This window comes from Fervidobacterium changbaicum (assembly GCF_004117075.1).
Classification (GTDB): domain Bacteria; phylum Thermotogota; class Thermotogae; order Thermotogales; family Fervidobacteriaceae; genus Fervidobacterium; species Fervidobacterium islandicum.
Genome location: NZ_CP026721.1, coordinates 576715 through 1038087 on the forward strand (window position 1 = coordinate 576715; position 461373 = coordinate 1038087).

General features: G+C 41.2%; 444 protein-coding genes, 23 tRNA genes, 3 other RNA genes and 2 pseudogenes (2 of these 472 cut by a window edge). 165 read left to right on the forward strand and 307 right to left on the reverse strand.

The features are described from left to right. The 4 genes from CBS1_RS02625 to CBS1_RS02640 form a co-directional block, all read left to right on the forward strand. Nucleotides 1-690: the 3' portion of an SIS domain-containing protein gene (locus tag CBS1_RS02625; protein ID WP_090221849.1), read on the forward strand. 246 nt of this gene lie to the left of the window's left edge; 690 of the gene's 936 nt are visible here — the last part of the coding sequence; its start codon lies off the left edge, out of view; the stop codon is at nt 688-690. Between the two features lie 34 nt (nt 691-724). Further along, nucleotides 725-1780, forward strand: coding sequence for an N-acetylglucosamine-6-phosphate deacetylase (nagA, locus tag CBS1_RS02630; RefSeq protein WP_090221847.1), 1056 nt, complete (start codon nt 725-727; stop codon nt 1778-1780). Between the two features lie 70 nt (nt 1781-1850). Beyond that, entirely contained in the window at nt 1851-2057 is a 207-nt protein-coding gene (locus CBS1_RS10610) for a DUF6485 family protein (protein ID WP_090221846.1), read from the forward strand. Next, nucleotides 2057-3001, forward strand: coding sequence for an AAA family ATPase (locus CBS1_RS02640; RefSeq protein ID WP_090221844.1), 945 nt, complete (start codon nt 2057-2059; stop codon nt 2999-3001). The genes CBS1_RS10610 and CBS1_RS02640 overlap by 1 nt, the downstream gene beginning before the upstream one ends. A 1-nt stretch (nt 3002) precedes the next feature. On the opposite strand, the gene CBS1_RS02645 is transcribed toward CBS1_RS02640, so the two are convergent. After that, nucleotides 3003-4460, reverse strand: coding sequence for a hypothetical protein (locus CBS1_RS02645; RefSeq protein ID WP_090221842.1), 1458 nt, complete (start codon nt 4458-4460; stop codon nt 3003-3005). 25 nt (nt 4461-4485) lie between these two features. Beyond that, entirely contained in the window at nt 4486-5769 is a 1284-nt protein-coding gene (locus CBS1_RS02650; protein WP_090221840.1) for a DUF58 domain-containing protein, read from the reverse strand. 199 nt (nt 5770-5968) lie between these two features. Between CBS1_RS02650 and CBS1_RS02655 the strand changes: the two genes are divergently transcribed. The 6 genes from CBS1_RS02655 (at nt 5969) to CBS1_RS02690 (ending at nt 11829) form a co-directional block, all read left to right on the forward strand. Then, nucleotides 5969-8560 carry a WD40 repeat domain-containing protein gene (locus CBS1_RS02655; protein ID WP_090221839.1) on the forward strand — a complete coding sequence of 864 codons (2592 nt, stop codon included), beginning with the start codon at nt 5969-5971 and terminating at the stop codon, nt 8558-8560. A 32-nt stretch (nt 8561-8592) separates the two neighbouring features. Beyond that, nucleotides 8593-9129 (forward strand): NUDIX domain-containing protein, encoded by a 537-nt coding sequence (locus CBS1_RS02660; RefSeq protein ID WP_033191766.1) that lies wholly within the window; start codon nt 8593-8595, stop codon nt 9127-9129. Continuing rightward, entirely contained in the window at nt 9129-10436 is a 1308-nt protein-coding gene (locus CBS1_RS10615; RefSeq protein ID WP_241685553.1) for a hypothetical protein, read from the forward strand. Before CBS1_RS02660 ends, CBS1_RS10615 begins: the two co-directional genes overlap by 1 nt. 33 nt (nt 10437-10469) lie before the next feature. Further along, nucleotides 10470-10877 carry a flagellar export chaperone FliS gene (fliS, locus tag CBS1_RS02675; protein ID WP_033191768.1) on the forward strand — a complete coding sequence of 136 codons (408 nt, stop codon included), beginning with the start codon at nt 10470-10472 and terminating at the stop codon, nt 10875-10877. A 326-nt stretch (nt 10878-11203) separates the two neighbouring features. Next, a complete protein-coding gene (locus tag CBS1_RS02685; RefSeq protein ID WP_033191770.1) occupies nt 11204-11659 on the forward strand; it encodes a chemotaxis protein CheW in 456 nt (151 codons plus the stop codon). A 95-nt stretch (nt 11660-11754) separates the two neighbouring features. Continuing rightward, nucleotides 11755-11829: transfer RNA gene (locus CBS1_RS02690), tRNA-Val, on the forward strand. Nucleotides 11830-11867: 38 nt separating this feature from the next. Here the strand turns inward: CBS1_RS02690 and CBS1_RS02695 are convergent. The 12 genes from CBS1_RS02695 to fliF all read right to left on the reverse strand — a co-directional run bounded on the left by CBS1_RS02695 (nt 11868) and on the right by fliF (nt 24395). Then, entirely contained in the window at nt 11868-13136 is a 1269-nt protein-coding gene (locus tag CBS1_RS02695; protein ID WP_033191771.1) for a DUF5693 family protein, read from the reverse strand. Between the two features lie 2 nt (nt 13137-13138). Beyond that, nucleotides 13139-14089 (reverse strand): RluA family pseudouridine synthase, encoded by a 951-nt coding sequence (locus CBS1_RS02700; RefSeq protein WP_084384048.1) that lies wholly within the window; start codon nt 14087-14089, stop codon nt 13139-13141. A gap of 25 nt (nt 14090-14114) precedes the next feature. Then, nucleotides 14115-14753, reverse strand: a complete 639-nt coding sequence (locus CBS1_RS02705; protein ID WP_241685554.1) for a 5'-methylthioadenosine/S-adenosylhomocysteine nucleosidase — start codon at nt 14751-14753, stop codon at nt 14115-14117. Between the two features lie 104 nt (nt 14754-14857). Continuing rightward, complete coding sequence (locus tag CBS1_RS02710) at nt 14858-15325, reverse strand: chemotaxis protein CheX (RefSeq protein WP_090221836.1); 468 nt, start codon at nt 15323-15325, stop codon at nt 14858-14860. Next, the gene (locus CBS1_RS02715) at nt 15318-16130 is read right to left on the reverse strand and encodes a GTPase (protein WP_033191774.1); all 813 of its coding nucleotides are present in this window, start codon (nt 16128-16130) and stop codon (nt 15318-15320) included. Before CBS1_RS02715 ends, CBS1_RS02710 begins: the two co-directional genes overlap by 8 nt. Before the next feature lie 29 nt (nt 16131-16159). Continuing rightward, a complete protein-coding gene (gene pyrH / locus CBS1_RS02720) occupies nt 16160-16864 on the reverse strand; it encodes a UMP kinase (RefSeq protein ID WP_033191775.1) in 705 nt (234 codons plus the stop codon). Further along, nucleotides 16843-19329 (reverse strand): AAA family ATPase, encoded by a 2487-nt coding sequence (locus CBS1_RS02725; protein ID WP_090221833.1) that lies wholly within the window; start codon nt 19327-19329, stop codon nt 16843-16845. The genes pyrH and CBS1_RS02725 overlap by 22 nt, the downstream gene beginning before the upstream one ends. Next, nucleotides 19320-19868 (reverse strand): hypothetical protein, encoded by a 549-nt coding sequence (locus tag CBS1_RS02730; protein ID WP_033191777.1) that lies wholly within the window; start codon nt 19866-19868, stop codon nt 19320-19322. The genes CBS1_RS02725 and CBS1_RS02730 overlap by 10 nt, the downstream gene beginning before the upstream one ends. A 36-nt stretch (nt 19869-19904) precedes the next feature. Then, on the reverse strand, nt 19905-21143 hold the full coding sequence (locus CBS1_RS02735) for a PhoH family protein (RefSeq protein ID WP_090221831.1): 1239 nt from the start codon (nt 21141-21143) through the stop codon (nt 19905-19907). Then, nucleotides 21143-21712: a 3'-5' exonuclease gene (locus CBS1_RS02740; RefSeq protein WP_033191778.1), complete on the reverse strand. Its 570-nt coding sequence runs from the start codon at nt 21710-21712 to the stop codon at nt 21143-21145. Before CBS1_RS02740 ends, CBS1_RS02735 begins: the two co-directional genes overlap by 1 nt. Nucleotides 21713-21778: 66 nt before the next feature. Continuing rightward, nucleotides 21779-22783: a flagellar motor switch protein FliG gene (gene fliG, locus CBS1_RS02745; RefSeq protein ID WP_090221830.1), complete on the reverse strand. Its 1005-nt coding sequence runs from the start codon at nt 22781-22783 to the stop codon at nt 21779-21781. A gap of 4 nt (nt 22784-22787) precedes the next feature. Beyond that, entirely contained in the window at nt 22788-24395 is a 1608-nt protein-coding gene (gene fliF / locus CBS1_RS02750) for a flagellar basal-body MS-ring/collar protein FliF (RefSeq protein ID WP_033191780.1), read from the reverse strand. Nucleotides 24396-24522: 127 nt separating this feature from the next. Between fliF and CBS1_RS02755 the strand changes: the two genes are divergently transcribed. The 12 genes from CBS1_RS02755 to CBS1_RS02810 all read left to right on the forward strand — a co-directional run bounded on the left by CBS1_RS02755 (nt 24523) and on the right by CBS1_RS02810 (nt 42166). Beyond that, complete coding sequence (locus CBS1_RS02755) at nt 24523-25065, forward strand: YceD family protein (RefSeq protein WP_033191781.1); 543 nt, start codon at nt 24523-24525, stop codon at nt 25063-25065. A 2-nt stretch (nt 25066-25067) separates the two neighbouring features. Beyond that, nucleotides 25068-25250 (forward strand): 50S ribosomal protein L32, encoded by a 183-nt coding sequence (gene rpmF / locus CBS1_RS02760; protein WP_014451598.1) that lies wholly within the window; start codon nt 25068-25070, stop codon nt 25248-25250. After that, nucleotides 25247-26248 (forward strand): phosphate acyltransferase PlsX, encoded by a 1002-nt coding sequence (plsX, locus tag CBS1_RS02765; RefSeq protein WP_033191782.1) that lies wholly within the window; start codon nt 25247-25249, stop codon nt 26246-26248. The genes rpmF and plsX overlap by 4 nt, the downstream gene beginning before the upstream one ends. Nucleotides 26249-26252: 4 nt before the next feature. Next, on the forward strand, nt 26253-28064 hold the full coding sequence (gene glmS, locus CBS1_RS02770) for a glutamine--fructose-6-phosphate transaminase (isomerizing) (RefSeq protein WP_033191783.1): 1812 nt from the start codon (nt 26253-26255) through the stop codon (nt 28062-28064). A gap of 220 nt (nt 28065-28284) precedes the next feature. Then, on the forward strand, nt 28285-31389 hold the full coding sequence (locus CBS1_RS02775; RefSeq protein ID WP_033191784.1) for a DUF499 domain-containing protein: 3105 nt from the start codon (nt 28285-28287) through the stop codon (nt 31387-31389). After that, nucleotides 31386-31964, forward strand: a complete 579-nt coding sequence (locus tag CBS1_RS02780) for a DUF3780 domain-containing protein (RefSeq protein WP_033191785.1) — start codon at nt 31386-31388, stop codon at nt 31962-31964. Before CBS1_RS02775 ends, CBS1_RS02780 begins: the two co-directional genes overlap by 4 nt. A gap of 29 nt (nt 31965-31993) precedes the next feature. Further along, nucleotides 31994-34882, forward strand: a complete 2889-nt coding sequence (locus CBS1_RS02785; RefSeq protein ID WP_033191786.1) for an anti-phage-associated DUF1156 domain-containing protein — start codon at nt 31994-31996, stop codon at nt 34880-34882. 46 nt (nt 34883-34928) lie between these two features. Then, nucleotides 34929-37652, forward strand: coding sequence for a phospholipase D-like domain-containing anti-phage protein (locus tag CBS1_RS02790; protein WP_033191787.1), 2724 nt, complete (start codon nt 34929-34931; stop codon nt 37650-37652). 70 nt (nt 37653-37722) lie between these two features. After that, entirely contained in the window at nt 37723-38562 is an 840-nt protein-coding gene (locus CBS1_RS02795; protein WP_033191788.1) for a hypothetical protein, read from the forward strand. Nucleotides 38563-38732: 170 nt separating this feature from the next. Then, nucleotides 38733-39965, forward strand: a complete 1233-nt coding sequence (clpX, locus tag CBS1_RS02800; RefSeq protein WP_033191789.1) for an ATP-dependent Clp protease ATP-binding subunit ClpX — start codon at nt 38733-38735, stop codon at nt 39963-39965. Between the two features lie 41 nt (nt 39966-40006). Then, complete coding sequence (tsaD, locus tag CBS1_RS02805) at nt 40007-41023, forward strand: tRNA (adenosine(37)-N6)-threonylcarbamoyltransferase complex transferase subunit TsaD (RefSeq protein ID WP_090221828.1); 1017 nt, start codon at nt 40007-40009, stop codon at nt 41021-41023. A 27-nt stretch (nt 41024-41050) separates the two neighbouring features. Then, nucleotides 41051-42166, forward strand: coding sequence for a hypothetical protein (locus tag CBS1_RS02810; protein ID WP_090221826.1), 1116 nt, complete (start codon nt 41051-41053; stop codon nt 42164-42166). Here CBS1_RS02810 and CBS1_RS02815 read toward each other — a convergent pair. The 26 genes from CBS1_RS02815 to rpe all read right to left on the reverse strand — a co-directional run bounded on the left by CBS1_RS02815 (nt 42122) and on the right by rpe (nt 69805). Continuing rightward, a complete protein-coding gene (locus CBS1_RS02815; protein WP_090221824.1) occupies nt 42122-42574 on the reverse strand; it encodes a rod-binding protein in 453 nt (150 codons plus the stop codon). The two genes, CBS1_RS02810 and CBS1_RS02815, sit on opposite strands and share 45 nt — an antisense overlap. Before the next feature lie 30 nt (nt 42575-42604). Continuing rightward, a complete protein-coding gene (locus CBS1_RS02820; protein WP_407918641.1) occupies nt 42605-43600 on the reverse strand; it encodes a flagellar basal body P-ring protein FlgI in 996 nt (331 codons plus the stop codon). Nucleotides 43601-43665: 65 nt separating this feature from the next. Then, a complete protein-coding gene (locus tag CBS1_RS02825; protein WP_236938322.1) occupies nt 43666-44289 on the reverse strand; it encodes a flagellar basal body L-ring protein FlgH in 624 nt (207 codons plus the stop codon). A 3-nt stretch (nt 44290-44292) separates the two neighbouring features. Continuing rightward, the gene (flgA, locus tag CBS1_RS02830) at nt 44293-45129 is read right to left on the reverse strand and encodes a flagellar basal body P-ring formation chaperone FlgA (RefSeq protein WP_236938323.1); all 837 of its coding nucleotides are present in this window, start codon (nt 45127-45129) and stop codon (nt 44293-44295) included. A gap of 421 nt (nt 45130-45550) precedes the next feature. After that, nucleotides 45551-47485 carry a DNA topoisomerase (ATP-hydrolyzing) subunit B gene (gyrB, locus tag CBS1_RS02835; protein WP_275060683.1) on the reverse strand — a complete coding sequence of 645 codons (1935 nt, stop codon included), beginning with the start codon at nt 47483-47485 and terminating at the stop codon, nt 45551-45553. A gap of 36 nt (nt 47486-47521) precedes the next feature. Further along, nucleotides 47522-47812 carry a DciA family protein gene (locus CBS1_RS02840; protein ID WP_033191794.1) on the reverse strand — a complete coding sequence of 97 codons (291 nt, stop codon included), beginning with the start codon at nt 47810-47812 and terminating at the stop codon, nt 47522-47524. Then, nucleotides 47800-48549 (reverse strand): aminotransferase class IV, encoded by a 750-nt coding sequence (locus tag CBS1_RS02845; protein WP_236938324.1) that lies wholly within the window; start codon nt 48547-48549, stop codon nt 47800-47802. Before CBS1_RS02845 ends, CBS1_RS02840 begins: the two co-directional genes overlap by 13 nt. Continuing rightward, nucleotides 48521-49819: a tRNA (N(6)-L-threonylcarbamoyladenosine(37)-C(2))-methylthiotransferase MtaB gene (mtaB, locus tag CBS1_RS02850; RefSeq protein WP_033191796.1), complete on the reverse strand. Its 1299-nt coding sequence runs from the start codon at nt 49817-49819 to the stop codon at nt 48521-48523. The genes CBS1_RS02845 and mtaB overlap by 29 nt, the downstream gene beginning before the upstream one ends. 36 nt (nt 49820-49855) lie before the next feature. After that, nucleotides 49856-50326, reverse strand: coding sequence for a CBS domain-containing protein (locus tag CBS1_RS02855; RefSeq protein WP_033191797.1), 471 nt, complete (start codon nt 50324-50326; stop codon nt 49856-49858). A gap of 2 nt (nt 50327-50328) precedes the next feature. After that, the gene (locus CBS1_RS02860; RefSeq protein WP_090221822.1) at nt 50329-51282 is read right to left on the reverse strand and encodes a 1-phosphofructokinase family hexose kinase; all 954 of its coding nucleotides are present in this window, start codon (nt 51280-51282) and stop codon (nt 50329-50331) included. Nucleotides 51283-51285: 3 nt separating this feature from the next. Then, nucleotides 51286-52014: an ATP-binding cassette domain-containing protein gene (locus CBS1_RS02865; RefSeq protein WP_090221820.1), complete on the reverse strand. Its 729-nt coding sequence runs from the start codon at nt 52012-52014 to the stop codon at nt 51286-51288. After that, the gene (locus tag CBS1_RS02870) at nt 51989-52195 is read right to left on the reverse strand and encodes a hypothetical protein (RefSeq protein WP_033191800.1); all 207 of its coding nucleotides are present in this window, start codon (nt 52193-52195) and stop codon (nt 51989-51991) included. Before CBS1_RS02870 ends, CBS1_RS02865 begins: the two co-directional genes overlap by 26 nt. Before the next feature lie 139 nt (nt 52196-52334). Further along, a complete protein-coding gene (gene aspC, locus CBS1_RS02875) occupies nt 52335-53465 on the reverse strand; it encodes an aspartate aminotransferase (RefSeq protein WP_090221819.1) in 1131 nt (376 codons plus the stop codon). A 30-nt stretch (nt 53466-53495) separates the two neighbouring features. Next, nucleotides 53496-54929, reverse strand: a complete 1434-nt coding sequence (gene gcvPB, locus CBS1_RS02880; RefSeq protein ID WP_033191802.1) for an aminomethyl-transferring glycine dehydrogenase subunit GcvPB — start codon at nt 54927-54929, stop codon at nt 53496-53498. Continuing rightward, nucleotides 54926-56251 (reverse strand): aminomethyl-transferring glycine dehydrogenase subunit GcvPA, encoded by a 1326-nt coding sequence (gene gcvPA / locus CBS1_RS02885; protein ID WP_033191803.1) that lies wholly within the window; start codon nt 56249-56251, stop codon nt 54926-54928. The genes gcvPB and gcvPA overlap by 4 nt, the downstream gene beginning before the upstream one ends. A gap of 24 nt (nt 56252-56275) precedes the next feature. Beyond that, a complete protein-coding gene (gcvT, locus tag CBS1_RS02890) occupies nt 56276-57568 on the reverse strand; it encodes a glycine cleavage system aminomethyltransferase GcvT (RefSeq protein WP_084384050.1) in 1293 nt (430 codons plus the stop codon). 89 nt (nt 57569-57657) lie between these two features. Beyond that, a complete protein-coding gene (locus tag CBS1_RS02895) occupies nt 57658-58950 on the reverse strand; it encodes a nicotinate phosphoribosyltransferase (RefSeq protein WP_033192612.1) in 1293 nt (430 codons plus the stop codon). A gap of 16 nt (nt 58951-58966) precedes the next feature. Then, on the reverse strand, nt 58967-60760 hold the full coding sequence (locus tag CBS1_RS02900; protein ID WP_090221817.1) for a TIGR03960 family B12-binding radical SAM protein: 1794 nt from the start codon (nt 60758-60760) through the stop codon (nt 58967-58969). 125 nt (nt 60761-60885) lie between these two features. Further along, a complete protein-coding gene (locus CBS1_RS02905) occupies nt 60886-61878 on the reverse strand; it encodes a hypothetical protein (RefSeq protein ID WP_033191804.1) in 993 nt (330 codons plus the stop codon). 164 nt (nt 61879-62042) lie between these two features. Further along, the gene (locus CBS1_RS02910; protein ID WP_052107157.1) at nt 62043-63155 is read right to left on the reverse strand and encodes a hypothetical protein; all 1113 of its coding nucleotides are present in this window, start codon (nt 63153-63155) and stop codon (nt 62043-62045) included. Nucleotides 63156-63254: 99 nt separating this feature from the next. Further along, nucleotides 63255-63968 (reverse strand): rhomboid family intramembrane serine protease, encoded by a 714-nt coding sequence (locus CBS1_RS02915; RefSeq protein WP_033191805.1) that lies wholly within the window; start codon nt 63966-63968, stop codon nt 63255-63257. 42 nt (nt 63969-64010) lie between these two features. Next, nucleotides 64011-64373 carry a YbaB/EbfC family nucleoid-associated protein gene (locus tag CBS1_RS02920; RefSeq protein ID WP_090221815.1) on the reverse strand — a complete coding sequence of 121 codons (363 nt, stop codon included), beginning with the start codon at nt 64371-64373 and terminating at the stop codon, nt 64011-64013. A 36-nt stretch (nt 64374-64409) separates the two neighbouring features. Further along, nucleotides 64410-65486 carry an FAD:protein FMN transferase gene (locus CBS1_RS02925; RefSeq protein ID WP_241685555.1) on the reverse strand — a complete coding sequence of 359 codons (1077 nt, stop codon included), beginning with the start codon at nt 65484-65486 and terminating at the stop codon, nt 64410-64412. Next, nucleotides 65447-66487, reverse strand: a complete 1041-nt coding sequence (gene amrS, locus CBS1_RS02930) for an AmmeMemoRadiSam system radical SAM enzyme (RefSeq protein ID WP_090221814.1) — start codon at nt 66485-66487, stop codon at nt 65447-65449. Before amrS ends, CBS1_RS02925 begins: the two co-directional genes overlap by 40 nt. 21 nt (nt 66488-66508) lie before the next feature. Beyond that, nucleotides 66509-69019 carry a DNA polymerase III subunit alpha gene (locus CBS1_RS02935; RefSeq protein WP_241685556.1) on the reverse strand — a complete coding sequence of 837 codons (2511 nt, stop codon included), beginning with the start codon at nt 69017-69019 and terminating at the stop codon, nt 66509-66511. A gap of 123 nt (nt 69020-69142) precedes the next feature. Then, nucleotides 69143-69805, reverse strand: coding sequence for a ribulose-phosphate 3-epimerase (gene rpe / locus CBS1_RS02940; RefSeq protein WP_090221812.1), 663 nt, complete (start codon nt 69803-69805; stop codon nt 69143-69145). A gap of 357 nt (nt 69806-70162) precedes the next feature. On the opposite strand from rpe, the gene CBS1_RS02945 reads away from it, so the two are divergent. Genes CBS1_RS02945 through ybeY form a run of 3 tightly spaced genes read left to right on the forward strand, consistent with a single transcriptional unit; the run spans nt 70163 to nt 73011 of the window. Next, the gene (locus CBS1_RS02945) at nt 70163-71089 is read left to right on the forward strand and encodes a PhoH family protein (protein WP_052107280.1); all 927 of its coding nucleotides are present in this window, start codon (nt 70163-70165) and stop codon (nt 71087-71089) included. 42 nt (nt 71090-71131) lie between these two features. Then, entirely contained in the window at nt 71132-72517 is a 1386-nt protein-coding gene (locus CBS1_RS02950; RefSeq protein ID WP_052107158.1) for an HDIG domain-containing metalloprotein, read from the forward strand. 29 nt (nt 72518-72546) lie between these two features. Continuing rightward, the gene (gene ybeY / locus CBS1_RS02955; protein WP_052107159.1) at nt 72547-73011 is read left to right on the forward strand and encodes an rRNA maturation RNase YbeY; all 465 of its coding nucleotides are present in this window, start codon (nt 72547-72549) and stop codon (nt 73009-73011) included. A gap of 7 nt (nt 73012-73018) precedes the next feature. Here the strand turns inward: ybeY and CBS1_RS02960 are convergent, their stop codons facing one another. Next, entirely contained in the window at nt 73019-73759 is a 741-nt protein-coding gene (locus CBS1_RS02960) for an MBL fold metallo-hydrolase (RefSeq protein ID WP_033191809.1), read from the reverse strand. Between the two features lie 84 nt (nt 73760-73843). Here CBS1_RS02960 and CBS1_RS02965 point away from each other — a divergent pair, with 84 nt between their 5' ends. Next, complete coding sequence (locus CBS1_RS02965; protein ID WP_033191810.1) at nt 73844-74824, forward strand: polysaccharide pyruvyl transferase family protein; 981 nt, start codon at nt 73844-73846, stop codon at nt 74822-74824. Nucleotides 74825-74892: 68 nt separating this feature from the next. Here CBS1_RS02965 and nuoF (CBS1_RS02970) read toward each other — a convergent pair whose 3' ends face one another. The 7 genes from nuoF (CBS1_RS02970) to CBS1_RS03000 form a co-directional block, all read right to left on the reverse strand. Then, nucleotides 74893-76506: an NADH-quinone oxidoreductase subunit NuoF gene (nuoF, locus tag CBS1_RS02970; RefSeq protein ID WP_033191811.1), complete on the reverse strand. Its 1614-nt coding sequence runs from the start codon at nt 76504-76506 to the stop codon at nt 74893-74895. Next, nucleotides 76503-76988 carry an NADH-quinone oxidoreductase subunit NuoE family protein gene (locus CBS1_RS02975; RefSeq protein WP_090221907.1) on the reverse strand — a complete coding sequence of 162 codons (486 nt, stop codon included), beginning with the start codon at nt 76986-76988 and terminating at the stop codon, nt 76503-76505. Before CBS1_RS02975 ends, nuoF (CBS1_RS02970) begins: the two co-directional genes overlap by 4 nt. Nucleotides 76989-77087: 99 nt before the next feature. Further along, nucleotides 77088-78917, reverse strand: coding sequence for an NADH-quinone oxidoreductase subunit NuoF (nuoF, locus tag CBS1_RS02980; protein WP_033191812.1), 1830 nt, complete (start codon nt 78915-78917; stop codon nt 77088-77090). 161 nt (nt 78918-79078) lie between these two features. Further along, complete coding sequence (locus CBS1_RS02985) at nt 79079-79456, reverse strand: (2Fe-2S) ferredoxin domain-containing protein (protein WP_033191813.1); 378 nt, start codon at nt 79454-79456, stop codon at nt 79079-79081. Beyond that, complete coding sequence (locus CBS1_RS02990; protein WP_084384052.1) at nt 79453-79947, reverse strand: NADH-quinone oxidoreductase subunit NuoE family protein; 495 nt, start codon at nt 79945-79947, stop codon at nt 79453-79455. The genes CBS1_RS02985 and CBS1_RS02990 overlap by 4 nt, the downstream gene beginning before the upstream one ends. A gap of 196 nt (nt 79948-80143) precedes the next feature. After that, nucleotides 80144-81004, reverse strand: a complete 861-nt coding sequence (locus tag CBS1_RS02995) for a DMT family transporter (protein ID WP_052107160.1) — start codon at nt 81002-81004, stop codon at nt 80144-80146. 23 nt (nt 81005-81027) lie between these two features. Then, on the reverse strand, nt 81028-81294 hold the full coding sequence (locus CBS1_RS03000; RefSeq protein WP_033191815.1) for a cupin domain-containing protein: 267 nt from the start codon (nt 81292-81294) through the stop codon (nt 81028-81030). A gap of 286 nt (nt 81295-81580) precedes the next feature. On the opposite strand from CBS1_RS03000, the gene CBS1_RS03005 reads away from it, so the two are divergent. Both CBS1_RS03005 and CBS1_RS03010 read left to right on the forward strand, forming a co-directional pair. Then, nucleotides 81581-82939, forward strand: a complete 1359-nt coding sequence (locus CBS1_RS03005) for an FAD-dependent oxidoreductase (protein WP_090221811.1) — start codon at nt 81581-81583, stop codon at nt 82937-82939. Nucleotides 82940-83083: 144 nt separating this feature from the next. Beyond that, nucleotides 83084-83749, forward strand: a complete 666-nt coding sequence (locus tag CBS1_RS03010) for a pyroglutamyl-peptidase I (protein ID WP_090221809.1) — start codon at nt 83084-83086, stop codon at nt 83747-83749. Here the strand turns inward: CBS1_RS03010 and CBS1_RS03015 are convergent. Further along, a complete protein-coding gene (locus CBS1_RS03015; protein WP_090221807.1) occupies nt 83742-84371 on the reverse strand; it encodes a SpoIIE family protein phosphatase in 630 nt (209 codons plus the stop codon). The two genes, CBS1_RS03010 and CBS1_RS03015, sit on opposite strands and share 8 nt — an antisense overlap. A gap of 108 nt (nt 84372-84479) precedes the next feature. On the opposite strand from CBS1_RS03015, the gene CBS1_RS10430 reads away from it, so the two are divergent. Next, nucleotides 84480-85430 carry a DDE-type integrase/transposase/recombinase gene (locus tag CBS1_RS10430; protein WP_014452073.1) on the forward strand — a complete coding sequence of 317 codons (951 nt, stop codon included), beginning with the start codon at nt 84480-84482 and terminating at the stop codon, nt 85428-85430. Nucleotides 85431-85432: 2 nt separating this feature from the next. On the opposite strand, the gene CBS1_RS03020 is transcribed toward CBS1_RS10430, so the two are convergent. Next, nucleotides 85433-86173 carry a SpoIIE family protein phosphatase gene (locus CBS1_RS03020; RefSeq protein WP_241685558.1) on the reverse strand — a complete coding sequence of 247 codons (741 nt, stop codon included), beginning with the start codon at nt 86171-86173 and terminating at the stop codon, nt 85433-85435. A 112-nt stretch (nt 86174-86285) separates the two neighbouring features. Between CBS1_RS03020 and aglA the strand changes: the two genes are divergently transcribed. Then, a complete protein-coding gene (aglA, locus tag CBS1_RS03025) occupies nt 86286-87695 on the forward strand; it encodes an alpha-glucosidase AglA (RefSeq protein WP_090222808.1) in 1410 nt (469 codons plus the stop codon). 35 nt (nt 87696-87730) lie between these two features. Here aglA and CBS1_RS03030 read toward each other — a convergent pair whose 3' ends face one another. From CBS1_RS03030 to CBS1_RS03040, 3 genes are read right to left on the reverse strand one after another with little or no spacing between them, the layout of a single operon-like run. Continuing rightward, nucleotides 87731-89275, reverse strand: coding sequence for an AAA family ATPase (locus CBS1_RS03030; protein WP_090222807.1), 1545 nt, complete (start codon nt 89273-89275; stop codon nt 87731-87733). A gap of 28 nt (nt 89276-89303) precedes the next feature. After that, nucleotides 89304-89699 carry a cytidine deaminase gene (locus CBS1_RS03035; protein WP_090222806.1) on the reverse strand — a complete coding sequence of 132 codons (396 nt, stop codon included), beginning with the start codon at nt 89697-89699 and terminating at the stop codon, nt 89304-89306. Beyond that, entirely contained in the window at nt 89689-91020 is a 1332-nt protein-coding gene (locus CBS1_RS03040; protein ID WP_090222804.1) for a hemolysin family protein, read from the reverse strand. Before CBS1_RS03040 ends, CBS1_RS03035 begins: the two co-directional genes overlap by 11 nt. A 92-nt stretch (nt 91021-91112) precedes the next feature. Here CBS1_RS03040 and CBS1_RS03045 point away from each other — a divergent pair, with 92 nt between their 5' ends. After that, nucleotides 91113-92741, forward strand: a complete 1629-nt coding sequence (locus CBS1_RS03045; protein WP_241685559.1) for a sensor domain-containing diguanylate cyclase — start codon at nt 91113-91115, stop codon at nt 92739-92741. A 1-nt stretch (nt 92742) separates the two neighbouring features. On the opposite strand, the gene CBS1_RS03050 is transcribed toward CBS1_RS03045, so the two are convergent. From CBS1_RS03050 to CBS1_RS03080, 7 genes are all read right to left on the reverse strand, one after another. Next, on the reverse strand, nt 92743-93822 hold the full coding sequence (locus tag CBS1_RS03050; RefSeq protein WP_090222802.1) for an iron-containing alcohol dehydrogenase family protein: 1080 nt from the start codon (nt 93820-93822) through the stop codon (nt 92743-92745). 121 nt (nt 93823-93943) lie between these two features. Next, the gene (locus CBS1_RS03055; protein WP_090222800.1) at nt 93944-95464 is read right to left on the reverse strand and encodes an S-layer homology domain-containing protein; all 1521 of its coding nucleotides are present in this window, start codon (nt 95462-95464) and stop codon (nt 93944-93946) included. 68 nt (nt 95465-95532) lie between these two features. Further along, nucleotides 95533-96570: a protein-glutamate methylesterase/protein-glutamine glutaminase gene (locus tag CBS1_RS03060; RefSeq protein ID WP_090222797.1), complete on the reverse strand. Its 1038-nt coding sequence runs from the start codon at nt 96568-96570 to the stop codon at nt 95533-95535. Continuing rightward, nucleotides 96552-97067: a diacylglycerol kinase family protein gene (locus CBS1_RS03065; protein ID WP_236938328.1), complete on the reverse strand. Its 516-nt coding sequence runs from the start codon at nt 97065-97067 to the stop codon at nt 96552-96554. The genes CBS1_RS03060 and CBS1_RS03065 overlap by 19 nt, the downstream gene beginning before the upstream one ends. Then, nucleotides 96991-97587: a 2-oxoacid:acceptor oxidoreductase family protein gene (locus CBS1_RS03070; protein WP_033191824.1), complete on the reverse strand. Its 597-nt coding sequence runs from the start codon at nt 97585-97587 to the stop codon at nt 96991-96993. The genes CBS1_RS03065 and CBS1_RS03070 overlap by 77 nt, the downstream gene beginning before the upstream one ends. Nucleotides 97588-97589: 2 nt before the next feature. Then, nucleotides 97590-98414, reverse strand: a complete 825-nt coding sequence (locus tag CBS1_RS03075) for a 2-oxoacid:ferredoxin oxidoreductase subunit beta (RefSeq protein ID WP_033191825.1) — start codon at nt 98412-98414, stop codon at nt 97590-97592. After that, nucleotides 98404-98907: a deoxycytidylate deaminase gene (locus tag CBS1_RS03080; protein ID WP_033191826.1), complete on the reverse strand. Its 504-nt coding sequence runs from the start codon at nt 98905-98907 to the stop codon at nt 98404-98406. The genes CBS1_RS03075 and CBS1_RS03080 overlap by 11 nt, the downstream gene beginning before the upstream one ends. 110 nt (nt 98908-99017) lie before the next feature. Between CBS1_RS03080 and CBS1_RS03085 the strand changes: the two genes are divergently transcribed. The 4 genes from CBS1_RS03085 to ndk are packed head-to-tail and all read left to right on the forward strand — an operon-like array spanning nt 99018 to nt 102518. Further along, nucleotides 99018-99476, forward strand: coding sequence for a methylated-DNA--[protein]-cysteine S-methyltransferase (locus CBS1_RS03085; protein WP_090222796.1), 459 nt, complete (start codon nt 99018-99020; stop codon nt 99474-99476). Continuing rightward, the gene (locus CBS1_RS03090) at nt 99473-101536 is read left to right on the forward strand and encodes a transglycosylase domain-containing protein (protein ID WP_090222794.1); all 2064 of its coding nucleotides are present in this window, start codon (nt 99473-99475) and stop codon (nt 101534-101536) included. The genes CBS1_RS03085 and CBS1_RS03090 overlap by 4 nt, the downstream gene beginning before the upstream one ends. Nucleotides 101537-101559: 23 nt before the next feature. Further along, entirely contained in the window at nt 101560-102093 is a 534-nt protein-coding gene (locus CBS1_RS03095) for a hypothetical protein (protein ID WP_090222792.1), read from the forward strand. Next, a complete protein-coding gene (ndk, locus tag CBS1_RS03100) occupies nt 102075-102518 on the forward strand; it encodes a nucleoside-diphosphate kinase (protein WP_090222791.1) in 444 nt (147 codons plus the stop codon). Before CBS1_RS03095 ends, ndk begins: the two co-directional genes overlap by 19 nt. A 257-nt stretch (nt 102519-102775) precedes the next feature. On the opposite strand, the gene CBS1_RS03105 is transcribed toward ndk, so the two are convergent. Together CBS1_RS03105 and CBS1_RS03110 are read right to left on the reverse strand one after the other, a co-directional pair. Then, a complete protein-coding gene (locus tag CBS1_RS03105; protein ID WP_164969238.1) occupies nt 102776-104281 on the reverse strand; it encodes a sensor domain-containing diguanylate cyclase in 1506 nt (501 codons plus the stop codon). A gap of 275 nt (nt 104282-104556) precedes the next feature. Next, complete coding sequence (locus CBS1_RS03110; protein ID WP_090222787.1) at nt 104557-106173, reverse strand: Na+/H+ antiporter NhaC family protein; 1617 nt, start codon at nt 106171-106173, stop codon at nt 104557-104559. A gap of 228 nt (nt 106174-106401) precedes the next feature. Between CBS1_RS03110 and CBS1_RS03115 the strand changes: the two genes are divergently transcribed. Both CBS1_RS03115 and CBS1_RS03120 read left to right on the forward strand, forming a co-directional pair. Then, nucleotides 106402-106881 carry a ferritin-like domain-containing protein gene (locus CBS1_RS03115; RefSeq protein WP_090222785.1) on the forward strand — a complete coding sequence of 160 codons (480 nt, stop codon included), beginning with the start codon at nt 106402-106404 and terminating at the stop codon, nt 106879-106881. A gap of 75 nt (nt 106882-106956) precedes the next feature. Then, on the forward strand, nt 106957-108018 hold the full coding sequence (locus CBS1_RS03120; protein ID WP_090222783.1) for a CapA family protein: 1062 nt from the start codon (nt 106957-106959) through the stop codon (nt 108016-108018). A 99-nt stretch (nt 108019-108117) separates the two neighbouring features. Here the strand turns inward: CBS1_RS03120 and CBS1_RS03125 are convergent. Next, nucleotides 108118-108193: transfer RNA gene (locus CBS1_RS03125), tRNA-Asn, on the reverse strand. Nucleotides 108194-108458: 265 nt separating this feature from the next. Between CBS1_RS03125 and CBS1_RS03130 the strand changes: the two genes are divergently transcribed. After that, nucleotides 108459-108665, forward strand: a complete 207-nt coding sequence (locus CBS1_RS03130; protein WP_033191833.1) for an FmdB family zinc ribbon protein — start codon at nt 108459-108461, stop codon at nt 108663-108665. Nucleotides 108666-108727: 62 nt separating this feature from the next. Here CBS1_RS03130 and CBS1_RS03135 read toward each other — a convergent pair whose 3' ends face one another. After that, nucleotides 108728-108928: a cold shock domain-containing protein gene (locus CBS1_RS03135; RefSeq protein WP_033191834.1), complete on the reverse strand. Its 201-nt coding sequence runs from the start codon at nt 108926-108928 to the stop codon at nt 108728-108730. 179 nt (nt 108929-109107) lie between these two features. Further along, on the reverse strand, nt 109108-109308 hold the full coding sequence (locus CBS1_RS03140; protein ID WP_014451689.1) for a cold shock domain-containing protein: 201 nt from the start codon (nt 109306-109308) through the stop codon (nt 109108-109110). Nucleotides 109309-109529: 221 nt separating this feature from the next. Between CBS1_RS03140 and CBS1_RS03145 the strand changes: the two genes are divergently transcribed. The 8 genes from CBS1_RS03145 to CBS1_RS03180 all read left to right on the forward strand — a co-directional run bounded on the left by CBS1_RS03145 (nt 109530) and on the right by CBS1_RS03180 (nt 119557). After that, the gene (locus tag CBS1_RS03145) at nt 109530-111410 is read left to right on the forward strand and encodes a putative glycoside hydrolase (protein WP_164969239.1); all 1881 of its coding nucleotides are present in this window, start codon (nt 109530-109532) and stop codon (nt 111408-111410) included. 81 nt (nt 111411-111491) lie between these two features. Continuing rightward, nucleotides 111492-111740: a S4 domain-containing protein gene (locus tag CBS1_RS03150; RefSeq protein ID WP_033191835.1), complete on the forward strand. Its 249-nt coding sequence runs from the start codon at nt 111492-111494 to the stop codon at nt 111738-111740. Next, nucleotides 111724-114048, forward strand: a complete 2325-nt coding sequence (locus CBS1_RS03155) for a diguanylate cyclase domain-containing protein (protein ID WP_090222781.1) — start codon at nt 111724-111726, stop codon at nt 114046-114048. Before CBS1_RS03150 ends, CBS1_RS03155 begins: the two co-directional genes overlap by 17 nt. A 49-nt stretch (nt 114049-114097) precedes the next feature. Next, on the forward strand, nt 114098-115876 hold the full coding sequence (locus CBS1_RS03160) for an ABC transporter ATP-binding protein (protein ID WP_052107282.1): 1779 nt from the start codon (nt 114098-114100) through the stop codon (nt 115874-115876). Nucleotides 115877-115878: 2 nt separating this feature from the next. Further along, nucleotides 115879-116775, forward strand: a complete 897-nt coding sequence (locus CBS1_RS03165) for a LipS2 family lipoyl synthase (protein WP_033191837.1) — start codon at nt 115879-115881, stop codon at nt 116773-116775. Between the two features lie 70 nt (nt 116776-116845). Beyond that, a complete protein-coding gene (locus CBS1_RS03170) occupies nt 116846-117619 on the forward strand; it encodes a flagellar biosynthetic protein FliR (protein WP_033192630.1) in 774 nt (257 codons plus the stop codon). After that, on the forward strand, nt 117550-118707 hold the full coding sequence (gene flhB / locus CBS1_RS03175) for a flagellar biosynthesis protein FlhB (RefSeq protein ID WP_090222779.1): 1158 nt from the start codon (nt 117550-117552) through the stop codon (nt 118705-118707). Before CBS1_RS03170 ends, flhB begins: the two co-directional genes overlap by 70 nt. Before the next feature lie 37 nt (nt 118708-118744). Continuing rightward, the gene (locus tag CBS1_RS03180; RefSeq protein ID WP_128998101.1) at nt 118745-119557 is read left to right on the forward strand and encodes a hypothetical protein; all 813 of its coding nucleotides are present in this window, start codon (nt 118745-118747) and stop codon (nt 119555-119557) included. Between the two features lie 5 nt (nt 119558-119562). Here the strand turns inward: CBS1_RS03180 and CBS1_RS03185 are convergent, their stop codons facing one another. The 3 genes from CBS1_RS03185 to CBS1_RS03195 form a co-directional block, all read right to left on the reverse strand. Then, nucleotides 119563-120174: a lysoplasmalogenase gene (locus tag CBS1_RS03185; RefSeq protein ID WP_062946230.1), complete on the reverse strand. Its 612-nt coding sequence runs from the start codon at nt 120172-120174 to the stop codon at nt 119563-119565. A gap of 74 nt (nt 120175-120248) precedes the next feature. Beyond that, on the reverse strand, nt 120249-122054 hold the full coding sequence (locus tag CBS1_RS03190) for a 5'-nucleotidase C-terminal domain-containing protein (RefSeq protein ID WP_090222776.1): 1806 nt from the start codon (nt 122052-122054) through the stop codon (nt 120249-120251). A gap of 47 nt (nt 122055-122101) precedes the next feature. Continuing rightward, entirely contained in the window at nt 122102-123520 is a 1419-nt protein-coding gene (locus CBS1_RS03195) for a hypothetical protein (protein ID WP_033191842.1), read from the reverse strand. Nucleotides 123521-123851: 331 nt separating this feature from the next. On the opposite strand from CBS1_RS03195, the gene CBS1_RS03200 reads away from it, so the two are divergent. Genes CBS1_RS03200 through CBS1_RS03210 form a run of 3 tightly spaced genes read left to right on the forward strand, consistent with a single transcriptional unit; the run spans nt 123852 to nt 126828 of the window. Beyond that, nucleotides 123852-124991, forward strand: coding sequence for an acyl-CoA dehydrogenase (locus CBS1_RS03200; protein ID WP_033191843.1), 1140 nt, complete (start codon nt 123852-123854; stop codon nt 124989-124991). A gap of 9 nt (nt 124992-125000) precedes the next feature. Further along, nucleotides 125001-125792, forward strand: coding sequence for an electron transfer flavoprotein subunit beta/FixA family protein (locus tag CBS1_RS03205; RefSeq protein WP_084384055.1), 792 nt, complete (start codon nt 125001-125003; stop codon nt 125790-125792). Nucleotides 125793-125823: 31 nt separating this feature from the next. Beyond that, a complete protein-coding gene (locus CBS1_RS03210; RefSeq protein ID WP_033191844.1) occupies nt 125824-126828 on the forward strand; it encodes an electron transfer flavoprotein subunit alpha/FixB family protein in 1005 nt (334 codons plus the stop codon). 52 nt (nt 126829-126880) lie between these two features. On the opposite strand, the gene CBS1_RS03215 is transcribed toward CBS1_RS03210, so the two are convergent. Beyond that, nucleotides 126881-128086 (reverse strand): MFS transporter, encoded by a 1206-nt coding sequence (locus CBS1_RS03215; protein WP_090222774.1) that lies wholly within the window; start codon nt 128084-128086, stop codon nt 126881-126883. A 186-nt stretch (nt 128087-128272) separates the two neighbouring features. Here CBS1_RS03215 and CBS1_RS03220 point away from each other — a divergent pair, with 186 nt between their 5' ends. Together CBS1_RS03220 and CBS1_RS03225 are read left to right on the forward strand one after the other, a co-directional pair. Then, nucleotides 128273-129835: an FGGY-family carbohydrate kinase gene (locus CBS1_RS03220; protein WP_090222772.1), complete on the forward strand. Its 1563-nt coding sequence runs from the start codon at nt 128273-128275 to the stop codon at nt 129833-129835. 145 nt (nt 129836-129980) lie between these two features. Next, a complete protein-coding gene (locus CBS1_RS03225; protein WP_090222770.1) occupies nt 129981-131300 on the forward strand; it encodes a S8 family peptidase in 1320 nt (439 codons plus the stop codon). A gap of 45 nt (nt 131301-131345) precedes the next feature. Here CBS1_RS03225 and CBS1_RS03230 read toward each other — a convergent pair whose 3' ends face one another. Then, nucleotides 131346-131591 (reverse strand): DUF3783 domain-containing protein, encoded by a 246-nt coding sequence (locus tag CBS1_RS03230; protein WP_033191847.1) that lies wholly within the window; start codon nt 131589-131591, stop codon nt 131346-131348. Nucleotides 131592-131707: 116 nt separating this feature from the next. Between CBS1_RS03230 and CBS1_RS03235 the strand changes: the two genes are divergently transcribed. From CBS1_RS03235 to CBS1_RS03250, 4 genes are read left to right on the forward strand one after another with little or no spacing between them, the layout of a single operon-like run. Continuing rightward, nucleotides 131708-132784, forward strand: a complete 1077-nt coding sequence (locus CBS1_RS03235) for a glycosyltransferase family 2 protein (RefSeq protein WP_033191848.1) — start codon at nt 131708-131710, stop codon at nt 132782-132784. Continuing rightward, the gene (locus CBS1_RS03240) at nt 132777-133415 is read left to right on the forward strand and encodes a glycerol-3-phosphate acyltransferase (RefSeq protein ID WP_090222768.1); all 639 of its coding nucleotides are present in this window, start codon (nt 132777-132779) and stop codon (nt 133413-133415) included. Before CBS1_RS03235 ends, CBS1_RS03240 begins: the two co-directional genes overlap by 8 nt. Continuing rightward, nucleotides 133412-134155, forward strand: a complete 744-nt coding sequence (locus CBS1_RS03245) for a hypothetical protein (RefSeq protein WP_090222766.1) — start codon at nt 133412-133414, stop codon at nt 134153-134155. Before CBS1_RS03240 ends, CBS1_RS03245 begins: the two co-directional genes overlap by 4 nt. A gap of 18 nt (nt 134156-134173) precedes the next feature. Beyond that, a complete protein-coding gene (locus CBS1_RS03250; protein ID WP_164969240.1) occupies nt 134174-134719 on the forward strand; it encodes a methyltransferase family protein in 546 nt (181 codons plus the stop codon). A gap of 5 nt (nt 134720-134724) precedes the next feature. Here the strand turns inward: CBS1_RS03250 and CBS1_RS10435 are convergent, their stop codons facing one another. After that, nucleotides 134725-135654 carry a DDE-type integrase/transposase/recombinase gene (locus CBS1_RS10435; protein WP_033191365.1) on the reverse strand — a complete coding sequence of 310 codons (930 nt, stop codon included), beginning with the start codon at nt 135652-135654 and terminating at the stop codon, nt 134725-134727. Between the two features lie 127 nt (nt 135655-135781). Between CBS1_RS10435 and CBS1_RS03255 the strand changes: the two genes are divergently transcribed. From CBS1_RS03255 to CBS1_RS03270, 4 genes are read left to right on the forward strand one after another with little or no spacing between them, the layout of a single operon-like run. After that, the gene (locus CBS1_RS03255; RefSeq protein ID WP_090223142.1) at nt 135782-136765 is read left to right on the forward strand and encodes an aromatic ring-hydroxylating oxygenase subunit alpha; all 984 of its coding nucleotides are present in this window, start codon (nt 135782-135784) and stop codon (nt 136763-136765) included. A gap of 27 nt (nt 136766-136792) precedes the next feature. After that, entirely contained in the window at nt 136793-137275 is a 483-nt protein-coding gene (locus CBS1_RS03260) for a nuclear transport factor 2 family protein (protein ID WP_090223144.1), read from the forward strand. Next, on the forward strand, nt 137272-138252 hold the full coding sequence (locus CBS1_RS03265; protein WP_090223145.1) for an SDR family NAD(P)-dependent oxidoreductase: 981 nt from the start codon (nt 137272-137274) through the stop codon (nt 138250-138252). The genes CBS1_RS03260 and CBS1_RS03265 overlap by 4 nt, the downstream gene beginning before the upstream one ends. Before the next feature lie 13 nt (nt 138253-138265). Next, on the forward strand, nt 138266-139870 hold the full coding sequence (locus CBS1_RS03270; protein WP_090223148.1) for a phytoene desaturase family protein: 1605 nt from the start codon (nt 138266-138268) through the stop codon (nt 139868-139870). Here the strand turns inward: CBS1_RS03270 and CBS1_RS10890 are convergent. Beyond that, a complete protein-coding gene (locus CBS1_RS10890; protein ID WP_407918656.1) occupies nt 139754-140035 on the reverse strand; it encodes a hypothetical protein in 282 nt (93 codons plus the stop codon). The genes CBS1_RS03270 and CBS1_RS10890 overlap by 117 nt on opposite strands. Between CBS1_RS10890 and CBS1_RS03275 the strand changes: the two genes are divergently transcribed. Then, nucleotides 139923-140741: an SDH family Clp fold serine proteinase gene (locus CBS1_RS03275; RefSeq protein WP_407918657.1), complete on the forward strand. Its 819-nt coding sequence runs from the start codon at nt 139923-139925 to the stop codon at nt 140739-140741. The two genes, CBS1_RS10890 and CBS1_RS03275, sit on opposite strands and share 113 nt — an antisense overlap. Before the next feature lie 46 nt (nt 140742-140787). On the opposite strand, the gene CBS1_RS03280 is transcribed toward CBS1_RS03275, so the two are convergent. The 24 genes from CBS1_RS03280 to CBS1_RS03395 form a co-directional block, all read right to left on the reverse strand. Then, nucleotides 140788-143421, reverse strand: a complete 2634-nt coding sequence (locus CBS1_RS03280; RefSeq protein WP_241685560.1) for a hypothetical protein — start codon at nt 143419-143421, stop codon at nt 140788-140790. 40 nt (nt 143422-143461) lie between these two features. Then, nucleotides 143462-144313 (reverse strand): ABC transporter ATP-binding protein, encoded by an 852-nt coding sequence (locus tag CBS1_RS03285; protein ID WP_241685561.1) that lies wholly within the window; start codon nt 144311-144313, stop codon nt 143462-143464. Nucleotides 144314-144316: 3 nt separating this feature from the next. Continuing rightward, nucleotides 144317-144907: a hypothetical protein gene (locus tag CBS1_RS03290; RefSeq protein ID WP_090223152.1), complete on the reverse strand. Its 591-nt coding sequence runs from the start codon at nt 144905-144907 to the stop codon at nt 144317-144319. Beyond that, nucleotides 144900-145301: a GntR family transcriptional regulator gene (locus CBS1_RS03295; protein ID WP_090223154.1), complete on the reverse strand. Its 402-nt coding sequence runs from the start codon at nt 145299-145301 to the stop codon at nt 144900-144902. Before CBS1_RS03295 ends, CBS1_RS03290 begins: the two co-directional genes overlap by 8 nt. Next, nucleotides 145298-146245: a hypothetical protein gene (locus CBS1_RS03300; protein WP_090223156.1), complete on the reverse strand. Its 948-nt coding sequence runs from the start codon at nt 146243-146245 to the stop codon at nt 145298-145300. Before CBS1_RS03300 ends, CBS1_RS03295 begins: the two co-directional genes overlap by 4 nt. Before the next feature lie 252 nt (nt 146246-146497). Then, nucleotides 146498-147205: a 50S ribosomal protein L1 gene (gene rplA, locus CBS1_RS03305; protein WP_033191857.1), complete on the reverse strand. Its 708-nt coding sequence runs from the start codon at nt 147203-147205 to the stop codon at nt 146498-146500. A gap of 23 nt (nt 147206-147228) precedes the next feature. After that, on the reverse strand, nt 147229-147654 hold the full coding sequence (rplK, locus tag CBS1_RS03310; protein ID WP_033191858.1) for a 50S ribosomal protein L11: 426 nt from the start codon (nt 147652-147654) through the stop codon (nt 147229-147231). Nucleotides 147655-147731: 77 nt separating this feature from the next. Continuing rightward, complete coding sequence (nusG, locus tag CBS1_RS03315) at nt 147732-148799, reverse strand: transcription termination/antitermination protein NusG (RefSeq protein ID WP_033191859.1); 1068 nt, start codon at nt 148797-148799, stop codon at nt 147732-147734. Nucleotides 148800-148811: 12 nt separating this feature from the next. Next, nucleotides 148812-149000: a preprotein translocase subunit SecE gene (gene secE / locus CBS1_RS03320; protein WP_033191860.1), complete on the reverse strand. Its 189-nt coding sequence runs from the start codon at nt 148998-149000 to the stop codon at nt 148812-148814. A gap of 72 nt (nt 149001-149072) precedes the next feature. Further along, nucleotides 149073-149148 (reverse strand) — tRNA-Trp (locus CBS1_RS03325). A gap of 44 nt (nt 149149-149192) precedes the next feature. Further along, a complete protein-coding gene (rpmG, locus tag CBS1_RS03330) occupies nt 149193-149342 on the reverse strand; it encodes a 50S ribosomal protein L33 (RefSeq protein ID WP_033191861.1) in 150 nt (49 codons plus the stop codon). Between the two features lie 29 nt (nt 149343-149371). Further along, nucleotides 149372-149458 (reverse strand) — tRNA-Tyr (locus CBS1_RS03335). Between the two features lie 14 nt (nt 149459-149472). Beyond that, a tRNA-Thr gene (locus CBS1_RS03340) sits at nt 149473-149549 on the reverse strand. A gap of 514 nt (nt 149550-150063) precedes the next feature. Then, entirely contained in the window at nt 150064-151485 is a 1422-nt protein-coding gene (locus CBS1_RS03345; protein WP_084384119.1) for an outer membrane protein assembly factor BamB family protein, read from the reverse strand. 330 nt (nt 151486-151815) lie between these two features. Beyond that, nucleotides 151816-152241, reverse strand: coding sequence for an OsmC family protein (locus CBS1_RS03350; protein WP_033191862.1), 426 nt, complete (start codon nt 152239-152241; stop codon nt 151816-151818). 27 nt (nt 152242-152268) lie between these two features. After that, a complete protein-coding gene (locus CBS1_RS03355) occupies nt 152269-152916 on the reverse strand; it encodes a cytochrome c biogenesis CcdA family protein (RefSeq protein ID WP_033191863.1) in 648 nt (215 codons plus the stop codon). 20 nt (nt 152917-152936) lie between these two features. Further along, nucleotides 152937-153620 (reverse strand): thioredoxin family protein, encoded by a 684-nt coding sequence (locus CBS1_RS03360; protein WP_090223166.1) that lies wholly within the window; start codon nt 153618-153620, stop codon nt 152937-152939. Between the two features lie 179 nt (nt 153621-153799). After that, complete coding sequence (locus tag CBS1_RS03365) at nt 153800-154042, reverse strand: glutaredoxin family protein (protein ID WP_014451717.1); 243 nt, start codon at nt 154040-154042, stop codon at nt 153800-153802. Nucleotides 154043-154083: 41 nt separating this feature from the next. Beyond that, nucleotides 154084-155040 carry a thioredoxin-disulfide reductase gene (gene trxB / locus CBS1_RS03370; protein ID WP_176759507.1) on the reverse strand — a complete coding sequence of 319 codons (957 nt, stop codon included), beginning with the start codon at nt 155038-155040 and terminating at the stop codon, nt 154084-154086. 114 nt (nt 155041-155154) lie between these two features. Beyond that, on the reverse strand, nt 155155-155805 hold the full coding sequence (gene pdo, locus CBS1_RS03375; RefSeq protein WP_090223157.1) for a protein disulfide oxidoreductase: 651 nt from the start codon (nt 155803-155805) through the stop codon (nt 155155-155157). Between the two features lie 129 nt (nt 155806-155934). After that, nucleotides 155935-156693 (reverse strand): alpha/beta hydrolase, encoded by a 759-nt coding sequence (locus tag CBS1_RS03380; RefSeq protein ID WP_090223159.1) that lies wholly within the window; start codon nt 156691-156693, stop codon nt 155935-155937. 76 nt (nt 156694-156769) lie between these two features. Then, entirely contained in the window at nt 156770-157588 is an 819-nt protein-coding gene (locus tag CBS1_RS03385; RefSeq protein WP_090223160.1) for a metal ABC transporter permease, read from the reverse strand. Nucleotides 157589-157605: 17 nt separating this feature from the next. Beyond that, nucleotides 157606-158370 (reverse strand): metal ABC transporter ATP-binding protein, encoded by a 765-nt coding sequence (locus CBS1_RS03390; RefSeq protein ID WP_090223162.1) that lies wholly within the window; start codon nt 158368-158370, stop codon nt 157606-157608. After that, nucleotides 158360-159247, reverse strand: a complete 888-nt coding sequence (locus tag CBS1_RS03395; protein WP_241685562.1) for a metal ABC transporter substrate-binding protein — start codon at nt 159245-159247, stop codon at nt 158360-158362. Before CBS1_RS03395 ends, CBS1_RS03390 begins: the two co-directional genes overlap by 11 nt. A 213-nt stretch (nt 159248-159460) precedes the next feature. Here CBS1_RS03395 and CBS1_RS03400 point away from each other — a divergent pair, with 213 nt between their 5' ends. Then, nucleotides 159461-160660, forward strand: a complete 1200-nt coding sequence (locus CBS1_RS03400) for an IS110 family RNA-guided transposase (RefSeq protein WP_241685563.1) — start codon at nt 159461-159463, stop codon at nt 160658-160660. Between the two features lie 15 nt (nt 160661-160675). Here CBS1_RS03400 and CBS1_RS03405 read toward each other — a convergent pair whose 3' ends face one another. After that, on the reverse strand, nt 160676-161071 hold the full coding sequence (locus CBS1_RS03405; RefSeq protein WP_052107176.1) for a Fur family transcriptional regulator: 396 nt from the start codon (nt 161069-161071) through the stop codon (nt 160676-160678). Nucleotides 161072-161336: 265 nt separating this feature from the next. Here CBS1_RS03405 and CBS1_RS03410 point away from each other — a divergent pair. The 7 genes from CBS1_RS03410 (at nt 161337) to CBS1_RS03440 (ending at nt 165689) form a co-directional block, all read left to right on the forward strand. Beyond that, a tRNA-Lys gene (locus tag CBS1_RS03410) sits at nt 161337-161412 on the forward strand. Nucleotides 161413-161421: 9 nt separating this feature from the next. Further along, nucleotides 161422-161511, forward strand: a tRNA-Leu gene (locus CBS1_RS03415). A gap of 16 nt (nt 161512-161527) precedes the next feature. Further along, nucleotides 161528-161602 (forward strand) — tRNA-Gly (locus CBS1_RS03420). A 150-nt stretch (nt 161603-161752) separates the two neighbouring features. Next, nucleotides 161753-161840, forward strand: a tRNA-Leu gene (locus CBS1_RS03425). 129 nt (nt 161841-161969) lie between these two features. Then, nucleotides 161970-162331: a transfer-messenger RNA gene (gene ssrA / locus CBS1_RS03430) on the forward strand. Nucleotides 162332-162475: 144 nt separating this feature from the next. After that, nucleotides 162476-164692 (forward strand): beta-glucosidase BglX, encoded by a 2217-nt coding sequence (gene bglX, locus CBS1_RS03435; protein ID WP_256329732.1) that lies wholly within the window; start codon nt 162476-162478, stop codon nt 164690-164692. Between the two features lie 43 nt (nt 164693-164735). Continuing rightward, nucleotides 164736-165689: a radical SAM/SPASM domain-containing protein gene (locus CBS1_RS03440; protein WP_241685564.1), complete on the forward strand. Its 954-nt coding sequence runs from the start codon at nt 164736-164738 to the stop codon at nt 165687-165689. Nucleotides 165690-165774: 85 nt separating this feature from the next. Here CBS1_RS03440 and CBS1_RS03445 read toward each other — a convergent pair whose 3' ends face one another. The 6 genes from CBS1_RS03445 to CBS1_RS03470 form a co-directional block, all read right to left on the reverse strand. After that, the gene (locus CBS1_RS03445; RefSeq protein ID WP_033191869.1) at nt 165775-166749 is read right to left on the reverse strand and encodes a thiamine pyrophosphate-dependent enzyme; all 975 of its coding nucleotides are present in this window, start codon (nt 166747-166749) and stop codon (nt 165775-165777) included. A gap of 13 nt (nt 166750-166762) precedes the next feature. Further along, nucleotides 166763-167932: a pyruvate synthase subunit PorA gene (gene porA, locus CBS1_RS03450; protein ID WP_033191870.1), complete on the reverse strand. Its 1170-nt coding sequence runs from the start codon at nt 167930-167932 to the stop codon at nt 166763-166765. Nucleotides 167933-167944: 12 nt separating this feature from the next. Then, entirely contained in the window at nt 167945-168295 is a 351-nt protein-coding gene (locus CBS1_RS03455) for a 4Fe-4S binding protein (protein WP_033191871.1), read from the reverse strand. Next, nucleotides 168288-168863: a 2-oxoacid:acceptor oxidoreductase family protein gene (locus CBS1_RS03460; protein ID WP_090223328.1), complete on the reverse strand. Its 576-nt coding sequence runs from the start codon at nt 168861-168863 to the stop codon at nt 168288-168290. The genes CBS1_RS03455 and CBS1_RS03460 overlap by 8 nt, the downstream gene beginning before the upstream one ends. A gap of 146 nt (nt 168864-169009) precedes the next feature. Further along, a complete protein-coding gene (locus tag CBS1_RS03465; RefSeq protein WP_033191873.1) occupies nt 169010-170611 on the reverse strand; it encodes a glycoside hydrolase family 57 protein in 1602 nt (533 codons plus the stop codon). A gap of 2 nt (nt 170612-170613) precedes the next feature. Continuing rightward, nucleotides 170614-171405, reverse strand: coding sequence for a DUF4912 domain-containing protein (locus CBS1_RS03470; protein WP_033191874.1), 792 nt, complete (start codon nt 171403-171405; stop codon nt 170614-170616). Between the two features lie 128 nt (nt 171406-171533). Here CBS1_RS03470 and CBS1_RS10440 point away from each other — a divergent pair, with 128 nt between their 5' ends. After that, a complete protein-coding gene (locus CBS1_RS10440) occupies nt 171534-172463 on the forward strand; it encodes a DDE-type integrase/transposase/recombinase (protein WP_033192800.1) in 930 nt (309 codons plus the stop codon). A 286-nt stretch (nt 172464-172749) separates the two neighbouring features. On the opposite strand, the gene CBS1_RS03475 is transcribed toward CBS1_RS10440, so the two are convergent. The 10 genes from CBS1_RS03475 to CBS1_RS03520 form a co-directional block, all read right to left on the reverse strand. Then, entirely contained in the window at nt 172750-173532 is a 783-nt protein-coding gene (locus tag CBS1_RS03475; RefSeq protein WP_090222706.1) for an amino acid ABC transporter ATP-binding protein, read from the reverse strand. After that, complete coding sequence (locus CBS1_RS03480; protein ID WP_033191875.1) at nt 173529-174179, reverse strand: amino acid ABC transporter permease; 651 nt, start codon at nt 174177-174179, stop codon at nt 173529-173531. The genes CBS1_RS03475 and CBS1_RS03480 overlap by 4 nt, the downstream gene beginning before the upstream one ends. Nucleotides 174180-174288: 109 nt before the next feature. Next, complete coding sequence (locus tag CBS1_RS03485) at nt 174289-175041, reverse strand: basic amino acid ABC transporter substrate-binding protein (RefSeq protein ID WP_033191876.1); 753 nt, start codon at nt 175039-175041, stop codon at nt 174289-174291. Nucleotides 175042-175185: 144 nt separating this feature from the next. After that, a complete protein-coding gene (locus CBS1_RS03490) occupies nt 175186-175977 on the reverse strand; it encodes a hypothetical protein (RefSeq protein ID WP_033191877.1) in 792 nt (263 codons plus the stop codon). Between the two features lie 15 nt (nt 175978-175992). Next, nucleotides 175993-178014, reverse strand: coding sequence for a glycine--tRNA ligase subunit beta (glyS, locus tag CBS1_RS03495; protein WP_090222705.1), 2022 nt, complete (start codon nt 178012-178014; stop codon nt 175993-175995). Beyond that, entirely contained in the window at nt 178007-178861 is an 855-nt protein-coding gene (locus CBS1_RS03500; RefSeq protein ID WP_090222704.1) for a glycine--tRNA ligase subunit alpha, read from the reverse strand. The genes glyS and CBS1_RS03500 overlap by 8 nt, the downstream gene beginning before the upstream one ends. A 45-nt stretch (nt 178862-178906) precedes the next feature. Further along, nucleotides 178907-179788 carry an AEC family transporter gene (locus CBS1_RS03505; protein WP_090222709.1) on the reverse strand — a complete coding sequence of 294 codons (882 nt, stop codon included), beginning with the start codon at nt 179786-179788 and terminating at the stop codon, nt 178907-178909. 26 nt (nt 179789-179814) lie between these two features. Further along, nucleotides 179815-181242, reverse strand: a complete 1428-nt coding sequence (locus tag CBS1_RS03510) for a hypothetical protein (RefSeq protein ID WP_090222702.1) — start codon at nt 181240-181242, stop codon at nt 179815-179817. After that, nucleotides 181215-181451, reverse strand: coding sequence for a hypothetical protein (locus tag CBS1_RS03515; RefSeq protein ID WP_052107178.1), 237 nt, complete (start codon nt 181449-181451; stop codon nt 181215-181217). Before CBS1_RS03515 ends, CBS1_RS03510 begins: the two co-directional genes overlap by 28 nt. 34 nt (nt 181452-181485) lie before the next feature. Then, nucleotides 181486-182256 (reverse strand): C40 family peptidase, encoded by a 771-nt coding sequence (locus tag CBS1_RS03520; RefSeq protein WP_236938330.1) that lies wholly within the window; start codon nt 182254-182256, stop codon nt 181486-181488. 373 nt (nt 182257-182629) lie between these two features. Between CBS1_RS03520 and CBS1_RS03525 the strand changes: the two genes are divergently transcribed. From CBS1_RS03525 to CBS1_RS03545, 5 genes are all read left to right on the forward strand, one after another. Next, nucleotides 182630-183889 (forward strand): ABC transporter substrate-binding protein, encoded by a 1260-nt coding sequence (locus CBS1_RS03525; RefSeq protein WP_033191882.1) that lies wholly within the window; start codon nt 182630-182632, stop codon nt 183887-183889. Nucleotides 183890-183969: 80 nt separating this feature from the next. Further along, nucleotides 183970-184884 (forward strand): carbohydrate ABC transporter permease, encoded by a 915-nt coding sequence (locus tag CBS1_RS03530; protein ID WP_033191883.1) that lies wholly within the window; start codon nt 183970-183972, stop codon nt 184882-184884. Further along, the gene (locus CBS1_RS03535) at nt 184881-185693 is read left to right on the forward strand and encodes a carbohydrate ABC transporter permease (protein WP_033191884.1); all 813 of its coding nucleotides are present in this window, start codon (nt 184881-184883) and stop codon (nt 185691-185693) included. Before CBS1_RS03530 ends, CBS1_RS03535 begins: the two co-directional genes overlap by 4 nt. 111 nt (nt 185694-185804) lie before the next feature. Continuing rightward, nucleotides 185805-186809 carry an alpha/beta hydrolase family protein gene (locus CBS1_RS03540; protein WP_084384060.1) on the forward strand — a complete coding sequence of 335 codons (1005 nt, stop codon included), beginning with the start codon at nt 185805-185807 and terminating at the stop codon, nt 186807-186809. Further along, entirely contained in the window at nt 186803-187822 is a 1020-nt protein-coding gene (locus CBS1_RS03545; RefSeq protein WP_033191885.1) for an alpha/beta hydrolase, read from the forward strand. Before CBS1_RS03540 ends, CBS1_RS03545 begins: the two co-directional genes overlap by 7 nt. Nucleotides 187823-187828: 6 nt before the next feature. Here the strand turns inward: CBS1_RS03545 and CBS1_RS03550 are convergent, their stop codons facing one another. The 21 genes from CBS1_RS03550 to CBS1_RS03650 all read right to left on the reverse strand — a co-directional run bounded on the left by CBS1_RS03550 (nt 187829) and on the right by CBS1_RS03650 (nt 209768). Then, entirely contained in the window at nt 187829-188299 is a 471-nt protein-coding gene (locus CBS1_RS03550; protein WP_033191886.1) for a hypothetical protein, read from the reverse strand. A gap of 18 nt (nt 188300-188317) precedes the next feature. Further along, on the reverse strand, nt 188318-189436 hold the full coding sequence (locus tag CBS1_RS03555; RefSeq protein WP_090222700.1) for a prepilin-type N-terminal cleavage/methylation domain-containing protein: 1119 nt from the start codon (nt 189434-189436) through the stop codon (nt 188318-188320). Between the two features lie 36 nt (nt 189437-189472). Continuing rightward, nucleotides 189473-190036: a prepilin-type N-terminal cleavage/methylation domain-containing protein gene (locus CBS1_RS03560; RefSeq protein ID WP_090222699.1), complete on the reverse strand. Its 564-nt coding sequence runs from the start codon at nt 190034-190036 to the stop codon at nt 189473-189475. Further along, the gene (locus CBS1_RS03565) at nt 190030-190440 is read right to left on the reverse strand and encodes a hypothetical protein (protein ID WP_033191889.1); all 411 of its coding nucleotides are present in this window, start codon (nt 190438-190440) and stop codon (nt 190030-190032) included. The genes CBS1_RS03560 and CBS1_RS03565 overlap by 7 nt, the downstream gene beginning before the upstream one ends. 29 nt (nt 190441-190469) lie before the next feature. Then, nucleotides 190470-192302, reverse strand: coding sequence for an FG-GAP repeat domain-containing protein (locus CBS1_RS03570; RefSeq protein WP_090222698.1), 1833 nt, complete (start codon nt 192300-192302; stop codon nt 190470-190472). Nucleotides 192303-192383: 81 nt separating this feature from the next. Further along, nucleotides 192384-193775 (reverse strand): dipeptidase PepV, encoded by a 1392-nt coding sequence (gene pepV, locus CBS1_RS03575; RefSeq protein WP_090222696.1) that lies wholly within the window; start codon nt 193773-193775, stop codon nt 192384-192386. A gap of 69 nt (nt 193776-193844) precedes the next feature. Next, a complete protein-coding gene (locus tag CBS1_RS03580) occupies nt 193845-194891 on the reverse strand; it encodes a LacI family DNA-binding transcriptional regulator (protein ID WP_090222695.1) in 1047 nt (348 codons plus the stop codon). Beyond that, nucleotides 194891-195373 (reverse strand): RpiB/LacA/LacB family sugar-phosphate isomerase, encoded by a 483-nt coding sequence (locus CBS1_RS03585; protein ID WP_033191893.1) that lies wholly within the window; start codon nt 195371-195373, stop codon nt 194891-194893. Before CBS1_RS03585 ends, CBS1_RS03580 begins: the two co-directional genes overlap by 1 nt. Nucleotides 195374-195397: 24 nt before the next feature. Next, a complete protein-coding gene (locus CBS1_RS03590) occupies nt 195398-196846 on the reverse strand; it encodes a hypothetical protein (RefSeq protein ID WP_033191894.1) in 1449 nt (482 codons plus the stop codon). Continuing rightward, complete coding sequence (locus tag CBS1_RS03595; RefSeq protein WP_033191895.1) at nt 196846-198867, reverse strand: alpha-glucosidase; 2022 nt, start codon at nt 198865-198867, stop codon at nt 196846-196848. Before CBS1_RS03595 ends, CBS1_RS03590 begins: the two co-directional genes overlap by 1 nt. 36 nt (nt 198868-198903) lie before the next feature. Further along, nucleotides 198904-199881: a transketolase family protein gene (locus CBS1_RS03600; protein ID WP_052107179.1), complete on the reverse strand. Its 978-nt coding sequence runs from the start codon at nt 199879-199881 to the stop codon at nt 198904-198906. Then, nucleotides 199878-200708: a transketolase gene (locus CBS1_RS03605; RefSeq protein WP_241685565.1), complete on the reverse strand. Its 831-nt coding sequence runs from the start codon at nt 200706-200708 to the stop codon at nt 199878-199880. Before CBS1_RS03605 ends, CBS1_RS03600 begins: the two co-directional genes overlap by 4 nt. A gap of 80 nt (nt 200709-200788) precedes the next feature. Further along, complete coding sequence (locus tag CBS1_RS03610) at nt 200789-201907, reverse strand: iron-containing alcohol dehydrogenase (RefSeq protein WP_090222691.1); 1119 nt, start codon at nt 201905-201907, stop codon at nt 200789-200791. Between the two features lie 5 nt (nt 201908-201912). Further along, nucleotides 201913-202800, reverse strand: a complete 888-nt coding sequence (locus CBS1_RS03615) for a DMT family transporter (protein WP_143004747.1) — start codon at nt 202798-202800, stop codon at nt 201913-201915. A 44-nt stretch (nt 202801-202844) separates the two neighbouring features. Beyond that, the gene (locus tag CBS1_RS03620; RefSeq protein ID WP_090222687.1) at nt 202845-204284 is read right to left on the reverse strand and encodes an MFS transporter; all 1440 of its coding nucleotides are present in this window, start codon (nt 204282-204284) and stop codon (nt 202845-202847) included. Next, complete coding sequence (locus CBS1_RS03625; RefSeq protein WP_033191897.1) at nt 204281-205126, reverse strand: carbohydrate ABC transporter permease; 846 nt, start codon at nt 205124-205126, stop codon at nt 204281-204283. Before CBS1_RS03625 ends, CBS1_RS03620 begins: the two co-directional genes overlap by 4 nt. Next, the gene (locus CBS1_RS03630; RefSeq protein ID WP_090222685.1) at nt 205123-206037 is read right to left on the reverse strand and encodes a carbohydrate ABC transporter permease; all 915 of its coding nucleotides are present in this window, start codon (nt 206035-206037) and stop codon (nt 205123-205125) included. The genes CBS1_RS03625 and CBS1_RS03630 overlap by 4 nt, the downstream gene beginning before the upstream one ends. Beyond that, the gene (locus tag CBS1_RS03635) at nt 206009-207280 is read right to left on the reverse strand and encodes an extracellular solute-binding protein (protein ID WP_033191899.1); all 1272 of its coding nucleotides are present in this window, start codon (nt 207278-207280) and stop codon (nt 206009-206011) included. Before CBS1_RS03635 ends, CBS1_RS03630 begins: the two co-directional genes overlap by 29 nt. 339 nt (nt 207281-207619) lie before the next feature. Continuing rightward, the gene (locus CBS1_RS03640) at nt 207620-208102 is read right to left on the reverse strand and encodes a GNAT family N-acetyltransferase (protein WP_033191900.1); all 483 of its coding nucleotides are present in this window, start codon (nt 208100-208102) and stop codon (nt 207620-207622) included. Nucleotides 208103-208125: 23 nt separating this feature from the next. Beyond that, a complete protein-coding gene (locus CBS1_RS03645; RefSeq protein WP_241685566.1) occupies nt 208126-208887 on the reverse strand; it encodes a TSUP family transporter in 762 nt (253 codons plus the stop codon). 44 nt (nt 208888-208931) lie between these two features. Next, nucleotides 208932-209768, reverse strand: coding sequence for a VIT1/CCC1 transporter family protein (locus CBS1_RS03650; RefSeq protein ID WP_033191902.1), 837 nt, complete (start codon nt 209766-209768; stop codon nt 208932-208934). Between the two features lie 247 nt (nt 209769-210015). Here CBS1_RS03650 and CBS1_RS03655 point away from each other — a divergent pair. The 15 genes from CBS1_RS03655 to CBS1_RS03725 all read left to right on the forward strand — a co-directional run bounded on the left by CBS1_RS03655 (nt 210016) and on the right by CBS1_RS03725 (nt 214536). Continuing rightward, nucleotides 210016-210091: transfer RNA gene (locus CBS1_RS03655), tRNA-Glu, on the forward strand. A 20-nt stretch (nt 210092-210111) separates the two neighbouring features. Continuing rightward, nucleotides 210112-210186, forward strand: a tRNA-Val gene (locus tag CBS1_RS03660). A gap of 44 nt (nt 210187-210230) precedes the next feature. Further along, nucleotides 210231-210306, forward strand: a tRNA-Phe gene (locus tag CBS1_RS03665). A 111-nt stretch (nt 210307-210417) separates the two neighbouring features. Further along, nucleotides 210418-210552 carry a 50S ribosomal protein L34 gene (rpmH, locus tag CBS1_RS03670; RefSeq protein ID WP_033191903.1) on the forward strand — a complete coding sequence of 45 codons (135 nt, stop codon included), beginning with the start codon at nt 210418-210420 and terminating at the stop codon, nt 210550-210552. Beyond that, nucleotides 210534-210929: a ribonuclease P protein component gene (gene rnpA, locus CBS1_RS03675; protein WP_033191904.1), complete on the forward strand. Its 396-nt coding sequence runs from the start codon at nt 210534-210536 to the stop codon at nt 210927-210929. The genes rpmH and rnpA overlap by 19 nt, the downstream gene beginning before the upstream one ends. Next, nucleotides 210901-211197: a membrane protein insertion efficiency factor YidD gene (gene yidD / locus CBS1_RS03680; protein ID WP_090222682.1), complete on the forward strand. Its 297-nt coding sequence runs from the start codon at nt 210901-210903 to the stop codon at nt 211195-211197. Before rnpA ends, yidD begins: the two co-directional genes overlap by 29 nt. After that, complete coding sequence (yidC, locus tag CBS1_RS03685) at nt 211194-212540, forward strand: membrane protein insertase YidC (protein ID WP_033191906.1); 1347 nt, start codon at nt 211194-211196, stop codon at nt 212538-212540. The genes yidD and yidC overlap by 4 nt, the downstream gene beginning before the upstream one ends. Nucleotides 212541-212593: 53 nt before the next feature. Then, complete coding sequence (gene jag / locus CBS1_RS03690) at nt 212594-213259, forward strand: RNA-binding cell elongation regulator Jag/EloR (RefSeq protein ID WP_033191907.1); 666 nt, start codon at nt 212594-212596, stop codon at nt 213257-213259. After that, a complete protein-coding gene (locus tag CBS1_RS03695) occupies nt 213222-213560 on the forward strand; it encodes a cupin domain-containing protein (RefSeq protein ID WP_033191908.1) in 339 nt (112 codons plus the stop codon). The genes jag and CBS1_RS03695 overlap by 38 nt, the downstream gene beginning before the upstream one ends. Before the next feature lie 111 nt (nt 213561-213671). After that, nucleotides 213672-213748, forward strand: a tRNA-Pro gene (locus CBS1_RS03700). A 5-nt stretch (nt 213749-213753) separates the two neighbouring features. After that, nucleotides 213754-213829: transfer RNA gene (locus CBS1_RS03705), tRNA-Gly, on the forward strand. Nucleotides 213830-213865: 36 nt separating this feature from the next. Continuing rightward, nucleotides 213866-213942, forward strand: a tRNA-Arg gene (locus CBS1_RS03710). Between the two features lie 30 nt (nt 213943-213972). Continuing rightward, nucleotides 213973-214048 (forward strand) — tRNA-His (locus CBS1_RS03715). A 29-nt stretch (nt 214049-214077) separates the two neighbouring features. Further along, nucleotides 214078-214154: transfer RNA gene (locus tag CBS1_RS03720), tRNA-Arg, on the forward strand. Nucleotides 214155-214272: 118 nt separating this feature from the next. Next, nucleotides 214273-214536 carry a stage V sporulation protein S gene (locus CBS1_RS03725; protein WP_033191909.1) on the forward strand — a complete coding sequence of 88 codons (264 nt, stop codon included), beginning with the start codon at nt 214273-214275 and terminating at the stop codon, nt 214534-214536. Between the two features lie 64 nt (nt 214537-214600). On the opposite strand, the gene CBS1_RS03730 is transcribed toward CBS1_RS03725, so the two are convergent. From CBS1_RS03730 to pheS, 8 genes are all read right to left on the reverse strand, one after another. Next, entirely contained in the window at nt 214601-215716 is a 1116-nt protein-coding gene (locus tag CBS1_RS03730; RefSeq protein WP_090222680.1) for an ABC transporter substrate-binding protein, read from the reverse strand. A 30-nt stretch (nt 215717-215746) separates the two neighbouring features. Then, the gene (locus CBS1_RS03735) at nt 215747-217003 is read right to left on the reverse strand and encodes a TrpB-like pyridoxal phosphate-dependent enzyme (RefSeq protein ID WP_033191911.1); all 1257 of its coding nucleotides are present in this window, start codon (nt 217001-217003) and stop codon (nt 215747-215749) included. Nucleotides 217004-217353: 350 nt separating this feature from the next. Then, nucleotides 217354-217653, reverse strand: coding sequence for a hypothetical protein (locus tag CBS1_RS03740; protein WP_033191912.1), 300 nt, complete (start codon nt 217651-217653; stop codon nt 217354-217356). A gap of 17 nt (nt 217654-217670) precedes the next feature. After that, on the reverse strand, nt 217671-218870 hold the full coding sequence (locus CBS1_RS03745; RefSeq protein WP_033191913.1) for a TIGR04013 family B12-binding domain/radical SAM domain-containing protein: 1200 nt from the start codon (nt 218868-218870) through the stop codon (nt 217671-217673). A gap of 27 nt (nt 218871-218897) precedes the next feature. Then, nucleotides 218898-219137, reverse strand: a complete 240-nt coding sequence (locus CBS1_RS03750) for an extracellular matrix/biofilm biosynthesis regulator RemA family protein (RefSeq protein ID WP_033191914.1) — start codon at nt 219135-219137, stop codon at nt 218898-218900. Between the two features lie 32 nt (nt 219138-219169). Then, complete coding sequence (locus tag CBS1_RS03755; RefSeq protein WP_033191915.1) at nt 219170-220234, reverse strand: DUF933 domain-containing protein; 1065 nt, start codon at nt 220232-220234, stop codon at nt 219170-219172. Between the two features lie 3 nt (nt 220235-220237). After that, nucleotides 220238-221230 carry a tRNA pseudouridine(55) synthase TruB gene (gene truB, locus CBS1_RS03760; protein WP_052107183.1) on the reverse strand — a complete coding sequence of 331 codons (993 nt, stop codon included), beginning with the start codon at nt 221228-221230 and terminating at the stop codon, nt 220238-220240. A 9-nt stretch (nt 221231-221239) separates the two neighbouring features. Continuing rightward, nucleotides 221240-222232, reverse strand: coding sequence for a phenylalanine--tRNA ligase subunit alpha (gene pheS, locus CBS1_RS03765; RefSeq protein ID WP_033191916.1), 993 nt, complete (start codon nt 222230-222232; stop codon nt 221240-221242). A gap of 128 nt (nt 222233-222360) precedes the next feature. Between pheS and CBS1_RS10445 the strand changes: the two genes are divergently transcribed. Continuing rightward, nucleotides 222361-223290, forward strand: a complete 930-nt coding sequence (locus tag CBS1_RS10445; protein ID WP_033190915.1) for a DDE-type integrase/transposase/recombinase — start codon at nt 222361-222363, stop codon at nt 223288-223290. A gap of 21 nt (nt 223291-223311) precedes the next feature. Here CBS1_RS10445 and CBS1_RS03770 read toward each other — a convergent pair whose 3' ends face one another. The 23 genes and pseudogenes from CBS1_RS03770 to CBS1_RS03875 all read right to left on the reverse strand — a co-directional run bounded on the left by CBS1_RS03770 (nt 223312) and on the right by CBS1_RS03875 (nt 245987). Continuing rightward, nucleotides 223312-224148, reverse strand: a complete 837-nt coding sequence (locus CBS1_RS03770) for a DUF368 domain-containing protein (RefSeq protein ID WP_033191917.1) — start codon at nt 224146-224148, stop codon at nt 223312-223314. Then, complete coding sequence (locus CBS1_RS03775) at nt 224141-224791, reverse strand: metallophosphoesterase family protein (RefSeq protein WP_236938331.1); 651 nt, start codon at nt 224789-224791, stop codon at nt 224141-224143. The genes CBS1_RS03770 and CBS1_RS03775 overlap by 8 nt, the downstream gene beginning before the upstream one ends. Continuing rightward, nucleotides 224791-226890 carry a type I DNA topoisomerase gene (topA, locus tag CBS1_RS03780; protein WP_090222866.1) on the reverse strand — a complete coding sequence of 700 codons (2100 nt, stop codon included), beginning with the start codon at nt 226888-226890 and terminating at the stop codon, nt 224791-224793. The genes CBS1_RS03775 and topA overlap by 1 nt, the downstream gene beginning before the upstream one ends. 65 nt (nt 226891-226955) lie before the next feature. Then, the gene (locus tag CBS1_RS03785) at nt 226956-227939 is read right to left on the reverse strand and encodes a 3'-5' exoribonuclease YhaM family protein (protein ID WP_090222868.1); all 984 of its coding nucleotides are present in this window, start codon (nt 227937-227939) and stop codon (nt 226956-226958) included. Next, nucleotides 227936-229030: an alanine racemase gene (gene alr / locus CBS1_RS03790; RefSeq protein ID WP_176759498.1), complete on the reverse strand. Its 1095-nt coding sequence runs from the start codon at nt 229028-229030 to the stop codon at nt 227936-227938. The genes CBS1_RS03785 and alr overlap by 4 nt, the downstream gene beginning before the upstream one ends. Before the next feature lie 43 nt (nt 229031-229073). After that, nucleotides 229074-229427 (reverse strand): hypothetical protein, encoded by a 354-nt coding sequence (locus CBS1_RS03795; protein WP_090222871.1) that lies wholly within the window; start codon nt 229425-229427, stop codon nt 229074-229076. 41 nt (nt 229428-229468) lie between these two features. Beyond that, nucleotides 229469-229690, reverse strand: coding sequence for a 50S ribosomal protein L28 (gene rpmB, locus CBS1_RS03800; protein WP_033191923.1), 222 nt, complete (start codon nt 229688-229690; stop codon nt 229469-229471). 139 nt (nt 229691-229829) lie between these two features. Next, complete coding sequence (gene pyk, locus CBS1_RS03805; RefSeq protein WP_090222873.1) at nt 229830-231245, reverse strand: pyruvate kinase; 1416 nt, start codon at nt 231243-231245, stop codon at nt 229830-229832. A 140-nt stretch (nt 231246-231385) separates the two neighbouring features. Beyond that, nucleotides 231386-231823, reverse strand: a complete 438-nt coding sequence (locus tag CBS1_RS03810; protein ID WP_033191925.1) for a hypothetical protein — start codon at nt 231821-231823, stop codon at nt 231386-231388. 19 nt (nt 231824-231842) lie between these two features. Then, nucleotides 231843-232196, reverse strand: coding sequence for a glycine cleavage system protein GcvH (gcvH, locus tag CBS1_RS03815; protein WP_033191926.1), 354 nt, complete (start codon nt 232194-232196; stop codon nt 231843-231845). Between the two features lie 68 nt (nt 232197-232264). Continuing rightward, complete coding sequence (gene recG, locus CBS1_RS03820) at nt 232265-234601, reverse strand: ATP-dependent DNA helicase RecG (RefSeq protein WP_090222874.1); 2337 nt, start codon at nt 234599-234601, stop codon at nt 232265-232267. A 34-nt stretch (nt 234602-234635) separates the two neighbouring features. Further along, nucleotides 234636-235769, reverse strand: coding sequence for a THUMP domain-containing class I SAM-dependent RNA methyltransferase (locus CBS1_RS03825; RefSeq protein WP_241685567.1), 1134 nt, complete (start codon nt 235767-235769; stop codon nt 234636-234638). A gap of 59 nt (nt 235770-235828) precedes the next feature. Next, the gene (locus CBS1_RS03830) at nt 235829-236356 is read right to left on the reverse strand and encodes a hypothetical protein (protein WP_033191928.1); all 528 of its coding nucleotides are present in this window, start codon (nt 236354-236356) and stop codon (nt 235829-235831) included. Between the two features lie 26 nt (nt 236357-236382). Continuing rightward, nucleotides 236383-237090 carry a 23S rRNA (guanosine(2251)-2'-O)-methyltransferase RlmB gene (gene rlmB / locus CBS1_RS03835; protein ID WP_033191929.1) on the reverse strand — a complete coding sequence of 236 codons (708 nt, stop codon included), beginning with the start codon at nt 237088-237090 and terminating at the stop codon, nt 236383-236385. After that, on the reverse strand, nt 237087-237881 hold the full coding sequence (gene mazG, locus CBS1_RS03840; RefSeq protein ID WP_033191930.1) for a nucleoside triphosphate pyrophosphohydrolase: 795 nt from the start codon (nt 237879-237881) through the stop codon (nt 237087-237089). The genes rlmB and mazG overlap by 4 nt, the downstream gene beginning before the upstream one ends. Continuing rightward, a complete protein-coding gene (locus tag CBS1_RS03845) occupies nt 237854-238846 on the reverse strand; it encodes an NAD(P)H-dependent glycerol-3-phosphate dehydrogenase (RefSeq protein ID WP_033191931.1) in 993 nt (330 codons plus the stop codon). Before CBS1_RS03845 ends, mazG begins: the two co-directional genes overlap by 28 nt. Nucleotides 238847-238871: 25 nt before the next feature. Beyond that, on the reverse strand, nt 238872-239828 hold the full coding sequence (gene trmB, locus CBS1_RS03850; RefSeq protein ID WP_052107185.1) for a tRNA (guanosine(46)-N7)-methyltransferase TrmB: 957 nt from the start codon (nt 239826-239828) through the stop codon (nt 238872-238874). Between the two features lie 37 nt (nt 239829-239865). Then, nucleotides 239866-242016 (reverse strand): coiled-coil domain-containing protein, encoded by a 2151-nt coding sequence (locus tag CBS1_RS03855; protein ID WP_033191932.1) that lies wholly within the window; start codon nt 242014-242016, stop codon nt 239866-239868. A gap of 36 nt (nt 242017-242052) precedes the next feature. Further along, on the reverse strand, nt 242053-243579 hold the full coding sequence (locus CBS1_RS03860) for a bifunctional ADP-dependent NAD(P)H-hydrate dehydratase/NAD(P)H-hydrate epimerase (RefSeq protein WP_033191933.1): 1527 nt from the start codon (nt 243577-243579) through the stop codon (nt 242053-242055). 4 nt (nt 243580-243583) lie between these two features. Then, nucleotides 243584-244045 carry a lytic transglycosylase domain-containing protein gene (locus tag CBS1_RS03865; protein ID WP_033191934.1) on the reverse strand — a complete coding sequence of 154 codons (462 nt, stop codon included), beginning with the start codon at nt 244043-244045 and terminating at the stop codon, nt 243584-243586. A gap of 161 nt (nt 244046-244206) precedes the next feature. Continuing rightward, nucleotides 244207-244614: a prepilin peptidase gene (locus CBS1_RS10620; protein ID WP_236938690.1), complete on the reverse strand. Its 408-nt coding sequence runs from the start codon at nt 244612-244614 to the stop codon at nt 244207-244209. A gap of 42 nt (nt 244615-244656) precedes the next feature. Further along, nucleotides 244657-244923, reverse strand: a pseudogene (locus tag CBS1_RS10625) (prepilin peptidase); the annotation flags it as partial. Further along, a complete protein-coding gene (locus CBS1_RS03875; RefSeq protein ID WP_090222876.1) occupies nt 244908-245987 on the reverse strand; it encodes a tetratricopeptide repeat protein in 1080 nt (359 codons plus the stop codon). The gene CBS1_RS03875 and the pseudogene CBS1_RS10625, both read right to left, overlap by 16 nt. A gap of 275 nt (nt 245988-246262) precedes the next feature. On the opposite strand from CBS1_RS03875, the gene CBS1_RS03880 reads away from it, so the two are divergent. The 4 genes from CBS1_RS03880 to CBS1_RS03895 all read left to right on the forward strand — a co-directional run bounded on the left by CBS1_RS03880 (nt 246263) and on the right by CBS1_RS03895 (nt 250518). Continuing rightward, nucleotides 246263-247639, forward strand: a complete 1377-nt coding sequence (locus CBS1_RS03880) for a Do family serine endopeptidase (RefSeq protein ID WP_090222877.1) — start codon at nt 246263-246265, stop codon at nt 247637-247639. A gap of 107 nt (nt 247640-247746) precedes the next feature. Further along, entirely contained in the window at nt 247747-248697 is a 951-nt protein-coding gene (locus CBS1_RS03885) for a TIGR00269 family protein (protein WP_052107186.1), read from the forward strand. A gap of 13 nt (nt 248698-248710) precedes the next feature. Beyond that, complete coding sequence (locus CBS1_RS03890) at nt 248711-249832, forward strand: FtsW/RodA/SpoVE family cell cycle protein (protein WP_236938333.1); 1122 nt, start codon at nt 248711-248713, stop codon at nt 249830-249832. 41 nt (nt 249833-249873) lie between these two features. Continuing rightward, nucleotides 249874-250518, forward strand: a complete 645-nt coding sequence (locus CBS1_RS03895) for a hypothetical protein (protein ID WP_052107187.1) — start codon at nt 249874-249876, stop codon at nt 250516-250518. Nucleotides 250519-250625: 107 nt separating this feature from the next. Here the strand turns inward: CBS1_RS03895 and CBS1_RS03900 are convergent. The 19 genes from CBS1_RS03900 to pheT all read right to left on the reverse strand — a co-directional run bounded on the left by CBS1_RS03900 (nt 250626) and on the right by pheT (nt 268365). Then, nucleotides 250626-250702 (reverse strand) — tRNA-Met (locus CBS1_RS03900). Nucleotides 250703-250741: 39 nt separating this feature from the next. Continuing rightward, nucleotides 250742-250831 (reverse strand) — tRNA-Leu (locus tag CBS1_RS03905). Nucleotides 250832-250896: 65 nt separating this feature from the next. Then, a complete protein-coding gene (locus tag CBS1_RS03910; RefSeq protein ID WP_090222879.1) occupies nt 250897-252618 on the reverse strand; it encodes a phospho-sugar mutase in 1722 nt (573 codons plus the stop codon). Nucleotides 252619-252671: 53 nt separating this feature from the next. Beyond that, complete coding sequence (locus CBS1_RS03915; protein WP_033191939.1) at nt 252672-253421, reverse strand: SIMPL domain-containing protein; 750 nt, start codon at nt 253419-253421, stop codon at nt 252672-252674. A gap of 123 nt (nt 253422-253544) precedes the next feature. Continuing rightward, complete coding sequence (locus CBS1_RS03920; RefSeq protein WP_033191940.1) at nt 253545-253802, reverse strand: hypothetical protein; 258 nt, start codon at nt 253800-253802, stop codon at nt 253545-253547. Nucleotides 253803-253910: 108 nt separating this feature from the next. Then, nucleotides 253911-254414: a peptide deformylase gene (gene def / locus CBS1_RS03925; RefSeq protein ID WP_033191941.1), complete on the reverse strand. Its 504-nt coding sequence runs from the start codon at nt 254412-254414 to the stop codon at nt 253911-253913. After that, complete coding sequence (gene surE / locus CBS1_RS03930; RefSeq protein ID WP_033191942.1) at nt 254377-255168, reverse strand: 5'/3'-nucleotidase SurE; 792 nt, start codon at nt 255166-255168, stop codon at nt 254377-254379. The genes def and surE overlap by 38 nt, the downstream gene beginning before the upstream one ends. A 27-nt stretch (nt 255169-255195) precedes the next feature. After that, nucleotides 255196-256287 carry a flavodoxin-dependent (E)-4-hydroxy-3-methylbut-2-enyl-diphosphate synthase gene (gene ispG / locus CBS1_RS03935; RefSeq protein ID WP_407918653.1) on the reverse strand — a complete coding sequence of 364 codons (1092 nt, stop codon included), beginning with the start codon at nt 256285-256287 and terminating at the stop codon, nt 255196-255198. Between the two features lie 27 nt (nt 256288-256314). Then, a complete protein-coding gene (locus tag CBS1_RS03940) occupies nt 256315-257802 on the reverse strand; it encodes a site-2 protease family protein (RefSeq protein ID WP_052107188.1) in 1488 nt (495 codons plus the stop codon). After that, nucleotides 257799-258929, reverse strand: a complete 1131-nt coding sequence (gene dxr, locus CBS1_RS03945; protein WP_090222882.1) for a 1-deoxy-D-xylulose-5-phosphate reductoisomerase — start codon at nt 258927-258929, stop codon at nt 257799-257801. Before dxr ends, CBS1_RS03940 begins: the two co-directional genes overlap by 4 nt. After that, entirely contained in the window at nt 258908-259528 is a 621-nt protein-coding gene (locus CBS1_RS03950) for a thiamine diphosphokinase (protein WP_090222883.1), read from the reverse strand. The genes dxr and CBS1_RS03950 overlap by 22 nt, the downstream gene beginning before the upstream one ends. A 33-nt stretch (nt 259529-259561) precedes the next feature. Beyond that, the gene (locus CBS1_RS03955; protein ID WP_090222885.1) at nt 259562-260005 is read right to left on the reverse strand and encodes an SRPBCC family protein; all 444 of its coding nucleotides are present in this window, start codon (nt 260003-260005) and stop codon (nt 259562-259564) included. A 37-nt stretch (nt 260006-260042) separates the two neighbouring features. Next, nucleotides 260043-260918, reverse strand: coding sequence for a deoxyribonuclease IV (locus CBS1_RS03960; protein WP_033191945.1), 876 nt, complete (start codon nt 260916-260918; stop codon nt 260043-260045). 29 nt (nt 260919-260947) lie between these two features. Beyond that, nucleotides 260948-261427 (reverse strand): GNAT family N-acetyltransferase, encoded by a 480-nt coding sequence (locus CBS1_RS03965; protein WP_090222886.1) that lies wholly within the window; start codon nt 261425-261427, stop codon nt 260948-260950. Nucleotides 261428-261459: 32 nt separating this feature from the next. After that, complete coding sequence (gene abc-f, locus CBS1_RS03970; RefSeq protein ID WP_033191947.1) at nt 261460-263199, reverse strand: ribosomal protection-like ABC-F family protein; 1740 nt, start codon at nt 263197-263199, stop codon at nt 261460-261462. After that, nucleotides 263196-264263 carry an acyltransferase family protein gene (locus CBS1_RS03975; protein ID WP_090222888.1) on the reverse strand — a complete coding sequence of 356 codons (1068 nt, stop codon included), beginning with the start codon at nt 264261-264263 and terminating at the stop codon, nt 263196-263198. The genes abc-f and CBS1_RS03975 overlap by 4 nt, the downstream gene beginning before the upstream one ends. An 8-nt stretch (nt 264264-264271) precedes the next feature. Continuing rightward, a complete protein-coding gene (locus tag CBS1_RS03980) occupies nt 264272-265171 on the reverse strand; it encodes a DMT family transporter (RefSeq protein ID WP_090222890.1) in 900 nt (299 codons plus the stop codon). Between the two features lie 15 nt (nt 265172-265186). Next, nucleotides 265187-265969, reverse strand: coding sequence for a SagB/ThcOx family dehydrogenase (locus CBS1_RS03985; protein WP_236938338.1), 783 nt, complete (start codon nt 265967-265969; stop codon nt 265187-265189). A 53-nt stretch (nt 265970-266022) separates the two neighbouring features. After that, a complete protein-coding gene (gene pheT / locus CBS1_RS03990; RefSeq protein ID WP_033191950.1) occupies nt 266023-268365 on the reverse strand; it encodes a phenylalanine--tRNA ligase subunit beta in 2343 nt (780 codons plus the stop codon). A 213-nt stretch (nt 268366-268578) separates the two neighbouring features. Here pheT and CBS1_RS03995 point away from each other — a divergent pair, with 213 nt between their 5' ends. Next, the gene (locus tag CBS1_RS03995; RefSeq protein ID WP_236938522.1) at nt 268579-269778 is read left to right on the forward strand and encodes an IS110 family RNA-guided transposase; all 1200 of its coding nucleotides are present in this window, start codon (nt 268579-268581) and stop codon (nt 269776-269778) included. A gap of 29 nt (nt 269779-269807) precedes the next feature. On the opposite strand, the gene CBS1_RS04000 is transcribed toward CBS1_RS03995, so the two are convergent. The 14 genes from CBS1_RS04000 to CBS1_RS04070 form a co-directional block, all read right to left on the reverse strand. Then, entirely contained in the window at nt 269808-270431 is a 624-nt protein-coding gene (locus tag CBS1_RS04000) for a hypothetical protein (RefSeq protein ID WP_033191951.1), read from the reverse strand. A 33-nt stretch (nt 270432-270464) separates the two neighbouring features. Then, on the reverse strand, nt 270465-272891 hold the full coding sequence (locus CBS1_RS10630) for a hypothetical protein (RefSeq protein WP_090221918.1): 2427 nt from the start codon (nt 272889-272891) through the stop codon (nt 270465-270467). Nucleotides 272892-272922: 31 nt separating this feature from the next. Continuing rightward, on the reverse strand, nt 272923-273540 hold the full coding sequence (locus CBS1_RS04015; protein WP_090221920.1) for a bifunctional nuclease family protein: 618 nt from the start codon (nt 273538-273540) through the stop codon (nt 272923-272925). Then, nucleotides 273521-274315, reverse strand: coding sequence for a lysophospholipid acyltransferase family protein (locus tag CBS1_RS04020; RefSeq protein ID WP_090221922.1), 795 nt, complete (start codon nt 274313-274315; stop codon nt 273521-273523). Before CBS1_RS04020 ends, CBS1_RS04015 begins: the two co-directional genes overlap by 20 nt. Next, complete coding sequence (locus CBS1_RS04025) at nt 274305-274958, reverse strand: hypothetical protein (protein ID WP_033191954.1); 654 nt, start codon at nt 274956-274958, stop codon at nt 274305-274307. Before CBS1_RS04025 ends, CBS1_RS04020 begins: the two co-directional genes overlap by 11 nt. Further along, nucleotides 274955-275425 (reverse strand): tetratricopeptide repeat protein, encoded by a 471-nt coding sequence (locus CBS1_RS04030; protein ID WP_176759472.1) that lies wholly within the window; start codon nt 275423-275425, stop codon nt 274955-274957. The genes CBS1_RS04025 and CBS1_RS04030 overlap by 4 nt, the downstream gene beginning before the upstream one ends. A 19-nt stretch (nt 275426-275444) precedes the next feature. Continuing rightward, on the reverse strand, nt 275445-276989 hold the full coding sequence (locus tag CBS1_RS04035) for a hypothetical protein (protein ID WP_090221924.1): 1545 nt from the start codon (nt 276987-276989) through the stop codon (nt 275445-275447). Nucleotides 276990-277010: 21 nt separating this feature from the next. Next, the gene (gene plsY, locus CBS1_RS04040) at nt 277011-277628 is read right to left on the reverse strand and encodes a glycerol-3-phosphate 1-O-acyltransferase PlsY (RefSeq protein WP_090221925.1); all 618 of its coding nucleotides are present in this window, start codon (nt 277626-277628) and stop codon (nt 277011-277013) included. Nucleotides 277629-277667: 39 nt separating this feature from the next. Continuing rightward, the gene (locus CBS1_RS04045; protein WP_090221927.1) at nt 277668-278372 is read right to left on the reverse strand and encodes a hypothetical protein; all 705 of its coding nucleotides are present in this window, start codon (nt 278370-278372) and stop codon (nt 277668-277670) included. A 169-nt stretch (nt 278373-278541) separates the two neighbouring features. Then, nucleotides 278542-279327, reverse strand: coding sequence for a flagellar basal-body rod protein FlgG (gene flgG, locus CBS1_RS04050; RefSeq protein WP_033191957.1), 786 nt, complete (start codon nt 279325-279327; stop codon nt 278542-278544). 23 nt (nt 279328-279350) lie between these two features. Next, nucleotides 279351-280115, reverse strand: a complete 765-nt coding sequence (locus tag CBS1_RS04055; protein ID WP_090221929.1) for a flagellar hook-basal body protein — start codon at nt 280113-280115, stop codon at nt 279351-279353. A 23-nt stretch (nt 280116-280138) separates the two neighbouring features. Then, entirely contained in the window at nt 280139-281149 is a 1011-nt protein-coding gene (mreB, locus tag CBS1_RS04060; RefSeq protein WP_090221930.1) for a rod shape-determining protein, read from the reverse strand. Further along, the gene (locus CBS1_RS04065) at nt 281124-281981 is read right to left on the reverse strand and encodes a DMT family transporter (protein WP_084384066.1); all 858 of its coding nucleotides are present in this window, start codon (nt 281979-281981) and stop codon (nt 281124-281126) included. The genes mreB and CBS1_RS04065 overlap by 26 nt, the downstream gene beginning before the upstream one ends. A gap of 36 nt (nt 281982-282017) precedes the next feature. Next, nucleotides 282018-282536, reverse strand: coding sequence for a TIGR00725 family protein (locus tag CBS1_RS04070; protein ID WP_033192666.1), 519 nt, complete (start codon nt 282534-282536; stop codon nt 282018-282020). A 176-nt stretch (nt 282537-282712) separates the two neighbouring features. Here CBS1_RS04070 and CBS1_RS04075 point away from each other — a divergent pair, with 176 nt between their 5' ends. The 11 genes from CBS1_RS04075 (at nt 282713) to CBS1_RS04125 (ending at nt 294989) form a co-directional block, all read left to right on the forward strand. Next, nucleotides 282713-283924, forward strand: a complete 1212-nt coding sequence (locus CBS1_RS04075; protein ID WP_090221934.1) for a CheR family methyltransferase — start codon at nt 282713-282715, stop codon at nt 283922-283924. A gap of 28 nt (nt 283925-283952) precedes the next feature. Beyond that, the gene (locus CBS1_RS04080; RefSeq protein ID WP_033191960.1) at nt 283953-284738 is read left to right on the forward strand and encodes a hypothetical protein; all 786 of its coding nucleotides are present in this window, start codon (nt 283953-283955) and stop codon (nt 284736-284738) included. Between the two features lie 24 nt (nt 284739-284762). After that, on the forward strand, nt 284763-286520 hold the full coding sequence (locus CBS1_RS04085; protein WP_033191961.1) for an ATP-binding response regulator: 1758 nt from the start codon (nt 284763-284765) through the stop codon (nt 286518-286520). 40 nt (nt 286521-286560) lie between these two features. Then, nucleotides 286561-288234: a cache domain-containing protein gene (locus CBS1_RS04090; RefSeq protein ID WP_090221935.1), complete on the forward strand. Its 1674-nt coding sequence runs from the start codon at nt 286561-286563 to the stop codon at nt 288232-288234. Between the two features lie 52 nt (nt 288235-288286). Further along, nucleotides 288287-288931 (forward strand): chemotaxis protein CheB, encoded by a 645-nt coding sequence (locus CBS1_RS04095; protein WP_236938341.1) that lies wholly within the window; start codon nt 288287-288289, stop codon nt 288929-288931. Beyond that, on the forward strand, nt 288928-290250 hold the full coding sequence (locus CBS1_RS04100) for a GGDEF domain-containing response regulator (RefSeq protein ID WP_090221937.1): 1323 nt from the start codon (nt 288928-288930) through the stop codon (nt 290248-290250). Before CBS1_RS04095 ends, CBS1_RS04100 begins: the two co-directional genes overlap by 4 nt. 24 nt (nt 290251-290274) lie before the next feature. Then, nucleotides 290275-291540, forward strand: a complete 1266-nt coding sequence (locus CBS1_RS04105; RefSeq protein WP_090221939.1) for a methyl-accepting chemotaxis protein — start codon at nt 290275-290277, stop codon at nt 291538-291540. A gap of 26 nt (nt 291541-291566) precedes the next feature. Next, entirely contained in the window at nt 291567-292196 is a 630-nt protein-coding gene (locus CBS1_RS04110) for a winged helix-turn-helix domain-containing protein (protein ID WP_090221940.1), read from the forward strand. Nucleotides 292197-292202: 6 nt separating this feature from the next. After that, nucleotides 292203-293531 carry a hypothetical protein gene (locus CBS1_RS04115; protein ID WP_090221941.1) on the forward strand — a complete coding sequence of 443 codons (1329 nt, stop codon included), beginning with the start codon at nt 292203-292205 and terminating at the stop codon, nt 293529-293531. Between the two features lie 18 nt (nt 293532-293549). Next, complete coding sequence (gene lgt, locus CBS1_RS04120; protein WP_090221942.1) at nt 293550-294464, forward strand: prolipoprotein diacylglyceryl transferase; 915 nt, start codon at nt 293550-293552, stop codon at nt 294462-294464. Nucleotides 294465-294614: 150 nt separating this feature from the next. Continuing rightward, nucleotides 294615-294989 (forward strand): hypothetical protein, encoded by a 375-nt coding sequence (locus CBS1_RS04125; protein WP_033191964.1) that lies wholly within the window; start codon nt 294615-294617, stop codon nt 294987-294989. Nucleotides 294990-295069: 80 nt separating this feature from the next. On the opposite strand, the gene CBS1_RS04130 is transcribed toward CBS1_RS04125, so the two are convergent. Then, on the reverse strand, nt 295070-296722 hold the full coding sequence (locus CBS1_RS04130; RefSeq protein ID WP_090221943.1) for a DUF342 domain-containing protein: 1653 nt from the start codon (nt 296720-296722) through the stop codon (nt 295070-295072). A 49-nt stretch (nt 296723-296771) separates the two neighbouring features. After that, entirely contained in the window at nt 296772-297716 is a 945-nt protein-coding gene (fmt, locus tag CBS1_RS04135; protein WP_164969283.1) for a methionyl-tRNA formyltransferase, read from the reverse strand. Nucleotides 297717-297949: 233 nt separating this feature from the next. Here fmt and CBS1_RS04140 point away from each other — a divergent pair, with 233 nt between their 5' ends. The 4 genes from CBS1_RS04140 to CBS1_RS04155 all read left to right on the forward strand — a co-directional run bounded on the left by CBS1_RS04140 (nt 297950) and on the right by CBS1_RS04155 (nt 301839). Further along, nucleotides 297950-298708, forward strand: a complete 759-nt coding sequence (locus CBS1_RS04140; RefSeq protein ID WP_090221947.1) for a tetratricopeptide repeat protein — start codon at nt 297950-297952, stop codon at nt 298706-298708. 442 nt (nt 298709-299150) lie between these two features. Further along, nucleotides 299151-299639: a tetratricopeptide repeat protein gene (locus tag CBS1_RS04145; protein WP_052107196.1), complete on the forward strand. Its 489-nt coding sequence runs from the start codon at nt 299151-299153 to the stop codon at nt 299637-299639. A gap of 145 nt (nt 299640-299784) precedes the next feature. Further along, nucleotides 299785-300945, forward strand: coding sequence for an RNA-guided endonuclease TnpB family protein (locus CBS1_RS04150; protein WP_206732143.1), 1161 nt, complete (start codon nt 299785-299787; stop codon nt 300943-300945). Between the two features lie 33 nt (nt 300946-300978). Then, nucleotides 300979-301839: a carbohydrate kinase family protein gene (locus tag CBS1_RS04155; RefSeq protein WP_256329676.1), complete on the forward strand. Its 861-nt coding sequence runs from the start codon at nt 300979-300981 to the stop codon at nt 301837-301839. A gap of 119 nt (nt 301840-301958) precedes the next feature. Here CBS1_RS04155 and CBS1_RS04160 read toward each other — a convergent pair whose 3' ends face one another. The 9 genes from CBS1_RS04160 to CBS1_RS04200 form a co-directional block, all read right to left on the reverse strand. Continuing rightward, complete coding sequence (locus tag CBS1_RS04160) at nt 301959-304070, reverse strand: S8 family serine peptidase (RefSeq protein ID WP_090221950.1); 2112 nt, start codon at nt 304068-304070, stop codon at nt 301959-301961. Between the two features lie 16 nt (nt 304071-304086). After that, entirely contained in the window at nt 304087-306483 is a 2397-nt protein-coding gene (locus CBS1_RS04165; RefSeq protein WP_090221952.1) for a carboxypeptidase-like regulatory domain-containing protein, read from the reverse strand. A 491-nt stretch (nt 306484-306974) separates the two neighbouring features. Continuing rightward, entirely contained in the window at nt 306975-309032 is a 2058-nt protein-coding gene (locus CBS1_RS04170) for a S8 family serine peptidase (protein ID WP_241685568.1), read from the reverse strand. 17 nt (nt 309033-309049) lie between these two features. Beyond that, on the reverse strand, nt 309050-311020 hold the full coding sequence (locus tag CBS1_RS04175) for an Ig-like domain-containing protein (protein ID WP_090221955.1): 1971 nt from the start codon (nt 311018-311020) through the stop codon (nt 309050-309052). A gap of 196 nt (nt 311021-311216) precedes the next feature. Beyond that, nucleotides 311217-312224: a M42 family metallopeptidase gene (locus CBS1_RS04180; RefSeq protein WP_090221957.1), complete on the reverse strand. Its 1008-nt coding sequence runs from the start codon at nt 312222-312224 to the stop codon at nt 311217-311219. Continuing rightward, the gene (locus CBS1_RS04185) at nt 312224-313303 is read right to left on the reverse strand and encodes a M42 family metallopeptidase (RefSeq protein ID WP_090221959.1); all 1080 of its coding nucleotides are present in this window, start codon (nt 313301-313303) and stop codon (nt 312224-312226) included. The genes CBS1_RS04180 and CBS1_RS04185 overlap by 1 nt, the downstream gene beginning before the upstream one ends. Next, nucleotides 313296-313940, reverse strand: coding sequence for a septum site-determining protein MinC (gene minC / locus CBS1_RS04190; RefSeq protein WP_090221961.1), 645 nt, complete (start codon nt 313938-313940; stop codon nt 313296-313298). The genes CBS1_RS04185 and minC overlap by 8 nt, the downstream gene beginning before the upstream one ends. A 32-nt stretch (nt 313941-313972) precedes the next feature. Continuing rightward, the gene (locus tag CBS1_RS04195; protein ID WP_090221962.1) at nt 313973-315046 is read right to left on the reverse strand and encodes an HD domain-containing protein; all 1074 of its coding nucleotides are present in this window, start codon (nt 315044-315046) and stop codon (nt 313973-313975) included. A gap of 168 nt (nt 315047-315214) precedes the next feature. Beyond that, nucleotides 315215-315994, reverse strand: a complete 780-nt coding sequence (locus CBS1_RS04200; RefSeq protein ID WP_090221963.1) for a GGDEF domain-containing protein — start codon at nt 315992-315994, stop codon at nt 315215-315217. Between the two features lie 146 nt (nt 315995-316140). Here CBS1_RS04200 and CBS1_RS04205 point away from each other — a divergent pair, with 146 nt between their 5' ends. Genes CBS1_RS04205 through CBS1_RS04215 form a run of 3 tightly spaced genes read left to right on the forward strand, consistent with a single transcriptional unit; the run spans nt 316141 to nt 318781 of the window. Further along, nucleotides 316141-316524, forward strand: coding sequence for a type II secretion system protein (locus tag CBS1_RS04205; RefSeq protein ID WP_090221965.1), 384 nt, complete (start codon nt 316141-316143; stop codon nt 316522-316524). A gap of 29 nt (nt 316525-316553) precedes the next feature. Continuing rightward, nucleotides 316554-317099, forward strand: coding sequence for a hypothetical protein (locus tag CBS1_RS04210; protein ID WP_090221966.1), 546 nt, complete (start codon nt 316554-316556; stop codon nt 317097-317099). A 32-nt stretch (nt 317100-317131) separates the two neighbouring features. Then, a complete protein-coding gene (locus CBS1_RS04215) occupies nt 317132-318781 on the forward strand; it encodes a hypothetical protein (protein WP_241685569.1) in 1650 nt (549 codons plus the stop codon). A 67-nt stretch (nt 318782-318848) separates the two neighbouring features. Here CBS1_RS04215 and CBS1_RS04220 read toward each other — a convergent pair whose 3' ends face one another. The 7 genes from CBS1_RS04220 to CBS1_RS04250 all read right to left on the reverse strand — a co-directional run bounded on the left by CBS1_RS04220 (nt 318849) and on the right by CBS1_RS04250 (nt 331097). Beyond that, nucleotides 318849-320564, reverse strand: coding sequence for a methyl-accepting chemotaxis protein (locus tag CBS1_RS04220; RefSeq protein ID WP_033191978.1), 1716 nt, complete (start codon nt 320562-320564; stop codon nt 318849-318851). Nucleotides 320565-320709: 145 nt separating this feature from the next. After that, on the reverse strand, nt 320710-322281 hold the full coding sequence (locus CBS1_RS04225) for a hypothetical protein (RefSeq protein ID WP_090221970.1): 1572 nt from the start codon (nt 322279-322281) through the stop codon (nt 320710-320712). A 35-nt stretch (nt 322282-322316) separates the two neighbouring features. Continuing rightward, nucleotides 322317-324422 carry a S8 family peptidase gene (locus CBS1_RS04230; RefSeq protein WP_090221971.1) on the reverse strand — a complete coding sequence of 702 codons (2106 nt, stop codon included), beginning with the start codon at nt 324420-324422 and terminating at the stop codon, nt 322317-322319. A 35-nt stretch (nt 324423-324457) separates the two neighbouring features. Further along, on the reverse strand, nt 324458-325936 hold the full coding sequence (locus CBS1_RS04235) for a sensor domain-containing diguanylate cyclase (RefSeq protein WP_090221973.1): 1479 nt from the start codon (nt 325934-325936) through the stop codon (nt 324458-324460). A gap of 111 nt (nt 325937-326047) precedes the next feature. Next, on the reverse strand, nt 326048-327772 hold the full coding sequence (locus CBS1_RS04240; protein WP_090221975.1) for an ABC transporter ATP-binding protein: 1725 nt from the start codon (nt 327770-327772) through the stop codon (nt 326048-326050). Between the two features lie 148 nt (nt 327773-327920). Next, the gene (locus tag CBS1_RS04245; RefSeq protein WP_052107200.1) at nt 327921-329204 is read right to left on the reverse strand and encodes a Glu/Leu/Phe/Val family dehydrogenase; all 1284 of its coding nucleotides are present in this window, start codon (nt 329202-329204) and stop codon (nt 327921-327923) included. 225 nt (nt 329205-329429) lie between these two features. Beyond that, entirely contained in the window at nt 329430-331097 is a 1668-nt protein-coding gene (locus tag CBS1_RS04250) for a formate--tetrahydrofolate ligase (RefSeq protein ID WP_090221976.1), read from the reverse strand. A 187-nt stretch (nt 331098-331284) separates the two neighbouring features. On the opposite strand from CBS1_RS04250, the gene CBS1_RS04255 reads away from it, so the two are divergent. The 19 genes from CBS1_RS04255 (at nt 331285) to CBS1_RS04345 (ending at nt 348522) form a co-directional block, all read left to right on the forward strand. Beyond that, nucleotides 331285-332352, forward strand: coding sequence for an adenine nucleotide alpha hydrolase family protein (locus CBS1_RS04255; protein WP_164969242.1), 1068 nt, complete (start codon nt 331285-331287; stop codon nt 332350-332352). After that, entirely contained in the window at nt 332235-332963 is a 729-nt protein-coding gene (rnc, locus tag CBS1_RS04260; protein ID WP_164969284.1) for a ribonuclease III, read from the forward strand. The genes CBS1_RS04255 and rnc overlap by 118 nt, the downstream gene beginning before the upstream one ends. A 58-nt stretch (nt 332964-333021) precedes the next feature. Continuing rightward, nucleotides 333022-333867 (forward strand): site-specific tyrosine recombinase/integron integrase, encoded by an 846-nt coding sequence (gene xerA / locus CBS1_RS04265; RefSeq protein WP_033191984.1) that lies wholly within the window; start codon nt 333022-333024, stop codon nt 333865-333867. Nucleotides 333868-333944: 77 nt separating this feature from the next. Then, nucleotides 333945-336119, forward strand: coding sequence for a RelA/SpoT family protein (locus CBS1_RS04270; RefSeq protein WP_052107286.1), 2175 nt, complete (start codon nt 333945-333947; stop codon nt 336117-336119). Between the two features lies 1 nt (nt 336120). After that, a complete protein-coding gene (gene dtd / locus CBS1_RS04275) occupies nt 336121-336570 on the forward strand; it encodes a D-aminoacyl-tRNA deacylase (protein ID WP_090221981.1) in 450 nt (149 codons plus the stop codon). Between the two features lie 26 nt (nt 336571-336596). Next, the gene (locus CBS1_RS04280; RefSeq protein WP_090222020.1) at nt 336597-337223 is read left to right on the forward strand and encodes an epoxyqueuosine reductase QueH; all 627 of its coding nucleotides are present in this window, start codon (nt 336597-336599) and stop codon (nt 337221-337223) included. Further along, nucleotides 337220-337993, forward strand: a complete 774-nt coding sequence (locus CBS1_RS04285; protein WP_090221983.1) for a DUF4940 domain-containing protein — start codon at nt 337220-337222, stop codon at nt 337991-337993. Before CBS1_RS04280 ends, CBS1_RS04285 begins: the two co-directional genes overlap by 4 nt. Further along, nucleotides 337965-338426 carry an ATP-binding protein gene (locus tag CBS1_RS04290; RefSeq protein WP_090221985.1) on the forward strand — a complete coding sequence of 154 codons (462 nt, stop codon included), beginning with the start codon at nt 337965-337967 and terminating at the stop codon, nt 338424-338426. Before CBS1_RS04285 ends, CBS1_RS04290 begins: the two co-directional genes overlap by 29 nt. 27 nt (nt 338427-338453) lie before the next feature. Beyond that, nucleotides 338454-338816, forward strand: coding sequence for a divergent PAP2 family protein (locus CBS1_RS04295; RefSeq protein ID WP_033191988.1), 363 nt, complete (start codon nt 338454-338456; stop codon nt 338814-338816). 49 nt (nt 338817-338865) lie between these two features. Next, the gene (locus tag CBS1_RS04300) at nt 338866-339666 is read left to right on the forward strand and encodes a transglycosylase SLT domain-containing protein (RefSeq protein WP_090222022.1); all 801 of its coding nucleotides are present in this window, start codon (nt 338866-338868) and stop codon (nt 339664-339666) included. A gap of 27 nt (nt 339667-339693) precedes the next feature. After that, nucleotides 339694-340464, forward strand: coding sequence for an ABC transporter ATP-binding protein (locus CBS1_RS04305; RefSeq protein ID WP_090221987.1), 771 nt, complete (start codon nt 339694-339696; stop codon nt 340462-340464). Nucleotides 340465-340635: 171 nt separating this feature from the next. Beyond that, complete coding sequence (locus CBS1_RS04310) at nt 340636-341895, forward strand: uracil-xanthine permease family protein (RefSeq protein ID WP_090221989.1); 1260 nt, start codon at nt 340636-340638, stop codon at nt 341893-341895. 41 nt (nt 341896-341936) lie between these two features. Beyond that, the gene (locus CBS1_RS04315) at nt 341937-343142 is read left to right on the forward strand and encodes a 5-(carboxyamino)imidazole ribonucleotide synthase (RefSeq protein WP_090221990.1); all 1206 of its coding nucleotides are present in this window, start codon (nt 341937-341939) and stop codon (nt 343140-343142) included. Between the two features lie 69 nt (nt 343143-343211). Next, on the forward strand, nt 343212-343712 hold the full coding sequence (purE, locus tag CBS1_RS04320; protein WP_033192682.1) for a 5-(carboxyamino)imidazole ribonucleotide mutase: 501 nt from the start codon (nt 343212-343214) through the stop codon (nt 343710-343712). Nucleotides 343713-343718: 6 nt separating this feature from the next. Further along, nucleotides 343719-344426: a phosphoribosylaminoimidazolesuccinocarboxamide synthase gene (locus tag CBS1_RS04325; RefSeq protein ID WP_033191990.1), complete on the forward strand. Its 708-nt coding sequence runs from the start codon at nt 343719-343721 to the stop codon at nt 344424-344426. Beyond that, nucleotides 344405-344653, forward strand: coding sequence for a phosphoribosylformylglycinamidine synthase subunit PurS (gene purS, locus CBS1_RS04330; protein WP_033191991.1), 249 nt, complete (start codon nt 344405-344407; stop codon nt 344651-344653). The genes CBS1_RS04325 and purS overlap by 22 nt, the downstream gene beginning before the upstream one ends. Beyond that, nucleotides 344650-345309, forward strand: a complete 660-nt coding sequence (gene purQ / locus CBS1_RS04335) for a phosphoribosylformylglycinamidine synthase subunit PurQ (protein ID WP_033191992.1) — start codon at nt 344650-344652, stop codon at nt 345307-345309. Before purS ends, purQ begins: the two co-directional genes overlap by 4 nt. Beyond that, on the forward strand, nt 345306-347108 hold the full coding sequence (gene purL / locus CBS1_RS04340; protein ID WP_033191993.1) for a phosphoribosylformylglycinamidine synthase subunit PurL: 1803 nt from the start codon (nt 345306-345308) through the stop codon (nt 347106-347108). The genes purQ and purL overlap by 4 nt, the downstream gene beginning before the upstream one ends. A gap of 166 nt (nt 347109-347274) precedes the next feature. Further along, nucleotides 347275-348522 (forward strand): coiled-coil domain-containing protein, encoded by a 1248-nt coding sequence (locus tag CBS1_RS04345; protein WP_033191994.1) that lies wholly within the window; start codon nt 347275-347277, stop codon nt 348520-348522. Between the two features lie 68 nt (nt 348523-348590). On the opposite strand, the gene CBS1_RS04350 is transcribed toward CBS1_RS04345, so the two are convergent. After that, nucleotides 348591-348667: transfer RNA gene (locus CBS1_RS04350), tRNA-Pro, on the reverse strand. A gap of 211 nt (nt 348668-348878) precedes the next feature. Between CBS1_RS04350 and CBS1_RS04355 the strand changes: the two genes are divergently transcribed. Beyond that, the gene (locus CBS1_RS04355; protein ID WP_033191995.1) at nt 348879-350246 is read left to right on the forward strand and encodes a response regulator; all 1368 of its coding nucleotides are present in this window, start codon (nt 348879-348881) and stop codon (nt 350244-350246) included. A gap of 1 nt (nt 350247) precedes the next feature. Here the strand turns inward: CBS1_RS04355 and CBS1_RS04360 are convergent, their stop codons facing one another. The 46 genes and pseudogenes from CBS1_RS04360 to CBS1_RS04585 form a co-directional block, all read right to left on the reverse strand. Continuing rightward, entirely contained in the window at nt 350248-351186 is a 939-nt protein-coding gene (locus tag CBS1_RS04360) for an RluA family pseudouridine synthase (RefSeq protein ID WP_033191996.1), read from the reverse strand. Between the two features lie 166 nt (nt 351187-351352). Beyond that, nucleotides 351353-351772, reverse strand: a pseudogene (gene lspA, locus CBS1_RS10635) (signal peptidase II); the annotation flags it as partial. A gap of 20 nt (nt 351773-351792) precedes the next feature. Continuing rightward, nucleotides 351793-352647 carry a CheR family methyltransferase gene (locus CBS1_RS04370; protein ID WP_033191997.1) on the reverse strand — a complete coding sequence of 285 codons (855 nt, stop codon included), beginning with the start codon at nt 352645-352647 and terminating at the stop codon, nt 351793-351795. After that, entirely contained in the window at nt 352586-353383 is a 798-nt protein-coding gene (locus CBS1_RS04375) for a hypothetical protein (RefSeq protein ID WP_062946236.1), read from the reverse strand. The genes CBS1_RS04370 and CBS1_RS04375 overlap by 62 nt, the downstream gene beginning before the upstream one ends. Before the next feature lie 67 nt (nt 353384-353450). Next, on the reverse strand, nt 353451-354209 hold the full coding sequence (locus CBS1_RS04380; protein ID WP_033191999.1) for a YebC/PmpR family DNA-binding transcriptional regulator: 759 nt from the start codon (nt 354207-354209) through the stop codon (nt 353451-353453). Nucleotides 354210-354255: 46 nt separating this feature from the next. Further along, on the reverse strand, nt 354256-354870 hold the full coding sequence (gene clpP, locus CBS1_RS04385; protein WP_033192684.1) for an ATP-dependent Clp endopeptidase proteolytic subunit ClpP: 615 nt from the start codon (nt 354868-354870) through the stop codon (nt 354256-354258). Nucleotides 354871-354911: 41 nt separating this feature from the next. Next, nucleotides 354912-356219, reverse strand: a complete 1308-nt coding sequence (locus tag CBS1_RS04390; protein WP_033192000.1) for a trigger factor — start codon at nt 356217-356219, stop codon at nt 354912-354914. Nucleotides 356220-356332: 113 nt separating this feature from the next. Then, nucleotides 356333-356719: a 50S ribosomal protein L17 gene (rplQ, locus tag CBS1_RS04395; RefSeq protein ID WP_033192001.1), complete on the reverse strand. Its 387-nt coding sequence runs from the start codon at nt 356717-356719 to the stop codon at nt 356333-356335. Between the two features lies 1 nt (nt 356720). Then, nucleotides 356721-357707, reverse strand: a complete 987-nt coding sequence (locus CBS1_RS04400) for a DNA-directed RNA polymerase subunit alpha (protein WP_033192002.1) — start codon at nt 357705-357707, stop codon at nt 356721-356723. A gap of 5 nt (nt 357708-357712) precedes the next feature. Further along, nucleotides 357713-358342: a 30S ribosomal protein S4 gene (gene rpsD / locus CBS1_RS04405; RefSeq protein WP_033192003.1), complete on the reverse strand. Its 630-nt coding sequence runs from the start codon at nt 358340-358342 to the stop codon at nt 357713-357715. A 40-nt stretch (nt 358343-358382) separates the two neighbouring features. After that, nucleotides 358383-358772 (reverse strand): 30S ribosomal protein S11, encoded by a 390-nt coding sequence (gene rpsK / locus CBS1_RS04410; RefSeq protein ID WP_033192004.1) that lies wholly within the window; start codon nt 358770-358772, stop codon nt 358383-358385. A gap of 71 nt (nt 358773-358843) precedes the next feature. Beyond that, entirely contained in the window at nt 358844-359215 is a 372-nt protein-coding gene (gene rpsM / locus CBS1_RS04415) for a 30S ribosomal protein S13 (protein WP_033192005.1), read from the reverse strand. A 32-nt stretch (nt 359216-359247) separates the two neighbouring features. Then, nucleotides 359248-359364: a 50S ribosomal protein L36 gene (rpmJ, locus tag CBS1_RS04420; protein ID WP_064011003.1), complete on the reverse strand. Its 117-nt coding sequence runs from the start codon at nt 359362-359364 to the stop codon at nt 359248-359250. A gap of 40 nt (nt 359365-359404) precedes the next feature. Beyond that, nucleotides 359405-359668 (reverse strand): translation initiation factor IF-1, encoded by a 264-nt coding sequence (infA, locus tag CBS1_RS04425; protein WP_084384125.1) that lies wholly within the window; start codon nt 359666-359668, stop codon nt 359405-359407. Between the two features lie 46 nt (nt 359669-359714). Continuing rightward, nucleotides 359715-360464, reverse strand: a complete 750-nt coding sequence (gene map, locus CBS1_RS04430; protein WP_090221993.1) for a type I methionyl aminopeptidase — start codon at nt 360462-360464, stop codon at nt 359715-359717. Continuing rightward, nucleotides 360461-361117, reverse strand: coding sequence for an adenylate kinase (locus tag CBS1_RS04435; protein WP_090221994.1), 657 nt, complete (start codon nt 361115-361117; stop codon nt 360461-360463). Before CBS1_RS04435 ends, map begins: the two co-directional genes overlap by 4 nt. A 14-nt stretch (nt 361118-361131) precedes the next feature. Beyond that, entirely contained in the window at nt 361132-362418 is a 1287-nt protein-coding gene (secY, locus tag CBS1_RS04440; protein ID WP_033192009.1) for a preprotein translocase subunit SecY, read from the reverse strand. Nucleotides 362419-362420: 2 nt separating this feature from the next. Further along, nucleotides 362421-362876, reverse strand: a complete 456-nt coding sequence (gene rplO, locus CBS1_RS04445; RefSeq protein ID WP_033192010.1) for a 50S ribosomal protein L15 — start codon at nt 362874-362876, stop codon at nt 362421-362423. A 20-nt stretch (nt 362877-362896) separates the two neighbouring features. Next, entirely contained in the window at nt 362897-363082 is a 186-nt protein-coding gene (gene rpmD / locus CBS1_RS04450; RefSeq protein WP_014451910.1) for a 50S ribosomal protein L30, read from the reverse strand. A gap of 3 nt (nt 363083-363085) precedes the next feature. Further along, nucleotides 363086-363616, reverse strand: a complete 531-nt coding sequence (gene rpsE, locus CBS1_RS04455) for a 30S ribosomal protein S5 (protein ID WP_033192011.1) — start codon at nt 363614-363616, stop codon at nt 363086-363088. Between the two features lie 25 nt (nt 363617-363641). Next, entirely contained in the window at nt 363642-364010 is a 369-nt protein-coding gene (gene rplR, locus CBS1_RS04460) for a 50S ribosomal protein L18 (RefSeq protein WP_033192012.1), read from the reverse strand. Between the two features lie 13 nt (nt 364011-364023). Further along, the gene (gene rplF, locus CBS1_RS04465) at nt 364024-364578 is read right to left on the reverse strand and encodes a 50S ribosomal protein L6 (protein WP_033192013.1); all 555 of its coding nucleotides are present in this window, start codon (nt 364576-364578) and stop codon (nt 364024-364026) included. 13 nt (nt 364579-364591) lie between these two features. Beyond that, a complete protein-coding gene (gene rpsH, locus CBS1_RS04470; protein ID WP_033192014.1) occupies nt 364592-364996 on the reverse strand; it encodes a 30S ribosomal protein S8 in 405 nt (134 codons plus the stop codon). Between the two features lie 17 nt (nt 364997-365013). Next, nucleotides 365014-365199, reverse strand: coding sequence for a type Z 30S ribosomal protein S14 (locus CBS1_RS04475; RefSeq protein WP_029683944.1), 186 nt, complete (start codon nt 365197-365199; stop codon nt 365014-365016). Between the two features lie 41 nt (nt 365200-365240). Beyond that, entirely contained in the window at nt 365241-365795 is a 555-nt protein-coding gene (gene rplE / locus CBS1_RS04480; protein ID WP_033192015.1) for a 50S ribosomal protein L5, read from the reverse strand. Nucleotides 365796-365808: 13 nt separating this feature from the next. Then, nucleotides 365809-366132 (reverse strand): 50S ribosomal protein L24, encoded by a 324-nt coding sequence (gene rplX / locus CBS1_RS04485; RefSeq protein ID WP_033192016.1) that lies wholly within the window; start codon nt 366130-366132, stop codon nt 365809-365811. Between the two features lie 13 nt (nt 366133-366145). Further along, nucleotides 366146-366514 (reverse strand): 50S ribosomal protein L14, encoded by a 369-nt coding sequence (gene rplN / locus CBS1_RS04490; RefSeq protein ID WP_033192017.1) that lies wholly within the window; start codon nt 366512-366514, stop codon nt 366146-366148. Next, on the reverse strand, nt 366511-366819 hold the full coding sequence (gene rpsQ, locus CBS1_RS04495; protein WP_033192018.1) for a 30S ribosomal protein S17: 309 nt from the start codon (nt 366817-366819) through the stop codon (nt 366511-366513). Before rpsQ ends, rplN begins: the two co-directional genes overlap by 4 nt. A 5-nt stretch (nt 366820-366824) precedes the next feature. Continuing rightward, complete coding sequence (gene rpmC, locus CBS1_RS04500; RefSeq protein WP_014451920.1) at nt 366825-367025, reverse strand: 50S ribosomal protein L29; 201 nt, start codon at nt 367023-367025, stop codon at nt 366825-366827. After that, a complete protein-coding gene (rplP, locus tag CBS1_RS04505; protein WP_029683948.1) occupies nt 367022-367450 on the reverse strand; it encodes a 50S ribosomal protein L16 in 429 nt (142 codons plus the stop codon). The genes rpmC and rplP overlap by 4 nt, the downstream gene beginning before the upstream one ends. A 73-nt stretch (nt 367451-367523) precedes the next feature. Further along, the gene (gene rpsC / locus CBS1_RS04510; RefSeq protein ID WP_033192019.1) at nt 367524-368153 is read right to left on the reverse strand and encodes a 30S ribosomal protein S3; all 630 of its coding nucleotides are present in this window, start codon (nt 368151-368153) and stop codon (nt 367524-367526) included. A 29-nt stretch (nt 368154-368182) separates the two neighbouring features. Continuing rightward, complete coding sequence (rplV, locus tag CBS1_RS04515; RefSeq protein ID WP_090221996.1) at nt 368183-368632, reverse strand: 50S ribosomal protein L22; 450 nt, start codon at nt 368630-368632, stop codon at nt 368183-368185. 14 nt (nt 368633-368646) lie between these two features. Continuing rightward, nucleotides 368647-368934 (reverse strand): 30S ribosomal protein S19, encoded by a 288-nt coding sequence (gene rpsS / locus CBS1_RS04520; protein ID WP_014451924.1) that lies wholly within the window; start codon nt 368932-368934, stop codon nt 368647-368649. A 37-nt stretch (nt 368935-368971) separates the two neighbouring features. Then, the gene (gene rplB / locus CBS1_RS04525; protein WP_033192021.1) at nt 368972-369799 is read right to left on the reverse strand and encodes a 50S ribosomal protein L2; all 828 of its coding nucleotides are present in this window, start codon (nt 369797-369799) and stop codon (nt 368972-368974) included. Nucleotides 369800-369812: 13 nt separating this feature from the next. Next, complete coding sequence (gene rplW, locus CBS1_RS04530) at nt 369813-370115, reverse strand: 50S ribosomal protein L23 (protein WP_090221997.1); 303 nt, start codon at nt 370113-370115, stop codon at nt 369813-369815. Beyond that, the gene (rplD, locus tag CBS1_RS04535) at nt 370112-370783 is read right to left on the reverse strand and encodes a 50S ribosomal protein L4 (protein ID WP_033192023.1); all 672 of its coding nucleotides are present in this window, start codon (nt 370781-370783) and stop codon (nt 370112-370114) included. The genes rplW and rplD overlap by 4 nt, the downstream gene beginning before the upstream one ends. A 96-nt stretch (nt 370784-370879) precedes the next feature. Continuing rightward, entirely contained in the window at nt 370880-371509 is a 630-nt protein-coding gene (rplC, locus tag CBS1_RS04540) for a 50S ribosomal protein L3 (protein WP_033192024.1), read from the reverse strand. Nucleotides 371510-371529: 20 nt separating this feature from the next. Then, on the reverse strand, nt 371530-371838 hold the full coding sequence (gene rpsJ, locus CBS1_RS04545) for a 30S ribosomal protein S10 (RefSeq protein WP_033192025.1): 309 nt from the start codon (nt 371836-371838) through the stop codon (nt 371530-371532). Between the two features lie 101 nt (nt 371839-371939). Further along, nucleotides 371940-373142 carry an elongation factor Tu gene (gene tuf, locus CBS1_RS04550; protein ID WP_090221999.1) on the reverse strand — a complete coding sequence of 401 codons (1203 nt, stop codon included), beginning with the start codon at nt 373140-373142 and terminating at the stop codon, nt 371940-371942. 64 nt (nt 373143-373206) lie between these two features. Then, nucleotides 373207-375285: an elongation factor G gene (gene fusA / locus CBS1_RS04555; RefSeq protein WP_090222001.1), complete on the reverse strand. Its 2079-nt coding sequence runs from the start codon at nt 375283-375285 to the stop codon at nt 373207-373209. Nucleotides 375286-375326: 41 nt separating this feature from the next. Continuing rightward, nucleotides 375327-375794: a 30S ribosomal protein S7 gene (gene rpsG / locus CBS1_RS04560; protein ID WP_033192028.1), complete on the reverse strand. Its 468-nt coding sequence runs from the start codon at nt 375792-375794 to the stop codon at nt 375327-375329. A 12-nt stretch (nt 375795-375806) separates the two neighbouring features. Beyond that, nucleotides 375807-376211 (reverse strand): 30S ribosomal protein S12, encoded by a 405-nt coding sequence (rpsL, locus tag CBS1_RS04565; RefSeq protein WP_033192029.1) that lies wholly within the window; start codon nt 376209-376211, stop codon nt 375807-375809. A gap of 210 nt (nt 376212-376421) precedes the next feature. Beyond that, a tRNA-Gln gene (locus CBS1_RS04570) sits at nt 376422-376496 on the reverse strand. Between the two features lie 34 nt (nt 376497-376530). Further along, nucleotides 376531-376605, reverse strand: a tRNA-Val gene (locus CBS1_RS04575). Nucleotides 376606-376639: 34 nt separating this feature from the next. Beyond that, nucleotides 376640-377611 (reverse strand): L-lactate dehydrogenase, encoded by a 972-nt coding sequence (locus tag CBS1_RS04580; RefSeq protein ID WP_090222003.1) that lies wholly within the window; start codon nt 377609-377611, stop codon nt 376640-376642. Nucleotides 377612-377825: 214 nt separating this feature from the next. Then, on the reverse strand, nt 377826-379832 hold the full coding sequence (locus CBS1_RS04585; RefSeq protein ID WP_090222004.1) for an alpha-amylase family glycosyl hydrolase: 2007 nt from the start codon (nt 379830-379832) through the stop codon (nt 377826-377828). A gap of 91 nt (nt 379833-379923) precedes the next feature. Between CBS1_RS04585 and CBS1_RS04590 the strand changes: the two genes are divergently transcribed. Continuing rightward, nucleotides 379924-380013 (forward strand) — tRNA-Ser (locus CBS1_RS04590). An 11-nt stretch (nt 380014-380024) separates the two neighbouring features. Here CBS1_RS04590 and CBS1_RS04595 read toward each other — a convergent pair. The 11 genes from CBS1_RS04595 to glmM form a co-directional block, all read right to left on the reverse strand. Further along, a complete protein-coding gene (locus CBS1_RS04595; RefSeq protein WP_090222006.1) occupies nt 380025-381377 on the reverse strand; it encodes an MFS transporter in 1353 nt (450 codons plus the stop codon). Between the two features lie 180 nt (nt 381378-381557). Then, on the reverse strand, nt 381558-382064 hold the full coding sequence (locus tag CBS1_RS04600) for a ferritin-like domain-containing protein (protein WP_090222007.1): 507 nt from the start codon (nt 382062-382064) through the stop codon (nt 381558-381560). A gap of 36 nt (nt 382065-382100) precedes the next feature. Continuing rightward, nucleotides 382101-382394, reverse strand: coding sequence for a thioredoxin family protein (locus CBS1_RS04605; RefSeq protein ID WP_090222009.1), 294 nt, complete (start codon nt 382392-382394; stop codon nt 382101-382103). Between the two features lie 46 nt (nt 382395-382440). Beyond that, nucleotides 382441-384018 (reverse strand): peptidoglycan D,D-transpeptidase FtsI family protein, encoded by a 1578-nt coding sequence (locus CBS1_RS04610; protein WP_241685570.1) that lies wholly within the window; start codon nt 384016-384018, stop codon nt 382441-382443. 88 nt (nt 384019-384106) lie between these two features. Next, nucleotides 384107-386782, reverse strand: coding sequence for a CBS domain-containing protein (locus CBS1_RS04615; RefSeq protein ID WP_090222010.1), 2676 nt, complete (start codon nt 386780-386782; stop codon nt 384107-384109). Beyond that, a complete protein-coding gene (locus tag CBS1_RS04620) occupies nt 386779-387966 on the reverse strand; it encodes a metallophosphoesterase (RefSeq protein WP_090222012.1) in 1188 nt (395 codons plus the stop codon). Before CBS1_RS04620 ends, CBS1_RS04615 begins: the two co-directional genes overlap by 4 nt. Before the next feature lie 24 nt (nt 387967-387990). After that, nucleotides 387991-388827: an MBL fold metallo-hydrolase gene (locus CBS1_RS04625; protein WP_090222014.1), complete on the reverse strand. Its 837-nt coding sequence runs from the start codon at nt 388825-388827 to the stop codon at nt 387991-387993. 49 nt (nt 388828-388876) lie between these two features. Then, nucleotides 388877-389329, reverse strand: a complete 453-nt coding sequence (gene rplI, locus CBS1_RS04630) for a 50S ribosomal protein L9 (protein WP_033192037.1) — start codon at nt 389327-389329, stop codon at nt 388877-388879. A 39-nt stretch (nt 389330-389368) separates the two neighbouring features. After that, nucleotides 389369-390187 carry a peptide chain release factor N(5)-glutamine methyltransferase gene (gene prmC / locus CBS1_RS04635; protein WP_090222015.1) on the reverse strand — a complete coding sequence of 273 codons (819 nt, stop codon included), beginning with the start codon at nt 390185-390187 and terminating at the stop codon, nt 389369-389371. Nucleotides 390188-390216: 29 nt separating this feature from the next. Next, complete coding sequence (locus CBS1_RS04640) at nt 390217-390525, reverse strand: metal-sulfur cluster assembly factor (protein WP_033192039.1); 309 nt, start codon at nt 390523-390525, stop codon at nt 390217-390219. Continuing rightward, nucleotides 390522-391826, reverse strand: a complete 1305-nt coding sequence (glmM, locus tag CBS1_RS04645; RefSeq protein ID WP_090222017.1) for a phosphoglucosamine mutase — start codon at nt 391824-391826, stop codon at nt 390522-390524. The genes CBS1_RS04640 and glmM overlap by 4 nt, the downstream gene beginning before the upstream one ends. A gap of 128 nt (nt 391827-391954) precedes the next feature. On the opposite strand from glmM, the gene CBS1_RS10450 reads away from it, so the two are divergent. Next, nucleotides 391955-392884, forward strand: coding sequence for a DDE-type integrase/transposase/recombinase (locus tag CBS1_RS10450; protein ID WP_033191365.1), 930 nt, complete (start codon nt 391955-391957; stop codon nt 392882-392884). A 48-nt stretch (nt 392885-392932) separates the two neighbouring features. Here CBS1_RS10450 and CBS1_RS04650 read toward each other — a convergent pair whose 3' ends face one another. From CBS1_RS04650 to CBS1_RS04670, 5 genes are read right to left on the reverse strand one after another with little or no spacing between them, the layout of a single operon-like run. Continuing rightward, complete coding sequence (locus CBS1_RS04650) at nt 392933-393607, reverse strand: TIGR00266 family protein (protein ID WP_033192041.1); 675 nt, start codon at nt 393605-393607, stop codon at nt 392933-392935. Then, nucleotides 393604-394140 carry a bifunctional pyr operon transcriptional regulator/uracil phosphoribosyltransferase PyrR gene (pyrR, locus tag CBS1_RS04655; protein WP_033192042.1) on the reverse strand — a complete coding sequence of 179 codons (537 nt, stop codon included), beginning with the start codon at nt 394138-394140 and terminating at the stop codon, nt 393604-393606. The genes CBS1_RS04650 and pyrR overlap by 4 nt, the downstream gene beginning before the upstream one ends. A gap of 46 nt (nt 394141-394186) precedes the next feature. Continuing rightward, nucleotides 394187-394951: a hypothetical protein gene (locus tag CBS1_RS04660; RefSeq protein WP_033192043.1), complete on the reverse strand. Its 765-nt coding sequence runs from the start codon at nt 394949-394951 to the stop codon at nt 394187-394189. After that, the gene (tgt, locus tag CBS1_RS04665; RefSeq protein WP_090222096.1) at nt 394932-396050 is read right to left on the reverse strand and encodes a tRNA guanosine(34) transglycosylase Tgt; all 1119 of its coding nucleotides are present in this window, start codon (nt 396048-396050) and stop codon (nt 394932-394934) included. The genes CBS1_RS04660 and tgt overlap by 20 nt, the downstream gene beginning before the upstream one ends. Next, nucleotides 396031-396663 carry a cyclodeaminase/cyclohydrolase family protein gene (locus tag CBS1_RS04670; protein WP_236938344.1) on the reverse strand — a complete coding sequence of 211 codons (633 nt, stop codon included), beginning with the start codon at nt 396661-396663 and terminating at the stop codon, nt 396031-396033. Before CBS1_RS04670 ends, tgt begins: the two co-directional genes overlap by 20 nt. Before the next feature lie 162 nt (nt 396664-396825). Here CBS1_RS04670 and ffs point away from each other — a divergent pair. After that, nucleotides 396826-397090: signal recognition particle sRNA large type (gene ffs, locus CBS1_RS04675), an RNA gene on the forward strand. Nucleotides 397091-397125: 35 nt separating this feature from the next. Here ffs and rnpB read toward each other — a convergent pair. Then, nucleotides 397126-397444, reverse strand: an RNA gene (gene rnpB / locus CBS1_RS04680) — RNase P RNA component class A. Between the two features lie 239 nt (nt 397445-397683). Here rnpB and CBS1_RS04685 point away from each other — a divergent pair. Both CBS1_RS04685 and CBS1_RS04690 read left to right on the forward strand, forming a co-directional pair. Next, the gene (locus CBS1_RS04685) at nt 397684-399030 is read left to right on the forward strand and encodes an MATE family efflux transporter (protein WP_090222098.1); all 1347 of its coding nucleotides are present in this window, start codon (nt 397684-397686) and stop codon (nt 399028-399030) included. A 29-nt stretch (nt 399031-399059) separates the two neighbouring features. Beyond that, nucleotides 399060-399698, forward strand: a complete 639-nt coding sequence (locus CBS1_RS04690; protein WP_033192046.1) for an HAD family hydrolase — start codon at nt 399060-399062, stop codon at nt 399696-399698. 97 nt (nt 399699-399795) lie between these two features. On the opposite strand, the gene CBS1_RS04695 is transcribed toward CBS1_RS04690, so the two are convergent. The 15 genes from CBS1_RS04695 to CBS1_RS04765 form a co-directional block, all read right to left on the reverse strand. Then, nucleotides 399796-399990: a hypothetical protein gene (locus CBS1_RS04695; RefSeq protein WP_033192047.1), complete on the reverse strand. Its 195-nt coding sequence runs from the start codon at nt 399988-399990 to the stop codon at nt 399796-399798. 47 nt (nt 399991-400037) lie between these two features. Further along, nucleotides 400038-400256, reverse strand: coding sequence for a DUF2922 domain-containing protein (locus tag CBS1_RS04700; protein WP_033192048.1), 219 nt, complete (start codon nt 400254-400256; stop codon nt 400038-400040). Then, nucleotides 400253-400453, reverse strand: a complete 201-nt coding sequence (locus CBS1_RS04705; RefSeq protein ID WP_033192049.1) for a hypothetical protein — start codon at nt 400451-400453, stop codon at nt 400253-400255. Before CBS1_RS04705 ends, CBS1_RS04700 begins: the two co-directional genes overlap by 4 nt. A 160-nt stretch (nt 400454-400613) precedes the next feature. Further along, nucleotides 400614-400835, reverse strand: a complete 222-nt coding sequence (locus tag CBS1_RS04710) for a hypothetical protein (protein ID WP_090222099.1) — start codon at nt 400833-400835, stop codon at nt 400614-400616. 24 nt (nt 400836-400859) lie between these two features. Continuing rightward, complete coding sequence (locus CBS1_RS04715; protein ID WP_090222101.1) at nt 400860-402038, reverse strand: 6-phosphofructokinase; 1179 nt, start codon at nt 402036-402038, stop codon at nt 400860-400862. A 154-nt stretch (nt 402039-402192) separates the two neighbouring features. Beyond that, complete coding sequence (locus tag CBS1_RS04720) at nt 402193-404142, reverse strand: early set domain-containing protein (RefSeq protein WP_241685571.1); 1950 nt, start codon at nt 404140-404142, stop codon at nt 402193-402195. Between the two features lie 61 nt (nt 404143-404203). Then, complete coding sequence (locus tag CBS1_RS04725; RefSeq protein WP_090222103.1) at nt 404204-405418, reverse strand: hypothetical protein; 1215 nt, start codon at nt 405416-405418, stop codon at nt 404204-404206. A gap of 46 nt (nt 405419-405464) precedes the next feature. Continuing rightward, nucleotides 405465-406220, reverse strand: a complete 756-nt coding sequence (locus CBS1_RS04730; RefSeq protein ID WP_241685572.1) for a hypothetical protein — start codon at nt 406218-406220, stop codon at nt 405465-405467. 103 nt (nt 406221-406323) lie between these two features. Further along, on the reverse strand, nt 406324-407010 hold the full coding sequence (locus CBS1_RS04735; protein WP_090222105.1) for a DOMON domain-containing protein: 687 nt from the start codon (nt 407008-407010) through the stop codon (nt 406324-406326). A 176-nt stretch (nt 407011-407186) separates the two neighbouring features. Continuing rightward, complete coding sequence (locus CBS1_RS04740) at nt 407187-409811, reverse strand: alpha-amylase family glycosyl hydrolase (protein WP_090222107.1); 2625 nt, start codon at nt 409809-409811, stop codon at nt 407187-407189. Nucleotides 409812-409971: 160 nt separating this feature from the next. Continuing rightward, nucleotides 409972-410967: an ABC transporter ATP-binding protein gene (locus tag CBS1_RS04745; RefSeq protein ID WP_014451964.1), complete on the reverse strand. Its 996-nt coding sequence runs from the start codon at nt 410965-410967 to the stop codon at nt 409972-409974. Further along, nucleotides 410951-411952 (reverse strand): ABC transporter ATP-binding protein, encoded by a 1002-nt coding sequence (locus CBS1_RS04750; RefSeq protein WP_014451965.1) that lies wholly within the window; start codon nt 411950-411952, stop codon nt 410951-410953. The genes CBS1_RS04745 and CBS1_RS04750 overlap by 17 nt, the downstream gene beginning before the upstream one ends. A 5-nt stretch (nt 411953-411957) precedes the next feature. Beyond that, nucleotides 411958-414444: an ABC transporter permease gene (locus CBS1_RS04755; RefSeq protein ID WP_090222108.1), complete on the reverse strand. Its 2487-nt coding sequence runs from the start codon at nt 414442-414444 to the stop codon at nt 411958-411960. Nucleotides 414445-414459: 15 nt separating this feature from the next. After that, nucleotides 414460-415839 (reverse strand): ABC transporter permease, encoded by a 1380-nt coding sequence (locus CBS1_RS04760; protein WP_090222110.1) that lies wholly within the window; start codon nt 415837-415839, stop codon nt 414460-414462. A gap of 156 nt (nt 415840-415995) precedes the next feature. After that, a complete protein-coding gene (locus CBS1_RS04765) occupies nt 415996-417810 on the reverse strand; it encodes an ABC transporter substrate-binding protein (protein WP_090222112.1) in 1815 nt (604 codons plus the stop codon). Nucleotides 417811-418071: 261 nt separating this feature from the next. Between CBS1_RS04765 and CBS1_RS04770 the strand changes: the two genes are divergently transcribed. From CBS1_RS04770 to CBS1_RS04855, 18 genes are all read left to right on the forward strand, one after another. Then, on the forward strand, nt 418072-419568 hold the full coding sequence (locus CBS1_RS04770; RefSeq protein ID WP_014451969.1) for an HD domain-containing protein: 1497 nt from the start codon (nt 418072-418074) through the stop codon (nt 419566-419568). Between the two features lie 40 nt (nt 419569-419608). Next, a complete protein-coding gene (locus CBS1_RS04775; protein ID WP_014451970.1) occupies nt 419609-420376 on the forward strand; it encodes a type III pantothenate kinase in 768 nt (255 codons plus the stop codon). Next, nucleotides 420336-421706 (forward strand): B12-binding domain-containing radical SAM protein, encoded by a 1371-nt coding sequence (locus tag CBS1_RS04780; protein ID WP_014451971.1) that lies wholly within the window; start codon nt 420336-420338, stop codon nt 421704-421706. Before CBS1_RS04775 ends, CBS1_RS04780 begins: the two co-directional genes overlap by 41 nt. Nucleotides 421707-421773: 67 nt before the next feature. Further along, the gene (locus tag CBS1_RS04785) at nt 421774-422394 is read left to right on the forward strand and encodes a site-2 protease family protein (RefSeq protein WP_090222114.1); all 621 of its coding nucleotides are present in this window, start codon (nt 421774-421776) and stop codon (nt 422392-422394) included. Nucleotides 422395-422415: 21 nt separating this feature from the next. Continuing rightward, nucleotides 422416-422667, forward strand: a complete 252-nt coding sequence (locus tag CBS1_RS04790) for a hypothetical protein (protein WP_014451973.1) — start codon at nt 422416-422418, stop codon at nt 422665-422667. Beyond that, nucleotides 422654-422908, forward strand: a complete 255-nt coding sequence (locus tag CBS1_RS04795; protein ID WP_064011040.1) for a cell division protein ZapA — start codon at nt 422654-422656, stop codon at nt 422906-422908. The genes CBS1_RS04790 and CBS1_RS04795 overlap by 14 nt, the downstream gene beginning before the upstream one ends. A 45-nt stretch (nt 422909-422953) precedes the next feature. Next, the gene (murI, locus tag CBS1_RS04800) at nt 422954-423760 is read left to right on the forward strand and encodes a glutamate racemase (protein ID WP_064011041.1); all 807 of its coding nucleotides are present in this window, start codon (nt 422954-422956) and stop codon (nt 423758-423760) included. Next, complete coding sequence (gene rapZ / locus CBS1_RS04805; protein ID WP_090222115.1) at nt 423717-424565, forward strand: RNase adapter RapZ; 849 nt, start codon at nt 423717-423719, stop codon at nt 424563-424565. The genes murI and rapZ overlap by 44 nt, the downstream gene beginning before the upstream one ends. Further along, on the forward strand, nt 424562-425536 hold the full coding sequence (locus tag CBS1_RS04810) for a gluconeogenesis factor YvcK family protein (RefSeq protein WP_090222117.1): 975 nt from the start codon (nt 424562-424564) through the stop codon (nt 425534-425536). The genes rapZ and CBS1_RS04810 overlap by 4 nt, the downstream gene beginning before the upstream one ends. A 10-nt stretch (nt 425537-425546) precedes the next feature. Then, nucleotides 425547-426464 carry a DNA-binding protein WhiA gene (gene whiA, locus CBS1_RS04815; protein ID WP_033192069.1) on the forward strand — a complete coding sequence of 306 codons (918 nt, stop codon included), beginning with the start codon at nt 425547-425549 and terminating at the stop codon, nt 426462-426464. Then, entirely contained in the window at nt 426461-426931 is a 471-nt protein-coding gene (nrdR, locus tag CBS1_RS04820; RefSeq protein WP_033192070.1) for a transcriptional regulator NrdR, read from the forward strand. The genes whiA and nrdR overlap by 4 nt, the downstream gene beginning before the upstream one ends. Before the next feature lie 25 nt (nt 426932-426956). Then, nucleotides 426957-427427 carry a transcription elongation factor GreA gene (greA, locus tag CBS1_RS04825; RefSeq protein WP_033192071.1) on the forward strand — a complete coding sequence of 157 codons (471 nt, stop codon included), beginning with the start codon at nt 426957-426959 and terminating at the stop codon, nt 427425-427427. A 64-nt stretch (nt 427428-427491) separates the two neighbouring features. Next, a complete protein-coding gene (lysS, locus tag CBS1_RS04830) occupies nt 427492-429009 on the forward strand; it encodes a lysine--tRNA ligase (protein WP_033192072.1) in 1518 nt (505 codons plus the stop codon). Then, nucleotides 429006-430715: a peptidylprolyl isomerase gene (locus CBS1_RS04835; protein ID WP_090222119.1), complete on the forward strand. Its 1710-nt coding sequence runs from the start codon at nt 429006-429008 to the stop codon at nt 430713-430715. Before lysS ends, CBS1_RS04835 begins: the two co-directional genes overlap by 4 nt. A 97-nt stretch (nt 430716-430812) precedes the next feature. After that, nucleotides 430813-432129: a hypothetical protein gene (locus CBS1_RS04840; protein WP_090222121.1), complete on the forward strand. Its 1317-nt coding sequence runs from the start codon at nt 430813-430815 to the stop codon at nt 432127-432129. Nucleotides 432130-432196: 67 nt separating this feature from the next. Further along, nucleotides 432197-432841: an SDR family oxidoreductase gene (locus tag CBS1_RS04845; protein ID WP_033192075.1), complete on the forward strand. Its 645-nt coding sequence runs from the start codon at nt 432197-432199 to the stop codon at nt 432839-432841. A gap of 46 nt (nt 432842-432887) precedes the next feature. After that, nucleotides 432888-434912: a methyl-accepting chemotaxis protein gene (locus CBS1_RS04850; protein WP_033192076.1), complete on the forward strand. Its 2025-nt coding sequence runs from the start codon at nt 432888-432890 to the stop codon at nt 434910-434912. Between the two features lie 44 nt (nt 434913-434956). Beyond that, nucleotides 434957-436255, forward strand: a complete 1299-nt coding sequence (locus CBS1_RS04855) for an IMP cyclohydrolase (RefSeq protein WP_033192077.1) — start codon at nt 434957-434959, stop codon at nt 436253-436255. A 22-nt stretch (nt 436256-436277) separates the two neighbouring features. Here CBS1_RS04855 and CBS1_RS04860 read toward each other — a convergent pair whose 3' ends face one another. After that, the gene (locus tag CBS1_RS04860) at nt 436278-437288 is read right to left on the reverse strand and encodes a phospholipase C/P1 nuclease family protein (RefSeq protein ID WP_090222123.1); all 1011 of its coding nucleotides are present in this window, start codon (nt 437286-437288) and stop codon (nt 436278-436280) included. 127 nt (nt 437289-437415) lie between these two features. Here CBS1_RS04860 and CBS1_RS04865 point away from each other — a divergent pair, with 127 nt between their 5' ends. From CBS1_RS04865 to galE, 3 genes are all read left to right on the forward strand, one after another. Then, nucleotides 437416-438474 (forward strand): metallophosphoesterase family protein, encoded by a 1059-nt coding sequence (locus CBS1_RS04865; RefSeq protein WP_033192079.1) that lies wholly within the window; start codon nt 437416-437418, stop codon nt 438472-438474. 16 nt (nt 438475-438490) lie between these two features. Further along, nucleotides 438491-440902 (forward strand): ATP-binding protein, encoded by a 2412-nt coding sequence (locus CBS1_RS04870; RefSeq protein WP_033192080.1) that lies wholly within the window; start codon nt 438491-438493, stop codon nt 440900-440902. 79 nt (nt 440903-440981) lie between these two features. Continuing rightward, on the forward strand, nt 440982-441968 hold the full coding sequence (galE, locus tag CBS1_RS04875) for a UDP-glucose 4-epimerase GalE (RefSeq protein ID WP_033192081.1): 987 nt from the start codon (nt 440982-440984) through the stop codon (nt 441966-441968). Between the two features lie 66 nt (nt 441969-442034). Here galE and CBS1_RS04880 read toward each other — a convergent pair whose 3' ends face one another. After that, a complete protein-coding gene (locus tag CBS1_RS04880; RefSeq protein ID WP_033192082.1) occupies nt 442035-442547 on the reverse strand; it encodes a hypothetical protein in 513 nt (170 codons plus the stop codon). A 193-nt stretch (nt 442548-442740) separates the two neighbouring features. Continuing rightward, nucleotides 442741-444306: a hypothetical protein gene (locus tag CBS1_RS04885; RefSeq protein WP_033192083.1), complete on the reverse strand. Its 1566-nt coding sequence runs from the start codon at nt 444304-444306 to the stop codon at nt 442741-442743. 270 nt (nt 444307-444576) lie between these two features. Here CBS1_RS04885 and CBS1_RS04890 point away from each other — a divergent pair, with 270 nt between their 5' ends. Together CBS1_RS04890 and CBS1_RS04895 are read left to right on the forward strand one after the other, a co-directional pair. After that, nucleotides 444577-445896, forward strand: coding sequence for a DUF438 domain-containing protein (locus tag CBS1_RS04890; protein WP_033192084.1), 1320 nt, complete (start codon nt 444577-444579; stop codon nt 445894-445896). Nucleotides 445897-445923: 27 nt separating this feature from the next. Continuing rightward, on the forward strand, nt 445924-446229 hold the full coding sequence (locus CBS1_RS04895; RefSeq protein ID WP_052107205.1) for a cupin domain-containing protein: 306 nt from the start codon (nt 445924-445926) through the stop codon (nt 446227-446229). A 62-nt stretch (nt 446230-446291) separates the two neighbouring features. Here the strand turns inward: CBS1_RS04895 and CBS1_RS04900 are convergent, their stop codons facing one another. After that, a complete protein-coding gene (locus CBS1_RS04900; RefSeq protein ID WP_084384126.1) occupies nt 446292-447527 on the reverse strand; it encodes a glycerate kinase type-2 family protein in 1236 nt (411 codons plus the stop codon). Between the two features lie 196 nt (nt 447528-447723). On the opposite strand from CBS1_RS04900, the gene tsaB reads away from it, so the two are divergent. Together tsaB and mutS are read left to right on the forward strand one after the other, a co-directional pair. Continuing rightward, nucleotides 447724-448425, forward strand: coding sequence for a tRNA (adenosine(37)-N6)-threonylcarbamoyltransferase complex dimerization subunit type 1 TsaB (tsaB, locus tag CBS1_RS04905; RefSeq protein ID WP_090222124.1), 702 nt, complete (start codon nt 447724-447726; stop codon nt 448423-448425). 112 nt (nt 448426-448537) lie between these two features. Beyond that, the gene (gene mutS / locus CBS1_RS04910) at nt 448538-450970 is read left to right on the forward strand and encodes a DNA mismatch repair protein MutS (RefSeq protein WP_090222158.1); all 2433 of its coding nucleotides are present in this window, start codon (nt 448538-448540) and stop codon (nt 450968-450970) included. A gap of 61 nt (nt 450971-451031) precedes the next feature. Here mutS and CBS1_RS04915 read toward each other — a convergent pair whose 3' ends face one another. From CBS1_RS04915 to CBS1_RS04950, 8 genes are all read right to left on the reverse strand, one after another. Continuing rightward, nucleotides 451032-452957 (reverse strand): anaerobic ribonucleoside-triphosphate reductase, encoded by a 1926-nt coding sequence (locus tag CBS1_RS04915; protein WP_090222126.1) that lies wholly within the window; start codon nt 452955-452957, stop codon nt 451032-451034. Continuing rightward, nucleotides 452945-453559 (reverse strand): 4Fe-4S cluster-binding domain-containing protein, encoded by a 615-nt coding sequence (locus CBS1_RS04920; RefSeq protein ID WP_052107206.1) that lies wholly within the window; start codon nt 453557-453559, stop codon nt 452945-452947. The genes CBS1_RS04915 and CBS1_RS04920 overlap by 13 nt, the downstream gene beginning before the upstream one ends. A gap of 253 nt (nt 453560-453812) precedes the next feature. Then, entirely contained in the window at nt 453813-454523 is a 711-nt protein-coding gene (locus CBS1_RS04925) for an ABC transporter ATP-binding protein (protein ID WP_033192087.1), read from the reverse strand. Further along, entirely contained in the window at nt 454510-455397 is an 888-nt protein-coding gene (locus tag CBS1_RS04930; RefSeq protein WP_241685573.1) for an ABC transporter ATP-binding protein, read from the reverse strand. The genes CBS1_RS04925 and CBS1_RS04930 overlap by 14 nt, the downstream gene beginning before the upstream one ends. Then, entirely contained in the window at nt 455394-456461 is a 1068-nt protein-coding gene (locus CBS1_RS04935; RefSeq protein ID WP_090222128.1) for a branched-chain amino acid ABC transporter permease, read from the reverse strand. The genes CBS1_RS04930 and CBS1_RS04935 overlap by 4 nt, the downstream gene beginning before the upstream one ends. Nucleotides 456462-456485: 24 nt before the next feature. After that, entirely contained in the window at nt 456486-457349 is an 864-nt protein-coding gene (locus CBS1_RS04940) for a branched-chain amino acid ABC transporter permease (protein ID WP_052107290.1), read from the reverse strand. 114 nt (nt 457350-457463) lie between these two features. Beyond that, nucleotides 457464-458576 carry an ABC transporter substrate-binding protein gene (locus CBS1_RS04945; protein WP_033192089.1) on the reverse strand — a complete coding sequence of 371 codons (1113 nt, stop codon included), beginning with the start codon at nt 458574-458576 and terminating at the stop codon, nt 457464-457466. Between the two features lie 88 nt (nt 458577-458664). Further along, nucleotides 458665-459783 carry an ABC transporter substrate-binding protein gene (locus tag CBS1_RS04950; protein WP_033192090.1) on the reverse strand — a complete coding sequence of 373 codons (1119 nt, stop codon included), beginning with the start codon at nt 459781-459783 and terminating at the stop codon, nt 458665-458667. A 397-nt stretch (nt 459784-460180) separates the two neighbouring features. Here CBS1_RS04950 and coaBC point away from each other — a divergent pair, with 397 nt between their 5' ends. Together coaBC and CBS1_RS10335 are read left to right on the forward strand one after the other, a co-directional pair. Further along, nucleotides 460181-461356: a bifunctional phosphopantothenoylcysteine decarboxylase/phosphopantothenate--cysteine ligase CoaBC gene (gene coaBC, locus CBS1_RS04955; protein WP_033192091.1), complete on the forward strand. Its 1176-nt coding sequence runs from the start codon at nt 460181-460183 to the stop codon at nt 461354-461356. Further along, a protein-coding gene (locus tag CBS1_RS10335; RefSeq protein ID WP_241685574.1) for a PQQ-binding-like beta-propeller repeat protein crosses the window boundary here: on the forward strand, nt 461335-461373 show its start. The gene runs 1002 nt beyond the window's last position; only the first 39 of its 1041 coding nucleotides appear in the window; it begins with the start codon at nt 461335-461337; its stop codon lies off the right edge, out of view. The genes coaBC and CBS1_RS10335 overlap by 22 nt, the downstream gene beginning before the upstream one ends.

Here is a 461373-nt window from a genome sequence, read left to right on the forward strand (position 1 = left end):
CATGCCATTTTGATTTCCCGAACAGGTTTTACAACCGAGACAGTAAAGGTTGCTAAAATGCTGAAGGGAAGGATTCGAACGCTTGGAGTCACATGCGATAAGAACACGCCGTTAGCTGCTGCTTGTGACTCAACGTACGAACTGGATTTCGCTCATGAAGAATCCGTAATCATGACCGCAAGTTTTTCGGCAATACTTAGGCTCTTTTTGAACGCTATTAAGCAAATTGACGTCAACCCTGAAGAATATCTTAAGAAATTCGATGAAAAGACCTCCGAGCAGATAGTTTCTAACAAGAGCCATTTTGTGTTCTTGGGTTATCGAGAACGTTACTATATGGCCAGAGAGAGTGCTTTGAAGGTCCAAGAGCTATCGCTTGATCACACCGAATTTCACGAAACACTCGAGTATCGTCACGGTCCGATCGCACTACTTTCCGAAAAATCCCACGTTGTGATTTTCTCCGAATTCCGAAATCCAAGTCCACTTGAAGAAGATTTAGCTAATGACATCATCAACCGTGGGGCGAGTGCTGAAATTATAACCTCATGCACGGACGAATCGCTTTTTGAAGTACAGGTTCTAAATTTATACAGCCAAATTCTAGGATACAAACGGGCCATACACAAAGGTCTGAACCCTGACAAACCTCACGGACTCACAAAGTTTGTCTCACTTGAAGACTTATGAATAAATCAAAAATTCGATGAAAAGGAGTGAACATATGATAATTGAAAACGTGCTGATAGTAGATCCGTTGGACGGTGAATACGTAGGCAGTGTGGAGTTTGAAGACGTAATTTTAGACGTTAAGAAATCAAATAAATCAACTTATGATAATATCCTCATGCCAGCGTTTGTTGATCCACATATACATGGGATAAAAGGTATCGACACGATGACGGCTTCACAAGAAGATTTCAAAAAGTTCAAAGAATTCGAAGCTCTGGAAGGAGTTTGGTATTTTCAACCAACAACAGTTACATGCCCTTTAACCAAATTGAGTGAAATTAACCTTCCTTCGGACTTGAAACTGCACATAGAAGGCCCGTTCATAGCCAGTAAAAGAAAAGGCGCACACAACGAAGCGTATATTCAACCGCCACCAAGGGATGTTCATGAACTTGAAAGATATCTTCCTTTATCCTACATTGGAATGATAACCGTTGCTCCGGAATACGACACCTTTATGGAATTTGCCAGAAGCTGTGAAGTGAAAGGCATCAGAATATCGTTGGGGCATTCCGATGCGACTTTTGAGCAGGTCAAATCGGCGTTTGAGAATGGTTTCAAAAGGATCACACACTTTCCAAATGCACTCAGCCCGCTACATCACAGAGAACTCGGTGTGACAGGTGCAGGATTGTTGTTGGATTTCACACTAGAGATTATAGCAGACGGCATTCATTGTTCACCAGATTTTGTGAGATTGGTTTACAAAATCAAAGGTGCACAGCGAATAATACTTGTAACAGATAGCATAAGTGCAGCCGGACTAAAAGATGGCAGTTACATGCTTGGAGACCTGCATGTAAGAGTTGAGAACGGTATAGCTAAACTCCACGACGGAACGTTGGCTGGAAGCACTTTGAGATTTTCTCAGGCTATAAAGAACTTTGTGAAGTTCACGGATTGTTCGCTAAAAGAATTAGCCATGGTCAGTTCATACAACGCCTGCAAAGACCTGAATTTGAACGGTGGCAGGATAAAAAAAGGACACCCCGCAAAGCTAATCCTACTTGATAAAGATTTGAACATCAAGAAGGTCTGGAATTTCTGAGTGGTGTGAGTTATAATTTATTGTAGACTTGGTAAATAAATTGGAAAAACAGCAAACGGGGGGAATTTCGATGCCAGCAGGATGTCCATCTTTGGAAAAGAACCTCAAAAATTGTACCTGCACGTACCTTTCGTGTAATAAACGAGGAAAGTGCTGCGAATGTGTAGCATACCACAGAAGCCTCGGAGAAATCCCGGGTTGCTTTTTCACCAAAGAAGGAGAGCGCACTTGGGATAGGTCTATAGAAAACTTCATCAGGGATAGGGGAAGAAAATAATGGAGAAAACTCAAAAGAAGTTGCACGAAAGAGTTATCGAAAACGTTGAGAAAGTTATCAAGGGCAAAAGTGAGCAGATAAAAATCGTGCTCGCTGCCATGTATGCGGGCGGTCACGTTCTGTTGGAAGACGTTCCCGGTGTTGGTAAAACCATACTTGCCCGGTCACTTGCAATATCTCTTGGCCTTAACTTTAAGCGCGTACAATTCACACCAGATTTACTTCCCACAGATTTGACAGGTTTGTCAATTTACGACAGGAAGACGGAAACGTTTGTTTTTAGAGAAGGCCCTGTATTTACCGATATTCTTTTAGCTGATGAAATCAACCGTGCTACACCAAGAACGCAATCGGCACTATTAGAGGCTATGGCGGAAAGGCAGGTCACGGTGGATGGTGTAACACATAAATTGTCAAACAACTTCTTCGTAATAGCGACACAAAATCCAATAGAATACGAAGGAACTTTTCCGCTTCCGGAAGCCCAGCTAGATAGATTTACAATAAGAATAAGTCTTGGGTATCCTGACAAAGAAAGCGAGATGGAAATCCTTGAATCTCAAAAAGTGAGGCATCCCATTGATGAATTGAAAGCGGTTGGAACATCAGAAGAATTTTCGAACGAGAAACTTAGAGTTAGAGAAGTCAAGATAAGTCAAGAAGTCAAGGAATACATCGTAAATATCGTCGATGCAACAAGGCGTCATGAATCGCTTAAGTATGGTTCGAGTCCGAGAGGAAGCCTTGCATTAATGCATGTCAGCATGGCGTGGGCGTATATCAACGGAAGGGACTTCGTGCTTCCAGATGATGTGAAGAAAGTAGCCCCATATGTTTTGATTCATAGAATTATTCAAAACACGGAATCGAAGATTCTAAGAGAGTCAAAAGAAGACATTCTAAACGACATTCTTGAAAAAGTACCGGTTGTTGTGGAAAAATAAATCATTTGTCTTGCTTTGAAAGTATTCGTTGAAACAACTTATCTGCGTGTTCAACAAGCTTGATGAAGTCCGACTTTATGTTCTCTATATCTTTTTGCGTTACTTCTATCTTAAACGCATACTCCACATCGACGTACTTGACAGTTAAATCCCTGAGTTCTGGAATATCAAACTTATCCAAAAGTTCATAAGGCGTTAAATGGTCGAGACCTTTGAAGAGATTTTGCCTAACAAAATGGTACGCATGGTGCACAAACTCGGCCCCAGAAAGAGTGAGAATTTCGTCGTACGAAAGATGGGTTTGATAGACTATTGGTTGATTTACAAGCGTGTTCTCGGTTTGCTCTTCCTCGGTAGTTTTTTGAATTAGGAAATCGTAGTACAGCTTTCCAAGAAGTAATACGGCAAAAAGACCTGAAACAGTTGCCAAAATCTGGAAAATGAAAAGAGCGTCATCAAAATTGGTTTTAGGTGCGGTTGCTGATGTTCTTGCCTCTTCTGGAATAACTACACTCGTTGCATACCCTTGCTGGTAAGACGAATTACCAGCCATAGATTCAGATTTCAATGTGCCTTGTGACTTTAGATTGCCGATGATATCAAAAATCGTGGGGGCAAGCACAAACATGAAAAAGAGCAAAACAACCACAGTAACCCAAAAACTGGAAATTATCGACCCTCTTTGGTCTTTCGGAGCCTTCATTGTGATAGTTAAAACATAGAGCAAACCTATCGTTATAGCTACCATCGACAAAGTTTCTAACAACTTGAATAATCTCTCTCTTGTTAAATTTTCTATTTTCTCAACGAAACTGGAGTTGTTGCTCTCAACAGTTTCAGATGCTTGATTGGAAAGATTCTTACTACCGTTAACTGGAACTCTTATGGTGTACTCTTCTTTTTGCTGGACAGAATTCTCAGATACAGCACTTTCTCTTGATTGCACTACCTTGACTATGTCAAATCTCACATCAGGGAGTGGTAGTAAAAGGAATACAGCGAATATAACTATAATGAGACTCACCTTTTTCGCACGCAATTTGTCCTCGAAAATGTTCTTGAATTGCGGAAGGTCTGCAAAATTAAGTAGCACGAAGGAAATGACGAAGATGAAAGACAGATAATGGTTAAAAAATGCCAGCGCTGAAAAATAAAGTGCTGTTGTTAACCATCTGTTTTGAATCCGCTCTTTAATGCTTAAAGCCAAAAGAACTATCACGAATAGATATTTTATGGAATCTGTTTTAAAAAAAGAAAGTGCGTACAGTGCTGAAAGAGCAAGAAAAATTCGAGAGATTATTTTAGATTTCAATAGAGCGTAAATAGCAAGCAACATGGTGAGGACCCAAAAATGCAAGTCCCTAAACAGTTCAGCACTTGGCATAGTTAACGAAAAGACTATCGAGGCCAAAATTAATATATTTCTTAGTGTTTCATTCATCTTCTTGTACTTTCCCATCATTTCACCTCAGTTAAGTTCTGAACTAAATCTGTGCACTGTCCGTGAGTTTCAACAAGCCTTCCATAAAGCTCGTATTTTCATGCCACACTTGAACGATAACATTTTCTTCCCGCAAGACCTTCGCGTACTGGTACAATTCCCTTATTTCAATCGGAACGTCAAAATACGACTTGAACTTCTTACTCGTTGCCTCTCTGTATCCATATGGCATAATCAAAACGATAACTCTTCCGCACCTTGTCCTTAATCTCAGCAGGCGGTCAACCTCAGACTTTGTTAAGAACATACCTATTAACAAGACCGTATCCGTTGGTTGAACAACATCTATGATGTGCTCTAAGAGTTCAGAAGTGTACTGTTCATTTTCGAGTGTTCCTTCGACTTCCGCCAAGTAATCGAAGTAAAGTACGTAATCTGCAAATGAAAGGTCGTACGTCCCCTTTGCATGAGATATCAGCAAATTTGTTTTTTCGTGCCTGTCAGAGAAGTACTTAAGTAGTCCTGCAGTCGCTTTTATTGCTTCTTCTTGGTACTTTTTGTGTATGAACTCCCAAGCCGCTTTTGAATATATGCCAGCAGGGAGGTTTAAATCAAGAAGAATGTAATTCCTTGTTGTTCCTACGTATTCGTACTCTTTAACCATCAATTCTCCCATCTTAGCACTTTGCTTCCAGTGGATCCTATTTAGTGGCTCACGTTCGTACTCTCGCACATTTCTGATATATGATATATCCTCAACAAGCTTGTGTTTGCTCTTCACAACAGGGAGCATTTCCAAAATCCTTTCCACCTCAGCTTCAGCGTGTTCAAGTCTTGGAAAGACCTTAACTTTGAAAGGTGTCGGTTCTGTGATTAGAATTTGGAACAAACCTGTGAAACTTTCAATTTTTATCGTGTAATACCCTAAGTCTTTCGTTCCACGTGTTCCAAAAAACGTATCGAATGGGAGAGAAACAGACTCTCCGGGATTGATAACTAAACGTGTCGGAGCTTTCTTAACAACCGCCGGTGGAACAACCTCTATGGTCAGTGCCTTTTTACTTTCAGAAGAGATTGTTATCACTATGTCAAATCGTTCATTGATAAACACACGCGTTCTCCCAGCAACGTCGGTCTTCAGCGCTTTGGAATGGAATTTCAGGGCCAAGTAGTCGAAAATCACCCAACCTGATAAGATATCGAGTAGCCACACGTACTTGTTGTAAACAAAAGCACTCAGAATAACTGAAAGAATGATTATAACATAAAACGCCGGACTCACCTTTGACCATGTTCTTCGATTTTCCTTCTTTTCCGTGCTTTTCATATTCTCCGCAACCTCGCATCAAGTTATTGTTTGCGCACTTTTAATAATATTAAACCACGGTTTTTCCAAAGTTCAAACATACAAAATAGATAAGTTTTCGCCATAGATGGGAGTATAATAGTGATAAAGAATAGTTTGCGCAAATCACATTTCAACGTTGCGTGGCGACTCATATATTAGTCACAAAGGAAGTGAAAGTTTGAAAGCTATTCTCTTCTATATCGGATTATTCAGTGTCTTATTCTTTGAAATGTTCCAGAATGTAGTTTTTACATTAGACTTTACTCTTTACGGTCACAACTCTGCGGTTTGGGATTTGAAAATCGATAACGACAAGCTTTATTCAGTTGGTGCAGATGGAACACTAAAAGTGTGGAACAAAGAGCTCCTGCCACTACAGAGTATCACAACTCACGGTAGTTGGGCAAGGTGCGTTACCGTTAACGACAAATACGTTGCTGTAGGAGGCTATAAGCCTGATAACACGATCAAGATTTACGATAAACATACGATGAAGCTACTCCACACTCTGAAAGGGCACGCTGGCTCGGTCTTTTCTCTCAATTTTCATAACACCATGCTTATCTCGGCTGGTTCTGACAATACAATAATCATCTGGAAGGATTTCAAATTGTTCAAATCTCTTAAAATCCACGACGGATGGATTAGAAAAATTGTCGTCTTCGGTAACTACCTCATCTCAGGTGATGAGAACGGAAGAATCGCTTTTTCTTCACTCGAAGACTTCAATCTCAAGCAGTCCTTCGAATTTGGTTCACAGGTGCTATCACTTCACGCGTTTAAAAATGTTTTGTATTCTGGGTTTTCTGATGGTTCAATGTACAGATTTCGTATAGAAAAGAACACAATAAGAGCTGAGAAGGTTTTATCTTTTCAATCCGCTGTTCAATCGATAGTTGATGATGGGAAATTTTTGTACGTATCAGTTGGAGGTAAAGTTATAGTTCTCAGCGGCGAGAAAAACATTCTAAAAGTAGTGAAAGATTTGGACGTTTCTGTTTCGGAGATCACAGCATTGCAGATAACTGACAACATGATATTTGCTTCGAACAGGGAAGGAGAAATACTCAAGTACTCAACTGACGGAAAATATATAAAAAAAGCTCCCAAGCATTTTTTGTCATCTGCGAAAATTCACGCAAACAAAGATACACTTGTTGCTGGTAGAGAAGATGGAACTATTGAAAGCTACAACGTATTCAGCGGTTTGATGAGGTGGAACTACAAGAATGACGGTAGTTTGAGATGTATCCTCGCACTGAATGAATCAGTTATCGTTGGAGATGCGCTTGGGAAATTGCTTGTATTAAGAAATGGCAAAGTCGAAGGCTCCTTTAGCAACGAAGATGCGATTATAAGTTGTGTCCCTGACCTTTCAGGAAAGAACGTAATCTACCTTGGCAGCCGTGGAAAGATCTTAACTTTGGAAAACATCAATGACAAATGGACACTGAAGACGATTTCGAAAATTCCAGAAGAATGGGCCACGTCAATATACGTTGATGGAGAAATCCTTTACTTTGGCACCAATATCGGTAATGTTTACGTGCTTGACAAAAAGAATTACCAAGCGAAATTGATAAAGTTTTATCCCAGCGCTGTTGTAAAGATCGCCAAAACTGGCAATCATATTTTTGTCTTCTATTTTGATGGGACATATGCTTTGTTTGATGGTAAGTCTTGGAACGTTCAAAGAAGTGACGTATTTCCTCTGTACAGCGGGTTGGTTGCAGATTCACAGATGTACTTAGGTGGTTCGAAATTGAGAATTGGCAACGACACTTTGGAATTCGAAGCCTTTGTAGTTGACCTTGCAAATTTACCGGGAACTCGTCACAGTTTCTTTGCAAGCTTATCAAACGGTGTTGTTCTTCAAATTGAAAATGGGAATGTAGTTCGAAGATTTTCAGGTCAATTAGGTGCAATTTCAACAATTTACGCAAATGGTGTGGTTGCTTGCGGTCATGAAGACGGAAAGGTGACATTGTGGACTTACAATGTTAAGCAAAACACATTTCAGTTAACGATGGTCCTTGATGACCACATTGATTCAGTGAAGAGTGTTGCAAGCTACAAAAACTATGTAATATCTGCTTCGAACGATAGAACTATTAAGATATGGGATTTCAAAACCGGAAAGCTGGTCAATATGCTTATAGGTCATAGTGGTTATGTGTGGAGTATATTAGTAGTTGGTGATATACTTGTAAGTGGTGGGTGGGATGGAAAAGTCATCTTGTGGGATTTGAAGACCTTTCAAAAGCTGAAAACTTACGAATTCCCAAAACTTTCTTTCACCGATATTTTTGCTCTGTCGGAAGAGGAGATATATTTAACAACACTGGAAGGTTTCGTTGTTAGGATTTACAAAGGTCAAACGAAGAAGGTTAAAATCTCCGAACAAACCTTATGGTCTATTGACAGTAACTACGTGGGCAATTTGGCATCATCTAAAGTCAGGATATACACTGCTGGTTGGGATGGCAGGGTGTATATTCTCGATAAGGAACTAAAGAAAATTGGTGAATTCAGATGTCATAACTCGACTATATTTAAAGTCATACATTTTGACCAAAAACTTTTCACAGCTGGGACTGACAATCTGATTAAAGTATGGGACTTGACTGGAGATGAACCAAAAAATATTGGTGTTCATTCGAAATTCCGGCAGTCGATACTCTCCGTTGCACTTTCGAAAACGCTTGGAAAATTGATAACAACCGATGGTAAGAATCTAGTTTCTGTGGATTTGGGAGACATTCCTAAATAAAAACAAATAAAGTATGGGAGGTAAAGACAGCTATGGAAAGGACGATAACAACAGAGGTGATTTTCAACGGCATGTTGCTTACAGTACTGAGAGATGAAGTAGTTTTAGAAAACGGTGCGATGAGTATTCGCGAACATGTTCTTCATCCCGGTGCGGTCGCGGTGGTTCCTGTAACAAGCGATGGAAAAGTTATTCTTGTTGAGCAATATCGGTATCCGATAAAGCAAAAGCTCTTGGAAATTCCCGCTGGAAAATTTGACAAACCAGGTGAAGATGTATTAGAATGCGCTAAGCGCGAGCTGGCAGAGGAGACTGGATATACGGCAAGAAAGTACACGTATTTGGGTTATATTTACACGACACCTGGTTTTTCAAACGAAATCATTCATCTTTACCTTGCACAAGACCTGGTTCCCGGAGATTCGAATCCAGACGAAGACGAAATTCTTGAAGTTCGAATTGAGGATTTGGAAGAGGTCGTGAAGAAATGTATAAATGGGGAGATAACGGATGCAAAAACAGTAGCTGGAGTACTGAGAGCATACTTCAAGTTAAGAGGTGAAAAGTGATGGTAAGAGTTGTTGTAAACGGTGAAGAGAAACTTTTCAGCGCACAGGATTTTGAGAATTTTGGTACACTTTTGAAAGTTCTCTTGTCGGAAGGTCAAGTTCTAAAGAGCCTAAAAATCAACGGTAAAGAAATACCTGTTGCTTATGTGGAAGAACTCAAAAGCGCAAGATTGGATGAAGAATTGTTAATAGAAGTCGAAACGCAAGATGCGGTTTCTTTTTTGGAAGATACACTTCTAGATGTGTTAGGTTACATCCAGCATGTTAAAGAACTTCTGCCACAAGTAGCAAGTAACATAAGAAAAGGAAGAGAAGAAGGTTGGAAAGCAATAGAGGACCTTTCTGAGGGTTTATCATCAATCGAAAATCTAAGGAGTTCGACAGTTCAAATTACAAAGCTGAATGAAACAGAATTACTACTCTCGACAGAAAGAGCAGACGTTTCAAATATTCGCAGAGAAATGGAGGAAGCACGTGATAAAAATGATGCTTCTGAAGCTTCTAACATTGTAGAAAACAAAATTCCCATTGTTTTGGATTACTATATAGAGTATTTTTCAAAAGTGCTGAAGGCACTCTTAAAAGCTAGACTTCTAGATGCGTTAAGTTACATCCAGCATGTTAAAGAACTTCTGCCACAAGTAGCAAGTAACATAAGAAAAGGAAGCGAGGCTGGTTGGAAAGAAATAAAAGACCTTTCTGAGCATTTATCAGTATTCGAAAATCTAAGGAGTTCGACAGTTCAAATTACAAAGCTGAATGAAACAGAATTGGCACTCTCATTAGAAAGAACAGAAGTCTCGAATATTCTCAGAGAAATGCTTGAAGCTCTTGGTAAAAAAGATGCATTTGAAATTTCTGATATCGTAGAGAATAGAATGCCAGTTGTTTTGGATTTCTATATAGAGTATTTTTCAAAAGTGCTGAAGGCACTCTTAAAAGCTAGACTTCTAGATGCGTTAAGTTACATCCAGCATGTTAAAGAACTTCTGCCACAAGTAGCAAGTAGCATAATAACAGGAAGCGAAGCTGGTTGGAAAGCGATAAAAGACCTTTCGGAAGGTTTAGCGGCGATCGAAAACCTCCGGGGCTCAACGGTCCAAATAACGAAGCTCAACGAAACAGAATTAGCTCTTTCAACGGAAAGAACAGAAGTATCGAATATTCTCAGAGAACTTTTGGAAGCACTCGATAAAAGGGACGCATTTGAAATCTCTGATATTGTAGAGAACAAAATCCCCATTGTTTTAGATTACTACATAGAGTATTTCTCAAAAGTATTGGAGGCAATAGGGAAAGTAAACTAATTCTCAATACGTTTTTTGAAGGAGGTATCCTGAATGGATTACATGGAACAAATGGTTTTAACCGCAAGTCCTGCAAAACTTATCGAGTTGCTTTTACAAAAAGCAATAAGCGTAATTGATGAAGCAAAGAACTTCATAGACTCAAAAGACTACAACAACGCAAATGCCAAGATCGTCAGGGCGCAGGATATAATTATGGAACTCAATCTCTCGCTTGATATGGAAAAAGGTGGAGAGATAGCCAAGAACTTGAGAGCACTTTACAACTATATGTACAGAACACTTGTTGAAGCCAACATCAAAAAAGATAAGAAAATGCTCGATGATGTCAAAGTCTTGCTTGAAGACCTACTTTCAACCTGGCGAGAAGCTATGAAACTGGCCGGAAGTACTGCCAGCCAAATAGATGTCAATAAACCAAAGATAAACCTCACATATTAACCATTTTTGAAAAACCATAAAGAGAAAGGTGTGTCGAATGAAAATCTCGTACATCATTTCGAATGTACTTTTTATTGCTTTTGTTGTCAGTCTGCTGGTAGCCATAATATTTTTCGAAATAGGGCTAAGGGCTTTCAGAAAACAGAGCGAAAGGAAGTCAAAAGAGAGCAATTCGCTAGGTTTTAGATGGCTTTTATACGCAGGAGTATTGCTCCTGTTATCTATTGTTTTTTCGTTGATAAAGTTTTAAGAATCCTTTGTTGGTGTTCACTGAAAGATGTAGTATAATAGATATACGACCAGAAAAATGAGTTGGGGGTGAGTTTATGGAACTCAAGTTCCTCACTTTTTATTTAGGTGAAGAAGTGTTCGCAATCAACATTATGAAGGTTGAACGTGTTAAGGAGTACGAAAAGACTACGAAAATACCGAACATTGCAGATTACGTTGAAGGAATAATAAATTTAATGGGCGAAATTGTTCCTATAATCAATCTAAGGAAGAAGTTTTTGATGGAGGATTTTGAAAACAAGGAGAAATCGAAAATTATAGTAGTTAAGCTTGAAAATGGTAAGAAGGTTGGCTTCCTAGTGGATGATGTGAGGGAAGTTCTAACCGTTACCGAAGATACGATAGATGAACCTCCAGCACATGTGGCAGGAATGGCAAATGCAAAATTCATCTCAGGTGTCATCAAATTGGAAAATGAAATGGTACTAACTCTCGAAGTTGATAATCTGCTAACTAGCGAAGAAAAGATTGCCTTGGCAAACATAGGCTGACAAAACCTTGTTGAAAGCAGTAGAGTATTTCAACCGGGGACTTGCAAAAATCCGAAGTTATGATAAAATCTATGTTGCGCTTAGCAATTACAAGTGGGTGTGTAGCTCAGTGGAAGAGCACTTCCCTCACGAGGAAGGGGTCGTAGGTTCAATTCCTACCACACCCACCAAAAAGAGCGGCTAAAAGAGCCGCTCTTTTTTCTTATTTTCATTTCTTGTTTGTCCAAACAAGCCAAAGACTTCTCATTACAGAGAAAAGCAGATATATGACCAAAGTAACAAGCACAGTTGTAATTTCCCTGTAAAACACAGTGTATATGGGCGTTTTAACATGACAGAACGAATTGAATATCGATATAAACCCAAATGTACCGAAAAATGTTAAAACTCCGCTTATGAATTCATTCTCAACATCGTTTGCAATAAAAAACATCGGTAGGAAGAAAAGTTCCTTGAACCTTGGTCGTATAATAAATATGTTTTCAAGAGTTAATCTTATTTTTTCTTCGAAATCAAGCACGTATCCGTAATTCCCACTACGCATAAGCATATAGGTTATAGCCACTGCGCCAAGTACGCCCGCTGTTATAACATGCCATCGTTTTATACTATGTTTCTGGTACATGTTTCTAAATATGAGAAGACCAACGATTAGCGGCAAAGTGACTAAAGAGATTTTAACCCCCCGATAGACTTCCAAATCGTTCAAATATTCGTACGAATATAGTGAAAAGTTGGTGAGCAGTCCTAATACGAAAATATTAGCAACCTTCGTGAACTTGTTGTTGGATGCAAAGTACGCGGCCAATGTACCTAAAATGCTCATAACGGAAACAAACAACCAGTAATTGTTGAAAAAGGCAAAAGCAAGTATACTGAACGGTGCTTGTAAGCCAACGTAGATTCCAAGCAACACTCCGAAGACTTTCGAATTCCAACTGGTATTATCCGGACTAGGAACTTCCGAGGAAACCTGGAAAAAGTCTTTGAACGATTTTAATGCCTCGTCAACAACTTTCGATCTTGGTAAGACTATGACCTCAATACTTCTTTCCACCACCGCACGCCAGAGACGTTTGAAAAGCGAGAACGAATCGTATCTTGGTAACTCTTTCGGTTTCACATAATGTACTTTCACTATTTTCTTGTAACCAGTAATCTTGTAGAAAGCTCGGACAAAATTGGGGTCTCCATAAAACTCCATTATTCCAACATACCGTTCGCCTATCTTTTTGTAAAATTCTTCAGGTTTTTCTTCGACCCCTTCCAAAGGTATCACGAGTCTCACATCGTCGTTAATCTTCTCATGACCTGTGTAAAACAGTATCGAAGGATCATCGGTGAAAAAAACGGAAACAGTCAAATTATTCTTATCGTTTGGTATTCTAAGAAGTACGAGAACTGAAACCAAGAGTGCGAAAACGGTGAGAACTATGTTGATATATTTCTCGTTCCTCGGAAAGAGGGGAAGCTTCAAAATTAATCACCTTCCGCTTCTAAGAGTTTCAAAACAAGCTTTAAATCCTGGCTCAGACTAGCTTCAAACCTGTAATGCTTCCCATGGAAATCAAAAGACATAGACTTGCAATGCAAAAAATGTCTTTTCAAGTTGTACTTTTTTGAAAAGGCTCTGTTCAGCCTAAAATCACCGTAGTCGTTGTCACAAACTATCGGGAATCCTTTTGCTGCTAGGTGTTTACGAATTTGATGCTTCCTCCCAGTTTCTATGCTCACGTCAAGCAATGTCAAACTTATATCTTTCCCGTCAAGTTTTGTTCTAAATTTCCGAACGGGTTTTATATGTGTTATTGCTTCCTGACCGTCAACAGGTATGTCTATTCTCTCCATTCTTGGGGAACCGAAAGCTAAAGCAACGTAGTTCTTTTCCACATCGCGTGAAGAAATTTTCTCGCTGAGTTCCCTTGCGACTTGTCTATTTTTCGCAACGATCAGAACACCTGATGTCTCCTTGTCGAGTCTGTGCACAAGAAAAGGTTCAAATCCCTTCTGTGAACCATAGTACTTTAACCCTTCTATAAGCGACGGTTTATTAATGTTTTTCCCCGGATGAACAGAGATACCAGCTGGTTTGTTAACGACTAGGATATCTTCATCTTCAAAAAGGATATCCAAGCTAATCTTTGCAGGTTTTATTTCTTTATATTCGCGAGTGTATTTCGAGAGGTCTTCATTTCTAACTTCAACCCTATCGCCAATTTCTAATTTCGCAGATGGTTCTTTAACACGCTTTTCGTTAAGATATACTTTCCCTGTTCTTATCAGTTTGTATATTACACTGAGCGGAACATTTTTCAAAGCATTTCTCAAAAACTTATCGATCCTTGAGAAGTAATTATCCTGGTCAACTATCCAAGAACTTTGCACTGTATTTTTCAAAGAATTTTCCTTGCTTTGAGGTGTTTTATCCATGCTTCACACTTGCTCCTTCCCAGTTTCACAACAAATGCTTATCGAGTAATTCTGAAATAATGGCAGAGGGCAAACTCGAGAATTTTCTGAAATTCTGCTCATATTCGATCTGAGCTTGCTCTTCACTTGTGTCAACTATAACCTTCAGTGCGCAAAACTCAACACCGTTTTGATAGCACACCTTCGCTATAGCTGCACTATCCATATCAACTGCGAACGCCCCGTACTTTTCGTACAACTTAGTCTTAGTCTCCCTATCACTTACTATGACGTCACCACTTACAATTGGTCCAAAGTTTATCTTATCGTAAACATCCGATATTTTTTCTAAGAGCTTAGACGAACTCTCTATCTTAAGTGTGGTGTAAGATTGAAAATCATGTTCGTAAAAAACCGTCCCACAGACTAAATCTCCAATCTTCAATTGTGGATGGATAGCCCCCGCCGAACCACAGTGTATAATGTAGCTTGGCCTAAACTTGTCGATTATGGCTTGTGCTATCATGGCACTCTCGACCTTACCAACAAAACCGTATATCGTAACCACTTCATTACCCCCAACTATGCCTCTCGAAAAGTTCCTTTTCACCAATTCACCATTTTCAAGTAGAGGTAACATTTCGCGGAAAACACCAATTATCTCCTCGAACGCCAGTAACAACAACCATAAAATTCACCTCGATTAACTTTCGACGTGCACACAGACTCTATTCAAATAATTCAAAATCGGTATATCATACAACCACCTTTGTAGTGCACCTAAGATACCTACTTTCCACCTCTAATAGCGATGTGCAATTCCACATCTTCAGTAACAAACAAGCTAACTGGTAGCTTTATTATTAAACCTTCCGCAGTTATTTTCATGTCTCTACCGGTTATCACTGTAGGAGGTGTAATATCAATTTTATATCCAAGTTTTTCAAGATTCATCGCGATGCTTCCAGACGTCATGTTACCAAGTTCACCTATAGCGCTTAGTGAAAGTTCGTCAAGTGTGTTATATTCCATCATCATCATTTTTGAGACTATTTTTAACGCTGTTTCTTCATTGAACGAATAAACAAAGTTACCTTCGATATCTCCTATAAAACCTATCACGGTCACTATATTGTACTTTGGTGTGATGTCTTTAACAGCCTGAGGCTTTCCAAATTGCGCCTGCATTTGTAGAACGGACTCGTAAGTTCCTTGTGCCGCTGCCAGAACTGAGTTAACGATCCTCACATCAACCATCTCTTAACACCTCCCAAAATCTTTCAAATTGCGTATCATAAGTTAACTTCCCATGCTTTCCTTCTGAAACTTCTTTAAAGAAGAGGATTTTTGCTCTCTCGTAATCAATTTGCCCACCTTTCTTTAACAGTCCACGGGAACGTCCAAATTCTTCCAAGAATTGGTACAAATCTTTCTGGACTCCAGAAGCTAATGCGTAAACGCTGAATGCATGATCAAAAATTTCATCATCGATGTTCTCCAGAGGCAGCGAACCAATAAGCAAAAGCTTTGCTGCAATATCTTTTGAAAATATCTCAGAGAACAAAATTCCCGGAGAATCCAAAACTGTGAATCCCTCAACGTTAACCCACTGAACACCACGTGTGATACCGGGTTGTGCACCAGTTTTCGCTTTATGCTTACCCAGTATTTTATTTATTATCGTTGACTTTCCAACATTAGGAACACCAACAACCGCTATCCTCGGATTTGCGTACTTTGTAGGAATCGACTTTAGAAAGTTTAACAGTTCTCTTCTGTTCGTCTCTTTATTTACCAACAAAGTCGGGTAAGATTTCGATATTTCAGAAACCCATTCCTTGTTGTACTTTGGATCTGCTAAATCGGATTTATTGAGCAAAAAAACACACTGCTTGTCTTTAAAAATCTTCAGCTCAAAGCTTGTCGTTGCAACGGGGGCACGTGCATCAAGAACGATAATAACGATATCTATCTTCTTAAGATTCTCCTTGATCTGCCTTTTCGCCTTTTGAACATGACCTGGATACCATGCTTTGACGTGTTCATTTGGTTGATGTACCATTTAACCCTTCCTTCCTCTGCTCTCTTCTCTTATTTACTTGGTATAACAAGCGTTCCTACGTTCTCACCACGGATTGCTCTAAGTAAGTTGTTATCCTCAAAAAAGTTCATAACAAGAATTTTCATCTGGTACCTTTTGCAGATAGAAAACGCCTCTGTATCCATTATTTTCAAATTCTTCTCGATGGCTTCGTCGTAAGTGATAACATTGTATTTTACGGCATCGTTGTAAATTTTCGGATCCTTGTCGTAAATTCCGGAAACTTTTGTACCCTTTATCAACAGTTCCGCTTTCATCTCAACGGCCCTAAGCGCTGCACCAGTATCCGTTGTAAAGAACGGGTTGCTTGTCCCGCCTGCAAAAATAACAATGTATCCTGCATCGAAGTAGAGATCTATATCGTCGTAATTTATCAACTTCACACTTGGCAAAGTAACAATCTGAGAAACAACGACAGTTTTAATTCCTTCGTTCTCAAATCTATCCTTCAAATAAAGTGCATTGATAACCGTTCCGAGCATACCTATTTGGTCTGATATCGTTGGCCTCAATCCTTCGAAATCTCTACCTCTAAAAAGGTTACCCGCACCAATCACAATTCCCAGTTTCACACCGTACTCAGAAACGGACTTTATCTCCTTGATTAGATAATTGACGTGTTCCTCACTAAACCCTTTTTGCGCTTCCCCACTGAGTACCTCCCCACTAAGCTTTAAAAGAACCCGCTTGTACATCTATCATCCCTCCAAGAGTATGACGTTTTTCTTGTTACTGAAAAATTCAAGTATTCTCTTCTATCGCTTGTTAAAAGTATTATCTGCCTTAATTCAGCTTCTTCATCCAGATACTTGCACACCCTTTCTAACCTTTCATCATCTAAGCGAATCAACGTGTTATCTATAACTAACGGTAAGCCATCGTCGTAAAAGGCCTTATAAAGTGCGTTCTTTATACAGAACACCATAAGGTCTTTCGTAGAACCGCTCAAGAATTCCTCCGGATTCTTCATATCACCTTCAATAATCAGTCTCACGGACAGATCTGGTAGGACTAAGAATTTCTTTTCAGCACCGGCAAGCCTTGTAAATAATCGAGCAAACTCATCACTGAATAACTTATGGTAGTTTTCAACAAAGCTCATAAGTCTTTCGTTGAGGAATCTATTTACCTCCGGTATTTCGTTGATTATGCTGGACATTATCCGTGCTTTCAACTTAAGCTCATCTAACTTTCGGAGTAACTGCTGAAGGTGGCTGGAATCAACATCAATGCTCTGGTAGAGTCCTTTAACTTCTTCAAGTTCTCTTAGGAGAGAATCCTTTAGTGAGGAAAGTTCACGAAGCGTTGCCTTCGTCTCGCTTATCGAAGGTTGAACGTCTTCGTTCTCTTTTTCTTCCAGTGCCTTTTGTAATTCAGTAGTTAACGTCTTTTTCGTACCTTTGAGTTCCTGATAACGCTCAAATTGAGACTTGAAGTTTTCGACATCTTCTTTGGTTATTCCAAACCTATTTAAAATCTCATCAAGCGCTTCTGCAATTGCTTTGTATTCTTTTTGAATCGATAGATACTCTCCGCGCAATTGTGAAAGTTTTCTTTCAAGTGATTCTTTCTCGTATACGATTTCCTGAACCTCACTAAATATTCTTTGCAGATTCTCAACAGCTGAAACTATCATCTGCGCCGCACCTGATACTCCAAATTTATTGAGCTCTCTTATGATCTCTTGTTCTATATCTTTCAGCTCATTGAGTTGCCTTTGCCTTTCTAAATTCTGCGCTCTCCATTCTAAGAACTCTGTGTATTTTTTTCTTAGTTGTCTGATATTCGTTATACCGTATCCAGAAAGTACCTTCCAGATGGATGGTTGCTGTGGCTGGTTCATCGAAATCTCGACTAAGCGTTCTTGAAGGATCTCCACAAGCGCTGTTTTTCTTTTCCAGTTCAACATAAGAAACACTGCAACTGCAAGGAAAACAGCTGCAGGGACATACATGAAAATAGAAATACTCTTGAAAAGAAGTCCAAGGACAAACAACACAACACCAGCACTGGCAGAAACTATCGACAAATCCTTCGAGTACTTAGATATCTGTTCATTCCTTTCTATTTCGTTCTGCAAACTCATTTTTGTAGATTCGATCTCACTAAGAGCTTCTCTGAATCTCTGCTCTTCTTCCTCTGCCCGTTCCAAGATGTTCTCATTTTCCAGGAAAAACCTCCAAAGTGGATCTTCATCGGTCATATTTCCAACTCGCTCACTATACATCTTAGCAAGCAGTGAAAGGTGCTTTAATCGAAGTCCGACGCTTTCCAAATCATCAATGGAAGAAGCTCCAAGTTGCCTAAGCCTTTCTCCTATATCCTTGTTCTTCTTCTGAATCACTTCGTTCACTTTCTTTTCCTCGAACTCCAATGTTTCCAGTTGAGCTTTGATGGAGTTCAACCTGTAAATGAGATTTTGAGCTTCCTCAACGGCACCAATATCAACTGATTCAATCCATGAATATTTCGACAATTCCAATTCAACAACCTCAATATTTCGCCTTAGTTGCGATATTTTAGCCTCAAGCTCTGATTTTCTGGTAGTTCTCAATTCTTCCAGTCTGTTCTCTAAGTTCACAATCTGCTGTTGAACATCTTTGATACGCCTCTGTAAATTTTGTACCTTCAGGAACAAGGAGTTCTTTCTTTTTATATTCTCCCCAATAATCGATATCTTTTCTTCTGTGTCCCTAATTTGTCCTGAAATAACATTAAGGCAGCTATTCATGTCAAGCGTTTGAATTCTCTTTATCGCTTCTCTCAGAATACGACCTTCAGAGGTTTTCTCGGTCTTTTTCTTAAGTCTGCTTTCCAAAATTCCCCTGTCTATTTTCACTGTTTCAAGTTCATCATCCTCCATTAAGAATGCCACGTTTTCAATTAAATTCAGGTCGTACTTTTGCACCTCTCCACTGTCTTCACCAAACACATAAGTCCCGTCAGAAGTTTCAAGATAACCACCGAAAACTTCATGCCCCCAGGGTTTAAATTTGATCGCCTCGTTTGTAGGCTTTGAGAGTGTGTATAGCAAAAACTTTGCCAGCGTGGTCTTCCCACTCTCATTTGGACCATACACAACATTCAATCCGGGTCCAAATTTGAATGCTGCATTGATAAACTTTCCAAAGCCATCTATGTGGGCTTTTTTTATAAGCATATTTCTTCACCCCTGATGAGCTTCAGGACAAAGTATCTCTGGTTAGTTGTTCTTAATGAGCTCGTAATTTCTGATTCAAAAAAGTTCCTTGGCATAATCTCAACTTTTAGTGCCTTAAATTTATCTTCCAGATCGCGCTCGGTAAGGTTTTCGAGCAAGTAAAAACATTTAGTGTATTCGCATTTAAGATTTTTCTCGTCTTCGACGTTTACCAATCCTATCGTTTCAACATTATCGACAACTGCAACCTTCCCATCAACTCGGATATGAGGTAGGTTATTAACAGGAGAACTATCGAATTCCACAGGTTCTTTTCCAAAGTCTAATTCAAAGTCCTCAAAGATATTCCCCAGAATTTTGTAGACTTCTTCCAGCACACCAAAACGTCCAAGTGCGTTGTAAAATACGAACTTGGAACCTGCGTACATCTTTGATAGCTGCACCAAGAAGTTCAGCTTGCACTGAAATATCTGTTCTTGAAAATCCGAAAATCCCTCGTAATATTCGAAAAGTGAAATGTTGTTGACCTCTACAACCACCGTTTATTCCTCCCAACGGAATATTTTCGTTAAAAACTACAGCAATTCAGCAGCAAGGCTTGCTAATTCTGACCTTTCACCTTTCTTCAAGAAAACGTGGGCAGCTATTGGCTTCCCTAGAAATCTCGAGGCTGCGTAAACTAAACCATTGCTACTTTCGTCCAAATAGGGAGTGTCTATTTGATACGGATCGCCTGTCAAAACAACTTTTGTACCTTCTCCAGCTCGTGTGAGTATTGTCTTGACTTCCAACGGAGTTAAATTTTGTGCTTCATCAATGATTATGAACTGCTTAGGTATAGACCTCCCTCTTATGTATGTTAAAGCCTCAAGTTCTATTATTTCCTTTTTCATCAAATCCTTTAAACTTACGCTGTTAAGTCTGCACAGATATTCGAGGTTGTCCATAACTCCACTCATCCAAGGCGAGATCTTCTCCTCAAGGGCACCTGGAAGGTATCCGATGTCCTTCCCTCCCATAGGGATGAGTGGCCTTGCAACAATCACGCGTTCGTACACACCTTCCACAAGCGTCTTTTCTAATGCTGCGGCAAGTGCAAGAAACGTTTTTCCAGTCCCGGCTATACCGATCAGAGAGACAAGTTTTAACTCATCGTTGATCAACGCATCTAACGCAAAGAGTTGTTCCTTGTTCCTGGGAGTAATACCAAAGATTTTCATCTTCGAATTTATCTCAACAAAGTCTTGCCCATCAAATCTGAAATATCCTTCGTTACACTCAATATACTCATTGACGTACAAACCGGGAATGTTCAGCTTTGATAAAGAATCAGCTGAGATGTAACCTACAGGCAACATAGAAAGGTCGCTTTTGTCTGTTAAATAGTCTTCTGCATCCAAACCGATTGCCAAAGCTTTCAAACGCAGGCTTATATCTTTTGAAACTATTATGGTAGGTTCTGTCCTGGTAGTTCTTAGAAACATTGCATAACTTAATATCCAGTTGTCAACGTACTTTTCAAATAAAAATTTTACCTGATGCCTATCAAAATCGCTCTCACTCAGTACTGGGATTATCAACCGTCCACCGTTGTTCAACTTAACACCGTCGTGCAAATTTCCCCTGTTTCGAAGCTCTTCCAAAACTCTTATCGCTGCCCTTGCACTTCTTCCAACTCGCCCTTGTTCCTTTTTCAGCTTATCCAACTCTTCAATAACAGGAAGTGGCACAAAAACGTTGTTATCCTCAAATGAATATATAGCCTCTGGATCGTGTATTAAAACATTTGTATCAAGCACGTAATTTTTCACCATCAATATTCCCTCCCCATCCACCGTCTTAGAAACTCGTGGATCCTTTCCCAACCAAAAATATCGAAAAACCTAATGAATACGCTTGCTGTCACCATTGCATCATCGTACGCTCGATGTGTAACCTTTTGTTGGATGCCCATCTCTAATGCCAACGTTTCAAGCTTTTTTCCTCTGCCGTACAACGTCTTTGAAATCTCCAAGGTATCTATGTAGTAAACATCCAACGGCAATTGCCCAACTTCTTTAGCCGCATAATCAAGAAATGTCAAATCAAAGCGCGCATTGTGGAAAACAAGTATAGTGTCCCTGGAATATTTTCTAACAACAGCCAGCACCTCGTCTAGTCCTGGTGCGCTTTGAATGTCCCTTGTAGAAATTTTGTGCACACTCTGCGCGTAAGTTTGTATACTTACTTTCGGGTTCACCAGGGATGTGTAAATCCACTCTTTTACAATCTTGCCCTTGTATATTGGAATTATTGCAATTTCAATAATACGATCCCCACCGGATGGATCAATACCTGTGGTCTCTATATCAACCGCGCAGTACACATTGTCATCCCATGTCACAACTCAGTTCTCCTCTTCTTTTTGATTCGAAGGTTTCTAGCATTCTTATTAACTCGGAAACACAAACTAAGTGATTAGCTCTTCTCCTCCACCTCTGGCAATCACGATTTCTCCAGCCTCTTCGAGTCTTCTTATTATGTTTATAATCTTTTGCTGCGCTTCCTCAACATCTTTCACTCGAACGGGACCCATGAACTCTATTTCGTCTTTGAGCAGCTGTTGAGCACGTTTAGACATGTTATTGAATATCTTTTGCTTTAGCTCTTCAGAAGCTCCTTTTAAAGCTACTGCAAGGTCTTGCATGTTCACTTCCCTCAAAACAAGCTGAACGGACCTATCGTCGAGTTTCAGTATGTCCTCGAAGACGAACATTCTTCTTCTGATCTCTTCGGCTAATTCAGGTGCCTCATAAGTAAGTCTCTCCATAATATTTTTCTCAGTCGACCTACCTAAGTTGTTCATAATCTCAGCTGCTGTGTCCAAACCGCCAACTGCACTGAGCGTTTGCGTCGCAACACCGGCAAACTTCTTCTCAAGCAACTTTTCCACTTCTTTAACAACGTCCGGAGACGCACGCTCCAAAAGTGATATCCTCTTAATAACTTCGAGCTGTAGATTTTCGGGAAGCGCACCTAAGACTTGAGCGGCAATTCGCGGGTCAAGGAAACTGAGAACAAGAGCAATTGTTTGTGGGTGCTCAGACTGTAGGAAGTTCACGATTTGAACAACATCAGCATTTCGCATGAATTCGAATGGCTTCACGGACAAATTCGATACAAGCCTTTCGATTATCTGCATAGCCTTTTCAGGTCCAAAAGCTTTTATAAGCATCTCCTTTGCGTAATCAATACCGCCACTTATTATCATTTCCCGTGCTTTGGTGAGGTTTTGGAATTCTTCCAAGACAGCTTTGCGTTCCTCGTTTGTCACCTTACCAAGATTGGCTATCTCTATGGTTAACATCTCAACTTCCGACTCATCAAGGTTCTTAAGCACTTTTGCCGCCCTTTCTGGTCCCATCGTCACCAATAGTATGGCTGCCTTACGCCTTCCTGTTAACTTTCCAGCCATAATCTCATCCTTTCTCCGCTATCCAGACTTTCAAAACCGTGGCCACATCTTCAGGTGTTGTCTCAGCAACTTGTTGTAAGTAGGCCTTGAGTTGTTCCAAAAGTGCTTCTTCCTCTGCACCTGCTGGTATTTCCTCTTCCGTAATTGCTTCCAAAGTTCGTTGTGCTTCTTCCTGAAGTGCCCTGTACCTTTGTTCCATCAATTTTCTTGCCTTTACTTTCTTGAGTTGTATCAGCCCAAGGTAGGTTGCAAAGAATATAAGAACAGACGCTAACAATATAAGAATAAGTCGAGTTCTCAGTTTCTGCAATTCTGTGGTGGTTTGAATTTGCTTGTAGAATTCCTCTTGAATTTCCCTGCTGAACGGTAAGAACGCAACTGCATATGTCACAGAACCTTCCGGTGTATTCGCATCTATGCTCTTTTGAATGATCGAGCTAATGAGCTTCTCAACTTGGTCTTTTGAAGCTTTCTCGAGGACGGTAGATGAGGAATCAATAATCACAGAAAGCGTAATATTTTCTATCTCTCCTTCCGAATTTTTCACAATATTTTCAACTATCTGGTTGAGTTCGTAGTTAATTATTTCATGGCTCTTTTGATAAGAAGTTTGACCTGAAGAAGAAGTTGTTTCATAGGTTGTTGGGGGGATATTCGATTCAGTTCCAACAGGTCCACCTGTTGTCGGCTGGTTCGTTGAGAATTCCTGCTCGGTTTCTTTACTTCTCACAAGTCCCTCTTTCTTGTTCGGTGCGGTATACGTAGTTATTTGTTTTTCTATCTTCTCCCAGTTCAACCTAATATCGGGAATAACCTCAACACGTCCTGGTCCAAAGACATTCTCCAGAGGGATTTTTATCTTTTGCTTGTAATAATTCTCTAAATTCACCTTCAACTCCATCTTCGTTGAGGCAAGCGCAGTAGAAGTATCCAAATTAACCAAACTCGTCAAATCTTGCCCTCTTTGGTCGATTACCTTGATATTCTCCGGTTTAATTCCCTCGACGGCTCCTTGAACCAGCGAAACAATTCCCCTTACTTGTTCTTTCGTCAAAGAGTAACCTGGCTTCATCACAACCATGACCGAAGCTCTTGGTTCGGACATCTCGCCACGGACGTAGTAAGTATACTTTGGTAAAGTCAGAACCACCCTTGCGCTGTCAACACCTTGAATTGTAGAAATCGTTCTTTCTAGTTCACCTTGAAGTGCAATTTGGTACCTGACCTGCTTATCAAAACTCGTTGCGCCAAGACTCGTCTGGTCTAAAATCTCAAACCCACGCGTCGTACCAGAAAGTACCCCGGCAGATGCAAGACGCATACGTACTTCGTAGACATTGTAATTTGAAGGTATCAATATCCTGTTGCCTGCTTCTACTTTATACGGAATTCCCAAAGATTCAAGTTGTTGCAGAACAGGTCCTGCATCTTCCTCGCTCTTAGCTGTAAGCAGTAGCACATACTTGGGAGCATTAATAATAGTAAGAAAAATTATGGCCATTATAACCGAAACGGCCACGATACCAATTATCAACTTTTGAGATTTTGGCAGTTCCTTCCACTTCTGAGGTAGCTTTGTAAACCAGTCCAAGAATTTCCTAAACCAATCCATAGACTCACCACCAAAAGATAATTATACCACACAATCGACGAAAATTTACACTAAAGTAAAGATTTTTGTATTAACAAAACGGAAAAAGGTACTATAATTATAGTACCAAAGTTTTGAGGTGATTGCAATGTGGAAAGTTAATTTGAAAGATCTGATAAAAGAACGCAGAAGAGTGATAGAAGGTATATACGCTCCAGAGTTCGTGGAGCTCCACACGGGGACATACAAAGTTCTACACGGTGGTTTCAAAGTGAAAATGGTCCTTACCTACGCCGATAACAAAGTACTGCTTGGTGGTTACGCTCGTGGTTATGTTGAGCGACCATGCGACCGATGTTTAAAACTTTCAGAAATGTACATTGACGGAATTATAGAAGCAGTGTATACTTTTGAGAAGAAACCTCTCCAAAAGAACGAGGAACTTAAAGATCTATCTAACGAAATCTTACTGGTTGGTGATATAATAGACCTTGAGGAACGAATCGTTGAAGGTATTGTCAGTAGTGCACCTGACGTTTTCGTTTGCAGTCCAGATTGTAAAGGTCTTTGTCCATATTGTGGTGCAGATTTGAATGAGGAACCGGAACATAAATGCAAAGCTTCTGAAGAAAAAAACATCGATCCAAGGTTTGAAATATTACTGAAAATAAAGCATACACAGGAGGGATAAGTATGGCAGTACCAAAGCAGAAGCGTTCAAGAAGCAGAACACATCACAAAAGAGCCAAGATTTACAGAGCTTTCAGCGTTGCAGTAACAACATGCCCAAACTGTGGAGCACCAAAACAACCACACAGAGTCTGTTTGAATTGCGGTTACTACGGAAAGAAGCAGGTGTTTGAGGTAGCGAAATGATTCGCGTAGCCTTGGATGTAATGGGTGGAGACAAAGCGCCGGAAGAAATAAAAGCCGGCGCTTTAATGTTTGCCGAAGAACTGAAAAAAGCTAAGAAAAACATCCATCTAATACTGATCGGTACAGAAAGCGCTTTATCCGATCTGAGAAATCACAGACTTTCAGACTACTTTACGCTGGAAATCGTAAGAGACTACCTCCCTATGGATATAAAGCCCACCGAAGCGCTTCGTAGAAAAGAAAGTTCCATGTACATTGGTGCTCAACTGCTCAAAGAACATAAAGTAGATGCATTTGTAAGTGCCGGTAATACAGGAGCACTACTTGCTTACGCAACACTTGTCGTTGGCAGATTGAGCGGAATAGACCGCCCGGCTTTGGCAGTTCCCATCCCATCTCTCAATGGCTTTACAGTTTTGATAGACGGCGGGGCGAATGCGGAAGTTCGTCCAGATTACTTAGTGCAGTTTGCTGCAATGGGTGTAGAATACGCAAGGACACTTGGAAAAAGTTCTCCCAAGGTTGGACTACTGAACGTTGGAACTGAAGAGAACAAAGGTACCGATATGCATAAATTAGCCTATCAGATGTTAAGAGAAAAACTCGGTCCCGCATTCCACGGAAACGTTGAAGGGAATGATATAAACCTTGGGACTGTTGATGTTGTTGTTACGGATGGATTCACTGGGAACGTTGCGCTGAAAACAATGGAAGGTGTGGCAAAGCTTATCTCTCACACAATAAAATCGGAAGCAAAGAAAGGCATTGATGGTTTGATTGGTGCTTTACTTTTTTCCCGAGTTTTGAAAAAACTAAAGCAAAAGTTGGATCCAAGAACCTACGGGGGAACATTTTTCTTGGGAGTAGATGGAATAGTAGTTAAGGCTCACGGGAATTCCGATAGAGTGGCTATAAAAAATGCACTGAAAGTTGCGGTGCAAGGTGTAGAAAAAGATTTAATTAAGAATTTGGAAGCTCAATTAGAGAGGTGGAAGTAATCCCATGTGTGGAATCGTTGGAATTATCGGCCACGAATTCAAAGTTTCTGAACTCATCGAAGGACTGAAAAAATTAGAATACAGAGGTTACGATTCAGCAGGTATAGCAGCAACAAACGGTAACCAAATGATAGTGACAAAAAGTGTTGGTCGAGTTGATGCTTTAAAAACCGTTATCGAAGAGGAGAAAGTAGTAAAAAGTGGTATAGCGCATACAAGATGGGCAACTCACGGAGCGCCAAACGATACAAACGCACATCCGCACACAGACTGTAGTGGAAAAATCGCCGTCGTGCATAACGGCATTATCGAAAACTACCAGGAACTCAAAACAGAACTCATCAAAAAAGGTCACAAATTCAGATCCGAAACTGACACAGAAGTAATAGGTCACTTAGTGGAAGAACATTTCAAAGGTGATTTATTCCAAGCTGTGCTTGATACCTTGAAAATACTTAAAGGTGCATTCGCAATCGCTGTTATTCATTCAGATATGCCCAACATCATGGTTGGTGCAAGAAAAGGTAGTCCTTTAGTAGTGGGATGTAACGATAAATACTGTGTATTGGCATCGGACGTCACACCAATAATCAAATACACACGCGACGTCATATTCCTCGAAGACGGAGATGTGGTCTACATCGAAGGAAATAAACTAAAAATCACGGACTTTTCCGGGAACACAGTTATCAGAAAGCACACGCACATCACTTGGGACGAATCAGCAGCGGAAAAAGGCGGATTCAAGCACTTCATGTTGAAAGAAATTAACGAAATTCCAGAAGCAATAGAAAGCGCTCTCGTTGGAAGAGTAGAATCAGACTACACTCCTTCCTTACACGAACTTGACGAGTTCAATTTAGAAAAGGTAAAGAGAATACTTCTGGTTGCGTGTGGAACGAGTTACCACGCCGGACTTGTCTTTAAGTACTTTGCTGAAAAATACTTGGATGTTGATGTTTTAATAGACGTAGCTTCAGAATTCAGATACAGACCTATTAGGCTTACCGAAGACACGATAACAATTGCCATATCCCAATCTGGAGAAACTGCAGACACCCTTGAAAGCATTAGGGCCGTTAAAAAGGCTGGTGGAAAGGTCATAGCCATTTCCAACGTAGTCGGTTCAACAATCACGAGAGAGAGTGACGTAACACTCTACATGAACGCAGGTCCTGAAATTGGTGTTGCCGCATCAAAGACATACGTGAATCAGCTCATAGTACTTTATCTCATAGGGCTCTACATGATAAAAAAACGCGGCTTGTGGCGGCAGGAACATGGCGAGATAGTCAAACAAATTGTTGAATCGCCGAAAACACTTAAAGGAATAATATCCAATAAAGGCATAGAGACTGTAGCAGACAATTACAAAAACTATCATCACTTCATGTACATAGGCAGAGGCATAAACACCGCAACAGCGCTCGAAGGAGCTCTTAAATTGAAAGAAATCAGTTACATAAACGCCGTTGGTTACCCCGCCGGTGAGTTAAAACATGGCCCAATCGCACTTTTGGATCCCAAGTTCCCCGTTTTCGCAGTGGCACCGAAAGATAGCCTGTATGAAAAAATGAGAAGCAACATAGAAGAAACTCGCGCAAGAAACGCAAGAATAGTGGCAGTTGCTACCCAAGGTGACGAAGAGATAAAGAAGATAGCACACGATGTTATCTACGTACCAGAAGCACACGAAGACCTTTATCCTTTGATTTTTGCTCCTGTCATTCAACTCTTTGCTTACTACATCGCCGACAAACGCGGATACGACCCAGACAAGCCGAGAAACCTTGCCAAGAGTGTGACTGTGGAGTAGAATTCTACACTGAAACGAATTAACTAAAAGATAGTAAAAAGGGATAAGACGGCTAAAGCCTCTTATCCCTTTTTGTTTTCAAGGTGCAAGGTACGTAGGTTGGAAAGAAAAAGAGCTACAACGACTTCTGACAAAAAATCTAAGGATCTTTAACGAATTTATTATGCTGATATGTTATAATTTGTTATAGAAAACCACACGAAAGGTGGTGGGTGGGACGATGAGAACTCTTTACGAACTTTGCGTACCGCGTGAGAGCGTCTTTGACGAAACTAAGCGAGACGACGTTTTGGATTTAAGTGACTTAATCGAAAACAGAATAGACCCCTACCGATTCTTCGAAGAAACTTACATAACGGATGGTATGAGGGTATTATTCGACACAGCATTTAAACGCTTCCACAGACAGACCGCGGCTGGTGTCATCAAACTGAGGCAGAGCATGGGTGGTGGTAAGACCCACAACATGATCGCTCTCGGTCTTTTAGCAAGATATCCTGATCTTAGAGAAAAAGTCCTGGGAGACAAATTCAAAGACAGCCCGCTTGGTAGGATAAAAGTTGTCGCTTTTACCGGTAGAGAAAGCGATGCTCCGTACGGCATTTGGGGTGCGATCGCTGAACAACTTGGAAAACGTGAGATGTTTAAAGATTACTACTCACCCTTACAGGCACCAGGTCAGAGTGCCTGGGTGAACCTCTTAAGAGGCGAGCCTCTTCTGATTCTTCTTGACGAACTGCCACCGTACTTGGAGAATGCCAAAGCAAAACTAATCGGTGAGTCGAATTTAGCAGTCGTCACCACCACGGCACTGGCAAACCTTTTCAATGCCTTGAACAAGGAAGAGCTTTCCAATGTGTGTCTTGTTATTTCAGACCTGCGAGCCGTCTATGAAAGCGGAAGTGAACTTTTACAATCCTCATTCAGAGAACTTGAAAACGAAGTTAACCGATTAGCCATAGAAATCGAGCCGGTTAGTTTGTCTACGGATGAAATCTATCACATCCTCAGAAAAAGACTTTTCAAACAACTACCTTCTGAAGAAGAAATAAACGAAGTAGCACTTGCTTACAAAAAGGCAGTGATAGAAGCAAAACAGATGGGTTATACCAACCTCGCGCCTGATCAAATCTACAATTGGATTAAAGAATCCTATCCCTTCCATCCCTCACTAAGAGACCTGTACGCAAGGTTCAAGGAAAACCCAGGATTCCAGCAAACAAGAGGCTTGCTAAGACTCATGCGTATAGTTGTCTCACAACTCTACAAGGGCGACAACCCAAAAGCCAAGTACAAATACCTTATACACCCTTACGATTTTGATTTGAACGACCACGAAATGCTAACCGCAATAACTCAGATTAAGCCCTCACTTGCCAATGCTATCGCCCACGACATCGCTTCAAACGGACACGCAATCGCTGAGGAAATAGATTCGACCATAGGAGAGACTCATATGCAAGACCTTGCCAAGCTAATTCTTGTCTCTTCCTTGGCAGACGTTCCGAATGCTCTTCTCGGCCTTTCGATTCAGGAAACGGTAGGATACCTTTGTGAGCCAGGTAAGGATATTACCCGTGTAAAGAAGGCTTTGGACGAGTTCGTCATGCGGGCTTGGTACCTTCACACAGACAGGGACGGCAAATTGTACTTCAAAAATACAAGGAACCTAATTGCTGAGCTTAATTCTCTGGTCGAGTCCTATGATAACGAAAGCGCAAAGAAAGAGCTTAGAAACTTCCTTGAGAAAATATTTGAGCCCAAAATCGGAGATTGCTACCAGAGAGTATTGGTTTTCCCAGCGGTTGATGAGATTAGACTATCCGAAGATAAGGTCACATTGGTAATCTTTGAACCGTATATAGGTGGAACCGGCTTACATCCTGACTTGAAAGAATTTTACGATAACGAGAGGTACAAAAATAGAGTCATGTTCCTATCAGGTTCCAGAAGCACTATGGAGAAACTTCTGCGAGCCGCCAAGGAACACAGAGCAATTAACGAGATAATCAGCAGAATGGAGAACGAAGAAAAAGTTCCCGCAAGTGACCCACAGTACCAAAGGGCTCTTGAAAAAAGGGACAGAATAGTCTTAGAGCTTCTGCAAGCAGCGAGAGAAACATTTACGCAAATCTATTATCCAACAAAAGAAGGCTTGATCAAGGCTGACTTCCTCATGGAATTCAGGAGCAATGAATACAACGGAGAGAAGCAGATAAGAGACCTTCTCGAAAAGCGTCAGAAATTCACTTACGACACCACAAGTGATATCTTTAGAAAGAAATGTGAAGACCGCTTGTTTACACAAAAAGAAATGCGATGGAGCGACGTAAAAGAAAGGGCAGCTACGAACCCCGCATGGCAGTGGCACCATCCCTCCGCACTTGACAAACTGAAAGATGAAATGCTCAGAAAAGGCATATGGCGTGAACACGGTGGTTACATCGAAAAAGGACCGTTCCCAAAGGAGAAGACCAGTGTCCAAATCAGAGAACTTCGCAGAGATGAGCAAACGGGCGAAGTAATTCTTAAAATCATCCCACTTCACGGAGATAAGGTCTATTACGAAGTGGGTTCTGTGGCTACCACGGCTTCAAATCTCGTGGAGAACCTGAATGAGTTCAGAACAAAAGAAGTGAAACTTTCCTTCTTGTGTGTTGACAGCACTGGCGAGCATGAAACAGGTGAACCAGTTCTATGGATCAACAAATTAGAACTGAAGTATCGAACCTACAACAAAGGTTCAGACGAGATTATTGAGTTAAAAGCTGTACCTCCAGCAACCATAAAGTACACAACCGACGGCTCCAATCCAAAGGAAAATGGTGGGATATACGAAGGTGAGTTTATCGTTCCTCAGAACTGCACATACGTGCTTGCCGTTGCAGAAAAAGAAGGAGTTTATTCAGACGTTCTTCAAATTAAGATAGATAGGGAACGGGGAGTAAAGGTAGATGCCTCAAAGCCTCTTACCCTGAAAAGGCGTATCAAGACAAGCGATACTCGAGAAACGTATGAAGAAATCGGATTATTGAAGAAGTGCAACGCAAAGATTAGTGATGCCTCAGTTCTCTTCTTCACGAAAGAAGACTCATCGGATAGAAGGCGCTATGTTGAGGTAACTCTGGACTTGGAAGTGGATATTGACAAGCTTGAAAGGAGCATAGAAAGCATAAGAGAAAACTTTATGAACGATAAGGAAGTAACTATCATCTTCGAATCTAACAGTATTCACTTTGCAACGGGGCAAGACTTTTTGGATTGGGTCGCAGGAAAGAAACTTGAACTAAAAAACTTTAAACAGGGAGAGATTGTTCAACAATGAGCAGGATGGCAGATAAAAAGAATGTTTACGGCTTTGGTTTCATCCCTGAGGAATCTCAACACCATTTCTTGGTAATCATTCCGCGTTCAACTAACGGAAAAGTTGTCATTTACGAACGTTTCAAATGGCAAGACGGTGTCGAAGAACAGACAATCGACCCAAGAGAAGACAAACCGAAGGTCGCACTCTCAAAGCACAAGTGGAGACTTATAGAAGACACTTTAAAGAACGAATTCAACGCACGATTGAGGAAAGAAAAGCTCCCTGCTGGTAAATGGACCGTAGGCCAAGTCCCTGTCCATCGTCTCTTTGGCAAAGAAATGGTACTTTTAGCCTGGGCGATAGAAGACTGCGATCCTTCGGTGATACCAACGGCAATCAAAAACTGGCTTGGCCTTTCACCCGAGGAACGCTGGTGGCTTTTCACCATGACTAACGCTGCAACAGGAGGTCTTAACGACAAAAGAGGTTGGAGAAAAGCTATAAGGTACGCACTAACCGAGAACCCTGTAGAAGAAACGAACAAACAGTTAGACATATTCGACCTATTAATTCAAAGAAAAATAGACGACTGATTAATTCAGCAACTGAAGGGGTGGTAACGTTGTTTGACTGGAACAAGTCTTTTATAGAACTGCAATTCCCCGTCTCGAAGCTGTCAAAAGAAAGCTATAAAGAAAGAAAATCAAATTTGGGACAAACATTAACAGGACTTGGCAAATGGTGGGGCAGAAAGCCCCTTATTCTTGTTAGAGCGGCGCTGCTCGGATTGTTAATGCCGGTAAGCGACAATCCAAAAAAAGACATGGAGATGTTCTTAAAAGTAATGATGATGGACGAAGAAGGTCTGTGGCTTCGTAAAAAGCAACCTATCCCTGTCGAAGAAATATACGAAAACTTGACCGATGAAGAAAGACAAAAATATTTCGAAACCAACGGTGGTAAACTTAAATACAAGGAAGGTATCACGAAAAGGGAAAGAGATGAGCTGCAAAAACTCGTATTTAGCAGGCTTTCGTACGATGAAAAACTGAAGTACTGCCTAAGACCAGAAGAGGTTGACAACCTACCGGAACCATCGTGGGAGGTAATAAACCAGTATTTTGGAACAAATGCAAAGAACTTTCAGGAGTTCTTTCGGGAACTTGGAATGAAGAGATTTGGGCAAATTCCGACAGTGGGAGATTGCTTCTGCGGAGGGGGGAGCGTTCCATTCGAAGCCGCGAGGATGGGGTTGAACGTCTTTGCTTCTGATTTGAACCCCATTGCGATGCTCCTCACATGGGCTGCGCTAAACATATTGGGGAGTTCAGAAGAAGAGATTGAAAACTTAAGAGAATTTCAAAAAAAGATATTTGATCTTGCCGATGAACAAGTCACCGAATGGGGAATAGAGCACAACGAACAGGGGCATAGGGCTGTTGCCTATCTATACTGCAACGAAACCATCTGTCCTGAATGCGGATGGAAAGTTCCGCTCGCACCTTCCTGGGTAATTGGAAAAGGGACAAAAACTGTTGCGATATTGAAAGAAAATCACCAGACCAAGAGCTTCGATATTGAGATAAAGTCGAACGCAACCGCTGAAGAGATGCAACTTGCAGAAAAAACAGGGACCGTGAAAGACGGAAATTTAGTATGTCCGCATTGTAAAGTCTCTACACCAATACCAGCCATTAGGAAAGACAGGATAAGAGAAGATGGCTCAGTAGAGTACGGCCTTCGCCAATGGGAACCTCACGAATTTCTACCCCGTCCAGACGATGTATTCCAAGAAAGACTCTACTGCATTAGATATGAAAAACCGGATGGGGAAAGGTACTACACAGCCCCCACAAAAAAGGACTTAGAAAGAGAGGCAAAGGTTGTAGAACTACTTAAAGAAAGATTCACATCGTGGCAAGAGAAAGGGTATATTCCAAGCAGCAGAATTGAAGAAGGAGAAAAGACTCTCGAGCCTATAAGAACAAGAGGTTGGTCTTATTGGCACCAATTGTTCAATCCGAGGCAACTTCTTTTGCACGGACTTCTGATGGAACTGATTGACAAGCATGCAAAGACGCAGAAAGAAAAGGTGGTAGGACTACTGGGAGTAAATAGGTGTTGCAACTGGAACAGTAAACTTTCTAAATGGAATCCTGCACCAGCTTCAGAAAAGGTTGAGGATACTTTTTACAATCAAGCCCTGAATACATTATATGTTTACGGAGCCAGAAGCATGAAGTACTTAGCAAACAGTTGGTTTTTCGAGATATCGAGCTTTGATATAGAGGGTAATTCTGTTTCAATGGTCAGTGATGCAAGAAATATTACGCATGTGTCAACAATTTGGCTCACCGATCCCCCTTACGCTGATGCAATCAATTATCACGAGCTTTCCGAATTCTTTCTTGCGTGGGATAAGAAATTGCTGCTCGATACTTTCCCAGATTGGTATGCCGATAGTAAGCGTGCCCTTGCTATAAAGGGAAGAGGGGAAGATTTTAAGCAGAGCATGGTGCAAGTCTACAAGAACCTTGCAAAACACATGCCGAACAACGGAATGCAGGTAATTATGTTCACTCACCAAGATGTCAGTGTGTGGGCAGACCTTGCCTTAATCTTATGGGCAGCAGGTCTCAGGGTCACAGCCGCTTGGAACATAGCAACGGAAACAGAATCTGCAGGTCTTAAGGAAGGCAACTATGTGAAAGGAACAGTCCTTCTTGTCCTTCGCAAGCAGACTTCTGAGCAGACAGCGTACCTTGACGAGCTTTATCCCGAAATCGAACGCGAGGTTCAAAGACAAATAGAGATTATGAGAGAACTGGACGATAAAGAGGACCCAAACTTCAGCGATCCGGATTACCTGCTTGCCGCTTACGCTGCTTCGCTCAAGGTGTTAACATCTTACAAGCGAATCGAAGACATTGATATCGAGTACGAGCTTTCAAGAAAGAGACTACCCGGAGAAGAATCGCCTATTGAGAAGATAATATATGAAGCTGTTAGGATTGCGTACGACTACATTGTTCCAAAAGGCTTTGATTCGTACACATGGAAAACACTCACGCCTGAAGAGAGGTTCTACATCAAAGGCTTAGACCTCGAGAAAGATGGGATTTATCAAATCGGAGCTTATCAAGAATTGGCAAAAGGCTTTGGAGTTAAAGAGTACAAGGAGCTTCTTGCATCTACGAAGGCCAACCATGCAAGATTGAAAACTGCACTGGAATTTGGAACACGAGGACTCAACAGTGACGATGGATTCAGTAATACCCTTCTAAGAAATGTGCTCGCAGCCTTGCATCAGGCTATAAAGGCAGAAGACCCGTCAAGGGGAAAGAACTGGCTCAGAAACGAAGTTCCCAATTATTGGGGCCAGCGAACCACCATTGTTGAGATACTGGAATACATATCTTCGTTGGGTAGCATAGACACCATGCCTCATTGGAAGGAAGAAGCAAAATACGCAAGACTCCTGGCAGAACTTGTGAAGAACGACGGAGTGTAATGGATAGTATTTTCCTTAAAAGATTTCAGAGAGTGGGGATTGATGGATGATTTACCGTTATTCGTCAAGAAGAACAAGGCTCGACTCGCACTTTTTAAACGAAAAGTTGAAAAACGCTGTCAGCTACGATCGAATAGCTGGTTATTTCAGTTCTTCCATCATCGAGGTTGCAGGGGAGGCAATTGAAAATATCGAAGGTGTCTGTAGGGTGGTGTGCAATTCTGAGCTTCAGAAGGACGACTTTGTAACAATAAGCGCAGCTGTTAACGGACTGCGCAGGGAATGGTGTGCGGCAAAACCAGAGGAAAAATACAACAACATTCCTGAAAGGCTGAAAAAGCTTTACGAACTTATAAGAAGTGGCAAACTGCAGATAAAGGTCGTCCCAAACGATGTTTTTGGACTAATCCATGGTAAAGCGGGTGTGATAACTTTTAAAGACGGTCGGAAAACAGCGTTTATCGGTAGTGTGAATGAAACTCTCACAGGATGGAAGTTGAATTATGAGATCCTCTGGGAAGATGATTCGCCAGAAGCTGTAGACTGGGTCCAGGAGGAATTCGACCATTTTTGGAACAGTCCATACGCTGTTGCACTTCCGGAATTCGTGGTGGAGGATATCAAAAGAATCTCCGAAAGAAAAGTGATTTACTCCGTAGACGAATGGAAACAATCCCCCGAGCCTGCGTCCACGGTAGTTGAATCACCGATTTATAGAGAAGAATTGGGATTGTGGGAACATCAAAAGTATTTCATAAGTCTTGCTTTTGAAAGTCATAAAAAGAACGGGGCAAGGTATGTGCTTGCAGATACAGTTGGGCTTGGAAAAACTATCCAGCTTGCGTTGGCTGCTCAGCTGATGGCTCTCTACGGTGATAAGCCAATCCTTGTAATTGCACCAAAGACTTTAATATGGCAGTGGCAGGATGAATTATACAACCTTTTGGATATGCCTTCAGCCGTTTGGGATGGTAAAGGTTGGGTTGATGAGAACGGTATAAAGTACCCTGCTAATGGCTATACAGCCATAAAGAAATGTCCAAGGCGTATTGGTATAGTTCCGCAAAGTCTGATAACAGCGAAATCTGAACAGGTTCAGGAACTTTTGAATCTTGATTACGAATGTGTAATTGTTGACGAAGCACACCGGGCAAGGCGAAAGAACTTGGGACCGGGAAGAGAGAATGAAAAGCCCATCCCTAATAATTTGATGAAGTTCTTGCTTGAGATTTCTAAGCGTACTAAGAGTATGCTTTTAGCAACCGCAACACCTGTGCAACTTTATCCAATTGAAGCCTGGGATTTACTATATATACTTGCTCAGGGTAGTGATGCTGTTTTAGGGAATGTTTACAGCATGTGGCAGAGGTATCCTCAAAGAGCGTTGGACTTAATCACTGGTAAAGAAGTAATTGACCGCGCTGATGTTTCGGAGTATTGGGAATGGATCAGAAACCCGTTTCCTCCTGCATCTGAGGATGAAACAACGTTTGGGTTTGTAAGGAAACAGCTAAGAATGGCGGACAATGAGTTCGTCATAAAACCGGATGCACTTGATAGATTGGATGAGCAAGACCGCTTGCGAATCGAAAAGCGAATTCGCAGGATTATCGATAACGATTTTTTGATGAATCACAATCCCTTTATCAGGCATATCGTAAGAAGGACGAGGAGTTATCTTGAAAACAATGTAAATCCCGAGACAGGAGAACCGTATCTGAAAAACATAGAAGTTGTTTTGATGGGCGAAAGAGACGACGAAGCCATTATCCTACCTCCGTATCTCCAAGAAGCCTATAATTACGCAGAAAAATTCTGCGAATTGCTAAAAGAACGTACGAAAATCGTTGGCTTTTTCAAAACTCTGCTTTTAAGAAGAATGGGAAGTACGATGATAGCAGGAAAGCTCACTGCTGAGAGAATATTGAGTAATTGGCACTATTTATTGGTAGAAGAGGACTATGAAGGTGAAGAGAACGAAGACGAACTGCAAAGTCCATCAGAAGAACTGAGCCTAACAAATGAAGAAAGAGAATGCCTCGAAAATTTAATTGAGACGCTCAATCTGAACCAAGAAAGAGACCCCAAATACAACCTTGCTTTAAAGTTACTGCTGGAAGATAAATGGATAGAGCGTGGATGCATTATCTTTTCTCAGTACTACGATTCTGCGTACTGGATAGCTGAGAGTCTATCCGAGGACATCCAAGGCATGAAAATAGGACTTTACGCAGGTGGTGAAAAGTCTGGAGTATTTGTTAACGGCGTTTTTGAGAGGAAAGATAAGGAAGATTTAAAACAAATGGTTAGAAGACATGAACTGAAAATTTTGGTTAGTACGGATGCCGCGAGCGAGGGATTGAATCTTCAAACATTAGGTACACTTATTAACCTTGACTTGCCCTGGAATCCAACAAGGCTCGAGCAGCGAAAGGGAAGAATCCAGCGCATAGGACAGGTTTACGATAAGGTGTACATTTACAATATGAGGTACAAAGGGTCGGTTGAAGATAGAGTCCATCAGTTGCTTAGTCAGAGGTTTGAGAATATCTACAACATGTTCGGACAAATCCCAGACGTTTTGGAAGATGTCTGGGTTCACGTAGCGCTGAATGAGATTGAGGAAGCGAAAAAGAAAATTGATGCTCTTCCAACAAAACACCCGTTTGAATTGCGTTACCACGATCACATCGGTAGAATTAGTTGGGAAAATTGCGCTGTTGTGCTCGATAACAAGGAAAGAAAGAAGCACTTGTTATCCGGATGGTAGTCGAGTGCGCGTACAAAGGAGCGAAAAATACTCATATAATAAGAGTCACATTTTTCCGGAGGCGAGGTCTATGGGAGATTGCATTTACTGTGGCAGACCTGCGGGGCTTTTAAGAAAGTTTCATCCAGAGTGTAAAGAGAGGTACGAAAATACTTGGAACACAATGATCTATAAAGCTAAGAGCTCAGCACTTGGCTTAAGTCAGATGGATAATCTGGAGAACGAACTTCGCAATCTGGCAAAGCAAGGCTACGTTCCAGAACATAAAATAAGAGAGGCTATCGTTTCAGGCTGGGAAGAAGCTGTGCAACATTTTCTGGAAGATGGGCAGCTGGACAAGCAGGAAGAAGAGAAACTACTCAAGTTCATACAGTATTTTGGATTGAGCCAGTATGAATTAGATAAGAACGGAATGTACACCCGTCTTGTTCAAGCTGCCGTACTGCGCGACGTGTTAGAAGGTAAGGTTCCACAGCGTCTCACGGTAGCTGGGACTTTGCCTTTTAACTTTCAAAAGAACGAAAGCTTGGTTTGGGTCTTTAAAAGTGTCAAGTATTATGAGCAAAGGACTCGAAGGGAATACGTCGGCGCAAGCCAAGGAGTGAGCATTCGAATTGCGAGGGGTGTCTACTACCGTGTTGGAGGTTTTAAAGGCTATCCTATCGAAAAAGTCGAGAAGGTCCACGTAGATACTGGGATGCTCGCAATCACTACGAAACATATATACTTTCACGGTTCTGTAAAAAGCTTCAGGATACCTTATTCCAAAATTGTTTCGTTCACACCTTACTCGGATGGATTTGGAATTAATAAGGACGCTGCAAGTGCTAAGCCCCAAATCTTTGAAACAGGAGATGGATGGTTTGTGTACAATCTTGTGGTGAATCTCGCAAGAGGAGATTTCAATTGATTTAATGAATATTCAGGGAATGGTGCAGCACGTAAAAAAGCCAAATTTTCACCAACTCTTAACTTGATAGAATTTGTAAAAAATAAGATTTTGGTCTATAATATCCTTAAGACTGTAAAAGCGACTACTGTTTTAAAAAAACGAACCGCATAAATGTAAGGAGGTAAAGCATGGCACAAAAGTTCTGTTCATTTTGTGGAAGAGCTGCGGATAAGGTAGAAAAGCTCATCGCAGGACCCGGAAATGTGTATATTTGTAGCGAGTGTGTGGAGTTGTTCCACGATATTCTTCAAAGCGACAAGAAGATAAAACCAACGAAGTTCGGAACAAGAGACAGAAAAGAGCTTCCAACACCATCGCAGATAAAAAGCGAGCTTGACAAGTACGTTATAGGGCAAGAACGCGTGAAAAGGATTCTTTCCGTGGCAGTCTATAACCACTACAAGCGAGTGTTCTTCGGAAAAGATACCTCTGATGTCGAAATTGAGAAATCAAATATCATACTCATTGGACCAACTGGAAGTGGGAAGACACTCATGGCAAGGATTCTTGCAAAGATCTTAGATGTACCTTTTGCAATAGCCGATGCCACACCACTGACAGAAGCCGGATACGTCGGTGAAGACGTCGAAAACGTCGTTTTGAGGCTCCTTGAAGTGACAAACTTTGATGTCGAGCGTGCACAGTACGGTATCATATACATAGATGAAATCGACAAGATAGCAAGGAAATCTCCAAATCCGTCTATCACCAGGGATGTTAGTGGCGAAGGCGTTCAAAAAGGTTTACTCAAAATCGTGGAAGGAACTATAGCCAACGTTCCACCACAAGGTGGTAGAAAGCATCCATACCAAGAATTCATCAAGGTTGACACCACAAATATATTATTCATCGTTGGCGGTGCATTCGATGGGTTGGATGAAATAATCAAAAGAAGGATAGAAGGCAGTGCGATCGGATTCAACGCACCAGTGAAGAGCAAAGAACAGATGCGACTCGGTGAAATCTTGAAACACGTTACTCCCGACGACTTGGTCCAATACGGTCTCATGCCAGAGTTTGTAGGCAGGTTCCCCGTAATTGGTACACTCGATGATCTTAGTGTCGATGACTTGGTCAGGATTTTAAAAGAGCCCAAAAACGCAGTCTTAAAACAGTACAAGAAACTTTTTGAAATAGACGGTGTTGAACTCGAAGTTGAGGAAAGAGCGCTTTACGCAATAGCCAAGGAGGCTTTGAGGCGAGGAACAGGAGCAAGGGCTCTGAAGAGCGTCTTTGAAGAAGTGATGATTGATATCATGTTTGATATTCCCGATTTGAAAGCTGTTGAAAAGGTTGTCGTCACGGAAGAGTGTGTCACAAAGCGTGAGCGTCCGAAAATATACATGAAAGAAACAGCTTGACGTAGTTGTAAAACTGCTTACAGAAGACGAAGGTGTTGTAGATGATAGTGCTTGGAATAGAGACAAGCTGTGATGAAACGTCTGTGGCTTTGGTTGAAGATAACAAGGTTTTAGCAAACCTTGTCTACTCCCAGATATCAACGCACAAAAAATTCGGTGGTGTGGTACCAGAAATAGCAGCGAGGGAGCATTTGAAAAAGCTCCCCGCTCTTTTTAATCAATTACTTACAGAAACGCAAGTCGATATGATGCAAGTGGATGGAATCGCCGTTACAAAAGGTCCCGGACTTATAGGAGCTCTACTCGTTGGTGTGTCATTTGCGAAGGGATTAGCACTGAGGTATCGAAAAAAACTCGTTGGAGTAAACCACATAGTTGGCCATGTCTACGCAAACCACCTGGTCTACCCTGAACTAAAACCTCCGTACGTTGTACTTATGGTTTCAGGTGGTCATACTCTAATACTAAAAACTGAAGATGATTTCAGTGTAAAATTGCTTGGTAGAAGCGTCGATGATGCCGTAGGAGAGGCGTTTGATAAAATCGCAAGACTTTTGGGATTGGGCTATCCTGGAGGTCCAGAGATAGACAAGATAGCCAAGACAGGCAATCCGAAAGCTTTCAATTTTCCAAGACCAAAAATGCACGATAGCGACTACGATTTCAGTTTTTCAGGACTGAAAACATCTGTGCTGTACGAAATCAAAAGGCTTCAAGCGAGCAACGTTTCTGAGCTTCCTATAAGTGACCTTGCCGCGAGTGCACAGGAAGCTATGATAGATGTTCTGCTTTACAAAGTCACGAAAGCTGCAAAGGACAACGATGTTCGCAAAATCGTACTGGCAGGTGGCGTTGCAGCAAACAGCAGGTTGAGAGAAAAATTGAACGAATATACCTCGGAATTTGAGTTCTACATTCCTCCGCTTGAATTCTGTTCTGACAATGCAGCGATGATAGCAAGAGCCGGGCTGGAGTTACTAAAAAATGGTGTGGACCACGGCTTGATGCTCGAACCTGTTCCGAACTTATTTGAGATGGATGAAATAGCGATAGGTTAATAAACTAAAAGATGTGGTGAATGAGTCGTGAATTACATCGTCGATGTTGAAGCCGAAGTGCTGAAAACTGTAATCAAAAAAGCTGATAAGGTGTGCGGGACATTGGAACCATCCATGAGAAAACTGGTCTTCCTTTCGGAAGACGAAAGGCTGTATATCATCGCCTCGGACGGATGTTTGAACGGATACTTTCCCGTTTGTTCTTTTTATTCTAAGATATCGGTCCCTTTCGAAATCCCTCTTGATGTCGTAAGACATTTCGTTTCAGAGCTCACTGGAAAAATTAGCCTCCATTTCCAAGATGGTGTGCTCAGTTTGAAATCTCAAAACGAAACATTACGACTCAGGATCTCACCACTTCAAAAAGACAGGGAAGAGAAAATATACGTTCCAGTAAACGCACAAGGAACGGCATTCTCAAAAAGGAAACTTCTGGCTGAATTAGATTTCGCATCATCATTTCTTGAAGAAGGAAGCTACGTAGATCTTTATTTCATCCGAAACACATTGGAGATGATTTCACAGCACTATGGACTTGTCGCTTATTCTCAAGTGGAAGTTGAGAAGAACAGTGAGGACCCAGGTGCAAAAAACGAGCAGGATATAAACAATTTTTCCATTCGCATACCGTACGTGTCTGCAAGACATCTGATCAAGGTTTTGGAAATTGAAGAAACCAATCAAGTGCAGATTTCGTTTGACCCAATCACCAACAAGATTCTTATTTTCTCTGGTGATATATTTACACTATGCACGGATGTACCTGATGAATCACCTGATTTGGTCAGAAACCTATGTAGCCGGTTCGAACCGAGAATCAGGATCCTTTCTTCATTACTTCAGAGATTGTTGAGAAGGTCGTTAATAGCAGGAAGGTTCTCAGATGTGGAGATTTATTCACGACACGGAGAGCTCGTTGTCGTTTCCCAACACGGTGCGATTGCCTATAAGGCTTCGATTCCTGTTCAGAATGAGATGCAAGTCGTTGAATTTTCTTTTCAAACCAAGGCTTACATGTTGCGGAGTGCAATAAACCGAATAGGTAGCCAGTACATCAATATTGGCACAGTGAGCGAATATGTTCTTTTGACACCACCATCACTCTCCAGATTCCTGATTGTTCGAAATCAGAGAATTCAGTAATTGCAACGTTTCGAATCTTTTCGCCATGTTGTTTTCCGACTTGACCTCTTGCGTCATCATCTTCCCGCCGAGTCCTTTGTAAATCATCTCAGATAAATCTTTCAGATCAGTTCTTGCAGCTTTCAGAGCGTACTGTTGCAGTAACATTTCTCTAAACCAACGCTCTCCAAAGCTCTCTTGGATGAGCCCACTCTTTTGAACTGTATTGTACATCTTCTTGAAAATCTCATATATGTACCACGCAGCAAACTCCTCGGAAGCCTTTCTGAGCTGTTTCTGGTATTCTTCCGATTCTGTGTCAATATTAACCTTTTTCTCCGCATTTAAGTTCTTGTTGACGCCTGCACGATTATTAGATCCGATGTTGTGATTCAGGTTCCAGTTGACCTTATTGAGCTCAATTCCCATATTCCACACCTCGAAGTGCGTATTACGGTATTACATTATCCTCAGCTGTGCGTATATGACACCTGCTTTGTGCAACTCTTGAATGATTGCGATAATATCCTGTGGAGTTGCACCGACAGACCTTAATGCCGTTATCAAGTTGCCAATGGTTGCTTGTTTATCACCGATCTGTCCGTTGGATATTACAACGACAAAATTGCCGTACGAAAGTACAAAGTCGGAAATCTTCACATCGCCACCGAAAACGACAGTTCCCGTTCTCTCGTTTATAACCACCTGTGCAGGCGTGTCTACCGGTACTTCTATCTCTTCAAGTAATGCAAGGAACGATATCACATCGTCGGCAAATGCATTTGGAATGGTCACTTTGATACTTGCACCATCGATGGCCTTCGCTATGTTTGTTTTAAACGTGGTATTTATCGCAGCAGCTGTTCTGGCAGCCGTCGTAAAGTCAGGCCTATCTAAGAGAATTGTTACGCTATTTCCATCTACAATGCTCATCGGTATTTCCTTTTCAATAAGCGCACCGTTTGGAATGTAACCAACTACGGTAAATCGCTTTTGCAAACTCGCAGAGCCTTTTGCATCTTCACCACCAACTGAAACCGGGCCTTGGGCAACTGCATAAATATTACCATCGGCACCGTAAAGTGGTGTTTGCAAGAGTATACCATTTCTTAAGCTCTTTGCGTCGTTTATACTTGCTACCACCACGTCTAATCTCATGCCTGGTTTATAGAACGCAGGTATGTCAGCAACAACCATAACAAGAGCAACGTTGCGTGACTTCAAATCGTTTGGATTGACTGAAACACCGAAATTCTTCAACATATTCGCCAAAAGTGAGGAGTTCAGATTTCCGCTGTCACCGGTGCCATTCAAACCAACAACCAGCCCGATTCCAAACAACTGGTTGTCCCTTGCACCACGGAACTTTGCAAAATCTTTGATTCTTACATTTGCTGAGAATAGGTTCGATGAAATCAGCAAGGCAATTAAGAAAAATAACAGACCCGCTGAAATCTTTGATTCATTTGCTCTCCTTAGCACATTCCTCATACTCCATGCCTCCAGAAATTTACGTTTATTTAGAATTTAAACAAGTTCGCAATTGCCGAAAGCAGAAGACCCAGCCAAGAACTTTCTTGTGGGTCGTCTTGGAAGACGATCTTCCCGTTTTCCCATATTTGCGCGTTGATAAGGTCCGTTGAATTGACGATATTTCCTGGTTTTATCGCATCTGGATGAACCCATCCTGTGATAATAATCTCCCTGAGATCGTTCCCTACTTTAATTTGCTTGCGCCCCTCAAGGAAGAGTTTGCCTTGCTGATCCACTTCCTTCACAACTGCCGTAAGTTCAAGCACTGCATTAGCCTGACTCTTATTGTCCCGCTTATCTGTTGAAGAGCCACTTGATGGAAGGTACTTACTCAAATCGAGCCCCACCAACTTTGTGCCTGTGTTTATAGCGTTGATGAATGCGTTAGTCAGTGTATTAACTTGCGAGGAAGTTGAAATCCTTGGGGACTCGTAAACAACTACGGTGACATAATCTCCGACCCTTGAAGGCTTGTATGTACCAAGAATATTCTTAAATTGCGGATTTGTAGAAGATGTGTAAAGTGAAGTGGCGAATGTCAAAGAAGAAATACTAACAAATAGTAGCACCGATGCGATACTGAGATTTAACAAAGTTCTTTTCATCTCCATATCTTACTCCACCTCCAGAACGATAACTGTCCCATTTTCTTGCACTGTTCCTTTTACAATGCTGCCATTATCTATGTTTTTAATACTTATGACACTTCCCACGTATCCATGTTCTAACGCCTGTGCAAGTATCGAAACAGTAACACCCCCCACACGACTGTATGCCTTTACAAACTGACCTTTGATGACAATAGGTACATCCTTTGTGTTTCTCATATCAATAATCTCACCTTTTGAAAAGACCTTATCAGCAAGTAATGGGAGGTCATCTTCGAAAACGGGAACTTTGTTGAGTGCTAAAACATTGTACTCTACGTATTCTACGTCCTTAATACCAATTATCTCTCCCTTCTCTATCTTTCTACTCGCAACTGCGATATTCCTTAACAGAATCGCTTCATATTGGAACAAAAGATAACCAACGATTCTACCTGCCTTCCTTAACGTAACTTTTACGAAGGGAGATGATTTGTTAGCTATCTGTACCGATACGGAATAACTGTCATGATCGAGCAATTGTCCAACCTGGCTTTTTAACTTGAACTCGGTTCCTTGTGGGTACCGTCCTTTGAGCTCTTCCAATATAATCTCTCTCAACTTTTCATTTGTCAAAGTCTGGTGCTCAGAGCCCTTTGTTGTGCTTTCTACAGGTTTGGCTTCTATAACGACAGGGACATCGTCTATCCGTGCTTGAACATCCCCAATTCTCCTTTTAACCAAATTAAGCAGGTATTTCTTATTAAGTGAAAGAGAACTGTTGACAGGAACGTATGCAACGATGATTTTCTCCAGCACTTCAATGGGAACATCTGTTTCGGATGCCTCCACGAGTTCAAGCATAGTGACAGGCCCACCGGAGGTGGTTAATGAAGATTTGAAAACAACACTGTATGAAAATAGCATTGAAGCATAAACAACGGCTACAAATATCAACAAGCTCAGCCGAAGATTATTTGTAAAAGCCATAAACTTACATCACCTTTCCGCGCTGCTGTCTTATTTGTCTGTCCACAGTTCATTATACTATACGAATAATTTGATCTCCTTGTTAGCGATTTTTGCATGAGTTGAAAGTCAAATAGTAGAAATCTTTTTTACAGGTGTATAAATCTCTATCGAGATTTTATATGAAAAGTTGCGGTAGGTTGCATTAAACTAAAGAACATGTGATACGCGTGCACACTCATACATGTAGTCTATGGTTGACAGAAAAGCAAAAAAGCGCACCTGCGGGTGCGCTTTTTCAACAAATTCCGCATTTTCACACATCCAAATCAACTAAGCTGAGTTGTCTTGCATGTCGCATTATGTAACCTCTTCGTTCTTCTGGGTCTTTTCCCATCAAGATCTCAAAGAGGTTGTCCGCTTCTTCGGCGTCTTCTATCGTTATTTTGATTATCTTCCTTGTTACTGGGTTCATCGTCGTTTCCCAAAGTTGTTCTGGGTTCATTTCGCCAAGACCTTTGTACCTTTGGATTTCGTAACGTTTACCATTTATGCCTGCAAGCCTTTCTTTTAGTTCTTCATCTGAATACAGGTATACGGGCTTTTCACCACTGACGGTGAGCTTGTAAAGTGGTGGCATAGCTACGTATATTCGTCCATTTTCAAGTAATGGACGCATGTACCTGTAAAAGAGAGCTAAAAGCAACGTTCTTATGTGCGCACCGTCAACGTCCGCATCGGTCATTATTATGATTTTTCCATACCTAAGTTTCGACTCATCGAAATTGTCCCCTGTTCCAGTCCCTATGGCAGTTATTATGTCCCTAATCTGCTCATTTTTGAGTAATTTGAGTTCGTTGCTTTTTTCAACGTTAAGTATCTTTCCTCTAAGTGGCAAAATGGCTTGGAAGTTTCTATCTCTTGCTTGTTTTGCACTCCCACCTGCAGAATCACCCTCAACGATGAAGAGTTCGGATTCCTCTAAGTTCTTGGTAATGCAATCCGCGAGTTTTCCAGGAAGTGTTGAGGCACCAAGACTGCTCTTTCGTTTCACAGCTTCTCTTGCGCGTTTCGCTGCTTCTCTTGCTTCCCTTGTCTGCTGAGCTTTTTGAATTATAACTTTCAGTACAGATTCGTTGACCTCAAAGTAGTCCGTCAGTTTGTCTCTGACAACTTTAGCAACGGCGTCCTGGACTTCTTCGTTACCGAGCTTGGATTTTGTCTGTCCTTCGAATTGTGGTGTTCCCATCATGAGCACGGATATAACAGCCGTCATTCCCTCACGCAAATCTTCGCCTCTGAATGGTTCACCTTTTATTAAGTTCTTCTTCTTCCCAAGTTCGTTTACAACCCTCGTAAAAGCTGTTTTGAAGCCAGTGACATGAGTTCCACCGTCAACAGTCTTTATGTTGTTCACAAACGAAATGATTTCTTCAATGTCATTATCCGTGTACTGAAATGCTACTTGAACTTGAACGTCTTGTACTCCTCCTTCTATATAAACTATATCGTGGAGAGTCTTTTCACCTCTGTTCAGGTAGGATACGAATTCTTTCAAACCTCCGGAGTAGTGGAGTGTTCTCTGGATATTGTTCCTCTCGTCTATAAATTCTATTGTCACATTCGGATTCAGAAATGCTAAGTCTCTCAACCTTGTTAGTATCGTGTCAGAATCGAATTCAACGGTTGTGAATATGGTCTTATCGGGCTTGAATCGAACTATTGTTCCGCGATTTGTGGTCTCACCTACAACTTCCACTTCCGTAACTTTTACTCCACGAGAATAGCGCTGCCTGTAAATTTTACCGTCCCTATGAACCTCAACTTCCATCCACTCCGAAAGTGCGTTCACAACAGAAGCACCAACACCGTGCAAACCACCACTAACTTTGTAGCTTTCTTTTGAGAACTTACCACCAGCATGGAGTGTTGTCATCACAACTTCAAGGGCACTTGTCCCCGTTTCCGGGTGTATATCGACTGGTATTCCTCGACCATTGTCTTCAACCTCAACTGACCCATCTGCTTTAATCCTTACGGTAATCCTATCACAATAACCTTGGATAGCCTCGTCTATGCTGTTATCAACGATTTCATATACGAGGTGATGTAATCCCGTCTTACCCGTCGAACCAATGTACATACCTGGCCTTTCTCGAACAGGTTCCAGACCTTTCAAAACCTTTATGTTCTGAGCAGTGTATTGATTTGTTATTCCGTTCTCTTTCTCTTTATTCACTACGTTGTCCACAAACCACACCTCCGATTTGCTTTTCTTACGCTCTTGCTATCTCTTTCGCTCAACTTCAATTTTTATGTCTGAAAATGTTATGCCTAAGTATTGTTCGATTTTCTTCTTAATTTGTCGCTTCATCTTCTTGAGTTCGTTGCTCCATATTATATCGTCACATGTTATAGTTACTATACCTGATTCAAAGCTTTTGAAAGTGCAGTGCTTTGAAACCGCACTTCCAAGTATTTGAACCGTTTCATCCTGCAGTGAAGACAGGACAAGCAGCTTCCTGAAGAATTCGTTGCTTTTTGCCAAGTCTTCAAATGCTTTTTTCAGAGTAAACATTTTATATACTCCTCGAATTCTTTGGCGAGTTTTTCAGAAAGGCTTGTACTGATGGTTTTAAGAGTACCCACTTGATGAACAGGGACAATACCTCTGCTTGTATGTGTTAGAAATACCTCATCTGCGTAGAACACTTCGCAAGGTTCTACAAACCTCTCTTCAACGGTGTAACCTTTCTCTTTTAAAAATCTTATCACGTACATTCGTGTGATACCGTCCAATATGCCTGAATCCAGAGATGGTGTTACGAATCTGCCGCCTTTTAAAAGAAATACATTACTGAAAGTTCCTTCGCACAATTGACCTTTGCTTCCCAATAAAAGCACATCGTAATTGTCGCCCTTTGTGAGTCTTGCGAGGTATATGTCAGGTCTTCCAAGAGACTTTAAGTCAGGCGGAATGCTACTTGGACCTGCTCGTCGTACGTTAGTGAAATCTATCTTAACATAATCAACGGTAAAATTTTCGGTAGACTCTTGGAAAACATAGCTGAGTAGCCTACCATCGTACACATACACTACTCTGATTCGCTCTGAAAGGTTATCGTAGATGAGCTTTTCAAACTCTTCGTAAGTTGGCGGGTTTATCTTAAGGTATCCAAGTGACTTGCAGAGCCTACGGTAGTGCTCTTCTATCGCAAATGGTTTTCCGTTGTAAGTTCTGAGAGTTTCGTAAACAGCTATTCCCTTGGTCAAAGCATCTATGATCTCATTCGTTTGATGCCTGCTTTTGAACAACTTTCGACACCACACCTTCATTCGTGACTGAACATATCTTCACTTTTGAAAATTCTCCGATAATGCCCGTATTGATTTCGTGGAAGAGGTAATATTCATCGTATCCGTAAGCAATTCCGTTCTGCACGCCTTCGACCAGTACAACCGTTGTTTTACCAACAAGCTGTTTTCTGTACTCGTTGGCAACGTTATCGGCATGCTTTATAAGTATCTCAGCGCGATCTTTTTTCACATTCCCAGGTACTTGGTTTTCAAAACGTGCTGCAGGTGTATTCGGTCGTTGAGAATATCTAAAAGTATGGACTTTACTGAATTGGATAGTTCTAACAAAATCTAACGTTTCTTTGAATTCTTCTTCCGTTTCACCAGGGAAACCGACCATGATGTCCGTAGTTATGGAAAAGAACGGATCGATCTGCCTAAGTTTGTTAACTCGCTCTATGAAATACTCGGCGCTGTAGTTTCTCCCCATCCTTCTCAGCACACTCGTGCTTCCGCTTTGAGCGGGTATGTGCAAGTGGTTGCAAATTCGCTCTTCTTGTGTAATAACCTTTATCAGTTCGTCGGTCAAGTCCTCGGGATTTATTGAGCTCAACCTTATTCTGAAATCACCTTCGATACTTGCAATCTTCTGCAGCAGTTCCGCAAGGTTAACCCCCAAGTCCACACCATACTTTCCCAAATTCAAGCCAGTTATCACTATCTCTTTATGCCTTTTACTGACGAGCTTTTCGATTTCTTTGACCACCACTTCTATTGGCTTACTTCTTATTCTGGTACCTCTCAACGAACGAATCACGCAGTAAGTACATCCGTTATTACATCCATCTTCAACTTTTACAAACGCTCTGGAACGCTCGGTCACAGAGTTTTCGACGATTTCGAATGATATATCGTCTTCTTCCCAATACCGAGAGTTGAAATATCCACCAACTTCGTTTATGAAATTCAGTATGCGCTTTTTTTCAAGATTACCAAGTACTAAATCCACACCTAACGAACTGTACTCTTCGATAGCTCTTGGAACTTGGACATAGCATCCTGTAAGTATGATCTTCGCGTCTGGATTGAGTTTTCTCAAGTGTCTAACTGCCTGCCTTACCTTTCTTTCTGCCTCGCCAGTTACCGCACAGCTATTGAGTATGTAAACCTCCGCACCTTGATCTTCACCGTAAAGTACCACATATCCAGCATTCTCAAGCATCTCTATTATCAGTTCACTTTCGTATTGATTCATCTTACACCCGTGAGTAATCACCGAAACTCTCATCCGCGTTTCACCACTCTCCTAAATTAACTCTAAACCTTACTTTATTTCTTCTACTGTATTGGCGTTTATAGCACTTTGTAAAATCGCAACTCTTGTAACGTACCCCAGCAAAACATTGTTTTCATCAACAACAGGGACCATTTTAAAGCCTTTTCTCATTATCATATCCGCAACGTAGAGCAACGTGTCATCTTGTTTCACTGTAAAAACAGGCTTTGTAGCGTATTTTCCTATAGGATTGTGTGCAATGCTCTTCAAATTCTTTATGAATAAGTTTGTATCTGGTAGAAAAGCCGCAGTTTGAAGCAGGTTGAAGTAGCTTGGCAAACATGCTTTTATTATATCGTCTTCGCTAACAAATCCGACCACTCTCAATTCTGAATCGACAACGCAGAGACCCGAAAGTCCAGTTTTGTGGAGTATATCAACTACGTCCTCAACGGTATCGTTCTCGAATACGAATGTTAAATCGTAGGTCATAAAGTCTTTAACCTTGAGATTTCGCATACTTACTCCACCCTCTCAGTCGTTATATGACCTAAAAATTCTTCTATCTGTTCCACAGATGGTGGCTCCTTACCTAAGTAGGATGTCTTTGCAACAGCAGCCGCATACCCGTACCTTGCCATGTCGATGCAACATTTATTCTTAAGATTTGCGTACACCATTGCTGCAACGAATGTGTCACCGCTACCTAACAAGTAAGAATGGTCTATTTGAATTTTTGGGGAGAACTTCCAAACACCGTCTTCGTTCGCAACAAAGTCGTACACCGTTTTGTAAGACAGAATGGTGAGCTTCACTCCCTGTTTGACAAATTCTTTCGCCGCTTGTGTGTACTCTTGCTCCGTGTTCAGAATGTTTCCAAGCACTTTTTCACTTCTTCTCATGTCGTATTTTAAAACATCTGGATAAGCAATCTTTATAGATTCGGTTATAATTTCATCACGTGCCTCCCAAAAGACGGTTTTATTGTACTTCTTTGCTATTTGCGTCAATTCGCCGTATATGTTGTTTGGAACACCCTTCGGAACGCTTCCCGATATGACAACCACTTTTACTTTTTGAACAAGAACCTCGAATCGTTTGATGAACTTTTTGATGTCTTCCTCATTTACCCTTGGACCTTCTGAATTTATCTCGGTCAGTGTGTGGTTCACCGTATCTACAATAGCTATATTTTCACGTGTCTCATCGTTTATCCGCAGAAAGCTCGTCGTTATCAGTGAACTTTTCTTTCTCAGCTCTGAAAGGAGCACGTTTCCAACGTAGCCTCCGAGGAAACCCGTGACAACAGACTTCACACCGTAATTCGATAAGATAACGGCAACGTTTACTCCCTTTCCACCGGGACTCATCTTGTTCTTTTCATTAGGGACGATGTTCAACTTATCAATTTTGAAATTGTCGACCACAAACTCGCGGTCCAGAGCCGGGTTAAGACATACGGTCAAAACTTCCATGGTTTATACCCCCAATACGTATTCTTTGGGATCACCGAAAAACTTCACCTGTCCGCTCTTCATGACGATAAGCACATCTCCCAAACCTATGAATCTCTTCAGTGTTCTTGTTGCCAGTATAACTACCTTGTATTCCGAAAGTTCTCTGAGCATTTTTGTAACTGACTCGACGTGCTCATCATCAAGATGGTCAAGCAAACAATCAAGCACGAGAACAGAAGACTGCCTCACCGTAGAAACAAAAAGTAAAAGTCCTATTTTCTCAAGAACGTACAACGAAGAAAGTGGTGTCTTTTCAAACTTATAGAGTGCTTTCAACACACCGAAATTATCAAGTTCCGTGGCATGGTCTTCAATTTTGAATTTATAGTGCGAACCAAATACTAGCCTGACAAGGTCTTTGAACGTCAAGTAATCGAGTGATTCGAGGAAATTGGTATCCAGGTAAGTAACGATCTGTCTTACTTCCTTCTCATCGATTTGGAAAAGGCTTGTGTCGTCAAGATATACGTTTCCTGAGTACTCTATGTTTGGATAAACTTCACGATTAAGAAGTGCAAAACTTCTGAGAAAAGCAGATTTTCCAGAACCTCTCGGACCGTATAAGACAGCAAACTGGCCTACGTTGAGAGATAGGTTCACGTTTTCGAACAATATACTTTCCTGAACTTTTGCACCGAAATTCTCACACCTCAAATGATTTATTCTACTTTGTATCTTTCTTTTTCTCATCCTTTTTCACCGTGTCCTTTAACCGTTCCTCCAACTCGGATTTTGCTTTTTCATCACCCATGTTCGCAAGCTTTATCAACTCGTACTGGGAAAGTGTCTTTTCTTTTTTCAATTTAACTACCTTCTGCACTATACCAGCCCCTTTTTTCAATTTTTTCTTTTCATTTGTATTATACCACAAACCTGACCTCCCTGCATTGCCCGTTAGATTAATATTCTTAGCCATAAGTTAAGAAAATTGAACAAAAAACAAAAAAATGGGCTACACAGACAGTAGCCCATTTTGGGTTGTTAGATTGTATGTTATATTTTCAGAGCTCTTAATTCCCGCTTCTAATAAATTCGCCCAACCTTTTCATCCCTTCTTCTATCTTTTCGATGGATGTAGCAAAACTGATTCTCACAAACCCCGGCATCTCAAACGCACTACCGGGCACGGTTGCAACCAATTTTTCTGAGAGCAGTTGTTTGCAGAATTCTTCATCGTTGCCACTGACTTTAAAGAAGAGATAGAACGCTCCTTTTGGCTCTATAAATTCCAATCCATACTCCTTAGCTTTGTTCATTATGAATTCCCTGCGCTTTTTGAACTCCTCAATCATCGGTTTGTTATCCGTGTTACACGCTTCTATTGCCGCGTACTGAGCTGGGGTATTTATATTTGAACTGACATGGCTTTGGATTTTGGAAATTCTTTTCTTAATTTCTTTATTCTTCGTCGCGGTGTAACCCACACGCCAACCAGTCATCGCATGAGATTTGCTGAATGCGTTAACGTAAATAAGAAGTTCATCCTTCACAAGACCGTACATTGAGATATGAGTTCCATCGTACACCAAGTCATCGTATACTTCATCACTAACAACGAAGACGTTTCTTTCGTTGGCTATTTTCGCAATTGTTTCAAGTGTTTCTCTGTCGTAGATACCTCCAGTTGGATTGTTCGGCGAGTTTACAAGTATCACTTTTGTTCGATCGGTTATGTTATTTAGTATCTCATCCTTAGTTGGCACAAAGTTGTTCTCGAATTTTGTCTTAACCACAACCGGTTTTCCCCGGGCAAGTAGGACCTGTGGAATGTAGCTTACCCAAAGCGGTGCGAACATCAAAACTTCGTCGCCTTCATCCAATATGGCAGAAAATGCGTTAAAAAGTGCCTGCTTGCCACCATTACTAACAACGATATCATCTGGTGTATAGAAGACCTTTTTCTTTTCTGCTAAGTATTTAGATATAGCTTCACGAAGTTGGGGAATGCCGTTGCTGTCTACGTATTTCGTGTAGCCTTTTCTGATCGCTTCTATGGCCTTTTCGGCTATGTTACTTGGTGTAGGAAAATCGGGCTCACCAACCGTGAAGTTTATTACATCTTTCCCTACTGATAACAGCTTCTTGGCCAGTGCATCGATTTCCAATGTTTTCGACGGTGCTATACATTCTGTGGGATGCATTGTCCAACACCACCCAACTCTATCGTTTGCTCACTTTTTGAATCGGAATACCGGGAACTTAGTAGCTGTTACGTCGTCTAACCTTCTAATAGGTGTAGTGTACGGTGCTTTTTTAACAAGCTCTGGGTCTGAGTGCGCTTCATTGTAAATCTTTTCCATTATCTCAACGAATTTATCAAGTGTCATCTTGCTTTCTGTTTCAGTCGGTTCTATCATCATTGCTTCGTGGACTATGAGTGGGAAATAAACAGTTGGTGCGTGCATTCCATAATCAAGTATTCTCTTGGCGATATCTAGGGTCTTCACACCGGTTTTCTTTGCGAATTCTTCGTTGTCAATTACAAATTCGTGCATACATATCCTATCGTAGGCAACTTGGTAGAGCTTCGAGAGTTTCTTTCTCAGATAATTTGCATTGAGGACCGCCATATCACTTACGTGTTTGAGTCCTTTATTGCCCATCGTCAAGATGTATGTGTACGCCTTGACCATTACCAAGAAGTTACCGTAGAAGCTACGCACCATGCCTATCGATTTCGGTAAGTTGTAATCCAAATCGTAACCACTTTCTGTTTTTCTCACAACAGGTACGGGCAAGTACGGTGCGAGGTGTTTCTTAACTCCGATTGGTCCACTTCCTGGTCCACCCATTCCGTGTGGCGTACTGAATGTTTTGTGCAGGTTCAGGTGTACGATATCAAATCCCATATCACCAGGTCTTGTTCTTCCCATGATTGCATTTAGGTTCGCTCCGTCGTAGTAAAGTAGTGCTCCAACTTCGTGTGCCATCTGGGCTATTTTAAGTATATCTTTTTCAAAAAGTCCCAACGTATTTGGATTGGTGAGCATTATAACCGCAACGCTTTCATCCAGATGCGTCTTTAATTCATCAAGGTTAACACAACCATCTTCTCCCGATTTCAGTTCTACAACCTCGAAACCTGCCATCGCAGCAGATGCTGGGTTTGTACCGTGTGCACTATCAGGCACAAGTACTTTCCTTCTTTTTTCCAATTCGCCTTTATCTTCAAAATACGCCCTTGCGACAAGCAATCCCGTCAACTCTCCATGCGCTCCTGCTGCTGGTTGTAGCGTCATATCATCGGTCCCTGTTATCTCGCACAATAACTCTTTGAGATGTCCCATCAGCTTTACGGCCCCTGTTATTGTTTCTCTTGGTTGGAACGGATGAATGTCAGTAAAAAGTGCTGCCATATCTTCGTTGATTTTCGGATTGTACTTCATTGTACATGAACCGAGCGGATAGAACCCTCTGTCAACTGAGTAGTTCTTCATTGCAAGGTCTGTGTAGTGTCTCACAACATCGACTTCTGAAACTTCTGGAAGCATCGGTGGTTCTTTTCTTACAAGGTGCTGTGGAATTTCGCACGTTAACTCTTCAACATCGTAAACGGGCAGTTCGTAACCTTTTCTTCCTGCTACACTTTTTTCGAAGATTGTCATTTTGACATCACCTCGACAAGCTTTTTCATCGACTCTTTCGTGTTGACTTCCGTTGCACAAGCGAGAGCACTCGGTCCGAGCGTTTTGTAAACTCTATCAACCGGTATTGGACCAAGGATACCTTCTTTCACCATATTGTGCCATTTTTCCCTGTAATTATCAGGTACTCTGATTACGAACTCGTTGAAGAACTCCCCTTTGAAAATTCTTTCAAATCCTTTTTCTTCAAGCATCTTAGCAAGTACATGGGCGTTGTTGTAAGACCTCCAAGCGACTTCTTTTAACCCCTGAGGTCCCATTGTTGAAAGGTAAATAGCGTTTATTAATGCTATGTACGCTTGGTTAGAGCAGATATTTGACGTTGCTTTTTCTCTTCTGATGTGTTGTTCCCTTGTTTGGAGTATCATCACATAACCCTTCTTGCCTTCCAAATCTTTCGTTTCACCTATGATTCTGCCAGGCATCTTTCTCACATGCTTTTCAAGTGTCGTGAAAAAGCCTATTCCTGGTCCTCCAAAGTTTGGAGTGACACCGAGTGATTGTCCTTCGCCCACAACGATATCAGCACCGAACTTTCCTGGAGCTTCTAAGAGAGCCAAAGACACTGGTTCCGCCACGACTATAAATACGATGTTTTGTGGTATGACTTCCCTTACAGCCTTTAAATCTTCGATAACACCAAAGAAGTTCGGATAAGCAACCGCCACAGCGGCAATTTCTTCGGAAAGTGAACTTCTAAGGATGTTCAAATCTATTCTCCCCGTTTCATCGTACTTAATTTCAACAATTTCTATACCTTGAGGTTTTGTATAAGTTTTGGCGACCGTTCTATATTCTGGATTTATCGACTCGGCGACAAGCATTTTAGTCTTTCCTGTTATCCTTGTTGCCATGAGCAAACTTTCTGCAAACGCGCTTGCACCATCGTACATGGAAGAATTGGCAACTTCCATACCTGTTAGCTCGCACATCATCGTTTGATATTCGAATAGCATCTGAAGAGTGCCTTGTGAAACTTCGGCTTGGTAGGGCGTGTAAGCGGTTACGAAATTCGGGTTTGAAGCCATATGTCTTACAACTGATGGAATATAGTGGTAGTAAACCCCTGCACCTAAGAAGACATTAGTTGGTTCAAAGTGCACGTTTTCTTTTGCCAAACCTTCGACTATCTTCTTTACGGTGAATTCATCTCTGCCTTCAGGTATGTTGTATCCATCTATCGTTTTTGGGACATCCACGAATAAGTCGTCGATACTGCTGACCCCTATTTCTTGGAGCATCTGTTTTATCTCTTCTTCGGTGTGCGGTATGTACCTGTGCACTTAACTCACTCCCTTCTGTCGGTATTACTTCTTTGACCTTACACTACCGCGGTAGAACGGTGTTTTCACAACCGTTCCATCCACATACTTGTCCCTTATCAGCACCTGAACAACGTCGCCGAGCTTGATGTTCGCATCGACAAGCGCGAAGGCTATCGATTTATTCAGCGTCGGCGAGAATGTTCCGCTTGTTACGTGTCCAATTCTTTGACCATCTTTATAAACCTCCATCCCGTGTCTTGGGACAAGTTTCGATTCAAACGTTAAGCCCCTCAATCTTCGCTTAAGTCCTTCTTCTTTCTGCTTCAGCAATGCGTCTTTTCCAAAGAAATCACCTTTCTCAAACTTCACTGCCCAGGAGATACCTGCTTCAAGTGGAGTTACTGTATCGTCCATGTCGTTTCCGTAAAGCAAGAGTCCTGCTTCCAATCTCAGCACGTCTCTTGCGCCAAGTCCTGCTGGTTTTATGCCAATTTCAAGTAATTTGCGCCAAACAAACGTAGTTTCGTTTGCAGGAAGGTAGAGCTCGAATCCATCTTCTCCCGTGTAGCCTGTTCTTGAAATGATACCTTTTACTCCAAATATCTCACCTTCGGCAAAAGAATAAAAACCAATATCTTCAAGGTTCAAATTAGTATGAGGCTGGAGCTTTTCTTGTGCTTTTGGACCCTGAACGGCGATGAGTCCTGTTTCATCTGAGATATCCTTTAGAGTAACTTTGAATTTTTGTGCGAGTTTCGACAAGTGGTTGAAATCCTTGGTGATATTTGCAGCGTTAACAACGAACATGACCTTCTCAGGAGCTATTTTGTAAACAAGCAAATCGTCTACAAAACCGCCATTTTCGTTGCACATAGCTGTGTAGATGACATCTCCAAATCTTATCGAACCAAAATCATTCGTCACCGCATAGTTTGCAAAGCTTATCGCATCTGGTCCTTCGCACAAAAATTCACCCATGTGGGAAACATCGAACATTCCGACTTCTTTTCTTACCAAGTTTACTTCAGCGACTATTCCTTCGTACTGCAACGGCATGTAATAGCCCGCGAATTCAACCATCTTTGCTCCTAACTTTACATGGTCTTCGTACAGCGGTGTGTATTTCACCTTGGTTCCCTCCTTCTGAAGTAGATTGCACGCTTCTTCGTAGTATTCTTCAGGGACTAGCACTTCACATTGTGCACTGCTTCCAAAAATTGGATGAACAAAAACATCCGTCTTTTGGATTACGACGGGGATACCATATGCCTCCAGGAACTTCTGAATAAGCTGCGCTTCCAACTCACCAATCGTACTTTTAATTATTTTCCACATCGGTTTTAGTCATCTCCCAAGAACCGAATGCTGTACATTTTGTCTTCAAATCTATTCTATTGCGCAATGCGAACTTTTTCAAAAGATTCTTACTCTTCCCAATAACGTTTAGGAACGATTTTCAAGTGTGATGCGTCTTTTTTGTATCTTCCCACCTTCGCACACGGTCTTCCGTTGACTTCCACTATGTCAGCTGTTATATCTATCTTTTTCTTCAGCAATTTCGAACCTACGCCGTACACATCAGCTGGCACTCCTAAAGATTCGAAAAGTTTTATCTTTTCTTCGTCGAATCCTCCTGAAACGACGATTTTCAAGTCTTTTAACCCCACTTTATCGAATTCGTTTCTCGCCTTCCAAACAAGTTCTGGACACACGCCAAACGACTGAGGACCGATGGGTGTGACCGACTTGTCCCTTAGATTTCCAGATGTATCGAACCTTACGCCCCAGATTTTATTCTTTCCAGGTCCGATAATCGGCGATGGGTCTGTCTCACCAAGGATGAAAGGTTTACCCATTACGTATTCGTAATGTTTCTTCACAACCCTGAACGTTGTGCCGATAACATCGTTGTCCCAATCCACGAGCACGATTCTGTTGACGTTCTCTGGCATGTACTTGTCAAACGCAATTGCCGCATCTTCCGTGCTTCCATCGTATGCAGCGATGAGTGCATGTGGGATGGTACCCATCGATTCTACACCCCAGTAGTCCGCATTTGCATCTGTTGAAACACCGAAGGCACCAGCTTTGAGTGCTGCATAACCGTCTGTTGCCTGCACCCAGTAGTGGTCAAATCGTGCACTGAAAAAGAGGATTGGTTTTCCATTAGCAGCGTCAACGACTTTCTTCACAGCTGTTGCTGTACTTGTTGCCCTTGCGATAACCCCGAGCAAAACGGTTTCCAAATATCCGAAGTAAATCGGGTCACCTTCGATCGTCATCAATGGCTCGCCTTCAGGAACATACTCTCCATCGTACACAGCTCTAACTTCTATCTCGTCCCATTTGTCAACCCAGAGGTCGTTGAGTTTCAATCTTATGTCCCACTTTTTCCTCGTAAGTTCAACAATTTCCTCAACGTTCCCTTCAACAGCTAGACTTTGCATCGCCTTATCCAGTCTGAGGATATCGTTGTAGAGCTCTTTCGCACGCTCTTCATCTTTGTAATACCCCGTGCAGTATCTTAATATGGCCAGTGCTTCATCAACCCCGCAGACAATTGCGTTGTCTCGTGGAAAGAACTGGTAGTACACCCTTGGGTGACGGTTATCCTTTTTCAGAACCTCAACGTATCTTGTAAAGTATTTATCCGAATAATACCCCATCCTTATTCTATCGATTGGAACTTTGAAAACCTTTGGATGGAGCCTTTTCATATTTGCACTCATCGTCTTACCTCCCCTTCATCACGTTGGTAACTTTGTAATCAAAACAAACTCTACAAGCTGTGCAGCGTTCACGACAATCTATAGTGGTCTGACCGGAGAAATATTTTTGGTATTCGCTCCAGAGGAAGTTCTTATCTACACCACTATCAAGATGGTCCCATGGAAAGTCCTCAAGTCCATAAGGACCTGTGTAACGATTGATATCTACCTCTTCAAAAAGCTTCGACCACTTTTCGTATGAAAAATACTCTCCCCACTCATCATAGTAACCAATTTTGTAGGCCTTTTCAATTATGGGCAAGAGCAACCTATCACCGCGAGAGAGGATACCTTCGACAAAGCTCTTTTTTCCGTCGTTTATGTCCAGTTTTCCAAATTTTTTGTATGGATTCAATATCTTCTTCACTGTATCCATATATTCCGGTGGTTGCAATTTCGCAAACTCGAACGCTGTATGCGGTTTTGGAATTAGCAGATTAATCGATGCCGTTATATCCATGAACCCGATTTTTTTAATTGCTTTCACAAGCTCACCTATCTCACGGATGTCCTCTTCGGTTTCGTCAGGAAAACCTACCATGAAGTAAAGTTTTATTCTCCTCCAACCAGCTTTTTTGGCTTCCTGAGCAGTTTTTAGTATTTCATCGTACGAAATCTGCTTATTTATCGCGTCCCTCATCTTTTGACTACCTGCTTCCGGGGCGAACGTTAAACCCGTTTTACGAACTGTAGAGATCTTCTCAGCCAACTGTATGTTAAAAGCATCAACTCGTGTTGAAGGAATGGAGATGGAAATATTCTTCTCCTTCACATAAGGCAGGAATTTATCAACTATTTCATTTATCTGCGAATGATCCAATGCGGAAAGCGATAGGAGCGAAACCTCGTCGTATCCAGTATTTTCAAGAAGCCTTTTTGCAATCTCAACAATCTTATCAGCACTTCTTTCCCTAACTGGTCTGTAAACGTAACCAGCATGGCAGAATCTACAGCCTCGAGTGCAGCCTCTACTTATTTCAACAACAACTCTATCGTGCACACTTTCAACGTGCGGAACTATCTTCTTTTCAAAATGTCGGACACTGTCCAAGTCTTTAACGATGTTTCTTTTAACCTTTTGTGGAACAAAATCGTACTTTGGAACAATCTTTCTACCCACCTGTGTGTAAAACATGGGAATGTACACACCGTTTATCTTTGCAAGTTCCTTTAAACGTTCTTCTCGGTTTAAACCCTTGGTCTTTTGTACAACTCTCAGAAAGTTCTGAAAATTGACCTCTCCATCACCAAGGTAAATTGCATCGAAAGCTTCGGCGATGGGTTCACAGTTGAAAGCAACAGGCCCCCCACCAACAACGATAGGGTCATTTTCCCTTCTTTCGTAGCATCGAATCGGAATACGGGCAAGTTCAAGTAACTTAAGCACGTTTGTGTAGGATAGTTCGTATTCAAGAGAAATTCCCAGTACGTCCATTTCGTAGACGGGCGTCTTAGTTTCCAATGTGAAGAGCGGTACATCGTGCTCTTCCATCTTTTCAATCATATCAGGCCAGGGAAGAAACGTGCGTTCTGCGTAGACAAAATCAAGTTCGTTTGCAAGCCAATACAATATCTCCAATCCGTAATGCGACATCCCAACTTCGTAGACGTCGGGGAACGCTAACGCTACCCGGAGTGTGTTACTCTTGACTTCTTTAAAGACAGCATTGTACTCTCCACCGATGTAACGTGCAGGCTTTGAAACACGATTTAGGTTTTCCGAGAGAAATTTGATGATTCTGCTGCTCTCTTGTTTCACAATATACCTCCTATAGTCTTGTGAAATCTTTTACAATCCACAATTGGAAAATGTGTTATGTGTGTTGTACGAGCATTTCAAACTAAAACCACTGTTTTTACGAAGGCTCAGCTTTGCTCAGTGTATTAGAAGATATCCTCTAATACTCTATCTAAGTAATCGAAAGATATAGACACCGTTTCGCTATCCGACACGTTCACCACGATTTCAACAACATCTGAGGCCTGATGGACAATGGTGCCCTTTGAGCAAGCAAAGTTAGAAATATCTTTCGCTTCTATAACTATCCTTGTAGATCCATTTCCTTTTAATTTTAAATCGCCGGTTACATATGTTCTTTCATTGGCTTTAGACATTTTAGTTAGTACCCACGAATGGTACACTTGCCAACTTTTTGAAACGAATACTGTACCTTCTCCGGTTATATCGGGCATATTTATAACTTTGATAGGTACGTTGTAGCCAAAGATGTCACCGTAGATGTACAGTTTTCCGGAGGGAAGTTCTTGATCCGTTTTCAGTTCGATAATGTAATCAGCAGGCTTCCAGTCGTAGCTTGAACGATATGTCAATCGGATCCTGTTGAAATCTTTTCTATCAACCTTTATAGTTTTATTTTTAATGTTAATGTCCTTATCCAAACCTTCTACATCACCAAACAAAAACATCTTCATACCGGCATAGGACGTCTCTTCGTATAGTGCTTCGGGTGAAGTTGATTTTACTCGGGTTGTTAATCTGTACAGCGTAATGTACATGCTTGCGCGTTCTACCTCTTCGTACGGTGCCGTTGAGATAATTACATGAGCCTTGTCGACAGGTGCCTGCAGTCGGAAAAATTGTTCGAGAACATCACCCTTTAAAATGTAGTACACCACTACAGAAGCGGGAACCTTGAATAGCACATCCGATTCTTCGCTGAGTCTTAGTACGTATTCTGCTTTTCCCTCTTCAAGTACTTTCGTAAGTCCGAATGGTGTGTTTGCAAATGTATCTCCATTTTCTGAGACAAGATGATCCTTGATCATCTTGTATGTTCCAGTTTGCAAAGTTGCAGGCAATTCGTATCTTGTTTTCGTCTCTTTGATTTCTAAGTAACCACTTAGATGCCGATGCATACACGACATTCCAATCTTGAGGGACTGAAAAACCATCTTTAACTTTCTTTATAAACCAACCGTAATTGGCAAACAAAATAAGTACATCATCGTACGGTGCAGTCGTTCTCTTAGCAGATGAGGTTTTTTTTCTGGTCATCCTGAACACTTCCGCCAATCTCAGTTCACTCAATCAGGTAATTAAACGATATAGCTACCTTCGCAACACCGGACACGTTCAATTCTATTTCGGCATAGTCAGATGCTTGTTTAACTATGGTACCTGATGAAATGGTAAGATTAGCAATACCTCTTGCCTGTATAACTATCTTCGCAATGCCATTTCCTTTCAAGTTTAAATCCCCGGTTATATAAATCCTTCCGCCAGCTTTTGTCAGTTTAGTAAGCGTCCAAGAATGGAAAACTTGCCAGCTCTTTGAGACAAAGATGTTTCCCTCTTTGTTCAGATCCGGCATCTGTGTGTATCCAATAGGAACTGTGTAGCCTAAGATGTTGCCGTAAACGTACAATTCTCCGGAAGGCAGTTCTTCGCCTGTTTTCAATTCGACAACGTAATCAGCTGGCTGCCAGTCGTAGCTGTAACTGTAATTCAATGTGATCCTGTTGACATCTCTTCTGACAACTTTAATAACCTTGTTTCTGATATTGATGCCCTTGTCCAAGCCTTCCATGTTTCCCAAGATAAAGATCTTCCTACCCGCTGCAGAGGTCTCCACTGCCTCAACCGATTGCGCCACTGCCATCTTGCTGAAAGCGACTCTGCTTTCTTCGGGGGCTGTCGAAAGAATTACGTAAGCATTCTCCACAGGTGCTCTTAACTCGAAGAATTGTTCAAGCATGTCACCTTTCAAACTGTAGTAAATCCTGTAAAAGCCGGGGATTCTGAAAAGTACATCTGCCTTTTCGCTAAGTTTAAGAACATTTTGCACCTTTCCTTTTTCAAGCACTTTTGCAAGTCCGAAAGGTGTGTTTGCGAAGACCTCCCCGGTTTCAGAAACGAGGTAGTTCTCAGTTATTGTGTATGTACCAAGTGGTAAAGTTGATGGCAATTCGTACTTTGTGTCTGTTTTTTTGGACTCAACGTACCATCTGGATGCCGATACCTGAAGCACCTGCCAATCTTGTGGGACAACGAAACCGTCGTCAACGTTTTTGATCAACCAACCGTAGTTGTTAAATAGTACAAGTATGTTAGCAAACGCAGTGGCTGAAAAGATGATCGACAGAGCGACGAAAAATCCGAGTATCTTCACAAACAACAAAATTGTTCGGGACATACCGAACCACCTCTTTTGTTTTTGATGGATTCCAACCTAACCTGTACCCTAGTTAATAATTAATTGGTTCACTTACGCAAACATACGATGTCCAATAACTCAGCGAGTTGCCAATTTGAGCAGTGTAAAGTCAGAGTAAACCAGCATTCCAAAGCTAATTACAACCAGTATTAAAAGCAGAGTCGCTAACGTTTTCCAAAATCTCTCCGCTCGGTACGATGAGTAAACAGGAATTGCATATCCAAGAAGCATGCCCGTTAACAACCCACCTATGTGTGCCGCGTTGTTTATACCTGAACCTGGGATAAATCCCAGTGCGATGTTTATTATTATCATTGGAAGCAGTGCGCTACCTGTTATGGGCTTTAAAAAGAAAGGTGTATCTTTCCTAAAACCCGATGCAAAGAGTGCGCCGACTAATCCAAATATCGCACCGCTGGCACCTACTGACAGAGAGTCGTGATAGAAATAGTGAGTCGCAACGTTACCTGCGATGCCTGTTATAATAAAATAGGAGAGGAAACGGTACGAACCGTAAATCCCCTCCGCGTAGCTTCCAAGTATGTATAAAGCGTACATATTAAATGCCAAATGCAGAAATCCACCATGCATGAACATCGCAGTTACGATTCTCCACCATTCACCTTGGTCAACAAAAGGGCCATACTGCGCACCGAAAAGCAAGTAAGCGGTATCACCTACTCTGTAAAACGTTTGAGCCACGTAGAATGCAAGTAAAATCAGCGAATCAATCAATATTATGTACATGTAAAACTGCCTTCGCGACGCTATATTATCCAAAAATCTGAACATCCCATACCTCCGTACGATTTAGTAAAATTTGCCAAGGAAGAACTAACCAAGTGGATTATACTTCGCAATTATTTCGTTTGTTTTTTCTTCTCTGATATTTTCTACTTTTTGCCATATCTCATTCATAGCCGTTTTCAGCATATCGTTGAACATCTCCAAGTCTTCGAGTAAGTCCTTTTCGTAAATGATATCTCGTATCTGCCTGTCGCATGTTGCCACTACCTTAAGTGCTCCTCCTCCAACTTCCACTTCCACTTGCTCTTGTGCGAACGATTCTTCGAGGCTTTTAAGTTCTTCCTCCATCTTCATCTGCAACCTTTGCAATTCCGCAAAGTTCTTAGGTAGTCCAGGAGTTCCACTTGCCCCACCGAGGTTTCTTCCGCCAAAACTTTTCAACTTTTTCATCTGAGTACTCCTCCTTTTACTGTTAATTTCCAAAAATTACCTATCGGCTATTTCGTAAATTTTGAAGTTATCGGTTCTCAAAAGTTGCTTTTTCGGAGTTACCAAAAGCACCTCCGCACCGTATTTTGGGAAGACCGTTCGAGTAAACAACCACCTATCTTCACCAAGTACGAATGCAGCTGTTGAAAATGCGTCTGCAATGACGGGATCATTTGAGATCACAGTTGCGCTAACTGCCTTGTTTGCAGGATAACCTGTTCTCGGATCAAGAATGTGGTGGTATCTGACGTTGTCAACTATGAAGAATCTCTCGTAATCACCGCTTGTGGCTACGGAACCTTCGCTTAAATATACTATGTCTATGTTCTCACCAGGTTGCCCGCGTGGATCTCTTACACCTATAACCCACTTTGTTCTGTTGTACTTCGGACCAAGGATCATGATCTGACCGCCGGTTTCTATGAACCCATGGCACGACTTATCAAATTCTTTCGCGATTTGATAAGCCCTCTTCAGAGCGTATCCCTTTAGCATCCCACCGAGGTCTATCCAGGCACCGTTTGTCCTGATTTTCTTATTCACATAGTCAATTGCTACCTTCTGGTAACCTGATTTTGAAGCAGCTTCTGCGATCTCACTAGCACTAGGGATGTTGAATATTCCATTCGCCTGCCTTTCTGTAAATTTGCTGAATCCCCAAAGGTCTATGAGGCGTCCTAATGCAGGGTCAAAGGCACCTTCCGTATCCCGCGCAATCTTTAGAGCCAAGTCTATCACAGACAAAGTTTCATCGTCGACCTCTACCCAGTCTTCTGAATGGTTCAGCTTGTAGAGAACGGATGCTTTATCGTACGGATCGAACTTTTTCTCGAGCCGTTTCATTTCAGCAAAAATGGCTTTAGCGATGGTTGAAGGATTCACCCTGGAAGAAATCTTCATTCTGACGTACGTTCCGAATATGTAATCCTCAAAATCCGAGTACTGGCCCGTCTTTCCGGAGACAAAGAGTAAATAAATAGCGGCGATAACTATGAAGAAAACAATTACCGAAAATACAACAATCTTGTTGAGTATCATAATTTCTTTAGGATCTGGTTGTTGCACACCTTGCACCGCCCTTCCTCATCCAAATTTACGATTCGCACATCGTAACCTCTTCTAATTATAACAACATTTCCGCACTTTGGACAATATGTACTTTCATACCGTTCATCCCAAACATTGCCTAAATAGACATAGTTCAAATATTTTCTCGCAAGTTTGTAAGCTTCTAATAGAAAATCTACTTTTGTAGCAGGCACGCTGTATCTGTAAGCAGGATGGTAGCGCGAAAGGTGTAGAGGGATGTCTTTGGATATCTCTGCTAACGCCTTAAATTCCTCTTCAAGTTCATCCAACTTATCGTTACCACCGGGAACAACGAGTGTGGTCACTTCCACATGAACACCTGCCTTGTAAGCTTTTTCAATGGTCCTCAAAACATGCTCATACCTTCCACCACATACTTTTTGATAGAACTCGTTGTTAAATGCCTTAAGGTCAATATTCATCGCATCGATGTAGGGAATTAGTTCGTCAAATGGTTCATCGTTTATATAGCCATTTGTGACAAGTACATTCTTAAGATTCCTAACTTTTGCCAACTTCGCTGCGTCGTACACAAATTCATACCACACTATCGGTTCACTGTAGGTGTACGCAATGCCTAAATTTCCTTCATGCATGTACTCAAGAGCTATATCAACCAAGTCGTCTGGTGTAATTCTTTTCACGTACGGTGGTCTTTGTTGCGAAATCTCCCAGTTTTGGCAAAATTGACATTTGAAGTTACAGCCCCAAGTGCCAACAGATATTATCGAACTTCCCGGATAGAAATGAAAGAGTGGCTTTTTCTCTATCGGATCAAGTGCTATGGAACTTATCTCTCCGTAATTCATCGTGTATAATCTTCCGCCTATGTTTCTCCTAACCTTGCAGACGCCAACGCCATTTTCTTTTATCACGCAGTTGTGAGGACAAAGCCCGCACTGGACTGTATTGTCACCAAGTTGTTTGTAAAACAATGCCTCTTTCAACTTTATGAACTCTTCCATGCTATCTTCGGGCTTACTCATTTCACCCACCACCTTCTGCATTTATGCATTTACACTTCTATCTACTTCTTTAACAAACAACGTTTTAAAAGAGTTTTTGATTGGTCTGGCGTTCTGTATTACTTCTTTGCTTGGTAAAACTATCCTTTCGTAACCTCTGCCAGATGTGGACTTTGAAATCTCGCTTTTCAGAGGCTCTTCATCGAGCACGTAGTCGACCCTCAGCTTACCCAGTTCGTAGGTGTTCGGATAAATCAGTGTGTACTCACCGTCAGGCATGTGCGCTTTAAAGACACTTTTCCCGTCGGTTCCAAAACCCGCCTTTACGGTAACATGAACACCAAGTGGTAATTCTAAAGCATAAGCAAGTGAATATGGAGCTAAGAAGTTTTCAGCTTTCGTAGGGATAGTGAACGCTATTTTCAATATATCGTATTCCATCTGTGTGCGTTCCCAGTCATCTTCTGTCTTTACTTCCTCTTTTTGCAAAACTTTTCCGAAAAGTTTGCTACCGATTTTAACAACCTCCGGATTTATTCCGCTCCTCAAAGAGCGCAACTTCTGAATAGCCTTCCTCCTACTTTCGAACAATCCGTCGAACGCACCAATTTTGATGAGCACCTCGACTGTTGAAAGTGAGAGTCCGGATTTCTCCACAAATTCCTCAAACGATTCGAAGGTCTGGGATTGTAAGTTTCTTGATTTTTCCAAAGACATACCGGGAACAACGTAGAGTGGTAGCGTGTATATATGCTCTCGAAGCTGTTTGTTCTTTCTATCAACTATCGCTCCAATGTTCAGTTTCGGCGGACTAACGGTGTATCCAAGAGCTTGCAGATTGTAAACTGCAGTAGGAAGAATTGTTGTGTCGTACTTTAAATAGACATCGTAGAAGAGCGTCGGATAGTTGACTTTGAAGTAGGCCATGAAATATGTGATGTGTGCATAAGCAACCGCATGCGATTTGTTGAACGCGTATTCTCCAAGAGTGAGAATTACCCTTGAAAGTTCCTTACCCTCACTACCGTAAAGTTCCGTCAGCTTCCTTGTAAGCATTTCATAGGTTTCTTTGACCTTCCCCATGTCCTTTTTAGCTATAGCCTTTCGCAGTTCATCTGCTTGAACACTCGTCAGACCTGCTAACTCCATTGCGATTTTCATTACCTGTTCTTGATAAATCGGGAAACCGTAAGTCTCTTTCAGCTGTGGGATGTTGAACTTGAACGTTTTGTGCAATTTTAATTGCCTTATTTCTTTGGTGATACCCGCCTTTATAGGTCCAGGTCTGTTAAGCGATATTGCCATTACGAGCTCTTCAAATGTCGCTGGTTTCAAATCGCGAACTACTTGTTTGGCTATAAAACTATCGAGCTGGAAGATGTTGTCTGTGAAGCCAGCGGAAATGTACTTGTAGGTCTTCTTTCCTTCTTCCGAGTTCTGGAGTTCAAGCAACATCTGGTAAAAAAGATCAGGATTAACATTCAGAATCCTTGTTAGATGTGGATTTTGTGCTATCTTTTTCGATTCCTTTGATTCTTCCCTCAGTTCTTTTAATACAGTTAACGTCTTTAAACCAAGGATGTCGAATTTTGTGTACCCAAGCTTTTCCAAGTCTTTCATATCCCACTCTATCGTTTCTGTACCGGGAACGAGGGGAACTTTCAACGGTGTGGTCGAAATTATAACGCCCGCTGCATGTGTCGTTCTCTGAACAGGGATATCGGAAAGATAATCCGCCAAGGGACCGTACTGTTTTAGTATCTTTTCAGGCATTGTGGCGAAGGCACTAATGTTGTAAACATTCCCGAACTCGTTTCTCAGAACGTTTATCAATCTCTGGCGTTGAATATCTTCAACATCAAGGTCGATATCCGGATAATCTCTCCTGCCTTCGTTCAAAAACCTCTCGAAAAGTAGTCCAAATTTCGCAGGGTCTACCTTTGTGATTCCAAGCCTGTAAGCAAGTAAACTACCAACAACACTTCCCCTTCCAGGGCCAATCTCTACACCATTCCGCTTGGCTATGTCCACTATACGCTTTACTGTGTGAAAATAACTCTCAAACTTGAACTTCTTAACGAGCTCAATTTCGTGCTTCAACCTTGCATAATACTCTTTCTCATTTTCCAAAAGTTTTGGAAAGAAATCCTCCGAACCATGGTACAAAGTCTGAGAACTCCGCAAATCGTAGGTGAAATTTCCATTGGTTTTTAACTCAAATCCTTTGAAATAGCTTGCAGTGGCTATGGTTTCTGGGGATTTCCCAAAGTATTGAACCATCGCTTGAAAGTACTCTTTTTGTCCCGGCAAATAGTAAATTGGAGGATGAGATATGGATTCGAATTCTTGGTTTAAAAGCTCTTCAATTCTCGCTGATTGTGTCTGTGATTTGGCATACCTGTTGTAGATGATAAACATCCTGCCCAATTCGTTTGAATCTTTTGCGATGTAGGTCTTATCACCGACTCTGAGTCCTATTATTGCCCGTACTCTATAGTTTTTCGCTGTCTCCAAAAACTTAACGATTCCGGAGAACGTTGTATCAGAAAGCACGACCTGGCTAACCCCGTTTTCCAGGCACCATCGGAAAAGTTCTTCGAATTTTATTACTGAACCCTCGAACGAATAAGGTGAAGCAACACAGATAGTGATAATCAACCACCTCAGAACATGAGTTTAATATTCCGTATTGGCAGAGGCATTTAAGATTTCTTCTCTTAACTGTGCCAGCCTTGGATTTCTGAAAACTCCGTATCCCATTACCAATATATCGACACCTATCTTGACAAGTTCCACGGCATTCTCGTTACCTACTCCTCCATCAACCGCTATCTTGAATTGGTAACTTTTGTGCTTTCTGATGTCACTCAACCTCTTTATCTTTTCTATCATCGTTGGTATGAACTTTTGGCCGGAAAATCCTGGATTGACTGTCATTACTAGTATTCCGTCCACGTAGGGCAATATCTCTTCGAGTGTGGACAATGGAGTTGCTGGGTTAATCGCAACGAAGGCTTCCGCTCCCAAAGATTTTATATACTCAACGGTTCTATGCAAGTGATAACACACTTCCTGATGGACTGTGACCCTTGTTGCTCCTTTTTCTACGAAACCTTTGATGAGATCTGTAGGATTTGTGACCATAAGGTGTGCATCGATAGGAAGATTCGTAAATGTTCTCAATGCTTCTATCATAGGAAATCCGAACGTCAAATTCGGAACGAAATGTCCGTCCATGACATCGAGGTGTATCTCGTCAATCATGTTCTCAACCCTTTTAACCTCTTCGCTAAGACTTGCCAAATTGGCAGCAAGAATCGAAGCACTTATGATAGCCATAATTTATCCTCCTTTTTCGACATTTACTCACATTAAGTTTCCTAAATCTAAATTGAACTTTTACGATACACATTGGCAAAGAAGAAACTCATATTTTAATAGAAATCTTTTCTCTTTTCTGATATAATTATACACGTGGAAACTAAAAATACAAATATGCTGCGAGGTCAACCACCCACCACTTAAGTGGCGGGTTTGAGAAAGTCTTGGTTGACCAGCCTGAGCAAAGGCCAACGGTTGGCAATTAAGATAAGAACAAGCTATTCTATGTTTCACACGACTGAAGTCGCATACCTCTAAATTGAGGAAGGTGAAGATGTGGCGGTAAGGAGAATCGTTGTACCGGACGATGTTGCGATGATAGAAGTACTGGGACAGTACGATAATAAGGCAAGGTACTTAAGGAGGCGATACAACGTAGAGATTTCGGTCGTGGATAACGAGATCAGGGTAAAGGGAGAAGATGAAAGGTCACTTGATATTGTGGAAAAGGTCTTGAAGGAAGTTATAAATATAACGCGTGATGGTCATCTGCTTGACTGGACGGAGTTCGAATACATTGTAGAAGAGAATGAAAAGATCGAAAATCCAAGGGAAGTCTACAAAAAATCTGTCGGAAAGGTAAAAGCCAAGACGGAAGGTCAGAAGAAATATCTGGAAGCCATAGAAAAGAACGATATAGTCTTTGCAATTGGACCGGCTGGAACTGGAAAGACTTATCTTGCATCAGCTGTCGCTGTAGATTATCTAAAATCAGGTAGAGTGCAGAGAATCGTGCTCACAAGACCGGCAGTTGAGGCTGGTGAAAAGCTCGGGTTTTTACCCGGAGATTTGACAGAAAAAGTAGACCCTTACCTGAGACCTTTGTACGATGCGCTAATAGACATGTTGGGAATAGAAAAGTTCATCTCTCTACGCGAGAAAAACGTTATCGAGATCGCACCACTTGCGTATATGCGAGGTCGAACGCTTAACAACGCTTTCATTATATTAGACGAAGCACAAAATACGACATATGAACAAATGAAGATGTTCTTAACGCGTATGGGTTTTGGTTCAAAGGTTATAGTTACCGGTGACATTACTCAGATAGACATTGAGGAAAGGTCAGGATTAGTTGTAGCACAAGAGATACTCAAGGATATAGATGGTATCGCCTTTGTTTACCTAACCGATGCGGATGTTGTGAGACATCCCCTTGTTAAGAAAATTATAAGGGCATACGATAGTTTCGAGAGAATGGAAAAACAAGAAAAGCAAGAAAAACAAAGAAGGAATCATTAAGTCACCAGAATTCAAAGTCCTCACGAGGAGAGAACGACGAAGATGGAGCAACATCGAAGTCAAAGGTCAGAAGTGATGCTAAGTGAATCTTTCATGTACGATGGTGTGATAATAGCGCTTATCATAAGCGTAGCAAATAACTTGTACGACCTCGGAGTACTTGACCTTGCAAACGAGTTCATTCTCATCCTCATCATATGGTACGGAATCGTCGAGCACTTCATTCGGAACTCTAACGTTATAAACTTCGATATCAGATACAGGTTGTTCTTCTATACCGCGTTACTTGGTGGTGCAGCCCTAAATACAACAGTTTACAAAACGTACGGACTGAGCTACATACCGATTATCATTGCGCCGATGATCATCACACTACTTGTTGATTACGAATTCGGTGCAAGTGCAGGACTCATTCTTTCGCTTTCAACGGCATTTCACCACCACGATTTCTTTATGTTTCTTCACCTATTCCCCCAAGTCTTCCTCTCAACTTATATGCTAAGAAACACAAAGAGTCGCATTCAAGTAGCAAAAGCTGGTTTGATATCTGGTATAGCCAGCTTACTGATGATTTTTTTACAAGAACCAGTCAGGCATTTTTACTTCTCACTGAAAGATTACGTTGTCATATTCCTCAACCCGATATTTTCTTCTATAGCAGTAGTTGGCATTTTGCCTTATATTGAGATAATTACTCGTATTTACTCGAACATAGGTCTTGCAGAGATAGCAACGATCAATCATCCTCTGCTTAAAACACTTTCGTTGCACGCGCCTGGGACTTATCAACACAGCTTAAGAGTTGCAGAGCTCGCGGAGCACGCCGCAGAAAGTATAGGTGCCAATTCTGTACTTGTCAGGGCATGTGCACTCTACCACGATATTGGAAAAGTGAGAAACCCCGATTTCTTTGTGGAAAACTTGAAGTCACCTGAAGAAAACCCACACAATATCCTACCTCCAGATGTAAGTAAGAGTATCATCATGAAACACGTGACGGATGGCATCGAGATTGCCCGTAAATACAGGCTACCGATCCAAATTGAATTGGCGATTCCTCAACACCATGGAACGAGAGTGCAAAAGTACTTCTACATAAAAGCTTTATCGGAAAATTCAAACGTCAGTATTGATGAATACCGTTACAGCGGTCCTAAACCAAAGAGCAAGGAAATGGGCATACTGATGCTGGCTGATATCGTTGAAGCAACATCCAGAAGCAAGAATCAAATATCTTTGGAAGAAATGGAAAAGGTTATCGAAAAGACGATAATTGAACTTTTTGAAGAAAACCAGCTTGATGAAACTGGACTTACCCTCGCAGAATTAAGAACAATCATGGATAGCTTCTTAAACGTTTTCCAAAGCTTGTTGACACGCAGGATAGAATATCCGACTATAAATGAAGAAATAGAAAGCATTGGTTAGGTCAGAAAAAAATCGAGGATGGTGGTTTTATGAGCGCATTAGTCAGATACTTTGAAGCGTCGGAAGATATTCAGGGCTTTCTTGCTCAGAGCAACGATAAACTTTCTGAAATCGTAGAAAAGGAAATTGGCGATGTGGTTATACATTTTATTTTTGTTGATAGTGAGATAATTTCTGAAATGAATAAAACTTACAGGGGTAAGGAAGGTCCAACGGATGTACTGACCTTCGTCTACGGAGATTCGCGTGATATTGAGGAAGAAGAACAAGAAGCTCAAGAAGCAACATCTCCATATGCTGAGGGCTATATATGTTTGGATGTGGTTAGAAAAAATGCCGAGGAATTCAGAAACTCTTTTGAAAAAGAGCTCTTAACAGTGCTTGTTCACTCAATTCTTCATATGGCTGGGTACGACCATGAGTACGATACCACGAATGCAGCCGAGATGTTCCAAAAGCAAGACGCGTATCTTAAAGACTTGATTAACGAATAATCACTCATTACTCGGTCATTAGATTCTTGATACCCCATTCGAGCATTTCGGCATGTTTTCGATTGATAAAGTTCGGATCGCTTTCAAGCTCGTACGGATTGAGTTCTCCGTTCATGAGTTTTCTTATTTTTTCGATGTAGTCTCTCATTTTTTCGATACTTTCATATGAACCGAAATCACCGTGACCAGGAATGACGTGCTTAGCATGTGGCATAGTGTCCAGAGTTTTCATCCAGACATTTAAATTGCTATCGGAAACTATTTCAGGGTGTATATCGTTAATCACCGTATCACCTGTGATTAAAACCGATTCGCTCGGGATATATACATAAGACGAATCAGGTGTATGACCTGGTCCGTGTACGAATAGGATTTTCAGTCCATCTTCGTATTCGAATTGGTCTTCGAAAAGAACGTCTGGAAGTTTTGGTTCTGTATATTCGATTCCAAGACTTCTAAAATAGGAAGAGTCAAACTGCTCCATTTTTCTTCTTGTTAACTCATGAGCTAAAATAGGAACGTCAAAAACGACATTCCCGAACGTGTGGTCAGGATGGTAATGCGTATTGAAAACCAATGTGATGTTCTTCATGGTGAATTCTCGAACGAACTTTGCGATGCTTTTGGCTTTCTCCGGGAAAAGGGAGGTATCGACCAGGACTACTCCCTTTTTTCCGATGATTATAACGTTGTTTGCCGCTTCCTCATGCTCGATAAGATAGACATTTTCAGTAACTTTCTTTACCACATTCAAACACCTCGGACCAATTCGAAGTGATATTCTTATAAGTTATCTTTCACATCATTTTTCTGTAAAGGGGTTGGTAATTCCTTGAAAGTCTTGTTATCTGGCTACTATGGATACGGTAATTTTGGCGACGAATTGATGAGATTGGGAATGGAAGACTTTTTTAGCAAATTCAAAATAGACTACACGTTAGCGTTACCAAAGAGAGTAAGCAAAGACACCATTTCTCGATTTAATCTGTTGGAAGTCATCGGTGCTCTCTTCGATTCTGAAGCGCTCATATACGGTGGTGGAGGCTTGCTACAAGATATAACAAGCTCCAGAAGTTTTCTCTATTACATTTCAACTGTCCGGTTAAGTTTGAACCTCGGAAAGCCTGTAATCCTATTTGGAAACAGCCTCGGACCTGTTCGAAAAGGTTTCAATAGATGGCTTCTAAGAACCACTCTTAAAAATGAAAAAGTCTACGTGTTTGCAAGAGATATCGTCTCTTACCGTTATGCGAAATGCCTTAACAAAAATGCCGAACTTTCTTGTGATCCAGCTGTTCGGTATTTGGCAAAGTTCCAAGTCCTGCCCGATAAACAATTTGATTTGGTCCTTGTACCACGTAAAGTTCAAAATGTTGAAAAATACGATATCCTGAAACATTATTTCAATAATATAATTGTTTGTCCGGCTCAGAGTTCTGATATCGATGTTGCCATGAAAATCAGTAGACGGCTTGGAGCAGAATGTATAGAACAAATAGACGACATTAACATTGTTCTCTCAACAATATTATCGGCAAAGTTTGTTGTTTCTGAAAGATTCCATCCAACGCTTGTCGCTGCTTACTTTGGAATTCCTTTTGTTTCTTTGGAGAATTCAAAATCAGAGAGGTTTTTCAGAAAATACACAAATAGAAGAGAGTTTTTTGCCAAGGATACGGTAGATTTCCCGAAGCGTTTTGAACAAGTCATCTCAAATCCACTTTTTCTAAAAGAAAAGATGGACACAGAATGTGATGACTCGTTCAAGAAGTTGTACAAACTTCTCATACGCATAAAATCCTCCACGACGTGAACTCCATAAATAAAGCCGTCTCACTTGGAGACGGCTTTTTTGTTGTAAGAATTATTCAACTTATCATTTTATTTAATGATAGCTCTTTTCGGTTTAACTTCTTTACACAACCCCACACTGCACACCTTGTCTTTTACATGGGCGAGGAATTCGTCTCTGAAATTGTTGATAAGAGATAACAATGGAACGTTTATGCTCTGCCCAAGTCCACAGAAGGACGCATCTGCGGTCACGTAAGCTATCTGCTCTAAATACTTCAAATCCTCTTCGGATGCTTGGAATTTTGTCATCTTTTCGAGTATATCACATGCAACTTTTGTTCCTTCCCTACACGGTGTACACTTCCCACATGATTCGTGTCTGAAGAATTCCATAACATTCAAAGCAATATCGACCACACAGTGTGTGTCATCGATGGCAAGTATAACTCCAGAACCAAGGCTGACACCGTAATTTTTCATGGAATCATAATCAAGTGGAGTATCGAGTTTATCAGGTCCGATGAAAGTTCCTGCAAGGCCACCGGTTTGAACCATTTTCAGTTCTCTTCCGCCTTTGATTCCTCCACCAAAACCGTAGAGCACCTCTCTAACGGTTACCCCCATCGGTAGTTCCACCATTCCACGCCTATTAACATCTCCAACAAGACAGAAAACCTTTGTTCCTGGGGAATTAGGCGTTCCTATACTTCTGAACCACTCGGCTCCGTTTAGTATAATCTGTGGAACATTAGCGAGCGTTTCAACGTTGTTTATCACTGTGGGCTTCCCAAAGAGTCCAACCTGAGGCGGGTAAGGCGGCTTAAGCCTTGGACGTCCGGATTTGCCTTCTATAGATTCAAGCAATGCAGTTTCCTCACCACAGACATAGGCACCGGCACCGAGTCTCACCGTTAAATCAAAGTTGAAACCACTTCCGAGTATGTTTTCGCCAAGGAACCCGTACTCGTATGCATCTTTAATTGCCTTTCTCAAGTTTTCTACAGAATTGTAATACTCACCTCGTATGTAAATATACCCTTTTGTTGCACCAACAGCGTAACCTGCAATAATCATCGCTTCAATGACAGAGTGTGGGTCGCCTTCCATTATCAACCTATCTTTGAATGTCCCTGGCTCGCCTTCGTCTGCGTTACAAACTATATACTTCTGATCAGCATTTGCTTTCGCAGTGAATTCCCATTTCAAACCTGTTGGGAAACCTGCACCACCGCGTCCACGCAGTCCACTTGCCTTTATCTCGTTTATAACCTCCTCAGGTTTCATCTTCAGTGCCTTTGAAAGTGCGAAATATCCATCCCTTGCGATGTACTCTTCTATATTCCTTGGGTCAATAACCCCTATGTTTCTTGTGACAATTCTGTATTCTTTGACTTTAAATTTTTCGCCTGGTTTCAGCTGGGATTTGTCCACTGTCAGGTCCCAGACCTGTCTTCCTTTGAGCAGGTGTTCCTCAACTATCTTCTTAACATCTTCCTTTTTCTTGACAACATAGTAAACATCATCTGGTAAAACATGGAACACAACTCCGTCGTACGTACCTATTGCCACTGTCTCCAGCACACTAACAAGAGGATCAAGATTGTATTCGCTTATCAGTGCTCTTAGATAATTTGCAAGTTCCTTCGCACCTAAAAGGATACTGTTGCTATCGACAGAGACCAGAACGGTAATTGGTGTCATTGTGCATCACCGCCCTTAAGGCTTTCGATAATCTCTTCAACTTTTTCTACCGTCAAGTCACCGTAGTATTGGTCGTTTATCATTATCACGGGTGACACACCACACAAACCAAGACATCCCGTCTCTTCGAGTGTGAAGAGTCCATCCTTTGTCGTCTCGCCAAAGTCTACACCGAGTTTTTTCTTCAAATATTCAACTATCTCGCGCCCGCCAGGAACATGGCAAGGCAAACTAGTACATACGCGGATGATGTACTTACCCCTCGGTTTTGTGGAGAACATCGTGTAGAAGGTTAGCACTTCGTAAACTTTTGAAGGTGGGATATTCAGCTCTTCGGCTATCATTTCACCTACTTCAGGTGGTATGTAATGACTTTCATAGTAATCTTGGACTTTGTGGAGCAGGTAGATGAGAATATCTTGCTGTTCAAGTTGTTCGGTTTTTAACTCACTAATGATGTTCCTCAAAATTGCGCGATCCACACACCTTCCCTCCCCGAAAAAGATTCCAAAGATTAGAAAAATAAGCAGATAGATAAACAAAGGTGAGCCTCCCTCTGACTGGGGGCTCACCTTTGATTTTTACCTTGAAATGCTTCCTACTACAGCTGGTGTTACTTTGCTTATCGCACCGAATCTACAGACCTCGATACAACTACCACACCTTACACAAGCATCTTGATCGATTTCGTGAACTTTTCTAACTTCGCCGTGTATTGCATTTGTCGGACATACCCTTGCACACGCTGTACAGCCTACACACTTTTCTGGATTAATCACATAGCTAATGAACGCCTTACACTTCTTAGCCGGACACACACCATCTTTAACGTGTGCTTCGTATTCGTGTCTGTAATATTTCAGCGTAGACAAAACTGGATTTGGAGCAGTCTGACCAAGACCGCACAATGAAGAATCTTTTATGACCTGCGCTAATTGTTCAAGTTTCTCAATATCTTCCATCGTTCCTTCGCCTTTTGTAATCTTATCGAGTATATCGTACATTACTTTTGTACCCTCACGACACGGTGTACATTTACCACACGACTCATCGACTGTGAATTCCAAGAAGAATTTTGCGACATCCACCATACAGTCGTCTTCGTCAAGTACGATCATACCACCGGAACCCATAATGGCTCCGAGTTTACCAAGCGACTCGTAATCAACGGGTGTATCGAAGTATTCCGCAGGTATCACTCCACCGCTTGGTCCACCAGTTTGTACCGCTTTAATTTGCTTACCTTGCGGGTGCCCTCCACCAATATCGTAGAGCAATTCTCTAAGTGTAATTCCCATCGGAACTTCGACAAGCCCCGTGTTCTTAATTTTTCCAGCCAGCGCAAAGACCTTTGTTCCAGGCGACTTCTCAGTTCCGTACTGTCTGAACCATGCAGCACCTTTGTGTATGATAGGTGGAACCAAAGAGAGTGTTTCAACGTTGTTTATAACCGTAGGTTTACCCCAAAGCCCCTTTTGGACAGGGAACGGTGGTTTAACCCTCGGCTGACCTCTCTTACCCTCTATCGAGTGCATAAGCGCGGTCTCTTCACCACATACAAAAGCACCGGCACCTATCCTTATCTCAATATCGAATGAAAAGTCCGTTCCAAAGATGTTTTCGCCAAGGAAACCATATTCATGAGCTGTTTCGATAGCTTTTTGCAACCTTTCAATCGCAAGTGGATATTCAGCCCTGACGTAAACAAAGCCCTTCTGCGCACCAATTGCGTAGCCTGCTATAGTCATGGCCTCAACGATAGAATGGGGGTCCCCTTCGAGTATTGACCTGTCCATGAACGCACCAGGGTCGCCCTCATCGGCGTTACAAATCATGTATTTGATGTCAGACTTTTGCTGCCTTGCAAGTTCCCACTTCAAACCCGTTGGGAATCCAGCTCCTCCTCTACCTCTCAGACCACTGTCCTTAATTTCCTTTATAACCTCTTCCGGTGTCATCTGCGTGAGTGCCTTATGCAGTGCAAAGTAACCGTCCCTTGCGATGTATTCTTCAATGCTCAACGGGTCGATAACTCCGACATTCCTCAAAGCAATCTTGACTTGCTTAGCAAAGAACGGTATTTCTGCAGGTTCCTTTTCTTTTATCGTAAGCTTTTCCTTTTCTCCTTCAAAAAGGTACTCAGGAACAACGCGACCTTTTAAAATGTGCTCTTCGACTATCTTCTCAGCTGCTTTTGGCGTGAGCTTTTGATAATACACGCCATCGGGGTAAACCACTGCAAGCGGTCCCAAGCTACAGGCGCCCATACATCCAGTTTCGACAACTGACACTACTGTATCAAGACCGTATTCTTTTAGCTTCCTTTCAAATGCCTGCTTCACACTCTCTTCGCCTGCGGATATACAGCCACCACCAGCACAGATAAGAATTGTATTAGTTTTCAAAGCCACGCTCTTCGCCTCCTTAACCTAAGGAAAACTTCACTTCAACATGTCTACAAAGCTTTTACAAGATGCATTTTCTTCGCGCTGTGTTCCATAGTCTTAAGTATCTTAAAACCGCCACCACCATTGCAACGGAGACAATCCGAACATAAACAGTGGATTTCTCGTCAGACTTCTCCTCTCTTTACCACTAAGTCGGAAACTACTTTTCCTTCAAGGATGTGAGACTGAATTATTCTCTTTGCATTTTCTGGAGTGACGTTTCCATAAACTACAGGTTCCTGCCCTTCAAGTGCCACCTCTATCGTCGGCTCAACTTCGCAAAGCCCCATGCAACCTGACTGTACAACAGCGATATCGTCTATTTTCATCTCATTCATATACTCAACTATAGCCTTTAATGTGTCCTTTGCACCTGCTGCAATCCCACATGTTCCCATTGCAACGACGATCTTTCCTCTTTTTCCTGCTTCTCTCATCTTGATGTTCTGCAGTGCCTGTTCTTTGATCTTCATTAATTCTTCCAAGCTTTTCACTTTACTCATTGCGACCCACCCCTCCTGTACGCAGCGATGATTTTGCTAACCATATCGGGAGTTACCTTTCCATAGAAATCTTTCTCACCAATCAAAACAACTGGTGCCATACTACAAGCACCCAAACACCTCACCGCATGGACAGAGAACAAACCGTCCTCGGTTACCTCCTCTGGTTTTACTCCCAGCTCCTCTAAGAATCTTTCCATCACTCTATCTCCACCCTTGACGTAACAAGCTGTTCCCAAACAGACCTTTATCTGGTGTTTGCCCTTCGGCTTAGTGGAGAAGAAGTTGTAGAACGTGACAACTCCATAAACCTCGGATACTGGGATGTTCAACTTCTCTGCGATATGTTCTTGTACTTCCTGCGGTAGCCACCCAAAAAGTTCCTGGGCTTTATGCAACACACCGATAAGGATACCAGGTTTATCCTTCACCTGTTCGATATACGAATCCAGCTCTTCGTAAAGTTCTTTGTGCTGCTCACACACGGCCACACACATCCCTCCTTCATACTTCGTGATTATTATAACATGATAATGCAGAAAGTTCACCATTACAAAACACTATCTAACTGTCGTCTTTTGTCAATTTCTTTATTTTTCGTAACCTATTCAGCTTTTTCTATTGTTTATGCTTTTTTTCACAAAGTTCCAAAAATAAAAAATAGCCTCTATTTTTAAGCCTTTGGATTTATAGACTTAGTGAAATAAAAACGATAATCATCCCAATGATTTTGAAAACGCTTAGACTTTCACCGAGGAGTACCATTGCGAAAATTGTCGCAACGATAGGTTTTAAGAAAAATACTTTACTGGATTGCGTCGCTCCCAACGTTTCCATAGCTTTGAAATACGTCAGATAGGCTACTCCCGTGACGATAAGTCCCAAGTAGATAAGGATAAGCCAACCTGAGAAACCAAGTCTTACGGGAACCTCAAATCTGCCAAACATAACAAGCAGAGCAACGTATATCAAACTTGAACAGAGCGATGAATAAGCGGTTACAAGAACTGGGCTGTATTTCTTCGTGTATTTTCTCATAAGCACTGTGTACAGTCCAAACGTCAATGCGGCAAGTACCCCAAAAAATATTCCAGTCCACGAATCACCGCTGATTTTTCCTAAACTGAAAACAATTATGCCAACAAAACCGAGACCGATACCAACGTACTTCCTCAGTCGATACTTCTCGTTCAACATAATTGCAGCAAATAGTGAAACAAAGATCGGGTTGCTGGCAACAAGCGTTGCAGCCGTGGAAGCATTAGAATATTTTACAGCTAACTGCAACGATGTCATGGAAACAACGCTATTAAGTGTCCCAACAAGTGTGATAGGTAGTAAATCACTTAGCTCAACATCTTGCTTAACAAAGACCATCAAAAAAAGGCCACCTATCAGAAAGCGAAAAGCGGTCATGAAGAAAGGATCTACCTTTCCCATCAAAGGTTTGGATATAACCTCGATACTCGAAAAAGCAAGTAGAGTAAACAACAAAAACAGGTAAGCAAAAACCATCTTTCTCTTAGTTGGCTTATTTTCGTTCGTCATAAGAAACTCCTATATCAAAACAATTATCCCATCCTGTAGTGCTTGAAAATCCTCTTTTTCACATGCCAAGTGCAAGACACTCCGCCCTCAAAACGCACCATATCGCCAGCGCCAAACCTGACCTTTGTTCCATCATCAAGTACAACTTCTACTTCACCTTCAACAACATAAAACTGCTCAGGTTCGTCGTAGTACCAATCAAAAATGCTTTCTTCCTTGCTCCAGGTGCTCCATGTCTTTGCTTGCTTTATTTCCTCTTCCGTAGGTTTCCAAATTCTTACTTTTTCCACAGCAAACCCCTCCCTTTCACACTTGCTTTCCAGTACCCTCCACCAAATATTTTAAACCAAACAAAGTATTCTGTTAATCAAGAAAATGTTACTGTTTGAGAAAGTTCTCACAACACAGGGCAATTCGGCAAAAATCATTGATTAATCTTACTTCCACGTACGTATTTAATCAAATATAAAAATTTACTTGACTATTTAGGTAAGACTAAGTATAATATAAGTGTTGATATAAGTTATTTTTATCACAAATCAAAAATGTTTATCCGACAAAGGAGGGTGCTCACACATGGATCAAAAGAAAGTAATAGTTATTGGATGTACGCATGCGGGAACGGCTTTTATAACCACGGCAAAAAGACTCTACAAAGACAATGTAAAAATCATCACGTATGAACGCAACGATACGGTATCTTTTCTTTCTTGTGGAATTGCACTCCACGTCGGTGGAGTTGTTAAAGACCCAATGAAGCTTTTCTACTCGTCTCCGAAAGTGCTCAGCGACCTTGGAGCTGAAATGAAGATGAGACACGAGGTTATAGATGTGGACCTCGAGCAAAAATACGTTAGAGTTAAGAATCTTGAAACAGGAGAGATTTTTGAAGATAACTACGATACACTTGTCGTAACAAGTGGTTCCTGGCCGATAATTCCCCGTGTACCAGGAAACGATTTACGTGGAATTCTCTTGTCCAAAAATTTCTATCACGCACAGGATATCGTTCGCTATTCGAAAGATGCAAAAACCATAGTCATCGTAGGAGCAGGGTACATCGGTGTTGAACTTGCCGAGGCATTTAGGAAGAACGGGAAAGACGTTGTGTTAATAGATATAGCAGATAGAGTTCTTGCGAAGTACCTTGACAAAGAATTTACCGATGTATTGGAGCAGGAATTAACTAAAGAAGGTATAAAACTTGTCTTGAACGAGAAGGTCGAAAGGTTCGAGGGAGAAAATGGTAGGGTCAAGAAGGTGATAACGAATAAATCGGAGATACAGGCAGATTTGGTAATACTCGCCACTGGTTTTAGACCGAATACTGAACTTTTCAATGGTAAGCTGAAAACACTTGAAAATGGAGCTCTAATAGTTGATGAATACCTACGTACATCAAATCCTGATGTCTTTGCAGCCGGGGATTGTGCAGTTGTATGGTACACCCCAACGGAGAGTTATGAATACATTCCACTTGCAACAAACGCAGTCCGTATGGGAACACTCATTGCGTACAATCTCTTTAAAAACAGGCTGAAGTACAAAGGTACACAGGGCACTTCTGGAGTAAAGGTGTTCTCGTACAACGTCGCCACTTCAGGCCTCAACGAGTTACTTGCAAGAGAAAAAGGTATTCAGTACGAAGTTATCTACGCAATCGAAAACAACAGACCCGAATTCATGCCCGATTACGAACCCGTCCACGTGAAAATACTTTATAGAAAAGATGATAAAAGAATCATCGGTGGTCAAGTCATGTCGAAAGCAGACGTCACAGAAAGCGCAAACACACTTTCTCTTGCGATTGCAAACAAAATGACGATCTATGACCTTGCATTCGCAGATTTCTTTTTCCAACCGTACTTCAACAAACCTTGGAATTTCTTGAACACTGTAGCACTCAAAGCTATCGAAAGGGATAGTTTAGTCTGATTTTTGAAGGAATTAAAACCTTAACTTCAAACACCCCCTGACTTTTCGCAACAGCAGGGGGTGTTTTGTCTTACTTATTGCTTGACAATGTTTATTAGCTGGAGATAGAATGTCATCAAGATAAGAAAATAGGGGGGAATCCTGATGGAAAAGACAGAAAAAAGTGGACTCAGCGATTCAAAAAAGCTGAGCGTTTTGCTAACGGGATTTGAACCGTTCGGTGGCGAGAAGGTCAATCCAAGCATGCGCATAGTGAAACGGCTTTCAAAGGCTGTTTTTCCACATATCTCACTACATACTTTAATACTGCCTGTGAGTTATCAAAAAAGTACTGAGGTGCTTGAGGAATATTATAAAACACATACTGTTGACGTTGCCTTACATTTAGGTCAAGCCGGTGGTGGTGCCGGAATTAGGTTAGAAAAAGTGGCAATAAATCTACTTGATTCAAAGCACCCTGACAACGATGGGCAGATAAAGGAAGATGTTTTCATCATCGATAACGGGCCTGATGCTTACATGACGCGTGTTAAGATCAAAGCGGTTGCCGAGTTATTGAAGAAAAAGAAGATTCCCGCTTTTGTCTCGTACACCGCGGGGCAGTACATTTGTAATGAAGTGTATTATTACTCACTGCACCGCTCAAACGTAACGGGAACCCCAAAACACGCCCTATTTGTGCACCTACCATTCTTGCCAGAGCAAGTGGCAACAAAAGAAGGAAAGTTGGAGAAATTGCCTTCGATGACACTTGAACTTCAAACAAAAGCAGTTCGACTCATACTGGAAAACTTGAAAGAATTCATCTGAGGTTTTTGAAGACTTTTATGCATTCTACAGTATCAAAGCTTATAGTTATACTCATCGGTAGCTTTCTCAAAATTGGCCCGATTTCGACATTTTTGGTTGTTATCGACCAGAATTTTCCGTGGTCGTTGATCAAAACAGCGTAATGGTCCGCTGCACGGAGAATAATATCATCCACCAAGCTTTTCAAAGTTCGTTCGAAAGGTATCATTTCGTACTTTGAATTTTCTGAGTAGTAAGCTGAACCAAAGCTGCGACCAAATGCGATGAAAGAGTAGTCATCAGGTATTTCATAATATCTTCTTCTTAGCGCGTTGGCCGTGGCAAATGGCAAGGCTTCTGGCATTATTCCTGAAATTTCTTTGTTAAGGAACTCCAATAGTAGCTGCATCGAATCCTCTGAAGCTCGTATACGCTCAAATATAGAGTACAGACCATCCGAATAAGCGACAAACGTTAGACCCTCCTGCATTTCAAAACTTCCACAGTCTTCTGGTGTGTACCGGTAATCTAACAATCCTATTGGAAAGACGGATTTTAAATTCATAGTCGTGAAGTTCGCACCATCGTAAATTATCAACGGCGGATGACCGCAGTTTATATATTCAACTTTGCTGCCCCTTATTTTTAAGGATACTGTTAACTAAAAGTATTGAAACTTTCCAAAAACCGCATTATCCTTATAAAGAGGGGACACCCCCCAACCAACTCTCGACAAAGGAGGTATCCCGATATGAACAACTCAACGCTCTCTTGTCCAAAATGCGGTTCCACCAGCTTATACAAAAACGGTCATGACAAATACGGTAACCAACAATTCCTTTGCAAACTCTGCCATCATTCTTTCAAACTCTCCCATTCTCACAAACGCAAAAACTTCTCTTTCCCTTATCCCAAATGCACTTCTTGTGGTAAATCTATGCAAATTTACAAAGTCCGTCGCTCTTTCGTTGTCTTCCGTTGTAGAGCTTGTCGTACCAAAGATAGAGTACCTTTTAACCTCCCCGAACCAGTCACCCTTATTCCTGAGAAATTTAAATATTTCCGCTTCCCTATCTTTTTCGTCTTAAAGGCTTTCGTTTTGTATATGAAACACAATATGTCTTATCGCTCTCTTGCTCATTCTCTTAATATCAAAGTATCTCATGTCACCATATACAAATGGGTTATTAAATTGTGTACTTTATTCTCTGTACTTTTTCCAACATTTACCATCGAAAATGTTTTCTCAGTTCATGCTGATGAAACTGTTCTTGTTTTCAAAGAACAAAAGTACTATGTTTGGCTATTAGTTGATCACGAAACTAACTTAATTCTTTGTTGGCATGTCTCAAAGTATCGTGATATGGGACAAGTCAAAGTATTGCTCGAGAAGTTCTTTGGTAATTCAAAACCTAGAAACATTGAACTTATTACTGATGGACTTGGTGCATATGAAAGTGCAGTAAAGCTGTTGTTCAGAAATATCAATCACGTAGTGGTACCGCTCGGTAAAAACAATCAATGTGAATCCAAGTTTTCATTGTTGAAAGACTTTTTCCGACTCAAGCGAGGGCTGAAGAATACGAAGAATTTAGCGAAATATATTCAAGGATTTTGTGTAGTGAAGAATCTTTGGAAAACGCACAATGGTAATATCAATCTCATTCTTTCACACTTACACTCTTTCATCACTACAAGTTAACACTATCTTTTTAAGAAAAGCCCTGTAACATAGTTGTGCCCTAAAACAGTCTTCATACTATCTTGGAGCTCGTTAACTACTTCTGAGATGTATAATCCCCTTTGCGCTGCTGAACGAATCACGGATTTTACAGCAGAACACAAAAGTGCGGACTGAACGCCGTGACCTGAAATGTCTGCTGTGTAAAGGTAAACGTCCTCACCCACGGTGAAATAATCGTAAATATCTCCCCCAACTATCTGAGAAGGCATGTAGTTTGAGGTTATCCATATCCCGTTACACATTTCAATGGGTTCAGGCAGCATCAACGTCTGCAATGAACTAGCAAGGTCGAGACTCTCTCGAAGTTCCTTGTACAAACTCTCTATCTTTTCTCTGTTTTTCTTCAGTTCGATGTGCAATGCTATTTTCGATATGAGTTCCACATCAATTATCGGGAATTCTATGTAATCAGATATACCTATTTGATACAATTCCAAAAGCGTGACGTAATTCTTTTCTTGAATAAGCACAATAACGGGAATGTCTTTAGTTGACTGCGTTGTTTTAATATATCTAACAACCTCCTGTGCGTTCTTCAGTAGTTGGTAGTAGACAAGCACAACCTGAATATTGTTGTTTTTGAGGAAAGTACTAACATCTGATTCTATACTGACATCGTAACCAACAAATTCAAGTAACTGCACAATATCTTGGATGTTGTCAGGACTGTCAGTGAAAATTACAACCCTATCACTCGGCATTTCATACACCTCTCACCAAATTTCCATTGAGCTTTTTTTCCAAACTTATTATACAATATTTCTTAGACGAAATAGACATTTTTCATCCATCAAATAAAAAGAGGTGATATCTGTGGGCGGCACAGGACTAAGAATTGGCATCATAGGTGCAGGAAGCGCGGTTTTTTCAATGAAGATTGTATCAGACCTTTGCAAATTTCCAAGCCTTTCTGATTCACATGTAGTACTTATGGATGTCGATAGAACAAGGGTCGAAAATGTTCTGGTACTTGCAAAAGAACTAACTAAGTATTTCAACGCAAAGCTCAAATTCAGCATTGTTGAAACTATCAAAAACGCAGTTGAGGGTTCTGATTTTGTTATCAATACAGCCTTAGCAGGAGGGCACGGATATCTCGACCTTGTTAGGTCAATAGGTGAAAAGCACGGTTACTATCGTGGAATTGACGCTCAGAATTTCAATTTCGTTTCCGATTATCTCAATCTCACGAACTGGAACCAGTTGACACTTTTTTTGAAAATAGCAAGAACAATAGAGAAATACGCACCAAACGCGTGGTACCTTCAAGCAGCTAACCCGGTTATGGAAGGAACTACACTTGTTTCTACACAAACGGGGATAAAGATGGTTGGATTCTGTCATGGGCATCACGCGGTTGAGGCCATTGCAAAATTCTTGGGTGTATCAGAATACGAATGGCAGGTTGGTGGTGTGAACCACGGAATCTGGCTGACAAAATTCAGAACAAAAGATGGCAAGGACCTTTACAAAGAAGTTGAAAAGGCACTTCAAAAGACCAGATACGAGGAATTCAAACCGTCCAATCCTTTCGATGACCAACTTTCACCTGTTGCCTGGGAGATGTACAAACTCTATGGATTATTTCCAATAGGGGACACCGTTAGAAATTCCACGTGGAAATACCACAGAGACCTTCAAACAAAGATAAAGTGGTACGGTGCACCTTGGGGAGGTGCAGATTCCGAAATTGGTTGGAAGTGGTATGTGGAAGAGCTCTCTCGGGTGGTTGGCGTAATAGACATGTTTGCAAAAATGGTACGCGAAGGGGCAAAAATAAACGAACTCAAAACGGGAACACAGATTGATGATTACTTGAAAGAGATCCTCAGCGAGAAAATCAGCGGAGAACAACATGTTCCGTTCATAAACAGTGTAGTCTCAAAAGTTCCGGGAAGGTTTGTCGTAAATGTTCTGAACAAGGGGAAGATAAAAAACCTGGAGGATGATGTGGCGGTTGAAATCTGTGCAACGGTGTGCGGTGAGAAGTTTGAATACGAAGAGACGCACATCCCAGAGCGTGTTGTGAACTGGTATTTGAAACCAAGAATTCTACTTGCAAAGCAAGCGATAGATGCATTCTTAAACAAAGATGTTAGACTAATAGCAGATATTCTAGAGAGAGACCCAAGGACTAAGAGCACCGAGCAAGTCGAAAAATTAATAGCTGAGCTCTACACTGTCGTAAGGCAAGAAGCAGAAAAAGTAGAACAGCAGGAATAATCTTCTAAAACAGGGCTGGGAAGCAACTCCCAGCCTTATTTTCCTTTTCTTTTATTCTCTTTAGACGCAAAGTCTCCAAGTAATTCGATGAATTCTTCCCCACCAAACATCCTCTTTATCTCTTCGTCCCTTGCCCTCTCATCCAACTCTACTACAGTCCCTGTGTCCCCAGTTCTTCTTAGGGACAAGTGCTTATCGGCTTTTAAAGCAATTTGTGGCAAGTGTGTAACTACTATGACCTGATGTTTTTTCGAAAGTTCGCTGAGTTTGTCTGCCAGTTTGACAGCTGTTACACCACCTATGCCAGCATCGATCTCATCGTACACCAAAACATCAGTACTTGCCAGACTGAGTTCCAAAGCAAGCATCAAACGTGATAACTCACCACCCGAGGCTATCTTACGCAAGGGATAGAGTGGACCCGTTGACAAAGTACTCCCAACAAGTTCAACATCATCAATACCATCCCTTGCCATATCTTTCTGATTAAAATAGAAGTCTATTCGCGCGTTCATGTTTAAATCTTTCAAGTGCCTTTCTATGGATTTCACAATATTCCTCGCCGCGTTCTTTCGCTTTTCACTAATCTGAATAGCAAGACTGCGAAGCTCACTTTCCAGTCTTAACCGCTCTTCTTCTGCGTTTTCAAGTATTTTGATGGTTTTTTCGATCTGTTTGATCTCTTCTAACCACTTCTGGAGATTTGCTATTACATCTTCAGTCGTAGGACCGTATTTCCTGCGCAACTTTTTGTATACCCACAAACGGTTCTCTATCTCTTCGAGGTTCATTTCCTCTATCTTCGATAGTTCCTTGCTAATTTGATTACTCAACTCGGCAATTGACTCGACGGCGGTATCAAGAAATTCATGGTACTTGTCCTCTATGAGTGAGTAGATTTTCCTAAGTGCGTTCTCGATCTCTTCTAAGTGCTGAGACACACTGCTGTAATTTTGCAGCAATGTTTGGAGGTTAAGAGCCTTTTTGTATTTTTCTTCCAATTCCTGCTCTTCTTCTTCGCTCAGATGGGCACTCTCTATTTCGTTGACTTTTTCTCTTAATTCCTCAAGCTTTTTCAATTCTGAATCTTTGTTCGCGCCTGCGATAATCTTCAAAACATGTTGGTAGTTTTCGTAAAGTTCTTTGTACTTTTCGAGTAGTTCATAGTTGTCTGCCACAGTATCCAAAACCTCGAGGATGAAGTCCTTATCCAACAACTTCATGTGTGAATTTTGTTTGTGGATCGTTATGATGTTTGAAAGAATATTCTGAACTTGCTCACGTCCGATGAGTCGACCGTCTACTTTGTAAAACAACCTCTTGTTCTTTCTTTCAACACTGAATATGTGCTGTCCTCTTCTAATCCCAATCTCATCAAAATCCATGTCGAGGTTCAGAACCATATCTGCAGAAAAAGTTTCACTCCGTATGTTTTGGTAATCTAAGAACGAACCGATTACATCCAATATCAAGCTCTTTCCAGTTCCAGTCTCACCGGTGATTACGTTGAGTCCCTCAGAGAAATATATATCGACATCTTTCAAGTAAACATATTCGTTGATATGTATCAGTTCTATCAAGAAGCGCTCACCTCAACAAATCCATCTCTCACTTTTTGTGTAAGTCTTCTTTATCAAACGAGTACGGTAGCAGCTCAGCAACGGTTGTTTGCAAAATCTCGCCTTTCAAATTTGTCAAGACAACATTGAAATTCCCAAACTCTGCCATAACTTGTCTACAAGCCCCGCAGGGCGATACAGGTTTGTCGGTGTCCGCAACAACAACTAATGTGTCAAACTCCCTCTCACCATTTGCCACTGCGGAAAAAATAGCAGTTCTTTCAGCACAATTTGTTAAACCATATGAAGCATTTTCCACATTCGCACCTATGTAAACATTTCCATTTCTTGTCAAAAGGGCTGCACCAACATGAAAGTGAGAATACGGTGCATACGCATTCTTCATAGCCTTAACAGCTTCTTGTATGAGTTCTTCAATCTTCATCATTTCCATCCCCCTTGTCATTACTTTTCTGAGTATTTTCTTCCGTCTCGTGTTTTATTGTTACCAATACTTTTTCTATTTTGTTTCTCGAAGCTGCGACAACTTTGAAAGATATTCTCTCGTCCTCGTACGTTTCCCCTACTTTTGGAATGTGCTTGAACTTCTCAAGAAGGTAGCCTGCCAAGGTATCAAATTCACCTTCCGGAAATTCTATTCTCAGCTCTCTTTCTATATCATTCAATGAAAGTGTAGCGTCAACCAAGTAGGAGTTTTCCGTAACTTTCTTGATTCCAATATGTTCTCCTTCATCGTATTCGTCCATTATCTCACCAAAAATCTCTTCGAGGATATCCTCCATCGTTACAATTCCAGCAGTTCCACCGTACTCATCAACAACTATTGCCATGTGCATCTTCTTTGCTTTGAATTCCTTCAGCAATTCTGACACTGGCATGAACTCGGGCACAAAAAGTGGAGCCCTCATCAACTCTTTGACCAGTACCTTGTCTACGATATCCATACCTCTCTGTGCGATGAAACTGAGCACATCTTTTGCATAGCAAATTCCAACAATATTATCTATTGTCTCACGGTAAACAGGTATCCTCGAATATTCTTCCTCAACAATAATCTCCATCGCTTCTCTCAATGTTTGACTTTCCTCAACAGCTACTATATCTATCCTTGGTATCATTATTTCTTTTACGAGAGTTTCATCCATTTCGATTGTACGTTCAATCATCAATCCTTCCTCATGGGTTATGGACCCTTCCTCGCGTCCCATTTCCAAGTAAGAAGCTATATCATCCATCGTGATGAATGGAGTTTCCTGGACCACATGTCCCCCGAAAAGTTTGACTACCGAATTGGCGATTGTAATAAACATGGTAATTACGGGCGATAATATCTTGGAGAGAAAAACAATAACTTTGATACTTGCCTCGAAAAGACGTTCACTGTTTTGCCGTGCCAAAATCTTTGGGGTAATTTCTCCAAAAATCAGCAAAATGAAAGTCATTACTAGTGTTGAAAGTATCGCTGAAAGTGATTGTGAGCTGATGATTCGGGAAAACATCACCGCAGCTAATGAAGATGCTAAAATATTCACCATGTTGTTCGATATCAACAGTGCGGTGAGTAGTTTGTTAAAAAAGTGGACCTCGCTTTCCTCTTCTTCCTCTTCTTTGCTTTTCGCAAGAAGTTTAAGTCTGTGACGGCTAACGGACGTAAGTGCCGTTTCGGATGCTGAGAAAAATCCAGACAACACGATCAGTACCGCAATGAAAAGTGTGTTCCATAAATAACTCAGTGGATCTTCCACGAAAACTTCACCTCCAAAGAGAAGCTGTAACGACACATCGATACATATTATACCACAACGCAAAATCACATCCAATTTCAAAGTTTCGAAATTTGTGTGATATAATTAAAAAAAGGGTTGAGAAAAGAGGTGAGATTATCCAAGAAAGTGGTTTAGTTTTAGATTTCGAAACGCTCAAGTCCGCACTTGAAAAATCAAAGATCTTCGTTATCACTTTTAACGAACAGGGAGACATTGTTGCACACTCTGAGAATATACCTAACTTCCTAAAGGGAAGAAAAAATATCTTCCAAAGTATCCCGAATTTCTTAGAAATCATCAAGCTTGTTAACAAAGCCGGCTTTTCACAAGACATTGTGACCATTTATGAGCCCAGAGTAGAAAGGGTAAGACTAATAACTTTGAAAAGTAAAGACTATTATTGGATATTAGGTGAAATAATCACCGAACAGTTGCTTATTGACGAACTAATCTCTGAAAGGCTTGAGACTTTAACAATGTACCTTGAATTTGCACCTGTTTTCTTTGTTGTCTTAAATGAAAAAGGAGAGATTACCTACATTAACAACTGGGCTTTGGAAAAAACCGGATACTCTTTGCCAGAAGTTTTAGGAAAAAACTGGTTCGATATCTTTATTCCAGAAGAGATTAGACCAACTGTAAAAAGAGTTTTTGAAGACATAATGAACAAGAATATTGAGTTGAGAAAAACTTTCGAAAACGACATACTAACAAAAGATGGAAGACTAATCACGATCCTTTGGGAAAACAAACTTCTTGTTAAAGACGGAAAACCGTCGGGAGCAATAAGTGTAGGTGTAGATGTCACAGAGCAGAAAGCGAAAGATTTTGAGGAACAAGTAATGCTGTCCATTTTGACTGTTACTGCAGAAAGCAATTATCATGTTGGGATAAGTAAATTAGCAAATGTCTTAGAGGAAATGTGTAATATAAAAAGGGCTGTCGGGATAATTCAAACGCACGAGGAAACAAAGCCAATCGAGATTTTGAACAAGATCGAAATAGATGACCTTAACAAATTTACCACGCTACATTTCAAGCGTAATTTAGATGATAGGATTTTAAAATTAGAAATTGCCTATGAAACGCTACCCAGATATGCATCAAACAGGTTTTTCGAGAACATAGCCACCATTGTTCTAAGTTTCATAGACCGAGTTTACTATATTCAAAAGCTTGAAGAGGCTTCTTTCAGAGACCCGTTAACTAATCTCTTCAACAGAAGGTACTTTTTGATGATACTCCAAGCTGAAATCAGAAGGGTAAAACGCTACGGTGGTGATTCTTGCATTGTTATGATAGATCTCGATGGGTTGAAAGAAATCAATGATACATTTGGACACGATAAAGGTGACTTTGCAATTATCACATTAGCCCAGGTGATGAGAGAAAATACACGTAGCAGTGATATACCTGCAAGGTTTGGTGGTGATGAATTTGCATTACTGCTCCCAAACACTGCTCTGAAAAATGCCGAGATCATCATCCAAAGGATAATTAAAACACTTGATGCTCTTAATGTAAAAGAATTCCGCATATCGATAAGCGCCGGCATAACGAAGATCTTGCCAACCGATGATGACGAAGGTATAAGCGTGCTGAAAAGAGCCGATGAACTACTTTATCAAGCAAAAAAGAGTGGAAAGCACACCATCTGTGTCGATACATTTGACGAAAGAGATGCTTCCGTCTCAGATTAGGTCAGCGACAAAAGTGTTCTCTCGCTTCATTATAAGCCTGCATGATTGTTTCTAAATCGTATTTCCCGGGTGTTGCGCTGAGGTGTGAAGCATTTACTACAATTTGAGCCCAAGAGTTTATTTCCTCGTCAGATATTTTGATATTCAATCCTACATTTAAAGAGCGGAAAAACTCGTACAGAGAATCATCGAAGATTTCAAGAACACGGTTAGCTTTCTCATAGCCGTGTTTTTTTGCAACCTTCAATTCGAATGGCAAGAATACAGCGGTAGCGAGCCCGTGTTTAACTCCTTTCTCAGTTGTCAATGGATAACCAAGCGCATGCGCGACAGTTGTACCTGTTTGAGCTATTACCATTCCTGCCAGTGTCGAGGCAAACATCATCCGTTCTCTGTAGAATTCGTTATCCAAATCATCCATCAACCTTGGAAGGTATTCCTTGATTATCTTCATGCTCTCAACTGCCAATGTATCACTGAAAGGCGTAGCCTTCGTTGATAAGAAACCCTCAACTGCATGTGATAGTGCATCGAGTGCTGTTGAAAGAGTCAGTGCCTCGTTGAGTGTAATTGTGTATTTGTAATCGACAAACGAGAGCTTTGGGAATGCACAGTCATGGGAAAATCCACGCTTTCTACCGTTTACAGTCAGGACTGAGTACTGGGTTACCTCGCTTCCAGTTCCAGCTGTGGTGGGGACACATATTATCGTCTTTGCACTCTTGTACTTCGACTTATCGTACAGTTCCTCAGGTTTTAGATGCTTGTTTTCCATTAAAACAGCGACCGCTTTCGCTGTGTCCATTGGACTCCCACCACCAAGCCCGATGACCACATCCACATCTTCGCAATTTTCCGCTACTTCTTTCACAACTTCAAGTGGTGGATTCTCAGGTGTTTCATCGTATACGTACACATGCTTTCCTTCGAGCACGTCTAATAAATCATCGAGGCTTCCGTTTTGCTTCGAACTTTTGCCCGTTACAATGAGAAATGATTCACCGGTTGACTGAAAAACGTCCCTATTTTTCAAAATTACATCCTTGCCATAAAAAACCCTCGTTGGCATGAAAAAGCCCATACAATTGCCTCCCTTCGACCATCATTAATTAGTATTGAAACACTCGAAAAATTCGAAGAAAAAGCTGGTCCAACAGGACCAGCCCTCAAAATTTATTCCCAGACGAACTATGATGAAACTATTACTTCTGTAAAGCAAACCAAAGCGCTGCTCCACCAAGTATCACACCAATTATACTTAGAATCAGGCTCATATTTCCCATCTGATTAGTTTCAAGCGCTGAAACTTTTGATTTCAAACTATCATTTTCCTTTTCTAGCTTCTCAACTTTGCTCTCCAACTGTTTTGCATCATTTTTCACGCTGTCCACGTCACTCTTAACGCTGTTGACTTCAGACTTGTTTGCGTACTGCGTACTTTGTTGTTGCAATGTTTGAACTTTTGCTGAAAGTGATTGGAGTTCATTGTTTACGTTCAGAATATCTGACTTGAGCTTTTCCATATCTTGTTTTGTTTGATTGTTTAGACTTGCTTGCTGTTGCACTTGCTTTTCAAGATTTGCTACCATGCCTGTGACTGTCGAAAGATTCTCATTAATCTTTACATCCGCTTGTTTTAAATTGATAATCTCGACTTTTAGATCGTTTACATCAACTTTTAAGTCACTTACGTCACTCTTCAGGCTGCTCACATCACTTTTCGCATTCTTTACGTCGACTTTCAAGCTATCCACATCACTTTTAAGGTTGTTCAGACTGGTCTTGAAACTCTCGAGCTGCTCTTTCAAAGCAGAATCTGCCTGTTTAAGACCAAGTATTTCGTTGTTAAGAGCATCAAGTCTGTTTTTGAGCGTCGTAACATCTGATTTGATGGTGTTGACATCGCTTGAAATCTTTGTTGTCGAGCTCGAAATCGTTGACACCTGTGTGCTAATCCCGCTTACGGTGTCCTGCAAATCTTTAACGTTTTTCTCAACGCCTGTGACCCGCGAAGTAAGAGCTGATACACTATCAGCAGTCGTGAACGTGGACACTTTCTGATTCAGCGAAGTCACTGTTTGCTCGAGACTTGTCAATCGTTTCTTTAAACTCTCCACATCAGCTTTGACATCATCTATGCTTTTTGATAATTCATTAAGATTTTGCCCAGTCGGAGTAGTTGAAACCAGACCTCTCATCTCGGTTACTTTTTGCACTAAAGCATCGTACATTGCTTTGAGCCCAGCCAAGTCAGTCTTTACACTGTCCAAGTCCCTTGAAGCAGAATCAACTCTTGAAGACAATGAACCAACCTGGGCCGATAAGTTGTCGATCCTTGTGCTTATGTTTCTATCTGCAGTTGCAAGGTCCAGTATCTTGTTCGAAAGGTCTTTAAGTTGCGCGTCAATATTGGCCGGAATCGTTACCTGCTGTGTTTGCTGAGTTGTAGTAGTTGTAGGTACGGATACCTTTTTTTCTACTGCAGATATTCTGTCGTTGAGTATATTCAGCATTCTGTAAAGTGCAACAGCAAGTTGGTACCTGGTCAGAGGCTGATTTCCCTGAAACGTTCCATCCGGCATACCACTTAAGATGCCCAATTTTGTAAGTTGGTCAACAGCTTCGTATGCCCAGTGGTTTGCTGGAACATCTTTAAATGTTGCAGCGTAGATACTTGTGAACACCACGAAGATAAAAGAAAATACCAAAAGTGCTTTCTTCATCTTTATACACCCTCCCTGTTATTATAGTCTTAGTCCTCTCGAAAGAAATTGTATCATATGAGGAGAACTTACACAAGCTCAACAAGTTTTTCAGGAATCTTATCTGCTGGGAGTACGTAGTCAGCATATCCTTCTTCTATAACCGACTTAGGCATACCGAAAACAACACACGTTTCCTGACTTTCAGCTATTACAGTACCTTTGAAGAATTTCACCTTGAAAGCACCTTTCGTTCCGTCTTTTCCCATGCCAGTGAGTATAACTGCGATAGTGTTTTCCTTGTAAATCTCTGCAACCTTATCAAGCGTGTAATCAACCGCTGGTCTAACATTGTTTATCTTATCGGTGTTCTTGTCAAGATAAATAATGCCTTTTCTGTCTTGATATTTTATGCCCATATGATGGTCCCCTGGTGCTACGTAAACCCAGCCAGGTTTAAGAACGTCTCCATCTTCCGCTTCTTTAACAGACAAGTTTGAAATCCTGTCAAGTCTTTGCGCTAATGATTTTGTAAAGCCCGGCGGCATATGTTGTACCAACAAAATAGGGGCAGGGAAGTCCTTTGGAAGCGGTGGGATAACAAGGTCCAGTGACCTTGGACCTCCTGTTGAGGAACCTATAACAACAACTTTACCAGAAACAACAGATTTCACTCGTAAGTTAGCTAAAGGTCTTCTCTTTAAGAGAATTTGTGAAACATTTATTTTCATCGCATCCCTGATTTTCTGAACCAGATCAGGTCCCATCCTTCTGAAATCCATGGATACGCTTCCAGAAGGTTTAGTTACAAAATCCACGGCTCCAAGCTCGAGAGCTAAGAGTGTAATCTCAGCGCCTTCCTCCGTCAAGCTACTAACCATTATGATTCGAGCAGGTGCTCTCTTCATTATTTCCTTAAGTGCTTCTATACCGTTCAATTTTGGCATTTCAACATCCATTGTTATTACGTCCGGTTTAAGCTTTATGGCAAGTTCAACAGCCTCCATTCCATCCTTTGCCACACCGACAACTTGCATGTCAGGTTCTTTGTCAATTATATCTTTGAGGATCATCCTCATGAATGGAGAATCATCAACAATCATTACTTTTATCTTTTCCTTTTCCAATTTCTCACCACCCTGATACTAAGTAATGGGAATGCTATTGTAGATATTATAGCAAAAATTTTCGCTATCTCCAAACTCCAGTCGAAGAGAATACCTCCAAAGACCATTATTCCAACTGTTACGGAGAAGAGCGTTGCCCAAAGAACAACGCCAGCGCTGACGTCCTTAACTATCTTAATTACCGGATGGTATTCTTTGCTGTACAAATTCATGAGGTGTTCGATAATGGTGTTTACAAGCTCTGACCAAATAACAAAAAAGACAGCAAATATGATCCATAATGTATCTTCTCTTTTTACAGGAAGAAAGAACGTTGCGGTAATAACCAACAAACCCACAAAGAAGTGGATTCTTAAATTTCTTTCCGATAATATTGATTCAACAATACCCTCGATTGCGTGTTCAAAAGATTCTATAAGATTATTCGAACCCAATTGTTCTCTTTCTCTTTCGTTCAATTCTTGGTTTGTAGACTTTATCTGTAAGCGACGCTCCAAACTTGATCGCCTCCACGTTGAGTTCGTAGTACTTTGGATTTACTTCTTCCTTTACCGCATCAAAGAGCGTTTCAAAATCAACCAATGCTGTACTCTTCACCAACGCTCCAAGCAATATCATGTTGGAAACCATTACGTTTCCGAACTTCTCAATGGCCAATCGACTTGCAGGGATTTCAATTATCCTTTTTGTTATGCGTTTGAATTCACTCGGAATGTCTTTTATGTACGTACTGTCGTATACAATTATACCATTAGTTGCAACGAATTTTGCATGTCCAACCATTGAAGGATGCATTATTATCAAAGAGTCAAATACCACTGCTTTAGGATAAAGTATCGGTTCGCTTGAAACAAGCACATCGCAATAGCTCGGGCCTCCACGAACCTGCTCGCTGTAATTTTGCGTTTGTACGACGTACTTATCAGCAAAGACAAAAGCTCTTGAAAGGATATATCCTGCAAGCAAATTACCTTGTCCACCAATTCCTGCAATTCTTATAGAGAATGGTCTGTTCATAACTATTCCCCCTTAATGTGATTGGCGTAGGTGAGTCTATACCTTGTGTAGAAATCGGGCTTAGATTCGTCTTTCCTAAATAGTCCGATGACAATCTTGCCTTTTAGCTCGTCTTCAGACATCTGATCAGCTTTTTCTTTCATAATAGTGTTGTTTTTGAAGAAATCCATCATTTGCCACGGTTCCCTAAGTCCATTGTATCTACCATAGTAGGTGTGGCAGTTGCTAAGAACCTCAACTACCGAAATGCCTTTGTGCAAGAGTGCTTCTTTTATGTACTTCACTGTGAGCGCATAATGGTATACCGTTGACCTTGCAACATACGTTGCGCCAGCTGAAAGTGCAAGTCTTACAACGTCAAATTGCTCTTCTACATTTCCTAAGGGCATCGTTCCTGCAACTTTCCCTGCCGGAGTTGTTGGTGAGTGCTGTCCTCCTGTCATTCCGTATATCATGTTGTTATAGATTATCACTGTTAAATTAATGTTCCTTCTACAAGCGTGAATAAAATGGTTACCACCTATAGCTGTTATATCTCCGTCACCACCCATCACAACGACCTTAAAATCCGGCCTTGCAAGTGCAACACCAGTTGCAAAGGCTATAGCTCTGCCATGCAACGTGTGCATCGTATTAAAATCGAGGTAACCTGTTGACCTTGATGAACAACCTATACCAGAAACAACGGCTGTTTGATCTGGGTTCAAACTGGTTTGATCGTAAGCTTCTAAAAAGCTTTTCAATATTATTCCATTTCCGCATCCCGGGCACCAGACCGTGGGCCATCTATCTTCCCTTATGTACTTAAGCAGTCTATCAACCTTCACCTTGTTCACCTCCACATAGTTCTATTCCACACGTTTGGAAGAAGAAATCAGTTAAAGGGTCTGGATAGCCTTCAATGTAAACAACCCTTTTGATCCCTGCGTTGATTATAAGTCGTGCACAAACGGAACATGGTTTGTGAGTTACGTAAATCGTGGCACCATCAGTTGAGATTCCAAACTTCGCAGCTTGCATAAGGGCATTCTGTTCAGCGTGTAAACCGTAACAAACTTCCTGGTTTTTACCAGATGGGATATTCAGGTCATCCCTAATACAGCCAATTTGATCGCAGTGAGGAAACCCAGATGGTGGTTGGTTGTATCCGGTTGCCAGTATTCGTTTATCCTTTACTATTAAAGCACCAACCTTCCTGTGAACACAAGTAGATCTTTCTGCAATTAACTTTGCCAACCTTTTGAAATAATCGTCCCAACTTTCCCTTTCACTTTTCACATCTTTTATGGTAACATTTTTCAGATAGGCTTCTAAGTCCATATGTTCACCTCTTTTAAAAGAATTGAACTTCCCAAGTTATATTCTAAACTATTTAGGAACTAATATCAACCAGCAACAAAATCTACGAACACAAGAAAGGAGATGGAAAGATGGGAAACTTTGAAATTTCAGTTGTTAGAGCTGAAATTGGTAGTATTTTGATATATACAATAAATGACGTCTGTGAACAAATACAACTAACAGATGAATTCTTACCAGAACAAGGAGATAATACCTTCACAAAGCAGATTAAAGAATATTTAAGTGGGTATCGAAAGATCTTGGATTTCCCTGCCAAGTATTCCTCTGGACCTGTTTTTGAGAAAATTTGGTCTTATTTGAAAGAAAACGTTGGATATGGTAAAATCATAACGTATGGTGACTTAGCAAAGGCTTGTAAGACGAGTCCAAAAGTTGTTGGATATGCAATGGCCTCGAATCCTTTGCCATTATATATCCCATGTCATAGGGTTGTTGGGAAAAACTCTATTGGTGGATTTACAACAAAGGATGGAAAAAGTATGATTACATGGAAAAAATATCTTCTAGAGCTGGAGGGATCACTTTGAAAAAGTTTCTTTTCTTGTTGTTTTTAGCTTTCTTCATTTTATCCTTCACCATCCCACTTATGATTTACAACAGATACACGGTGAATCTCCCTGCACCGCAAAACAGAGTTCCCACAAGCTTGGTCGTTGAATACTCCGATGGTACACCGTTATATAGTCCAAAGACAGTATGGATCGATTTCGAAGACATTCCAGCATTGGTGAAAGACAGTATCATAGTATCTGAAGACAAGAGATTCTACTCCCATAGCGGTGTTGATCTCATAGGGATTGCCAGGGCACTTTTTACAATACTCACCACCGATGAGATCCAAGGTGGTAGTACAATAACTCAGCAGTTAGCCAGGACTCTGTACCTTACTCAAGAGAGGACTTGGAAGCGCAAGATTAAAGAAGCTTTCATTGCGATCTGGTTGGAACAAAATTACTCGAAAAATGAGATTTTAGAAATGTACATTAATTCCGTTTACTTAGGAAACGGTGTTTACGGCTTTCCTGCAGCAGCTAAATTCTATTTTAACAAAACACTTGAGCAACTTACTCCACTTGAAGTTGCAATGCTTACAGCTACTTTGAGGTCTCCTGAGAAAGCGAATCCACTTATGGAGTTAAATAAAGATTTCACCAAAAATGTATTAAGAAAGATGAAAGAAGCAGGCTTTCTAACTGAGTTAGAATATTCTAGAGCACTGGAAGAGCTGAAAAATATAAACATAAGATCCACAAACAATTTTGCTCGCTCATTTGACCAAGATCTTTTCTGGATGATTGTTACCGAACTTAAAGAACTCGGATTCGAGCTTGGAGATTTAAGGAGTGGATTCCGAGTTAGAACAACCATCGATAAAAAACTACAGGAACTCTTAATGTCCAACATAACAAAAGACCAGTGGGCAGGATTAATAGTCGAACATTCAACTGGAAAAATAAGAGCAGCGTACGGTCTTGGTATCATAAATGGTCGTAGGCAAGTCGGTTCCGCGATCAAACCTTTCTATTATTATCTTGCCTTCATGGCCGGTTACAATCTTGACGATACTCTTCCAGACGAACCTATAAAAATTGGCCGATGGGAACCTGAGAACTTTGACAAAAAATTCCGCGGGAAAGTTACTATCGAATACGCTCTTGCACATTCTTTAAACATACCATCCATAAACTTATTCTTAAAGCTCGGGCAAGGAACTGTTATGAACTTTCTCAAGAATACTTTGATGATCTCTGGATTCTATCCGAACGATGCCACATTAGCACTCGGAACATTAGAAACTTCTCTAGTTGACATAGCACAAGGCTATTCAGCAATATTCACCGGTGGATTGGTCGTAAAACCAAGAATTGTTGAATATGTTAAAGATAAAAATGGATACCTCTATTATTCTTATACCCCGGCGTTGTTAAACGTTGTTAAAGCTCCAAAAGGTTTAGACAAAAGATCCCCAGTTGAAGCTTCGGTCCTTATGCTAAGAGCTATGGAAAAAGTAGTTACAGAGGGAACTTCACGGTCTGCACAAATGCCTGGAAGGAAGATATACGGCAAATCTGGTTCGGCAGAGAATTACGCATGGTTCGTTGGTGGCGATGGGAAGTATTTGTTCATATTGGCGAGAGACAATGTAAAAGAAGTTAGTGGACTTGTTGTTACACCAAAATGGAGGGAAATCGCCATAAGAACAGAGATCGGATACACTCCTATTTCTTTACCGATAAATAGCAAGATCACGAGGTTCAATGTTATGGACAAATCGGAAAGTCCTACTCAACCAGAATCTATGGCAGATGAAACATCCCAAATAGAAAATCAGAAAGCTGCTACTCAAACAGAGACCGTGGTAAAACAAACACAATCAGAAAATCCAAATCCGCAGAAAGCTCTATCAAGAGAAGAAATTCTTGCTCGAGTTCAGAATTCTAACATCTCAGCAAACGAAATCATCGAAAGTTTAAAATCATTTAGTCCTGACGAAAGAAGATCGGTACTTGCCGAAATAAATTCAATTGCGCCGGATCTGGCCGCCGAAATATATCAAAAGCTCTTAGATCAAGGTATTGAGTTCTAAAAGACGGTGGAGGTGTATGGTAAATGAAATTTTTCTACAACTTGGAGAGAAAGGATAACTTTGAATACATAGTCCTGAGAGTTGAGGAAAACAACATATCTGGAACGGGAGCTATCCTTCCGATTCGAAGAAACGGTGAAAATTATAAAATATTCATGGGTGTGATTGAAGAATACAGAAGCATCGTCGAGAAATTGCACAGTGAAGATGTCTTTGTTATAACCAACATACTCGAAGAGCACTTCCCAAACCACCCGAAGGTAAAATTCGCTATCCAAGCTGCAGTTCTTGAATTGTTTTCTAAGAAATACAACCTTGATATCAACAAACTCTTAGGTGGTGTAAAATCTACCAAAAATGAGTTGTGTGGTGAAAGGTTATTTCCTGAGTACTTGGGCGATGTATTCCATGCCAAGTACTATCCAAAGGATAACAAAGAAAAGAACACAACTTTTGTTTTAACAAAGTATCCGAACAACGAGATGGATGCTATATTGAGTGCACTCTCTTCCAATTATGATTATCTGGAGGTGATCTCTTGGAAAGAACTTTTATAATACTTAAACCAAATGCAGTTAGAAGGGGACTCATCGGTGAGATAGTAAAGAGATTCGAGCAGAGGGGAATAAAAATCGTCGGACTAAAGTTTCTTTGGATGACACAAGAACAATGTGAGAGACTCTACGAGCCACACAAAGGGAAGCCGTTTTACCAAGAGCTTGTGGAATTTATGATGAGCGGTCCTGTAGTAGCGATAGTATTGGAGGCTCCAAGAGTAATAGAAATGGTAAGGCACATAGTCGGAGCAACAGACCCTCTCAAAGCTGAGGCTGGAACAATAAGGGGGGAATTTGCTTTAACAGTCACCAAAAACCTTATTCACGCGAGTGATTCTGTTGAAAATGCCGAAAGAGAGATGTCTATATTCTTTAGGCCTGATGAGCTAATTGACTATAAACTTGACATACAAGACGATATTTGATAAATTGAAATTTTCGTGTTCCATACGAACTATATTGATAATTGGTCTTCAGGACAACAGTATAGCTAGTTTGAGTAAAAAAGCAAATCAAACTTTTTTAAGACGGTGCGGTAAGAAGAACAAGAAATTCTAGTGACACTCTTGATCTTCCTACCGCACTTTTTGACGAATATCAACCAACAAGCAAAACATATTATTTGGCAGTTCAGGAGCGCAAAGTAGTTTTCAGACATCGATAATTGTAAATTTTGAAAAAGTCAATATTGATTCGTAGACTTGTTATTCTTATTTCTTGATTTCTTCGCTTCGTAAAGCCTCTCATCTGCTATTTTGATGAGTTCCAAAATCTTGTTCCCATCTTCCAAAGAATTCGAAATTCCTGAAGAAAATGTTATCTTAATCTTTTTCCCTTCTACTTCCAAAGGTTGGTCCGACCTTTCTTGCAACCTTTCAACGATACTTATCGCAGCACTTTTACCTTGTTTTGTGATAATTAAGAATTCATCACCACCGTATCTAATCAAGAATTCGTCCTTTCTTATAGAATTCCTTAAAATTTTAGTAAAAGCCTTGAGGACCTCATCACCAAAAGGATGACTGTACTCATCATTTAGTTGTTTGAAATTATCTAAGTCAAGCATTATTATAGAAAAATTGTCCCCAAGGTCTGGAAATTTTTCAATAAAATTATCGAGTAGATTTCTGTTAGCCACACCAGTTAACGGGTCTTGATAAGCCTTATCCTGCCAAAACAGTATCTGCAGCTTTTGATCTGTTATATCGTGCATAACTACGATAGAACCTTCATAAGTATTTTCATAATCTGAAATCCGCTTGATTTCTAACCTAAACCACCTTGTCCCCGATGAGGTTTTAACAGTCAGTTCTTTGTTGAATTCCTCTGCCGCTTTTGATAATTCAGCTAAAATGTTTTGACTCAAATCACCAACTTCCCATACTAAACGCTCGTAGCTTTGGTTGTACACTTCTATCTGTTTTGATCGACCAAAAAGTGCCACAGGTTCGGGTATTGAGTTAATGAGCTTTTTGAGTATATCTCTTTCGAACGATAACTGCTTTAACATCTTCGTTCTTTCTACGTTGTTCTTGATGTACTGAAAGACAAAAGAGGAATAGATAACCAAAATGATAGCGAAGACCAAGTAAAAACTTTTCTGAACCTCTTTCCTAGCTTTCTTTACTTGTTCAAGTATGGACGTCCTGTAAAAACCTGTACCAACAATCCAACCCCATGGCTCAAAAATGGTTATGGCTGAAATCTTACTCTCAGTTTCACGGGAGCCGTATTTGTAGAATGAATACTCAGCGTACCTCATTCCGGATCTGGCTGCTTTTAGAATACTCTCAGCAGCTGTTCTCAATATTTCATCATCCACTTTCATATAGTGAAGACCCACGTATTCTTTCTCATAAGGGTGAGCTATAAGTACTCCGTCAGTACTTAGTATCCAAAAATAATCGAGATTTTCTGGACCAAAAAATGAAGTTTCGACGTACTCTCTTACTAATCTCTGAGCAGTTTGCTCATTTATGTCTCCAGCAAGGTATTTTTGGTAAATCTTTTCAATGTTATCAACCGCTACATTTAACGCAAGATGTGCCTGGTCGATTATATTGTTCTTCACAATTGTCTCGACGCTTTTGAAAAGATGCAAGTTGGCAATTAATGATAAGTGCAGTACAGTTACGCCTATTAAAACTAGAAGAATTTCCGCAGAGTACTTCATAAGTTTCCTTTGCATATCGCCAATACCCCACTTCATAAGACAGAAAATTGGCTAATCCAACTTACTTAATTCAATTATATCAAAAATTTATCGCATATAAATGATTGCTAGAAGCTTTCTGAAACCATCCTTTTCTACGAAAGAGGGGAACATCAGTATGTCGCTCCCAAATAGTCCCTATAGCACGCTTTTATCTAATTGGTCAGACGTTTGCGCAACTCGTAAATACAAAAGAAAAACCCAGGGAAAGACTCCCGGGTTTTTGTTTTTATGTTTTATGTTTCATGTTTTTATTCTTGTTCCCTTACCTTACTCCTTCTCACCATAACTTCAAAAGCTACGAAGAACACAATGAGAGCAGAAACCAATCCTGCCAATGCGTTGTTAAGCAACCCTGCAACAAAGTAACCAATTGCGGCCATTACCATAGTAAAGACAGCGTAAGGCATCTGCGTTGCCACATGTTCAAGATGTGGACAACTTGCTCCTGTTGAAGAAAGAATCGTGGTGTCTGATATGGGAGAGCAGTGGTCTCCAAATATAGCACCTCCAACTGCAGCACCAACAGAAATAAGTGCACTGTTCAGAAGGTTAGCACCTGTTTTTTCAGCAAGCGCAACTGCGATAGGCAAGGTAATTGGTATCATTATCGAAAACGTTCCCCAACTTGTTCCCGTTGCAAACGAAATCGCCGCTGCAATCAAGAATACAACGACAGGCAACGCCCACAGTGGGAAACCTCCAGTTGTAACAATATGAGCGAGGTATTTAGACAAACCAAGTCCGCCATCCTCTGGTGAAGCTTTAATAACCGTACCGATCGTCCAAGCAAGCGTTAGTATAACCAATGCAGGCACCATCGACTTAATACCACTTATAATCGCCTCTCCAACCTTTTGGATAGTGAGTAAACCTCTGAGTATAAAGTAAAGCGACGAGAAGACAAGTGTGAATACTGATGCGTAAAATAGCGCTTTTGAAGCATCTGTGTTATTGAATGCTTCTTTGAGACTCATCGACTTAACAGCTTCAGAGAACGTGTGGATATTTTCCCCATCTATTGCTCCAAGATAAGTTGTGACTGGGAAGAAAACAACCGCAAGACCAACAAGAACAAGTATAGGTAGTATCATGTCAATGGCCCTGGCATGTTCTTTAACAACTATGCCTTCCTTTATCTCACCTGTAGGCTGTCCAAACTCTTCGTTGTATAAGCCCAAACCTTTAATAGCTCTCTCTTCACTTTTTGCCATAGGTCCAAAGTCTTTACGGAAAGACGTTTGGAGAACCATCAATATCGCGAGTATTGCATAAAGATTAATAGGAATAAGCATTATGAAAAATGTAAACTCACTCACTCCGAGTTTTGAAAATCCGTCCGAACCTTTGATAATACTCATTACCGTTACAACCCAACTCGAAATCGGTGCAAGAACACTAACAGGTGCTGCAGTTGAGTCAAGTATGTACGCAAGCTTTGCACGGGAAATTTTTTGCTCGTCGGTAACAGGACGCATAACTGTTCCAATAGTCAGTGAGTTGAAATAGTCGTCTATGAATATAATTATCCCGAAGAGCCAAGTTATGAAAAGAGTCCCTTTTCTACTTTTAACCTTTGATGCCATCGCTTTTCCAAATGCGTGTGCAGCCCCTGTAGCCTGCATTAATCCAACAAACGCTCCTAATAGTGCACAGAACAGGATGATTCGAATGTTCCAAGAATCGTTAAGTGAGTTGGCAATCCCATCTGTCACACCTATCAACGCTGTAAGGGGGTTCCAGTTGCTAACGATAAGGTAACCCACAAAGATACCTGTGAATAGTGAAAAAACAACTTCTTTCGTTACAAGTGCGAGTACCACAGTCACAACAGGCGGTAAAATACTTAGCCAACCGTAATGTTCCATCTTTCATCCCCTCCCACATGCAAACTAAGAAACCAACCGTTTTCTAAGATTATACCATTTAATCGTTACAAAACAAAACATAAAAAGAAAGCCGTTGTGAAATTTATGAAATCCTACTATTAATTCGAACATATGTGCCCCTGAAACTTTTTGTTTAAACTTACAAATATGGTATAATAAATTTTGAGCCGAGGCTCAATACATTCTGAATCTTTGGGAGGTGTGAACATGAGAGGAAGAGAGTTATTAAACATCGCTATTAAAGTGGAATCGGCAGGTTACAGCTATTATTCTAAACTTGCAGAGAAAACACAAGGTCAACTCAAAGTCTTCTTCAACGAACTTGCGCAACAAGAGAGAGACCATGCAAAAAGGTTCGAGGAGATAATGAAGAAGTACCAAGAAGACCCATCGCTGGCTACTTGGCAAAATGAAGAAGTAAGTGGTTACGCTGAAACCTATGCAAAGGCTTTCATCTTCCCTGAAATTGAAAACGAAAACATTCCAGAAACAGTGCTTGGTGCTCTTAGAAGAGCCATCGAAGTTGAAAAAGATTCCATAATATACTATAACGAGATTAAACAACTAATCCCCGATCCAAAGCCGGTGGAAGAGATAATAAACGAAGAAAAGGAACACTTAAGGAAACTTTCTGAAAAGATTCTAAGCGAAGACCTGTCAACATACAGTGAAGGAAGCATGATTTAAGCAATTCTAATAATATCAAAACAAGAACCCGGTTTTCCGGGTTCTTGTTTATACAGTCAGGGGGACGTATTTGACATGTCGAACCCATCCAAATTCTGCAAAAGTTTTGCTTGTTTTTTCTTCTTGCTAATCTTCATATTAAAATCATCGATCTTCTCTACACAAATAACATTTTCGTTTGTCGGAGACGTTATGTTCCACATGCCCACTATAAACTCCGCTTACTCAAATGGCAGATACGATTTTAAAAATATCTTCTCATATGTAAAGAAATACATTGAAAAAAGCGATATTGCTTTCTGTAACCTTGAAACAACTCTTGGTGGACTACCATACACTGGATACCCACAGTTCTCCTCACCCGACGAAGTACTCGACGCGCTAAAGTACGCGGGTTTTGACATTATCAATGTGGCAAATAACCACATGCTTGACAGAAGTGTGCAAGGACTTAAACAAACCATAACAAAGGTTTCAAAGTACGGTCTTACCTACGTTGGTGCGCGGTTGACACCTCTTGAAAAACTCTTCAAGGTAGTTGAGGTGAAAGGTTTCAAAATATCCTTTGCATCTTTCACTTATTCAACAAACGGTATCTCGACTGACGAAAAGCACAAATACATGTTCATGTATATATCAAAACCTGCCATTCTTTCGGTGCTTGACGAAATGAAAAAGGCGTCTGATATAGTCATAATCTATTTCCACTACGGGAACGAATATCAAACAAGGCCAACAAAAGAACAAATAGAACTTGCGTACTTTGCACTGGACAATGGTGCAGATATGGTAATAGCAAGTCATCCGCATGTTCTTCAACGCATCGAACTTGTGAAATGTGGTTTAAAAACAAAGCTCATAGCCTACTCGCTTGGCAACTTCCTTTCAAACATGACAACCTCTGGTACTGATGAAGGTGTAATACTAGATGTAGCATACCATCCTGTAAAAGGTGTAATTGATGTGAATCCCATCCTCACATGGGTCCACAGATACAAAATTGGGAACAAGATTGCTTATAGAATATTGCCTGTGAAAGATTTCTTCGAATCTCCAGATAGGTTCCTTACCGAATCGGATGTTAGAAGACTATCACAGATAGCTCAGAAAAAATTGCTCCAAGATGAGACAAAATAACAATGGAAATCAAGGCGGGATCTAGGAAGGAGCTTCTGTAAACCAAATAGGTATGCTCAGAATGATGGAAAAAAGGACGACTTTTCGTCGTCCTTTTTTTGGCTCCGGCGGAGGGACTCGAACCCCCAGCCTAGTGGTTAACAGCCACCCGCTCTACCGATTGAGCTACGCCGGAACACTCACACATCATTTTCTATTATATCACACTCGGAAAACTTGTCAAGTCCTAACTTTTTGAAACTTTTTGTTTTTACATTGCGATAAAAATGATATTATAAAACCTTCTTCTTGTCAAGTCCCAAAATTTAGCTGTGCCATAAATGAATTCATAATGAGGTTAAACGACTATTTAACCTAATTGCAGTTGAATTTTCACAAGCTGAACGCTATAATATTTTGTGAAAGTTTACGACAATCTTTCTAGCATTGGAGGTGATAACATGCCAATGTACAGATACGTATGTGAGAACTGTGGAAACGAAGAAGTTCACATGCACGGCATAAATGAGTCTCCGGCGGTTGTTTGTTCTTCATGCGGTGGCAGGATGACGAAGGCGATAGGAAGAGTAGGAATTGTCTTCAAAGGTAGTGGGTTCTACATTACAGACAGCAGAAACTCAGGAAAGGCCAAGACAGAAAGCGAATAACAGCGAGTAATTAAAAAAGTTAAAGCCCCCATGAAGGGGGCTGATTTTTATCCTCTACAGGCTTACTTAATAATTCTAACGTTGGCTGCCTGAGGACCTTTTGCACCATTCTGAACGTCGAATTCGACTTTGTCGCCTTCTTTGAGTGTTTTGAATCCTTCAACCTGAATCGCACTGTAGTGAACGAAGATGTCTTCTCCGTCTTCCTTAGTGATAAAACCGTAGCCTTTCTTTGCATCAAACCACTTAACTGTACCTTTCATGAAACAACGCCTCCTAAAATCTTATTTACTCACCGCTTTTTTACAGCGGTTGATTTATTATACACCCGCACGACAAAAAAGTCAATATATTCTATCTGTCTTTTTGAAAAATCAAATTTGATAATTGATTCAATGAAAAAAGCCCCCATTTGGGGGCTTATTGTGTCATCCTCTAAAGCTTACTTTGAAAGCCTTACATTGGCTGCCTGAGGACCTTTTGCACCATTCTGAACGTCGAATTCGACTTTGTCGCCTTCTTTGAGTGTCTTAAAACCGTCAACTTGAATAGCGCTGAAGTGAACGAAAATGTCTTCTCCGTCTTCTTTGGTGATGAAACCGTAGCCTTTTTTTGCATCGAACCACTTAACTGTACCTTTCATGCGATAACGCCTCCTAAAATCTTTCTGACTTGCCGCTGTTCCATTTTTCAGCGGATGATTCATTATACACCCCTAAGGAAAAAAGTCAATACCTTTTTGAAAAAATACTTACCGAAATAACAATTAGTCTTCAAATTCCCAGTATTAATGCTATAATTGATTATTGCAAATCCAAAATGCTTTCTACTTTAATCATTCGGATGGGGATGAGGAGGAAGAACATGGGGAGAGACAGACAAACCAAGAGAACAGAAAAAGAGTACAAGAAACTCAACAAGATTTACAGACTTAGCCAGAGCGGGAAGCTCATGTTAGAGAGGATCCGCAAAACTAAATTTAAAATTGGGTTGGTTGCACTCGCTGTTTTTTTCGTAACCTTTGTTATCTTCTTCTCTTTGATATTCTCTGAAAGCAATGTTCTGAACACAAAGCAAGTCAGCGATTCAAATCATCCTACCAACGTCACTGTTACTACTACACCAACTACTCAGGATACTCTTTTAACTACAGACAAGACGCAAATTTTGGAACAAGATCCTACACAAACAGCTCTGGACACAGAGTTCTCCTCTTCTACAAAGCTCGAGTTGTCTAATGATTCTGTGACTCTTATCCCTCTGCAACTATCAACTGACGCGACATTATTACCCAAGCACGAAAATGTACAACCGGCTACCAATAACGAAGCAACCATTAAGATTGACAAGAGTACACCGACTAATTTGTCAGACGAACGAGCTGAATCAAAAAAAGATAACACAAAGTCTTTCGAACAGACAAAGGTTTTAGAAAATGAGCTTGAGAGTGCACCTGAAACCCTGGTTTCCACACGCAAGTATCATTACGTTATCGCGTTTAATGTAAGTGTTTTTGATACTCCAGAGAGCGGCAAAGTTGTTGATACGCTTAAATACGCAACTTATGTGGAGAAATTAGACGAAACTACTTACAACAGCGTTAATTTTGCAAAGGTAAGGTACAACACTCCAAAAGGTCTTGCAGAAGGATGGATTCGTTCAACCTTTTTAAGTGATTCTTTAAAGCCGATAACCGGTGAAGATTACGACGAATTGTCGTTTGAACCAGTTAAAAAAGTTAAAGCAAGGATCGAAAACGTAAGAGCTATATATCTTACAAGGTGGTCTTTTAACAATGTTCAGAAGATCCAGCAATGGGTAAATTTTGCAAAATCAACAAACCTTAACGCATTCGTCGTAGACGTCAAAGACGACGATGGGTTTATGCTTTTTGAAACAGAAGCCGCAGCGAAGTTTGTTCCCGAAGCGAATTCAAGAGCATTCTTTAAAAAGGACGAAATGAAGCAGATTGTGAAAGAACTTAAAGACCAAGGATTTTACATGATCGCGAGAATCGTTTGTTTTAAAGACCCTTCCTACGCACGAGCCCACAAAGACCGGTCTATAGTCTACAAAGACACAGGTGAGCCTTACATGGGAATATACAAAGTACCGTGGGCATCGGCATATGATAGACAGTTATGGGAATACAATGTAAAAGTGGCCATGGAAGCTGCCGAAGTGGGATTTGAGGAAATACAGTACGACTATGTGAGGTTCCCCGAACTTACCAAGGAAACTCAACGAAGAGTTAATTTAAGACAGGTTGGAAACGAATCTTTTGCAGAGGCAATTCAAAAATTCCTCATTTACTCAAAGAAGAAATTAGAACCTTACAATATTCCACTGGCAGCCGATGTTTTCGGTCTTGTTTCTACGGCAGTTGACGATGTGGGTATTGGACAGTACTGGGAAGCTGTCTCAAACGTTGTTGATTACATATGCCCTATGGTGTACCCAAGCCACTATGCAAACGGTTCCTTTGGCCTCAGCGTACCTGATGCATATCCATATGAAACAGTATACAATGCAATCAGAGATGGACTTAGGAGAAATCTCCACATTCCTACACCGGCGAGAATCAGGCCTTGGCTCCAATCATTCACTGCAACATGGGTGAAAGGACATATTGTGTATGATGAAGAGGCTATTAGAAAGCAAATAAAAGCCGTCAAAGACCTCGGGATAAAAGAGTACATGCTATGGAATGCCGCAAATAATTACAAGAAAATGTGGTACGAATAAGTTTCTGTTCGTATTGCGAACCATTTGGTTTTTGTGGTATAATATTTCTGGTGTTGCCGAAATATCTCAGGTGGTGGTATCATGCGTTTAGATAAATTTCTCAAAACCAATAGGATAATAAAGAGAAGAACAATAGCCCAGGAAGTAGCAAAGGCTGGTCTTGTGAAAAAAGACGGACGAATTCTGAAACCTTCTTACGAGGTAAAGCCCGGGGATATTTTAGAAGTGTCTTACGGCAAACGCACTCTAAAAATTTTGGTTACGGAGGATATGAAGTATCAAGTTTTAGAAGAACTCTACCGAGGTGACGAAGATGAGGAGTCTTATTGAGAACCACATTGATGACTTTCTGGAAATTTTGACGTACGAAAAGAGATTCTGGAAGGATTTTTGGGACAGACTTCCGTTTAAACCAATAACCGAAAATTACGCAAAGCGTTTTGAAAACTTCTACGACAAACTTTCCAAGATATCACGGAACGAGTTGACCGAATTTTCGCACGTTTATGAAGAACAGAAAGAAAAGCTCAAGGAAGAACTATCCATAAGGATTCGAAAGAATGCTCGGAATTTGGAATTATCGCGTGAAGATTTTGTTGTCTATCTCATTGCTGGAATTGGAGAAAAGGATTGGGTAGTCGTTGACGGCAAACACGAAAAAGTTATAGTTTTCGATGTATTCTCACTTTGGAAGAAGGGAAAGTTTTCGCAGCTTTCTGATGCTGTGTATCAAGCAGTTGTTCATTTTAGACACGGGGATATGGAAGGAGATTATTACGATAAATCCGAGATTTTCTCAAAACTGAAAGAAGAAATCACAAAGCTTGATAACGAAAACCTTCTGCAAAATATTTGCAAGTTACTGGATAAGAATGTTCCGTACTACAACTGGACGGGGTTTTATTTGATGGATGAGAAAGAGGATGGCATCCTTGTTCTGGGACCGTACGTTGGTGAACCTACAGAGCACGTGCGAATACCCGTTGGAAGAGGAATTTGCGGACAGGCTGCTGCGACGAAATTAACCTTTGTTGTTCAAGACGTGAGCTCAGAGACCAATTACCTTTCCTGTAGCCCTCATGTAAAAAGCGAAATCGTGGTTCCAATACTAAGAAACGATGGAAGCGTTTTCGGGGAAATCGACATAGATAGCCACTTCAAGGCACCGTTTGATGAGAGGGATACGGAGTTCTTGGAATGGATAGCTAAACAGCTGCTCGTGAGGGTAGTGCATTGGAAAGATTTTGAAAGAAAAATCAAAATTGCGTACCTAGATAGTTATCTCTCGTTTATACTCAATGAAATAGTTAAATACAATATACCTTTCGACGTAAGCCTTTACGTTCACCATGATCCCGAAAAAGTTCCAGAGAATCTCTACAAAATTTGGAGAATAGCTAGAAAGCTACGCAACGCCAAAGTTCATAAAATAGTGGTAGTTGATAATGTTGATGAACAAAAAGCAGAAATGAGAGCAAACCTTGGAGGTTTCTTGTTAAGTTACCAAGATTTGCAACGGCCCGTTCCAGAAATCATACGGAAGATGATCGTTGAAGGAGTTGAAGAGATCTCAAGAGTGCTCTTTTTCATACACCATAACGCAACGAGATTAGCTCAAAGCTTTGTGAACACAAGGATAATCACAGAGTACGTTTTAAAACCTGAGAGCAATGTTAACACGATTCTTTACGCATTCCTAACCGGCATAACCGCAGGTTACTCAGGTTCTTTTAATAGAGCGATGTTCTTCTACTACACCGATGGTCAATTCGTCTTTCAAAAAGCCCTTGGTCCTCGAAGCGAAGAGGAGGCACGCAAGATTTGGGAAGCGATTGAGGATATAGAACTGAATATGTCAGACTTTTTGGAGACGGTTTCAAAAGATTTCAGGTCGGCATTGGAATCGGTCTACGAAGGAAAAATCATAAGGCAGGATGAAATAACACAATACCTTGATGGTGAACCTCACATAGTTGCAAAAGGCGATTTACCAAAAATCGCTGAGGAGTTCGATATTGTAAATGAGTTCGCAGTTATGGCCCTCAAAAGTGGCAACAAGTTCGTCGGGTTGCTTTTAGCTGACAATAATTTCGACCGAAAGCCTATTTCCGACTACCAACTCGCAGTGCTCAAAGACCTTGGTAATCAGATGGTGCTGGTTCTTGAAAACAAAAGGTTCCTTGAAGCCATAAAAGAAAAGGCAGAAATAGATGCTTTAACAGGTCTGAGGACCCGCAGGTCGTTGGAGGAGTTCATTGCAAGTTCTCCCGTAGGACAGTTTTCAGTCGCATTTTTGGACTTGAATGAATTTAAGCTCATTAACGATATGTACGGGCACGAAAGAGGGGACGAGGTACTTAAAAAGTTAGGAAAGTGCATAAATTTGAATATAAGAAAAGAAGATTTGGCGTTCAGATACGGTGGGGACGAAATCGTACTGATTATCAAGTCTGTTGAAAAAGAGGTTGTCCGAAAGGTTATTGAGAGAATTTCCGAGTGTTTCGCTAGAGCAACCGAATTGTCTTTCTCAACAGGTGTGGCACTTTATCCTGAAGAAGGGGATATTTACAAGGTTTTGAAACTCGCAGATGAAAGAAGTTACAAATCCAAAATCACAGGAAAAATAGAGTTTGAGTAATCGGAGTTTAAACATTTCTCAGGGAGTGAACGATGTGAAGACAAAAGATATGTCGGAAGAGAAGGAAAGAAAGAAAAAATCAAGTGTGTTCTTAAGGCTACTAAAATATGCCCTCCCCTATTGGCATCTTTTGGCACTGGCAATAGTTGTGGTGCTTGTTCTCACGTACCTATCACTTCTGCCTCCACAAATTGTAAGGAAGGCTATAAACACTTACATACTATCAGATACGCTACAAACAGCTGAAAAAATAACGGGAATATCTAAGCAGGCGCTCCTGTTCTTGATGGTTTCTGGGGGAATATTCCTCTTTGAGTACCTTTCCATACTCGTAACTACGTACATTGGCGGCCGTGTAGTTTACGATGTTAGAAGGCAGCTTTACGACCATGTTCTGAAACTCCCGATGTCCTTTTTCGATAGACATCCCAGCGGGCAGATAACAACAAGAATAACAAGCGATACACAAAATGTGCAAGAATTCTTTACTTCGGTGATAACAAGCATCGTTAACGACGTTTTTTTGCTCGTCGGTGTAATTATCATGATGTGGAGCATCAGTTCACGGCTCTTTCTTGACATTATCTACGTCTTCCCCATTATCATCGTTGCAATGGCAGTTTTCAGATACTTCGATATTCGAGCATACCGTGCAGTAAGAACAAACATCGCTCGAATTAATGCGTACATCGCTGAGAATTTAGCCGGAATGCCTGTAACAAAATTGTTCAACGCGGAAGGATACAAAAGAAAAGAGTTTGACCAAATAAACAGAGAACTCTACAAAGCCCGTATGAACCAATTGTATGTGTTTGGTATATTCAGACCGCTGATTAACTTTTTGTACTATCTCACTCTCTCCCTCATCATCTGGTTTGGCTCAAAGTACATCTTAGGTAAGATTCTTAATTTTGGAGACCTCTACGCTTTCGTGTCTTATATCGACACATTCATGAGACCTATCGAAGACTTGTCTGAAAAGTACGATATCATACAAAACACTATCGCAAGTGGTGAAAAGATCTTCGCACTACTGGACGAACCCCAAGAGGAACAAGGTAGTTCGGATGGGAAAAAGACCATAGAAAAAGGAACGATAGAATTTCAAAATGTGTGGTTCAGTTACGACAACAAACGCTGGATTTTGCAAGATGTGAACCTTTCTTTTATCCCTGGAGAGCTTGTTGCAATCGTTGGGGAAACAGGAGCAGGTAAAACTACAATAATGAACCTCATAAATGGAATGTATAGACCTCAAAAAGGAAGGATTTTAATCGACGACTTGCCGCTGGAAGAATACGATATTCACGCTCTGAGAAAGCAGGTCTCCGCTGTTCCTCAGGATGTTGTGCTGTTCAGTGGAACGCTCTTAGATAACATCCGCCTCTTCCACGATGAAATATCCGAGAAAGAAGTGTACAAGGCTCTTGAGAAGGTTGAAGCGCTGGAGATTATACAGAGGTTGCCAAAGGGCATATACACTGAAATCGTTGAGAGGGGAAAAGGTATCTCCGCTGGTGAAAGGCAGTTGATAGCACTTGCCAGGTCTGTGCTTTTTGGTGCTAAGATTTTCATACTCGACGAAGCGACAAGTAATATCGATGTGGAAACAGAGCACAGAATTCAGAAAGCAGTAAGGGAACTGTCCAAAGATAACACTGTAATAATGATTGCGCACCGACTTTCTACAGTAGTCAACGCAGACAGAATTGTTGTCGTTGCCGACGGGAGGATTGCAGAGGAAGGAAGACATTTCGAGCTTTTGAAAAAGAAAGGTGCTTACTACAAGCTTTATGAAATCCAATTCGCTAAAGAGGAGACAGCGTAAAGATGCTCCTGAGGGCTTCTTACTGGACATGGAAATTGCTTAACGGGGAGTCAATCCCTGATGAAATGCCAACTGCCTATCTTATGCTTGATGGAAAATGCATGTACAACTGTGCTTACTGTACACATGCAAAAGATTCCGAAAGTGACAACTCTTATTTATCAAGAATAGTGTGGAAAATAGTAAACGTGGATAGTTTGAATTCAGTTAGTTCCAAGTTCAAGCGAGTTTGTATCCAAACGGTCAATTACAAAGGATATCTTGATGATATAATTGAAGTGATTAAACATCTCAGGTCTTCAAATGAAAACAACGATTTACTCATATCCGTGTCTACACGAGTTAAGAACGAAGAAGAAATCGATACACTCATGAACTCAGGAGTAGACGATTTAGGGATGGCCATCGACGTTGCTTCTAAAGGGTTTCATATGCTATATCGCTCATGGCCTCTCGAATATACGTTATCTTTGATTCGATACGGTGCAAGTAGGTATCCAGGAAGAATAACTACACACATTATCGTCGGGCTTGGCGAAACGGACAGAGAGCTTTATGAAATATTTAAACTGATGAAATCTTACAACGTCAAAATTGCGCTCTTTGCTTTTACACCTGTCAGAGGCACGAAATTGGCTCATCTGTCGCCACCATCTATTGAAAGATACAGAAATATACAGCTCCTTAGATTCCTTATCTTCGAGGCAAATCAAAAACCAGATGTCGATTTCGATGAATTTGGAAATTTGAAGTCTGTAAGATTTGACAGCTCTATCGATGTATCCAAGGCATTTCTAACATCCGGATGCACGCACTGTACAAGACCATATTACAACGACAGCCCGAGAAGCAAGGTACTGTACAATTATCACGTTTTCAAAAACTCGGAAAGTAGATAGTCCTCCTACTTATTATTGACAGTTTCTTTTATAAAATTTAGCCTAATTAGGCGAGGCGATTTTTTTGAACATGAACCAGATATATGACCTGCTTCAAAGGTATGCCCTGAGTTACGGACTCATCCTTTCACGGTTAACCGGGATGATGGTAGTAGCTCCATTTTTTGCGGGCTTTTCTTTACCACTGGAAGTCATGATAATCCTACTTTTGGCACTCGGCTATGTCACTCTTCCTAACGTTGCAATTCCCGTTTTACTGCCATTACCAGTGGTAACAATCGTGGCTTCTGTGTTGTATAATTTCTTCATAGGCTTTATTATCGGTTTAATAGCTTACACTATCGTCAGCTCTGTTTACGTTGGTAGCGAGATTTTCGGTATTCAGTCGGGATTTAACGTTAGCGGTTCACTAGACCCAACGATGGAAGAGTCACCCTTAACAAGTGAATTCATCTACCTAATATCGGTCTACATATTTGTTTCATTAAAAGGACATTTGATACTATATAAAGCCGTTGTTGAATCATTTCAAAAATATCCCCTTTTGCTTTCGGAAGTCCCGTTCAAAGAAGTCAGCAGCCTGTATGTAAAGATTTTCGTTGATGCCTTTTTATTTTCTTTACAGATAGCATTACCAATAATAGGTCTGATGTTCCTGATAAACGTACTCTTTGGGATTCTGTCTCGGCTTGTGCCACAAATGAACGTTTTTATGGTTGCCATGCCAGCTTCAACGTTGATACTCTTTGTACTGTTTGTGGGGATGATACCGGTATGGATAGAACTGATATCGAGGATGGTTTACAAGTTGGAGCCTTACCTCAACCAACTCTTAGCAAGATAGCCACAATAAATCTGCAGCTGTTTGCAGATCCCGATAAAACAGAAAAGGCGACCCCACGAAAGAGGCAAAAAGCACGCGAGGAAGGTCAAGTACCGGCTTCTCGTGAGTTTATCTCCGGACTTGGATTTTTGTTCGTAGCTGCCTTATTTCTATTTACTGGGAAGACGCTTTTGAATGCGTTAATAGATGGTACTACAGCTACTTTTGAGATTTCGGACACCGATATAAGAACGTTTGAAGATTTTCTGATTTATGGTTTTAAACCTTTTACATCCGCTTTTATGTCAGTTTCCATTCTGGTCCTCAGTGCAGCGTTTTTCTCGCTCATCATCGGGCTACTGCAAACCCGCTTTCTCTTCACACTTAAGCCTCTAAAATTCGACCTCAACCGACTTAATCCAATAACAGGACTTAAAAGAATGTTTTCACTGAGGTCTCTCTTTGAATTGGCGAAAGCTATTGTCAAACTCTTGATAGTTGGTTTTGTCGGATACAGTGTACTGAAGGGCAATTTCCAGAAAATAATGGTCACTGCTGACTCGAGCTTAATTGACGGTGCATTACTTGTCTGGAGTACTTTCACCGAACTCATAATCAAGTGTTCAATAGCTTTATTGGTTGTTTCCATAGCTGACTACTATTTTTCGCGCTACGAATACGAGCAGAGTATAAAAATGACTAAGCAAGAAGTAAAAGAAGAATTCAAAGAAATAGAAGGGAACCCTGAAGTAAAAAGACGTCAAAGGCAGATAATGATGCAATATGCGATGCACAGAATGATGCAGGAAGTACCGGAAGCAAGTGTGGTTATAACCAACCCAACACACTTTGCTTGTGCGTTGCGGTATGACCCGGAAAAAGACTTCGCACCCGTTTTGGTTGCAAAGGGGGTTGACAGAGTCGCACTGAGAATAATTGAAATAGCAAGGGAAAACGATGTTCCAATAGTTAGAAATCCGAAACTCGCGAGGGAGATATACTACACAACCGAACTTGGTGATGCCATACCGGAAAAACTTTACAAAGCGGTAGCAGAAATTCTCGCGTACGTCTTTACACTGAGAGAAAAAAGAGAGTCACTTAAATAAATACGCTTTTAAGATTGCTCGTTCTTACTGGTATCGTTTGCTCATAATAAATCAAGGGGGGAATCTTCTGAAGGTCTATTATGACCCTAACTTCACGTTCCAAGAACTTCTTGATTATTATGCACCACTAATTGTGGATATAAACGACGAAAAGTTCATTGACCTGCACTCACTTAACATAGTGAATCTTCTGGGATTGCAACCTGTGAGACGATATCATGAAGAGCTCAATGGGTGGCTATTTAACGTGAACGAATACGAGACGAATGAACTCCTACCTCTTGAAAATCTGATTACGTTCAACGCAGAAAACTTTGAGAAATTTAAAATTTCCAATGCATTGTCGCTGGAACACTTAAAGTACAACGAAATCTACAATAACAGCTTTCTTAAAGTAGAAAACACACTTAACAACCTTGAATGTGTAATATCTCTAAACAGTAACTTTCTAACAAAGAACTTGGAGATTTTTGCAGACAAAGAATTCGAATTTCTTCTTGAGATCTACGTTGCCCTTTCCATTAAGCGCCTGGTGAGTAAACACTCTCTTAATTCGTCTTTCAATCATCCTTGCATTTTCCGGATAGAACTTTTCAACAGTTCATATGTGCAAGTGTACAAACTTTTAGAAGAGTTTAGGAACTTCAATTTAAAATTCTCCGAGCAGATATCAAAATTGTATGACGAATTCAAGAGGCAACCAAAATCACCTGAGCTCGAACGTCTCCTACAAAACACTCTACTTGACGACTTCACAAGAACAATCTACAACTACGGAAGCATAACCTTATTTATAGAAGATTTGCAAAAACTGGTTGAGTTGATTTCATTATTCAACAAGAGTACGTGACTAAATCAAAGAACACTAAGTGCTATCAACAACTGGCCAGCGAAATATGTCGATAGAACGAGCAAATCTCTGCTTGGCACTTTCCGGACATATTTATCAAACGCGAGTATGGCATCGGACAGAAAGAAAAGAACTGCACCCGAAAAGGTTAGGACATTCACCGAAGAAGAGAACGCAACCATTGTGCAGATAGCTAAAACGTACAAAAATACTGCAAACTTATCCTTGCCTAAGAACTTCTTAATAAAAAGAAAATAAACAACACCAGTTGCCAAAACCAAAATCAGCAAACTTAAAGACAGCAATCCTCCCATCATATAAAACCCAAACACATAGAACATGTGCCCCAATAAAAATGCCACCATACCGTATATGAAAAACCTCTCAAATTCCAAAAAGAAATCCCCTAAAACCCCCGCTAAAAGACCAAAAGAAACTAAGACTCCGGCTTTGCCATTGGAATATGAAAACACAGCATCACTGAAAACAGCCAAAAACAACATGAGAGTTGTTAGAACTTTGAAGACCACAGAAGCTTTCCAAAAAATTCCCAATTGTTTTAGAGTTATGGTTACCAACGCACATGCAATTGATACGATAACGAAAAACAACAGCACGTTTCTCACCACCCTTTTCATTTTATCAAAAACAAACCAGGGGCGTTTAGCCCCCGGTTTTTGGTACTGCTATGTTATGATGCTTTTTGCATAAGTTCCAGATACTCAAAGTACGGAACATAATATTTCAGCACATCTCCCGGTTTGACTTCTTGCACGTTGTTCCATCTCTTCAAATCTTCTACCGAAACTCCAAGCTTTGATGCAACTGTTTCAATTGTTTCTTCTGATTGGACGGTGTAATTCATCTCAACATATGCACCCCAGTTGTTGTCAAGCGTTGCTTCGATTTCTTTCTTCTCAAGTACGTAATTGGACATCAGTTCCGCCATCTCTATTAAGATTTCTCTAACAACCGGTTTGCCCTTGAACATCTCGTATCCTCCACCGCCACCTGCCCTGTAGTTGTTCAAAACTATTTCGTATTCAGCGTCCATGTCGATAGGCTTTCCTTCGAACATAAGGTCTACAATCCTATCACCTTTTGGTCTATTCAACACTATTTTGTAAGATATCCCTTCCCACATATCGTAATTGTACCGCTGAACCTTTGGTTCTATCCAAGCCTTATTCTCCTTTGCTACTCCATCTTCAAAAACGAAGTAATCTGCACTCCTCTCGAGGGCATCCTTGATATCTTTTCCTTTGACTTTCAATACCTTTAAAGTGTTTGCATAAATATAAACGGCGTTTATGTCTCTCAACGTTATTGGCCCTTCTTTCCAACCCTTAACATCATTCGTGAAGAGAGCAGTAGAAGAAATTTTCGCACCCGTGTAGTACATCTGAACTTTATTGACAAACTCGATCAATGGGTTATCCCAAAGTCTTGCAGCAAATGGATCGGAAATCCAGAAGTTCCCTTTTGCCATTCCAACAGGTGTATCTAACCACTTTTGGGTCTTCTCTTCGTACGGTTTTGCAAGTTCCAGCACCTCGGGATCGGCAGGATACTTTGACGTATCTATTAATTCTGGTATGACTTCCTTAACAATCCATCTTTCATCGTCTTCATTCTTCTCGAGCTTTATCGTTACCTTACCTACCATCTTTCCCCAATTGGACGGCTGAGTGACCGCAACATTACCAATTTTCGTTGCAATTGATCGATGCTGATGGCCTGTCAACAAGACATCCACACCCGGAACCTGAGTTGCAAGCTCATAACCTTGGTTTTCTCCAACAAGTGGCTCAGTTGGTTCACCTGTAACTGGATCTCGCTCCAGCCCACCATGGTACGCAATCACAACCACATCTGCAATATCTCTCAGTGCCTCTACATAGAGCTTTGCTATTTCTACGGGGTCTTTAAAATTCAGCCCGGAGATGTTTCTGGGGTCCTCCCAGTTTGGAATGAACTTTGTGGTCAAGCCAAGGATAAGTACCGTAACGCCGTTTAAATCAACAATATGGTATGGCATGAAATACGGGGAATCAAATTCGTCTGTTATATTTGCACTCAAAAATGGGAACTCTGCTTCATTTATCGCCTTGTTCAATACGTCTAATCCGTAGTTAAATTCATGGTTCCCAATGGTGCTTGCTGCAAATTTGAGATGGTTCATCACAAGTACCATAGGGTCAACATCAGAATTGTCGAACTTGGCATGATAGTATTCCAAAGGACTTCCCTGAATAAGGTCTCCTGTATCAACAACTATAACGTTCTCCTCGCCGTACTTTTCCCTTTGCTCTTTGATCACCGATGCAACCTTCGCTAAACCTTGGTTTGCAGGTCTGTTTGTTGCATAATCAATTGGATAGATGTACCCGTGCAGGTCACTTGTTTGAAGAATGACAATCTGCCTTGTCTCAGCAAATACAAATACAACCGCAAGAAGTACGAACAGCCATATCCAAACTTTCCTAAACCATGCCATACACAGCGCCCCCCTTTATCAAAGTGTGGTATTATTAACCCTGCAATTTATTCATAGTTCAAATGCTCTTTTAGTATTATCATTGCCTTGTTCAGCATGGTATCCTCTATGCCCTTAAGATAGTTAATTCGCTCTTCGGTACTTAATTCTATTTTAAAATCTGGTTCCAAAACCTCGTCAGCTGCTACGTCCTCGTCTATAGCAGCTTCCGGGAACATAAATGTTGTCTTGACTGCATCGTCGAACTTGTAATCTACTTCTGTTGTGTGATTTATCCTCATCAACGTGGGTTCACCTATGGTTCTGTTCTTGTAGAGCTTTTTAAAGGTGTATATGAAATCCAGAGCAGCGTTTGATGTGTATCTATCGAACAAAATCCAAACCTGCGCCTTTATGGTTGGTTCTCTTGCTTCGAACGTGTGGAAATACTTTATCCTGAGAAGCTCATTCGTTGTCTTGGTGAATTCCACGCCGTATTTGTTAAGCACACTCATATTGTAAGCCGTATTGACAATTGAAATCCACCTTTCGACAGATGTTTTCTTCTCAACAAAGTGGTCAAAAAATTCTTTAAATATAGTAAAATCTCTGCTTGCAACTCCTCGTAAATCAAGTAAAACTATCTTCAAATCTTTGTTTTGAGCAAGCGTATTTATAACGAACTCTCTGTAACTATTGTACGTTGTCCCTGATAGCGAGAAAGTGCCGAATTTGAATATTCCAATATCATTCTCTCTGTAGAACTCGAAAGGCCTTCTGCTTGGTAATGCCGGATATTGTGAACTTTCACGAGGATAGCTCATTGCTGTTAGCGTTTTGACGACCACGTTTCTTTCATTGGAATCACCTCTGACCTTTATATTATACTCCCTTTGTCTATAAAAGATGCCGACGCTTCTTTTTTCCTTGTCCAAAAGCTCGGGAATTAGCTGAATCAGTGTTGTTAGTTGTTGTTCTCGAATAGCATAATTCTCACCAGAAGTGTATGGTAATAGCAGGTGGATTAAATCTTTCATTTTCCTACCGTTTATCTCAAGCACTTCATCGCCAGCCTTAATATGTGAGACGGCGCTGGATGAAACGATCGCTCTACCATCGATTACAACCACTGTAAACGGAAGCACACTGTAGACAGGTTCAACAGGTGGGTAAAGTCGGAAGTTTTGATCGTCAACAACGGAAATAGCAGGTTGGATCACCTTAAAAGCATCAATTGGCAGCATCTTACGTCCACTTGGCCTGTATTTCTTGTACTCTTCCAAGATCCTTACGGCAATTTCCCCTCTATTTTCAAATGGATAAACCTCTTTAGCTATCCGCACAGCATTCTCCAATAATCTCTCAACTCTCTCTGCAGGAACTAAGCGTTTCTCGAATTTATAGAATTCGATAATCCAAGAAAGTGAAAATGTTACTACCACTCCAGCAATCAAAAACATCAAAAATAGTTTTACCCCTACTTTCAATGCAATCCCCTCCGTTTTCTATATTCTTTCTCAACTTATTATATCATTCACCCCCAGATTTAGACAGCGGAACATCTCTTTGTTTAACAATACGCTATTAAACATGAAAGAAATATCGAAGAAAACATTAGAAATTCCACGTATACTTAAGGTTTTTCTTTACTTCTATTGAAAACTTCCAGCTTAACACGTTCTTTACGTGATTTTATTCACAATTAAACTTAACATTTCTTTAATTAGTGGTATAATCATGGTGATATGTGAATAATTTCACGCAAAGTGGAAAGTAGTAACCAAGCCAAAAATATGCGATGAACTGGAGGTATATAGGATGGATTATCTGTTGACAAAGGAACAACTTCTTGCAAGGGAACTGTTTCGGCAGTTTGCTGAAGCGGAGGTCAAACCCATTGCACAGAAGGTTGACGAAGAAGAGTACTTTCCAACTGAAACGATAAAGAAGATGGCAGAGATTGGGATGATGGGTATACCATTTCCGAAAGAAGTTGGTGGCGCAGGCGGTGACTATCTGACGTACGTGATGGCTGTAGAGGAAATCGCAAAAGTTTGCGCGACAACGGCTATTATTCTTTCTGCACACACATCTCTATGTTGTTACCCCATATACACATGGGGTACAGACTATCAGAAAGAAAAGTACCTTAGACCATTACTCAAAGGGGAATACCTTGGTGCTTTTGCTTTAACAGAACCAAATGCAGGTAGTGATGCGGGGAACCAGCAAACTACTGCAAAGCTTGTAGGGGACTACTACATACTTAACGGTTCAAAGATATTTATCACCAACGGTGGAACAGCCGATGTGTTTATCGTCTTTGCGATGACAGACAAATCCAAAGGAACGAGAGGTATTAGTGCCTTTATTGTAGAAAAAGGCTTCGAGGGGTTTAAAGTTGGAAAGCCCGAAAAAAAGCTTGGTATCAGAGGTTCATCAACAACGGAGTTAATCTTTGAGGACTGTAAGGTTCCAAAGGAAAACCTCCTTGGAAGCGAAGGGATGGGGTTCAAAATTGCATTGCAGACGCTCGATGGAGGCCGCATCGGTGTTGGAGCACAAGCCCTTGGAATTGCAGAAGGAGCAATCTCAGAAGTTCTGAAATACGTAAAAGAAAGAAGACAGTTCTCAAAACCGATCGGTTCTTTCCAGGGAATTCAGTGGTACATCGCCGATATGATAACAAAGACAGAAGCTGCGAAATTGCTTGTCTACAACGCTGCGATAAAAAAGGACAAAGGGGTCCTCACAAGTGCGGATGCCGCAATGGCCAAGAAATATGCATCCGACGTTGCAATGGAAGTAACAACCCAAGCAGTCCAGATATTCGGAGGTTACGGCTACACAAAAGATTATCCAGTGGAACGTATGATGCGGGATGCAAAGATTACACAAATATACGAAGGAACAAACGAAGTTCAGAAGATGGTAATAGCAGCCCAGTACATAAAGTGAGGTGTAGTCATGAGCTTGAGAATTATAGTTTTCGCAAAGCAAGTCCCGGACACAACAGAGGTTAAAGTTGACCCGGTAAAAGGAACTCTTATCAGAGATGGTGTTAAATCAATAATGAACCCAGAAGATAAAAACGCACTTGAAGCAGCACTACAGCTCAAAGATAAATATGGTGCGAAAGTCTCAGTGATAACAATGGGACCACCTTCAGCGGAAGCTATTCTCAGAGAGAGCTATGCGATGGGTGCAGATGAAGCTGTACTAATAACAGACCCGCTATACGCAGGTGCAGATACATGGGTTACCAGTATGATATTAGCAAGAGCTGCACAAATGATAGGATTTGACTTGATTTTAACTGGTCGACAAGCAATAGATGGTGACACTGCACAGGTCGGTATTGAAATAGCGGAACACTTGAAGATCCCAGTAATAGCCTACGCCGTTGATTTGAAACTTGAGGGTGAACGGGTAATCGTCACGCGAGAACTGGATAACACATATGAGGTTATCACAACGAAACTCCCATGCTTAATAACGTGCACAAAGGAACTCAATAAACCGAGATACATGAGGATTGCAAACATCTTCGGTTGTTTCGACAAGCCAATAACGATTTTCAATAACTCCGTTTTAAACTTCGACAAGAACGAGGTAGGGCTTGTAGGTTCTCCAACGAAAGTTCGAAGAACGTTCACAAAAGGGCCGAAGGGAGAAGGAGTAACGTTTAACGGCACTCCAGAAGAGGCAGCGGAAATGATCATATCAAAGCTGAGAGCCGAAAAGCTCATCAATTTGTGATAAGTCTACTTACCAAAGGGGCGTGGAAAAAATGATAATGGTCTATTGTGAACAAAGAAATGGTGAGTTATTAAACGTTGGATTGGAATTAATTGGAAAAGCGGCTCAATTATCAAAAGACCTTGATAGAGAAGTGGTCGCGGTTGTCTGTGGCAACAAGATCACACATCTGGCTGAGAAACTCGCCAACTACGGCGCTACAAGAGTTATTGCGCTCCAGCATCCACTCTTAGAAAAATACACCGTTGATGGCTACACAGAAGCCTTGTACCAGGTCGTTCAATCTGAAAACCCAGATATCCTGCTTATTGGGGCAACACTTACAGGCCGAGAACTTGGTCCAAGGCTTGCAGCACGGTTAAAAACAGGTCTCACCGCAGACTGTACTAATTTGGAGATAGACCCTGAATCTAAATTGCTACTCATGACTCGTCCAGCGTTTGGTGGAAATCTCATGGCAACTATTATTTGTCCTAACAAGAAACCACAGATGGCAACGATTAGGCCCGGTGTTTTCCCAATACCACAAGCTGATACGCAAAGGACGTCAGAGGTGTACGTCTTCACACCGAAATTGAGAGAAGAAGACATAAAGGTGAAAGTTGAGCAGGTTATCGCAAAGGTTCGCAGGCACAAAGATATAAGCGCTGAAAAGATAATAGTGGCCGGTGGAAGAGGTGTAGGTTCTAAAGAGAATTTCGATTTGCTCGAAGAGCTTGCGGAATTGCTTGGTGGTGGAATTGCAGGTTCGAGAGCCGCTGTTGATGAAGGATGGTTACCGAAAGATTTACAAGTGGGACAAACTGGAAAAGTTGTCAGACCGAAACTATACATAGCCATTGGAATAAGTGGTGCCATCCAACACCTCGCTGGTATGCAAGAAAGCGAATATATCATCGCTATAAACAAAGATCCGGAAGCACCAATAATGAAAGTTGCGGACCTTGCTATTGTAGGCGACTGGAAGCCAATCGTTAAAAGGCTCATTCAACAGCTAAAACAAAACATGGCTATTCAGGAGGAAGAAATTTCCTAAATCAGTTACAAGAAAGCAGGTTGCAAACCTGCTTTCTTATTTTTACACTTAATCAAACAACTCCTCCTGAACTCTTGGAAATAAACAAACTGTACTTTGGCACAAAAACAAGGTAGAAAATTAGGCCACTTATCGAAACTACAAGTCCTTCAAATACACCAAGCAACGATGGACCAAGGTACTGTATGATAGCCGCTCCCAAAACAGGACTGATTATCCTCATGAGACTATCAACGGAATTGAACACTCCCAGCGTTCCGCCAAGTTTTTCCCTCTGGACAGACTTTGTGACAAGTGAGCTTAAAGATACACCAATCAACGCAGAAGTCATGGCAAGAGGACCTAAAAACAACAAAAGTGTAAAAACATTAGCAGAAAGCGAGTATAAGAGCAAGAAGAGAGATGCTATGAATATCACCGCCTTAATAACGTTATCCTCACTGTACTTCTTGGTGACCTTACCAACCAAAAACCCTTGAGTGAACACGATAGCCAAACCAACGTAAGCCAACACATAGCTTGTTGTAGAAAGCGGAAGGTTCAATTTCTTCATTGCAAAGAGCGAAAAGGACGATTCAAACATCGTAAAACCAAGTGAGTAGAAGAGTTTAACAAGGACTAAAGAACCTAAGTGCGGCATAGATATAGTTTTTTTGAGCTCTTCAAAAGTGAATGGGACTCTCTTTGAATCTTGGGCTGGTTTCGAATCAGGCAAAAGAAAAATGATATTCAGCAAATTGACAAAAGAGAGTCCAGCGGCAAAGAATGCAGGTACCGAAAATCCCCATCTGCTCAAGAAACCACCTAAAGCTGGGCCCAATATGAAACCCAGTCCAAAGGCAGCTCCTATTAAACCCAAACTTTTCGCCCTGCTCTTTTCATCTGTGAAATCTCCGATGTACGACTGCGCAACGGTAATATTTCCTCCGGTCAGACCATCGATCAGTCTCGAAATCAAAACAACAAGCACCGATCGGGCAAGTCCGAGTGTTATCAAGGACAAAAACGTACCACCCACACTTAAAAGTAGCGCTTTTTTTCTTCCCACCTTATCGGAAAATCTTCCAATCAATGGTGCTGCAAAAACTTGTCCAAGTGGATAAACCATTGCTAACAACCCTATCATTAGATCACTTGCACCAAATTGCTTAACATAATACGGCAGCAGAGGGATTATGAGTCCAAAGCCAAGCATGTCCGCTAAGACGATGAAAAACAGTGTCGTTATAACCTTTCTCTTTTGTAGTTCGCCTTCCATTTTCCATCGCTCCTTAGATGCAAATTAGTTTTACCTAATTATATAACCGTTCCATATATTTGTCAATGTACACTGTCTAAAGTTATATACGATTTTCTTGCCAAAGATATTATTGAGTTAGGTAGTGTTAGAAAAAGTGGTATAATAAGGATTGTGTATCGCTACAAGAATTTGGGAGGAAAAGATATGAGTGTTCTTGCAATTGATTGTGGTACGCAGAGTTTGAGAGCGATCATCTTTTCAGACAAAGGGGATGTTCTTGCAGGTGAAAAGGTGGACTTTGAACCATACTATTCACGTGAAAGTGGCTGGGCTGAGCAATCACCTGAAGTGTACTGGGAAAGTCTTGCAAAGGCTACAAACAGACTGAAAGAAAAATCGCCAAAAGAGTTTCAATCAATTGAGGCAGTTACTTTAACAACCCAGAGAGCTACAATTGTAGTTGTGGACAAAAACGGCACACCGTTGAGAGACGCGTTTGTTTGGCTCGACGAACGCGAGGCGTTCGGGAAACCTAAGCTGTATTTCCATGAGCAACTTGCGTTTTGGTTGATCAAGAAACTTCCGACAGCACGCATGGCATATAGAAGGAGTAAGGCTAACTGGATAAAGCAAAACGAACCTGAAATCTGGAACAAAGTTCACAAATACCTTCTTCTCTCCGGATATCTGACTTACAAACTCGTTGGAGAATTTGTCGACTCAATCGCTTCACAAGTTGGATATATTCCATTTGACTACAAAAAGAAGGACTGGATTAAAAGTGATTTTCATTACAAATGGAGACTTTTCGGAATTGAAAGAGATAAACTGCCAAGGCTTGTTGAACCAACTGCAATACTTGGTTACATTACCAAATCAGCCGCTCAATTCACTGGTCTTAAGGAAGGATTACCATTAATCTCTGCTGGTGCGGACAAACAATGTGAAACTTTGGGTGTTGGATGCTTTTCTCCGAATGTAGGAAGTATAAGTCTTGGAACAACCGCGAAAATTCAAACAACCACGCCGAAATATGTAGAAGTTATACCGTTCATACCACCTTATCCTTCGATACTTTCGAATGCCTACAACCCAGAATTTGGTGTGTCCAGGGGTTTTTGGTTGGTTACTTGGTTTAAAAAAGAATTCGCACACAGTGAAGTTAGGGAAGCCGAAGAATTAAACACGTTCCCAGAAAAAATTCTCGATAGATACCTGCGTGAAATCCCAGATGGAAGCGATGGGCTAATCATACAACCTACATGGACCGCTGGACCCGAACGTCCTTTCTCAAGAGGAGCAATCGTCGGATTTTCAGACAGACACACACGGTTGCATGTTTATAAGGCGATTATAGAAGGCATCGGCTACGCATTATTGGAAGGGAAAATGAGGATAGAAAGAAAAACTGGTGTTAAGCTGGAAAGGATAGGGCTTTCAGGTGGAGGCTCCAAGAGCGAAGAGGTGTGCCAGATTACGACAAACATACTTGGCGTACCAACTTATAAAGTGCAGACTAATGAAACCGCATCTCTTGGCGCTGCTATTGCAGGATATGTTGGAATTGGAAGGTATAAGACCTTTGAAGAAGCCGTTCAAAATATGGTAAGGATCGAAAAAATTTTTTATCCTGACACTGAGAAGAGCAGAGTTTACAGTGAGTATTTCAACAAGGTATACGCAAAGATGTGGAAACGCATGGAAAAATTGTACTACGAACTTGGGAAGATAACGAGCAAAATCAACAATCTTCAAAATAGAATTTGAAGTTGCTTTCTGGTAGTATTTAAAAGCTTTTATCACATTTTTATAGTGAAACCACCACTTTTTCTTGACAAAGGCATCAGAAATTTTGTATAATCTCTTCATCGATTTCGGAAGTTTCACACTCTTGGATAGGAGGGGTTGTTTGATGAAAAAGCTAGCCTTATTTGCTGCCGTTTTCGTGATTTTGTTAGTAACGTTCAGCTGTACAAACACATTTGAACCAAGATTTGAACCTCGGGCTCAAGGAGAGTTCAAAGTCTTTGACAAACTTGGAGTATCGGGAACAGAAGAAGATTTCGTTCCAGGCGAATACGTTCTCCAATTTGAACCAAGAGAAAACGTTATCAAAGCACTGTCAAGCGTTGGGGCAGAAATAGTCAGAACCTACTCATTTGAAGATGTCCAGATCGTCACCGTTCGTACGGAAAAACCCGAGCTTCTTAGCTCCGTTCCCGGCGTCAAATCAGTTGATAAGAACTATATATACAGAGCGCTTGCAACACCAAACGATACGTATTACAGATATCAATGGCACTACAACAACATCAAACTTCCTCAAGCATGGGATATAATGAAATCTGCTAATATTGTCGTAGCAGTTGTAGACACTGGTGTTAGTTTTACACACCCAGACCTTCAAGGCATATTTGTCACTGGTAAAGATTTCGTAGATGGTGACAACAATCCCACAGACCCAGCACAAGATGTCAGCCACGGTACTCACTGTATAGGTACAGTTGCAGCTGTTACAAACAACAGCTTAGGTGTGGCTGGTGTGAACTGGGGCGGATACGGAATAAAGATAATGCCAATCAGGGTGCTCGGTGCAGACGGTTCAGGAACACTTGACAATGTAGCAGCTGGAATCAGATGGGCAGTAGACAACGGAGCGAAAATTGTTAGTATGAGCCTTGGTGGCAGTGGTGCCCAGGTACTTATGGATGCAGTTAAATATGCTTACGGTAAAAACGTTACATTGGTGTGCGCTGCAGGAAATGAAAATAGACCTTCACTCTCATATCCAGCAGCTTACGTTGAAACAATAGCTGTTGGTGCAACAAGGTACGATAACAAACGCGCACCGTATTCTAATTACAACTACACAAGATATTACGATCCTTACAAAAAAGCTTACGTCTATCACTACCTCGACGTTGTTGCGCCTGGTGGAGACACAAGCGTTGATCAAAATAGCGATGGATATGCAGACGGCGTGCTGAGTACCACATGGACACCAACAAATGGTGACATATATATGTTCTTGCAAGGCACGTCCATGGCAACACCACATGTTGCAGCTCTTGCGGCAATGCTCTATGCAAAAGGATACACAACACCGGAAGCCATCAGAAACAGATTGATAAAGACAGCCTACAAGATTCCAGGTTACACGTACGACTCTACGGGCTGGAATAAGTACGTTGGATACGGATTGATTGATGCTTACAAAGCTTTAACGTACTAAGAACACTAACAAAACAAAGAGGGAGGCTAAAGCCTCCCTCTTTTCTTATTCCTTCGGTGATTCGTTTTCTCTCTTAGTTTGCCTAATTCTCTTAAATTCCTCATGTTCTTGCTTGAGTTCGGTGATCAGGTCTTCAACTTTCCAGGTCAAACTCGTCGGAGTTGTGCTTGCAAAGATCAAGTCTTCACCTTGAAAATTTTCTTTGAGAAGTTTCATAACCTTAAGGATTTCCGGCTTCTCAAAGCCGTGCAGTATTACTATCTTCTGTTCTTTTCTGTTCTCTTCACTCATTCTATGCATCTCCTTTTGCAAGTATTTATACCACGTCTAATTGTATACAGAAATTAACCAGTTGTCAATATTTTTATGATATAATCCTTCCAGAAAGCGTTAAGGAGGAATCGAATTTGAGATTCATCGTATTTGGACTTTTCATACTGATTTCAATTGCGTACGTTATCTCCGGAAGAAAGAGAATTTTACATTCGAAAAACGATTATGAAGACTTAGTCAACGATACAAAGATTTCTGTTATTATACCAGCCCGCAACGAAGAGCAGAACTTGAAAAAGCTTTTACCGCTGATATTAAATCAAACGATAAAACCGTTCGAATTAATCGTTGTTGACGATAACTCCACAGATGGAACATATTCAGTTGCGTCAAGCTTTGAGAACGTGAAGGTTATTAGACTAACCGAAGAACCACCTAAAGGATGGGTAGGAAAATCCTGGGCTATATGGAACGGGTTTTCCAATTCTTCTGGCAATTATTTATTGTTTCTTGATGCTGATGTTGAACCTGAGCCAGTCCTAATTAGCTCTCTTATCCAGCGTTACAGGGAAAAGAGTGGTTTGATAACAGTATGGCCATACCAACGGTTCGAAAGATTTTACGAGCATTTGACACTACCATTCAACTTGCTTGTCATTTACGCAAGTAATAATCTTGGATTTCCTTCAAAGGAACCTTCCGGAGCATTTGGACCTGTAATTTTTACATCAAGAAAAGACTACGAGATGGTCGGAGGACACGAAGCGATTAGAGATAGTGTTCTTGAGGATATAAAACTTGGGAAATTGTACCTGAGGAGTGGATTGAAAGTCACAAATTTTCTTGGAAACAACACTGTCAAATTCAGAATGTATCCGAATGGGATAAGACAGCTTTTCGAAGGTTTTTCGAAAAATATGTCATCTGGGGCAATAACGGCAGGTATTCTTCCATTTGCTTTATCTATTATATGGATGTCGGGGGTGTATTCATCCATAAGTACTGCTTTTAGTATAGAAGGGGCCGTGCGTTATATGGTGACCGCTTTAGCTATTTATGTAATGGCTAAGCCTACCGGTGATTACAAATGGTATGACGCTATCTTATACCCCGTGCATTTTTTGTTTTTCCTAATCGTGTTTTTCTACTCCCTTTATCTGACAATTTTCAAAAAGCAAGTATCATGGAAAGGGAGGAAGATAAATGTTTGATAAGACTTTTTTATCTTACTTAACAATAATATTTGTCCAGTTTCTTTCTGGAAGCATCATGTATTCTTACATAATTGCCCGTTTATTAAAGATTGACCTCAGAAAGGTTCGCGATGGTAACCCTGGTTCTACAAATCTTTGGAGGGCGGCAGGTTGGAAATTGGGCTTTCTTGCGCTTGCACTTGATTATTTCAAAGGTGTCTTTCCACTTGCATTGTTTGCTTGGAATGCCCGGGTAGAGATTAATCCCTACGTGGTTAGCGTAGCTGCGTTGGCTGGTGTTGCCGGACATGCTTTCTCACCAATGCTCCGGTTCAAAGGAGGAAAAGCGATAGCAACAACTTTCGGTGCTTGGTCTGTATTGACCAAATGGGAAGGTCCGATGGTGCTTGGTATTACGTTTACATTGTTCTCTGTGGTAAATAAGCTCAGAGGAAAAAGAGGGACAACACCAGAAGAAGATACCTTGCGTGTTTTTATAGGTTTTTTCTTTTTGCTCATATATACAATATGGAAAGTTTTCAACGGGTCCCCAGAATTAATAGTACTTTATTTTGGGAACCTAATAATTGTTGCTTACAAACATAGAAGGGAGATATTTAAACTTATCGAAAAGAGGGGAGAAGCGTGAGGAAGAGCTTGATTTTAGTTGTTTTTGCTCTTTTGATCAGCGGTTCACTGCCTGGAAATAACATCGAAGGTTACGAAAAAGTGTTTACTCAGGCTCGTTCTTTGAAAAGCGAGACGCAGTTTTCAAATTTGATAAAAGAGTTTGAAAATGTACTCTCAAAAAACAACCCGGTCAAAGATACAGAAACACTCAAAGTAATACTATCTGAATCATATTTTGAATATTCGGAGATAGTATCAGACAGGAAGAAGAAAGAGGAACTTTTGAGAAAGGCACTAGAACTTTCTGAAGATGTGATTAAATCAAACCCACAAAATGGCAGAGCGTATTATGTAGCAAGTATGTGCTATGCCAGACTCATCGACTTTGTGAACGTGTTTATAAAACTCGATTATTTAAATCGGTTCGATAGATACATTGATAATGCGATAAGATTCTCAAATGATGAGCTTTATAAAGGCTTATCTTACATGGCAAAGGCTGTGCGCTACATGTCAGCACCTTGGCCGTTTAGTGATACCAAGGTAGCTTTGGAGAATTTCAAAGAAGCAGAAAAGTACATAGCAAATTATTCAGGATTGTATCTATACTTGGGAGAACTCTACCTGAAATTAGGTGACAAAAAAGCAGCTGAAAGTGAATTAAGAAAAGTCCTTAACTTGCCGCCTCATCCTTACTTTTTAGCTCAACATGAAAATAACGTCAAGCTAGCAAAGCAGATGCTTGCAAACTTAAAGTGAAAAGTAAGGGGGATGGTTATGCGCTATCTATTTTGGATATCAATCGTAGCTTGGTGGATAATGGATTTCTGCGTTCTTGTTCTAAGAAAAAACATTTATTCAAAAGTGCTCGACAAAAGGAGTAAGTTCATAGTTATCGGGCTTATTTTGATAGGGGTATTTTTAGCAATTGTACCAGAAGATTTCAGAGCGGTTTGGAGAACGAGGGAATTCGGGCCATTCCAAATATTCGGTACGTTCATCGTTATGCTCGGTGTGACGATTAGACTCTTAGCGATCATAAGCTTGGGTGAGTATTTCTCTGGAGATATAGTTGTCGGACCAGATAAAAAGCTCGTTCAGAGGGGATTATATAAGAAAATCAGGCATCCGAGTTACACAGGCGAGATAGTAGCATTCCTCGGTCTAGGGATCGTATTCCAGCATATTCCATCTTCTATTTTCATATCTGTCTTTCCCTTCTTAGCGTTCTTATACAGAGCAATTATTGAGGAAAAGAAACTGCACGGGGAATTTGGAGATGAGTTCATCGAATATAAAAAGAGAACAAGGATGTTCATATGATCCTGTTAACTTGTAGTGATGGAAGACAATAGAACACAGATAACACGCGCAATATCATTGTTGTTCAGTTTCAAGAGATTTCTCACTACACAAAAGCTGTTCACGTACATTGGAAGATTGTCAATATTCTTAAATCCACGCTTGGCTCGTACAAAGTCTTGGAATAACGAAAACTTCGATTCACATTGATTGTTTTGCCCAAGTCTCACAACAATATGATTGATATTCTTGTATAGTATCTTCACTGCACCATATGCACCAAGTCCATCTGTAATTAGTTCGATTGTTCTTTCGTTGTTACCAAAGAACTTCTCTAACAATATCTTCACTTGACCCATATCGCGATATTTGGATACATGCCAAGCAACAATAAGATTCGAATCGTGCTCAACTAAGAACCAAACGTAGTACTTTTTGGATTTAAACAAAACGACAGTTTCATCACCATGGACTTTGAAAGCATCTACAGGAACGAGGATGGAAAAGAAACAAGACAACTTAAGGATCCACTTGTAGATAGCGACATGAGAGACTTTGATATTAAGTGAGTCTCTGATGGAACGCAAGGACACAGCTTTGAAATAAAGGACGAAGGCTTTAAGGACAATAAAGATAGGGAAACGGAAGAACTTGAAAGAGTCGAAAGGAAGAGGGACAAATTGAGGTAAGTTAGTTGGGATTTCGTCTCTGGTATGGCAAGAACGGCAACGGAACTTAACGAAGGCTTTTTTGATTTTGTGGATTTGCATAGTTTTTCCACAGACAGGGCATTTAGGATAAGGGAAAGAGAAGAGCTTGTGTTTTTTTGAATGAACAAGTCTGAAAGTGCGCTTACAGTCTTTGCAAAAGTATTGTTGGTTACCGTACTTATCATGACCGTTTTTGTAGATGTTGGTAGAGCCGCATTTGGGGCAAGAGACTACAGAATTTTGCATAGTGGAGTACCTCCTTTTTGTGAGAATTGATGGTGGGGGGTGTTCCACTAATAAGAAGATAATACGGTTTTTGGAAATTTTCAATACTTTTAGTTAACAGCATCGTTCATATAAAGGGGGGAGCATTATGATAAAAAATCAATGGTACGTTGTAATGTCTTCACGTGAGATAAGAAAAGGGCAATTAGTTGGTGTTACAAGATTTGGCGAGAAGCTCGCATTTTGGAGAGATAACAAAGGTGCTGTACACTGCATATCGGATATTTGTTGCCATAGAGGAGCTTCTATATCGCATGGTAAGTTACTTCACAACGGACACGTTGCGATGTGCCCGTTTCACGGTTTTGAGTACGACCCAACAGGCAAAGTGGTCGCTATCCCCGCAAACGGTAGAAAAACCCCTGTTCCTGAGAATTTCAAAGTAAAGTCTTACAGAGTGCATGAGACGGCAGACTTTATTTGGCTATGGTACGGCGATGATGAACCAAAAACTTTTCCAAAGTATTTCGATGATATAAGCGATGATTTATCATACAGTGAATTTAGTGAAGTATGGAACGTGCACTATAGTAGAGCTATTGAAAACCAGTTGGACCCTATCCACGTACCTTTTGTACACTACAATACCATTGGAAAAGGAAACAGAACTGTTGCAGATGGCCCCATTGTTAGGTGGATTGATGATACGATGTTTTATTTCTATGTCTTTAACAGAGTAGACGATGGGACACCGGCCAAAAGACCCGATGAACTTAAGATAAGCGATGCAAGTAAAGTCTACTTAGAGTTCAAGTTTCCTAATATTTGGCAAAATCACATTGACGAAAAGCTACGAGTGACCGCAGCATTTGTGCCGATAGATGATGAACATACCAAAATTTACCTTAGATTCTACGTTGGATTCACCAAGGTAAAGTTTCTTGATAAACTCATCGCCATCTTAGGAACACCGTTTAATAAAAAGGTGTTACACCAAGACAAAGCCGTTGTTGAAACTCAAATACCAAAGAGGTCTGAACTCAGGATGTCGGAAAACCTCATCAACGGAGACCTGCCGATAATTGAATATAGAAAGAAGAGAGAAGAACTGAAAAAAATTAATAACGTTTAACCAGTAAAAAACTTTAGGAGTGATTGTATGTCTGAAGAAAGAAAACAGAAACTTGGTGCTCAAAATGATTCGGAATACGCGATAACCTCGTTGGAGCAACTAATACAACTGTGGACAAAAACATACAACCACGAAGGCAAGCCCGACTGGTCACACCTACTACCTTTTTACGATGAAAACATACACTTTAGAGACACTGTACAAGAGATACACGGAATAGAAGAATTTAAAGCCATGGTTGAACGCCTAACAAAGCGTTCTCAAGAGTTGCACATGAATATTCTGAACGCGGTTATGGAAGGTAACGTTATCTTCGTCGAATGGGATATGATAATTAACTTCAGAAAAACAAAGACGTCGGTGGTACACGGTGCAAGCAGGCTTATTCTGAACGAGAAAGGTAAGATAATAGACCAAAGAGATTACTACGACCTCTGGGGTGATATATTCGACAACATCCCTGGATTCGGAAAACTTTATAGGAAGTTCATGAAGAAGGTGTTTGGATGAGCAAAGAGTTTAACGGCTGTTCAGTAAGAAGGTATTGGCCGCAATACAGATGGTCAAATATATTTGAAATGATACGAAATATGTCGAGTCGGCCAAAAACTTGCAAGCAGCGATTTGACGACAAGCTCGTTGTAATTACCGGAGCTACTTCTGGTATTGGGTATGAAACAGCTAAAAAGTATGCAGCCAGCGGTGCACGTTTGATAACAATAAACCGAAATAAAGAAAAGTCGGAAAAACTGTGCCGAGAACTTGCTGAAAAATACAACACTGATTGTGAATACATTTTAACTGACCTCAGCAAGCTAAAGGATATCTTAAACGTTGCAGAAAAATTGAACTCTTTGAATTCTAATATCGACGTGTTAATTCACAACGCAGGTCTTTATCTTAACAAGAAAGTTTTAACTGAAGATGGGCTTGAGATGAACTTTGTTGTTCATTACCTTGCACCATTCATAATAAATTACTTACTAATGGAAAAGTTGAAGAGAGACAACTCCACCCGAATAATACTTGTCAGCTCCGAAGGATACAGATTTGCAGCCTGGGGGATATGCTTGGATGATTTGAATTGGGAGAAGAGAAAGTATTCTGGTTTAAAAGCTTACGGAACAGCCAAACTCGCTCAAATCTTGAGTATGCACATTTTTGCACAGATATTTAGTTCAGAGAAACTTAAAATCACCATAAACGCTATGCACCCGGGGTTTGTAAAAACCAACACGGGACAGGATAACGGACCAGTGTACAAGTTTTTCAAAAAGCATCTGCTTGATAGACTCTCCAGAGAACCAGCAGAATCAGCAGAAGCTCTTTATTATCTGGGAGTTTCCAAAGAAGTGAGTAATGTGAGTGATGAATTTTTTCACTACACCACCATCGAAGAACTCGCCCCACCTGCCAAAGACATGGAATTAGCTCAGATGCTTTGGGATAAGACTCTTCAGATAATAAAAGAAAAGTGTGGATTTTAGAGAGGTGAAAAAGATGCCTAAAAAACGAGAAAAAAAGGTGTTAGTAGTTGGTGGTGGAATAGCTGGTCTTACGGCAGGCGTATACCTTGCAAAGAAAGGCTACGATGTTAAGGTGATTGAGAAATACGAGAAATGTGGAGGGTTGGTCAACACCTTCGAATACGAAGGTTTTAAACTGGAAGGCGGTGCTCGCGCACTTGTAAATGCTGGTGTAATTATCCCTATGATTGAAGACCTTGGCTTGGACATAGAGATTTTAAGAAATCCAATCTCCGTAGGTGTCGAAGACAAGATAATGCGTGTTACTGACACCAGAAGCTTGGAAGAGTACGGACAACTTTTGAAACAGTTATACCCTCAAGCAGAAAAGGAAGTAGATGAGCTCATAAGAGTCGAGAAAGAGATACTTGAATACATGAAAATCCTTTACGGAGTCGACAATCCGCTGTTTTCTTTCAATAAAATAAAGGAAGAAGGTAAGTTACTCGAAATGATGCCAAGATACCTTCTTTGGTTTTTTAAATTCTTGAAGACCGTTAAGAAAATCAACGAATTAAACGACCCTGTGGAAGAATATATATCAAGATTTGTCAAAAATCCTTCGTTGAGGGATATTGTGATTCAGCACTTCTTCAGGGGAACTCCTTCATTCTTTGCATTAAGTTATTTCTATCTGTATCTCGATTACATATACCCAAAAGGTGGCGTGGGCACCTTTCCGCAAAAACTTGCCGAAAAAATTACTGAACTCGGAGGTCAAATCCTTACTAACACTGCAGTCACAAAAGTTATTCCGTCGAAAAATATAGTTATCGACGATAAAGGTAATTCACATGAATACGATGCAATGATATGGGCTACAGATCTTAAAACGTTCTACAAAATCCTCGATACAACAGCGCTATCAAATTCTTTGGTAAGTAAATTAGAAAAAGAAAAACAACGTGTACTAAAGGCCCGAGGTGCAGAGTCGGTACTAACTTTTTACTTAGGTGTAGATGAACCCGTCGAAACGTTCGCTAAAATCTCAACTGGACATTTCTTTTATACGCCTCTTAGACAAGGTCTTGGCGAACTTAATCGCTCAAAAGTTAAATACATAGTGAAAAACTACGAAAATCTGAGCAAAAAGAAAATACTAAATTGGCTCGAGGATTTTATCAAATTCAATACTTATGAAATATCGATCCCGGCGTTGCGAGACTTATCGATGGTACCCGAAAACAAGACCGGTTTGATCGTGAGTATGTTATTTGATTACGACGTTGTTAAGAAGATAAGGGACGATGGTTGGTACGAAGAATTCAAACAAAAAGCGGAGGAAATGATTATCGATAATCTCGCCAGCACGATATATCCATTCTTAAAAAACAAAATACTTTTCAAATTCACCTCGACGCCTTTGACAATTGAACGAATTTACGGAACTTCGGATGGCTCGATTGTAGGATGGTCTTTCGAGGATCCCATTCCCGTACCTTCCGGTATGTTCAGCATGAAATCAGCTATAAGAACACCGATTGACAACATATACAAAGCGGGAAAATGGGCATACGCACCAGCAGGTGTGCCAACTGCAATAATTACGGGGAAATTGGCAGCGGATGTGATAAAATAGACTTTTAGAAAGGCTTATCATCAAACCAAAAGGAGGGAAAGGTATGCTTGATATCTTCACGATTATTTTCCAGATATTTTGGATGGTTCTCATATTCTCCTCATTTGCACCACTCTTTAGAAATTTTTCTTTGCACTCTTCACGTGAGGCTATCATAAGACAGATTGAGCAAAAGAGGAAAAGCAGGGTCATAACACTCATCCACAGGCAAGAATCCCTAAGCTTCTTTGGATTTGGCATAAGAAAGTTCATCGATATCGAGGATTCAGAAGAAGTATTGAGAGCTATCAAAATGACGCCTGACGACATGGCTATCGATTTCATCATCCACACTCCGGGCGGGCTTGTGCTCGCAGCAGAGCAAATTGCCAACGCACTTAGAAAACACAAAGGAAAAGTTACCGTTTTTGTTCCACATTATGCGATGTCTGGAGGAACGTTGATAGCGCTTGCTGCCGATGAAATTGTTATGGATGAAAACGCCGTGCTTGGTCCTGTAGACCCGCAGTTGGGACAATATCCAGCAGCTTCCATTTTGTCGGTCCTTGAAAAGAAGAACATAAACGATATCGATGACCAGACTTTGATACTGGCTGATATCGCTCAGAAAGCGATGAAACAGATGAAGGAATACGTGACTGACCTATTAAAGGAAAAATACCCCGACAAAGCCGAAAAGCTCGCCGAAGACCTTGTAAGTGGAAAGTGGACGCACGATTATCCTATAACCGTAGAGAAAGCCAGAGAGCTTGGGATAAAGGTCTCCACTGATATGCCAAAGGAAATCTACGCACTTATGAGCCTTTACAAAAATCCAACCTCAGGAAAGCCATCGGTCAACTATGTTCCTATAAACTATAAGAACGAATAATTTAGAGTTTTCCAAAAAAAAACAGCGGCTTTTCGGCCGCTGTTTTTCATTGATTACCTGTTTCCAGCACAAAGGAAAGTAAAGGTACCGGAAATCCATGCGGTGAAGAATTGAGACCTATGTAGAATATATATTGCTGATTTTCATTAACTGGTTTAGTCATTTCAGAAAAAGGAACAAATATACCTGTTGATGGATACACTTTGAGACCTTGTACGTAGGTCTCAACAAAGAAGTGCGTATAAATTCCTGCTGACAATATACCTTCAGTCGAAGGATTCATCACTCCAACTGTAATTCCGCTGTTTCTTACATATAGCAGATTCCCGAACAGGAAAGCATTATCCGTAAACAATGTCGAGGCTAACGACATATCATAAGATGTCTTATCAATAGAACTTAACTTTGTTGCCAGTCTTCCTTCGAACGTGACATCGTTCGTTAGTGCCAGTCCCAAATAGCCATATCCATAAAGATTTGATAGCAGGTTATTCGAATTAAACAAATCTTCAATTTTGTCGTTGCTCAAAAGCATGAATAACTGCGCCTTATACGGAAAACCAAAAGCATACGAAGTAATTAGAGCGCCTAATCCAACATTGTTTTTTAACACTGTTGGCACATTCACCGTAAAAAGGCTGAACAAGGAATCAATAAGACCGATATTTTGGGTTTTGAAACTAAACGTTAGATAACCATACAAATCTGTAATTGGGCTGAGAGTAAATCCACCCAGTCTAAATACACCAGAAAGGTTGTAGTCGTTTGTTGGATAAAAATAACTTGCAAAAGTTTCATAGAAATCCTTTGACGTATACCAAGCTATATACTGTGAGTAATCCACACTGTAATCGTACTCTGACATTCTTAAATCAAATATTGGTGTTAAAATCAAGAAACTATCATTCTCAACGTTTCCAAAAGTAAAAATCATATATGCTCTGTGCACTTCTGCATCAGTCTCATAGCCGTACTCGTACATCGGTATCCAAGTCAACGGTTGCATCATTTTTTGAAGTCTGAACGTCAATTCTGAGCCATATTTGAACTGCTTTTCAGTAAATTCAAACTTGAACTCGCGCTTAACAAGTTCTGCAGAATCCTTGGAAACTTTAACCTTATATACACCTGTACCTGTGTTGAGCGAATATGGAATGTAACTGACGTAGTAAATATCTTCACCATCTATACAAAAATCGTACACGAGCATATCTTCACCGAGTTTGTACAGTTTACTTTCCAACAAATCATAGTAATACGGATTAACGTACTTTCCATCAACTCTTGTAAAAATCAGTCCATTATTCCAAAATCTAAGGTACGGTCCTTTCATTGCATCATCGTCAATTACTATTCTTTCTTTTGATAAGGTATCGTACACTATTATCTGATAATCGGACGTAAGGATTGCCAACTTACCATCTTTTGCATCCATGTAGGCAACGTACTTATCAAGCGTTATATCGAACCCTTCTGCCCGAATTGTCGTTTGCATTTTCCTTGTATCGTATCGAGCAGTATACAACTTGCCCTTATCAATTGCGAATGCAGAAATCTTACCTGTAGCAAGCAATTTGCCAGAAGAAATATCCCAGATTTGGTTTTCGTAGTTTCCAAAGCTTTCAGCCTTTGTCAATACGTAGGTTGTTTTATCGACGTACTTTATATCAACGGCTATCAAGTTTTTGCTCGACTGAATTTTTCCTTTTTTATCGATCACAATCAACCTTGGATTGACGGTACCGATATATGATGTTGCAGGTCCGTATTCATTTAGATAGACAGCCAATTTACCATCAACCAAATCGAGCTTATAAATCTTCGAATTTGGTGCTTTGTACACCAAACTTCCTTCCGTGTAATTCAACTTCATTAGAGATCTTATCCAGTCTGTATAAAGCTCATCAAACGGTTTTCCGAACACCTTTTCAAACACATCCTTGTACTTAGTGCCTACTTCAAAATCAGGAATAATTGTTGAGGTAAGCTCTATATATTTCTTAACCTTTTCTATTCCATAAGTATCAACAAGGTACTTGTAGAAGCCCGCCGTATAGTTGTAGTAAAGTTGCCCACCACGATAGTCATCCCAAGGCATCAATTCCTTGTAAGTAAATGATGGAAAGTTCTGTATAGAATAATAGTACAGTCCGTCAGATACGTACGGATTATTTAACCTGCCGGAGTTTTTCGAGAACGAGCTCTCAGCAAAAACTGTTGTACCTTCTACAAAAGGCCCATACAGCTGAGGTAGATATGGAAATCCTGTGAGTATACTGAAAATCTTAGTAAAAATATCCTGATATGTGAGATGAACCATGTGAGTAAACTCATGTATAATCAAGTAGGTATACCAATCTTCAAGCGGTAGTTCGAAGGCAATCCAACTTTCCGGTGGCCACATGTAGAGCGTTATCGTTCTGTGGAAAAGTGGCATCGTGTATCCGTTGCTTATCGTACCTTTGTCCTCCAAAACAATGGTAATCCTTCCAGGATCGTTTCCAATTAAATCGATTACCTGCTGCCTGATATTTTCGAATATCTTTCCAACGAGTTTGGCGTTCTCTTCATATCCTTCGGGATAAACAACGTCCGCATGTTCAAAGTGTAGAACTCCGGAAAACAGGTTTGAAGAAAAAATCAACAAAAGAAACACCCAAATTAAGAACGACCTATTCACCCAGTCCACCCCCCAAAACTTTGTTGAATGAATACAAACATCACTTCTTTCCTGTTAAGTATCCCACGACGATTTCTTGGAACTTAGGGAATCTTCCACTTTCGGTAACTTCACCACTCACTCTCACTAATATTTCATCCCCGACAATACCAATTATATCACCAGTACCAATGCTTTCACCTGCTCTAAAAACCCTGTGCTTTTCTTTGGCACTGTCAATCGAATCCGTATAAATTACCTTGCCCGCATTGATTATCGCAAATTCTGTAGCATATTCTTCCAATTCAAACATTTCGTGTGATGAAACAATGCAGCTTTTCCCACTGGAAGCGTACTCTTTAATGAGTCTCATCACCTCATACCTTACCGTTGGGTCAAGATGCTGGGTAGGTTCATCAAGTATCAGTAATTCAGCATTTGTTGATATGGCTAACACAACAAGAAAAAGCGTCTTCATTCCAATGGAATAAGTTTCCACGCGCTGCGAAAGGTCGAAATTGTACTTTGCAACGAGTCTATTAAACACTTCCCCATCCCATTGCGGATAAACCGAAGAGTACAACCTTTCATAATCGTATGCGGTGAAATTTCGGAAGACCTGTCTATCTTCAGAAACAGCAGCTATTTTTTGTTTCGTAACGGCGTTTATTTTCTCACCCATGAATTCAACAATTCCAGAGTCAGCATCGATAGCCTTAAGGATACACCTAATCGTCGTTGTTTTCCCAGCCCCGTTAGGACCTATAAGTGCAAAAATACTACCTTTCTTTACATCAAACGAAACATCTGCTAACACCTGCTTATTATTAAACCTCTTGCTGATTTTTCTCACAGAAAGCATAACTTCAGAATCACTCTTAAGACTATCCAGTTCAGTATTTAAATATTCCATAAATCACTCGCCCCCTTTCTTGGTAACAGAAAGATATCCAATGTACAGACAGATTGCGGCAAAAATTGCCGAAGCTAAAATACTTTCCTGTCTAATGGGACTGATGAGCCTGTAGGGATTGTATAAATGCTTCGTTGAATAACCGCCTATCGAACCAAGCACGACATCTACCAGAAGAATTAGGAACAAACTCCCCACTGGATCAAAAGATAAATAATTAACCAATACAAAAGAAAGTCCCAAGTAAGCACTGAGGAATATGAGTGAAGATAAAACATCTTTAAGAAACAGCGAAAGACTATCGTAAAAAGGCATACCAACAAGGCTTGTAATTACCGTTATTAACACCAGAAAACCAAACCCAAACCAGTAAACAAGTTCCTTCGTATACGGCAAGAATAACAATAGGTCTAAGCGTCTATTTTTAAGGTCTGAAAGGATTGCGAATAGTATCCCAAAGAAAAGCCCAACCAATTTCCACGAATTTCCAGGCAGTAACATTAGCACAAAAAAGATAAGCAAAGCTCCGAATTTTTCTTTAAACTGCTTGCGTAAGTACTCATTGAATAACGCCAAATAGTATTTGTCAAACATTCTTCCACACCTCCTCAATTATCGTCAAAAGCGTCAGCATATCAATTCCACTCTCTTTTACCTTTTTTATCACGTTGCAAAGTTCCGAAATAGCCTCTTTGTCTATCTTTAACTCTCCTGATATAAAGTATCCGACACCTTGTTCTGATTCAACTAATCTCTCGTATTTTAACCTTTCTAATGCTTTAAGGACCGTGTTGACATTTACATCGAATATCCTTTCCAAATCTCTCACCGCTGGTAACTGCATACCTAATTTCAGCTCTCCGAGAATTATTTTTGCTTTTATCTGATTAACTATTTGTAAATACGCAGGTACGCCGCTGTGTTTGTCGATCTTTCTAAAAGTTACATGGATACTCTCCAAACTTTCAAAGTTTTCCGATTTGCTCATTCTCTCACAACCTTCACACCAGAAGAATTTATCTGAATGTCGTTGTTTGAGCTATTCTTCACACGCAGCGTACCTCCGGTTCCATCAATCTCCAACCTCAAATCGCTTCCGGCAACAAAATCAATCTCACCTTTCACGCCAGTTGCCGATATATCCATAAAACCACAATCTCTAAGCCTTATGTTTAAATTAACACCTACGCTTTGGATGGTAATTCTCTCAGCTGCGAGTTCACCATCGATTTCCACACCAACTGAGTCTATATCTAATTCCTCTGCTGAGAGCCTTCCAGTTAAATTAACACCTGTACCATCGAGTTTGATCTTATCAGCGCTGAGCTCACCATTCATCGACATCCCAACCGTAGAAGCTTCAAACTTTTTCAAACGTTTCCCAAGACTTCCTGATACATCAAGTCTTACGGATGAAATATCAATCTTTTCAACATCTCTTCCACCTAATCTGACAACGTACGTAGATTTCTTGTCACCACCAGTTATCTCAAGAACATCTCCTTTCGGCCTTACCTTCAGCTCTGAAGGAACAACAATACCAGAGTCACCAACGAACTCCAATCGCAATCCGCCATCGATGTTTATAATCAATTCCTCTGGCTCTTCGTAACTTACACCCGGATTGTAAACTCTGCCTGATTGACTTGTAAGCACCTCTGTGAAATTCATTAACCTTCTCAAACCACTTTCACCGGTGGTTGCCAGATACTTAAAACTCTCAGCACTTGCCATAGGAATAAGAAAAAGCAGAACAGCAAGCACTATAAAACCCGTCATCTTGCCTGTGTAAGTCTTGATTATGTAGCCTACAACAACTATCGAAAAAAACGCAAAAACCACCTTAAGTGGTACGTATACTGTAAAAAACCCCAACACACTAAGAACAAGAAGTGCTATCACCAAGTAAAGAACCTTCACAAAATCCTTCATACCGCTACCTCCTTATCGTGCCATTATAATTGTCTTACTGTTATAGTTAAATAGAACATTCAAATTATACTCTTTTACCTCTATGAAATGTGTTTCTTTCCTGTAACTTTTACTGTGATATTATGTTTCCTTTGTGAATTACGATAAAATAACGTTAAGAACTCGGCTTCATCCGTTCACATTTAGTGATATTCAAAGCAAATAAAAAAAGCGGCTCTTTCGAGCCGCCTTTATTAGCTGTAGATTATTTTATTACTTCTTACCTTCTGCAAGCGTGTTCAAGTCAAGCTTAATTCCAGGTCCCATTGTAGAAGCGACAACTGCTTTCTTTATAAAGTTACCCTTCACACCTGCTGGTCTGAGTGCGAGTATCTGTTCGTAAGCAGATTTGATGTTTTCCTTGAGTTTTTCTGGATCGAATGAAGCCTTTCCAACTGGAATGTGGATGTTTCCTGTTTTGTCTGTTCTAACTTCAACTTTACCCTTTTTGAATTCTTGAACTGCCGCTGCAACATCATCTGTAACTGTTCCGGTTTTCGGGTTTGGCATCAAACCTCTTGGACCGAGGACTTTACCAAGCTTACCGATAACCTTCATCATATCTGGTGTTGCAATTGCAACGTCAAAATCAAAGAATCCTTCGTTGGCAATCTTATCGACAAGTTCTTCTCCACCAACGTAGTCTGCTCCAGCCTGCTTTGCCTCTTCCGCTTTTTCGCCTTTTGCGAAGACCAAAACTCTAACGGTTTTACCAGTTCCGTGTGGAAGGCTAATAGTACTTCTTATGTTCTGCTCACTTTTTCTGTAGTCGATGTTTGTCTTTACGTGGAATTCAACTGTTTCGTCAAATTTTGCTGTTGCGGTCTTCTTTGCCAGTTCCACTGCTTCATCAAGAGAATAAGCTTTTTCTCTATCAACAAGTTTCCTTATTTCATTGTATCTCTTGGAGTGCTTAGGCATATTCTAGCCTCCTCCCTTCCGCTTCAGTCTACGACTTCCAGACCCATGCTGCGAGCGGTTCCTTCGATTATTCTCATCGCAGCTTCGATGTCGTTTGCATTGAGGTCTGGCATCTTGAGTTCAGCAATTTCTCTGATTTGCTGTCTTGTCACTTTTCCAACGATCTTTCTCTTCGGTTCCGATGAACCCGAGTTGAGCTTTGCCGCTCTCTTCAGCAAGAAGCTGGCAGGAGGAGTCTTTGTAACGAATGTGAACGACCTGTCATCGTAGACCGTAACGATAACTGGTATGAGCAATCCAGCCTTATCCGCTGTGACTGCGTTGAACTTCTTACAAAATTCCATCAAGTTAACTCCTCTTTGACCCAGGGCAGGACCTACTGGAGGAGCTGGTGTTGCTTTTCCGGCTTCGAGCACAAGCCTAACCTGTGCCACTACTTTCTTTGCCATACAACTTACCTCCCTTTTGTGGTATTTTCGGGCTCTTTGCCCTCCCACTGCGCACAACGCGCACAATTTTTTTGGCTTTAAATCTTTTCTACTTCACTCACATGCACACTAACCGGTGTCTCTCTTCCAAATATCGTAATATTAACCTTAAGTTCCTGCTTTTCTTCGTCAACTTCTTTAACGACACCAACAAACCCTTCAAACGGACCTGTTATGATCTTCACAGAGTCTCCAGGTTGTATTTCCAGTTCCACCTTTGTAACCTGCGGTTTTGCCTCGTGACGTATTTCCTCAAGACCAGCTAACCTCTTTATATAGTGCACTTCCTGTGTTTTTAGCGGCAGAGGTCTGCCACCCGCCGAAACAAATCCCATCACAAATGGTGTACTTCTAACAAATTCCCATGTATGATCGTTCATTATCATCTCAACAAAAAGATACCCTGGATAAAGCTTCTTCTTCTTCGTCTTTTGGATTACTATTTCCCTTCTCGTTGGATACTCAACTATCGCAACACGCCCGGAACTTTTTGCATAAATCTTTCTACCTTCAGCAAGTACCTGACCAGCTTTGACTACAACGCCCTTCTTGCACACGTTGGGATTGAAAACATCAACATGTATTACGTAAACATCTTCATCACCAAGAACCGTTCGAACAACAACACGCTTAACCTTTTCATTTATAGCTACCTTACCATCTATATCACATATATACTCATCGGATGCCGCAAGAAACGTGCCTTGAAAGACATTCGTTCCCACACGTAACCCTGATATTGGCTTTGCTGATTCTGGGATAACGTAGGTTTTTGAAAACTTCTTGTCCGTTGTCTCAATAACTATCCTTCTGGCATTTGTTATTTCAACAATCGTTCCATCTCTTCTAACCTTTATTGCCGGTTCTTCTGCCAGCAAGTCACCTTTCTCAACATCCATGCCATTGCTGACATGAAGTTTTGCTTCGTGACTTACGATATGTCGCTCGAGCGATTTACTCGACGTATCAATTACCGTTTCTTCCAAAACGACAACATTAGGGATAATAGATTCGTATCCCTGAGCTTTAATTTTCGCTTCAAGGTTTTCTTTAACTTTGTTTTCATACCCGGTAATGGTATGAATTATATACCATTCTTTTTTCATTATTTATTCACCTCAGAATTTCTGCAACAACACGCCGAGTGTTCCTGAGAAGAGCAGGTCAACTAAGAAAAGATAAACTGAAGAAACTGCTAGAATAAACAAAACTACCCCTGTCGATGCCAGGAGTTCTTCTCTGTTTGGCCACGATGTCTTTTTTGCTTCGCTCTTAACTTCTGCAAAGAACTTCTTAAGCTTTTCCATCGTTATCTCCCCCGATAGCGTTCTGGTTTGAATGCAGATGTTTTGCTCTTATACACTTAGTATTATAAAATTTGGCAGGGGCGGCAGGACTTGAACCCGCAACACCCGATTTTGGAGACCGGTGCTCTGCCAGTTGAGCTACGCCCCTGCGAATAATAAACAATTCAACTGATTTTCTTTAATCGAAAAACATTAAACCTTAGTTTCTGTGTGGAATGTGTGCTTATTGCACTTCGGACAGTATTTCTTAAGTCTGAGTTTGTCCTTTTTGCTCTTTTCTTTCGTCGTGTAGTAATTTCTTGTACCGCACTCTTCGCACTTGAGACCTATCTGAACTCTCATCCCTATTCAGCCTCCTATAAAAAAATATCTGGTGGTGAGGGAAGGATTTGAACCTTCGAAGGCATTCTGCCAGCGGATTTACAGTCCGCCCCCTTTGGCCACTCGGGCACCTCACCACACATCCGTGGTCTGGAGCCAACGGAGGGACTTGAACCCTCAACCTGCTGATTACAAGTCAGCCGCTCTAGCCGGTTGAGCTACGTTGGCTCGCTCATGCGTTAGTTATTATACCTGAGGGGGCATATTTTGTCAATGTTTCAACTGCGTTTAGCTATGTTACATTTTTTCAAAGACGATACTTGAACAAGTGCCAGAAAATATGATACCATACCACGAGAAAAATTCAAGTAGATTTTTAGTTTCAGTAAGCTTTAGCGGTAGTTCTCAAATTCATATATTTCATGCCACTTATCTTGAACCTTCTCTTACCCCATAATGTGTACTAAGCGGACAACCGGGTAGTTTCCTTGTTTGTTTGAAGTGCATATTACACTAACAGTATACCGACTTAAGAAAACTGTTCTTTGGAGATTGTAGCAGAACGTCTATTCGTTATAGCTTTATGAGAGATAAGATGCTGCTTTTTCAGCAATGGCCCTTTATAAATTTTCTTCAGTTCTTCTAAGTTCTTTCCTCTGGTGTAGTATCATTTAATCTCTGAATTCGCTTGCGACATTTATCGATTTTTCATTTTATTAATCTTAGATAAAAGTAAAGTGTTTTAGTTCCTCGTATCCATTTCTGCTCGCAATCCTGTTTTCCACTGCCTGACGTTACCAGTATTTTTTAGATTCCGCCTAAATTTTGGCCATGAGCTGTTTGCTAATCCAAGCGAACTGCTGTATACTGCATACAAATATCCATCTACGCTCCCTATATAGATTATTCCATCTGGCCCCACTGTAGCTGAAGAGGTAATTGAGCTGTCTGTTCTAAACATCCACTTAAGCGAGCCATCCGGGTTTATCGCATATAGATAACCATCATCGCTCCCCACATAAATTGTTCCATCCGATCCTACTGCGGGTGAAGATTGAACATACCATCCTGTTAGAAATCGCCACTTGAGCGTTCCATTCGGGTTTATTGCGTAAAGATAGTTATCCCTAGCTCCCACATATATTGTTCCGTCTCTCCCTATCGCGGGGGAAGAGGTAATACCCCCACCAGTTTCGAACTTCCATTTCTGCGTTCCTTCCGGGTTTACTGCGTACAGATAACCAAGAGAATCTTTATAAGTTCCTATATAAACTGTTCCATCTGCCCCAATCGCTGGCGAGGAGGTGATATAAACCAATTCACCCACGTAAAACTTCCACTTAAGTGTTCCATTTGGGTTTATAGCATATAGATAATCAAATATAGCTCCTACATAAATCGTTCCATCGATCCCCACTGCTGGAGAAGACGTGATAAATGTAGGAGCTATATTTGCGTCAAACCTCCACTTCTCCGTTCCATCCTGATTTATTGCGTACAGATAACCGTTTTCACTTCCTACATAAATCGTTCCATCGTCCGCTATCGCTGGGGAGGAGTAAATACGCCAACCAGTTTCAAACCTCCACTTCTCCGTTCCATCCGGGTTTACTGCATACAGACAATGGTCTTCACTTCCTACATAAATCGTTCCATCTGGTCCTACTGCAGGCGAGGAAAAAACAGAGGACCAAGTTCTGAACCTCCAACTAGGTGTTCCATTCGGATTTACTGCGTACAGATAACCGTCTCCACTTCCTACATAAATCGTTCCATCGTTCCCTATCGCGGGGGAGGAGAAATAGATACCGTTTGTTTGAAACTTCCACTTCGGTGTTCCTTCATTAAGAATGTACACAGTTACGTGCGCTTCGTTTTTATTTCCTGCAACATCATAAGCAATTACTCTCAACGTATAGAACCCATCATTAAGACTGGTTGTATTTAGTATAAACGTACATGGTGACTGTGTATTCTCTGATACTTTTGTTGAATTCACATAAAGCTCTATTCTTGCTATTCCACTTTCATCACTGGCATTTACATTCACACTTATTGTTCCTGAAACTTGCGAGTTGTTTGTTGGTGATGTTATTGTCACTCTTGGTGCTAAGTTGTCTATCGTTTGCGAACATGACACGAGGAAAACTAATGCGAATGCCATTAACGTTCCTGCTATCGCTTTCTTTTTCATAATTTTATGGTTTAAAACGTCACACATGTTAGTATTCGGTAACTCTCCTATTTGTCGATGTGTCGTATACTAAGAACAAGACTTGCATACTATTTGATTTATTGTACCGCGACTACCTTAATTTACAAACTATCTATTTCATTATCCACAAGTTAACCAACACGAATTATTCGAGTATTCCTTTACGTATCGACCTTTCGCAAGACTTTTCTTACAAAATCACGTACTGCCGTGTACTAACCAGTATAAGAAAAAAGCCACCCTTTTTCAAGGATGGCTTTTTTAAAGCTGTTATTCTTTTCACTCGTAGATTATTTCCCAAGTAAATTCAGGAACAGCCTTTTTTAACATTGCAGATACACCACAGTATTTGTCTTGTGAGAGATTAACGGCTTTTTCTACCTGTTCTTTTGGTGGTTCTCCATTGAATTTGAAGAAGTATTTAAGGTGAATCTTCGTGTAGACTTTCGGATGTTCCTGGGATTGTTCGTATTCGACTTCCATCCTAAAGCTTTCTAGCTTATCAATCACCTTCATTTTTCTAAGCAGAGAAACAACATCCATTCCTGTGCAGCCCATTAGCGAATACAGAATTAGTTCCTTAGGTCTTGGACCTGCGTCTCGACCACCAACCGAAGGATCAGAATCGATTATCAAATCATGTCCTGACAGGGTTTTCGAATAAAAAAGCATGCCAGAATAGTAATCCATACGTGCTATTGCCATCAAAATACACCTCCAAAACTTATTTTGTTAGACTTTCATTTTACCTAATATTATTAAGAGCCCAAGTACTATCATAAAAGCTCCACCGATGTATTTAATCCATCTTTCCCAAGAAGGTTTGCCAAATCCCATTGTCAGTGCTTTTGAAATACCAGCTCCTATTGTAAGGAACGGTACTGAAATGCCAAGAGAATATATAAAGAGTAACCATATGCCTTTTGCTACACTTTGCTGGGATGCTATTAATAAAATCGAGGCGAGTATTGGACTACTGCAAGGTATCCAAACAAAACCGATTGCACCACCGAGGACAAACCCACCAACTAAACCTGCGTTCTTGAACTTCCAAACATTTGCCTTCGTACCTTTAAAAAGCTGGAATTCCGCAATGTACATTATTCCAAATATTATTATACCAATTCCTATGATTTTCTCCAAAATGCCCGAGTATTTAGCCAAGAAGCCACCTATGAACGATGACAATCCACCAAGAAGACTGAAGACTATCGAAAAACCCAAAAAGAACCCTATCAATCTCTGTGCTCTCCTTTGCCCTCCGAGCACTATCCCAATGAAACCAGGTATGAGAGGTAAAACGCAAGGGCTAAAAAACGAAAGAAACCCGTGAGCTAAAGCAAGCCACACACTTACGTCTGTAGGTGTTAAGGAAATCATACAATCACCTCAGAGAGAAATCATTTTGACGAAATGAGAAGAACCCTGATTACGCCCATACTGTTGAGCTTTTTCGCAACATCCGTACTCGTCGTCACATACACCGTATTTATATCAACTTTACTTGGTACTGTCTCAACACTTTGAGCGTTTTTATCATTTTTCAGAACAAAATCGGCATCTTCTTTCTTAACATTCACTATCGTAGGTTTACCTTTGTAGTTGTCCTCTTTTTTTGAGTACTCTTCGAAGCTTCCTTTATAGTTATCATCGACAACTTTGACAATAAATCGCAGTGCTTTGAGAAAATCCGGAGCAGGCATGAAACCAGGAACTTGCGTTACTTGTCCTTGATCTTTTATAAACACAAACGTTGGTGTACCCCTAACACCAAATGCACCAAAGAGTTGGTCATTCGTATAAGTTTTTCCCAAAAAAGTAGTTTTGTAGGAGCCCGGCTCTATTTTTACATATACATAATTCCCTCTTAGAAATTCTTGAACATCTTTGTTTGAAAGGACCTCACTTTCAAACCGTCTGCAGTAATAGCATGTCGGTGAAGAAAAATTGACCAAGAGCAGTTTCTTTTCTATCTGTGATACTTTATGAGATATACCCAAATCCGTAAATGTGTATTCATAGCCAAAGCTAAGTGTTGTAATCAGAACAAGAAGCATGGAAAGAAGTCTAATTAGGTTCCTCATTTTCATCATTCCTTTCCAATCTTAAGATTTCGCACTTTGAATTTTTTCATAAACAACCTTGAGAAAAACCTAAGGATCGGACAACTGAACTTCATACATTCTCACCTCTCCAGATTCCAAATTTCTTTATTGTGAAAAATAACACGGAAGGCTTTCGCCTTCCGTATTACACCCAATTCTTAGCTAATTCCAAGGATTCTGTCGATTCTTGCTTTGTCAAATCCAACGATGATTTGATTACCTATCTCGATAACTGGAACACCCATCTGTCCGGATTTTCTAATCATCTCTTCCGCACCTTTTCTGTCTTTCGATACATCTACTTCAGTAAATGGTATTCCAAGCTGTCTGAAGTACTCTTTTGCCCTTCTGCACCACGGACAGGTTGGCGTTGTATAGATTTTAACTTTGACATGTGCCATACTCTCACCTCCATTGTTTCACATTTTTTATTTTTATGATATTAGAAGTATTTCTTTGCAGCGTGTTCGACGGCTATAGCACCGTCTGCTGCTGCGGTGACTATTTGTCTCAAATTCTTGATCCTGATGTCACCAACTGCGTAGATTCCTGGTACGTTCGTTTCCATATTCTCATCAGTGATTATGTATCCGTAGTCGTTCATATCAACAAGACCTTTGAATATTTGCGTTTGTGGAACTAATCCAACGTATATGAACACACCTTCTGCTTTTATAACCTGTTCTTCTTTCGTATCGTTGTTTACTATAACGACCTCTTCAACCTTGCTTGTTCCTCTAATCTCTTTCACAATGTGATTTGTGATAACCTTAATTTTTGGATTATTGAGCACCCTCTCTTGTAAGACCTTCGCCGCTGTTAAATACGGTAAATTCTGAACCATGGTGATGCTTTTAACAATCTTTGAAAGGAAGTGCGATTCATCGCAAGCGCTATCTCCGCCACCTACAACTACTACATCCTTATCTTTGAAAAGATAACCATCACAAGCAGCGCAGTAGGTGACTCCTCTACCTCTGAACTCTGCTTCGCCAGGTACGCCAAGTTTCCTTGGTTCTGTACCAGTGGCAAGAATTACAACCTTGGCTTTTACTTTATTTCCGTCGTCAAGTTCAACAACTTTGTAATCACCTTCAACATACACTTTTTGTGCAAAAGCATAGTGGAACTCCGCCCCAAAATGCTTTGCATGGTCGGCAAATTTTTGTCCTAAAGCTTGCCCTTCAATACTTATCTCACCAGGCCAGTTTTCAACAACATGTGTTTGAGTAACCGCACCACCTTCGATGGCCTTTTCTATAACGAGAGCTGTTAAACCAGCCCTTCTTGCGTAAATAGCAGCCGTAAGTCCTGCTGGACCACCACCTATAATTGCTATGTCGTAATATTCCTTTAGATTTCCACCAAAGCTTCCCATGTCGAATTCAAATCCGCTCATACAAACACCTCCAATGTAAAATTATTCGCTTTTTTAAAAACTCAGGGCACAAGTGATTGTGCCCTGAAGTAGTAAGATTCTCTTCTAAAATTCTAACGTTCGATTAGTCTTTACTTACTCTGCAAGGTCAAGAACTTGCTGTAAGAACTGCGGTTCCGGATATGCACCTATAAAGAACTTGTCTGGATTTCTGTTGATCGCTATATGCGGTACTGACGAAACTCCAAACTGCTCACTCAGGTCAAAGAATTCGTTGGCTTCTATAACTTCTGCCGTTACCATATCACTTGCAAGAGCCATGTTAAATGCTGTAAGTGCAGCCCTTGGACAGTATGGACACGTTGGCGTTACAAAAACACTTATCTTCACTGGCTTATCAAGATTCTTAAGTGTTTCGACTGTCGATGGTGAGAGCTGTGGCGTTGCATTGTTTCCAAAAGTCGTCATGATTTGAATAAGCGTTCCAAACTCATGTCCTGACGGTATACCGTAGAATCTAACGCCTCTATCTTTGCCATCTTCAAGTGTCACAATAAGTGCTGGAACAAATTCAACGTTGTATTCCTTTGCTTTCTCACTATCTTTGTGGTATTTTTCTACCGTTATCTTATCTGAAAGTTCTTTTACTTCGTCCAACAGTTGACTTTCCAAGTCGCAGTACTCGCAGTCTTCTCCATGGAAGAAAATCAGCTTAACACCATTCTTGAGTTCCTTAGCAAATAGGTCCTGTAAATACTTTCTGTCTTTTTCTTGTAATAATCCCATCTAAAAACACCTCCACTTTTACTTTGCGCTCTTATTATACACCATTAATACCAAGTTAGGATTAACTAATTGTAAAAAGTAGACAAAATTTGTCTACATTTATGATACCATACATTTTTTACTTGTCAACTATCCTTTCAACCACTCAATAACAGCTTTGGTAACTTCTTCCTTTTCTACATCATTGCTAAGAACATGACCAGATTTTTCAAAAATGAGCAATTTCCTTTTTTCAGACCTGATGTTCTTGTATATAAACTCAGCTGCTGACAAAGGAACCGTGTTATCGTTCCTTGCAGCTACAACAAGAGTATCACTTGTAATCTCTGAAACTTTCTTTCTTGCTTCTTTCATAAGTCTGTACAGCTCAGCAGCCTGCTTAGGCCAGTTATACGACCAATACTCGTTTTTCAAATACTGCAACTCCGGATCATCATAACGTTCGTCATTCTGCCTAATCATTTTTTTCTTAAAGAGAGCTAATAGCGGTGTCAAAGCGATTCTGTTATCAAATACGTGTGTTGCTGCTGCAAGAGTCACCAGTTTTTTAGGTTTCAGGTTGGCTGCCATGATGAGTGCGATAACTCCACCCATCGATAGACCCACTATATAGACTCCTTTGCACAGACCTTGAAGGTCGTAGTAAGCATCGTAAGCTCTTCTAAGCCAGTCATGCCGCGTTGTTGTTAGGAAGTCTTCTCCACAAGTTCCATGTCCTGGCAATCTTGGAACAGAGACGGTGAAACCGGCTTTATTTATTTCGCCCGCCATATACTCGAAATCATGAGGCGAGCCGGTGAAACCGTGGACCAATAGAACTCCTGTTTCCCCTCCATGAAGAAATATGGGCAAGGATTTTCTTACTGTACGACAGTTAACGAATTCCATGACAATCCCCCTATCTTTGCTTTGGTGGTCGTATTTTGTTAGACCGTTCTGATTATACCACACAACGTTAAGTTTTTCATTGCCCGTTCTTAGATTTTACAAAAAGTGTTGAAATCAAAAACGCCGTAAACAAGAATAACACTATCGTCGGACCAGGTGGCAAATCAAAGTAGTAAGCGGTTACAAACCCCAATAAGGAGAGCATAAAGTTGAATACTACTGACCGAAGTATTGCAGAAGTCAGTGACTTAGCATAGTTCTTAGAAAACGCACCTGGAAGCACTAAGAAAGCTCCCATGACAATTACACCAGCAAGCTTTAGAGCTGCAACCACAACAGTTGAGACAAGGACAAGTACAATGAATCTTACAATATTGGTTTTTATTCCGTAGAATTTAGCCATTGTCTCATCGGCAAGCCAGTAAGAAATCTCATAGTGTTTCCACAGTAAAATCAGAATGGAAAACACAAGCACCGCAGCGATGAAGTAGATATCATGTTTTGAAATAAGCAAGATATTCCCAAAAAGATAAGACGTCACATCAGTTGTGTAGCGCTCAGACTTTGAGAATAATATTACACCTAAAGACATAAAGACCGGTAGTAGCATTCCAATTGCGGTGCTTTCCGCAATTTGTGTATCGTTGCTCAAAACATATACAAGGTATGCGAAGAGCAGAGTCGCAAGAACGGAACCGAGTAATATGTTGAAATTGAATATGACAGCAAATGCTACACCAGCAAAAATCGCATGCGCCAGACCGTCACCTATAAATTCTAACCTTTTGTACACTATAACAGGAGAAACCATACCTGTCACAAACGCAATCAGCACATTTGCAATCAAGGCATCTCTTAGAAATTCGTAATTAAGCAAATCAGTTATAAAAGCCATTATCTCACGTCCTATCTCTAGTCAGGTGTCTTATGAGAATTGCTATTTTCATGTGTATGCTCTATCTCGTAGTGCGAGTGTGCCCGTATCCAGATATCGAACTCGCCAAAGAGTTTTTTAACATCCTCTGGTCTGATTTCTCGTGTTGGTCCATGACAATGTAAAGTTTTGTTGAGGCACATGACCGTTTTGCACTTTTCGAAAACCATACCTATGTCATGACTCACCATCAGTATTGTAATTCCCCATTTTTCGTTCATTTCGTAGAGTAAATCGTAAAATCGGGCCTTCCCCATTTCGTCTACACCTGACTCAGGTTCATCGAGTATAACGATATCTGGTTTTGACACAATCGCCCTTGCCAAAGATACCCTTTGATACTGACCCCCGGAGAGTGTACCAACGAGTCTTTCTCCAAAGCCCTCCAAACCAACTTTAGTCAGTGCTTCATCGACCAACTTTCTCCAGTTCTTTTCTTTTCTAATGGAAACTCTAACGAAATCGTATACACTGATGGGAAACTCTCTGTTGAATGACGAAAGTTGAGGTACGTAGCCAACCTTTCCATTTAATACAATCTCGCCTTCGTAGGGTATCATTCCCAAGAGTGCCTTTATCAAAGTAGACTTTCCGGCACCGTTGGGACCAATTATTCCAACAAAATCTTTCTTAAATACTTTGAAACTCACGTTCCTTAAGACCTCAATTTGCCCGTACCTAACGGAAAGGTTCCTTACAGTAATCACCGATTCAAGGTTTCGTTCAGCTATACTATTTACCATATGCTGCCTCCCGTATTGACTTGTACGCGTTTTCAAAAAGCTCTGTTACTGTCTTAACGTTGTATCCAAGTGGATCAAGAATTTTGAAATCCCTTCCCAGTTCCTTAGCCACAACTTTTATCGATTCCGTTTTAAACTGAGGCCCAACAAAGATTCCCAATAAGTTGCCCTTCTTAGCTTGCGCAATGATATTCTTGATATGCTGTGCAGATGGCTCTTTACCATGTCCTTCCTCAACAGCCAGAACTTTTACGTTGTACTTTTTGAAGAAATAAAGATAAGACGGATGTTCCAGAATGACGGTGAGCTCCTGTTTATTCTTTGATACATCGGCAAATAGTTTGTCGAACTTCTGAGAAATTTCCTTGAGTGATACGATGATTTTATTCGCATTTTGCGAATAGATGCGAGCGTTTTGTGGATCAACCTTGACAAGTTCATCCCTTATTGCAGGAATTATGTAGTCTGTGAGAAAGTCTATAGAAAGCCATACGTGAGGGTTATACGTGATTTCGTTGTTTTCCGCGTGTTCATCATGCTCATCGCTTTTGGATAGATACTTTTTCGGTACCTTTTCACCGACAAATAAGACATTCTTGTAATTCTTCAGATAATTATTATCAAGTCCTAAACCGTTTGCAACGATTATGTCAGCATTTGATAGAGTCTTAACATCGCTAACCGTTGGATTAAAGACGTGTGGATTACTTCCTGGTTTTATAAGCAAGTTAACATCCACCTTGTCACCAACAATTTCTTTTACAATAAGATAGTATGGATTGATTGTTGCAACGATATTTACCGCATAGACCTGCATGAAAAAGACCAGTAATAAAACCGCTATTACGAATTTTCCCAATCTGCCTGAGAATTCCATACTTTCTACCTCCTACATAAAAATATGGTATAAATAATTTAGCTTAAAAAAATTGAGGGCAGGACAACTTATGTCACCTTGGCTTTTAAGCCATTTAAGGAGTCTGTTGCCTGCCTTTAACCATGATTAGTTGGTTGGGCTTTCAGCCCTCGTCAGCATGGAGGATTGGTTCAGCAGGCTCCCTGCCCTCATCATTCGAAAGGAGGATTTTTCATGGATAACTTCCCTGTTTTCGTCGGCATCGATGTTTCCAAGGATAAGTTCAACGTCTGCGCTATCTCTAATCCCAGTTCCATCATCTTCGAATCTTCTTTCGATATGTCCAAACAAGGGTTTTCCTCCTTCGCAAACAAACTCTCTGCCTTCCCAAAACAATCCATCATCATCGCTATGGAATCTACTGGCTGTTATCATCTCAACCTTCTGGCTTTCCTTTCTTCCAACGACTTTGCTTGCGCTGTTTTTAATCCTCTAACTGTTAAAAACTTTGCTTCTCTTCGAAAGACCAAAACCGACAAAATCGATGCTCGCATTATCGCTACTGCTTTGTTTTACCTACAACATCAAATTCCTTCTTCTGCTTTTGTCAACTCTGAGCTTCGTGATATTGTCAGAGCACGCGAAAACATTATCCACCGCATCGCAAAAGTTAAAGACAATATCGAAAAACTGCTCAACGTTCTTTTCCCTGAACTCGAAAGAGTTACCAATATCTACAGTGACACTATCCTCAATCTTCTTTCTCATTTCCCTTCTGCCAAGGCTATTCAAAAGGCTCGTAATCTGGATGTGTTCTTTTCCAAAGACCGTGGCAGAAGTACAAAACTTAATGCTCAAAAACTTAAAGAACTCGCTAATAACTCGATTGCTCAATATTGGCCGATGAAAGAAAAGATTCTTGTGCAAAATATCAAAGAACTACAATTTTTACAGCAACAGCTTGAAGAATACGACAAGATGATGAAAGAATATTGCGAATGTAGTGCGATAAACCTTGATATCGAGATACTCACGTCAATACCAGGTATTGGTGAAAACAGCGCGATGCATTTCTTGGCAGAAGTTGGAGATATCTCAAGATTTAGTACATACAAAAAACTCATTGCGTATTGTGGACTCGATCCAAGCATTGCCCAATCAGGCAAAAGCAAAGTAGAAGGACACATATCGAAAAGGGGCAATGCCCACCTAAGACGAATACTATGGCTAATGGCAGTGAGTGTAGTGATTCACAACGAATATTTCCGAACATACTATGAACGAAAAAGGCAGCAAGGTATACCGTACAAAAAAGCGATAATGTCAGTAGTACACAAGTTATTGCGAACGTTGTACGCAATGTTGAGAAAGAAAGAGAAGTTCAATATTGATTATGCTATCTCACACTCAAAACAAAAATTTAATTTTGCATAGTTGACTCCTTACGAGTTATGCATTCGCATTTTCTGTCTTATCTATTAAGCTATCTTGATAACACTTTTCACACAGTCCTGTGAAAAGCACGAAGTGTTCATAAACTTTGAAATTAAAATGTGTAGAGACGTATTTTTCATATTCTTCCATAAAGCATGTCTCAATGGGGTAAAGCTTCCCGCACTGAACACAGCGGAAAAAGTGCCTGTGGGATTCTGAAGAATAATAATAAGTACATTCGTCCAACGAGAAGCGCTTCAAATAACCGTTTTGGTAGAGATATTCGAGTGCGCGATAAATTGTCGTTAAACTCATTTCCTTTAACCGATTACTGACTTCGTACGCGGTCAGCGGGACAGCTGAGTTCAGTATTTCCTTGTAGACAAGCTCCCTATTCTTTGTCATCCTCATTTTTCCTACCTCCAATCTTCAAAAATTGAATCACACAATGGATGGTTAGCCAGATTTTTTGCAAATGATTTTCATTTTCATATTAAATATACCACTCCGTTTCAAAAAGTCAAGAGCGACTAATCATCTTTGATTTTCAAGTCAAGACTACTATAGACACTTTGGAAATGCATATTTTAAAAATTTCATTCCAAACTACTTGACACCTAAAATCCCTTGTGGTATTATGTTTAACGGCACGTCTAACAAAAGACGCCACAAAGGTGACCTGGTAGCTCAGCAGGTAGAGCACCTGACTTTTAATCAGGGGGTCGCGGGTTCGAATCCCGCCCGGGTCACCAGAGATAGGTGCGAGAGTGGCGGAATTGGCAGACGCGCTGGACTTAGAATCCAGTGGGACTGATAATCCCGTGAGGGTTCAAATCCCTCCTCTCGCACCAAAAGGAAAGTTATCGAGCGGGTGTAGCTCAGCGGTAGAGCACTTGCTTGCCAAGCAAGGGGTCGCGGGTTCGAAACCCGTCACCCGCTCCAGAAAAGCGAAGCGTGCGAGCGCACATGCGCTCGTTTTTTATCGAATGATATACTTCAGAGGTTTCGTTTATCATATTAAAAACGAGTATGGATCTTGACGAAAGTTTAGTTGTGTGGTATAATATTTACTGGCTAAAGTAAAAAATTGATGCCGAGGTGGCGGAATTGGCAGACGCACATGGTTGAGGGCCATGCGGTCATTGGGACCGTGCGGGTTCAAATCCCGCCCTCGGCACCAACTTCAGTAAAACGCCCTTTAAAGGGCGTTGTTTTTTCGGTAATCATGTGCAAGGAATTTTGAACGAAATTAAGAAATGAAAAGTCTAAACATATGGAAAAGCGATAAGGAAACTTTTTAAAACTCAAAGGGGGCGAACGGTCTCGACGGGGGTAAGCCCTCTTTGGAAGCGAGCCGAGGTTGCCTGCCGTCCTCGTTAAAAAACGGCAGGGAAAAAGATAAGTGCCAACGAATACGTTCCTCTCGCTGCCTAATTAACAGGTAGCCGTCCACTACGAGGTTTGGCCAGCGCCTCGTAGCTGGGCGTGACCCAGCTGGCCAGGTAGCTCACCATGCGCCTCACGTGGTGAACTACCTTACCTAGTGAGGCTAGTCAATCAGTAGCCTGTCTGTGGGCGACTGGTTGACGAGAACCAAAACACAGACTGCGCTCGGAGATGCCAAAGAGGGTTTACTTTCGGACGCGGGTTCGATTCCCGCCGCCTCCACCAGATTAAAAAGTAGAGAAATCAAAAAGGCCCTGATTTATCAGGGCTTTTTTGATTTTATAAGCTGATAAGCAAATACCAGAAAATGATTAGATGTGTTGCATTTTGTGATTTCAAGCGTTAACATAGATAGGAGAGAATCTAAGAATAGCTAACCGTGAAGAGGCTTTCAATGAGGAGGAGCTTGCAATGGCACAAAAAGTCAACATTGAAGAGCTTTTGAAATCGATGACACTAAAAGAAAAGATAGGGCAGCTAACGCAGTTGGCACCGTTTTTCTTTAAAGACAGTGCAAAAGGAATAGTAACAGGTCCTATGGAAGCTTTGGGTATTAAGGATTCAGATATTTGGAACGCTGGCTCTGTCTTAGGAACGGCTGGTGCAGAAGAAACATTCGAGATACAGAAATTGTACTTGGAGAGGAATGAGAAGAAAATCCCTCTGATGTTCATGGCAGATATAATTCACGGGTACAGAACGATTTTTCCAATTCCTCTTGCTTTGGGATGCACATGGGATGAGAATTTGGTTGAAAAGGTTGCAAGGGTGTCTGCAATTGAGGCCTCTGCTGGTGGTGTTCACGTTACTTTTTCCCCTATGGTCGACCTTGTCAGAGACCCAAGATGGGGACGAGTGATGGAATCGACGGGCGAAGATCCTTACTTGAATAGCGTCATGGCACGTGCTTTTGTAAGGGGTTACCAAGGCGGTGACATTTCAAAAGAGGGAAATATCGCATCGTGTGTAAAACATTTTGCTGCTTATGGTGCAGTAGAAGGTGGAAGGGAATACAATACTGTCGATGTCTCTGAAAGGATGCTCAGAGAATTCTATTTGCCATCGTATAAGGCGGCCATAGATGAAGGCTGTAAAATGGTTATGACTTCATTTAACATCGTCAACAGCATCCCTTCGTCCGGTAACAAGTGGCTCCTCAGAGGAATATTAAGAGGCGAGTGGGGATTCGATGGCGTAACTATATCCGACTGGGGTGCTATAAAGGAATTGATTCCCCATGGTGTTGCGGAAGATGAGAAAGAAGCTGCGAGGAAGGCTATACAAGCTGGTGTTGACATCGACATGATGTCTGGATGCTATGCCAAACACTTGGAGGAACTAGTAGAGGAAGGACAGGTTGACATTAAACTCATCGATGAGGCAGTTTACAGAGTGCTGAAGTTAAAAGAAGAGCTCGGCTTGTTTGAAAATCCATTCAAAGGTGTGGACAAGGAAAAAGAAAAGAGAGTTGTGTTGTGCGAAGAACATAGAAGGATAGCCCGTGAAGTTGCAGCAGCGTCTATTGTTTTGTTAAAAAACGAAAATGTATTGCCATTCAACAAAGACATAAAGAAATTGGCCATAATAGGTCCTTATGCCGATGAGCATGCGATACTCGGTCCTTGGTCTTGGCAAGGAAGATGGGAAGAAACAGTCTCTCTAAAAGAGGGAATAATCAACAAGATAGGTGAAAGTAAAGTGTTAGTCGAAAAGGGTTGTGAGACAGAAGGAGAAAGCGATGCGCAATATAAAGAATCTCTTAAGAAAGCTTTAAAGGCAGCAAGTGAAGCAGACGCAGTGATATTAGCCCTTGGTGAGCACTACGATATGAGTGGAGAAGCAAGGAGCAGAGCGTTTATAACACTGCCGGGTAGACAAGAAGATTTGGCAAGGGAAATCATAAAGCTTGGAAAACCAACGGTTGTTATACTTTTCAATGGAAGACCTTTAGAAATCAGAGAATTATATAAAATTGCACCTGCAGTGCTTGAAGCATGGTTCCCCGGCACTGAGGGTGGTAACGCAATTGCCGATGTTCTTTTCGCTGATAAAATCCCTTCAGCAAAACTGACCATGAGCTTCCCCTATACGGTCGGTCAAATACCTGTGTACTACAATCACTTCAATACAGGTAGACCAAAACCGAGTGAAGATAGTAATGAAAGATTCTGTTCTCATTACGTCGATATTCCAAACGCTCCTTTATTACCCTTCGGTTTTGGACTGAGTTATACGCAATTCGAATATTCCAAAATTGAATTAGATAAAAACATACTACATGCAAATAATTCCATTAAGGCAGCAGTAAAAGTCAAGAATGTTGGAAAGTATCCTGGAGACGAAATTGTCCAATTATATATACGTGACTTAACTGCAAGTGTAGTTAGACCCGTTAAAGAACTGAAAGGGTTCAAGAAAATACATTTAGAGGTCGGAGAAGAAAAAGAAGTTGTTTTTGAAATAAACGAAAGTATGCTCAGATTCTATAATGAAAACATGGAATACGTTTCGGAAAAAGGTAAATTCTTGCTCATGATAGGGTCAAATTCACGTGATTTGCAGACGGTAGAATTCGAGTACAGATAACATCTTCTCGGTATCAAAATTAGGTCGTCTTGGAGGTGCCGAAATGATGCATCGAACCAGACCTCGTCCAAAGAACATTGAATTTGAGATAACTACTGCCTGTAACTACAGATGTCTGCACTGCTATTGTAACGCTGGAAGTAGGTCAAGGTACGAGTTATTAACAGAGCAGATAAAATCAGTCATAGACCAGCTTGTTGAAGCTGACGCTGAGCTGCTTGATATAGTCGGTGGTGAACCGCTTGTGCGCTCAGATATTTATGAAATACTCTCCTACGGTCACGAAAAGGGTCTGCAAATGATGATGAACACGAACGCATCTTTGGTAACGAAAGAAGTTGCGAAAAAACTCAAAAGCGTTTGCCCAGATTTATTAATTGGCGTTTCCGTTGATGGCCCAACTCCAGATGTGCATGAAGCAGTGAGAGGCAAAGGAACGTTTGAAAAAACCATGAATGGCCTAAGAAACCTCCTTGATGAAGGTTTTGATGTTACAATACTTTTCGTCGTAAACGCATTAAATTACAAATATATCGACGATATGTTAGAGCTGGCAGCATCTTTGGGCACGCACTTGTACGTTGATCGCTTTGTACCAGTGGGGAGAGGATTGTTACACAAAGGCCTGCTTACGCCCACAAGTGAGCAGATAGAATCTGTTGCAAGGAAGCTTGAAGCTTACGAAGGACCAGTAACATTATTCATTGAAGAGAATATTTCTGGCGGTGAGTGTACGGCTGGCAGGACCCACGCTTCTATACTGGTTGACGGAACGGTTGTCCCATGTGGGCACTTCAGGTACAATCCTGAATTCTACATGGGAAATGTGAATGAAAAACCATTTAAAGAAATTTGGTATAGCTATAATCCTGACGTTCTTGTTCCAGAAAAATGTACAATCTGTCCGCTATATAAAACAAGTTGTAATGCAGGTTGCCTTGCGTATTCTCATTTGATTTACAAAGACACCGATAAACTCGTTTGTAAAACGTACTAGAGTTATTGAAAAATTTGGCTAAAAGGTCAAAAATGAAGGCTCCGGCAACAACCGGAGCCTTTTGTATAAGCTTCTCAATTTCCAACTATCTGACTGGTTTATCTTTAGTCACTTCTTCAAGTGCAAGTAGCCTTTCGTACCTTGTATTAACGTATTCTTGGAGTTCGTCGATGATTTCTTGAGCATCTGGCCTGGAAAGTAATGGTTTGAATCTGCCTTGCGATTTGATGTATTCGGCCACTGGTTTTGGATTCGTTACCTTCTTTGTTACACGGTAGACTCCTCTTTCTACTTCGTAAAGTGGCCAGTAAAGTGTTTCGATTGCGAGTTTACTTACTTCGACTGACTTGTCGTCAGCAACGCGCCAGAACCTTACACATGGTGAGTAGGCAGCAATGAACGATGGTCCGTCGAATTCAAGTGCTTTTTCTATTTTCTTCATGAAATCCATGGGCTCTGCAATAGATACCGTCGCAACGTACACGTTTTCGTGAGCTGCCATTATTTCAACGATGTTCTTTTTAAGTTGTAGCTTTCCAGGGAGCTTCTTCCCAACGGGAGCCGTTGTTGTATCAGAACCCGGAGGTGTTGCACCAGACCTTTGGTTACCGGTGTTCATGTATCCCTCGTTGTCGTAAACAATGTATATGAACTTGTGGCCTCTTTCAACAGCACCGGAGAGTGACTGCAATCCGATATCGTACGTTCCGCCGTCACCACCAAAGGCGAAGAATGCATATTTCTTATCCTTGTCGAGTTCTCCTTTTTTTAGCAAAGCCCTGTACGCGGTCTCAACACCGCTTATCGTAGCAGCAACGTTTTCAAATGCGTTGTGAATGTAAGGAATGTTCCAAGATGTGTAAGGATAAATTGTCGTTGAGACTTCCAAACAACCGGTTGCAAGACCAATAACGGGTTCATAACCTTTTGCGATTGCTGTCATGAGTGCGAATCTGACTACGTTTGGTGCAGCACAACCCGGACACATTCTGTGTCCCTGAGTCATTCCAGGGTTCTTGTCGTGGAACAACTTCGCAAGTTCTATAGCATTTAGTGGCATCTATTACACCTCCTTATTCTCTCAATCCAAGGTATCTTTCTTCATCGGCGATAAGATTGCCTTTGAAGGCATCTTCGAATGCTTGTCTAATGTGTTCTGGTGTTATATCCCTACCACCGAGACCATAGACATAACTACCCATTTGAGGTCTTAGTGCTACCTCATAGAGTGCAGATTTGACTGCCTCATAAAGTGGAGCTTCCGCACCGAATGATGCTGCCCTATCAAGTACGATAACACCTTTTCTTGCGTTAAGTATTCTCTGTAGCTCGGCTTTAACAAACGGTCTGAATACCCAGGGTTTGACCAAGCCAACCTTCTTACCTTCGGCTCTGAGTTCGTTGATCGTATGTTTAATCGTTCCAGCCGTAGAGCCAAGTGCAACCATTATGTATTCTGCATCGTCAACCATGTATTCATCGAACAAGTCGTACTTTCTCCCTGAAATCTTCGCAAACTCTTCTGCTACTTCTTTGAATACCTTCGGAACATGCTTCATCGCTTCGATTTGCTGTCTTTTGTGTTCAAAGTAGTAATCGTAAAGGTCAAGGGGACCGTAAGTTACGGGTTTAGATGTATCGAGTAATGGGTACATCTTTATTGGCTTTCCGACAAAGTTCTTTACAACTTCATCATCGAGTGTTTCAACTACTTCAACACCATGTGAGATAATGAATCCGTCGAAATTGACCATTACCGGCAGCCTTACATCTGGATGCTCCGCAATTCTGTATGCCATAACGGTAAAGTCGTAGGCTTCCTGAGCGTTCTCCGCCCACAGTTGAATCCAACCGCTATCTCTTTCAGCCATTGCATCGCTGTGGTCACAGTGGATGTTGATAGGACCTGAGAGTGCCCTGTTGGCAACTGCCATTACTATCGGCAGCCTCAAGGATGCTGCGATAAAGACCACTTCGTGCATAAGCGCAAGACCAACGGAAGCGGTTGCTGTAAACGCTCTTGCACCTGCAGCAGCTGCACCAACAACAGCACTCATTGCAGAGTGTTCGCTTTCAACAGGAATCATTTCCGTATCGACAACACCATCGGCTACGTATTTTGCAAAATATTCAACAACAGGTGTTTGCGGTGTGATCGGATATGCCGCAACGACATCTGGATTTATCTGTTTCATCGCGTAAGCTATCGCTTCCGCACCCGTAATTGCTTGTTTTAAAGGCATTTTCGCACCTCCTTACTCTTCCGCAAAGTCTGTTTCTGGCTTCATTACTATAGCTCTCTTGTCTTCTGGAGCTGGCTGTTTCGTTTTCGGATCTATGCTCTTTGGACAGACATTTGCACAAAGGCCGCAACCTTTACAGTAGTAGTAGTTGTAACCTCTCATCTTCGGTTTCCCGTCAACAATCTCAACAACTATTGCTTGATCTGGACAATACAACCAGCACTGCATACAGTGTATACAGTTTTCTGCTTGATAAACAGGTCTCATTACCCTCCATGTCCCTGTTTTGTAGGCTTTCGCGTTTCCTGGTTCAACTATCAAACCACCGATTGGTATTTCCTTCCATCCTTTGAGTTCAGGCACTGCAGGTCACCTCCTCGTATCCTCTGTGAAGCGCCCTTATGTTCTTATTGACAACTTCTTCACCGAACTTTTTAAGGAACATGTCCCTAATCTTGTCCTCTACGTATTTGAGATCTATGACACCCGTTACTCTTGCAATAGCGCCAAGCATGACAGTGTTTGGTGTTCCTCTGCCGAGTTCTTCAAGAGCGATATCTGTCGCTTTAACGACGCAGATCTTACCTTGGAATCCCGTTTTTGCTCTCACCCACTCCGTACTTCTTACAGTGTTAACGATAAGTATCGTTTCAGGGGTTGTCCCTGCCAATATATCAGGATTGCCCAAAAGTGTGTCATCGATAACAACAACAAGGTGAGGTTTCTCAACGGAGGAGTGAAGTAGAATAGGTTCGTCAGAGATTCTGTTGAAAGCTTTCATAGGAGCTCCTGTTCGTTCCGCACCGTATTCAGGAAATGCCTGTACATATTTTCCCATGTCAAGTGCGGCTTCTGCAAGCATCTGCGATGCACTTTTTGCACCTTGACCAGCTCGTCCATGCCATCTGATTTCAAATATCTTTGCTGGCACGTTCTTTACCTCCTTTCGAATTTAAGGGTTTAGGAACTGCAAACTTGCTAAAATATTCACATTTCAAAATTAAAGCTTTTCCAACACATAACCCCCGAGACGTTCAACATCTCGGGGGAGTCATTTACAACCAGAAGGCTCTTGAGTTATATCTTTAAATACATTTTGTAATCCGCATCGGGGAATATATCATCAACGTACTCGAGCCTCTGTAACTCCCCGATATCTATATTACCACTTTTTAGCATATCGTACAAGTTTAAGAATCGTTTAATATGCGTTTTGGTTCTGTTAACTGCGTATTCCACACTTGTTCCGGTTGTCATTATAAATGCCCAGTCACTTGATTGGGCAAGCAACAACTCCCTTACCATCTGGTTCAAAACGCGAATTTTCAACGGATCTGTTTCATTTGCATGCTCTTTTGCTGCTTCTGTCATTCTTTCTACCATCTCGTGAAGGTGCGGATAAATCCAATCGTTTGTTCCATTCAACCACACTTCATTGTAACCATTGGCTCCCCAACTCGAAGCAGCCGGGGTAAGTATCTGCACCTTTTCAACCCAATCTACAACATCGCAAGCCCTTGTTACTCTAAGTTTTTGACTCTTAGCTGCTTCCCTCATGAAGTACTCTAAGAAGAACGGACCTTCAAACCACCAATGCCCAAATAGTTCAGCATCAAACGGGGCCACAATGATGGGTTCAAGACCTTCGAATAGGTTGAGCAAATAATCCACCTGGGCTTCTTTTTTCTTCAAAAAGTCTTTCGCATGTTCGTATGCTGTTGCTTTAGCTTCATCGATATCGTAATAGTCTTTCTTATCCAAAGGAGTATCCTTAGAAGTTATCTTGTGGTATTTGATACCGGTATTCATTCTGACGCCACTTGGATCGATATATGGTCTTATGTACTCGTACTCTCTATCAAAACCAATGTCCCTATAGAATTCCCTGTATCTTGAATCGCCCGGATATCCAATCTGCGCACTCCACACTTGCTCGGAACTTTCTGGATCCCTTGCGAATGCAAACACGTTATTCGGTGTAATAATCGGCCTATAGACTCCATACCTCGGTCTTTCATCAGCGTACCAAAAAGCATGAGAATCAACAAAGAAATATTCGATACCGTATTCCGCTAAGTACCTGTCAAGACCCGGGAAGTAAGCACACTCTGCCAACCATATACCACGCGGTTTAACACCTATGTGTCTCTCGTATGTTTTGACAGCCTGTTCTAACTGCGCACGAATCGCCTGCGGGTATTGCTCCATAAATGGCAAATAACCGTGCGTTGCATTACAGGTGATTATGTCTAAATAACCCCTTGCCATGTATTCTTTGAAGCCATTAAGAATGTTCTTCTTATATTGTTCCTTGAATATGTAAAGTGTGTCTTCAAACAGTTGTAGATAATATTGTGCCATTTTATGTTTCTTCGGATGTTCGTTCGTAGTTCTTGTTACTTCTTTTCGTGAAAGTTCTATCAATTTTTCCAAATGTCTTTCATACTTATTCTGTAGATCTGGATTTGCAAGCATTTCCATCAACGGCGGAGTTATTGACATCGTGAGTTTTACAGGTACTTTGTCTTGCTCCAAGTTTTTGAACATCCTTAAGAGTGGAATGTATGTTTCGGTGATGGCTTCAAACAGCCAGTGCTCTTCCAAGAAAAACGGATACTCTGGATGGTGTACGTATGGTAGATGGGCATGTAGCACGAACATCATTTGTCCACGTGGCATATTTACATCCCCTTCCCACTAAGTCGTATAACGCTGATGCTTCCGGCACTCGAAATCCGAAAAAGATGCTCCAGACCTTGGATAGAGCCCCCGATTCTTTCAACAATAGGTGTTAGCATACCTTCAGATGGCATCACTATCCTTCTTCTCTTCCTAAGGTCTAGCCACCTTTCTCTTGTCGATTGACTTGGCGAGTTCACAGGAACCCTACACAGATTCGATCTGAGCAGATGTTTGTAATTACCATTTGAATCGTAGTACCCAAGTTCAGCTAAATAGTGTGCTCCGGGCATTGGAACATTCATGTAATAATTTTTCAAGGAAGAAACATCTATGTTTACCTCGAATGTTCTGTGCGCATTTGTCCCATCAAATTCTATGAATGTAACATCGTAAACTCTCAACACTACTTTTCTCACTTCGTGTGACCTAAGGAATTCTCTATTAGCGGGACTGAGGTCCCAGTAAACGTGAATCCAGAACGGATTAACTGGCATTGCAACAAGTTTGTCCTTGTTATAATTTTCAGGAATGCTGATATCTTCTCGAACTGGCTGGGAAGTCAACGAAGGCTGACCCGATGAGGACGTAGAAGAGGAAGGTCTTGATTGACTTGGTTCTTCTGGTTGCACCGTTTTAACTCTCTCGACATACCTTTCAATCAGTTTTCGCACATCGTTCTTTGTCATCTGCTTTTTAACTGCCAAACCGAGTTCTTTTGCCTTCGCTTTCAGTTCTTGGATCGTACGCTCCTGACTTAACCATTCTTCCAAGTGCTTTACTATGTTTATCATAGGTTCACCCCCCAGGCTGTGGTGGATGCTGTTAACTAAAAGTATTGAAAATTTCCAAAAACCGTATTATCTTCTTATTAGTGGAACACCCCCCACCATCAATTCTCACAAAAAGGAGGTACTCCACTATGCAAAATTCTGTAGTCTCTTGCCCCAAATGCGGCTCTACCAACATCTACAAAAACGGTCATGATAAGTACGGTAACCAACAATACTTTTGCAAAGACTGTAAGCGCACTTTCAGACTTGTTCATTCAAAAAAACACAAGCTCTTCTCTTTCCCTTATCCTAAATGCCCTGTCTGTGGAAAAACTATGCAAATCCACAAAATCAAAAAAGCCTTCGTTAAGTTCCGTTGCCGTTCTTGCCATACCAGAGACGAAATCCCAACTAACTTACCTCAATTTGTCCCTCTTCCTTTCGACTCTTTCAAGTTCTTCCGTTTCCCTATCTTTATTGTCCTTAAAGCCTTCGTCCTTTATTTCAAAGCTGTGTCCTTGCGTTCCATCAGAGACTCACTTAATATCAAAGTCTCTCATGTCGCTATCTACAAGTGGATCCTTAAGTTGTCTTGTTTCTTTTCCATCCTCGTTCCTGTAGATGCTTTCAAAGTCCATGGTGATGAAACTGTCGTTTTGTTTAAATCCAAAAAGTACTACGTTTGGTTCTTAGTTGAGCACGATTCGAATCTTATTGTTGCTTGGCATGTATCCAAATATCGCGATATGGGTCAAGTGAAGATATTGTTAGAGAAGTTCTTTGGTAACAACGAAAGAACAATCGAACTAATTACAGATGGACTTGGTGCATATGGTGCAGTGAAGATACTATACAAGAATATCAATCATATTGTTGTGAGACTTGGGCAAAACAATCAATGTGAATCGAAGTTTTCGTTATTCCAAGACTTTGTACGAGCCAAGCGTGGATTTAAGAATATTGACAATCTTCCAATGTACGTAAACAGTTTTTGTGTAGTGAGAAATCTCTTGAAACTGAATGGCAATGATATTGCGCGTGTTATGAGTGTTCTATTGTCTTCCATCACTACAAGTTAACAGCATCCTGTGGTGTGGTTTTGCTTTTCACGTAGAATGTTACTACAAGTGAGCAGAGTTGTAAAACGTTGTAATGAATCAAAATGTACATATATTTTTCTATAAATCGATACAGTTACAAATATATAATTATAATTATAAGATTACAACTAACGAACACAGTTTAAAAATATGTTTCCACTTCTAAAGTTGACTATTTATCAATAAAAAAAGAGCCCGAATGAGGGCCCTTTTAAAAAACCGAGTGAAAAAATTTATTTAAGATTGTTTGAACCAGGGGCATCAACTATTCCAGTATTCTTCTTAGAAATTCCCTTGTTCGTTGCTTTTTCGGATTTTTCAAAATCTCATCAGGAGGACCTTCCTCCTCGACAACACCTTCTGAAATAAAGATAATGCGGTCGGCGACGTCCCTTGCAAATCCCATCTCATGCGTAACAACAAGCATGGTCATCCCACTGCGAGCAAGATTTTTCATAACGTCTAGAACCTCACCTACAAGCTCAGGGTCGAGTGCAGATGTAGGTTCGTCAAAGAGCATAATTTCGGGATCCATCATCAGAGCTCTCGCAATTGCAACTCTTTGCTTTTGACCACCTGAAAGTTGTTCCGGGTAAGCCTCTATTTTATCAAGGAGTCCTACTCTACTTAACAGTACCTTTGCTTTCTTTACTGCTTCATCTCTCGGCATATTCTTAACCTTAGTTGGTGCAAGGATGAGGTTATCGAGCACATTCATGTGCGGAAACAAGTTGAACTGTTGAAAAACCATACCTATCCTTGCTCTGAGCTGATTTACATCGTATTCATTAATATCTACACCGTCCAAGTATATTTGTCCGCCCTGATATTCTTCAAGTTTATTTATACACCTCAAAAGGGTGCTTTTCCCTCCGCCACTAGGTCCGATGATTACGATAGTTTCACCCTTCTTGACTTGAAGATTAATACCTCTCAGAACTTCCAGCTTTCCAAAACGTTTTACCAAATTCTCTATTTTAATAATGATTTTTTCCGAATTCTCGTTGAACTGGTTCACTCCACTCTCCACGGTGTTAAAAACACTCATGCTGTAGCCATCCTCCTTTCAATGTACCTGACAATACGAGAAATAACAAATGTCATTATGAAGTATATAAAAGCTATCCCGAAGTAAATGGAGAACGTTTGAAATGTTCGAGATATTATGAACTGTCCGCTTCTCATTAACTCCGAAACACCTATAACGGACGCTAAAGAGCTATCTTTTGTGAGGGTTATAAATTCATTGCCAAGTGCCGGTAAGATGTTTCTAAAAGCCTGTGGAAGTATGATATATCTCATCGCCTGCCAGTGAGTCAAACCAAGCGATCGTGCAGCTTCGTACTGACCACGTGGGATTGATTGAATTCCGGCGCGAACTATCTCCGCAATATATGCACCACTGTTCAAACCAAGCGCTGTAATCGCTGCAGGGTATGGAGCAAGCTGAATACCAAGTTGCGGTAAACCAAAGTAGATGATAGAAATCTGAACTAAGAGTGGTGTACCCCGAAGGAACTCCACGTATGCAGTACAAGGATAGTTTATTAGTTTGACCTTCGATAGTCTGCCCATACCGATGAACGTCCCGAGTATTAAACCAATTCCAACGGAAAAAGCAGTGAGCTTAAGAGTTTCCCATGCACCAACCAAAAGGAACGGAAAACTTCTCAGTAGTTCAACCAACGCTTCCACAACCTTCCCTCCCGCAAAAAACCTAAAATCACATCCAAAAACCTATACTATAATCAAGAAAACAAAGAAGCCCCCTTTATGCTTCGCACATAAAGGGGGCCTTCAGTACTTATTCAAACCATTTTTGAAGTAATTTGTTGTATGTTCCGCTGGATTTCAGAATATCGAGTGTCTGGTTTACAAAATTAAGCAACTCTTTGTTTCCCTTTCTGACAGCAATTCCGTACGTCTCACCAGTGTCAATCACAGAGCTTATTACGAACTTTGGAAACTTCTTTACATATGCCTTTGCCGGAGCTTCATCGAGCACAACCGCATCAACGCGTGCATTTTGCAATTCTAAGAAGGCATCGGTGAATTTCTGGAATCTCACTACTTGTATGCCATTGATCTCGCTAACAACGAGGTCTCCAGTTGTTCCTAATTGGACAGCTACTTTCTTTCCGACAAGTTCCTCTAGTTTCTTTGGCTCGAATTTTCCGTCTTTCCTCACTACAATAGCCTGGTTCGCTTCGAAATATGGTTTCGAAAAATCAACGACTTTTGCCCTTTCTTCAGTGATAGTCATACCTGCAATAGCCAAATCGATCTTACCCTGCAAAAGGGCTGGTATCAGACTATCAAATGGTAGACTTACGATTTCAAGCTTTACTCCGAGCCTTTTTGCAAGTTCGTTAGCAATGTCGATATCAAACCCAACAATTTGGTTTTTCTCGTCAACGAATTCGAATGGTGGGAATGTTGGCTCAGTACCTACGATCAATTTTCCTCTTTTCTTAATCTCCGTTAGACTCTGAGCAAAGCTCAGGGAAATCGAAAGTACTAAAATACTGACAAGCAAAAGCCCAAGAACTTTTTTCATGATCCATCCCTCCCCTAGAATAAGAGTATTGACAAAAAAACGAAAACATTTACCAACCGTATTAGCCTCGTTTTAGTTGCAAGGATGCAAAAACGTCTAATAAGACTATAACGTTTTGATGGTTACTAATATTGGTAACTTCCCCTACATCTGTGCCGAAACTATCCAGCTAAATTCCCCGCTTTGGAGATTGTATTTCCCAAGTGTATTGAAGAAATTGGTTGCAAACCCCAATCCAACAACCCAGTCGCAACTGTACGGCTGCCCGACGTATATGTAGAATAATTGCACCGGCAGTGCCAACTCCCATGTGTAATTAAACTCCCCGTTAACTACCTCTTTAATATTAGGGACAGTAAACCTAAACAAGAAATATCCGAGACTGTTGTCCTCTATTCTGAAGTTTGCGCTTGCATCTAAAAGGTCTACTTGGTCGTTGATTATAAGCTTGCCTGATTGGTCTTTTGTTAAAATTTTGGCATTCGTGTAAGAAATTTCCACTCTCGACCACGAAGGAAAGAGGAAAGAAGTTTTCTTGTAGCTTGCGATTCCAGCAGATACTACAGGTATTTCGTAAGCATCAAGTTGTGTTATTTGTTCTAAACTTGGGACATTGGAGCTAAACGCAAAGAAAAGGCCTCCAAAAGAAATCCCCGCGCCCAAGTAAATAGGACGGCCAAGTGTAAATTCTGTAAAACCTTTTGTAGAACCGATAGTTCCTACGGAGAGATTAAGGCCGAAGAGCTCCAGATGTGCCTCAATACCTATTCCGTATGTGTTTTCCAAAGCTTCAGGAACCAATGCTAATCTTATTAAATAAGGCTGAGCAACAACACTCGATGGTTTTGCAACATGTAATATGCCTTCAGAGCTTGATCCCTGAGCATAGAGAAAAACAGACGTAATACACAAAAACGCTATCACAAATTTCCTCATGTTTCTCGCCTCCATTTAAGAGTCTTTCTCACGGTTGACCTTTTCTATCAGGCTTAGGTCTCCGAATTCGGAAAAAAGTGTATCTATTGTTTTTAGTAACCCTAATCTGTTAAGCCTTATATCCTCTTGTTCCACCATTACGAATACTTTGTCAAAGAATTTATCTATAAACGGTCTAAGTTCTGTTATCTTCGCCAATGCATCCTTATAATTAAGGTGCTTGATGTTATCAAGTACGACCGGTTTTACTTCGATGTACTTTTCGAAAAGTTCCCTTTCTTCCTCTTGAACGAATTTTGCAGAATCAAAATATGTAGAATCATGTTTCTTGCTTATGTTATGAACCCTTTCAAAACCAACCAACAGGTGTTCAAATTCTTCGGTTCCGACTAATTCCATGATCGCCTGCGCTGATAAAATTCCTCTCAGTGGTCTGTTCCAAAGTTCTCTAACTGCACGAGCTATATCGTATCTCAAACGTGAGTTGTAAAGCTCAAACCTGTTTTCAAAGAATTCATAAAGTCCTTGTGGTATCTCCCTGTTTAGTTCCTCACACGCTGCAGCTATGACTGGTTTCAGGTCTAAGTCCCAAGAGAACTTTTCAATAATCGCATAGATATCATCAACCTTGCTTCTTAATCCGTATGGGTCCTTTGAACCACTTGGAATGTTCCCAATAACAAAATTTCCAACAATTGTATCAATCCTATCAGCAATACCTACAACCGCACCCTCGATTGTTCCTGGATCGCTTGAACAGTGTTCTTCTATACCCCAGGCAACGTCTTTTGGTTCTCCATCTTTAAGTGCGTAGATCCTGCCCATAATACCTTGCAGTTCTGGGAATTCGTAAACAACGTGCGAACCAATATCAGCCTTGCTAAGTTTCGCTGTCCTTAATATTGTATCACTTCTCTTGTGCAAACTCAAAATGTCAATTATCACCTTGGCTATCTTCTCTATCCGCAATACCTTGTCATATAACGTCCCAAGCTCTTTCTGAAAGACCATCTCTTTAAGTTTCTCGTTGAAACTTTCAAGCGGAACCTTTACATCTTTTTCGTAATAGTACCTGGCATCTTCTAACCGCGCGTTGATGACCCTTTCATAGCCTTTCCTTGCATTACCCTTCACATCTTCTGGCATATCGATGAAAGCCAAGAATAAATTTGTCATTTTTCCGTGCTTTTTAACCGTGAAAGACCTTTGATGATGTTTTATAGTTGTCCTAATCAATTCTTCAGGAAGCTCTAAATACTTTTCCAAGAACTCACCTTGTATCATCTTTGGATATTCCGTCAGTATTGCCACTTCTTCTATCAGAGACCTATCCTTGTCGATTTCATATCCTTGTTTTTCAAATTCTTCGAGCTGTTTTACGATGAATTCCCTTCTTTCTTCTATGTATGGGATAACGTAGTACTTTGTTAGCTTTTCGACGTAATCTTCGTAAGATCCAACCTCGAAGTATTCATCCACAACAAAGCGGTGACCAACTGTTTTGTTAGATGCTTTCAAACCAAAAATCTCCATGTCGACAACATTCGCATTGTATATAGCCAAGACGTGGTGCGGAATTCTTACGAATTCGTATTTCCCGTCTCCCCACTTCATCGGTTTCCTAAACCTCATACCTTGAATTATCTGTGGTACAATCCTTTTTAGAACATCCTCAGTCTTCGCACCCTTTTGTACTTTGGTGATATATACATAGTTCTCTATAATTTTGACATCGTCAAGTGTTGATTCGTTCGATTTCAAAAACCCAAGCAGCGCCTTCGTAGGCTGACCATCTTTGTCGTACGCTACATTTACAGCTGGACCTTTTTTCTCAACAACCTTGTCTGGCGTAGATTCAGAAAGTCCGCCCAAGACAAATCCAAACCTTCTTGGAGCCACGAAAATTTTAAACGTTTCAAATTTAACCCCTTCATTATTTAGCACCTCAGGTATTTTTTCGGAAAGTTGCTGAATTATGCCCGGAACTTCCGTAGTTGGAAGTTCTTCAACTCCTAATTCAAAGAGGAATTCACTCATTTTTACCACCCTCCGCTTCGATGAATAACTTTGCACACTGGCTTGCCATAGACCTTATATCTCGTATAAACGTCTGCCTTTGGGCAACGCTTATCGCATTTCTTGCATCGAGCAAGTTGAACGTATGCGAACATTTCAGCAGCTGCTCGTAAGCTGGGAAGATCAAACCTTTTTCTATCAAACGGTCAAATTCTTTCCGGTATATGTCGTAAAGAGTAAAAAGCGCATCCGTGTTTGCTTCCTCGAAGTTGTAGATAGAAAATTGCCTCTCGTTTTCTTTAAAAAGTTCACCGTATCTGACATCCTTGTTCCACATGACGTCGTAAACGTTATCAACGCCCTGCAGGTACATGGCTATCCTCTCAATTCCGTACGTAATTTCCAGAGGGATCTCGGGCAGTGAGATCCCACCTACTTGTTGGAAGTACGTGAACTGCGTAATCTCCATTCCATCGAGCCATACTTCCCAACCAATGCCCCACGCTCCGAGTGTTGGGGATTCCCAGTTGTCTTCCACAAAGCGTATATCGTGCTCTCTTGGATCTATTCCAAGTGCTGTCAGAGACTCCAAATAAAGTTCTTGAGACCTTTCTGGATGTGGTTTCAAAATCACCTGATATTGATAGAATCTCTGCATTCTATTTGGATTCTCACCGTACCTTCCATCGGTGGGTCTTCTGCTCGGTTGAACAAATGCAACATTCCACGGTCTTTTTCTCAAAACCCCGAAGAACGTTGAGGTGTGGAACGTTCCTGCACCCATTTCCATATCGTAAGGTTGTTCAATAAAACAACCTTGGCTTGCCCAGAATTCATCAAGCGTCTTTATCACGTCCTGTAAGTACACTTTGAGTTCCTCCCTTCAAGTTTATAAATTCTCCAACCATTATATTTAAAAAATCCTTTCAATTACATACGCCCACAACGGAAGTGTTATCAGGGAAAATAACGTTGTAATTGCAACTGTCATTCCTGCTTTGGAAACGAGCTCCTTTTTGAAAGCTCCTATCACAACAACGCTATTGACCCCTATCGGCATTGCACATTCTAAAAGAAAAACTTTTGCTTCCAGTGGTTCAAAAAGAAGCGCTATCGGTAGTAAGACCAGCGGAACTAACAACAGTCTTTCCAAGACAATAAAAACATAATCCTTGATTGTCGAAGTTTCAAAATTAATCCTGGAGATACCCAACCCAACTTGTAAGAGCAAAAATGGAATTGCCATTTCCCTAAGCCAGTTGAAAGCTGTAAGCACACCAACCGGTAGTTGCTTGTACGAAATTCCAGCCATCCCTAGTCCCCAACCTAAAATGATAGCGTAAAGAAACGGCAGTTTCAGAACATTTTTCAACTCAAACTTCCCTCTAATTAATGCCGGTAAGAATGTGCTACCAAAAAATACGTTTATGAAAGAGTAAACCACGCCCAGCGCAAGGGCTTCTTCTCCCCAAAGTGCAAGTAATACGGGATAGCCAAGATAACCTGAATTAACATACACATTTCCCGTAAAGAAGATTTCCCTTTCTTCTCTGTGTAATATCGAAAGCAGGAACGATAAAATAAACATCACAGAAAAGCCAAGCCCGTAACGTAGGAGCACACCCGTTGTGGGGATGTAATCGTTCATGAAAGCAAAGGTCACAACTGGTGCCATCAACCAAGTAGCGATTTTATTAAATAAAGTTATATCGTCTTTGAACAACTTTCCGTACATGTAACCAACGAACATCATTATAAAAGAAGGCACTACAGCATTGAACGCTTGCCTTATCAATTCTATTTCCCTCACTTTTTTGAAATTCAGAAAGACTTGCTGAGCAACACTCCTATATTAACCGAAAAGAACGGTATATTGTTGCCGTGTTGCGGTCTCAAAAGTGGCTTTTTTACGTTATCAGAATCGATTTCAACAAGAGTTGAAGCATTCCAAATAAAACCTGCACTTAAAGAAGCGAATAATTTAACTCCATCTGAAATAACAGGAGAATAAGAAATCTCGCCAACAGCACGATATTCTCTTACTGGATCGTCAAGAAGATGTGTTCCGGGTATGTACGTTGTTCTGTCATTCCACGCATTAACAGGTGACCTCTCACCAAGGACAACAAATTCAAAACTCGTGTTCAAATCAGGAATATCAGAAGGTACGTAGCTGAACATAAACGCGATGTTATTCTCTCCGTATTTATATCCTGCGTACACGAATTCAAGTGGTAAAATCATGCTGGTGTTGTAAACAAAATCCGTATAGTACGTGTACCCGTAAAACCTCTGATTGCCAGACTCTGCCGATGGCTGGAACGTATACTTCGTGGCTCCTGCATGATAAAAACCGAATGTTCCGATACTCGTTTTCTGAACAAGCCCCAGCGACCAAGCGATCTTATCAGGATTTTGGTAACTTTCCGGATGAAGAAATCTGTTCATATTTATGTCATCTACAAGGATCTGTGCGTAGTAATAATTCTTTCCATCATCGTAATCAAAGAAAAATCCGCTTATGTAATTCGTCTCCCCCAGACCCTCAGGATAAGGCCTTCCCGCATCGTTTACGTATTGGATGAAAAACGAAGGAAGAGGATTAGCAAAATATTCAAAACTAAAATTCTGACCAGCGTATACGCTTACATCCTGATAACCAAAGCGTAGATTACCAAGTCTCAAAGCGTACACCTTATAATTCGCACTTCTTAACTTTTCTCTTGTGTCCAAGCCAGCTTCTGAACGATTACATAATTCTATCCATCTGGTCACGTAAAAGAACTTTCCGTCGTCGTAAGTGAAATCCAAAACATTCCTTGGGATAGGTACGGAAGATATAAAGAGCGAATATGGACTATCCACTACATCTTGCAAGTGTGTTTTACCAACAGAGATGGAAAGTGAATTATTTTTGAAGGTTATAGAGCCTTCTTTGAAATTAAAATAGTACCCTGCATAGTAACTCTCTGAAAATGGATCGTTGTACACACCATCGTTTCTTGCCGACATGATGGCTTTGAATTGGAAAGCTTCTGAGGAGTGATTTATTCCGATATCGAAGTTAAAAAATCCCGCAGGAGTATTTAGCCGCTCAAGGTTATAAATCGTGAAGATGCTCTCCCCGATGTTGTAGCTTGCTGTAAGTGAAAATTCCACAGCAAACCCTGTTAATACTAGCCAAGGTTGTAAAAGCAAGAAAAATAGAAGAAGTGCTCTTTTTATGCTTCTGATTCTGGATTCTTCCATATGGTCTTGCCCCCGTGTGTGATTAACTTTACTTCCGATGGTATCGAAATGCCTTGGTTGATAACTTCTATTATCAAATCAACCGGAAGCGAGGTTTCAAACCAGACCTCTTCTATCTTGATCTCCTCCCAGCCTCTATCAGCAAACCTCTGTATAACCTTTTCAACTGCCTTCCTGTATTTCTCAAAATCCATTTCGTACTTTCCCATAACCCCACCTCCAATGTACTTCTTGCACACAATTTTACCATGTGGAAGTCACTCTGCAAACTTTCCTGATTCGAGATTTCAAAAACTTACCGTAATCTTCCTCATCCAGATCCGTCACAGCCACACACATATCGTGCCCATTCGCATGTATAACCTTCCTGTCACCGATATACATCACAACGTGACCCTCCATGTACATCAAATCTCCTGGTAGTAGCTTTTCTCTTTCCTCGACTGTGGCAACTGATGGGAGTTTATCTTCTTGATCACCCGCATCCCTTGGAAGGTCTATATTAAATGCTACATCGTACAGGCGATTCACAAAACCAGAACAGTCAAACCCATACGAAGACGTTCCACCCCAAACATACGGAACTCCAAGCAATTCAAATGCGAGTTCAACCACGGATCGAAAATTAATAACTGGTTCATCAACTAAAGTATAGGTCTTCCCATTAGGTAACAGAAAATCCCTGTAATTTTCGGTATATAACCTACTTCCAAAAGGCAGTATGAAATTTACAAAGCCTTGAACTTTGCAAAAAGGAGCTGAAACTTTGAGAACTTCGAGGTTTACAAACTTCTTTTCCTCCTCATCACTTAGGAAATACAACGTATTCCGATTTACGTATCCTTTGTAATCCAGCCTCGCATCCCGAACCAGAATATAATCGGAATCTTTTGGACTGTTTATGTCTTCCAAGACTTCCACGATCTCTCCAAAAACAAGCTGGTGTACTCTTTCACTTCTGAACTTCCTTTCAGCCCGAACATCTGTTACTGGTATCACAACAAGAGCGTTCAAATTCTCATCTCCCCGTAGTGAAAACTCATAAGTATTATACCATACCCTCATTTTAACTTGTTTTGTGTCCCTATTAACAAGATTTAACGAGAAAATTTAACAGAGAAAAAGGTTTATCTTCTTTCCGAACCACTTTTTGCGAAAAGCGATTGTTTTTGATTGATAACATAACTGCGAATAAAAGGTAGCGTTTTGGTATAATATAAGTGATTTGTTTCGGTAACGTTACCAACACTCTCAACACTCCAGTTGTCTGAAAGGACACAAGCAATGCAGGGAGGTGTGAACTGTACGGAGTGCTTTTATCGAAAGCCGAGTGGTGAAAACCTTATCAGTTTGAAACAAAAAGTCAAAAACTTAGGGAGGTGGCCATATGAAAAGGATGTTTGTTAGGATTTTGGTTGTTCTTTTGATCGGACTGTCCGCTCTGTTGTACGCTGAAAAGGCGAAGATAACCATCTGGGCATGGGATCCAAACTTCAACATTCCGATCATGCAAGAAGCTGCGGCAAGATACAAGAAAATCAATCCAGATGTCGAGTTTGAAATCGTGAACATGGCAAAGGCCGATGTGGAGCAAAAACTCAACACGATACTCGCATCGGGAGTTAAGACAGGTTTGCCAGAAATAGTATTGATTGAAGACTACAACGCACAAAAATACCTACAGTCCTACCCAGGAGCATTTGCTGATTTAACAAAGCACTTCACCTGGTCAGAATTCGCACCATACAAAGTGAAACTTATGACCCTCAACAACAAAGTCTACGGGGTCCCATTTGACTCTGGAGTTGCAGGGTTCTTCTATAGAATAGACTACATCGAACAAGCTGGTTTCAAACCATCTGATCTTGAAAATATTACGTGGGACAGATTCATCGAAATTGGCAAGGTCGTCAAACAGAAGACAGGAAAATTCATGATCGCTGCTGACCCGTACGACGGCGGATTGATGAGAATACTCTTACAATCAGCAGGAACATGGTATTTTGACAAATCTGGTAAACCTTATATTGCAAATAATCCTGTTTTAAAAGAAGCTGTAAGACTGTACAAGGAGATTAAAGATTCTGGCATCGCAAAAGAAGTCTCCGGTTGGAACGAATGGGTCGGCGCATTTAATAGGGGAGAGGTTGCGGCAGTTGTTACCGGAGTATGGATCATAGGTTCCATAAAGGCTGAAAAGAGCCAGTCTGGAAAATGGAGAGTTGCCCCAGTACCAAGGATGAACATAAAAGAATCAGTCAATGCTTCCAACCTTGGTGGTTCAAGCTGGTACGTCTTGCAGAACAGCAAATACAGAGACACTGCTATAGATTTCTTGAAGAAGATATATGCGCGCGATTCCGACTTCTATCAAAAGATATTAATTGAGCGTGGAGCGGTCGGAACTTGGCTACCAGCACAGGGCGGTTCAGCTTACAAAGCAAAAGACCCGTTCTTTGGTAATCAACAGGTTTTCCAACTCTTCTCAGAATGGATGAAGAAGATTCCACCGGTGGACTTTGGTGTTTACACATATGAAGCGGATGCCGCAATAATGAGCGTTATGCCAGACGTTTATAGCGGTAAGCTTTCCATTGATGAAGCGTTGAAGAAAGCAGAACAACAGTTCTTGAACTCAATAAAGTGAACTTTCAAAGATCCGGGAAGGTCTCCGGAGACCTTCCCGGATTTTTAATACCTCTCAGAATTCTAAGGAGGATTGGAAAGATGTCTGAAAAAAAGAAGACGCGTGGATTAGAACACATCTGGAGTAAGTGGGGATGGGTATTTATCAGCCTTATGCTATTAGGTATTATTCTCTTTGTTTTTTATCCTATCGCTTACTCTCTTTACCTCTCAACCTTCTCAACAAGAGGTTTTTTAAAAACTTTTGTGGGTTTTGGTAACTACATAAAGCTTGTCCAGGATACGTACTTTGTGCTTTCGTTGAAAAACATCCTTACAATTCTCGTAATCCAAGTCCCCATCATGCTCTTTCTTGCTTTAATCTTTGCCACTTTGTTGAACGACCCAAAGATAAAATTTAAAGGAATATACCGAACTGCACTCTTTCTTCCGGCGGTTACATCCCTTGTTGCTTATACGGTGATCTTCAGAGTAATGTTCAGTAACGATGGACTTGTTAACCATGTTCTTATGTTTGTTGGAATAATAAAAGAACCTATTAGGTGGCTACTAGATCCTTTCTGGGCAAAAGTAACGCTGATAGTAGCACTGACTTGGAGATGGACTGGTTACAATATGATGTTCTATCTCGCAGGGCTCCAGAACATCCCGATAGAAGTGTACGAAGCTGCTGAAATTGATGGAGCTTCAAAAACTGTGCAGTTTTTCAAAATTACAGTTCCATTGCTGAAGCCCATCATCCTTTTCACGACGATTACCTCCACGATAGGTACCTTGCAACTTTTCGATGAACCGATGAACTTAGCGGCTGGCGTTGTAACAGGGTCAAGTGTAGGACCTGGGAACTCGCTTTTGACTCCTTCTGTGTATATATACAACGTATGTTTCAAGTACTCTCCTAATTTTGGCTACGCTTCGGCTATTTCGTACGTTATAGTTCTGATCGCTGCAGTCCTTGCTTTCATCCAATTCAAAGTGGTAGGTGAAAGAGAATGAGTAGAAAATTAAGGTACACCTTCATATACATATTTCTTACGATCTCGGCATTTATATCCGTATTTCCTTTTTACTGGATGATCGTCGGGAGCACGAACAAATCCGTCGATGTTTTAAAAGGAAAACTCTCCTTCGGTACTGAATTTGTAGAGAACTTCAAGAATCTTTGGGAAAATTACAATCTGGGGAAGGTACTTGTTAATTCAGCTAAGATTTCCATATTTGTTGTTGTATTTTCGATAATTGTTTCATCTATGGCAGGATACGGATTTGAAATATACTCCTCCAAAGTTCGGAACAAGGTTTACAGTGCCATTCTGCTCACAATGATGATCCCTTTTGCTGCACTTATGGTTCCTCTTTTTAGGCTTATGTACTTTTTCAATCTCATAGACTCGCACTGGGGTGTTATATTACCAATGATACCTTCTGTCTTCCTCGTCTTCTTCTTTAGGCAGAATTTCAAACAATATCCGAAGGAAATTATTATGGCAGCCAGAGTTGATGGAGCAAATGAACTAAGAATATTCTTCTCAATAGTCCTTCCATCAATGAAGTCTGCTTATGCTGCGGCGGCAATATATGCGTTCATGACGAGTTGGAATGCGTATCTTTGGCCGCTTGTTATTATTCAAAGTGAACAGAACAAAACCATTGTGCTTATGATCTCAAGTATTGCTTCCGGATACACTCCCGACTTCGGGGTCGTGATGATGGCAGTTGTTATAGCTACTCTGCCTATGCTCGTTGTCTTCTTTGCCTTGCAAAAACATTTCGTCCAAGGCGTCCTTGGTTCCGTAAAACAATAAAGAGCAAGACAGAAATATTAAAAGGTTGAAAAAGTGGGCTCGGCCCACTTTTTTTGTTCCCACCGTGGTATAATTTTTACGAAAGACCGTTGAACAAGGATTGTGGAATATATGGATGAAAAGCCCGCTGGTAGTTTCTTTAGAAAAATGGAAAGAGTAGCGAGAATTACAAGACTAATATTGTTACTAAAGGGAATTTTGATACTCTTTTCCCTATTTCTTGCTTTTTCCAATTTCTTGTTATTTTTTATAGTAACTCTGATTCTGAACATTCCACTTATTAGAAAATCTATTCTCGGAAGACTCCCTACCGATACCAAAGAATTAAGAAAATCAAACATTTTAAATTGCAACGAAACCTTTGAGTATGCACCTAATTTATATCTTGATGTCTTCTACCCACCACCTCTCAAATCGATGAAGAAAACCGAAAATATAAAGGGAATTGTACTCTTCGCACACGGTGGGGGATGGATAAGCGGGTACAGAAGACAACCAAACAATATCTCCTGGTACAGGTACCTTGTAAGCAAAGGATTTGTGGTAGCAACTATAGATTATGAAAGAGGATACAAAGCCGGTATAGAAAAATTAATCGAAGAACTTCTCGAGGCTATAGATTTTTTGGAAAGCTACACGACAAAAAGGTTCGGACTTAACCAAAAAGTGTCACTGATGGGACTCTCGGCGGGCGGACATCTTGCTTTGTTAGCTGCAAGTCGCGTGCCTGAGAAGATAAAGAATGTCGTTGCTTACTACTCACCTTGCGACCTACTTGACATCTGGAGCTCAGCTTCTATTTTTGCAAGATTCGCAGCTGCAACAACGCTTAAGAGATTACCAAACAGAGCAAAAGATGTTTACGAACGATATTCACCTATCAACAATATCACCGAGAATTATCCACCAACTCTTCTTGTGCACGGTTTGAAAGATTCTGTCGTGCCATATATCTCTTCTGTAAAGATGTTCAAAAGGCTCAGAGAAAAGGGGCTGGTGGCGAAGCTCTTGATTCATTCGAAAGGTGACCACGGTTTTGAATTCGTATTGAGAGATCAAAAGACAATTGATATAATTCAGAAAACAGCATCGTTTTTGGAGGGAAAATTATGGTGAGCTTTGATTATAGAGGCAAAATAACTGACTTTACACAAGGATACATTATGAAATCAAAAAGATTTCGCGGTATTTACACTCGTTTCCACACATTGTACCCGAACCCAGAAAAGGGGACAGAAATTGTTGAATACTACCTTTTTGATCCAAAAGAGGATCCAGTCGGAATACTATTCATTTTACACGGTCTTGGCACTTCAAACATACCATTTTTACTCTGGATGGCAACACACCTTGCGAATGCTAATGTTAGGGTCGTTCTCCCAATCCTCCCGGGAAATTTCACAAGAGTAGCCCACGGTTCTGTGAGTGGAAAGGATTTCTTCGATGCAGACGTGGATAGAGCAACAAGGTTTTGGGAGCAATCGGTCGTTGATGTTTTGTCAGTCGTTGATCATTTAAAGTCTCAGAACCTTTGGGTTGAGAATTCTCACCTTTTTGGCTTCTGTCTTGGTGGCATGGTTTCAGTCATGATAAATGCTATCCGAGATGACTTCAAAAAGACAATTCTCATGACCGTAGGTGGAGAAATGGCAACCCTTATGTGGCATTCTCCAACACTTGCGTACTTTCGAAGGAGCATCGAGAAACTTAAGTCAAGCGAAAAAACGAAAGGAAAGATAAAACACTTTATCGATGACCAAAAGAAGATAAAAGAGATTTTCGAAGAACAACTTAAGACCTTAAAACAATTCAAATATGTGGAAGAAATGCAAGCAAGTGATATACATCCTTACTTAAAATTAGACCCCATCGCATATGCCCAGTTCGTTAACAGAGAAAAAATCATCTTTGTGGAAGCGTTATTTGACAAAGCGCTTCCACGAAGAAGCAGAAAACTTTTATGGGAAGCACTTGGTAGACCGAAGAGGTACATAATCCCCAGTGGCCACGTCACTTGGCTACCGTTTGGCTTTCTCGTTGGACGTTTCATACTGCAAAATATGGGAATTCGGGAATTTAAGAAACAGATGGAGTTATTGAAGAAAATAGAGCTTGAAGAAAAAAAGTGAACACTATTAAAATCCCGGCCAACCGAAATCGAAAGTTGCGCCAAAAGGTAATTTTTCGCCGTCTTTTTTTAAACCAAATTCCACGGATATGTACTTATCTTCTACGGAGTGCATTACTGTAGTAGACTCAATTATATAATTGATAATTCTTTCCGAACCAGCCAAATTTACCTTCAAATAGTCATCATCTATTATCAAAGCACTCCCTACCTTCGGATTTCCAATCGCATCAACAGGTTGTATGTTATCCCAAAGACCTCCGTTTTCGGTAAGGAATCTCGACCAAATGTTTGCTGCAGACATTATAGCGATACGGCTTTTTTGAGAATCAATAGAAGCTTCTACTCTTTGGCTGATATCTAAGACTTCTTTCATAACCCCTGAAATCATGACCGCTGCAATGGAAGACAGCAAAAGTAAGAGGAGCGCTACCGATATGTTGATGATACCTTCTCTAAAATTTCTGTAATTGAGCATTCTATCACCACCTACTGCCTACTTTGATGCTTGAGGAAAGACTATGAATTTGGTTTTGACTATCTCTCCAGTATTGCCTACCAAAGATCCCCAAGACATTTTCCATTTTATCTTCAGCTCAAGCCCTATGATGTCATCCTTTATTGTTTGGATTGCAGGACTGTTTTTGTAAGTATTCCAATCTGCCATGTTGTCGAATCTTATCCTTCTTTCTTCAATCCCTCCTTCTTCATTTCTGTATCTGTAGACCAGACTAGCTTCGACTTGCTCAACGTTCTCAAGTAGTGTTATCGGAAAATAGTTATTAGTCAAATCCAATGCAGGCATGAATCTTGTCATTGTAAATTTCTTTTCAGTGGAATCGTACTCAATTATGACTTGTCTGAATGAACGCGTAACATAACCGTTGTTAAAGACAGCGTTTTTGAAACGCGCTACAGGGTATACAAACTTATCTTCAGAGAGTAGGTCTAAATCTGTCGATACAGACTGAACAGCAAGATTAATTTCTTTTAAAGTAAACTTATCCGTCGGTTTAACATATCCACCGTTGAAAACCTGACCATTCAAATAATACCTTAGTTTCGCGTACCTAGGCCTGTACTCGGAACTTGAAGGTGACAACGCATTTGTAATTATTGCCCAGTCGGATGGTCCCAAATACCCACTTTGGAGTGGGGAATAAGTGGGAGGATTGTCGTTATTTCTCTTCAGCACAACGGGATAAGTTATCACATACGTTACATATATCCTGAAACCGTCAGCTGTTTTTTCAATATCTATGCTATCGTACAACCATAGATGATCAGTTATCTGTTTATAATTCTCCCCAGGTCGAGTGTAGCTGCTTGCAACTCCCAGTGTAAACTTCGGCTTTTGAAGTTTCTTGTTAGGATCGTCTTTATACCGTTGATTGACAAGCAAAGATGAACCACTACCAGCCCATTTTAGTTCTCCTTCCATGACGTCGAAAAGAAAATTCACATAGGTATTTGCATAAAGTGACTGGAGCGTAGCTTTCGAAACTTTGTACGACCTCAAAGTCATGTCCACTATCAAGGTGAGAATTCCGAAAAATATCGTTATCACAACCAGACTTATCAATACTTCAACAAATGTATAACCCTTTCTTTTCATAGTCACATGTACCTCCGCAAGTAAGAAGCATGATTTTTATTTTTCGGTTATCTTTGGATAAGAATCTTCGATTTTTACAAAAACTGACTTCCCTTGAAGAGAGAATTCAAAGGTACAATTTGAGTACGATACGTCAAAATTAGAGCCTGACAAATGTTTTACAAATATTCCATCTATCGTGTATAAATCTGTAATTCTCGTTACTTCACTTCCGTTGAATTTAAAAATCATTCCTGAGTAATCAGAGTCGCGGAAATCAAATCGTGCGATGTACTCTTCCTTACCATTATTATCCTTCTTATCGGTTTGACCATCAAAATCGTTGTCTATAAACGCAAGAAACTCTCTATCTTCGTACTTGATACACACAATAGAATTACCGTTGAACCCTTCACGTCGTGCATCGGAAAGTAGGAAAAACAATTTTTGGGAAACAGATGTCAGCTTAGCCTCTGCAGGAAGGTTCTTCGCAAGATTATAAACTATCGGGGTTGCTATTCCCAAAATTAAAGCTATGATAAGCATAGCAATTATCATCTCAGTTAAAGTATATCCACTGCGGAAAATGGAACGGCGCGAACATTTAGAAAAAATTACCATTGTTTCGGCACCACCCTTGTCTCAATGTAACGGCCCTTTGAATCTGTCACCCTAACGATTACAACAACAGTGTTAGCTAGGCTGGACATATTCAGAGGAGTTGTATCCGCCGGTTCAGAAGTTTGTATGAACTTGCCACGGTAATTTACTGTTTTTCGCGTAATAGTTACCGTGAACTTTTTACCATGGTATTCGATTTGCTTTGACGAGTCAGAAATCTGTGATTGGTTCTGCGTAATTATCTTCTCACATTCGTTAAGAAGAATATCACCGAGCTCAACAAGAGCCTGGTTCTCGTACGACTTTTGGAGCAAGTTGAACGAACTTACCATAGCTATACCTATGGAGAAAGTTATAATGATCATCGCTACAAGAGCTTCAACAAGCAAAGAACCCTTTCTCAAACTATCACCCCTACAACTCTCAAGTGATCTCAAAACTCACTTTTTAACCATCTGAACCCCTTAATCTCTACTCTTGCCGGTGCAGTCCAAATTCTGTAAGTTATCCTTTTCAAATGGGGAGCAGTGTTCTCATTGGCTGGTTTTAGAACGATTATTATTTGTGGGTCTGGTGATGGAGTCTCGAGAACTGCTCTGGCTTTCACGGTTTGAGCCGAGGTTATCTGAACTGGATCAAGCATTCTTGGAAAATTATTCGGATCGATAAGTTCGGGTCGGTTAATATATGTTTTAGAATACCTCAACTCAACAGTCCCTTGACCATCGTTGGTAAATTCTAGTTCAACTTCCATGGCTTGCACAAAGTGATTTTGTAGCACACTTCTTGGAATACCTTTTACTACTGTCCCATCCTGAAGTTTGTAATCTACAACATTCGTCAGCTTGTCACTAACAAGTATTCCGGGATTGATTTCGTACTTTTTCACAGTCTTGGTTACAATTTTGTAAAAGTTTCCGGAATGGTTCCCATCCGCTGCAACAAAGTCCGGTATCCCATCGTTATCAAGGTCACCTATAGTCCCAGCATCAAAGTCAAATGGAGGTTTGTTTTCACTCGAATAGCTTCCCCTAACAAGTTCAAGACTCACAAAACGCGGTTTTCCAGTTGAATCTCTGTCTTTTCCTCTAAACAAGTATATCGAACCACCGAAATTTGCATTTTGTCGCCAAGCATCCGTTCCAACGAAGATGTCTGGATAACCATCTCTATCCACATCTGTAACTTTAATTATTGTTGGAGCAAAAGATGGAAGGCTTTTTGGATTTTTGGAATTTGGGATTGAACCATCCACCATAGCGGCACTTCCTAAATCTCCGTCGGTTTTCACGATGGCAACTTTTTTTGAAGGATCGTACTTTATCTGATCGTTGACCTTTTCACCATAATATATGAATATACCTCTCTTGTCGGTATTACCTGCTACTATGTCCGGTATCCCATCCCCATTTAAATCCGCAATGTCCAGTACAGCACCTCCGTTAGAAGCAGTTGTACCAATGCCTGGATCAGAAAATAGTAAGAATATTTGTGAGGTGTCGAAAAATCTCTCTTTACCTCTTCTCGGATCGTTTCTCCAAAACCACACTCTTCCACTCATATCAGCGTATATGATATCCTTGAAACCATCCTTATCAAAGTCAAAGCTTGCCATTGCACTAACAGTCCAGTTAGTCAAAAATTTATTATCTTTTGAAATTTGTCTTATAGCTATGTCTCTGTCTTTATCCGCTGTGGTTGGTTTGTTTGTGGTCACATTATTGATAAAAGCCGCTTGATAATGAGCATTGTACAAGAATAAATCAGTTTTGCCATCGTTGTCGAAGTCATCGATAACCATAGTTCCATTGCCCGGAATCCAGCTGTAACTCGAATTTCCAATCACATAAGATACATGGTCAATAAAATCAAGAGTTCCGGTAGAAGACATAGTGTTTCTTTTTACAACAAGCTTTCCACCGTAGGTTACAGCGATTATATCCGAATATCCATCTTTGTTAAAGTCAACTGCATGAGTTTGCGATACATCGGTAAATGGCCCCGCTCCTGGTTCAGCATTTATGGTGTCAATTTTGAATTTATTTACAGCCACCAGTGTATTCTGCACAACTCTTACAGATATTTCTTTAGCAAATACACAACCAAACGCACTCTCTGGCTTTGATTGATCATAATTAGAAATGGGATAGTTCCCAACAAACATCGGTTTGCTCCAGTCAATTCCGTGCAGTTGAACTGAAATAAATATGCACAAGGTCAGAGTTAATGTTGATAAAATTTTCAAATTGATTGAAAAGCTTTTCATGTGCTCACCCCTTTCTTTAAGCAATCCCCCCTTTTAGGGGGAATTGCCTTTCATTCTTTGTTATGTTATCTTATTGATTTATCATTCACTAAGCCAACAGTATATTAACTTTGTGTATATTCGTATGAACTTTTTAAACGATTCCAAAGACCAACATTCGTCTGGTTGATGCATGTGCGTATCTTCCCCCGGGAAGACCGCACCGTAAGCAACACCGTATGGAACGCTCCTTGCGTAAGTTCCTCCACCAATAGAAATTGGCTCGCTCATATCGCCTGTTTCTTCACGGTATATTCTCAGTAAAAGCCTCATGAAATCACTATCTTTTGACACATAGAGCGGTTTGCTATAGCTCATCCTCTCGACTTCAAAACCTTTCATAGCTTCTTTAATCTGCATTGTTATCATATCGACGTTGAAGAATATCGGATGTCTGATGTTTATCACTGCTGTTATAGTGTCATCTTCCAGTTTTAAAATCCCGAGGTTACAGGTCAACTTTTTGCTCACATCGTCCTGACCAGATATGCCAAGACCTATACCGTAGTAATCTTTCCCAAGACGTTCGTACAACACCCTAATTGTCTCATTTTCTGGTCCGAAATCGATCCTTGAAAGTAATTCCAGCATACCAGCTGCCGCGTTGATACCAGCTTCTGGGTGCGCACCGTGGGCAGATTTTCCGAGCGATTTCACAATAATACTATCACCAATAACCTCATATTCATACTTGCAAGAGCTGACATAATTAGAAACAAGGTAGGCTATTTCGTTCACCTTATCTGTCCCAATTACCGCAACGCATTCTTCGGGAACGACGTTAGCGGCTGTTCCTGCCCTTAGCTCAAGTAATTTTGTGGAATAATGTTTTGAAATCTTTCGCCTTATGGAGTAAGTAACAATACCTTTCTCAGCAAAAACTGCTGGAAAGTCACCGTCTGGTGTCACGGCAGCGTCCGGATATGGTTCTTTCGTAAAATAATACTTCAAGCACTGGGATCCGTTTTCTTCATTTGTTCCGAATATAACTCTCACTCTGTTTTTTGGTTTATCGACCAGTTCCGAAGCAATCTTTAATGCAAAAAGTGCTCCGATACTTGGACCTTTGTCATCTGATACGCCTCTCCCGTACATCTTTCCATCACGGATTACAAGCTCAAAAGGATCATTCGTCCATCTTTCTCTGTCTCCTTCAGGAACAACGTCAAGATGCCCAAGAATAGCATAAAGCTTGCCACCTTCACCATATTCAACATGCCCAGCGTAGTTGTCCACGTTTACACCTTTGAAGCCCAGCTCCTCAGCTATTTTTAATGTTTCGTCCAAAGCCTTTGCAGGTCCTTCGCCAAAAGGCATTCCATCCTTCGGCTCACCCATTACGGAGTTAATGGCTATAACCTTCTTGAGAGCTTCCAAGATTTGATCAAAATACTCATCAACCTTTTTGTTGATAATTGTGCTAATGTCAGACATATCCATACCACCCTTTCGCCTATTATTTTTTCCCTGATAATATTTTAACACAAATTGAAGAGATAGTTGTTACAGATCTTGTGGTATGCGATTCAAAGTAGAGTTCCTTAACTTCAATTCAACAGGCAGAATAATTTGAGAAACCGAACCTGTTTCCATGTTTTTTATCAAACTCTTAAATGCTTCCGAACCAAGCTTGAGTTTGTCGGTAGCCACTGTGGTCAAAGGTGGTTCAATTATTGAGGAAAAGCTTATGTCATCAAAACCAACGACTGAAACATCGTCAGGGACTTTGAATCCGAGTTCTTTCAGTGTTTTGATAGCTGCATAAGCAAAGATGTCGTTGTAGCACAGCAGTGCATCGTAGTTGAACTTTTGACCTTTCCTGATAACGAACGTTTTGAAAGTTTCGTATGCGCTTTCGAAACCTTCGTTTGAGTATATCACTTCTAAGTTTATCTGTCCTTCTGACATCTCCGATTTAAATTCTTCTAAAGCCCTTCTCACACCTTCTTCCCTTACCCGCGAGGCATATTTATGTTTTTGCGCATTCAAAAAAAGAATGTTTTTGTGCCCTGTGTCTAAAAGATATTTCATAGCTATATATCCACCGCGTTCATCGTCGCTGCAAACGTAGTTTGTTTGTATCTTTTCAAACCTTGCTCCTATTACAACGTTTGGTATCCCTTGCTGAACTAATCTTATAATGTCGTCTATCTTTGTTTGTACCGCGGTGATAATCAAACCATCAACTCGCCTTTGTAGTAATGTGTTTATCGCTCTTTCTTCGTTTTCGTAGCTTCGATCTGTGTTCACAAGTAATATGGTGTATCCGTAGTTCCGAGCTTCGAGTTCTATTCCTTTTATTACTTCCGCGTAAAAAGGATTGGTGTTATCAACAACGACAACACCTATTAAATGCGTCTTCCTTGTTCTGAGCGCACTTGCGGTACAGTCCCTTGTGTATCCTAACTCTGCCGCAACCTTGAGTATTTTCTCTTTCGTTTCTTTTTTTACATACCCACGACCACTTAACGCTCGCGATACGGTATTTATCGAAAAGCCTGATGCTTCTGCTACATCTTTTATAGTTGCGAATCTTTTTCTTTTCACCATTACCTGAAATTCTCCTCCTCTATTTTCTGAACCTCTTTATACGCGTTTCTGAGAAACTCTTGACGCCATTCCGGGAACCCTTCGGTAAAGGAAGCCTCAAGCCATTTGTCCACAATGTCACACGCTTGCTCGGGAGCTATCACCCAACCACCCATCGTTAATACATTTGCGTTATTAACCACTTTTGCCATCTTTCCGGTATAACTACCTTCAACAGCAACAGCGTATATACCTTTGAACTTATTGGCAACGATGGACATACCAGCACCTGTGCCACAAATCAAGATGCCCCTTTTGTATTCACCAGATTGTATTTTCTTAGCTACTCGTGGTGCAACAACATAGTATGGAAGCCAGTTCTCAGGATCTAATGTTCCTACGTCTTCTACTTCGTATCCTTTTTCCTGAAGGTGTTTCTTCACAGCTTCTTTGAGGTTGAAACCCGATTTATCAGAACCGATAACTATCCTCTTTTCATCCATTTTATATTCCTCCTCTGAATTTCATTAATCCAAGAGTTTATAGTTCTGATAATAGTCTTTGTATGGAACTTTCTTTACGCCAGCAAGTCCAAACCAGTTCATAACTTCAATAACTTCACTATCCCAAATCCCTTTCACAACTGGAAAGTGGTGCTCCAATTTCCTAACAAGCAACGTGTTCATCAAATCCAGCGCATTAATCTCTTCACCAAAGTACTTCACCTTTCCAAGCCAGCCCCTACTCCCAAAGTAATCCGGCTTGCTTTCGTCGTCTATAAACTCACCTGTCAAGACGAAGTACTCAGACAGATTGTTCCCAATCCTTGCTATCGTGGCCGCCATTTTTGAAAATTTCATACTCGATACCGGTGCCATCTCCAACCATCCTTTGCCTTCTATGTACGGTCCTGGATTGAAGTGCCTTTCCAGAACCAAGGGTGCGCTGCTATAGTATTTGCTTCCAATCCCGCAGTGCCACAAGAATATACTGTTATCCGACATGTCAAAGCTCGATAAGTCCATCAATATCGCAGGATAACCTGATATGTATTCAAGCATTTTCATACTTAGCAGACTGACAACATCTCCTTCGCAGACGGTCGTATGCCCTTCGTCAGAAAGGAAAGCGTATGCTCCGCAGGGAACCATCCCAAGCTCACTCCTAAACCTTGGCCAGCAGCTGATGGCAAGCCCATCGTAGTTGCCTTTCTGAACAAGTTCCCTCACCGAACTGACAAGCCTCGCCATCTTTTCTACGAAACCCTCCGTGAACGTATCCGCAATCACGTACTTTTCACGGATTTCTTTTTCGACCTCCCTGACTTTACTTTCACTCTGCTCAAAGAACAGTTTTTTCAAATCCCCAAACTCTATCTCATCAACAGAGACACCGAATTTGGAAAATAATATCCTCGGATCGTAGAATAGGTTGTCAAAACCCGGTGCACGTCCACCAACGAGTGCATAATTTGAGCCTTTCACATTAACTATGGCCCTGAGTGCCCTTATCGATACTTCAAATCTTCTTCTGAAAAGCTCATCTTCTACAAATCCATAGAACCACTTAGCATCCTTGCTTAAATAAGGCATGAACCTATCCATGATGCTCATGTTTAAATTCATATTGCAGAACGAATTAAGTGGCAGCGGACCAGACTTGGTTATCTCTGGAACTGCCCAAAGACCAAGGTAAGCCTTTGTTTGAGCCAATGTTTGTATTAAATATCCTGACGAGAACGATGTAGACTGTACTAGCAAGAAATCTACACCTTGGTCCTCAATTTCTCTAAGTGCCTCAGCAGCATCTTTCTTCGTTACAACAAAATCTTTGCGCCAGTAGAATTCAAACCCAAGTTCTTGTGACAGTTTATTCAAGCCTTCTACGCTTTTGTTATATACTTCTTGCTTATTTCCTCTGTAATTTAACTGAATGAGACCAACAAGGCCCACCTTGAGCTTTCTTTTTGCTTGCATCACTTCATATCACCTGCTTTTTCAAAAACATCTTTCCATTCAGAATCAGCCAGGTAAAAAACTGGAGGATATCCAATTGGAGCCTCTATTTCGTAAGTACCACCGGTATATCTTTTGCCGCTCCACAAGTGCACCCATTCATCATCTGGAATGAAGACCTTCTTTGTATCCTGCCCACTTTCTATAACCGGAGCTACCAGCAGGTCTTCCCCGAATAGGTACTGATATTTCAACTCTTCTGTGTTTTCGATTCTGTACCTCAAGTTCAGTGGCATTATTATAGGCTTTCCTTCATAAGCGTACTTTTCGACAAGCTGTTTTATGTAAGGTTTCAATGCATAATGCACCATGCTCATCCTGGCAAAGTGCTTTAAAGTTTCTTCATCGGAATCGAACTGCCAGTTCTCATCCGGCCAGTTACCCTCATGGGTTCTCATAACCGGCGTGAACGTCGACTGCTCTGCCCATCTCATGAAGAGCTCTTTCGTGCGCTTAGTGACGACGATATCGGGCACGTTTTTCGCCAATGTAGTGTAACCGCCAATATCTGAATGCGTAAGTCCAATACCAGACATGGTCATAGAGAGTGCTGCAACAATTACAGACGGTAATCCGTCGTCTTTTGACCAATTCACAAGTTGGTCTCCGTGCCAGAAAAGGGTTGAATATCTTGCACTGTGAAGATTACCTGCCCTCATGAAAAACACAACTTCGCCCATTTTTCCGGCCTCTTCGACAGCTTCTGCATTAATCTTCGCCCAATCCACGGGGTACCTATTGTGATATAGCTCTGCTGGTGTTCCATCGTACAACACCGCGTCGGTTGGTAGATACTCTCCAAAGTCAGCCATCCACCCAGAAAGTCCAATTCCTATCATGTTTGATTTAATAACTTTTTTTATCCATTCTCTGGCTTCTGGGTTTGTAAAATCGACAAGTGCTGCAGGGAACGTGGTTACAACAACATGGTATTCTTCCCCGTTTGGTTTTCTAACAAGGTATCCTTTTTTCGAAGCCTCTTGGTAAAGCGAACCTTCTAAAGCCAGGAATGTGTTTATGTAGCCAAGTGTTCTGATTCCCATATCTCTAAGCTGGTCTATCATCTCTGGTAAATTGGGATACATATTCTCATCGTAAACCCAGTTCCACATCAGTTGTTTTCCAAACGTTGTGATACGTTTGCCTTCCCAGTCTTGAATCCAAAGACCTGTGATTTTCAATCCCTTCTCAAGTGCGCGCATGATTTTGGGAACAACTACATCTCGCCCACCTTGGAGTCCTAAAATCACGCCATCGTATACCCAATCAGGCAGAGGATTTGGAAGACCTATACTCTTGGTCAGCTTTACGACGGTGTCAATAAGCGAATTTCCAGTACCAAATTCGATTTTCTGAGGTATCTCATGTATTTCTAACTCATGAAAGTTCCTATGAGAGAAATCAAATTCGCTGTAAGCATAGCTGTGCACTATCGAATAATAATTTCTGCTGGAAACAAACGTTGGTTGCGGGAAGTAAGTTGTGTGCCAATCTCCGCCCGCATCGTCCTTAAAATTTGCAAAGTGAGTTATAATGTCTCTTTTGTTTCTCCCAACGCCTTGTTCTGAGACCCACAGTGGAACTCTCTTACCTCTTAGATTCAGATACGAGTACTGTTCCCCACATCCGTATATCTCTTCACTCTCATAAGTAGGTATGTAAATCCAAAATCTGTTCAAATTCTTTGAAGCCGACAAAATCTCAATGGTTAATTTATCAGCAATAAGACTGAATTTGCTCTTCAGTTCCTCACCACTTGGGGAAAAGAACAGTATCTCGCATTGATTTTCATTTTTCGAAAGCACCTTGAACTTTCTCAGAGGTATTTTCTCATTATAGTACTTTGAAATATTGAAATTCCCGTGCGACATCTCGTACGTATTCTCACCTCGACCCACTGCAAATATGGGAAAATCTTCGCTATGGGCAAGTTCAAAGTTACCTATTCTTAGCGTAAGAGAATTTTCGCTGATTTCAATCATATTTTTTCACCCCTGAAACATCAACAGAGTCATTTTTTAAATATTTAAAAGCTTTTTAGCAGCAGTGTAGATATCTTTTGCCGTCATCTTGTACTTTTCCAGTAGAAAGTCCGTCAGTCCAACTTCCCCGAAATGGTCCCTTACCCCTATTCTCGCAACTGGAACGGGGTAGTATTCAGTTACCACTTCGCAGACCGCACTTCCCCAGCCATTTAATATGCTGTGGTTCTCAGCAACTACAATTCGGCCCGTTTCCTTAGCAGCTTTGACAATAGTTTCCTCATCAACCGGCTTAAGCGTGTGCATGTTCAAAAGCCTTACGCTGATGCCTTCATCTTCGAGCATATTCGTAGCAATTATCGATTGTCCAACCATCAAGCCAGAGGCAATTATTGTTATATCTTTTCCATCTTTCATCGTGAATATCTTTCCAATTTCGAAATTTTCGTTGCCATTGAAGAACCTGTCTTTTCTTCTTCTGTAAAGTCTCGTATAGACTGGCCGATTATGGTAGATGATCTGTTTGAATAAACTTCTCAGCTGGTGTGTATCGGCTGGTTCAACTATAACCATGTTCGGTAAATTTCTCATTATCCCTGCATCCTCAAAGCTCATGTGTGTGCCTCCGTTGAGTTCCGCAGTAACTCCCGGGTCTGTTCCCACTATCTTAACAGGTAATCCTGCGTAAGCAATGGATATCGTTATCTGGTCATACGCACGTCTTGTAGCAAACGGAGTAAAGCTGTGTGCGATTGGGATTAACCCCATATTCGCAAGACCAGCAGCTATACCCATCATGTTAGCTTCGGCCACTCCGACATCGATGAACCTATCGGGGAACCTTTCTTTGAATTTTAACGTACTGTCTGACCTTGCTAAATCTGCGTTTAAAACTACTATCCGTTCGTCTTCCTCTGCCAAACTAAGCAATAATTCACCGTATACATCTCTGATTTCCCTTTCATCCTGCGTTGGTAATGGCAATTTCCTCGCCTCGATGTTCTTATTGCTCATTTCGTATCAGCCCCTTTGAACTGTTCCATCTCTTTCTTTAAAGTTTCAACCGCTATCCGCAGTTCTTCTTCTTTAATCGGCATATTGTGAGACGCTACCTTACCTTCTGCAAAGAACGCACCCTTGCCTTTTATGGTGTGCAGTATTATCATGGTTGGTTTTTCCTGTTGAGCCATTCCTTCGCGAATGGCGTTATATATCTGCTCAACGTTGTGACCATCAACCTCTACGACATGCCAATTAAACGCTCTCCATTTATCTGCCAGCGGTTCGAGATTGTTGACCTCGTGAATGTAACCATCTATCTGCATCTTGTTATAGTCAGTGAACGCGATTAAATTGTTCAGTTTGTTATGGGAAGCGAACATCGCTGCCTCCCAGATCTGACCTTCCTGCGATTCTCCATCACCTATAAGTGCGAAAACACGGATGTCCATTTTTCTAATCTTTGCCCCAAGTGCCATGCCAACCGCCGCTGACAAGCCCTGTCCAAGTGAACCAGCAGTCATATCCACACCGGGAGTCTTAAGCCTATCGCAGTGGCTCGGAAGATTCGTATTTGGTTTATTTAATGTATATATCCAGTCGTATGGAAAGTACCCAAGGTCAGCCAGAACAGAATAAAGCGCTGGACCAGCATGTCCTTTTGACAACACGAACCTATCGCGTTCATCCCATTTGGGGTTTTTGGGATCGATTCTCATAACCTTGTAATAAAGCACGGCCAATACCTCGGCTATTGACAGAGAACCGCCAACATGTCCCACGCCAAGGTGACCTATCATCTCAAGAGTAATAATCCTTATCTGTGTGGCCTTCCTTTTCAAAAACCTGACCTCCTCAGGTGTTAAATCCAGCAGGTGAACGTTCAAGATGAATCCCTCCTTCAATACGCTACCAAGCGCAATTAATATATGGTTTTCAAAATCTCCAAGACGTCTTCGTATTTCGGATTCCCTGGTGTTAGGTTTATAATATTTGCTTCAACCGAAACTTTTGCTATTTTCTCAAGCTCGTCTTCTTTTACACCATAGTCATGCAGTTTCAATGAAAAACCTGAGTATTCCATCATATGCTCAATTCTCTTTGCGAGTTCCTCAACATCTTTAAATCCAACGTATCGGACAAAATCATCCATCTTTTCTGAGATGAACTTGTAAGTCCAGTGAATTAAAGTAGGCAACGTTAAAGCACATGCAAGTCCGTGTTCTACGTTGTAAAAACTCGTAATCGGGAAACTTATTGCGTGTGCCGCCGTTGTTCTTGTTTGACTGAACGCTATACCTGCTATTGTTGCCGCAATCGCCATCTCGTCTTTTGCCCACTCTTCACCGTTAAGTGAGGCTTCGTAACTTTCAAATATCATCTTCGCTGATCTCAGAGCAAGACCTTCCGTGTAAGGTTGTGTACTAGTAGCCCAGTAGCTTTCAATGGCATGGGTAAGTGCATCAAGGCCTGTTGTTGCAGCAACTCTTTTCGGCATCGAGTAGGTTAAGACAGGGTCAACCAGTGCGATATCAGCCCAGAACGTTGGGCTTGTCATTGGCTTTTTTATATCGTTCAATGTGTAAACCCCAACGTTTGTTACCTCACTTCCTGTACCTGATGTCGTGGGTATAAGCATCAAAGGTAACCTTTTCTCAAATTTCTTCTTTCCCTCAACATAATCAGCCAATTTACCTTCACTGACAAGCAAAGAACTTACCGCTTTTGCCGTATCAAGTGTGCTTCCTCCACCTATCCCTATCACTCCCTCAAATTTGGGGGCACCTTTTGAATGCTCGTATACCGACTCTATAATTTCATCGATTAATTCACAGGGAGGATTTGGAATTATCTTGTTGTAAATAAAAACGGAGTTAAATCCTGTCATCACCTCTTTGAAGTATTCGTTTGAGCTCACATAAGGGTCGCATATAACAAGTACATTCGATACGCCAAATATCTCAGCAGACCTTTTCAGCTCACCTTTGCCATAAATAACTCTAACAGGATTGTAAAGCTGAAATTGACCTGTTCCAAACATCCTCGTCACCTCTTTTCTCTGCCTTTGCTGAAATAATTACTCATAGTAAGCAGAAAACCACCGAAGAGTATCACCAGAACACCTACCAATTGCTTTGCTGTTACGGACTCACCAAAGAAGGACATCACAAAAATCACGTACGCAGGCATGAGCAGGAGCACAGTCCTCACAAGCCATACCGGGAAGATCCTCAAATTCCTGTAATAGACAACATATATCAGGTACTGGAAAATACCACCCATAACAAGTCCGGCGGTTTCAATGTTTGCACCCAGCAAAGTGAAATTTCTGGTTAGCTCTCGGACCAACGAGTTTATCGAAAAGAGGCAAAAGAAGACAAGTGTAAAGAAGTTGTTGTAGAACGCAATAACAAAATCCGAACCTGGATTTCTCTTGTCTTCTTGTACACTGCGAATAACAAAGGCGTTTAAACTTATGAAAAACGCACTGAGCAGAAAAAAGATATCTCCGTAGCTGAATTTTATTAAATCCGTACTGCCTGAAACAAGTACAACTCCAAAGAGCATCAATACCATTGAAAGGATATCCACAAAGCTTGGTAATTCACCAAGAAAGATGGAAATAACGGTGGAAAAAAGAACATCAGTTCTCAACAGAACGGCTCCTTTGGACGCTGTTGAATATTTAAAACCAAGGAAAGCTGTGATATCGAGCGCAAAGCCAAGTAGACCTATCAGAACAAGCCTTGGAAAAATGTACCCTACTCTGAGTATTTCCTTGATTTTCCCGGTAAAAGTCCCAACTAACAACATCGAAAAAAGTACAAACGTTCTTATGAAAACACCGTTGAAAACGACACCAAACATAGACAATGCTAATTTATTCGCTATATAATAACTTCCCCATACAACTACGAGGACCGGTAAACTCAATGCCTTTATAGACACCCTCTCCTTTATCGAAACTCAACTGTCATCTAAATCAATTCTTTTTGCAGTTCTTTCAAGACATGCTTGTCAACATCTTCACCCTGCCTTTTAGCTTCGAGCAATTTAACCAAAGTTTTATGCACTTCAGGTCTGAGCGGATACTTCAATGCGGAGTAAAGTCCAACCAAAAGTAAGAGTATAGGTCCCACAAAGACTATCAACCGAATGGCTAAAATAACACTTTCAGGTTGCTGGGGAATCTCGTTCCCTTTGGGATTTACGTACCCCACTAAGCCAAGTATCAATAAAATAACTGCTTGAACGAGTGCAGATGCTACCTTTCTCAAGAACGTTGCCATTGAAGAAATATTTCCTTCTCTTCTTTCACCGAACTTCAATTCGGCTACGTCTGTAACATCTCCAAGTATCGTGTGTGGCATAACGGCAACTGCGGAAACACCGGCGCCTATGAGCGCAGCTACAGCTAACAGCATCCGAGATGGCCATTCAGGTCTGAAAAAGAACGTTAATGTAGCACCAACCATCCAAACTAAAGCACCTACAATATATGCGAAATTCTTACTTTTCTTTCTTGCAATCATAGCGTACACAGGAACGAAGATGATTTCTGTTATAAGCAACACACCCAAAACCGCTGAAACGAAATACGGTTTACCGATGTAGTATTTCATATAGTATGGGAATATAACAGAAACGGTGTCTATAGCAAGATAGGCAAAAAGGAACATACCAAGATAGAGCCTGAACGTCTTTATCTTGAGTGGTTCAATAATCAGTTCCTTGAAGTTCAACTTGGTTGTAGCAGGCTTGAAGTTCTTTTCTTTTGTGAATGCGAAAACACCAAGGTACGGTAATGCGAAGAACGTTCCAAAGATGATCGACATCGTTAAATACCCTTTCCTTGGATCGCCTGCACTTTTAACAATCATCATCGGTAGAACTGCGCACAGCAATGACGAAAGTAGCGAAAACGTTAATCTTAGCGAATTTATCGCTGTTCTTTCATTGTAATCAAGCGTGATTTCTGCGCTCATTGCGGTATATGGTATAAGAACCATCGTTACGACTGTATTGAGGAACATGTATGAAAATAGTGCATATAGAAACCTTGCAAAGGTGCTCTCAAAAGACACTGGATACCAAACCATAACAAAAGAAAGGAAGATAAACGGTACGCCGAATAAGAAGTACGGCCTGCGCCTTCCCCACCGCGATTTAGTCCTGTCACTTATATATCCCATGATCGGATCCGTCACGGCATCCCAAATCTTACCGACCAGGAATATAATTGATGCATAGGCCGGAGGTATTTTAACTACATCAGTCAAGAAAATCGCATAGAAAAAGTTAATGATGTTGAATACACCACCTCCGTAAACATCGCCAAAACCAAAGAAAAACTTTGTTATGAAGGGAACCTTTTCTTTGCCGTTTTCGTTCCTAACTTTCTCGGAACTTTTGCTCATCCCTTAATCCCCCCTGATATAAGCCCCTTTATGATGTACTTCTGAAGAGTTAGAGTTATCACAAAAACAGGAATTAACATAATTGTGCCTGCAGCTGTTAATTGCCCCCACTTTGGCGCATACTGACCAAGCAACCCATTAACAGCGACAGGTGCTGTTCTTGCGTTCACTGATGTCAAAATGAGCGCGTACAAAAACTCGTTCCATGACATCAAAAATGCAAAGACACTTGCCACTACGAGTCCTGGCGACACGAGAGGAAAGAAAATCCGCCAGAAAACTTGGTTTTCCGTAGCCCCATCAACTCTTGCTGCTTCCTCATAATCACGGGGCACTGCTGCAAAGAAAGGCAGAAGTAACCATACAACGTACGGAATATTGAAGCTGACGTGCGCCAAGACTATTCCCGTTAGTGTATCTCTCAATTTAAGGTAGTTGAACATCACGTAAAGCGGGATGACAAGCGAAATTTGAGGAATCATTCTAAAACCAAGAAACGTGTAAGCGATTATCTCTTTGAATTTGAACACATATCGAGTTAGTCCATAAGAAGCCATTGAACCAACGATGATAGAAATCGCAGTTGAAATTAAACCAACAACCAAGCTGTTTTTCAAGCTTAGCAGAAAATCTCTGTTTGACAGTACCTGCTTGTAGCTTTCCAGTGTTGGTTTGAAGTAAAACGGACCGCGTGCCCAGATATCGATATCCCTTTTAAATCCGCTGGTAACGACAACCATTATAGGCATTAATTCAATCATTAAGACGAATAACGAGACGATAAGAATCAAAAATGGAATAAGTTTTTTCCTTAATCTCTTTACACTCTGATTCGTTTTCATCCACGCTCACCTTCAAACTTCACGTTCCCTCTAACAATGAAGAAAGACAAAAATAGGGCCAAAATCAGTAAGACAACACCCATCGACGCTGCGTAGCCGATGTTAAAAAACTCAAACGCTTGTTTATTGATGTAGAGAGACAGCAGCATAGTTGCGTTCCCAGGACCTCCACCGGTCATCACATAAACTTCTGAGAAGATTCTCAATGCGTCAACTAACCTGAGCAGGAATGCCGTTGCAATTGTCGGTCTGAGCTGAGGTAAAATAACCTTAAAGACCTTTGTCCAGAACGAAGCCCCGTCAATTTCGGCAGCTTCTATGATCTCCCTTGGCAGTCCGGTCAATCCAGCGTATATGAACATGAACATAAATGGCCACATGCGCCAGACATCCTGGACTATCACCATACCATAGGCAAAATCAGGTTCTGCAAGCCATGCCTTTATACCAAACCCGAGCTTTTCAAGAAAGAAACTAACCATACCGTACTCCGGTTGCAAGAGCAGTCGCCAGGTTAAGCCGGAGATGACAGGGAGTATGAAAACCGGTAGCAATAGCAAAGACCTTACTACAGCGTAGAACTTACCATCTCGATTTAGCAAAAGTGCCACGAAAAAACCTATTACCGTTTCTATTGGCAGAGCAATAACAACAAAACCGAACTGCAGCCACAACGAATGTAAAAACTCTCTATCTTTGAATAGTTGGAAGAAATTTCCCAGACCGATAAATTTCCTTTCGGCACTGTAAAATAAGTGCCAGTCAAATGTTGACATATACAGAGAGTATATTACCGGAAATATCAAAATTGCAAACACAATCACTAAGGCAGGAGTTAGGAAGAACCAATGGGGGCTTGCGCCCCCGAAATTCTTAACCTTTTTACTTCCCGACAAGCTCGTTGAGTTCATCTTTCATCTTCCTTACTGCTTCTTCTGGACTCATCTTTCCGCTGATAGCAGCTAACCAGTAATTTCTTATTATCTGGGAAGCCTCAGGATACTTTGTAAACCTTGGTCTTGCCACTGCATTTTTCATGGAATCGAAAATAGCTTTGAACCATGGTCTTTCTTTGTTGTAAGTTGGATTTAAGAGCAAGTCGGACCTTGCCGGTGTAAACCCTTTCGGTATGAGGTTTTGCCCAGTCTCATACGAAGCCCACCAATATGCAAATTCTGCTGCTGCCTCTTTATTTTTCGAAGCATTTGGCATAGCTAACACCCAGCATCCTCGGATAGCAGCGCCCTTTGCTGGACCAACTGGTGGTGCTGAATAGATGATTTTACCAGCTACAAGTGAGTTGTTCGGATCCTCATGTTGAGGAACAAGTGCTGGCCACTGGAACATGGTGAAGACCTTTCCTTGATTGAACGCTGCAATACGTTCGGAATGTCCCATATCAAGTGCACCCGGAGGTGAGAATTTTAACAACTCCTTGTAGAAGTTGATCGCTTCCACTGCCTTCTTCTCGTCAAGTGAGACGATAACCTTGCCGCCTTGGACGGTTAAAGGACTCGTTCCAAATGATTCAAACATGAATATCGCTTCTGCGGTAGAGCCTTCAGTTTGCTTTGTAAACGGTGCAAAACCGTAGATACCTTTCGAATGGAAAAACTCAGCCATGTCTCTGAGTTCTTTAAACGTCTTTGGTACACCAAGGTCGTATCCGTACTTTGATTTAAACTCGTTTCTGTACTTCGGATCGTTAACTAAATCTTTCCTAGTTATCCAGATGTAGACGTTTGCGTTGATTGGCATCCCTACAAAAACTCCGCCCCATTGAGCTGCTTCGAACGCATTAGGTGCAAACACACTAAGGTTTGGCTTCTTGTATATCTTTCCCATGCTCCAGCGGTCAAATGGTAACATAAGATGAGCAAGTGCTGGTATGAATGGCTCGTCTACCGTTACCAAATCGTAGTCCGTCTTGTCGACACTCACACTTACGCCTATCTTTTGGAGCAAGTTACCAGATGGTATCAGCTCAAGAATAACTTTAATCCCTGTCGCCTTCTCAAAATCTGGTATACCACTCTTGAGCGCCTGTGTAAGTGCATCATCCCAAGCAAGCACTTTAATCGTTGTGTTGTACGGTGCCGCAAAAACAACCGCAAAAATACTTACCAACCAGAGCACTAGAAATACCCTTTTCATCCACACCACCCCCTTGGAAGGTTGAGAACTAAGAAACTGTTTCCGAATACCAAATTACCGTTGCGTACCGTTTGTTTAGCTGGTTGTGAAAATATGTGGTAACGTTATCATATATATTTAACCACAAATACAACCTTAAAAACAAAAACTCGTATACACTAAAAAGAACGGAAAATCTCGCCTTTAAGGTTTGAATCGCTATTTATCTGTTCATTTGGCCTATATTCGTTGAATTTCACGAAAACATGGTAACGTTATCATATGTGAGAAAATGAAAAACATCGAAAAATCCTTACGCTTTGCCATAAGGGGACTTGTGTAGGTATAGAAAATTCGAATTCAAATTTCCCGGACCATGTATTTGTAGACCCCTGGGTAAGAGCCTTCGATTTCTATCGCATTTACGGTCTTTTTATAATATTCTACTGGTCCTGGGTCACCGATAATAGCGTATCCGTACCCTACATTCAACATATCGTGCAAACAGGCAAGCAGAAGTGCTTTGCCTACTCCTTTACCTCGGTAGGCTTCGTCTACTCCTGTTGGTCCAAAAAAGCCGCGGACTGTAGCATCGTAGCAGGCAAACCCAACAATTTTGTTTGTCTTCTCATCTATAGCTATGAAGGACGAGATGGGCTTGTTAGAAAACGTCATATCGGTTTCACTTGCCCAGTGATTACCAAACTTTTCCCTAACCCATTCAACGACAAAATATTTCTCAGGGCCTATGGGACGCTTGATGATTATTCCGTGTTTCCTCACTTCTTCCAATGCACTTTCAAGTTCTGGCAATTCGTACAATTTCACCAACATATCACCCATAAATCTCACCCCTTGGATATCAATCAAACTAAATCCATTAGGACCTTGGTGAATAGAATTATAAGAACAACTATTATGACAGGTTTGATAATCTTTGCCCCTTTTTTCAACGCAAGACCTGAACCAATCCAATTACCAGCAATTCCAAAGAGCGCTGCAGGCAACCCTATAGAATACATGACCTTGCCACCGACAATGAAAGTCAAAAGCGCACCAACGTTGGAAGCCAAGTTCACTATCTTCGCAGTCCCCGATGCACTTATATGATCCAGGGATAATACACTAACGTAGAGTATTATCAAAAATGTGCCAGTCCCCGGTCCAAAGAAGCCGTCGTACATTCCTATGGTTAGGCCAATGAGTCCAGAAATTAAAATGGTGCGGATTTTGGAAATATTTTCTACTTCATACGTTGCAGATCTCTTCGGATTTGCTAAAAGCACAACCACAGCCGCAAAAGGTATTAAGAAAGCCAAGATAACTTTCAAAACGCTATCACTTAGTACAAGAGCAAGCCTTGCGCCGATATGTGAGCCTATGAGTGAACCAATAACAGAAGGAACAGCAACAACGTAAACTATGGCTCTACCTTTTGCATACCTCAACGTGCTGAAAATCGTTCCAATCGTTGACGAAAGTTTGTTCGTTGCGAGTGCATTGTGACTCGGAAGGCCTATAAAAAGGTAAGCTGGAAGGGAAATGAGCCCTCCACCCCCGGCGATAGAATCGACAAATCCAGCTAAAAAAATCAAAGGATAAAGCACTATTAAATCTTTCAGGTTCACGCTAACCACTCACCTTATGTGATTAATGTTTAGTATTCAGCGTTTTATAGTGTAGTAATATGAACGATCTTCTCCAACACCCAACCTATCAGATACGCAACCGCTGCCGAAAGACCACCCACAAATAGCATTTCGATACCGCCTTTGTACCACTTTACACCGGTAACAATTTGGCGAAGCGCCCCAACAAAGAACAAAGTTGCAGCGGTTATGATACACGATGCCAAGAACTGATTTTGCGCCAAAATCTGGGATTGCGAAGCAAATACATACGCAATCAACGGCATGAAACCAGCGATGACAAAAGACAAAAACGTCACAACGGCACTTTTCAGAGGATTAGTGTCGTCCTCAAAGAGCCCTAGTTCTTCATGCAACATCGTATCTACCCAGATCTCCTTATTACTCGTAATTGCATCCACAAGATTTTCCAACTTCTCACCACTTAGACCTTTTCTCTTGTAGATCTCTTTAACTTCCAGCTTTTCGGCTTCTGGCATGTGTTCAACTTCCCACATCTCACGTTCTTTCTCGTATCTTATGTAGTCCTTCTCCGATTTCTCTGAAAGATAATCGCCTATTGCCATAGAAATACCATCCGCAAAAAGGTTCGCCAAACCAACGATAATGGCGATTTTCGGATTCAGGTTAGCTCCCGCTATTCCGGAAATTGCGGCAAACGTTGTCACGATACCATCACTTGCCCCGTAAACGGCTTGGCCAATGTACTTGCCTTGCTCAGTTTTGTGCCATGGTTCTTTTCCTATCTGTTCTGGTGAGTGGAGTTTTCTGTGAGTTTCCAGATCACCTTTTCGAAAAGCATCACTGGCAAGTGCTGGTCTTGATTTTGGTCTTAGCTTGGAGAACAACACTCTAAACACATCCAATACCTCCCTTCCATAGCACAGTTACAAACTTAATTTCATTATACCACAGGTCCGTCTCTTGAAACGTCAAAAAAGAAAGCAAAGAATATTTTCTCAGCTATCCGATACAAAATGTTAACCTTTTCTTTTCATACGAACATATTCAAACCCACTTGACAAAAATTTTTTCTTTGGTATTATTGGTAACGGTCACTGATTTCACGGACAAATCACGTGAAAAAAGTGAAGTTGTCAAATGAACGCCCCCATCGTCTAGCGGTCTAGGACACTGGCCTTTCAAGCCAGCGGCACGGGTTCGAATCCCGTTGGGGGCGCCAGTTTTTAAACAGGATTGGTTGGGTGCGTAGCTCAGAGGGAGAGCGTCTGCCTTACGAGCAGAAGGTCGTAGGTTCAAGTCCTGCCGCACCCACCAGGTGGAAAAAATGAATCGAAATGATTATATAAAAACTTAAAGGTGGCCAGGTAGCTCAGTTGGTAGAGCAGTGGACTGAAAATCCACGTGTCGACGGTTCGATTCCGTCCCTGGCCACCAGTTTTTTGTTTATATTAAGTGAAATAAATCAAAAAATCACGTGTTGAATAAACAGAAAGATTTGGTATAATCGGAATTAGACCTACTATAGAAAGAAGAGGAGGAAGTGCTATGAAGAGAACTTACCAACCGTCTCGCATTAAGAGGAAAAGAACACATGGATTCCTTGCAAGAAAGTCCACGCCTGGTGGAAGAAGAGTTTTGAAGAACAGAAGAAGAACAGGTAGATGGAGACTCACGGTCTGAAAAGGTATACGTTCAGAAAGAGAGAGCGCCTGAGACTCAGGAGGGATATATCCCTCGTTTTTAGATTCGGAAAGGCAATTCAGAGTGAGAATTTTGTAGTCCTTTACAAGAAAAACGGACTTGATTACAGCAGATTGGCTATTATCGTTAAACGGAAATTTGGAAAGGCGAACCGCAGAAACAAATTGAGAAGATGGATCCGTGAATGCTTTAGGCTGAACAAAGATATTATTCCAAAAGGGTACGATTTTATCGTTATAGCGAGGAGAGCCTTGTCTGAAAAATTTGAAAACAGCAGTTACAAAAGCGTTTGTGAATCACTTTTGGAGAACTTTGAGAGGTTAATTGATGCGGAAAGCAATACTGGCAGTTATTAGATTTTACCAAAATTACATTTCTCCTCTAAAACCTCCGACATGCAGGTTTGAACCAACTTGTTCCACATACACGTATCAAGCTGTGGAAAGGTTTGGTGTTTTCAAGGGACTCCTCCTGGGTTTCTGGCGCATTCTCCGATGTAATCCTCTCTCAAAAGGTGGATACGATCCTGTCCCTGAAGAGTTCTCAGTATTCCATGTACACCAAAAGAACGCTTCGAAAGAACATCAAAAAATAAATAGCATCCAAAGGAGGCGGTCGAATTGAGAAAACTAACCGTCATTTTTTTGTTGTTAATAACGATGATAGTGGGGTTGACTGGTTTTGCTGGATTCTTTGTTGAAGAACGTGTTGATTCTATTGTCATCACGTCGAAATATCTTCAGGTAGAATTAGGTAAGGATGGTAATTTGCAAAAGGTTTCACATATGCTCGGCAGAGCATACCTGTTTTACGTAAACGACAACGATGGCTTCGATCTGTTTGACTCACAAGGCGAAAAACTCTCAGTCGCGACACCAACGTACCATATTCAGTACGCAGAACGATCAAAAGATTCGAAAGATTCCTATGAGAGTGTAAAAGTCATTTTCAACTACGAAAACGGGATTGAAAAGGTCTATTCTTTTGACAAAAGGTTTTACACTTACACTTTCGATGTAGAGATTCACTCTCCAGAGGAAATTAAAGTAGCACTACCATTAATTTGGGACAAATCAACGATTCGCTCAGCGGTAAATTTCTTCGTCTCATTTAGACCTGATAGGGATTATTCATCGATCGTTAAATTCTCAGGTAAATTGGATCAGACACATGTTGTCGGAAAAGACTTCAACTTCACAGTTTACATGGGACCTTACAAGAAAGTCGTTGTGAAACATGTTTTCAAAGAAGACTACGAAAGGCTGGCAACGCTTGTAAAAACTATTCCAGGTGTTGGAAACTGGTACAGTTTTATATCCGATGGCCTCAACGAGTTCTTCAGCTGGATAAACTCGTTCACAAAAAACTTTGGTCTAACGATTATCATATTCACCATTATAGTCAGGCTAGTACTTTATCCCTTCTACCACGCGCAGACCAAACAGATGATTCAGATGAGAAAACTACAGCCAGCCGTTGAAGCTATCAAGAAGAAGTACAAAGATCCACAAAAGCAGCAAGAAGAGTTAATGAAGCTTTACAAGGAAAACAAAATTAACCCCTCAAGTGGTTGTTTGATGTTACTTATCCAACTACCGATCTTTATGCTACTTTACGGAGTAATTCAAAGCTACCAGGAACTCTTCTCCGTATCCCCAGGTTTCTTGATCTGGAAAGACCTTTCCACTGGTGGATGGGCAAATAACTGGCTGTTCCTTGTGATAACGATAATTACAAGTTACTACCTTGCACTTATCACAAGTCAAGACAGCAGGACAGCATGGCAACAAATACTCATGGGGGCCATATTCCCATTCTTCTTCATAAGTTTACCAAGCGGTATATTCTTGTACTGGACTATGAACTCAATAATTCAGCTTGGTATAACTTACTACATCTACAAGAGGTACAAGATTAAAGGCATTACTCATCACGAACTCTGGGGAGTCCAGAAAAAGAAGGCATAAACCAAAAAATAAACATGAGAGAAAGTACGCAGTAAGACAAAGGGGTGGGTGACTTGAAGACGATAAACTACGTAGGAAAAAGTGTTGATGAGATACTTCAGCAGTTCAGAACCGAACACGACGTTCTGGACGGAGAGTACGAAATAAACGTTATCGACAAAGGAACTCATGGGATATTTGGACTTTTTGCAAGAGATGCGGTAGTAGAAATCACGATAACAAACAAGTACTATGAAAGAAAGCTCAGAGAATTTCTGGAAGAAATTTTCAAACGCTTCGGTGTCGATTACTTTGTCGAAATAGCAAGTCGCGGTAAAACATTCATTGCAACGTGTCACAGCGAAGAAATCGGAAAGCTAATCGGCAAGCACGGAAAAGGATTGGGCGCACTGCAACACCTTGCGAACATATATCTTAACAGATTAACAGACACAAAAGTCACTGTTATCATCGACGCAGGAAATTACCGCGAAAAGCGAAGAGAACAATTAGAAAAGATCGTTGAAACGGCGATTGAACGTGCTCGAAAATTCGGCAAGGTAAAACTGGATCCAATGTTTGCATTCGAAAGAAAAATCGTACATGAGCTTGCCAAGAAACACAAAGATATACATACTTACTCCGAAGGTTTGGAACCTTACAGGTACGTAGTAATAGAAGCAAAAAGGAGGGGGAAGAATAATGAAGATAGGAAACATTTCAGAAATGCAACCACTTGAAATTGACGGTGGTAATATATTGAAACGTGTTCTTATAGGTCCGAGGGATGGCGCACCAAATTTTGTGATGAGGCTTTTTACCTTAAAACCAGGTGCCTCCACACCGTACCATACTCATCCGTGGGAACACGAAGTATTTGTGGTTGATGGGGAACTCGAAGTTGTGAAAAAGGATGGTAGGATAAAGGTTTCAAAAGGTTCTTTCGTGTTCGTTGAACCAAACGAGGAACACCAGTTCCATAACTTCACTGATAAAGAAGCGTCCTTCATCTGCGTCATTCCAAAGGAAGGCGGCGAATAATACAACTTAATTAGTGCTCCACAATCAACACAAAATTAACGTACTTTTATCTCTTTCGTTTACTTGACACTCAAAAACGACTGTGCTATAATAACTTTCGGTCTTTCGTGTCGGGGCGTAGCGCAGTTGGCTAGCGCGCCGGTCTTGGGAACCGGAGGACGCTGGTTCAAGTCCAGTCGCCCCGACCAGCGATGCGGGTGTAGCTCAATTGGTAGAGCATCGGCCTTCCAAGCCGAGGGTTGCGGGTTCGAGTCCCGTCGCCCGCTCCAGAACCTTTTGGTAAGCTTTGCACCAAAAGTTGGTTTGCGGCCGTAGCTCAACAGGATAGAGCATCGGACTTCTAATCCGAGGGTTGTGGGTTCGAGTCCCGCCGGCCGCGCCAAAAGAATAACTCAATAGAAAACTATCTGTGGTGGCTATAGCTCAGCTGGCAGAGCGCCTGACTGTGGATCAGGTGGTCGAGGGTTCAAATCCCTCTAGCCACCCCAGTTTTTTATATAACATAATCATCAGGGACGCGCTCGTAGCTCAACTGGATAGAGCGTCGGACTTCGGATCCGATGGTTGCGGGTTCAAGTCCTGCCGGGCGCGCCAGATTTTGAAAAACAATAGCGTTCTATTTGCAAACACGGTCGAGAAGTACGGTTGCCATTCTCCAGTGCTTAAAACAAACTACTGAACTATCAGGCGCCAGAAAAGGGGAGGTAGAACTATGGAAGTACTAAAAGTCTCTTCAAAATCAAACCCAAACAAGGTAGCAGGTGCTTTGGCTGGAGTTATTAGAGAAAAGGGCAAAGCCGAGATCCAGGCAATCGGTGCTGGTGCTGTCAACCAGGCAGTCAAAGCAGTTGCAATTGCAAGAGGTTACCTTGCACCAAGTGGCTATGACCTCGTCTGCGTTCCAGCATTCACGGATGTAACGGTAGAAAATGAAACAAGAACAGCACTTAAGTTCATTGTCTTCCCCAGAGAATAAAACTAAAAATTAAAACTTACTAAAACAAAGCGGTCCAAACGGACCGCTTTTTGTTTTTGAAATACTATTTCAGAGATAAGGATGATACCTTGCTAAAGAATTTCATGCCATCGCTTTTGACAACCAGAATAACTACATCCTTCGTTGCGTTCCCGTCTTTGCCGATGCTGATTAAACCAGTAACTCCGTCAAAGTTCGTTATCTGCCTTACAGCAAGCGCTATCTTTTCAGGATCCGTGGACTTGGCATTTTCAATAGCTTTCAGCAAAATCATGTAAGCATCATATCCAAGTGCAGAAAGTGTTGATGGTTTTTCACCGTACTTTTTTTCATACAAATTCACAAACTTCTTTGCCGTACTTGTCTTTGCTGCGTCTGGATGGTAGTGGTCAGAAAAGTACAGCCCCTCAACTGCGCTTCCTCCTATCTTAATTAAGTCTGGAGCATTTGCCCCGTCCCCAGCAAGAATGGCTCCTTTGAATCCCAAAGACCTTGCCTGCTGTGCAACTAAGGCAATTTCATTGTAATAACCGGCAATCAGGATTGCTTGGCTACCAAAAGCTATCGCTTGGGAAATCTGTGCGCTAAACTCCTGGTCACCTGTCTTATACTGAACCTGTAGTACTTTACCGCCGTATTTTTTGAACCGCTCAATAAAATAATTCGACAATCCGACACTGTAGTCTTGTTCGATATCTGTAAAGACAGCTATTTTATCCAGCTTCAGATTCCTTGCAGCAAATTCCGCCAGTGCTGTTCCCTGAACGGGATCTATGAAACATACCCTTGAAACGAACCGTTTTCCCTGCGTAACGAGTGGGTTTGTGGATGCAGGGCATAGAAGTGGAACCTTCCTGCTCTCAGCTATCTCTGCTGCAGCCATAGAATTTCCACTCATTATCTCTCCTATCACGGCTACAACTTTATCTTTGTCTATCAATCTCGACATTGCGTTTGCCGCCTCTGTCTTCTCACTTCTGGTATCTGCATAGACAAGTTGGATTGGATCACCAAGAACCGTACGTTTTTCCTCGTGGGCAAGTTCTATACCCTTTCTCACCAAATCACCTGCAGCTGCAAGTGGACCTGTTAGCGGCAGTAAAACTCCTACCTTCACAACTGCAAAAATATTCAGACATATTAACAAGAAAGGTACTACAATCGATTTTTTAGCAACCATACAACAAAAGCCTCCTTTCTCAGCGTTTAACTATGCGTTAATATAAGCACTCAAGTCAAAATATCCATGACCAGAAAGTGTAAAAACAATCGTCTTTTTCTCGTTTTTCTTAGCTTCCTTAATCACATACGCAACCGCGTGCGCCGATTCGGGTGCTGGGACGATCCCTTCAACTCTTGCAAAGAGTTTCCCCGCTTGGAATACCTCATCTTGACTCACGGCAACTGCCGAAATGAGTTTTTCGTGAAGTAGTTTGGAAACGATAGGTGCTGCTCCGTGGTATCTTAATCCACCTGCATGGATTGCCGGAGGGACGAAATCTTTGCCGAGCGTGTACATCTTCATCATCGGTGTCAGACCTGCTGTATCCCCAAAATCGTACCGATATTCGCCCTTTGTTAGAGATGGGCAACTCTCTGGTTCAACCGCAATGATTTTTATGTCTTTTCCGTTAAGAACATCTGGGATAAATGGAAGTATTGTACCACCAAAGTTCGAGCCTCCCCCATGGCAGGCAACGACCATATCGGGTATGATTTTCAATTTTTTAAGCTGCTCTTTCAATTCAAGACCAATCACCGTTTGGTGTAACAACACGTGATTTAAGACGCTGCCCAATGCGTATTTTGCATCATTTTGCTTAAGTACAGTCTCTATCGCTTCAGAGATGGCTATTCCAAGTGTTCCGGGATGTTCACCATCAAACTTTTGGCCAAATCGCGTCAGACTACTTGGACTAGGGACGACATTCCCATCGAAAATGTTCATTAGCAACTTTCTGAAAGGTTTCTGGTAGAAGCTGACTTTAACCATAAAGATACGAACTTCTAAACCGAACTTCGCACCAGCGTACGAAAGAGCGCTCCCCCACTGCCCCGCTCCTGTCTCAGTAACCAGCGTCTTTGTCCCACTAATTTTGTTGTAGTACGCCTGCGCAAGTGCCGTGTTTGTTTTATGACTACCGGTTGGGCTTACTCCTTCGTATTTGTAGTAAATTCGCGTTTGAGTTCCGAGGTATTCTTCCAAAAACCGTGCTCGAACAAGCGGTGTCGGTCTGTAGACGGCGTATTCTCTCAGAACAGGTTCTGGAATGGGGATGAACCTTTCGTCACTCATTTCTTGCTCAAGCAATGGCTCAGGAAATATCGCAAGCAGCTTTTCAGGTTTCATCGGCTCACCCGTTGCAGGATCAAGTGGCGGATCAAGTTTGAACGGCAAATCTGCAAGCACGTTGTAGTAACTTTTAGGCATCTCCTCAGGTTTTAAATACACAACTTCTCTAAACATAAAACCCCCTCCTTCTCAAGCGTTAGTATCATCTTTTAAATAAAAAAAGCCGGGTACGATGTCTTAATTCGTACCCGGCGATTGTCCACATGATTTCGTTTTGTCGTTGCCTACAGTTTGCTACGGCAACAACAAGCTGGCGGACAACCACCGGTTGTCCACCACCACCAGAAATTCTTGGAAAATATTGGTTTTTGATTAACCGTTAGGTTCGAAGTGTTCTTTCCCATAATCATCCCGCCTTGAAGCATTATGAACTGATTTGCGCTGATTTGTTCGTTTTACGTATTTTATCACAAGGCTCTGAAAAAAGTCAATATAGGAAAAATTTCTTGGTTCACAATACATTCTCACGATTGTGCTTTGCATTTCTCAATCAATTCATTCATGTATTTATCCATCATCTCTTCAACCTTTTCTTTCATACCAGGCATTCCAAGGAAGGAAGAGTCAACCGTTATTATGATTCTGTCATTCTGAATTTCTATAGTGCCTTTCCCAAATATACTCACCTTCGCCTCGAAGATGTTCTCGCTAACTCTTGTTATCTTCACATTGAACTTGGAGATGTACGGCTCAACTTCTTTCATAGCAATTTCGTAAAGTCTTTCTGGATCGCAAGAATGAACGTACTCTCTTCTAATCGTCATACCTGCCCCCTACCCCCTCAAAAAGAGTTTCCCGCCTTGAGTTTTATATTTTGAGCCGCCTTCTTGGCTAGCTCCTCTTGTTTTAGCCAGTAACCATCGAGGATACCTTTGGCTGCGAGTTGTCCTAAGAATTTGTAGTGGTAATCTTGTAAAATACCAGGTCCGACGCTGGCAAGTGGAGTACCTGGAAGTGGCATGAATGTGTGTGCGTGAATCTTAGAGTTGTACTTTTTCACAATTTTCTCTATGAAATTAAACGTCTGCTCTACGTCCTCTTTTGTTTCGAACGGAAAGCCAAAAATGAAGTCTACCTTCGCGTAAAAACCGTTTTGGGCCAAGATTTCAAGTGCTTCTTCGACTTTCTCAATGGTGTGACCCCGACGTATAAGGTTGAGAATCCTGTTGCTACCACTTTGAGCGCCTATTACAACGTAATTATGGTTTACGTACTTCTTAACGACCTTGACCATCTCATCTGTGACACTCTCGGGCCTTACGTCAGATGGAAACGTGCCGAAGTAAATTTCCTTAACACCTGTGGACTTTACTTTGAAAAGCAATTCATCCACAATATCCGGTCTTGGTGTGACACCGTTCTTACTGCCGTATCCAAAGGCATTTGGGGTGATGAATCTAGCGATGGTCTTACCGTGTTTTACAGAAATTTTCTCGTATTCAACTATCTGTTCAATATCCCTGTGTCTTACTACCTTTCCCGCCAACCTCGGTGTTTGACAGTAACCACAATCAAAGGGGCATCCTCTTGAAATTTCTATAGGCATAAATAACTTCTTTTTCTCGCATATGGGCGGAAATTTATTCAGATCAACTCGATTCTTTATCCCATCGAACATCCTGTTCTCAGGCCTCTCGCCCTTTAGGAACCTAACGATGTTCTCTTCTCCATCGCCAAGGAATACATAATCGAACCCGAGTTTCAACATTTCAAAAGGTAAAGCCGTCGTGTGAGGTCCACCTGCAATTACCGTGTAACCGTGGCTCTTAAGTAGCCTTAACTCTTCAACGACTGTATCCAAATCGAATGTCATAAATGAAAAAGCAACTGCAGTATCCGTTACCGGATACTGCAAGATTTCAGCAACATTTTTAGTTTCTAAGATTTCTATGTCGTTGACCTCACTTAGTATGGCTCCAACGATTGCTGTTACACTGTACCGATTATGCTTTGTTGTTCTGAATACAAGTCGTTTAAACATACTTTCCCTCTTTTGAAATACCTCCTACTAACCCCATATCTTCTTCCTTACTTCGAGTGCTGGTTCTGCAAGAAGTAGTGAATGCCCACTGTCCATGAAAATTATCGATTTGCACTCTTTTCCATACGACAAGTTAACCATCTTACCACCGATTTGGTTACTTGCCCTTATGCGCCTCGAAACCGTCGACGTGACAGGTACTACGGCGACCACCCTGTCTCTTACAACGTAGATGTTCTCGTTTATCCTCGCAACTGCTTCGGACATATTCCTACCCCCATTTCGCCGTCTTTACTTTTCTATACATTGAACCTTATTGTTATTATATCACCATCTTCAACGATGTAATCTCTTCCAACAAGCTTCATCAATCCTGCATCCTTTAGCGCCTTTTCAGAACCAAGTCTTATTAAATCGTCGTATTTTATAACCTCTGCGCGGATGAAGCCTCTTGCCAAATCACTGTGAATCACACCTGCTGCATCGACTGCAGTTGCGCCCTTTCTAAGGGTCCAAGCTCGGACTTCGTCTTTACCAACTGTGAAGAACGAAATCAGTCCAAATTGGGTGTAAAGTGCTCTTGAGAGCCTTTCGATCCCAGTTTCTTCTGTTCCCAGTTCCTTTAGAAACTCCATCTTCTCTTCTTCGCTCAACGAGTTCAGTTCCATCTCCAATTTTCCGCACAGTTCGACATAGGCAAATCCGTTGTCCTGGCAAAGTTTTAAGACTTCATCTTTTGTTTCGTAATTCTTTTCAGCGAATTGTTCTTCATCAACGTTGACCACAACACCTATGGGCTTCAACGTAGCGAGGGAAAAACCGCCAAGCATCTTCTTTTCTTCGTCTGTAAGCTCTATCTTCGACAACAGTTGCTCGTTTTCCAAGGTCTCTTGCAAACGTTTCAAGAGTTTGAGTTCTACTTCTTCTTTTGGCTCAAGCTTTCTCTTTGCGTTTTCTAATCTGCTGATTCTATTTGTTACCACGTCGAGGTCTCTGAATAAGAACTCGTCCAACGTGGCTTTAAGTTGATCTATTGGCTTTTCTACTTCGGGATACGGAACATTGTCACTTCTGAACGCTCGAACAACTATGAGCATTGCTTCGACGTTTTGAATAGCATTGAACACGGCTGTTCTTTCCTTTATGTCTTTTATCTTCAAAGCTGGTGTGTCGAAGAATTCTAGCGTTGCGTACGTTACCTTCTTTGGTTCGTACATTTTTGCAAGGATATCGACCCTTTTATCGTGAACTTTTGCGGTTCCTTTTTGATGCTCCTGAGAAAACAGGTCCACTTCAATCCCGGTGAGCAATGAAAATATCGTTGTCTTACCAACTTGGGACAGACCAACGATTCCTACCTTCATTTTCTATTCCTCCTTGAATACCTTTAATAATGTTGCGATTCGTTCGTTTCTATTGTGTCTTTTCAACGTCTCGATAAAATCCGAATTCCTCTCGGCCCGTGCAATTGCAATTAGTTTCCCGTTGTAAAACAACTGAACTAACTGGTCCTTCTTAAAGGTTTCATATTCCATAATGTCTTCCACTTTCGGCTGAACACCGTTGTATACTTTCTCCTGGCTTCCTACAATTATTTTTGGAAAATCAAGCACTCTCTCCAACGGGATTAAATTTTCCAGCACCACCCTTTGCAAATTCTCGAAAGTTTCAGAATCAAAATTTTTAGGTTCTGGAATCATAATTGCATCTTCAACTACGAACTTTCCAACGGATATCCTCCTAAGTTCCACCGCCGTTGCTCCGCAACCCAACTTGTAGCCTATGTCCATACACAGACTTCTTATATACGTGCCCGAAGAGACCTTCGTTGTAAACTCTATTTCAGGTAAGGAAATTTTTATGCCCCAAATATCGTATATCGTTACTTCTCGCGGAGGAAGGTTTATGATCTTCCCTTTCCTTGCAAGTTCATACAGCTTTTTTCCTTGATATTTCTTAGCGGAATACGCTGGTGGAACCTGTTTGTACGTACCCACAAAGGATCTTATCGCATGCAACACATCTTCTTCAGAAAGCTTCGATACTTCTTCAGAATGGTCTTCCATAACTTGACCGGTTATATCAAACGTATCTGTGATTATTCCCAATCTGAACTTTACTTTGTAGACTTTGTCTTCATGTTGTAGATACTCAAGTAGTCGCGTAGCTTTTCCTACACCAACGATAAGAAGTCCAGTAGCAAACGGATCCAATGTCCCGGCATGGCCGACTTGTCTTATTCGGAGTAACCGTCTTATTCGTTCCACAACGTCATGAGACGTCGGCCCTTTTTCCTTGTCTACCAAGAGTATTCCAGAAACTGTAGGTAGCACAACATCACTCCAAGTCTTTCTGCTCATGTTTTAAACTTACCAATTTTCCAGAAACCTAACATCGTTTCGCACCAAGTCTCTGATATCTTTTACACCGTATTTTACCATTGCAATCCTTTCTATTCCAAGCCCAAACGCAAGTCCGCGCCATTGTTCTGGGTCGTATCCGACGTTCTTGAAGACATTCGGATGGACCATACCTGCACCAAGAACTTCGAACCATCTGCCGTTAAAGTATATATCAACTTCGAAACTCGGCTCGGTGAATGGGAAGTAGCTCGGTCTTAACCTCACTTTTGTGTTTTCGCCCAAAAGTCTTCTTGCGAACTCTTCCAAGAAATACTTCAGGTGTTTTACCGTCACATCGTGATCCACGTAAAGTCCTTCCATTTGGGTAAACATCGGAAGATGTGTAGCGTCGTAATCCCTTCTGTAAACTCTACCTGGTGCAACGATGGCAAGAGGTGGTTTTCTTGAAAGCATCGTTCTTATTTGAACAGGAGAGGTGTGTGTTCTAAGCATGTATTCATCGTTGATGTAGAATGAATCGTGTGAATCTCTTGCTGGATGCCATTCAGGTGTATTGAGTGCATCGAAATTGAACCATGGCTGTTCAATTTCCGGACCTTCTACAACAGAAAAGCCCATGGAAATGAATATATCCTCAAGTTCTCTTTGAACTTTGGTGATTATATGCAGGTGTCCACGCGACCTGCGTGCCCCCGGCATCGTCGGATCAACCCACAGCTTTTTGTAAAGCAACTGTTTTTCATTTTCTATCAACTCGTCTTTTCTTTTTTCAAGCAAGCTTTCTATTTCATCTTTCAGCTCGTTAACAACCTTTCCAAAGTTAGGTCTCTCTTCTGGTGGTAGTTCTTTCAACTTCTTCATCAAAGACGTAACAATTCCAGATTTTCCCAAGTACTTTACCCTTAAATCGTTGAGCTGTTTACTATCCGATGCACTTGAAATCTCGCTTTTCGCACGTTCAAGTATACTTCTAAGCTCTTCAGAGTATCCTGAAACCATTTGTATTCCCCCTTATGAATTCTTGATGCTGTTAACTAAAAGTATTGAAAATTTCCAAAAACCGTATTATCTTCTTATTAGTGGAACACCCCCCACCATCAATTCTCACAAAAAGGAGGTACTCCACTATGCAAAATTCTGTAGTCTCTTGCCCCAAATGCGGCTCTACCAACATCTACAAAAACGGTCATGATAAGTACGGTAACCAACAATACTTTTGCAAAGACTGTAAGCGCACTTTCAGACTTGTTCATTCAAAAAAACACAAGCTCTTCTCTTTCCCTTATCCTAAATGCCCTGTCTGTGGAAAAACTATGCAAATCCACAAAATCAAAAAAGCCTTCGTTAAGTTCCGTTGCCGTTCTTGCCATACCAGAGACGAAATCCCAACTAACTTACCTCAATTTGTCCCTCTTCCTTTCGACTCTTTCAAGTTCTTCCGTTTCCCTATCTTTATTGTCCTTAAAGCCTTCGTCCTTTATTTCAAAGCTGTGTCCTTGCGTTCCATCAGAGACTCACTTAATATCAAAGTCTCTCATGTCGCTATCTACAAGTGGATCCTTAAGTTGTCTTGTTTCTTTTCCATCCTCGTTCCTGTAGATGCTTTCAAAGTCCATGGTGATGAAACTGTCGTTTTGTTTAAATCCAAAAAGTACTATGTTTGGTTCTTAGTTGACCATGAGACGAATCTCATTGTTGCTTGGCATGTATCCAAATATCGCGATATGGGTCAAGTGAAGATATTGTTAGAGAAGTTCTTTGGTAACAACGAAAGAACAATCGAACTAATTACAGATGGACTTGGTGCATATGGTGCAGTGAAGATACTATACAAGAATATCAATCATATTGTTGTGAGACTTGGGCAAAACAATCAATGTGAATCGAAGTTTTCGTTATTCCAAGACTTTGTACGAGCCAAGCGTGGATTTAAGAATATTGACAATCTTCCAATGTACGTAAACAGTTTTTGTGTAGTGAGAAATCTCTTGAAACTGAACGGGAATGATATTGCGCGTGTTATGAGTGTTCTATTGTCTTCCATCACTACAAGTTAACAGCATCGAATTCTTTTTAAATTATCTCTCAAAATTACCAAGTGCGTAGACAACTATGCCTCCTACCGCAATCCAGATGAACATTCCCAAAGTACTCCCTGTACCGTGATACGCTGGAGTTATCGGGTACAAAGATCCGGCAAGCAGACCAAGTATGAAGTTCAATATGGATACCTTTGCCTTTTCAAACCAGATTTTCAATAGCTTCGAAATGGCTCCAACACCTATCAATACACCTGTTCCGAGAACTAAAAGAAAGAAGATATCGGAAGACGTAAATCCACCACTGGTGATTTTTGTCAATTTAGAAACCGTTTTTACTGCAGTCTCGTAGTATCCGATGAGCATGAGCATAAGTGAGCCGCTCAAACCGGGCAATACCATAGAAGCCCCCGCAATCGCACCGGAAAGTGCCAAAAGAAGGTAATCAGTAGCAGTCTTAACCGAAAGCGTGTGGTAGCGCTGGGCCTTTTCAAAAATGTAGGGAATTACAACTATAGATAGTCCTATTATAAACTCAACAAAACGGAAATGTGAGAACATCTTTCTGAAATTCCACAACGATAAAAGTATGAGACCGAAAAAGAAACTGTAAGTGTAGAACGGATAGTTTTGAAATGCCCATGTGAGTAACTTGCTACCCGTTACGATACCGATAAGAATCCCAATACCTAGGGTTACGATGAAAATCAAGTCTTTCTTATTGAATTTGAATCCCATTATGTCGTTTATAACATCTATGAACCTCTCGAAAATCCCCATTATCACGGCAATCGTTCCACCGCTAACTCCCGGGATCACATTTGCCCATCCCATAAAAACACCTACTATTATTGGTCTGATTATTTCATCATACATTACTGCACACCTCCTGAACAACAGTTCCCATTTTTAGCTCAATAGCTGTTAGTTTACCTCCGTAGACACATCCGGTGTCGATGCCTATCTTGTCTGCGTCCTTGTACACATCTTCAAACGGGGTATGACCAAAGATTACTATAAAGCCAAGATTGTGCCTTTTGCGTATGAACTCTTCCCTAATCCAAATTAAGTCCCTTGGTTCTTGCCTATTAATCAAAACATTTGGTCTTACACCACCGTGGACAAAGAGGTAATTTCCCTCTATGTGGTAATACTTCGTGTTTCTGTAAAAATTCATGTGCTCTTCACTTGTTTCAAGTTCCAGAAGATTTCCGTAACTTCTAATCGTAGCCTGCGCTCCGTTTAAGTTCCATAAAAAAATGTCGTCGTTATTGTCTACAACATCAAGTAACATCTGCTCATGGTTACCTCTCAAAAATACGCACTGTACTCTCTTGGAAAGATGGATCAGAAAATCAACTACGCCTTTAGAATCTGGTCCTCTGTCTATGTAATCACCAAGGAAGATTAATTTATCACCTTCACCTGGTGATATCTTCTCTATCAGTCGCTCCAAAGGTCTTAGACAACCGTGGATATCACCAATCGCCCAGAGTCCCATTCGAGAAACACCTCTCATTATTTCTTCTTCGCTTTTGATGAGGCACTTTTGGTACTTGATTTTTTGCTTCCTGAAGTTCTTCTCTTTCGGTAGAATTTTCTATTACCAGAGTTGGCTGACGATTCTTCACTTTGCACACTATTTTTTTCACCGTTCTCTTCTTGACTCTCTTGTTCTTCTAAAACGTACAACTTGTTTCCATCTATGACGCCGAACACATCCGATTTCAACGCCTTGTTCGTTTTGCAGTTTGGACAATGCAAATACAAGCCGTACTTCCCAACCTTGAGTTTGTAATTACCTGAGCAATCCTCACAAGTTATATCGGTGTCAAAGTCTATTGCAAAGAACTCGTTTTTGGCTCTCTCAAGGTCTTTGTTGAACTCCTTTAGGAACGACTTAACGACTTCTTTCCAATCCTTCTTGCCGTTCTCTACCTCGTCGAGTTCCTTTTCCATCTCAGCCGTAAACCCCTTGTCAACTATATCTGGAAACCTTTGCTCGAGATAATGGTTCACAACGAACCCAAGGATTGTAGGTATCAGTGTCTTTCTTTTCTTAACCACATAACCTCTGTCCAGAAGCGTTTGAATAATAGTTGCGTATGTACTCGGTCGTCCTATTCCTTCCATCTCGAGCGTCTTGACAAGAGAAGCTTCTGTATATCTATCCGGAGGTGTCGTCTGCGCTTCTGCAGATTTCGGTTCGACTAAGTATTCTTGGTCTACTTTCAACTCCTTGTGTTTTTCGCTCGGTTCGTTATCTATCGTGTACACTTTCTCAAAACCGTCGAATATACGTTCCCTTATGCTCGCTTCAAAAACGTACTTTCCACTCTCGAAATCGTAGCTGTACTGTTTGTAAATAGCGCTGCTCATCTGCGATGCGATGAACCGTTTCCAGATGAGTTCGTACAACTTATGGTGGTCCTTATCTAGTAATTCTTTCGCCTTTTCGGGTGTAATATTCACATCGACAGGTCTTATACATTCGTGTGCATCCTGCACCTTACCTTTCGTCTTTGAGCCCTTCTTTGATGCAACTTCTGAACTTTCGTTGAGATATTCTCTTCCGAAATTCTTCAAAATAAACTTTTCCGCAGCTTCTTTAGCCACGTCTGACACCCTTGTTGAATCTGTTCTCATGTAAGTTATGAACGCGGTATGACCTTCTTTTGTATCCACGCCTTCGTACAATTCCTGGGCAATTTTCATCGTTTTGGAAACTGGAAAACCGAGTTTGCTTGCAGCGTCCTGCTGCAAAGTACTGGTTATGAATGGTGCAGGTGGGTTCTTTCTTACTTCCTTGACATCGATGTCTACCAATCGTACGCTCTTAACTTTTTGAAGTACATCTTTTGAGATTTCTTCAGTGATATCGGTAGGTTTTATTTTCTTTCCATCGACCTTCGTTAAGTACGCTTTCAAACCAGCGATATCTATCCAGACCTTGAAATATTTTTGCGGGACAAATCTGTAGCGTTCCCTTTCACGTTCACAAATTATCTTCAATGCAGCTGATTGGACTCTTCCAGCACTCCTTGCATCCTTTATGATACGCCAAAGTAATGGGCTAATCATGTAGCCCACAATTCTATCAAGTACCCTGCGTGCAAGTTGTGCGTTTACCTTGTTCATATCTATCTCTCGAGGATTCTTAACCGCTTCTTTTATTGCACGCTCGGTGATTTCTGTAAACGTAATTCTATTCTTTCCTTTAACTCCGAGGATTGTTGAAAGATGCCAAGCTATAGCTTCACCTTCGCGGTCTTGGTCAGACGCAAGTAGTACCTCTTTCCCGGAAGTCATCTTCTTTATCTGCTCAACTACACTTTCCTTGCCTGGAATAATCTCAAAATCCAGTTTGAGTGAATTCAGGTCTACTCCAAATTGCTTTTGAGGCAGGTCTCGGATATGACCTTTTGAGGATATGACTTGATAATCGTTTCCGAGAATTCGCTCTATTGTCTTCGCTTTCGCAGGTGATTCAACGATAATTACTTTCTTCTTACCGCCTTTGGATTCTTCGTTCTTGCTTTGTCCTTTCAATTCAATATCAGCGCTCTGGTTATCCAATTCGTTTTTCTTATCTTTTTCAACGACTTTAGATTTTGCCATAGCTTCCACCTACTTCCTATCTTTCCGCGTCATAAGATATAAATCGAAAATCAAATTTTATGCTATTATTTGAGGAAGAACCTTCTACTGAGATTGGAATCGTATTCACTCCAACTTTTTTCTCTATCTTCCTTATCAATAATCTGCATCACTCTATTCACTTTAGAATCCATGTTTTCAACAAAATGGAGTACGAGTGCCTCGGGGGTTTTCGGCAAGACAGGCGAACCCCATTCAAATTCGCCGTGATGCGATGCGATAAGGTGCTTTAGTTTCAGCAATTTTTCGTAGGGTATTCCCTTAGCTTTTTGAGACAACATTTCAACTCCGATGACTATATGCCCCATCAATTCACCTTCGGTTGTGACCTCTATGCCGTTGTAATTGACCATATACTCTTTGACCTTCCCAATATCATGCAGAAGCGCTCCTGTAACAAGAAGATCTCTGTCGAGTTGGTCATAAATTTTGCAGATACTATCCACAAGTTTTGCGACGTTTAAAGAATGTTCCAGTAACCCGCCTTTGTATGCGTGATGTATCCTCATACCCGCAGGTGCACTTTTAAACATCTCTACAAAGTTTTTATCCTCAACGAAGAACCTTTGCAGAATCGTTTTGTAGTCCTCATCCCGAATGGTGTCGATTAGCCTGAGCAGTGATTTATACATCTCATCAACGTTTTCAACACTTTTTACAAAGCGTTCTATATCATATTCATCCTGTGAGAGCTTCTTTATGGCATCCTGCTCGTTTAGAATGTTTATCTGCACGCGCTCTTCGAAATATACCACTCTTCCTCTCACATTGACAACATGACCAACCTGGAGCTTTTCGTCATTTGATTCAGCGTTGTACCAATCGATCGCTCGAACACTCCCGGTTCGATCTTCCAAAGTCAAAAGCAAGAATTTTTTTCCGTCCTTGGATTCCTGAAGCTTCTTGCTTCTAATTTTGTATATCCCATCAATTTCTTTATCGATCCAGTTTTTTAATTCCTCCACATAGGGAGATCTGAGCTTTTCGAGAGCCTCTCTAAATCCGTTCACAATTCCAACCCCTCGTATTTTCTCGGTACCCGCTCTGAAATTCTGCAGGTTACCTCGTAATTTATAGTCCCTACCAATTTTGCAATCTCTTCCGCAGTAATCTGATTTGAACCTTGTTTGCCGATGAGAACAACTTCGTCTCCAATCTTTACGTCATCTAAATGGCTGACATCCACCATGAACTGGTCCATACAAACCCTTCCAACGATTGGGCATCTTTCTCCATGAATTAGAACGTATCCTTTATTGGATAAACTCCTCCAGTATCCATCAGCGTATCCAACAGGAATAGTCGCTATTTTCATTTCACTGTAAGCTGTAAACGTCCTACCGTAGCTCACAGTATCACCAGGTTGTATGGTTTTCACATGCGAAACGATGGTTTTCCAAGTCAGCACGGGTTTCAATTTTTCACTCTGAACCGTGTCCCCTGGTTGCAGACCGTAGCTCGCTATCCCTACCCTGACGTAGTCAAAGCAATTCACAACTTTTGAAATCCCTGCTCCACTGTTGCAAACGTGTTTTATCTTAACATCGAGACCAAGTCTTGAAAATTCTTCTGCTTGTTTTTTAGTGAATGCAACATCCGACTCTTCCAAGCTGTCTGCTACAGCAAAGTGAGTATATGCCCCTTCGACCTCGAATCCTGCTTTTCTTACCGCTTCAAAAAATTCCTGCGCTTGTTCAGTAGGAACTCCCAACCTGCGCATCCCCGTGTCTATCTTTATGTGACATCTTGGTTTCGGCACTTCCTTTGAATACCTCCAAAGCTGTTCCCAAGAGTAAAGTGTGATTGTGACGTTATGTTTGTAAGCTATCGGTAGCATATCTGGTTCTACGTAGTTGAAAACCAAGATGTTGGATTTCAAACCATGTTCGCGCAGCTCAAGTGCTTCTTCCAAAAACGCCACGGCAAAATAGTCTATCCCAGCACGCTCAGCTGCCTTTGCCAAAACCACGGCACCATGTCCATACGCATTTGCCTTGACCACAGGCATAACCTTTGCCGGCGCGCAGTGCTCTTGGAAGAACTGAAGATTGCTGAGATAATTTCTAACATTTATCACTGCAAATGTCCTTCGACTTTCCACAAACAGCGCCTCCCAACCCTCGCATTAAGATGCAATTTCCCAATTAAAACCGATTTTTAGAAGTTTTACTAGGAATCATATGTATGTTTTCCATAGGAGGTAACCTATACACCCTCCATCTTGTTCTTATCTTCGTTGCAAACAATCCATCCTCAACCTCAATTATATCACTTAACGACACAGAAAAGTATATCGTTGAAAGTTCGCTGTTTGAGACTTCCAGCTTTAAGATAAGGCTTTCTACTAAAAGTAATAACAGACCGGCGTAGCTGGACATAACTAGAAAGAGCACCAAACTCGATAACTGCAAAGAAAAAAGATAGAGCACAACTGGTGTGCTCAATATAACTGATGATAATATTAGCAATTTATACCACTTCTTCACTCTCATGACCATAATCATCTACCTTCAAAAAAAGCGGGGTGTTTCCCCGCTTTTTATGCCTCCACTGAAACGGATTGTGATTTGCTTACGTACCTTTTGACCTTTCCAGCCTTCAGACAGCTTGTGCAGACGTTCATCCTTTTTACAGTTCCGTCATCAAGCAAAACTCTCACTTTCTGGACATTTGGCTTGAACCATCTGTTCGTGTGTCTGTTGGAGTGGCTGACGTTTTTACCTGCTCTTGGTTCTTTTCCGCAAATTTCGCACTTTGCCATGACCGCTTCCTCCTTTATTTTGATTTTAATTGCTTTATATTTCCTGTGTTTCAAACAACGCGGTAGAAACCACTACGTGGTATATTATACCAATTCTCTTTGCAAATTCAAGTAGGATTTTTTGTAGCTTTCGTTAATTTTATTTGATTTCTTGGACTTGGACTGTATTAGTTGTTCCGGGTTTTCCCCATGGAATGCCGGCAACGATAACAACCTTATCACCGGTCTGGACGAATCCGAGTTCTTTTGCCTTTCTTGTAACCTCTTCTATCATCTCGTCCGTTGTTAAGCTCCTTTCGAGCATTACCGGAACCACACCCCAAACCAAAGACAACCTGCAGAAGGTTTCGTAGCAGTTTGTTGCAGCCATTATAGGTATCGATGGTTTGTATTTAGAAACATGTATAGCAGTTGCCCCTGTACCCGTTGCCGTTATTATGAGCTTTGCATCGATGTTCTTAGCCAGATTCGTCGCTGCATAGGAAATGGCACTTGGCAAATCCAAACTCGAGGAATACTCTTTTAACCAGTCGAGCCTAAACGTTTCGTACTCTTCCATGTAAGCCTCCGTGTTCTTAGCAACCTCATCCATAACTCGGACCGCTTCACATGGATACTTACCAATGGAGGTCTCCGCTGATAGCATTACCGCATCTGTTCCGTCCAAAATAGCGTTGGATATATCCGTTACCTCGGCTCTCGTTGGAGTTGCACTATTTATCATACTTTCAAGCATCTGCGTTGCAGTTATTACGGGCTTTTTGTAAAGATTGGCAACCTCTATTATCCTTTTCTGAGCGATTGGAACCTGCGCTATCGGTATTTCTACGCCTAAATCTCCACGCGCAACCATAACAGCATCAGCCTTTAGAACAATTTCTTCCAAGTTGTCTAGCGCTTGAGCAGTTTCTATCTTAGCTACGATGGGAATACTTGTTAACTTCTTCGCATCTTCAACGTCTTTCGCCTTTCTGACAAATGACAGTGCGAAGTAGTCTATGCCTTCCTCGTTCCCGAGTTGGATGAATTCTTTATCCCTTTCTGTGATGGATGGTATAGAAACATCGACGCCTGGAAGATTGACACCACGCTTGTGAGTGATTGTTCCTCCACGTTCAATCGTGCACAATATCGTCTTACTTGACTTATCGACACTCTTTACACTTAATGCCACAGCTCCGTCATTTATTAGAATCTTCTCGCCTGGCTTGATTTCTTCATACAACTTATCGTAATTTATCCAGAAACGCTGTGCGTTCCCGACGAATTCTTCGCCGCAGATAACCTCAACCTCTTTTCCATCCTCAAGCGTTACATATTCCGTTTCAAACTTACCAGTTCTTATCTTCGGACCTGCCAAATCAAGAAGTATAGCGAACTGATATCCTCCTTCTCTTACCCTCTTTAGTCTCTTAATTCTTTCCCTGTGGACATCGATAGTTTCATGAGAAGAGTTCAACCTAAAGACATTAACTCCGCACTCTAAGAGTTTAACGATATTCTCTTCTGATTCACTTGCTGGTCCTATAGTTGCAACTATCTTCGTTTTTCGCACGTTTACACCTCCAATCTACGTTTTTCTAATGTATGCTTTACATTTCCAGTTCGTACCTTTTTCATATTATACCACAAAAACGAAAGAAAAAAGCCCGCATTTAACAAGATGCGGGCTTTCATTTCTATCGAAACGCAAAGTTACTCTATGTTCCACTTCATTATACCAATAACAATCACAGCTACGTAAGTCCAAGTGATTGAGAACAGCGGTATGAGTGCTGCGCTCTTCACCCAGAAGAAATCAATGATATTCAGAACTATCATTATCACACTCATCAAAACCGCTTTCCTCATACCTTGCCTAACTCTCAGCTCTCCAAAATCCCTTGCGATAAGGAACGTAAAAACTGCCAAAATCACGTAGGCTACAGGTGATATGGAGAGTCCGAGTTTAGTGAAGAAAGCTTTGAAGTCTCCTGAAAAGAACCCAACGGAAATAAGTATGTACACTGCGGATACAACGTTTGCAATATTCATTGAAGCCTTGGCTTGCTGTACCACGGCAAGTAGTATAGGTACCGCTAAGACGATGTTGGCAATGAACATCAAGACAGAATAAGCATTCACGTTTGTCATTTGACCACATCCTCGAAACTTACAGTGTAGCTTTGTACTCGTCTTCTGTCAAAAGCTCATCAAACTCAGCTGGATTAGATGGTTCGATTTGAACTAGCCAGCCCTCGCCTTCTGGGTCTTGGTTTATTAGTTCCGGAGTTGCGTTAACTTTATCGTTAACTGCTACTATCTTTCCACTGACTGGTGCGTATACATCGCCAGCAGCTTTGACACTCTCAAGAGATACTATTCTTTCTCCTTTCTTAACTTCTTTACCAACAGCTGGAAGTTCAACGTAGACAATATCCCCGAGTTGTTCCTGAGCGTAGTTCGAAACTCCAACTTTTCCTGTTTCGGTATCAATCCATTCGTGAGTTTTTGCGTACTTTTTCATCCCGTCATACCTCCCTTGAGTTTTATTGTGAATTAAGTTGCTAATTAATTATAACATACTTTGAAAGTTCATCCAACATCTAAAAATTTGATTCGCTCACCGTAAATCTTGTATACCTCTCTTATTATCTCACTATCTGGATAATTTTCAACTATACGCTTGGCATCTTCACGAGCTATGAGCATCAGCTCTGTATCCGACACGATGTCTGCGACCTTAAACTCAGGCAGTCCGTGCTGACGTGTACCGAAAAATTCACCAGGTCCTCGCAATCTTAGGTCGTATTCTGAGATTTTGAAGCCATCGTTGGTGCTCGCGAAGAACTGGAGTCTATCCCACGCCTCTTCGCCAGCTTCACTCACAATAAGGAAACAGTAACTTTGCTTCTCACCTCTACCAACACGTCCCCTAAGCTGATGCAGTTGCGCAAGTCCAAATCGCTCGGCGTTCTCGATAACCATTATGGTTGCATTTGGAACATCTACTCCGACTTCTATAACCGACGTTGAAACCAAGATCTTTATTTCGCCTCGAGCAAACTTAGCCATAACATCGCTTTTCTCTTCATCCAACATTCGTCCGTGAAGCAATCCCATGGGGATATCGGGGAATGCCTCTTTACTGAGAGTTCTGTACATATCTTCCGCAGCTTTTGCATTGATGGCTTCCGATTGTTCGATTAACGGGTATACAATGTAGGCCTGGTCTCCGTTTTCAAGGACCTGCTCTCTAACGAATTTATAGACTTCTTTCGCCCTTGTATGTCTCAATGTGAACGTCTTGATTTCTTTCCTACCAGGTGGCATCTCGTCTATAACGGAAACGTCTAAATCACCGTACAGAGTGAGTGATAGTGTTCTTGGGATGGGAGTTGCCGTCATGATGAGTGTATCCACAACTTTACCTTTCGATATCAATTCTTCCCTTTGTTTTACTCCAAATCTGTGCTGCTCATCTATTATCACAAGCCCGAGGTTTGCAAAGTGTACGTCCTCTTGGATGAGTGCATGTGTTCCAACCACAACGTCCAAATCACCGTTTTTTAGAGCGAATTTTATCTTATCTTTTTCTTTCTGAGAAGTGGATCCTATGAGTAGTGCAACCCTTATACCGAGGTCTGTTAAATGATTGAAGAGCTTTTGAAAATGCTGAATGGCAAGGATTGAAGTTGGAACCATAAATGCACTCTGATAACCGGCTTCGTAGTTATCTATTATCGCAAGCTCAGCAACCAGCGTCTTACCACTGCCAACATCTCCCTGGAGTAACCTGTTCATTGGATCTGGGCTGCGCATGTCTCCACGGATCTCCGAATGCGCCCTTTTTTGAGCATTTGTGAGTTTGAATGGTAATTTTGAGATGAATTCTTCGGCAAGTTTTCCAGAAAAATTTTTTGCAATACCGCCAACTTGTTTGACGTTTTGCTTTGACAGATACAAAGCAATTTGGAACAAAAGCAGTTCTTCGTAAGCTAAGCGTCTTCTGGATATTTTGTAATGAAAGGCACTCTTTGGAAAATGCATTCCAGTGTATGCTTTCCACACATCGATAAGTCTTCTTTCCTCAATTAGTTCCTTAGGTAACATCTCCTTCAAGTTACATATGCTCGGAAGATTTTCATATACGATTTTTCTAATTGCCTTTTGCGTTAGATTTTCCGTTAACGGATATATCGGAAGGATCGCCCTTTCGGGTGTTTCACTTACAGAAACTTCCGCGTTTTGGATCTCCATGGCTCCAAAAAATCCTCTTTTAACAGTACCAGTAACGTAGATTTCCTTACCCACAAGCTGTTTCAACTCCAGCTCTTTGAACTCCTGATTGAACCACTTTAGAATCACCTGATTGATTCCATCCTGCAAGAGTGCACTGATAATTACCAGGTCTCCCTTCTTGGTTTTTTCAATGCTCTTCAAAATGCCTTTGGTTGTTATTTTCTCGTTCTCGCGAACGTACATCAAAGGGATAATTTTTCTTCTATCTTCATAATCTCTCGGGAAAAAGCTCACCAAATCCCCTATGGTTTGGATGCCGAGTTTTTTGAGTAGTTTCTCACGCGCTGGTCCGACACCTTTTGCGTATTTTATCGGCACTTCCAATGGCTTACCAGCTTCTGTACCTTCGCATGTAATAGAATACGTCAGGAAATTGTACTTAAAGCGTTCCACCATTCCGCACACCTGGGAAAGCCTTTTCAATGCACGCTCTGTTGAGAGTTTTTTGGCTTCAATTATGTAATTCTTAAAATCTTCGAGCTTACTGCGGATTTCATCTTCAAAAAGAAGAGGGTCATCTATCCTTTCGTAATTATCTTCAATGTACTCTACTAGTGTGTTGAAAGATTCTTCACTTACGTCTCTGGCAATTTCATAACAATTGTCGAGAAATTCTTCAACAAGAAGCATAATAACACCCTCTTTTTAAGAACCTTTTCAGAAATCAGTAGTACATGAAAAGGTATGTCCAAATGCCGCTGTTCTGAAATCTTATTTTCTTTCTCGCCTTACCAAAGAGCTTTTCAAAATCTTTGTCGGCATGGAGTAGATAAAAATTTCCATTTGGGAACTTCTCTCTCAATATCTTCACACCTTCTATTACATTCTTGTCATCCAAACGTTCACCGTACGGAAGGTTCGAAATTATCCAAGCCTTTCCATTGAAAGTAGCCAAATCTCTAAAATCAGTACAAGAAAATTTAATCGGTAGCTTTGTTTGAAAGATTTGAGAAGCTCGCTTCATGTTTTCCTGTGCCACTTTTATAACTTGGCAATCGATGTCGCTCCCGTGGATAAAAGCTTGTGTGAGCTTCTTGGAAAGTTGTCTGAGTTCTCCAAGTGATCGTTTTTTTACTTTTTCCCAGTGCTCTTTTAGGATTTTCCATTCCTCGGAAATATATCTTCTGCTTATGTTTGGCAAGTTGAGTGTAGCAGCTTCTATTGGAATTGTACCACTGCCACAGAAGGTATCAAAAAGAGGAGCACTGCTTTCAAAATCCCAGCGTGAAAGAACAACAATTGCCGCAGCTATTGTCTCTCTTAGTGGTGCTTTACTTGTCTTCAGTCGATAGCCACGTTTCGATAGAGCATCTCCCGAAGTATCAAGAAGCAAGAATGCTTCGTCATCTTTCAAAACAAGTACAAAGCTGTAAACAGGACCACTTTCGTTAGTTCCTCCCAAATTCTCTACGATGGCTTTTTTCAAAACCGAAGCAACCGCTCCGGTAGCACTGAGTTTTGAATTCGTTATCTTCAACTTATCTACTACAATTTTTGCGTTCTTTTCCACCAGCTCACTTAAATTCGAACTTTTAACGTTATCGAAAAGTTCATCGAAGGTCTCAGCTTTGAATCTCTTAATCAGCAATGATATTCTATCGGCCGTCTTCATGTACAAGTTTAAGAAAGGTATATCTTCCACCCTTGCTTTAAAAAATATCCTCCCGGAGGAGGAATAATAGACCTTATATCCGAACTTCTTAAGCTCTAACGCCACCGCACCTTCCAACCCCGAAGAACAGAACGCAACGAAATCAAAAAGTCCATTATTGCTAACATTGTTCAATTCATTCAGCAACACGAGTTCCCCCACTTTGTAAAGTTTTAAACCAAGTTACTAAAATCAAGCATTTCCAATTACTGCTCACTTTGTTTTTTGCGGTTCTTGTAAGTACCTTCCTTTTTGTTTGAAAATATAAGATTCTCATCAAGAACGACTACACCGGTCCCTTCAAAAATGACTCCTTCATCGACATTTGCGGAAAAAAGCATACGATTCACGGTGTTGTTGTATACAATATGACCAAAGACGTTTATCTTTGAAACCTGGGCACCTATCCACATCTGGGATTTTCTGTAAAAAAACTTAGACGGATAACTTGTCCGCTCGAAACATATGAACAGGTGTGGAGGATGCTTGACGTAGTTTTCGATTATGCCTATTTCGTTACCTATGAGAATGCGAAAAACCAAGTTATCGAATTTCACATTGACCTTTTTCTCGATGGTATGTTTAAGTAATGCGTATTGATAGATGTAGACCTTATTCCCGTCGAAATAAAAGGTATACGGAACGTTGAATTTGTATCCGTTGATGCTGGTGGTTATGAATATATCCACATCGTACTCACTTGTCACCAGAGCGTTCCCTGAAACGATAGTCAACTTCCACCATCTCTCCACAGTTGAAATTATCCATTCGCCATCTCGCGTCTGAGCACTTCATACACGATAATACCTGCACTGACGGATACGTTCAGCGAATCAATAGCTGTTTTCATTGGAATTGAGACCAACTCGTCGCATGATTGTTTTACAAGCTGCCGAATCCCACTACCTTCGTTGCCAAGAACGATGGCAAGAGGTCTTTTTAAGTCCGCTTCCCAGATAGGTTTGCCTCTCATATCCGCTCCGAAAACCCAGACACCGTTTTCTTTGAGCTTTTCAATATACCTCGACAGATTCACGGTTATGGCTATCGGTATTCTAAAGACCGTTCCTGCAGATGCTTTAACTGCTCCGGGTGTAACATGGGCACTGTTATCCTTTGTCAGCACGACCATATCAACGCCTGCCGCAACACAAGTTCTTACAATAGCGCCGAGATTTTGCGGGTCTTGAATTTGGTCAAGAAGAACAAGAAACGGATTATCTGGTAAATCGTTCTCGTCTGCATATTCAAATTCGCCGATATCTATAACAACGCCTTGGTTTTTCTCCTCGCCGCACAATTTTTTCAAAACATTTTTAGGCGCTATAGAGTATGGTATCTTCCTTTTCTTGACTTCCTCTACAAGGCCTTCTAATTCCTTATCACCACTATCGGAAAAGTACACCATCTTTATCGGTTGTTTGCTTTGGAAGAGTTCTTTTAAAACATTCCTGCCGTACACGATCATTTTTCTTTCACTTCCTCGTGTACCTCTGGATGTTTGTACTCTGTCGCTTTTACTTTATTCCAATATTCATCCATCTCAGAAACGGTCATATTCTCTAACTTCTTCCCATCTTTTTCTATTTCCTTTTCCATTTTTTCGAACCTTGTGATGAATTTTTCTGTAGCTTTTCTAATTGCGCTCTCTGGGTCTACGTTTAAAAACCTTGCCAGATTTACTATCGCAAAGAGTAAATCACCCATCTCTTCTTCTATCTCTTCTTCATTCTTCGCTTTTTTCAGTTCTCTTATCTCCTCTTCCACCTTGTTCCAAACATCTTCGATTTCAGTCCAGTCAAATCCAACGTCAGCGGCGTTTTCTTGGACCCTTCTGGCTAACGAAAGTCCTGGCAGTGCGTGGTTCACATCACCTATGCTTGAGCGTTTCTTCTGACCTTTTTCTTTAGCCTTTATCTCTTCCCAACGCGCATAAGAATAACCCTGTGCATCACCAAACACATGTGGATGACGCCTGATAAGTTTGTCAGAAAGTGTCCTTATGACATCTTCTATAGTAAACGCTCCACGTTCCGCAGCAATTTGCGAATGAAAAACCACTTGCAAGAGCACATCTCCGAGTTCTTCTTTCAGTTCTTCATCATCTTGATTGTCAATTGCATTAAGTACTTCGTATGCTTCTTCTATCAGGTACGGTTTCAAGCTTTCGTGTGTCTGTGCTTTATCCCACTCGCAACCGTTTTCACCACGTAACTGAGCCATGATTTCAACTAATTTTTCAAATTCTTTTCCAACCATCTTCTTACTTCCTCCATCTCGACCTTAAGTGACCTGGTCATTAAAGATTTTATAGAATCAATCGGTGACTTTTTGTTGTAGACGACCTCGTAGACCTCTTTGATGATAGGTAAATCGTACCTATCGCCGTAATTCTCGACAACGGCTTTACACGTAAACGCACCCTCAACGATCTCCTTGCTGGCTTCAAGTAAATAGATAGGGTCAAAACCTTTTGCGATCATTTCGCCGTAACGCCTGTTCCGGCTGTGCTTACTTCCACATGTAACCACCAAATCCCCTATTCCGGCGAGTCCCATAAACGTTAGTGGATTGGCTCCAAATTCTATAGAGAACTTCGCAATTTCGTACAATCCACGCGTAACCAACGCAGCCTTTGCGTTGTCCCACCCACCAAGTCCGTCGACAATTCCAGCAGCTATCGCAATAACATTTTTGAGGGCACCAGCCAGTTCGATACCAACAACATCGTCGTGAACGTAGACCCTGAAATATTCGTTCGAGAACTCCTTTTGAAATTCTGGTGCCATCGCTCCTGCTACAACAACGGCTGTTGGCAACTTCAGAGCAACCTCTTCAGCATGAGAAGGTCCTGATAGAACTGCGTACTCGCTCCCTAGAATCTCTTGAACGATCTCGGATACTCTCTTACCGGTACTTATCTCAATTCCCTTGGACAGATTGAGCACTACGTGGACATCATAATCGATTTTTTGCAAAACACCCCTGATGTACTGAACAGGAACAGCAAGAACCAAGACGTCGAAATTTCTTCCTACCGATATATCAGATGTCACCGAAACATCCAAATTCACATCCGGAAGATGGGGCATCTTTTTCCTTGTGTTCAACAACTGCGCGTGTTCTTCGCTATGCGCCCACAGTAGAACCTCGTGCCCATTTTCCTTGAGCATTTGTGCAATTGTACAACCCCAGCTCCCTGCCCCGAGGACAAAGTATCTCATATTGAAAACACCTCTATTTTCTTTGTCATTCTTGTGCTAAGAACTCAGCCAAAACTTGGACAGACCATTTTACCGCAGGTGTCCTGTAAGGATTTGAAGCACTATCCAGTTTTATTATCCATTCTCTGCTTCCGGGCTCTTCCGGGTAAGCAACCAAATAGTAATGCTGTTGAAATTCACCATCTGTTGAAATTACTTTTATAACGTAGGCATCGTTATGAGTCGATTTGTAAACACCTTTCACAACTATTACTTTTTTACCTTCCTTGAAAATCTTGTTGTTTAGTAGTGATATTTTTTCCTCGATAACAACGCTTCTCGCATGAGGCATTTCGTGCCTACCTCCTATTAATCTTTCGACTTCTAAATGTTTAACCTTCCTTATCAAAAGCGAATATATGTTTCTACCGTACTTAATCCACTTCTGCTCGTAGCGTGTTTTGATCTCCCTGTCAGGGTTTTCCAAAAACTCAACGACTTCAAACCCCATCTCTTTAGCTGTTTCCATCGTTTGTTTTGCGTACCACTCAACGTCCGTCGCCAGTTCAAACGTCCCATCGTCTACGAGAACATTTGATAATGTTTCAAAAAACTCTGGTACGATAACACGTCGTCTTTCATGCGATTTCTTATCCCATGGAATGGGGAAGTTCATGACAACTTTTTCAACACTCTTAGGTCCAAAGAACTCTCTGAGTCCGAATCTCGCATCGGTTATTACCAATCTCACGTTATCAAGGTTTTCTATCCTTTTATGGGCCTTTTTCATAGAGGTAATTGATACTTCAAAACCTACGAAATTCTTCTCTGGATGTTTAACTGCATATGACTGCAAATATTCCCCACTTCCAAAGCCAATTTCGACGATAACACCGTTGTTGTTACCGAAGATGTTAGACCAATCTATCGGTAGGTAATCAAAAAGCGAAGGTTTCACTTCTCTGGAAAAGAGAACACTGTTTGTCTTCTCCATTTCTTGCATACACTCACACCTCATCCGTCTGTTTGCATATTTTTAATCATTTAAAATAAGTACTAAGTTCCCTAACGTACTGTCCAGCCGGGTAGAGCTTTTTGTATACTTCGTATTTTTTCACTGCCTCGTCCCTTTTTCCAAGCCCAAGATAGCTGAGAATTCCGTAGTAGTAAACATCTTCTTTGAAATAAACGTCAATATCCTCGATACGTGGTTCTATGTACGAGAAAATGGCCACAGCATTTTCGTACTGTCCGTCGACGTAGAACTTCAAACCAACGAGGAACAGTTCCCTCAAGTCTTTTGTTTGATTGAGAATTTGCTCAACAACCTCGCTTCGCTGATTTGTACTTACAACCTTTTGTTCGACAACTTGCTGAGTCTGAATCGCGGAATTGGTCGATGTGTAAGTGGGGATAAAAGCGGAGGAAGAACTTTGTTCCAAACTATTCGAGCTATTTTTCGATTTTTCGACCTTCGACAAATCTTCTGTTTTCTTATCCACAGATGATGAGTCATCTGGAATTTTTTGAGTGTTCAAATTTAGAGAATTCAACATCTCCAATATCTTAGACACGCTTGATTTCAAAGTTTCTATATCATTTCGCAAGTCAGCGACCTGCTTTGAAACGCTTTCGGTATAGCCTTTTACAGTAGTTGTTTCCTTGCTTAAATTCGAAACCTTGTCTTCTATATTACCAAGGCTAATTCGCTGGGAATCAGCCTTGTTTGAAAGCCCGCGTATCAAAGTCAGAACTTCTTCGAGCTTTTGTTCTAAAGCTAAGATTCTTTCAGCGGAAGTTGAGCCAACTTCTTGCTGTATTATCGTCGATTCAACAGGTTGCGACTTAAGCGATGAAACTTCCGCATACATGATTCCTACAGACTGAGTTAGAATGTCAAGTCGTTTCCGAATTTCCTCAAGCTCAAGTGAGAGCTTAGAATCTATTTGTGAAGACTTTGCTGAATTTGATGACGATTGGCTTAGCTGAGAAATCTGAGATGAGATTTCATTTAATTTTGTTGCAATATTTTTCATATTCTCGCTGATATTAGCTTTTGCTATCTCAACTACGTTGTTTTCTATTCGGTTCAAACGGGCCTTGACGTTATCAAGCTCCGAGTAAATCTTTTCAAAATCATCCGAAGAAGAGCCCGCAGCAACGGATGAAGACGTCTTTACGCTTTCCAATCTGCTTTCAAGGGAAACTATTTTCTCTTTTAGCTGCTTTACCTGAGAACTGAGTTCTTTTAATGTGGCATCGTCGTACTTAACAACCGTCGTCTGAACGCCAGAAGTAGTAGTTGGATTTGCTCTGGTATTAACATCTTTTGCGAGTTTGCTCAGCTCGTTCTCAACAATTGATAACTTTTCGTTTATTAAAGACAGTTGGTCTGAGAGGGGTTTTGCCAACACGTCATTTGATGTTTGAACGGGGTTTTCAAGCTTTTTGTCTATGTAATCAAGACTGGTCTTTACAAGTTCCAATGTCTTGGACAGTTCCTCGTACTTCTTCGACATGTCAGTCGTATACCCTTCTACTTTCCCTTGGAGACTTGCGATACTTCTTTCCAGTTTATCAAATTCAAGACTTCCAGATTTCGTAAAGTTTGTCACAGAAATGACTAGGTTTACCAAAACAACGACAAAAATGGCCAATGTAACTGCTGGTAGGAGAAAACCGCTCATAGATTTTTGCTTTTTGACCTGTGTAAGGACAGGATGAGTTTTGTCGAGCTGGCGAAGAATTTCCGATAGCAGTTCTATCTTCTTCTTATCTGAGCGTTTAAGCGCTGTTAGAAGTTCCATCGCGATGATTTCTACTATTTGAGGAAACTCCTTCTTTATCCTCTGAACCTCGGCTATTACTATTGGATAATTCTCTTCGTTGAATTCCTTAAGAATCTTTTCAAGTGCCTCAGACACAGTGCTTGCATCTTTTTCTATGGTTTCAACAACATGTATGTAAAGCTCTTGCTTTTCCCTGGGCATAAAATTGAAAATCTCGACAGCCCTGGTGTAATTTCCTGCCTTCACTTCCAGTTCGAATAGTAAGTGACTGTACTTTTTGCCGAGAGCTTCCAATATATTTCTGGCAAGCGATAGCTCGTTGTTTGATATTAAGAACCTTATAAATCTCTCAACAGCATCTGAACTCTTATCAAAATTGAATTCTGAACCTATAAAATCCACACCTTATCACCCCGGTTTCAAAAAGTATAGAAGACTCTATCTTCTTTCTTTAAGTGCTTTAAAGGCTTCTGAGATATAATTTAGCACATCAAACGCGCTGTTCATACCTTCTACTGGTAACAGTTCTCCTGCTAAGCCAAAAAGATACACACCTGTCTTGACTGCCTCAGTGGGTTCAAGGTGCTGGGAAAGAAGTCCGGCAATTACACCAGAAAGGATATCACCGCTTCCAGCCTTCGAAAGTGTTGTGTTCCCAGTAATGTTAAAGTATATCTTCTTTTCGTCTGCGATTATGGAAGTTGCATCTTTCAGAACCGTTATAACCCCGTATTTCCTTGAGAACTCGAACAACAATTCGTAATTTTGCTTAACCTCTTCGATAGGCCTTTTGACTAACCTGGAGAACTCCCCTGGGTGCGGAGTCAAAATAACCGTCTTCATAGGGTTTTTCTCTTTTAGAACTTCGACATTCTGGGCCAAAACGTTGAGACCGTCCGCGTCTATTATAACGTCATTAGGTGATTGTAAAACTTTTTTAATTATCCTGAGTTTTTCTTCTGCATTCTCCGTATCCCAACCAGGACCAAGAACAAAAACCACATCTTTGCTAATGTTTGAAATAAATTCTTCAATTCTTTCCACATTAAAACCGTCACCGACGTCAAAACATATCAAAGACGGGTCGTGACTCAGTGCACATTGACAAACTTTGGAAATGGAAATCAACTTCACCATACTTGCTCCACTTTTCAACGCCGAAAGAGCACTCAAAATTGGTGCACCTATGTATTTACTTGAACCACCCAATACTAATACCTGCAAATAAGTTCCTTTGTTTGACCAGCGCGGTCTGTTTGGTAGGTACAATGCTTCGGCTGTTATAAGTTCTTTATTGGTATCATAAGTTAGCATCTCTAAACTGGGAATACCTATCTTCGCTATTTTGAGCTTTCCACACAATTCACGGCCCGGGAACAAGAAGTGCCCTACTTTTGGGAAGCCAAAAGTTACCGTTAAGTCTGCCTGAACTGCGCATCCCATGATTTTTCCGTTGTCTGCAGAGACACCGGATGGTATGTCCACAGAAACAATCCGTTTGGAGTATAGGTTCATAACTTCAATCAATCTGACCAAATTATCGTCGGTAATCTCTCTACTCAAACCCGTTCCAAACAACGCATCAACAACGATATCCGCTTCGGAAATGATCCTTGAGGCTTTCTCTAATCCGAGGTCTTGGTAGATGTAGACAATTCCTCCGTGCTTTAAATACCTTTCGTAATTTTTCTTCGCCACCTCTGAATTGGGCTGTGCTACGGCGATAACCCTTACCGCTTCCGTATAATTAAGAAGGTCCCTTGCAACAACATATCCATCTCCACCGTTGTTACCAGAACCGCAAACAACAACAAAACTCTTGTTCGACAATTCGCCGTACTCATTCCAAATCGCTTGGACTACGGAAATCCCAGCCCGTTCCATAAGTATTTCTTCGTTAATATCAAAATCATTTATAGTTCTTTTTTCTAGTTCTCTCATCTCTTGGCTCGTTATTACAGTCATACTCTCATCTCCTGTAAAGGAAGCGATAAATCCTGTAAAAGGTCAACACCTTTCTGACATAACGTCCGCCAGCATCTGTCTTAATGTCATCTGAAGCGTATGGGCCTGTATTGTAATGAACTAAAGCCGTTCTGAGGTCACCATCTTTTTCCATCAGGTAGTTCAAATACTTACATCCGAGCGCTATGTTTCCTTCTACTGTTGTATAGTCAAAGTTTGTTTTGAATTTTCTGTTTATCCATTCTGCTGTCTCTGGCATAAGTTGCATAAGTCCATAAGCTCCGACATTCGATTTTGCACTTGTTCTAAAACTACTTTCCGCACGTATCACACTTATCACTAAAAGTGGATCCAAATCTCCAGCGTACTGGACAACAATATCGTAGTACTTCAGTGGGAAAAGGTCCACTAAAATCAGCAATGAGAAGATGATAGCTAAGAAAACTACAGTCAAAAGTACACGCACGGCTAAGTCTCCTCCTAAGAACATAAGAATCGCTATATTTATTCAAAACACAAAATTTATTCAAAACACAAAAAATCCCAGGTTGTTCTGGGAACAAAAGAACATATCTGAAATTATTATAGCACAAAGCTCAATTTAAACAACATTGTTAAACAGGGAGTTCAAACGTATAAGAATACTCTTAAGAAGAGAAGCAAGTAACCAAAAAATATTATAAATGGCCCGAACGGTATCAGGCGGTCTTTCCGTAAGAGTGAATAAACTATACCTCCTAAAGAAGAGCCAAGCAAAAGAAAAGGCATGAAAGTTATGCCAACCGCGAAGGCATAAACGGGGAGCAAGAACAAATCCCCCTCACCTATACCATCTTTGTACCTGAGTTTCAGCACAAATAGTATTCCAAGTGAAATCAGTGCACCAAGAGCATCCAAAAGTATAAGAGCCTTGAAATGAAAGAGGTTTATTAAAAATGAAGAAATCAGTACAGTTATCCACGTGTAATCAGGTAAGAGCATGAGCTTGAAATCTGTGAACAGAGCTGGAACCGAAGCTACGAAAATTGCATCCATTGCTAAAGCTATATCCGTAGGAAAGAGTAAGTGGTTAACAAGGAAAGAGAGTCCAAAGGACAATTCAACAAGCGGATACCTTAAAGAAATCTTCCCACCGCAATGTCTACATTTGCCGCGAAGGAGAATAAAACTGATTATTGGGATATTATCATACCAAGCAATACGTCTTCGACAGTGCGGGCAAACTGAAAAACGGGGCTCTGTTAACTTGAGCCCCGCGATTGGTCTGTATATTAGCACGTTTGCAAAACTACCAAAAATTGTTCCTAAAGCAAACCAAAACAACAAACTTACTTTATTCCACATAATTCCTTCTCAGACTGCGTGAGGAGTTCATCAAAGAATTCGCGCTTTCCGTAAAGGTACCAGAAATTATCCTCTCTCAATTCCTCTACAATTTTCCTTGCCTTCTCGTACTGGTTTGTCTTAGCGTATGCAACAGCCAGAACAAGGTTCAAATGCCTTGCCTCCGGATTGGTTCTCACAACGTTCTCGATAACTTGGATCACTTTATCGTAATTGCCTTTTTTCAGATGTACCTTAGCCCATATTTCTATACCGTTGGGATCGTTCCTTGGGTCGATTTCCATAATCAAACTTTCGTATTCTTTCGCCTTTTCTTCGTTTCCAAGCTTTCTGTAAAGCTCGGCCAGTTCAAAGAGCGCGATTATACTGTTCTCTGAAGATTCCCTGAATTTCTCCAGTACCTCTATTGCCTTCTCTACCTTTCCCATCTTTGAATAGGCGTCTGCAAGCATGAAGTAGGTAAACGTATTTGTTGGAGAAAGTCTTAATTCTTTTTCCCAGTACTCAACCGCCTTTTCGTAATCTCCTATATTGTAATACGCTTCACCAATCATAGAGTAAGACTGAACAAGCCACGGGTCAAGTTCAATAGACCTTGTAAGATATTTAATAGCCCCTTCGACATCGTTTTCTTCAAGTAACAGCGAACCGTAGAATTCGTACGCAGGGGCGTAATTCTTGTCGAGCTTCATTGCAAACTTTAAGATATCTTTAGCAACCTCTATCTGGTTCTTATCGGCGTATTCTACTGCCAATTCGTACAATCCATCAGCAGTTGCATGGAGAAATTTCTCCGGCGTCATTCCGTACTGTTCTAAAAATTCCACAACCTCGCTCCATACTATCGGTTCGTATATAATTTCATTAAGAGAAACTACCTTCTCTTCCAACAGTTCGAGTTTCTTAATCTCGTCGCAAAGTTCTTTACGATCTTCAAAATCCTTTCTCATGTTGTACCAATCACCAGAATAGAAAAGGTCGCGTAAAATAACGAGCATTGGCGTTTCATCTGTGATATCCACAGTCAGTGGATTTTCTCTGCCTAAGATAAGTCTGATAACCATTAACAACACCTCCTGGTTTGTAACGTTGCATTTACATTTTACCATATTTCTTCACAAAAGTAAATACTGCGCTTTCTTTCCAAATTAAGCAAAACAAGAAACTCTACAGAGAAAAACTCGTTTAAATCCCTCAGACTAGCATCTCCTTTCGGTATTCTCTTTCACTACGGAGTTATTCCTTTTAAGGAAAATTTAAGCTTAGGTATGCTATAATTCTATTGGTCTTAGCTGAAGAAAGATTTATAAACAAAAAATCGAAAGAGGAGGTGTTCGATATGAAGGCTATTCAAAACACAAAGAAGTTTTTTGTTGGTCTTTTGGTAATTTTCGCTGCTGTTTCTTTTGCCATTGTAAACGCGGATTACCAGAGCCCCATAGTCAACGTTGTAAAAGTAGCAGCTCCGGCGGTAGTGAAGATAGATGTGGTCGTTCAGACAGAAGTTTACATTGATCCATTTATCAGAGAGTTCTACAGGCAGTTTTTTGGGGATATTCCTAGACAGTTCGAGGAGTCGAACAGCGTTGGTTCTGGATTCATCATCAGTAAAGAGGGATACATCGTTACGAACTACCATGTTGTCAAAGGTGCTAAAAAGATCACCGTTACCATGCTAAACGGCGATATATACGATGCACAGTATATCGGAGGAGATGAGGAACTCGATATAGCAGTTATAAAGATTAAACCAACAAAGGATTTGCCTGTTCTTGAAATGGGCGACTCGGACAAACTCCAGATAGGTGAATGGGCGATAGCGATTGGAAATCCCCTTGGCTTCCAACACACAGTAACCGTTGGCGTCATTTCGGCTACAGGCAGAAAGATACCAAAGCCGGACGGTTCTGGTTACTACACAAACCTTATTCAAACCGATGCTGCAATCAACCCAGGTAACAGCGGTGGTCCACTGCTAAACATCTACGGTCAGGTCATTGGAATTAATACTGCGATTATAAATCCAACACAAGCGATGAATATCGGTTTTGCAATACCAATTAACGTAGCCAAGAGGTTCATAAACCAGATTATTGCAACAGGAAAGGTCGAAAAGGCGTACCTTGGAGTTTACGTCCAAACCGTTACAGAAGAGCTTGCTAAGAGTTTAGGTCTTAAAGTCACAAAAGGTGTGTATGTGTCTCAGGTCGAGAAGGACTCACCAGCTGCAAAGGCAGGTATCAAAGAGGGAGATGTTATTGTAAAATTCAACGGTCAGGTAGTTGAAAGTGCCGAGGAACTAACTTCACTTGTCCGAAATTACACTCCTGGGACGAAAGTTAAAGTGACACTCAACAGGACAGGTAAAGAGATGACAGTAGAAGTGGCTCTCGGAACACTACCAAGCCAAAACGGTTCTGCGACATCCACTTCAAAAGAATTCTACGGACTTAAAGTTGCAAACTTAACAGCGGATGACAGGTCCACATACAGAATACCAGCAGGTTTGGAAGGTGTAATCGTCAAAGAATCCAAAAATTCTTACATTAGAGTAGGTGCTGTGATCTACCGAATCTCTGTGAATGGATACTCCTACAACATAAGAAATGTGAACGACTGGAACAAGGTTGTAGACAACATCAAGAAAGGCGACTACATTGGGATTTTCTACTACTACAACGGTGTTAACTCCGTCTTCTCATTCAGGTACAATTAATTAGAAAGACATCAGTTAATTGAAAAATTTTCAACCCCCGCTGTTCAAAAGCGGGGGTTTTCGGTATAATTGAGGGATGAAGTTTAACAAAAGGAGGAATCTCATAAGTGAAATGTAAAAAGTGTTCTAATCAAGCTGTGATTCACCTAAGAGCACACAACATAGCACTTTGCAAAGAACATTTCATAGAATTCTTCGAAAGCAGAGTTCAGAAAGGCATCACGCATTTTAAAATGTTCACAAAGAAGGACAAGATACTGGTAGCCGTCTCGAGTGGAAAAGATAGTGCAGCTGTGCTGTACGCTCTAAAAAGACTTGGTTACGATGTTGAAGGTCTGTTCTTAAAAATGGGACGACATACTAACGCCGCTGAACGCGTTGTAAAACAACTGGAGGAAGCCACAGGTGCAAAAGTAAACGTACACGATGTTACACAATACTTCGGTGGACTCGGAACAGGTGAGATTGCAAAGATTGTGAAAAGACCTGTTTGCAGTATCTGTGGTATCGTACGGCGACACTGGATGAACAGGTACGCAGTAGAGAATGGCTTCACAGTTCTGGTGACAGGACATAACATGGACGACGAGGCAACGTTCTTATTTGGGAACATAATGAACTGGCAAACAGAATACATGGTACGACAATGGCCAGTGCTTGAAAAAACGCACGAAAAATTCGTGAGGAAAGCCAAACCTTTGATTTACGTTTCGGAAAAGGAAACTTATGCGTACGTCTTTTTAAATAGCATTCCATTCATGGAACAAAAGTGTCCATTCTCAAAAGGTGCCACCAGTTCTATGTATAAAAAACACCTGAACCTATTAGAATACGAGCAACCGGGTGTAAAACACCGGTTTCTATTCGGATACTTTGAAAAGTTCAAAGACCAACTGTCCAAGAACCACGAGGTAGAATTAAGAGCTTGTTCCAAGTGCGGTTATCCAACAACTGAAGAAAAGTGCCAGTATTGTAAACTCGAAGAAAGAATCAACTTGTACCTTGTATCTCAACAAGATAACGCACTGGAAGATAAAATCCCAGAGCGCAACCACTAAAAACTTTAAGGTGGTGGAATATCTGAAATACAAGTCCAACCTCTTCAAAATCAAAGAGAACGAATTCTCATTGCTCGATTACTTACTAATCATTGTTGTTATAATACTTATGATTCTTGGTCTTCTCACATTAAGAAGCGTGGTCAAAGACACTTCACAGCAGTCGCGATTTATCAAACAACTTGTATGGGACATCGTTGGTATCGCCGCAATGATTTACATAATATTTGAAAAAGAGGCAAGAATAAAAGCATATGCAAAATATCTTTACGCCATCTCTGTGGTATTATTGGTACTGGTGCTTATCTTTGGAAAAACGGTGTATGGTGCACGTCGTTGGATAGACATAGGCGCATTCGATCTACAACCCTCTGAGATATTCAAATTTGCTGTGGTTTTGATGATGGCAACTATATTTTCACAGTATCACAAAACAAAGGCGCTTATTTTATCCGTTATGACTTTACTTCCAGCTGGACTCATATTCTTGGAGCCAGACTTGGGCATGACCTTACTGATGGCGTTTATATGGTTTTCAATGCTCCTTGCAAGTGACGTGGAAAAGAAATACATACTCGTCATCATCGTTCTTGGTTTGGTTTCAATACCTTTTGCTTTTTTCTTCCTGCTGGAAGACTATCAACGCGTTCGCATACTTGCGCTCTTTAATCCTGAGGAACACTTCCAAGAAGGCGCATATAATGTTATTATGTCAAGGTCTGTGATAGCTAACGGTGGTGTTTACGGGACTGGTTACGGACTTGGAACAGGCACGAACATGCATATTGTCCCAATGCAGCACACCGATTTCATCTTTTCCGCTTTCGCAGAACAGTTCGGTCTAATTGGCAGTCTTATCTTAGTGGGGTTGTATGGTATAATACTCTTAGCAGGTTTGCTTCAAATAGGACGGTATAAGGACGACTTCTGGGAATTTGTTGTAATTGGAGTAAGTTCTATCTTTGCCTTTCACGTATTTGAAAACGTGGGGATGAATCTGGGGATACTACCTGTTACCGGAATTCCTCTGCCGTTTATAAGCTATGGAGGAACTTCAACAGTTGTCTTCTCCGCGCTTATAGGACTGCTGATCAAGGCACGAGCCGTGTCAAAAAAAGCACGACAAGTTATGTGAAGTTTATAAAGAAACCTTTTTTCCTTTGGGAGTGATAAGAGGTGCCTGTGACTAAAAAGAAAAGAGCAAGAGATTTTTCTTCTTTTTTCGGCATGTTGTTCTTCTTAATTGTTGTTGTTTCGGTGATTCTCTCGGTTGGAAACTTCATACGCTACACACAGATCCTAAAAAAATACGATGAGCTAAAAAGTTACGTGGATGCAAAGGTTACTGAAATGAAATCGGAAAATGAAAGAATCAAAGAACTCCTTGCACCAAATTCTTTAGTTGATAAATATATCGCTGCGGCAAACTACTTGCGAGAGTTCGGTTACGATTTCGAAAAGGTACTCGTATCGATAAACGACGATCCCACAACTGGTTATTTCATGGTTTTTGTAACAGGCAACGAAAGTAGCTGGTTTTCAATAAAGGATAGCCAAAAAACGTACTTCAGTGGTGAGCTAAAACCTGGACTTTCAAATTACAGGTTCTTCTACTTCAAAGAACCGAGGATAAAAACGAATTACGATATAATCGTTCCTCCAAATGCTACGATAACAGTAGGAAAGGCAGGTAAGGTTTACCTACTCGTCTTCGGTGTTGGATTGAGATTCCATCCAACAAAGGTTGTTCAATTAACTGAAACTACGTATGTCAACTTCGCAGAAAAATTCTCGTTGTACATTCCAGGAAGCCAGAATTAAAAGAGCAAAGCTTAGCTTTTAGCTTTTAAAATCAGGTGAATGTGCTTACCAAACTCCATTTAACCAAAAAAATAAAAACCGGGCACTTCTTGTGCCCGGTTCTTTTCTGGTAGCGGGGGTGGGATTTGAACCCACGACCTTTGGGTTATGAGCCCAACGAGCTGCCAGACTGCTCTACCCCGCGACGTCTATCTATATTAGCCTTCATTTGATTACTCCCACCTGGTGCCGGGGATCGGAGTCGAACCGACACGGGAGTCTAACTCCCAGCGGATTTTAAGTCCGCTGCGTCTGCCAATTCCGCCACCCCGGCTCCGTGGGATATTATACCACCACGGTTAATAATCTGTCAAGGTGTGAAGATTTGTTGTTGAATTTTCAAGCTTCGGCTATGAGTTTCAATATAGTATCTTTTATAACAGACAGTTTCTTTTTTGCCTCTTCTTTCACTTTGTCGACTGTATAAATGTAGACCTTTAACTTCGGTTCCGTACCAGACGGTCTTATCGCATACCATGAACCGTCGCTCAGGAAGAATCTAAGGACGTTTGAAGATGGGATGTGCTTTTCAACTTCTCCTATTTCTTTTCCGTGAGCATCGTATATTTTTCTTTCTAAGTAATCTATGTATTTGACTAAGTCCAACGTCCCGATTTCCTTTGGATATTTCTTTCTAAAGACCTCCATAATACGCTTAATCTTTTCCATTCCCTTCAGTCCTTCGTAGATCAGAGAAAAGTTGTCCTCAAGATAGTAACCATACGTTTTATAAAGTGATTCAAGCACATCTAAAAGCGTCTTACCTTGCTTTTTGTAGTACGCTGCCATTTCCGAGATAATCATCGACATCATCACACCATCTTTGTCCCTGACGAAATCACCTGTCACGTACCCTATGCTCTCTTCGTATCCAAATTGGAACGAATACTTTCCCTCAAGTTCATTCTCAAGACCGCATATATTTTTGAATCCTGTCAGTGTTTCGAATGTCTCAACACCGTAAGTTTTGGCGATAAGTTTTCCGAGGTCTCCCGTAACTATTGACTTGATAATGATGCCGTTTTTCGGAAGTATTCCTTTCCTTTTTCTCTGAGAGAGCAAGTATTCTATTAGCAATGCACCGGTCTGGTTACCGTTCAACGCTACGTATTCACCATTGCACTTGACCATGACTGCGTTTCTATCCGCATCCGGATCCGTTGCAAGAACAATATCTGCATCACGCTTTTTGGCATACTCGAGCGCAAGGTTGAACGCTTTCAAGTCCTCCGGATTTGGGTACTCAACAGTTGGAAATTCTCCATCTGGTTGTTCTTGTTCAGGAACTATGAAATAGTTCGTAAAGCCTCGCTTTTCAAGCACATGTCTTACAAATCGTCCACCTGTTCCGTGGAGCGGTGTGTAAATGATGGAGATGTTCTTATCTATGTCATCGCAAAGTGCCAACGAGAGCACCTTTTCAAAGTAAGCGTTGTCAACTTCTGAACCGACTATCCTTATTAATCCCTTCGCTAAAGCTTCATCAAAATCCATTTTCTTTATCATCCCGAAATCTGTTATCTTCCTTATGTTTTCCTCAATGGGTTTTGCTATATCATCGGTAATCTGCGAGCCTTTTTCCCAGTAGACCTTGTATCCGTTGTACTCGGGTGGATTATGGCTTGCGGTAATAACGATACCAGAAGCCGTTCCAAGGTATCGGACGGCAAAGGAAAGCACAGGAGTTGGCCTGATATCATCAAATAGATACACCTGTATACCATTTGCAGCGAGCACCTGGGCTGTAATCCTTGCGAATTCTTTCGACATACGTCTTACATCGTAAGCGATCACTACACCACGCTTTGCGTAATCTTCTCCACGGTTGTTGATATAGTCTGCAAGCCCTTGGGTTGCCTGCGAAACGGTGTAGATATTCATACGGTTCGTTCCGGCACCTATCTTTCCTCTTAATCCAGCAGTTCCGAACTCTAAGTCAAACAAGAATCTTTCTTTTATCTCTTCTTCGTTTCCCTCTAAAGCTCTTAACTCTTCCTTTGTCTTTTCATCGACGTACGGGCTTTCAAGCCACTTTCTGTACTCAGCCATATAGTCTCTCATGTCCACGCCTCCTTCTGGTTCTTTTCTCAAGAATATTGTTGGCTTTCTAAATGTTATTTCGCCTCGAACACAACATTGACTGTAACCATTATTTCCTTCTCTTTTGTCGATGTATCATACGTACCGTAATCACTCACTTCGACACTGTTTGGTGCGAGCACTTGGACAACTCCACTCTTTGCACTAATCACCTTTCCTACGTGCAGCCCTCCACTTTTGGCAATCTCTTCTGCACGCCTTCTTGCATCTCGAACGGCACTTGAAAGCAGTTGAACCCGCTTTTCTGCCAACTTTGAATAATAGTACTCCACCGGGTTTGCCTGGAATGCCACTCCCAAATCCAAGATCTCCTGTGTTATGTTCTTAACCTTTTGTGCTATGCCATCAACGTCGTTAGTTTGAACGTTGATGAACTGCGTCAAAACGTACTGTCTTTCAACAACTTGCGTTGGTTCAACGTACATCTCCGATACGCTTATCGCCGACAAGGTGATTTCATCTTTATTTATACCATTCTTCTCAAAGATATCCAACACCTTTTTCTCATGCTCTTTCATCAGTCTAAAGCCATAGTTTAACTTGGATTCTGGTACTTTAACTGAGTAACTCGATCCCCACTTTGCGACATCTGAGACAACCAGTTCCCTTGCACTTCCAGTTACTGAAAGTGTCTTTTGCGGTAATTTTGAAATATAGAAGAAATATCCAAAGATAGACATGCCGATTACGAATGCTACTCCTAAGATTACGGAAGCTACTAAAAACGAGGATTTTCTGTCAACGTGTTCCTCTGAACGTACCATAAGTACCACCTCCGAGACTAAGGATATTATAGCACAAACAAGAGAACATAAAGAAAGAGAAAGCGGGCGTTCTGCCCGCTTCCATTTTGATTTTCTTCATTTTTTACTGGCTTTAGGACTTTCTCACTCCTGAGCTTCTACTCCTACGTCTTTCAACCATTCTTTGATATCCATTCCAGACCATGCCATAACACGCATCTCTGTTATTGCATTCTCTACGATGTCTTTGTAAAGCATCTGGGAGATAACATCATCAGAAGCCTTCAGCTTAGGCAAAAAGTCTTTCAAATCTTCTTCCGGGTACCCGTTGAGCTTGATCTTCTTGTTGAGAATATCGAGTTCGTAAGTCAACGTAAAATTCTTCACTACTTTCTTTTCCATTTGAATCACCTCCGAGCAAACCAACTTCGGTCCTCGGACGTATTATAACACAAGAGTCTAAATTATGCAAATAACTTTAATACTCTTAATTTTTCTTTTTATTTCTTTTTATTTTGTCATTTCCCTTTTTCTTTCTTCCATTATCTTTTTCAGTTGCTGTGATAGAGCCGTTCGTGTTTTTGTATCGAGATGGTCGATAAATAAGACACCATCAAGGTGGTCATATTCGTGCTGGAATATGCGTGCAGGGTAACCTTCAAGAAGTTCTTCGTGGTATGTCCCATGTTCGTCTTGATATCTCACGCGCACCCATTTGAATCTCCAGACATCGGCGAAAACACCTGGAATACTCAAACAGCCTTCTTCTCCAAGTTCCTTCTCATCGGAATGCTCTATTATTTCAGGATTAACAACCATTTTAAAACCGCTACCATCGTCCATCCCAAAGAAACGCAAAGATAACCCAACCTGAGGTGCAGCGAGTCCTACTCCATCTTCTGCGTACATCGTCATTTTAAATTCCTCTAAAATCGCACGGACCTGTGCAAAATCATTTACCGGTTGTGCCTTTTTTCTAAGTATCGGATCTCCCAAAATCCTGACCTTCACCATAGATTCCCTCCAATTCTTCAAGCAGTTTTTCATTCGTCATGAATATAGTTATAGGTGTTACTGATATATAACCTTCAGCGAGCGCCTTGTAATCAGCCCTCGGATCCGGGTCATCTTCTATTATATCACCGAGCATCCAGTAGTACTCTCTACCGTATGGGTCTAAGCGCTTTTCAAAGTAATCCTCATACCTGCGTTTGCTCTGCCTTGTGAGCTTCCAACCTTTTACTTGCTTGTAAGGTATCGATGGAACGTTGATGTTTAAAGCCGTGAATCTGGGGATGAGTTTTAAGTCGAACTCTCTAAGGAATTTCACAAGAAATTTTGCACCAGTGTCGTACAGCGGGTCTTTAAAGTCAGCTACCGATATGGCGATAGAAGGTATACCAGCGATAGCGCCTTCAAGAGCACCGCTCACCGTTCCTGAGTATACAACATCGGTTCCAAGGTTTTCACCACGGTTTATTCCACTGATTACGACATCTGGAACTATCCCTTTGTCTTTGTATATAACATCCAGACCTATCTTGACACAATCGGCTGGCGTTCCGCTGACTGCATACATTTCGAATGGCTCGTTTATATCCAATTTCCTCGCCCAGAGTGGAAATCTCAACGTTATACCGTGTCCAACTGCGCTCTGTTCAGATTCTGGAGCGCTTACTATCACGTAGTGTTCTTTGCTTAGATACCTAGCTGCACACAGTATACCAGGAGCGGTGACACCATCGTCGTTGACAAGGAGTATATTCACGTTTCATTCCCCCTTAGCAAGAAACCTTCAAACTTCTTGACCTCTCTCAATACCTTTCTTTTCCTCCAACGCTTGTGCTACCAGTTCCTTTAATTTTATCAAACCTTCATCGAATTTGTAAGTCCCCATTATTTCTCCTTTATAGAAAACAACAACACCATCCTTTACACCTGCGATTCCGACATCCGCATCTTTGCCTTCTCCTATACCATTTACCACACAACCTAATACGGAGATTGTGATATCTTCTTGTATATGTGCAACGAGTTTTTCCACTTCTAAAGCCACAGACTCTACATCAAAGACCGTCCTCGCACAAGTGGGACATGCAACTACGTTTGGTCCCCTTCTTAAGTGTAGTGCTGTTAGAAGTTTCTTTGCAGCAATTACTTCGTTCACCGGGTCTCCGGCAATTGAAATTCTTAATGTATCTACTATACCATCAAGTATCAGTACTCCAAGTGCTACCGACGATTTTATCAAGGAATTGTAAATAGTACCTGCTTCTGTCACACCTACGTGGAGCGGGTAATCGACAAGTTTAGCAATATGCCTGTTCGCCTCTATCGTTTCAACAACATCGGAACTTTTAACGGAAATAACTATATCGTAGAACCCGTGCTTTTCCAATATTCTCACTTCTCTCAGTGCACTTTCCGCCAACGCTTGGGACTTTGGTAAGTGTTCCAAGTCCTTAGGTAGCGAGCCACTGTTGGCACCAACTCTCAGGGGAATACCGCGCTCCTTTGCAGCCTTCACTACCTCAACAACTTTCGACTCATCCCCTATGTTTCCAGGATTGATCCTAATTTTATCGATACCTTGATTTATAGCCTCAAGAGCGATTCTATAATCGAAGTGGATGTCTCCCACTAACGGGACATCCGCGTTCTCTTGCCTTAATCTTTCCTTGATGATGCCAACTTTCCGAGCACTATCTATATCAGGCAAAGACACTCTAACAACTTCGCAGCCTGCTTCAACCAAAGCCTTGATTTGTTTAACAGTTTTTTCGATATCTTTCGTGTCGGTATTTGTCATCGATTGTATTACTATCGGTGCGTTCCCTCCAATAACGATATTCCCCACCTTGACTGGTCTTGAATTTCTTCTGTTCAGCAACTGTACCACACCTTTCAGTGTTACCTATCTTGTGAAGAGCCTACTGATGTCCACGAACGTCATGAAGAAAAGGAAACCCAAAAGTAGGAAAAATCCCACAGTGTGTATCAGGTTTTCAACGTTCCTGTTTATCTTCCTTCTGGAAATCATCTCGGCAAGTGCAAATATGATCCTGCCGCCGTCCAACGCCGGTAGTGGGAAGAGGTTGAATATACCTAAGTTTATCGTTATTATTGCAACAACCGTAAGAATCGTTTCCAAACCGAACTGCACCGCTTGTCCGATAACTTGTACTACACCCACTGGTCCTGAAACTTCCTGAAGATTCCTTCCCAAGAACACTCCCGGTAACGTTTTCCAAATGTAAAGTGCGAGCCTGTTGCTACGCGCTACTGAAACGGAAATTGCTTCCAGTCCACGCGGTTTGAGTTTGGGAGCTTTTACTTCGAGCACTCCGGGAACGGAAAGTACGCTTAAGAGCTTTTCTTTCGAAACGATTACTTCTTTTTGCGTACCGTTTGATTCATAAAGAACCTTTGTCATCTCAGGGAGTGGTCTTAGCACTTGAGTCACTTTGTCGCCACTGAATTGTATGTAAAGTTCATCCGGTTTCAAGCCAAGAGCCGTTACCACGTCCATTAAGTCGTTGGTTGATTGGACTTCCATATCCTCCACTTTGAGCAGTTTATCCCCTTTCTTAAAAAGTTCGTTGTCTTTCGCAAAGACATTCGAAAACTGACCGTAGTAGATACCTATTGCGTATCTTTCCGGTAAAACGGAGACGTTGTCCAGTAAACCTTTCAGCTCACCAACTTCGGATTTTATCGTGACGTATTCTTTTTGATATTTCGCCATGTACCTTTCAAACGGAATGTTATTAACACTCTCGACTTTCCCGCCTATGTCTCCTTTGACGTCCTTTAGATACACGAAGTATTCCTTTTGAGTAAGTGCTGGTGTGACTTTTACCGTTATTCGTTCAGCGTTTCTGAGCACTTCCAAGGTGAGCGGTTTACCTTTTCGGATTATACTCGTCATATCTGTCGTATCGAAGACATGCTTCCCGTTCAGTTTCAAAACTATATCGTCCGGTTGAAGTCCCGCTTGCTGGGCAGGTGAACCTGGAATAACTTTATCAATGATGATAGGTGTGTACCCCCAACCGGAAATTATCAGTACAAATAAAAGATAACCTGCCAAAATCGAAAATACAGGGCCTGCAAGTACGATGAGAAAACGCTTCCAGGCGGCAACTCCGTAAAGTGAATCTGGGTCTTCCTGTTCTTCCGGATCCTCACCTTTCAATCTGACGTACCCACCAAGAGGAAATACATTAATTCTAAAATCTGTTTTTTTGCCCTTTCTCCTGTAAATCGCAGGGCCAAACCCAATTGCGAACTCGTGAACTTTTACACCGAATAAAACGGCAAACAGATAGTGACCAAATTCGTGAACAACTACGATAAAGATGAACACCAAAATAAATGCCATTATGTTGATAATTACGCTCATTTCTTGACCTCCTTCTCTACATAATTCAGCGCATAGCTTCTTGCCAAATTGTCAATCTCGTAGACATCTTCGATTGACTGTACGCTTATGTTTTGCTTTAAGATATATTCAATAGTCATTCTAACTACTTTTTCAATATCTGTGAACATTATTTCCCTGTTAAGAAATGCGTTAACCGCCACCTCATCAGCTGCGTTCAGTGCGATTCTCCATGCCAGATCGTCATTATCTTTTGTCAGTTCCAAACCGTAGAAAAAGAGTGGATAACGTTCACGTTCAACGTCAAACAACGTAAGGTCAAACTCCTCAACGTCTGCCACGTACGAGTGGTACTTCCTTTCGGGATAGGTAAGTGCATACGCAATTGGTATCCTCATGTCCGGTTTCCCAGCGTGGATTTTTATAACCCCATCTTTCAAAAAGACAATCCCGTGAATGAAACTCAAGCGGTTGATTTTTACATCGATTCTACCGTATTCTAAGTTGAACAACTCGTGTGCTTCGATCACCTCAAAAAGTTTATTTACCATAGTTGCCGAGTCAACTGTAATTCGACCACCCATACTCCACGTCGGATGTTTAAGGATGTCGGAAGGTTTTAGCTCGGATATTCTTTCCAGAGGGACGTCGCGAACTGCACCTCCGGAGGCTGTTATGAGAATTTTTTCGATATGTGGTTCGTAGAGTTGGAAAATCGCGGAGTGTTCACTATCAACAGGAATAAGTTCGACATTATTTTCTCGAGCTAAGTCTTTCACGAATGGACCTGCGCAGACCAACGCTTCTTTCGTTGCAAGTGCTATTCTTTTTGCGTACCTTAGCGCAGAAAATGTGGTCTTAACCCCTTCAAATCCCGGAATCGCGCAGACCACGATATCGGGAGATGTCTTTTCCAACAATTCATCAACACTTTGACACCGCTTACCAAAGCCGATATCTTTTTTAGAAAAGTAGTATTCCACACCTAAATCTCGCATGATTCTCGACGCTATTTCGATGTTTGAACCAAAAGAAATACCGACAACCTCAAAACCTCCGAGCTGCTTTACTACATCGACCGTTTGAGTTCCTATCGAACCCGTGGCGCCAAATATGACAACCTTTTTCACAGCGGCTTTTTCTTCCAACGCACGAACACCACCTTACCATTTTTCACTTCTACTTTCACCATGTCGCTTAGAGCCACGTTGCTAACACCAATCGGAGTAGTTATATCCATGCTTCCACTGAACGGATACTTGAAACCTTCTATTGAAAACTCCGCATGGCAAAGCGGTACGAATGACCACAGCTCTCCGGCGATAGCTTTTAGCGTTTGTGTACCTTTCTGGCCAGCTTTAATAACACCAACTTCGCACTTGTCGGATATCGCTACCACGTTGTCGTACTTGCTCATAAGGCCTATCATCGCAAGCAACATATCGATTCTTTCACCCTGCCAATTCAATATCTCAACTTCCGTTGCTCCGTGCTTGAAAACGTAGTTGAGCGCAAGTTCAAGGTCGGTCTCGTCCTTTTCTGCAGGATACGTGTAGATCTTGACGCCATTTAACTCAAAATATTCGAGCGTATCATCTGTAACGGAATCCATATCACCAATAAGCACGTGTGGTATTATTTTTCTTCTTCTCAATTCTTCCGCCCCACCATCGACGGCAACGATAAGTTCACCGGTTATGTACATCGTACCATTAGAGTTCCCGTTAAGAATTATAGAGGCTTTCACTTGAATCCCCCCTAAGAGATATTATCATGGTTTTCATATAAGTATAAGGCCTCGCTCCACATACACCTTGGCAAGCAAGAGCATCTGTCCCCAACCGTACGCACAGCCGTACCTTATGTGGAGCTCGTTTTCATCTTTTACAAACGTCCTATCCTTAACGGTTACAATTGTCTCATCTTCGCTTGTTGGTTGAAAAGATAGCTCAACGAACGAGCGATAACCGTCCTCGTATTCGTACCACCAGAAGGAAAAGATACGTTTGTGAACGACACTGACGATTCTGCCCGTGTCCGTAACCACTTGTCCGTCGGTAAGCCTGAACCAGCGGAAGTATATCTCTCCGCTATCCTCATCTATCTTCATACCATCTGTAAACCAAGGATCCCAGCCATTCGGGTTATAGAATGCCTTCCAGACAACGTCGATAGGGGCTTTGAACCTTTCATGAAACTCCATTTCATCATTTGAAATTGGCATATTAGAATTGCACCTCGACTTTCGTTTATTTGAAAGCTCAACAATCTATCTTTTTCCAGATAGCCTTAACCTTCGCTATATCCTCTGCGTGTTCCGGATTGTCGCCGGGGGTTTCTAAAATCAGCGGTAGTGAATTGAAAACTGGCTCTGATAAAAACACTTCGAGCTTTTCGCCGATTTTGCCGTTTCCTATATTCTCATGCCTGTCCTTTTGCGAACCGAGTTCGTTCTTCGTGTCGTTGAGGTGGACGAATTTCAGTCTTTTTATTCCCACTTCGCGTTCAATTTCCTCCAGTAAGTTCCTGATGCCTTCCTTTGTTGTTACATCGTAGCCTGCGTCGTAACCGTGGCAAGTATCAAAGGTCAATCCAATTCTGTCTTCATATTTGCAAAGGCTTATTATCTCTCGCATCTGTGCGTAGTTGTAACCTATGTTCCCGCCCTTTTTAACAACGTTCTCGAGTAGTATCTGGACGTTCTTTTCCTTTTCCATAACTATGTTCAAAGCGCGCGCAACCTTTTCAATGCCCTCTTTCTCACCCAATCCCAGATGACTTCCCGGATGTATGTTCAAATACTTTATTCCAAGTCTTGCGCATATCTTCGCCTCTATGATAAGTAACTCAACCGACTTTTCCCAAATGTCTTCCTTTGGACTCGCTATGTTTACAAGATAGCCTGCGTGACACATAAAATTCTCCGGGTTGAGCTTGTACTTCTTAACATCACGCAAAAAATGAACCACATCGTCATCAGACGGTAGTTTTGCCTTCCACTGACGCGGATTGTGAGGAAAGATTTGGAATGCGTTTCCACCTATCTCCACGGTCTCTCTTGGTACCCTTGCAAATCCACCACCAATGGGCATGTGTGCACCAAGTATCAGTTCTTTTCTACCATCTTTACCATCCATACTCTCACCTTCTAAATCATCTGTGTCGTTTACCGATCTTTCCAGTTTTCTCTAAGCATTCCTAAGATAATTATATCCCAGTACCGTCCATCGTGGTATTTTGCTTCCTTGAGTATTCCCTCCCTGTGAAAGCCTAAGCCTTCGAGTAACTTTAGCGAACGTTCATTGTACTCATACACTTCTGCGGTGATTCTGTGAAGATTGAGCTCCCTAAAGGCAAAATCAAAGGCCTTTTTCAGCATGAGCTTTCCCAATCCCCTACCACGCCACACCGGTGACACATAGTAAGTTATATAAGCGTTCCTATTCAGAACCCTCAAATCGAATTCAACAAATCCTATCTTTTCTATCCTATCATCTTCCTCAACAGAAAACACCAGTACAACAGGTTTTGCTTTCGTGATTTTTCTTTCAGAAAAGTACATTACATCTTCTTCAGGTAATTCTAACAAGATATCTTCGCTCACGCGAAAGGTCAACTTGTGATCTTCTTGTTTAAACTTGCCCATACGACATTCTCACCTTCTTAGCAAAGAATTTTTTAACTGTCCGTGGCTTCTAACTCCCTTATCTTTCTTTCAAGTTCTTCGGAAGTTTCAATTATCGTCAGCAATTCTTCTTCCAATTGTTCCTTTTCACTCATCAGTTCCATCAGTTTAACGTAGTCTTGTTCTATGTGCATCCGTCTTTCCAAATCGTTTAGCAGATCTGTTATCTGCATTTCTCTTGCCTTCAAGTCTTCGACTTGTTTCTTCCAGCTTTTCAGCTGATTTCTCAGCTTCTTTTTCTCCTCAAAATCCACATTCTTCTCCTTCTCAACCTTCTTTTTTTCTTTGGCAAAAAATACCGGCTCGTTCGATTCAACTAGTTCACCGTTTTTGATGGTGAAGAACCTATTGCAGACATTTCTAATCAGCTCGAGGTCGTGAGAGACCAGCAGAACTGACCCTTTATATTCCTTAAGTGCCGATTCAAGGGCTTCTACCGTTTCCAAATCCATGTGGTTCGTCGGCTCGTCCAGAATAAGAACGTTTGGTTTTCTCAGCAAGACTTTCGCCAATGCAAGTATCTGCCTTTCACCACCACTCAAATCGCTAACCGTTTTGAAGACATCTTCGCCACGAAATCCAAATCTGCCGGCGTATGCCCTGATGACGTAGTCCGGTCTGTCAGGCATTTCCTCAAACAACTCGTCGAATACAGTATTTTCCAAATCAAGTTGGTCTACGAACTGTTCAAGGTAAACGGCTTTTACATTGTATCCAGAAATTACTTGTCCGGTGTAATTAATCTGCCCAGTTATAATCTTCAGTAGCGTTGTTTTACCAGAGCCATTTGGTCCAACAATCGCTAATTTGTCTCCTTGATACACGGTGAACGAAACATTCCTCAGTAAATTATTCCAAGAGACGTTTTTGACCTCAAGAACAACGTATCCAGTGTTGTCAGGTTCCGGAATGCTTATATTTTTCTCCTCTTCCTCAATGTAAAGGTTTGGCATATTTTCAAGCTCTTCGAGCATCTTTTCAAGCATTTTTTCTTTACTTTTTGCTTGCTTTGTGAACTTTTCCCTGCCCCACTTCTTGTACCTGTCTATTATCGTTCTCAACCGCTCAATTTCACGCTGGATATTCGCGAGTTGTCTTCTTTGAGTTTCCATGATCCTTTGCCTCTCCAAATGGTAACTATCGAAGCCCATGTCGAAAACCCAGATGCGCTCGTTGTTTATCTCCCAAAACTTCTCGCATGTATTTCTGAGAAAATCCCTATCGTGCGAGATGATTATATACCCTCCGCGGAACGTTCTCAGCAATTCTTTCAGAAACTCTATGCTCTCGATATCAAGAAAGTTTGTAGGCTCATCCAACAGCAGAAAATCAGGGTCTTCAACAAAAAGCCTGCCCAACTGCAATTTCGTTCTTTCCCCACCGCTGAATGTTGAAATATCCCTCTCCCAATCCTCTTCCGGAAAACCTAATCCCTTCAGTATACTCCGCACTTGCTTTTGTTTCTCTGGTGTATCGGCAACTTTCATATAGTACTCGTAAGGCGTCTTTGCTTCAAAAGTTCTGTATTGGTCCATGTAAAGCACTTTACCTTGGACCGTTATTTCTCCCTGATAGTCTTTGAAAATTCCCGCAATCGCCTTCAACAACGTACTCTTTCCACTGCCGTTTTTCCCCATCAGACCTATCCTGTCTCTCGAGAGTACGGTAGCATTGAAACTCGAAAAGAGCGTTTTTTCTGGAAAGGATATCGAAAGGTTCTTAATTGTTATCATTTCTCAGAACTCCTCTCTTTCCTAAGTCCGTTCACAAACAGATCCGGCTGGGTTAAAAGTAACTTCACAGAATTTGGTAATAGCACCATTAACATTGTCATCGCTCCGAAAGTTAACGCGAAGGCGATGTACCAGTATTGTCGTAACGTCTCTTCGGTAACAACAAAACCTAAAGCCATAGTGAACAGCACCACTAAACCGCCAATCAATATGTGGTACCCAAAGGCGAAAATGGCGTTATCTGAGAAAAGTTTTGGAATATAAAGTACGTATTTTGCAATGAACCTACGCATTAAACCATCCTTATTTGTCGAGTTGATAGCAAATTGTTCAATATCTTTACCTATCCAAAGAAAGAACATCGCCGTTCCAAGCTCACCAGCAAGTGTTAGTATGGGGTTGATTCCGTAATGATCCATATTCCACGAAGTACCATCAACAAACAGAGCAACTAACGTCCAAACAATCAATCCGGTAAAGCCAATTACTCCCAAGTACCTCTCAAAATCCTTCTTCTTTTCTTTCACCAACTTTCCAAGCCAGAACATGTAAAGCCCGGAAAATGCTACGTCGACCTTGAAAGGAAGCGCACCTGGTTGAATAAATCTTAGAAAGATCCCGAGAGCCAGCGTGTATGGAAGTATTTGAAATTTACTAAACAGCAAAAAGAAAAACTCTGCTACGAAAAGAAAAATCAAATACCACAGTGGTACGATTGTAAGCGGAATTTGATCAAGCAGATCCGTCCTAACCAAAAGAAAGTTCTTCAGATAGGTTAGGTTGTCAGCCTTTCTAAAACCTTCCGGAACGGTAATTATCCATACTATGTAACCGATCAACCCTATGTAGTAATAAGATATGACCATTGTGATGCGCTTTTTGAAAAATTCCCTGAAGCTCAAAGCCTTCATCAAATAACCAGACAAGAAAGGGAAGACGACGATCACATACGAGATAAACGCGAACATCTTCTCAGGAACCTGCGAGTGTGCTAAGACAACCATTATCAGCGCTGTACCTCTGGTATAGTCGATCCAAAGCTCACGTTTCTTACTCTCCCCCATCCTTGCATTTAACCCTGCCTTTCCATCATCTCAGGTTCTCTCTCACTTAAATTCAATACACCTAGTATTATTGAAACGACCATAAGCAAACCTCCAATGAGTTGTAGTGCGGTCAGATGCTCTTTTAGAATTAGAACAGATAGAATCATCGCAAAGAGAGGCTCGCCAACAAATATGAGAGCCGAAATATTGCTACCTACAACTTTCTGATACTTCGCTTGGATAATTATCGCAACGATTGTGGCTGTTACTGCTGTAAAGGTCGCAACAAAGAGCGCATTTAAAGAGAACGACCACTTGTCGCTACCACTCTGGTAAAACAAGTTAAATATCGTGTTTAAGAGCGCCACTGTGAAGAACTGTGGAGTTAGCAAAGCGTATTCACTGACCTGCTTTGAGTACTTTGTTATCAAAACAACATGTAGTGCGTACATGACACCGCAAATTGTTGTAAGAAAATCTCCGAAGTTATAGCCACTGATTCCACCACTAAGCATGTACATTCCAATCAGAGCTCCAGTAAAGCCGACAACTTGAAGTTTTCTCACTTTCTCATGTTCAACGAGGTAAGAAAAAAACGGTACGATGACTATATACAGCGAAGTGATAAACCCGCTCTTCGTGGACGTAGTTATCGTCAATCCCCAGGTTTGTGTAGCGTATGCGATAGCCATGACTAACCCCAGTATACTTCCGCGCTTCCAGTCGGATTTTCTAAAAAGAAGCGCCGATAAAAAAGTTGCGATCCAAAACCGGATCGCATTGTACAGAAATGGGGAAACTTCTTTATTGAGCACGAGCTTTTGGATGGGAAAGGTCAGTCCCCACAAAAACGTAAGAGTTAAAAGCCAAAAAACAGCTATGAACTTATCTTTCAAAGTGTATTCTTTTACAACTCCATTCCTCATATCAGCCTCCAGATCTTATCCTTTTGAAATTTTTCCCACAGGTGCAAGATAAACGACCATTTCATCTTGTCCATCTACACCAAGAAACCTGTCCATGAGCTCTTGAGAATACGCAGCTATCGCGCACGTTCCAGCTTCTATCGCTTCACACGCAAGGTAGAGATTTTGACAAACGTGCCCCGCATCCAAAAGTATCACTTTATGCGATGCAGGACCGTACCGCCATTCCGTTCTGTAAGGTACAGCCGTCCAGATGAACACAACGGACGATTGACCGACGAATTCTTGTTCTAACGTCGCGTGGATAATCTCTTCCCTCAGATATCTATCCTTCCGATGTAAAATCAAAGAATGTTCGAGAGGTAAATATCTGTACACTGCTTCTTCCAGTCCTTCGACGTTTATAACGTAAAGATACGTTTCAAAGGGATGCCTCGCTCCAGCTGAAGGAACCGTTCTAAATGTAGCTTTTGGAGTTACATTCCTTATACCCTGCGTAGTCCAAAGCAGGAACGAAAGTTCTTCTAATCTTAAAGGTTTACCGTCGTATTTCCTGTGACTTTTTCGATTCTCGATAGCCTCAAACAAGCTTTTCTTCTTGAAATCTGCAATGTCTTTAAAATCCGGCAGCTTTATCAAAAATGCGTCTTTCTGGTACGGCTTTTCAAAAGGGGGCATTTCAATCCCTTTTCTTTGGTCGCTTACGTACCTCTCTAAAATTTCCCAATTTGATTTTAAAAAATCTCGTCCTGCAGAGATCATCTTTCCAAAGTCGTTATCTTTCGGATTAAAACTCACAAGCTTCCCCCCTTTCTCCCCATTTACGTTAATCTATGCATCTGGTCAGATTATCAAAACCTTGGATTGATCCCACATTCGTTTTTGATCCTCGCTTTTATATCCTCAAGTGCAAGGTCCACCTCTTCATCGCTTAGCGTTCTTTCTGGATGTCTAAATTTCGCATAGATTGTTACACTGTAGAATTCATCGCCAACTTTTCTGTAAATATCGTCAATTCCCACTTCTTCAACGAGAGGATTCTCTTTGTAGATTTTCAACACACTCTCGATTTCGTGTCCAATCGGGATAAGGTAAGAAACATCCCTTCGCACGTACGGGAATTGAGGTAATGGCTGGTAGACACGCTTTTCTTGGGCTGAGTAGATAGCCTCAAGGTAAATCTCTCCGGCGTAAATCTCGTCTTTGACGTCGTAAAGTTTATCGGAAAGCTCCGGGTCCAGAAGGCCTACGAAGCCTATCATCTGACCTTTGTGATAAATTCCCGCAGTTACAGTCGAGACAAAACCTTTCTTTTCAATTCTTTTGAACTCGACTACCAAACCAAAGTGCTCAAAAAGTTCTTCTAACACGCCTTTCATCGTATAGAACGAAACTGTCCGTTTGTCGGTGTAGTCCTTAACCGATTCTCTTCCCGTTGCGACAAAGCCAAGTGCCTCTTGCTCATGTGGTTTTCCATAAGCAACCGAAAAGACCTTACCAACTTCAAAGAGCCTGACGTCTTTGATTTGGCGCTTGTAGTTGTAGGAAAGTGAATCAAGTAATCCATAAAGGAGCGAAGGCCTCATCGTGTCGAAATCGGAAATGATCGGATTACTTACAGGAACACCTTTACCATTTATGTCAAACTGCTCTATAATCTTGCTAGCAGCAAACGAAAGCGTGTTGGATTCATTGAAACCCATTGACGTCATGAGTGTCTTAATTTCGAATCTTCGTTTTTGCTTCTCGCTCCTGCCATGTTCTATTGCAAGCATCCTTGGCGGTTCGGCATGGAGATGTTCGTATCCATGAATTCTGCCGACTTCCTCCATTATGTCTTCTGGGAGTGAGATATCAAAGTACCTAAACGATGGGACATAAACTTCGTAGCCGTCTTTTGTCTCCTCTACCTCGAATCCCAGCGGCTCTATGTATTCTCCGATGTGTTTAATCTCTATGCCGAGCACTTTTCTTGAATAATGCTTGGGCACAAATATCTTCTTCTGTTCTATCTTCCGTGGGTAGTTGTCTACTATCTCTTTAGAAGGTACGCCTTCGGCAAGTTCTTCAATTAATTGCGAGAGCCTTTCAATAACGTAGAGTGCATCATCGAAATCAACACCCCTTTCGAACCTGTACGAAGAATCGGAAGACACGCCAAGTCTTCTGGATGCTTTCCTTATTCTGACAGGATCAAACATAGCAACTTCCAATAGTACATCCGTTGTGCCTTCTGATATTCCGGATTCTTCTCCACCCATGATTCCACCGAGTGCAAGGAGTTTCTCCCCGTCGGTTATGAGCACCTCTCCTCCAGAAAATTCATAGGTCTTCCCGTCTAATAGTAACATCTTTTCTCCCGGTCTTGCGTCCCTAACAACGATTCTTCCGCTTAGCTTCGCAAGGTCAAATGCGTGAACCGGATGCCCAGTTTCAAGCATCACATAGTTCGTTATATCAACAATGTTGTTTATTGGTCTGATTCCTGATGCAATCAATCTCTTTTGCATCCACACCGGGCTTGGACCAACTTTGACGTTTCTGATTACCCTTGCCGTGTACCTCCAGCATCCTTCGGTCTCTATGTAAACATCAACTCTATCGTTTCCTTGTGCACTTTTAACAGCCGGTATGGGAAAGTGCGGTCTACGTTTCAATCCCGCAGAGAGTTCCCTTGTAACTCCGAAGTACGAGAGCACATCCGGACGATTTGGAGTGATTTCCATCTCAAAGTACCAGTCGTTTAAACCGAGCAACTTGATAACATCTGCCCCGAGCGGTAATTGCTCATCAGTCATATAAACATGTTCGCTTTTTTGTTCGAGTCCCAATTCCTCCAAGGAACACATCATACCCTGTGAAGGGACACCGCGCATGACCTTTTCTTCGATTTCCAAACCGCTTACAAGCCTTGCCCCTTGCAGCGCGACATACACGTACTTAGCAGGTTGCACGGAAAGATCTGCCGTCAGTATAGTTCTATATTCATTACCAATATTCACCTTACAAACGACCAACTTATCAGCCTGTGGATGCTTCTCGACACTTTCGATACGCCCAACAACGATTGGACCACGAAGTGGAAAGACAGGACCTTCCTCACCAACATCAAAGCCCAGCTTTGGCAAATAATCGGAAACTTCTTCTTTGCTAACATCGATGTACTGATTAAGCCATTCCAAAGAAACTCTCACAAAGAGCACCTCCTACATAAAAATATGGTATAAATAATTTAGCTTAAAAAAATTGAGGGCAGGACAACTTATGTCACCTTGGCTTTTAAGCCATTTAAGGAGTCTGTTGCCTGCCTTTAACCATGATTAGTTGGTTGGGCTTTCAGCCCTCGTCAGCATGGAGGATTGGTTCAGCAGGCTCCCTGCCCTCATCATTCGAAAGGAGGATTTTTCATGGATAACTTCCCTGTTTTCGTCGGCATCGATGTTTCCAAGGATAAGTTCAACGTCTGCGCTATCTCTAATCCCAGTTCCATCATCTTCGAATCTTCTTTCGATATGTCCCAGCAAGGCTTTTCCTCCTTCGCAAACAAACTCTCTGCCTTCCCAAAACAATCCATCATCATCGCTATGGAATCTACTGGCTGTTATCATCTCAACCTTCTGGCTTTCCTTTCTTCCAACGACTTTGCTTGCGCTGTTTTTAATCCTCTAACTGTTAAAAACTTTGCTTCTCTTCGAAAGACCAAAACCGACAAAATCGATGCTCGCATTATCGCTACTGCTTTGTTTTACCTACAACATCAAATTCCTTCTTCTGCTTTTGTCAACTCTGAGCTTCGTGATATTGTCAGAGCACGCGAAAACATTATCCACCGCATCGCAAAAGTTAAAGGCAATATCGAAAAACTGCTCAACGTTCTTTTCCCTGAACTCGAAAGAGTTACCAATATCTACAGTGACACTATCCTCAATCTTCTTTCTCATTTCCCTTCTGCCAAGGCTATTCAAAAGGCTCGTAATCTGGATGTGTTCTTTTCCAAAGACCGTGGCAGAAGTACAAAACTTAATGCTCAAAAACTTAAAGAACTCGCTAATAACTCGATTGCTCAATATTGGCCGATGAAAGAAAAGATTCTTGTGCAAAATATCAAAGAACTACAATTTTTACAGCAACAGCTTGAAGAATACGACAAGATGATGAAAGAATATTGCGAATGTAGTGCGATAAACCTTGATATCGAGATACTCACGTCAATACCAGGTATTGGTGAAAACAGCGCGATGCATTTCTTGGCAGAAGTTGGAGATATCTCAAGATTTAGTACATACAAAAAACTCATTGCGTATTGTGGACTCGATCCAAGCATTGCCCAATCAGGCAAAAGCAAAGTAGAAGGACACATATCGAAAAGGGGCAATGCCCACCTAAGACGAATACTATGGCTAATGGCAGTGAGTGTAGTGATTCACAACGAATATTTCCGAACATACTATGAACGAAAAAGGCAGCAAGGTATACCGTACAAAAAAGCGATAATGTCAGTAGTACACAAGTTATTGCGAACGTTGTACGCAATGTTGAGAAAGAAAGAGAAGTTCAATATTGATTATGCTATCTCACACTCAAAACAAAAATTTAATTTTGCATAGTTGACTCCCAATTACTTCATTGATTGGTTTTAAAATATCAACATTTTCCAAATCACGGTAATCACAATCGCAGATAAAGGGCTTATCCACCAAGTGTAGAGATTTGTTCGCTCACGTTTCCAAAATTTGTAGAGAAAACCGAGTGCCAGTGAAAGTATAGCCAACCAATAGCTTTTGCCAAGGAAAAATACGTAAAAAGCCAATCGTTCGGAAATCCCGTCCAAATCGTTGTAATTCTCATCCCCGGGATAAAAATTCTTGAAGACATAAGTCACTGCCATTGTTACGACAGCCATCCCGAGCAAATACAACGCAAATTCCTTTGATATGTACGAATAGACAAACAAATCCGCTACCAGAAAATTCAGAATCAGTGCGACAACTAATTCTGAAAGTTCAAGGATGTGTAATTTCATCCTGTCAGATTGAATCTTTGTTCTTATAATATCACCTGCAACGTGAATGGCTATCATTGTGAGTAAAACGACGATACCCCTTGTGCTCTTGAGTAGTGTGTCGAATGTGAACGCAAGGAACGCAAAAATCGACCAAATGATGTGTTCGATGAGTTTGTAACCTTTGTAATGTCTGATCTTTGCGTTATCCGTAAATCCATGGTCTGCTACAAAGTGGGCTAAAAACAAATGCACCATCAAACTGACCTCCTTCGAAGACTACTTGGAATTCTAACCTATTTTGAAAATCAAGAGTCCCTCACTTGTCATAAGGTAAAGCTTGTCTTCCCATACTGTAGCATCGTAAACTATCCCAGCTACATCTTCAACAATCCTGTGAATGCGTCTTGCTGAAACATCTATAAGCGTGATGAAACTATCGCCTACAGCAACGACGAAATTACCAGACCTGTACAGTCCAAGATTGCCTATCCATCCTTCGCCGGTGTAGGCATAATTGCCTAGTTTGTCGAAAATGAGTAAACCGTATGCGCGCGTTGTCGCTAAGATATAATCATCGGCTACTATTGCGTATGTAAGGTCGTAGCTGTTCCTCAACCCCAACGGTGCGGTGTATTTCACTCCGTATAGGTATCTATAGACCTCCCTATTAGTCATAAAGAGTATCTCATTTCCATCGTATATAACCTTTCCATAAACACCACGTAGCGTGGCTAAAACATTCCCAGTGTTATCAACGAAATCTACTTTATCATTGCTTCTGGGCTTTGCGAAAATAGCGTAGTCTTTCGTAGCAATGAAGTCATCAGAAGGTGTCTGTTCGAAAGCCACCGTATCTGCCAATTTTCGGTAGTACACCTTCGTTTGTGTTCCATAGCTAACCCCATCGATCGTCTCTTTCAACCCCATTATGTACTCTTCCCATACTCTTGTTCCAGCTATGTAAAGTCCTTTCTCGTCAGCTGTATATACTATTCCGCCATAAACGGCAACTTGAGTACCTGGGTAATTGTAGCTCCTCAAGAACTTTACATAAGGATTGTCTCCTATCTTCCATTCATCAACGTAGAATTGTTCAGCAGAGCCGGAAGTTATGAATCGCTCGAAAACTTTCTCTTTTTCACTTCTCACACGTTCCGCAAATGTATCGTCCTTGTAAGCCGGAATTTGTGGAATTTCGAAAGCGAAAAATCTCTTGATCTCCTCAATGAACCCTTCAGATGAATAAAAGTCATTCCAACTGCCGTTGAATATCTTCAAAGTCATATAAGGAAGTCTTGCAGAATTCTTTGTAACGACCCCATCGCCTAAATTCATCGTGAGCTCAGGATAAAGTTTTTCAAGTAAACTCCCACCAACATCTATCGATAAGGGAGGTGTATTTCCCATATATGCTATCGTAGGGATATCAGTCCTATATGGGAAGTACTGCAAGCGTTTCAAAAATTCAGAATTTGGCAAGACATCGGAATAATAAATATTAACAGCTTCGATGTATGACTTCAGATAACCTTGTAACGTTGCTACAACGCTCTCAGGCAGGTTGTACAGTAACGCTGCGGCAGATGGTTTCGATGCGTACACAGTCGTAGCCAGGCGTGGGTCTACTACATTTGTCCCGTAAAATGGTGTTGACACATACGCTACCTTTCTTATATTCTTTATCTCTGGATGTGTTGCCAAGCAATAGTACAAGATAAGTCCTCCAACTTCATGAGCTAAGACATCGAATTGAACATCTGGATACCTTTTCAGTTCCTGCGCCAGTCGTTCCGCTTCAAAAAGGATGGGACTTGGGATTGGATTAGATTCTCGGAACGCCTTAAACGCTCGCGTGTAGTTGTACGATTTCGTATCGTTAAGTGGATACCTGTAGACGTAAATCGACCTTTCTGGGAAAACACCCTGCCATGTTGAAAGCGGTGTAACCTTTGCTGATTCGTAATAGCCCGCAAAATTCGCATCACTACCGGGAATGATAAGAATAGGAGGATAAGCGGAAACTACACGATACACTTCTTGAATACCAGTTTTTAAGACCTTTCCCGGAACAGAAACAACACCTAGCCAGCGAGGAACTACGAAAAAACTCGCCTCAACAAAATATCCTCTGCTATCCTTATCTATAAAACTCCCTGAGATAATGTTGTAAACTTTCCCGTCACTGCTCAAACCGGCAAAAGCGAGCGCATTCGAATCGTTGCTTCCAATAAGCCTGGAGGGGAAATAATACCTCACCTTTATTGGTAGTGTCGCCATGTCGTACCGTCCATCGCTAGGTATCAACTCGTAAATAGGACTCACAAAATTACCAGAGCTAAGCACACCTTGGACTGAGTCCTGCGAAACTACTCGCACCTTGAACGATTTCTCATAGGGAAATGCACCTGTTGGTATTGAAATGATAAGATTCTCAACAGTTTGTGTCCCTTCTGATAAAATCGCCTCAGGTAATTTTGGCCGAAATAACAACGCTATCAAAATACCAAGTAACACTATTGCACCAACAACAGAAAAGAACAAGACCTTCCTGTGCCAAAGAGAGGTCAAGAAAAATTTTAGCTTTTCTAATAATACTCCTAAGCCTTTCTGTGTTTTGGCTTGCTCTTTCGATTCAGGCTTCTTTGGTTCTTTACTCTTACCAAACTTGAGAACTGCTGCCAGTTTTGAAAAGTCGAGCTTCGGAAGTTTTGGCATCCGGATCCCCCGCTGTTTTTTGAAGATTCACTTATTGGTCATCGAAATCATCAGGATTATTGTCGTTATCTTGCTCGCCATTATCTTGACTATCTTCGTCACTTCCAAAATCTGTGAAATTCTCAGGGTTGTCATTCAGAAGTTTCTTGAATTCGCTAATATCCAGGTTCTCAATAAATTTCTTGAACTCTTCTTCATTTTCGTTTTCGTTCAGGTCCTCAAAAGTGATAGCCTCTGTTGCGATGATTTCGTTTGTTACGTAAAGTGGAGCTCCGGTTTTCAGTGAAAGGATTATACAGTCAGATGGTCTGGCATCGATTTCTATAAACGGATTCATTCCTTCTGCAGCTTCTTGTTCGGAAACGACAAGGTCCCTTAGTACTATTTTGGCGTAAAAGACGTTGTCTTTGATGGAGTGTATCACGAATCGTTCGATTCTTAGACTCAATTCACTTACCAAAGTAACTATCAAATCGTGTGTCAGTGGCCTATCAAAAGGCACCTTTTCGATAGCTATGGCCATTACACTCGCTTCGCATGCACCTATCCAAATAGGGAGAATTTTCTTTGTATTTTCAATTCCTAACAGAACAACGGGCGTGTTTGAAACTTTATCCAGTACTAAAGCTTTAACAAACGCTCTCTTCATTTTCAATCACCTCTTTTAACCTTTTCGTACCTTGCCTTATAACGCTCTCCACATATTGTCTTAGTTCTTCTTCACTCTGAAAATTCTCTGGATGAACCAATTCGCCGAACATTATGCCCGTCTTATTACCCCTAACTATCAATTTGTGCTTTGGAATCACGAGATGGTTTCCCCAGATAGCAACAGGCAGTACAGGTACTTTGGCCTTAAATGCTATTTCAAGGCTTCGAGGTTTGAACGGTAACACTTCACCATCTGGTGACCTAGTGCCTTCTGGGAAAATCACAAAGTGGTATCCCTCTTTTAGTTTTCTCATGACCTCCCTGATTGCAGTCGCAGTTTGTCTCACGTTTCCCCTATCGATTAATTCACTACCAAGGTATTTAAGATAAACGTTCACCATCGGGAACTTCTCAAGCTCCTTTTTAGCAATAAAAGGTGTTGGACCCACGTAACCGATGATAAGTGGTATATCTAAAATACTCTGATGGTTACTAACCACGATGTAATTCGTATTGACATCCGGTTTCTTGCCACAAACATAGACCTTCACACCAAGTAACTTAAAGGCCAATCTGCCAAATATTTCAATCTGCTTTAAAACAAATCTTTTTCCTCGTTCTTTGCCTAATATCAATCCAACAAGTAGGACGATAGCACCGTAGACAAATATGTAGAGAAACGCACCGACTATAAGCCAAACACTTCTTAGGATGTTGAAAAACTTCACGAAAATATTTTCGCTACTTTGCCCTATTTTGTCTTTATTTTCCATGCTCCTTCACACCCCACAACTTCGTGATCCTCACCAAAAAGATAAATAGTGATAGGACAAAGACAATCCAGCCAAAAACGGTGTTGTTTAAAGCAAATACGTACTTGTCAAAAAACGATGAAGCAATAGAAGCCAAAATGAACGAACATACCGCAGTTGACACAAGCCCCACAAATTTTGAGCTGTTCCTAACCGCATACAATCCTCCAATCAACCCTGTGAGTAGACCAATAACAACGTAAACGTACCATTCTAGCGTTAGATACGGAGTCAAAAATGATTTAATTAAGAAGCTACCTACGAGGAACGAAATAATAAAGCTTCCCAAAAAGATTATCGACTTATATAGCGAATAGAAAATTACAGCAAAGATGACGGAGATAATAATTGAATAAAGCAAAGCATTGCTCTGAAAAGAATTAGAAAGTTGCGGTAGAAATTTTTCCACAAAGTTAAATATCAAAGGGCTAACGTAACCATAACCAACGATTAGTCCCATAGCTAAAAGTGTGACCAATTCTACCAAATTTGGAAATATAAGCACAAAAACTGAAAGTGGAAGAAAGAGATACCAGCTTGAAGTAAAAAATTCGGCCAATTTTTTTATATTCTGGATGTCAAAATTCACACTAGTTCCACTCACAACTCCAATCCCCCTTCCACGTACTTTTCAACTTCCGCTTTCACTCTCTCGTCCATGAGCCTTTCCTTGGCCTTTTTCTTATTTCCCAACGCTATGTAACACAAGGCCAACTGGACATCCAAATCAAAGCTTTTCAAACCGAGTTTTTCTGCCTTCTCAAAGAACATAACTGCCTCGTTGTATCTATCAACTTCCATAAGCGCACAAGCAAGGTTGAAATAAGCTAAGGGAAAATTAGGAGATAACTGAATCGCTTTCTTATACATCTCAATGGCTCTTCCCAACATTCCTTGCCTTCTGAACACATTTCCCATGTTATTGAAAACCTCAGGTATCTCATATCGCGCAAGCTCGTTGTAAATCTCTAAGGCCTTTTCGTATTCACCATTTTCCGTCAGCCTTACAGCTTCTTTTAGCAAAAACTCCATGTTGACACGCTTATCGTCGGCTCTTTGTTTTTCCGCCATATCCACCACCAAAATGTTATTATTCTTTCTTTTTCCCAACAGAATCCAATACCATCTTCTGCGTATAGAACATCGTATCGTAATAAATCTGCTCCTTAAAAGCAACCTTTGCACTCAGCTTAATTATGCCTGGCGGAACAGGTTTGAGATACACCCATTTGGCAATCCACACGACCTTCTTGCTTAATAGATCGTCAGAATTTCGAACACTCCCGGTAAACTTCGTCAAAATCGGGCAATTACCAACAACCCTGACTCCCTGGAGCCTGTAAGACACAAGCTCCCCAGAGCACTTTTCAACTTTTACGTGTTGAACATCTTTCTGTTCAGCGTAGATGTCCGTAGGTACGTAGATATCGTGCTCGTACATTGAAAGAGCGTATTTTATGTAGTGTATCTCATCCCCAAATAAGTCCTCAACACTGATGTAAGCGTACGCGCTATTTTCATCGAATGAAACGTCTTGAATATTTACTAATATAGGTTTATCATCCTTAAACGTGTACTGCTCAACAGTGTTTCCTTTCCACTTGATTGCAAAGAGTGTGGGATAAGAGTACTCGATGAAATCCACATCCTTTAAGGGATAATCTTTCCCACCAGCTACGAGCTTATCTTTTCCAAGGTATATCAAATCACCGTAGGGAGTTACTTCGAAAGACCAGACCTTTTCAGCAAGGCTCACTTCGCCAACCTTTTCCAGAGTGTCTAACTTAAAAATCTCTATTTTCTGCTTTAGCGCATCTAAAATGTAAATTCTATCGATTGTCATTTCAGCATCAAGGCAGAACGTCCTTTGCGGCAGCTTGAAATTACTACGCTCTTTCGTTCTCGTATTGAACTTCACTACTCTGTCGAAGTCCACAATGTAAATAGTTCCCGAGCGGTCTGCACCTGCGATGTACGGAACTTGGAGGTCGCTTAAAAGCTCTTGCTCTTTTTCATCGTAAAGTGATTTATTCCCGAGTAAGTATAAGTTGCCATCTCTGTTGTAGAAGATCTGCTTTACATCCTTTGAGATTTTCCTGATCTTCAGCATCTTGTTATTTTTGAAATACACAAGCCTCTTATTCTTCTGATCCAAGAGCACCAAATTATCACCGTAGACAGTCAAACTCGTCGGTGTTTGGAAATATTCTATTCCCCTGACATTTCCTTTAATAGAATCCACATAACCCATCGTGAACGATTGCGAAGGCCCAAGATTCAGTTTTCTGAAATAATTAACTTTCCCCACAAGATTATCGATGTCGTCATTTCTAACAAGCAGTGTAAAATTTCTAAAATCTTCCAAAGCCTTATCTACCAGTCCGTTAGCAATAGCAAGCCTACCTCTCAAATACCAGAAATACGGTAGTTCTTCAACGTATATCCTACCTGACATTGCCTTAACAGATAGATCGTACGCACTTTTGAAATCCCCAGCGTAAACTTTCTCCAAAGCCTGAGTGAAGTAAGTTCTGGCAGTTTCCTCATCTATTATGCCATACATTGACACGGAAATTAATATCAGCGAACACAACACGAAAACCCTGAATAATTCTTTTGCAAAGTGTACCTTCACTTTTACCTCTCCCCAATTATCTCACTTTCCTTTGCGCTCGTATTTGTCCATCCATCCTAAGAAATAATCGACCACGTTTGTTTTTCTCTCAGTGCCGTTCAAAAGCCTTTTTATGTTCTCTTTATGCCTGTACACAGAAAAGAGCGCAAGAGCCAAGAATATCACCCAGTAATCTTTACCAAAGGCAAGTGCAAAAAAAGCACCAGCAAGCAGTCCGACGATTGAACCGACAGACACGTACTGCGTGGTTGCAACGATAGCGATCCACACTCCAAGCGCGAACAAACCTGCCTGAGGATATATCGCAAAGAAGGTCCCAAGTGTGGTAGCAACGCCTTTCCCACCTTTGAACTTAACAAACGGAGAATAGCAATGGCCTACCACAGACATAGCACCAGCCATCACCATCGGATGTTCACCAAATGGCTTGAATATTAAAACAGCAACAACTGCTTTAATAATATCTAAAAACATCGCAAGTGCACCGTATTTTGTTCCCATATTCCTTAGTACGTTAGTACCACCAACGTTTCCACTACCAACTTTTGTTATATCCACACCTTTCAACTTCGGGATAATGTAACTAAACGGTATCGCACCGAAGAAATATCCCACAACAGCCGCCCAAAACAGTTCCACATTACATCCCTCCACGAAGACAGAGTGTTTTAGTGCGCCTTATCGTACGTAATTCTCAAAGTTATCTTCACCTACAAGAGTTATAAGAATCTCTTTGTAGCTTGGATGTAGGTTTATCATGTTCGTTAAAGCCTGTTTGATGGTCTCTAATTCCTCTCCTTTGAAGTCACCACTATCGATTGCCTGTACCAGGTCGTTGATGATTTCTGGAATATCAAGATAAGAAAGCACCATAGCAACCTGAGCTCCGTACATGAATCGCTCTTCACCTTCCAGTAACATATAGCGTAAAAGCGGATAGAACTGCTCACCAGCACCAAGTTTTGCTAAAGCCTCGTATATAACCAGTTGGGCTTCCTCAAAATCGTATAGTTCCAATGACTTGGTGATATCTGCAATTAACCTTCTCAACCCCAAATCTCCAGCTAAATCGATTAAATAGAGTAAAGGTACGTCGTTTTTTACCCCGCTCCTTACCTTTTCCTTAATCGTCTTTTCCAATTTTGGAGCTATTTTCTCTCCTAATCTGTAAAGCACTTCAGTAACGATCTCTCTTACTTCGGGATCGTCATCTTCCTTTTCAAGCAGAGCTATCATCTCATCGTAAGCAGCTTCTCCCTTTTCTTCAATTATTCTTCTTATCAATTCCTCTCTTTGCCTTTCCCGTGCTTCGTTTTGTTCTCTGTTATAACCTCCATCGTTTGCATTACCGAAATCATCAAAAAAAATGCCGTTTCCAGCCACGGTTCTATACTCCTCCTTCTTAAACTCTTTCGCATAAACTTCCAAATATTCCACAATATTATATCACAACTTTCATCCGATGAATCATTGTAGGCAAACACACGACAAAAACAAACCCCAAGGCTGAGCCTTGGGGTCGTGCAGCTTTTTGCCTCACACTACTAAGCTATTATCTTCTCAAGTTGCTTGCCGTTTGAAGCATCTGGTCAGCCGTCATGATGGACCTTGAGTTGAACTCGTACGCCCTCATAGCGGTAATCATATCGACCATTTCTTTTACTACGTCTACATTTGACTTCTCAACGTAACCTTGCATAATTGTTCCAAAACCATCCTGACCAGCGGTTCCCTCAATTGGATCACCGCTCGCAGCGGTTGCTACGTAGAGATTGTCACCTATCGATTTTAAACCAGCGGGGTTAACGAAGCGTGTTAGCGTTATTGTTCCAAGTTGCTGGATCGTTCCATCCGCAAGTTCGACAGAGACTATGCCATCCGGTGAAACCGTTAGAGATACCGCGTTTTGTGGTACAACGATGGCAGGTGATAAAAGCAAACCATTGGCAGTCACTATCCTGCCTTGGTTGTCCAACTTGAATTGACCATCTCTTGTGTATGCGATTCTACCATCTTGGAGCTGTATTTGGAAAAAGCCGTCACCACTGATAGCCAAATCTAAAGCGTTCCCTGTGTTTTCTATATTTCCTTGCGTAAAAATCCTTGTCGTTGCCGCAAGTCTGACGCCATGACCAATGTAAATACCCGTTGGCGTCGTGGAATTCTGAGCGGTTGCGGCACCTGCATTTTTCGAGTAGCTGTAAATTAAGTCCTGAAACTCAGCTTTGACCTTCTTATACCCAGCGGTATCAACATTCGCAATGTTGTTGGAAACCGTGTCCATCTTAAATTGCTGAGACCACATACCCGTTGCTGCAGTGTACAGACTGTTGATCATCTATACCCCTCCTCACCTTCTAATTACCTTAAAGCTCCTACGTTGTTTATAACCTTGTTCAGCAGTTCGTCGTGGACGACTATAGCTTTGGAAGATGCGTCATAGTGTCTCTGAGCTTCTATCATCTTTACCATTTCACGAACAACGTTCACATTTGATTTTTCTACGTAGCCCTGTAAAATCCTAACGCCGGAGTTTGGATTATTTAAATCCACAATCTGTGCTTGACCGGTGAAGAGGGCTTCACCTATTTTTCTCGGTTCGCGCAACACGTAGATTGGAATGCTTGAAACCAAATTTCTGTTTGCATCGTAAACATTTCCCGATTCGTCTATATATCCGTTTTCTGGCAGTGTTACCTCCTGACCGTTTGAATCTAGCAGATAGTACCCTTGTGTATTCACCAAACGCCTATCTTTATCTGCGATGAACTCTCCGTTTCTTGTGTAAAAAACCTGATCTCCCTTTCTTACAGCAAAAAATCCATCGCCACTAATTGCCAAATGTGTAGGCACGTTGGTTTGCTCAAGTATACCCTGCGAGTAGTGTGTACGAATTTCATCAACGATAATTGCCTGCTCGACATCGCCTATCTTTGCAAACTCAACCTTCCTATTCTCAGGTTCTGGTTTGATGCGATATATTTCCCGAGTAAAGTAGCATTTGAAAGCCGGAGTATCAGCTTTATATCCATTTGTCTCTACATTAGCCAAATTGTTTGCAACAACATCCATCCTTGTTATGTCGGCAAGCATACCCATCGCTGCTGTGTACACACCACGGTACAAGAAAATCCCTCCAATGCGTTTATTTACTTCTCATAAGTTACTGCAACGTGTTTCAACAATTCTTCATCTTCCAACAATCGACCCGTTCCCTTCGCAACGCACAAAAGTGGTTCATCGGCAACCCTACACGGCACACCTATGTCTTCCTCTATGGCTTTATCTATGCCCCTCAAAAGTGCGCCACCGCCCGTTAGCATGATCCCGTGTTCCACAATATCTGCTGAGAGTTCCGGAGGAGTTTTTTCAAGAACCAGCTTTATCCTTGAGATGATATTATCAACTACAGGTCTAATCATCTTGTAGACATCTGTTGAATTTATCACTTCGGTCCTTGGAAGACCTGTTACCGCATCTCTACCTCTCACTTCCAATTCTAAGTCTTCTACGTCTGGATGTACTTTTCCTATCTTTATTTTTATTTCCTCAGCAGTCGTGTCTCCAATGAGTAACCCAAAGTTCCTTCTCACACCTTTAACAATTGCATCATCGAGCGCGTTACCGGCGAGTTTGATGGAATCTCCAACAACAATCCCACCCATGCTTATCACGGCGATATCAGTTGTTCCACCACCGATGTCGACAATCATGTTCCCCATCGGTTTCATAACATCAAGCCCAATACCAATAGCTGCTGCCGTTGGTTCAAGAACTATGTGCACCCTCTTTGCTCCCGCTTTGAGAGCTGCATCGTAGACCGCTCTTTGCTCAACACTCGTTGTCTTCGTTGGTATACCGATTACCATGTTGCATTTGATGAACAGTCCTTTGTTTAGCTTTTTCATAAAGTACTTGAGCACTTCTGCAATGATGGTGTAATCGGCAATAACACCGTCCCTCATAGGCTTAACGGCCATCACTTTTTCTTCAGGCGTCTTTCCAAACATCTCCTTAGCCTCTGAACCGATTGCGATGATCTTTCCCGTTTTCCTTTCGATCGCTACAACGGAAGGCTCGTTGAGCACAATACCCTTTCCCTGCTGATAAACGATGAAGTTCGCCGTTCCAAGGTCAATTCCTAAGTCGTTTTTTGCCATACTCTTCTCCCCTTTCGAAGATGTATAATCCTAATACCAACATTGTTACACCAAGGATATTGTAAATCGTCGGTTCTGACTTCATTAAAACGAACTCAGAAATAACGGTCACAATCGGAATAAAATATATGAAGTTCGTTGTCCGCCTATCGCCTATTATTTCAATAGATTTATTCCAGAGCAAGTAGCCAAGAGCAGAACAAACCACACCAAGGTAAATCAAACTCAAGGCACTTTTCACTTCGAATGTAACTTTCATATCTTGGAAAAACGCAAAGGGAATCAACGTTACAACTCCCCAAAATGTGATAGAAAAAGTCTGGTCAATTCCTGACACGTCTTTTATCCTAACTACATAGTGCGTGTAGAAGACCCAAGAAACCGCCGCTCCAAACGCCAAGATATCACCAATTGGATTAAGCTTCATCAACCGCCCATTTAGAATAACAAGCGCAACACCTAGAAACGCAAGGACCGAGCCAACGTAGTGGTACTTTGTAGTTTCAACCTTATGTATCAGATGAGTGAAAAGCACGTACAACAAAGGAACACTCGAAACAATAACCGCCGCGTTCGTTGGTGATGTGTACCTCAGCGCCGTGTTTTCGAACACGAAGTACATCGTAATCCCCCAAAAACCAGACCAGAATGCATTGATATCCCCTATTTTCCTTTTCTTAGTGAACGGTAAAAGCACAACCAACGCAATCAAAAACCTATAAAGCGCAGCCGGAAAAGGTTCAAAAACATTAACAACAAACTTTGTTGCTACAAACGATGCCCCCCAAAATATTGTAACAAGCACAACCGGAACGTACTGCAGTAGACTCACAAGAACATCCCTCCAAGAAAGTCATTAGCTGCGTTCTCATCTCAATATACTGTCCAGTATATCTATAACCTCATCGACGCTCCACGCTTGATAAACTTCAGATAGCTTTCGATTATCAAGATACTTTCCATCGATCAAGACCGTGGCGATTCTATCCGTCCATCCACCAGTTCCCCTTAGTAAGATTACCGGTTTCCCATTCGCATACGAAGCGAGAATCTCTAATGCCGTTCCAATTTCTCCGCCTATAGAAACGACAGCATCAACGCTTTTTACCAAAACAAAAGACCTCATCTGGAAATCCAAACCGGTCTTCACGACCAAGTCGTTAAATTCATTAGCATCTTCGCCTTCCCAAGGCAGTATTCCAACGCAAAAGCCTCCTACCGACTTAACCCCTTTCGATACCAATTCCATTACACCGTTTCTTCCACCGGTAAATACTGTGTACCTTTTACCTAGTTCTTGCCCCAGCTTCAAACACAGCTCAGCAATTTCTCGGATCGGAGTACTTTCAGTATTTCCCGAATAACCAATAACACCGATATTTTTCACACTTTCTTTTTTGCCCATTTTTAAACCTCCAACATGTAGAATTATTGGATGTACCACCTATTAAAAAAGTATACCATAACAACTAAGAGCGGCAAAATAGAAATCAAAAAAATTCTTTGAAAAGGTGGTATAATAAAGAAGAGAGTTCGAAAAACAAAAGGGAGTAAAGAAACTATATGATGAGCAAGGTTCCAGAGGACAAACCACCTGTTGACTTAGGGAAACGGATAGAAGAGGTTCTAAAAAGGCACGGTATAAGAGCAGAAAAAAGGCACGTAGATAGGTTCATAAAAAACATTTCGCCTATATCTCACGTACTTTCACCCCAGTTACTGGAAGCCCTTGTGCTGGAAAACCTTACAATCGGTGAATCGTATTTTTTCAGAGATATCCAAACATTCGATAAGCTCAGAAAAGTGTTAAAAGAAAAGCCCTCTTGGAACGTGCTTTCAATTGGCTGCTCAAGAGGTGAGGAGGTCTACTCAACGGCAATTGTGTGTAACGAAGTCGGAGTTGAGTGTAGAATCAAAGGTATCGATGTAAACTTTCAACGGATAACTCAGGCTCGGAAGGGTTGCTACCAATTCTGGAGTGTCAGATTCCTTTCAAAAGAAGATATAGAAAGGTATTTCAACATAGTCGATGGTCAGTACTGCATAAAAGACGTCTACAAAAAGAACGTTGAATTCATACACGGCAACATCTTGGACACTGGCACGGAGATTTTTGGAACTAAAGAAAAATTTGATATAATTTTTACAAGACGAGTTTTACTTTACATAGATAACTTAGAACCTGTTATTCACAAAATTTCAAGCTTGTTCAAAGACGATGGCTTTTTGATCCTCGGTGCTGGAGAGTACTTTCCGGAAGTTTTGGAGCATTTCACCCCCGCTTTTGCGGACGTGGGAACGTTCTACAGGAAAATAAAACTAAAACACGACGAAACTCACAAGCATAAGGGATTTTTATCAAAGACAAGATCTGAGAAAACTAAGATAAATTCTCAATTAGATACCAGAGCCGAACCCAGCGACAGTAGTAGAGAATATACACAACAAAAAGTTCAGCATCAACCGAAAGAACTTGAAATTGTCAACCTGTTAAAAAAGACTATCGACGGCATAGATTTGGAAGAGCGCATAAAGTTGATTGAGGAATACATCGCCAAGAAGGCTTACAACAGAGCATACGAACTCATCAAAGAATCCTGCACGAAGTATCCAACAAGTTACGTACTGTGGAAGTATAGAACCCTTGTCGAGCTTGAGAATTCAGACTTAGAATCCGCTAAGAATTCCTTGCAGCGCGCCATTTTCTTAAACAGTGCAGATGATGAAATATGGCAGCTGAAACACGCGTTGGATTTCCGAACGAAGTTCAAATAGTTTCAAAACATCCCTTTGAGGTGATACCATGGAATACGAATACTATTTGTGTGAAATATCGCATAAAAATGGAGCAGTTCGTATAGCAATCCAAGGCGATTTAGTCCTTGGAGTTAGTGATATTGCGTTCCCAGCACCCGAAGAAATCGGTGTCTTTGGATTTGCATTGCATGACGGATATCTCTATCCCGTAGTCACGCATAGTAACTTGCAGGAACCTGTCTTTAAATACTACCTAATTCTGAAAGAGTTTGCTTTTGGTGTTACGAGGATCGTTCAAAAAACCCAGGCTGTTCCAATCCCACTCTCGCCCGATATTCCAACCGATAAGAGTGAGGATTTCAAAAGACTTACAGAGTACACCGGCGTTATTGTTTTAGAAACAGATAACGGCAAGCAGGAGCTATTTTACGTCTACAATACTTTTTATATATCTCTTCCAAAAACCGCGCGTATCGTGAAACAAGAGATTGCAGAAACGAAAAGCGAAAGGCATTTTGGCGAGCTGAGAAAAAAGTACATCGTCATTGGAAACAAATTTGCATTGCCTTTGGAGAACGTCTTAACGATATTATCCGCTGATATAGTAACTCCGTTTAAGACTGAACAATGGGACGGTTTCATTGATTACGAAAGGACTATCCCTGTAAGAAACATGGATGAGGGGAGAGCTGGTAAATTCGTTGTAGTGACACAAAGTGTCGGATACAGAACTTCAAAGGTCGGCATCACGGAAGGGAAAGTCCTCACGAAAGAAACAGCGGATGAAAAATACCTCGAAACACCCGATGGAATTTTCAAAATAATCGAATAATAGCATCAACGAAGGGATGATTGTATGGATTTTCTTGAAATATTTCTCCAAGAGCTGAACGAAAAGGGTCAGGAAGCTATCAACTTGATAAAAGCTTACATTGAGAATAAGAATCCGCAGGTTATAACCGAAATTTACAGACTTTTCCATACTATAAAGGGCTCAGCGAGCCTCGTTGGTTTCAACGGTTTCAAAGAGCTTTTCCACAGAATCGAGGAGTACTTCAAACGCCAAATGAGTGGAGAAGATGTCCTGACAAATGAGTTTATGGTCAGGCTTCTTAGTATAGTTCCAGAAGTGCTCAAGAAAACTTCAGATCTCACAGACGAAGAATTACAAAACTACATTGACGTGCTCGAAGGAAAAAAGTCCGCAGCACAATCGACGACATTTGTTACCACAGCCGAGACGTTACCTGTAGAGATACTCCAAGAGCTACTTTCCAACACGTTGAGCGCTGAAAACAGCTTGATGCGCGAAGATCCAAAAAACGCACTCCGTGAGATTAGAGTGGTAAAACAGAGAATCATCTCCTTGCTCCAAAATGCATTTTACGTTAAATTGAAGCAGGTACTCTCCAACTTTGAGGTTTTAGTAATGCAGGAAGCGGTTGCCAACCAGAAGAATGTAAGACTCGAACTACAAATTGGGGAAGAAAGAATAGAGAAAAAAGATACAGAAATGCTTTTAAACATGCTTGTGCATTTGGTAAGGAACGCGGTCGCACACGGGATCGAGACTCCTGAGGAACGCCTGAAGAAAGGCAAACCAGAAGTTGGAAAAATCACTATCAGAAGTTACGTGCAAGGCAGTGAGCTTTTCTTGGAGATAGAAGACGACGGGAAAGGTTTGGATTTTGAAAAGATAAGGGAAAAAGCAAGACAAAAAGGGCTCGGCAACCTCAGACCTGAGGATGTCATATTCGTACCTGGGTTTTCGACAAAAGAAGAAGCAGATGGTACTTCAGGTAGGGGCATAGGGCTTGATGCGGTAAAGAACTTCGCCATGGCCCGCGGTGGCGATGTGGAAGTGGTAACAGCTCTGGGAAGAGGGACAAAATTCATCGTCCATTTCCCGATAAAGACATTCCTCGTGCGTGTTCTCGTCGTTGAAGCAGACGAACTACAGTTCTGTTTGGACGTACAGGACATCTTGGAACTCGTAAGCAAGCCTGAAATCACAAATAATCAAGTAAAATACAAAGACAAACTATACGACATTAGCTTTAGCTGTTCAAACCCAAGATTTGCCATCATCACCACTTCAGGAAAGGCAATTTTGGTGAACAATTTAGTTGGTATATTCGACGGACAAGTTTCGAACGAAAGCTACGAAATAATCAAAGGATTTGTCAAAAACATATTCGTCTATCCTCTTCCGATAATTTCACCGGAGAAATTCGAGCGTGCCCAGGCATTAAAAGAAAGTGCGCGAAAAGTACTTGTCATCGACGACTCCGTTGTGACACGAACGATACTTGGTAAGTTCCTCACTAACTTTGGATATTTGGTTATTGAAGCGCAAGATGGTCTTGAAGGTATTGAAAAATTCAAGAAAGAAAATCCCGATGTTGTAATATGCGATGTTGAAATGCCCGGTATAGATGGTTTTGAAACAACCAGAAAAATTCGAGAGCTTAACAAAGATGTTCCTGTTATTATTTTCAGTACACTTACGAATGAACAGCTTGCCAAAGGACTTGAAGTGGGGGCAAACGCGTACCTATCCAAAGACGAACCACCGGAAAGACTCGTTCGATTAATAGAGAAATTTCTTCAATAACGCAGCTATCTTCAGCACATATCGTTAGGGGGTAAAACATATGGGATGGAAAAAAGTAAGTACAGAAATACTCCCGATTGTTTTTGCAATTTTTGTTGTTGTGTCACTAATGGCCATGTATTTTGAGGTGAGCTTCACAACCAAAGCCGCCAACGAAGAATGGATTAAAAAGGTAAAAGCACTGGCAGATACCCAAATCGAAACCGTTGTCAAATCAACTAAATTAATCCAAGGATTTGTTGAAACTATTTTAGACGATGACAAAGCAATTACACTTTTTAAAAAGCGGGACAGAGAAGGTTTGTATAATTATCTTCTCCCTAAATACCTCAGCTTCAAAAACGTAGGAGTAGGCCAGCTACACTTCATAACTCCGGACTTAAAGTCGTTTTTGAGGTTCCACAAGCCTGAAGAATACGGCGACGACCTGTCGTTCAGAAAAATGCTTGTAAAGGTCATCGAAACAAAACAAAAATTAACAGGTGTAGAGCCCGGGATCATAGGTTTAGTCTTAAGGGCTATTTCTCCGATAATGGAAAATGGAGAATTCATAGGTATAGTCGAAGCTGGGATCATATACGATGAATCACTCTTGAAAGAATTGGAGAGCAAAGTTGGTGGTGTTAGTGAGTTGTACATCCTCTACGACCACCAAGGAAAGCTGGAAACACCCACGGTTCTTAAGAGCAATCCTAACGTCGATTTAGCCAAAGAAATAGATATCGATAAATTCCTAAAAGATGAGAATTATTACGAATTCAAAAACGGATATCTTTACATGTCAAGCCATTTTAAAAACATAGACAACGAAACAGTAGCAATTCTTCTGTCAAAAATTCCTCTGACAAACGTTTACGCACAGGAAAAAACATCCAAAATAATCACCATAGTGTTTTCAATTATAATCGCTACCGTCTTGCTTTCCATGTCGTTCTTCATGCATAGGAGTATAAAAAAGCAACTTGCTTTCAACAGGGCAAGCGAGAACCTTATTAGAAATATCTCAGAGAGCATCATACATACTTCCTCTTCGGCATCCGAGATAAAGTCAATGGCAGAAAACACAGAATTAGCAACGACTGAAGTTGACAAAGCCTTGCAAGAATTTTCCGCATATCTTGAAGAAAGCCGTGCAGAGACCGAGACGACGATAAATGGTCTAACGGAGTTCACCAACACCATTGAGCAGATCACCGAATACACTTCAAAACTTGCTACACTAACGGAAACACTCAGCCAACTTTCAGACAGGATAACAGATATATCCGACACAATCACCGTTTTGGCAATAAACGTTTCCATAGAGACGAGTAAACAGAATATTGATAAAGAAGGCTTACTAAGGATCGCCGAGATGATAATGGAACTTTCAAATTCTGCGCGTAACCTTGCAAAAGAAAGCAAACATTCCCTTGAAAACGTTGAAAATATAGTCGCCTCAACAACGCTTGTAACTGAAAAGATAAGAAAGCGAATATCATCAGTTCGAGAATCTCTTGATTCTATCGTGCAGGTGGCCCAGGCATCTACGACGAACGTTGAGAAGATAGTTAGTGCTTCGAAGATGGCGCACAATTCAGTTGAACAGCTCTACTCAGGTATCGAACAGCTCGAAGAAGCTATAATTAAAATAAAGGAAGAAATCGAAACATTCAGTTCAAAAGTGCTAACTGCGTTACAATCTGGGAAAGCCAACGAGCAGGATCAGGAATAAAGTACGTTTCATCTTGGAGTGCTGATAAGATTTCTTTGGGGGTCGTTGAGGTTTGAAGTTGAAAAATCAAAAAAGCGCGTCAAACACAAAAAAGGTCATTATCGTAGGCTCAGCTGGAAGTCCTTCAGTAGCTGTGGACATTCTAAAGATCGAAGAAAAATTGAATATACCTGTTGTTGTAGTTATTCACTTCACAAGCAGTGCAATACCGACGTTTGCACAGCATATTCATTCTGAAACCGGCCATGATGTGACGATAGTCGACGGTCTAACCATCCTTGAGCCGGGGATCTATTTGCCCGAAGGCGGTAAGGATTTGGTCTTTGTCAACGAAGAGACCGTAACGGTTATCGATGAACAAACATCGAAAGAAAGCGTGCACCCTTCCATCTCCGCTTTGTTTAAATCTCTTAGGAAAGTGGCAAATCCGGACTTCACAATAATTGTCCTCGGTGGTTTGGGGAACGACGGTGCTGAATATGTCAAAGAATTGAAGGCAAAAGGTGTAAAATTCGTTATCGAAAAGACGCCGAAGTTTCCGTATCTTCCAGACAATATAGCTCGGCAATTGGGTGAAAGGTACGAAAGATACGAAATTGAAAGGATAAGAGAGCTGATCAAGACGATAAATATCCAAAATTCCTCGGAAAAGGCGCGAAAAATTGAAAATCATACAGAAGGCGGTGATGGGAATTGAAAAAGGTACTCATAGTGGATGATTCTGCTGTGTGGAGGACTTATCTACAGAATCTTTTAGAACTGCACGGGCACACAACTGAAGTTGCAAAAGATGGGCTTGAAGGCTTGAATAAATTTTTCACGTTCCTACCTGATGTGGTCATTCTGGACTACGTCATGCCAAAACTAAACGGTGTTCACTTCACAAGATTCATTAGAAGCTTCAGTACATTCAGGAACGTCGGAATTATGATCCTTACGGGGGCTGAAGAGACAATAAATCCGTTCTGGGCAAAAAAGAGCGGTGCAAATGTGTTCTTGAAAAAGACGGCAGCTCAGAGTGAGATCGAAAGAACCGTTCTTGAGTTTGTATCCCAGCCGTTCTCTATGGAATGGTCAAGAGAACTCCACACGCTCCACATCGAACCGTACGGCGAACTTGTGGACATACTTGAGGAAAGTCTGCGAGACTCCACAATCACAAAGGAAATTTTGCAACTCTCAGAATACATCTACGACGAAACCCTTATCATGAAGAAAATCTACTCACTTTTCACCGAACTGCTTGAGTTCGACAACTTTTACGCCTGCATCTCTACTTACTCACATGCAAGAATATACGCATTTGGGAAAACTGACCTTGCAAGTCCGTACAGTGTGTTAGAAAAAGCAGAAAATTACGGTTTTTTTAGTTACTTCGAGTATGTTGAGAAATGCTACAACTTTGCCGATAGAAACTTAGGACAAGCTGTCGTGGAGCTCATGTCAAAGAAAGATGAACCTATAGGCTTCGTTCTTATCGAAAATCCGAAAATCCCCGAAGTCGCGGGACATATCCTTGCACTTGCTAATTACAGCATCTCTCAATTATTTGATTTGCTCAATTACAACAAGCTACTTGGTAGTGGGAAAGAATTAGATGAAGTAACGGGAGCTTACAATCGTCATTCGATAGCTGCCAAAATAACCAATTTGATGGATTTCTCAAAAAGAAGCGAACTACCCCTCTCGTTCGTTCGTATCACACTGCGAAGTCTAAGGAAACTTTACATTTCCAAAGGTGCGGAATATACAAACCGTTTGCTGAAAAGCTTTGTAACATTGCTTGAAGAAAGTCTTTCCGATACAGTTGCAAGAGTCTCAATCGGTGAATTCTTAGTAGTCTTATTAGGAAAAAACCAACAACAAGCGCAAGCTCAGATAGATTCACTTTTGAAGCTCTGCTCTGAACCAGGCAGATGCGAAGATTTAAAAGAATTGGTCATAGAAACATATATCCTTGAATGGAAAGATGAAAGTATCGGTGAGATCTTTGAAAGGCTATCAAGCAAGAAATAAAGAAGATTGGGGAGGAGAGCATTTATGAAAATCAACTGGCGCATTTCTTGGAGCTACGCGATAACTGTTTCTATTTTTGTCTTAGCCTGGGTTGTCGTTATCCTTTTGTTCTTCATGTCAGAAGCAACAAAATCCACCACCGATGTCGCTTACAAAGTTTTACTGCAGGAAGTCGTCGCCATTTCACAGACCAAAAGCTATGCTTTAATATTTATGGAAAAACCATCTTTCGGATACTACTACATGGTGGACGAAAAAGGGTACACCGTTGCTCACACGGACAAAACAAAAGTTGGACTAAATGTCCGAGAACAAGTCCCCGAACTGTTCGAATTCATGGAAAAAAATAAAAAAGGAGTTTACGAATACAAATACGAAGGCATAAAGCGGTACGTTGCCTTTACATACGATGGACAATATTATTTTGCACACGCGACATCGGAAAACGAGTTACTTAACCGTTTCCAAAAGTTCAAAACCACTTTCAACAGAGTGCTGCTACCAGTGGTAATTTTACTCACTCTTGTGAGTAGCTACTTTGTGGCCGAATTCCTTTTGAAAAAACCGAGGTACCAACTTAAAGTTTCAAACAACTTAGTCAAAAATATCTCGGAAAATATTATACAGACGTCTTCTTCTGCATCGGAGATTAAGGCTATGGCAGAGAACACCGAAAGTGCAGCAAACCAAGTAGACCGCTCGCTCGAAGAATTTGCAGCTTACTTAGAAGAAAGCAGAGCGGAAACTGAAACCACGATAAGAGGGCTTAACGAATTCACAAACACAATAGAGCAGATAACGGAATACACTTCGAAACTCGCCGTGTTAACGGAATCTCTTGGAAAATTGACCGACAGCATTACCGATATTTCAGACAACATCACCGTTTTGGCAATTAACGTATCCATCGAAACGAGCAAACAGAACATAGACAGGGAAGGATTGTCAAGGATCGCCGAAATGATTATGGAACTTTCCAATTCTGCGCGTAACCTTGCAAAAGAGAGCAAACAATCTCTTGAAAATGTTGAAAACATAGTGACATCAACGACGCTGATAACAGAAAAAATCACAAAACGCCTATCCTCCGTTCGAGAATCGCTCAACACGATACTCCAAGTGTCGCAAGCTTCGACCACAAACGTCGATAAACTTGTTAATGCATCACGTATAGCTCACGAATCGGTAGAAGAACTCTATTCGGGCATCGAACAGCTCGAGGAAGCTATCATGAACATAAAAGACGAGATTGAAAGATTCAAGGAAGAAATTGGGAAGTTCAACTTGTGATTTTATACCTGTCAGGAGGATTGGAAATGGAAGGTATGGAAAGAGCCGAAAATTTCGTGTTTTTTGAATATTCCCCACTTTACAGACAGATGGCTATCCTTCAAGCTTTGTTTGAAGGAATAACGAAGCATTCCGAACTGGCTTTGAAAGCCGGAATCGTTCCATCGCTTGTGAACAAATACCTGAAGAACTTTGAAAAAGAAGGACTGGTTCGTAAAACAAAAAAGGGCTACGAATTAACAAGTGAAGGTATCGTTCGGCTCAATTACCTGAGGTTAGGATACTTATCGGAAATCTCCCAAATGTATAAGAGCATCGAACTCAAATTCCAAGACATATTCCTGAAGATCACAGGCAAGAAGGACCTTTGTGTTTACGGAGCTGGTGTTGTTGGGAAGATGCTTGCTCAGTTGATTTCCACAAGGCAAACCCACAATGTAGTAGCCTTTTTAGATGAAGATGAAAAGAAGGTCGGAAGTCGGATCGAAGGGATACCGGTTATGCCACTTGACACACGCGTTCAGGCTGATGCCTACATAGTCGCTTCATTCAAGAACGCCGAGTCAATGGCGAAAAAATTGCTCGACAAAGGTTATAGGAATGTCTACACTGTAGAATTCAGCAAAGATAGGTTAAGACTCGTATGGAAAGGATAGTCAGCTATGTCCGAAAAAGAATACTTTGAGAAGCTTCTCGCTGGTGTTGAACAAAGCCTGAAAGAAGAATTTCTATCGCTGAAGCAGTTGCACGAGGAAAACTTTTCGGAATACAAAGACCAGTTCTCCGAAGTATTCTGGAAATTATACGAAGCCATCGCACAAAACATAGATGAAACGTCCCCGCTTGAGCAGAAATTCTTCCTTCGACTTGGGCTTGTCGATCCCAGGTACCTGACGAAAGATGACTTGGAAAGAATCAAAGAGTGCATGATTTCTCAACCGGATGACACATTTTACTACGTCGACGAGTGGTTAGTTGCGGTGAAAAATGGCAAGATAAATCCCTCGACATTCGAAGAAGTAATCCAAGAACAACCCCAAGAAAAGCGCACTTATGATTATACTTGGATCGAAAAAGAATACGAAAGAAAGCTTTTCGAACGAAATGTGGAAGAAGAAAAACTGAAGGACTTAGTGAAAGGAGTACAAGGAAAAGGGCCTTACACAAAAGGCGTGTACGTTATATTCGACGAGATAACAAAATCAATCGGAAAGCTCAAGAAACTAGATAACGACATCAAAAATTTAAAAGAAACGCTCGACAAAACTAAAGAGCAAGCACAGGCAGTCCAGCGGCTGCCTAAATCAAATGGGAAATCCACAGCTTTTACGGAACCTTTGGTGATCCGTCAGATGGTTAAAAAGACAGTAGGAAAACTTGGTATTCAATATCCTGCGCTCACCTCGAACTACTTAAGAGAAATCAACGCGATTTTTTCCAAAAAAAACTCGCTGAAGCTCTTTGAAGAACTCAAATTGCTTGATCCAACAACATTGAGAAGAACGATCAAAGGTACTGAGGTCTTCATGTCACCGTTTGTAATATTAGTTCCAGGCTATGGTGAAAGTGGCTTTTGCTGGGAACCTATCGAAGGTTTAAATATCTATGGACGTGGTCGTATTGTTGTCCCCATATTCTCCAGAAAAGGGCTTGATCCGTTCTATCAAGCGTTCGGGGAATACAGATGGAAGCTTGAAAAAGAACTTTCATTCGGTAGGTGGATGGAAGAGGGACTAACGGGAGAATACTACCAGTACCTCGAAGAAAACAAACTCAAGGGTCAACCTGCTGAATATTTCGTTAAAGACTACATTCTCTGGCTTTCAAAAGAAGCAAACGGTATACAAAAACTCGACAAAGCGGTTCGGGAGATATTTTGGAAATACTTGCCATTCGATGATTCAGTGAAGGAAAAGTTATCCAAAGTGAGCTACATTTACCAACAACTATGGGAAAGAGATTTAAGGAAAAGGCAGAGGGACCAGCACTAATGAAAAGGGGGAACGACTGTGACAAAAGTAAAAGCTTTAAGAGCAGTTTTACTAGCGGCTATTTTCTTTGCAATTGCTTTCGGTTTATTTCTTTTTTTGAAAGAAGTTTTTTCAGGTAGGCTGATCGTAAGGGATTACATCTTCCAAATTGGACGTTTTCAGATCAGATGGTACAGTGTATGCATAGCTACGGGGATCTTCACAGCGTATTTTCTTGCCAGAAGAAGACTGAAAAACTATCCTATAACCCCCGAAGACCTCGACGAAGGTGTATTCTGGGGAGTTATATTCGGTATACTTGGTGCAAGGACTTACTACGTGATCTTCAACTGGTCGTATTATTCACGTTATCCTTCTGAAATTTACAAAATTTGGCACGGAGGACTCGCTATACACGGTGGATTTTTCGCAGCGCTTTTAACAATATATGTGTATTCAAAAATAAAGAAACGGTTCACCTTCGTTCAGGCAGCTGACCTTTTCACCTCCGTTCTTCCAATTGCCCAAGCGATTGGTAGATGGGGGAACTTTTTTAACTACGAAGCCTACGGCAGACCGACAAACTTGCCATGGGGAATGTATGTTCCACCAGAAAGGCGAATGCCGGGTTTCGACATTGCAACTCATTTCCACCCAACATTTCTTTACGAAAGCCTCTGGGATTTAGCGGTGTTTGTGATACTTTACTTCATCGTAGAGAAAAGAAAAAGGCACTTCGGGGAAACGACCGCACTCTATCTTGTGATGTATTCTCTGGGTAGGTTTTGGATAGAAGGTCTGCGTTTAGATAGTCTCATGGTAGGGCACCTCAGAACTGCGCAGATAGTAAGCATAGTGCTCATAATCTTCGGAGCATCGTGGTACGCTTTTCTGCTTGGGAAGAACAAAAATTCAGAAACAAATCCCGAAAGTAAATATCAGCCTAAAGGATAAAACATTTTTCGAACTTTTTCCAAACCTTTGAACGTTTTTTGAAAATCTAGGGTCTAAAATAATGGGAAGAATGGAAAACCTATAGATGTTATTGGTGAGACCGGTATGTTGTGTGTTCCTTCTTAATCCTACAACTTAAGGGGGGATTATATGGAAAAAGAAAAGATGGTCAGCTATGTGAAATACGAACACGAACTGGAACCAGAATACCGGGAAAAACTCGCCGAAGCAAAGAGGAAAAGCGATGTTCGGGAAGTTTTTGCCGAGTTCGTTATCAGATTGCTGCGAATGATCAACCCGGACATACCATTTTCATTCAAAGAGCAAATTCGGTTTGATGAAAAGGAATTCCAATTCGAATTCGTGGATGAACTAAAACAAGCAGTTGATGAACTCTCTGCAGGGAGTGATTTGAAAGCGATAATAAACAGAATGTACGAAGCGGCAAATAAAAGATACAAAAAAATTGAGCACGACGAAAATTTGGACTACTTCAGGTTAGGAAACAACGCGAAGAAAGAATAAATTCTCCCCCTCCCCTATCCCCCAATGAAAAGACATTACCCCGTGTGTTTGTTTTCAACGCACGGGGATTTTTTGTACTATTACTTCTTTGTTCTTTGAGTTTTTAACTCTTTTAAAGCCTGTAGATTCAATGCCCTTGGTCCCAGTTCAAATGTTGTCTTGTAACTTTCGCCGAGTATCGTCATCGTCACACCTGCAAAACAAGTCTCCTTTATGATAATTCTCGGATTTAACTTGAACATCTCCTGAGTAGAAACAAACTTTAGGGCCTTTAGTTTTTGTCTCAGCTCATTGATTTCGTTTGCAATCTCCTCTCTCCTGGCCTCCAGTTGAACGATAAGGCTTCTAAATTTGTCCTTGTTAACAGAAAAACTTTCAGAAAGCTTCTCATATGCAGCCCTTAGTTTTAAGACATACACACTTATATCGCTCATTTCATCTAAGAGCAACTTCAACCTGTGTGTTATCTCCGCTTTTCTTGTTTCGTATTCAAAATCTATACCTACTTCAACATTCGTTGCCACCCCGAATTCATTTCCAATGCGTCTTGCTTCAACGAGTTCCACAGCCTTTACGTTACCTCCCAAGATCAATCCTTCTCCAGAAACCTTGACTGACCTGCCTGCTATCACTTCTGAGTTCATCACATAATCTCCTACATAAATGTCCTTTTTAGCTATCACCAACCCCTCGGTTATGAACTGCACAGTAACACTTCCATCAGCCATCACCAAACCTCTTCCCCTGCCAAAGAACCCACCTTTTATGTACACATCCCCACCAGCTTTAATCTTGACACTTCCAGACACTACACCGTTGATATTTAAATCCCTACCGGCACTTATTCTAAAAGGCCCGTCGACATTACATGTAACAACAATCGTTCCTGGAAAATCAAACTTCCGGCATCTTTCCAAATCTTGTTCTCCAATGATAAGAACGTCCCTAACGTGGACTCTTCCTTCTTCATCTACATACGGTTGACCGCTAATTGCAGCAACGATTTTGTTGTCTACGACCTTTGTATTTTCACCGGCGTATTTTCTCAAATCAAAATCTTGCCCCTTTTGACTCGGTATTTCTTTGCCAGTCACCGTTCTTCCTGGAACGCCGTCCTTTGGGGGAATTTTCTCGGCAAGCACCTGCCCCTCGGTGCAACTGGGGAATTCGTCTAAGCCTTCAAGTTCTCTTGATATTTTGAACCTATATTCTATCATCGCATTCACAGGGGCTTCTGGCAGTTTTCCCTCCGCAACTAATATCTGCTGGTAGGTCATCTTCTCGTTGATTATCTTTTCAAGAACATCCTTTTTGATACCAAAGATCACACCTGATTTGTTCAGGGCACCGATTAGTTCGTCTATTGTCGGCATCTCCTTTTCAAGTCCAGGGATAATGGTGACATACGCTTTCATTTCATCTTCGCTTACTGTTACGTAAATTCTTGGATTTTCATACTCTTTGAGCTTCTCTTCAAGATTTTCAATCTTCGAAACTGCTTCCTCCAAATATTCTCCCATCTTCTTTCCAGCAACGACATCATGAAAATCTTCCGTGGCTTTTACCTCTTTCCCTACAAAAGCTCTAAAGGCAATAGGTGTGATGGTTACACGAATAGTACCATCTGCATCCGTACTAATATCAACGTGAACGTGTTCGTACCAATTTTTCCCGTACCGTTTCTCAAGCTCATCGAAGACTTCTGTTAACTCCTTTGCTTTGATAACCTCCATTCAATTCACCCCCTAACATCGTTCTGGGGACGATCATCGTTTGACCGAGCTATTCAATTTTCTTCAACACCATGCCTTCCTTTATAAGCCCACCGTTCTTCGCATCATTAAAGGTTATTTTATTCTTTCCCGGAAATTGTATATACTTTATCCACAACGCTTTATCTTCGCAAGCAACAAGCCCACCTTTCGATTTGTCTATACATACCACCGTTCCTGGCGTTGGTAAAGCCCCATGCCCACTATCGAATTCAAATTCCTCAACTTCGCAAGCACCGAACAACTTAACTTCAACATCGTCTAACAACGCCCTTGTTCCTGGAACAGGATCGTACGCTCTGATCTTATTCCTCACCACTTCTGCTGGCATTGAAAAATCCACACACAGATCTTTCTTCTCAATCTTCGGAGCATAACTGGCTTGCGTGTGGTCTTGGGGGATCAATGGAACTGGATAATTTGTTAAAAACTTATCGAGCAATTGCGTTCCGTATTTAATCATCTTTTCGTACAATTCACCGAGCGTCTCACATTCGCTGATTTCAAAAGCCTTTTGCATCGCTATATCTCCATCGTCCATTCCTTCTGAGATTTTGAATATAGTAACCCCTGTAACTTTTTCACCTGCTTCTAAGCATCTTTGCATAGGAGCTGCGCCTCTGTACTTAGGCAAAAGCGAGGCATGAACGTTGTAAAACTCCAGAGCGTCTAAAAACGGCTTTTTCAAAAGCCTACCGTACGCAACAACGATGCCAATGTTTGGCCTGAACTTCTCGATAACTTCCATCCCTTCTATTGCCAAACTCTTCGGTTGGAAAACAGGTATTTTGTACTTCAAAGCCACTTCCTTCACAGGAGTTGGCAACAACTTCTGACCTCTTCCGCGCGGTTTGTCTGCCTGTGAGATAACAGCCACAATGTTGTAATTCCTTTCCAGCAAGAATTCCAAATAACTTGCGGCAAATTCCGGAGTACCAAGAAAGAGTATTCTCAAATCTTCTCTAGACTTCACACCGCTCATCTACTCAACCTCCAGCGTTTCGGATTTAAGATTTCCAATAAACTTCTCAGAAGCTAATATCTATCGCATTCTTATTATACCACAAAAGCCTATTCTAAAATCAGTTGCAAAAATCCAAGAAGTTTTGGTATAATTGACAATGTTAGATACAGCAAACTTATGGGAACGATTTGAGTGAAAACGAAAACACAGAAGGAGGGAGAGCGATGAAAAACAGAAGGTGGATTTTTCTTTTGACGGTGTTTGCTATTTTACTAACCACTCTGGCTTTTGCAGATTCAAAAACAGAAGACTTAAACAAAATGTTCTACGAAGCAAGAAGAGACCGTGATGCGAGCAAGATTCAAAGTGTTATTAAAGACATCGAATCAACACCAAATTTCGACAAAGATTCGAGACTTCTGACGATATTAGCAGATGCGTATTTAGAATACGGCTTGTGGGGAGTAAGTGACAAAGAAAAAGAGAAGACGTACGAAAAAGCACGCTCCTACGCAGAAATGGCTCTCAAAATCGATCCAAGGAATGGCAGGGCATCTTACATAGCAGGTGCCTCAATTGGTAGGCTGGCTCAGTACAGAGGTATATTTCAAAGCGTTTTCATGCTCGGGGATTTCGACAGATACATCGACAGCGCAATAAAACTCCTCGATGAAAAAGACGAAGAACAAAGGTTGTATAAAACATTTGCTTACATAGCTTCTGGCATGAGATACAGAGATGTTCCATGGCCGTTCTATAACTACAAAAAGTCCGAAGAACTTTTGAACAGCGCGTTGAAACTTACTCCAAACTATTCAAACATTTACTTAGAACTTGGACTTCTGTATGTTAAAACAGGTGACAAAACAAAAGCAAAGGAGATGTTCGAGAAAGTAATTTCCATGCCACCTCATCCTTGGCTTGTTAAAACACACGAAGAAGCTGTGAAAACAGCTCAGGAAGAACTGAAAAAGTTGAAATAGAGTTTAAAATAATCTTCACATGATTGCCTCGCGCGAAGCGAGGCATTTTTGTTTTGCAGTACATCGATATGATTGGCTGAGAAAAACGATGCCATCGGCTGAAGTTGAGATTTAAAACAAGAAATTCCACATTAATTCTGGTTATTGCAATGCAAAAACGCAGCACGTAGCATGTTATAATAAATGCGTAAAACAATCCACACTATATCAAGGCGGAGGTAGGAGCATGAAGTTTTCACGGTTTTTTTGTTTCAGTCTTTTTCTCGGTTCTTTTTTTATCTCCGTTTTTGGTAACGTTACCAAAAAGGAACTCAACAAGATGTTCAACGAAGCAAGGTGAGACTACGACGTTCAAAAGATTTAAAACGTCATAAAAACTATCGAAGGCACTCCGGGATTCGACAAAGACGCAAGGCTTCTTACGATCCTTGCGGATGCTTGTATGGAGTACGGTGTATGGGGTGCAAGCGATAAAGAGAAAGAAAAATTTTACGAAAAGGCAAGAAGTTACGCTGAAGCCACGCTCAAACTCGATCCCAAAAACGGTCGAGCTTCATACGTTGCAGGTTCTGTAATAGGAAGACTCGCGCGGTACAGAGGCATCGTCCAAAGCCTTTTCATGCTTGAAGACTTTGACAGATACATCGACAACGCAATTAAGCTGTTAAACGAAAATGACGAAGAACAAAGATTGTACAAGACCTTTGCCTATATCGCTTCTGGTATGAGATACAGAGACGTTCCATGGCCACTGTACAATTACAAAAAGGCAAAAGAGCTTCTTAATGCTGCCTTAAAGCTTATGCTCAATTATCCAAACATTTGCCTTGAGCTTGGTTACCTGTATTTAAAGACCGGAGAAAAGGCAGAAGCCAAGGAGATGTTTGAAGCTAAAGACACTCTCGTGTCTTCAGACATGAGTAACAGCTGATATGTTAGATAGTTATGTTACCAGAATCGTCGTTTTGAGTTTCAAACAACAGATGGTATAATACATTTAGCATGTTAATTTACCTACGAATGAGCATCGGTAGTGGCGTGCCTTTACAGATGGAAAGGTAGGGAGAGAAGTTAAGTTGATAGTCACGTACAGATATAGGATATATCCAAACAAGCAACAAAAACTGCAACTTGCCAAAACATTCGGCTGCACAAGATTTGTGTGGAACTATTTTCTTGCTTGGAGAGAGGAAAGATACAAAGAACAAAAACTCGCAACCACAGAGGCTGAGTGTAGAAAACACCTAAATAGCGTACTCAAAGAGCAGTATTCTTGGCTTAGGGAAGTTGATAAGTTTGCTCTGGAAGATGCATTGATAAGAATTGATTTCGGAGTTATGGCAAAAGATAAGACCAAGAACCGCTGTTGGGGAAAAATAAGACTACCGAAACTTGGTTGGATTAAAGCACGAATACACAGAACGTTCAACGGTAAGATAAAGACTGCAACAGTTACGTTACTTCCCAGTGGACACTACTATGTTTCAATCGCTGTTGAGGTTGATAAAGTTAATAACAAAAACCAAACACCAGAACCAATCAACTATGCAATTGCACTCGACCTTGGGCTTAAAAGTTTCCACGTGGATAGCAACGGTAATCGTGTCGAAGCACCGAAGGTGCTTGCTAAATATGAGAAAAAACTAAAGAAACTGCAGAAAGCTTTATCAAGAAAGAAAGTAAAAAGCAAGAACTTTGAGAAAGCCAGAATCAAACTTGCTAGGTTGTATCAGAAAATATCAAATATCAGGAATGATTTTCTGGAGAAATTATCCTTGCAGGTGATTAACGAAAACCAAGTAATCATCTGCGAGGATTTGCGTGTTAAAAACCTGGTAAAGAACAGGCGACTTGCAAAGAGCATACATGATGCATCATGGTCGAAATTTTTACAAATGCTAAAATACAAAGCCGAGAGACGAGGCAGGATTTTCATGCAGGTATCGCCAAACTTTCCATCATCGCAAATATGCAGTGATTGTGGATACAAGAATGAAGAAGTAAAAGAGCTGAGTGTGAGAGTTTGGGAGTGTCCAAGCTGTGGTAGTGTACACGATAGAGATTTGAATGCGGCGAGGAATATACTTGCAGAAGGTTTAAAGTTGCTTAGCGAGATTAATAAACCCGTAGGGCTGGGACGGTCCGAGCCGGAAGGCGATGCCTGTGGAGGCGAGACCTCTACTATTAGTGGCATACCACTGGTGGAAAGTCTTGTCAGTGAAGCAGGAAGCTCGTGACTTCAGTCATGAGCGGTTCACAAATCTGAAATGATGGTCACTTGCATAGGGAAAGCCAACTTGGATATTTCTTATTCTATTCAGCAAGTACATTTGGGGAACAACCACGTATCACTCTCAGTTGACCTCCACCTCGGTGGGAAGGCGGCAAATGTATCGGTAGCACTCAAAAAACTCGGCATTCAGTCTCAGCTGATTGCAGATATTGGTGGTGACCCTTTCGGACAAAAGATTACTGAAGAATTGAAAACATTTGGAGTAATTTCCCTTCTCAAAGTGAAGCCCGCCATGACGGGCTTCACTTTTATTGTTGTCGAACAAGATGGGACAAACACAATGTTCAACTACATCGGCGCAAATGCACTTTTATCACTTGAAGATATCTCGAGGTACGAATCTGAACTGGTAGAATCTGATTTAGTCTTCTATCAAGCAAGTGCAGGGAGACAAAAAGAGATAATTGAATATTTGAAAAAGCTGCAGTGTCCGATTTTCATCGAACTGTCCGAACCAGTTGAGCCAGAACTACTGAACGGTATAGAGTCCATTTCGCTCAACGAGGAAGAAGCGCTGAGAGTTACACGAACAGAAAATACATTCGATGCTCTTGGTAGACTACTGAGTTTCGGTGTGGGGAGCATATTCCTAAAACTTGGGGATAAGGGCGCTATATATGCAAATAGAGAAAACATCATCTACGGCAAACCGTACAAGATATCTCCCGTTGATACAACAGGTGCAGGTGACGCTTTCACAGCTGGTTGCATATACGGAATTCTCAATAACATGCCAGTTGAACGTATCCTTGATTTTGCCAACAAATGCGGGGCAATCACGTGCATAAGGAGAGGAACTACAGAAGCATTTCCAACATACAAAGAAGTAGAAAACTGAACTTTGGAAAAGTACGATGAATACTAATCTTGCTTTTCGATCACATCAGAAATATAAAAAACCGATGGGGCAAGGCCCCATCGGTTTTTGTTTAGTCCTACTGATTTCTGAAGGTTTGATTAGTTGTTGTTACCGAATACAGTCCACCAGAGGTATAGAGGTTCTTCGTCTGCACCAAGATTTATTCCACCGAAATCATCAATCACTGTCCATGTCGTGCCTTTCTTCAAGACACCTGAAATAGTAATATCCGCACCATTTATTGTTACTGTTCCAGTGATAGTAATATCGTCTCGTGCTGGTAAAATTGTTTGAAGACCAATCGACACTTGTCCAGATAAATCTGAAAAATCATAGTGGTGATTCCTTGTATATGGAATCCTTCGATATACTCCCCTCAGTAGTGGGTCTACAATTACTATTTGAGGATCTGTTAACGCTGATAGATCCGTCCCAAACTTTACCTTAAAGGACGAGCTAAAGACAATATTTAGTTGTGTGGCGCTTGGCGAAATATTGTAATTGGTGTAAGAAGCTTCCCTTTCTTCAGCCATTCTCAGAGCAATACCGTATCCACCTGATAGGCTTTTACCGTCAACTTGAGCAAGTGCTCTATCCCAGTGGTCCGGACCACCTATGAAAATGTCGTAGATTCCTTCATCGATGTGTGGGAACCTCGCAATCCCGTCAGGACCTGTTTTTGCATAGTAACATGAACCTTTTTCTCTTATCAAAGAAACAAACACAGTTGGAACTCCCCATTCTTTATAAGCATCCGTAATTTTTACCTGAAATTCTTCAACTCCACTGGTTGTTGGCAGTGGACCTTGCAGTGCAGTGTTCAGTTTCACAAGCCCGTAACCAGTATCGTGGTCCCAACCTAATTTATCCTTCCAATTGAAGTCATACGCTGTGTTTTCAAGAAGCTTCCTTATCTGCCATGGTTTTGCATTCGGAAATTTCTGGAGCAGTACTGCAACGGCACCGGTTACGTGTGGTGCAGCCATCGATGTTCCCTGATAATAATCATAGGTACCGCCGTTGGATGCAGGAACATTTGGATTGTGCCCCTCATAACCACGGCTTCTTGGCCCTGGAACCGTTGAGAGAATTTGAACACCCGGAGCACCGACTGAGACACCATCGCTTCTGCTGGAGAATTCTGCTACCCTATAGCTACCGCCGTAGTACTCAAGTGCGGCAACTTGAATAACACCGGGATATCCAGCTGGGTATTGGTGATGCGAATCAGAAGTAGCATTACCAGCTGATACAACCATAACCACTCCGTGTTCCAATGCATAATCAAATGCTTCTTTCATTGTGTAGCTGTATCCCCAGCCACCCCAGGAATGGTTCATAACCTTTGCTCCAAGGTTGACCGCCCATATGATACCTGCTGCAACATAATCGTCGCCAACGTATCCATTTCCACCAACAAGTGCAGGATCATCGAAAATCACTATCGGCATTATCTTTGCACCGGGTGCAACACCAACGATACCTTTACCGTCCTTCTTGGCTGCAATGGTACCTGCTACATGTGTACCGTGTGCTCCACCAAATGAAGAATCTGTACCTTCTGGAAGCACCTCACCTGTAAACGGTCTGTATCCTTCGATAACTTGACCTTGCAAGTCAGGATGCGTTCCATCAACACCGGTATCGACAACGGCTACGATTACTCCGGTACCCGATGCTTCCTCCCAAAGTGTCGTTGTTATACCGAGTGCTTCAAGTCCCCAAAGTTCGTTCGATAATTCTTCTCCATAATTCCTCGTATTGTTTAATCCAGGTTTGCCTGTCTTGAACATTTCCGGATTTGGCTTTACGACAGTTGGCTTTATCAGTTCTCTTTTGTAGCTTGGTTCAACGTACCTAATAGCAGAAAGTTTGAGCGCTTTTATTTTATCGTAAGCCTGCTTAACCGTCATGTTATTTAACTTGATTGAAACTACCTTAATTTCTGGTATTTCAAGGACGATTTTTCCATTAACTGCTTTAACAATCTTGTCGACTTCTTTTCTGTCGTTATACCCAACAAGAATTCTTCCTTCCGTGTATTCACCATCTTTCAATTCGCCAAACAGAATGTTGAATCCGTTCTGCTTGATTTCAGGTAGAGAAGTTAGATCTTTAATCTGATTTCTTGGTTCAAAACTTGGATTAGTACATGAAAATAACGCAAGAAGAAGAGCAATAACAGAAATGACCAAGAATGCTTTTCTCATCACAATCCCCCCCTTCTCAATTCTCACCAGTTACGAATCTGTGGTAAATCTCTGCTGCTGCTCCAAATGGGTCTACAAATCCGTTGGCGTCGACTTTTATTGCGTAAGCCACACTTCCATCATTTGTGTCCTGTACCATAGCTATAAGAAGTTCATTGCCCCATTCGTAGACTTTGTTGGCTTGGAGTTTGTTGTACGGATACCATTTTTTAGCTGCAAAATCTATCCAGCGGTACGTTCCAGATGTGTAATTACTGAACTTTAATTGAACAGTTGGATTCGTACTTGAGGTACCAAATATACTGTATGAACCTGATGTTGGATCCGTTCCTAATGAGTAATAGCAGTAGTCGTTAACAACCTCATCATACAACCAGATATCCCAGAGGTATTGAACCGTTCCTTCTGCTGTGCTTGGAACACCACTGAAAGTCCATTTAAATGTTGGATCTCTTGAGACGTTTGTTGAGCCGTTTACTGGGCTATGATAGATTACATCGAACATTGGTAGTGGTATTACATCGCCTATAACTGTGTAAGGTGTTTCAAAACCTTCATATACTGAAGAAACAGCGTAGTACACTTTCTTCAACGGTTCAAGTTCCGCAGAATAGTCACGGTAGTAGTATGTTGTGTATGGTACTGTTGCTATCGGTTCGTAAGTGATGTTATCAAATGATCTATATATTCTGTACGCCTTTGGTCGTGTTGTACCAGAGTCTTCGTACCACGGTCTCCAGCGTACTTCGATGTAAAGGTTCTGGCCTCGACCTGCCGCTGCTGGACTTATTCCTTTTCTGTAGAACTCTACCGCTTGGTTTCTTGTGTAAGCGATTATATTGTAACCTGTCTGCGCTCCAGCTGTGTATTTTTCTACAATGTACGGAACGATGCCCGAAACTGGTTGTCTAATAACATTTACATAGACCACCTTTTCATATCTATTGTCGTTCTGGTCGTAAATATCTATAAGAATCGGTGTCATGCCTTCAAATTCTTTTGCTGACTGCACTGCACTTATTGAGCCTGTGTAACCAATGGCCCTTGGATTTGTAAATACTCCGGTTCCTGGAACACCACCAACTTTTAGGTACCAGAGGTTGAGAGCATATTCTTTTGAAATCGCCCGACCAACCACTTTTATTGTGTCTGTTGTCAAATTCGAGTCCGGTGTCAGTTCATTATCGTTCCCATCGTACATTGCGAGCTCAAGTTCGAATGGTTTTTCAGATGCCGTTTGTCCAAGTCTGGCAACCCTCAGTTGTGTTTCAAATTTCACCGTTTCGTTATGTCTTAAGCGCAGACCTTCGATGTATGTTACGGCATGCCCATTCTTCTTAAGAACGATATTGAAATCTGTCGTTGTGGAGAGAGTAATATTGTTGAAGGTAGCCTTACCTGTTGAATCCGTAGTTTCAGTTGCAACTGTGCTATTTCCTGCTCTGAGTTCAACTGTTGCACCAGCTACAGCAGCACCAGATTTGTAATCTGTAACGTACACAACGAGACTACCTGTTCCTTCGTATGGTGCACTAACCTTGAATGTAAGGTTAGCGGTTCCTCCTTTACCATCGGAAACCTGAATTGTTACCGTTTGCGGTACAACGACCTTGTTTACCGGGAACCAATAGTACTTGTTTCCAATAACGTATCCGGGCCCACCTGTTATAGCGAATGTTAAACTATCACCATCTGGATCATACACGTAATCTGATAGGTTAATTGATAACATCTTTCCAACAGTTGAAAGTTGATTTGGTACGGGTAAAACAAGAGGATTTCTATTAGTTGATGGGACTGGTAAAACGGAGACATTCAAGTAAGCGTATGTAAAGGCCCCTTTGGAGTCTGTAGCTTTCAAGAGGAATATGTAGAGCCCCTCTGAGAAAGTAGATGTATCCCATTTTAAAGCAGCGTATTCTATGTTTGCACCTTTTGGTCCGCTTTCAATCGTTATGGTTATTTCATCTCCATCCGGATCACTAACTTTGTCTGTAAGGTCATAGTTAAGAAGCTGACCTTTTGTTATACTGACACCTTCTTCTGGAAGACTCCACACTGGTGCACTGTTTGGTGTTGGGTTAACCACAACTACCAAAGTAGCAAACGCTTCTCCACCTTTTCCATTAGTAGCCTTTAATATAAAAACATATGTTCCCGCTGACGTGGGAGTGAACGTAAAGACGCTGTTCGTTATAGTTGCACCGTGTGTTTCACCCTCAATCGTTATCGTTACTGGGTAACCCCTTGGGTCGGTTACTTCTGACGACAAATCAAAAGTAAATTCTTGACCAACAGTGGCCGTTTTAGTATAGCTGGTCTGCTTCCACACAGGTGGTGTGGGCTGACAACCAGAGAGTATCAAAAAAACCGTGAGCAAAAGAAACGCAGAAAACACTACCGTCTTCTTCACCCTAATCCCCCCTCTATATGAGATGTAGTATTACAGGAATTTCGAAAATCGAGGAATTACTTAGATTCATGGTATTAATATTATACCATTTTTCTTGACGAAAAAGTCAAATTATTAAGCTAATTCCACAACTATGCAACCTTTTATTTTACATTATATGGAATCAGAACGGTATTCACAGAAATTCCCATAGGTACAAGCTTTTTTCACTATTCATTAAGATTTCCGACACTGGTAGAATTGGAGACTTATTATTTTCATTATAGCCAAGAACTTTTCAAACACTTCAGATGCCCACCTTCGGATTAGTTAACCCTTGCGATGCGTCTTTAAAGTTTCTCTTCATGCAGTAGACGGATTTCACTCAATGTACTTCTGAACCATTCTTGGCATCGATTTTTCAATCACTGAACTCGGAACAAAATCCTTGTACAATAAAAAAAACCGATGGGGGATTACCCCACCGGTTTGTTTTTGGCAGAAGTTATGCCTTAGTTCTTTCCAAAAACTGTCCACCAAGCAAATGGTAAATCAAAGTACATGTAACCAAAGTAAGAACCTAATTCATCAAGAACAAGTCCTTCACTTTCACCTTCTGGTATTTGTACAAACACTGGTATCTCGTGTCCGTTGATCGTTGCTGTACCTTCAAGTGTTATGTCAGTACTTGCAGGAGTGCTCAGGGCAACAGAAAGCAGGAGTTGGCCTGAGTTTTCGCTGAGAGTCTTTTTGTTAGTGTTGTAAGGTAATTCGAACACTTCCTCTGTTAAGAGGTTTTCAACAACAATCGATGCGCCACTAAGCGGTGTTTTAAATTGTAACGTGAAGGTGGATTCGAATTTGTACGTTTTTGTTGCGTCCGCTGTCAGGTTGATTGTATCGTTTGTCTGCCTTTCTTCCTGCATTCGGAGTGCTGTATAGTAAGCCATAAATCCTTCTGGCGCCTCACATCTTTCGTAACTATCTGGTCCGCCGATGATTACTTCGTATTCTCCTGCGTCGATTGCTGGGAAGTGTGCGACACCGTTTGCGTCAGTCTTTGCGTAGTATGCGAAGTATTTCCCGACGATATTCTTCTTGAGTGTTACAAATACAGATGGAACTGTCCAGCTTCCGTATGCATCGGTCACGACTATGTCAAGTGTTGCTCCACCGGCTGTTGGAAGCGTTCCAGAAAGTGCACGCTTTGCGTTAACAAGACCGTATCCTGAGTAGTGGTCAAAGCCAGGTTCGTCAACATCTATGGCTGTTTGCTCAATGAGCTTTCTTACCTGCCACGGTTTTGCGTTAGGATACTTTTGCAAAATCAAAGCGACAACGCCGGTTACGTGTGGTGCAGCCATGGATGTTCCACCGTAATAGTCGTAAGTTCCTCCGTTCAGTTCAGAAATTACGCTTTCACCCTCGTATCCTAAGCTCTCTGGAAGAGGGACTGTCGAGAGAATGTTCACACCAGGTGCACCAATGACAACAGAATCTGCCTTTGTTGAGAAACCTGTTGTTTTGATATTCCCACCATTGTACTCAAGTGCAGCAACTCTTATAACCCCTGGATATCCTGCAGGATATTTGTGCTGAACTTTTGAGTAATCGTTACCTGATGAAACAACCATAACAACTCCATGGTCCATTGCATAATCGAATGCAGCTTTCATCGTGTGGCTATATCCAGAGCCACCCCATGAATTGTTCATTACTTTTGCTCCATGCTCAACCGCCCAAACAACACCTGCTGCGACAAAATCATCACCAACGTAGCCGTTTCCACCAACAAGTGCTGGATCATCAAAAATCACTATCGGCATTATCTTTGCACCCGGTGCAACACCGACGATGCCTTTACCGTCTTTCTTAGCAGCGATGGTACCTGCTACGTGCGTACCGTGTGCACCGCCGAACGAGGAATCTGTTCCAGCAGGAAGTTCTTCATCAAAAGCTGGTCTGTAGCCGCCAATAACTTGCCCTTGCAGGTCTGGATGCGTTCCATCAACACCACTGTCGACAACGGCTACAATTACACCAGTACCTGATGCCTCAGCCCAAACTTCCGTTGCACTGACAGCCTCAACACCCCAAAGTAGTGGGCTAAACTCTTCCGTTCCTCTTGGAGAAGCACTGCTCAACCTCGGCTCGAATTTCTGCAACTCTGTGTCCCTTTTAACTGGAAGTGGTTCTATAAGTTCTCTCTTGTAGCTCGGCTCAACGTATCTTATACCTTTTATCTTAGCTTGTTTTATCTTAGCATACGCATCTGCTACTGTTCCGTTGAATTTTATCGAAATCATCTTAATCTGTGGAAGGTCGACAACAATCTTACCGTTGAGCAGTTTTACAATCTCAAGTGCGCTCTCTCGTGATTCGTAGCCAACAAGGATTTTACCTTCTGTATATTCACCAGGGATAAGCTCACCAAACAATATCGGTGAATTAACTTTCGAGGCATTTGGAGCTTTATTGGCATTATTATTCATCTGCGGTGAACAAGCGAACACAAAAAGCAGTACAACGGTAATAGCAAAAACCAACAATGCGCTGCTGATTTTTCTCATCATCTATCCCCCCCTTCTTAATTCTTACCAGTTGTGAATGTGTAGTATACGGATGGCTTTATAGTCAGAGAACTGCCAAGAAGAACACCAGTATCATCCGCATGGATTGAATATGCAATCGTTCTGAACTTTAAGTTTGGATCAGACAAACCTAAACCATTGTATATCTTTTGCGCCCAAGCATGTCTGAGTGTCCAGTTGTACGTTTTATTTGCTTGAAGTTTGTCGTAAGCGTAAGCGTCTTGCAGTGCGAAGTCCATCCAGTACGGAGGATTTCCATTTGTATTTCCTATAAAGTAATCGCTGAACTTAATTTCGACTTCTTTATCAGGAACAGTGAATCTGTAGTAAGAACTTGGTTTAACTCCAAGGCTGTAATACGCAACATCATTTTGGATATAGTCGTATACCCATATGCTATAAGTATAGGTGAGGGACGTTGTTGGTGATTCTTCATCTGTCGGTTCATATGCTTCAAGGCCTTTGAATTTCCACTTAAAGACCGTGTCTCTTGGAACGTTCGTAGAACCGTTTGTTGGTGATACAACTTCTATGTTGAGAACTGGCAGTGGTGTTATATGTCCAATAACCGTTGGTGTTGATTCAAGACCGTCGTAAACGGAAGATACTGCATACCAAGTCTTCTTACCGACTTCAAGAAGCGGAGAGGAATCTCTATAGTAATAGTAACTTTCTGGAAGTATCGCAACAGGTGTCCAATTTTCTCCATCAAACGATCTGTAAACTTTGTACGCTTTTGGTTTCGTTGCACCAGAGGTTGAATACCATCTTCTCCATCTGATTTCTATCCAGAGGTTTGAATCGTCGTCTGGAGCGCCCGCCGGTTCGATAGTGTTACCGGATGCATCTATACCTTTCAGGTTTTCTGGAACTTTTGGTACAGAGTAGTATTCAACCGCTTGTCTTCTTGTGTATGCGTACAAGTCGTACTGAGTTGTGTAATACGTTGTATTTCTTTGCACCATGTATGGAATAATACCAGTCGCAGGTGTTCTGACAACATTAAGCCAAATTATCTTTTCGACTTTGTTATCGTTGTGGTCATAGACATCAACTATGAGTGGCACTTCACCTTCGAACTCAGCAACAGACAAAACGCCTTCCAATTGATTTGAGGCACTTACATACAACCTTGGAGCAGTGAAATAACTTGTCCCTGGTATTCCGTTGACCTTCGCGTATATAACGTTGACTCCAGCGTTAAACTCAACTGGAGTTGCTGTTACCACTACGTAAATGCTGTTGAGCGTTAAATCCGTTGCTGGATCCACTGGTACTGTTTTAGTGCTGTTAGTATAGAGCGCCACATCAATATCAATCGGAATCTCGGTCGTTGTCTGGGCAGCGGAAGCTTTTCTTAACGTTGTTGTTATTTCAGTTGTTTGATCCCTCAAACATTTCATGCCAAGTATTGTGGTTCTTGCATGACCGTTCTTGGAGATAAATACGTTTAAGAACTCTTTTTCTGCATCGGACCTGAATAATACTGTTGCTACTCCTTTATTGTTACTGTATCCTACACCCCTAAGATTTCCACTGCTATCTTTTACTTCAACCTTTGCACCTTCAACAACAGGACCTGAGTTATACAGAGCGATGTTCACTACCAACGTTCCAGAATGTTGTACGATTACTTTAAACGATTTTTCTGTTTTTGCACCTGCTTTGTCGACTGCTTCGACCGTTATAGTATATTCGCCGACTTCCGTTGGTGTCCATGTGTAGACACCATTCGATATGGAACCTTTTCCTGATGTTTTCAAAACTATCTGGTCAAGGTTGTTGTCTGGATCACTAACGTATGTTTTTAGATCGACGTTCACAGTTTGCCCCTTCAGTATGGTCTGATCTGGGATCGTCTTCCATACCGGTGGTTTGTTGAATAGGTTACCTACCTGCTCACAGCTGGTGAGTGTGAGCAGCAAAAACAACATGATACTGGCTGCTAAAAATACCACTTTCTTCACACTAATCCCCCCTCGTTTTAGAGATGTGGTATTGCGGGCTTGGTAATTTGAGGACTTTCGTTTAGCTTCCCCCCGTTAGCTTTGTTTGTTAGGAGTGCAAATTGATTATACTATTTTTTACGTTTTAATGTCAATACCATCCGCCTTTGTTTTTTGAGTAATATTTCAAAAAACGGCACATCGTTGTAAACCTTTGTTAAAAGTCTTTCCTTCTAAGAAATTCCCTCAACAATGCGAGTGTATGCTCATAGTCTTTTTTGTTGATTATCGACACCGGTGAGTGTATGTATCTTGCCGGTACTGAAACAACGCCTGCTGGGATGCCCGTTAGTGCGTACCTTCTTGCGTTCGTTCCACCAACGGTGCGCATTTTGTATTGGAATGGTATGTTGTTCTGCTTTGCTGTCTCAACGAGTTTTTCAAATATCGTCTGGTTTACTACGTATCCGCTGTGCATGAATGTGATGGCTGGTCCGTCTCCAAGATGTGTGGACCAAAGCTGTCTTTCAAGTTCAGGGTCATCACCGCTTGTTGTGGTCTCAACTGCAATTGCGATGTCTACGTTGAGCTGTTCGGCTATAATCGCCGGTCCTCTTAAGCCGGTTTCTTCTTGAACGGTGAACGCAAAGTATACGTCGTGGTCTGTTTCTATGCCTTCTTCTATTAAGTCCATTAATACACTGCAACCACACCTATCATCAAGTGCTTTGGCGATTATGTAATCTCCCCGCTCTTCGTATGATGTCACAAACGATACGTAATCACCGATTTTTACTAGTTTTTCAGCTTCGGCTTTCGATTTTGCTCCGATGTCTATTTTAAGTTCGCTGTATTTAGGTGTGCTCAGATAACCATCCCTTTGCAGATGTATCGCTTTGTAGCCGATAATACCGATGACGTCTTTCCCAACTTTCACTTTCTTGCCGATTACAACCCTCGTATCCACACCACCGACTGGTGCGAATGAAAGTGTTCCATCCTCGTTTATGTTCGTAACCATGAACCCCACTTCGTCCATGTGTGCATCAAGCAGTATCTTTTTGCCACTACCTTTGCCTTTTTTGAGTGCTATCAAATTTCCCATCCTATCTGTAATTACCTCATCGACTTTTCCAGAGATCTTTTCTTTTATGTACTCTCTGACGTTATCCTCGTTTCCCGATGGACCTGCAAATTCTGTTAAGTCTTTCAGGTACTTAAGCATCATTCTCCCTCCTTAGCAGAAGCCGAGTCTTTGCTTGGTTCTTCAATACCAATTTCTGGAAGGTGCGCTGCGCAGAATGCAAGTAGTTTTGCGGTGTCTTCAACGTCTTTCACAAAGACTTTTTCATATGGGTTGTGCATGTATTTCAGAGGAATGGATACAAGCGCTGTTTTGACCCCGATTCTTGTGAGCTGGACTTCGTCTGTGTCTGTTCCAGACCTTCCTGCTATCGGTTCTATCTGTGTCTTTATGTTGTACTTACCTGCTACTGCATTTATGTGCTCCACAAACTTTTTGTTCGTTACAGGTCCGATGGCAACAGCTGGTCCTTCACCCATTTTTATTTTTGGATAGCCCGGAACATCCTCGTCTCCGTGTGTTACGTCGATGACTACACCGTATTCGATTTCAGATATGTACGCGCCGCTTTTCGCCCCGGGGCCTCCAATTTCTTCTTGCGTGGAGAAGATGTAGTAAATTTGGGCATCTGTTCTGATTTTGCTCAAAAGTTCAGCTGCTTTGATTATTGCGACACAGCTTGCCCTGTTATCGAGTGCAGGTGCGAAGATCGTTCCATTTTTTTCAAAGCCTTCAACATCGAGTGTGACTAAATCTCCAATTGAGATATCCTTCCAGTTTTGATTCATCGTGACATCCACAAAGATATGATCGTAGTCTGGTACCTTTTTCGATTCTTCAGTTGTCTGAAGGTGTGGCGGCATGAATCCGATAACTCCCCTGAGTTTACCTTTTTTTGTGTGCACCCACACCTTTTGGCTGATTATCGTTTTTGGATCCCAACCGCCTACTCCAGAAAGCCTCAGAAAGCCGTCTTCGTAGATTTTAGTCACAACGAACGCGATCTGGTCAGCGTGAGCAAAAAATCCCACTTTTGGACCAGAACCTTTCTTAACGCACACCAAACTACCCATGGGTGTTCTGAAACACTCATCGGAAAACGGTTTCATTATCTGCTGGATTTCGTTAAGTACCCCATCTTCGTATCCCGACGGTCCGGGTATGGATGTTAACTTCAATAATAATTCGTTTGTCTTCAGTTCAACTTGTTTGTCAGCCAAGTTCTATCCCTCCTATCTTTGTATCGTATTTTCCAACCTCTATTCTTCCTGCTTTTACGTGTAAAACAACTGGATAGTTGAACTTCTCCGTAAACGTGCCTTTCAAGTCTGAAATTTGGACAAAAGGCGACTCAAATGAAAGTGCGATGATTATAGCCTCTCTGCCTTCGTTTATCCCCGCCCTTACCGTTCCTTGACATCTACCGAAGATGACAACACTACCACCGGCAACGATTTCCGCACCGGCGTGCAGGTTTCCGACCAAGATAACATCCCCGGAATGGATGATGCTCTGCCCGCTTCTGAGGTTTTTCTTAACAAGTTTTGTACCAGAGCGCGTGTCACCTTGGTTGACCATATCGACTTTCTTTTTTATTATCACATCGTCTTTCCCTTCCGAGCCCATCAGAACATGCGAGATGGTCAGTCCAAGTTCTTGGACCCGAGCAACGATCTTCGGGATGTCCGAGATGTGTTTTTCGTGCTCTTCGACCAAAAGCATGATTTTATCGCCCTTGGCAAAGAAATTGCCCATCGATTTTACTTTGTCCTCCACTTTCTGGAGCACATCAACGATATCCGTGTAATCTTTTATGTACAGCACCAATCCATCCTTCGTCATCTTGAAATCTACCATGCCTGTTCTCCTCCACCAAGTTTTTATTAAGCTTAGAAAATCACGCTTTCTATTTCATCTATCCACTGCGAAACGTCTATTGGAGAGGTTTCTTTTATCAGTTTTTTGAAATTGAAGAAGTTTTCCCGAAAGATTTCTATCTTGTTTCCTGAATCTATCTCCACAGCACATTCTAAGAGCGCAGCAAGGTAGTCCGCTGTTCTGACTATTCTGCCGGCTTCTCCAGAAAACGGCTCTACAGCCCAGTCGATGTATCTTTTGAGCGCAGACAGAGTTTCACATCCGCTTATCCACTCAACCATCATCTCTTTTTCGACATTTGACACAAGTTCATCAAGCCCAGGGACTTTTTTCTTGGTGGGTGTTATCACATCGCCGGTGAAAGCTTCCGGCAAATCGTGAAGGATGCTTTTGACGATTACTTCTTCGACACCTTCGAATTCGGAAAGCTTGGCTATTAGGTAAGCCATCGTGACAACCGCGAACGAATGCCCACTGACACTTGTGCGGACATTCCTGTGCGTTCTGTTCCAGCGGACCATCGATGTGAGGTTGACAAGCGGGCTCCAGACGTACTGTGCTATCTGCCAGTATTTTTCCATCTCGCTTGGTGGAATATTTTCAGCCATTCTGTCGATTTTTTCTTTCAGTTCCCTGAGAGGCTGGTTGTAATCGTAGAGCTTGCCATTTTCGTAAGCTTCCAGATAGCTTATGTAAAGGTCGGCAAGTTTGTCAAGAGGATTGCAGTCAAGTACTTGGGGCACAAGTACGTTAACAGTCTCTTCGTCTGCCATGACCTTTAAATCGTCGAGTGCTTTCGTTCTTACTTGGTTCCACACATCCGGTGCAAAGCGCTCGATACGCTCTTTGAGCTGTAGGGAAACGTCTGAAAGCACGATTTTAGGCAGCTCACGAGAAAGTCTCCAGCGAAGGCTGTTTTCAATTAGTTGTTTTTCTTCGTCGTTAATTGTAAGGAAGACAAAAGAAAGGAAGAGCGTGTTGAAAGAGTTCTCCGCTTCGGTAAACCTAAGGAGCGCTGGTCGGTTGTTCCAGCGCTGTATGGTGAATAAATTCGATAAGGAAAATAAAAATGTTCCCTTCCCCAATTATGACCACCCCTTTACGTTCTTTAATAGATTATATCACATGATGGTTGGGAAAGAGAACATTGAAATAGGCATACAAAACCGTCTTTTAAGTGAAGCCCCCTGTAAGTTTGGAAAATCTTTCGAAAGCTTATGAAAACACTTTCTTTCAATTGTCTGGTTGGAAAACTACACTCTTTTTTTCTTTTTCTCTTCGTACATTCTCTTATCGGCAAGTTTCAGAATTTCGACTAAGGTTTGCCCTTGCTCGATGCGAGCTAGTCCATAAGAAAATTCAACACCACAACTACTTCTTATCCTCTCAAGCAAACCGTTGGGATTTTCTGAGTCTACGAAAAGAACAAACTCGTCTCCTCCGTATCTGACAAGAAAATCTGTTTTTCTCATGTTGTTCAAACACGCTTGTGCGAATTCTTTTAAGGTTTCGTCCCCTTTTGAATGCCCAAATGCATCGTTGATCGTCTTCAAATCGTCGATATCGATAAATACTACAAACGCCGTTCTGCCGGTTCGCTGAACACTCTCCACCGCACTCTCCAGGATTTTCATCCCTGCCGTTCTTGTGTACGCCCCGGTGAGATAATCGTACAACGCCATTTTTGAAATCTGCTGATGCTTTCGGATATTTCTGTAGTGCAGTTCACAAATGATTGAAGCTGAATTTAGAAGTTCGATGTCCTCTTTGGAGATCTTTGAGAAGTAAACTATGATTTTTACGTGCTCAGAGTCAAAATGCAGAGGGACACCTAAATTGGTGCCGAGTATTTTAACGAAGTTAGGGGTCATTACCCGGACTCCGTTTGCATTTGTGTGCACATATACTGCCTTTGCAAGTTTATCAACAAATTCCAGTTCGTCCAACTCGGTTATGAAATCAACCACCAACATCGTTAAGTTCGGTATTTGACTTGACGTTCTCAAAGAAATCAATTCTTCAAACTTTTCCATGCTTTCAGCTCCAATGAAGTTTGTTTTTCCTTCCTGAACAAATTATCGTCTAACTTGGTCTAATATTTTAGAAGGCATGTAAGAGTGGGAAAATTTTTCGGGATAATGTAGTAAAATTTTGTTAAGGTGACCAGGGGGTGAACTTGATGAATAAGTTGTATTTAAAAAGAGGTTTTTCCTTAACCGAAGCTCTTGTTTCGTTATTACTTATCGGCATCGTCTTTGCCGTTATTGCAAGTGGGTTGTCGGTTGTTCTTCAGTCGATTTCGATGTTATCAAACCAGCAACGTGTAATTGAGTTGGAGAATTTTATTGCAAGGTATGTTTACATGTTAGGTACACAGAATGCGCAGGTCAACATAGAAAACATAAATAGAGCGTTTTATCAAGGAAGCCAGCTTTCTTATCCCAAAGTTACTAATGTTCAAACCACAACGGTTGGTCAATATTTTACAAAATATACTTTTACTATAGAAACCTCTCCAAGTAAATTCCAACCGTTCATTGTGTACCAGTACAAGCCATATTAATCAAATCTTTGCGAAAGCGGGGTGTTAAAATGGATATAACTCTTTCTGGACTAATTGCATCGATGGTCGTTTTGGCTTTCATAATTGGAATGTTAGGGTTGATAGTTAATATCACGTTGAGTGTCTTAAATGAGCAAAAAGAATACGCGAGTTTTTACTCGGAAGTGCAAACCATAACATCGCTCATCGATAATCTGCTAACTCAAAGTGTTTGGAATGATGACTGGCTGAATACCGATAAAAGCCCCAATCAAAACGAAATTGATCCGAATGGTAGATATATAAGTTTAGCGTTCTTCGCTCCCTCTGGCTCAGGCGTTGTCGCCAGAGAAATGGAGTTGAAATTCGATAAGAGACCTGAAGATAATAAGATTGTTATTAAGTTCGATGGTAAAACTATTTACACATGCTCGGAAAGAATAGAAAGTATAACGATCGCTCTTCAGACAAGAGAAGATAATGGCGTGATAACCGACCCGAAGTATTTGGAGTTAAAGTTCACCCCTCGAAGTCAAAAGTTGAAAAGGAGAGAATTTGTAGTTCCACTGCTCACAGCTCTAAGTAGCGCATCGTGAAAAGTATGAGAAAAATCGTGGGAGGGATGCTCATGAAAAGAAAAGGTTTTATAACCGCTTTAGTGCTCATTTTTCTTTTAGTTGGAAGCATAACACTTTTGGCGCTGTACGAACTCGTCGCGAATTACCGAACGAATATCGTGAGAACACACATAAGTTCGCAACTTGATGTTGATGCACTCAACGTGCTCAACACGGGTATCGGTTACATCCGAACCCGTTCGGCTGGGGTATTGGGATTCAACATCGTGTACCAGAATCAAGTTCCACAATGGTATGATACATTTTTGTCAAGGCTCGGCGCGGAGTGGAAGGGTTTCTTCCAGACAAATGTGCTGAGTAACAATTCGTTTGCGATAGCCACAATAACAACTACAAGCGCATCTGCTGAGGATAATGTATTGAGAGATGAGCTTAGAAACTATCTATCATCGAGGAATCTAGACAGCATTTCCATATACGCCTTCAGAACTACTTTCCCTCTAACCGTTATGCTTGTTTCGAAAGTTGAGAAGAAGAACCTGGTAACGTACGCATACGGAATCGTGACTTCAAAATTACTCAATCAGTACATATACTTCACAAATAGAGAAACAAGACCCGATGGTACAACGATATATTTCATAAAAGATGAACTGATCGATGGACCGCTGAGAAGTCATGATTTTATAAACATAAACAACGCTGGTGGAAGACCGACGTTTAGGTCAACAATAGAAGTAAGGGGAATAAAGGACAGGAACGGGCAAGTTGTTCCAGAATCGAATTACGGTTCTCACGCAAACCTGCTCGGCAATCCACCATACCGCATACTAACTCAGCAAGATATTGATGCACTTAATTTTTCTGCCATCAAGGATGAATACCGAAGAACGGTCAACGACCTTGTTCGTGATTACAACACGATAAAAAACAATCCAAATGTACTGAGTGGGATAAAATTCACCGGGGATGTAAAAGTAAGCTTCAACCACGGTCAAGGCGCAACTAATTACGACGTTATGATTTCTCAAGGAAATACAGACTACATTATCACATGGAATCCTGAACCCCCGCACGCAAGACTCACAAGACGTGGCGGTGGTCCTCAGGAAACAATTAACATACTTTTTAATGGGATAATTTACGCAACTGGAAATATCACCGTAGAAGGGCAAACCAAACTTTCCACTTACAAAGGAGCGTATACTCTGTTCTCTGAAGGAGATATTGTCTTAAAACAGCGCATAATACCTTACGAAACGTTCAGAGACCATTTTGGAGCATCTGAACACGGACAAAACGGTGAATTAGTTAGTCAGTCAAAAATAGATCAAATCAAAAATTTTGTCAACTCCAACGAAACTTCTGCTTTGAATCTTGTTGCGATAAACAACATAAGAGTTGGTGAAAAACTGCAAAATATGAAGATATTCGCAAGCCTTTTTGCCTTTGATGGGTCGTTCCAAGTAGATGGATACAACCAAGGTAGCTCAGCAGGTCAGCTTTTTGTTTTTGGGAGCATAATGCAAAACGTCAGGGGGCCTGTTGGAACGTTTAATCCATCTACCGGGGATATAGTGACGGGTTATCGTAAAACGTACGTGTACGACCCAAGGATAATCACCGGTGCTTTTCTGGCGTACGGAACACCAACTCGCTCACAGACCGTAGCTTTGAAGGTCTTGGGATTAGTTAAATGAGGTAGATAGGTTCTATGAATCAAAAACCCCCACAACTTGTCGTGGGGGTTTCAGTTTTATCAGTTCACTAAACTTTAAACTTTCCTATTTCCGAAATTAATCTATCGACAACAGCTCTCAGTTTGCTTATCTGCTCACCGATACGTTCTATTTCACTTATACTCCCACGCGTTTTTTCAAGTATCATTTGTCCACTTTCCTCAATTCCTTCCATACTGTGAACGATTTCTGTCGAAGCTGACCTCATTTCTTCTGCACTTGCTGTTTGCTCTTCCGAGTGAGCAGCGATGCTGTCAATTAAATTGGTGATGTCTCTGACCACTTTTGCAATCCTTTCAAAACTTTCAGAGACTTTGTTGTATCCCGATTCGGTCTGCTCAACCTCTTTGTAAAGTCTTTCAATCTGCTTTTCCAAAACTTTTGAATATTCGTCCACAGCAGATATGGTAGAGGTAATAGTATCGGTTGATGCTTTTGTTTGCTCTGCCAGTTTCCTAATCTCGTCAGCAACTACAGCAAAACCTCTTCCAGCTTCGCCAGCTCTTGCAGCTTCAATTGCAGCGTTTAGTGCGAGTAAGTTCGTTTGCTCAGCTATCTGGCGAACCGTTTCTATTATACTCCCAATATTCTTCGTCGCATCGGCCAGGTTACGGATACCATTTCTCAGTTCTTCGTACTCCTTTACAAAGCCAGTTGTCAATTTTCTGACACTTTCCAGCTCGCTACTTCCGTATTCGGTCTTTTCTTCAAGTATCTTTGCAAGAGAGGCGGCATTAATAGAAATCTTGCTCAGACCTTCAGCTTGACTGGACAGTTCTTCAATTGTTGCATTTATTTCTTCCACTGAGCTTGTGATTCGTTCAATAGCTTCCTGCTGCTTTTCTATGCTGTTTAAAAAGACCCGCGAATTTTCTTCGTACTTTGCAAAGAGCTTTCTGAATTCCTCTAACGATTCCTTCGTTAGAGTCGAAGTTGTTTTTGAATCCTCGATCAATTTGGCTATGCTTTTTGTTGCATAATTCAACATAGAACCGATTTGGTAAAACTCATCAACAGATGAAATTTCAACGTTAAACGTCAGATCACCCGCAGCGATTTTTTCAAAAGAATGTCTCAAAATCGGTAGGCTTTTCAATACTCTGCTTACAAGTACGATTGTCACTATTGCAATCAGAAAATTCAGTACAATACTTATCAGGACCAACCTTCCTTGTACCGACTGGTCTAACTGAAACCTCAAAGTAGCGTACTTTAGCAAAGCCGGACCTATCCAAAGCGAGACAGACATAACACCTACGCTTATTTTCAGCGTGGTTGGAATCATGAACTTGTCAAATACTTTATCTGGTACACTTTTTGCAATGTTGAGTTTTGAGTAGATAAAAATCGCAAGCGCAACTATGTTCATATTAATTGCGAGTGCGCCTGAGAGCCTCAAAATAAGTGAGCCTTCAGGTAGAGGTGACAATTTGTTGGCCACTATTCCAACTACAGTGGCTGCTACGATATTAGCCACGAACAGCACCACCGATGTGTAGATTGAAACATTGAATCCGCTCCCGTTCAGTGCTTTTAAAGCGTTGCTTCTAATCAGGAACAGCACTACAGGAAGCGTTATCAGAACCGCAATCATATATCCTATCACCATGTTCAGTATCGGGTAACTCCCGATGCCTGTAAAAACATAGTAGCTGAACATCAAAGCAGGGAAATCGATTAAGAAAACGACTATCATTATAAGTTTTGTGAGCGAACTTACCACACGGGACCTCACATCTTCCATACAAATCACCCCTTTTCGTGAAATAAGCGTATTATCAGGAAGAACTCTCTCTATTAAAATATTAAACCACGAAAAGGAATAAACCACAATCGTTTACTAAGTTTCACATTTGAAACCTTTTTATAAAGGTCAACAACCCAGAGTCCTACTCAGAACCCGTTACGAATAGGTAGTATTTTTCAGGCGCGATTACCATAGGTGCAACTTTGAAGTTGTAATCGCAGTTAACTGAGAGTGAAACCGAGTTGTTTTCTCTGTCCTCCCACATTGCTGCTATGAGTTCCGGTGCCCATTCGTAAGGTTTCCCACTCTGTAATTTTCCATCTGGAAGCTTATACCATGAATAACTTGACAGAGCTATCGAAACGTGTGAGGACTCACTTACAAAGTATGTGTCTTCTATTAGTGGATAATGGAATTGTCCACTGTTTACAGTAAGGTCGTACAACCAAATGTCGTAGAGGTATTTGACTTTGCCTACGTATTTGTCCACACCGGCCATTTTCCAGCTGAAAGTAGGTGTTAAAGACACGTTTGTGGCTCCGTCCGTCGGTGAAACGTCGGTAATGTAAACCATTGGAAGCGGGACAACACTGCCAAGAAACGTCTTTGGTCCTTCCAAATCACCATATTTCGCACTAATCGAATACCAAACCCTGACATCAGGTAAGTTATTGTATGTGTCGTAATATGCATTCTGCTTTGAACCAACCACGGAGAGTCTTTCGTACTTTTGACCGTCGTATGATTTGTAAATAACGTATCCGTCTGGTTCATTCGTCCGGCTTCTTTGAGTACTATCGCTCCATTTTTTCCAAACGAGCTTCACGTAAAGATTCGTAAGTTTTTCTTTTGAATCGTACGATTCACCAATCTCGGTTGAATAGTACTTGACGGTGGTGTTTAGATGGTAAGCGTACACGGAAGGTTGTTGAGCTTCAACGATGTATGGTACAATCTTTAAATCCGTCGATTTGATTATGTTCAGAGGAACCACTATTTCGTATCTGTTGTCGTTCACATCGTATGCATCGATAAATAGGTACGTCTTACCCGAAAATGGTGTAAGTTCCAAATAGCCTTCAAGAACATCAGATTCAGCAAACAACCTCGGTGAGCTAAGGTATTCTGCACCTGGCGGATTGCCAAGTTTTGCGTACATAAAAGCTATGGGGAGTCTTGAAACTGTGCTTTGCGCTGATATGTATAACTTTGGCAGTCCGAAAATGCTATAAACTCCATTCTCATCAGGAAGCAATTTGGAGAGTTTTCTATCAGAAGTGTATATATCAAATGATATGTCTATCTCGTTCGTGTTTTGCTCTCCGACCAGAAATTTCGGTCTTCTCAAAGTGGTGTTGAGTACAAGTGGGGAATGTATGTTTAAAACCTTTATCGTAGTGGTTGCGTACCCATCTTTCGAAATTCTTATCAAATAAGGACCGGAATATCGCGGTACTTCGAACCGAGCTAATCCACTATTTGTCTTTTTCTTGTCGATTACACTTCCGTTTTTAATAACCTCGACAATAGCATCCTCAACAGATGGACCGCTGTTGTATTCCGAAACGAACAGAGATATCTGAACATCATTTGCATTGGGCCTTCCAGCATTGAGGAAAACACAAGAACTAAGAGAAAGTAGCGAAAGTGGTAAAACCACTGTTAGTAAAACATAAGAAGAATAGTTTGTCCATAGTTGTCTCAGCTTTCTCATTTTTCCACTCTCCACTAAATCTGCCTTTTAACCCTTTATTCCGCTTTTCCAAAAAGCGTCCACCAGGTATATGAGACGTTGTTATCCGACAAGTAAGTTTCCGTGGAATTTTTGGTTATTTTTCCATTCACGGGGATTTCTACCCCGTTCAGTGTCAACGTTCCAGAAAGTAAGATATCCGTATCAGCTTTCTGAGGCAATCTCAGCTTAATCAGATACTGTCCGCTGAGTTCTGAGAAGTCAACAAAATTTTCTTCTAAATTCATTGCTATCTCATATCCTGTTTCCGTGGGCAACTTTGTTACATCAACGAAAACAATTTGCGAATTAACAACCGCCGGTGGTGGATTCACAAGACGCAACGATGCAGATGAGGAAAACCTTACCGCATTGTTACGGTTATCAACCAAAGCCGCTTGGAAAATCACCGTTCGTTCCTCTGCTTTTCTGAAAGCTACCCTCGTTAATCCGTTTGAGTTCACTTTCGTGTCTGGACCACTGACAATTACATCGTACCTACCGGAATCTATACCGATAAACTTCGCAATACCTTCAGTGTTGGTCTTTGCAAAGTACCGAACATTGCGACCAGTACTTGAAATTCCAAGAAGTGAGACACTAACGGAAGGCACCCTCCAACTACTATAAGCATCTGTGACGGTGAGTTGATAGTCCAATCCTCCACTTGAAGGCAAGTCGTCTTCGACAGCATTAGCCTGAATGAGTCCATAGCCTGCCTTTTCATCGTAACCAGTAGTTTCAATATCCAAAGCATTTTGCTCGAGCATTTTTCTTATTTGCCAAGGTTTTGCGGTTGGATACTTTTGCAATAGCAACGCCACCAAACCTGACACGTGCGGTGTTGCCATCGAGGTACCGGTCATGAAACCGTAATAGCCTCCGTTTTCAGGTATAACGAAGCTTTGCTTCGCTTCGTGTCCATAAGAGTCTTTTTGTGGCATCGTTGAAATAATCGAAACTCCAGGTGCACACACACTTATCATCGGGCTTCCACTTGAAAAGTCCGCTATTATGTAATTCCCACCGTTGAATTCTACAGCACCGACTTGTATTACACCGGGATAGTTCGCAGGATATTGATAAGATTGTGTCGATTTCGAGTTTCCCGCTGCCGCAACTACGACAACACCTCTTTCAAGTGCGTAATCGAACGCCTCTTTCAGCGTCTGTGAATAACCAGAACCGCCCCACGAATTGCTGAGCACTTTCGCACCATGGTTGACCGCCCAAACGATGCCTTTTGCAGCGTAATCATCTCCCACGTACCATCCACCGTTGTCAAACAAAACAACAGGCATAATCTTTGCGCGTGGCGCAACGCCGACGATTCCCTTACCATCTAACTTCGCTGCTATCGTTCCTGCAACATGTGTCCCGTGCGCACCGCCGAACGATGAATCACTGCCAGCTGGAAGTATTTCATCATTCAAAGGCCTGTATCCTTCAACCAACTGCCCTTCTAAGTCAGGATGAGTTCCATCGACACCGGTGTCAAGCACGGCTACGATAACGCCATCACCATTATATCCAGCTTTCCAACCGTCTTTCACTTTAATCGCTCTGAGCCCCCACAAATATACATCGAGTGATTCACCTGTGTAGTTGGAATAATATGAGGATACCTTGGATGCAACAAGCGCTCTGTTTACCTCTTGAAGAGGTCCAATTTCAAATGGTACCAGTTTTCTAACGTATACGTACTCTGCGTAGCGTATTCCATATTTATTCTTGATTCCTTCCGTTTCCAGCAGTTGAATTGCCTTTTTCGCATCTTCGGTGATTTCTACAGAAATTACACTTATCTCAGGAATGTGGAGCAACAATCTTCCGTTCAAAAGGTTCAGGATTTGACTTATCTTTCTTACATCAGAGTACCCGATGAGTACACGATTGGGATAGTACTCATTGCCGGTCTCATCTATGCAGACAGAGGGCTTGGTGGATTGGCCTTCTTTGAGTTGTTCATATCCTTGTTTTGTAAGCGCGCAAGAACTAAGGAGCAGGAAAATCGTGAGCGTGACAGCAATAGTGACTGTAAAACAAGAAAAGATTAGGCTCGTTGAAAAAAAGCCTAATCTATTTAAAAAAGCGTACCTCACACTTTTCTCATCGCCTAACATCGTATGTTTTTCTCCTTCCTACTTTGTTTATTTTTCTAATCCTCAGCCGAATTTTCTTGCTTAGACTTCTTTTTCATCTCATACATTCTTCTGTCGACTTCTTTGTAAATATCTTCAATTGTTGCGAATTCAGAAATTTCTATCATCCCATACGAAATTGATATATTCTTTTCACCAAGTGCTTCCACTATTCTTTTCATAACTAAACCGGCATTCTCCGGCGTTGTTTCAGGTAAAACAATCACAAATTCATCACCGCCGTATCTTGCAACTAAGTCCATTATTCTGATATTTTTGTATATAACCTCAACTAGTGTTTTTAATATTTTATCTCCGTACACGTGTCCATAAGTATCATTTATTCTCTTGAATTCGTTAACATCCAAAAAGGCAACGGCTGTCTTCGAATTCGTCCTTTTGCATTTACTCAGTTCTTTTTCTAGGAACTGTTCCAAAAATAGCCTGCTGTATGCACCGGTTAGATAGTCTTTTATTGATACCTCCAAGAGTTTTTTCTTTTCATCCTCCAGCTCCTCCAATATATCGATGAACCTGAGGGCAAGAAAGATGAAGTGTGCTACTTTATCGAATACAGCAAGCGTTGCGTTCGAAAATTGTTCTGTCCCTTGCTTTTCAAATAGGATCACTCCTCTTGTTTGTCCTCTGAAGATTATTGGAACGCCGTAGATTGTGAAGTCTTCTCCTCTTATCTTCTTAAGCCTATATCCATCCCCCAAATCTTGCTGTTTTAAAGCGCTTTCTATGTGCAATTTAAGCCCTTTGTCTATGATGTACCGCGACATCGTCTTTTCTGAAGGTGACATCACAAGGCCGCTTCTATCATCTTCATCTGCGTATTTAAAATATGGAAAGTAAATCTCACCGTTGGTCCTTAGCAATCCTACTCCAAAGATATCGACAAGACCATGCTTATTAAGTATAGTCCTAATCCTGTCACCAAATTCATATAAGCTAATGCTCTCTTTTGAAATTTCCTCTTCAAAAATCTCGTTCAGCTCGGCTAATATGGTGGTTTCCAAATTTGAGAGCTCGTGAGAAACATCCCTTGTCGTCAAAACTACGTACTGTTTCCCGTCTAAAAATCTTCTGATGTACTTTATTTCAATGTACTTTTGGCCAATCTCTTTTCTCCATGAGCCGTAATACTCTTGCACATTTGCTTCACGTCGTTTTTTAATCTCAGTTATAACATCGTAAATAACAAGATACTTCTCTGGATGAGCAAACAACTCATCAAGTTCTTTTCTACTCTTTATATCGATTCCCAACAGATTCGAATGTTCCAGCAAAATACTATTAATGTACGTCAAATCGTTGTCAATCCATATGGATATTCCGAGTTTTTCTGTATCCAATACGATTCCGAAGCCCGCAAGAAGCTTGTTTAGAAATGCTTCGCTTTCGATTTTGTCTCTTAATCTGCGCTTCAGTAATACAAAAAAGATCGTAAGGATAGTTACCATGCTAATCAGAAAAACTACAAACCAAACCATTTTATCACTCCTTAAGAAAAAAATGCCAAGGCTTTAGTAACTCCTTGGCATTTATTTTATCACAAAAAGGCTGCGAAGAGCCATATTCTTTTTTTCTTCTGAAAATTTTACTCAATTTTGATTGTTATCGATCACCAGTTGCTTTTTATACATCCTCGCGTACAATCCGTCGTTTTTCAAGAGTTCATAGTGCGTGCCTTTTTCAAGTATAACACCTTGATCAAGTACATAGATGACATCAGCATTTTGGAGCACTTTTAGTCTATGTGTTATTATTATCATCGTTGAGCCCTTCATTTTATCCCTAAGTGTTTGGATGATTTCTTCTTCGGTTTCCGGGTCTACAGCGGATAGACAGTCATCGAAGATGTAGACATCCGCTTTTTTCATAAGCGCCCTTGCAATTGTTAATCTTTGTTTTTGACCACCTGAGAGCATCACACCGCGCTGCCCAACGACTGTGTCGTATTTTTCGGGGAACTTCTCGATGTCTTCATCAACTGCAGAAAGTTTTACATATTGCTTTACTTCTTCCAAATCGAATTCCTCCATAGCGAAGGCGACGTTTTTTGCCACAGTGTCGGAAAATAGGAATGTTTCTTGTGGAACGTACGAAATAAGTCTTCGAATATCTTGCGAATGTATGTCATTTATATCGATTCCGTTTATAAAGATTTTACCTCTGTCAACTGGATAGAACTTACTGATAACCTTGACCAACGTTGATTTGCCACTGCCGACAGTTCCAACGATACCTACAAACTGTCCCCGTTTCACTTCGAAATCAACACCTTTTAGCACATATCTTTCCGTTCCAGGGTATTTGAACCAAAGGTTGTTGATCGTTATATCGTCTATCCTATCTATCTTAACAGGTTTCTCAGGCTCTATCACCACAGGCTCAGCGTTGCTGATTTCCTTTAATCTTTGCAATGAAGCCCTTCCTTGCTGGATCACGTTCATGACCATACCGTACGCAGTGAGGGGCCAGACCAACATCCCTATGTAGCTATTGAACGCAACGTAATCACCGAGTGTGACCGTCCCCTTCACCACCATGGGACCTCCGACGGTTAGTGCAAGAAAGAACGCAAGAGTTCCTATGAAGTGAACAAGTGGCCACATGATACCCCATATACGTATCAACGACATCGTTGCTGTGAAATGTTCTTTGGCCTTTTTATCGAAAAGTTCTTCTATTTTCGGCAGTATTGAAAAGCTCTTTATCACCCTTATTCCATCCATAGTCTCTTCCGTGTAACCACTCAGGTCCATGTAAACATCCTGCGTGTAGCGGGACCTTTTGAATATTAGTTTACCAAAAAAGAGGGAAACAAGGATTATCCCAGGAAGTGGAATCAGGGCTGTTAATGTTAACCTCCAGTTTGTGGATGTCGCCATGAAAAATACCGTCATCGAGCTCATGAAAAGTGCATCGGTTAGTTGGACAACCCCTATTCCAAGCATCCTTTCAACCGTACTCACATCGTTTGTAAAGTACGCCATAATATCTCCGGAGCGGTGCTTATCAAAAAAGTGCATATCCAAACTTAGTATTTTGTCAAAAAGATTCTTTTTGGCGTAGTAGTCGAAATATCGTGCGCTCCCCATTATGAAATATCGCCACCAAAACCTGCCTAACAGCATGCCAAACGCTAGTGCCAATATTGTAAGCACAAGAAACCGTACTTCAGAAATGTCTCTTATACTTTGCAGCGAATTTATAGCTTTTGATATGACCTTAGGTACAAAAAGCTGTAGTAGGTCTATAACGATCAACGAGATGATACCAAAAACGTAAAAATGCCACCTCTTCTTGATGAACTCTCTAAACACTCAGCTCACTCCCATTTGAGAAGTTTCTTTGTTCAATGCACTGTATTTAAAAATTAAAAAGTTTGTTCTACGAACAATATTATAACACGAAAGTATAAAAAATGGAGCCCCAATTTTAGGGGCTCCAAGAATTTACCGAATTTATTTATTACATTGGATAGTATCCTCTTTCCTTGACAGCATTTGCAACTCTGTTGATTGCAACGATGTATGCTGCCGTTCTCATGTCTGTATTGTATTTTTCTTTCGTCTTGTAGACTTCTGCAAAGGCGTTGACCATCATCTTTGTGAGTTTCTTTCTAATATCATCGATGTCCCAGAAGAACGTCTGGAGGTCTTGTACCCATTCAAAGTAGGAGACCGTAACACCACCAGCGTTTGCAAGGATGTCTGGAACTATGAGAACACCTTTCTTTATGAGTATTTCTTCCGCCTCTGGGGTTGTTGGACCGTTTGCACCTTCGACGATGATCTTCGCTTTGATGTTGCTTGCGTTCTTTTCTGTGATTGCATTTTCAAGTGCTGCTGGAACAAGGATGTCCACATCAAGTTCGAGTAGTTCTTCGTTTGTGATCGGTTTGGCTTTTGGATAACCTTTGATGAGCCCCTTGTTTGCATCGCGGTAAGCGATGAGATCGTTGATGTCAAGCCCGTTTTCGTTGTAAAGCCCGCCACTTACATCGCTGACTGCAACAATTTTTGCACCGAATTCTTCACTCAGTATCTTCGCAGAGTAAGAACCGACATTACCAAACCCCTGAATTGCCACTGTTGCCTTGGATATATCTTTACCGAGCGCTTTGCATGCTTCATTAGCTGTTATTGCAACACCACGTCCTGTTGCCTCTGGTCTACCTTCCGAACCACCAAGGTCGAGTGGTTTTCCGGTAACAACACCGAGGGCTGTGTAACCAACGTTCATACTGTAGGTGTCCATGTACCAAGCCATTATCTTTGCATTCGTGTTTACATCTGGAGCTGGGATGTCTTTCTGAGGTCCTACCAATACTTGAATTTCGGAGAAGAACCTTCTGCTGAGTCTTTCAAGTTCCTTTTCCGACAGCTGAGTTACATCTACCCTAACTCCACCTTTTCCGCCACCGTATGGGAGGTTCATAACAGCACATTTCCATGTCATCCAGAACGCAAGTGATGCAACTTCGTCAAGGTTCGTATCGGGGTGATACCTGATACCACCTTTTGCTGGACCTCTTGCTGTGTTGTGCTGAACTCTGTAACCTTCGAATATCTCTACTCTTCCGTCATCCATTACTACTGGGAAGTGGACTTCTAGAATTCTCTGTGGCCACAGCAAAAAGTTCCCAATGTTTGGGTCAAGGTCCATCAGATCTGCCGCTTTTAAGAACTGCTTCTGAGCATTTTCATAGAGTGGTCCAAATGGTTTGAGGTTACCCATCGTGCTCAGCTTCATCTTTTCACAACCTCCCTGATTTTTGATGCTGGCGCAACTACGTGCCAGCGTGTAGATTGCAAAGATTTATCATTTCCAAGTCTATTATCTTTTAGCTTGGCCAAAGTATCAACGTTCATTTTGTGAAGGGTATCACATTTACATTGAAAGAAGGCTAAAAATCTTCTTTTTTCTCTTAGATGTTTATTTATCTTTGCTTATGCGTTCATATACATCAATCGTTTCTCAGAACAAACCTGTAATCTCTCCATTCTCGTCTATGTCGATATTCACTGCCGCAGGCACTTTCGGAAGGCCGGGCATGAGCATAATTTCTCCAGCAAGCGCAACAACAAAACCTGCACCCGAGCTGATTTGGAAATCTCTAACTGTAAATTCGTACCCTTTTGGCGCATTTATCTTCTTTGGATCATCGGAAATGCTGTTTTGAGTCTTTGCCACAATCACAGGGTAGTTTCCAAATCCGTTCTTTTTAAGCATGTTCAACTTTGTTCTCGCAGTTTCTGTATATGTGACCTTACCAGCACGGTATATTTCCTTCGCTATGAGTTCTATCTTTTGTTCAACCGGTAGTTCCATAGGGACAAGTGGTTTGTAGTTGCTTGGTATTTTTTCGATCGTTTCAACTACAGTCTTTGCAAGTTCAATAGCCCCTTGCGAACCTTTTGCGTACGCTTCGTTAAGTACACACGGAACTGGGCTGTTATTCACGACTGCATCTATCTCTCGCGCTGTATCGCTTTCAAATTTGTTGAGCGCAACGACAACAGGAACACCATATTTTTGCAAATTCTCAACGTGGACCTTCAAATTCTCCATTCCTGTTATTACAGCTTCTACGTTTTCTTTGGAAAGCTCTTCTTTTGAAACTCCTCCGTGGTATTTTAAAGCTCTTATGGAAGCAACCAAGACAACCGCATCGACAAACAGTCCACCCGTCGGAGCGACGAAGTCTAAGAACTTCTCAGCACCCAAATCGGCTGCAAACCCCGCTTCAGTCACTACGTAATCTGCCAATTTAAGCGCCAATTTTGTTGCAATAAGTGTGTTGGTTCCGTGTGCAATATTTGCGAATGGTCCACCGTGAACAAACGCCGGAGTGTTTTCAATTGTTTGCACAAGGTTTGGGTTAATCGCGTCTTTCAACAGAGCAGTTACTGCTCCCTGTGCACCAAGGTCCTTCACCCTTATGAGACCTTTATTTTCACTCTGTGCAACAACTATCTCGCCTATCCTTCTTTTCAAATCCGCAATATCTGAAGCAAGGCACAAAGTTGCCATAATCTCGGAAGCAGCGGTAATCAAAAATCCATCTTCCCTTGGGTAACCATTTGCACTTCCACCAAGCCCCACAACAATTTGCCTGAGAGCTCTATCATTCATATCCATTGCGCGCTTCCAATAGATTTTTCGGATATCTATCCCTAGTTCGTTGCCATGGTTTACGTGCGAGTCTATCATCGCAGATATTAGGTTGTGCGCAGCCGTAACTGCGTGTATATCTCCAGTAAAATGAAGGTTTATATCCTCCATCGGTAAGACTTGCGAATATCCCCCACCTGCGGCACCGCCTTTCACACCAAAAACAGGACCCAGGGAAGGTTCTCGAAGTGTCACTATTGATTTTTTTCCGATTTTATTCAATGCCATTGACAACCCTATGCTTGTTGTCGTCTTCCCTTCACCAGCCGGTGTTGGTGTAATCGCGGTAACAAGTATCAACTTTCCATTTTTCCTTCCTTGAGACTCCAGCTCCTTCAAATATTTGTTGTCCACTTTCGCAATGTAATTGCCGTACAGCTTCAATTTCTCTTCTGGAACTCCAATCAACGCCGCAATCTCCCTTATATCCTTCAGTTTGGCACTCTTTGCGATTTCGATGTCAGACAACATACTGTCACCTCCCATTCTAAGTTTACCACGGCTTTTTGCTTCTTGAAAGCATAGAAAGTTACATTAAAACATTTTTATTATGCCACTTCAAACTATGTTTTCACAAAAGCTTCGTGCTATTCAATTTTGCTCTCAAATATGGTAGAATATTAGAAAAAGCAAGAAAGCAGAAGAGGTGCAAAAATCGATGCCAGTGAAATCTAAGGAAGAAATCATAAATGAGATAAGAGAGGTTGCAAATCAGTATGGCATGGATTTTGTTGTAGCGTTCTCTGGAGGTATGGACAGTACAGCTGCAGCATTGCTGTGTGCCGAGGCACTTGGAAAAGAGCACGTTGAACTTGTTCATGTAGTCTACGGCCCATATACGTATTCTAACGCCTTGAAAATAGTTTCTGATTTTGCAGAAAACCACGGTTTCAAGCTTACATTCGTTGAAAATTTCGGACAAGAGAAAATCTGGAAGACAGGGCCATCCTGTAACATGTGCACGAAAACGATCAAGATGGGAACCGTTTTGAAATACGCAAATGGTCGTATAGTTGTGACCGGCTCAAATTTATCAGACACTTGGGGAAAAACAGGCTTAAGAGTATTCAACGGAATGTACGCACCTCTTGGTGATTTGACCAAGGATGAAATAAAAGCGATTCTTGACGACTACGGTGTAGGTATCCGAAGAATCGGAGAACACGCTACTAGGGAAGGCTGCAAACTCAAGCACTTACTGAAACCCATGACAAATCCCTCTTATCACGGACAGGCAACAGTTGTTGCAAATGAGTTGGTCTTGAAGTACTTCCCTCAAGGAAATGAGATTGCGAATGTTAAGATAATCGGTCCGCTATCTAAGAACATCGCGGTCATCAACGTCAAACCTTTCAGAAAGGAGGTTTATGATTTAGCTGAAGAGTTGAGAAAAATTGAAGTAATTGACGAAGTGGTTGTCGCTGACAGGCCTTTGGTTTTGGTAGCTGTTGCAAATCCGTCGATTTACAGAGTTGAGGAATCAAGATACTGGATAGCTGAAGGCAAACTAAAGCCGGAATTTGCCGTACCAATCAAGGTTGAATGGCACGAAACGAAAAACAACAAACTCAGAACTTTTCACGTTGTGGAGGTGCGTGAATGGACGACATACGAGAACGAGAAAGAAGAATACTGGGAGAACTTCAAGAAAAACTCGGATATCATTTCAAAGATCCAATGCTCTTGTTCAATGCCCTCTGCCATTCCAGTTACGCCTACGAAGTGAACCAACTCGGGAGGAATATAAAGAACAACGAAAGGTTGGAATTTCTAGGAGATGCTGTAGTAGAATTGGTCGTCTGTGATATACTATATAACAAATACCCAGAAGCAACAGAGGGAGAAATGGCAAAGACTAAGGGAGCCGTTGCCAGCGAAGAAGTTCTTACCGAGATAGCCAGCCAGTATGAACTCGGTAAGTACATCTTCCTTGGCAAAGGCGAAGAGAAAACTGGCGGTCGAACAAGGAGTAGTATAGTAGCTGACACTTTTGAAGCGGTCTGTGCAGCTATCTATCTTGATGCTGGATTGGCAAAAGTAAAGGAGATTTTCGGTGGAAAGTTTGAAAAAGCCATTGAAGTCTTTCTGACAGGGCAAAGGATTTTTGATTATAAGACCGCTCTGCAAGAGATTACACAGGAAAAGTACAGAGAGTTACCTGAGTACAGAACTGTTAAACAGGATGAAAATGGAAGATTCGTAGTCGATCTGTATCTGCAAGGTCAAAGGGTTTCAACGGGCACAGGTGCATCAAAGAAGGATGCGGAAAAGGATGCAGCAAAAAAGGCCTATGAAATACTGACTTCTAATCAAGAAGACAAGAAGAATGGTGATTAAGTATTGAAAAAGGCTGGTAAAATCTCTTGGGGGGATTCCTATCGACATTGGAGCTTTACTGAAAACTTTTGAAGATTACCTAAGACATGTGAGACGAAGTTCAGAAAATACAGTAAAGGCTTATATGAAGGATATTAAAAGGTTCTTCGAATACCTTGGAAAGTCCCCAAAGGAAGTTGAACGTACAGATGTTGAAAAATTCGTAAAAGCACTCTCAAAGGGTGATATAACTGGGGAAACGGTAACTGAGTCGACGGTCTCGCGGTATATCTCTTCGCTTAGAACGTTTTTCGATTACCTCGAACTGATAGGCGTCGTTGAAGAAAATCCAATGGAACGGGTTAGACATCCAAGGCTGAGGAAGAAGATACCGAGCTTTTTGACACTCGAGGAAGTTAAAGCTTTACTTTCTGTTTACGATGAAGAACGAAAGCTTAAGTATAAAGCCATAGTTTCACTTTTGTATTTCTGCGGGCTTCGAGTCAGTGAGCTTTGCAATTTGCGTGTCGAGGATGTTTCGTTCTACCCACCGTACGTCAAAGTTATAATGGGTAAGGGGAACAAAGACAGGTTGGTTCCTATAAGCGAAAATGTCGTCCCATTGTTGGAAAGATATGTAGAAAAGTACAAGCCGAAGATCTATTTCTTCGAAAATAAAGGTCAACCGTTACACCCTTCGACGGTCTTTAGAATTGTCAAGAGAGCAGCGTTGCGTGCTGGAATAACAAAGCGTATCCATCCGCACACGTTGAGACATACCTTTGCAACACACTTAGTTATGAACAACGTAAACGTCAAGATTGTCCAGGAATTGCTGGGACACGCAAATTTGAGTACTACAAGCATATATCTGCACGTTGCTGACAAAGAAAAGTTCGATGCGGTGAAAAAATTAGTTATTTAAGAAAGAAGAAAGAGGGTATCTGTTTGGAAACACAAGAAAACAGGAAAAGTCAAGTTCAGACGCAGAACGTTGAGAACATGAGAGCCAACACAACAAGGGTTAATGTTACAGGAGCTATTCGTGAATACGACAGGGAAAATTTCATATCTGAGATAGAATCACTCCTTGGAAGGCAACTTGGAGACGAGGAGAAAGATGTGGTTTTGCACGCTTTCGACATGGCGGAAGTTGCTTATCGCGGACTGTACAGAAAGTCTGGAGAACCTTTTATAACCCATCCTATAGAAGTCGCAAAGATAATCGCTTCTTTGAAACTCGATATAGATAGCATAGTGGCTGCGTTGTTGCACGATGCAATTGAAGATAGCGAAGGCCGAGTGACTTACGAGATGATAGAAAAGGCATTCGGGGCAGACATCGCCAAGATAGTAGACGGTGTCACAAAGGTCAGCAGGATAAACGCACCTGTTGGGAATGTTGAGCAGAAGAAAAAGCTTGAGACCATTCAAAAGATGCTATTTGCCATGGCAGAGGACATAAGGGTGATATTTGTTAAACTCGCTGATAGGCTCCACAATATGCGCACAATCGATTTTGTGGAAGATGAGGAAAAGAAAAGATATAAGGCAATGGAAACGCTGGAAGTCTACGCTCCCATAGCACACAAACTTGGTATAAATGTCATTAAGTCCGAGTTGGAGGATTTGAGCTTTAAAGTGCTGCACTACGATGAATACCAGAAGATAAAGCAACTCGTCTCTCAAAAGAAGGTCGAACGAGAAGAAAGGTTAAAGAAATACATTCAACAACTCCAGACATCGTTCCAAGAGCACAACATAGATGCAATAGTTGAAGGAAGGTATAAACATTACTACAGCATATGGAAAAAGATGATTCAAAAAGGTAAAGATTTCAACGAACTGTACGACCTCATGGGTTTGCGAGCGATTGTCCCCGATGTCACAACGTGCTACACCGCTGTTGGCGTGGTCCATAACCTTTGGGTGCCATTACCAGGAAGGTTTAAGGACTACATCGCTGCGCCGAAATCAAATGGCTATAGATCAATTCATACGACGGTTATCACCCAATTTGGCGAACCTTTGGAAATCCAAATCCGTGACAAGCAGATGCACGAAGAGGCTGAATACGGTCTTATCGCACACTGGGCTTACAAAAGCGGAGAAGCGATTGTAGATATAAAACAAAAGTGGATCTTAAGGCTTGCGGAATGGCGTAAGGAACTCGCCCAAGGCTATGCGAGTATAGAAGATTTGAAAAAGGAATTACAGATGTCAGAAGTGTTCGTTTTAACTCCCAAAGGGGAAATCATCCACTTGCCTTACGGTGCTACTCCTATAGACTTCGCCTACGCCATACACACAGAAGTAGGCCACCACTATGCGGGCGCCAAGGTGAATGGGAAAATCGTGCCCATTGACTATCAGTTAAACAACGGAGATGTGGTAGAAATTATAGTCAACAAATCTTCGCCGGGCCCGAGCCTCGATTGGCTCCGGTATGCGAAAAGCCCCAGAACAAAGGCAAAGATCAAAAGGTTCTTCAAAGAAAAGGAAAGAGAGCAACTCATTGAGAGAGGAAAAGACGTTCTTCGCAGAGTTGCGAAGAAGATGAACATCTCTATCGAGGACCTGCTAAATAAACCGGAGATTAAGAAATACATAAGTGCTCACCAAATCGATGAAGAAGAGTTCATAATTCGACTCGGAGACAAAACGATAACACAGGAAGAACTGCTCTTGATAGTCGGTTTCAAAGAACCTCCGAAAAAGAAGGTAGCAAAGGCAAAGAAAAAGAGTACAGGCTCTCTTGTCATAGTGGATGGCCTTGCAACACTTGAAACTCTGTTTGCAAAATGTTGTAACCCGATTCCGGGGGATAAGATCGTCGGAGTTTCCAGTAAGAGGGGAATTGTGATCCATAGATCGAATTGTCCGAACGTTGCTTCCCTTGGACCGGATAGGAAGTTCCCAGCCATTTGGCGCTCGGATATAACCGCTCAGTTCGGCGTTTTGGTGAAGCTGGAACTCGATAAGAAGGAACGTGTTCCAGAGTTACTTTCAAAAACAATGGAAAAGAAAATTGAAGTCAGAAATTTCAAATTCGAATCCGTAGAAGACGATTTTGTGATTATATCGCTCAGTGTTACAGTTAAATCTCTTGAGGAACTGGAGGATATAATGGAATACTTCAAATCATCCCCGGGAGTTAGAAAGGTGGTTCGCGGATAAGATGCGTGCGGTTGTTCAAAGAGTATCAAAGGCAAGTGTTACTGTGGAAAACGAAGTCGTCGGGAAGATTTCGACCGGTGTTACCGTTTTGCTCGGAGTTGGGAAAGACGACACCGAGGAGGATGCGAAGTACTTAGCTGAAAAAATCGTCAATCTAAGGATCTTCGATGATGAAAATGGGAAGATGAACCTCTCTCTGCTCGATGTGAAAGGGGAAGCTTTGATTGTATCACAGTTCACACTTTACGGTGACTGCCGAAGGGGTCGAAGACCTTCGTATTCCGATAGTGCATCTCCCGATCTGGCTAAAGCCCTTTATGAAAAATTCATAGAACTGGTGAAAAGCTATGGTGTCCATGTGGAAACCGGTATTTTCGCTGCCCACATGCTTGTTGAAATACAAAACGACGGACCAGTCACGTTGTTACTCGACTCAAAGAAGGTATTTTGAGTATATTTGGTGAGGATAGTGAACGAATGACTGAAAGAGCAATTGAAACAGAGAGTGAATTTATCGTTCAAAATGATGTAAAAGGTTGCCATTTACTCCACGTGTGCTGCGCACCTGATTTGGTTATTTCATATTTGTCAGGTGCCCGTGGTGATATTTTCTTTTACAATCCGAATATCCATCCAAAAAGCGAATACGAAAAGCGGTATAGCGAAGTTTTCAAAGTCGCTGCTTTATTTCAGATGAATGTTATCCAAGTTCCGTACGATCCTGAACGATTTTTCAAACTCACAAAAGGATTGGAAAAAGAACCCGAAGGCAGTCTAAGGTGCGAAATCTGTATAAGGATGAGACTTGAGAAAACAATGGAGTACGCAAAACAGCACGGTTACAAGAGCGTTTCAACAACACTTACATCATCACCGAAAAAATCCGTAGAGATGATTAACAGAATCGGAAAGGAGTTAGAAAAACAACACGGTATTGAATTTCTACCAAACGTATATCGAAAAAGTCCGCTCTACAACGATGCACAAAAGCTTGTACGAAAACTTGGGATTTACAGGCAAAACTACTGCGGCTGCATCTACTCAATCAGGCACTCCGACGGAGAAACCGCTTGGAAAATTACGAAAAGTGAGGTTGAGGTATGAAGATATACTACAATTTAGAAGAAGTTGAAGAAGAAAAAAGAAAGTACGCTTCCATCGCCTTTGCATCAAAGGTCAGGGTGGAATATGATTCAGGCGGTGAAAAGCACGCATTTGTGCCCGTAAGTATCGGCGACTTTACTGTTCTTATCGAAATAAATGACGATAAAGAGGTATTTAATACGTTGCTCAACGAATACATCCGCAATTCTATTTTAAAGCACTTCACTTATCCTGAGGAAATAAGAGAACTTGCTAAGCATTTTCGCACTGAATTGAAACAGTTCAGGATATTGGTCGTAAAGTACAACACCGTCGAAGAAAAGGAATTCGCAAGGTACTCTTTATCTAATATAACCTTCGGTGTTGTATCGTACAACCACGTCGATATTCATCTACTACCGAGCAATGTAAAAGTAAGGCAAAAGCTCGGATACTGTCTTTCAAGTGTAGTTCAAAGACCTGAAGAAGGTTTGAGACAAGCGCTTTTGATAGCTCGATGGTTTGCAAGAGGAGCTTATAACGAGTTGCCGAGGCTAGCACTGGAAACCGACAACATTGACCTCGGGAAGTGGACTGATTTGGTGAAGTACGTACTTGTTGGAGATTTTGAGGAAAAGTATTTTTCTGGTATAATAAGAAAGCTGAATGAGTTCAGAACTGAGACGTACTTTGACCCGTTTTCAAGACTTGAAACGGTTGCGCTTGGCATAATCGTCGCCAAGTCGAGGGGAGGAGGAGATTTTGAACCAGACAGTTACGATATCATTTAGAGCACTCACCGAAAACATAAAATTGGCAAGGGTTGTGATACACACGTTCCTAACATTCAGGGGCGTATTCGATAAGGACATATTTGATACAGAATTGGCCGTAAATGAGGCCATTGCTAATATAATTCAGCATACGTACAAAGGCGAACCAAACTACATTGTTATGACTATGAACTGGGTAGAGCCCAACACACTCGAAGTATTACTTCGCGATTTTGGCCCAAAAGTAGATCCCACAAAAGTCAAACCTCGGAACTTGGACGACATTAGACCCGGTGGGCTTGGGGTTTACATCATCCAGCGCATTTTTGATGTAATGGAGTTCCGCGACGTAAGCGAGGGGAATCTGCTGTATCTTAAGCGTTCCTTCCTGATTCCTCCGAAAAAACCGGAGGATGGAACATCAAATGACGAAACTTTGAGAGAATACTGATTCTTTTTAGTTGGAGGAAAAAGTACAATGAGCTGGTTAATAGGCTTGTCAAAGAATCCATCTTTTATGGCTGCTTTTTTCGGCTTTCTATCTGCTCAGTTTATTAAGGTAATAATATACAAAGATTTTCGCGTCTTTGGTAGGTATGGTGGTATGCCAAGTGCACATGTTGCTACCACTTCAGCACTCGCATGGGCTGTAGGTTACACCACAGGATTCGACTCATCATTAACGGCTATAGCTGCAATCTTTTTAGCCATTACGACAGCAGACGCCGTTGGTCTAAGAAGGAATGTAGACCCGAATAAGGGACATACGCTTATGGAAGCTATCTATGGCTTTTTGCTTGGTTGGATTGTTGCACTGTTGACTGTCAAGTTCTATCGATGAGACTTGTTTATTTAAAGAAAGAGGTGAAATTTTGGTGGTCTTCTCACGAATGATTAAATTGAGCGTTTTCATGCTCTTGCTTTTCGTATTTGTTTTGGCAAGCATTGTTGGTTTCGGTCAGGAAAATCAATCCAGCAATCAGATTCAAACACCAGAATGGTTTAAAAACGCGGTAGTTAAAAAAAGAGCAGGTATAAATTTAAAGACTGCGCCAGAATTCATAAACGACCTGTGGAATGCGGTATATACCATAAGTACAAAGTACCAAGTTCCGCCAACATTGATAGCTGCGCTAATCTCTGTGGAAAGTAACTTCGCCAATGTAAAAGGTGGTGGAGATGTTGTTGGTATGATGCAAATTTCGATTTCCACCGCCAAAAATATATCTAAGCTACTCGGTTTGGAACCACCAAAGAACGGATGGGATGAATTACTCACAAATCACTGGATGAACATAACGTACGGCACAGCGTATATTTCCTATCTTTACAAAAAGACAGGTAGTTTCCAAAAAGCACTAGAAATGTACAACAACGGCAAGAACAAAACATCATACGCTCAAATGATACTAAAGCAGTACGAGTATTATGAAGGTCTACACATCGCGGAACTTAAAAGTAAACAGCAGAACGCTTCTCCAAATACCTCTGATTACGCTTCGCTATCAAACAGTGCTACACAAACAGACCTATTCGAACAAAGTTTGTCGAATCCAGCACCAAGTGCTACAGAAACGGCGAATGCTTCTAACACATCAACGAGTAGTTTAACGGGGGCGCTTTCTAATTCGAACGGCGGTAGTACAGATAAACTACCACCTCTTTTTGGGGTAACAGACAACAAAAAGTGAGAAAAAGTACTTTTCGAGGTGTGTCTGATGGGCAATGAAATCATATTAAAGGCTGAAAATCTCTGTTTTTCCTACCCGAACTTCAAACTGAAAGATATAACATTTTCTGTCCGAAAAGGTAGCTTTTTCGGTATCATCGGTCCCAACGGTTCAGGAAAAACAACTTTGCTCTCCCTGATCATGAAATTTCAAAGACCAGAAAGCGGTAAGATTACTGTTAATCACAACGATGTGTCTAAACTTTCGCACAAAAAGATTGCCCAGTTAATAGCATATATTGCGCAAGATTTCAATCCAGCATACGATTTCACGGTTGAAGAACTTGTTGAAATGGGTGGCATTGCTCGTTCCGTACACTTTTTTGAAACACCAGTCTACGAAGAAGAACTCGAGAACGCACTTAGGACCGTTGATTTGCTTGAGTACAGAAAAAGAATATTTTCTACCTTAAGTGGAGGTCAACAGCGCAGGGTTTTGATCGCACGTGCGATATATCAAAACACACCTATCATTATTGCAGATGAATTGGTTAATCACCTTGATCTGGGCCAAGCTGTCAAAGTTTTGGACTACTTAAAGCAACTTACCAAAAACGGGAAGACAATAATCGCAACATTCCACGACATATCATTAGCCGCGAAATACTGCGATGAAATATGCGTTATGAACGATGGAAAAATCGTCGTCATGGGGAAACCTCAAGAAGTGATAAGGAAAGAAATCATAGACAGTGTTTACGGAATTTCCGTTCATATACTACATCATCCGGAAAATGATTATCCTGTTATTCTAATATAGCAGTTGTCGATGTTAGATTTTCACTTCTCCTTCGAGTCACTTAGCAAGTTTTCGTTACATTTGTCTTTTTTTCTTAACGTTGACTTTCTAAAAACGTGTGTGGTAATATAATGCTGTAGGAACTCAAAAACCTTTAAACTCGTCCAGCGAGGCGAGAAAGGAGGAGAAAAGATGGAAAAAGACGTCATTTTTGGTAATTCTGAATCGGCAAATGATGTTTCTTTTGCTTCCAACGTTACCCACCGAATTGATTTACCTGCCTCAAAGAGATTTCTGCTTTCACTTCAACATTTCGTCGCTATGTTTGGTGCCACCGTTTTAGTTCCGCTCCTTACAGGACTTGACCCGCTTGTAGCACTCTTTACCGCGGGACTTGGAACACTGGTTTTCCACTTTTTAACTGGTGGTATCGTGCCCGTCTTCTTAGGTTCAAGTTTCGCTTTCATAGCTCCTGTCATATTAGTTAAAGAAAAATACGGAGATATACGTTACTCCCTTGGCGGAATCGTAGTGGCAGGTTCTGTTTATCTAATTTTCTCATTGGTTACAAAACTGCTGGGGACAAACATAGTGAAGAAACTATTCCCCCCTGTTGTAACTGGTCCGATGATAATGGTAATTGGTCTTGGGTTGAGTCCCGTTGCAGTCAATATGGCTTCTTCGAATTGGCCTATCGCATTCGTAGTAATCATTACCGTTATCGCATCTGCAACAATCTTCAAAGGTTTCTTCTCTCTTATCCCCGTCCTCGCGGGTGTCTTTGTTGGATACATAACCTCGATCCTTTCACGTATAGTAGATTTCTCACCTATAGTAAATGCATCGTGGTTCTCAATTCCAAATTTCACCTTCCCAAAGTTTGATGCTGGAGCGATTAGCCTGATAGCACCCGTTGCATTCGTTACAGTGATGGAACATATCGGAGATATAACAACGAATGGTGCAGTTGTCGGAAAGAATTTCTTTGAAAAGCCAGGTATCCACAGAACACTTCTCGGAGATGGCTTGGCTACGATGATTGCAGGACTTCTTGGAGGACCTGCTAACACAACTTACAGTGAAAATACCGGAGTATTAGCTATCACCAAAGTGTACGACCCATCTATCTTGCGCGGTGCTGCTCTCCTTGCCATGCTCGTTGCCTTTCTGTCAAAATTCGGTGCGGTTCTCCAGACTATACCTACTCCTGTAATTGGTGGTGTAAGCTTGATCCTTTTCGGTATGATCGCATCTATTGGTGTGCGCACGCTCGTTGAGGCAAAAGTGGATTTCTCGAAATCCAGAAATCTGATCATTGCCGCACTTATCCTAACACTTGGTATAGGTGGGGCAAGCATCAAAATAGGTGTCGTTGAGCTAAAAGGTATGGCTCTTGCTGCAATCGTTGGTATTATAGCTAACCTTGTAATTCCAGAGAAATTAGAAAAATGATAGAAAAAGAAAGCCGCATAAAGCCGTGGGGGATTTAAGAAATGTTTGGATCGACTGAGAAAGTTGCACACTCCTTACCTATCAAGACCGTTGGTATTATAGGTGGAGGACAGCTTGGAAAGATGTTAACACTGAAGGCAAAAGAGATGGGTTTAAGAATCATTGCGCTCGATAAAGATCCAAGCTGTCCGGTTTCCTCGATATGCGATGAGTTAATAGTTGGCTCACTTTACGACAAGGAGAAGTTGTTGGAACTTGCAAAGAAGTCAGATGTGGTTACATACGAAATTGAGCACACCGATACCGAGACTTTAAAATGCATCGAGCAAGAAGGAATAAACATTCTCCCATCACCTGCCCTCCTTGAACTAATAAACGATAAGCTCAAGCAAAAAGTCCATCTGATAAGTCACGGCATCCCCACATCAAAACTGATATGTGAAGTCAGTAAAGAAGAAACTGTTGCCTACAAATCAAAAAGAAATCAACTCCCACAATTCCCTTTAGTTCAAAAGGCAAGAAAGGGCGGTTACGACGGGAGAGGGGTTGCGGTAATCAGAAACGAAAATGACTTACATAAGGTCTTAGAAACCGATTCCTTCTTTGAAGAATTCATCGAAATAGAGAAGGAAATCGCCGTCTTAGTCGCTCGAGACCTTGAAGGTAACGTGGAGTCATATCCGGTGGCTGAGATGGTATTTGATAGTAGGTCGAACATCCTAGACATGCTCATTTCACCTGCTCGGATACCGGAAGAAATTTCAGAAAAGGCAAAGAGGATCGCATTTGATGTTATTAATTCTTTTGTCCTTTCCAATTTAAAAGCTGTGGGGGTTTTTGCCATCGAGATGTTCCTTACCAAGAGCGGAGATATACTTGTAAACGAAATCGCACCGAGAGTTCATAATTCCGGTCATCACACAATCGAATCGTGTTACACAAGCCAGTTTGAACAGCATCTCAGAGCCATCGCAGGCTTACCGTTGGGTTCCACAAAACAGCACTCACCTGCCGTTATGATAAACTTGCTCGGTGAACCTGGCTACTACGGTAAACCAGCCATCGTTGGGCTCGAGGAAATCTTAAGAACCGACGGAGCCTATCTGCATTGGTATGGGAAATCTACAACAGGCCCGTTTAGAAAAATGGGACATGTAACTATAATCGACGAAAGTTTAGATTCTGCAATTGGAAAAGCAAAAAGATTAAAAGATAGTGTTAAGATTATCTCAGAAGGTTCTGAATAAACGCATATTTCGAGGTGATGTATCTTGAATAACGTTGACAACGTTCAAAAGCCGCTTGTTGGTATAATAATGGGTAGTGACTCTGATCTTGCTATCATGAAAGAGGCTGCGCAAGTGCTTGAAGAGTTCGGTGTTCCATATGAAATCACTATTGTATCAGCCCACAGAACTCCTGAAAGGATGTTCGAATACGCAAAAACGGCAGAAGAAAGAGGCATAGAAGTGATAATAGCGGGCGCAGGCGGTGCTGCGCACTTGCCCGGAATGACCGCATCGATAACAACTTTACCCGTGATAGGTGTTCCTGTGAAAGGTTCCAATCTGGAAGGGCTCGACTCACTGCTTTCGATCGTCCAAATGCCAAAAGGTGTACCAGTTGCCACCGTTGCTATCAACAACGCAAGAAATGCTGGTCTACTCGCAATTTCTATACTCGGTGTAAAATACCCAGACCTTAGGGAAAAGCTAAAAGCCTACAAGGAACGCATGAGGCAGGAAGTAGTTGAGAAGGCTTGTGAATTAGAAAGGTTGGGATATTTGGAATACCTAAAATCTAACTCTCAGAGGTGAACAAGGATGTCCGGAACGTTTTTGTACGAAGGAAAAACGAAAATTGTTGAACTTTCGGAAGATGGCCAGAGCGTTATTTTAACGTTTAAGGACGATATTACCGCTGGGGATGGCGCAAAACATGATGTTCTGACTTCAAAAGGGCAGTTCTGTTCAGAAACCACCGCACGGTTGATGCATTATCTAAACACCAAGGGCGTCTACACGATGTTCATCAACTACATCCCACCTAACAAAATCCGCGCGCGTAAGTTAAAGATGATACCTCTTGAGGTTATTGTAAGATTCAAGAAAGCTGGTTCCTTTGTGCGAAGGTACGGGGGAACGGAAGGGGAAGATCTACCTGAAGCTCTTGTGGAATTCACTTACAAGAGCGATGCCATGCACGACCCATTGATGTGCGTTGAACATCTCGAAGTGCTCGGTATTTTGGACAGAGAAAATGCCGTCAAGATTATCAATCAAGCCAAGCAGGCAGCTAATTTTTTGAAGGAATTCTTCTCCTTGCATGGATTTGAACTCTGGGACATAAAGTTCGAGTACGGTTTCGACGAGGCTGGGAATATCTGTCTTGGTGATGAGATATCACCGGACACGATGCGCCTTAGAAAAGCTGGAGAGATTTTTGACAAAGACATCTACAGAAGAGACCTTGGAAATCCCATGGAAAAATACGAGGTGGTGTTGAACTTATGCAGAAGTATACTTTTGTAGTCGATATCCAGTACAAAAGCAATGTGCGTGACCCAAGGGGAGAAACTATAAAAAGGGTGCTCAACGAGGAGTATTCCATACCAGTAAGTTCCTTGAGATTAGGAAAATCTATACATCTCGAGGTGGAAGCAGAAAATGAAGAAGAGGCAAGGCTTTTGGTAGAAAAGGCTTGCAAAGAACTTCTGGTTAACCCCGTTACGGAAACATATGAGGTGAGACTGATATGAACATCCCGAAAGCCCAGGTAGTTGTCTATCCTGGGAGCAACTGTGATAGAGACGCCCTTTGGGCCTGTAAATACGTCGGCTTTGATGCAGAATTCATAGATATCCACTCAGAAATCGACGCTGATTTGCTGGTTCTACCTGGTGGATTCTCGTACGGAGATTATCTGCGAGTCGGGGCAGTTGCGGCGCGTGAACCAATAGCTCAAAAGATAAAAGATTTTGTTAGCCGTGGGGGGCTTGTTATTGGCATCTGTAACGGCTTTCAGATACTCGTAGAAATGGGACTTTTAGACGGAGCGCTTCTTCAAAATTCCAACGGCCGATTCATATGTAAAATCGTCGATTTAGAAGTTGTGGATAATTCAACGCCATTTACCAGCTACTTCTTAAAAGGTGAACGAATCAAACTACCCATAGCTCACGGTTTTGGAAGGTACGTCAAGGTAGACGATGTTAACGTAGTTATGAAATATGTGGAAGATGTCAACGGAAGCGACGAGCTGATAGCAGGGATAACTAATGTTAACAAGAACGTCTTTGGTTTAATGCCGCACCCGGAACGTGCGATGGAAAAGGTACTCGGCTCAGACGATGGATTGAGGGTCTTTTTGTCGGCATTTAATTACATCAAAACTAACGGTGGTGTTAGGGGATGAAGTACTTAGACGTCCTTGAATCGAAATTGGGGAGAAAAGCAACAAGGGAAGAGATAGAAGCGTTTACCGTGATGTGGAGCGAACATTGTGGGTATTCCCATACAAAAGGCTATATAAGACAGCTGCCAAAAGTTGGAGCTGGAGGTAATGCCGGGATAATAACGCTCGATGACTATCATTTCTTAGCTTTCAAAGTCGAGAGTCACAATCATCCAAGCGCAATTGAGCCTTTCAACGGCGCAGCAACTGGGGTGGGGGGAATTATTCGCGACGTGCTCGCCATGGGCGCACGACCAACGGCGATTTTGGATTCTCTTCATATGGATAGAATAATAGACGGAATCATCGAAGGTATATCCGACTACGGAAATTCCATTGGTGTTCCAACCGTCGGTGGAGAACTGCGCATATCGAATTACTACAAACACAATCCTCTCGTTAACGTTATGGCCGTTGGAGTGGGTAAAAACGAACACCTCATATCTTCTAAAGCTTCCAAACCCGGACAAGTTATTGTCATATTTGGTGGAGCTACCGGCAGGGATGGAATACACGGTGCGTCTTTTGCCTCAGAAGATTTAACAGGTGAAAAGGCCACAAAACTTTCCATTCAGGTAGGAGATCCATTTGCTGAGAAGTTGCTAATAGAAGCGTTTCTTGAGATGGTGGAAAAAGGGCTCGTTGAAGGTGCGCAAGACCTTGGCGCTGGTGGCGTGCTGTCCGCCACAAGTGAACTCGTTGCACGTGGTGGATTGGGTGCCGTTGTACATCTTGAAAGAGTTCCTCTTAGAGAATCTGACATGTTGCCAATAGAAATCCTGATAAGCGAAAGTCAAGAACGCATGGCGGTTGTCACATCAGCGGAAAAGGCAGAAGAAGTTTTGAGGATAGCAAGAAAACATCTGCTCTTTGGTGATATTGTTGCTGAAGTTACCGACAATGGAAGGTACGTGGCTAAGTATAAAGATGAAGTCATACTTGATGTACCAGCAAAACTGTTAGAAGAATCACCTGAGGAACCAATTTACGATTATACACCTGCACCTTTCAGAAAGTTCAGATGGATCAGATTCAAGAACGTTGATGCACACGATGTGTTTGAAAGGTACGACTACATGGTAGGGACCGACACAATACTACCACCAGGCTTAGGACCTGCGGTAATGAGGGTCAAGAGCTCAGCGTTAGGATATTCACTCGTAATCCATAGCCGAGCCGATTTAGGCGCACAAGATCCATACTGGGGTGCATACATAACCGTACTGGAAGCCATTAGAAAGACCTTATCTGTTGGTGCAAATCCTGTTGCGATAACCGATGGTATAAACTACGCAGATCCAGACATCGAACCACTGGGCTTGGCAGGACAGATGAAAGGGCTAAGAGACGCTTGTGAGCGATTCGACGTTCCCGTAGCCTCGGGAAATGCTTCACTGTATAACACTTACAAAAAGAAAGGGATACCTCCAACATTGGTTGTTGGCATGGTTGGGAAAATTGAAAACTTGAACATCCCAAAGCCTTCCAAAGGTCCCGTGTACGCAGTCGGTTATCCTGACTTTTCATTCGACCGGGAAAAGAAACTTCAAGAAGAGATAACCAAACTGGTAAGAAAAGGGCTCTTCGTAATATCAATGCATGATTACTCAAGAATGACAACATTCAAGAATGCTTTATCAAAACTCGGACTCAATTTAAGAATCCAGACGCCAATAACAGAGGCTGTACATCAAATGGTTATTGTGTTTGGCGAGCCAAAAACAGAATTACCAGTTCGAAAAATTGGTTTTTGCTACTGAGAATTACTCTGAATAAATCTTTTTTAACCTAACCTTCGCGGCGCATCAGCGCCGTTTTTTGTTCAGAATAACAATTAAAAATTCTATGGAACTTTTTTTAACAAATCGTTATATAATAGATTTTGATTACCATCCTGTTCTTCAACCTTTGGAAGGGGGGATACTGATGAAAAGGTTATTCACGATTATTGCGGTTTTCATGATGTTAGTGATCATCCAACTTCCGATGTTTGCCGAAACCAGTTCCGGCCATCATCACGAAGAGGGTGAAGAGTGTGCCTGTGAAGTTGCTGAGTCAAGGGATATAACCATAGCAGAGAAAGAGTTACAAACTATCGATGAAGAACTAACAGCAAAGATTTCAGAACTGGAAGAGCTTACCAACATGTTGTACGAGCTCATTTCAACTAAGCTTAGCATCGAAGATTTCGAGATGTTCTCCAGTGAGCTCGAGCTCAGGTTATCCGAGGTCGAGCAAAAGCTTTTGAACGTGGAATCAACCATCGAAACGGGGCTTCCAGCAGTGCGCGATATGATTTACGAAATTTCTTCGAATTTGGATTCTTTGGAGAATCGGTTAACGGAATACATTAACGTTGCTACGGCACAATCAGTCGAGGAGGTAAAGACGACCGTCTTGGATGAAGTGAACACAAAACTCGCCGATATCGAAGTTACTTTGGATATCCATGACTCCGACATCCTGAAGATCTACGATTTGCTCGGAGAGGTTTCCGAAAAGCTGTCCTTACTTGAAGACACAATTAAATCACTTACGGAAATGAAAGATGCCACAAAGAGCGAAGTCTTTGACGAATTGAGCCCTATACTAGATGACCTACAAGTTGCTCTAAATATACACGATTCTGACATTTTAAAACTATATGACATCACATCAACACTGACTGAGGAAATAGCATCGATAGAAGAATCTATAGCGAATATCCTTCCACTTCAGGAGTCCCTCGAAACGGTCTCACTTAGATTAGACATGCACGATCAAGACATCGTAAACATCTATGATGCACTATCCACAAAGGCTAACGTCTCGGACGTTGAAGAGCTCACCGTTAGAATCGAGAACCTGGAAAGTGTCGTTGGGACACTGGGAAATTCGAATATTGAAGACAGGATATCCCTACTTGAGGAATACGCTAATATGATATACGACACCATGAGTACCAAACCGTCGCTTGAAGATGTTGAGCAGATGATAATTCCGGTAAAAGAAGAGATGGACAACATTTCGGTGTCATTGAAAACCGTTGCTGACAAAGTTAGCGCTCAGGATGTTGATATTGTCAAACTATATGGATACGTGACACAACTTTTCAACGAGGTGCAGAAACTGTCAGGAAGGATTTCTCTGATTGAAACAATGGTAAGGGAACTATATCAAAAAGAAGGGAAATAAAAACCCAAGAAGAATAAATGAAAGCCCGGGAATCCCCGGGCTTTCGCTTTCTAATTATTAAAAACACCTGGTCTGGGCGGTGGGACTTGAACCCACGACCACCAGATCCCGATTCTGGCGTTCTAGCCATCTGAACTACGCCCAGAACTTTAGATACCTAAACATCCCAAATCCTTTGTTTATTTTACCACACAGGTTCAACTTTATCAAGATTTTTTGAAATTTTTTTCTTTCCATATTCTTGTCTAAGGAATTTTTGTGTTATAATAAGTTTGTAAATCTAAAATTTACCTGATATGAACAAGAATTAACTTTTTCAAACTCCTTCAAAGATTATTAATCTTGGAGGCTTAGAGATGGAGAGAACGAAGATTTTAATAGTTGACGATTCGAAAACTGTTCATTCAGAACTTACAGCTATTTTAAGTGATATTTATCTGAATGGTAAAGTTTTAGATATAGAACATGCCTATGGGTTTGAAGACTTCCGGAAGATTTTTGTTCCTGAAAAGTATGCACTGGTCATTACCGATTTGGTTATGGAGCGCGATGATTCTGGAATCCAAGTTATAAATCACATTAGACATACGTATAACGATAAAAGAACCAGAATAATCCTTATGACCGCAAATCCCGAGAAGATACCCTCTGATTTATTAACAAAAGATTATGATGTGAATGCATACCTTGAAAAGAATCATCTTTCGCCGTTTTCAATGAAGCTCACGGTTCTCTCCATGTTAAAGACATATGAGGATATAGTCTCGCTTGAGCGTGCGATAGTAACGTTAGAAAACGTAACAGCGAACGCAACCGAAATGAGCTTGGAAGAACTGCTCATAAATACGTTTTTCCAAGTTCGAACGTTTTTGTCTTTAAAAAGACCGGACATAAAATTGAACGGTGAGATCTTTGTTAACAACGAGCGTATTTTTCCACCAAAATTCATCAAGAGCGAGCCTCTTGAACATAGGTATGATTTCCAAACAAAAGTGCAGGAAAATAGAATTCTTTTTAACATATATTCATCGAAAGAGTTAAATACACTCGAAATATCTTATGTTAGAAGTCTTTTGAAGAATCTTCAAAGGTCAGTTATTTCGACGAGGTATCCGGATGTTGAGGAAGAGTTTGTCATAATGCTCTCAAAGGTTGTTGAAGCGAAATCTGAGGAAACAGGTGACCATGTAAATCGTGTCGCTGAGCTTTCTGGATATTTGGCAGAAGCCTTGGGATTCAACTCGAGTGACGCGAATTTGATTAAGAAGGCTTCTGCTCTACACGATATCGGAAAAGTTGGAGTTCCAGACTACATACTCAACAAACCTGAGAAACTCAACGATAAGGAGTTTGCCGTTATAAAAGAGCATAGCATGATAGGATTTGAGATATTGCGCGATTCAACTTTAAATGTTTTTGAAATAGGGGCTGTTGTTGCCTTAGAACACCACGAAAGATGGGATGGAACAGGTTATCCCTACGGATTGCAAGGCGAAGAGATTGCCATCGAAGCTCGGATCGTACAGGTTGCCGATGTATTTGAAGCGTTAACCCATGCCAGGTGTTATCGCCCAGCTTGGCCCGTTGAAAAGGCTGTGGAGTATATGAACGATATGAAAGGTCAGCAGTTTGATCCAAAGGTAGTTGAAGCATTCAACAAGCATTTAAAAGATATGATTGCGATAGTGACCTCTCGCTACAATGAAGAAGTTCGAAACTTTTGAGTCAGTACCTGTCTTCAATGAATTTCTGAATGTTTTTGATCGCCCTCGCAAAATCTTCTGGCAATCTCGCAATGAATTTTACTCGTTCACCTGTTCTTGGATGGTAGAACGACAGGCTTAATGCATGGAGCATCTGCCTATGAATGTCGAACTTCTCATCTTCCTTTGCCTTTCCATATACTTCATCACCCATTAATGGATGCCCGATGTACTTCATGTGCACTCTTATTTGGTGTGTCCTTCCTGTCTTTGGCCATGCAAAGACCAACGAGGCCAAATCCCCAAACTTCCTCACAACCTTGTAATATGTGAGTGCTGGTTTCCCGTAATTGCTTTGTGTCACGGTCATTTTAACTCTCAGTACAGGATTTCGCGCGATGCTTACGTCTATATCCCCTTCACTTTTCTCTGGCACACCTTTTACAAGGCAAACATATAGCTTTTCCGTAACTCTGTCTTTGAATTGTTTGGTTAAAGACTGGTGGGCCAAATCATTCTTGGCTATTACCATAACACCGCTTGTGTCTTTGTCGAGCCTGTGGACGATTCCGGGGCGTAGTACACCGCCAACACCTTGTAAGTCTTTGCAGTGGTATAATACCGCGTTAACGATGGTCCCTGAAGTATGTGACGGAATAGGATGGGTTATGATGCCAGGCTGTTTGTTGATTACAAGGATATCTCTGTCCTCGTAGATGATATCCAACGGTATATTCTCAGGTAGAATTTCTGGAATCTGGGGTTTCTGAGGTACCATCAAGGTAATTGTATCCCCAGACTTCACCTTGTAGCTCGGCTTCTTCAAAGTTCCATTCACCAGAACCTCGCCATTCTTTATCGCTTTCTGAATAAACGTTCTTGATATCCAGTCTGGAGTCTTCTCCATCACGAATTTGTCTAGCCGCCAACCGTCTTCCCTGCTTGTTACCTGTATATCCATCTTCTCCAGTTGCTGAGGCTCCGGCTGTAGCTCCTCCATTTCGTCCAGTTCTTCCAGTTCCTCCATATTCTCCATGTCCTCGAAGTCGCCCGTATATTCTCTCATATATTCCCTTCTCTTCCCTCCGGTCTTTTGTGCTCTCAATCGTACCTTTATTCTTCGCTTTCGATTCGGCGATTATCATCTGGATCATTATACCTATGCTACCGATTGTAATAAAGATATCGGCTACGTTTATTATGGTGGGCCAGTAGGTGAACGTTAGAAAGTCGACAACGTAACCGTACCGTATACGGTCAACTAAGTTCCCTAATGCACCACCGACGATGAATCCAATGAACATCTCTGTTAGTTTGCTAACTTTGAATACCAATGGTATCAGAGAGGCAATAACGGTGATAATCAAAGTGAGGTAGATGACTGCCTCTTTTACACCGGGAAATAATCCAAATGCAATACCTCGGTTGGTAGCGTAAGTGAAATGGAAAAAGCCGAGAAAGGTTTTAATCTCACCAAACCGAAGATACAACGTTGCCAGATGCTTTGTGATTTGGTCTAGCGTGAGAGAAAGAACTATCCAAAACATTTGATCTCCCTTTCAAAAATCTATTTGACCTTTTTGTAAATAAACGGAGAAGCAACCTCAAGTCCAAGGTTTCTGTAATTGAATATCCTCTCCGTGTTACCCACGAATAATAGTCCGCCAACGCGTAGGCTTTCAGCAAACTTTCTGTAGAGCTCTTCTTTTGCTTCCATCTCAAAGTAGATAACAACATTTCTACAAAGTATCAAGTCGAAGCCTTTTTCAAATGGATCTTGGAGAAGATTGTGCCGTTTGAATTGAACGCGTGCTTTTACATTTGGTTTTACAATGTACTTTCCATCTCGAACGATGAAGTATTTCTGGATGTATTCCGGCGGTGTACTAACCATTGAACGTTCTTCGTATTCACCAATCTGCGCCCTTGTAAGCACGCCAATATCGATATCCGTTGCTAAAACCTTAGCTGTTGGAGGAGCTTTCAGCTCCTCAAGTAGTATCGCCAGTGAGTATGGTTCCTCACCTGAAGAGCATCCCGCACTCCAAGCCCGGAACTTCGAGCCGCTCTCCTGAAGAAGTTGAGGTAAAAATACCTTTTTTAATTCTTCCCATTTTTCCGGATTTCTGAAGAACTCCGTAACGTTAATCGTGAGCTTGTCAAGAAATTCGTCCCTCTTCTTGTTGTCTTTTGAAATGAGTTCGAAGTACTCTTTATAGCTCTTGCAATTGTACTTCCTTATAAGCATTTCAATGCGTCTTTTCATCCTTTCCGGCTTGTAACCGGAAAGGTCCAATCCCATCGTCTCTTTTACTTTTTCAACAAACCATTCGAACTGATCCCATGGGAGTTCTGGGATCTCACCAGATTGGAAATTCGAAATCCAAGCGAACTTCTTGTCCTTGAAGTCGTCCAATGACATACATCTCACCTACCTTCAAAATAACTTTCCCAGTTAAGACATTGCTTCCATCTATCACATCATTCAGCACATTGATCTCAAAATTATCAGTTTTCAATGTAAAACCTGATTTTGTCAAGAAATTACCATCTTTGTAAAAAGCAAGTGCGTAGATGAGAAAATTTTCGTCATTTAACAAAAGCCCCACACCGGTCTTATCACCAGCAAATAAGTATACTTTGTTGCCTGCTCCGATTGTAAATCCATCTTGCGAATTCTCGAAAAAGATATCCATACCGTAAACCCTGAACGTCACGTTAATATTAGTCTTATCGCTCAGTATTGAGAAGTAATCATTCTTGTGGATGTAGCCATCAGCAAAGTAACCTGTGTTAACCCAAGTTGCATTCCAGCTTTTTTTGGCGGGGTTGGCAAATGTTGTGAATGGGATATCGTTGTTCAGGTTTGAGTAGGTAACTTTATACGGTTCATTTCTGAATTCAAAATACTCAAACACATCGGAAAAATCAGGAATGAGTCTTACAAACCCAACTTTTTGTTCGACTTTGATACTTGCACTAAACGTAGCTACAAATTTCCAAAATGAAAAATCGTAGCGTCCGACTAATCTAAATGAAGTATCAAATGGAGAGACGCCAAAAAAGAGCGTCTCTCCCATTAGAAACGTATCCGCAATGAGAATTATAGCAACTAGTAACAAGAAGATACTCCTTACAATTGGAGCTCTACGTTTCAATGTGTTCAGCTCCATTCTCAATGTTTTTTACTATCGGGTCATCACAAAATATGCAATTCGAAACTGCTTAGCCTTCCAACTTTGCCATTATCGCTTCAAGTTCGGCATCGTCGATATCGAAGTTTCCGAAAACTTCCTGTACATCGTCGTTATCTTCAAGTGCATCGACAAGTTTTAAAACTTTCTCCGCATCTGAACCTGTTACTTTTACATAGTTCTTTGGTTTGTAAGTGATCTTTGCAGAACCTTCAAAGCCGTTCTTTGCAAGGTTTTCCTTCAGTGTTGTAAGGTTCTCAGGAGATGTGTAGACAAGCACTGGATCGCCTTCCTCTATGTCTTCCGCCCCTGCGTCAATTGCCAAGAGTGTGAATTCATCCATATCGGCGATCTTTTCTGCAGGTATTTCAACGACACCCTTTCTTTCGAAAATCCAAGCGACCGAACCGCTTTCGGCAAGTGAGCCACCGTTCTTGCTGAGTATGTGCCTCAATTCTTGCGCTGTTCTGTTCTTGTTATCCGTTAGTGCGAGAATGTAAAGCGCAACTCCACCAGGAGCGTATGCTTCGTAGATAACTTCTTCGTATTTTTCGCCTTCGAGTTCTCCAGTACCTTTCTTAATAGATCTTTCAATTGTATCTTTTGGCATGTTCGCTTCTCTTGCTTTTTCAAGAACAGCTCTCAACCTTGGGTTCGTTTCTGGATTTCCGCCACCTTCTCTTGCGGCAACGATGATTTCCCTAATGAGTTTTGTGAAGATTTTCGACCTCTTTGCATCCTGGGCGGCTTTCCTGTGCTTAATATTTGCCCACTTATTGTGACCCGACATACTCTCTTCCTCCCTACTCAGTTGTCTTATTTAAAATGCCTCTTGATTATCTTTCTCCCGGCATGATGACCCTATCTATTATACCATATTCCTGTGCTTCTTGTGCACTCATGAAGAAATCTCTGTCTGTATCTTTTTCTATCCTTTCTATCGGTTGACCAGTGTGCTTGCTAAGGATTTCGTTTAGGAGGTGTTTAATCCTCAAAAGTTCTTTCGTGAGTATCTCTACATCCTTAGCGGTTCCTTCCGCACCACCGAGTGGCTGGTGGATCATTATCCTGCTGTTTGGCAGCGAAAATCTCTTGCCTTTTGTACCTGCGGCAAGTAGCACTGCAGCCATTGAGGCAGCTTGACCAATACATATCGTTGCAACGTCGCATTTAACGTACTGCATCGTATCGTAAATGGCGAGTCCTGCCGTCACCAAACCTCCCGGTGAGTTGATGTAAAGCTGTATATCTTTGTCCGGGTTCTCCGCCTCCAAGAACAACAGCTGTGCAACAACAAGATTGGCGACGTGATCATCAATGGCACTACCAAGGAAGATAATCCTATCTTTTAAGAGCCTCGAGTAAATATCGTACGCACGCTCGTATCTACCTGTTGTTTCAATAACTATCGGCACGTACTGGTCGAGTATCTTTTTCATTTCTCTATCCATTTCCATAAACTCTCATCTCCCTAAACATTTCGAAAAGTTGCTTATTCCCTTTGCTCCTTTGTTTCTTCGTTTTGCTTTTCCTGTTCTTTAAACGATACTTCCTCTATCTGAGCCTGCTGTGCAAGAATCTTTGCAACCTTTGATTCTACTATCTCCATAACTACTTCGTTTCTTATATCCTGCCTGCTCTTGATTATCGCCTCAGCCCTATCCGGACTTACTCCCCATTCAACCGAAACTCTCTCAGCGTAAGTTTTTATATCTTCGGCATCAACTTTTATATCGTTTTCTTCCGCAATCTTTTTAACTACCAGGTCTTTCTTTATCATATTCAGGTAGTAATTCTTCAACTCTTCGACAAGCTTTTCTTCGCTTCCGTAATTTTGAACGTAGGAATCATATTTTCCATCTTCTTTCAGGTTATCTATAATGTTCTCGACAGCCCTTTCGATTGTCTTCTCGCTGATTTCAATTTCCGAAATTTCCGAAATTTGGTCAATAATCTGTGCACGGTAGGATTCTGCCAGTTCTCTGTCGTATATCTCTTTACCTTCTGTTCTAAACTTATCTTTGAGCTGTTCTGTTGTTTCTATGTTTTCAATTGCCAAAGACTTTACAAATTCATCGGTGAATTCTGGGAGAATTCTCTTGTATACCTCTTCTACTTCAAGGACGTATTTGTAGACGATTTTGTCATCGCCCTTTTCGAATGCTCTTTCGAATTCAACAACATCACCCTTTTTCTTTCCGTAAAGCTGTTTGACAACTTCTCTTTCGTCATCCTTTAACAAGACGTATTCTCTTTCTTCCGCATCCCTAAGTTTCTTCTCCCCGAGCATAACCGTTTCTTTCACCTTAACCAAGTCGCCTTCTTCTGCTTCGCCATCTTTTGGTTCGAGAACAGCGTTTTCCTCTATCACGTATTTTATTCTCATGTCAACATAACCATCAAGAACCTCGTCTTCCTTTGCCTTTCTTAGTTTGAGCTTTGTTGGGTCGAATTTAACTACCGGTTCCGTATGAAGTTCAACAACGACTTTTCCACCTTCTGCAGTGAAATTGGCATCGGCAATTACGGGGGGAAGAAGAAGTTGGAATTCTTCTTTATCGAGCTCCTTTTCGACCTCTTTAATCGCTTCATCCGCTACGTATATCTCATAGAATGCATCTTTTAACCTAAGTTTGTATACTTCTTTTGGAACTCTTCCGGGTCTGAAACCTTCGATGTGGTAATTTTTCCTGTTCAGCTCTGCCACGGCTTTGTCTTCGAGTCTCATTATATCTTCTTTGCCAAAAAGGTACTCTCTTATTATAACGTTCTTATCTTTTGAGATTTCTTTGACTTCCATCTTTGCACCTCCTGGATTCACCAAAAAACTGTTTTCTATTATTTATCACTTTAAAAAGGGGCATTCCGCCCCCTCTTTGTGTAGATAATCAGTTCCACATTTTTGACTCAGGATTACTCTTCAACAAGTTGAAGGACTGAAAGCTCTGCTCCGTCGCCTCTTCTCTGGCCAACTTTGATAACCCTTGTGTATCCTCCGTTTTTGGATGCGTATTTAGGAGCTATTTCATCGACAAGTTTATTTACGAGCCTTCTGTCACCAAGTTCTGCGAATATCTGTCTTCTGAGAGCAACACTTTCAGCCTTGTTTTCATCTTTTATCTTGTAAGCCTTTACTGCTTTTGTTATGAGTTTTTCAATGTACGTTTTCCCGACCTTTGCCTTAACCGTCGTCGTCATGATTGTTCCGTGTTCGATTATCTCTTTTGCAAGGTTTCTCATGAGAGAAGCCCTGTGTGAACCGTATCTATTGATTTTGTTCCTCTTCATTCGATGTCTCATCTCATTTGTCCCCCTTTCTTAGCGAAAGACCGAATTTTTCTCTGAGTTTTTCTTTCACTTCGTCAAGCGATTTCACACCAAAATTTTTGATTTTTAGTAAGTCCTCTTCAGTTCTTTCGAGCAAGTCGCCTATTGTCTCTATTTTGTCTCTTTTCAGACAATTCAGTGACCTTGCTGAAAGCTCAAGCTCTTCTATCTTTTTCGATGCAACATCTTCAGCCGATACACTTTCTTCAACTACAGAATATGTTTCTTCATATGCTGGAATTGGTAGTTCTTCGACGTCGCTAAGGCTCTGCTCAATGAAATTGAAGTGGTCGAGTATGATCTTTAGCGAATGTTTCAATGCCTCGGCCGGCTTTATGCTCTTTTTCGTCCAGATTTCAAGTATCAATTTCTCAAAGTCTGTTCTTTTATCAACACGTACGTTCTCAACGAGCCAGTTCACTTTCAAAACAGGACTGTAAACACCATCCATGACAATCCAGCCTATCTCTGGTCTTTCGTTTCTTTCGCTCGCTGGAACGAAACCTTTACCAAACGTTGCGTAGAGCTCAACTTCGATATCAGCATCTTCATTAAGCGTGGCTATGTAATGATTTGGATTTACCACCACGACGCCTGCTGGGCATTGAATATCTTTCGCCGTTAATATAGCTGGACCCTTCTTTTCGATTATCAGCTTAACTGGAGATTCGACGTACGCTTCTACACGCAACTGAACTTTTTTCAAATTCAACAAGATATCCATTATGTCTTCTTTAACGCCTTCTATTGTATCGAACTCGTGGTACTTTTCAGGCTTTACAAATCTAACATCCGTAATTGCAAAGCTTGGTATGGAAGAGAGCAAAACTCTCCTCAACGTGTTTCCTATCGTAACTGCATAGCCCTTTTCAAGCGGCGCCATTGAGTATTTCGCATAGTAGTGGTCTTCGTAAACCGCTTGCTCCTCGAGCTTGAACTTTCTTCCAAAAGTTTGAAGCATTAACATCACCTCGAGTAGAATTCAACGATAGCCTGTACATTGACTGGAAGGTCTGTAACTTCTTCAAGTTTCGGATTCCTGACGTATTTTCCTGTGAATTGGTCGTAATCGACTTCAAGCCATGGAGCAACTGCTCTACCTTTGTTAAGTTCAAGTGCTTGCTTTATCGGCTGAATTCCTCTGCTGCTTTCTTTTATTGAGATTGCATCACCGGGTCTTACTTGGTAAGATGGTATGTCAACCTTCTTACCGTTCACAAGTATGTGACCATGGGAAACGAGCTGCCTTGCAGTTCGTCTATTGATGGCAAATCCAAGTCTATATACCACGTTATCAAGTCTTCTTTCGACCTGAGCAACCAAGTTTTCACGGGTATCGCCCGATTGCTTTGCTGCCCTTTCGTAGTAAATCCTGAACTGTTTTTCAAGAACTCCGTATATTCTCTTCATCGTCTGTTTAGCTCTCAATTGCAAACCGTATTGCGTTAATTTTTTCTTCTCCCTACCGTGCTGTCCGGGTGCGAATGGTCTTTTATCGAAAGGACACTTTTCGCTGAAACATCTTTCGCCTTTCAAATAGAGCTTCATTCCTTCTCTTCTACACAGCCTGCAAAGAGCACCTGTATATCGTGCCATTATTTTCCCTCCTTATCACTTAGACACCAAATTGAGCTGATTATACTCTTCTTCTTTTCGGTGGTCTGCATCCGTTAAATGGAATTGGTGTAGCATCTTTTATGTTTTCAATTTCCAGTCCTGCCGCTTGAAGTGTTCTTATAGCTGTTTCTCTACCTGCACCAGGTCCTTTAACGATTACATCTACCCTTTTGATTCCCATTTTAACAGCTTCTTTTGCAACCTTGTCTGCTGCAAGTTGTGCCGCGTAAGGTGTTCCTTTCCTTGTTCCTTCAAAACCTGCCGTTCCTCCACTGCCCCAGCTTAACACATTTCCATTTGGGTCCGTCAATGTGACTATTGTGTTATTGTACGTGGATTTGATGTGGACTACACCGTGGTCAACGGTTACCTTTTTCTTAGCTTTCGCTCTTGTTCGACCTTTCGCCATTTAGCTTTCCCTCCTTCGGTTCTCTCAGTCCTCAGAAATATCTTGAATAACCTAACCGGTCAAGTCTTTACTTATTTACCCTTTTTCTTAATCCTACTTGGTCTCGGACCTTTGCGTGTCCTTGCATTTGACCTGGTCCTCTGACCTCTCACTGGAAGCCCCAGTTTGTGCCTTAAGCCGCGGTAACACCCGATATCTATGAGCCTTTTGATATTTCTCATGACTTCTGTTCTTAATTCACCTTCGACCTTGTAGTTCTGCTGAATAAACGACGAAATCTTGCTGATTTCATCTTCTGTGAGGTCCTTAACTCTTTTTTCTGGATCTACACCTGTGTGTTTACAGATTTCGAGTGCTCTGGTTGGTCCAATTCCGTATATGTATCTAAGAGCAATATGTACTTTCTTGTTGCTCGGTATTTCAACACCAACGATACGAGCCATTAATCTCCCTCCTCAAAAGATTTTCCACTATCTTAACCCTGTCTCTGGTTGTGTTTTGGGTTTACTTTGCAAATAACGTAAACTCTACCTTTTCTTCTTATAATCTTACAGTACTCGCATCTTTTCCCAACGGATGCTTTTACTTTCATAGCTCCCTCTCCTTTCGGAAAAAATTTGTTCTATTATCATTTATTCTTCGTCGTCAAGTATCTCTTCTTCACCTTTAGCGTCGAGCTTTTTTCGATAAACTATTCGGCCACGTGTAAGGTCGTAAACCGTTAGTTCGACAACCACACGGTCTCCTGGTACAAGCCTGATAAAATTTTTGCGCATCTTTCCAGACACGTGTGCCAACACCTTGAAACCGTTGTCTAGCTGTACTCTGAACATAGCGTTGGGTAGTGCTTCAACTATTGTTCCTTCCATTCGTATGACGTCTTCCTTGTTTTTCAGAAAAATCACCTCTCAGCCTTCCGAGACTTTCCGCCTGGTTAAAAAACTACAAAGTTGTTAATACCTCACAACCACTCTCGGTTACAACAATAGAATGTTCAAAATGTGCTGATCTCTTACCGTCAACGGTAACAACCGTCCAACCATCTTCCAAAACCACTACGTGACAGCCGCCTTCAGTAACCATAGGTTCTATCGCAAGTGTCATTCCCGCCTTCAAGATTACACCCGTGCCGGGCTTTCCATAATTTGGAACCTGCGGATCTTCGTGAAGTTGCTTGCCGATTCCGTGTCCTACAAAATCTCTGACCACGTTAAATCCGTTGCTTTCTACATAGCTTTGAATGGTGTAAGATACATCTCCCAATCTGATACCAGGTTTCACAACCTCTATTGCCCTCATTAGCGATTCTTTAGTGACCTCGACAAGCTTTTGACCTATCTCGTCAGTCGTTCCAACTATAAACGTTGCTGCCCCGTCTCCATAGTATCCTTCGTAAATTGCCCCGACATCTACTGAGACAATATCACCTTTTTTGAACACCTTGCTTTTCAAGGGAAACCCGTGAATAACCTCTTCGTTTACGGAAACCGTCGTGATATAAGGATATCCACCGTAACCCTTGAAAGCTGGTTTGCAGCGATATTCCTTAATGACCTTTTCTGCCATGATTTCTATATCGTACGCAGTTGCTCCCTCAACAACTAATCTCCTTGCTTGCTCAAGCACCGCTGCAACCGCACGACCTGCTATTCTCATTTTTTCTATCTCGTGCTTGGTCTTTACACGTATCATTTCTTTTCAATACCACCCAATATATTAAACAACATTTTCATTACTTCTTCTACACTCTTTCTTCCGTCCAAAGTAAAAAGTTTGTTTTGATTTCTATAATATTCGATTAACGGCGATGTTTTTTCGATGTAGACTCTGTATCTGCCTCTAACAACATCTTCTTTGTCGTCTTCTCTTTGGATGAGTTGCCCACCGCAATCGTCACAAATACCTTCGGTTTTTGGTGGTAAAGTGATCAAATTGTAAACCTTTCCACACTTTGAGCAGACTCTTCTTGTTGAAATCCTCTGAACGACCGTTTCCTCGTCTATTTCGAAATATATAGCCGCGCAAAGTGCTTTCCCCATAGCAGAGAGCATTTCGTCCAATGCTTTGGCTTGGTTTAGTGTTCTTGGGTAACCGTCCAAAATGAACCCGTTTGCACAATCTGGCTGTTTCAATCTTTCTTCAACTAAAGCGTTCGTAAGCTCGTCTGGAACGAGGTTCCCTGAATTGACAATGTCTTGGACCTTTTTCCCAAGCTCAGTACCCTTTGCTATGGCCTCTCTAAAAATATCACCTGTTGAGATGTGAGGAATATTGTATTTTTCCACAACTCTTTTCGCGTAAGTTCCCTTTCCCGCACCCGGAGGTCCTAAGAAGACCAAGTTCATAATTCCACCTTCTTTTATTTCCTACCAGCTATTTTACCCTTCTTAACAAATCCTTCGTAGTTTCTCATGATAAGGTGTGCTTCGAGCTGCTGTGCGATATCGAGTGCTACACCAACAGCGATAAGCGCACTTGTCCCACCAAGCCAGATGTTTACCCTGGTTATACCCTCAACGAGGTACGGAAGCAGGGAAATACCTACCAAGAAGATAGCACCTATGAACGTCACCCTGTTGAGTACGTAAGTGATGTATTCTTCCGTCGGCTTACCTGCCCTGATACCAGGGATAAATCCACCGTAACGTTTGATATTCTCCGAGATGTCCTTTGGATCAATAACTACAACGCTGTAGAAGTATGTAAAGAAGAATATGAGTAGTGCGTAGATTATTATCATAAGTGGGCTCTGCATACTGAAGAGCTTGACTGCCCATTGAGCACCTGTTATTTGAGCGATTGCTTCAGGAATACTGACAATTGCCCATGCGAAGATTATTGGAATAACTCCCGAGTGGTTGACCTTTATCGGCAGGTATGTGCTCGTTCCACCATATATCCTTCTTCCAACCATCCTTGTCGCATACTCGATCTTGATTCTTCTTTCAGCTTGTTGAACGTAGATGATAGCAACAACCATGAATATCGCAACAGCGATGAGGAAAATCCAACCGAAGATGTTGAGATTGCCAAGAACAGCAGTCCTGAAGTAAGCCGGGTACCTTGAAACGATACCTGCGAAAATGAGTATACTTACACCATTTCCGATACCTTTTTCCGTGATCCTGTCACCTATCCAAAGAAGGAACATCGTTCCAGCAACAAGAGATACCGTTGAAACAAATGAGAATAACCATCTGTTAACAGCTATTATACCTTGATAACTGTTTGCCAAACCAAATGAAACCACAAACGATTGGAGCGCTGCGAGTCCAAGCGTGAGGTTTTTTGTGTAGTGCTGGAATTTCTTCCTTCCCTCTTCTCCCTCTTTTAAAAGTTCTTTGAGTGAAGGAATGATGGAAGCAAGTAACTGCATGATAATCGATGCGTTGATATACGGTGTAACGCTCATTGAGAATACTGAGAATCGGCTGAATGCACCACCGGTGAAAACGTCATAGAAACTAAGAACGCCACCGGCAAGGCCGGTGCCCTGCTTGGAAAGCGCTTCCCCCCAAGCTTTGATGTTTATACCAGGAACTGGAACGTAAATTCCCAACCTGAAAACAAGTAACATTAAGAATGTAAAGATAACCCTATCCCGAACCTCTGGAATCTTCATCGCATTGCGCAGCGCTTTCCACATTATTAGATCACCTCTATTTTACCGCCGACTTTTTCTATCTTCTCTTTCGCCTTTTCACTGAATTTGTGTGCCTTAACCACAAGTGGCTTGGTTATTTCCCCTCTTGCAAGTATCTTGACACCATCGTACAATTTGTCAATTATGCCTCTTTCCAAAAGAACTTCTGGAGTTACTACATCGTTGCTTTCGAATTTTTCTTCAAGTGTGTCAAGATTAACAACTGCATAGACCTTCTTAGCGAAGTTCTTAAATCCAAACTTTGGAAGTCTTCTGTGTAATGGTGTCTGACCACCTTCCAACCATGGACTAACTTTACCTTTTCCTCTTGCCTTCTGACCTTTGTGTCCTTTACCTGCCGTTTTACCCTTTCCTGAACCCTGACCTCTCCCAAGACGTTTGAATTTCTTATTTGAACCTGGTGTTGGTCTGAGCTGGTCTATAGTTAGAATTTCAGGCATTTCTGATTCCCTCCTTATTTTTATTCTTCAATCTCTTCAACCTTAAGAAGGTGCTTTACCTTTTCAACCATACCTCTTATCTGCGGAGTATCATCTTTAATTACCGTCTGGTGCATTTTTCTCAAACCAAGTCTTCTGACCGTATCTTTTTGGTCGTATTTGTATCCAATTGGACTTCTCACAAGCGTAATTTTCAGCTTTTTCATATCTTAGCCCTCCTTTTTTACTCCGCGAACTACTTGAGCAGGGGTTATATCTCTTAGCGCTGCTATCTTTTCAATTGGATAGAGGTTCTTAATACCATTAATCGTTGCCTGAGCCATAACAACTGGGTTTGTTGAACCCATAGCCTTTGTCAAAACGTTTTGAACACCAGCCAGTTCAAGAATAGCACGGACCGTACCATTTGCGATGATACCAGTACCGGGTGCAGCTGGCTTCATAAGTATTTTTGCTGCATCTTGTCTACCAATTACTTCGTGAGGAATTGTTCCTTTCACTACAGGTACATCGATGATATTCCTTCTTGCGCTGACGAGTGCCTTTCTAATTGCATCTGGCACTTCTCTTGCTTTTCCTACTCCAACACCTACTTTACCTTCCCTGTTACCAACAACAGCAAGAACTCTGAATGAAAGGTTCTTACCACCTTTTGTAACCTTTGTTGTTCTTCTGATTTCTATTATTCTTTCTTCAAATGTTTCAGCAGATTGTTTTATCTTTTCTGTAATTTCTGACACTGTGAGCACCTCCTAACCTATACAATTAGAATTTCAATCCAGCTTCTCTTGCAGCATCCGCAAGAGCCTTAATTCTTCCGTGGTACTTGAATCCACCGCGGTCAAAAACAACGGTAGTTATACCTTTTGCCAGCGCTCTTTCGGCTATAATCTTTCCGACCTCTTTAGCTGCTGCTACGTTCCACGTCTTCTTAACCTTTTCCTTTATATCCTTCTCGACAGTGGATGCTGCGACGAGCGTTCTTCCAGCAATGTCATCTATTATCTGTGCATAGATGTGCTTCTCACTTCTGTAAACGGCGAGTCTTGGTCTTTCGGGCGTTCCAAATATCTTCTTTCTTATTCTTCTATGCCTGATAAGTCTCAATTTCTTGCGATCTTCTCTCTTAATCACGTTTTATACCCCCTTATGCTTTCTTTCCTTCTTTGAGTCTGATGACCTCGTCTACATACTTAATACCCTTGCCACTGTACGGGTTCGGTTCTCTCCATCTTCTGATGTCAGCTGCGAATTGTCCTACTCTCTGTTTATCAATACCGCTGACGATGATTTTGTTCGGTGCTGGTACTTCAACCTTTACATCGGCAGGTATTTCCATTTCTACGGGGTGCGCATAACCAAGGTTCATAACGAGCTTGTTTCCCTGAAGCTGAGCCCTGTAACCAACACCAACGATTTCAAGCTCTTTTTTGAATCCTTCAGTAACACCTATCACCATGTTCCTTACAAGTCTCCAATATGTACCAACCATCGCTTTGAACTTTCTTTCGTCTGCTTTCCTTTTTGCAATCTCAAGATTTGGTGAGAACCATACTTCATTTCCTTCAATTTTGATATTTACATAGGGATGAGCTGCGAGTTTCAACTCGCCTTTCGGACCCTTTACTTTTATTTCAGAGTCGGTGATTGTTAATTGAACGTTCGATGGAAGTACGACGGGCTTTTTCGCAATACGAGACATAGGCTGCACCTCCTTACCAGATATAGGCGATAACTTCTCCACCGACTCCAAGTTCTGCTGCTTCTTTGTCGGTGAGCACACCTTTGGATGTTGAGATTATCGCAATTCCTAAACCATTCTTCACTCTTGGAAGATTGTTCTTGCCTACGTATATCCTTCTTCCTGGTTTTGATACGCGAACAATTCCGTGAATTACTCTTTCTTTGTTCTTTCTGGATCCTTTGTACTTCATCTGGATTCTGAGTATTCCCTGCTTTCCATCTTCAATGTACGTATATCCTTTTATGAATCCTTCTCTTGCCAAAATATCTGCTATCGCCTTTTTCAAATTTGAAGCAGGAACATCTACTTGATCTTTGAAAACAAGGTTTGCATTTCTAATTCTTGTAAGCATGTCAGCTATTGGGTCGCTCCACACGGTTAACACCTCCACGATTACCAGCTTGCTTTCCTAACGCCCGGGAGTTTTCCCTCGTTAGCGAGTCTTCTGAAGCAAACTCTGCATATTCCAAATTCTCTATAAACTGAATGTACTCTTCCACAAATGTGGCACCTTGTGTATTCTCTTACTTTGTACTTTTTCGGCTTTTTCCATCTTTCGACCATTGATTTCTTCGCCATTTAATATTCCCTCCTCACGTTGAACTACTTTTCTACTGAAATTACTGTTTTCTGAACGGGAAGCCGAGTAATTCTAATAACCTCCTTGCTTCCTCGTCTTTCTTTGCCGTCGTAACAATTATGATATCCATTCCCTGAATTCTCTTGATCTGGTCTGGCGAAATTTCTGGGAAGACAAGTTGTTCTGTTAAACCAAAGCTATAGTTTCCTTTTCCATCAAATGAGTTCGGATTGAGTCCTCTGAAGTCCCTAACTTTTGGAAGGACAAGGTTGACAAGCTTGTAAACGAAATTGTACATTCTTGGTCCTCTGAGCGTTACTTTGACACCGATTGTCATGCCTTTTCTGATTTTGAAGTTTGATATACTCTTCTTTGCTCTTGTAATAAGGGGTTTTTGACCGGTAATTAATGAGAGTTCTCTTGCGTGTGACTCAATAACATCCTTGTTTCTGGCACCTTCACCAACACCCATGTTGATGACAACTTTTACAAGTCTCGGAACCTCGTGGATGTTCTTGTATCCAAACTCTTTCATTAACGTCGGTACCACTTCTTTAAGGTATTTATCTTTCAGCGGTACGTATTCGTAGGCCATTTTTTACTCCTCCTTACTTCTTATCTATGATTTCTCCGCATTTCTTGCAGAATCTCACCTTTGAACCGTCTTCTAGTACTTTAAATCCAACTCTTGTTGGCTTGTCACAGCTAGGACACACGAGCATAACTTTTGACCAGTAAAGTGGTGATTCTTTCTCGATGATTCCGCCTTGTCTCAATTGTCCTGTTGGTCTTTGGTGTCTCTTTACTACATTAACTCCTCTGACAAGCAATTTTTGTTCCTTTGGGAGAACCTGGATAACCTCTCCTCTTTTACCTTTGTCCCTTCCAGAAATAACCTGGACTGTATCGCCTTTTTTAATCTTCTGTGCCATCGATTACCACCCCTTACCATACTTCTGGAGCAAGAGATACGATTTTCATGAAACCTTTTTCTCTAAGTTCCCTTGCCACTGGCCCAAAGACACGTGTTCCTTTTGGTTGATTGAACTTATCAAGTACAACTGCTGCGTTGTCATCGAACCTTATGTAGCTTCCGTCTGGTCTTCTAATTTCTTTTTTCGTTCTTACTATAACTGCTTTAACAACGTCACCTTTTTTAATGTCAGTGTTTGGAACAGCTTCTCTAACGCTGCAAACGACTATATCTCCAACTGTTCCGTATTTCTTGTGTGAGCCTCCAAGCACTCTTATAACCCTTAAAACCTTAGCACCGGAATTGTCCGCCGCTACGAGGTAGCTTTCGTTTTGTATCATTGTTCACTACCCCCTTCAACTAGGTCTGTGTCTAATACCTCTGTCTCAGGCGTTTCTCCAAGTTTCGATCTTTCGACAATTCTTACAACAACCCATCTCTTAAGTTTGCTAAGGGGTCTTGATTCTTCGATTTCAACAACATCTCCGACTCTGCAGGCGTTGTTTTCATCGTGTGCGTAGAATTTCTTGGACCTCTTAACGTACTTTCCGAACTTTGGATGTTTAACGAGTCTTTCAACTTTAACTGTTACTGTCTTATCCATTTTATCGCTTACAACAACTCCGATGAATCTTTTCTTAGGCATGTGGATTACCTCCTTATACCAAGTTCACGTTCGCGAAGGATTGTCTTGATTCGTGCAATGTCTCTTTTTGTCTTCTGAATCAAGCTGAAATCTCTGAGTTCTCCCATCGCGTTCTGAAATCTCAAGTTCATGAGCGTTCTTTTCTTTTCTTCAAGTAGCTTTAACAATTCTTCATTACTCATATTTCTAATTTCCACAGGTTTCATACTGCTTCACCACCTATGTGATGTCTCGTGACTATTTTTGTCTTTATCGGGAGCTTTGTCGCCGCATATTCGAGCGCTCTAATAGCTGTCTCTTCGTCCACACCACCGATTTCAAACATAACCTTTCCTGGTTTCACTACTGCAACCCATCCTTCGACGTTACCCTTTCCCTTTCCAAGCTTCGTTTCAGGTGGATGTTTTGTATAAGATTTGTCTGGGAATATTTTTATCCAAAGTTTTCCTTCTTTCTTAAGTGTCCTTGTTATAGCCAACCTACATGCTTCTATCTGTTGTGCTGTGATCCAAGCCGGTTCTAATGCCTTAAGGCCGTATTCACCAAATGCGACCAATGCTCCGCCTTTTGCATCGCCCTTTGTTCGGCCTCTCTGCTGTTTTCTGTATTTTACTCTTTTCGGCATCAACATGGTTTTGCTAACCTCCTTTTACGCTATATCGTGTCATGCTCTCGAGTCAATCGCAGGCAAATGCTTCTGACTGTTATATATTTGCATCGCCTTTGTATATCCAAACTTTTACACCGATGGTTCCGTATTTTGTTTCTGCTCTTGCTGTTGAGTAGTCTATAACGGCTCTTAAAGTTTGAAGTGGGAGTCTTCCTTTCAGGTACCATTCCGTTCTTGCGATTTCAGCTCCAGCAAGCCTACCGGCTACCATTATCTTGATTCCTTTTGCTCCCCTTCTCATTGCCGCAGCAATTGCTCTTTTCATAACAATCTTATAGGAAGCCCTCTTTTCAATTTTCTGTGCTATGGACTCTGCCACAAGGCTTGCCTCGGTCTCAGGCGTTTTCACTTCAACTATATCAACACCGAACTTCCTGTTGAATTTGCCCTCAAGAGCTTGTCTTAGTTCCGTTATACCGGCACCTTTCCTTCCTATGAGTATTCCAGGTCTTGCCGCGTGGATTGTAACCAATACTCTTTCGGCGTCTGGTCTTTGGATGAACACTCTTGCTATACCTGCCTGGTTGTAGGTCTTCTTTATGAAGTCTCTTATAGCCTCGTCTTCAAGTAGGTATTCGCTGTATTTCTTTTCATTGAACCACTGTGCATCCCAGTCTGTTGTTAATCCAAGCCTAAAACCCTTCGGATGAACTTTTTGACCCACCTATATCACCTCACAAGCATGTTTTTGTATTATTTTGCATTTTCTTTCTGTTCTTTTTCTTTTTCCCTGTCTCTAACAACAACAGTTATATGGGACATCCTTTTTTGAATGATGTCCGCTCTTCCTCTTCCGCGTGGCCATACTCTCTTCATTCTTGGTCCATCGTTCACATAGCACTCAGCAATGTAAAGATTGTCCTCGGAAAGTCCAAAGTTATTTGTTGCATTCGCTACTGCAGATTTTAGCACATTATATACGAGTCGTGCAGCCTTTTTAGGCAAAAATTCAAGAATTGTATACGCTTCTGAAACATTCTTACCCCTTATGGAGTTGATGACAGCTCTTGCCTTCCTTGGAGATATGCGGACAAACCTCGCAACAGCACGTGCTTCATACTTTGGTAAAGTAGCAAGAACTTCTTTGCGTCTCGCATGGAACTTGGACCTTTTGAGTCCCTCTCTTTTGACGATGGGTTGCATTATATACTCCCTCCTTATTTCTTGACCTCACCTTTTTTAGCAGATTTGTTTGTGTGTCCTCCGAATCTCCTGGTGAATGAAAACTCGCCAAGCTTATGTCCTACCATATTCTCCGTTATGTAGACTGGTATATGTTTCATTCCGTTGTATACAGCTATCGTGTGACCAACCATTTCCGGAACGATTGTGCTTGCTCTACTCCATGTTTTGATTATCTTCTTCTCACCAGTTTCGTTAAGCATCCTTATTTTCTTTAACAGTTTCGGATCAACGTAAGGTCCCTTTTTACTGGAACGGCTCATTTATTACACCTCCTGATTGGCTACTCAACACTGCTTATTAAGCATTCCTTCTTCTCACAATGAATTTGTCGCTTGGCCTCTTACCTCTTCTGGTCTTGTAACCCTTTGCCGGAACGCCCCATGGACTCTGTGGATGGTGACCTTTACCTCTACCTTCTCCACCACCATGTGGGTGGTCAACTGGGTTCATGACAACACCACGTACGTGTGGCCTTCTACCCTTCCATCTTTCCCTACCAGCTTTACCGGACACTTCGTTTTTGTGGTCTTCGTTACCTACAACACCAACGGTTGCATAGCATCTAACGTGAACTTTTCTGAGTTCACCAGATGGCATCCTAAGAAGTGCGTAGTCCCCTTCTTTTGCCATGAGCTGGCAGGAAACACCGGCACTTCTTGCAATCTTGGCACCACCGCGTGGATAGAATTCAATGCTGTGCACAATTGTACCAACTGGTATGTTCTCAAGTGGAAGCGCGTTACCGGGCTTAATTTCCGCGTTTGGTCCAGCCATTACTGTGTCTCCAACGTTCAAACCGTTTGGAGCAAGGATATACCTTTTTTCACCATCAGCGTAAACAAGTAACGCAATTCTTGCAGTCCTGTTAGGATCGTACTCTATAGCTGCAACCTTCGCGGGGATATTTTCTTTTTCCCATCTTCTAAAGTCAACTATTCTGTAGAGCCTCTTGTGGCCACCACCTCTGAACCTAACGGTTATTCTACCGTGGTGGTTCCTTCCTCCTGTCTTCTTAAGAGGAACAATTAACGACTTTTCGGGTTCTGTTTTTGTGATCTCCGAAAAGTCTGGTATGACCATGAATCTTCTACCTGGAGTTGTTGGCTTGAATCTTTTAAGACCCATTGTTATTCACCCCTTACGCTTGGAGTTCTTTAATCGTGTAGCCTTCTGCTAATTTGACTATGGCCTTTTTCCATTCTTTTGTATGTCCTTCTCTCGCCATATAGCCTCTTCTGAGGTCTCTTTTTGGCTTCGGCTTCACGATAAGTGTGTTCACACGCTCTACCTTAACGTTGAAAAGTTTTTCAACAGCTTCTTTTATCTGTTTCTTGTTTGCATTCTTGTCCACTTCGAAAACGTATTCTCTTTCAGCACGTAGATTCATCGATTTTTCACTGATAATCGGCCTGATGATGACATCTGAGTATTCTTTCCTCATTTTCCGAGCACCTCCTCAATTTTGCGAACGGTGCCCTCCGTAAGGACAACCTTTGACGCGTTGATGATATCGTAAACGTTCAATCCGTCAATGTTATTTCCGTCGTTGTTGTTCGGGTTGTCAGCAATGATAACCTTTACACCGGGTATGTTTCTTCCGGAAAGCTTAACGTTTACGTAGGAATCTTCTTTCTTTGGAAGAACGAAAAGAACCTTTTCGTCAGCGATTCCGAGAGCCTTCAAAACTTCTCTCATCTGTTTTGTTTGAGGCTTATCAAATCGTATATCGCTCACAACTATAAGGTTGCCTTCCTGGAATCTCACAGAGAGCGCTGATTTCAGTGCTAACCTCTTCATTTTCTTATTCAATCTCTTCAAGAACTTTCTTGGTTTTGGACCGTGCGCAACACCACCGTGTCTCCAGTGAATAGCCCTTATCGAGCCTTGCCTTGCTCTACCGGTGTGTTTCTGTGGCCACGGTTTCCTTCCACCACCAGAAACTTCTCCTCTTGTCTTTGTCGATGCCGTTCCTGACCTTGCGTTTGTGAGCTGCATATCGATGTAACGCCACATAACATCGAGGTTCGGTTCAATGTTAAAAACTTCGTCGCTAACCTCAATCGTTCCGATCTTCTCACCTTTGATATTCAAAAGTGCCACATGTGCCATGTTCTTCTTCCTCCCTTACTCCGTTTTCGGAGCACGTCCTTTGTACTGCATCAGAAAGCGCCAAGCTTTTTTTCAAGAAATCCTTCGAAGAAAAAATTACTTGTCTACTTTCACAGCGCTTCTGATGAGAACAAGGCTGCCCCTCGCTCCTGGCACTCCACCCTTAACTGCTATAAGGTTATTTTCTGGATCGACTTTCACAACTTCCGAATTGAGTACTGTTACCCTTTCGTTTCCGTATCTTCCAGGCATCTTCTTGCCTTTGAAAATTCTTGCTGGTTCGGTGTGCTGACCAACAGAACCAAGCTCTCGGTGGAATTTCGCACCGTGCGATTTCGGACCACCTTGGAAGTTCCATCTTTTCATTGCGCCAGTGTAACCTCTACCTTTTGTCCATCCCGTAATGTCAATTTTATCGCCTTCTTGGAAAATTGCAACTGTGATTTCTTGTCCAACGGAGTATTCGTCTACACTGTCAACCCTAAATTCTTTTAAAACTCTCATAGGTTTTACGTTAGCCTTTTTGAACACTCCAAGAAGTGGCTTTGTAAGTCTCTTCTCATTTACTTCCTCGAATCCCAATTGGACTGCATTGTATCCGTCTTTATCAGCTGTCTTTTTTTGGACAACAACGCATGGACCAGCTTTAAGAACCGTAACAGGAACAACCTTATCATCTTTCCACAAGCGGGTCATTCCAACTTTTCTAGCAATTATAAATTTCATCACAAAACACCTCCGAGGACTCACAGATTGATTTCAACGTCGACACCTGCTGGAAGGTTTATCTTCATCAGAGCGTCAATCGTTTTTGAGTTTGGATCAATGATATCTATAAGTCTCTTGTGTATTTTCTTTTCGAATTGCTCACGTGAGTCTTTGTGCTTTAACGGTGACCTAAGAACAACGTAGAGTGTTCTTTCCGTTGGTAGTGGAATTGGACCTGAAACCTTTGCATTCGTCTGCTTAGCTACTTCCACTATCTTCTTTGCTGATTCATCCAATAATCTATGGTCATATGCCCTTAGTCTGATTCTAATTTTCTGTCCTGGCATGTCTTACCCTCCTTCTTAGAAAAGGGGGGGAACCCCCCCGATTACCGTTTTGTCAAAGAGCAAAAAAAGTATTCACCTGATCGCGTCTTAAAGTTCATAAATTACTCAATTATTTCGGAAACGACACCTGCGCCAACCGTTCTTCCACCTTCACGAACTGCGAACCTCATACCTTTTTCGATAGCAACTGGGTAGATGAGTTCAATTGTCATTTCGACGTTATCACCGGGCATGACCATTTCGACTCCAGCTGGAAGGTCAACGATTTCACCTGTAACGTCTGCTGTTCTGATGTAGAACTGTGGTTTGTAACCTTTTGTGAATGGCGTGTGGCGTCCACCTTCTTCTTTCTTCAAAACGTAGATGTTTGCTTTGAACTTCTTGTGAGGTGTAATGGAGCCTGGTTTTGCAAGAACTTGTCCTCTTTCAACCTCGTCCTTGTCGATACCTCTGAGCAGACATCCAACGTTGTCACCAGCGATTGCTTCATCGAGTTCTTTTCTGAACATTTCAACACTTGTGATAACTGTCTTTTTAATTTCGTAGCTCATACCGATGATTTCTGCTTCAACGCCTGGTTTGATTACACCACGTTCGATTCTTCCAGTGACAACCGTACCCCTACCAGTGATGGAGAAGACGTCTTCAATTGGCATAAGGAATGGTTTGTCAACTTCACGAACTGGATCCGGGAAGTATGTATCCATTGCGTCAAGGAGTTCTTTGATTGGTTTGTATGCTGGGTCGTTCGGGTCGTTTGGTGCTTCTATCGCTTTGAGAGCTGATCCTCTAACTACTGGAACTTCGTCACCAGGGAATTCGTATTTGCTGAGGAGGTCTCTGACTTCCATTTCAACAAGATCAACAAGTTCTGGGTCATCAACCATATCAACTTTGTTAATGAAAACTATCATTGCTGGAACGTTAACCTGTCTTGCAAGAAGAACGTGTTCCCTTGTTTGTGGCATTGGACCATCTGTTGCAGCAACGACAAGGATTGCACCGTCCATCTGAGCTGCACCAGTGATCATGTTCTTAATGTAGTCAGCGTGACCTGGACAGTCGATGTGTGCGTAGTGTCTCTTTTCTGTCTGGTATTCAACGTGTGTGATGTTGATGGTGATACCTCTTGCCCTTTCTTCCGGTGCTTTGTCAATCATTTCGTATGGTGTGTAGTCTGCCCATCCGAAGAACGAACAGTACTTTGTAATAGCTGCTGTAAGTGTTGTCTTACCGTGGTCGATGTGTCCGATCGTACCAACGTTCATGTGAGGTTTGGTTCTTACAAATTTTTCCTTTGCCATACCTTTGACCCTCCTTCTTCACCTATGGTGGAGTATAGTTTTTGTTTTTTTATTGATATCGGTATTAAGCACCTTTCAATATCTTTTCAGCAACCTTGTCAGGCACTTTGTCGTAGTGGGAAAGTACCATTACATAATTTGCTCTTCCTTGAGAAAGTGACCTCAGCGTTGTAGCGTAGCCAAACATTTCACTTAGCGGCACAAGTGCCCTTACAATTCTCAAGTGTCCTCTGTTTTCAAGCGCCTCGATGTGCGCTCTTCTGGAGTTCAAGTCTGCAATGATGTTACCCATGTATTCTTCTGGTGTGGTTACTTCAACTTTCATTATTGGTTCCAGAAGAACGGGACTGCCTTTTTCCATCGCTTCCTTAAATGCCATGCTTGCAGCTATTTTGAACGCCATTTCGGATGAGTCGACTTCGTGGTATGAACCATCGACGAGGGTAGCCTTTACTCCGACAACTGGGTAACCTGCCAAAACTCCAACCTGCATGGCTTCCCTGATACCTTCTTCAATTGCCGGTATGTACTGTTTCGGTATAACACCGCCAACTGTTCTATCTTCAAACTCAAATGTCTTATCAAGACTTAATGGCTCGAATTCAACGATGACATGTCCGTACTGACCTCTACCACCACTCTGCCTAATGTACTTACCTTCCGCTTTGACTGGTCTGGTTATTGTTTCTCTGTAGGCCACTTGTGGTTTGCCAACTCTGACGTTTACGTTGAACTCTCTCTTAAGTCTGTCAACTATGATTTCCAAGTGGAGCTCGCCCATACCAGCAAGAATTGTTTCTCCGGTTTCTTGGTCGACGTACGCTCTAAGCGATGGATCTTCTTCAAGAAGAGCCTGTAAGGCTTTTGAAAGTTTCGTTTCATCATCCTTTGTTTCTGGTTCAATCGCAATAGATATAACTGGTTCTGGGAACTCCATCTTCTCAAGGATGACGTGTGTACCTTCTTCACAAACCGTGTCGCCTGTTATCGTGCTCTTCATTCCTATAACGCCAACGATGTCTCCTGCCCTAACGTATTCAACATCCTCTCGTTTATCAGCATGCAGGAATATCAACCTTGAGACACGTTCCTTCACACCTTTTGTGGTGTTAATAACGTAGCTTCCCTTTTCCAAGCGTCCGCTGTAGACTCTCAAGAACGTGAGCTTACCAACATACGGATCTGTCTGTATCTTGAAAGCATAAGCAACAAAGGGTGCATCTTCTTTTGGAAATACCTGAACTTCGTTTCCGTTCTTGTCAAATCCCCTGACAGGTGGTAAATCGAGTGGGGATGGAAGATACCTGATAACACCATCCAGAAGTGGTTGAATTCCAACGTTCATCTTTGCTGAACCGCAGAATACCGGTGTTCCTAGATTTCCTATTGTAATTCTCCTCAGTGCATCGTGGATCTGCTCTTCCGTTGGTTCTTCACCTTCAAGATAAAGCATCATGATTTCGTCGTCTACTTCGGCTATTTTTTCAATCATATCCTCTCTTGCTTCTTCAGCCTTTTCGAGCCATTCTTCAGGTATATCTTCATAGACATACTCAGTTCCTTCTGGGTTCAACCACCTGATGGCCTTCATCTGAATCAGGTCAATAATACCTTTAAAATCGCTTTCCGCACCCATCGGTATCTGGACTGGAATTGGATGAGCACTGAGTCTTTCAACCATGGTCTGGACGGCCATTTCAAAGTCTGCACCTGTTTTATCCATCTTGTTCATGAACGCAATTCTTGGAACGTTGTATTTATCAGCCTGTCTCCAAACCGTTTCAGACTGTGGTTCAACACCAGCGGTCGCATCAAAAACTGCTATTGCACCGTCAAGAACTCTCAGTGACCTTTCGACTTCAATTGTGAAATCGACGTGGCCCGGTGTGTCGATAATGTTTATTCTGTGACCTTTCCAAAAGCACGTTGTCGCAGCCGAGGTGATTGTGATACCTCTTTCTTTTTCCTGTATCATCCAGTCCATCGTAGCTGTTCCATCATCAACACTTCCGATGGTGTGCTTTCTTCCAGTGAAAAACAGGATACGCTCGGTAGTTGTTGTCTTACCAGCGTCGATATGAGCCATTATTCCAATGTTTCTAAGCTTATCCAAGTCAACATATAAAGCCTTTATCTCTTCCATAGTTTCCTCCTCGAAGGCACTTTCCTGTTTTGTTTTTCAAATTACCATCTGAAGTGCGCAAACGCCCTGTTTGCTTCAGCCATCTTGTGGACGTCGTCTCTCTTCTTAATAGCTGTACCTGTGTTGTTATATGCATTTAGAAGCTCTTCAGCGAGTTTTTCTTTCATTGGCTTACCTTTCTTTGCTCTTGCTGCATCGACGATCCATCTGATGGCAAGAGCTGTTTTCCTTGGTTCCTGAACTTCGACAGGAACTTGGTACGTTGCACCGCCAACCCTTCTCGGTCTAACTTCTACAATTGGTTTAACGTTCTCTACCGCTTGCTTGAAAACTTCTATTCCGCTTTTTCCTGTCTTCTGCTCGAGTATTTCGATAGCTCCGTAAACTATTTTCTGAGCAATCGACTTTTTCCCATCCCACATAACTTTGTTAATCATCTTAGTCACAAGAACTTCTCCGTAGACTGGGTCTGGTGGGACTACCCTAACCTCGGCTCTTCTTCGCCTCATCTAATTCCCTCCTTATTTCTTACCCTTTGCTGCAGCAGCTGCGCCTGCTTTTGGCCTCTTTGCACCGTACTTACTCCTGCTCTGGCGTCTGTTCTCAACACCAGCTGCGTCAAGGGTTCCGCGGATGATCTTGTATCTAACACCTGGTAAGTCCTTAACCCTTCCGCCTCTGACGAGAACGATTGAGTGTTCCTGAAGATTGTGTCCAATACCTGGGATGTATGCCGTGACTTCGATACCGTTTGAAAGTCTTACTTTTGCAATCTTTCTCAAAGCGGAGTTTGGTTTCTTTGGGGTCATTGTAGAAACCCTAACACAAACTCCTCTTTTCTGTGGGTGTCCCTGGAGTGCTGGTGATTTGGATTTCTCCTTAACTTTTTCCCTTCCGTGTCTTACTAACTGATTAATAGTTGGCATCTTAACCCTCCCTTCAAACTCTACATTCGTGAGATATTATAACCGCCTATTTTAGAAAATACAATAAAGCCCGTGTGAATTTTTTGTTTCGAACACTCAGTCGGGCGTTTCTGATAAGGGTATAAAATATTAAGCACACTTAAGCCATTTACAAAATCCAAAATAAAGGGCGCAAACGCGCCCGGCTTTTTCTTTAGACTTTCTGCAATTTGGCTGGGGCGGTAGGACTCGAACCTACACAACTGGAGCCAAAGTCCAGGGTCCTGCCAATTAGACGACGCCCCAGCGCTTTGCTTTAGCTTGTAGTTCCATAAAAAACTGGTGGGTGCGGCAGGGATTGAACCTACGACCTCTTCCGCGTCAAGGAAGCGCTCTCCCACTGAGCTACGCACCCACTAATTCTTTGCCGTCAAGCGATACACATTTTACTATGTACCACTAATTCTGTCAAGGGGTGAATTTTTCGTCTCTAAGACTTTCTTAATTTCTTCAATAGCCTTTCTGATAACGCTTTTGGAGTGTTCAAGCAATTCCTGCTCTTCATCGACTAATTTCAGCTTTACAATCTTTTCTACCCCGTTTCGACCTAAAACTGCAGGGAACCCGATGTACACGTCATCGATAAGCACTGAAGGTGTCCAAACCCTCTTTTCGTTTTTCCAAATACTATCTATTAGTTTTGCTGTTATGGCACCAATTGCCAGATTTGTAGCCCCTTTCTTCTCGATAATTTTGTAAGCAGCAGTTCTTACTTCCTCAACTATCTTTTCGAAGTCCAAACAAGTTGATGAACCTTCGGCTTTCATATCACAGTCTGCGCAGTAATCTCTTAACAAAACTCCGCCGATTGTTGCACTAGATAATGGCATGAACTCACTATCACCGTGTTCGCCGATGATGTAAGCATGGATACTGGCGGATGAAACTCCACATTGCTGAGCTAACAAAGTCCGTAGTCTAAGAGTATCAAGCGTCGTCCCAGTTCCAATGATCTTTCTGGGGTCGAATTCAGTGAACTCCCATATTAAGTACGTTAGTACATCTACCGGATTAGTTATATTAATTACGATACTGTCCTTAGCGTACTTTTTTATATCTTCTGAGATAGACTTTATGATTTTCACATTGTCAATCAACAAGTCCAATCTTGTTTCACCTGGTCTTTGTGCTCGTCCAGCAGTTATCACAACAAAATCGCTATCTATGATATCTGATGGATCACCTGCGTATATATTGCAATACTTGAAAACTCCAGAAGCATGTAGAAGATCCATCGCTTCACCAATACTTCTGTTCTTGTCTATGTCCACCATAACAATCTTATCCACTATTGAATAGTGCAAAAGTGAAAAAGCAACACTTACACCAACCCTTCCGGCTCCGTAAATACTCACTTTCATAAGCTTTCCCTCCTTTTGCAGCTTCAATATTAAATTTTATCATAAATTAAAATTTGTACAACCTAATTTGTCTTCGTGCTGAATTTGATTAAGATCTTTATCTTATTTTACCGCTCAGAAACTCCAAGTTGGTTTGTACGTGTAGCGAGCTATACAATAAAAAAAGCGCGCTCATCTGAGCGCGCCAACATGTTGAAAGTGGTAGTTTAGAACACTATTCCCAATTGACAAACAGAATCACAAAATCGCCAGCCATCAGGTTTACAGGTATGGTGTTTCCTATACCGTACGTCATTTTCCTTTTCCCATGTCTTGTTGCGATTGTAACACTTCTTATTTCTATATTTCTACCAACGGTTTCATTTACCAAGATTTCGATGTACTTTTCATGAGCGAAGTCCAAGTTTCCAAGAACTATTACTCCTTTGTCGTCTTTCCAATAACTGTAGTTTGCGGTTGTCCCATCCTGGTAGTTCAGATACACGTATCTAAACTCCGAATCCATAAAGTCAGCTATCTCATCACGTATAGTCAAAACCCATTTGAGGAAATTGAACATATCATCTTTTGAATTCTCCCAGTGCAAAGCATAGTAGTCAAAGAACGCAAGTTTTCCGTAAAATTGGTCATCAGGTGGCAAGACAGTTTTTCCATATATGGTGTTATCAAGACCTAAGTTCATGGGTTGAATTTCCTCTATTTCTTGACCTGAGTTTATATATGCTATTGAGTTCGGTGATAGGTACAATAGTGCTGGTGCAAGGTACTTTAATTTACTTCCGTTTTCTCTTGCCACAATTCTTGGTGTATCCGGGGTTTCACACGATGCTATATACGGAACCTCGAGGTTAGGCGTTATTTCTTCGATAAATTTGTACAATTCCGAAGGTCTTGCTGCTGCATACCAGCTATTACCAAGTATGCAGTCGTACCCTTCCAACTTAGCTTTCTTGTCGTTTTTCATTTCCAGCTCTTCTGCGATAAATCCAAAAGCTGGGTCGATTTCTCTGGCAGCTGAAATTATCATATCTTGAAGCTGAGATGGTAATGCATGCCCCATATCTATCCTTGCACCATCGATACCGTACTTTTTCTGATAGGTTGGTATGATATTCGCTATGTACTCCCAGAGCTTTTTATTGGGCTTTTTGCCAGGGAATTTGCTTGACTTTATAACATCAAACAAAATATAAGGTGGTTGGTCTTTACTCACATATCTTGCGCTCGCCTCCGGATGGTCGAGATACAACCTCAGAAACGTCACATCATCCCACGTTGGTTGTGGATCGTTAACCCAGTCGGAGAAACCGGGAGGGGTGATGATTCCAAATTCTTTAGCTATATTTGAAAGTATATCGCCTTCCATCTTCTTGACTTTTTCCCACTTTTCTTTATCGATCTTATCGGGAGACAAGGTGAATTTTGAAAGGTGTGTTTTCACCTCTTCCGATGAGTAGATTATCTCTAAGTCTTCTGTGTCTGGAATTTTAAACGGGAGTTGTGGTATGTGTGGTGGTCTGTAACTCGCTGCCTCTTCTATCTTTATCCAGTAGAACCAGTCTGGATGAGATTTTATCAAGTCACTATCCCTTGCGGCTGTACGCGGGATGAAATCCAAGACCACCCTTATTCCAAGCACATGAGCAGCTTGAATCAAAGCTTTGAATTGTTCTTCTAATTTTATTCCATCAAGAAGTGGATCCGCATAGCTTTCATCAAGTTCTACAGGGTTTTTCACCGCGTAAGGAGAGCCAACCTCTCCTTTTTTGAAAACATCGCTCATCTTAGAAATAGGAAGCATGTAGAGTACGTTTATACCCATCTGTTTTAGATAAGGCAAAAGGCCTATCATTTTGAGAAATGTTCCTGATTCCCGATATCCAAAGATGTCTTCTGGTTCAAATGCACCGAACCCTTTGTGGTTGTATGCAACCGTTGCCCTTGGCAGAGCACCGTACATTTTTGCTTTTCTTAGCCAACTCGCATCTTTTTCGCCGTTTAAGAGCGCAAGTGATTTCGAATAATCCAAACCCTTATCGTGTTCCAATATAGTGTCGATAACTATTGAGTAGTACTCATAAGGGTCAACAAAATACCTACCGTCCTTTATGGAAAGCTTTCCAGGGTAATTTGAAATAATCCACTGACGCGGTAGAGCGTATAGTGTTTTACCAGTTATCTTCCTTTTTAGGTACTTGCTTAGTTCCCTGAGTTCTTTCATCTTTATACCTCCTTCTCACCTTTTATCACAACCTGTGCAGCATGGCTATTGACGATATCAAAGAGTTGTTGTATAATCTTTCGTGCTGGACGGAGGCGTGTCCGAACTGGCTAAGGAGCCGGTCTTGAAAATCGGTGGTGGTCAAACCACCGTGTGGGTTCGAGTCCCACCGCCTCCGCCATTTTTTTGTTTTTATTCCTTCATTCCTTCCGAAGAACTGTTCGCATCAAGCGTTTGACTTGCCATTTCCATAGCAAGTTCCCTCATCTTTTTATTGAGTGCCTCTACTTCTACCTCAAAATACCACGCAGAAAGCATGAGTAGGAAACCACAAACAAGCCAAAAGTACGCTGTGATTTCCAACGCTGCTCCCAAAGTTCCCAAAGTAACAGATAACGAACCACCAACGAACCTTCCGATTCCAGTACCAACTGAATCCGTTAGATTAAATATCGAGAAGATTCGGCCACGGTCCTTTGGTTCATTCACATTCAGCAACATCATTTTCACATTCGGACCAGTGTACGAATCCATTGCAGCAGCGATGAATCCAAGCATTCCAAATGTTAAGAACCCTAACAAGCTATTAGATGTGTTAGATGTGTACGAGTACCTAAAAACACTCACTGTTAGAAAAACACCCAATATCGTCGTTATTGCAGAGACAAGCGGAACCAATTTCTTTGAGCGCCTATAAATCTTCTCACCAATAAAACCTCCTGCGATATTACCAGCGATACTTCCAAGTGCAAAAAGCAGGAACATCGTCGTTGCTTGGTTTAAATCCATGGACTTTTCACGCCTGAAGAATTCTATCATGAAATAGGGAATAGCACCCCAGGGTATTGTACCTGCGATACCTTGCAGAAAAAGTAGAAGGTTTGTTTTGATTTTTACAAGCTGAGTATAATCCGAAAGCTTTATGGTATAAGAATAATCCGCTTGTGTCTCAGAGAAACCTTCTTCGCTCGCACCACGTCTTGGTTCTTGGAGCACGTTGATTATTAAAGGTATCAAAAGAAGATTTGGAGCGGAAACGAGTATGAACGGTATCCTCCATCCAAAAATATTGGCAGTGTAACCTGCTACAAGCATTCCTACTATACTTCCGACAGTTGAGGCAAGCCCTAATACAGATACTATCTTACCTCTTTCCCTATGACCATAAAGGTCCCCGACAAGTGAATAAGATATTGGGAATGAAGCACCAATTCCAATTCCTGTTAAAACTCGCCAAAAGAACAGTTCGCCGTAAGAACCGGAAATAGCAGTTAGCAAACAAGGAACTTCACCAACAAGGATTGAGCCTATCAGTAACCATTTTCTACTGTACTTGTCTGTTAAATATCCCCAGATCAAGCTGATGAGTGCACCAACAATACTAAAGACTCCTCCGATGAGTCCTATGTGTGAATCCGTGATATTGAATTCTTTCTCTATCATTCCAATCACAGGACTCATTACCATCTGGTCTGCATTCAATACAACAAGTAGCAAGAAAAGAAAAAGAGAGATCTTTTTTCGATCTTTTGCACCCCTATCCATAAAACTCCCTCCGCTATTTCTAAAATGCAAACCGAATTCTTAAGTATTATACCACAACATCTCTTTTCAAAAGCCAGAGAAAGCACTATTTCCATGGAGACTTTATAATAAATGTCAACTGCTGAAAATAAAAACCAGAGGCTCAGGTTTCCCCAAGCCTCTGATTTGATTTATTTTAGATTAAAAGAGCGGTTCAAAGCCCTGCTGATTCCAGTAATTTCTTTTTGCCTCTTCGTAAGCATCCTCCAAGACTTTTTTATGACCATTTTCCCAATTCCCAAGTAATTCCAAGATTTTCTTCATCTCCAAATCTGACACTTTCTGTGCACTCTCTTTGTAGAACTTCTCAAAATCTTCTTCAATCAGGTATGCCATTCTAAGTATGGCAAGATCATTCGCCATCTGGTCTAGTGTTCCATTTACCATCTCTGATTTTTCTCTTCCTTCAAAAAAGTCCGTGCGAACTATCGCTTGCTGTGCATCATCCAGTGTTATTTCCACGTTGTTCTCAACCTTTTTCATCAAGTTTTCAATGAACTTGATGTGGTCCTCCTCCATGCTTGCAAGACCTTCAAGAAGTTCTTTGACTTCCTTGCTGGAAACCTTTTTTGCTTTCTCTTTGTAAAATTCTCTACCTTCAATTTCTCGCATCAACGCAAATCTCAGTATACCTATCACTTTTTCCATGCTCACACCCCCTTGTGAAGAGTTGAAACTTTAAACTCACTTTGCATCCAGCTCAATTCCAAGTATATCATACATTCTCTGGATATATTCCCTTATTTCAAATTCAGAAAAATTCCTTGCGAATCTCTTCAGCTCGTTTCCTTCGTCGTCTAAAAAAATAATAGTTGGAACTGTAAAAACCATGTTCTGACCTGCTATCTCTGGTTTCTCAACTACATCGACGACTTCTAACTCGAGGCTGTATTCCTCAGATATTCTTTTCATTTTCGGTAAGAACGCAATACACACTCCACACTTATCGTTTTTGAAGTAAAGAGCCTTTATTTTCATAACCTTCTGACCAACCTCCTACTTTTTGTTTTCTTCACTACTTTCATCAAAAAAAACCGTTCTGTAACATGAAATCAAAGACTTTGCGAGCCAGTGGAGCTGCGTTATGTCCACCACTTTCTCCGTTTTCTACCAGCACCAGGACCGAATATTTCGGATTTCTTGAAGGTGCAAAACCCACAAACCAAGCATGGGGAGGACCACTGTGGGTTTGTGCAGTTCCCGTCTTACCAGCAACTGTGATTTCGAAACCTTGGAAACTTTTCGCAGCCGTTCCACCGCTGGAAGCAGGACCTTGAACTGTTGTCACCTGTTCTAACCCATCTATTAAAGTGTTCCAAACGTTCTCTGGAACGTTCAGCGGTATTTTCTTAGTTGAAACTTCCTCATTCAAAACCAATTTGGGTCTAACAAACAGCCCTTTGTTAGCTACGGTGTTGTAAAGGCTCAGCACTTGAATCGGAGTGAGGTCAAGAAATCCCTGCCCGATTCCAAATAAGATTGTGTCTCCTGGATACCATTTCTCATCTAATTTTTTCAATTTCCACTCGGGAGTTGGTAGCGTTCCGGCAACTTCTCCGGGCAAGTTTATGCCAGTTTTTTGGTCAAGGTAAAATGCCTTTGCAACGGTAATAAGTTTATCAATTCCAACATCTAAAGCTGCGTTATAGAAGTAAACATTACAAGATACTCGAATGGCCTTCCTCAAATCCACAACTCCATGTCCCGTAATTAGCCAATCTTTGTAAGTTGCTGTCACTCTCCCCTTTGAATCTCTATATCTGAAAACTCCGTTGCACGTTATTGTATTAGGATGGCTATAGAGCAGCTGGGCTATCGCAGTGACAACTTTAAACGTCGAACCTGGCGGGTAAACGTTTGATATTGCCCTGTTTAGTAGAGGCTTCAGTGGATCGTTGACGAGCTTTTCCCATGTGAGAACATCTACCCCGTTTAAATCTACCTCCGGTGCAGGATAGGAAGCCATTGCGAGAATATCACCTGTTTGAACATTGCTTACAATGATAACAGAAGGAGTTGCAAGTTCACTGAGCAGGTCGTAAGCGTACTTTTGGAGTTTAAAGTTAATCGTTGTCTGTAAATCAAGGCCATTCTCTCCGAAGCTTTCTATGATGCTTTGCTGGTATTTACCACCCGGTGACCTGATGCCGTATGAGACGGATAATTTGCCTTTTAGTACATCGTTGTAAACATATTCAAGCCCAGAAATACCTTCTCCGTCCTTGTTAACGCTACCAACTATATGATAGAGGAAGCCATAAGACTTTCGTCGTTCAGTGGGGATAATTTCGTATCCCATACTCTGCAAAACAAAAGCTTGTTCCCAGCTAACTTCAACACTACCGTTGTTTTTTAAGATTGCAAGCTGTGAATCATCAATATATTTTCGTAATTTCTTCTCATCTTCCGCAGTGTATTTTTTCAAAACGAGTGTTGGTATTCTTTCACTCCAAGCAATTTTGACACCATCTGAAGAGTATATCGCTCCACGTAACCCTTTACTGTAAACACTCCGCTCAAGCAAAGAATTGAGCAAAGCCCTATGTTTTGGTTGGTCTATGACCTGAACTTTTACAAGACCGTAAATGATGTAGAAAAACATAAAAAAGAACATCACAAACGGTATAAAGCGCCTTATAGAACTTCCTGACACCAGTTCTCACCCACACAACTTTAGTCTACTGATCTGCTCATGTCTTTTGGTTTTCTGAAATTTCCGCCTGCTCAAGGTTTTTCAGGAACTGTTCAGCGATTTTTTCAACGGTTTGAATCTCATCAAGTTTTGGATTGTCCAATTTCATTGCGTACAGTCTTTCCAAAATCTCGTTTATAACAGGTCCGGATTTGAGACTAAATCTTTCAATAACGTATTTACCAGAGACTTTCTCAAGTTTTGTGTTAAGAATAGCGTCTATGTAAGTTATTAGGTATTCTTGGTCATCCTCTTCAAGGTATGCCGAGAGATGGATAAAGATGTACGGATTGCCTTTGCCAATCACTTTGTAGATATCTGAAAAATTCAATCGCGTTTCGATCATCGACTTTAAAGGCATCATCATATTCTCAGTGAATTTCAAACTTTCAATGAACTTCTTTGGATAACCGTAGCGGTTTCTCATGTCATCCAGAGTCTCTTTGTCGTAGAACTCCAGAAGAACCGTTGATATCGCGTAAAAATCACTGATGTTTTGGTACCTTTCTTTGACACTTGGCAAAAACTTAAAGACTCGTTCCAGTTTTTCATCCATAGTAGGTGTGTAGTATGTTTTTGGAAAGATGTGTTTTAAAATCCCAAGTTCTGCTAAACGTCTGATTGCTTTCATCGGCTCTCTTTCTTCCAATATCTTTTCTATCTCCTGCCTTATCCTCGATCCTGAAACCCTTTCTAAATATTTGCCCTCCAGATTCTTTTTCAAAATGTCCAATGTATGTTCTTCTATTCTGAAGTTGTACCTTGTTTCAAACCTGACAGCCCTAATCATGCGAGTAGGGTCTTCTATGAAACTCAAGTTGTGAAGTATCCTTATGATACCTTCTTGAAGGTCTCTTTGGCAGTTAAAGAAGTCATAGAGCACTCCAAACTCGTTGGGATTCAACTTTATTGCCATTGCGTTTATTGTGAAATCCCTTCGGTACAGGTCTTTCTTTATCGTGCTCACGTCAACTTGTGGAAGTTCTCCTGGCTTTTCATAGTATTCCGTTCGCGCTGTTGCAATATCTATTTTGAAACCATCTTTAAATACCAACGTTGCAGTATAAAATTTCTCGTAAGGGACAACAATCGCATCGAGCTGTTTGCCCACGTACTTTGCAAACTCAATCCCATTCCCCTCTACGACTATATCTATATCGTAATTAGGTATATTTAATAATAAGTCCCTGACAAATCCACCCACTACATAGACTGGCATCTTCAATTCATGTCCATAAATACCAATGAGTCTCAACAAGTTGACAATTCTCTTGTCGAGCCTTTCGTATATAATATCAGTTACATTCTTGAAATTAAAGCTAACTTCGCTTTCCTGAGGTGTTTGAACCGGTTGCTTTTGACTTGCCCTGATGATATCTGACCTTGTAACGATTCCAACAAGTATATTGTTTTCATCCAAGATAGGTATTCTCCCGACGTCGTGCTCGATCATCAGCTTTTTGAGAGTACTTACAGGTGTGTCTGTCTTTGCCGTTATAAGCTTCGATGTCATTACCGATTTAACGGGTCTTTTGCCTAAACCGTGGTTAATAGCCTTTTCTATCGTCTTTTTAGTAACAATCCCAACAAGCTTATTACCTTCAACAATTGGTATACCGTTGTGCCCGGTTATTTCCATTGTTTTGTTAACCTCTTCTATTGTTTCCGATGCCAACGCCGTTCTAACAGGTGAAGACATGATGTCTTTAGCCTTGAGGCCTGATGAAATGTATTTTGGAAGTGTATTCAAAACCTTGTGTATGACCTCTTCGACAGCCACCATCGAGAGCGTCGCAGAAGCTGCCTGCCTATGTCCTCCACCTCCAAATTCACTCATCAAGCCTCTTATGTCCACATCGGGAGACTTCGTCCTTCCCACGATAAAGACTTTCTTTCCCATTCTCACCACTGCGATCAGCGTCTCCGGTTCTTGAGCATACCAGTATTTTGCAACGACCGCAGAAAGCCCACCTACGAATTTTTCGGTTTCCGCATGCGTTATCGTAATGATATGATTGTCTATGGTGTAAGTTTGCGTGTTCTGTAGTAAATTTTGGAGTAGTAATTTCTGGTCTATCGTCAGATCAAATTTCACGTATTCGGCTACTATTTCTACCTCTAAACCGCTTTCAAATAGATATCTAACTGCATCGATATCATCCAACGTTGTGCTTGAGAAGAGCAGATTACCAGTGTCTTCGTATATGGCAATCCCAAGCAAGGTAGCTTCTATTCTATTTGGTTTAACCCCGTGTTCCCTCAACATTTTCGTTACGATGCTTGCGGCAGCTCCTGTTTGTCGAAAGATTTTAGTGATACCATATCCGAGCGTACTTGTGCTATTTTCTGAACTATCAGAACCTCTTATATCGGGGTGATGGTCAATTATCGTTATCTTGGCATCAGGTCTTAGTTTCTTCTTTATCTCATCACCGATTCTCTCCAAGCCTGGCGTATCGACGATTATCAGTTCCTCTATACCCTCTTCCACCTTCGCAATCTGATCACTTGTTAAATAGGGAAATTCGTCCTCGTAAAGTCGTAGGTATTCTTTAAGGTTCTGCATGGGAACCCCAGAGATAACGATTTCAAAGTCCGGATGGAGTTTTTTCATACCTACACAAGAAGCAAACCCATCAAAATCTGGATTGTTGTGAGTGGTTATAACCTTCAAACAATCACTTCCCTCTTTCTTAACTTGTTGACAGAACCTGTGACAATTTCAATTTCACCTGAGGCATCAACACGAGCAATAGCGTAGAATATTTCAAAGAATCTTTGGAAAATATTCTTTGACTTTCTTTCGACAACGGGCTTCCAAGAACCACAGTTCACGTAAAACTTCACATCGTCTTTTATTTTAATCAAGTCAAAACCAGGTTTGTGGTTATGTCCCATCACAATACCTTGTATGTCTTCAAAAGGCTTGCTAAGAAAAGTTTCGTTTAAATACCCATCCATATTCTTGAAAAACCACTCCGGATCTTTGAATATCTTAATCGCAGCCTTTTTCAAATAATCCGTTTTCCTAACATTTCGTGCTTTCATAACCCCGCGTACCAATAACTCACCAAGTTTTATTCCGCCAATTTTGTTCAAAAATAGTATCGACAAGTTACTCATCAACGGGTACCTTTTTTTCATCCAGTACTTAGCCTCATCTTCGCGCATCATGGTTATGAAGTTGTCTATCCACAACTTCAGTAAATCGACGCTCGTTTCATACAATTTCGAAATCTGTTCAAGCCATTGGAAAACATCGAGTGAAGGTCTGACGTTATCGTAGTCGCTCACTACTTCTTCTGGCAAATATTCTCTCAACACGTCGTCGAAGTTTATCATCATGTACCTTGAGATAAAATCACCAAGTGGAGGGATTATCTCACCGTTGACTTCGGTAAACTTGTTGATAGCATCGAACTGATTTCCATGTACCGCTAGGATCTGTGTTTGCTCATCGTAGTAGTACGGGACTATTTCGAGATTCCTTATCTTTTCCTTTAGCCTTTCTTGCAGCGTTTTATTTCCTAAAATATAGTAATCGTGGTTACCAACCACGTATGTAACTTTTCCTTTAAATTTTGCCAGAGCATCAAATACTTTGGGATGAGCTTGCTCTATAGAATCTATAAGTTTTCCATCAAGTGAATGAACAATTTCCCAGAACGGTTTTAACCCAGCATGCCTAATGTATTCGGACTCGAGAATCTCAAACCCGTCACCTACAATAACAAGCTCTGGGTTTTCCAAACCGTTCCACTCATTTATGAAGTTAGTAAAAAGTTCGTCTTGTGTGAAATCATCTTTACCGTTTCCATCTCCGATGTGCAAATCACTGACGAATATTATATTCCTCAAATCCCAACTTCATCCCCTTTTCTATTAGAGTTCAAATATTCTCTCAGGATGGACGTACAATATCTTTGTTCCCGGGATCTGTATTTTCCTGATGACCTTCTCCATGCTTCTTATGTATCTGGAAGATATATGATAAAGGACGAGCGTTTGAACATTTGCCTCTTTCACAAGTTCTATTACTTCTTCGAGTGATGCGTGGTTGTTGAATTTTCTGTCCTCTTTCTTTAGAAAAGTGCACTCGTGAAAGAGGATTTCGGTGTCTTGTATGTCTTCTTTTTTCAACAAGATCGTGTCGCCCGAGATAGTCAGAACCTTTTTTTCGTACGTTTCCGTCACTTGCTCGCTTCCATAAGTCTTGACAAGCCTTGTTATTTCTTCTTTCGAAAGGTCCCTGTATTCTGCTTTCAACCTTTTGCGGACCTCGACAAGGTGATAACCGAATGCCGCTTCGCTGTAAGTATGCAGAACACTAAATGGTTTTATATAACGATTCGTTGTTTCAGAATCTCTCAATGGAACCTTTTCACCTTCTTTGAGAGGCACAAACTGGAGTTTAAATCGTAGTTCGCTGTTTGCTCTCCTTAAGAAATCTGCGTACAGTTCTATGCCTTTGTTTCCCGAAGGATAATAAATGGTCAAAGGTTTTTCTCTATCGCCCATTGCATTGTTTCTTGTGTTGATTATCGACCATAGACCTGATATATGGTCAACATGACCATGCGTCAAAAAGATGTGCTTAACTGCGTATATTTTATTTGTTAACATCGTTGCTACGCCTTCACCTGCGTCAAATAGTATGCGCTCAGGTGAGTAGTAAATCCATGTGGAATAAAGTGCCTTGGAAAAAGCTACTATGTTCATATCTTTGCATCTTCAACTCCTTTTTCAGCGCATTTAGGATCTTGGTCTATTAATCTTCGCCCCTCACTACTTCAACTTTAATTTTTCCAGAAACACCGCCGGGTAATTTAACAACCACGTCGTAGAGTCCCACGCTTTTTATAGGTGTATCAAGTGATATCCACCTTTTGTCAAACTCCCTTCCTAAGATTTTTTCTATTTCCTCTGCGATGTTCGAATTTGTAAGCGAACCAAATAACTTACCGCCCTCGCCAGCTTTTGCTTTGATTTTAAAGAGGTGTTTTTGAAGTTCGGCAAGGAGCTCTTCACTTGCTTTTTTCTGTTCTTCTTGTCTTCTTTTTTCCTCTTCTTTTTGTCTTTCCAACTCTTTAATCACTTCAGGTGTCGCTTCCTTAGCCAATCCCTTTGGAATAAGGAAATTTCTGGCGTATCCATCGGAAACGCTGACTATCTGACCTCTTTTTCCAAGTTTCGGAACATCCTGCATCAGGACTACTTTCATAGCTTCTTCACCCCTTTTTTGAAACTTTAGAAATTTGACTCAATCTCTTGGCTCAATAACCAAATATCTATCTTTTCCAGCGAGGTCTTTTAAGATTTTTCCACCGGTTAAACTTATTAATTTCTCACCTTGGTCCTCGCCTATTTCCATTATAACAATTTTACCTGAGATATCATAGCGATTGAAGAATTCTCTGTAAAAGTCCAGCCCATCCTCTCCAGCAAAGAGTGCTTCTTTTGGTTCAAAATCGAGTTCTTTTTGGAGTTTGGCATTATTCCTTACATACGGCGGATTAGAGACTACCAATTCTATACTATCCCACTCTTTTCGGAACGGTTCTGCATAGCTGCCAAGTCTGAATTCACAACTTGTACCATATCTCTCCGCATTCTTCTTGGCAAGTCTTATCGCTTTTTCGTTAACGTCCGTTCCGAGAACTTTCACACCAAGTGTTGACAATTCTTTGTTGGTAGCACACTCAAGTGCAATGGTCACAGCTATCACTCCGCTACCAACACCTATGTCTAAAACTTTCCTCAGCTTGTATTTTCTTATGTACTCCAGGCTCAAATCTACAAGTCCTTCTGTTTCCCACCTTGGTATGAGCACGCCTTCTTCTATGTAAAACAACCTGCCGTAAAATTCCACTTCGCCAACGATATACTGCAGCGGATATCCTGTGAGACGTTTCTCAAACAGGTGAATTATGGAATCAAGCTGTTCATCTGGGCATTCTTCATCATAATGCGCAATTACGTATTCTTTCCTTTTTCCAAGTACTTTTCCAATCAAAAGAAGAGCCTCCCGCTCGGGAAGCCCTCTTTCCTTGTAAGTGCGAACAATTTCAGAAAACTTCATGGAGCCTTCGAGCACTCAAAACACTGTTCTTAAATCCCGAGTTGTTTTCGAATGACTGGATCTATTCTATCAGGTGTCCAAGGTGGGTCAAATGTGAGTTCGACTTCTACATTATTAACACCCTCTATAGACCTTATCTTCATTTCCGCATCACCCATAATTCCACCAGCGAGCGGGCACATCGGGGTAGTCATCGTCATGAGCACTTTGACATTGTTTTGGTCATCCACCTGTATATCGTAAACAAGACCCAATGTAACCACGTCAAGTCCTATCTCCCAGTCAATAACTTCCTTAAGTTTGTTCCACACAGCATTTTTTAGTTCTTCCTTTGTCATGCATTTTCACCTCCGTTGGTAAGCTCTTCTATCTTACTGGCTATTTCGTATGCAACATTATTAATGTATTCTTCATCTGGTCCCTGAACAAAGACCCTTACAAGCGGTTCGGTTCCCGACGGTCTGACGACGATGTCCGTGTCTTCTCGTTTGTATTTCTCAATCAGTTCTCTTACCTCTTTGTTTTCAACAACAAGTTTATTCTTGCACTTGATATTGAGCATAACTTGTGGATAATCCGATATTTCGTCAGCAAGTTCAGATAGTTTCTTCCCTTTTAGAATCATTACCCTTATAGTTTCCAATGCCGTTATCAATCCGTCACCTGTTGTCGACCTATCCAAGAAGATAATATGCCCGCTTCTCTCTCCACCAAGGACCGCACCATGTTCCATCATCTGCTCAAGAACGTACCTATCTCCGACTTTCGCCCTTAAAAGTTTGATACCGTGCTTTTTAAGGAAGACCTCAAGCCCCATGTTAGAAAGCACAGTTCCCACAACTACATTGTTCTTCAAACGTCCCTCGCTTTTCATCTGGACCGCACACATTCCTAATATTTTGTCACCATGAACTTCCTGCTTTTTCTCATCTAGCAAAATACATCTATCAGCGTCACCATCGTGAAGTATCGCAAGGTTGTGACTTGTCATCTTTTCTCTTGCATGGTCTGGATTTGTAGAACCGCAATCTACGTTTATATTATAACCATCCGGATTATTATTAATCACTTCTACTTTTGCTCCGAGTTGTTTTAAAACATAAGGTGTTGTTTCATACGCTGCTCCATTTCCGGCATCAACCAATATCTTCAAACCTGACAAATCTAAATTTGGGAATTGTTGAATAACGTAGTTTGCATATTCCTCAAAAGCAAGCTTGTAGTCAACTACGCAACCTATCTCGTTGTAAGGAGCGTAATGAAGCTCTTTCATCCGCTTTTCCAAATTTTCCTCCACATCATCTGGAAGCTTAAAGCCTTTGGAGATGACCTTTAAGCCGTTGAATTCTGGAGGATTGTGCGAAGCGGAAATCATCACTCCCACAGCATCTTCAAGTTTCGTTATTATCGCCAACGCTGGGGTCGGAAGAACACCGCATCGATAAACCGTGGCACCCGCAGCAGTAGCCCCGGCAATAATTGCCGCTTCGAGCATATCACCGCTCGCTCTTGTATCTTTAGCTATAAATATTCTGTTACTGATGTATCTGCCAAGTGCATTTCCCAACCTAAACGCTATTTCTGATGTAAGTTCTTCGTTAACCACACCCCTTATGCCATCAGTTCCAAAGAGCCTCATAAGAAATCCTCCCTTGATTCATTTGATGCTGTTAACTAAAAGTATTGAAAATTTCCAAAAACCGTATTATCTTCTTATTAGTGGAACACCCCCCACCATCAATTCTCACAAAAAGGAGGTACTCCACTATGCAGAATTCTGTAGTCTCTTGCCCCAAATGCGGCTCTACCAACATCTACAAAAACGGTCATGATAAGTACGGTAACCAACAATACTTTTGCAAAGACTGTAAGCGCACTTTCAGACTTGTTCATTCAAAAAAACACAAGCTCTTCTCTTTCCCTTATCCTAAATGCCCTGTCTGTGGAAAAACTATGCAAATCCACAAAATCAAAAAAGCCTTCGTTAAGTTCCGTTGCCGTTCTTGCCATACCAGAGACGAAATCCCAACTAACTTACCTCAATTTGTCCCTCTTCCTTTCGACTCTTTCAAGTTCTTCCGTTTCCCTATCTTTATTGTCCTTAAAGCCTTCGTCCTTTATTTCAAAGCTGTGTCCTTGCGTTCCATCAGAGACTCACTTAATATCAAAGTCTCTCATGTCGCTATCTACAAGTGGATCCTTAAGTTGTCTTGTTTCTTTTCCATCCTCGTTCCTGTAGATGCTTTCAAAGTCCATGGTGATGAAACTGTCGTTTTGTTTAAATCCAAAAAGTACTACGTTTGGTTCTTAGTTGAGCACGATTCGAATCTTATTGTTGCTTGGCATGTATCCAAATATCGCGATATGGGTCAAGTGAAGATATTGTTAGAGAAGTTCTTTGGTAACAACGAAAGAACAATCGAACTAATTACAGATGGACTTGGTGCATATGGTGCAGTGAAGATACTATACAAGAATATCAATCATATTGTTGTGAGACTTGGGCAAAACAATCAATGTGAATCGAAGTTTTCGTTATTCCAAGACTTTGTACGAGCCAAGCGTGGATTTAAGAATATTGACAATCTTCCAATGTACGTGAACAGCTTTTGTGTAGTGAGAAATCTCTTGAAACTGAACAACAATGATATTGCGCGTGTTATCTGTGTTCTATTGTCTTCCATCACTACAAGTTAACAGGATCATTCATTTTTTGTTAGTTTAGAATACCTCCGAACGTTTTTATTATCTGCTTCCAGTATCTCGAGGAACAAGGGATTTGATCCACTCCACAAATTCAGGATAATTTCTCGTTTGCACGTATATTCTCCCGGGTCCTGTGAAATCGCAAACCAAGCCTTCCCCACCAAAAAGCGTAGACTTAATTCCGCCGAAGGTTCTGACATTGTAGCTAACACTTCCATCAAAAGCTACGACGTGTCCTGTATCAATGGTTAGCTTCTCACCTACTCCCAATTCGATCATCTTAATAGCCCCAAAGGAAGAAACTGCGACATCACCGTACCCTTGAAGTTTGAGTAGGAAGATGCCTTCACCTGCAAAGAATGATTTAAATCCACCGAAGGAGACATCTACATCAACTTGCGTATCACTCGCCAAGAATGATGTCGACTGAACAAAAAGCGTACCGTTCACCTGAACGATTTCTATATCACCAGGTAGTTCCGGAGCTATACCGAGCTCTCCGTTTCCTGAGGAATAATAAGTATTCATGAAAAAGCTCTCGCCACCGAGAAACGCACGCTTTAATGCCTTCCACACTCCACCTGTTGACGTCTCAACGTTGATTGGACCTTTCATATAAACCATCGCGCCAGGTTCTACTCTCACTTGCTCACCAGGTCCGAGGTACACCTTCAAGAGTGCATAACTACCCCTGAACTCTATATCCCCTCTCATATGTCATCCCCCACCTTTAAAATATAGACTCCGTCTTCACCATCAACTTCTTTCAACCTGACTTTAACGACTTCAAGGTCTTTTGAGCTTGGGATGTTTTTTCCCACGTAATCCGGTCTTATTGGAAATTCTCTGTGCCCTCTATCAATAAGAACCGCAAGCTGTATGGATTTCGGTCTTCCACGCGAGATGATCGCATCCATTGCCGCTCTAATCGTTCTACCTGTGAAGAGTACATCGTCGACAAGAATCACTTTCTTGCCTTGCAAATTGAAATCAATTATACTTTTGTCTTGTTCCTTTGTGGTTCTCTTTTCGTCATCCCTAAAAGGTGCAACATCCAACGCCCCCACTGGGAGCTCCACACCTTCTATCATCGATATATTCTTAGCTATCCTTTTAGCCAGATACCAACCACGCGTGATGATTCCGATTATCACCAAATCTTCGGCACCTTTGTTCTTTTCTAATATCTCATGCGATATACGCATAAGCGACCTTCTAACATCGTCTTCTCCCAGTATCTTAACCATTTTCTCACTTCCCACCATCGGTGCTTGCCCTAAATATCCCACAATTCTACATATTAAATCCAAGACTTATTTTGAGTCCATAATTCGACTTCAGTTCCTCGTAAGTCGAAACGCTTTCACCAAAATTGTAAAATCCACTCACTTCGATTATGTAGTTATCAATCAGCAATTTCATCTTTCCGTAGACAAGATGGTATATCATCCCTCCAGAGAGTGCGTAGACTGGAACGTATGAAAGAACTACCTCGTCAAGTGGCAGTAATTTAGATAACACGAAGCCTAAATTGAATTTCAAATAATCAAGCCCAAGATTCATCAAGCCAAATTTTAAAGTTGTCTGAGGTGTAACAGACCAGCCGAAAACCGATTCCATACTGGGCAAAAGGCGTTCCTGTCTTTCCGAGTAGAGCATCAGATTGTATATTGCAAAACTTAAACTGGAAGAATCCGAAATCTTAATCAATCCTCCGACATCCAAGCTCAAAGCTTTAGCATCGAATGGGAGTAACTTAAGCTTCAGGTTCAGCCCGTACAACTTTGAAATATCGACCAACCTGTAGTTTATAGTCCCTGTTGCGTAGGTGGAGTCCGTTGTGTAACCGAGCTCCCCAAAGAGTGTTCCCTGCCTCTGCCTCCAGTAAACTCCAAGCTCCCAATCAGACTGCTGTGGAATTTTGATTGTAAACATCAATGTATTATTACCCGACGTGAAATATACGGGATTTTCGTAGAACTGTGCGTACAGCAATGAAGTCGTTATAAAAGTAAGAATAACAACAAGAAGGTTAATCTTACGAAGATTGCTTTTCATACGCTTTTTTCACCTTCTCTCTGAATTCAAAAAAGGTACCATTTTCTATGCTTTCGCGCATCTTCTCACCGAATTCCATCATGAAGTGTACGTCGTGAATGGTTAATAGTATCTGCCCGAGTACCTCTTCCCTATCAAAGAGGTGTCTTATGTAGCCCTTTGAAAAATTGCGACAAGTGTAGCACGTGCAATTTTCATCAATCGGTGTCTTATCATATTTGTACCTTGCTGAGCGGATGTTGAATTTTCCATTCCACGTAACTGCAAGCCCATGTCTTGCAACACGTGTTGGGAAAACGCTATCAAACATATCAACACCATTTGCGACCAGATCTACCAACAAATCGGGTGAACCACCGCCCATGAAGTACCTTGGTTTGTTTTCAGGCATCTTTGGACCTACGAACTCAACCATTTTCAAAGTAACCTCTCGTGGTTCGCCAACACTTAGCCCACCGATGGCGAATCCATCAAAATCCAATTCGGTGATTTCTCTTAAACTCATTTCTCTGAGGTCTTCGTATACTGCGCCTTGTATTATGCCAAAGATCGCCTGGTGAGAAATTCTTCTTAAATGTTCTAAACTCCGCTTTGCCCATTTCGTTGTGAGCTTCACAGACCTTTTTGCTTCTTCATACCCGTCCTTGGGATCGGCGCAGTAATCGAATGCCATAACGATATCTGAGCCGAGTGTTGCCTGTATTTCCATAGACAACTCCGGCGTAATGTAATGTTTTGACCCGTCTGTGGGAGACATAATCCACACGCCATCATCTGTGATCTTCTGACCTTTCTTAAGGCTAAAGACCTGGAATCCTCCACTATCGGTCAGAATAGGTCTATCCCAATTCATGAAGTTGTGCAGCCCACCAAACTCGCGGATAACATCCAAGCCCGGCTTGAGGTACAAATGAAACGCGTTTGAAAGAATTATCTGAACATTGTTTTCTTTCAAAATATGCGGAGTGACCAACTTTACATTCGCATTAGTACCAACCGGCATGAACGTAGGAGTTTCAACAACACCATGCGGAAGGTGTATTCTTCCCCGTCTTGCATTTCCAACAGTTTTTAAAACTTCAAATCTTAGTGAACCCATTTTCTTTTACCAACTCCTGTATTCTTTCGTAGTAGACTTTTGCTTCTCCCATAACTTCGTACATTTCATCCAAAATTTTATTTTTGAATTCTTCGTCGGTTATCGACTTGAGGTTAATCATAACGTTATATTCTCCTATCTTACAAGCGGCTCTTGCCAATTCTGCGGCGCTGAAAGCATCAGATACTGCGTTCTGATTACCCCACTTTGCAACAATTTCACTGTATTTGAGTATATCTCTCGCACATTCAACAAGTTCGAAAGGCGTTTCAACAGCTTTTTTAAGTGCCTCCTGAAGCTTTTTCTCCTTCTCGGGATCTTCCTTTGGCAGTTTGTAAGCTTCCATAACCTTATTGAACGCTTCGACATCTTCGGAAGCTAACCTGAGTGTTCTTTCTACAACAAGTTCCATATTTTCTAACACTTCTTGCATGAGTCCTTCGTAATTTTCGTATTTTTTCTTTCCGAGCGTGAGATTTGCAACCATCGAGTTCAGCGATGCACCGAGTGCGGCAACGACAGCACCAACGGCTCCTCCGCCTGGAACCGGTGTTTTTTCTTTCACTTTATTACAAAGGTCCTCAACAGATAATTTTCTAATATCCATCATCATACGCTTCCCCCTCCTCGTCAATGAGTTTAAAAAGCACTGAACTTTCAATATTAAAAACCTCTTCACAATAGAAAAATTATTAAACATTCCTATTTACAAACATTATACCACAAAAAAGCACAATTGAAAAATCTCAAAAACGTGATACAATTCATACGGGTGCCGTACTAGGCGGGGGGTTGGTGGTCCCCTGTAACCCGAAACCCACCTTAGCGGGGCCGAACTCCCCGACTGAGGCTGCCCGGGTTCGGTACCGGCACACCCGGTGGCAACGAAGGTTGGGTCCCACGCAATAACTGCCTACGAACCGGGTCAGGTCCGGAAGGAAGCAGCCCTAAGTAGGTAAGTGTGTGCCGTGGGGGTGCCCGGCTGGAGCCATGCAGGGTGTGTACGGCCGGGTCTGGACAAGTCGAAGCGGGGTGTACGGCACCCTTTTTTTATTTCAAGGTTGCATTATCACTCTACCCGAGGGAAGCTGTAAGCCGGATTCTGTCTAGACAGGCATCTGTCTATGCGGCCTACCCGGGGGAATTTGGGCGGAGCCACCCTACCCCCTGCTTGACCTTGCTCCGGATGGGGGTTGCCAAGCCGGTGCATCGCTGCACCGCTGGTGAGCTCTTACCTCACCTTTCCACCCTTGCCCTAAAATAGGGCGGTTTTCGTTTCTATGGCCCTGTCCGTGGCTCACACCACCTGGCCGTTAGCCAGCATCCTGCCCACGGAGTCCGGACTTTCCTCAGGTCAGCCTTGTGCGACCGCCCGCGCCTGTCCACTCCCCTCGGGAATTTACAAAATTTACATTCCTCAAACCTGAATAATTATATACCGCCCATTCCAATAATTCAAGAAAAATGCTTTCCTTACTTGTTCAGCATGATTTTAAAAAGTTATTTTCCAAATTGCGAAATTTTCAGTGCGTAGAACACCTTTGATAATTGCAGAAATATATGTTAGAATAAAGATGTATTGTTCGCTATACGAAACATCCTAAAGATTGCACCAAAGGAGCGTGCTTTTCAAGTGGCTAGAGTTGAAGTACTAAATCAAAGAATCGAATACTCGATTTTTCAACTGGCTTGGCCGTTGATAATTTCTAACTCACTTCAAACAATCTACAACATCGTAGACTCTTACTTCCTTGGTAAGCTTGGGCCAATCCAATTTTCCGCTGCGACCGTTACCTGGCCGGTGATTTTCACATTTATTTCCCTTGCGATGGGCTTTGCAAATGCTGGTATAGCCCTCGTATCCCAAAACGCCGGTAAGAGAGATACCTTAGCCATGAAAAAATCTGCTGGTCAGCTGTATTTAGTAACAATCGTCACAGGTGTTGTTTCAACTATTCTGGGACTTGCTTTTACAAAACCCATCGTATATGGAATAGTCGGTCCAAAGAACCCGCAAATAATACCATATGCGATTAGTTACTATGTTGTAGACATGATAGGTCTTCCACTTGTTTTTGTTATCAACTCCACGACCTCCGTGATGCGGGCCATAGGTGATTCGCAATTTGGAATGCGAATGACATTTTACATGAACGTAATTAACATGATTTTCGACCCTCTGTTGATCTTCGGAATAGGTCCTTTTCCAAAGCTTGGTGTTGCGGGAGCCGCATGGGCCACAAACTTGGGAAGGTTCGTGGCTGCAGCGATTAGTATCCAACACGCCTTTTCAGAAAGAGCTGTACTAAAAGTCCAAAAGCATGATTTCAAGCCTGACTGGAAGATGATATCTATAATCTTGAAACTTGGGCTTCCCAGCGCAATAGGTTTGTCTGTAACATCGGCAGGTTTTGCAGTCATCATGAAGTACGTAGCGATGTTCGGACCTGCGGTGATCAGTGCGTATGGTATTGGCAACAGAGTGACAAACCTTGTCTCCATGGTTTCTTTTGGTTTGGCGGGGGCAGTCTCGACAATGGTTGGTCAGTTCATCGGGGCAAGAAGGTACGAAGATGCGGAAAGGACGGTGAAAACTGCATTTTTCTGGAATGTAGTTATTGTTGGTATTCTCTCGGTACTTACGTTTGTATACGCAAAACAGGTCACAAAATTCTTCATCAACGACCCGGAAGTTATACAAATGGGGGACATATTCTTCAAGTACATTTCGTTCTCATTGCCCATATTCACGTCCTACATGATTTACAATAACGCACTTATAGGTGCTGGAAAGACTGTGCTTTCAATGATTGGAGATATACTGAGGTTATGGGGTATAAGGATTCCAATAATCGCAGTACTTGCAACAACTATGGGGTTTAAAGGGATTTTTATAGGTATGATAATCAGTAACTTGATCGTCTTCTTCATTACTTACGCATTCTTCAAATTCTCAAATTGGAAAAAAGCGATCGTATGAATCCATTTGCTAAGGAGGGTACTTAAGAAATGGATACTACACCAGTTAGATACATTTTTTTGGACTACGACGGGACGATAATTGAAAACGCGGAAGGAGAATTTCTAAAAGAGTACTTCTCGTTGCTTTCGAAGAAATCGGGTATTGAATTTAACCAACTGTTCCAGCTTGTAATGTCTTCAGTGGAAGAGAGTATAAGAAACATGCAACCGAACGAAAGCCTTTTTGAAAAGTTCAGCAAAGCGATTTCAAGCAAGTCAGAAAAACCCAAAGAATACTGGCAGAATCTATTCTACGATTTCTATGAAAATGAATTCGACGAACTCTCAAAGATAGTGAAACCAAACATCGAATTAATAGAATTAATTAAAAAAACCAACAAAAAGGTTATCTTTGCATCAAACCCTCTCTTTCCCAAAATTGCAACTCACAAGCGGATACAGTTTGCTGGTTTAGAACCCGACATGTTCTTTTATATCGCCCACATGGAAAACAGCACGTACGCTAAACCGAATCCCTTGTTTTTCCAAGAAATTCTCAACAAACTGAACATTTCACCAAATGAATGCGTAATGATAGGTGACTCGGAATTTGACATGTCCTCAGAAAAAGCTGGCATTAAATTTGTACACATCGACGAAGTGGAAAAATGGAAACCCATATTTTAAACAAAAAAGCCCTGAGGACCTTTAAATCCTCAGGGCGTTGTTAATCGAGCTTAAAAATCTTAATTCCTTATTCTCTAAACAATGTCAAATCAGGTTTTTAAAAGAGTACGAATGCAAGGTAATCTATCGCCGATGAAACAATCAAGTGGTAGATCTCCCTTGGAATCTGTATGTTTAGTTCATCGTAGAGTTCATCCATGAGTTCCATGACTTCCGCTTTCTTCTTGTCTCCCTCACCGGGCCTTTCAACAAGGTACATGAAGAGCTTAAGAATGTCCCAAACCCACTTCATCCCTATCACCCGCAATCTGCACCAAGAGAATTTCAACCATTCATAAGTTATTCGATCAGATTAACAAGGATTTCGACGTTTGTTTCTGTTAATCTTGCTTCGTCTGGTTCGAACCCATCGGGTACAACACCGAGCTGTTTGAGCTGTTGCATATCTTGTGTCAATTCTGTTGGATTGATAGAATCAACAGGTTCTGGAATGTTCAACCTATAAGTTCGCATTCTTGTTCCATCGCTTTTCCTAAACATCAGTGTGAGTCTTTTCATAATTCATCACCTACACTTTCGGTAGTAACAAGCTGAGCACTTTCGCACATGTACTTTGAATACTTATCAAGTATTGAAACAATCACTTGAGCGTTTTCGCTGTTAAAAGAATCAGAAACCGCGATACTCTGCCTTCTGTAAATAGGTTCGTTGTTCTCATCAAACCCCACTACCCATCTCAAAACCAATCTTTTCATACTCACACCCCCGTTCATGTTCCAGTACTCATACTTTGCTGCTCGCCACCTGCGCAGGCAATGAGATGTATCTACGACCAAATTGATGGTTAACGTAAAATTTACAAAATAAAAAAAGCCCAGGTATTATCCTCCCTGGGCCTGTTTGATTATCTATTTCTTATCTTCTTTTTAAACCTCTAAACGCACTGTAGATTATCCAGATCAAAAACCCTATAGCCACTATAGGAACGAGTGCAACCAAGAAGACGTACGCAATTACAAGCATTACCAAAAATATGATAACACCAAGAATCCAAACCAAAAGTGGTGTTAAGAACGGCAATAATGAAATCACTATCAGTGCAACAACCAAAATCCCTATAAGTGTGAATATCCACATTTTAGTTACCTCTTTTCTTTAGAATTACTTCAAATCCAGCAATTTATAATCAGGCAACCCGTTCTTGAATGGTGGATAGAACTCTCCCTGGATCAACGGTAGGGCGTATCTGAAGAACTTCTCGGTTACCGCAAATTTGTCAAAGTAATCCTTCGGAAGCATCTTTGTTTGTTCAGCGACTAAGTTCAGTGGTACGGAAGAATACCTAATCTCGTATGGATCATCCGAAACGCGCTCCATTGTGACCATAACACCGTAGTTATCCTCAAGTGCATACCTCACTGCCATCCTTCCGCACATCTCAGCTTCCTGGACATCAGTGGCACTTGCTATATGCCTGCCGCTTCTTTGCAGATAGTCCGGAATTGCAACATGCGTTTTCAAACCAAGCTCGGACCTCACCATTCCAGCGATAGTAAATCCGACACCACCAAGCTGTCGGTTACCAAAACTGTCGGTGAATCCCATATCCGAGACAAAGAAACCATCGGGATACTTCAAACCTTCGGCAACTGCGATTGCGCAGTGCCCCTTTTTCGAAACGACATTATCAACCGCAGCGATAAACTCATCCTTATTGAAAGGTTCTTCCGGAAGTAGGACAATATCTGCGCCTATACCATTCACCCAGCCAAGAGCTGCCGCTGCAGCAAGCCAACCTGCATGTCTTCCCATGATTTCCATAACAAAGACTTGTGTCGAGTCCACGTACATACTTCGCAAATCAAGAGCTGCTTCCATCATTGCTATCGCTATGTATTTCGCAGCCGAACCGTACCCTGGACAATGGTCGGTGTGGGGCAAGTCGTTGTCAATTGTTTTGGGCACACCGACAACTTTCAGTTCATATCCCCTTTTTTGTGCTTCCATTTGTAACCTCCAAGCTGTATCCATAGAATCGTTACCACCATTGTAGAAGAAATATCTAATATCGTTTTTCCTAAAAATCTCGAAGAGTTTCTCTATGTCAGATTCGCTTTTCAGCTTTTTCCTGCACGACCCAAACGCACCTGCAGGAGTATACCTCAGAAATTCTATGTCAAGCTCAGTTGCATCTAAAAACTTCTCTTTCAAAACTCCTGTAACACCGTTGATGCCGACGTATATTTCCAAGCCGTTCCTTCTTGCCTCATCGATAACTCCGTACGCGCTCGCGTTTATAACGCTCGTAACTCCACCCGACTGTGCGTACAACGCCTTCATATCAACAACACCCCCAAACTCCGTCCGAAATTTTATAGTCTCCAAAGAATACTTATCAGTATTTTACCATAAGAGTCTGAAAAAACAAACAAAGCCCCGGAGGTTCCAACCCGGGGCTTTGTAATTTGTAAAACAATAATTATTGGACAACAGATTAGAAGTTCACATACCCACTAATCATTATTGTATTTGTCATTATGTCTGTAATATCTGGATTTTCTATCTTTATGTTAAGTCCTTTTTCCTTATCGAACAGTCCGAACAAGAGGTATACCTTGGTTGGATATGTGTAACCCAAACCAACTTTGTAACCATCCGCAATGTACGTAACATTCCCACTCAAGTCCGCACTTGAAATGTCGAAAGAACCAGAAAATGCCAATTTTTCTTTACCAAGCACAACGTTTCCACTCATTCCGATTATCGAACCATCGAAATCAACAGACAACCCCAAGAGCTCGGTATCGAAACCAAGCGCGAAGTAGTAGCTGTTGTCCAAACTGTAAAGTCCAACGAGCGAGACATTTATCGCACCTTGTAGAGAATATTCACCAACAACTGAATAGTTATTTGTGTAATAATCCTTCGCGCCGAAAAGTCTAATACCACCGAACTCAATACCTGCTATCAAGGGCAATTTGTTACTTTCGTATCCCAAGCCAAAGACGATGCTGGTGTCTTTCGCAATTTCGTAAGAAAACACTATTCCTGTATCCTTTCCTTCAACAGGCAAAGTCCAAGGCTTTTTGTAGTGGAAACCAACAAGCAGTCCATCGTTTTTCATTCTCAGCAATGCGTTGGAAATTGCTGCACCACCGTATGTCAATGACAGGGAAAGGTCTGGATTTGGGGTGAACGTTAATGTCAACTTGCTTGTTGCCCCAGAGAAAACAAGGTAATTTGTTGCGTTCGTTTGAAGTGTGTATGTGAATTCGTATTTCCCTTTTACTGGTAGTCCCCCACTTTGTGCTTCTACTCCCTCTATTTTTAGAAGCCCATCCTTTTGGACTAGGTTGAAAACACCGTTCTTACCACCAAAGCCATCTGGTTCATACCCAGGTGCGTGCAGGTCTTCTTCCCAAACGTCGTTTCCACCAATTACAAAAACGTATTTATATTTGTGAACCCCCGGTTGCAGAGCGAGTGAAGTCACCCAATAACCATCAACAAGTTGCATCTTCTGCGCCCTTGGATTCCAACCGTTGAAAGTTCCGGCAAGGTAAGCCTCCTGCGCGTTCTCTTTCTTAACAACAAACACAACCTTGCCATCGACAATTGAAAGTCCCGGAGTTACCTTCACGGTTGTCACTACTGCTGGCTTTTCTTCTACTTTAACTACTTGCTCTTGCTTTCCTTCCTTGACCGCTCCGGCTGGTGCTCTCACAACGAGCTTTCCACTTTCCATAGCAACTTCAAGAACTGAGTTCAACCCGCCAAATCCGTCATCTGTGTACGCAAATGCATTCGGGTCTGGTATCCAGTTACCGTCAACAACAAACTTGTATTCGTACACCCCTGGCTTTAGTTCCAAAACCGCTTCCCACCAGCCATCTTCGATGAAATAAAGCGGTGTGTCATCAGCTTTCCAATTGTTGAATGAACCAGCGATATATGGCTGCTTTGCATCCTTGTTGTAGTAGCGGATGATGACGTAACCATCGACATCAACGAAAATTGTGTTCTCTCTCTTTTCGTTCAACACATATTTCTTCCCAGTTGGTTGGGCTTGTGTACTTTCCGCTTGCCCTAATATTTTGCCGTCTGGTGTAAGTGTAAACATTCCATTTTTCCCGCCGAATCCGTCATCTGTGTATGCTGGAGCTTCTGGGTCTTCTTTCCAAGTCTTGCCGTCAATAACGTACTTGTATTGATAAGTACCGGGTTTCAACTCGACTTCGTACACCCAAACACCGTCAATTAATTTCATAGGCCATGCAGTTGGACTCCAATTGTTAAACGAGCCTGCAAGATAGACAACTTGTGCTTGAGATTTGAATGTGAATACGACCTTACCATCTTTGTACTGAACAGCAGCAAACGAAAGTGTGAAAACAATCAAAAATGCAACCAATAAGAATCTCCTCATCATTCTCAAACCTTCCATTAACTAACGCACCTCCCAATTTTTAACCAATTTATCGATAATTTTTTCAAACATCTGTTCATTACCACCAGGTGTTTATAATAACATTAACAACTGGCCTGAATGGATTATCACCTGCAAAATCACCATTCCCGAGCTGCATAGAGATTTGAGCATTCTGAAATCCTGTCAATTTCAGTTCACCGAAGAAGAAGTCCTTTTCTTCGTAATAACCTATAATTTTCTGGTATTTTGCAAAGGCTGAGACGTTGCCAAACGACCTTCCCAATTCCAAGTAGTATATTTCACCTATTGTGTTAACCGAGGAGTGTATCGGTTTACCGAACGAGTAAGACGCTTTTCCTGAAAAGTCCATAAACGAGAACGTGGACCCAAAAGTTACGATGAACTTTCCCCACTCTGTTGGCATGAAACCTGTGACATCAGAAAAACCTACCTTTTTGAGATTCGCAAAGAATTGACCGAAATTAACATCTATACCAGCTTCGGAATTGTTGAGCAAGTCATCGAGAGTGTTCTCAAAATCAAAGTTTGTGTTCACATACGTATTAAACGCCGGTGAGCTGCCAAATTTGTACCACAAGCTTACGACATTCTGATTGCTTATATTCGTCGGGCTCAACGCTAAGCGAGTATTTGTAGCACCAGCAAGAATGTACCTAACTCCCCAGTTGTAGCTTCCTTCTGCAAGCGATAAAAAGGCGACACTGTTTTTGAGTTCAAAGTTTGTTAAATCCTGCTGGATGAGTTCATAACTTAGATTAAAACCTGAGACCTTTTGATAACCGGAAAGCCCTACGTCAAACCTATTCCCTCTCTTACCGAGTATGACTTTGTGGTTGGGAATCATCGGCACTGGAGCATCGAAATACATCACATCCGCGCTCAGAACCAACTTACCAAAAGCGGTATTTACATCTATCCCATCCCTGCCACTGTCAACTTTGTACAACACAACTGGATCACTTGTTGAAATGAAAGATATATTTTTGTACAGGTTCAATTTCAAATCGCTGAGCTTTAAGGAAAGCTTGGCAGACTCCAAATTGCTGTCTTTCAAACTTATCGTAAGGTCAAAATCTTTGCTAAACGCCGAAGGATTCATTCTAAATTCGGTAGAAATAGACATCTTGGGCTGTTCAAAGCCGTTCGAAAAGTCAAAGCCGAGTGAAAAATTCGCCGAGTAAGTCGATTGGAATGCAAAAACATATGCGGTAAGTAGCAAAGTACAAAACAATATTGCTAACCGTTTCATTAAATTCCGAGCATTTCTCACGCCATCATCACCTCACAAGGTAATTATTCATATTTACCAACAAAGGCTATTTCTTCTCGTATTTCACTTCCAGAATAGAGAATTTTGGATTATACGTGAACGTTACATCGTACGTTCCAGCCTCTGGGAGCGAGAATGATGCGTCTTGCCCCATCCCCGCATCGTATTTCTTCCCATCGTAGTTCATTTCCCACGGCTTCCAGTCGTTGTCTGTTCTTGAAAGCTTGTATTTGTACTCTTTCTTCTCACCTGTGAAGTTCGTTCTTTCGTACAAAAAGACCTTCTTTGCACTATCCCAATTCATCTGCCCTTGCGACAAATTCCAACCGTTAATTTCCCCACCAATTGACCAGTTCTTAAGTGCTGTTTTGAATTTCTCAGAATCACCCACTCCAACCGCCTGACCGTTCACCATAGCCGTTGGTGTTGCGTAGATGGTCAGTTTAGTATCAGAACCGAGGTTTTCTTTCCAAACGGGTATTGCCGAAGAGACTTTCGTAACTCCACCTTGTTTGTAGATAACCTTGTACCATCCGATCGAAAACTGAGGACCTGATCTACTCGGATTAAACGTGACAGATGCAACCGGTAGTTCAAATACATATGCATCTTCCTCGCTACTATAAGTCATTTTGTCTGCTTCTGTTGGCACCCAGCCATTCCATTCTCCGACAACGTACGCACCATCAGGTAATTGTAGGTTCAATAATTTCATACAACTTGAAACGGTTCCAAGAACAAGTAAAAAAATCGAGATGGTGTAAAGCAAAATTAACAAACTTTTTTTCTGCCCTCTTCTCAAAAAAATCACCCCTTTTACAAGCTGCTGGGTTTCTCAGATTTTACCATTAAAGAAGGGGCTGACGCCCCTTCTAAATGGAAATCTATAGTTAGAGCTTTGTAACTTATTTTTTTAGAGGATTAGAAATAGTCTTAGCTATGACAACCGGCACGTTATAACCACCATCTCCAGCTTCAAATCCCTGATTCGGGTAGAAGTCACCTGCGTATTGCTTGCTTCCGTCATCGCTCAACCCACCAGTTAATACGAAAACAGCCTTTACAGAAAGTTTATTGGGATCCGTGACACCAAGCTTATTAAGTGGGACGGCTATTTCGACTACTTTGTGACCATCAGATGTTTCTGTTGATGCAAGTGTAACTTGAACACTCGTAGCTTCAGCTGATGTAAATCTCCAAGCACCGTAGCCATCGCCCCATGTTTCAAGGACAAAGTCCACATCACCTTTCTCGAATTTGTATTTTCTTCCCCAAGGATGTTTGGTTGTGTCTTGTGCACCAGTTACACCTGAAAGGTCGACGATGACCATGAAGTTGTTATATCCTTCTTTCGTGAATTCTCCAGCAATGTAGAGGTTCGTTGCATCAAAGAGAATACCAGCTTTGTGGATTTCGTTATTTGCACCCCATCGTGAATCTGTTGCTCCGTCGGTGTAAACATAGTTTCCCCAATCTGAAAGGCTACCGTCAAGTGTCACGGTCTTAAGGAGTGGTGGAGCCTGGAAGAGTTCACAACTCGTAAGCAGCAACACAACCAAAACAGCCGCAAATACCTGCAGTACTTTCTTCATAACCCATACCTCCCCTTTCTAAAGGTTTTTTAAGTTCAGTTACTAAGTAGCAGCGGACATCGTTAGAACAAAATAGGTCGATTAGATCATCCAAATTTATATTATACTATTTTCCAGAGCATAGATTTTTCGTCGTGGAACAAATTCCACACTCTTCCAATTGTAAAATACAATTCTTAGTCCTTCACAAACACATACACTTGCCTTGGATTGACTGTCCAGTTGGTATCTTGGCTCAGTGGTGATTCGTTTTTATTGCCAAATTCAAACAAACTCCCATTAAAGAACGCATACCAGACCCACCTGTATCCACCTGGTAACGTGTAATTGTTCGGCCAAGTTGGGTCTAAGTTTATCAATACAAGCACTTCCTGATTTCCGTAGACTCGTTTGATAACGTACAGGTTCTTCCAGTCGCGTTCTATCGTTATCGAACCTTTCGATAGAGCCGGATATGTCTTCCTCAGGGTTATGAATTGTTTAAAGAAGTTATTTATCGTGTAACCATTCATCTGCTCTTCTACTGAAACCCCATCATTTGGATCATCGTACATCGCACCATCGACGTTTGCATTTCCAAATGTGATTCCTTTTTGCTGGTAGACAGGCTTTGTCCACCATGTCTGCCCAGCTCCACTTTGACTTGCGTACCACTGCATCGGCTCTCTCACCGGCAAATCCCACGGGTCTTGTCCCCATTTCCATCCTCTCAAGCCTATTTCATTCCCATAATAAATAACAGGCATACCGTTTAAGGAAAGCAAGAGCGCATTTGTTAAAATATACTGCTTCGTACCAACTTGTGTGTTTCCACTATACTTTTGGTCGATAAGTATCGATATCCATCTGTTCAAATCGTGATTGTCTATGAACGGGAAATGTTTTACGTTGAGATAATAACTCGCTCCATTAACCCATGAAATTGTTTCTCCCAGCAGGTTATCTTTCCCCTCATGGTTGCCTGTTATTCCATACATGAATGTGAAGTTGAACGCCGGCATCGGTGCAAATTGTGAAAGAACCGATGGATTTCCATCGTACACTTCCCCGACAACTATCGCATCGTTTCCTAACTTGCTCCTGATGTAACTTTCTATTTCCCTCGCGATTGCTGCTGAACCTGAAATGCCGTCGTCCCAATCCCACCCTTTATAATGCTTTGGTGCATCAAGTCTGAATCCATCAACACCAACCGTTATCCAAAAATCGATTATCCTCTTTATCTCTTCCATTACCGCAGGGTTATCGAAATTCAAATCTGGCATCGACAAATCAAACAACCCAAAGTAATAAACTTTTTGACCTTTAGAGTTTATCTTCCAGTGCCAGTGGTTCCATCCGTCTCTATTTTCCAATGTCATGATGTAATAATTCCAATATTTCGAATTCGTTGTATTTTCAACCGCATCGAGGAACCACGGATGGGTATCGGAAGTGTGGTTAACGACTAAGTCCATAACCACCCTGATGCCGTTTTGGTTGAGCTCTTTTATCATATTTTCAAGGTCCAAGAAACTACCGTAATCCGGTTCCACGTCGTAATAGTCCTCGACATCGTAACCATGGTATGATTTGGCTTTGTTGAAAGGAAGGAACCAAACTGTGTCAACACCCAGGGATTTAAGATAGTTTATCTTTTGAGAAACCCCTTTAAAATCACCTATTCCATCACCATTTGAATCGTAGAATGAGCGTATGAAAAGAGTGTACATTGTTGAAGATGTCAATGGTACGTTAATTGACGTGATATTGACGTTTGATTTGTCAATGTATTCTATCTTGCTTTCCTTTCCATTGACAACCGCACGGACACCAATTTTTTGCACATTCCAAAAATCTACCCCAAGGAGTTCTTTTGTACTTGAGTGTGAAGTTGTTATGTCCCAAAGAGAAAGGTTGTTGTTTTTATCCAAAAGATAAACGTAAAATTTCGCGTTAGCTATCGACGAAGGATAAGACCAATTTATCGTTAATTCGTTCGTATCAACATTGTAGATAGCACCATTAATTGTTGGAGCGAGTGCCCCGAATTTGTATGTAATCTGCGGATGACCTTCTGCTGGGTCAAAGAAAATCCTAAATCCATCTAAAACACTTGTAAGTCCAGGTTTTATTTCAACACTTACAGCTGTTTCGTCCAAATTGTTACTCCATTCTTCTGAAGTTGCCTTATCCTTCAGCCTTGCAGAAATACCAACAGAATACACTCTTGGATAGCAGTCAATAGAGATACTTAATCTTGTAGCTTGTGGTGTTATCTGGAAATTCTCATCTTTGATAACATTACCTGAGCTGTCTTTTAGAAGAGCTCTTAATTCCTGAACATCATACATAACCAACAATTCATCATCTAAATCTACAAAGACTGCAAGATAACCATTTACAAATTTTGTATCTATGGAAATTGTGTAACTTTGCCCTGGTTGGAGGGTTTGTGTTTTTTCACCTGTAAAGACCAAGCTGTTGTCGTTTCGTTTTCCATTTACAACGAATTTGTAGGTACCACCTCTTGGTAATTCAAATGAAAATGATATATCTTTATTTTTGTTCACACTCTGCTTAAGAACTTCCGTGTTCGCCGAATCGTAAACAATCAACTCGACACTCGATACTTCGTCGATGTATGCATTAAGACCATGTTTTATGTCCTTCGTTTCTACCGGTTTGGGAGTATTAACATTTATCGAAATTTGTATCTTGCCAGCCGTTTTCAAAGAAGAACATGCTGAAAGACTAAGAACAATAATTAAGACAATCAATACCACAAAAGATAATAAGCTAAGCTTGTTGATTCTGAGCACGCTAACTCAACCTCCCTGGCAATTTATAAGTTTTACCATTTTGTTATTTTATCATCTTATCAAACCATAACTTCAAGCTCTTGGAACTTTTTCCAAAAAAAAGAAAAGCCCCTTGTTGCCATTTCTGACAACAAGGGGATTATCATCTAGCATTGACTTTTTATTTTATTTTACCTTCATGCACTAAATAACAAGCAACGTAGTGACCAGGTGCAACTTCTTTTAATTCTGGGTGTGGATCCGTTTTACATCTGTCAACTCTAAATGGACATCTGTCATAGAATCTGCATATTGGTGGTGGGTCAATTGGTGCACTTATATTTCCAATGATATTCGGCTCATTCCTTTTGTATTCTGGGTCTGGCACAGGAACAGCGTCCATTAAAGCTCGTGTGTATGGGTGCATAGGATGATGTAATAATTCTTCAGTTTCGGCAAGTTCGACAATCTTTCCAAGGTACATAACCGCTATCCTGTTAACCATGTATCTTGCAACCGCAAGGTCGTGTGTTATGTATAGGTAACTCATTCCATGAATTTGTTGTAATTCCATCATTAGCTCCATAACTGCTGTTCTGACAGAAACATCCAACATCGATGTTGGTTCGTCTGCGACGATGAGTTTAGGATTCAAAACGAGTGCCCTTGCGATAGCAACTCTTTGTCTTTGACCACCGGAAAGTTCATGAGGATATCTCCACAAAAAGCTGTCAGGTGGTGTAAGACCAACTTCCTGGAGTAGTTGTGAGACTTTCTCTTCTCTGTCTTCAAGTGTTCCAACGTTATGTATATTTAGTGGTTCTGCTATTATGTCGAATATAGTCATCCTTGGGTTTAGAGATTCGTATGGGTCTTGGAATATCATTTGAACCATCGCATGGTATTCCATCCGTTCATATTCATCGATGTTTTTGCCAAGTACTTTTATCGTCCCATCCGTTGGTGTTTCCAATCTTACAACCATCCTACCAGTCGTTGTTTTTCCACAACCAGATTCACCAACAAGTCCCAGCGACTCGCCTTCCAAAATTTCGAACGATACGTCATCTACTGCATGGACAAAATGTTTTGCCCTGGAAAAGAGTGCTCTTTCGGCCGGAAAGTATTTCTTCAAATTCTTTATTTCAAGTAGTACATTTTTATTTTCTAAACGCATCTCTTCTCACCTCTTCAGTCAGTGGGTGCCAGCATGCTACATAGTGTCCTTTTTCAACCTCTTTGTATTCCGGCTCATCGGTTCGGCACTTATCCGTTGCCCATGGACATCTTGGTGCGAATCGACATCCTGTAGGCGGATTGAGCAAGTTTGGTGGCTCTCCAGGTATTGTAAATAGCTTTTTCTTCTCACCAACGTGGCTCGGGAATGCATTCATAAGCAAGAACGTGTACGGATGCATCGGACGTTTGAAGACAGTTGTTGCATCTGCTTGTTCAACAAACTTTCCTGCATACATTACAGCAATTTTATCGCTTACTTCTGCAATAACTGCAATATCATGAGAAATGTAAATCATCGCCATGTTCAGTTCTTTTTGAATTTTCTTCAATTCTCGTAATATCTTGTCCTGAACGATAACATCCAAAGCTGTTGTTGGTTCGTCTGCAATTATAACCTTGGGGTTACAAGATAGCGACAGTGCGATAACTGCCCTTTGTTTCATACCACCACTGTATTGGTGAGGGTATTGGTCCATACGTTTTGGGTCGAGCGTTACTAATTCAAAAAGCTTTGCAACTTTCGCTCTTGCTTCGTCGATAGGCGTATCTGGATAGTGGTTGAGTATAGCTTCAACGATTTGGTCACCGACTCTGTACACTGGGTTTAGCGAATTCATTGCAGCTTGGAAAACCATTGAAATACCTTTCCATCTATAGTGGCGCATTTCTTCTTCTGATAAGCTAACGAGGTCGACCATCTTTCCATTATCATTGAACCATACATGTCCACCCTTAAATTCTGCGTTTTCTGGTAGTATCCTTAACAATGTCATTGAAACTGACGTTTTACCACAACCAGATTCACCGACTATACCTAGACTTTCTCCGGCTTCTAACTCAAACGATATCCCATCAACGGCTTTTACATAGCCCATTTTTGTTTTGTAATGCATCTTTAAGTCTTCAACTTTCAACACTGCCACAACAATCACCTCTTTCTAAGTCTTGGGTTGACTATTTCTTCAAGTCCCCTACCGAGGAAGTAGAAGGCAGAACAAAGAAGCGTGATAGCTCCACCGGCTGGAACCCACATCCACCAGTAAGCGCCGATGTTACCAGAGCCAAGGTAACCAGAACTCCAAACAGTATTTATCATCAATCCCCAAGACATCCTTACTTTCATTAGTCCAAAGAAGCTAAGAACCGCTTCTGAAAAGACTGCACCTGTGACATTGAACATCATATACAGGAACGAAAGAGGCATGACATTCGGAATTATGTGGTTAAATATGATGTACCCATGGCTACCTCCCGAAACTCTCGCTGCATCTATGTAAGGTTTGACCTTAATTGTAAGTGCTTGAGCTTTCAAAACAAGCGTAATGCCTCCAAAACCACCGAGTAAACCAAGTATGACTGCAAGCTTAAATAGATTCATCGTCATGAAACCAGAGAGGACTATCAAGAACGCTGTTGATGGGAAGAGCATCATTAAGTCGGCTATGCGCATGAATATAACATCAACAACTCCGCCATAGTAAGCTGCCGCAGTACCAATTATCGTACCAATTACAACCGTAATGAGTGCTGCGAGCACACCAAGAACAAATTCACTTGGAGTACTTACCATTAGTTGCACCAATATATCCCTTCCAACAGGGTCCGTTCCGAGCCAATGCCATCTGTTTGGTGGAAGCGGATGAGCAACACCAATTTTATTGGTAATAGACAGCCTATTGAATAACTCAACAAGCTTTGTCTCAGCAAATTTCTTATCCCACTCTACTTTTTTTGGTTGCATTTTTGCAACCGTTTCAGAAGAAATCTTGTCCCAAAGAGTGGTGTCCTCAAGATGCATCTTATGTTCTTCTATCATCCTCAGGTATATTTCTTCGTTGATATCTCCTTGACCAATCAAAAAGTTCACTGCTTCAATAGGCTCTTTATTTTCGTAGTTTTTCAGTTTTTCGACTATATCTAACCGTTTGAAATCATCCAGCTGTGAATTCTCTATGTTGGAAATAACTTTTTGTAGTTTGTTCGTTCCTCCAAAGGCGTAGCCCATAAGAGATGCAACTGGGTCAGATAATACCTTTACAACCTGACTACCAAGTGTTTCGTAACTCTCAGGAACGTTAGTATCGTTCAGAAGTATTGCCATCATTGACCTTGCCATTGCTATATCTTTGAATATTTTGTTCAACTCATAGACATATGATTTATGAGTTTCTTCGGAGTATTTTCTTATACCATTCTCAAGTTTCGCTCTTGTCTCGGGACCGATATCAACAGAAACTTTTGCTAGTTCAAAACCAGCGTATGCTTCCAAAAATTTTTCCACATCCTTGTAAGAAACTTCAACGCCAGCTTCCTTCATTTCTTCTTCGATTGTTGTAAGCGTTGCTTTAGCCTTTTTCAAAGCAGGTTCAAGTATTTCTTTTCTTGAAAGATCAGAAAGCTTACCCTTTGCAATGTCTACAAGATGCTTAAATCTGGATGCGTTTAGTTTTTCGGTTATTTCTTTATCTTCGTATCCTACTACTAACAGTTCCTGAATCAACGGAAAAACGGCTGCGTTAACCAAATCGGAAACACCAACAATTTCGTTGTTTACTATTTCTGAAAATTGTGAATCCGAACTTACAAAAAGCTGTTGTCCAGTGCTTTCGGATACCAAAGACCTTGCAACTTCCAGCACTTTATTTTCAGCTTCCTCAATTTGCTCTTGTGGATACTCGGTAGATAATTTTGCATTGAAATCATCAATAACTTCGGGTCTATCTCTGTTCAAACTTCTGAACCAAAGTATTACTCTTGAGACCTCATCCGAATCTTTGTAAGGAGACAAAGCAACCGCCAAGGTTGTGTAATCAATTTTTTGGAGTAACTCTGAGAAGTTCTGGAACGAGAATTTTTCCCTGTTTCCTATGTCTTTAACACTAACTATGGCAGAGAATTTAATTATACCTTTCTCAACGAGCTCCGAAATACTATTTTGGAAATACATTCTCTCTTTAGCAGGAATGTAACTATCAGCTATCGTATCAAGTAAGTGTCTAAGAGCATCTGGAGCGTAAGTGGTCATAATTTCGTATTGTGAGTTTCTCACTAAGTTCTCCATTGATTCCTTAAAAGCTTCTCCTTTATCCATAAATGAATATACCCAAATTTGTGCTGTTGGAATTTCGATTCCCTTGACCAAGTTTTGAGTTGATAAATAGTCCGTAATGTACTTGCTGGAAAGTATCCTTGAATCAAGACCTGTGACGGGATCATAGATGTTCGGGTCAAGTATGTTGAGGACAACAGGAGATAGCGCTCCAAATATACCAAAGGCTATGATAACCCAAAGTCCAAACATTCCCATCTTGCTTTCTCTAAAGAGCGCCCAGTTCTTTTTGAAATTTTTGATAAAAAGCTTGAATTTTATCTTCAGTATTGATTCTTTTAATTCTGTGTTTTTAGTTTGTGCCATCTGCTATCACCTCACTCAGTATCTGATTCTTGGGTCTAAGAATGCGTAAAGTATATCAGCAACCAGGTGGGCGACAAGTACTAAAACACCCGTAAAAACCAGACACCCAATAGCTAATGGTGTATCCTGAGAGGTTGTTGCGTCAAGAAGTGTAAGTCCCATACCTTTCCACGAGAACATCGTTTCTGTGATGACTCCTCCACTTACCGTGGAAGCAAGACCTATAACAAAGCTGGTCATTAAAGGAAGCAAAGCGGTTCTTGCAGCATGTTTATCTCGTATAACCTTATCAGGAAGTCCCTTTGCTCTGGCTGTCGTAATGTAATCTTCTTTAATTACCTCAAGCATGGTATCACGCATAACAAGCATATCTCCTGCAAAGTGTAATGTCACAAGTGCAATGACGGGGAGTGCAAGATGGTAAATTATATCAAGAGCATAGCTCCCCATTTTGTTGGTACTCCAGTACATGATTGAAAGAACAACACCTGCTATAACAAACGACCAGACGGCTATCTTCTTAGCCTTTATCGTTTTTAACTTCGACGCTAATACAATACCGATAATCCACATGACAAGCAAAAAGAATTCCGTCCACAATAACCTTATGAACACATCCTGTGCACTAAAAGGAGCGTTAAACCACTTGGCAGGCGTAACAAAACCAGATAACGGGAACCACTTTAATGTAACCGCAAAGAGCCATATAAGGATAAGCATGTAGAATGGAGTGAATATCGTCCAAAAGACAATTCCCACAAATGTAGCTGCCTTATCTATTAATCCTCCCCTTCTCCATGCAATTCTTTTCCCAAGGTCAAAACCAAGGAGGAACGAAAGAACGGAGCTTGCGAGGAACAAGAATAAAGTTCTCGGTAATCTTTCAGCGATGATTTCTTCCACTCTCCTAGGATATTCACTGAATGATATACCCATCTCCAAGTTAAAGAAATTTCTCATGTGTTTGTAATACTTAACATACCACGGGTCGTCCACACCAAAGAGTTTTTTCATTCTTTCATACATTTCAGGATTTCTCATCAACTTCGGATCCAAAAATTTCGTGGTATAGTCACCTGGCATGGCTAAGAAGATAAAGAAGACAACAGTTACATAGATGATAAGCAAAAGGACAATCTGAGCAGTCCTGTTCCTGATGAACTTGGCAAGTCCAGGCAAGTCAAAACCGTAGAAGTATATTATTGGTGCAATGATGAAATTAAATCTTGGACTGAACAAGTAAAGGTATTTCACATTGAAAAGAGCACCATAGTACAACGCAAGTGAGATTGCAAGGAATATGTAATTAATAGGTCTCTTGCCTTTCCTGAGGGAAAAATAGATACCTACCAAAGGTATCACGAGTGCGTATAAAATCAGTTCCCAACTTCTCATCTTCACCTCTCCCTTTAATCAGTTTGGACACTTTTATATGATTTGGGAAGTTTTTTCTGCAAGTTTTGAATTTCTCAAGCACCTCATTTAATAGTCCCCCCTTGCGGGGGGACCTTACGTATTTAGGTTTTAATAATAGAGTGGTTCAGCTTAGAATCACTGAACCTTCCTTACACCTTCTGGGAATCCGAAGTAACCCTGGATACCATCAAGCATATTGTCAAATGGGAATTTGATTGATGTTCTGTAAGCCTCAATCAACGGGTTGGTGAAGAGAATTATATATGGTAAGTCTTCCGCGAGTATCTTTTGTGCTTCGAATATAGCTTTCCTTGCTTGTTCAAACGTATCTGCATATTCGAATTCTTCAACAAGTGCATCAAATTCTGGGTTGTTGTAACCTGGTGTGTTGAATCCATCTGGTGCCATTTCTTTACTGTGCCAGAATGACCTGAAGTATGTTGGCACCCTTCCGATACCCCAACCAAGTATGTACATGTCGAAGTCAACTTCATCAAATGCTTTCGTACTAATTTCGTTGAAGTCTGTGAGCTTCAAGTTAAGTGGTATACCGATGTTCTTTGCCCATTGTTCGATGTACATTGCTGTCTGTGCTCTCATTGGGTCGTAGTCCATACCCGGTGAAAGGAGTGTAAGTGTTGGTACTGGCTTTCCGTCTGGACCTTTCAAACCTTTACCAGGTGTCTTAACTGGGTTCTTTGCATCTTTTGGATCGATAACTGGTTCTGTATCCCATTTGAATCCTGCTTTCTTGAGCAAGCTGACTGCAAGTTGATACCTTTCACCCATGCTGAGTCCTTCTCCGATGGTCTTAACAGCAGAGTTGTACCAGAAACTATTTGCTGGTGGTACTGGTGTTGCAAGTGGAATTGCTCTTCCTTGGAGCACTTGGTTACAAATGAAATCGCGGTCGATAAGTGCAGCTATAGCTTGCCTGAATTCCTTAACATTCATTGGGAACTTTCTCATATTGAATGCAAGGTATCTGAATCCAAGTTGTGGGTTGGAAACTATCTTTATATCCTTTTGACCTTTGAGTTGTTCAGCCTCACCAGCGGTAAGTCCAACTGGGTTGTAAATATAGTCAATATCGCCAGCGATGAGAGCCTGGATAGCAACCTGTTTGTTACCGAATACCTTGTAAACAATTGTGTCTACAAATGGTCCATTCTCCACTTGAAGTGTGACAGGTTGTTTTGTGTCTCCAGTTGACCATTTGAAACCTGTTTTTGGGTTAACAATTGAGAACCCGCCACCTTTGTAGTAAATGTTCTTTTCACCGTATGCCCAGTATTTGTCATTTGGAACTTGTTTTACAACTTGCACGAACGCACCTTTTTCAATCTTTCCAAGGTTGAGTGCCGTAATACCAGGGTCAATAACTTCTTGTGAAAGTAGCCATTTTACTGGGTCTTTTTGTTTCTTTGCTTTTTCTACTATTGGTTTCCAGTAGTTGCTGCATACGATAGCGGTCATGAGTGTGTCGTAGTAAATCGTCATCGTCTTCTTTTCTTTGAAGTAGAACTTCACTGTCCAAGTATCAATCTTTTCGACTTTTTCTGGTTCGTAAGCTCCACCCCAGTTACCACCAGGTATTTCCATACCTTTTACAGTTGTGTAGGTGAAAACAACATCATCTGCTGTGAACGGAGCACCGTTTGACCAGCGCATATCTTTTCTGAGTTTTACTGTTACTGTGTACATGTTTCCTTCTTTTTCAATTTTAGGAATTTCTGCAGCTGCAGATGGAATGAGAGTACCGTCTTTGTTCATGCGAAGCAAGAAAGGATATTTCCACAACTGAACAACAAAGTTCCAAGAAGATGAACCTGAGCCGAGCAAGTTCCAGATGTTCGTTGTCGTAACATCAGAGAAGATACCGTAGTTAACCTGTACAGCGAAAATGGACAGTGCAACAAGCACCAAAAGTCCCACAAAAACTTTTTTCACAGCCAACCCCTCCTTTTATTGTGGTGTGGGAAGCCCCCCTATTTTTCTCATGAACAATTAAATTTAATGCACAAGAGCCTATCACCTTTACAATTTTCGTATTAATTATACAACATTTTTATCGTCCATTGCAAGTAGGTAAAAACAATGAATACCCAACCAACAAAAACATTTTTTGCAATTGTTGTGATAATACGTCCAATTTTCGTTGTTATATGGTAAAATAAAAATACGACAAAATTTTAGCAGGAGGCGATAGTTGTGTATCATAAGGTTTCAAGAGACCCAATTTATTCAGAAATCATGCTTTATCCGGTTGAAATATTAATTATCGACACGAAAGCAATGCAAAGGCTTAGATACCTCAGCCAATTGGTAGGTGCTGAATATGTTTACCCTGGTGCGACACATACCCGTTTTGCACATTCGCTTGGTGTGATGCACCTTTCTGGCGTATATGCCGAACATCTTTATGATACACCAGATAAGGTTCGTATTTTACGTCTCGCAGGACTCCTCCACGATATTGGTCATGGACCTTTCAGCCATCAATTTGATGATGTCGTTTACAAAAGGCTTGGGTTCAATGATGGACACGATGAGTATCGAACAAGACTATTGAGAGAATACTTTCCAAAAGAGTTAATAAAAAAGTACGAAGAAGCTCCATCAACTCTAAAAAAGGCTGTGTTAGAAGATTTGGAGATAACACTTGGTGAACTCTCAACTAACATGGAAGACAACTTTGCACAGTTGATGGAAGAAGTAATAAAAGTTTACGAAGGTGAAGAAAAAGGAACGATTGAATTTGCAGTTGTCCAGGGTCCACTTGGTGCTGACAGACTCGATTTTGTTTTGAGAGATTCATACTATGCGGGGACAAGAGGATTTGGTACGGGTTCTATAGACCGGTTGATTAGGAATTCAAAAATCGTTGAAAAAGATGGAAAAACTATTCTAGCTTACGATTCAAAAGTTGTCGACGAAATATACACAATCTTGTTTGGCAGATTTATGATGTACAAGAACGTTTACTTCCACAAAACTTCAAGAGCAGCGGACATGATGATACAAGAACTCTTGGACCTTTCATACAAGGCGCTTAAATTAGACGAACGTGTTTTGGACATTGAAAAATTTTTGGACCTCACTGATCAAACAATCATTAACGAAGTTATATTCAATTTCTACAATCTCGTTGAACAATACGGTGGTGGAGAGGATACAAAGCAAGCACTTTTAAAATACGAAATAGATCTTCAACCTCTCGAACTTGACATTGTAATGGCTTACGAAATTGTCGAGAGATTAAAATCACGAAATTTGTGGAAAGTTGTCTTGGAAACACCATTTTCAATAGAAGGTGTCGACCCAACACTCGTAAGCCAAGGTATTGCCGGAGACTTGCTACAAAAAATTCGTCTAAGGCTTGAAAGATGCTTGGAAATTGCCGACGAAGAAGACATGAAAACAATCAAGCACATCCTTGGTAACTTTGATGAAATTTTCAAAATAGATACCCCTTACAAACTTACAATTGTTCATCCCGAAGAGTTTCTGAGAAGTAATATATACATTCTAAAAAAACACAGCCTAATGACCTTTGAAGAATATGTTAGACAGTATCCGGCTTACAACTTCATGAAGAGCAACCTGATACAAATTGTAAGAATATATGTTACGAAGGATATACGCGAGATACTGGAGAAATACAAGATACTCCCTGAAACAGGTGTGGAAGTAACGACGCGATGGTAAATATTGTAACTAGGTAACACGTAAGGAGGTTTTCCAATTTATGGTTTTGTTGTTCGATGTAGGAAATACACATACAACGATTGCTTTAACAAGAGAAGGTAAAGAATTCGAAAAATATCGAATTTCAACCTCAAAGTATGAAACAGAGGACGAACTATACGCATTTTTGAAAAGCTTTTTCAAAGACTATGTTGAAAATTTGCCTATAGTTGTTTCTTCGGTTGTTCCTTCAGTAAATGTTGTATTTGAATATTTTGCTCAAAAATACGGAAACGGAGAAGTCTATTTTGTCAGAGCGCAAGATTATGATAAAATAATATGGAACGTGCACTATCCTAAAGAAATAGGTGCAGATAGAGTTTGCGATGTCATAGCTGCCAAAAAAGATTACGGGAATAACTGTATCGTTATAGACTACGGAACGGCGATAACAATTGAAGTACTTCGAGACGGTGTTTACGAAGGCGGAGCAATAATGCCAGGTTTTGCGATGATGGTAAATGCTCTGTTCAAAGGCACCGCGAAGTTGCCATTAGTCGAGCTTAAACCTTATCCAACGTTCATAGGCAAAGACACGGAATCAAATATCCAAATTGGTGCTATTAATGCAACAATTGGTGCAGTAAAATATGTTATTGAGCACATAGTCAAAGAATTTAGAGAAGCTCCAAGGATAATACATACTGGTGGTCAGTCTGTTTTTGTAAAGAATATTGTTGATGGAATAATCGACAAAGATTTGACACTGCGAGGGATGTACTACTTCTATGAAGAAAAGAAAAATACTGCTCGTAAACCCCTGGATTGAAGATTTCGCTGCTTACGATTTTTGGTTAAAACCCGTTGGTTTGCTATATGTAGGTAGCTTTTTGAAAAGTCTTGGCATAGAAGTCGAACTAATAGATTTGATGAACAGGTACGACCCTGAATTGCCGCTGTATACGAAAGTTCCAAAAGACAAATTCTACGGCACTGGGAAGTTTCCACACATAGAGATTAAAAAACCAGACATATTATATTTCATGCCTAGAAAATACAAAAGATACGGAATGCCTGAAGAACTTTTTAGGAAAAGATTGAAAGAAGTTAAAAATGATATAAGTGCAGTTTTCGTAACATCTACTTTGACTTATTGGTATCCTGGTTATTTTGATACTATACGTGTTTTGAAAGAGGAACTTTCCGTTCCTGTTGTGCTTGGGGGGTTCTTTGCAAGAAATCAGCTTCACATAGCCAAGAAATCTGGAGCGTATGTTTTCACAAAAACAGACTTGAGTTATCTACCTCGCTTTCTTAACGATTTACTTGGATGGAATATTCCCAGCACAGATATTGATTGGTTCACAGACCTGTCACCTGCTTATGAGTTGTATAATAATTTAGGATACGTTGTTTTGTTGACAACACTTGGTTGTCCTTATAGATGTACATATTGTATTGCCCACAGAAATTGGGATAATATGAAATTCAAAGATCCAGAGAAAATATTAGAAGAGATAGAGCTGTTTTCTGAAATGTTAAAGGTCAAAGACATCGTTTTCTTCGACGATGCGATACTTGTGAACAAAGAAAGGCACTTTAAACCTATTTTAAGAAAAATCTTGGAAAGAAATTTGCATAAAAGCCTCAGATTTCATTTGCCAAACGGTATACATGCGCGATTGTTAGACCAAGAAACTGCGGATTTACTTTTTGAAGCCAATTTTAAAACAATCAAACTTGGATACGAAACATCCGGTAAGCTCCAAATTGCAACTGGTGGCAAGGTTAGAGATGAAGATATCATTCGCGCATCGGAAATCCTACACAACGCTGGTTTTACACATAAAGAAGTCAGCGCATATATTATGGTTAATCTGCCTGAGCAAAGCGTTGAGGACGTCAAGAACGCAATAGATGTTTGTGCGAGTATAGATATAGATTTCTCCGTTAACGAATTTACTCCAATTGTTGGAACGGATATTTGGATAGACCTGGTAAACAAAGGAAAGCTTACAGGTCTTGAAGATCCATTATTGCTTAACAATACAGTGTTACCTTACTGGTGGAACAATATGAGTTACGAACAGATACATGAAGTGAAAGAATATGCTAAACAAAAGAAAATTGAACTTGGGTGGAGTAAAACAGAAGTTTGACAGAGCAAAAGGAAAAGTTATTACGTGCATCTTGTTATAAGTATAAGCGCAGGGGAGGGGGACTTCTTTGAATCAGCTTGTCCTTTCTGCTTTGAAGAACGTTATTTATGGCTTTGCTGCTTATGTCTTAATTAGCTGGCCACGTGAGTTTTTCAGATGCCTATTTTACAGAATAAGTGTGGAGCGACTAAGTTCTTCGAATAGACTTTTTCCTCTTTTAAAAAAATCACCCATTGGATACATCGACCCTGTAGGACTATTAACATTTCTATTCTTTGACTTTGGTTGGACTAGGTCTCCTTTAATTGATTACCTCAAAATCAGACGAAAAAAGTTGTTCTTTTTCTCAATTTACGGTATTGTTGCTAGCTTCTTGCTAGGAATAATATACGGAATGGTGAGTAGGTTTTCCAACTCTCCGATAGTTTTCAACCTCTTTTACATTGCTTCAAAATGGAGCTTTACTTTATCTATCGTCTCTTTGATACCTCTCCCGCCCTTAGACGGTTCAAGGATAGTCTTGGCGTTTTTGCCAGACAAATCGTATGAGTGGTACATAAAATTTAATTTTTATGGTATCCTATTCATGTTGGGACTTCTTGTCTTGTGGATTTTACCTATGATAATGCACCCGTTAGTTATTTTTATTACAAACGTTACAAACTTTATCATTTTCGGAAACTGGTAAAACGCAAGGGAGCGTGGTATAATGAACGAAAAGGTGCAAGAATTGGAACGTTTGGTAGAGGGCATAGTAACAAGTTACGTGGAGCTGAAAAAAGAAAACGAAAAACTATGGAATGAGCTCAATCAAGCGATTGAGAGGATTAGTCAATTAGAAAGAGAAAAGAACCATTTAGAGAACCTGCTTAGGAATAACGAAGAAATCATAAACAAGCTTGTTGTCAGAGTCAAAGATTTAATGCGCATATTGGAAGTGAGCGAACATGAGGAAGGTTAAAATATCAGTTTTCGGCAAAGATTACGAATTTGCCACTGATGGCTCTGACGAACTCATAGATTATGTACTCAGAAGACTCAAAGAGCTCCAAATATCTTACAGAAGCCTTTACGACGAGATTCCGTTTGATGAACTTTTGGTTCTCATGATTTGTGACTTACTTGAAAATGAATACAATACTCAGAAAGAGCTTGACCAACTTTACAACCGAGTGAAAGAGAAGATTAGAACGCTGGGTTAAAAACTGATAACTAAAAAATCTTACCATGGAGGGATATAGAAGCAAATGAGAATTGGACTATTCGATTCAGGAATAGGCGGTCTTTCTGTCTTAAAAAAATTAATTGAAACCCTACCGGCTCATTATATTTACGTTGCAGATACTATGCGTGCCCCATATGGTACAAAATCACGTGATACAATAGAAACTTTCAGTAGGGAAATCATTGGCTTTCTGATGGAACGAAAAGTTGAGCGAATATTTGCAGCATGCAACACTTCCGATTCAACAATGGCGAAATATCGCCATGCTTTCAAAATACCGTATCACAGCATTATCCAAGCAGGTGTCAACGCCTCAAAATATGAGAGAGTTGCGGTCATAGGCACTCATACAACAGTTCAGAGCGGTATCTATAAACACGCTCTTGAAGAAAGAGGAAAAAAGGTTGCTCAAAGACCCGCTCAGCTTTTCGTTTCATTGGTTGAAGAAGGTATATTCTATGGCAACATGGTTGAAGCCGTCGTTAAATTCTATCTAGAACCATTTCGAAGATTTAAACCCGACGAACTGATTCTTGGATGTACGCATTTCCCATTCCTTAAGGACATAATAGCACGTGTTATGGAAAACGTTAGAATTATCGACCCCGCAGATGAAATGGTTAGGGAAATATCCCACCTTGTTGGTAGTGGAAAGCCGTTCGTCGAATTTTATGTAACTGGCAATCCAGAAGAGTTTGAGAAAAAGCTTAAAAAGATTGGATTCAGACATCCTTACCAAGTGAAACATCTTGAAGTCACAGAATTAGAACAGAAGGTGGTATACTTTGAAAGAGCTTGTGATATTGACAGGGTACTCGGGAGCGGGTAAGTCCACCGCTGCTGGTTTGCTTGAAGATTTAGGTTTCTTCTGTATAGATAACCTTCCACCTGAAGTTATATACCAAGTAGCCAGCCTCGTGTTGCCAAGTGTGGAAAAACTGGCCATTGTTATTGACGTTCGAGGATATATGTTCGGCAATGTTACAAAAGCCATCAAAGATATCAAAGAAAGGTTCCCGTTCACAAAGGTTATCTTCTTAACCGCCACGAAAGAAACTTTGGTCCAAAGATTTGCGCACACTAGAAGGTCTCACCCACTTTCTAAACAGGCCACATCGATAATGGAAGCAATAGATCTGGAAGCTGAGATGATGAAAGACATCCTCGAGATGGCTGACATCGTGATCGATACGTCCCAGATGAATCCTCACCAACTAAGAGAAAAATTGACAAAGGTTCTTGAGCCCACGGAAGGAAAGGATTTTACCGTGCATATAATCAGTTTTGGTTTCAAATATGGAATACCGCTTGATGCGGATTTTGTTTTCGATGTCCGCTTCTTTCCAAATCCTTTCTATATTCCAGAACTCCGCCCGAAAGACGGCCGCGATGAGGAAGTTAAAGAATTCTTGAGAAATATAGAAGGTAGTACCGAATATTTGAATAGGATAAAATCCGTTATCTTATTTGCCATAAATAGATACCACTCAGAGGGTAGAAAAGAATTAATTATTGCGATAGGATGTACCGGTGGAAAACACCGGTCTGTTTACTTTGCTGAAGAGTTGTCTTCTCAGCTTGAAAAAGAGAATTTCAAAACAACCGTTGAACATCGGGATGTGGCACTTGGATGAAGGTCGTTGCCGTAGGTGGTGGAACAGGTCTTTCTACGTTGTTACGTGGTTTGAAAAATTATCCATTCGATATAACAGCCGTAGTTACAATAACTGATGAAGGTGGAAGTTCAGGTATACTTAGGGAAGAACTAAACGTTCCACCACCTGGTGACATAAGAAACAATTTGGTAGCGCTTGCAAGTTCTGAAAGTATTCTTAGTGCGTTGTTTAACTATAGATTTCAAGATGGCTCTTTGAAAGGCCACAGTGTCGGTAACATCATTTTGGCCGCGCTAACAAAGATTACAGGTAGTTTTGCAGAAGCCGTAGCAAGAGCGTCTGATATTCTTGCAATAAAAGGTCGCGTGCTCCCTGTATCATTGAAGATGGCAAGGCTTGCTGCTATCTTCTCAGATGGGAAGTGCGTGGTTGGTGAAACAAACATCGTTGAGTATGGTAAGACTACCAAGAATCGAATAGTTGAATTGAGATTAGAAGAACCTGTGAGAATAAATCCAGAGGTTGAACACGCAATAGAAGAAAGCGATGCTATTATCTTTGGCCCCGGAAGTCTATATACAAGCGTCATTGCGAATTTAATTATCGGTGGATTTCAAGAGAGTCTTAAAAGGTCGAAAGCCATAAAAATCTATATAAGCAATATAATGACTCAACCCGGTGAGACTTTACAATACTCGCTTGGCGACCATGTACAGGAGATTGAAAGATATGCGGGAATCTCTATCGATTACATAGTTCACTCTTTACCTCCTAGAAACGAAGAGGTTTTGAAAAGATACATCGAAAAGGGTTCCGAACCAGTGAAGGTGGATATCAACGATAATCGCTTAATCTTAGGACATTACTCTTCGGTTATTTTCGAAAATGAATACCGAATTAGACATGATCCATTGCTAATCTCAGAAGTATTATTCAACTTGCTGAGCTCGTTAAAGAACAAAATACCGAGTGAAAGTTTACAAATTTAGAGGTGAAGTCGTGAAATACACATTTTCTGAAGAAGTTAAAGGTGAATTATGTCAAGTTGATGTTCTCAGCCAGGAAGAGGCACGGGCTGAGATTGTTGGTTATTTAAAAGGTAAAGGAACATACGTGAAAACTTCGGTTGATAGCTATATTTTGCTCGAAGTTGGTTTCATACCAGCTGCTCGTAGGGTCATGAATTTGCTGCACATTTTAGGAACGGACAAGAAAAAGCTTACACTGATAAAAAACAAACTCCAGCGCAAAAGAGTTCAGATCTTTATTCCAACAGACATCTTAAACAAACTCCAGTTGTCCATACTCTCAATGCCTAAAGAAATCCAAGAAGATATAGGTTTATTCGGTGCATTTTTGAGAGGCTTCTTTGTCGCTTCTGGATCTGTTACCGACCCAGCAAAGAACTATCATTTCGAATTGGTTTCTTATAACGAACAACTACTGTATTTCATTGATAGAAAACTCGAAGATTTTCTTGGTGTAATTGGAAAAATCACAAAGTTGAGGTATAATTATAGGTACTACTTAAAAAGGGGTTACGACATACAAGAAGTTTTAGAATTAATGGGCGCAATTCGTGCAGCGTCGCATATAGAAAAAATCACTACATCTCGGGAGATAAAAGCGGATATAAACCGCACTCTTAATTTTTTGAGTGCTAATGCTAAAAGAACAGGCGAAAGCAACGCAAAACAAATCAGAGTTATCAACGAAGTTATTAAAAGAATCGGCTTGGAAAATTTGCCTGACGAACTGAGGAAACTGGCTCTGCTTAGGTTGGAGCACGAAGACCTTCCTTTAACGGAACTTGGAGAACTCTTCGACCCACCAATGACGAAAAGCATGGTGTATAATAGGTTTAAGAGATTAGAAAAGCTTTTGGAAAAGACCAAAGGAAGTGGTGAGGGAGAATGAGGTGCCCATTCTGTGGTTACGAAGACACAAGAGTGCTTGATTCGAGGGAACTGAGTGAAGGTAGGGCGATAAGACGTAGGAGAGAATGTCCGAACTGTCATGCGAGGTTTACCACGTATGAAAGGTACGAAACTGGACCAATAACAGTAATAAAAAAGGACGGCAGAAGGGAAAAATTCGACAGAAGAAAGATATTGAACGGTCTTCTGAAGGCTTTTGAAAAGCGACCTGTCACTTTGGAAGATATCGAGCGAATAGTTGACAATGTCGTTTCGACTCTGCAAAAAAGTGGCTCGGTCGAAGTAAGTACTGAACAAATCGGGAAAATTGTCATGGAAGAGTTGAAGAAAATAGATCAAGTAGCCTACGTTCGTTTCGCATCGGTTTACAAAGATTTTAGAGAAATTGATCAATTTATAGAAGTCATCAAAGAATTGCGCGGGGAATCACAAAAACAAAGTGATTAAATTTCTTAGTAGGAGGGAGAAAGTGATGGAAAAAGTTAAGCTAACAAGAGCAGGTTATCAAAAGCTCAAAGAAGAACTCGATGAATTAAAACGCCAACTTATGTTCGAAATCCCAGAGAGGATAAAAGCTGCAAGAGAATTAGGAGACCTTTCGGAAAATTCAGAGTACCAGGAAGCAAAGAACGAACAAGGCAGAATTGCTTCTCGTATCAACGAACTTGAACAGATGCTCATGAACGCAGAGATAATATCAGAAGCCTTCGATTCCTCAACCGTGAGTCTTGGTGACTGGGTACTTCTAAAGAACCTCGAAACCGGTGAAGAAATGAAAGTCCAACTTGTAAACCCGCAAGAAGCTGATATATTTGCAAATAAGATAAGCATTGACTCCCCGCTTGGAAGAGGTATTAACGGAGCGAAGAAAGGGCAGACTATAAAGGTAAAGGCACCGAAAGGAATTGTTAAATACCAGGTGCTCGATATAACAGCAGAGTAGTCAGCTAAAATTACCAAAATGAAATAACTTTTACACTTTTGAAGCAGCTTAGGAGGGATTCATCTTGCTTAAGGACTTTAGAGAGCAAAGGGTTAAAGAGATAGAAGAACTGCGAAATATGGGCATAAATCCTTATCCATATTCCTATCCGAAAACACACACAACGGAAGATATAAAGAAGCAATTCGAACACCTTGCAAACGGAGAAGTCACAGATCAAAAGGTTTCAACAGCTGGAAGGATAATGTCCATAAGAGAGCACGGCAAAAGTGCGTTCTTTCATATCAAAGACACCTACGGACGCATACAAGCATACGTTCGAAAGGATAAAACAGAGAACTTTGAGTTCTTTAAAGAACACGTAACTGTGGGAGACATCATCGGTGTTGAAGGTATAGTATTTAAAAGCAACACCGGTGAGATTACTATCCTTGTCGAAAAGTTCCAGCTCTTGGTCAAACCTCTTAGACCGATGCCTGAGAAATGGCACGGTATAAAGGACAAAGAAATACTCTACCGTCAAAGGTATGTCGATATGATTGCCAATGATGAAACCATAAAGAGGTTCAGAATAAGGTCAGACATAATTAGAATGATCCGTGAATTTCTACACAAGAAAGGATTCTACGAGGTCGAGACACCTATTCTTCAATACCTCACCGGTGGTGCCTCAGCACGTCCATTCATTACACATTGTAATGCACTGGACATCGATATGTATTTAAGAATCGCAACTGAACTCCATCTGAAAAGATTTATTGTTGGAGGCTTCGACAAAGTTTACGAAATCGGAAGAATTTTCAGGAATGAAGGTATTTCCTATAAACACCATCCAGAATTCACCTCTATAGAGCTCTACCAAGCGTATGCAGACTACGAAGATATGATGAACCTCACTGAAGAGCTCATCACATATCTTGTTGAGCAAATCTTTGGAACCACGAAGATCACGTACCAGGGTCAGGAAATAGATTTCACAAGACCTTGGAGAAGGGTTAAGATGAGAGAGTTTATAAAAGAAAACCTAGGTGTTGATATACTCGAAGACTCAGACGAAAAAATGTTGTCTGTTCTAAGAACCCACGGTGTCGATGTTGAAATAGAAGACAGGGGGCACATGATCGAAAAACTTTGGGACCTTGTTGAAGACAAGGTTGTCCAGCCTACGTTCCTACTCGACCATCCAGTTGAAATTTCGCCCCTGGCAAAGAGACACAGGGAAGATCCTAGGGTTACCGAGAGGTTTGAATTGATAATTTACGGTCGCGAGATGGCGAATGCGTTTAGTGAACTCAACGATCCTGTGGATCAGCTTGAAAGGTTCATGAATCAGCTGAAATTAAGAGACCTCGGTGATGAAGAAGCACAGATGCTTGACAAAGACTTCGTCCGCGCACTTGAATACGGAATGCCACCAACTGGTGGACTTGGAATAGGGATTGATAGGCTTGTCATGTTGCTAACAGACAGCGCGAACATCCGTGACGTTATCGCATTCCCGCTTGTCAGACCGGAAAGTGATATTGATATAGAAGAAATTGAAATCTCTGAGAAAGCAGAAGAAGGGGGAGATAGAGTATGAGCAAAGAAAGCAAAGATGTAAAACTCCGAAAACACATAAGTAAGTGGCAACAAGTATTCATTTGGATCATAGCGATCGCATTCATCGCAGGTATAGCACTCTGGGCTTTAGCGGTTAATTACACTCCTGGGGCAAAGAAAATGAAGAGAACATTAGAAGAAACTGCAGCGTACTTAACAAAAGATGGGACACCTCTGAAGAATGAGACTTATTGGGTATTCCCGGAAGACATCGAACAAGTCTACGGAAACCTGTTAGCTCAGTACGGCAACCCTTCACTTGATCCCGTTACTGAAGAACCATACGTTAAGACACTCATCGCCGTTGACCTACTCAACAAGAAACTTATGCTCTACTACGCAGAAGTCAACAATATCAAACCAGATAAAAATAAGGTCAAGGAAGAAGTCAAAAAGGAAATAGACGAATTGAAAAAGGACAATACAAAACTCCAGCAGATTAAAACTCAGTACGGAAGCCTCACAAATTACGAGAAAGAACTAACACGTCAGAAAGAACAGGAGCTAACAATACAAGCTGTAAGAGATAAACTCGGGGCTGTTACCGATAAAGAGATTCAAAACTATTACGACAAAAACAAACAAGACATAATTAACAAATACACAAAAGCAGAAACATCGTATTTGACATTCGAAAGCAAAGAAGAAATGGAGAAATTCGTCAAATCAGCTATGGAAAAAGGTGTAACGCAAGCTGCATCCGAAGCTTCATTGACTTTAACGGATTACACGCTGAACAAAGGTACGCTTCCTGAAGAACTTGAAAACATGATTTTCGATGCAACATCGACACTCGTTTCATTCCCGTACAACGACACGTACTTTGTATTCAATGTGAAAAGTGTACAAAAGGTTGATACATTTGAGAATTTCAAAAAATCCGACGCCTTCAACGAAATTGTCACGAACTTGAAGAACGAAAGATTCGGAGAGAACTTCAAGAAATGGAAAGAAGAAAACAAGATTGCGTTTGAGATAAGAGATCCCGTTTACAACGCATGGTACCGAGCGCTTACTTCGGAAGGCAAAGACTTACTGACTGCGTACAAGAAATTTTACGAAGAGTTCTTCACTGAGAAAGAGGAAGTTAAAAGCGATATACCAGCTGAGCAAAAAGCCGCCTTCTTGGTAATTGCAGATAGAATAATTGAGAGTACAGATACAGCTCTTGAGGCCGTAAAAGGCGATGTCAGGGAATTTGAGAAGAAAGTGGTTCTATCTATATACGAGCAAGTGAAAGGCTCTTCACTTGAAATACTCAGAAGGATGAAAGAGTATTACCCAGACAGGAAAGATATCACCTACGATTACTACTCAAAATTGTACGACACTATAAAACCGTATCTTTCAATTGGCGGAGCTTACTACGTAATGAATCAACTTTTCGAAGTTTACCAAGGTTTTGCTGATCTTGCTGAAGCCACGAATGTCGATGTTAAGATAAGGGCAGATTCATACTACAAATTGTACGAAATGAACAAGCTTCTCGATGATCCTAAAACGGCAAAAGGATATCTGGCAAAGCTGAAAGAACTTAAACCGGACTATAGTATAAACTTTGATTCAGCGGAAAAAGAACTCGAAGATATGATCAAACAAAAAGAAGCAGAAGCAACGCAAACGACAAATGAATCGACACAAACTACAAACAACGCAACACAAACAAGTGATACAAACAATAAATAACGAGTGAGAATATCCCCCGCAAAGCCTGCGGGGGATAATTTCAAATGTCAGATTCTTGGTCTAATTCAATCCTCAACAAACACTTGGAGGTGTTATTATGAAAAGGTATTTGAAGATTCTCTCTTTACTCCTTACGGTTGGTGTCTTGTTCCTCAGTTCAATTGCTTTGGCAAGCACTCAGCAGAATTTCGCTGCTTATCTTGAAAAAGGTGGAAAGATTCTCACTGGAATTACGTGGGACGATATTGATCAGCTTTACGAACTTTACGAAATGTACTACGGTTCTTTCGATCCTATATTTGAAAAACCATACGTTGAAGCACTGATAATGAATCAACTACTTAAGGACAAGTTCGTCGAGTATCTTTCAGAAGCAGAAGGTCTATCTTCTGAAGAGTTCAAGGTTGCTCACTCTGAAATTTCGGAATCTGATATGGAAAAATACTACGAAGAAAATAGAGAAGACATCCAACAAGAAGCATACGTGGACTTTGACTACGCTGTTTTTGAAACGGAAGAAGAAGCAAAAAAATTCTACGATAGAGCCTCTGAAGTCGGTTTTGAAAAGGCTATTAGTGAAGCTTCCGAGTCTTCTGGACTTTTGGACTCAGATTCCTATGCCGGACTTAAAAAGAGTCAAACGAGCGCTTCGTTCATAGATGTGCTGTTCACACCATCTGAAAAAAAACTCAAAATGCACACGACTGACAACGCAAGCTTTGTGTTCAACATAAAGAATCTAAATGACCTTTCCACATTTGAAAAGTTTAAAGAATCACCAATGTACGAGGAAGTTATGGCAAATCTTTCCAACGAAAAATTTGAAAAATATGTTGAAGAAAAAATTAAGAGTGAAAAAATCAACTTCGCTGTGCCTCAAGAGTACAAAATATGGTTTGATATGGTCCGAAATGTACCTCCTGAAAAGCTTGTTGAACAGTACTATTCTACAGTCTTCAATGAAACTGGGAATCTCATAGAGACTGATCCTATCGTACTAACAGGTTTGCTAACTGCTTTGGAGGATGCCAATCTAGTTGAAGAGTACATTGAGGAATACGAAGCACTTGTAAGAGAACTTTATGAATTAGGATACAGATCTTTCTTGGTCCTTGCAAGACTTAGGCAGTTTGACAATTCAGAAAACGTTCTTCTGGAATACAACGTTGAACTCTCGAAGATTCTTATAAACTACATAAACAACGGAGACACGTTGTCTGTCCTGCAATACATATATTCAAATCTCTCTGAACTTGAAGAACTAAGCAACTCTGGAAATCCTGAAGTAAGGCAAAAAGCACTTGAATATCTATACAGAATGAACAAAGCACTTGGAGACGAAGAGAGTGCAAATAAATATTTGGAACAGTTGCACCAAGAGAATCCGAATTATAAAATAGAAAGTGAGCAATAAACCCAAGACAAAATTTGGACTATTTAGCCAAAACATTCAAAGATATTGTTCCCAGGGGGGTTAGAGCATGCACTGGGTTATCACAGGTGCAAATAGAGGTATCGGTTTAGCACTGACCAAACAACTGCTATCAAAAGGTGAGAAGGTAACCGTGGGCGTCAGAACATCCATGCCCATAGAGCATGAAAATCTTAAGGTATTGAAAGTCGACACTTCAAATCCAGTCTCTATAGAAACCTTCGTTTCTCAAATAATTGAACCTATAGACGTGCTTATAAACAACGCGGGTGTGCTTATTGAAGAAAGGTTCCCTGAAGTCACAGAGGAAGGTATGATATTATCCTTCAAAGTCAACACAATGGGTCCATATATGCTCGTACAGGAATGCTACAAACAGAGCAAACTTAGAGAGGGAGCTAAGATAATAAATATATCAAGCATCCTTGGTAGCATTGCAAGTACGGGCGGAACTACATCCGTGCCTTACTCTGTTTCAAAAGCTGCGTTGAACATGGTTACGAAATTACTGGCGCACAGGCTTAAGAACATGTACGTTGTTTCCGTCCATCCAGGCTGGGTAAAGACGGACATGGGCGGTCCTGAAGCACCCCTTCTTCCAGAAGAATCAGCGGCTGGTATAATTAAAGTAATCGAGAACTTGAACCAAAGTGGGGTCTTTCTTGATTATACCGGGAAACCCCTGCCTTGGTAAACAAACTTGTCAAAGTTTCTATGCACATAGTGCAGGGGTGTTCTCCATGAAAGCTGTGGCCAAAAACATATTCATTGTCCTTTTAGGTTTGCTTGCTATTTCCCTGATTGTTGCGTTTATGCAGTTGTACAGAAATGTTCCTGGAATAGAAGAGTTTAAAGATGCAACCGTTGTTGTGAACGGTGAAGAAAAACCATTCCCGTACTTTGTAGCAGACAAAGAAAACAACGAGTACGTCATGCAAATAAAAATAGATGGGTCGAAATACAAAGGAAAAACTCTTGCCGTTTCGGCGACCGCTAACCAGTACTTACGAATCTACCAAAATGACGTGTTGATATATGATATTTCATCTAAGAGAGGTAGTGTCAATCCTTGGCACAGGTATTTTCCTGTTGTTCTCCAAGGCGATGTGGTTATTGAACTCTCTTTTATCTCGAACGGTGGTATCGAGCGGAAATTTTATATTGGTAAGCACGAGGATATAATTAAATTTGTTGAACGTGCCAACGCTATCGAAGAGTACATGTTTTATCTGGGCACCGGTTTCATGCTCGGCCTCTTTTTAGTCGTACTTTTATTGGCTGTTGCATTAAAGGAAAAAAGCTTCCTGTACGGTGCTTTAGTTATAGTTTCTCCCTTCTTGACAAGCATTGATGAGATGAACCTTTTCTTGCATCCTTTCATAGTTTGGAAAAAACTAGCGATACTCGGTGCAGCACTTGCGATGTATTTTGCTTACAGATTCGCAAACGAGATTTTCAAAAGAAGGGCAACGAAACTGGAAAAGCTCTACATCTTGGGCTACTGGTCGTTGTTTGTTCCCGTAGTCTTATCTAACAGTATGACGTTACTCAAAAGGTCGTATGCGAATTTTTACCTTTACTCTCTCATTTTACTATTAATCGTCCTAGGTATACTTATTAGAAAAACGAAGAACAGATATGAACAGTTGATACTCTTTGGTTTCTCTGCGGTTATCGGTGCTACTTTCTTGTCTCTGCTTTCCGTAGCAAACATAATTAAAATTGAATTCATGTTCTTCAACATAGGTCAACTTTTCTTTGGGTTCACCGTAGCTACATACGTTGCTGCAAAAACTATAGAAGTTTTTAGGAATACTCAGAACATGAACGAAGCAATTAGCAGACTAATGGAGCAACAGACCAATTACATTCAAAATCTCGTCGCTTCCAGGGATAAGGTGAACGAGCTTTCATCATCTTCCGTAAAATACTTCGACGAAATAGAAGACTTGTACCAACACCTCAGCAACTCTTCTAAGAATGCACAAGAAACACTTGATAAACTGCAGAATATCGTTGAATACTTCGAAAGTTTTTTGGACGAGATAATAAAAACTTCGTCGCTGTTGCAAGAAACTGTCAGTAAGTCAGATAGCATAATGGCAGACATAATTGCACTATCTGAAAATAGTAAAGCGAACTTTTCTGAAACGGAGACGATCGTCGATAACTTTAATCAAATGAGCACAAAACTGAAATCTACATTCGACGACCTGTACCAAGATTTTGCTAAAATAAAGGATATTTCAAGTCTCATAAAAGCTATCGCAACTCAAACCAATTTACTTTCTTTAAATGCATCCATAGAAGCAGCAAGAGCCGGAGAGGCTGGTAAAAGCTTCGCCGTTGTTGCAAGTGAGATAAGGAAGTTGGCTAGCGAAGCTTCTGAATTTGCGGAAAGGATTGAAAACAGCATCACTCTGATCTCCAGCAAGTTTGAAGGATTCGCAAAAGAACTATTCGACCTTTTCAACAATCTTGAGATTATAAGTAAGAGCAACGAGAAACTTTCACAGTCCATCTACAGATTTATCGATAACGTCCAGATTTTAACTCAAGACTTCGACAGAGTTGAGGCAACTTTTGAAAAACAATCATCGGAGATGAACAACCTAAAAGACAGCATATACGAGATAATGAAAACCTCGGAAGAATTGAGACAAGCATTTGAGTTGTTTGGAGAAACTCAAAAGAAAATAGAAGATATCTTTTCCGTAATTATGGATCAAATTCTTGAGGTTCAGAACGCACTGAAAATTGAATAATTTGGTTGAAGCCAACGGAAACCAGCAATGGGGGTGATTTTCAAGTGAACATAAAAAGGGCATTGATAAGTGTCTCAGATAAGACGGGAATCGTTGAATTCGCCAAAGAGCTCCACAACCGCGGCGTGGAAATAATTAGCACCGGGGGTACAGCAAAGCTTCTCTCAGATTCCGGAATCCCCGTGAAACAAGTATCCGAAGTAACAGGTTTTCCTGAAATCCTTGGTGGTCGTGTAAAAACCCTTCACCCATTCATATTCGGTGCTATCCTTGCCAATTACGATGAACAGTCCCATATCGCAGACCTTGAAGAACATTCGATCAGTCCTATCGACATGGTCGTTGTGAATTTGTATCCTTTTGAAGAAGTTCAAAAACAAACGAGAGACGAAGATACGTTGATAGAAAATATCGACATTGGTGGAGTTGCACTCCTTAGAGCCGCTGCGAAAAACCACAGGAACGTTGTCGTTGTATGCGATCCAGCCGATTATCCAAAGGTTATAAAGTTACTAGACTCCTGTGGAGATGTCCCACTCCACGACAGAAGAATGTTCGCACTAAAGGCGTTCTATTACACCATGAAATATGATTCCACGATTCACAAAGTCCTTTCCGAACTATTTGCTTCCGAAAAATACGAACATATGACCTTTGAAAAATTCTCCAACCCGCAGGTTAACTACGAAATCCTTGACAACGTCGATAAGCGATTCGTTAGGCTCAGCAAATACACAGAACAATCTACCGTAGTAACCTTAGGTGCGCTCGTCGTTGCACAAGAACCTGACTTCGTTATTGCCTTTAACGATTCTCTGCCTGTCTCCATGGTAAATTTGAAAACCTCTGGCGGACGGATATGCGACCTCGTAGGTTCTACAGTAGTCATGAGAAGACTTACAAACGATATGGTAAGAAAGCTAAAAGAAAGCACGTTTACCATAATATCATACGAGGAAGCTGAAGACGAAGAGTACGCACAAGAAGCACTAAAGGGGAAGGAATTAATAAAATTCACATACTTTTTCGAAAATTTACAAACTGAAAAAATCCCAATCGTTCACATGGTTGGAAATGTGATGATAAAAAAACTAGTAAGCACCATGAACATCTATCGGTTACTTTTAGCATCAATGCCAAAAAACAGCTTGATAGCCGAACAAAATGACGGATTCTTCAAATTCGAAACATGCCCAACCAATATTATTGAAAGCCTTGAAAAACTCATTTTCGATTCTGAAAAAGCGATGATTAAATTAATTAACATCTATACGAACGCTGAAGTAGATAACCTTTTCACAAAAATATGCGGTGAACGTGGCATTAACATTTTCACTTTCTAAAGCTAATTGGACACACCAACTCTCAATTTTGCAAAGCAGTTTTTAAAATGACACCCTTGCACAAGCTTGCGAGCACACTCGCAAGCTTTTTTGTTAACTCATAAAGCCTGGCCAACTTACCGTCTTCTTCCGCCTTTTCGAAATCCTCCATCATAGCTCTCCTATTGTACAATATCTCTCCAAAAGCCTTCTTCACTTCATCGTGTACATCGAAAAACATAGAATAAGAAAATAATATCGCTTCGTATATAAGTTGTTCATCCGAAACAGGGAGCGTCAAAGGTTTTGCCTCTCTTATAAGCTTATAAAACTCTTCTTTGTACTTTGACCTTGTCAACAAGAAAGTCATATAATCATCGTAAGTGCTGTGAGCATTTCTCAGAAATACTCTCATTTTCGGATCAAACAAGAACTGGATAAGTTCTGGAACAGTTCCTGGTCGTACATGATATGGCTGCATCAAATCCTCAAGATAGTGCAGTGCATACGAAAGGAACCTATAACCCCAGTACTCATCACCTTTTCTGAAGGCTTCCTTGGACATCTTTATAAAGTGCAAAAAGGATTTATCACCCTCCATATATTCAAAAAAGGTTACCTTCAAATAAGCGTGCCTATTTGCCTGAGTATCTCCAAGGATTGCGTTGACAATCCCAGACTCCTCAACAAAATCCATGCCGTTGTCTGGAAAACGAGAGTACACGTAAAATATAGCCCATACAGGAAGTTTCCCATCCTGAACCAGCTGATACTGTATTAGCTCAACACCGCTCACTTTCAATAAATCGCTATCAAACGTGATTTTTGCTTTGCCGTGTGCAACAAGGTCGTACGTGACGTACTTTTCGGTGTTGTACCTGCGGTTTTCCACATAATCGTAATCCCTTATTTCGACAAGCTTTTGATAATCGAAATTTGGAATAGAGGTTGCCACCAGGAACGTGAAGATATCATGCGACCCCCAACTGAAAAGAGATTGGGAAAACATCAGAAATATTATCAAGAACACAACGACTCTCGTCAAGTTGAACACAACAAATCACCTCAAATCTTTATGCTTTTTTTAGATTATACTCCACAACTGTCAAAAAATCCAAATTTTAGCGTTATAATACATGTGTATACCAAGCACACCGAATAACCGCTGAGAGGTGATTGTTGTGAAGATTCTTCATACGTCTGATTTACATCTAAGAACCGATTCTCCCGAAAGATGGCAAGCACTGCAGCTCATAGTGGATAAAGCCAAGCAAAACTCTGTTGATCTTCTGGTAATCAGCGGGGATCTGTTCGACAGCAGGGAAGATGCCGTGAGAAGTTACGAGAGGTTAAGAGCAATATTCTCTGGATCAAGTTTTCAAACATTTATCCTACCTGGCAACCACGACGAAACATTCTATGAAGACGGACTTCATTTTGGAGACAACGTTGTTGTTCTCTCAAAAGAAAAGAGCATCTATGACTTCGAAGATGCAAGAATAATCGCAGTTCCGTTCAAGAAAGAATATTCATCTGCTAAGGAAACTTTTGCCGTTCTTCGCCAATCCAACGAACTTACAACTTCGAATAAATCAAACGTCTTGCTTTTTCATGGAGAATTGCTCAGTCCTTATTACGAACCAGATGACTTTGGAGAAAAGGGCCGATATATGCCGGTAGATTTGAACCTCCTAAGATCGTTGAATTTTCAATACATTCTTGCTGGACATTTTCACACAAAATTCAATATTCTGAGAATTTCTAATAACTACTTCATCTATCCAGGTTCACCGGTATCAGTTACGAAAAAAGAAAGAGGCAAGAGGAAAGTCAACCTGTTAGAAATAGGTAAACAACCGCAAGAGTTGGAACTCGGCTCATTCTATTACGAAGAAATAGAAATAAACTTGAGCATTTTCGACGATGAACATCCTTTTGATAAGTTTTCAAATGTTTTGAACAGTTTGAAACTTCCTCAAAATTGTTCACCCATTTTCAAGATTACCGGGCACTTCGACGGTGCGAGATTTTCTATCAGTGAATCAGAGCTGAAAGCAAAAATCCAAAGTCTCGCGGATACGTTAGGCACAAAACCTGAGGTTGAGTTCTTAGCAAAAGACTTGGGAAAGATCAGCAACGACATGCTCTTTAAAAAAATAGTAGATAGGATAAATCAGCAAGAACTCGACGAGGAATCGAAAAAGCAGCTCATCGAACTCTTCGTTAACGCAATGATGTGAAAAGGAGGAAAATAGTATGAGGATTAAAGAATTCCATATCAAAAAATACGGACCTTTGTCGTTTACAAAACTTGTCAAGTTGAATAATTTCACGATCTTTTACGGTGAAAACGAAAGTGGCAAGACATTAACAATAGAGGCCATTCTCAAAATACTCGTTGGCAAGAAAGAGGCAAAAGATAGGATCTACGAAAATATCGAACGAGTAGAGGAATATCCCGACGGTTACCTCATCATTGAAGATGGAGAAAAATTAATTCGTGTGCAAAATGGGGAATTTCTGAAGCACTTTGAACTATCCCACGAAGAACTCAAAAATATATTCATCATCCGCAACAGCGACCTAAGCATCGAGTTTTCTCAGAAGAACAAAGAACCAGACGTGTACAGCAAAGTTTCTGAAAAACTTGTCGGTTCCCAGATATCAAAGATCCAATCCATCAAATCTAAGATTCTTGAAAACAGTATCATCACAGAATCAGGTATGTTTAAAGACCAAAAGGAAGCAAAATACAAACAGTACTTCGAAAGGATAAATAAATTGATTGAAGAGATAGACAACTTACTACCGAAGCTTGAAAAAAGCGACTATTTTGAAATCGAAGAACAAATAGCAGTGGTGCAAAAGGAGCTCGAGGCACTTAGAGCAAAGGTAAAAAGTTTAGAAACGTCAAAACAAATTGCCACGTGCAAGGAGCTTTTAGAGGACATAGCTAAGCTCGAGTCGTTGGTAAATGAATTGAGTAACTACAAGACATACACAAACGAAAATTTACAAAAGTACGTAGAACTTGAGAATAAAATTGAATGGTTAAAAGACGAGATAGACAAGGTCACTAACGAAAAGCAGAAACTTAAAGATAAAGTAGAGAATATCAATAAAGAAATAGAGCGAATCGAAAATAACATATCCTTGTTACGTGAAAATAGCAAGAACGCAGAAAAGATAAAAGAAAGAATCAACGGATATCTATACAAGAACTCTGAAATGAGCAATAAATACAAGAACAAAAACATACTTCTAACTTCGACCTTCACCGCAATTGTTCTTGCCATAATACTCTTTCTAACAATATCAGGAACCATCTTCAAAGCTGTAATAACAGCAGCTGGTATTGTAACTACACTCTTTTTGTTTGCACTTTATTCCAAACTAATCAACCAAATTAGAGCTGTCGAGCAACTTCGGAAAGAAATCCTAAGGGAAGGGCAAATAACTTTTCGAACAACTTTCACAGATATCGAATCCCTCGAAAACGAATGTTTAAACACTATGAAGGACTACGAAAAGACCATTGAAGAAGAAACGGGATTAAGAAATCGTAAAACTGAGTTCGAACGAGAAATAGACAATTTAGAAGACCAGCTCAAAGACTTAACTGAACAACATTCAAGAGCCGAAACAGATTTGGAGACTCTTAAGAACTTGTTGTCCGTGAATTCAGCAGAAGGGTTGAGACAAAAACTAAATGAGAGGTCAAAACTTGAAGGAACATACCAAGCCTTAAAATCACAAATTCTTACAAAGATAAAAACCTACGGTGTCAAGCTGGACGGCCTTCCTAAAGATTTACCGGAACCATGTGGGCCAGAAATTGCCGGTGAACTTGCGAAAATAAAGGATACGCTTGTTAAATACATGGAGCTAATGAGTAAAGACCGAACAAAAGAAGAAAGCGAAGAGTTGAAACAATTAGCTGAATTCGAAGAATACGAAGAAAAAATAATGCACGAAATTGAAAAGCTCCAAAAACAGTTGGAGGACCTAAGAAACAAAGAAAGACAGTTGCAAGAATTGATGAAATTCATTTTTGCCAAAGCAAAAGAATCAAAACTGCTAGATGAAATCTTTGATGAAGTGCCCGACGTTGTATACAAATCTGACCTGATCAAACTCAGAAATGAACTTCGAGAGTTTATCGACGAATTAACAAAACGACAAAACATCGAGAAAACTGCACTTGAAATACTGCGAAAAATCGAGGAAGAGGAGAGAGAAAGCATTTCAAATTTATTCAAACAAAGCAATTTAATAAAGATCTTCACTGAGATAACGGACGGAAAATACATCGATGTGGTGTATGGTAAAAACAAAACCGACGAATACATCAAAGTCAGAAGTGCAGATGGTCAAGAATTCACACCAGAACAACTCTCCGCAGGCACATACGACCAGCTCTACTTTGCCATTCGACTTGCTCTTGCTGAACATCTTTTTGGCAAAGAAAACGGGCAAAAGGCATTCTTCATCCTTGACGATCCATTTGTAAAATACGACAAAAAACGCCTTCTAAAACAAATCCAAAAACTTGTAGAACTTTCAAACCAAGGATGGCAATTTTTGTATTTCACAGCAAAAGATGAAATAGTTGACTTAGGTGAAAGACTCGGCATTGATATAATCAATCTTGATGAGATCGTTCATTAATCATAACTGTTCATTTCTTCTTTACGGTATGCTAAAATTAGACGTGGACCTACAAAGAGAAAAGAAAGGAAGGGAAGATATGGCTATCTTAGTTGCTGGTGGGGCAGGATACATCGGTTCGCACGTTTGCAAGATGCTGAAAGAAAGAGGATATGAAGTAATTATCTTGGACAACCTTTCTCACGGATACCGAAGCTTTGCAAAGTACGGAGAGTTCATCTTAGGTGATATCGCAGATGCAACCTTGCTCGACTTGATATTCACACACTACAAAGTCGATGCAGTAATGCATTTTTGTGCGTACATAGAAGTTGGGGAGTCTGTGAAAGATCCGAATAAATACTACATAAACAACGTCTCAAACACAATCACCTTGCTCAACGCCATGCTGAAGCACAACATAAAATACTTTGTCTTCTCATCGACCGCTGCGGTGTACGGCATGCCAGAGCGAATACCGATAAAAGAAGACGACCCAAAAGCGCCGATTAATCCATATGGAAGAAGCAAATACATGGTCGAACAAATCTTAGAGGATTACGATAGTGCTTACGCTTTGAAAAGCATACGCTTTAGATACTTTAACGCCGCAGGAGCTGACGAATCGCTCGAAATTGGCGAAGCACACGAGCCAGAAACACACCTCATTCCTTTGATCCTCGACGCAGCTTGCAAAGTTAGAGAAAGCGTAAAAATATTCGGTACAGACTACAAAACCAAAGACGGCACCTGCATCAGAGATTTTGTGCACGTTAACGACTTAGCGGATGCACATATAAAAGGTCTCGAATATCTAATGAGCGAAAACAAAACCGACTATTTCAACCTTGGTAGTGGTTCAGGATATTCGGTGAGAGAAGTTATCGAAAAAGCCAAAGAAATCACGAAGGTTGATTTCAGAGTCGAAGAAACCGGTAGAAGACCAGGGGACCCAGCTTACTTGATAGCCGATAATGAAAAGGCAAGAAAGATACTGAACTGGGAGCCAAAGTACGACCTTGATGGGATAATAGCCACTGCTTGGAATTGGCACAGAAAGTTGAGGAAGGAATTCTGCAATGAATAATTCATTTGGAAGTATAAAAAAGGCTTCGGGTCGACCGAAGCCTTTTTGGTTGAATTATATTGATAATTACCTTCTGTATCCCTTGGCTAAAGCTGGATTTCTGACCTGAGCAGTTCTTCTGAGATTCACTTGTCCTTTTGGCCCTCTCAAGCTTGCTAAATCAAACGACTTCCCATCAACGGTCACCTTTTCCGCAACGATGAACTTATCTGAACTAGTTGTTACAATTCTTCCTACAATCTCAATAGACTGCCCTTGTTTGAGTTGAAGAAGTCTAAATATAGGTCCTGCATGGACATCGTAGACCGTGTCACCAACTTGAACTTTGAAAACAAATCCGTTGTTTAAATCGAGTGAGTACTCCTTTACAGTACCTTTAAACGTCTGCGTTGCACTCAAAGAAGCATCTGCCGGTAAATTTCTGTGAAGTCTCTGCTGAACGGCTTGAGCAACCTGCTGCGATGTTTGAGTGTTTGCTGCAGCTTGATAACCGAATCTTTGAGCGTTCATGGGACCAAATGCAAAAATACTACCTGCCAAAAGAACTCCCGCTGCCAAAACTACCAAGAACTTTTTCATACTTACCAACCTCCTCAAAGTTTTTTAGTTTTAACCTTTTTTCGTTCTCACCTTTTCGGTGAGTTGCAATAGTATTCTACTCGTATAACCTTAGAAAGTACTTTAAATTTGCTGAGAACTTGCTTAGAAAATAAAAAAAGAGCAAGCCTACTCGGCCTGCCCTTTTTTCTTGCCGTTATGAGAGCAGTAGTGATTATTTCTTCTGCTCAATTAACTCCTTGAGCTTTTCTCTTATCATGTACCTTGTTATCTCTCTCTTAAAAGCTGAAGGAATAACTTCCGTAAACATCGCCTTTACTCTGAGCTCAATCTTTATCATTGGGTCATTCAAGTTTCCGTTGTTGTTTAGTTGGAATTTCAAAGCGAACTCAGGATTATTAGCCAAGTCTTCACTGATATAAATAAACGGCAGGTTATTGACAATAAGTCTAACATCATCAATTGTTGGTTCACGTTCTCCTGTAAATAACTTTTTGAAATTCTCGTAGGACTGCTTGTCCTTAAACACCGTGTCCACAAAAGCTTTTCTAATACCGATGTTGTTATCACGCAAGTCAATGGAATCTTTGTACAATTTTCTGAAATCTAAAGTAACTATCACTTTGTAACTATATTCACTTTTACCTTTGCTGTTTTCAAAAGTAGTTGTTGCGTCGTTCGTAAACTCAATGACCCCAGCATTCGGTAAAGCTTTGTTGAATTCAACAAGTACATCCTTTACTTTCTGCGGCACGTTTCCATTCAGCTTAAACCCACCCAAATCTACAGGCTGATTAAGTGCCTCTTTTGCTATGAAGCATTTTTCACTTCCTGCAGCTTTCACAAAGAGTGTAACTATTGTTTCTTTTCCATCCTTTCTGAAACCTTTGTCATCTACGATACTTGTGTTGTTCTCAAAATCACCGATTTCAAGGAAACTCATAACAGACCATTTAAGAGCATCTAACGTCTTGTTGACTCTTGTTATTTTGAACGGTTCCTCCACAAAAATATCTGCCATGTTCAAAAGATCTTTTGGATTTGCAATTGCTGTTAATTTGCCGAAGTGTTCCTTTATTCCGTCAAAATCTTCTATAAGTATCCCCATAAGGAAATAGTAAAGATTATTCTCAGCTTCATCAATTATAATAGGGCTTTTAAATTGATTCTGGGAACTTCTCATGACATTTCTCCATGCTTCTACTAATTCCTCTGCTTGAAGTGCTGATTGGTAACTATGATAAAGCGATGAAAGTGCGTTATAAGCAACGGAAAAATCCCTGAAATCCATGTACAGCTTGTCAGGTTCAGTAATCTCTGGTTTTATCTTCTTTGCAAGCGCAACGATTTTGTCCTTTCTCTCTCCTTGAATCTCTACTATGTACTTTTGCCTGTCCGGATGTGTGTAAAATCTTCTTGCACCTTCATCAAGGAATTTTTCTATCTTTTCGATGTACGTTTTGTGTTTTTCTAAAATGTTCAAAATCTCTGACGGATCAAACTCTTCGTCTTCCAAAAGCTTGAAACCATTTAAGCTCTTTGTAAAAGCTTGAAACGTGCTGGATGGAACAACTTGCTGGAGTTCATCCAATATACTTTCAAGTTCATCGTCCGCAAGTAAATCCGCTACATACCTCGGATCGTTTGGCTCGAGCTTGGTACTATCGTTGACAGGTTGATTTGGTAGTGGTTCAGGACCAAAGAGAGTACAGCTTGTCAACAAAGCTATGCCAAGCACAATAAAAACAAGCATACCGACAAAAGTGAATCTTTTTAGCATACTTGCCCCCCTTCCTGTAAAAGAATAGTTTTCTCTCGCTCATATCTCCTACGAAATTATTGTAACACAGGCTCTATCCAAAATCAAGATACTTATCTTATTCAAATTCGCGCTAAATAAAGAATTCGTCCCACATCTTCTCAATCAGAAACCTTAATCCTCGAAAAAGGGAATATTACGTAACCTATGTTACGGACAATACTTCGAACCTTTGATACAGTATAATTAGGTAAAACTAATTACGGCGATCTTCATATGGAGGTGTTCGATATGGCGGAAATTTTCAACAAGAGGGAATACTTGAAGAACCTCATCAGGCGAGCGGACCGAAATCCACAAGAAGTTGAGAGACTGAAAAGCGAGATTAAATCAGTTATAAAAGAACTAAAACCTGTAGAAATCGCTATCGTTGAAAATGAACTCTCAAGAGAAGACGGGATCACTGTCGAAAGAATTAGGGAGATCTGCGACATCCACCTTGAGCTAATGGAAGAGTTTCTGAACGAAGAACCTCCCGTCGAACCATGGCATCCTGTATTCATCTCAATGAAGGAACACGAGAAAATTCTTGGTATGCTAAAGCGACTGAAAGATCTTGTTGAATCGGCGGTGAATTCTCCTTCGTTTGAAACGTTCGTAAGTATTTCAAGTGTCGTTAATGAGATGAAAGGTATCGAGCTTCACTTCCAAAAGCAAGAATACGGTATATTTCCATACGTAGAAAAATACGGTGTCGAACAACCACCAAAAGTTATGTGGTCTGAGCACGATACAATGCGCTCCATGATTAAGCAAATCACGGAAATCGTCGAAAATCGCGATGTTGAAGCTCTGAAGACGGTTGGTTTAAAGCTCGCAACAGATTTGCTTGAAATGTTTATGTTGCATGTTCATAAGGAAAATCACATACTTTTCCCAACCGCTCTTAATCTTGTTAGTGAAGAAGAATTCAAACAAATCCGAAAAACATTCGATGAAATCGGATATTGCTGCTACTTTCCTGAACCATTCAAAAGTGAGAGACAAAAAGAGCAAACTAATAAAGTTGAAGAAAACTCTTCGGCCCAACCAATCTCGGAAAGTTCCACTGGTTCAACGCAAATTGAAAAGTTGCTGAACGCTTATAGGGAATTGAAAAGTTTGCTCGTTCAAATGAGTGTTATCGATGAAAGTGCGGAAAAGCAAAAGATAAAGCTTCCCTCTGGCGAGTTTGAGATTGAAGAATTACAATACATGCTCAACACTTTGCCTGTCGATATTACTTTTGTTGATAGGAACGATCAGGTGAAATATTTCAGTGAAGGAAAAGAGAGGATATTCTTGAGAACACGTGATATAATCGGTAGAAAAGTTCAAAACTGTCATCCTCCAAAAAGCGTGCACATCGTGGAAAAGATATTGCGGGACTTCAAATCAGGCAAACGTGATCACGCCGATTTTTGGATAAAACTCGGTGACAAGTACGTTTTGATAAGGTACTTTGCTGTTAGAAACGAAAAGGGAGAATACCTCGGAACCCTTGAAGTAACCCAAGACATCGCCCCGATACAACAAATCACCGGTGAAAAGAGGATATACGACGAGGAATGATTATCATATCAAAGGGAGGTAAACGCAATGGTCTACAGAGTATCCGATACCCCGAACTTAATGCAAGGTCCCATCGATGCGCGAAGGTTCTACGAATCCAAGAAAGCTATTGTCGCACAGATTACACTCCAGCCTGGTGGGAAACTTGAAAAGCACTCTTCAAAGGAATTCGCACTTCTTTTCGTCATATTTGGGAAGGTTAGGGTAGAGGTAGGGGATCATTCGTATGAACTCGAACAAGATTCCCTAATCGAATTTCCACAGAATATTTTGCACAGTGTCGAAAACGTGGGCGACGGAGTGGCGAAGGTGCTGGTGGTCAAGATTAAGTGAGCATTCTTTTTGACTGAATTTTCTAAATAAAAGGTCGGCCGTGCGGCCGACCTTTGTTTTTTCTAACCAACAATCAACACGATCAAATCGTTGACATTCGTGCCTGTTGGACCTGTGATTAGAAGGTCTCCAGCGATCTTGAGTGCGTTGTATGAATCGTTGTTTTCTAAGAAGCTTTCAGCGCGGTAGCCAACTTGTTTTATTCTTTGCACCGTTTGACCGTCGACGATTCCCCCAGCAGCATCGGTTGGTCCATCGGTGCCATCCGTTCCAAAGCTGCAAAGGACAACATCGCTCAAACCATCGATGGAAAGAGCAAAGGAAAGTGCCAATTCCTGATTTCTTCCACCTTTTCCAGTGCCTTTAACTCTAACGATAGTTTCCCCACCAAGTATCACAGCTGCGGGCTTTCTAACAGGCCTATCATTTTCTTTTATCTCTTTAGCTATCGAACCTAAGAACCTACCAGCTTCTTTTGCTTCACAATCAAGAACCGTTGTTAAGATAAGCGTGTTGTAACCAAGTTCTTTTGCTACATTTTGAGCAGTGTCGCAAGCTACTTTCACGCTGCCTATGATGTAAGTTTCTACGTTCGATAATTCTTTTGGCGTTTCCTGTTTAAGTGCGTTTAGAATACTTTCGCTTGTAGTGATCTTGTACCTTTCCAGCACTTCCAATGCTTGCTGCGAAGTTGTGTTGTCCGGATAAGCAGGACCTGAAGCAATGCTGTCCAACCTATCGCCAAGCACATCGGACAGAACAAGTGAGATAACTTTCGCAGGATGAACGTGCTGAGCAAACCTTCCACCTTTGACTTTTGAAAGGTGTTTCCGAACGGTATTTATCTCCACTATATTCGCACCACTTTTTAGCAACGCTTCGTTCAATTTCTGGATATCTTTAAGACTGATACCATCCACTGGCATTTCAAAAAGTGCAGAACCACCGCCTGAAACAAGAAAGAGCACTACATCGTTCTGTGTTAAATTTTCCGTGAGTTCAAGCGCTCTTTTCGTTGCATTTAAGGTGTTTTCATCAGGTATTGGGTGGCCTGCCTCATAGATTTCAAAGCCTTCTATATTCCCTTCCGAATGACCGTATTTAGTTATAATTATGCCTCTTTCGATCTCGTCTTTCAAAACTTCCTTTGCGGCCTTCGCCATTCGCCAAGCTGCTTTTCCAATTGATACCACAATGAGTTTGCCTTTTCTATTTTGGAGTTTTTCGATGTTCTTAGTAAGCCAATCCTTCACCGTATTGTCTGGAACTACAGATTTTCTGACTCTTTCAATTATCATCTCAATGTCCGTTCTTAATTTCTGAATTACGATCAACGAATTCACCCCTCTCTAACTATTTTTATTATACCGTTATCAATTATCAATTCGCAATTAAAAGTGCCTGCAGTAATCCTTCAAAACTTGTAGAATTTACTCCTTTGATGTGATAAAATAAATCAATAGACAACATTATCTATTCCAGGAGGTATACGGTTTGGAAAACTACAGTAATTTAAAAGTTTTTTCGCTTGACACTTCATCACCGCGTGTTGTTGCTTGCTATTTTGATAGTGAGAAAAAGATAATGATCGAATTAGAAACCAAAGCAAAGCACGGTATCCAGGTATCACAAGTTGTTGAAAAGTTGAAGGAAGTCGATTTCAACTCACTTGATGTGATAGGTGTAGGTATTGGACCTGGTGGCTTGACAGGTCTTCGAGTTGGCATATCCTTTGCACTCGGATTGGGAATCGGGAAGAGATTTGTTCGAATAAGTTCGTTGAAACTTATAGCAATGAACGCACTTGCCTCCAACGGCTATATTGGAGTCGTGAGAAAGGCAAGGGAGGGTTACCTTTACGCAGGGCTTTACCATGCCGAAAATGGAAAACTGCATACGCTTGTTGAACCCTTTATCGAGTCCATAGATGTGGTAAGGGAAAGATTTAAAAGCTATAACCAGCTACTTTTGCTTGGCGATGGTGCGGAATATTTTAAAGACTATGGCATCGTATTTGAACAACCCACGTATTCCCAATACAATTTTCCAAGCGTAAGAAATCTGTACTTATTAACAATCGAAGAGATAGCCAACGGCAATTTTGTGGATGCTCTACACATCGAACCACTCTATTTACAAAAGAGTATCGCTGAATTGAATTTCGAAAAAAAGCTAAAACAAATTCAGGAAAAATAAAAATAACAAGTTTTGAGGTGGTTCAATGGCGTACCATCCGGAAAGCATGGGAAACGTGAAAAAGCCGGTAAGAGAAGAATCAAATGAAGCGCTATTTTCTAATCTTAAAGATATGAAATTGACACCAATGATGAGGCAGTATCTTGATATAAAGAAGAAATATCAAGATTCCATTCTGCTCTTCAGGCTCGGGGATTTTTACGAAGCCTTCTTCGATGACGCACTTGTTGTATCCAAGGTGCTCAACATCGTTCTCACCAAACGTCAGGATGCTCCAATGGCGGGCATCCCATACCATGCGCTCGATAATTACTTGAAGAGACTTGTAGATAGCGGCTACAAGGTTGCTATTTGCGAGCAGATGGAAGATCCAGCAACAGCAAAAGGTATTGTGAAACGCGAGGTAACACGTGTAATAACTCCCGGAACAATAATCGAAGATGAGCTTTTGACAACAAGCAATAATTACATGGCTTCAGTATATGAAACAAAATCAGGGGAAGTCTACACTGTCCTTGCTGACTCTTCAACCGGTGACGTTGTGGTAAAAAAATTCGACAATCTCGAAGAGTTGTTTGACTTTGTTGAAACACACGAGATTTCTCAAATCATCTGTCCGGAAAGTCTTTATCCGAAGATAAAGTCCAGAATTAAAATATTCGTAGACCGACTCGACGACTGGTACTACACGGGAACAATCGATGCGATCAAGCAGGCCTACGGACTTGCAACGATAGAACACTTCGAGCTCGGTGAAGCACACTACCCGCTCGGTGCAACAATAAAATACCTGAGCTATACTTTGAATAAGCCAGCGAAAATGAAAGTTCCAAGGATACTCGATGAATCAACATACATGATTCTTGACTCTACAACAATTGAAAACCTCTCCCTCGTTCCGGGAGAACGAGGTAAGAATCTCTTCGATGTTCTCAATAAGACAAAAACTCCGATGGGTGCAAGGCTATTAAAGTGGATAATCCTCCATCCACTCAAGGACAAAAAGGCGATAGAAAGAAGGCACGATATGGTAAGTGCCTTCTTTGAAGATTCTCTGCTCACAAACGAAATTAGAGAGTATTTAGACGGTGTGTACGACTTGGAACGGATAATCAACAGACTGCAGTACGACAGTGCAAAGCCAAAGGACTTGATAAGCCTGAAAAACACACTGGAAGTTATCCAACCCATTCGGGAAGCGCTGGAAAGCAACGAAAATTTGATGACGCTCGTTGAACAACTCCCGGATTTGAATATAGTCAAAGAAAAGATTCAAAGTACAATAAACGATGAGATAGAGGGGGATTTGGGAGAAGGCAAGATCATCCGCGAAGGTGTGTCAAAAGAATTAGATGAATACAGAGAACTTCTTTATCATTCCAGCGAAAGGCTCAAAGAATTTGAGGAAAGAGAGCGCTTAAGAACGGGAATTCAAAAACTAAAAGTCGGATTCAACAACGTTTTTGGATATTACATAGAAATTCCAAAAGGGCAAACGAAAAACGCACCGGAAGATTACACAAGACTCCAGACACTTGTCAACGCTGAGCGCTACACAAATCCAAAATTGAAAGAGTTCGAGCAAAAGATTTTGGCAGCCAAAGAGCGAGTGGAAGAACTCGAGAAATTGATTTTCAACAACTTGTGCGAAGAACTGAAAAACTACGCGCAAGAGCTGAGAAAGACTTCCGAAACGCTTGCATGGATTGATATATATACATCGTTTGCGTACCTCGCCAGGCTTTACAGTTACGTCAGGCCAATCCTTTCAAACGCAGAATTCGAAATCCTCCAAGGCAGACACCCAGTAGTGGAAAGGTTCGTTGATGAATTCGTTCCTAACGACACGTACATGGACGATAAGTTGAGAATGTACATACTCACGGGTCCCAATATGAGTGGTAAGAGCACTTACATAAGGCAAATAGGCCTGATAACCCTGATGTCGCAAATAGGTTCGTTTGTACCTGCATCATTCGCAAAATTGCCCATCTTTGACCGAATATTCACTCGAATGGGTGCGAGGGACGATATTTCAACCGGCAAAAGTACGTTCTTAACGGAAATGAGCGAAGTTGCCTTAATACTTAATAAAGCAACGGAAAAAAGTCTTGTTTTACTCGATGAAGTTGGAAGAGGAACAAGCACGTTTGATGGAATAAGCATCGCATGGGCGATAAGTGAGTACATATACAATGAACTGAAATGTAAAACCGTCTTTGCTACTCATTTTACAGAATTAACTGAACTTGCCGACATGTACCCAGGCATCAAGAACCTGACCATCCAGGTCAAAGAAACAGCCGATGGTGTCATCTTCCTTCACAAAGTGGTGGAAGGTGTGGCTGATAGAAGCTATGGTATAGAAGTTGCAGCTATCGCCGGTTTACCACAGAGCATCGTTGAAAGAGCAAAGGAGATTCTCGACATCATAGTAGAAAAGAGCGATATAGAAAAGAAAGTTGGAATACTAAAAGAAGGACAGATGAAGAAAATAAAATCAACGAAAAAAACTGTCCCCGAGGGACAGTTGAGAATGTTCTGAGCGATATTCTAATGTCTTTCTTTGCTCTCCAAAAAGCAGAGCAAAGGGGGATGGGGATTGTTCAAGCTTTGTAGAATACCCGCTTTGGGTATTCTTCTTTTCTTCTAACGCTGTTGAACGAACTCACGGGCACAAGGTATCCCACTATCCTCAAGTATTCATCCGCCTTTTTCTTCCCACATACGGGGCATTGTTCGCCATAGAACGCGTGGCCTTCTTCACATACGCTTATCTTTTGATTAAATGCAAAATACACAACACCCGTATTTGCAACCAAATGGACCATCTTCCATGCTTCTTCTTCCGTTCTAAACGGTGAATCTACGTTTATATGCAGTATCGCCCCGCCTGAGACTTTCTTATCAAACATGCCTGAGTATTTTATCCTGTTTAGCATGTCCGTGTCTGTTGTGAGTGGGAGCCATTGGTTGGAATAAAGCACATACTCTGTGTTGTAAAGGAGTCTATCTTTTTGAGCAAAGGTAACCGCCGCTTTCTCAGCAGGCACCTGTTCTATATTGAACGTGAACCCGTACTTTTCAAAAGCTATATCGTTCATCCTTCTGATTTCGTCAAGTACTGCGTTTACAAATTCTTCCCCTTCTTGTGTATATTTCACCCCGTCGATGTCCACCATCGTCAAACCGAGCAATTCCATCGCCTCGTACAGTCCGTTTATACCAACCGTTCCGTACTGCCTGTTTAGATCCATCAGTCCCAAGCTATAAAGCGGCAGTACGCCCTGCTGGATTCTTTCTTGAATTATGTTTCTGATAGCTGCCAAAACTTTCTGGACGAGTTCTACTTTCTCGGCAAGCCTTTTGATAAAACCTTCCTTATTCCCTATTTCAAGTGCGATCCTTGGCAGGTTTATCGTCACTACCTTGAAAGAACCGATGTTCAAGTCCGAGCCACCGATGGAGTTCACCATACCAGACAGCTTATCAGGTCCCATCTTAAACTTCAGTTCCTTTGTAGAACTCGTGAGCCTGCAGCAAGAAGCCACCGCATCAATGCTATCAGAGACGTACCAGTTCGTATCTTGCCATCTTAGGTTGACTTTGTTTATAAACCTCGCACTGTCTTCATCAACAAACTTACCATCTTTGTACAGCAAAGATGCTGTTAAAACCGGGAACGTGAACATCTGCTTTTCTCTTTCTTGAGATATCCACAGCCAGTATTCTTTCTGCAATTCTATTATCTGCTCAACGTAGTCTGTGATAGCCGAACCATCTGGATAACTTTCTCCTTCGAAAATCGTTTTGATGTAGTTCCTATCCAGATATGTGAAGTTCGTGTAAGGAGACTGAGTGCCTCTTATCGGCTGGTTAATCGAGTAGGTGAAAATCTGGAAGTGCTGGTGCAGGTATTCCTTTGCCTTACCTTTTGGTATTACTCCACTTTCCAAATCTTTTCTGTAAAAATAAGCAAGCCACACAAAGAAATCCGGCAAACCAACGGCACCTGATTGCTGGTTGGATGCAAACATGACAAATTGTATCACGTGCTGGATGTAAGAAGAAAGATGTTTTGCCGGGATTGATTTTATACTATCGATGAAAAATAATCCCTTTTCCACAATTGGTCGCAAGGAATAAGCGTAACAATACGGCTCGAATGCGGCATGATGAGCATCGTGCAGGTAAATATCTCCGTACATTTGGAATCTAAGGAACTTCTTCGCATCTTCCAAACCAAAGAGTGACTTCATTCGTTCGTAAATGTAGTAGATGGAGTACAGCTTCGACCAAGGTTTTACAACCTCGTTGAAGTACGTGTAGACGTTTGTACTCCTCACATTTGCATTTGCATCTATCGTAGAATTCAGAATTCCGCTGTTGAAAAAGTGCTCTGTGAACTTTGCTACATCAAGCTGCCAGCTGATACCTTCTAAATCCAAAAATGGTTCTGGAATGCTTGATATTTCTTCAATAAAATCATCAGAAAAACTGAACGATTTAAGCACATCTCTCAACAGTTGCATAGCACGTCCCCCTTTTTTATGTCTACTTTTTGTACTTTGCTCTTGTTTTTCAAGATTTCCAAGATCTTGAAAAGTTCTTCTTTTGTGAGATACATTTGATTTGCCGATGCAGGAAAACCGTCACGATGATACTTTTTCATATACCGCCCAAGTACGTACTCGTCGAAGTAATCCAAAGGTATGTCAAGCTCTAACAAATCCTTCGGACTTCTCCAAGAATAGACAAGTACAACCACTTGCTCTTGAAAAATCTCTTTGACCGTCTTTGCAAGCATATACGCAAACCTTCTGTTTCGCACAGACAAAGGTTCTCCGCCGAGCAATACGAGTGCAACTTTATCGTACGTACTCAAAAGCAACCTAAGCTTAGCTATAGTGTGTTCAACAAGGTGCCTGAAGTCGATAGCAAACCTTTCGTCAAACTCCCATGTCTCAGGATTATGACACCCCAAACATTTCGGGAACGCATCGCACCCCTGGAAGTAAACACTAACGGAAGGAAGGCTCGGATGGTCGCCTTGCATTACACGTAAAACACGTAGAAGCGGTTCATCAAACATCAGTGAGCTGAATAGTTCAGCAACTTGACCCTTTTGTTCCATAAAAACCCCCCAGTTTAGTACAAACATTAAACACAGTACATGAGTTCGGAAAGTAGAAATATACACCGAAGCAAGAGGCTACAAAGGTCGATAAAACACATTATATCGTAGAATTTCCATATTATTACACAATATATAGTATCACATCTGATGCCAGATTGTCAAGAAAAAAGGGTGGGAAAATTCAAAATCCCACCCAAGATATTGTATTAACATTATTTCGACAACAACAATTAGTTATCAACGGATAGAATTACAATCCCAGGTACGCCTTTTTTACCTGTTCATCCTTGAGCAGATCTTTTGCTGGGCCTTCAAGAACGATATTACCTGTTTCCAAGACGTATCCGTAGTGCGATATGTTCAGTGCACCAACAGCATTTTGTTCCACAAGTAGTATAGTCATCCCTTCTGAATTCAACTTCTTGATAATTTCAAAAACCTCTTCCACAAGTATCGGAGCAAGGCCAAGCGAAGGCTCATCCATCATGAGCACCTTTGGCCTGCTCATAAGAGCTCTAGAGATGGCCAGCATCTGCTGTTCACCACCAGAAAGTGTTCCACCGAGCTGATTTTTCCTTTCAGCAAGCCTTGGGAAAAGTGTAAAAACCCATTCCAGATCTTGTTTGATTCCATCTTTGTCTTTTCTATTGAAAGCACCCATCATGAGGTTTTCCATAACAGTCAGGTTGGGAAAGATCCTTCTTCCCTCTGGAACAAGACATACCCCCATCCTGTTTATCTGGTGTGGAGGTTGGTTTTGGACTTCTTTACCATTGAAGATGATTCTTCCCCTTCTTGATTTCACCAAACCTGCAATTGTGGAAAGCGTGGTAGTTTTCCCCGCACCGTTTGCGCCGATGAGTGTCACTATCTGTCCCTGTTCCACCTTAAAAGAAATACCTTTGATAGCGTGGATTGAACCGTAAAATACATGGAGCCCCTCAACTTCAAGCACCGGCATGTTCCCACTCCTTACCCAAGTAAGCTTCTATAACTCTCGGGTTTCTACTTATCTCCTGAGGTGTTCCTTCAGCAATGATCTTTCCAGAATCCATAACGATTATCCTTTCACACACGCCCATAACAACTTTCATATCGTGTTCAATCAGAACCACTGTCAATTTGAACTCATCCCTTATGTATCGAATAAATTCCATCAATTCTTCCGACTCTTTTGGATTCATACCAGCTGCTGGTTCATCCAAGAGCAACAATTTGGGTTCTGTAGCTAACGCCCTTGCAATTTCTAATTTCCTTTGCTGACCGTATGGAAGTGACGAGGCAATCTCGTATGCCAGATGGTCCAAGCCCACTTTTCTTAAAAGCTCCATACCTATATCGCGCATCTCGAGCTCTTTTTTTCTGTACCCTACCTTCGTCACAGCTCTCCAGAACCAAAGGTGTCCCTTGATCTTAGGATCTTTACCATGTTTTTTCAGAATCTCGTCTGCGTCCCTTGTAGAGAGCAAATGGTGCATAGCTACAAGCACATTGTCAAGAACTGTTAACGTCCCAAAGAGCCTTATGTTTTGAAACGTTCTTGCTATACCAAGATGCGTAATTTGGTGAGGTTTGTACGGTGTGATGTCTATGTCATCAAAGATTATCCTACCCTTTGTTGGGTAGTAAATCCCAGTGATAACGTTGAACGCCGTAGTCTTACCAGCACCGTTTGGACCTATGATGCCAAGGATCTCACCCTCGTAGACGACGTTGTCAAAATCGTCTACAGCCGTCAATCCACCGAACTGCATTGTAACATGGTCCATCTTTAGAATTACACGCCTGTTTTTTTCGTTGTTCAATCTCTTTTCTTGCATTAATGTATTGTTCATTTTTCACCACTCCTTCTCAAGCCGAGGCGCTTGAAGAAGTTGATTATACCTTCCCAAGTGAGTTCGCTTCTGCCAAAAATTCCCCTCTTCCATACGATCATCGTCACGACAAAGAGCACAGACAACACAAGCATCCTCATACCTTGGATAGCTGGAAAAGACCTTCCAAAAAGTGTGAACGGCTGTTCGAAAGCTCTGAGCCACTCCATCAAAAACGCAAAGATTATCGCACCAACAACTGATCCGCTTATACTTCCGAGCCCACCAAGAACAACCATGATAAGCACGTAGTAAGTGAGTATTGGACCGAATGTCGTGATTCTCGGATCAATTGTCGTAAGCCAGTGCGCATAGAGTGCACCGCTAACACCTGCAAAAAACCCGCTTATGACAAATGACAACAACGTGTGTTTAAAGACATTAATTCCCATTGCTTCAGCTGCAATTGCATTGTCTCTTATTGCCAAAAATGCCCGACCGTACGAGCTTTTCACAAGGCTCACGATGAAAAGTATCGTCACAAAGAGCCAACCCCAGCTCCACCAAATGTTTGTGTAGTTAGGTAAACCCTTTAATCCGAGTGAACCGTTTGTGATCGATTGTAAGTTGAGTGCAAGGATTCTGAGCACTTCGGAAAAGCCAAGTGAAGCGATAGCAAGGTAATCACCAGAAAGTCTTAGAACTGGAAATCCGATAATAAAAGCTCCAAAGGCAGCAACAAGCCCTCCAACAATCGTGGCTGTAAAGAAATCTGTGTGCAAATTAGCAATTAACGGGCTCGGTGGAGCTATAATGAATATCATTGCTTTTTGGTCAGGTGGAATTGTCAAAAGCGCGGAAGTATACGCACCAAGCAGTATAAAACCTGCATGACCCAGTGAGAACACACCGGTAATCCCGTTGACCAGGTTCAAGCTAACAGCCATGATTCCGTATATGGCCATCAAAGAGAGAATTTGCTTTTTATATGAATCAAAGCTCGCATCCGCAATCGCCAGCAGAATAATAACCACTATTAAGAACAGAACAGTCAAAATCAAATCTCTTTTCGTTCGGTTTCTCATCTCTCTCACCCCAACTTTAGTGCATCAAACTTTTTCCACAGCGCGTTTACCGAGAAGACCTGCTGGCCTGACAAGAAGTATCAGAATCAGAATAATGAAAGCAAAAGCATCTTTGTATTGCATAACCGTCGGGAAGAATGTGATTATCATCATCTCGATCACACCAAGCAGTATTCCACCAAGCACTGCACCACCGATAGAGCCAATCCCACCAAGAACTGCTGCAACAAAAGCCTTCAAACCGGGGACAAAGCCTGTGTAAGGATAAAAGCTCGGATACCTCAATGCCCACATAACCCCAGCAAGAGCCGCAAGAGCAGAAGATATGGCAAACGTAAAACCTATAACATTATCGACATTGACACCCATCAAAGATGTCGTAGGTATATCAACCGATATTGCGCGCATGGCCATTCCCATTTTAGTTTTATAAACTATCAGGAAAAGCACAAATAGAGCAACAGCTGTTATGCCAAGTATGATGAAGATAATCTTTGGTAGATACACGTTACCAATTACAAACGATTCAAACGCAATAGTCTTGTTCTGAAGAGCTTCCAAGAAGGCCTTGTAGTTAGGTCCAAAGAAAACAACAGCGAAGCTTTCGATAAAAAACGAAACACCTATTGCCGTTATCAGTGCTGAAATCCTTGGAGAATTTCTCAGTGGCTTATAAGCCAGTCTATCGATAAGCACACCCAAAATCGCCGTTGCTCCAAGAGAAACAGTAACAGCAAGCGGAAAACTCAGCCTTATCAGTGTTGCACCGTAGTAAGCAAAGTAAATGCCCATAACCATGATGTCACCAAAGGCGAAATTTATCAATCTCAATATACCGTAGACCATCGTGTAACCAACAGCTATGAGTGCGTACAGCCCACCGACCATAAGACCATTGAATAAGTTTTGAATGAAAATCGTTAGGTTTATAGTCAATTCAAGCACCTCCTTAAGCCAAATTAAGCCCTGCCCCACTTTAAGCGGGGCAGGGGATTTTTCTAACTACTGCAAATCTTTCGGCTCTATCCTTGTTTCGTACTTGAACTGTCCATTCTGAACCTTGACTATGATTACGTCTTTTATAGCATTTCCATTCTCATCGATTGTGATTGTTCCGCTGACTCCTTGGAACCCTTTTGTTGATCTTATGGCTGTGTTTATCTTCACAGGGTCTTTAGATTTTGCACGTTCAATTGCATCAACAATAAGCATATAGGCATCGTACCCGAGCGCTGCATTCATTGCCGGCATAGTTCCGTACTGTTTTTTGAAAGCTTCAACGAAATCTTTTGCGAGCTTCGTTGTGGCAGCTTCGGGAACATAGTGAGTTGTGAAGTAAAGCCCCTCTACAGCCTTGCCACCAATTTTTACAAGTTCCGGAGCATCCGCACCGTCACCTGCGATGAAATATCCCTTGTATCCCATAGAACGTGCCTGCTGGGCTATTAAAGCAATCTCGTTGTAGTATCCAGTCATCATGATGACATCACTTCCAAAAGCTATTGCCTGAGAAATCTGCGCGCTGAACTCCTGGTCACCTGATTTGTATTGAACTTTCAGTACTTGTCCTTTGTATTTCTTTTCAAATCTTTCTGTGAAGTAATTAGTCAAACCCACACTATAATCTTGCTCTATATCCACAAATATGGTGACCTTCTTAGCTTTTAAATTCTTTGCTGCGAACTCTGCGAGCGCAGTTCCCTGTAGCGGGTCGATAAAGCAGACCCTTGAAACAAATTTCTTGCCCTGAGTGACAAGTGGGTTAGTCGAAGTAACTGCAACTTGCGGAACTTTCCTTGCTTCCGCAATTTCGGCTGCAGCCATTGAGTTGCTACTTGCTATCTCTCCAATAACTGCAACAACCTTTTCCTTATCAATCAACCTAGCCATGGCGTTTGCCGCTTCTGTTTTTTCACTTCTTGTATCAGCGTACACAAGTGTTATCTTTTCGCCAAGAGCAGTACCTTTTTGCTTGTGTGCAAGTTCTATACCTTTTTTAGTCCAGTCTCCGAAAGCAGAAATACCGCCGGTCAGCGGTAACAATACACCAATCTTAATCTCTGCAAAGATACTGAGGGCAAGCAGAAGCACAATAAAGCTAAGTAGCTTCCTCATACACCACACCTCCATTTATAAAGATTTTGAGACTTTTTACCTAAAAATGGGGGGGAAGTCCCCCCATATTTTTCATACCACTGTTAAATTATTTCAGATCGCTTGCAGATATCTTAGCAGCAAATGCAAATTGCTGATTTTTGACTGTTAGAATGACAACATCTTTCGTGGCATTTCCATTCTGGTCAATCGAAATGACACCTGTTGCCCCTTGGAAATTCTTGATCGATCTGATAGCGGTAGCTATGAGTTCTGGCTTTGTTGTCTTTGCCCTTTCAATTGCTTCAACAACAAGCATGTATGCGTCGTATCCAAGAGCAGAAAGTGTAGATGGCTTCACGCCGTATTTCTTCACAAAAGCATCCACAAACTTCTTTGAAACTGGAGTAATCGGTGCATCCGGATGGTAGTGGTCAGAGAAGTACATTCCTTCTACAGCCTGACCTCCAATTTTTATCAATTCTGGCGCATCCGCACCATCGCCCGCAAGTATGTAACCTTTGTATCCCAGAGACCTCGCTTGCTGTGCGACGAGTGCTATCTCATTGTAGTATCCGGTGACAACTATGGCCTCGCTTCCAAACGCAAGAGCTTGTGAAAGTTGTGCGCTGAACTCCTGGTCACCTGATTTGTACTGAACTTGGAGGACCTGACCACCATATTTTTTGAATCTTTCTATAAAGTAATTCGAAAGTCCAACGCTGTAGTCTTGTTCAACATCAGTAAATACCGTTGCTTTTTTAATTTTTAACGTCTTAACGGCAAACTCTGCGAGTGCAGTTCCTTGGAGTGGGTCAATGAAACAAACTCTTGAGACAAATTTCTTACCTTGTGTCACGAGCGGATTTGTAGACGATGGACTAACCATTGGGACCTTTTTCTTTTCCGCAATTTCACCAGCAGCAATAGAGTTACCACTGATGACTTCACCTATAACAGCAACGACGCCTTCCTTATCTATTAACCTTGCGATACCGTTTGCCGCTTCCGTCTTCTCGCTACGCGTATCCATGTATACAACTTCTATCTTCTCTCCAAGAACTGTTCCTTTCTCCTCGTGAGCAAGCTCGATACCTTTCTTGACCAAGTCACCAAAAGCCGATACACCACCGGTAAGTGGTAAGAGCGCACCTATCTTGATAACGGCGAAAATACTAAGTGAACTGAGTAGAAGAGCGACCACCAAAAGTTTTCCGAACTTCCTCATACATAACCCCTCCCTTGAAAAGATTTAGAAAAATTTGGAAGAAAAACCACTTCTTCCAATATTGAACGTATGGAAAAGTAACAGACTTAACTTTTTTGTTTGTATTTTAACACAAAGTACGGTTTTAAGTCAAGCTAATTTTATTGCAATAATGCATAATGCTAAGAAATAAGATAAAATAAACTTATGGACAACTTTTTCTATGAAAAAGTATTATTTTTCAAGAAAATCAGAGATACGAAATCTAAAATAACAACGTTACTCTTGCAAAGTGAACTTCTTTATGCTTTATTTGAGAAAAAGTATCCTATGATAAAGAAGTCCTTTCCAGGTGGTATAATTGAAACAAGGGTGCTTTAAATTCAAAAAAGAAAGTCGATCTAAGAGGTGAGCAGCGATGAATATATTACTTGGTGTTTCGTCTGGTATAGCCATCTACAAAGCTGTAGACTTGGCGAGTAAGATAAGAAAAGAAGGATGGAATTTGAAAGTGATAATGACAGAGCATGCAACAAAACTCATAAGTCCCATCGTTTTTTCATCAGTTGGCAACTGTGAAGTTTTCACTGACACTTACGAAATCGAACAAGGTTGGATCATCCATACGGAAGTTTCAAAGTGGGCAGATGTTTTACTTATCGCACCTGCAACAGCGAATACTATTGCAAAATTGGCACATGGGTTTGCCGATAATCTGTTAACAACAACGGCGCTCGCATTTAACAAATCCAACAAAGTAGTTGTTCCAACAATGAACACACGAATGTATGAAAATCAGGTAACACTGGAGAACATTGAGAAATTAAAAGAACATGGCTGGAAGGTGTTGGAACCAGAAGCTGGGCACCTTGCCTGTGGTGAAGTGGGGAAAGGTCGGTATCCCGAGAATGAGAAAATCATCGAATTTGTAAAAATACTCTCCGAAGAAAAACCCCTCTCCGGTAAAAAGGTATTGATTACAGCAGGTCCTACAAGGGAAGCTATCGACCCTGTAAGGTACATCTCAAACCATTCAAGTGGTAAGATGGGGTACTCAATAGCAAAAGTAGCCAAAAGACTCGGAGCCGAAGTATGCCTAATATCTGGTCCTACTTGCTTGGAGGTTCCTTATTTTATTGATTCATATATTCGTGTCGAAAGTGCAAAAGATATGTTCGAAGCTGTTTTGGAAAAATACAGAGAATATGATATACTAATAATGTGCGCCGCTGTCGCAGACTACACACCCACCCAAAGCTCACAAGAAAAGATTAAGAAGACTCAGGACAAGCTGGTACTGGAACTTTCAAAGACACCAGACATATTGGATTTCTTAGGTCATAACAAACAACCGGGGCAAATAGTTGTCGGATTCGCCGCTGAAACGCAGAACATCGTTGACAATGCGTATGAAAAACTTTTGAAAAAGGAAGCCGATGTTATTGTTGCAAATGATGCAAGAAGAGCCATGGGAAGTGATGAAAATCAAGTGTATTTAATTTTTAAAGATAAGCCTACGGTAGTGATCGAGGGCAAAAAAGAAGAAGTAGCAAAGGAGTTGTTGAAAAGGGTATGCGAGCTATTAGAGAAATGAAGTTGAGAAAGCCACAA

What these genes read in the sequence shown, in the direction of transcription:
- CBS1_RS02985 (WP_033191813.1), bottom strand. Translation starts at nt 79,456, where the DNA reads ATGAGTAAAGTGAAAAGCTTGGAAGAATTAATGAAGATCAAAGAACAG.
- CBS1_RS02645 (WP_090221842.1), bottom strand. Translation starts at nt 4,460, where the DNA reads ATGGGAAAGTACAAGAAGATGAATGAAACACTAAGAAATATATTAATT.
- CBS1_RS04235 (WP_090221973.1), bottom strand. Translation starts at nt 325,936, where the DNA reads ATGGTTTGGTTTGTAGTTTTTCTGATTAGCATGGTAACTATCCTTACG.
- CBS1_RS03750 (WP_033191914.1), bottom strand. Translation starts at nt 219,137, where the DNA reads ATGTCCGAAGCAGTTGCGAGGATAAACGAGAACATCTACGTTGTAAGA.
- gcvH (WP_033191926.1), bottom strand. Translation starts at nt 232,196, where the DNA reads ATGAAAAAGTACGCAAAAACTCACGAATGGATTGATACCGAAACAGGA.
- rpmD (WP_014451910.1), bottom strand. Translation starts at nt 363,082, where the DNA reads ATGAAAAAGCTGAAAATTACGCTTGTGAGAAGTCCAATTGGATACAAA.
- CBS1_RS03170 (WP_033192630.1), top strand. Translation starts at nt 116,846, where the DNA reads ATGAACCAGATATATGACCTGCTTCAAAGGTATGCCCTGAGTTACGGA.
- CBS1_RS02780 (WP_033191785.1), top strand. Translation starts at nt 31,386, where the DNA reads ATGAGCAGGATGGCAGATAAAAAGAATGTTTACGGCTTTGGTTTCATC.
- CBS1_RS03880 (WP_090222877.1), top strand. Translation starts at nt 246,263, where the DNA reads ATGAAGGCTATTCAAAACACAAAGAAGTTTTTTGTTGGTCTTTTGGTA.
- rplO (WP_033192010.1), bottom strand. Translation starts at nt 362,876, where the DNA reads ATGCCTGAAATTCTAACTATAGACCAGCTCAGACCAACACCAGGTTCA.
- CBS1_RS04090 (WP_090221935.1), top strand. Translation starts at nt 286,561, where the DNA reads ATGGGATGGAAAAAAGTAAGTACAGAAATACTCCCGATTGTTTTTGCA.
- CBS1_RS03095 (WP_090222792.1), top strand. Translation starts at nt 101,560, where the DNA reads ATGAAATTTTTCTACAACTTGGAGAGAAAGGATAACTTTGAATACATA.
- murI (WP_064011041.1), top strand. Translation starts at nt 422,954, where the DNA reads ATGAGAATTGGACTATTCGATTCAGGAATAGGCGGTCTTTCTGTCTTA.
- CBS1_RS03590 (WP_033191894.1), bottom strand. Translation starts at nt 196,846, where the DNA reads ATGCAAGCAAAAAGAAAGCTCAAGGTGGGCCTTGTTGGTCTCATTCAG.
- CBS1_RS02915 (WP_033191805.1), bottom strand. Translation starts at nt 63,968, where the DNA reads ATGTTCAGATTTTTGGATAATATAGCGTCGCGAAGGCAGTTTTACATG.
- CBS1_RS03140 (WP_014451689.1), bottom strand. Translation starts at nt 109,308, where the DNA reads ATGAAAGGTACAGTTAAGTGGTTCGATGCAAAAAAAGGCTACGGTTTC.
- CBS1_RS03915 (WP_033191939.1), bottom strand. Translation starts at nt 253,421, where the DNA reads ATGGTACGTTCAGAGGAACACGTTGACAGAAAATCCTCGTTTTTAGTA.
- CBS1_RS04380 (WP_033191999.1), bottom strand. Translation starts at nt 354,209, where the DNA reads ATGTCGGGTCACAATAAGTGGGCAAATATTAAGCACAGGAAAGCCGCC.
- CBS1_RS03405 (WP_052107176.1), bottom strand. Translation starts at nt 161,071, where the DNA reads ATGAGGATGACAAAGAATAGGGAGCTTGTCTACAAGGAAATACTGAAC.
- CBS1_RS04295 (WP_033191988.1), top strand. Translation starts at nt 338,454, where the DNA reads ATGAGCTGGTTAATAGGCTTGTCAAAGAATCCATCTTTTATGGCTGCT.
- CBS1_RS03490 (WP_033191877.1), bottom strand. Translation starts at nt 175,977, where the DNA reads ATGAGGAAATTTGTGATAGCGTTTTTGTGTATTACGTCTGTTTTTCTC.
- CBS1_RS03215 (WP_090222774.1), bottom strand. Translation starts at nt 128,086, where the DNA reads ATGGAAGGCGAACTACAAAAGAGAAAGGTTATAACGACACTGTTTTTC.
- CBS1_RS04715 (WP_090222101.1), bottom strand. Translation starts at nt 402,038, where the DNA reads ATGAAGGCGTTGTACGCACAGTCGGGTGGAGTTACGAGCGTTATAAAC.
- CBS1_RS10450 (WP_033191365.1), top strand. Translation starts at nt 391,955, where the DNA reads ATGCAGAATTCTGTAGTCTCTTGCCCCAAATGCGGCTCTACCAACATC.
- trmB (WP_052107185.1), bottom strand. Translation starts at nt 239,828, where the DNA reads ATGCAAGAAATGGAGAAGACAAACAGTGTTCTCTTTTCCAGAGAAGTG.
- CBS1_RS03290 (WP_090223152.1), bottom strand. Translation starts at nt 144,907, where the DNA reads ATGTTTGACAAATACTATTTGGCGTTATTCAATGAGTACTTACGCAAG.
- CBS1_RS04595 (WP_090222006.1), bottom strand. Translation starts at nt 381,377, where the DNA reads ATGGATAGGGGTGCAAAAGATCGAAAAAAGATCTCTCTTTTTCTTTTC.
- CBS1_RS03005 (WP_090221811.1), top strand. Translation starts at nt 81,581, where the DNA reads ATGGATCAAAAGAAAGTAATAGTTATTGGATGTACGCATGCGGGAACG.
- CBS1_RS03165 (WP_033191837.1), top strand. Translation starts at nt 115,879, where the DNA reads ATGCTCCTGAGGGCTTCTTACTGGACATGGAAATTGCTTAACGGGGAG.
- rplF (WP_033192013.1), bottom strand. Translation starts at nt 364,578, where the DNA reads ATGTCTCGTATTGCGAAAAAGCCCGTCGTACTTCCATCGAACGTTCAA.
- CBS1_RS04945 (WP_033192089.1), bottom strand. Translation starts at nt 458,576, where the DNA reads ATGAGGAAGCTACTTAGCTTTATTGTGCTTCTGCTTGCCCTCAGTATC.
- CBS1_RS03920 (WP_033191940.1), bottom strand. Translation starts at nt 253,802, where the DNA reads ATGGAAAAGAAAGTAGTGAAGAATTTTACGTTGACTTACGAACTCGAT.
- mazG (WP_033191930.1), bottom strand. Translation starts at nt 237,881, where the DNA reads ATGGTTGGAAAAGAATTTGAAAAATTAGTTGAAATCATGGCTCAGTTA.
- rplC (WP_033192024.1), bottom strand. Translation starts at nt 371,509, where the DNA reads ATGAAATTTATAATTGCTAGAAAAGTTGGAATGACCCGCTTGTGGAAA.
- CBS1_RS04660 (WP_033192043.1), bottom strand. Translation starts at nt 394,951, where the DNA reads ATGAAAAGCAATCTTCGTAAGATTAACCTTCTTGTTGTTATTCTTACT.
- CBS1_RS04650 (WP_033192041.1), bottom strand. Translation starts at nt 393,607, where the DNA reads ATGAGAGGGGATATAGAGTTCAGGGGTAGTTATGCACTCTTGAAGGTG.
- CBS1_RS03910 (WP_090222879.1), bottom strand. Translation starts at nt 252,618, where the DNA reads ATGAGAGACTATATGGCTGAGTACAGAAAGTGGCTTGAAAGCCCGTAC.
- glmS (WP_033191783.1), top strand. Translation starts at nt 26,253, where the DNA reads ATGTGTGGAATCGTTGGAATTATCGGCCACGAATTCAAAGTTTCTGAA.
- CBS1_RS02865 (WP_090221820.1), bottom strand. Translation starts at nt 52,014, where the DNA reads ATGAGAAAAAGAAAGATACAAAGTAGAATAAATCATTTGAGGTGTGAG.
- map (WP_090221993.1), bottom strand. Translation starts at nt 360,464, where the DNA reads ATGATACGTGTAAAGACCAAGCACGAGATAGAAAAAATGAGAATAGCA.
- pdo (WP_090223157.1), bottom strand. Translation starts at nt 155,805, where the DNA reads ATGGGATTATTACAAGAAAAAGACAGAAAGTATTTACAGGACCTATTT.
- CBS1_RS04305 (WP_090221987.1), top strand. Translation starts at nt 339,694, where the DNA reads ATGGGCAATGAAATCATATTAAAGGCTGAAAATCTCTGTTTTTCCTAC.
- fliF (WP_033191780.1), bottom strand. Translation starts at nt 24,395, where the DNA reads ATGGATTGGTTTAGGAAATTCTTGGACTGGTTTACAAAGCTACCTCAG.
- CBS1_RS04835 (WP_090222119.1), top strand. Translation starts at nt 429,006, where the DNA reads ATGAGCAAAGAAAGCAAAGATGTAAAACTCCGAAAACACATAAGTAAG.
- CBS1_RS03940 (WP_052107188.1), bottom strand. Translation starts at nt 257,802, where the DNA reads ATGAGCGTAATTATCAACATAATGGCATTTATTTTGGTGTTCATCTTT.
- CBS1_RS03600 (WP_052107179.1), bottom strand. Translation starts at nt 199,881, where the DNA reads ATGAGCAATAAGAACATCGAGGCGAGGAAATTGCCATTACCAACGCAG.
- CBS1_RS04255 (WP_164969242.1), top strand. Translation starts at nt 331,285, where the DNA reads ATGCCAGTGAAATCTAAGGAAGAAATCATAAATGAGATAAGAGAGGTT.
- rplN (WP_033192017.1), bottom strand. Translation starts at nt 366,514, where the DNA reads ATGATACAAAACGAAAGCTACCTCGTAGCGGCGGACAATTCCGGTGCT.
- yidD (WP_090222682.1), top strand. Translation starts at nt 210,901, where the DNA reads ATGCGGAAAGCAATACTGGCAGTTATTAGATTTTACCAAAATTACATT.
- pyrH (WP_033191775.1), bottom strand. Translation starts at nt 16,864, where the DNA reads ATGTACAAGCGGGTTCTTTTAAAGCTTAGTGGGGAGGTACTCAGTGGG.
- CBS1_RS03620 (WP_090222687.1), bottom strand. Translation starts at nt 204,284, where the DNA reads ATGAGCAAAAGTTCCGAGAAAGTTAGGAACGAAAACGGCAAAGAAAAG.
- CBS1_RS04705 (WP_033192049.1), bottom strand. Translation starts at nt 400,453, where the DNA reads ATGAAAAGATTGGTTTTGAGATGGGTAGTGGGGTTTGATGAGAACAAC.
- CBS1_RS03260 (WP_090223144.1), top strand. Translation starts at nt 136,793, where the DNA reads ATGTCTGAAGAAAGAAAACAGAAACTTGGTGCTCAAAATGATTCGGAA.
- CBS1_RS04220 (WP_033191978.1), bottom strand. Translation starts at nt 320,564, where the DNA reads ATGGAAGATGTGAGGTCCCGTGTGGTAAGTTCGCTCACAAAACTTATA.
- CBS1_RS03230 (WP_033191847.1), bottom strand. Translation starts at nt 131,591, where the DNA reads ATGAGTGAAGAGAACAGAAAAGAACAGAAGATAGTAATACTGCACGGC.
- CBS1_RS03770 (WP_033191917.1), bottom strand. Translation starts at nt 224,148, where the DNA reads ATGTATGATGAAATAATCAGACCAATAATAGTAGGTGTTTTTATGGGA.
- CBS1_RS04030 (WP_176759472.1), bottom strand. Translation starts at nt 275,425, where the DNA reads ATGGCGGAAAAACAAAGAGCCGACGATAAGCGTGTCAACATGGAGTTT.
- CBS1_RS02700 (WP_084384048.1), bottom strand. Translation starts at nt 14,089, where the DNA reads ATGGATAAAACACCTCAAAGCAAGGAAAATTCTTTGAAAAATACAGTG.
- CBS1_RS03630 (WP_090222685.1), bottom strand. Translation starts at nt 206,037, where the DNA reads ATGAACTCAACGAGCTTGTCGGGAAGTAAAAAGGTTAAGAATTTCGGG.
- CBS1_RS03085 (WP_090222796.1), top strand. Translation starts at nt 99,018, where the DNA reads ATGGGAAACTTTGAAATTTCAGTTGTTAGAGCTGAAATTGGTAGTATT.
- CBS1_RS03395 (WP_241685562.1), bottom strand. Translation starts at nt 159,247, where the DNA reads ATGGAATTCTCAGGCAGATTGGGAAAATTCGTAATAGCGGTTTTATTA.
- CBS1_RS04355 (WP_033191995.1), top strand. Translation starts at nt 348,879, where the DNA reads ATGGAGAGAACGAAGATTTTAATAGTTGACGATTCGAAAACTGTTCAT.
- CBS1_RS02860 (WP_090221822.1), bottom strand. Translation starts at nt 51,282, where the DNA reads ATGGAAGTTTTGACCGTATGTCTTAACCCGGCTCTGGACCGCGAGTTT.
- CBS1_RS04920 (WP_052107206.1), bottom strand. Translation starts at nt 453,559, where the DNA reads ATGGAACAAAAGGGTCAAGTTGCTGAACTATTCAGCTCACTGATGTTT.
- nrdR (WP_033192070.1), top strand. Translation starts at nt 426,461, where the DNA reads ATGAGGTGCCCATTCTGTGGTTACGAAGACACAAGAGTGCTTGATTCG.
- CBS1_RS03695 (WP_033191908.1), top strand. Translation starts at nt 213,222, where the DNA reads ATGAAGATAGGAAACATTTCAGAAATGCAACCACTTGAAATTGACGGT.
- rpmF (WP_014451598.1), top strand. Translation starts at nt 25,068, where the DNA reads ATGGCAGTACCAAAGCAGAAGCGTTCAAGAAGCAGAACACATCACAAA.
- rplA (WP_033191857.1), bottom strand. Translation starts at nt 147,205, where the DNA reads ATGCCTAAGCACTCCAAGAGATACAATGAAATAAGGAAACTTGTTGAT.
- CBS1_RS02715 (WP_033191774.1), bottom strand. Translation starts at nt 16,130, where the DNA reads ATGGTACATCAACCAAATGAACACGTCAAAGCATGGTATCCAGGTCAT.
- CBS1_RS04280 (WP_090222020.1), top strand. Translation starts at nt 336,597, where the DNA reads ATGACTGAAAGAGCAATTGAAACAGAGAGTGAATTTATCGTTCAAAAT.
- rplX (WP_033192016.1), bottom strand. Translation starts at nt 366,132, where the DNA reads ATGGCACAGAAGATTAAAAAAGGCGATACAGTCCAGGTTATTTCTGGA.
- CBS1_RS03570 (WP_090222698.1), bottom strand. Translation starts at nt 192,302, where the DNA reads ATGAAAAGCTTTTCAATCAATTTGAAAATTTTATCAACATTAACTCTG.
- CBS1_RS04125 (WP_033191964.1), top strand. Translation starts at nt 294,615, where the DNA reads ATGGAAAAAGAAAAGATGGTCAGCTATGTGAAATACGAACACGAACTG.
- rplV (WP_090221996.1), bottom strand. Translation starts at nt 368,632, where the DNA reads ATGCAACCCATCGTCAAAAGAGAGGGACTCAAAAGGTCCAAGTTCCAT.
- CBS1_RS03120 (WP_090222783.1), top strand. Translation starts at nt 106,957, where the DNA reads ATGTCGAACCCATCCAAATTCTGCAAAAGTTTTGCTTGTTTTTTCTTC.
- CBS1_RS03160 (WP_052107282.1), top strand. Translation starts at nt 114,098, where the DNA reads ATGTCGGAAGAGAAGGAAAGAAAGAAAAAATCAAGTGTGTTCTTAAGG.
- CBS1_RS04640 (WP_033192039.1), bottom strand. Translation starts at nt 390,525, where the DNA reads ATGACAAAGGAAGAACTAAAAAATGCTGTGTGGAACAAACTTAAGGAA.
- CBS1_RS04145 (WP_052107196.1), top strand. Translation starts at nt 299,151, where the DNA reads ATGGAGTACGGTGTATGGGGTGCAAGCGATAAAGAGAAAGAAAAATTT.
- CBS1_RS04170 (WP_241685568.1), bottom strand. Translation starts at nt 309,032, where the DNA reads ATGAGAAAAATCAGCAGCGCATTGTTGGTTTTTGCTATTACCGTTGTA.
- fliG (WP_090221830.1), bottom strand. Translation starts at nt 22,783, where the DNA reads ATGGCTGGAAAGTTAACAGGAAGGCGTAAGGCAGCCATACTATTGGTG.
- CBS1_RS03350 (WP_033191862.1), bottom strand. Translation starts at nt 152,241, where the DNA reads ATGGCAATAGCACGTATGGATTACTATTCTGGCATGCTTTTTTATTCG.
- CBS1_RS04110 (WP_090221940.1), top strand. Translation starts at nt 291,567, where the DNA reads ATGGAAGGTATGGAAAGAGCCGAAAATTTCGTGTTTTTTGAATATTCC.
- tsaD (WP_090221828.1), top strand. Translation starts at nt 40,007, where the DNA reads ATGATAGTGCTTGGAATAGAGACAAGCTGTGATGAAACGTCTGTGGCT.
- CBS1_RS04720 (WP_241685571.1), bottom strand. Translation starts at nt 404,142, where the DNA reads ATGGAAGGTTTGAGAATGATGAGGAGATTCTTATTGGTTGCATTTTTG.
- CBS1_RS02790 (WP_033191787.1), top strand. Translation starts at nt 34,929, where the DNA reads ATGATTTACCGTTATTCGTCAAGAAGAACAAGGCTCGACTCGCACTTT.
- CBS1_RS04940 (WP_052107290.1), bottom strand. Translation starts at nt 457,349, where the DNA reads ATGGTCGGTGGGCTGTACGCACTCATAGCTGTTGGTTACACGATGGTC.
- mreB (WP_090221930.1), bottom strand. Translation starts at nt 281,149, where the DNA reads ATGGCAAAAAACGACTTAGGAATTGACCTTGGAACGGCGAACTTCATC.
- CBS1_RS04270 (WP_052107286.1), top strand. Translation starts at nt 333,945, where the DNA reads ATGAGAGCCAACACAACAAGGGTTAATGTTACAGGAGCTATTCGTGAA.
- fusA (WP_090222001.1), bottom strand. Translation starts at nt 375,285, where the DNA reads ATGGAAGAGATAAAGGCTTTATATGTTGACTTGGATAAGCTTAGAAAC.
- clpP (WP_033192684.1), bottom strand. Translation starts at nt 354,870, where the DNA reads ATGGATAGAGAAATGAAAAAGATACTCGACCAGTACGTGCCGATAGTT.
- CBS1_RS04695 (WP_033192047.1), bottom strand. Translation starts at nt 399,990, where the DNA reads ATGAAGTGGGTTTGGGACATTCTTAAGCTCTTCATGTACCTTGTTGAA.
- tgt (WP_090222096.1), bottom strand. Translation starts at nt 396,050, where the DNA reads ATGGGTTCACTAAGATTTGAAGTTTTAAAAACTGTTGGAAATGCAAGA.
- CBS1_RS03345 (WP_084384119.1), bottom strand. Translation starts at nt 151,485, where the DNA reads ATGGCATTCGCATTAGTTTTCCTCGTGTCATGTTCGCAAACGATAGAC.
- CBS1_RS04130 (WP_090221943.1), bottom strand. Translation starts at nt 296,722, where the DNA reads ATGGAGGTTATCAAAGCAAAGGAGTTAACAGAAGTCTTCGATGAGCTT.
- CBS1_RS03995 (WP_236938522.1), top strand. Translation starts at nt 268,579, where the DNA reads ATGGATAACTTCCCTGTTTTCGTCGGCATCGATGTTTCCAAGGATAAG.
- CBS1_RS03135 (WP_033191834.1), bottom strand. Translation starts at nt 108,928, where the DNA reads ATGAAAGGTACAGTTAAGTGGTTTGATGCAAAGAAAGGCTACGGTTTT.
- CBS1_RS04435 (WP_090221994.1), bottom strand. Translation starts at nt 361,117, where the DNA reads ATGAACTTGGTCTTCTTAGGACCTCCGGGTGCGGGAAAGGGAACTTAC.
- CBS1_RS03205 (WP_084384055.1), top strand. Translation starts at nt 125,001, where the DNA reads ATGAGCTTGAGAATTATAGTTTTCGCAAAGCAAGTCCCGGACACAACA.
- CBS1_RS03540 (WP_084384060.1), top strand. Translation starts at nt 185,805, where the DNA reads ATGGATGAAAAGCCCGCTGGTAGTTTCTTTAGAAAAATGGAAAGAGTA.
- CBS1_RS03265 (WP_090223145.1), top strand. Translation starts at nt 137,272, where the DNA reads ATGAGCAAAGAGTTTAACGGCTGTTCAGTAAGAAGGTATTGGCCGCAA.
- CBS1_RS04700 (WP_033192048.1), bottom strand. Translation starts at nt 400,256, where the DNA reads ATGAAAAGACTCACACTGATGTTTAGGAAAAGCGATGGAACAAGAATG.
- CBS1_RS04180 (WP_090221957.1), bottom strand. Translation starts at nt 312,224, where the DNA reads ATGCTTAAGTACCTGAAAGACTTAACAGAATTTGCAGGTCCATCGGGA.
- CBS1_RS03875 (WP_090222876.1), bottom strand. Translation starts at nt 245,987, where the DNA reads ATGGTTATCAGACTTATCTTAGGCAGAGAAAATCCACTGACTGTGGAT.
- CBS1_RS04075 (WP_090221934.1), top strand. Translation starts at nt 282,713, where the DNA reads ATGATGAGCAAGGTTCCAGAGGACAAACCACCTGTTGACTTAGGGAAA.
- CBS1_RS04760 (WP_090222110.1), bottom strand. Translation starts at nt 415,839, where the DNA reads ATGAGAAGTTGGGAACTGATTTTATACGCACTCGTGATACCTTTGGTA.
- CBS1_RS03730 (WP_090222680.1), bottom strand. Translation starts at nt 215,716, where the DNA reads ATGGTTGCTAAAAAATCGATTGTAGTACCTTTCTTGTTAATATGTCTG.
- CBS1_RS04775 (WP_014451970.1), top strand. Translation starts at nt 419,609, where the DNA reads ATGGTTTTGTTGTTCGATGTAGGAAATACACATACAACGATTGCTTTA.
- rpmG (WP_033191861.1), bottom strand. Translation starts at nt 149,342, where the DNA reads ATGAGAGTTCAGATAGGTCTCAAGTGCGAAGAGTGCGGTACAAGAAAT.
- CBS1_RS03980 (WP_090222890.1), bottom strand. Translation starts at nt 265,171, where the DNA reads ATGAGGAATGGAGTTGTAAAAGAATACACTTTGAAAGATAAGTTCATA.
- CBS1_RS04400 (WP_033192002.1), bottom strand. Translation starts at nt 357,707, where the DNA reads ATGCTTCAAACTTTTGGAAGAAAGTTCAAGCTCGAGGAGCAAGCGGTT.
- rplK (WP_033191858.1), bottom strand. Translation starts at nt 147,654, where the DNA reads ATGGCAAAGAAAGTAGTGGCACAGGTTAGGCTTGTGCTCGAAGCCGGA.
- CBS1_RS03255 (WP_090223142.1), top strand. Translation starts at nt 135,782, where the DNA reads ATGATAAAAAATCAATGGTACGTTGTAATGTCTTCACGTGAGATAAGA.
- CBS1_RS04605 (WP_090222009.1), bottom strand. Translation starts at nt 382,394, where the DNA reads ATGAAAATAAAGGCTCTTTACTTCAAAAACGATAAGTGTGGAGTGTGT.
- CBS1_RS03010 (WP_090221809.1), top strand. Translation starts at nt 83,084, where the DNA reads ATGGAAAAGACAGAAAAAAGTGGACTCAGCGATTCAAAAAAGCTGAGC.
- rlmB (WP_033191929.1), bottom strand. Translation starts at nt 237,090, where the DNA reads ATGATCGTGTACGGCAGGAATGTTTTAAAAGAACTCTTCCAAAGCAAA.
- CBS1_RS03155 (WP_090222781.1), top strand. Translation starts at nt 111,724, where the DNA reads ATGAGGAGTCTTATTGAGAACCACATTGATGACTTTCTGGAAATTTTG.
- mtaB (WP_033191796.1), bottom strand. Translation starts at nt 49,819, where the DNA reads ATGAGAGTTTCGGTGATTACTCACGGGTGTAAGATGAATCAATACGAA.
- CBS1_RS04915 (WP_090222126.1), bottom strand. Translation starts at nt 452,957, where the DNA reads ATGCAACTGTTGAGAGATGTGCTTAAATCGTTCAGTTTTTCTGATGAT.
- CBS1_RS10435 (WP_033191365.1), bottom strand. Translation starts at nt 135,654, where the DNA reads ATGCAAAATTCTGTAGTCTCTTGCCCCAAATGCGGCTCTACCAACATC.
- CBS1_RS04580 (WP_090222003.1), bottom strand. Translation starts at nt 377,611, where the DNA reads ATGAAAGTGAGTATTTACGGAGCCGGAAGGGTTGGTGTAAGTGTTGCT.
- def (WP_033191941.1), bottom strand. Translation starts at nt 254,414, where the DNA reads ATGGTGAAGGTCAGGATTTTGGGAGATCCGATACTTAGAAAAAAGGCA.
- CBS1_RS03285 (WP_241685561.1), bottom strand. Translation starts at nt 144,313, where the DNA reads ATGGAATATTTAAATACTGAACTGGATAGTCTTAAGAGTGATTCTGAA.
- glyS (WP_090222705.1), bottom strand. Translation starts at nt 178,014, where the DNA reads ATGAGTGAATTCCTCTTTGAATTAGGAGTTGAAGAACTTCCAACTACG.
- CBS1_RS03640 (WP_033191900.1), bottom strand. Translation starts at nt 208,102, where the DNA reads ATGGGTGATATGTTGGTGAAATTGTACGAATTGCCAGAACTTGAAAGT.
- CBS1_RS02660 (WP_033191766.1), top strand. Translation starts at nt 8,593, where the DNA reads ATGGAAAGGACGATAACAACAGAGGTGATTTTCAACGGCATGTTGCTT.
- CBS1_RS03515 (WP_052107178.1), bottom strand. Translation starts at nt 181,451, where the DNA reads ATGGGAAAGTACGAAATGGATTTTGAGAAATACAGGAAGGCAGTTGAA.
- CBS1_RS04890 (WP_033192084.1), top strand. Translation starts at nt 444,577, where the DNA reads ATGGCGGAAATTTTCAACAAGAGGGAATACTTGAAGAACCTCATCAGG.
- CBS1_RS03810 (WP_033191925.1), bottom strand. Translation starts at nt 231,823, where the DNA reads ATGACAAACGTGAATGCTTATTCTGTCTTGATGTTCATTGCCAACATC.
- secY (WP_033192009.1), bottom strand. Translation starts at nt 362,418, where the DNA reads ATGTGGAAAGCGCTGCGCAATGCGATGAAGATTCCAGAGGTTCGGGAT.
- CBS1_RS02950 (WP_052107158.1), top strand. Translation starts at nt 71,132, where the DNA reads ATGGAGCAACATCGAAGTCAAAGGTCAGAAGTGATGCTAAGTGAATCT.
- CBS1_RS04230 (WP_090221971.1), bottom strand. Translation starts at nt 324,422, where the DNA reads ATGTTAGGCGATGAGAAAAGTGTGAGGTACGCTTTTTTAAATAGATTA.
- CBS1_RS03530 (WP_033191883.1), top strand. Translation starts at nt 183,970, where the DNA reads ATGTCTGAAAAAAAGAAGACGCGTGGATTAGAACACATCTGGAGTAAG.
- CBS1_RS03210 (WP_033191844.1), top strand. Translation starts at nt 125,824, where the DNA reads ATGATAATGGTCTATTGTGAACAAAGAAATGGTGAGTTATTAAACGTT.
- CBS1_RS04880 (WP_033192082.1), bottom strand. Translation starts at nt 442,547, where the DNA reads ATGAAAAAGTTCTTGGTAGTTTTGGCAGCGGGAGTTCTTTTGGCAGGT.
- CBS1_RS04105 (WP_090221939.1), top strand. Translation starts at nt 290,275, where the DNA reads ATGAAAATCAACTGGCGCATTTCTTGGAGCTACGCGATAACTGTTTCT.
- CBS1_RS03535 (WP_033191884.1), top strand. Translation starts at nt 184,881, where the DNA reads ATGAGTAGAAAATTAAGGTACACCTTCATATACATATTTCTTACGATC.
- CBS1_RS04600 (WP_090222007.1), bottom strand. Translation starts at nt 382,064, where the DNA reads ATGGAAAAAGTGATAGGTATACTGAGATTTGCGTTGATGCGAGAAATT.
- CBS1_RS03960 (WP_033191945.1), bottom strand. Translation starts at nt 260,918, where the DNA reads ATGGATGGTAAAGATGGTAGAAAAGAACTGATACTTGGTGCACACATG.
- CBS1_RS10620 (WP_236938690.1), bottom strand. Translation starts at nt 244,614, where the DNA reads ATGGATGCAATTTTCGTAGCTTCGGTTCCAGCTCTGTTCACAGATTTC.
- gcvT (WP_084384050.1), bottom strand. Translation starts at nt 57,568, where the DNA reads ATGTGGAAAATAATTAAAAGTACGATTGGTGAGTTGGAAGCGCAGCTT.
- CBS1_RS03860 (WP_033191933.1), bottom strand. Translation starts at nt 243,579, where the DNA reads ATGACTGTAATAACGAGCCAAGAGATGAGAGAACTAGAAAAAAGAACT.
- CBS1_RS10615 (WP_241685553.1), top strand. Translation starts at nt 9,129, where the DNA reads ATGGTAAGAGTTGTTGTAAACGGTGAAGAGAAACTTTTCAGCGCACAG.
- CBS1_RS04925 (WP_033192087.1), bottom strand. Translation starts at nt 454,523, where the DNA reads ATGCCGGTGCTTGAAGTTGAGGGGCTCCATGTATTTTACGGTTCAATC.
- CBS1_RS02825 (WP_236938322.1), bottom strand. Translation starts at nt 44,289, where the DNA reads ATGGAGATGAAAAGAACTTTGTTAAATCTCAGTATCGCATCGGTGCTA.
- CBS1_RS04000 (WP_033191951.1), bottom strand. Translation starts at nt 270,431, where the DNA reads ATGGTGCATTTGTTTTTAGCCCACTTTGTAGCAGACCATGGATTTACG.
- CBS1_RS04360 (WP_033191996.1), bottom strand. Translation starts at nt 351,186, where the DNA reads ATGGATATACAGGTAACAAGCAGGGAAGACGGTTGGCGGCTAGACAAA.
- CBS1_RS04200 (WP_090221963.1), bottom strand. Translation starts at nt 315,994, where the DNA reads ATGGAAAAGTTTGAAGAATTGATTTCTTTGAGAACGTCAAGTCAAATA.
- CBS1_RS04795 (WP_064011040.1), top strand. Translation starts at nt 422,654, where the DNA reads ATGAGGAAGGTTAAAATATCAGTTTTCGGCAAAGATTACGAATTTGCC.
- glmM (WP_090222017.1), bottom strand. Translation starts at nt 391,826, where the DNA reads ATGAGGCTCTTTGGAACTGATGGCATAAGGGGTGTGGTTAACGAAGAA.
- CBS1_RS03550 (WP_033191886.1), bottom strand. Translation starts at nt 188,299, where the DNA reads ATGCTCAATTACAGAAATTTTAGAGAAGGTATCATCAACATATCGGTA.
- rplI (WP_033192037.1), bottom strand. Translation starts at nt 389,329, where the DNA reads ATGAAAGTAGTCCTGATGCAGGATGTTCCGAAACTTGGAAAAAGAGGT.
- CBS1_RS04160 (WP_090221950.1), bottom strand. Translation starts at nt 304,070, where the DNA reads ATGAGAAAAGCATTCTTGGTCATTTCTGTTATTGCTCTTCTTCTTGCG.
- CBS1_RS04475 (WP_029683944.1), bottom strand. Translation starts at nt 365,199, where the DNA reads ATGGCGAAGAAATCAATGGTCGAAAGATGGAAAAAGCCGAAAAAGTAC.
- rplQ (WP_033192001.1), bottom strand. Translation starts at nt 356,719, where the DNA reads ATGAGACATCGAATGAAGAGGAACAAAATCAATAGATACGGTTCACAC.
- CBS1_RS03555 (WP_090222700.1), bottom strand. Translation starts at nt 189,436, where the DNA reads ATGAAAAGAAAGGGTTATACATTTGTTGAAGTATTGATAAGTCTGGTT.
- CBS1_RS03740 (WP_033191912.1), bottom strand. Translation starts at nt 217,653, where the DNA reads ATGACGATTAGAAGAGAGTACGTTCATTCTTGCGATCCAGAAAGACTT.
- CBS1_RS04745 (WP_014451964.1), bottom strand. Translation starts at nt 410,967, where the DNA reads ATGCGTTTAGAAAATAAAAATGTACTACTTGAAATAAAGAATTTGAAG.
- gcvPB (WP_033191802.1), bottom strand. Translation starts at nt 54,929, where the DNA reads ATGACAATCTTCGAAAAAAGTGTAGCAGGAAGAAAAGGTTACGAACTG.
- rplE (WP_033192015.1), bottom strand. Translation starts at nt 365,795, where the DNA reads ATGGCCTACGAATACGTACCGCTGAAAGATAAATACCTTAAAGAAGTG.
- CBS1_RS03150 (WP_033191835.1), top strand. Translation starts at nt 111,492, where the DNA reads ATGCGTTTAGATAAATTTCTCAAAACCAATAGGATAATAAAGAGAAGA.
- CBS1_RS02795 (WP_033191788.1), top strand. Translation starts at nt 37,723, where the DNA reads ATGGGAGATTGCATTTACTGTGGCAGACCTGCGGGGCTTTTAAGAAAG.
- flhB (WP_090222779.1), top strand. Translation starts at nt 117,550, where the DNA reads ATGGATAGAACTGATATCGAGGATGGTTTACAAGTTGGAGCCTTACCT.
- CBS1_RS04250 (WP_090221976.1), bottom strand. Translation starts at nt 331,097, where the DNA reads ATGTTGTCTGACATCGAAATCGCAAAGAGTGCCAAACTGAAGGATATA.
- CBS1_RS03545 (WP_033191885.1), top strand. Translation starts at nt 186,803, where the DNA reads ATGGTGAGCTTTGATTATAGAGGCAAAATAACTGACTTTACACAAGGA.
- CBS1_RS03595 (WP_033191895.1), bottom strand. Translation starts at nt 198,867, where the DNA reads ATGATTGAAATCAGCGAAAATTCTCTTACGCTAAGAATAGGTAACTTT.
- rpsS (WP_014451924.1), bottom strand. Translation starts at nt 368,934, where the DNA reads ATGAGCCGTTCCAGTAAAAAGGGACCTTACGTTGATCCGAAACTGTTA.
- CBS1_RS04020 (WP_090221922.1), bottom strand. Translation starts at nt 274,315, where the DNA reads ATGGAAAATAAAGACAAAATAGGGCAAAGTAGCGAAAATATTTTCGTG.
- CBS1_RS03485 (WP_033191876.1), bottom strand. Translation starts at nt 175,041, where the DNA reads ATGAAAAAAGTTCTTGGGCTTTTGCTTGTCAGTATTTTAGTACTTTCG.
- abc-f (WP_033191947.1), bottom strand. Translation starts at nt 263,199, where the DNA reads ATGATAACAATTAAGAACCTTTCGATATCCTTTCCAGAAAAAACGCTC.
- CBS1_RS04755 (WP_090222108.1), bottom strand. Translation starts at nt 414,444, where the DNA reads ATGGCACAAACTAAAAACACAGAATTAAAAGAATCAATACTGAAGATA.
- CBS1_RS03400 (WP_241685563.1), top strand. Translation starts at nt 159,461, where the DNA reads ATGGATAACTTCCCTGTTTTCGTCGGCATCGATGTTTCCAAGGATAAG.
- CBS1_RS04155 (WP_256329676.1), top strand. Translation starts at nt 300,979, where the DNA reads ATGGTCACTTGCATAGGGAAAGCCAACTTGGATATTTCTTATTCTATT.
- topA (WP_090222866.1), bottom strand. Translation starts at nt 226,890, where the DNA reads ATGGCAAAATCTAAAGTCGTTGAAAAAGATAAGAAAAACGAATTGGAT.
- CBS1_RS03755 (WP_033191915.1), bottom strand. Translation starts at nt 220,234, where the DNA reads ATGAAGGTAGGAATCGTTGGTCTGTCCCAAGTTGGTAAGACAACGATA.
- CBS1_RS04315 (WP_090221990.1), top strand. Translation starts at nt 341,937, where the DNA reads ATGTTTGGATCGACTGAGAAAGTTGCACACTCCTTACCTATCAAGACC.
- CBS1_RS03775 (WP_236938331.1), bottom strand. Translation starts at nt 224,791, where the DNA reads ATGAGAGGTGTTTCTCGAATGGGACTCTGGGCGATTGGTGATATCCAC.
- rpsQ (WP_033192018.1), bottom strand. Translation starts at nt 366,819, where the DNA reads ATGCCTAAGAAAAGATTCATCGGAGTTGTTGTAAGCGATAAAATGGAT.
- CBS1_RS04210 (WP_090221966.1), top strand. Translation starts at nt 316,554, where the DNA reads ATGGATATAACTCTTTCTGGACTAATTGCATCGATGGTCGTTTTGGCT.
- CBS1_RS03365 (WP_014451717.1), bottom strand. Translation starts at nt 154,042, where the DNA reads ATGGCACATGTCAAAGTTAAAATCTATACAACGCCAACCTGTCCGTGG.
- CBS1_RS02995 (WP_052107160.1), bottom strand. Translation starts at nt 81,004, where the DNA reads ATGACGAACGAAAATAAGCCAACTAAGAGAAAGATGGTTTTTGCTTAC.
- CBS1_RS03625 (WP_033191897.1), bottom strand. Translation starts at nt 205,126, where the DNA reads ATGAAAACGAATCAGAGTGTAAAGAGATTAAGGAAAAAACTTATTCCA.
- CBS1_RS03050 (WP_090222802.1), bottom strand. Translation starts at nt 93,822, where the DNA reads ATGGGCTTTTTCATGCCAACGAGGGTTTTTTATGGCAAGGATGTAATT.
- clpX (WP_033191789.1), top strand. Translation starts at nt 38,733, where the DNA reads ATGGCACAAAAGTTCTGTTCATTTTGTGGAAGAGCTGCGGATAAGGTA.
- mutS (WP_090222158.1), top strand. Translation starts at nt 448,538, where the DNA reads ATGAAATTGACACCAATGATGAGGCAGTATCTTGATATAAAGAAGAAA.
- CBS1_RS10445 (WP_033190915.1), top strand. Translation starts at nt 222,361, where the DNA reads ATGCAAAATTCTGTAGTCTCTTGCCCCAAATGCGGCTCTACCAACATC.
- CBS1_RS04625 (WP_090222014.1), bottom strand. Translation starts at nt 388,827, where the DNA reads ATGAACATAGTAGCTTTTTCCAAGGCACTTTATTCCACATGGATTTAC.
- pepV (WP_090222696.1), bottom strand. Translation starts at nt 193,775, where the DNA reads ATGTCTGACATTAGCACAATTATCAACAAAAAGGTTGATGAGTATTTT.
- CBS1_RS04310 (WP_090221989.1), top strand. Translation starts at nt 340,636, where the DNA reads ATGGAAAAAGACGTCATTTTTGGTAATTCTGAATCGGCAAATGATGTT.
- coaBC (WP_033192091.1), top strand. Translation starts at nt 460,181, where the DNA reads ATGAATATATTACTTGGTGTTTCGTCTGGTATAGCCATCTACAAAGCT.
- plsX (WP_033191782.1), top strand. Translation starts at nt 25,247, where the DNA reads ATGATTCGCGTAGCCTTGGATGTAATGGGTGGAGACAAAGCGCCGGAA.
- rpmJ (WP_064011003.1), bottom strand. Translation starts at nt 359,364, where the DNA reads ATGAAAGTAAAAGCATCCGTTGGGAAAAGATGCGAGTACTGTAAGATT.
- secE (WP_033191860.1), bottom strand. Translation starts at nt 149,000, where the DNA reads ATGGAAAAGCTTAAGAAGTTCTTTGCAGAAGTTAAGAGCGAAGCAAAA.
- CBS1_RS03955 (WP_090222885.1), bottom strand. Translation starts at nt 260,005, where the DNA reads ATGCCAATTTCAAATGATGAAATGGAGTTTCATGAAAGGTTCAAAGCC.
- CBS1_RS03525 (WP_033191882.1), top strand. Translation starts at nt 182,630, where the DNA reads ATGAAAAGGATGTTTGTTAGGATTTTGGTTGTTCTTTTGATCGGACTG.
- porA (WP_033191870.1), bottom strand. Translation starts at nt 167,932, where the DNA reads ATGCCTTTAAAACAAGCAATTACGGGTGCGGAAGCGATAGCTTACGCG.
- CBS1_RS02735 (WP_090221831.1), bottom strand. Translation starts at nt 21,143, where the DNA reads ATGGTGAAAAATTACGTGCTTGATACAAATGTTTTAATACACGATCCA.
- CBS1_RS03975 (WP_090222888.1), bottom strand. Translation starts at nt 264,263, where the DNA reads ATGGGGGAGAGTAAGAAACGTGAGCTTTGGATCGACTATACCAGAGGT.
- CBS1_RS03300 (WP_090223156.1), bottom strand. Translation starts at nt 146,245, where the DNA reads ATGAAGGATTTTGTGAAGGTTCTTTACTTGGTGATAGCACTTCTTGTT.
- CBS1_RS03735 (WP_033191911.1), bottom strand. Translation starts at nt 217,003, where the DNA reads ATGTTTAGAGAAGTTGTGTATTTAAAACCTGAGGAGATGCCTAAAAGT.
- CBS1_RS03585 (WP_033191893.1), bottom strand. Translation starts at nt 195,373, where the DNA reads ATGGATGAAAAGAGGATAGTTATCGGTTCTGATAAATCGGGTTTCAAC.
- CBS1_RS04885 (WP_033192083.1), bottom strand. Translation starts at nt 444,306, where the DNA reads ATGCTAAAAAGATTCACTTTTGTCGGTATGCTTGTTTTTATTGTGCTT.
- CBS1_RS04670 (WP_236938344.1), bottom strand. Translation starts at nt 396,663, where the DNA reads ATGATGATGGATATTAGAAAATTATCTGTTGAGGACCTTTGTAATAAA.
- pheS (WP_033191916.1), bottom strand. Translation starts at nt 222,232, where the DNA reads ATGGTTTCAGGATACTCTGAAGAGCTTAGAAGTATACTTGAACGTGCG.
- CBS1_RS02920 (WP_090221815.1), bottom strand. Translation starts at nt 64,373, where the DNA reads ATGAAAAAGTTGAAAAGTTTTGGCGGAAGAAACCTCGGTGGGGCAAGT.
- nusG (WP_033191859.1), bottom strand. Translation starts at nt 148,799, where the DNA reads ATGAAAAAAGAATGGTATATAATTCATACCATTACCGGGTATGAAAAC.
- CBS1_RS03225 (WP_090222770.1), top strand. Translation starts at nt 129,981, where the DNA reads ATGAAAAAGCTAGCCTTATTTGCTGCCGTTTTCGTGATTTTGTTAGTA.
- CBS1_RS03510 (WP_090222702.1), bottom strand. Translation starts at nt 181,242, where the DNA reads ATGGAAGAATCCAGAATCAGAAGCATAAAAAGAGCACTTCTTCTATTT.
- rpmB (WP_033191923.1), bottom strand. Translation starts at nt 229,690, where the DNA reads ATGGCAAAGTGCGAAATTTGCGGAAAAGAACCAAGAGCAGGTAAAAAC.
- CBS1_RS03070 (WP_033191824.1), bottom strand. Translation starts at nt 97,587, where the DNA reads ATGAACAGACCATTCTCTATAAGAATTGCAGGAATTGGTGGACAAGGT.
- CBS1_RS04370 (WP_033191997.1), bottom strand. Translation starts at nt 352,647, where the DNA reads ATGTCATTGGACGACTTCAAGGACAAGAAGTTCGCTTGGATTTCGAAT.
- CBS1_RS04935 (WP_090222128.1), bottom strand. Translation starts at nt 456,461, where the DNA reads ATGAGAAACCGAACGAAAAGAGATTTGATTTTGACTGTTCTGTTCTTA.
- CBS1_RS03445 (WP_033191869.1), bottom strand. Translation starts at nt 166,749, where the DNA reads ATGCCACTAAATGCTATAGAACTTGCGAAGTTGTTCCACGACAAGAAC.
- CBS1_RS03110 (WP_090222787.1), bottom strand. Translation starts at nt 106,173, where the DNA reads ATGGAACATTACGGTTGGCTAAGTATTTTACCGCCTGTTGTGACTGTG.
- CBS1_RS02840 (WP_033191794.1), bottom strand. Translation starts at nt 47,812, where the DNA reads ATGTTTACTCTGAAAAAAGCATTTGAAGACTTGGCAAAAAGCAACGAA.
- CBS1_RS02710 (WP_090221836.1), bottom strand. Translation starts at nt 15,325, where the DNA reads ATGGTTGATGTGAGGATCGTTAACTCAGTTCTGGCAGCGGCACAAGGA.
- nuoF (WP_033191811.1), bottom strand. Translation starts at nt 76,506, where the DNA reads ATGACACCAATTACCGTTCTGGTCTCTGTCGATAGCAACAGTATCCTT.
- rpmH (WP_033191903.1), top strand. Translation starts at nt 210,418, where the DNA reads ATGAAGAGAACTTACCAACCGTCTCGCATTAAGAGGAAAAGAACACAT.
- CBS1_RS03580 (WP_090222695.1), bottom strand. Translation starts at nt 194,891, where the DNA reads ATGGTGAAAAGAAAAAGATTCGCAACTATAAAAGATGTAGCAGAAGCA.
- purQ (WP_033191992.1), top strand. Translation starts at nt 344,650, where the DNA reads ATGAACATCCCGAAAGCCCAGGTAGTTGTCTATCCTGGGAGCAACTGT.
- flgA (WP_236938323.1), bottom strand. Translation starts at nt 45,129, where the DNA reads ATGCTTGAACTCGTGGAGGCATCCGAAACAGATGTTCCCATTGAAGTG.
- CBS1_RS04790 (WP_014451973.1), top strand. Translation starts at nt 422,416, where the DNA reads ATGAACGAAAAGGTGCAAGAATTGGAACGTTTGGTAGAGGGCATAGTA.
- rplP (WP_029683948.1), bottom strand. Translation starts at nt 367,450, where the DNA reads ATGTTGATGCCGAAAAGAGTAAAATACAGAAAACAGCAGAGAGGCCGA.
- rpsL (WP_033192029.1), bottom strand. Translation starts at nt 376,211, where the DNA reads ATGCCAACTATTAATCAGTTAGTAAGACACGGAAGGGAAAAAGTTAAG.
- CBS1_RS04845 (WP_033192075.1), top strand. Translation starts at nt 432,197, where the DNA reads ATGCACTGGGTTATCACAGGTGCAAATAGAGGTATCGGTTTAGCACTG.
- rplB (WP_033192021.1), bottom strand. Translation starts at nt 369,799, where the DNA reads ATGGGTCTTAAAAGATTCAAGCCAACAACTCCAGGTAGAAGATTCATG.
- CBS1_RS02905 (WP_033191804.1), bottom strand. Translation starts at nt 61,878, where the DNA reads ATGCATCGGCATCTAAGTGGTTACTTAGAAATCAAAGAGACGAAAACA.
- CBS1_RS03130 (WP_033191833.1), top strand. Translation starts at nt 108,459, where the DNA reads ATGCCAATGTACAGATACGTATGTGAGAACTGTGGAAACGAAGAAGTT.
- CBS1_RS02815 (WP_090221824.1), bottom strand. Translation starts at nt 42,574, where the DNA reads ATGGGAATTGAGCTCAATAAGGTCAACTGGAACCTGAATCACAACATC.
- aspC (WP_090221819.1), bottom strand. Translation starts at nt 53,465, where the DNA reads ATGCATCCCACAGAATGTATAGCACCGTCGAAAACATTGGAAATCGAT.
- CBS1_RS04900 (WP_084384126.1), bottom strand. Translation starts at nt 447,527, where the DNA reads ATGATAATTGAAAGAGTCAGAAAATCTGTAGTTCCAGACAATACGGTG.
- CBS1_RS02685 (WP_033191770.1), top strand. Translation starts at nt 11,204, where the DNA reads ATGGAACTCAAGTTCCTCACTTTTTATTTAGGTGAAGAAGTGTTCGCA.
- CBS1_RS03055 (WP_090222800.1), bottom strand. Translation starts at nt 95,464, where the DNA reads ATGAAGAAAGCACTTTTGGTATTTTCTTTTATCTTCGTGGTGTTCACA.
- CBS1_RS04215 (WP_241685569.1), top strand. Translation starts at nt 317,132, where the DNA reads ATGAAAAGAAAAGGTTTTATAACCGCTTTAGTGCTCATTTTTCTTTTA.
- CBS1_RS03250 (WP_164969240.1), top strand. Translation starts at nt 134,174, where the DNA reads ATGCGCTATCTATTTTGGATATCAATCGTAGCTTGGTGGATAATGGAT.
- CBS1_RS04300 (WP_090222022.1), top strand. Translation starts at nt 338,866, where the DNA reads ATGATTAAATTGAGCGTTTTCATGCTCTTGCTTTTCGTATTTGTTTTG.
- CBS1_RS04690 (WP_033192046.1), top strand. Translation starts at nt 399,060, where the DNA reads ATGGATACTACACCAGTTAGATACATTTTTTTGGACTACGACGGGACG.
- CBS1_RS04390 (WP_033192000.1), bottom strand. Translation starts at nt 356,219, where the DNA reads ATGGAAGTCAAAGAAATCTCAAAAGATAAGAACGTTATAATAAGAGAG.
- CBS1_RS02895 (WP_033192612.1), bottom strand. Translation starts at nt 58,950, where the DNA reads ATGAAAAGGCTCCATCCAAAGGTTTTCAAAGTTCCAATCGATAGAATA.
- CBS1_RS04205 (WP_090221965.1), top strand. Translation starts at nt 316,141, where the DNA reads ATGAATAAGTTGTATTTAAAAAGAGGTTTTTCCTTAACCGAAGCTCTT.
- CBS1_RS03200 (WP_033191843.1), top strand. Translation starts at nt 123,852, where the DNA reads ATGGATTATCTGTTGACAAAGGAACAACTTCTTGCAAGGGAACTGTTT.
- CBS1_RS03270 (WP_090223148.1), top strand. Translation starts at nt 138,266, where the DNA reads ATGCCTAAAAAACGAGAAAAAAAGGTGTTAGTAGTTGGTGGTGGAATA.
- dtd (WP_090221981.1), top strand. Translation starts at nt 336,121, where the DNA reads ATGCGTGCGGTTGTTCAAAGAGTATCAAAGGCAAGTGTTACTGTGGAA.
- rpmC (WP_014451920.1), bottom strand. Translation starts at nt 367,025, where the DNA reads ATGAAACCTGTGGAAATTAGAAATATGAGTAATGAAGAATTGTTAAAG.
- CBS1_RS03475 (WP_090222706.1), bottom strand. Translation starts at nt 173,532, where the DNA reads ATGAGTGTTTTTAACACCGTGGAGAGTGGAGTGAACCAGTTCAACGAG.
- CBS1_RS03560 (WP_090222699.1), bottom strand. Translation starts at nt 190,036, where the DNA reads ATGGTAATTTTTTCTAAATGTTCGCGCCGTTCCATTTTCCGCAGTGGA.
- trxB (WP_176759507.1), bottom strand. Translation starts at nt 155,040, where the DNA reads ATGAGCGGATTTGAATTCGACATGGGAAGCTTTGGTGGAAATCTAAAG.
- CBS1_RS02725 (WP_090221833.1), bottom strand. Translation starts at nt 19,329, where the DNA reads ATGCTTATAAAAAAAGCCCACATAGATGGCTTTGGAAAGTTTATCAAT.
- greA (WP_033192071.1), top strand. Translation starts at nt 426,957, where the DNA reads ATGGAAAAAGTTAAGCTAACAAGAGCAGGTTATCAAAAGCTCAAAGAA.
- CBS1_RS03725 (WP_033191909.1), top strand. Translation starts at nt 214,273, where the DNA reads ATGGAAGTACTAAAAGTCTCTTCAAAATCAAACCCAAACAAGGTAGCA.
- CBS1_RS03470 (WP_033191874.1), bottom strand. Translation starts at nt 171,405, where the DNA reads ATGATAAACATAGTAAAGCACTTGGAAGAATGGTTAAGTCAGGAGCGT.
- CBS1_RS02650 (WP_090221840.1), bottom strand. Translation starts at nt 5,769, where the DNA reads ATGAAAAGCACGGAAAAGAAGGAAAATCGAAGAACATGGTCAAAGGTG.
- CBS1_RS03635 (WP_033191899.1), bottom strand. Translation starts at nt 207,280, where the DNA reads ATGAAAAGGGTATTTCTAGTGCTCTGGTTGGTAAGTATTTTTGCGGTT.
- CBS1_RS04285 (WP_090221983.1), top strand. Translation starts at nt 337,220, where the DNA reads ATGAAGATATACTACAATTTAGAAGAAGTTGAAGAAGAAAAAAGAAAG.
- CBS1_RS04245 (WP_052107200.1), bottom strand. Translation starts at nt 329,204, where the DNA reads ATGAAGCTGAGCACGATGGGTAACCTCAAACCATTTGGACCACTCTAT.
- CBS1_RS02755 (WP_033191781.1), top strand. Translation starts at nt 24,523, where the DNA reads ATGTGGAAAGTTAATTTGAAAGATCTGATAAAAGAACGCAGAAGAGTG.
- CBS1_RS03385 (WP_090223160.1), bottom strand. Translation starts at nt 157,588, where the DNA reads ATGGCTTTTATAACTGATTTGCTTAATTACGAATTTCTAAGAGATGCC.
- CBS1_RS04115 (WP_090221941.1), top strand. Translation starts at nt 292,203, where the DNA reads ATGTCCGAAAAAGAATACTTTGAGAAGCTTCTCGCTGGTGTTGAACAA.
- CBS1_RS04325 (WP_033191990.1), top strand. Translation starts at nt 343,719, where the DNA reads ATGTCCGGAACGTTTTTGTACGAAGGAAAAACGAAAATTGTTGAACTT.
- CBS1_RS03190 (WP_090222776.1), bottom strand. Translation starts at nt 122,054, where the DNA reads ATGGCATGGTTTAGGAAAGTTTGGATATGGCTGTTCGTACTTCTTGCG.
- CBS1_RS04810 (WP_090222117.1), top strand. Translation starts at nt 424,562, where the DNA reads ATGAAGGTCGTTGCCGTAGGTGGTGGAACAGGTCTTTCTACGTTGTTA.
- CBS1_RS04930 (WP_241685573.1), bottom strand. Translation starts at nt 455,397, where the DNA reads ATGAACAATACATTAATGCAAGAAAAGAGATTGAACAACGAAAAAAAC.
- nagA (WP_090221847.1), top strand. Translation starts at nt 725, where the DNA reads ATGATAATTGAAAACGTGCTGATAGTAGATCCGTTGGACGGTGAATAC.
- CBS1_RS02910 (WP_052107157.1), bottom strand. Translation starts at nt 63,155, where the DNA reads ATGTCCCGAACAATTTTGTTGTTTGTGAAGATACTCGGATTTTTCGTC.
- CBS1_RS04080 (WP_033191960.1), top strand. Translation starts at nt 283,953, where the DNA reads ATGGAATACGAATACTATTTGTGTGAAATATCGCATAAAAATGGAGCA.
- purE (WP_033192682.1), top strand. Translation starts at nt 343,212, where the DNA reads ATGGGTAGTGACTCTGATCTTGCTATCATGAAAGAGGCTGCGCAAGTG.
- amrS (WP_090221814.1), bottom strand. Translation starts at nt 66,487, where the DNA reads ATGAGTAAGCCCGAAGATAGCATGGAAGAGTTCATAAAGTTGAAAGAG.
- CBS1_RS04735 (WP_090222105.1), bottom strand. Translation starts at nt 407,010, where the DNA reads ATGAAGAAAGTACTGCAGGTATTTGCGGCTGTTTTGGTTGTGTTGCTG.
- rplD (WP_033192023.1), bottom strand. Translation starts at nt 370,783, where the DNA reads ATGGCACATGTGGCACTTTTGAATATCAAAGGTGAGAAGATCGGAACG.
- rpsJ (WP_033192025.1), bottom strand. Translation starts at nt 371,838, where the DNA reads ATGCCAGGACAGAAAATTAGAATCAGACTAAGGGCATATGACCATAGA.
- CBS1_RS04610 (WP_241685570.1), bottom strand. Translation starts at nt 384,018, where the DNA reads ATGTTTTTCTACATCATTTACGGTCTTGTAAAAGTTCAGGTCATAGAC.
- truB (WP_052107183.1), bottom strand. Translation starts at nt 221,230, where the DNA reads ATGAGCAGAAAGACTTGGAGTGATGTTGTGCTACCTACAGTTTCTGGA.
- CBS1_RS03020 (WP_241685558.1), bottom strand. Translation starts at nt 86,173, where the DNA reads ATGCCGAGTGATAGGGTTGTAATTTTCACTGACAGTCCTGACAACATC.
- rpsK (WP_033192004.1), bottom strand. Translation starts at nt 358,772, where the DNA reads ATGGCGAAAGGTCGAACAAGAGCGAAAGCTAAGAAAAAGGTAACCGTT.
- CBS1_RS03105 (WP_164969238.1), bottom strand. Translation starts at nt 104,281, where the DNA reads ATGCAAAGGAAACTTATGAAGTACTCTGCGGAAATTCTTCTAGTTTTA.
- rplW (WP_090221997.1), bottom strand. Translation starts at nt 370,115, where the DNA reads ATGAGGAAAGAATACTCAGATGTCATCATCAGGCCGATTATCAGTGAA.
- fliS (WP_033191768.1), top strand. Translation starts at nt 10,470, where the DNA reads ATGGATTACATGGAACAAATGGTTTTAACCGCAAGTCCTGCAAAACTT.
- CBS1_RS03145 (WP_164969239.1), top strand. Translation starts at nt 109,530, where the DNA reads ATGGGGAGAGACAGACAAACCAAGAGAACAGAAAAAGAGTACAAGAAA.
- tuf (WP_090221999.1), bottom strand. Translation starts at nt 373,142, where the DNA reads ATGGCAAAGGAAAAATTTGTAAGAACCAAACCTCACATGAACGTTGGT.
- CBS1_RS04710 (WP_090222099.1), bottom strand. Translation starts at nt 400,835, where the DNA reads ATGTGGATATTCACACTTATAGGGATTTTGGTTGTTGCACTGATAGTG.
- rpsM (WP_033192005.1), bottom strand. Translation starts at nt 359,215, where the DNA reads ATGGCTCGTATCGTTGGTGTTGAAATACCGAGCAACAAGAAAGTACAT.
- CBS1_RS10430 (WP_014452073.1), top strand. Translation starts at nt 84,480, where the DNA reads ATGAACAACTCAACGCTCTCTTGTCCAAAATGCGGTTCCACCAGCTTA.
- galE (WP_033192081.1), top strand. Translation starts at nt 440,982, where the DNA reads ATGGCTATCTTAGTTGCTGGTGGGGCAGGATACATCGGTTCGCACGTT.
- CBS1_RS03745 (WP_033191913.1), bottom strand. Translation starts at nt 218,870, where the DNA reads ATGTTTAAACGACTTGTATTCAGAACAACAAAGCATAATCGGTACAGT.
- CBS1_RS02640 (WP_090221844.1), top strand. Translation starts at nt 2,057, where the DNA reads ATGGAGAAAACTCAAAAGAAGTTGCACGAAAGAGTTATCGAAAACGTT.
- CBS1_RS10610 (WP_090221846.1), top strand. Translation starts at nt 1,851, where the DNA reads ATGCCAGCAGGATGTCCATCTTTGGAAAAGAACCTCAAAAATTGTACC.
- CBS1_RS03360 (WP_090223166.1), bottom strand. Translation starts at nt 153,620, where the DNA reads ATGAGGAACCTAATTAGACTTCTTTCCATGCTTCTTGTTCTGATTACA.
- CBS1_RS04950 (WP_033192090.1), bottom strand. Translation starts at nt 459,783, where the DNA reads ATGAGGAAGTTCGGAAAACTTTTGGTGGTCGCTCTTCTACTCAGTTCA.
- CBS1_RS04870 (WP_033192080.1), top strand. Translation starts at nt 438,491, where the DNA reads ATGAGGATTAAAGAATTCCATATCAAAAAATACGGACCTTTGTCGTTT.
- CBS1_RS10440 (WP_033192800.1), top strand. Translation starts at nt 171,534, where the DNA reads ATGCAAAATTCTGTAGTCTCTTGCCCCAAATGCGGCTCTACCAACATC.
- CBS1_RS03795 (WP_090222871.1), bottom strand. Translation starts at nt 229,427, where the DNA reads ATGGTCATGAGAGTGAAGAAGTGGTATAAATTGCTAATATTATCATCA.
- CBS1_RS03080 (WP_033191826.1), bottom strand. Translation starts at nt 98,907, where the DNA reads ATGGACTTAGAAGCCTATCTGAAAAATGTTACCATAAAAGATGTGAAA.
- CBS1_RS04140 (WP_090221947.1), top strand. Translation starts at nt 297,950, where the DNA reads ATGAAAAACAGAAGGTGGATTTTTCTTTTGACGGTGTTTGCTATTTTA.
- purS (WP_033191991.1), top strand. Translation starts at nt 344,405, where the DNA reads ATGCAGAAGTATACTTTTGTAGTCGATATCCAGTACAAAAGCAATGTG.
- CBS1_RS04085 (WP_033191961.1), top strand. Translation starts at nt 284,763, where the DNA reads ATGGATTTTCTTGAAATATTTCTCCAAGAGCTGAACGAAAAGGGTCAG.
- CBS1_RS03965 (WP_090222886.1), bottom strand. Translation starts at nt 261,427, where the DNA reads ATGGGCAAGTTTAAACAAGAAGATCACAAGTTGACCTTTCGCGTGAGC.
- CBS1_RS04345 (WP_033191994.1), top strand. Translation starts at nt 347,275, where the DNA reads ATGAAAAGGTTATTCACGATTATTGCGGTTTTCATGATGTTAGTGATC.
- CBS1_RS03845 (WP_033191931.1), bottom strand. Translation starts at nt 238,846, where the DNA reads ATGAGATACTTTGTCCTCGGGGCAGGGAGCTGGGGTTGTACAATTGCA.
- rpsG (WP_033192028.1), bottom strand. Translation starts at nt 375,794, where the DNA reads ATGAGGCGAAGAAGAGCCGAGGTTAGGGTAGTCCCACCAGACCCAGTC.
- CBS1_RS03220 (WP_090222772.1), top strand. Translation starts at nt 128,273, where the DNA reads ATGAGTGTTCTTGCAATTGATTGTGGTACGCAGAGTTTGAGAGCGATC.
- minC (WP_090221961.1), bottom strand. Translation starts at nt 313,940, where the DNA reads ATGGTAGATTTCAAGATGACGAAGGATGGATTGGTGCTGTACATAAAA.
- CBS1_RS03355 (WP_033191863.1), bottom strand. Translation starts at nt 152,916, where the DNA reads ATGATTTCCTTAACACCTACAGACGTAAGTGTGTGGCTTGCTTTAGCT.
- ybeY (WP_052107159.1), top strand. Translation starts at nt 72,547, where the DNA reads ATGAGCGCATTAGTCAGATACTTTGAAGCGTCGGAAGATATTCAGGGC.
- CBS1_RS04895 (WP_052107205.1), top strand. Translation starts at nt 445,924, where the DNA reads ATGGTCTACAGAGTATCCGATACCCCGAACTTAATGCAAGGTCCCATC.
- rpsD (WP_033192003.1), bottom strand. Translation starts at nt 358,342, where the DNA reads ATGGCACGATATACAGGTGCTCTTTGCAGGCTGTGTAGAAGAGAAGGA.
- CBS1_RS03465 (WP_033191873.1), bottom strand. Translation starts at nt 170,611, where the DNA reads ATGCCACGTGGACAAATGATGTTCGTGCTACATGCCCATCTACCATAC.
- CBS1_RS04780 (WP_014451971.1), top strand. Translation starts at nt 420,336, where the DNA reads ATGAAGAAAAGAAAAATACTGCTCGTAAACCCCTGGATTGAAGATTTC.
- flgG (WP_033191957.1), bottom strand. Translation starts at nt 279,327, where the DNA reads ATGATCAACAGTCTGTACACTGCAGCAACGGGTATGTGGTCTCAGCAA.
- CBS1_RS03390 (WP_090223162.1), bottom strand. Translation starts at nt 158,370, where the DNA reads ATGGTAAATAGTATAGCTGAACGAAACCTTGAATCGGTGATTACTGTA.
- rnpA (WP_033191904.1), top strand. Translation starts at nt 210,534, where the DNA reads ATGGAGACTCACGGTCTGAAAAGGTATACGTTCAGAAAGAGAGAGCGC.
- CBS1_RS03610 (WP_090222691.1), bottom strand. Translation starts at nt 201,907, where the DNA reads ATGTTTGGAACAGGTCAATTTCAGCTTTACAATCCTGTTAGAGTTATT.
- CBS1_RS03240 (WP_090222768.1), top strand. Translation starts at nt 132,777, where the DNA reads ATGTTTGATAAGACTTTTTTATCTTACTTAACAATAATATTTGTCCAG.
- CBS1_RS02775 (WP_033191784.1), top strand. Translation starts at nt 28,285, where the DNA reads ATGAGAACTCTTTACGAACTTTGCGTACCGCGTGAGAGCGTCTTTGAC.
- CBS1_RS04015 (WP_090221920.1), bottom strand. Translation starts at nt 273,540, where the DNA reads ATGAAGAGAGCGTTTGTTAAAGCTTTAGTACTGGATAAAGTTTCAAAC.
- purL (WP_033191993.1), top strand. Translation starts at nt 345,306, where the DNA reads ATGAAGTACTTAGACGTCCTTGAATCGAAATTGGGGAGAAAAGCAACA.
- CBS1_RS02945 (WP_052107280.1), top strand. Translation starts at nt 70,163, where the DNA reads ATGATAGAAGTACTGGGACAGTACGATAATAAGGCAAGGTACTTAAGG.
- prmC (WP_090222015.1), bottom strand. Translation starts at nt 390,187, where the DNA reads ATGAAGTTTTCTGAAATTGTTCGCACTTACAAGGAAAGAGGGCTTCCC.
- CBS1_RS02855 (WP_033191797.1), bottom strand. Translation starts at nt 50,326, where the DNA reads ATGCGAAATCTCAAGGTTAAAGACTTTATGACCTACGATTTAACATTC.
- rpe (WP_090221812.1), bottom strand. Translation starts at nt 69,805, where the DNA reads ATGGCTATCATAAGTGCTTCGATTCTTGCTGCCAATTTGGCAAGTCTT.
- CBS1_RS03380 (WP_090223159.1), bottom strand. Translation starts at nt 156,693, where the DNA reads ATGGAATTCGTTAACTGTCGTACAGTAAGAAAATCCTTGCCCATATTT.
- CBS1_RS03035 (WP_090222806.1), bottom strand. Translation starts at nt 89,699, where the DNA reads ATGAAGATTGAAGAACTCATACAAGAAGCTGTTAAGGCTATGAAGAAT.
- CBS1_RS04840 (WP_090222121.1), top strand. Translation starts at nt 430,813, where the DNA reads ATGAAAAGGTATTTGAAGATTCTCTCTTTACTCCTTACGGTTGGTGTC.
- pyrR (WP_033192042.1), bottom strand. Translation starts at nt 394,140, where the DNA reads ATGGTTAAGATACTGGGAGAAGACGATGTTAGAAGGTCGCTTATGCGT.
- recG (WP_090222874.1), bottom strand. Translation starts at nt 234,601, where the DNA reads ATGCTTCTTGTTGAAGAATTTCTCGACAATTGTTATGAAATTGCCAGA.
- CBS1_RS04850 (WP_033192076.1), top strand. Translation starts at nt 432,888, where the DNA reads ATGAAAGCTGTGGCCAAAAACATATTCATTGTCCTTTTAGGTTTGCTT.
- CBS1_RS03440 (WP_241685564.1), top strand. Translation starts at nt 164,736, where the DNA reads ATGATGCATCGAACCAGACCTCGTCCAAAGAACATTGAATTTGAGATA.
- CBS1_RS03115 (WP_090222785.1), top strand. Translation starts at nt 106,402, where the DNA reads ATGAGAGGAAGAGAGTTATTAAACATCGCTATTAAAGTGGAATCGGCA.
- CBS1_RS04585 (WP_090222004.1), bottom strand. Translation starts at nt 379,832, where the DNA reads ATGAAAGAACTCAGGGAACTAAGCAAGTACCTAAAAAGGAAGATAACT.
- CBS1_RS10630 (WP_090221918.1), bottom strand. Translation starts at nt 272,891, where the DNA reads ATGCCAAAACTTCCGAAGCTCGACTTTTCAAAACTGGCAGCAGTTCTC.
- CBS1_RS03295 (WP_090223154.1), bottom strand. Translation starts at nt 145,301, where the DNA reads ATGAGCAAATCGGAAAACTTTGAAAGTTTGGAGAGTATCCATGTAACT.
- CBS1_RS04225 (WP_090221970.1), bottom strand. Translation starts at nt 322,281, where the DNA reads ATGAGAAAGCTGAGACAACTATGGACAAACTATTCTTCTTATGTTTTA.